Raw genomic sequence first — 332,396 nt, 5'->3', positions numbered from 1 at the left:
GCCGCCACTGACCCCTCACCGACCACCGAGCAGGAGGCTGCACCCACCCCGACGATCCCGGCGCTGAGCGCCTGACCCAGCAAGATCACGCGTCAGCCGTCACACACCACGCCACAGGACTTGACCGCAGACCTTCGGGGCCACCTCCTACCTGTGCCGTCGCCCGGACGGAACCGCCATGATGATCGACACGCCCAAGTACCGGCCGGCCCTGGCTCGTCGGTTCGAGAACGCCGTGGGTCGTGTCACCGATGTCCTGCTCACCCACGTCGACCACGTCGCCCACGGCCGCCAGTGGGCCGACAAGCTGGGCGCGAGACTGTGGATCCACGAGGGTGATCTCGATTCCCGGCCCGACGCCGACTGTGTCATCCGCGGCCACGACCCCGTGGAGATCGGCCCGGGGATGATCGCCCACCCGTTCCCCGGGCACAGCCCCGGCACCACGCTGTTCATCGCCGACGAGAAGTTCTGCTTCGCCGGCGACGCGCTGTTCTGGTCCGAGACCCACCACCGCCTCGATCTCGCCGACACCGTGGTCTACGACTCGGTGAAGCGGTGGGCCCGTTCGGTCGAGAAGGGCGCCGACGAGCTCACCTTCGAGTGGGTCCTGCCCGGCCACGGTCCGTACCACCGACTGCCGGCTGAGCAGATGCGACAGCGGATGCGGGCGTTGGCCAAGCGGGCGGTGCACTTCGAGGAGCCCGAGGCCGACGACTACGGCGCGGTGCGGTACTGACAAGAACCCGGCACGCCCGCATCAATCCGCGCAGGGCGGCACCCGTCCGCCGACCGTATCGGCATGAGGCCGCACCGTCTCGCGTGGGATCCGTTCCGCAGCGATCGGTGCCACGGCGACCGCCGGGCGTGACGAACAGGAGCACCCAGTGGCCACGACCCAGCAGCCGCCGGCGCCCGAGCGTCGCCGGACATCGCGCGCGGGCGCGCTCTCGGCGCTGACACTGGGCCTGTTCATGATCGTCATGGACATCTCGGTCGTCGCGGTCGCCGTACCCGCGATCGTGCGTGGGTTGGGCAGCTCACTGAACGACGCGGTATGGGTGACCAGCGCCTACCTGCTGGCCTACGCGGCACCCATGCTGGTGACCTCCCGGCTCGGTGACCGCTTCGGACCCCGCCGGCTGTTCCTCGTCGGCACGGGGGTGTTCACGACGGCCTCGCTGGCCTGCATCCTCGTCCCGACCGTCGCGGCACTGATCGCGGTCCGCGCCGTCCAGGGAGTGGGAGCCGCCCTGCTGACCCCGCAGACCCTCACCCTGGTGGCGCACCTCTACCCGGCCGCCGGCCGGGGCCGAGCGATGGGCCTGATCGGGGCATCGTCGGGTGTCGCCACAGTCACCGGACCGGTTCTCGGTGGGGTTCTCGTCGACGCCCTGGGCTGGCAGGGCATCTTCGTGGTCAACGTCGCCCTCGGCGTAGTGACATCCATGCTGGGCGCGTCGCTGATCCCCGACCTGGGACAACGCCAGCACCGGCGTCTCGATCCGGTCGGCATCGTGCTCTCGGTCACCGGACTGGCCCTGCTGGTGTTCGGGATCCAGAACGGTGCTCGCCACGACTGGGGCACGATCATCGGTCCCGTGTCGGTCCCACTGGTCATCGGGACTGCGATCGCAGTGCTGGCGGTGTTCCTGATCCGTCAGCGGGGCCGCGACCCGCTGGTGCCCTTATCGGTGTTCGGCGACGGTAACTTCACCGGTGGTGCGGTCCTGAACGCGGCGATGGGATTCGTCCTGACCGGCATCCTGCTGCCACTCGTCGTGCACCTGCAGGTCGTCTCGGGACACTCCGCGACGGTGTCGGGACTGTTCACCGCACCGATGGCGGTGATCTCGGCACTGGTCGGTCTGGTCGCCGGCTACCTGGTGGATCGGGTGGACCCGCGCCTGCTGATGCTGCCCGGACTGGCGTTCGCGGCGACCGGACTGGGGACCGTGAGCGCCGGAATGATCGGTGCCGGGCCCGGCACCGCGCTCCTCCTCGGCGGTCTCGGCCTCACCGGGTTCGGGCTGGGCCTGGTCCTGGTGCCCGTCAACACGGTGGCGATGCTGTCGCTGCCCCCGGGGCTACGCGGCACCGCATCCGGTGTCTTCTTCACCGCCCGCCAGCTCGGCGCCGTACTCGGCAGCGCGGTCACCGCGGTGGTCCTACAGGCGGTCGCTCCCGGAGCTGTGCGTGAGCAGGGCGCCCGCCTGCAGGCTTCGCTGGCCCCCGACGAGCGGGTGCAGTTCTCCGAGCACGTGGATCGCCTGGCCGACTCCGAGCTCGGTGCCGGTGCACTCCCCGCCGGCGACGCCACCTGGTCGGCAATCGCGCTCGAGGCGTTCCAGACCGGGCTGGCCCGGGCCACCGCGTCCGCGCTGGTCCCGCACGTGGTCGTGGTGCTGCTGGCTTCGGTCGCGCTGCTGTGGATGGCGCCGGCGCGCCGAAGCGGGTCGGCGGCTGATCAGACCACGTAGCCCAGGAAGGCGGAGATGCGCCGACCTGTCGAGGCCACCTGCCGGCCGATCGCCTCGATCTCGGGCTCCATGCGCTCGGCCACCCCGGCGACACTGATCGCAGCCACCGGCATCCCGCTCTGGTCCCGGATCGCAGCGCCGCAGCAGCTCGACGACCGGTCGAACTCGCGCCGGTCCTGCGACCAGCCGCGGGCCCTGGTCGTCTCGAGAATCTCGCGCAGAGCGGGCAGATCCCCAGCCCGTACCGGGGAGTCCGACGAGGCCACCAACTCCTCGAGTACCCGTTCGCAATGCTCGACCGGAAGAGCCGCCAGATACGCGCGGCCGACCGAGGTGCAGTGCAGCGGGCGTGCGTCGCCCAGCTCCGCCGACACGCCGACCGGCTGTGGTCCTCGTTCGCGGTGGATGAACACCATCTTCAGCGCACTCGGTACGGCCAGGCTCACCGTCTCCCGGGTGGACTCCAGCAGCTCGCGCAGGATCGGGACAGCCACGTCGCGCAACGGGTTGGACTCGGTGGCGGCCACCGCGAGCTGCGCCGCCGAGGGTCCGAGCCGGACCGGGCCGCCGTGTTCCTCACCCATGAGCCAGCCCTGTTGTCGCAGTCGCTCGACCAACCGGTAGGTGGTGGAGCGGCTCAGCTGCAAGGACTCGGCGAGTTCGGCGACCGTGGACTTCCTGTGCCGGGCGAGGTGGGAGAGGATGGCGAGCCCGCGATCGAGTGCCCCCGCCGGAGCCCCGCGCATCTCGTCACTCACTTTGTCAGTCTCTCATGCCGGCGCATGCACCGGGTTGCGCTGCCGACCGAGCCCGGCGACCTCGATCTCGACGGTCCCGCCCGGGACCAGCGCCTCGCGCGGGGTCCGGAAGTCCCCGCAGCCGGCCGGAGTACCGGTGAGAATCAGGTCTCCGGGCTCCAGCGTGAACCACGTCGAGCAGTAGGACACGAGCTCGGCGACCCCGAAGATCATCGATGCGGTGCTGCCGTCCTGCACCAGCCGGCCGTCGTACCAGGTACGGATCGCGACGTCGGACTCGTCGGCGATCTCGTCTCTGCTCGCCACCCACGGCCCCAGCGGGCAGAACGTGTCCAGCCCTTTGCCGCGTAGCCACTGGCCGTCCTGGGCCTGCAGGTCTCGTGCCGAGACATCGTTCGCCGCGACGTAGCCGAACACGTGCTCCAGCGCCTCGTCCGCTGTGACGCTGCGGGTACGCCGCCCGATGACCACACCGAGCTCGGCCTCCCAGTCCGCCCGGGTGGTCACCGACAGGTCGACGACGACCGGGTCGGACGGGCCGATGACGCTCGAGGACAACTTCGGGAACAGGTACGGGGCGGTCGGGGTCGCCCAGCCCATGTCGGCCACGGTGTCGGCGAAGTTCAGTCCGACGCCGATGATCGTCGACGGACGGTAGGGCAGGAGGAAACCGGCGGGATCGAGCCTCAGCGGATCCCCCGTCGGCACGGCAGCGGTACCTGCGATCAGCTCGGCGATCGGGACGTCGCTGATCCGCCATCCCTCCCCGTCGTCGACGACGGTCGCCGGTCGTCCGGCCACGACTGCACGAGCGATGCGCACGCTGTTCTCCTCCACTCACGGGGCGTCTGACGGCCCATGTTCCTATTGAGCGAGACATAGTATTGATGGTTGGGACTTTCTGATGCTAGCGTCCCCGGCGGCGACCGGGACACGTCGGGCGACACCGCGACCGATCGTCCGACGGCCCGGCGCCGTCGCGGTCGTCGCCGGGCCAGGTCGCATCCGGTCGGCGGTGCCGGCCACGCGGTCGCACACACACCCACACGTCGCACAGACGCCGCACAGAACGACGACGCGCCGCGGGGCGCGTAGGAGAGGACAGCGATCGTGACCGATCTGCAGCCCGTGCCCGATGAGGTGTTCGCGCAGCTCAGGCGCGTCTCCACCGCGACGCTGGCGACCCAGCTCTACCGTCGCGGTATCCGCCAGCCGTTCCTGGTGGGGCTGAGCCCGGTCGGTGACGGGTTCGACGGGTTCGTCGGTGAGGCCTTCACGATGCGCTTCATCCCGGCGCGCGAGGACATCGACCCGCTCGACGACCCCTACCGCACCGGCAACGTGCTGCAGTGGGAGGCCGTCGAAACGGTCGGGCCCGGCCAGGTGATCGTCGTCGACAGCCGCGACGACATCACCGCCGCCTCCGCCGGGGACATGCTCGTCACCCGCGCGATGCGCCGGGGCGCCGCGGCGTTCGTCACCGACGGTGCCTTCCGCGACGGCGCCGCGCTCGGACGCCTCGGCTTCCCCGCCTACTCGCGGGCGATCACCGCGACCACGCGTCCGGCGAGTTTCCACGTCGCCGACCTGCAGGTCCCGATCGGTTGTGCGGGCGTGGCCGTCTACCCGGGCGACATCCTGGTCGGCGACCGCGACGGGATCATCGTCGTACCGCGCGCGATCGCGGCGGAGATCGCGGGCCCGTCCGTCGAGCAGGAGGAGCTTGAGGACTGGCTCCAGCAGCGTGTACGCGACGGGGCCGAGCTGTGGGGCACCTACCCCCCCGACGAGAACACCCGAGCCGAGTACGCCGCGTGGAGGGCCACCCGCGCCGAGCGTCCTGCTGATTCGAATGGAGTACACGCGTGACCCGCTTCGCCGACCTGGACCCCACCGTGCGCCGGGAACGGATGGCCGAGACCATCCGGGTGTACTTCGACGGGTGCAACGAGGCCGACGTAGAGAAGATGGCGGCCCAGTTCACCCCGGAGGGCACCCACTACTTCCCGCCGGGGATCGGCGGGCCGTGGCGGGGGAACCGTGTGATCGCCGAGAACTGGCGTCGGCTGGTGCTGACCGCCGGGTCGGCGTGGACGATCGACCGGATGGTCGTCGAGCCGGAGTCGCTGCAGGCGGTGATCGAGTGGACGCACTGGAAGACCCGCGCCCAGGGCTATCTGCGTGGTGACGAGTGGTACGTGTTCGACGCCGAGACCGGTCTGATCTCCGAGATCCGCGCGTACTACGCGTCGCAATCCGACGGGCGCGACGAGGTGACGCTCGAGGACTTCGACTACCGCGAGCGTGGCTACGCGATGGAGCCGCCGGTGGTGCGCCCGCATCCCGACGCCGAGTACACCGCATGAGCCGCCCCGACCGACGCGCCCCGAGTTCGCTGGAGGCAATGACACGATGAGCACCGTCCAGAGTATCGATCCGGCTACCGGCCAGATCGTGGAGAAGATCGAGCCCACGACGCCCGAGCAGGTTGCCGAGCTGTGCCGGGTGGCCTCGGACGCTGCGGCGGGCCTCGAGGCGCTGGGACGTTCCGGGCGCGCCGTGCTGCTGAGGGCGGTGTCCGACGAGCTCGAGGCGCGCCGCGAGGAGATCGTGGAGTTGGGCCGGCGGGAGACCGCGCTGCCCGAGGCTCGGCTGAACGGGGAGCTGACCCGTACCGCCTATCAGGCCCGGTTGTTCGCCGAGGTGCTCGACGACGGCGGCTACCTGGAGGCCGCGGTCGACCATGCCGGCGACACCCCGATGGGCCCGGGTCCGGACCTGCGCCGGATGCTCGTGCCCACCGGGCCGGTCGCGGTGTTCGGGGCGAGCAACTTCCCGCTGGCGTTCTCCGTTCCCGGCGGGGACACGGTCTCGGCGCTGGCCGCCGGCTGCCCGGTCGTGGTCAAGGCGCACAGCTCGCATCCCGCACTGTCCCGGCTGACGTACGAGGCACTGGTCGCCGCGGCCGGGCGCGCCGGTGCCCCCGCCGGCACCGTCGGGATCGTCTACGGCACCGAGGCGGGCGCCGCGTTGGTCGCCGATCCCGCGATCACCGCCGTCGGCTTCACCGGATCGTTGTCCGGTGGGAACGCGTTGATGGAGATCATCGGTCGTCGCGAGGTGCCGATCCCGTTCTTCGGTGAGCTGGCCAGCCTCAACCCGGTCGTGGTGACCGAGGGGGCGGCGGCCGCCCGCCCCGCCGAGATCGCCGAGGGTCTGGTCACCTCAGTCACCGGCTCGGGTGGTCAGCTGTGCACCAAGCCGGGCCTGGTGTTCGTGCCCGCCGGCGATGCCGGTGACGCGGTGGTCTCGACGGCGGTCGAGCGGGTGGGCGGTGCGGCCGCGGCCGTGCTGCTCAACGCGCGGATCAGCACCTCTTACGACGCGATCGCCGACGAGCTGTCCGCGCAGCCGGGCGTCCGGGTGATCGCCGAGGGCGGTCAGCCCGGCGGGGACGGCTTCGGGGTGACCCCGCGGCTGCTCGAGGTCGACGCCGAGCAGCTCGCCGCTGTGGGCATCGGCGAGTGCTTCGGACCGACCACCGTGCTGGTCCGTTACCGGGCCGACGACGAGTCCGCCACCGTACGGGCGCTGGCCGGGCTGCCCCCGTCGCTGACCGGGACGGTGCACTCCGGTCCGGGGGAGACCGAACTCGTGCGGCGGCTCACGGCCGCTCTGCGTCCCCGGGCCGGCCGGTTGCTCTACGACGGGTGGCCAACGGGGGTATTGGTGTCGTGGGCGCAGCATCACGGCGGCCCCTGGCCCTCGACCAACACCCAGCACACTTCGGTCGGCACGACCGCGATCCGCCGCTGGCTCCGCCCGGTGACCTGGCAGAACGCACCCGTCGACGTACTGCCCGAGGAGCTGCGCGACGAGACGCGCAGCGTGCCCCGCCGGATCGACGGGCGGCTCGAGCTGCCCGTGTGAGCCCACCCGCGGCGTGGCGCCGGGACCGTACAGGCCCGGCCGCGTCGTGGCCCCTCGTCCGGAACGGCCCGGTCCCGCGATGCGGTGCCGGCCGGCCCGGACGTTCCTGAAGCCCGTCCCTCTGGCCACCCGTGCAGGAGCACCGATGCTCGACACACACCGACGCACGAGATTCACGGCTGTCGCCGTGATCGGTCTCGTTCTCAGCCTGTTGACCGCCTGCGGCAGCGCCTCGAACACCTATCCCCAGCGCACAGTCAAGGTCTACGTGCCGGCCTCACCGGGGGGAGGTACCGACAATGCCGCGCGAGTGCTCGCCCAGCACCTCGACGGTGCGTTCGCGGGCAACGTCGTCGTGGTTAACGAGACCGCGGGTGGCGGCGCGCTGGCGGTCAACACCGTGGCACGTTCACGGCCCGACGGGTACTCGCTGCTCTTCTTCCACGAGGCGATGCACACCGGCTATCAGCAGGGGACGGTCCGGCAGACCGCCGAGGAACTGCGGCCCATCGCCACCACCGCTCGCCAGCACCAGTACTTGCTCGCCTCGTCCGCCTCCGGCTGGGCCGACCTCGACGATCTCGCCGACGCCGCCCGGGCGGATCCCGGCGGCCTCACGATGGGCGTCAGCTTCGGGCAGACCACCCAGTACACGGGCGCGATGCTCGAGGACGCCGCGGGTATCGACATCCGGATGCAGGACACCGGGAACGAGGCCGACCGGGTGGCGGGTCTGCTCAGCGGGCAGCTTCAGCTGATCGTGGGTAGCACCGCGACGGCCCGGCAGTACCTCGCGACCGGCGACTTCGTCGCACTGGCCGTGACGAGCCCCGAGCGCGACCCGGTGCTCTCCGAGATCCCGACTGCGGCCGAGCAGGGATACGACGTCGAGTTCCCGTTGAACTTCAGTCTCCTCGGACCTGAGGAGACCCCCGACGAGGTCGTCGCGGCATGGACCGAGGCACTGCGGACCGTGTCGACGAACCCCGACTACCGCCGGTCGATGGCCGAGGTCGCCGAACCCGTTTCCCTCGATGCGGCCGAGACCGAGGAGCAGCTCCGGACGTCGGCGCAGACCGTCGCCGAGCTCTCCCGCCTCGTCACGAACTCCTCGTGAACCGGCCTGCCCCACCCCTTGATGCAAGGACGCTCATGGACACGTCTCGCGGCGACCAGCCGACCCCGGACACCACTCCGTCGCCACCCACCGAAGCCGCCGCGGCGCCTGCAGCCCCCGCCGGCACTCGCAGCAGGGACCGCGTCAGCGGTCTCGTGATGGGAGCACTCGGCGCCGCGGCGATCGTGCACCTCGCCGGGCTGGAGGCCTCCGGCCTGACCGGCGACCCCGGGCCCCGGATGATCCCGGGCATCGCGGCGGTCGGACTGGTCCTGACCGGCCTCGCGTTGCTGCTGCGTCCCGAACCGGTGACGGTGGCGTCGCCCGGGGCTGCACCCCCGGGTGACGACAATCGCCGGCTCACCGCTCAGCTGCTGCTGATCATCGTCGGCTACGTCGCCCTGCTCACCGTCGCCGGCTACTTCATCGCCACCCCGCTGTTCATCCTCGCCGGGTTCTGGCTGCTCAGCCGCCCGGGGGAGAAGATCCTCGTGCCGGCGGCCGTCACCGCGGCCGTGGTGACCGCCGGAGTCGGGCTGATCTTCGCCGTCGGGCTGGACATCGTGCTTCCAGAGGGGATGTTCTGATGGGCGCCATAGTCGATGTGATCACGATCGAGGCGGTCGTCGCGCTGGCCCTCGGCTCGGCGTTCGGGCTGCTGATCGGCGCGGTGCCCGGCCTGACCGCCATGATGGGTATGGCCCTGCTCCTGCCGCTGACGTTCGGCATGAGCTCGACCGCGGCGATCGCGTTGCTCGTGGGCTGCTACATCGGCGGGATCGCCGGCGGGTTGGTGTCGTCGACGTTGCTCGGGATGCCGGGCAACTCGTCCTCGATCGCGACGACGTTCGACGCCTATCCGATGGCCAAGAAGGGCGAGCCGGTCAAGGCGCTCGGCATCGGCGTCACGGCCAGCCTCTTCGGCGGCCTGCTGGGCTTCGCGGCGCTGATCTCGCTCTCGCCCGTCGTCGCGTCGGTCGCACTGCTGCTGGGGCCGTTCGAGTACTTCTCGATCACCCTGCTGGCCCTGATGCTCGTCGCGGTACTCGCCGGCAACAATATGGCCAAGGGACTTGCCGCCGGGTTCCTGGGCCTGCTCGCCGGGTCGATCGGCTTCGCTCCGATCGATAGCAGCGAGCGGTTCACCTTCGGCTGGTCGCATCTGTGGGGCGGGATCGCCATCCTGCCGCTCATCATCGGGCTGTTCGCGATCAGCGAGATGATGCGGGTGACGATGTCGGAGGGACGCGAGACGCCGAAGGTCCCGGTGCGCTACTCCGGATTCGGGCTCGGCATCGGTATCGCCGACGTCGTGCGGTCGGGCTGGAACATCGTGCGGTCCTCGCTCATCGGCATCGCGATCGGAGTCCTGCCCGGCATGGGCGGCACAGCGGCGAACCTGCTGGCCTATGCCCGTGCCAAGCAGGCCGCACGCAACCCCGACGAGTTCGGCAAGGGCGCCGCGGACGGCATCTGGGCACCCGAGTCGTCGAACAGCGCGTCCTCGGGCGGGTCGATGGTGCCGATGATGACCCTGGGCATCCCCGGCGACGGCGTTACCGCGGTGCTGCTCGGCGGGCTGATCATCCACGGCATCCAGCCCGGCCCGCTGCTGTTCTCGGAGAACCCCGAGGTCGTCAACGCGATCTTCTTCTACTTCCTCATCGCCGTCGTCGTGGTGTTCGCGATGCAGCTGTTCGGGATGCGGGTGTTCCCGCTCGTGCTCCGGGTCCCCAAGCGGTATTTGTTCCCGATCCTGGTGGCGTTCATGGCCGTCGGGGCCTACGCCGCGAGTTACCAGATCGCCGACGCCTGGCTGATGGTCGCGCTCGGTGTCATCGGTTTCGGGCTGGTAGCCGGCGGGTTCCCGCTGAGTCCGCTGCTGCTGGGCTACATCCTCGGCCCGATCGTCGAGACCTACTTCCGCCGGGCGCTGATGAGTTCCGACGGCGACTACACCCCCTTCATCACCCGCCCCGCGTCGGCCGTGTTCATCGGTGCGACAGTGCTCGTCCTCGTCGTGACGTTCTGGTCGCGCGCACGGGCAAGCAGGACACCGACACCGCACGACCGCAGCCCCACCAGCGGCGTGGTGCCGTGAGGCGATCCCGACGTCGTGATCGGCCCAACCGCTCCGGTGAGAGACCGCAGCGAGACACAGAACCGAGGAGAAGAACGTATGACCACCACTGAGGCCCAGAACGCGCCCGGCCGGACGTCGGGCGCCGTGGATGCGATCTCGCAGGTCGACCTGTCACTGGTCCGGCTGCCGCTGCACGCACCGATCAGTGACGCCAAGGTGCTGACCGGGCGCCAGAAGCCGCTGACCGAGATCGCCTTCCTGTTCGCCGAGATCCGTACCGAGGGCGGCTTCGAGGGCGTGGGGTTCGGCTACTCCAAGCGCGCCGGCGGGCCCGGCATGTACGCCCACGCCCAGGAGATCGCCGGTGAGCTGATCGGTGAGGACCCCAACGACATCGCCAAGATCTGGGACAAGCTGGTGTGGGCCGGGGCCTCGATGGGCCGGACCGGTCTCACCACCCAGGCGATCGCCGCTTTCGACATCGCGCTGTGGGACCTGAAGGCCAAGCGGGCCGGTCTGCCGCTCGCGAAGCTGCTCGGAGCCCACCGCGACTCGGTGCGCTGCTACAACACCTCCGGTGGATACCTGTCCTCGCCGATCGAGCAGATCCTCGACAACGTCACCGCTTCGCTGGCCCGCGGCATCGGTGGTATCAAGATCAAGGTCGGTCAGCCCGACACCCGCGAGGACCTGCGCCGGGTCGCGAAGGTGCGCGAGCACCTGGGCGACACCTTCCCCTTGATGGTCGACGCGAACCAGCAGTGGGACCGGGCGACCGCGCAGCGGTTGGGCCGCGAGCTCGAGCGCTTCGACCTGACCTGGATCGAGGAGCCGGTCGACTGCTACGACGCCGAGGGGCACGCCCGGCTCGCGGCGGCGCTGGACACCCCGGTCGCCACCGGTGAGATGCTGACCAGCGTTAGCGAGCACTGGGACCTGATCCGCCAGGACGCCTCGGACTTCGTGCAGCCCGACGCGCCGCGGGTCGGCGGGATCACCCCGTTCCTGCGGATCATGACGTTGGCCGACCACCGCAAGCTCTCGCTGGCGCCGCACTTCGCGATGGAGATCCACTTGCACCTGGCGGCCGCCTACCCGGGCGTGACGTGGCTCGAGCACTTCGAGTGGCTGGAGCCGATGTTCCACGAGCGCCTCGAGCTCGACAACGGCCGGATGCTGGTGCCGGACCGTCCCGGCCTCGGGTTCTCGCTCACTGACCAGGCTCGTGCCTGGACCAGCGACCGGGTGACCGTCACCGCAGCCGGCTGACCTGCTCCGACCCATCCTCGCCGGGCGCGGGGGCCCCCCCGGGGGGCCCGCGCCCGGCGATTCCGGTCGACCGCCCCGTCCGTCGGAAAGGTAGGCGCTCCGGACTGCCGTTACCGACCCCCGGGCCGCCGACTTTGGTTGCCGGGAGGTGATGGCACCCGGGTCTGTGACGCAGGAGCGGTAGGTCGAGATCGGCGAAGAGCCGGTTCCGGGTCTCGGTGAGATCCGCCAGTACCGGAGCGGTGGCGGCGACCAGCGTGCCATCGCGCTTCACGAATGTTCCCTCGTCGAGGACGGTATCGGTGTCGCCGCGGCCGGTTTGCAGCACAGCGGCGGCCTGCGGGTAGCGGGCGATGTCGAACGACGGCGACGAGGAGAGTAGCAACACCAGGTCTGCTCGCTGGCCAGCCCTGTCCGCGGAGCTCGTCGGCCCCACGGCCGTAGAGCCCGGTGTGGGCGGTGACTCCGTGGCTGTCGTCGGCGGCGTAGCGCTACGCCGCCTCCTCGGAGAACCCGGCTCTCCGGAGGCGTCCAATGCGCGCTGCAGTGAGACCAGCCCGCCGACCAGGGAGGTGTCCCGGGCCACACGCAGTACGTCGCCGTCGGTTGCTGAGAGGGCGAATACGAGCGGCTGGCAACCAAGGGAGTGTCGGACGCGGTGCCCGTTGCTCTCGCTGTTGAGCGCGAGCGTGGCGGAGGCTTGCCGACCCAACGTGGAGTCGGCCGAGGCAGCTCTCAGGACGTTGCCGGTCGCCCCGTGGAGTAGCCGAGTCGCGAGGAGATCTCCGCGGCCGCCTCACGGACGACGGGCGCCAGCGCGCGCATCCTGGCCACCGGCATGTAGGGCCGGGTCGCGGTGATGCTGACCGCCGCCACGACCGCGGCGCTCCCGTCCCGGATCGGTGCCGCGACGCATCGGACCCCGGGCTCGTTCTCCTCCATGTCGGTCGTCGACCCCGACTTCACGCCGGCATGCATGGCTGCCACGAACTGCGTCGCAGCCTCCTGGCTGTCCTGGGGCCCGGTGTGGTCGGCGTCGTACAGCCGCCGCCACATTTCGGCGCCGTCCCCCAGCAGCAGCGCCTTGCCGATGCCCGTCCGGGTCAGGGGCATGCGGTAGCCGATGCGTGAGCGGGTCTCCGGACCCCGAAGGCTCGTCAGCTTGTCGATGTAGAGGACCTCGTCGCCGTCGCGGATCGCGAGATGGACGGTGTCCTTGTAGGTCTCCGACAGCCGCTCCAGGACCGGTCGTGCCACCAGCGGGAGCGGGTTCTGCTGCAGGGCCAGGAATCCGTACTCGATGAACGTCGGGCCCAGGGTGTAGGTGTTCGTCGCGCTGCGCCGTAGGTACCCCTCGGCGGTCAACAGCTGGAGCAGGCGATGTGTGGTGCTGCGGCTCACACCGGTTCGCTCGGTGATCGCCGCCAGGTCGGTTGCGCCTGTGGCGACGGCCGCTACGACCTGCAGTCCCCGGTGGAGGGTCTGCGTTCCCGATGGCACTGCGTTCTCGGGTGACTGCACGACGTCACAGCCTAGCCACGGGTCCGGCGTCGACGGTATCGGCGGTCGTCCTGATATACGGGACGACGTTCGACAAATCGGGACGCAGCGGTTTGCCTGTGCGCGGCCACGGGCGACCGCGGCCAGTTCGTATTCTCGACGGAGCGGATGGAATGCACGACTACGCGGCGGCCGCCTTGGTCGCGCTTGACTGGGGCACGAGCAGCTGCCGGGCCTACCTGGTGCGCTCCGACGGCGGGGTGCTCGCCGAGCGGTCCGGTTCCACGGGCGTCATGCAGATCAACGAGACCGCCCGCCGGGAGGGCACTGCAGCCGGCGAGATCTTCGACCGGACCCTGCGCGCGCTCTGTGCGGACTGGATCACCGAGCTGGGCGAACTGCCGATCATCGCCAGCGGCATGATCGGCAGCGATCAAGGCTGGTCGACCGCGCCCTACCTGGACGTGCCCGTCGACCCGTTGAACCGCCCTGTCGAGCTGCACCCCGTCCGGTCGTCGCTGGGCACGGTCTACATCGTGCCCGGTCTGATCGACCGCTCCGGGCTCCCGGGTGTCATGCGAGGCGAGGAGACGCAGGTCGTGGGCGCGCTGCTCGCCGACCGGGCGACGACGTCGGCGGATGTCACTGCGGGAGAGCGCACCCTCGTGCTGCCCGGCACCCATTCCAAGTGGGTCGAGGTCGTCGACGGCTCCGTCACCGGGTTCACCACGCACATGACCGGTGAGCTCTTCGCGCTCGTCATGTCGCACAGCATCGTGTCGCGACTCGCCGAGCCCGCCGCTGAACCCCGGTGGGATGCGTTCGACCGGGGTCTCGACACCGTGGCGGGGGAGGAGGGGCGACTGGGCCTGGTCGGCACGCTCTTCTCCGCGCGTTCGCTGGTGCTGACCGGTGACCTCGACGGGGCCGGTGTCACCGACTACGTCTCGGGCTTGATCATCGGTGGTGAGATCCGCTCGATGGCCGGTCTCGGATCGGGGCGCGCGGCGCGCCGGATCGGTCTGCTCGGCTCCGCCGCCCTGTGCGCCAGGTACTCCCGGGCCCTGACCCGCGTCGGGATCGACGCCGAGGTTCTCGACGCCGACAGCGCCCCCCGCGCGCTGGCGCACTTCGCCCGCGAGGCGGGCCTCATCGACCGGCAAACCCCGGAACGGGAGCCAGCATGAGCACCGACCGTCGTCCCTGTGGACTCGTCGCGATCCTGCGCGGGCTCTCCCCGACCGATGCCGAGCAGGTAGGCCGCATCCTGGTCGAGGCCGGCTTCCGGTTCCTTGAGGTTCCGCTGAACTCCCCGTACCCGCTCGAATCGATCTCGATCCTGCGCCGCACCCTGCCGGCCGACGTCGTCATCGGCGCCGGGACCGTGCTGACCGTCGACGACGTGCAGGCCGTGTGTGCCGCGGGCGCGCAAGCGGTCGTGTCGCCGAACACCGACCGCGACGTCGTCGCCGCGTCGGTGGCGGCCGGCATGATCTCCCTTCCCGGGGTCGCGACCGTCAGCGAGGCGATGACCGCGATCCGCTGCGGCGCCCGGACGCTCAAACTCTTCCCCGCGGCCCAGGTCGGCCGGGAAGCGATGCGCGCCTGGCGTGCGGTACTACCGCCCGACGTGCAGCTGGTCCCGGTGGGCGGGGTCGGTCCCGAGGAACTCGGCCCGTGGATCTCCGATGGAGCCACCGGTTTCGGGATCGGGACGGCCTTGTACCGCCCCGACGCCACCCCGGAGCGGATCCGCGCGGCGGCCGAGGACATGGTCCGGGCGTGGAACGAGGCCGTCCCGCTGCTGCGTGCCCTGCCCGGCTGAGAACGACGAACTGATCCACCCCACTGACGGCGCCACGCCCTTCACCCCAGAGTCGAGGACCTCATGAAGCGCAGACGCACACCGTCACGGATCCGACGATCCGTCGCGGCGATCGTCGCCGTCCCGGTGATCGCGATGTCCGTCGCGTGCGCACCGGGAGCCGGCCCGGCGGGCAGCACCACACTGGCGCTGGCCCACACTGTCGACACCGGACACCCGATCCACCGCTGTGGTGTCGAGTCGTTCGTCTCCCACGTCGAGCAGCGCACGGGCGGCGAGATCACCTTCGACGTCTTCCCGTCGGGACAGCTCGGCAATGAGCAGGAACTCGCCGACAACACGGTCTGGGGCGACCTGGACGTGACCCAGCCCAGCGCGGGTCACGCGGCCGAGTACTTCCCCCCGCTGAGTGTGCTCAACGCCGCCTACCTGTTCGACGGCTATGACGACCTGCAGCAGGTCGCCGACAGCCCGGTCGGCGAGGAGCTGTGGGCAGGGCTGCGGGCCGAGACGGGGCTGGAGGTCCTGGGCGTGTGGCCGCAGGGCATCCGCCAGGTCACCACCTCGGCCGCACCGGTCCGCACCCCCGAGGACCTGCGCGGGGTCAGCCTGCGCGCCGCGGACTCGCCGATCTGGGTGGCCAACGCCCTGGCCCTGGGGGCCGCGCCCACGCCGATGGCGCTCGACGAGCTCTACGCCGCCCTGCAGCAGGGCGTGGTGCAGGCCCAGGAGAACCCGGTGAACCTGATCGACAGCAACAGCTACGACGAGGTTCAGCGCTACCTGTCACTGACCGACCATGTCGTCCAGGGCAACCCCCTGGTGATCAACGGAGCCCGGTGGGCATCGCTGACCCCGGAGCAGCAGGAGATCTTCCGCGAAGCCGGCCGGATCTCGGCCGAGCGGCTGCGTGCCTGCCTGGAGCAAGACGCCGAGACCATCACCGCCGGCTGGCGGCAGGACGGCTCGATGGAGGTCATCGACGACGTCGACCGCGAGGCCTTCCGCGACCGCGCCGAGCAGGAGGTCGTCCCGCGGTTCGACGACCAGTGGAACGGCCTGTACCAGCGCATCCGCTCCGAGCTCGAGGACGCGTCGTGAACGGCGGTCACGACGGCGCCCCCGGCGGGCTCATGGCGGCCCTCGAACGCGCCGAACGCGCCGTGGGTCGGATCGCGGGCGTGGTCTCGGTCGTCCTGCTGGCCGCGATCGTCGGCGTCATCGTGCTCCAGGTCGCTGTGCGTCACGTCGCCACCCAGCCGGTCATCTGGACCGAGGAGGTGGCCCGCTACCTGCTGGTCTGGTTCACCATGATCGGTGCCGGCTGGCTCGGCCGGACCGGCGCACACATGGGCCTGGGAATGGGCGGGGGAGTCCCGTCCGGCCCGCGGGCGCGGCTGACCGAGTGCGCGCTCTACGCCGTAGGCACGGCGGTCCTGCTCTACATCGCGGTGACGACGTTCCTGGCCGCGGGGACCTTCACCGGGGCATCGGCCGCCCTGCGCATCCCTACCGAGGTCGTCTACCTCGCTCTGCCCGTGGGCTGCTCGCTGTGGGCGGTGCACTCCTTGCTCAGTCTCGTGCGGCTGGCACGGGGCGGCCCGGCCCACCAACCCGACGCCGATGCACCGCCGATGACGGCGCCGGAGGCGTCGTCATGAGCCCGCCCCGAACCCCACCCGTCCGACCCGACGACCGGCGCGCCGGCCGAGGAGCCCGCCGATGACTCTCGTGATCCTCATCGTCGCGCTGGTCGCGCTGATCTGCATCCGCATGCCGGTCGCGCTGGCGCTGTTCACCGTGTCGCTGTCCTACATCCTGCTGGGCGGCTCGGGATCCACCCGGATCGCGCTGCAGCAGAGCATCGGCGGCATCGACAGCTTCCCGCTGCTGGCGGTCCCCTTCTTCGTGCTCCTGGGATACCTCGCGACCGCAGCGGGCATCAGCGAGCGCCTGTTCACCATGGCCGACGCGTTGATCGGGCGGGTGCGCGCCGGGCTCGGCTACGTCAACGTCACCTCGAGCCTGATGTTCTCGATGATGAACGGCTCGGCCCTGGCCGACACCGCCTCGCTCGGGCGCATCCTCATTCCCGACATGGTCAAGCGCGGCTACGGGTCACGGTTCAGCCTCGGGCTGACGGCCGCGTCGTCGCTGGTGGGCCCGATGCTGCCACCGAGCGTGCCGGCGATCCTCTACGCGGTGACCGCGGGCGTGTCGGTGGCGGGCCTGTTCGCAGCCAGCCTGCTGCCGGCGTTGCTGATCGCGGCGCTGATGTGTGTCGCGGTGTTCGTCTACGGACAGTCGATGGCACGCCGCGGGGTGGACCTGCGGACCGAGCGCCGCTACACCCGGCGCGAGGTCGGGCGCACCTCGCTGGTGTCGATCCCGGCCCTGCTCACCCCGGTCGTCCTGCTCGGCGGCATCTTCGGCGGGCTGTTCACACCGACCGAGGCCGCCTGCGTCGCCGCAGTGTACCTGTTCGTCGTGGGTATGGCCCAGCGGGCGTTCACCCGGGACAAGCTCTGGGAGGTGTTCCGGGGAACGGCGTCGACCACGGCGAGCATCATGATCACCATCGCCGCGGCCGGCCTGTACGGGTGGATCCTCACACGGGAGGGCGCGGGGCTATTGGTCAGTGACCTCGTCGCCTCGATCGGCGACAACCCGGTGCTGTTCCTGCTCGTGGTCAACATCGTGATGCTGGTGCTCGGCATGGTCCTCGACGCCGCCCCGGCCATCCTGATCCTGGTCCCGATCCTGATACCGAGTGTCGAGCTGCTGGGCATCGATCCCCTGCACTTCGGGGTGATCGTCGTGCTGAACCTGATGATCGGGCTGATGACCCCGCCGGTCGGGATGCTGCTGTTCGTGCTCCGCCAGACCACCGGCTACTCGTTCCGCGAGACCTTGCTGGGGGTGCTGCCCTTCCTGGGCATCCTCGTGGCCGGCCTGCTCGTCCTGACCTACGTCCCCCTGCTCAGCACGGCCCTGCCGGGCCTGCTCGGGCACTGACCGTTTTCGAGGAGCCCACCATCACCCCGCACCACTCGACCCCGCTGCGCGTGGTCGTCACCGAGCCGAACCTCTGGCCGTACCTGCAGGACCGCGCCGACCTTGTCGAGCGGGGCCTGGCAACGGAGTTCGTGCCCGCCTCCGACGCCGGCGCGGTGACCGATCGGCTTCGCGGCGCGTTCGCCTACGCCGGCGTCCCCTTCGACGCCGCCATGGCCGCTGCGGGCACGGAGTTGCGGCTCGTGCAGATCACCGCGGCCGGCACCGACCACGTCGAGGTCGACGCCATGCCGTCCGGCGCGACGGTCTGCAACGCGTTCGGGCACGAGCGCTCGGTGGCCGAGCACGTCGTCATGGTGCTGCTGGCCGCCCGGCGCGGTCTGCTCCCCGCCGACGCCGCGTTGCGCCAGGGGCGCTGGCTGACCCGGATGCACGGCGGCGGAGCCGAGTTCGCGACCCTCGACGAGCTCGTGGTCGGCATCGTGGGACTCGGGCACATCGGGCGTGCCGTCGTCGGCCTGCTCGGCGCTATGGGAGTCCGGACCCGGGCGGTCACCCGCACACCGGAGCGCGCCCGTGGTGACCTGCCGGGGTTGGAGTCCGTGGCCGGCATGGACGCGGTCGGTGCCCTGTTCGACGAGTGCGACGCGGTCGTGCTCTGCGCACCGCACAGCCCCGAGACCGACGGCCTGGTCGACCGGGCACTGGCCGACCGGCTCGGACCGCACGGGACACTGGTCAACGTCGGTCGCGGCGGACTCGTCCGCGACGAGGAGCTCCACGCGGCGCTATCCGAGCGCACCCTGGGTTCCGCGGCGCTCGACGTGTGGTCCGCGGGCATCGCGACCGACCACGGACGCCCGTCCGCCGCGGAGTTCGAGCGGCTCGACAACGTGGTGATGACCCCGCACTACTCGGCCACGGCCACCTCGACCTACCGGCGCCGCGCCGACGAGGTCGCCCGCAACCTGATCGCGGTCGCCACCGGGGCCGCACCCGCCAACGTCGTGCGGCACGCCCGGTCCTGACCGCCGGCAGCACCCATCCCGAACACCGCAGGAAGGAACAGCAGTGGAGATCACTCGGGTCGAGGCCCGTCACGTGCGCCGGTCGATGTGGGGTGACTTCTGGCAGCAGCAGAGCCGGGTGAACGCCCCCAACCCGATGAGCCGTTACCCGCGCCGCGGTGACTCCTGGACGTGGTACATGTGGCCGCAGGGCGTCGTGGTGGTCCGAGTGACCCTGTCCGACGGGACGACCGGCATCGGCTACTCCGAGGACGGCATCGGCGTGGCGGCGACGATCGTCAACGAGCACATGGCGCGGCTCTGCCTCGGCGCGGACGCGATGGCCACCGAGGGCCTGTGGGACCAGCTCTACCGGGCCTCGATGGTCTACGGCCGCAAGGGCGCCGCCATCGAGGCGATCAGCGCAATCGACATCGCCGTCTGGGACGCCGTGGGCAAGAGCCTGGGTGTGCCGGTGTACCGGCTGCTGGGCGGGCACCACGGCAAGCCCGTGCGGGCCTACGCAAGCAAGGTGCACCCGGACCCCGACCTCGGCGAGGTCCGGCGGATGGCGGCGGACTACCGCGACCGCGGCTTCTCCGGGGTCAAGCTGAACTGGGCGTACGGCCCGGCGGACGGGAGGGCCGGCATCCTCGGCAACCTCCGCTTCGTCGAGGCGATCCGCGACGAGCTCGGCGACGACGTCGACCTGATGTCGGACGCGTACATGGGCTGGGACCGGCCCTTCGCCACCGAGATGATCCGCCATCTCGGGCGGTTCGACCTGCGGTGGCTGGAGGAGCCGCTGATCCCCGACGACGTCGCCGGGCACGCCCTGCTGCGCTCGGCGGGCGATGTCCCCATCGCCACCGGTGAGCACGAGTTCACCCGCTTCGGTTTCCAGCAGCTGCTCGACTCCGGGGCGGCCGATGTGCTGCAGCCGGACGTGCACCGCGTCGGTGGCCTCACCGAGTTCCGGCGGGTCGCCCAGATGGCATCCGGACACGAGGTCGAGATCGTCCCGCACGTGTACTCGGCCGCCACTCTGCACGGCGTCCTGTCCCAGCCCAACTGCACCTGGATCGAGTACCTCACGGTGCCGTCGTACTGGGAGTCCCGGGTCGAGCCGCTGTTCCTGGGCGAACCGCGGGTCGTCGATGGCGCTCCCGAACTGCCGACCGAGCCGGGAATCGGTCTGCGGCCGAACGCCGACGTCGCGCCCGAGCTGGCGGACTGGGCGTGAGCGCGGTGACGACATCCATGCGCGCCGGGGTCTGGGCCGACGTCGACCGGGTCGAGATCCACACCGTGCCGGCCCCCGCACCGGCTCCGCACGAGGTGCTCCTCGCTCCGACGCATGCCGGGATCTGCGGGTCGGACCTGGCGATCGTCGGTGGCTCGCACGCCCGGGCCCGGCCCGGCATCGTCCTCGGTCACGAGTTCGCGGGCCGTGTCGCGACCCCGGCCACGGACGGAACCGGCCCGGACGCGGGCCGGCTGGTCGCGGTGAATCCCCTGATCACCTGCGCGGATCGTGGGACCACACCGCGTTGCGACGCCTGTCTCGGCGGCAACGACCACGTCTGCCGCCACCTGGGCCTGTTCGGCGTCGACGTACCCGGCGGTCTCGCCGAGCGGGTCGCAGTACCGGCCCATCGGCTTCACCCCGTCGCCGACGGGGTCCCGCTCGCACACGCCGCGCTCGCCGAGCCCCTCGCGGTGGCGGTGCACGCCGTGGCCCGGGCGCGGCTGACTCACGGCGACTCCGTACTCGTGTACGGCGCCGGCCCGATCGGCCTGCTCACCGCCCTGGTCGCCCGGGCACGCGGCGCCGAGGTCGTGACCGTCGCCGAGGCCAACGAGTGGCGCCGCTCGGTCGCGACCGGGCTCGGACTGCCGGCGGTCGGACCGGACGAGGTGCTGTCGCGCTCGCGCCGGGCGACCGGCGGTGTCGGCGTCGACGTCGTCTTCGACACCGCGGGGGTCCCGGCGGTCGCCGGGGAGCTGTCCGCCGCCGCGCGGGTCCGGGGCACCGTGATGCTGGTCGCGGTCTACAAGGAGCCGACGGCGCTGGACCTGCGCGCGGTGAACTTCGCCGAGCAGACCCTGATCGGGACCCGGGTGTACCGGGACCGGGACTTCTCCGAGGCCGTGCGGCTCATCGACGGCCGCGCGCTGCCGCTCGACGGACTGCCGGTGGGGGACTTCCCCCTGGACCGGGCCCAAGACGCGTTCGCAGCCGCGCGGGCCGGGACAGACCTGGTCAAGGCCCTCATCAGCATCTGATACCGACCGCGGGGCTCCCCGAACCGGTCGGCACGACAGGAAGGACAGCATGACTGCAGCAACCGACACCCGGCCCGCGGTCGCCTGGGTGCCCGGTGGCTCGTCCGGGATCGGACGGGCCGTCGCCCTCGAGCTCGCCGCCGCGGGGCATCCCGTGGCGGTCACCGGACGCCGGTCGGGCGCCGCCTCCGAGGTCGTCGATGAGATCACCGAAGCTGGCGGGCGGGCCCTGGCGGTGCCGGCCGACATGTCCCGCACCGAGGACGTCGCCGCCGGAGCCGACCGGATCGCGCGGGAGCTGGGCCCGATCGGCATCCTCGTGCACTGCGCCGGCACGAACGTGCCGCAGCGGTGGTGGTCGGACCTGGCCGTCGACGACTTCCGCGGAGTCATCGACGTCAACCTCAACTCGGTGACGGCAGCGGTGCTCGCCGTCCTGCCGGGCATGCGGGCTGCCGGAGCCGGACGAATCGTCATCGTCTCGTCGTGGGCGGGCTGGAGGTTCATGACCGGGGCCGGTGCCGCCTACGGAGCGAGCAAGGCGGCGCTGTCGCCGCTCGTCGAGTCCCTCAACGACCAGGAGGGCCGCAACGGGATCTGCACCACCCACCTGTGCCCGGGAGAGGTGCGGACCCCGATCCTGATGACCAAGCCGGTTCCACCCTCGCAGGAGGAGATGGACCGGATGCTCGACCCGGCCGACGTCGCTCGCGCCACGCGATGGGTCGTGGAGCAGCCCCGGGGTGTCTGCGTCGACGAGCTGGTCATCTCACCGGCCTGGAACCGCATCTACATCGACCGCTCGGCCGTTCCGGTCGTCCCCCAGGACCGCTGACCGACGCAGGTCCCGATACGGGCCCGGTGCCGCGCGAGGACTGCGCGGTGCCGGGCCTTTGTCGTTCGACAGCGGTGGACTCTTGCGTTGCGCGACGAACCGTGGTTGCCTGCAGGTGGCTCGCATTGATTGGGACTCAGTCCTATCTAATGAGATTTCCGAGCCACCTTGGAGACAGTCCGCCCTCCCATGCCACGTGTCATCGTCGACAGGAACGAACGAGATGTCTGCAGCCCCGGGAACGACCGGCGCCGTGTCACCGATGGAACAGGCGACCGGAAAGATCATGCGACGCATCGTGCCGCTGTTCGCGGTCATGATGCTGTGCAACCAGCTCAACCGCTCGAACATCGGTTACGCCCAGCACTACCTGGAGGCCGACCTCGGCATTGGCGCGGCTGCCTACGGGCTCGGCGCGGGCCTCTTCTTCATCGCCTACACGATCTTTGAAGTGCCGAGCAACATGCTGCTCGAACGTTTCGGACCCCGCATCTGGCTCTCGCGCATCTGTATCAGCTGGGGCCTCATCTCCGCAGGCATGATGTTCGTGCAGGGCCCCACCAGCTTCTACGTGCTCCGCTTCCTGCTCGGCGTGGCCGAGGCGGGCTTCGTGCCGGCCGTGCTGTACTTCCTGACGACCTGGCTGCCGAACGCCTACCGTGGCCGCGCCAACGCCCGCTACGCAGTCGGGGCACTGCTGGCGTTCTCGCTATCCGGTCCGCTCTCGGCGCCGCTGTTAGGCATGCAGGGGACCGCCGGACTACACGGTTGGCAGTGGATGTTCCTCGTCGAGGGCGCCGCCTCGGTGTGCGTGGGCATCTTCGCCTTCTTCTGGCTCAACAACACCATCGCCGACGCGACCTGGCTGACCGGTCGGGAGAAGGACGCGCTGACCACCGCCCTGCAGGAGGAGCGGCGCGCCGTTGCGGCGTCCTACGGTCAGGAGCGGCCGCGCTGGTACATGACCATGCGGGATCCGCGGATCATCGTCTTGACCGCGATCTACTTCACGGTGCAGATGTCGATCTACGCGAACACCTTCTGGCTCCCCAGCATCGTGCGCGGCATGGGAAATCTATCCGATCTGTCCGTCGGTCTCCTGTCGTCGATCCCGTGGGTCTGCGCGATCGGATCGATGTTCCTGCTCGCCCGGATCGGCGACCGGACCGGCCGACGCCGGATGCTGCTCGTCGGCGCACTGCTCGCCGCAGCGTTCGGATCCCTCGGCGCGGCCTACACCGCTCCCGTGCTGGCGTTGGTCTGCCTCTCCGTCGCCGCCATGGGATTCAAGTCGATCAGTCCGATCTTCTGGCCGATCGTGCAGCGCTCCGTGCACCCCGTCGCCGTGGGATTCACTGTCGCGATCATCAACTCGATCGCCAACCTCGGTGGCTTCGTCGCTCCCTACGGTTTCGGTCTCGTGCAGGAGCGCACCGGAAGCACCCAGCTGGGCCTGGTCGGACTGGCGATACTGTCGCTGATTGCCGCGTTCCTCTGCATCTGGGTGCGTGACTCCCGGACTAGCGGCGACCCAGCCGATGGGGTGGCGGAGCCCGGGCCGAGCACCCGACCCGACTCTCCGTCGGAGTCCCGCTCCTGACACGGGTCCCGTACAGCACATAGATCTCGGCTCACGCGGGTCTCGTCCGGTGGCTCCCTGGCTGGACGAGACCCGCGTGGGTCCGTTCCGGATGGCACCCGGGAGTCTGGATCGCTCCGCCGAAGTATGTCCGTGGCAGCCTGACCGAGCTGGTGCTCACGGTCGCCGCGGCTCTCGAATCTCCGGTTGACATGGTCGACTAGGCGATGGCCCGAGGTCGCGGCGATGGCGCCCGGCGAGCTCATTGTCCCGGTTTCCAACGTCCCTGAACCTCGGCCTCTCGCGAAGCCAAGACGGTTCACCGCGGAGACACCCAATTCAGCCACTCCTCGACTGTTGACAGCGAATGGTGTTTCGGACGTGTTCCTCGGCGGCCGACGGGACGGTGGTGGGCAGCGCTGCCAGGATCGCCCGCCGGGTGTGCGCCCGTTCGGGTTCCGTGGGGTTGGTGCCGGTCAGGGCGCTCGCTAGGCGCGCGATGTCCGGTGTGGTCGGTGTCGGTCCTCGACGCGGACCCGGCCGCCCGTCGGTCGGACAAGACGGTGACGGTGAAGATCTCCGCCACGCATCAGCCGGTCCCGCCGGACACCGCTGCCGGGCTGCCGTTCCGGCCGGTGGAGTTCGACGGGCTGACCGTGACCCCGTATGTGCAGGAGTCCGGGGGCCGGCCGCGGGTGGCCTACAGCTTCCGCGCCGCCGGGATGCGCGCCCCGGGAAACCACCAGCGTCAGCCGCCGGGCAAGAACCAGGACGCCGCATGACCCGCGTCTCTCCGGTCGCTCTCGTAGGTGGAGGGAAGTCCGCTGCAGCAAGCACCCGGGTGACCATCTGCACCGGCAGGCCCTCAAAGGCCATCTACGCGATCGCTTCGTAGATCCTTAAGGGGCTCCACCTCCCCCGATAGCTCGGATGCGCGTCGGGGGATAGCCAGCTCCGTCTCCAGCTCCGCGATCCGGCGGTTCGCCGCGGCAAGTTCGGCCTTCTCCGTGCTGGCCACGCCCGGCTGCAGCCCCTTGTCGATGCGGTCCTGGCGTCACAGGTGTAGATCGACTGCGCACTGATTCCGAGATCCCGCGCGACGGCGACGACCGGCCGTCTGGCCTCGACGAGATCGAGCACCTTGCGCCAGAACTCCAGCGGATACCCACGCCTGCCCACGAACCCTCCTCCGGGGAACGTGACCAGAATTTCAGCTACCCGACTCCGCCGAACCCGGGGTCGACCAGAGCCTCCACCAATCCCGGGACGGTTCAGGCCATTGTTCAAATGCTCGGCACATAGCCACCGTCGACGCGGATGACCGAGCCCGTGATGTAGGAGGCATGCTCGCTTGCGAGAAAGGCGACGGTGGCGCCGTACTCCTCGGGTTGACCATAGCGCCCGGCCGGGATGGCCCTCAGGCTGTCGGCGACGACTTCGTCGACAGCGATGTCGAGTCGCTCTGCCTTCTTTCGGTCGAGGAAGCCGATCCGGTCCGTCGCGATGCGTCCGGGAAGGACCACGTTGCTGGTCACCCCGTCGCTCGCGACCTCGGCGGCCAATGTCTTCGACCAGCCCACGAGCGACGAACGCAGGCTGTTCGACAGTCCGAGATCGGGAATGGGGGCGACGACGCCTGAGGTCGTGCTGGTGATGATGCGTCCCCAGCCCCGTTCCCGCATGCCGGGCAGGACCCGGTCGGTGAGCGTGACCACGGACAGGACCATCATCTCGAAGTTCTGGCGCCAGAGCGCTGGCTCCTGCCCCGCCACCGGCGAGGGCGGGGGACCGCCGGTCACGTTGACGAGGATGTCGACGGGGCCGACCTCCGTGGCGATCCGGTCGATGGTCTCGACTCCGGCCTCGATGTCGGCGAGGTCCCACGTGTAGCAGTGGGCCGTACCACCGGTCCCGGTGATGTCGGCGCAGGTCGCCTCGGCCGCCTCCTGGCTGCGGTCGGCGACGACGACGTCGGCGCCCTCCTCGGCGAGTGAGCGGGCGATCGCGCCACCGAGACCGCCCCCGGCGCCGAGTACCAGCGCAACCCGTCCCTTGATGCCCAGATCCATGATGTGTTCGTCCTCCGATGTCGCGCTGGGTCGTGGTGCGTGTCTGGCCGCTGGGTGCTCAGCTGCTCGGCTTCGGCCGGGCCGGGTCGTCGACGACCGGGTTGGTCAGGACACCGATGCCCTCCACCTCCACGGTCACGGTCTGCCCGGCCGCAAGAGGGCCGACACCGGCCGGAGTGCCGGTGAGGATCACGTCGCCGGGCAGCAAGGTGAAGGCCGCGGAGATGTCGGCGATGAGCTCCGGGACACCGAAGATCATCTGGCCGGTGTGCCCGTCCTGGCGCTGCTCGCCGTCGACGAGGGCCCGTACCCGGAGGTCACCAGGGGGGAGGTCGGTCTCGATCCAGGGACCGAGCGGGCAGGAGGTGTCGAAGCCCTTGCCCCGGGTGAACTGGACGTCACGCCGCTGGATGTCGCGGGCGGTGACGTCGTTGGCCACGGTGTACCCGAGGATCATCTCCGTCGCGCGGGCGGTGGTGACGTCCTTGCCCCGCCGCCCGATCACGACGGCCAGTTCGGCCTCGTGCTGGGTGTCGGCCGAGAAGGCCGGGAGCACGATCGGTGCTCCCGGGTCCTGGATCGCCGAGGCCGGTTTGAGGAACAGCAGTGGCCGATCCGGGAGTTCGTTGCCGAGCTCGGCGGCGTGGGCGGCGTAGTTTCGGCCCACCCCGATGATCTTCGTGGTCGGGAGGACGGGGGCCCGCAACCGGACGTCGGCGAGGTCGAGTACCTCGCCGGTCGCCGAGGCGGTGTCGAACGGCTCGGCCAGTACCCGGATCTTGTCGGATCCGTCGAGCACGCCGAAGCGGGCGGGGGAATCGTCCACGCCGAAGCGGACGAGGCGCATCTGGGCTCCGTTTCCGTGTCAGTCGGTGAGCGGCCGGTGGAGGGCCGGTCAGTCGGTCAGCAGAATGCAGCGGTCGGCCGGTGCGGTCACGACGACCTCGTCGCCGGGGTCGGCGCGCTGCGGCGGGAAGTCCTGCACCCGGACGGGGTCGGGGTGCCCGGGGATGTGGACGAAGTAGTCGACGATGTTCCCGGAGAACATCGAGGAGGTGATCCGGCCCCGCAGCTCCACCTGCCCGGACGATGGCCGGTCGTCTGTGCCGCTGACGTCGAGGTGCTCGGGTCGCAGGGCCACGGTGACGGAGGTACCGGCCGGCCGGTCGAGCGGGTCCGGGCCGGGGACCGAGACGTCGGCGCCGTCGGCCATCCGCACCCGTACCCGGTCGCCCTCGGTCCCGACCAGGGTCGCGTCGAAGAAGTTCGCGAGGCCCACGAAGCCGGCGACGAAGCGGGTGCGGGGTCGCGCGTAGAGCTCCTGCGGTGGGGCGATCTGCTGCAGCACGCCGTCCTTCATCACCCCCACCACGTCGGCGATGGTCAGCGCCTCCTCCTGGCTGTGCGTGACGTAGACCGCGGTGATGCCGTTGTCCTGCTGCAGCGAGCGGATCTCGAACCGCATCGACTCGCGCAGCACGGCGTCGAGGTTGCTGAGGGGCTCGTCGAACAGCAGCAGCTTCGGCCGGGTCACCAGTGCCCTGGCCACCGCCACCCGCTGCTGCTGGCCCCCGCTGAGCTGGGTGATCGAGCGTGCGCTGTAGGCCGACATCCCGACCGTCGCCAGCGCGGCCGCGACCCGCTCGGCGATCTCGGGCTTCGCCACCTTCTGCCGCCGCAGCCCGTAGGCGACGTTCTCGAATGCGGTCATGTGCGGCCAGAGCGCGTAGCTCTGGAACACCATGCCCAGCCCGCGGTGCTCGGGCTCCACCGAGTGCGTGCTGTCGGCCAGGGTCTCGGAGCCGACCCGGATCGTGCCCGCGGTGGGCCGCTCGAGCCCGGCGATCATCCGCAGAGTGGTCGTCTTCCCGCAGCCGCTGGGACCGAGCAGGGCGAGCAGCTCGCCCGGCCGCAGCGTCAGCGAGACCCCGTCGACCGCGCAGACGTCGCCGTAGAACTTGCTGAGCCCGTCGAGTTCCAGCCCGACGGCACCGGCTGTGACAGGAGCCGCCGGGTCCACCGTCCGGAGCGTGTTGCTGGTCATGCTTCTTCACCCCAGTTCTCTGCGGAAACGATCGATGTTGGTCACGCGCTGTTCGGCGACCCAGACGGAATCGATCGCCGCGATCCGATCGAGGTCGAGGTCGATCGGGAACGGCGGCGGGTCGGTCGGGACGTCGTCGCGGATCGGGACGTAGTTGGTGCCCTCGTACATCGCGGCCTGGCCTTCCGGGCTCATCATCCAGTTGACGAAGATCTCGCCGATGTCGCGGTCGTCGCTGGTGGCGGGGATCGCGGTGGCGGTCGCGAGCGCGGCAGCGCCCTCCTCCGGGAAGACGGCGGCGACCGGGTTCCCGTCGTCGGCGGCCGATACGACGGTGCCGTAGCCGAGCACACCGAGGTCCAGCTCGCCCTGGTTGACGTAGGCCTGGATCGCGTCGTGGCTGCCGGCGGTGCGCGGGCGCAGCTGCCCGAGCCGGTTGTAGAACTCCCAGCCGAACGGCGGGCCGATCTCCTCGCCGAGGTACTGGGTCAGGAACCAGAGCGGCACGTGCGCACCGTTGGTGGTCTCCGGGTCGCCCATGCCGATCCGGAACTGCCACCGGTCGTCGAGCAGGTCGGCCCAGGACTGCGGGACCTCCTCGGGGGAGACCCGGCGGGTGTTGTAGGAGATGACGTAGGGCTGGAGTCCGGAGATGACCCCGACGCCACCGGCCTCCCGCACCGTCTCGTTGATCGCGTCGTCCGCCAGCGCCGGGACGTCGACGGGCGCGAACAGCCCCGGGCTCTCCGTCTCCAGGGCCGTCACGTCACTGATGTCGGTGATCACGATGTCGGCCTGGACCGACTCGGCCCGGGCCTCGAGCCCCATCGTGGCCCGGAGATCACCCCCGGCCTGGTGGAACGAGCGCACCCTTACCCGCTCGCCGGTGGTGCGTTCGTAGTACTCCTCGAAGCCGTCCACGATTGGCACGATCTCGGTGGGCGACAGGGACTGGTAGAGCACGACCTGTCGGGTCCCCGGAGCGGTGCAGGAGGTCGTCATCGCGGCCAGCGCGATGACCACGGCCAGGACAGCCGGAACTCGGCGTCTCATGCGGGGTCCTTCCGGCCGGAGGGGCTGTCCGGGACGACGGCTTGACCGCCGAGCCGCTGGGCGGCGGCGACCAGGGCCAGGGTGAGCAGGAACATCACGACGCCGAGCGCGCTCGCGCGCTGCAGTCCGTCGGTGCCCTGCCAGAGGCCGAGCAGCGCGGTCGCGGCGACCTGGGTGGTCGGTCCGGAGAGGATCGCCGACGCGCTGATCTCGGCGAAGGCCTGCACGAACCCGAGGATCCAGGCGTAGATGATCCCGCCGCGCACCAGTGGCAGCGTGATGTGCCACAGCGTCCGCAGTTGGCTCGCGCCGGTGACCCGGGACGCCTCTGACAGGTCTTTCGACACCTGTAGCAACGCCACCTGTGCGGTGCGCACGCCGAACGGGATGTAGCGGCCGATGTAGGCGATCAGCAGGATCGAGAGGGTCGCGTAGAGACCCAGCGCACGGGCGGGGGTCTCCAGGTTGGACACGATCACACCGACGGCGAACGCGGTGCCGGCGATACCGACCGGTATCACGGTCAGGTAGTCGAGGAAGGCGCGTCCCCGGATGTCGGTACGGGTGATGATGAAGGCGAGGAGGAATCCCAGCACGGCGATCACCGTCGCCGCCGACAACCCGAGCACCAGGCTGTTGAACAGCGCCAGTTGGATCACTTCGTCGCCGAGGACGAAGGCGTAGTGGTCCAGCGTGAGGTTCGACGGCGCGAAGCCGTCGGTCGGGATGCGCATGAAGGAGATCCCGACCATCAGGGTGTAGGGGACCAGCGCGCCGAGCAGGACGTAGAGGAGTCCGACGGCGCCGAACAGATGCCGGCCGCGCCCGACGTCGAGCAGTCCGACCCGCATGCCCTTGCCGGTGATCGTCTGAAACTTGGCGCCGGCGCGGATGCTGCGCCGGTAGAGGAACAGCACACTCATCGACAGCACGGCCGACACCGCGGCGATCGTGGCCGCGAGCCGGAAATCGCCGTCGGTGAGGATCGACCGTCGCATGGACACGGTCAGCACGTCGATGCCGAGGATCTGCGGGGTGGCGAACATGGCGAGCGCGTTACTGAAGGACAGCAGACCGCCGGCCATCATCCCCGAGTACATGCTGGGCAGGCTGACCCGCCAGATCGTCTCCAGCGGTCCCGCGCCGGCGATGCGGCTGGCCTCCTCCTGGGAGGAGTCCATGTTGGCGAAGCCCGGCAGCATGATGATGAAGACCAGGGCGATCGTGTTGGGCAGCGCCAGGAGCACGAAGCCGCCGAGGGAGAAGATGTTGATCGGGCCTTCGGTCGCGGTGCTGGAGAGCAGCCACCGCAGGAAGACGTTGAGGTATCCGGCGTTCGGGCCGGCGATGAAGATGTAGGCCAGCGTCATCAGAAACGGCGGGCTGGCGAAGCAGATGATGACCGCGAGGCGGACGAGGCGCTTGCCCCACATGTTGGTGCGCGCCACGCCGAAGGCGAGCGGGGTGGCGATCAGGACGCTGCCGATCCCGGTCGCGGTGGAGACCAGCAGCGTGTTCCACGTGGCGCGCAGCAGTCGCTCGCTAGTGAAGAACTCGGCGTACCCGCCGAGTGTCAGGCCGCCGTCCTCGCCGCGCAGGCTCTGGGCGAGCATCCCGGCGAGCGGGAACGCGACGAAGTACAGCAGCAGCGCGATGCTGACGGCGAACAGCACGCGGATCGGCGTGATCCGCGATCGGCGGGTGCCGGTGGCGGCCGCGGGCGGGACCGGTGGACGATCCATCACCGCGGTCGGGGCTTCGTTGCCCATGGGGTTCCTCTCGGGAGGACGCGGCCGGCTCCGACGGGGCGCCGGCGGGGAGGGTCCGGGTCAGACGTCCACTTCGTACTCGGCGACCAGGCCGTCGCGGGGGCGCAGGCCGGTCCCGGGTTCGCTGGACGGGGTGAGGAAGCCGTTCTCCGGCTGCGGCGTGCTCTCGAAGATCGCGTTGTAGGCCATCCACTTGTGGAAGTGGTATTCGATGATCTTCCCGTTACGGACGCCCGCCTGGAGCGCGACGTTGTGCGGGCCGCTGCCGTTGCCGTGGCCGAGCGGGACGTTGAACGCCTCGGCCAGCTCGGCGATGCCCAGTCCGGCGGTGTAGCCGGCGTCGTTGCAGACGTTGGGCTGGATGATGTCGACCGCCTCGGCGACCAGCAGGTCCTTGGCGGAGTGCAGGTGGTTTGCCCCGGCGGCGATCGGGATCGTGGTCTGCGAACGCAGCCGCCGCAGCAGGTCCGGGTCGTTGTGCAGGATCGGCTCCTCGAGGAACGAGATGTTCAGCTCCTCGGTGAGCCGGCACAGCCGGACCGTCTGTGGCAGCGTCATCCGGCAGTTGCCGTCCATGGCGATCTGCACGTCAGGGCCGACCGCCTCCCGGATGGCGGCCATCCGGACGTAGTCGTCGTCGGGGTCGGGGACCGCCTGCCGGCCGACCGTGTTCTTGATGTGGGTGTTGCCCAGCTCGACGAGGTGCTTCGCCTCCCGGGCGAGCTCGTCCACGGAGTAGACCGGGGCGTCGTCGTAGGCCGCCCCGTGGGTGATGTAGACCGGGATCCGGTCGTGGGCGCCGCCGAGCAGGGTGTGCACCGACAGGCCGGTGGACTGGCCCTTGATGTCCCAGAGGGCGACGTCGATCCCGGACAGGGCGTTGGTCAGCGTGGCGCCGAGGTGCCGGACGGTCAGGTTCGCCCGGATCGCGTTCTGGATCCGGGCCGGGCGCAACGGGTCCTGGCCGACGACGAGCGGGGCCACGTACTCGTTGACGAAGGACACGATCGACTTGTGGGCGTAGCCGTGGATGCCCCAGCCGGTGAGGCCCTCGTCCGTGCCGACCTCGATCAGCAGGGCCCGCGTGCGGTCCGGTTTCTCGCGGAACGGGGGCGACTGCATCGGGATTCCGCGCAGGTGATGCGCCCGGACCTTCGTGATGATCATTTCGGCTCGCTCCTCCCGGCCTCCGTGGTGATCGCGGAGTGCTTCGAGATGTAGATACCGTATACGACACTTGCCGACTCTACATACGAGATACGATGAGGCCAAGCCCCCGCCTACACTCGGTGGTCCACCGACCAGTCCGCCGGCTCAGGAGGAGCAGTGCAGCCGATTCCGGAACGACCGCAGCGACTGACCGAGACGGTCTACACGCGGATCCGGGAGGCGATCGTCGCCTCCGAGCTCTCCCCGGGTGCCGCGGTCACCGAGGCGGGCCTCGCCGAGCAGCTCGCGGTGAGCAAAACCCCGGTCCGCGAGGCGCTCGTCCGGCTGGCTTACGTCGGGTTCGTGGTCCCGGAGGGACGGCGCGGCCTCAACGTGGTGTCGCCCTCGCTGGAGTCGATCCGGTCGGCCTACGAGGTGCGCATCGCCTTGGAGGCCCAAGCCGTCCGGCTGGCCGCGGAGCGGAGGACGGAGGCGGAAGCCGATGAGGTGGCCCGGCTCGCGCAGGAGTCGTTGGACGCGGTGGGGCAGGGAGACCGGCCGGCGTTCCGGGCGCTCGACCGGACCTTCCACCTCGCCATCGCGTCGGCGACCCACAATCCTCGGCTCGCCAACGTCGTCGCGGACTACGTCGACCTGGCGAACACGTTGCGGCGACGAGACGCCCCTCAGGTCGACAACTCGCGCGAGTGCGCCGGCCACCACGTCCGGATCGCCGAGGCCGTGACGGTCCACGACCCGGACGCGGCGGAACGCACTCTCAGGCTTCACCTGTCGAAGGTCCAGGCCCTCGTCGAGGACGGGTTCAGGGCAGCGGCAGGGCGGGCAGTCGCATCATATGCCTGACGGCCTGCTCGGCGATGTCCGGCGGCGGTGAGGCGACCGGCGTCCGCGACGTCGAGGTGGTGAACAGGCCGCGGGCGCGGAATCCTTCCTTCCGGATCAGTCGGGCGAGTCCGGGCTGGAACTCGAAGTTGACCAGCGGCAGGTAGGGGGCGAACGCCTCGGCGGCCGCGTCGAACCCTCCGTCGCGGTAGGCGTTCCAGCAGGCGACGAGGCCCTCCGGTGCGGTGAAGCCGGTCATCGCGCCGGCCGCGCCGGCGGCCAGCTCGTCGATCAAGTAGCTGCCGCCGAGGCCGCCGAACACCGGCACGGACGTGCGGGCCGAGAGGTACGCGACCTTGGTCGGTGTCGGTACCGACTCCAGTTTCACGGCCGACACCGCGGCGCAGCCCTGCGTGATCGCGAGCAGTTCCTCCTGTCCGAGGTGGATGCCGCTGATCGCCGGGTAGTCCTGCATGACGATCCGGGCGCCGGTGGCTTCGTGGATCCGCCGGTAGTGGTCGATCACGACGTCGGGCTCGGTGCTGTTGATCTGGACGAGATAGCTGTCGATCGCCTCGCCGCCGGCGTCGGCGACGTTGCCGATCTCCTCGATCGCCTCGCCGGTGTCGAGGCTGGTCACCCCGACCACGAGCGCCGAGGACGCAGCGACCTCCCGGACGATCTCGACGGCGCGCCGACGTTCCCCGGGGGTCAGGTCGGCCGCCTCTCCGAAGACCCCCAGCACGGTCATGCCCGCCAGGTCGAGCCGGGTGTAGCTCTGGACCAGGCGTCGCAGCGACGGTTCGTCGAAGGAACCGTCCGCGAGGAAGGGGCTCGCCAGCAGGCCCCATATCCCGCGGGCCAGCTCGTGCCGAGCCGGGGGTGATCGATCAAAGTCCTTATCCCTGTACGACATACAGATACGGTATGTGGCTCCCCGTCTGCGCTCAAGGGGTCCGAGGCGCCTCGCCAGGAAGATCGGCATGTGCCGTGCGCGGCGTGCGCCGTCCGGCTGCGAGCCGGGGTGTCACACACGCGTATAGCGACCGCGCCAAACGGATGGCGACAAGCATGCGGAATCGTTCGGCAGCCGATCCGTCCACCGGAAATGCCAACTGCTTCGAGGCGCCGAGCGCACCGCGTGACCTACTCGTGGTGCGCACGGCGATCCTCGGCGTGCACCGTGGGACCGGACGCGTGCGCGGATCGGCTGGTTAGAGCACGGTGTGACCGTCGTGGACGGACTTGTAAGCAGTTGCTCGACTGTCCCTTGGTCTCCAAGGAGGCGGATCCGAAACCGCAAGGGACCAACAGGCTTCAAGCGGCGAAGGTGCCTCTACTGGAACGCGGGAGACGTGCGACAATTAGAAGGTGAGTACCGGCCGTGCCGACGTCGAACGGGCTCGTCTTAGAGTTATTGAAGGTCCACCATCGACGGTAGTTGAGGGCGGTGACCGTCGTGGGCAGATCGTTATCGCTAAGTGTTGCTTGTGTCAGAAGGTCGATCGCCTTCAATTAAGTCATATCATGCCTCGTTGGAGCGCGAAGTGGATGAAGGCCGAAGGCGGGTTGCACGGGCATATAGCGAGTCTCGGAGTCGAGGTTGCAGAACAGGACTCAGTGAAGCACTACCTGCTGTGTGCGACCTGTGAGCAATGGCTGGGGCGTGCCGAGGGGTACCTTGCGACGATCTCATGCGGCAGTAGGAGCGAGCTGGCGACTGCGGGAATTTCCGTGCGCAGCGGGCCAATTGTTGACGGCGCAAATCCAAAGCTGATACGACGAGCCGTCGCTGGCGTCCTTCTCAAGGGTCACTTCGCACCCAGCTTGCAGTGGGCGGGAGTCGACCTTGATGCTAGCTTAGTCGCTGGGCTTCGCCGCAGATTGCTGACGGACGACTTCAGCGAGTTAAGCCATCCTATGTTCGCCACGAAGTGGCTTTCTACCAGAATTATTGGCGCAAATCCTCGAGCCCTAGCAGACTACGTCTGGACAGTCCGCCCCGGCCTGACGGCGTTTGACCTAATGATGGCTGGCTGGTCATGGACTCTCGTCTTACGGGGATGGCCAGGGATGGTCCGAAGCAGGCAGGACGGTTTGCGCATTGTGACCGAAGATCTAAATGTTCGGGAAGCGGGTTGGCGGGTGATTCCTGGGGAACTCTCCGAGTCTCGTATGCTCTCAGATCGGGATCTTGTTTTTTCGATAGAGGAGAGGCAGCGCCTCTGGCACGACTGGCCCACGAGTAACCCATGTCCGTGTGGGTTGGCCAGACCTTACGGCGACTGCTGCGCCCCAACATGGTGCCTCCCTGGAGGTCTACGTTGACCCATGCCCGACCAACGAGGTGGACTCATGTACGCCGACGCTTCGGCCCGTCAAGTTCGTCTCACGGGAGCTCATCGAATGCGCGTAGCTGGGGATGGAACACGTACCTGCCGAAGGATGGCGAGCGTGCCGCTGCTGTGACTCGGCCCCACCCTGGACAGCCGGCGTGCAGGCGTTTTGCCGCTTAGAAGCGCGCTGACGCTGGTTAAAGCCGTATAGCCGCATCGTTGAGTCTTTCGTTGAGCGCACTCGCTCACGCGTCTCGCGCGATCGGACTCCCGTCGTGAGCGTAGGAGGAGCCGCAGATTCGACAGCGCCGGACGTCCCGCTCGTCGTCGGGTTCGATCCCGCAGCGCCGGCACAGCCACAGCTGGATCGCCGGGGCATCCGGGGGGAACCAGACCAACGCCGAGTGCCGGATACCCGCGGGCTCGACGAGGACAGCACCTCGCATCGCGGATGCGACTACCGAGAATGCAGCCCGCAGTCCCCTCGTAACTCCCCACCCGGCAGCGCCGGTCCTCCCGGTAACGCAGTGGTCCGTTCTCATCCGTGCTGTAGCCGGTGTGCGTCGGCGGCGTAGCCGACGCCGAAGCCGTGGGGGTAGGGGTCGTCGGGGTCGAGGTGGAAGGTGGTGGTGGCGGTGATGAAGGCGCGTCCGGTGATGGCGGGGACGACGGCAGTGGTCCCGGCGAGGTTGACGGTGCGGGTGAGGCGTCCGGTGAAGCGGGTGCCGATGATGGATTCCTGGACGTAGTCCTCGCCGATTTGTTGCTGTCCGCGGGCGTGGCGTTGGGCCATTCGGGCGGAGGTGCCGGTGCCGCCCGGTGAGCGGTCGATACCGGCCTCGCCGAAGAAGACGAGGTTGCGGTGTCCGCCGTCGGGCCGAGGCTCGTCTTCCATGAGGATCACCAGCGGGATCGGCCCTGCTGGGCCCTCGATCGGGTGCGCGACGGTGACGGCCTTGTTGGCCGCCGCGCGGACGAGGCGCCCGACCTCGGCGAGGCGGGAGCTGTGCTCGGGATCGACGGTGAGTCCGAAGTCCGACGCGGAGGCGATCACGTAGAAGTTGCCGCCGTAGGCGATGTCCACGATCACCGTGCCGTGTCCCGGGACTTCGATCTCGAGGTCGCGGGTGTGCAGGAACGAGGGGACGTTCTCGATCGTCACGCCCTGCACAGCGCCGTCGGAGACCGCCACCTCGGCGACGACGAGACCGGCCGGGGTGTCGAAGGTGACCGTGGTGACCGGCTCCACCGCCGGGACCATCCCGGTCTCGACGAGCACGGTGGCGGCACCGATCGTGCCGGCCCCGCACATCGTCATCCAGCCGCCGGTCTCGATGAAGACGATCCCGACGTCGGCCCGCGGGTCGGACGGCGGCAGGATGATGCTGCCGCACATCTCCGAGAATCCCCGCGGTTCGTACATCAGCAGCTTGCGGACGTCGTCGTGGTCGCGCTCGTAGGCGGCGCGGATCTCGGCCATCGAGGCACCCGAGACGCGCGGGGCGCCGGCGACGACGACGCGGGCAGGTGCGCCCGCGCTGTGCGAGTCGATGACCGAGAACTGGCGTCGGGATCGCATGGTGTCTCCTCGGTGGGTGATTCAGGCGCGGACGGTGAGCAGGGGAGCGCCGAGCAGGTCGGCGTCGACGTCGATACCGAGCCCCGGACCGGTGGGTGCGCCACCGCGGCCCTTCGACGAGCGGGGCGCGTAGCCGGCGACGTGCTCGTTGGTCCAGTCGTTGAAGAACGAGACCGACAGCAGGTCGTTCGAGGCGGTCGAGGCGGCCAGGTGAGACACGGCCGCCGTAGTGACGTCCCCGCCCCACGCGTCCTCCAGGGACAATGACATCCCGGCCGAGACCGCGAGGTCGCGCATCATCCGTGCGCCGGTCAGGCCGCCGAGGCGGCCGAGCTTGAGGTTGACCGATCCTGCGCCGACCTGCGTCTTGGCGGCCAGCAGGTCGGCCGGGGTGAGGACGGACTCGTCCATCACCATCGGTAGCCGGGTCAGCCCGCGCACGACGACACAGTCCTCGAAGCGGGCGCACGGCTGCTCCAGGTGGACGGGCAGGTCCTCGATCAGCCGCGCCGCACGGACGGCCTGCTGCAACGTCCAGCCGCCGTTCGCGTCGGCGATCAGAGTGGTGCCCGGTGCGGCGGCCGCGGCGACGGCCCGCAGACGGGCCGCGTCGTCGTCGGGGTCGTTGCCGACCTTGACCTGGAAGCAGGTGATCCCCGCAGCGGACCGGGTGGTGACGAAATCCGCCATCGTCTCGGGTGCGGACAGCGGGACGGCCTCGTAGAGCGGGAAGTCCTGCTGGAGGCGGCCGCCGAGCAGGTCGACCAGCGGCAGCCCGGCCTTCTTGCCGAGCAGGTCCCAGCAGGCGACGTCGACGGCGCTCTTGGCGTAGCCGTGGCCCATGAGTATGCCGTCCATCGCGGCGTGCACCGTGCCGAGGTTCGTCGCGTCGGTACCGATCAGTGCGGGGAGCATCTCGGCGAGCGCCGCACGGGCGCCGCCGGCGAAGGCGGGCCAGTAGGTGCCCGCCAGCGTGCAGACCTCACCCCAGCCGTGGGCGCCGGCCTCGGTGGTGATCCGGACCAGGGTCGAGCTCTGGCTGGTGGACGACCGGCCGCTCGACATCACGTACTCGCCGTGCGCGTAGGTGAGCTCGTAGCCGTAGACGTCCACCGCCGTGATCGTGCCCATGGCGAAATCCTCCACTAGTAGGTAAGCGGTAAAATGCTATATGTGACGGCATGGCGTGGCCAAGTGATCCCTGAGACACTGACCGACCAGGGTGTACTCATTCCGAATCGCAGCGAGCTGCGACATCAGGGGGACAGCGTGACGAACCCGGCAGGTGCGACCACGTTGCGCCGGTTCAGCCTCCGCGACCAGGCACTGAGCGTCATTCGGCAGCAGGTCGTGACGGGTGAGATCGTTCCGGGCGAGATCTACTCCGCCAGCACGATCGCGGCTCAGCTCGGGGTGTCCAACAGTCCGGTGCGCGAAGCGATGCTGACGCTGGTCAACCAGGGCGTCATGGAAGCCGTGCGGAACCGGGGGTTCCGGCTGATCCCTCTGTCGGACAAGGAGCGCCAGGAGATCTACGAGCTGCGCGTCATCCTGGAGGTGCCCGCCATGGGCCGGCTCGCCGGGCTCGGCACCGGGTTCGCCGACGAGTTCGGCGAGCTGGCCGAGGACACGGTGGCGAGTGCGGTCAGTGGCGACATGGTGCGCTACCTCGAAGCCGACCGGCAGTTCCACCTTGGACTGCTCGGACTGCTCGGCAACCAGCGGCTGGTGGACATCGTCGGCGACCTGCGCGACCGAACGCGACTGTTCGGCGTCCGCGCGCTCTCGGCGACCGGCCGGCTCGAGCACTCCGCCCGTGAACATCAGACCCTGCTCGAGGCGCTGCACGCGGGGGACGCCGAGACCGCGGAGTCGGTGATGCTCCAGCACTTGGAACACATCCAGGGCGACTGGAACGAGCCGGAGCTGTGAACCGCCGCCTGCCGCGGTCCGTACGGGCTCGCGGCAGGCGGCGGGAGTCACGCCAGTCCCGCGGATCACAGCACCTTGCTGAGGAAGTCCTTGCACCGTGGGGTGGTCGGGTTCGAGAACAGCTCCTCTGGAGCGCCCTGCTCCACGATGTACCCGCCGTCCATGAACACCACCCGGTCGGCCACCTCTCGGGCGAACCCCAGCTCGTGGGTTACCACGATCATGGTCATCCCCTCCTCGGCCAGCTCCTTCATCACGGCCAACACCTCGCCGACGAGCTCGGGATCGAGCGCGCTCGTCGGCTCGTCGAAGAGCATGATCTTGGGGTGCATCGCCAGTGCCCGGGCGATGGCCACGCGCTGCTGCTGGCCGCCGGAGAGCATCCGCGGATAGGCGCCTTCACGCCCGGCCAGACCGACCTTGTCGAGCAGCCTGCGCGCGTCGGCCTCGGCGGCCGCGCGCTTGGTCCGCCGGACGCTCATCGGTGCCTCGATGATGTTCTCGAGCACCGTCATGTGCGGGAACAGGTTGAAGCTCTGGAAGACCATGCCGATGTCGGCGCGCCGCTTGGCGATCTCGTGGTGGCGCAGCTCGTGGAGCTTGCCGCGGTGCTCGCGGTATCCGACCATCTCGCCGGCGATCCGCAGCAGTCCGCCGTCGATGCGCTCGAGGTGGTTCATGCACCGCAGGAAGGTGCTCTTGCCCGAACCGGACGGTCCGATGATGCAGAGCACCTGGCCCTGCTCGACGTGGAGATCGATGGACCGCAGGACGGGGGTGCCGTCGAAGGACTTCTGTACTCCGACGCACTCGACGGCTGCGGCGCCGGTCTTCTCGGTGGTGGCGGTCATGCCGTCGCCTCTCGTCGGGGGGTCAGGAGTCGCCGGACTGCGGCCAGGGCGGGAACGGGCTTGTTCTCGCTCCGGCTGAAGTGGCGTTCCACGAAGTGCTGGCCGATGGAGAGGATCGTCGTGACGATCAGGTACCAGATGCTGGCCACGATGAGCAGCGGGATGGTCTGGAAGTTCGTCGAGTAGATCATCTGCGCCGAGTACAGCAGGTCGGGAAGTGCGATCACGCTGACCAGTGAGGTGGTCTTGAGCATGCCGATCAGCTGGTTCCCGGTCGGCGGGATGATCACGCGCATCGCCTGCGGCAGCACGATCCGGAACAGGATCCGGCGTGAGCTCATACCGAGGGCCTCGGCGGCCTCGCGCTGGCCGGTCGGCACCGACTTGATGCCGGCCCGGACGATCTCGGCCATGTAGGCGCCCTCGTTGAGTCCCAGCCCGAGCAGAGCGGCCACGTAGACGGTGATGAACTCGTTCGCGCTGCCGGTCACGAACGCCGGGCCGAAGGGGATGCCCAGCGACAACTCCGGATACAGCGCCGACAGGTTGAACCAGAAGATCAGCTGGACCAGCAGCGGTGTGCCGCGGAAGAACCAGATGAAGGCTCCCGACGACGCGGAGAACACCGGGTTCGGAGACAGTCGCATGATCGCAAGGACCGTGCCCAGCACGATGCCGATCCCCATCGCGGCGGCGGTGAGCCACAGCGTGCGGCCCAGGCCCTGCAGGATCGTCGTGGTCGTGAAGTACTCCGCGACGACACCCCACTGGAACCGCTCGTTGGTGAGCAGGGTGTTCACCAGCATCGCGGCGAGCACACCGAGGACCACGACGCCGAGCCATCGGCCGTAGTGGCGCTGTTTCTGCACCTGCAGCGCGGCGACCTCCGCATCGGGACGCTGCGCCGTCGGTATCTGTGTCGTCATCGGTGTCTTCTCCGCTCTCGGGTTCCGCGCCGGCGCCGGGCCGGCCGCGGCCGGGTGCTCACTGGTAGGTGGGGAGCGACGCGCCCCGGGTGTAGACCGTCGGGTCGTCGATCGCGCCGTAGGCGGTGTTGTTCGCGTCGAGGATCTGCCGGTACGCGCCATCGGCGATCAGCACCTCGTAGGCCTTCTGCACCGCGGCGAGCATCTGGTCGGAGTCCGCGGTCCGCGCCACCGCCGTGGCGGTCGGGCCACCGCCGATCTCACCCACGATGTCGAAGGGCTGCCCCTGCGCGACGGCGTTCTCGGCCGCACCGCGACCGGTGAGCACCCCCTCGACCCGGTCGCTTCCGAGCGCCAGGACTCCGGCCGAGATCGACGGGAAAGCACTGATCGCGATCTGCGGCCGTCCGGCCGAGGTGCAGTCGGCCTGCGCGTCGTTGAGGAACTGCAGCTCGACCGAACCGTCCATCGCGCCGATGCTCCTCCCGCACGCGTCGGCCAGCGACTGCGGCTGGAACTGCGATCCCGACGGCACGATGAAGCTGCTGAAGTCCCGCCAGTCGGTCACGAAGTCGACGACCTGCACGCGTTCGGCGGTCACGTAGAACTGCCCGTAGGCGATGTCGTAGCGGTCGGCCTGCAAACCTGGGATCGCGGAGGCGAAGGGGACCATCTCCGGCTCGTAGCGCAGACCCATCACCTGGGCCACCGCCTCGCCGAGAGCCGGATCCATCCCGCGCAGCTCACCGTTCTCCTGATAGCCGAGCGGGGCGCCGGTGTCGGGGACCGCCACCCGCAGCGTCCCGCGCTCCTTCACCGGAGCCGGGAGGAGCGCGACGACAGAGGGATCTGCGGCGAGGGCGGGAGCTGCCGGCTCAGCGGTGTCCGCACCGCCACCGCACGCGCCGAGGGCGACCGCCAACACGGTCGTCGTGAGAGCGATGCTCACGCGTCTGATCGTGGGAATCATCGTCCTACCTGTTCTGGGTGGGGCACCTCGGCAGTGGGGCGCCGCGGGACGTGTCTACACCGGTCGTCGAGGAGCCACAAGCTGTAAGCCGTAACCGGTAAAATTTAAGATGCTACGCGTCGAAACCGAGTGTCAAGCACTTCACGTAGTCGAAACATGCAGCTCATGGGCTTGCCGAGCCCGGTCGGGCCTCATCCGTTCGTTCCTTGTCGCGCAGCCGGTTATGTGTAATATTCTACCGACCACTGGGCTGGAAGGAGCGTGGACGGTGCGATCGGTACGAAGCTTCTCCGTGGTGGACTGCCACAGCGCAGGCGCCGCGGCCCGGGTCGTCGTCGCCGGGGCGCCCCGGGTGGCCGGCTCCACGATCGCCGCGCAGCGGCTCGCGTTGCGGCGGGACCACGACGACCTCCGCAAGCTGCTCATGTACGAGCCCCGCGGTCACGCCACGATGTCCGGCAGCCTCCTGCTGCCGCCCTGTGACCCGCGGGCCGACGTCGGCATCGTCTTCATCGAGACCGGCGGCTGGCTCACGATGTGCGGTGCGGGGACGATCGGCGCGGCGACAGCGGTCGTCGAGACCGGCATGGTGCCGGTCGTCGAGCCGATCACGACGGTCACCTTCGATTCACCGGCCGGCCTGGTGGTCGCGCAGGTGGCGGTCTCCGACGGCGCGGTGCAGGGCGTGACGATCGAGAACGTCCCGTCGTTCCTGTACGCCCGCGACGTCGAGATCGAGGTGCCGGGGCACGGGACCGTGTCGGTGGATGTCGCCTACGGCGGCAACTTCTACGCGATCGTCCCGGCCTCGGTGTTCGGCCTGGCCGTGGTTCCCGAGCACGCCGACCGGCTGGCCGAGGTCGGGCGCCTGGTCCGGGACGCCGCGAACGCCGCCATCGAAGCGCGCCACCCCGAGCGCGGCGAGCCCGAGGAGATCCCGGACGTCCTGATCACCGACGACGCCTTCGGGAGCGCGGACGCGCACCGCGTCCTGGTCTTCTTCGGTGAGGCCGGGATCGACCGCTCACCGGGCGGCACCGGCACCTCCGCCCGCATGGCCCAACGCCACGCCCGCGGACAACAACAACTCGGCGAGGACTACGTCCAGGAATCCATCATCGGCACCCGCTTCACCGGACGCCTCACCCGCACCCTCGACCTCGCCGGCACCACCGCCGTCGTCCCCACCATCACCGGACGCGCCTTCATCACCGCCACCACCACCTTCCACCTCGACCCCGACGACCCCTACCCCCGCGGCTTCGGCGTCGGCTACGCCGCCGACGCACACCGGCGCGCGGTGGTGGCCCGGTGAGTGATCTCGTCATCGCCGTCGTCGGTGGGGGCCCCCGGTTCCTGGGTGTCCTCGACAGTCTCTGCGCGAACGCCGATGTGTTGCCCGGGGACGGCCGTATCGAGGTCCACGTCTTCGACCCGTTCCCGATCGGCGGCGGGCGGGTGTGGCGGCGGGACCAGCCGTCCCTGCTGTGGATGAACGTGCCCGCGGCCCGGGTGACAGTGTTCGCCGACGAGAGCTGCGAGATCTCCGGACGGTTGCGCGGCGGGCCGACACTGGCCGAATGGGTCGACCGGAACCGCCACGTGCTGGCGGTCGACCCGGAGATCGGCGCCGAGGCCGCCGCGGCGACGGGGGACACCTTCGTGTCCCGCGGTTTGCAGAGCGAGTACCTGGCCTGGGCGTTCCGGCACATCGTGGACACCGCACCGGAACGGATCGGCGTCGTCGTCCACCGTGACACCGTGGTCGACATCGTCGACGACCCGTCCGCCGGGACCCCGCCGCAGCTCGTGCGCACCGCGTCGGGAGGGTCGGTGCGGGCCGACCGGGTCGTGCTGGCGCAGGGCCATCTCGACGACGAGTTCGACGGTCGAGAGACGGCGTACCTGAGCTTCGCGGCGGACCACGACCTGGTGTACATGCCGCCCGCCTACACCGCGGACTGCGACGCCGAGCGCGTCCCCGAGGGCGAGCACGTGATCGTCAGCGGGCTCGGGCTCGCGTTCATCGACTGGATGGTCCTGCTGGGGGAGTCCCGTGGCGGGGTGTTCGACCATGACGACGACGGCGCGCTGCGCTACCGCCCGTCCGGGCGCGAACCGGTATTGCACGTCGGGTCGCGGCGCGGCGTGCCCTACCACCCCAAGCTCACCCATCCGCTCCTGGCCGACCGGCCGCCGCTGCCGTACTTCTTCGACGTCGCGGCCGTCGTGGAGCGCTGTCCGGACCCGCATACGGCAGATTTCACCGGCGAGCTCTGGCCGATGGCCTGCAAGGAGATCGTGTACGCGCACGCCCACGAGCTCTTCCACGCCCACCCGCAGCGGGTCGCCGTCGGATGGCCGGAGTTCCTGGCCGCGTTGTCCGCGCTCGAGTACGGCGACGCGGCCTTCGACGCGCTGATCGAGCGGTCGATCCCCGACCCCCGCGACCGCTTCTCGATGTCGGCGCTCATCGACCCCCTGGCCGAGACCGACCCGGCCGGGGCCGGGGCGCGGACGGTGGGACCGCAGGACACCCACCGGCACGTCACCGGCTTCGTGCGTAGGCACCTCTCCCGCATCGACGACCCCCTGTGTAGCGTCGACTCAGCCGTCGCGGCGGCCTTCTTCTCCGTCTACGACGTCTTCGGCCAGCTGCTGCGGGCACGTCTGCTCTCACCCGAGTCGATCGTCAAGGACATCGACGGCTGGCTGCACGGCCTGTTCAGCCACGTCACCAGCGGCCCACCGCCCGAACGGCTCGCCCAGCTGGCCGCGATGGCCGACGCGGGCGTCGTCCGATTCCTCGGCGGTGGCCTGCGGGTCACCGCGGACGCCGACGCCGGACTCTTCCGGGCCCGCACGACCACCTCCGACCGAGACATCACCGCCCGCTGCCTCATCGACGCCCGGCTGCCCCCGGCCGACATCGGCCGAACCGTCGATCCGCTGCTGCGCGCGCTCGGCGCCCGCGACGAGGTCAGCGACCGCATCGGCGGCATCGGCAGCGGCCGCATCCTGGTCGACGACCAAGGGCGACTGCTCGGGCCCACCGGACCGCATCCCGCCCGCTGGGCCGTCGGCCCCTGGGTGATCGGTGCCGGCTGGGCACACGCCTTCCCCCGACCACGGCAGAACGCCGGCTACTTCCGGCAGAACGACGCACTGGCGCGCGCTCTGCTGCAACCGACCGAGGAGATGTCATGACCAGACGCCGGAACGCGTTCGTACGGATGGTGGCCGCGGCCGTCTCCGTCGCGGCTCTCGCCGCGGGATGTGGTGGCGGCGGCGCCGAGGGCCCGGGTGACGGCCCGTCGTCCGTCCCCGCCGTGGCCGCCGACCCACAGGTGCAGGCCCTCCTGCCCGAGGCCGTCCGCGAGCGGGGCGTGCTGCGCGTCGCGACGATGAACAACTACAAGCCCTTCTCCTTCAACGACGCCGGTACCCAGACCGGGATGATCCCGGACATGTCCACGGCGGTCGCCGAGACGATGGGCCTGCGGATCGAGGTCAACGCGGTCGACTTCGGCTCGATCCTCACCGGGCTGCAGGCCGGGCGCTACGACATCGGGATGGGCGAGTTCTTCGTCCGCCCCGACCGCCTCGAGGTCGCCGACTTCGTGACCGAGTGGAGCAACTCCGACGCGTTCATCGTCGCCGACACCAGCGACTACCGTCCGGACGGACTGCCCGACACCTGCGGACAGCGCATCGCGATCCTGACCGGCTCGTCCGGCGTACCCGCCATGGAACGCGGCGCCGAGGTCTGTACCGAGGCCGGACAGCCGGCCCCCGAGGTCCAGACCTTCCCCGCGATGAACGACGCCGTGCTCGCCCTGACCAGCGACCGGGTCGACGCGGTGCTGACCGGGCGCGAGGTCGGCGTCGTACTCGAGCAGGACGGCGTGCCGGTCACCAGCTCCGGGCAGGTGAGCGGCGGCCCCACGGCCACGGCCGTGAGTCGCGCGCCCGACGTCGAGGGGCTGCCCGAGGCGATCCAGGCGGCGTACGAGTCCCTGATCGCGAACGGGACGTACGAGGCGATCCACCAGAAGTGGGGGACCGACTACGGGGTGATCGACGACCCCGCGATCTACCGCGCAGGTGACACTCCGCCGGTCTACGAGGAGCAGTAGGGGCGGGGACACGTCACACCGGGCTGTTCCGCACGCAGGTCAGCGGGTAGTATTTTACCCGCTACCGATTACGTAGGAGATCCGATGAACCAGGTCGACCTCGCGGTCCTGGGCGCGGACTGGCTGTCGACACGGACCGGCGCCGCGCTCGACGTCGTGGACACCCACACCGCCGGTAACCCCACCCGCATCGTCGTCGGGGGCCTCGTGCCGCCCGACGGTGTCCGGGAGGTCGCGGACGTCCGGGCCTGGCTGAGGAGCTCTGCGGACTGGGTCCGGCGCCGTCTGGTGCACGAGCCGCGCGGCGGGGGGCTGACCTGCGCCGTGGTCCCGGTACCGAGCACCGGTCCCGACCACGACCTCGGCGCGGTGATCCTGGAGCCCGGGTCGTACCCGCCGATGTGTGGTCACTGCATGATCGGGCTCGCGGTGGCCGTGGACGAGACCGGACTGGTCCCGGGCACGGTCACCGGGAACCGGCGCGAGCTGGCGATCAGGACCCCGGCCGGTGTCGTGCGCACCGCGGTCACCCGCGCCGGCGGGAAGGCGAGCGTCGTCGAGCTGACCAACGTCGACGCCTGGTTCGTGGACGGTTGGCGTCAGGAGCTCGGCGGTAGGCAGGTCCGGGTGGATCTGAGCTGGGGCGGCGATCACTACGCGGCGGTCGATGCGGCGGAGCTCGGTGTGGCGCTGCGGCCCGAGTCCGCACTGGACATCGTCGGACTCGCCCGGGAACTGGCACGGTCGCTGGCCGACCGTCCGCCGCGCGACCCGGTCACCGGCGAGGTCCTCGAGGTCTACCAGGTCCTGTTCTACGAGCGTCTCGACACCGCCGACGGGCCCGCCTGCCGGGTCGTGGTCGTCGCGCCGCCCGGCGAGATCGACCGGTCGCCGTGCGGCACCGGAACCAGCGCACTGCTGGCGCTACGGCTCGCACGCGGCGAGATCGGCGCCGAAGACGTGCTCGTCACCCGCAGCATCATCGACAGCCGGTTCGAGGCCCGCGCGGGGCGATCGCGCCACGGCGACGGCCGGCTCGTCGTCACACCCGTGGTGACCGGCAGCGCACACGTCACCGGGTTCTCCCGTGTCGTCGCCGATCCGTTCGACGTCCTCCGCGACGGCTTCGCCCCCATCTGACCGACACCCCAGAAACGACAGGAGCACCGTGTCCGACCCGACGTTCATCACCCGCCCGATCATCGACGGCAAGGAGGCCGGCCCGATCTCCGGCGAGACCTTCGACTCGGTCAACCCGGCCACCGGTGCGGTGATCGCCTCGGTCGCCGCGTGCGGGCAGGCCGACGTCGATGCCGCGGTCGCCTCGGCTCGGGCGGCGTTCGACAGCGGAGTGTGGAGCCGCGCGACCCCGGCGGAGCGCAAGGAGGTGCTACTGCGGTTCGCGGACCTGCTCGACGAGCACATCGACGAGCTGGCGATGCTGGACTCGATCGACGCGGGCAAGCCCATCACCGACACCCGTACCCTCGACCTGCCCGACGCGATCGGCACGATCCGCTGGTACGCCGAGAGCATCGACAAGGTCTTCGGGCGCATCTCGCCCACCGGCCCCCAGAACCTGGCCTTGATCACGCGCGAGCCGATCGGCGTCGTCGCGGGGGTGCTTCCCTGGAACTTCCCGATGGCGACCCTGTCGTGGAAGATCGGCCCCGCGCTCGCGGCGGGAAACTCGGTGGTGGTCAAGCCCGCCGAGCTGTCCCCGTTCTCCACCCTGCGCACGGCCCAGCTGGCCGTCGAGGCCGGACTGCCGGCCGGAGTGTTCAACGTGGTGCCCGGCCTCGGCCACGTCGCGGGCAAGGCCCTCGGCCTGCACCCGGACGTCGACGTGGTCACCTTCACCGGGTCGACCGAGGTCGGCCGGCACTTCCTGCGCTACGCCGCGGACAGCAACCTGAAGAAGGTCGTCCTGGAGTGCGGGGGCAAGAGCCCCCAGCTCGTGCTCGCCGACCAGAGCCACAAGCTCGCGGCGATCGCCGAGGAACTGACGGGCGCGGCGTTCTGGAACATGGGGGAGAACTGCACCTGCGGCTCGCGGATCCTCGTGCACCGCAGCTTGCGCGACGAGCTGGTCTCCGAACTCGTGGCCCGCACCGCGACCTGGACCGTCGGTGACCCGCAGGACCCCGACACCAGGACCGGCGCCCTGATCGAGGCGGCCCACCTGGACAAGGTGCTCGGCTACATCGAGTCGGGCCGCGCCGCCGGCGCCACGGTCGCTATCGGCGGCAACCGGGTCCGCGAGGAGAGCGGTGGCTGGTTCGTCGAGCCCACCGTGTTCACCGACGTCACACCGGACATGGCGATCGCCCGGGAGGAGATCTTCGGCCCGGTGCTGTCGGTGATCGCCTTCGACACCGAGTCCGAGGCGGTCGAGATCGCCAACGACTCGGAGTACGGACTGGCCGCGTCGGTGTTCACCGACGACCTCAACGCCGCACACCGCGTCGCCCGCGCCCTGCAGGCCGGGACGGTCTCGGTGAACTGCTACAGCGAGGGCGACATCACGACCCCGTTCGGGGGGTTCAAGACCTCCGGGTTCGGCGGGCACGACAAGGGCCTCGACGCCTTCGAGCAGTACACCGAGCTCAAGACCACCTGGTTCGCACTGAGCTGAACGAACCCCGGTACGGGCACTCGCTGCACCGCCGGCAACCCGTAATCGCAACGACACAAGAGGAGCACTTCCATGGCCGTGTGGCACGGAATCGTGGTCGCCGCGGCGCTGCCGCTGAAGAAGGACGACCTGGCGGTCGACCTGGACAAGCTCCAGGAGCACGTCGCCTGGCTCGCCGCCAACGGCTGCGACGGGGTGAGCCCCAACGGCTCTCTGGGCGAGTACCAGACGCTCACCACCGAGGAGCGCGCCGCCGTCGTCCGGGCCGCCGTCGAGGCCGCCCCCGAGGGCTTCTCGGTCATCCCGGGGACCGGCGCCTACGGCGCCGCCGAGTCCCGGCGCTGGGCCGAGCAGGCCCAGGAGGCGGGCGCGCACGGCGTGCTGTCCCTGCCGCCCACGGCCTACCGGGCCGGCCCGGACGAGGTCGTGGCCCACTACCGCGAGCTCTCGCAGGTCGGGCTGCCGGTCGTGGCCTACAACAACCCGTTCGACACCAACGTCGACCTGACCCCCGAGCTGGTCGCCCGGATCGCCGAGTTCGACAACATCGTCGCGATCAAGGAGTTCTCCGGCGACGTCCGGCGGGCCCACCAGATCCGTAGCCTGGCCCCGCAGATCGACGTCCTCGCGGGCGCCGACGACGTGCTCCTCGAGCTCGTGCTCGTCGGGGCCGTCGGCTGGATCGGCGGGTTCTCCAACGCGTTCCCGCGGGAGTGCCGCAAGCTCTACGACCTGGCCGTCGCCGGCGACCTCGCGCAGGCGCTGCCGCTGTACCAGCAGGTGCACGACGCGTTCGCCTGGGACTCGAAGCACACCTTTATCCAGGCGATCAAGCTGGCGATGGACATGGCGGGCCGCTACGGCGGGCCGGTGCGCCTGCCGCGCCTGCCGCTGGACGCCGCCGACGAGGCGCGCGCCCGCAAGGACTTCGAGCAGGCGTTCGCCGCCCTGTCGGCGGCGAGCTGAGCGTCATGTCTGCGATCCTCGTCAGTACGAGCCCACAGCGGCCGGACGACGTCGTGAGCCGGGAGCCGGTGACCGACCCCGCGGAGGTGGCGGCCGCCGCCGAGCGGGGGCGCTCCGCCGGACGCTCGTGGTGGGCCCAGGGCGCGTTCGCCCGCTCCGCCGCGCTCGACGCGGTCGGCCGAGCGCTCGGTGACAACGCCGCCGAGCTCGAGGACCTGATCGTCCGGGAGGTCGGCAAGCCGCGTACCGAGGCGCGCGGTGAGGTCGCCAGGGCGCGCTCTATCGTCGCCTACTACGCGCAGGCCGCACTGCTGCGCACCGGTGACGTGTTGCCGCCGAGCGGTCCGGGCATGCTGCTCACCGAGCGGCGCCCGCTCGGGGTGGTCGGGCTGATCACGCCGTGGAACTTCCCCGCGGCGATCCCGCTGTGGAAGAGCGTGCCCGCGCTCGCCGCCGGCAACGCCGTCGTGCTCAAGCCGTCCACCGACGGCATGGCGGTTGCCCGGCTGCTCGGGGAGATCCTCGGCAAGGCACTGCCCGAGGGGCTGTTCCAGCTCGTCCCGGGCGGCCGGGACACCGCGACCGCGCTCATCGACACGGTCGACGGTGTGTCGTTCACCGGGTCCACCGAGGTCGGCAGACAGGTGAGCGCGCGGGCGTCCGCACGGGGCATTCCGGTGCAGGCCGAGATGGGCGGGCAGAACGCGGCGATCGTGCTGCCCGACGCCCCCGTGGAACAGACCGCACAGCTCCTGGCCGGCGCGGCGATGGGCTTCGCCGGCCAGAAGTGCACCTCGACCCGGCGGATCGTCGTGGTCGGTGAACCCGAGCCGCTGACCGGGGCACTGCTCGCCGCGGTGGGCGACCTGGAGGTCGGTGACCCGGCCCTGACCTCCACGGTGGTCGGCCCGGTGATCGGCGCCGGTGCCGCGGCCGCGGTGCTCGAGGCCGCCGACCTCGTGCGGGTCGCGGGCGGGCAGGTGGTCACCGGCCGCGAGGCACCGGCCGCGGGCAGCTTCGTCTCGCCGGTCGTCGTGCGCGGAGTGCCCGCCGAGCACGAGGTGAACCAGCGTGAGACGTTCGGGCCGATCGTCTCGGTGATCCCGGCCGGCTCGGTCGCCGACGCCGTCCGCATCGCGGACGGCGTCGAGCAGGGTCTCGTCACCTCGGTGCACGGTCGCGACCTGGGGCCGCTACTGGATGTGGCGCGGGAGGTCACGACCGGAATGATCAAGATCAACGCTCCGACGACCGGTGTGGACTTCCACGCACCGTTCGGCGGGGAGAAGGACTCCAGCTCCGGTCCCCGCGAACAGGGCCTCGCCGCGCTCGACTTCTACTCGTCGACCCGCACGATCACCCTCGCTCCGCCGCCCGCGTGACGCGGCGACACCGAGCACATCGAGAAGGAGAGGTAGGACATGAAGATCCAGGGAGCGTTCCCCGCCATCGTCACCCCGTTCACCGCGGACGGTGCCGAGGTCGCGGAGCAGCCGCTGCGTGACCTGGTCGACCGCATCGTCGGTGCCGGCGCGGACGGCATCATCGCCTGCGGCGGCACCGGCGAGTTCTCCTCGCTGAGCTTCTCCGAGCGCCAGCAGGTCGTCGGGATCATCGTGGCGCAGACCGCCGGTCGGGTGCCGGTGTTCGCCCAGACCGGTGGGCTCACCACCGCCGAGGCCCTGCGCCACACCGAACATGCCGCCTCGGTCGGCGCCGACGGGGTGATGGTCGCCCCGCCGTTCTACGACCCGCTGCCCCGCGCCGCCGCGCGCGATTACTTCAGCGCGGTCGCGGCATCGACCGACCTGCCGGTGATGCTCTACAACTACCCGGGCGCCACCGGCCTGAACATGGACACCGAGTTCATCGTCGAGCTGGCCAGGGCGCACGACAACGTCCGCTACGTCAAGGACTCCAGCGCGGACCCCCTGCTGATGAGCGCCCTGATCACCGAGCACGCCGACGACATCGGCCTCTTCTGCGGCGAGGACGTCCTCGCCGAGGCGGCGCTGAACATCGGCGCGATCGGGCTGGTCACCGGCGTGTTCAACGTCGCGATGCCGGCGTATGCGCAGATTATCACGGCCGCCCGCGCGGGCGACGCGGCCACGGTCGCCCGGCTGCATCGTGAGCTGCTGCCGCTGGTGGTGTGTCTGGCGTCGAACCCGTACACCAGCGCGGTCAAGACCGCGTGCGAGCTGATCGGGCACGACGTCGGCCCGGTGCGGTCGCCGACCCCGAGCATCAGCGCCGAGGGTCGCAAGGAGCTGGAGCGGCGCATCACCGCGCTCGACCCGGCCTGGTTCGCCTGACCTGCTCCCCGGCTGACCGCGGTGGACGACGGCGACCGTCGTCCACCGCGGGCCTCAGGTCGCAGCGGCGGACCACTCCCGGGTGATATGACGCAGGTGCACCGTCATGAGCCGGGTGGTCTCCTCGGGGTCACCGGACTCCATCGCCCCGACGATGTCGAGGTGCTCCAGGGCGGAGGCGCGCAGCCGGCCCTCGTCGAGGAGCCCGTGCAGACCGTAGAGGCGAGTCTGGTCGCGTAGGTTCCCGACCAGTCGGACCAGCCGGTCGTTGCCGTGCAGGTCGAGGAGTCCGAGGTGGAACTCGCGGTCGCGTTCGAGGTACGCGGTGATGTCGCCGGCCTCGGCCGCGGTCACGATCTCCTCCGCGGTCTTGCGGAACGGTGCGAGATCGGCTCCCTCGAGGCGCCGGGCGAGGTCGGCCATCGCGGGCACCTCTAGCATCAGCCGCAGTTCCTCGATGTCGCGCAGCTCTTCTGGGCTGATCGGGACCACCCGGTATCCGCGATTGCGCACCGCGACCATCAGCCCGTCGTTGACCAGCGCCAGCATCGCCTCCCGGACCGGCGAGTTCGACACACCGAGCTCGCTCGCGAGCGCGGACGCCGAGTAGATCTCACCTGGGCGGAGCTCGCCGCTCACGACGGCCTGGCGGAGCAGTGTCAGGGCCTGCGCACTCAGCGACACCTGCTCGAGGCCCGTCGAACGGGCGATGATCGGACCACTCGGCACCGCCATGATGCCTTCCCTTCCCCGCACTACTGAAGGATTACATTCTACTCATGACAGATCAGCTGCGTCCCGTGTCGACGTGGACGAACTGGGCACGGAACCAGTCGTTCGTCCCGTTCGCCGTACACGTTCCGTCATCGGAGTCCGACGTCGCGACGATCGTGGCCGACGCACGCCGATCGGGGCAGGCGGTCCGGGCCGCGGGCAGCGGCCACTCCTTCACCCCTGTCGTGGAGACCCCCGGGCGCCTGCTCGACATGTCGCGGCTCTCCGGCGTCCTCGCCGCCGACGGCCGTTCCCGTACCGCGCGGATCCTGGGGGGCACCCCGCTCTCCCGGGTCGGGGAGCCGCTGTGGCGGGCCGGGCTGTCCCTGCAGAACCAGGGCGACACAGACGGCCAGACGATCGCGGGAGCGGTGGCGACCGGGACCAAGGGCTCCGGTCCCCGCTACGGCAGCTTCTCCTCGACGGTGCGCGCCGTCCGCCTGGTGGACGGCCGGGGCGAGATCGTCGAGGTCGATGGGACCGACCCGGAGGTGCTCCACGCGGCACAGGTCTCGCTCGGGCTGCTGGGGGTCGTCACCGAGCTCACGCTGGAGTGTCTGCCGGCCTACCGGCTCCGGGAGGCCAACGCCGTCCTGGGCCTGGACGAGCTGCTCGACGTCTGGGAGACCGCACCCGAGCAGTACCGCCACTTCTCTTTCTTCTGGGCGCCGCACGACTCGGCTTGGAGCCTGTACGGCCTGCCCGAGTTCCCGGCCGACCACGTCTACGCGAAGTTTCTCACCGAACTGCCTGTCGGCCCCGACCCCGCCGCCGAGCCGGTCAGTGGGGAGCCCGGCAGCCGGCAGGGGCGCGCCTACGCCGTCTACCCGGACCTGCCGGAAGACGAGGAGGAAACGGACCCCGGCTACGTGGAGCTGGAGCACATGGTCGAGCGCTCCCGGGCCCGGGAGGCGTTCCTGGCGATCCGGACCCTCATGCGCGAGCGCTTCCCGAAACAGATCTCGCCCGTGCAGGTCCGCTGGCAGGGCGCCGATGAGGCGTTGCTCTCGGCGCAGTACCACCGCGACACCGTCTCGATCTCGGTATCAGGGATCCGGAGCGACGAGGGTGACCACTTCCTGCGGGCCGTCGACGCCGAGCTGCTGCGCTTCGGCGCGCGTCCGCACTGGGGTAAGGCGAATTACCTTACTGCGGAGCAGGTGCGAACGTGCTTCCCGCGGGTCGACGACTTCCTGGCGGTGCGCCGGCGGTTCGACCCAGACGGGGTCTTCCTGACGCCCTATCTTCGACGGCTTCTCGACGTCTGAGGGATGCATGGCGTTCTGCTCTGTTGTGTAGGCACGTAGGCACGGACCCGTAATCATGTCACGAGCTCTTCGACGGTGTCTGATGACCTTGCTTGCACCGTGTGTGGTGCGGGATGCCTCATGCCGACGGTTGAGCTCGCTGTGGAATCACTCGTGGTGCGAACTGGTGATGGTTCGTGCGAATTGCGCCCTACTGTGCGATGGGTACCGGAACAGGTGGAGCTCGAAGACTCTCCGTGTTGCTCTACTACGTGTCCTTTTAAGCCGCGGGTTCGGGGTCTGATCTCGCGGCGGCCTGCCGCTTGTCGGCAGCGGCGACAACTTCGGGCGTACGCGGCGACGCCGAGCAGTTCCGCCCACTGCACTGTCGCCGCTAGACACCGGGGCGTCGCCGCCCGGGCTCCCGGAGGTAGCGCCAGTCGGATGTGGAAAGATCCCCCTTTGTGGCGATGACGTCCTTTTACACGGGGCCCAACCGCGGCCGACTTGATGTCGCCTCGTGGGACGAACTGGTCGCGGCGGTCCAAGCGGGCTCATTGACGGAGACGCAGTGGGTGGAGTGCAAGGCGGCCATCCCGGCGGCTGCCGCCGGGGCGAACCTGGAGCTTGCGAAGGACCTGGCGTCGTTGACCGTCGACGGGGGAGTGCTCGTCATCGGGGTGAGCGATAAGGCGACAGCAGCGGAACATGTCGTCGGCACGGATGCCCCCCTGGAGGCCCTGAAAGACCGGATCTCCAGCGTCGCAGGACAGACGCGCGTGCAGCCGGCCATGCATGTCGTCTTTGGCGAGCCGCTGCAGAATCCCGACGGAAGTGGCCGGTACGCGCTGCTGGTTGTGGTGCCGCAGTCCGCGACCGCTCCTCATATGGTTGATAACCGGTACTGGGGACGAAGCGCTGTCGGTAAGCGCCCCCTCGGCGACGCCGAGGTTGCCTCCCTGTTCGCGCAGCGCCGGCTCGCCGCTGACGACTTCGAGGCGCGTTTGCGCAAGCTCAGCGATGAGCTCGACCCGATTCCCATCGCGGACCGCCTGGGGATCCATGTCTCGGTGCTGGTGCGTCCAGAAGTCCCTGCCCGAGAAGACTTCCTCGGGCTGATCGACGATCGGAATCGCCTCGGTCAAGCGCTACACGGTGCCCGCCGGAACGTGGCCTACAAGATCAACAGGTCACCCAACTTCCTCGACCTCGGCCGCCCCTACGCCCACACCGATGGCCCGGCGCTCGAGGCCATCTTCAACTCTGCGCCTGACCTGTCTGACCGATACTGGATGGCGCGGGCGGAAACCCACAATATGAGGTTGCTCGTTGGCGGTGATGGGGCTCTCAGCGTCGTGTCCGCTCGTGGGAGCAACCCGTGGGAGGACGGCACCAACCAGATTGACTTTGCCTGCATCGTCGAGGTCGTCCATCAGTCGGCTCAGCTCGCTGGGTTCCTCGGCGAGGGGCACATGGAGTATCAGGGCATGTGGCGGATCGGCGTTCATGTCAGCGGGATGGTCGGTGCCCTCGGCCACTCCAACGGGGCCTTCGCCAGCGACAGGGGACAGCCCTTCGCTGGGGACGAGTACCTCCACATCGTCACGGCCTCGACGGTGGACCTGTGGGAGCGTCCTGTCACGGTAGTCGGTCATCTTCTCCGGAATCTGGCGAGAGTGTCCGGCTTCCGTGGTGACACGAGCCCTCTCATGGACCCGGAGACGACACCCCTCTGGTGATCGCCCGCATCGCAGTGAGCGCGATCTAAAAGTCCGCTCGGCTGGGTACCGGGACACTTCTCGGCCGAGGGGGGCCAGGCAGCTCAGAGACGGTCTGCTGTTGACGGTGCTAACACGCAGTTGCCTCGCGCCGAACTAGCAGCGGTCAAGTTGCTGGCGACCAGAATCGAGAGCAAACAGTGGAAACGGCGCTTGCGTCGCAGATAGTTACGGCCGTCGCGACGTTGGTCGGCGTGATCCTAACTCTTCTAACCAACGCGTTTCTAGAGCGGCGACGCGCCCGCGACAATCGACAGCTTGAGCAAATGAAGCTAGGCGCCGAGCGTGCGAAGTGGCTTAGGGAAGCCAAGCAGAGAGCGTACTCCGACCTCTCAGCGGCAGGTGAGAACGCGCTACAGTTCATGCGAGTCGAGCTCCCCCTAGTGCTCTCAGACAATAAAGACGTAGCTGCCGCCGAAGCTCAATGGATTGAGCTGCGAACCGCCTTGCGCCTATCGTTCAATCAGCTAGCACTTGTTGCTCCGCCCGAGGTCTGTGCTACGGCTCGTGAGGTGTGGCGTGCCGCGCGAAATACCGGTAACGATTTCTTTGAGCAACTACGAGCCCAGAGGTCGGGCGCGTCGTCTGACGCGGCACTCCTTTCGAGGGGCGCGATCCGAACCGCAGTTGGTCAGATGGGCCGACTCGGCGACAAGAACCTGGACGCCTGCAGGGCTGACCTGAGCGGCGAGTAGAACCAACAGCACCTAGGTTAGCTCCACGACCGGTAGTTCTGGCGGCCGATCGGGGTGCTCCCGACTGACGGCGCCAGCCCAAAGGCATGACGCCGCAGCAGGTCAGGTGCGTCCTTAGGTAGCAGCGGGCCGGGTAGCTGGACCGACGGCCGCGCCCGGGCCGGAGGTGGAGGGTTCGGACGGCGGGCCGGCGGGACCAGCCGCCCTGACGCCGCCGGAGGCAGCGCCTTGAGGATGTAGAGGCCCGTTCGGCAACGGTCTCGGCCAACGGGAATGCCAACGCTTATGCAAGCCAACCGGTGTTGCCGTCCGCTCACCAGTGTTGACCGATTGTGGTCGGTAGCTGCACCGCTGTCGTTGGCTGCGTGCCGCTCACTACCTGCGACGATGCGACTCACGACCCGTCAGGTTGCCGGTTCGAACCCGGCCCGCCCCACGTCGTCGCAGGTCAACGGTTTGTGATCGTGACGCTGTGCTTCGCACGGTGGTCGATTTCAACGGGAACCAAACGGAACCCCTTGGGTTCGACAAGCAATAAGGTGCTCGGCATGGCCCGACCGCCTTTGCCGATGGGGACACACGGCAGCATCAAGGTGGCTCGGCGTGCCGGCGAGAGGTCCCGCCTCGCTCAGTCGGCTCTCGACGTGCCGTGCACTCCAAGACCCCTCGACCCCCGTCGTCCGGGATCGAGGCCATCACCGCTCGGGTGGCTCCGTGTCGCACGGCGTGCTCGGCGAACGCCCGGACCGTGTCCGCGGTGTCGGGTTCCCCCGGGGCGGGGCGACCACGTAGATCGCCTGAACGCCGTCGAGCACGGGCGCCCTCGTGCTCCGGTCGTCCCAGTCGAACGAGAGGTGGGCGGAGCACGACACCGCTCGCACACCGTGGCCCGGCCACCTAGGAACCGGGCGACACGCCCGCCCGTCTTGCCGGTACCGCCGGTGACCAGGATCGTCGCGTCGCTCACCCGGGGTGGCCTTCTCCTTTGGTCGATACTTCAGTGCCTAGCGAGTCGCCCTGGACCAGGGTGATGATGTCTTCCGCGGTGCGCAGGCGCTCGTCGCGGGACAGCGATTGGGTGCCGAGGACCTCGTTGACCCAGAGACCGTCCGCGGCCAGGAGGGCGATGGTGGCCGTGCGGCCGGCCGCCATCGCCCCGGGCTGGCGTCGGCCCGTCCACCGTTCCATGACGTCGTCCCAGGTCCTCTGGTGCTCGGTGTGCTGGCTGTCGAGGATCATCTGGAGCTCGGAGCGCGTGGCCGAGACCGCGGCCGTGCGGATGTAGGCGACGAGGCGTTCGGTGGCGGTCGTCTGGTCGACGGGCTTGTCGCAGGCGGCCTCCAGCTGTCGCTCCCATCGTCGTGCGAGGTGATGGTGGATGGAGGCGATCAGCTCGTCTCGGGACTGGAAGTGGTAGAGGATCCCGCCCCGGGTGATACCGGTGGCGGCAGCGATCGAGTCGAAGGTGATCGCGGTCACGCCATCGGTCTCGATCACCTCGACGGCCGCGTCGAGGATCGCCGATTTCTTGCTCTCACGCACGGGGCGGTCCTCTCGATGCAATCGGTGGTGGTCAGTGGTTGTCGGCGTACTCCATCGCCTCGCTGCGGCGACCATATGCCCGCAGGAGCAGGCCGGTGACCAGGGCGCCGATCGCGAGTATGACGACGAGCACGATCATGGCGACCAGGTAGGCGGTGTCGAAGGCGGCGTTGACCGCACCGATCAGCGCAGGGTCGCCGTCCGCCACTCCGAGCGCGTCGGCGATGCTCTCCCGTGCAGCCTCGGGGGCTCCGGCGGGCAGCCGCACCGACGCGGCGTACACGAACGTCAGCATGCTCCCAAGTAGGGCGACGGCCGACAGCGACCCGATCTCGTAGGACACCTCCTCGACCGATGCCGCCATGCCCGCCTTGCGCGGTGGGGCGTTGCCCATGATCGCGGCCGAGGCCACCGAGAACGCCCCTCCCAGACCCAGTCCGGTCACGATGAAGCCGACGATGAGGACGGCGAGGCTCTCGACTCCGATGGAGAGGACTGCGAGCGCCAGGCCCAGGGCCCCCGCGCCCAGACCGCCCGCGATGAGGAACCGCAGCCCCAGGACGTGCAGGAACGCGGCTCCTAGGAGGCCCGAGGGCAGTGCGCCCAGGGCGACCGCCGCGACCAGCATCCCAGCCTCTAGCGGAGTGAACCCCTCGACGAGCTGGAACCTCTGGGTCGTTACCAGCTGCGCACCCGCGATTGCGAACATCGCGAAGATCGCCGCCAGCACTCCGCCGGAGAACGCCCGGTTGCGGAAGACGCCGAAGTCCAGCAGTGGCTCGTCCATACGCCGCTGCCGGCGCACGAACAGGGTGAAGCCGACCGCCGAGGCCACCAGTGCCCCCGCCACGACCGCCCAGTTCTGCGGGATGTGCGCCAGCTCCTTGATGAACAGCACGGCGCCCACCAGTCCGAGCATCGCCTGCAGCGAGGAGAGGAGGTCCCACTTCTTGGAGGGATCCGGGTCGTTGGGCGGCGCGATGATCGCCGTCGCCACCAGCGCGAGTGCCACCACGGGGACGTTGATCAGGAAGACCGACCCCCACCAGAACCGTTCGAGCAGCAGCCCGCCGAGGATCGGGCCGAACGCCGCGCCCACCACGGACAGGCTGCCCCAGATCGCGATCGCGATGTTGCGTTCCCGGGAGTCGGCGAACGTCAGCCGGATCAACGCGAGTGTGGCCGGCATCATCGACGCCGCGCCCACGGCGAGCAGTGCCCGCGCACCGATGAGGACCTCAGCGGTGGGCGCGAACGCCGCGGCCAGCGAGGCCACACCGAAGATCCACAGGCCTGCCACGAACATCCGGCGGTGCCCGACCCGGTCGCCCAGTGTGCCCGCGCCGAGCAGCAGTCCCGCCATCACTACGGGATAGGCGTTGATGATCCACAGCGCCGCCGAACTCGAGGCTCCGAGATCCGCCGTCAGCGTCGGCAGGGCGGTGTAGAGGATGGAGTTGTCCAGCGTGATCAGCAGCAGCCCGGCGCCCACGGTCACCAGTAGCCACCACCGCAGAGGTGAGGTCGCGATGTTCCTCAACTGGCTGCGGTCCTGCGGCGTGCTCTCCACGCAAACTATACTAACATGTCAGTACAGTTTGCGTTTTCCCCACCTGGCCTTGGTCGCTCGAGCGGCACAGGCGGACGCGCAGATGGTTCACCACCGCGAAATAGCTCTTGATGCTGCGCGGGACCGCGGCGTTGACCCGGTGCAGCGCGTGGGTCGACCCATCCACGCCGAAGTTCGGGGCATTGGGTGGAGCGATCGGCTGGCGGCGGAGGCAGGGGCGACCGCGGGCCGACAACGAGCGAATCGACTGGATCGTCGCCTTGGTGCGCTCACAAGCCCGTGACACCACACGAAACGGTGGCTACGAGCGGTTCGAATGTCAAGTACCGGGTTCGGTGGAGGCTGGGTTCTCACGCGTCGGCGGGCTGCCGGGCGTAGTAATTGGCTTCGTGCTCGACCGGTGGGATCAGGCCGATCTCGCCGTGCAGACGACGGTGGTTGTACCAGTCGATGTACTCCGCGACCGCGATCTCCAGGTCGTTGATCCCGGTCCAGGGCCCCTTGTTGCGAACCAGTTCGGCCTTGAACAGCGAGTTGAACGCCTCGGCCATCGCATTATCGTAGGAATCGCCGACCGAGCCCGCTGACACAACCGCGTCGACATCGCCGAGCCGCTCGGTGTAGCGGATCGCACCGTATTGCACTCCGCGATCAGAATGATGTACAAGTTCAGATAGGTCACGGTCGTCGCGTTCGCGGGTCCAGATGCCCATGTTGAGCGCGTCCAACGCCAGATCGGTGTAGAGGTTCGTCGACAACTGTCATCCCACGACTCGACGCGAGTACACATCGAGCACGAACGATGCATACACCCACCCGGAATACGTCTTCACATAGGTGATGTCGGCTACCCACAGCTCGTTCGGGGCCGTCGCAGTGAAGTTCCGCTCGACCAGGTCCGGGCGTAGGTTCGGTCCGCTGGCGCGGACCGTCGTGCGAGGCACTCGCACCCGGGAGATCCCGCGCAGACCAGCAGTCTTCATCAGACGAGCGACCGTACAGCGAGCCACCGGCGCGCCGTCGACTCCACCCTCGCGGCCAAGTTGTTTCCACACCTTCCGAATCCCATACACCCCGAAATTCTCGGCATGCACCCGCGCGATCTCCGCGCTCACCACCCCGTCCCGCATCGCACGCTCTGACTGCGCCCTGGTCTTGAATGTGTAGTAGGTGCTCGGGGCAACCTTGACGCCGGCCTCGGCGAGGACGGCGCAGATCGGCTCGACCCCGAACTCGGATTTCTGGTCGTCGATGTAGTTGACGATCAACGCTGTGGGCGGTCGAGCTCCGCCGCGAAAAAAGCCGACGCAGATTTCAGGATCGCGTTGGCTCGCCGCAGCTCACGATTCTCGCGTTCGAGCTCGGCCAGTCTCGCGGCCTGATCGGTGCTCACACCCGGTCGGTCACCGTCATCGATCTCGGCCTGGTTGACCCACCCGCGCAGCGTTTTGGGGTTGATCCCGAGCTGGTCACCGACCCGCCGGCACGCGCCTTTGGCTCCGGACTCGGCCTTGATGTCGCGGACCAGGCGGATCGCTCGTTCCCGCAGCTCGTCGGGGTACTTCCGTGGGGCAGCCATCGATTCTCATCCTCGCTGGAGTTGCTGCCCTCCATCAAAACCGGGGCGAGACAGAGTGCAGCCGTTACCTTCTTCGAGTCCGAGTGTCGGTCCGGCGATGCTGTCGGCCGGCGCGCGCGGCGAGCCCGTCCTGGCTCGTCCCGGCCGGTCGGCGAACCTCGGCCGGCAACGGTCCGGGCCCCATGGGCTCAGGTGATGTGCCCGGTCTCCGGCGGCTCCCACATCTCAACTCGGGGGACCTGAGGCGTCCGTGGCCGGCGGAGCGCCGGCGCGCAGTGCCGTCGCCGGAACGTCCGCTGCGACCAGCAGTCCGCGGCCGAGGACGAGGCAGTGATCGCTCCGCAACGCGACGGCCCTGTCGTGGGTGATCCGCACGACGCTCGTGCCCGCCCGTCGTTCCTCGTCGAGGGCCTGCTCGATCAACTCTGTCGCGCCGACGTCGAGCCCCGTCTCGGGTTCGTCCAGCAGGAGTAGCTCCGACTGCTGCGCCAGCCCCTGAGCGAGCAACATCCGCTGGCGCTGCCCTCCGGACAGGGAGGCGACGGACCGGTCTCCGAGTGCGGTCAGTTCCAGTCGCCGCAGGCAGTCGGTCACCACCTCGCGGTCACGTGTCGTGAGCCTCAACCACGGTCCCCGATGCGCCCACCGGCCCATCGCGACCGCCGCCCGAACCGTCAGCGGCAGGGAGTCGGGGAGCGCGCTGCGCTGGGTGACGTACGCGGGCCGCGTCCGGCACGACCGGGTCACCGAACCGGACAGCACCGGACGGACGCCGGCGATCGCGTCGAGCAGTGTGGACTTCCCGCTGCCGTTGGGTCCGACGATCGCGGTGGTGCGCCCGGCCGGTAGCGCCGCGTCGACCGACTCCAGCACGACTCGTACGGGGTAGCCGACGGTCACGGCGTCGAGGGTCACCACGGGCTGCATGTCGGCCCGGTCACAAGATATCGATAATCGTTCTCATTGTGCTTAGCGTACCGCCTCGTCATGGAGTGGTTACTGGAGCCGTTCGCCGTCGGGTTCGTGCAGCGGGCGTTCGTCGCGGGGGTTCTCGTGTCGATCGTCTGCGCCGTCGCCGGCACCTGGGTCGTCCTGCGCGGGATGGCCTTCCTCGGCGACGCGATGTCACACGGGCTGCTTCCCGGGGTCGCGCTCGCCGCGCTCGCCGGCGTCGACCTGGTCGTCGGTGCGGTGGCCAGTGCGATGGTGATGGCGGCCGGAGTGTCGGCGCTCGGCCGGTCGCGGCAGCTGTCACAGGACACCGCGATCGGGTTGCTGTTCGTCGGGATGCTGGCCGCCGGCGTGATCGTCGTGTCGTCGTCGGCGTCCTTCGCGGTGGATCTCACCGGGTTCCTGTTCGGCGACGTCCTGGCGGTCGGGACCCGCGAGTTGTGGCAGCTCGCCGCGGCGGTGGTCGCGACCCTGCTGCTCGGTGCGGCCGGTCACCGGGCCTTCGTCGCGCTGGCCTTCGACCCACGCAAGGCGCACACGCTGGGGCTGCAGCCCGGGCTCGCGCACGGCCTCCTGCTCGTGCTGCTCACCCTCGCGATCGTCGCCTCCTTTCGGGTGGTCGGCACGCTACTGGTGTTCGCCCTGCTCATCGCGCCGCCCGCGGCGGCGGTGCTGTGGGCCCGACGGATCCCAGGCGTGATGGCCGGCGCGGCGCTGCTCGGGATCGTCGCCAACGGCGCGGGGCTCCTCGTGTCCTGGCACGCCGGTACCGCGGCCGGGGCCACCGTCGCCGCCACCGCCGTCGGTCTGTTCTTCCTGTCCTGCCTCGCCGCCGCGCTGCGTTCCCGGCGGCGGCCGGCACCGACCGTGGCCGGGTCCGCGGAGATTGTCGAGAACCACACCTCCTGATGCCCACATCACCTGTGCGCCGCGTCCTCTGTCCACTCGCACTCGTCGCCGCCCTCGCCTCGGGATGCGCCATCGATCCGGAGCCGCCCGGCGAAGGGGCTCCGCACGGCTACGTCGAGGGCGCCGAGGAGACCGCCGAGGCGCAGACCAGGCTGGTCGTCGCCGACGCCGGCTCCGGCGCGGTGACCGTGCTGGACCTGCTGACCGAGGAGGCCACCGAGGTCGCGTCCGTGCCGGGACCGCGCGGCATGGCCGGGGACGGCCGCTTCGGCTACGTGGCCGGGGTCGACGGCGTGACCCGCATCGTCGACAGCGGCGCCTGGACGGTCGACCACGGCGACCACGTGCACTACTACCGCACCGGGATCGGCGAGGTCGGCGAGCTGCCCGGCGAGGCGCCGCTCGCGGTGGTCGGTGACGACGGCGCCTCGGTCCTGTCCGCCGGCTCCGGCGCGATCTCGGTGCTGGACCGGGCCGCGCTGGAGGACGGGGCGATCGCGCCCGGCGCCGGGACGGCCGGTGCCACCGGCGCCGCCGTGCCGCTGGCCGGGCGCGTCCTCGTCGCGACCACCTCGCCCGGTGCGGCCGGCCCGGCCCGGGTCTCGGTGCGCGACCGGGAAGGGGACGAGGTCGCCGCCCTCGCCGAGCCGTGCCCCGCCCCGGAGGGCGCGGCCCTGACCCGGCGCGGCGCGGTGTTCGGCTGCGCCGACGGTGCCCTGCTGGTGACCGAGAAGGACGGTGAGTTCAGCGCACTGCGGATCCCGTACCCGGAACCGGTCGCCGAGGGGGAGCGGGCACGGTCGTTCACCGGACGGCCCGGCAGCTCCACCCTGGCCGCCCGGGCGGGTGACGAGGCGGCCTGGTCGCTCGACCTGGGTGCGCGGACGTGGACCCGGATCGCGACCGGATCCACCGTGGCGGTCACCACCGTCGGTGAGGACGGGCCGTTCCTCGCGCTGGGGCCGGACGGGGTCCTGCGCGCTCTCGACCCGGCCGACGGGCGCACCGAGGCGGAGCGGCCGCTGCTGGACGCGGATGCCGTGGCCGAGGCCGAGGGGCTGGTGACGATCGAGCTCGACACCGAACGCGCCTACGTCAACGACCCCTCCGGCGGCACGATCCACGAGATCGACCACGGCGACGACCTGCGGGTCGCGCGGACCCTGCAGGTCCCCGGCCGGGCCAGCTTCATGATCGAGACCGGGCGATGAGCCGGACCCGCCCGGCCGGGCGCCGGATCCGCGTCCCGGCGTTGCTGCTCCTGGTCGTCGCGCTGCTGTCGAGCGGCTGCGGCGCCGTCGCGGCGGACCGCGACGGAATCGTCGTCACCACCAACATCCTCGGTGACGTCACCCGCAACGTGGTCGGCGACCAGGCCGAGATCACGGTGCTGATGAAGCCGGACGCCGACCCGCACTCGTTCGGGATCTCCGCGCAGGAAGCGGCCCGGATGGAACGCGCCGGCCTCATCATCCACAACGGACTCGGTCTCGAGGAGGGGATCGGACGCAACGTCCGAGCTGCGGCCGACGTGGGGACCCCCGAGGTGGCCGTGGGAGAGCGCGTCGACCCGATCCCCTACGTCTCGGGTGAGAGCGGCGGAGCACCGGACCCGCACTTCTGGACCGATCCGCTGCGGGTACGCGACGCGGCGCTGCTCATCGCCGAGGAGGTCGTCGCCCACGTCGACGGCGTCGACCCGGCTGCGGTCCGGGCCAACGCCGAGCGCTACGCCGAGGAGATCACCGCACTGGACGCGGACATGACCGTGAGCTTCGCCGCGATCACGCCCGAGCGGCGCACGCTCGTCACCAACCACCACGTCTTCGGGTACCTGGCGCAGCGCTACGACTTCGAGGTCGTCGGCGCGGTGCTGCCCAGCGGGACCACGCTCGCCTCGCCCAGTGCCTCGGACCTGAGCGGTCTGGCCGACACGATCCGCGGCGCCGGCGTCCCGACGATCTTCGCCGACTCCTCGCAGCCCGACCGTCTCGCCCGGGTGCTCGCCGAACAGGCCGGTGTGGACGTCGAGGTCGTCCCGCTGTTCTCCGAGTCGCTGGGCGGTCCCGGGTCGGGCGCGGAGACCTATCTCGACCTCATGCGCTCCAACACCGTCGCCATCGGCGAGGGGCTGCAGAACTGATCGCGCGGTGACCGACCACGGCATCGCAACCACCGGAAAGAGGTTCACGACCATGACGTCCCGTACCCGGCCGCGCCGGCGCACCGCCGTCGCGCTCTCCAGTCTCACCGTCGCGGCACTGGCACTGTCCGCATGCGGCACCGGCGGGGCCGCCGAGCCCGCACCGGCGTCCGTCACCGACCCCATCGCCCTGACCCACGACGGCGGCATCTACGTCCTCGACGGAGGCACGCTCGAGCTGCGGAGCGAGATCGAGCTGCCCGGGTTCAACCGCCTGAATGCCGTCGCCGACGGCCGGCACGCCATGGTGTCGACCTCCACCGGGTTCCGCGTGCTGGACATGGGTGCCGGGGCACTGACCGACGTCGAGTACCCCGCACCGACGCCCGGGCACGTGGTCAACCACCACGGCCGGACCGCGCTGTTCGCCGACGGCACCGGCGAGGTCACGATGCTGGACTCAGATGCGGTCCTCGACGGTCCGGACGCCGCCGACACCTACACCACGCCCGAGGCGCATCATGGCGTCGCCGTGGAGCTGGCGGACGGATCGCTGGTCACGACCCTCGGGAACGAAGAGGAACGCCCGGGCATCGTGGCGCTCGACGCCGCCCGCAATGAGATCACCCGCAACGAGGACTGCCCCGGCGTGCACGGTGAGGCCACCGCCCGGGGCGAGGCCGTGGTCATCGGCTGCGAGACCGGGGTGCTGATCTACCGGGACGGTGCGATCACCAAGGTGGACAGCCCGACGCCCTACGGCCGGATCGGCAACCAGGCCGGCTCTGACGTGTCTCCGGTCACCCTCGGTGACTACAAGCAGGACGAGGCCGCCGAACTCGAGCGGCCCACCCAGGTGTCGCTGATCGACACCGAGACCAACCGGCTGCAGCTGGTCGATCTCGGCACCAGCTACACGTTCCGTTCGCTGTCCCGCGGCCCCGAGGGTGAGGCGCTGGTGCTGGGCACCGACGGCAGCATCCACGAGATCGACCCGGCCGCGGGCAGCGTGATCCGCACGATCCCGGTGATCGAGGCGTGGGAGGAGCCGCTGGACTGGCAGCAGGCCCGTCCCGCTCTGTTCGTCCGCGGCGGCACGGCGTATGTCACCGAGCCGGGCGCGAACGCGGTGCATGCCGTCGACCTCGCCGCCGGCGAGGTCACGAACTCGGCGACCCTGCCTGCGACGCCGAACGAGATCACCGGCGCGAGCGCCTGACCGTCGGTGGGTCCGCCCGGGTGTCCGGCCGTGGACTCCGGGGCGGGCCCACGCCGGTCGGTGGTCGCGCTGGCGGTGTCGGTACGCGCTGCCGTTGCAGGGGATCGACTCGGCCGCGCCGGTCGTGGAGACGCTCGGGACCGTCGGCTTCCCCGACATCGAGTGCGAGCCCACGGACTCCGGGGATACCACCGGACGATGATCCGCGCGCTCCGCGGTGACGGCCGGCCGTGCCCGCGGGCGTGACCTCGGAACCGCCGGGCGGTCAGTGCGCTCGCCGGGCGGGCTCGATCTGCCAGTACGACGTCGGCGGTCTCCACCGCGACGTCGGGCGGGTGTCGTTGTGCGACACCGTGCGTCCCGAGGCGCCGGACTGTGAGGCCGGCGCGGATTGACCCGCACGTCGTCGTAGGTGGCGCAGTGAGAGACGTAGAGGCTGGCTCGGCGACGGTCCCGCCCAACGGGAATGCCAACGCTTATGCACGCCAACCGATGTCACTGGCCGCCCGCGTTCCCGCCCCTCCGCGAAGTGGCACTCATCGGGCGCAGTCGGTCGCGGCCCGCTCGCCGCGAAAGCGCGTCGATTTGGACGAGCCGGCTGTCGGGCGGAGCCGTGGGACCGATGGTGGAGCGAACTGAAGTTTCGCGGTGTGCGTGGTGTCGGCTCCTGAGGCTGCGCGGGTTCGGGTTCGGTCCCCGGGCATCACGACGATCCCCACCCCAGCGGGAGGCCCGGCACGTCGGAGGAACGTTCGCAGAGCAGGACCCGCCCGCCCTTCCCCGCGGTGACGACCAGCAGGTCGAAGTCCGGTCCCGCGAAGCAGAGGTTGGTCGGGAAGGTCGGCTCGGAGAACCCGAGCTTCTCCTCGACGGCGCCGTCCGGTCCGAACACGACGATCGAGTTCGCGTCGGGGGACGCGGCGTACAACCGGCCCTCGACATCGAGAGCGAGGCCGTCCGGCCCACCTTCCGGCAGGACCAGCGGCTCGCCGGCAGGCCGGAGCCGCTCGCCGTCCCAGCGGTGCCGGCTCACGATGCCGCGGCTGGTCTGCGCAAGGAACAGATCGTCACCGGAGAAGGTCAGACCGTTGGGATAGTCGACGTCGGCGAGGACGACGTCCACGGCACCGGAGTCCCGGTCGAGCGCGAGGACTCGTCCATGCGTGGTGGATCCGGGTGGCCCCGGGTCGGTGAACCAGAGGCGGCCGTCCGGTCCGATTGCGAGGTCGTTGGGGGCCTGCGCTCCGGTGACGGGAAGGTCGTCGACGCTGGCCGTCGGTCCGATCCGCTGCAGTCCCGCCTGGGCCGGGCGGGTGGAGCTGCTCGTCCGGACCGCACCTCCGTTCTGGGCGACCCAGACGGTGCCGCTCTCGTCCTCGGCGAGCCCGTTCGGTCCGCCACCGACGTCGATGCTGCGGCGGACGCCCCCTTCCAGCCCGATCTCGACGACGGCTCCCCGGGACAGCGCGACGACGAGGAGCCGCTGGTCGGTCGTCCACAGTGGTCCTTCAGTGAACCCGATCCCCTCGGCCAGCGTGCCGGCGATCATCGGGCGCCTCCGGAGAGCATGTCGCGCAGCAGCCGCTTGCTGAACTTGCCGGTGTCGGTGAGCGGGACGTCGTCCTCGGCGAGGACCTCGATACGGGCCGGGACCTTGTAGCCGGCCGCACGCTCCCGCACGTGGTCGGCGAGCCGCCGCGCGAGGTCGTCGGCGGGGACGCCACGGGGGATGACGGCGGCGACCATCTCCTCGGTCCCGAGACGGTCCTCGACCCCGACCACGAAGGCCTGGTCGACGTCGCTGTGGCTGCAGAGCAGCTCCTCGACCTCGATCGGTGCGATGTTGATGCCCTTGATCTTCAACATCTCCTTGCGCCGCCCGACCACCCTGAGCCGCTGCTCGGCGTCGAGAGCCCCCAGGTCGCCGGTACGCAACCAGCCGCCTTCCCGGAAGGCGCCCTCGCCGAGTGCAGGATCGCCGAGGTAGCCGTCGATCACGCAGCCGCGCAGCTCGATCTCCCCGGTCCCGCCGGTACGTACAACTCGGCCCTCGTCGTCGACGATGCGGATCTCCTGCGTGTCGAGCACACGCCCGGCGGTGCCCAGGACGATCTCAGGCGGGTCGTCCGCATCGGTCATGGCCGAGTGGCCGTAGGCCTCGGTGAGGCCGTAGACGCTGCAGATCCCGGTGACCCCGAGTTCCTCGAGGACCAGCCGGCGATCCTCGCGGGTGAACCCGGTCGTCCCGGTCCGCAGCGCCGAGATGTCGTGGCTGCTGAAGCCCGGGGCGGCCAGCAGGTTCCGGGTGGTCGGGCCGAATCCGTAGTAGACGGTGCAGCGTTCCCGGGCGATGAACTCCAGGGAGGTGTCACCTGTCGGTCGCTCCTCGATGCACAGGGTGACGCCATGGCTCAGCGCCACCGGCAGGGCGTTCGAGCATCCGTATCCGAAGAAGAAGGGTGCGGAGATCCACAGCCGGTCACCGGGTTTCAGGTGCTGACGGCGCCCGATCTCCGTCGCGTTGCGGAGCAGCCGGTCGTGGCGCAGCGGAACGGGCTTCGGCCGGGACGTCGATCCGCTGGTGAACAGCACGTAGGCCAGCCCGTCCGGGCGGGCGCCCGGCACGGTCGGCGCGTGGTCGGTCTCACCGACCATCTCGGGGAGCGGTTCGTCCGCACGCCAGACGATGGTGCCCGATCGGCCGTCCGCCGTGCGGTCGGAGAGACCCGCGGCGGCGAGCTCGGTGAGGGTATCGCGTCCGAACACCGTCCCGTCGGTGATCACGAGGCCGATCCCGGCCTCGTCGAGCACGTGCGCGATCTCGGCCGACCGGTACCACGTGTTGATCGGCACGACGGTCGCGCCCGCGTGCTGGACGGCGAGGGCGGCGACGACCCAGCGGATCCCGTTGGGGAGCAGGACGCCGACCCGGACGCCCGGCCCCACCCCGTCCGTGGCCAGTGCGGTCGCCAGGGACCGGATGCGGTCGGCGAGGCCGGACCAGGTCAGCCGGCCCTCCGGAGCCACGAGGGCCTCACAGCCCGGGTCGGTCTCGGCTCGATGGAGGGCGATTCCGGGCAGGGTCGCTGTGGCCTCGGGGGCAGTCGGAACCATCGGGTCATACGACATCGGATGATCCATTCTGATTTTTGATACATGCGGGCAGGGCGGTAGGGCTGGCCTCGGACGGGATCAGTCGGAGAGGATTCCGTTGCGCTTGAGGAGCGCAACGACCTCGTCGCCCTCGGCACGCACGTGCTCCTGGTTCAGGCGGTCGGCCGCCGCCCCGTCCCGGGCGCGCAGGGCCTCGACGATCTCGGCGTGCTGCCGCACCGCGGCCGGTCGCGCAGGGTGGGGGATGCTGTAGACCTCGCGGGGGAGTGCGTGCGAGAGCTGGCGGAGCACCGACAGCGTCCGCCTGCTCGCCCCGGTGTGGTTGACGAGGGAGTGGAACTCCCAGTTGAGGTCGTGCGCGAGGTCCGGGTCGGTGCTCTCCGACATCGCCCGGTGCAGCTCGTCGAGCCTGGTCAGGACCGGTTCGGTGATCCGCCGCGCCGCGCCGCCCGCCGCGAGGCCCTGCGCCATGCCGTAGAGCCGGTAGTGGTCGTCGATGTCCTCGGAGCGGATGGGTACGACGAAGGTCCCCCGGTGCGGTTCCGAGGCGACCAGCCCGTCGGACTCGAGGGTGATCAGCGCCTCGCGCACGGGGAGCCGGCTGACGCCGAGCTCGGCCGCGATCGCGTCCTGGGGGACCCGCTGCTCGGCGGAGAGCCGACCGTCGAAGATCATCGACCGGATGTGCTCGGCGACCTCCACCGCCATCGCACGGCGCTGTACACGAGGCGCGCCGGTCGAGCGCCCGGCCATGGACTCTCCTCGGCGTCGACGATCCGAACCCGCATAAAGTATCAGTCCGGTTGGGTGATCGACCGCGGTCATCGCCGCTCACTCGGGACAACTCCCCAACGCTCGAGGACGTCGGCCGCGGTGGACGGCGTCCGCACCCGCAGCGGCGTCCGGCCCAGCCGGGGCGCGGGCGCGGGCTGCGGCCCGTCGGGCCCCCGGTGCAGCGTCCCGCGGGCGGCGATCTGCGGAGCGTCGGGCGCCTCGGCCATGCTCAGCACGGGTGTGACGCAGGCGTCGCGATCGGCGAACACGGCCGTCCACTCGGCTCGGGAGCGACCCGCGAAGACCTCCGCGACCCGTTTCTTCGCCGCGGGCCACCGCTCCCGGTCCCACTGCTCGGGCAGCTCGGCCGGGTCGAGTCCGAGCCCGTCGAGCAGGCGGGTCCAGAACCGGGGCTCGATCGCGCCGACCGCCATGTACTCGCCGTCGGCGGTCGGATAGACGTCGTAGAACGGAGCACCCGAGTCGATGTCGTTGGTCCCGGGCTCGCCGGACCAGCGACCCTGTGCGGCCCGGCTCCAGATGCCGGTCATGAGCAGGCTGACTCCGTCGGTCATCGCCGCGTCGACGACCTGTCCCCGACCGCTGGTGTGCCGCTCGAGCAGGGCGGTGGTGATGCCGAAGGCGAGGAGCATCCCCCCGCCGCCGTAGTCACCGACCAGGTTGAGCGGCGGGACCGGCGCCTCACCGCAGCGCGCGATGGAGCGCAGGGCACCGGTCTCGGCCAGGTAGTTGATGTCGTGTCCGGCCTCGTGTGCCCGCGGACCGTCCTGGCCCCATCCGGTCATCCGCCCGTAGACCAGTCGCGGGTTCGCGGCGAGGCAGACCTCGGGACCGAGCCCGAGACGCTCCATCACCCCGGGACGGAAGCCCTCGATCAGCACGTCGGCCCGCCGGGCCAGCGCCAGCGCGGTCGCCCGCCCGGTGCCGGTCTTGAGATCGAGACCGATCCACGGCCGCCCGCGGGTGAGTGCACCACCGTCGACCGGGACGGCCGGACGGTCGACTCGGATCACGTCCGCGCCGGCGTCGGCGAGCAGCATCGCGGCGAACGGGCCCGGACCCAGGCCGGCGAATTCGACCACCCGGATCCCGTGCAACGGTCCGTGTGACGCGTCCTCCTCCATCAGTTCCGTCCTTCCGCGTACGGGGCGCCGATGCTGCGGCCACCGCAGGCGACGAGCACCTGTCCGGTGACGTAGCCGGTGCCGGCCAGGTAGCCGACCGCCGCGGCCACGTCGTCCGGTGTCCCGGCCCGACCGACAGGGATGGCGGCGAGGGTCCTGCGGCGGATCTCGGACGGGAGCCCGTCGGTCATCGGGGTCTCGACGAATCCCGGTGCCACCGCGTTGACGGTGATCCCCCGTGGCCCCAGCTCGAGTGCCAGCGACCGGGTGGCGCCGACCAGGCCGCCCTTGGCCGTCGAGTAGGCGGTCGAGCCGAACGTCCCCAACCACGCTCGCGAGGCGACGTTGACGATGGCACCCCGGCCGCGCTCGGCCATCCCCGCGGCGACGAGTCGCGCCATCGCGAGCGGACCGACGAGGTTGATCTCGGTCAGCCGGCGGAACAGGCTCGGGTCCAGCGCGCGGATCCGGGCGTCGCGCAGCACCCCGGCGCAGTTGACCAGGAGATCCGCTCCGCCCAGCTCGTCCGCGCGGGCCACCGCCGCCCGGCGGGACCCGGCGTCGGTGACGTCGAGGATCCAGGGGACGACGTCGTGCCCGATCGCGCCCGCGACGTCCTCCACAGCCGCCCGGTCGAGATCGGCGAGCAGCACGGTGTCGCCCTCGGCGGCGAGCCGCGCGCAGACCGCGCGACCGATGCCGCCGGCCCCTCCTGTGACCAGCACGATCCGAGTCACGGGCGCAGCCTCCCCAGGTCGGTACCGGCCGTCAGGTAGATCTCCTGCCCGGTGATCGCGGCCCCACCGTCGCCGGTGAGGACGGCGAGCTGGCCGGTGAGGGCTGCGACCGCGGGGTCCGCGGCGTCGACGGCCACGACGTTGACGGTCGTCCCCTCGCGGGCGAGCTCGATGGCCAGCGTGCGGGCCATCGAGAGCACGCCGTTCGACACGGCGGACGCGGCGGTACCGCACGCGACGGCCATCAGCGGCTCGTGCGGCAGGACGAACACGAGTCTGGTGATTCCGTCGACGACCGCCTGCACGTCGACGAGGACGGACTCGAGTGCCTCGGCGACGTCGGTGGTCAGCCGGTCGTCGGTCAGCTCGGCGAGCGGGGCCGGCACCGGGACCCGCGGTACCAGGACCGCGACCGGTGCGGCGGGGTCGAGCCGGTCGGTCGCGTCCCGGACGGCGGGCGCGAGCGCCCCCGTGCCGCGGACGGTCGAGGTGGCGATGGACCTCATGCCGTCATCACCACCGTCGTGACCGACCCGCCGTCGGTGCCGTTGACCGTCCCGCCCTTGCAGTACGCCAGTGCCGCGCGTGCCCCGTCGACCTGCCGGCCGCCGGCCGCGCCGCGCAGCTGCCAGGTGAGTTCGCAGACCTGCGCCGCGCCCGTCGCGCCGACGGGGTGGCCGCGGGACAGCAGGCCGCCGCTCGGATTGACCGGTAAACGGCCGCCGAGCGCGGTCTCCCCGTCCGCGGCCCAGGCGGCGCCCCGGCCGCGGGGGACCAGGCCCAGACCCTCCATCCGGACAATCTCCGCGATCGTGAAGCAGTCGTGCATTTCGACGACGTCGATGTCATCCGGCCCGACCTCGGACAGCCGCCACGCCTCCTGCCCGGCACGGTGCGAGACGTCCTCGGCGTTGAGATCGTTGAGGCCGGTCTGCACAGATCCGCTGACCAGGCCGACGCCACGGACCCGCGGGCCGGTGGCGTCGAGCCCGAGCCGGCGCAAGCCGGACCGGGTGCAGAGCAGCACCGCGGCCGCGCCGTCGGAGATCGGGCTGCAGTCCAGCAGACCGAGCGGCTCGGCGATCGGGCGTGCGTCCAGGACCTGCGCGAGGGTGATCGGCTTCTGGTACTGCGCGAACGGATTGTGTACGGAGTGGGCGTGGTTCTTCACCGCCACCGCCGCGATCTGGTCCCGGGTGGCCCCGTGGTCGGCCATGTAGCGCCGCGCGCTCATCGCGTGCCCGGCCGCCATCACGTAGCCGATGGCCGCGTCGAGGTCACCGGGATCCGGCCGGACCCCGCCCGCGATCCGGTCGGTCATCTTCTCGACACCGATGACCAGGACGACGTCGTGCAGGCCGGCGGAGAGCGCGATCCACGCCTCGCGGATCGCCGTGGCACCGCTGGCACAGTAGTTCTCGAGGTTGGACACCGGACGCCCGTCGAGCCCGAGCCGGGCGGCGATCCGCTGACCGGCCACCGGGCCACCGAAGACGTGTCCGACGTAGAGACCGTCGACCGCCGACAGCTCGGCACCGGCGTCCGCGAGCGCCGACCGGGCCGCGGTGACCGCCATCGACTCGAGTGTCACGTCGGCGGGGTACTTGCCGAAGCGGGTCATGCCGACACCGGCGACGTGGGCGGGAGCCAGGCTCATGACGACACCCCCGCGGAGGTGCGGAAGCGGAACCCGACCAGCTCCGAACCCGTGTCGTCGACGCCGAAGGGGGCCGGTTCCAGCTCCACCGGCATGTCCAGCGTGACCTCCTCGGGTGGCACGCCGACGACCTGTGCCATCAGCCGGACCCGATCGGTGGGCAGGTCGATCCAGGCGAGTGTGTAGGGCACCTCGACGTCCGGTGGTGCCTGGCGGACCACGGTGAACGAGTGCACGCGGCCGACAGGTGAGAGCTCGACGGGATCGACCGTCGCCGCCCGGCACGCCGGGCAGAAGGTGCGCGCGGGAAAGACGGCGCAGTCGCACGCCGTGCATCGCGACCCCAACAGGCGCAGCGGCTGCAGGGTGAGCAGGCCGTCACGGAACGGCCGGGCGCGGGTGGCGGTGGACGACGAGGTCTCGGCGGGCGGCATCGATGCCTCCTGTCTGGCGAGGGACGGTCGCACGGTCGGACCGACGGGTCTGATTCTTGATACAAAAAACCGAAAGTCAAGCTTGCGTTGGCCACGCTCTGTCTGTGACTCTCTGCACGGCTACGGGCCGAGCTGAGCGAATGTGCAGCTCAGGAAGCGCCTAAGTCGGCCACGTGTCGGATCTCGACCCCGACCGTATGTATCAAATATTCATGGAGGGCAACGATGACCTTCACCGGAGCGGCCACTGTCGTGGCCGACGCGGTGTCCGAGCGCCTTGCGCTGCCGCCGCACGTCTTCGTGGACGGTGCGGCGGTGCCCGCGGCCGCCGGAGGTGAGCTCGCAGTCCTCGACCCGGCGAGCGGCCGCCGGATCGGGACCGCGGCCCGCGGTGGCGCCGGCGACGTCGACCGGGCCGTCCGGGCCGCCGCACGGGAGTTCCGGTCCGGGGCGGCGTGGCGGACGATGACTCCGCTCGAGCGGGGCAAGGTGCTGCACCGCATCGGTGACGCGATCCTCGATCGCGCGGACGAGTTCGCCGAGCTCGAGGTCCTCGACGCCGGAAAGGTGCGCGGCGCCGCCCGGTCGATCGACGTCGACTTCGCGGCCCGGGCCTTCCACTACTTCGCGGGCTGGCCGACGAAGATCGTCGGCTCGACCGTCCCGACCTCACACCCGGGCATCCACATCGCCACGGAGAAGGAGCCCGTCGGGGTCGTCGGCGCGATCACCGCGTGGAACTTCCCGCTGCTGTTGTGCGGCTGGAAGCTGGCTCCCGCGCTCGCGGCCGGGTGCACCGTGGTCCTCAAGCCCTCGGAGGAGACCCCGCACTCGGCGCTGTGGCTGGCCGAGCTCGCGATCGAGGCGGGCCTGCCGGCCGGCGTGCTCAACGTCGTGCCCGGCCGCGGCGCGGAGGCCGGGCAGGCACTCGTCGACCACCCGCTGGTCGACAAGATCACCTTCACTGGCTCGACCGCCGTCGGGAAGCAGATCGCGAGCCGGGCCGCGGACGGGGTCAAGCGGGTCACGCTGGAGCTGGGAGGCAAGAGCGCGAACATCATCTTCGCCGATGCCGACCTGGACGCCGCCGTCGAGGGCTCCGCGGGTGGGTTGTTCTGGCACTCCGGGCAGACGTGCAGCGCCCCGTCGCGGCTCTTCGTACATCGCTCGGTCCACGACGAGGTGGTCACGAGACTGCGGTCGATCGCCGACGGGCTCCGGCCCGGCCACGGGCTCAACGACGGCACCGAACTCGGACCGCTGGTCAACGCGGCACAGCAGGCCAAGGTCGCCGGGCACGTCTCGCTCGCCCGCGAGCAGGGCGCCGGCGTGCACGTCGGTGCGGACGTCCCCGTCGAGGGGTTCTTCCACCCCGCGACGATCCTCTCCGGCGCACGCGACGAGATGGACTGTGCCACCGAGGAGATCTTCGGTCCGGTCCTCACCGTGCTCCCGTTCGACGGCACCGACGAGGTCCTCCGGCGCGCCGATGCCAGCGAGTACGGGCTCGCCGCCGGTGTGTGGACCCGCGACGTCGGCACCGCGCACCGGGCCACGAAGGCCCTGCGTGCGGGCACCGTCTACGTCAACGGCTGGGGCCTCACCGACCCGGCCGCGCCGTTCGGCGGCTTCCGTCAGTCCGGATACGGCCGCGACCTCGGCCCCGACAGCCTCGAGAGCTACCTGGAGACCAAGTCCGTGTGGACCTTCCACGGCTGAGCCCACCCCCCACCCCACCCCTCACCCAGGAGAAGACATGAAGACCCGTGCCGCCGTCCTGACCGGCTACCACCGACCCTTCGAGATTCGCGAGATCGACCTCGACGAGCCCCGCGCCGGCGAGGTCCTGCTGACGATGTCGGCGGCCGGCCTGTGCCATTCGGACCTGCACATGGTCGACGGCGACAACGTCGTCCGTTTCCCGATCGTCGGCGGGCACGAAGCCGCCGGAATCGTCGAGCAGGTCGGCCCCGGCGTCACCAGGGTCGCGCCCGGAGACCATGTCGTCTGCAGCTTCACCCCGGCCTGCGGTACCTGCCGCTACTGCTCCACCGGCAAGCAGAACCTCTGCAACTCCGGTGCCACCATCCTCGAAGGCTCCATGCCCGACGGCACCTTCCGGATGCACGATCCGGAACTGGGGGACATCGGCGGGTTCTGCATGCTCGGTGCCTTCTCCGAGCGCGCCACCGTCTCGGAGCTGTCGTGCGTGAAGGTCGACGACTGGCTGCCGCTGGACAAGGCGGTCCTCGTCGGGTGTGGGGTCCCCACCGGCTGGGGGAGCGCGGTCAACGCCGGCGGCGTACGTCCCGGCGACACGGTCGTCGTCTACGGGCTGGGCGGCGTCGGCATGAACGCCGTCCAGGGCGCCGCCCACGCGGGCGCGAAGTACGTGATCTGCGTGGATCCGGTCGAGTTCAAGCGCAAGACCGCGCTCGACTTCGGTGCCACCCACGTCTTCGCCACGGCCGAGGAGGCCGCGACGGCGACCAGGGAACTGACCTGGGGTGAAGGTGCGGACCAGGCCATCTGCGTCGTCGGCGTGATGACCGAGCAGGTCGTCACGGACGCGTTCAACGTGATCGGCAAGGGCAGCACCGTCGTCGTCACCGGCGTCGCCAACCCGGCCGACCTGACCGTCCACGTGTCCGGATCGGACATGGTCTTCAACCAGAAGACCATCAAGGGAACGCTGTTCGGCTCGTCGAACCCCCAGCACGACATCATCCGCATGCTCCGGCTGTATGACGCCGGGCAGCTCAAGCTCGACGAGCTGATCACCCGGACCTACACCCTCGACCAGATCAACGAGGGTTACCAGGACCTGCGCGACGGCACGATCATCCGCGGCGTCATCGACTTCACGCTGGGTGCCTGAGATCATGAGCGATCACGGAACCGCCGCCACCGGGGAGTTCGCGGGCCGCGTCGCGATCGTCACGGGCGCGGCGAGCGGGATCGGCCGGGCGACGGTGGAACTGCTCGTCGAACGCGGGGCCCGCGTCGTCGCCGAGGATCGCGATCCCGGTGTGTCCGCCCTCGAGTCGGCCGCGGTCGCGGCCCTGATCGCGGACGTCATCCACGAGGACAGCGCCCAGCGGGCGGTCGCACTCGCCGGGGAGCGTTTCGGCCGGCTCGACGTGCTGGTCAACAACGCCGGGATCATCATCAACAAGGCCGTCGCCGAGATGACGCTGGACGAGTGGAACGGGGTCCTCGCGGTCAACGCCACGGGCGCGTTCCTGCACTCGCGGGAGGCGTTGCGCGCGATGGCACCACAGGGAGCGGGCGCGATCGTGAACGTCGGGTCGTACGCCTGCTACCAGGCCTTCCCCACCATCGCGGCGTACGCCGCCTCCAAGGGCGCGCTCGCCCAGCTCACCCGGGCCACCGCGCTGGAGGCCATCGACTCCGGCATCCGGGTCAACGCGGTCGGGACGGGCGACACGGTCACCCACATCCTCGACGACATCCACGACGACGGTCCCGGCTTCCTCACCGCGCACGGCAGCGGGACCCCGATCGGCCGCGCCGCGCAGCCGCGGGAGATCGCCGAGGTCATCGCCTTCCTTGCATCGGACCGCGCCGCGTACCTCGTCGGCTCCGTCGTGATGGCCGACGGCGGCATGAGTGTCGTCGCCGGCTGACCCGTCCGAGCCGGACCCGTGTGCACGCCGCGGGCGGGCGACCGATCACGTTCTCCTCTCTTCCTGCTCCGGAAGGACCTCTGATGTCCGATCACCCCGTGAGTGCTCCTGACGTGGACGACCCCGGTCGTCCCGTCGCGGGCGAACCGTCGCCGCACGACGTCCGGAAGGCCACCTTCTCGGGTGCCGCCGGCTTCTTCATGGAGACCTACGACTTCACGATCTACGGTCTCGTCGCCGCGTACCTGACCGTCGAGTTCTTCTCCACGGCGGATTCGGCGACGTCGCTGCTGGTGACCTGGGCGGTGTTCGCCATCCCGTTCCTGGTCAGACCCGTGGGCGGTGTCGTGCTCGGGTCCTTCGCCGACCGCATCGGCCGGAAGACAGTGATGTTGCTCAGCGTCGTCGCGATCGCGGTGGCCACGGCGCTCATCGGCCTGATCCCCTCTTACCAGACCATCGGGATCATCGCCCCGCTGGCGGTCCTGCTCTGCCGGCTCGCCCAGGGGTTCGTCTACGGCGGGGAGACGGCGGCAGCCATCACCTTCGTCGGGGAATGGACCCCGGTGCGGCAGCGGGCGAGCCGGCTCGCCCTCGTGCAGACGGGAGCGTCGGTCGGCAACCTGTTCGGTTCGGTCTGCGCGTTCTCGCTGAGCTTCCTGCTCGGCCCCGTACTGATGCAGGCGTGGGGATGGCGGGTGCTGTTCCTGCTCGCGATCCCGCTGGCCGGCGTCGCGGTGTACATCCGGTTCAAGATCGGCGAGACCCCGGTGTTCCGGCGCATGCAGTCCACCGGTGACATCTCGTCCACGCCGCTGCGCGACGCGGTCGCCGACCCGGCGACCCGCGGGCGCATGTACCAGGGAGCACTGCTCGGAGCGCTGATGTGCGCGGGCTTCTACGTCATCTACATCCAGCAGCCCGCCTACCTCGTCGCCGAGTTCGGGTTCAGCGCCCAGGAGGGCCTCCTCGTGACGCTCGTCGGTCTGAGCCTGCTCGTCGTGCTGACCCCCCTCTTCGGCCTCGCCGCCGACCGCTACGGCCGGCGGGCGATCTGTGTCGGCACGGCCGGGATCCTCGCGCTGGCGTCCGTCCCGCTGTTCGTCCTGATCGGATCCGGGACCCTCGGCGCGGCGGTCGCGGGCGTACTCCTGCTAACCGCGCCGTTCGCCGCGCACAACGCGCTGACACTCGGGGCGATCTTCGAAACCCTGGCGGCGCGCACCCGCGGTACCGCGTTCGCCATCTCCTGGGGGCTGACCGTGGCGGTCTTCGGCGGCGCGGCACCCTTCATCAGCACCGGACTCATCGCGCTCACCGGATTCGCGCAGAGCCCGGCTCTGCTGATCTCGTTCGCCGCCGTACTGAGCGCCGTGGGCTACCTGCGGTACTCGGAGCCGGTCGAATGACGGTGGTCGCCCGCCGGACCGGGAGAGGGACCCCGGATGACTGACGACGAGCACGGGTGTGTGGTGGTCACCGGAGCCGCATCGGGCATCTGCCGGGCCGCCGGCCTGCGCCTCGCACGCGACGGGCTCGTCGTCGCGGCGTTCGATCGGGACGGTGAGGGTCTGGCCTCCCTGCGGAAGGAGATCGAGGACAGCGGTGGCCGGGTGGACATCCGCGAGGTCGACGTCGCCGAGCCGGCCGCCCTCCGCGAGGCGGTCGACGGCGTCGCCCGGGCGACGGGGGGAGTCCGGGCGGTGGTCCACGGTGCCGGGGTGATCGTGCGCAAGGACCTGGCCGCGACCACGCAGGAGGACTGGGACCGGACACTGGCGATCAATCTGAGCAGCGCCTTCCATCTCGTCCGGGCCGCCGTTCCGCACCTGGTCGCGGGTCGCGGAGGTGCGATCGTGATGATCACGTCGACGGCGGCTCATCGCGGAGGCGTCGGCCACCCCGCCTACGCGGCATCGAAGGGAGGGCTGCTCGCCGTCAGTCGGACGCTCGCGGTCGAGCTGGCGCCCCATCGGATCCGGGTGAACTCGGTCAGTCCCGGCGTGATCGGGACGGCCATCAACCGGGACGCCTTCACCGACCCCGACCTGATCGGACGGTTCGACTCGGCGATCCCGCTCGGCCGGACGGGAACACCCCGTGACGTCGAGGACGCGATCGCGTTCCTCGTCGGTCCGGGATCCGCGTACGTGACCGGCATCGATCTCGCCGTCGACGGCGGGCTCATGAGCCGGACCGGGCTGTCGTGACGAGCCCGCCACCACCACACGACGACGGGAAGGAACAGGCATGGGCATGCTGAGCTCCGAGGAACAGGCGATCGTCGACATCGTCCGGGAGTTCGTCGACCGGGAGGTGAAGCCGCAGGTCAACGAGTTCGAGCGCTCGGGGGAGTACCCCGAGAAGTGGATTGACCAGATGAAGGAGCTCGGGATCTACGGGCTCGCGGTGCCCGGGCCGTGGGGCGAGGCACCGGTGTCGATGCCGTGCTACGCGCTGGTCACGGCGGAGCTGGCCCGCGGCTGGATGAGCCTGGCCGGCGCCATGGGCGGGCACACCGTCGTCGCCAAGCTGCTGGTGCAATTCGGTACGCCGGAGCAACGGGACCGCTACCTGCCGCGGATGGCGACCGGTGAGCTCCGGGCGACGATGGCGCTGACCGAGCCGGGCGGCGGCTCGGACCTGCAGGCCATGGCCACCCGGGCCCGGCGGACCGACGACGGATACGTCGTCGACGGGACCAAGACCTGGATCACCAATGCCCGCCGCTCCGGCCTCATCGCGCTGCTCTGCAAGACCGACCCCGATGCCGAGCCCCGTCACCGGGGCGTCTCCGTGCTGTTGGTCGAGCACGGCCCGGGACTGACCGTGTCGAAGGACCTGCCCAAGCTCGGCTACAAGGGGGTCGAGTCCTGTGAGCTGCACTTCGACGACATGCGGGTTCCCGCGGACGCCGTTCTCGGCGGCGTGGAGGGCCGCGGCTTCGCCCAGATGATGACGGGCCTGGAGACCGGCCGGATCCAGGTCGCCGCACGGGCCCTCGGCGTCGCCGACGCCGCGCTGGAGGATGCCCTGCGCTACGCCCGGGAACGGGAGGCGTTCGGCAAGCCGATCTGGCGCCACCAGGCCGTCGGGAACCGTCTCGCGGACATGGCGACCAAGGTCACCGCCGCCCGGCGGCTGATCCTGCACGCCGCCGAGACCTACGAGTCCGGCCGGCGCTGTGACATGGAGGCCGGGATGGCCAAGCTGTTCGCCTCCGAGACCGCCATGGAGGTCGCGCTGGACGCGATCCGGGTGCACGGTGGCTACGGCTACTCCACCGAGTTCGACGTCGAGCGGTACTTCCGCGACGCACCGCTGATGATCGTCGGTGAGGGCACCAACGAGATCCAGCGCAACGTCATCGCCGCTCAGCTGGTCGAGCGCGGCGGGCTGGACCGCTCCTGACGGCGGACGGAGTGGACCTTCGTGTCGGCCCTCCCGATCGGCCGCCGTACGTCTGGAACCGTCCGACCGTCAGCGGCTCGCTCATCCGGTCCACGGATGGGGGTGGCGTGAGGGGTGGTGGTGATCCCGCTCTGCTTCCAGGTGGGCGCGGTGCGCGGCGGTGCTGCGCTGCGGCGGGATGGCCAGCGCCTGACCGACGGCGGTGTCGGTCCAGCCGGCGCGGGCAGTGGCGTCGAGGAACCCGAGTTCGCTCTGCAGGTGTGTGGTCCGCAGGCGGGCGAGCTCGCGGTGCCGGCTGATCAGGACGTCGTCGGGGGGCGCGGGGATGCGTTCGTCGCCGCCGGCCATGGCGAGCATGTTGAGTACGCCGAGGTACTCGTAGCGCAGGTGGCTGCCGTAGATCGTGCCGTGCAGCCAGGCCATGATCGTGGGTTCGACCGGGGTGCGGGGCGGTGCGAGGGCTGCGCTGAGCTCAGGCCGGTCGCTACCCCACGGCGTATCGGTGGATGTGTCGGCGCCGCTCGCGGCGTCGGCTGCCTGTCGGCGGAGCGCAGCGATGTCCACATCGAGGGCGAGCAGTACCCGCAGCGCGCCGTTGGCGGGTTGATCGAGCAGCCCGAGGAGCAGGTGGGCGGGCGTGATCGGCGGTCGCACTCCGGGGCGAGCACGACAGGTCTGCAGTGCCTGGCGTAGCGAGAGATCCAAGGTCGCCGTGGCCCGTTCGGTGAAGCCCAGGTCTCGGCCCAGCAGTCGGTTCTCGATCCGGGCGGGCGTAGCGCCGGACGGACGAGGCCCGGACGGCTGCGGCGCACGTGATCGTGTGCAGCCTGCTCGTCCAGGCCGCAGTCCATCAGCGGAGTCGGGGTGTCATCGCCGGGGGAACGGCGTTCCTCGACGAGGAAGCCGAGCAGGAGGTGTTCGGTCCCCACCGCGTCGTTGTGCAGGTCCCGCGCCCGCTCGCGAGCGAGCTCGATGACCTGCCGGGGGAGACTAGTTCCGGTCCGAAGCGCCGGCCAAGGTCAGGTGCGGCCGATGGCCTCCCGCCCGGTGCCGGTTATCCGGTGCGTCCGCCCCGGATGTCGCGGGCGATCTTCTCGCCGACGAGGATGGCCGTCAGGTTGGTGTTGGCCCGGGGGACCCACGGCAGGACGACGACGTCCGGTGCGTCCGGGGACCCCATGCGGCAGGACCCGGACGCGTGCACGGTGTCGACGACGTTGGTGAGGGAGAACCGGGCGAACTCGTCGTCGGTCATCGGGGTCTCGGGGGAGACCAGTTCCGCGCCGAGCGCGGTGAACGCGGCGATCTCCTTCATCTCCGGCGCCGCGGCGATCCGGCGCAGCTCGTCGACGACGGCGCGGAACCGCTGCATGTCCTCCGGCGCGGAGAGCATGTCGAAGTCGACGCTCGGGTCGAGCGCCGGATCGGTCCCGGCGATGCGGACCCGCCCGGTCGAGGAGACCCGGTTCACCCAGCCGATGACGCCGCCGGCGGTGACGCCGACGCCCAGCGCTCCGGGGGTGCCGAGCATCCCGTCGTCGGGCTCCTCGCCGACGCCGGTGTCGAACCGCACGCAGAGCTGGCCCCGCTCGGGGAGGCCGCCGTAGTCGACCGGCTCGTGCAGGCCGAGTGCCAGCGTGATGCCCGGGTGGTCCTGTAGGCCGTGCCCGACCGGGAGGTCGGTGAGCGGGTCGACGCCGAGCTCGCGCAGCTCCGCGGCCGGCCCGATACCGGACCGCTGCAGGATCGCGGGCGAGTGGATCGCCCCGGCGCACAGCACGACCTCCGCGCTCCGGAACTCGACGACCGTGCCGCCGGCGACCGCGCGCACCCCGACGGCCCGGCTGCCGGAGAACAGGACGCGATCGACGAGCGCGTCGCCGCGCACCTCCAGGCCGGGCCGTTCGCGGGCGGGTTCGAGGTAGGCGTCGTTGGTGGAGACGCGTTCGGTGCCGAAGCTGTTGTAGGCGTACGGGGACACCCCGGTCGAGCCGGGTGCGTTGTGGTCGGGCGCCCAGGGGTGGCCGAGGCGCTCCGTGATCCGGTCGACCGCCGCGTCGACCGTCGCGAAGTCCTCGCGGCGGGGCCGGACGATCGGGGTCGGGCCGTGGGCGCCGTGGTAGGGCTCGTCGGGGAAGTCCTGGTCGCTCTCCATCGCGGTGAGCAGCGGGAGGACGTCGTCGAAGCTCCATCCGGTACAGCCCTGCGCGGCCCAGCCGTCGAAGTCCTCCCGGGGCGGCCGGATGGCGAACAGCCCGTTGATGGCGGAGCTGCCACCCGCACCGCGGCCACGGATGTAGGGCAGCGGCTGCTGCGCCGACGACCGCGTCGCGACGAGGTCGGGGAACGTGTGCGACGCGGCCAGCTCCCGCGCGAGATGGACCTTGCCGGGCTCGACGCCGCGCAGCATCGGGACGGCGTCCGCGGAGCGGTAGTCCGGGCCGGCCTCCAGCAGCAGCACGCGCCGGCCGTCGTCCTCGCTGAGCCGGGCCGCGACGGCTGCTCCGGCCGAACCCGCTCCGACGACGATCGTGTCGTACATGTTCTCTCCTCCACCGCCCGGGTGCTCTCGAGGCGTTCCCGCCGTGGCCACAGCAGAGCCCATGCCCCTGCGGCATGGTCAAACGACGGCGTCGCCACCGTGTACGCGGGCCCAGAGTCCGGCTGCCCCACCGGCCGCTCCGGTCGGTGCGGCGCCCGGGATCAGGCGCCGCCCGCCCGCTGGTCCTGCGTCGCCCCGTTCGCCTTCTGCCCCTTCATGCCGGCCCGGACCGAGATCACCACGACGAGAGCGAGGGTGATCCACAGCGCGTACTCGTCCACGGCGAGGACGACGTCCACGGCGTGCTGCCCGATCCCGTAGCCGAGTCCTGCCACCAGGCCCGCGATGAGCGCGGCACCGATCGCGTCGAAGACGAGGAACGGGAGCAGGCGCATCCGGCCCATGCCGGCCAGCGCGAACACCGCGGGGGCGGGAACACCCGGCAGTGCAGCCGCGACGACGGCGAGAGGCTGCACCCAGCGCGGAGCCGACCGCAACCACGCCACGAAGCGCTGTGCACCCGCGCCGGGCGCCCACAGCTGGATGATCTTCGCTCCCCAACGGCGGCCGGCCAGCCAGAACAGCCAGTCGAACTTGATCATTCCGAAGACGCCGGCGGCGACCACCAGCCACAGGTCGGCCTCGCCGATCCGCGCGAACGCTGCCCCGGCCCCGACCGCGGACAGGCTGCCGGTCACCGCGGCCAGTGCGACCGGGTAGGACGCGATCAGGAGCGGCCGGAACGGCATCGACGCCAGGTTGAGCGCGACGACCGCGACCGTCGCGATGATCAGGAACCAGTCGCCGCGCCGCATCGGGCCGTCCCAGGGCGCGACCTTGCGCAGCGCCTCCCGTGCCTCCTCGCGTTCCTGCGGGGTGTAGTGCGCGCTCCGCCAGCGGAACCGTCGCTTCGTCGCGGGCGGCGCCTGCGGCGCGGGCGTGCCGTACGCCGGCGTCTCGACCTCGGAGACGTTCCTCTGCACCGCCGTACCCATCGGAGGTGTGGCGTCCCCGGGACCGGCGTCGTACGCCGGTCCGCGGATCTCGTCCCGGTACCCACCGGTGGTCGTCCTGGCCATGTCACCTGCTCCGTCCGACTCGGTCGTTCCCATGGGAAAGAGCAGAAACGATGCCGTTGCGGCACGGTCAAGCTCAGCGACCGACCACGTCCGTCCGGGCCAGCAGGTGCAACGGGACCGGCGGTCATCACCGTCGGCCGAGGCGCCCGCGCCGCCCCCAGTTCCCGCTCTGCTTCCAGGTGGGCGCGGTGCCCGGCCGTGCTGCGCTCGGGTGTCTCGACCCGCCCGCCGTCGAGTTGACCTTCGACGGCAGCGCTGACACTATTCCACTAAGGGCTTAGTGGTTTGGGGGTGGCGGGTGGAGTTCCGGATCGAGCGCCGATCGGGCGTGCCGACGTACCTGCAGCTCGTCGCGCAGGTACGTCGTGCGCTGCGCGTGGGAGCGCTCGCACCCGGCGACCGATTGCCGACGGCGAGAGCGGTCGTCGAGGCCATCGCGATCAATCCGAACACCGTGCACAAGGCGTACCGGGAGCTCGAGCGCGAGGGACTGGTGGAGGCCCGGCCGGGGAAGGGCACGTTCGTGCTCCACGCCCTGGGCCGGCCCGACTCGGTGACCGACGGGGTGCTGCGTACTCGGCTCGAGGACTGGGTGAACGAGGCCGTCGCGGCCGGGCTGACGGTCGACGACGTGCAGGCGCTGTTCGCCGACGTCGTCGAGCGGTTGTACAGAGGGGAACGAACTGATGAATGAGTACGAGGCGACGGACCCGGTGCTGCGCTACGACGCCGTCAGCAAGGACTTCGGGCGTCGTGAGGCGTTGCGGGACTGCTCCTTCGCTCTGCCCCGCGGCCGGGTGGCTGCCCTCGTGGGCGTCAACGGGGCGGGCAAGACGACACTGCTGCGCATGGCCGTGGGACTGGCGCGGCCGAGCGCCGGGCGGATCGACGTGCTCGGTGAGGATCCGGCCGCGACGGGGACGCCGGCGGGGGTGAGCTACGTGGCCCAGGACAAGCCGCTCTACCGCCGCTTCCAGGTGCGGGAGATGCTGCGTGCGGCGGCCGTGCTCAACCCGGGCGGGCGCTGGGACGGCGCCCACGCCGCGTCGCTGATCGCCGATGCCGGTATCGGCGTCGGACAGCGCATCGGCGAGCTGTCGGCGGGGCAGCGGGCCAGGGTCGCGATCGCCCTGGCGCTGGGCCGCCGTCCCGGGCTGCTGCTGCTCGACGAGCCACTGGCCGAGCTCGACCCGCTGGCGCGCCGGGAGATCATGGGCACGGTCCTCGCCGCAGTCACCGAGACCGGGATGACCGTGCTGCTGTCCTCCCACGTCGTGACCGACATCGAAGACGCCTGCGACCACCTGGTCGTACTCGGCGACCGGCGGGTGCTGCTCGACGGTGGGATAGACGAGCTGCTCGCCGGTCACCGGATCCACTCAGGACCTGCGACGTCCACTGCCGACAACGAGACCGTCGTGCACCGCAGTACCCGGGGACGACACACCGTCGCCCTGGTCCGTGACCACACGCCGCCGGCAGGGCCCGAAGCCTCGGGTTCGACACCGACCCTCGAGGAGCTCGTCGTGGCCTACCTCCACGCGCCGACCTCCTCGGATGCGGAGGCGGCATGATCTGGCTGGTGTGGCGGCGGCAACGTGCTGCTCTGCTGCTGGGCGCAGCCCTGGTCGCGGTCACCGTCGTCGCGCTCGTGGTCGCGCGGCTCCTGCTCGAGTCGCGTGCCGCGAGCCTGGGCGACTCGGCCTGTCTCACCGACCCGGCTCTGGACTGCACCGGCTGGGGCCGTGGGCGCGAACTCTACGACTCCTTCCTCGGGCCGCACCGGTTCCTGCAGTTCTGGGTGTGGGCGTTGGTCCCGCTGCTGGGGCTGATCGTCGCCGCCACACTGTTCGCACGCGAGACCGAGGAACGCACCGTGGGGTTCGTGCTGACCCAGTCGGTGAGCCGTACACGGTGGTGGACGACGAACATCGCCACGACCCTGCTTCCCGCACTCGCCGGTGCACTCGTGCTCGGTCTGGCCGCGCGATGGGCGCTGGCGCCGTTCGAGACGCTCTTCCAGCAGGGCCGGATCGGACCGCTCGGCTTCGAACTCCACGGAATCTGGCTGCCGGCCTCCGTGCTGATCAGCTTCAGCCTCGCCGCGGCGCTCGGGACGTGGTTGCGCAGCAGCCTCGCCGTCGTCGTGGGCACCGTGCTCGGTTGGCTCGTGATCTTCGCGGTGCTCGTCTACACGCGATACGACATCCTCCCGTCATCGGTACAGATCGTTCCGATCGGTGAGTACGACGGGACCGTCGACGTCGACGGGTTGGCCCGGGACATGGCCTTCCGAGGCGCCGGCGGCGAGATGATCCCGCCGGGCGAGGTCGGGGCGGGCTGCGGTCCGCAGGAGAACTACACGGCCTGCCTGCAACGGGACGGTGTGGTCGCCGCCGAGTTCGAGTATCAGCCGGAGTCGAACTTCTGGCCCCTTCAACTGATCCAGTCGGGTATCGCGATCGTGCTGTCCTCGGTGTTGCTGGGGAGCAGCTACGTGCGGGCTCGACGCCTCGGCTGACCGATCCGGTCGGCACCGTGCCGGCCGCAGCGACGTCGAGCGCGGTCACCTCGGCGCCGGATATGACGTGGATCACCCACCTAGCAGATTGAGTGTGCCGCAGCGGCCGGGTGTCGGGTCGCGGACATGACCCAGCTGACCGATGCCGACTACGCCCGCGCCGAGCAGATGCTCGCCCCGTACCGCGCGCGACGCGTACCGGGGGCGACGGTGGCACCACAGTGGATCGACGACGGGACACGGTTCTGGTACCGCGTCGGGTCGCGGTATCTCGTCGTCGACCCGGCCGCGGGCACCCGCGGCGACGCGTTCGACCACGAGCGGCTCGCCGCCGCGCTGACCCGCGAGTCCGGGCACGCCGTCGACCCGGGCGATCTGCCGATCACCGCGCTCGACCTCGACGGCCCGGACGACGGTGCGGTGCGGTTCACCGCCTTCGAGCAGCGCTGGGAGTGGTCGGACCGGACCGGCACCTGCGCCGTCGTCGAGGGCGACGACCCGGCGGCGCCCGACGAGATCGTCTCGCCGGACCGGGCGTGGGTGGCGTTCCGCCGCGACGGCGACATCTGGATCCGCTCCCGCGACGGTGGGGAGGAGTTCGCCCTGACCGACGACGCCGAGCCGCACCACGACTACGGCGGGCTCCCCGAGGCGCTCGGCGCGCGTGCGCTGATGCGGGCGTTCGGGCTGCCACAGCCGCTGCAGCTGTCCTGGTCACCGGACTCGACCCGGGTGCTCGTCCACCGGCTCGACCAGCGCGCACTGCCCGAACAGGTGCTCGTGGAGGCGGCGCCGGGCGACGGTGGCCGGCCGGTGGAGCACCGGTCGCGCTACCCGATGCCCGGTGACGAGGTGCAGGCGACGATGTCGTGGACCGTCCTGGACGTCACCGACCGCAGCGTCGTGCGCCAGCAGGGCGACCCGTACGTCGTCCTGCACCCGGGCGCCATGACCTACGCCTGGTGGACCGGCGCCAAGGGCGAGTCCGTGCATTTCCTGCAGCAGTCCCGCGACGCGCGCACGCTCGAACTGCGCCGCCTCGACCCCGCCACCGGGGAGACGACCACCCTGGTCGGCGAGACCGGCGCGACCCGGGTCGACCCGGCGCCGCAGCTCGGCGAGCCGGCCATGACGCACGTGCTGGACTCCGGGGAGATCCTCTGGTGGTCGCAGCGCGACGGCTGGGGCCACCTCGACCTCTACTCGGCCGACGGCGAGCAGGTCGACCAGGTGACCCGCGGGCCGTGGCTGGTGCGCCGGGTGCTGTGGGTCGACCAGGAGAGCCGCCAGGTCTGGTTCCTGGCCACCGGCCTGGTCGACGGCGACCCCTACGTCCGCCAGATCTGCCGCGTCGGGCTCGACGGCACCGGGTTCACCCGGATCACCGACGACGATCTCGACCACGACGCCGTCGGCCCGCGCGAGGGCGGCTACCTCGTCGACCGGGCCTCGACGCCGAGCACCCCGCCGCGCTCGGCCGTGCTCGACGGCGACGGACAGGTCCTGGTCCCGCTGGAGCAGCCCGGCACGACCGAGCTCGAGGCCCTGGGCTGGACGGCGCCGGAGCGTTTCCGGGTGCTCGCCGCCGACGGCCGCACGCCCGTCCACGGACTGCTGTGGCGCCCGCACGACTTCGACCCGCAGCGCAGCTACCCGGTGATCGACCACATCTATCCGGGACCGCAGGTGCACCGGGCCGGGCCGTCGTTCGACGTGCCGCACACCGGGGAGCCGGAGGCGCTGGCCGCGCTCGGGTTCGCCGTCGTCGCCGTCGACGGGCGCGGTACCGCCGGGCGGAGCAAGGCCTTCCACGACGCGTCCTACGGCGCGCTCGGCGACGCCGGCTCGCTGGTCGACCACATCGCCGCGATCCGCGAGCTCGGGCACCGCCACCCGTGGCTCGACACCGGCCGGGTCGGGATCACCGGACACTCCGGCGGCGGCTTCGCCACCGCCCGGGCGCTGCTCGCGCACCCCGAGTTCTACTCGGTCGGCGTCGCGGTGGCCGGCAACCACGACATGGGCGTCTACGTGCCGATGTGGCCGGAGTGGTACCACGGCGACCTCGACGACGAGGCCCGCCGCTCGTTGTCCAACCCGGCACTGGCGGCGAACCTTCAGGGCAGGCTCCTGCTGATCCACGGCGAGCTCGACGACAACGTGCTCCCGGCGCAGACACTGCGGCTGGTCGACGCCCTGATCACCGCGGACAAGGACGTCGACATGCTCCTCGTCCCCGGCGCCGAGCACGCGCTGATCGGCCGGATGCACTACGTGTTCCGCCAGACCTGGAACTACCTGGTGCGGCACCTGCACGGCACCGAGCCGCCGGCGCACCGGCTGGCGCCGCTGCCGTCGCCCGCCGGGCTGGGCTGACCTGCCGGGCGACCGCGGTGGGACGGCAGTTCGGCGACGGGTTCCGGGGCGATCACGACCGCGTCCCGTCCGGTCCGGCTCCCGGGCGCCGGCCGAGGGCGGCGGCGTGGTCGCGGGCGAAGTCGGTGACGTCGCGGGCCGGGCGGCCGGTGAGGTCGGCGACGGCGGTGCTGACCTCGGCGGCCTCGCCGCGGCGGTAGTGGGCGTAGTCCTCGACGAGCCCGTCGAGCTGCCAGCGGGGCAGGTAGCCCTCGAGCTGCGCGGCGAACTCCGCGGGCGCCACGTCGTGGAAGGTGACGGGCGTCCCGGTGGCCTCGGCGACGGCGTCGGCGATGTCGGTGTGGGTGACCGCGCGCGGCCCGGTGAGGGTGTAGGTGGCGCCGTCGTGCCCGTCGGTGGTGAGGACGTGCGCGGCGACGTCGGCGATGTCGCGGGTGTCGACGGCGCTGACCGCGGCGTCGCCGATCGGGGCGGCGATCGTCCCGGCCGCGATGGTGTCGGCGAAGGCCAGCAGCGCCTGCAGGTACAGGTTCGGGCGCAGGACGGTGTGCGCGAGGCCGAGCCCGCGGAGCCGGTCCTCGACCTCGGCGTGCCAGCGCAGGAACCGCACCGGGGAGTCCGCGCGCGCCGCGTACTGCGACATCAGAACGATCCGGCGCACGCCGTGGTCGCGGGCGAGCTCGGCGAAGCGGATCTGCAGCCGCGCGGCGTCCTCGGTGGAGGGCGAGTTGAGGAAGGCGACGTCGACGCCGTCGAGCGCGGCGGGCAGGGTCGCCGGGTCACGCAGGTCGGCGACGACGGTCTCGGCGCCCTCGACGGGGCGGGCCGGGTCGCGCGTCACGGCGCGGACCGGCGCGTCGAGCGCACGCAGCGCGGGGACCAGCGCCGAGCCGACCGTGCCGGTCGCGCCGGTCACGAGGACGGGTGCCGTCATGACGGGTTCCTTTCGTCGGGCAACGACGCCAGTGTGGGCTGGTCACGCCCACATCGCGCCCTCACGCCGGCGTCGTCGGAGACCTCCGGGACGAACCGCTGCACGACGACGTGGACGCGGCCTACGGGCGCTGCACGGCTGACGGGGCGGGACGGCCCGGTCACCCTTCGCGCAGCCTGTGCCCGGTGGCGACGCTCGGTAGTGGACGACTGCGACGACCGGGCCCGGACGACGCGCTCGCGCGGGACGAGGAACGCACGGCGCTGCTGCGCGGCGCCGAGACCCTGCGCGTCGCCGCACGTCGTTGCCGCGACGCAGGACCTCCCGGCCTGGCACCGGAGGTGTCCGTGGGGAGCGCCACACGGACTTGAGCCGGCCCCGACGGCACAGCGTGTGCTGTGGTCCTCCACCACGGAAACGAGTTGATGCCGCCCATGCACGCAGACCGATCACCCCGCCGCCGTCGCACCGCGTGGATCGCGGGGCTGACCGCAGTGGTGATCATGATCCTGGCGGTCCCCGCCGCGGTCGCGCAGACGCGGACCCCGGACGGGGGACAGGATCGTCACGGCAGCTACTCCAGCTCCGAGGGGCGGATCGGCTACCAGGTCCACCTCCCGCCGTCGTGGCGGGCGGACCGGCCGATGCCGGTGGTCGTGGCCGTGCACGGGTGCGGGATGACCGGCTCCGGACTGAACTCGATGAGGTCGATGACCCGGTTCGACGACCTCGCCGACCGCGAGGGCTTCATCGTGCTCTACCCCTCCCAGTCGCTCCTGCGCAACGTGCAGCTGTGCTGGAACTCGCTGTCCCCGGAGCACCAGGAACGGGACCGGGGTGAACCCGAGCTGCTGGCCGGCGCGATCCGGCAGGTCGTCGACACCTACGGCGCCGATCCGGACCGGGTGCACGTCGCCGGGGCCTCCTCCGGCGCGGGCACGGCGGTGATCATGGGGGTGACCTACCCGGACCTGATCGCGACCGTGACCTCGGTCGCGGGTGGGGAGTACCGGTTCCATGCGGCCGAGGACCGGCTGGACACGGTGACACCGGTCGACACGGCCCGCCTCGCCCGGGCCGAGATGGGGCCCCGGGCCCGGCAGGTCCCGCTGCTCGTCGTGCAGGGCGAGCAGGACGACGTCGTGCGGCCGTTCATGGCGGAGCGCCTCGTGCAGCAGTGGCTGGCACTCGGTGCGCTCGTCGCCTCCGGCCGGCCCGAGGTGGACACCGTGCCCACCGACGTCGAACGCGTCGAGCCGCCCGGCGGTCACCCCTGGACCCGGACCAGCCACCGCGTCCCCGGCCAGGCCTCGGTCGACTCGTACCTGGTGGAGGGGATGGGGCACACGTGGTCCGGACCGCGCGCCAGCGGGCTGTTCGCCGACCGCGACGGGCCGGACCTGTCGGAGATCTTCTGGGAGTTCGCGTCGACGAGGCCGATGTCCTGACGGGACCGGGCCCCGGCCCTGCGGTCACTCCTGGGCGGTCAGCGCCCGCCGGGCCCAGTCGGCGAACCGCGTCCAGGTGATCTCGGGGAACTCGGCGCCCAGCGCGGCCGGGTCGGCCTGGTATCCGTCGCCCGCCAGGAACGTCCACATCGCGTGCATGTCCGGGTCGCCGATCACGGCCAGGTCGTAGCGGACGTGGCGGACCTCCCGCCCGAGGACCTCGGTGAGCACCCGGGCCATCTCGTCGGGGGTCGGCGTGTCGCCGGCGACCTCGATCCGCCGCCCGGCCAGGCGGCCGGGTTCGGTGAGCCCGATCGCGGCGACGGCGGCGAGGTCGGCGCGGTCGAGCTGCTGGAGCCAGTGGTCCCCGGCGATCGGCAGCCGCAGCATCCCGGCGTGCAGCTCGTCGCGCGCGCCGAGGGCGTTGTCGAAGAAGTAGGTCGGAGCGACGACGCCGTGCTGCAGACCGGACGCGCGCAGCTCGGTCTCGATGACGTTCTTGCTCTCGAAGTGCGGGATGCCGGTGCCCGCGTCCGCCCCGGCGACCGAGCTGAACACCAGGTGCGGCAACCGGGCGTCGCGGGCGGCGGCGATGATCGCCCGGCCCTGCGCCACCTCCGCGTCCGTGCCCGCCTCGAACGGCGTCGTGACGGCGAACGCCGCGCCGACGCCGTCCATAGCGGAGCGCACGGCTGCGTGGTCGGTCAGGTCACCCGCGACGAGCTCCACGCCGGTCGCGGCCAGCGCCCGTGCGCGCGGCGAGGCCGGGCGGCGCACCAGCGCGCGGATCGTGGCGCCGCGGTGCTGCAGGGCCTGCACGACGGCGCCGCCCTGACCCCCGGTCGCGCCCAGCACCAGGATCGGGTCGGTCATGTCCGTCCTCTCTCGTGACGACGGGCCGGGGCCGCGTCCGTTCGCGGCCACGGCCGGCATCCGTGGCTAACGCGGCAGGTCGAGCAGTACGACGGCGCCGATCTCGACGATCTGGCCGGGGAGCGCCAGCTCCACCACCCCGAACGTCGTGCTCGTCGGCCGGTGGTCGCCGAAGTAGGCGCTGTGCGCGGCCGCGGCCGGGCCGAAGTTCTCCCGCAGGTCGGTGAGGATCACGGTGGTCTCGATGATCTGGCGGCGGGTCGCGCCGAAGTGCTCGAGGATCTTGTCGAGCTGGGCGAACGTCACCTCGAGCTGCTTCTCGACGTCGCCCTCACCCACCAGGCCCCGGTCGTCGTGCGAGAGCTGGCCGGAGACGTAGACCGTGTCGCCGACCCGGTGTGCCTGGCTGTAGCCGTAGACGGCCTCCCACGGGACGTCGTGGTCGAAGGTGTCGCTGATCGTGGTCATGAGTTCTCTTCCCTCGTGGTCGTCGGTGACGGGAGCGGGGTGCCGGCCAGCCAGTCGGCCACGGTCGGCAGCAGGTCGGGGGCGATGGTGTGCCCGCCGTCGTGCGGGGCGGTGGTGGTCTCGGCGCCCGCCGCCCGGAACTGGCCGACCAGCGTCGAGGTGTGGTCGGCGGTGGCCATCGGGTCGCGCCGGCCGTTGGAGACGAGCACGTGCCGGCCCGTCAGGTCCGACTGCGGCGGCCCGTCGCGGAAGGGGACCATCGCGGCGAGCAGGACCGCCCCGGCGAGCCGCTCCGGGTGGGTGAACAGCAACGCGGAGGCGATGTTGGCGCCGTTCGAGAAGCCGACCGCGGTCCAGGAGCCCGGGGCGACCGCGTAGCGGTGTTCGGCGGCGACCAGGAACCCGGCGAGGGCGTCGACCTGCACGCGCAGGTCGTCCTCGTCGAACACACCTTCGGCCTGCCGGCGGAAGAACCGGGGCATGCCGTTCTCCAGCACCGTCCCGCGGACCGACAGCACCGGCGCCTCCGGATCGAGGTGCGCGCGCAGGGGGAGCAGGTCGTGCTCGTCGCCGCCGGTGCCGTGCAGGAGCAGCAGGGGCGGGTGGCCGGGGGAGCCCGGCAGCCAGACGTGCGGACGGTCGAGCACGTCGGTCACGACGACGTCGTCCGCTCGTCCCCGGGCACGTCGAGGCTCGGCAGCGCCCGCTCGATCTGCGCCCGGCTCGGCTCGAGCCACGGCGGCAGCTTCAGGGCTCGGCCGAGGGTCAGCAGCGGCTCGTCGACGGTGAAGCCCGGTGCGTCGGTGGCGATCTCGAACAGCACGCCGCCCGGCTCGCGGAAGTAGATGGAGGTGAAGTACTGCCGGTCCAGGATGTCGGTGACCTGCAGTCCGGCCGCGGCCAGCTGCCGTCGCCAGTCCTCCTGGGTGGCCCGGTCGGGTGCGCGGAAGGCGACGTGGTGGACGGTCCCGCCGGCCTGCAGGCCCCGCTCACCGGTGGAGCCGGTGACGTCGACCAGGGCCCCGGCGTCGCCGCCGGACATCGCGAACCGGCTGCGGTCGCCGTCCTCCCGGGACAGGGACATGCCGAGCAGCTCGGTCAGCAGCCGTTGGGTGGGTTCGGTCACCGACTCGGTGAGGGTGACCGAGTGCAGGCCGCGCACGGCGTGCTCGTCTCCGATGCCGGCCGCGCCGTCCCATCCGGACCGGTGGTCGCCCGGGGACGCGACGAGGTCCAGGACCAGGCCGTGCGGGTCGCGCAGGGTCAGGACCTCGGTGCCGTCCCGGTCGACGGGCGGGTCGGCGTCGACGCCGAACCCGGACAGGCGGTTCTGCCACCACCCCAGCGAGGCCGGTGGGACGCTGAACGCGGTGGCGGTCGTCAGCCCCGCGCCGTTGCGACCGGCGGGGACCCCGCGCCACGGGAAGAACGTCAGGATCGAGGCGGGCGCGCCGGAGGTGTCGCCGTAGTAGAGGTGGTAGGTGCCGGGGTCGTCGAAGTTGACGGTCTGCTTGACCAGCCGCAGGCCCAGGACGCGGGTGTAGAAGTCGACGTTCTCCTGGGGGGCCTCGGCGATGGCGGTGACGTGGTGCAGACCGGCGGGTGCGATGTCGGTCATCGGGCCTCCAGTGGCGTGCGGTCGGTGGGAGAGTGCGCCGTGGCGGTCCGGCGTCGGTGCGCCGGGCACGGCTGACCGGACGTCCCGACGCTAGGAGCGCCCGGAGGGGGTCGAATCGTCCGGGCTATCCGTCACCGGCGCACGGCTTGACCGATCAACCGCCGTGCGCGTCGACCCGGATCCGGAGGTCCCCGAGGAGATCGATCCGGGAGAGGTCCGCGCGGGAGGCGATGCCGAGCTTGGGGTAGACGTTGGCCAGATGATGGGCGACCGTGCGCGGGCTGATCAGGAGCTGGGCCGCGATCTCCCGGTTGGTCAGGTCGTCGGCGGCCAGGCGTGCGACCCGTAGCTCCTGCGCGGTCAGGCCGGCCGACGGGCCGGGCCCGCGGCGTGCGGCGGGGCCGTCGGTCAGGTCCTGCTCGCGCAGCGACCGTCTCCGCAGTGGCTCCGCGCCGAGGCGGGCGAAGACCTCCGCGGCGGCGGCGAGCTGGTGCCGGGCGTCGGCCCGGCGTCGGGCGCGCCGCAGCCACTCGCCGTACAGCAACCGGGTGCGGGCGTACTCGAACGGATGGTTCTCCGCCCCCGCGACGTCGAGGGCCGCCCGGTAGGAGCTCTCGGCCGCCGGCCCGCCCCGGATCAGGGCGTGCAGCCGGTGGACGGCGCTGCGGGCCCAGGGTGCGCCCGAACGCTGCGCCCACGCGGTCACCGCCGCGAGCCGGGACTCGGCGAGGTCGAGGTGCCCGACCTGCATCGCGGCCTCGGCGGTGTCCACGGCGGCGAGCAGCGCAAAGGTGGGGTGGGCGGCGTCGTGGCCGGGTTCGGTCAACGGCACCAGGTGGCCCAGCGCCTCCTGCGGACGGCCGGCGAACAGCGCCGCCCGGCCACGCGGCCAGTACGCCGACCCGGTGAGGGCCCGCACCCCCTGCGGGACCGACACCTGCAGGGCCCGGGTGGTGTGCTCGTCGACGGCCGGTTCGTCGCCACGGCCCGCGGCCAGGTTGCCCAGGGTGCCGCGGCACTGGGTGGCCACGTGGTCCGCGCCGACCTCCTCGGCGAGCGCCAGGCCGTCGGTCCCCGCGGTCTCGGCGGCACCCCACCGGCCTGTGGCCAGGTCGAGGACGGCGGTCTGGGACAGCACCACCGCGAGTGCGGCGAGCTCGTGACGGCGCCGCAGTGCGGCGGCCTGCACCCGCAGCACGTCGTGCAGCAGGCTCTCGATCCCCCAGGCCTGGGCCAGCGGCGCGGGCGGCAGCAGCTCCCAGGCGGCGGTGACGAGCCGGCCGATCAGGTCACCGGTCCCGTCCGGGGCGATCGGGGTGAGCGCGCCGGTCTCGTCGTAGCACGCCCACCAGATCCGCAACGCCGGCAGCTGCTCGGTCAGGGAGGGGTCGTCGCCGGTGTCCGCGGCCAGCAGCCGCTGCAGCGCCTCCTGCTGCAGGTCGGTCCGGCCGGCCGACCACGCGGCGCGGACCGCCACCGAACCCAGCTGTACGAGGCAGCGGCTGCTGGGGGCGACCCGCATGTCGCGGACCAGGTAGTGGTGGGCGCGCTCCGGCAGGCCGGTGGTGAACTCGAGGATCCCGCGCAGTCCACCGCCGGCCCGGGCGACGGCGGCCTCGTCGCCCAGGCGCTCGGCCTCGTCGAGCAACTGCCCGGCCGTCTCGGCCTGCCCGGCGTCCCACGCCGCGCGGGCGGCTGCAGCCAGCCGGCGCGCGCCGTCGGCCGGCGCCGGGGACAGCTCGGCCGCCCGCCGCAGAGTGCGGACGGCCGTCGGGCCGGCGCCACACCGCAGGGACTTCTCGGCCGCGAGCTCGAGCAACGCGGCGACGTCCTCGTCCGCCGTGTCGGCGGCGGCCGCCAGGTGCCAGGCGCGCTCCTCGACGGCGTCCGTGGGCAGCGACGCGGCCAGCGCCCGGTGCGCCGCCTGCCGTTCACCGAACGCGGCGCCGTCGTAGATCGCGGCGGGTATCAGGGGGTGCCGGAACTCCACCCGGGATCCCGAGGTGCGGAGCAGACCCGAGCGCACGGCGTCGTCCCATGTGGACGGATCGACGCCGTGTCCGGCCCCGGCCCGCTGTACGACGAGCCGGTCACCCCGGTCCTCGGCCGCGGCCAGCAGCAGCAACGCCCGTACCGGCGGGTCGAGCGCGGCGACCCGGGCGCGGAACGCCTGACGCAACCGCGGACCGATCGGCACCAGGTCCCCGAGCAGCGGCAACGGAGTGTCGGCGTCGGGCGCCCGGTCGAGGGTGGGCAGCTCGTGCAACGCCAGTGGGTTGCCACCGGCCTCGCGGGTCACGTCGTCGATCAGTGCCTGCCGGGCGCCCGGTACCGCGGTGGCGACGAGCGCGCGGGCGTCGTCGTCGGTGAGGCCGCCGACCTCCAGCGCGGGCAACCCCTCCCAGGGCCCCGAGGCGGGGTCGGAGTGCCCGGTGAGCAGGACGAGGACCGGGTCCCCTCCCACCCGCCGGGCCAGGAAGCCCAGGCAGTGCGCGGTCGCCTCGTCGATCCACTGGGCGTCGTCGACCACGACGAGCACCGGCCGTTCCCGGGCCAGCTCGGAGACCATCGACAATACCGCCGCGCCGATGAGGAACCGGTTGGCCGCGTCCCGGCTCAGGCCCAGGGCGCCGCGCAGCGCCGCGGCCTGCGGGCCGGGCAGGGCGTCCAGCCGGTCGATCACCGGCCACAGCAGCTCGTGCAGCGCCGCGAACGCGAGCCCCGCCTCCATCCGGGTGCCCCGGCACCGCAGCACAGTGCAGCCCGCAGCCGCCTCCACGGCGTGGTCGAGCAGGGCGGTCTTGCCGATCCCCGGCTCACCCCACAGCACCAGCCCGGAGCCGGCGCCGTCCGCCGCCCGGGCGATCAGGCGGTGCAGCGTCGCGGTCTCCGCGTCCCGCCCGAACAGCTCCATCGTCACCGCAGCCTCTCCCGCCGGGCCGGCGTGGTGCGGCCGGGTCCGATTGTCGTCGCCGACCGTCCCACGGACGCGACGATCCGACCGGGCGACGGATCGACCGACCGATTCGGTCCGGGCCGCGGCGCCCGACAATCCCGGTCGAGTACGCCACCGAGGGGACCCCTGCATGATCGCCGTGACCGACAACCGCTCCGCGAACCGATTCGAGGCCCACGACGGCGACACCCTGGCCGGGTTCGCCGCCTACGTCCGCACCTCGGAGCTCGTCGCGTTCGTGCACACCGAGGTCGACCCGGCCTTCGAGGGGCGCGGGGTGGGGTCGGCGCTGGCGCGCGCGGGGGTCGAGTCGGTACAGGCGGAGGGGCTCCGGGTGCTCGCGGTCTGCCCGTTCATCGCCGGCTGGCTGGCACGCCATCCGGAGCTCGCCCACCTCGAGTACCGGGCGGCCAGCAGGGTCACGGACTGACGTTTCGCCCGGTGCCCGCGATGCCCGCGGCGATCCGGGGTGCGGGTGAGCCGGAAGAGGTCAGCATCCGGACGTGGGCGGTCACCGGCGCCCCCGTGCACGCCGCATGATCGCGGGGACCGGGTCCCGCCGCTCCCCGCCCGTCGGGCCGGATCAGATCAGGACGTACGGCACCGTTTACCGGCGAGGTTTATGGGCAATGTCGCTACGTGGATCAGTCAGCTCCCGGGCACGACGACGGTGACACCCGGCCCGTGCACCCCGGCCCCGCACCCGAGTCGCCGGGGTCCGGCGACAGCCCGTCCGATGCGCAGCGGGACGATCTCCTCGTCCAGGAACTCACGCAGCTGACCGCGGCCCTCGTCGACTGCGACACCGTCGAGGAGGTCCTGAAGCGGGTCGTCGACGCCGTGGGCCGGGTCGTCCCGGCCGCCGGTCTGGTCAGCGTGACGCTCCGCGACGACTCGGGGGAGTTCCACACCCCGGTGGAGACCGACTCCCTGGCGACCGCGTTCGACCAGGTGCAGTACCGCAGTGGCCGCGGTCCCTGCGTCGACGCGGCGCAGCCCGACGGCCCGGCCGCGGCATGGTCGGACGACCTCCGTGGGGAGACGCAGTGGCCGGAGTTCGCCGAGGAGGTCGCGGCGCGGGGCTACCGGTCGGTGCTCGCCGTCGAGCTGCTGCCGGACGCGCACCCGCCGCGGCTGCCGGGTGCACTCAACGTCTACGCGACCGGTTCCGCGGTCTTCGGACCGGCCGACCGGGACCGGCTGACGCTCCTGGCCGGCTACGCCTCGCTGGCGCTGGCGAAGTGCTCCGCGGTGTCGGCCGCCGCACTGCGCGAGGCGCAGCTGCGCGAGGCCATCGAGAGCCGCGACGTCATCGGTCAGGCCAAGGGCATCCTCATGGCCCGGCGGGGGCTGAGCGCCGACGAGGCGTTCGACGTGCTGCGGCGGACCTCCCAGGACGTCAACGTCAAGCTGGCTCACCTGGCCCGCACCGTGGTCGAGAGCCCGGACCGGGTCCGGTGACCGCGCGGGCCACAGGATCCGGATCTCTCGCGCCGTCGCACGTTTCGCCCGGCCGGGGACGGGCATGCCGTGCGCAACCCACTTCATCGACCCGGGTCGACGTCTGGGCCAGACCGAGGCGGTTGAGCTCCGCCAGCCGCCTCGGTCGCACCGGGCACGGCCCGGTGGCGGGCGCACGAGAGCGGCGCAGCCGGTGATCGGCGAGATCACCGAGATCGCGTGGTCGGCTCCACTGGTCGTGGCCGCCCGGATCGGTGTCGTCGCACGGGGCGGCGGCCGGGCCCGCCGGGAGCTGCGCCGGATGGTGACCGAGAAGGTCGACGTGGTGCCGGAGGTGGCCCGCGCGGTGGCGGGCTCGTGGTCGTCGCCCCGGTGGCTGTGCCGCGCGGCGGTCGCCCCGGTCCACCGGCGGGTGCGGGCCAACCGCCGTCGCCTGCTCGGACGCTGACCGCGGCGTCGGCCGGCGTCTCACCGGAGCCGCAGCAGCTCCCGGCCGGGGTCGAACTCGATCGCGCCCGCGTCCGCGAGCTCCCGCAGCCAGCCGGTCATCGGCCACCACCCCCAGCGCCGGTGGAACGTCCGCGCGTTGCCGATGATCTCCGCGATCCGGGCCGGGTCGGTCCGGGCCTGCGGGTGGTGCTGGTGGTAGGCGTGCGCTCCGCCGACCCAATACAACGGCAGGCCGGACGCCAGCGCGAAGTCCGTGTCCTCCGCCCCGTAGCCGGTGTAGTCCTCGCAGAACCCGCCGGTGGCGGTCCACGCTCGCGCGGTGATCGCGAACGACAGCGACCAGAACAGCTCCCGGCGTGGTTCGGCGAGCAGGACGTCGTCGTCGGGGGACGGCCGGGCGGGGTGCGGCGCGGTGTGGTCGTGCAGGTCGCGCTCGGGCAGCACCCCCGCGGGCAGGTAGGTCACCGGCCCGGCGAGCAGCGCGTCCGGCATCCGGGCGGCGGCCCCGGCGTACCGCCCGAGCAGGTGCGGTCCCGGCAAGCAGTCGACGTCGAGGAACACGAGCAGCGTCGCCCCGCCGTCGAGGGCGGCGGCCGCGCCGGCGTTGCGGGCGTGCGCGAGCGGGAGCGGGCCCGGTGCCGGGACGGTCAGCGACCGGGTAACCGGCCCGTCCCCGTCGAGTGCCGGTGGTGCACCCATCCCGACCACGACGTGGGTCACCGGCGGTCCGGCGGCGAGCAGCCGTCGCTGCCGGGCCAGATGGTCCGCGCGTCCGCGCACCACCGTGACGACCGCCGCCCGGGTCCTCATCGGACCGGACCCTCGGCCGCGGCGTCGACGATGCCGTCGAGGACGGCGGCGGCCCGGGCCGCGGCACGACCGTCCGACCAGCGCGCCCAGCCCGTACCGCCGAGCGCCAGTGCGTCCGCGAGCACCCCGGGCCAGGCGGCCGGCGTGGGCCAGTGGTCCGGGACGACCGCGAGACCGGCGTCGTGCAGAACGGCCCCGGTCGCGACCTGCTCGTCGTGCGGACGGGGCGCGGGCAGGATCACCGCGGGGCGCCGGGCCGCGGCGATCTCCGCGACGACGTTCTGCCCGGCGTGCCCGACCACGACGTCAGCAGCCTGCAAGGCCGACCACACGTCGTCGGTCCAGCCACCGGCGGCGAGGTTGGGGGGCGCATCGGCGCCGAGCGACCCGGCCACGGCACCGGCGACGCGCCACGTCCAGTCCGGTGTGGACGCGGCTGCCCCGGTCAGTGCCCCGGGCCCGGCCCCGGCGTCGCCGCTGCCGGTCAGCACGAGCACCTGCCGGTGCCCCGGTGCGGGGACGGTCGCCCGGCCGTCGTAGCGCGACAGCCCACCGAGATGCACCGTCCTCGACGCCAGCTCCGGTCGCCAGGCCCGCGGCGGATCTGCCGGCCAGGGCGCCAGCAGCACCTCGGCCAGGTCGTAGGCGGTCCGGTGTGGACGGTCGAGACGGTCCCCTGGCTGCGCGACCACCGCGACCGGCACGCCGTGCAGCCGGGCGAGCAGCGCCATCTCGACCGAGACGTCGGCGACGAGGACCCGGGCGGGTCCGGCGTCGAGCAGCGCCGACACCGTCGCCGCGCGCGCCCGCAGACCGGGGTGGTGCCGGGGCGCCCAGTGCAGGGTTCCGCCCGCGGTGACGTCGTGCTGGTCGGCCGGAGGTCCACCGGCGTCCGGGGGCAGCTCGTGCCAGGCGCCGGGCCAGCCGTCCGGGGCCGGGCGGCTGCCCACCCCGACGACCGGGGTACGGCAGTACCGGGCGACGGCGGCGGCGCGGTGGGCGTGCCCGCTGCCGTGGTGATGGACGTAGTAGACGATCGTGCCGCTCACGCCGCCGCCGGGGCACGGTAGAGCCGCTCGTAGCCGTCGAGCATGACCTCGACCGAGCAGGTGGTCTCGGCGTGCCGGCGGGCGTCGGTGCGTGAGAGGCGGGAGGCGGCGCGGATCGCATCGGCGAGCCCGTGCACGTCACCGGGGGTGGCGAGCACCCCGCAGCACGGGTCGACGATCTCGGGCAGCGCGCCGCGGGCGAACCCGGCGATCGGGGTGCCGCAGGCCAGCGCCTCGGCCACGACCAGCCCGTACGGCTCGTCCCAGCACGGGGAGACGACCGCGACGCTCGCGTCGCCGACCAGGCCGGCCAGTGTCCGGTGGTCGAGATGGCCGAGGTAGCTGATGCCGTCGCCGAGCAGGGGCGCGACCTGTGAGGAGAAGAACGCCCGGTCCGGACAGGGACCCGCCAGCCGCAGGCCCGTCCCGGCCAGCCGGGCCGCCCGGATCGCCTCCACCGGCCCCTTCTCCGGCACGATCCGCCCCGACCACACCGGGACCCCGCCGCCGGCGCCGTAGCCCCAGGTGGCGGTGTCGACCCCGTTCCGGACCACCGTGGCCCGGGCGCCGGTCGGCGCCCACGCCCGGGCGGTGTGGTCGCTGACCGCGGCGAACCGCAGCCGGCGCGGGTCGCCGAGGCGCACGGCGGACTCCAGCCACGGGGTGGGCGGGGTGTGCAGCGTGGTCAGCACGGGTGCGTCGAGCACGTCAGCCAGGGCGAGTGGCAGGTAGTGCAGCGAGTTGTTGTGCACCACGTCGTACCGGCCGTGCTCGCGGGACAGGCCGAGCAGCAGCTCCAGGTACGAGTGGTGCTCGGCGAGGAACCACTCCGGCGGCATGCCGACGTCGCTGCGGGCGGCCCCGGAGATCGCGGGCAGCGGCGCCATCTCGCGGACCCGCAGGTCCGGATCGGAGCCGGGGGCGCCGAACACGGTCACGTCGTGGCCGCGGTCGCGGAGCCGGGACGCCAGCCCGGCGGTGTGCGCCTCCAGCCCGCCGGGGAACGGCTCCCGGATCGGGTAGCGGGCCGAGGCGATCAACGCGATCCGCGCGCTCACCGGGTCGGGACGGAACGGGTCACGGGCGACACTCCGGGGCTCGAGGACGAGGAGACCGCGCGAGCTGTGTGCTGAACCCGGACGCCCACCGATCATGCGGCGTCCGGTGTCGCCCCACAACTCGATCTCGGCGCCGGGCCGGTCACAGACGGAGGATCTCCAGCGTGTCGCCGTGCCGGTCGAGCCCGGCCGTCACCCATCCGGGGTGCGTCGCGTACCAGGCGAGCTGGCGTGCCCGTACCTCGTCCTCACCGATCACACGGTCTCCGTCGCACCAGTCCTCGCGCGGGACGCAGTCGGGTCCCGGCGCGTCGAGTCCCAGGGCGTCGAGGACGTCGCGGCGCAGCGGGGCACGGATCCCGCCGAGCAGCTCCCGGCCCGGGTCGGGGACCGGCCCGGACATCCCGGCGACGTCGAGGACCCGACCGGTGAGCAGCCGCAGCACCCCGTTGCCGGGGTGGTTGAGGGTGTGGGCGGCCGCGGCACCGAACGAGGCGATCGCATCGGACACCCCGGCGTCGGTGTCCCGGGCCTCGCGGCGGGCGAGCTCGGCGATCCCGCGGTCGCCGACCTCGCGCAGGGCGCCCGGCGACGGCGGCGGGCCGGGTGGGCGCCCCGCGGCGGCGGCCAGCGCCCGCAGGTCGTGGTAGGGCACCCCCGGCGGGACGGCCGCCGGGTCGCTCGGGTGCCGCACGATCACCGACCACGGGTGCAGGGCCGGGTGCCGGATCACCGGGAACCGCACCACGGCCGCGCCGCCCGGCAGCGCGGCCGCCACCTCCGCGGTCCCCAGCGGCAGGTCCCGGTAGCCGTCGCGGACCGGCTGGGAGACCAGCAGCCGGGTCCGCGCGAGCAGCGGTCGCAGCCGGGGGAGGTCGTCGGCGGTGAGCTCGTGCACGGGTGGCAGGCGCACCGGGGTCACCGGCAGGTCCGGGACACCGGAGAGCAGCACTCGGACCGACTCGGCCTGGCAGTTGCCCCACACCAGCGCCAGCGGACCCGGCGGTGGGGCCTCGAGGCCGTACAGGACGCCGTAGTGACGACGGCGGGGATCGATCACCCGCCCATCGTGGGCACGGCGCCCGGTCCCCGCAGGGTTGAACCGCCCGGCGGCGGGCACACCGGCGGTATCGGCGACGAGAGGAGCCCCCGCGTGCGCGTGGCGTCCGTACCCACCGCTCATCCGTTCGTGCGGTCGCTGCACCACCCCGACGTGAGCCGCCTGCCCGACCCGCCGGTCCCCGGGGCACCACCGGGGCGCTGGTGGCCCTCGCCCTGGCTGGACGCCGACGTCGTCCGGGCCCGTGCCGGTGAGTTCGACCTGCTGCACCTGCACTTCGGGTTCGACGACCGGACCCCGGCCGAGCTGCGTGCCCTGGTGGCCGCCCTGCGCGCGGCGGGCCGGCCACTCGTGCTGACCGTGCACGACCTGCGCAACCCGCACCACGCCGACCCGGGACCGCACGAGGCCGCGCTCGACGTGCTCGTCCCCGCCGCGGCCGTGCTCGTCACCCTGACCCCGGGCGCGGCCGCACGGATCCGCCGGCGGTGGGGCCGGGAGGCGCGGGTGCTGGAGCATCCGGCCGTCGTCGGGCCGGAGTGGGCGGGCCGGCCCCGGCCCGAGCGGGACGGCTTCGTCGTCGGCCTGCACGCGAAGAGCCACCGCACCAACGCCGACCCGCTCGGAGTGGCCCGTGCGCTCGCCGGATGTCTGCCGGACGGGGCGACGCTGCGGGTCGACACCCACGACGACGAGCGCGGCCGCGCCGTCGCCCGCGCACTCCGCGAGGCGCCGGGCACCGGCGCCCTGGACCTGCGGGTGCACCCGCCGTTCGACGACGACGAGCTCTACACCTACCTGCAGGAGCTCGACGTGTCGGTGCTGCCCCACCGGTGGGGGACGCACTCCGGCTGGCTGGAGGCCTGCCACGACCTGGGGACCACCGCGCTGGTGCCGGAGATCGGGTACCTCCGCGAACAGGCACCCTGCCTGACCTACGCGCTGGCCGACGACGGCCCGGACCCCGAGTCGCTGGGCGCGGTGCTGGCGCTCGCCCACCGCACCCGTCCGGTGTGGCGGGCCGACCCGGCACGACGCGCGCGCCGGCGGGCCGAGATCGCGGACGCCTACGCGGGCGAGTACCGGCGCGCCCTCACCGGGGTGGCCGGATGATCCCCACCGTGCGGGTGCTCGCGCCGGGGGCGTCCGGGCACGGCGTGGTCCGGCACGCCGCCGCCGTCGCCACCGCGGTGGCGGCCGAGGGTGTGCTGCCGGTCGGGTCGGGCCCGGCGGACCTCACCCACGCCCAGTTCACCGACGCGCTGTGGGGCCCCGACATCGTGTCCGCGGCCGAAGCGTTCGCCGAGGCCGTCCGGGGAGTGCCCCGGCCCCTGGTGCTGACGCTGCACGACCTGCCCGGCGCCGATCCGGACCCGGCCCGCGACGCCCGTCGCGGCGCCGGGTACCGCCGCGTGGTCGCCGCCGCGGACGCCGTCGTCGTGTCCGCGGAGCACGAGCTCGGCAAGGCCCGCGCGCTCGGTGCGGCCGACCCGGTGCGCCTGCCGCTGCCGCTGCCGGTCACGGTGCCGGCCGGGCCCGCGCCGGGCTGGGCCGGGCGCACCACCCTCGGCGTGCTCGGGTTCGTCTACCCGGGCAAGGGGCACGAGGCGGTGATCGACGCCGCCGGTGCGCACCCGGAGCGGCCCGCGGTCGTCGCCGCGGGCGCCGTCGCCGACGGGCACGCCGACCTGGCCCGGTCGCTGGCGGCGCGGGCCCGCGCGCACGGGGTCGCCTGGATCCTCACCGGGCACCTGGATCCGCCGTCGCTCGCCGCCGCCGCGGCGGCCGTCACCGTTCCCGTCGCACCGGGTCGCTCGGTCAGTGCCGGCGGGTCGCTGCTGGCCTGGCTCGCCCACGGCCGGGTCCCGCTGGCCGCGTCCGGCGCCTACGCGGCCGAGGTGCACGCGGCGGCCCCGGGGGCACTGCGCCTCTACGACGACACCGCCGGCCGCGACGCGCTCGTCGCCGGGGCACTGGCCCGGCCGGCGAGCACCCGCGGGCCGGTGCCGGCCTGGCCCGACGCCGGCGTCGCCCACGCCGCGCTCTACCGGCGGGTGGTCCGCCGGTGACCGTGTCCGGCAACCGGTGGGACCTGCTCGTGCCGCACGCCGGCCCGCCTCCACGGGTCGGGGTCGTGGTCTGCCACTACCGGCAGCCCGACGCGCTGGCCCGCACCGTCGCGGCGCTGCACCGGCAGACGCTGCGGCCGGTGTCGGTCGTCGTCGCCGACGACGGCTCGCCGGAGCCACCGGACGCGGCGGCGCTCGCCGGCCCGGTCCCGGTCTCGGTGGTGACCCAGCCCGACCGCGGGTTCCGCGCCGCCGCCGCACGCAACCGCGGCGCGGCGGCCGCCGACGGCGACGTGCTGGTGTTCCTCGACGCGGACACCGTCCCCGAGCCCGGGTTCGTCGCGGCGCTGACCGCACGGATCGCCGCCTGCCCGGACGTCCTCGCCGTCGGACGACGCCGGCACGCGGACCTGTCCGGCTCCGCACCGGGCGCCGACCCGGCGGCCGCGCCCCGGCTGCCGGAGCCGGTGTGGCTCGCCGACGGGTACCGGCGGACCCGCGACCTGCTCGACGCCGGACCGGGCGACTGGCGGCTGGTCATCAGCGCGGTGCTGGGGATGCACCGACGCCTGTTCGACGACCTCGGCGGTTTCGACGAGCGCTACGTCGGCTACGGCGGCGAGGACTGGGACCTGGCCTACCGGGCCTGGAACAACGGCGCGCTGCTCGTGCACGAGCCCGCGGCGGTGGCCTGGCACGACGGTCCCGACTGGGCCGGACGCCCCGAGGCGGCCGAGGGCAAGGAGGGCGAGCGCATGCGGCTCGGCGCGCTCGTCCCGGACCCCGGTGTCCGCCGGGTGCCGCTGCCGGGAGCGGTGCCCGACGTGCTCGCCGAGGTGGACGCACCGGTCGACGGCTGGGCGCTGGCCGAGCTGGTGCACACCGTGCTGCGCCAGACCCACCGCGACGTGCGGGTCCGGCTGCCCGGCGGTGACCCGCGTCTCGACGATCTGTTCCGCGGGGTGGCCGACAGCGAGGTGTGGAGCACCGACCGGCTGTGCCGGGCGCGGGCCCGGCTGCGGGTGTGCGCGCCGTTGCCGCCGGACGCGCTCGCCCGCGCGATGGACCTGCTGACGGCCCACGACCTGGGCCGCGTCGAGCTGACCGGGCCGGACGGCCGCCTGCTCGCGGTGCTCGGTGCGACCCGCGCGGCCGGCCGGGCACGCCGCGGCGGGACGCCGGTCGGCGCCGTCGAGGACCGCGAGGGAGTGGTCTCGCTGCGCGTGGCGAGCCCGTAGCGGCGCATGGCCCCGCCCCGAACGGGTAGGCGGTCGGTGAGCAGGACGGGTCCAGCAGCGCGCCCGTGGCCGGTGGAGTGTCACGAGGGCGAGGGGTGCGTGTGTCGCTGCGTCAGGATCCCGGTGTGTCGGACCGGCCGGGCACGGGGGCGCCCGGGTGGGCGTCGGGGCTGTCCGACCTCCCGCTGCCCGGCCGGGGCGACACCGCGACGAGATGGCGGCAGCTGACCGCCTGGGGGCGCGAGTGCCTGCCCACCGCCCGGCTGCGCGAGGGACACACCGACGCCCTCGCGATCCTGGCCGAGCTCGGGGCCGCGCCGGTGCCGGACGCGGCCTACGGCGTGTGGGCCTCGCGGGCCGGCGGGACGGGGGCGACGCTCCGCCCGGCGGCGGGCGGATGGCGGGTCGACGGGATCGTGCGGTTCTGCTCGGGCGCGTCCGTTCTCGACCGGGCACTGCTGGTGGCCGACGCGCCGGGCGGTACCCGCGTCGTCGATCTCGACCTGACCGTGCCGGGCATCCGCCGTGATCCCGGGGCGTGGCGGGCCGCGGCCATGCGCGCGAGCGACACCGCCGACGTCGAGCTGCGCGGTGTCCCGGTCGCCGACGTGCTGGGGGAGCCGGGCGCCTACACCGACCGTCCGGGTTTCGTCTGGGGCGGCGGCGGGGTCGCCGCGGTGTGGCTGGGCGGCGCGGCCGGCCTGGTCGACGAGCTGCGGGTCCTGTTGCGCGGGACCGGCGACCCGCACCGGCTGGCGCAGCTGGCCGAGGTCCACACCGGACTCGCGGCGGTGGAGGCGCTGCTGGAGCGCACCGCCGCGCAGATCGACGCCGATCCGCGGTCGGCCCACCGGGTCCCGGTGGCGACCGCCCGGACCGCGGCCGAACGCGTCTGCCGCACGGTGGTCGACGTCGTGCCCCGGGCGGCGGGGGTCGCCGCGCTCGCCGGCGGCCTGGCCGACCGGGTCGCGGACCTGGCGATCTACATCCGGCAGCACCACGGCGAGCGCGACCTCGCGGCCCTCGGCGCGGACCTGCTCGGGACGGGGGACGGCCGATGAGCGTCGTCGATCCGGCGCTGTGGAGCCGGGCCCTCGAGGCGCAGCGGGTGCCCGGGATCGAGGTCGACACCGGACGGACGGTGGTCGTCGTCGCGCACCCGGACGACGAGACCCTCGGCGCGGCCGGTCTGCTGCACGCCACGCGTGCCGCCGGGGGAGAGGTCGAGCTCGTCGTCGTCACCGACGGGGAGGCCGCGGTCCCCGGCGCCCCGGAGCCCGACCGTGCCGCGCTGGCCACGGTCCGGCGCGGCGAGCTCGAGGCGGCGTGGAAGGAGCTCGGGCTCGCCGACGCGCCGGTCACCTGGCTCGGGTTCCCGGACTCCGCGGTTGCCGGCCACACCGATGCGCTCACCGAGATCCTCCGGGGGCTGCTGCGCACCGCCACGACGTGCCTGACCACCTGGAGCGAGGACCCGCATCCCGACCACGCCGCGGTGGGCCGGGCGGTGCGCGCGGCCGCGCCCGTCACCGCGCACTGCGTCGGGTTCCCGATCTGGACGACGCCGTGGAGCACCCCCGAGAAGGCGGCACTGCCCTGGCCGCAGGTCGCGACCCACCGGCTCGGCCCGGACGCGGCCCGCGCGAAACGGCGGGCGATCGAGCGGTTCGCGTCCTAGCTCGCCCCCGCCCCCGACGGCGGGCCGCCGATCCTCTCCGACGACGTCCTCGCCCACTTCTCCGCCGGGCGCGAGCTCTTCGTCCACATGCCACCGCGCACCGACGCTCCCGCCGCACGGTTCGCCGAGCTCTACGCGGCCGATCCCGACCCCTGGGGTACCCGCACCCGCTGGTACGAGCGCCGCAAGCGTGCGGTCCTGACGGCCTGCCTGCCACGCGAGCACTACGCGCACGCCGCGGAGCCCGGGTGCGGCAACGGGTCGCTCACCGTCGAGCTGGCCGCCCGGTGCGACGCGGTCACCGCGTCCGAACCGGACCCGGCCGCGCTCGCCGCCGCGCGGACGGTCCTGGCCGGCCGGCCCGGCGTCGTGCTGCGGGGTGCGGGGCTGCCCGACCCGGTCACAGTGCCGTCCGGAGTGGACCTGGTGGTGCTGAGCGAGGTGCTCTACTACCTGGCTCCGGAGACGGTGGGCCGCGTCCTCGACCGGGTGGCCGGGGCGCTGCGCCCCGGCGGCGACGTCGTCGTCGTGAACTGGCTCGGGCGACCGGCCGAGGCGCCGATGAGCGCCGACGACGTCGGGCGGGCCTTCCGCGGGGACGACCGTCTCCGGCCGCTCGTCGAACACCGGGACGAGGAGTTCCGGCTCGACGTGCTGCGCCGCCGGTGAGGGGGACGATCGAGGCGGTCGGCGTGCTGGTCCCGGCCCGGGACGAGGAGCAGCGCATCGGCCGCTGCCTGGACGCGGTGCACCGGGCCCTGCGGCACGCCGGCGTCCCCGGCCTGGTGTGCGTGGTCGCCGACCGGTGCACCGACCGGACCGCCGACGTCGCGGCCGGTCGTGCCGAGGTGGTCGGTACGACACGGCCGCGCCCGATCGGTGCGGTGCGCGACCTCGGTGCCCGCCGTCTGCTGGGCCGGCTGCCGGGCGCGGCGTGGATCCTGTCCACCGACGCCGACTCCGTCGTGCCCCGGTCCTGGGTCGCCGACCACCTGCGACACGCGGCGGCCGGGGCCGACGCGGTCGCCGGAGCGGTCGAACTGGACGATCCGGGGACCCTGCCGGAGATCGTGCGGGAGCGGTACGACCGCGTCCTGCGGGCACCGAGCCGGACCGGGACGGGACACGCCTACGCCGCCGCCCTCGGTGTCCGGGCCTCGGCACTGCGCGCCGTCGGCGGGTTCCCCGCGGTGCCGGTCGGGGAGGAGCACGCGCTGCTGGCCCGCCTGCGGGCGGCCGGCTTCGCGGTCGTGTGGGCGGACGACGCCGCGGTGCGCACCAGCGCACGCACGGTGGGCCGGGCGACGGGCGGGCTGGCCGGCCTGCTCGCCGACCTGCGGACGGAGGTCCCCTGACGGACCGGCGTTGCCCGTAACTGACCGCTCGGTTAGTTTACTGACCATGGTTCAGGAGTCGCCGGGTGTGCGACCGGCACGTCGCCGCCGTCGGCAGGTCGCGCTCGTACTCGTCGTCCTGGTGCTGGCCGCGGTGCTGGGCCATCTCCTGCTGCGCGACAGCGCGCCGGTCGGCCACTTCACGTCGCAGGATGGCGTCGACCGCTACCGGGCCGCGTACGCCCGGGCGATGGCCGACCTCCCGGACCCGGCCGAGACGCGCGACGTGCGGACCGGGTTCGGCGTCGTGCGCGCCTACCGCTTCGCCGGCGCGGACCCCTCGGCGCACCCGCTGGTGCTGCTGCCCGGCACCGCGTCCGGGGCGCCGGTCTTCGCCGACAACCTGCCGTCGCTGACGGCGCTGCGCGACGTGTGGGTGCTCGACCTGCTCGGGGAGCCGGGGTGGAGCGTCCAGGACCGTCCGATCACGACGGAGCGGGACCAGGCGGCCTGGCTCGACCAGGCGCTGCGGGCGCTGCCGCCGGCGCGGTTCCACGTCGTCGGGCTGTCCATCGGGGGCTGGACCGCCGCGAACCTCGCGCTGAACGCGCCGGATGCGCCCCTGGCGAGCCTCACCCTGCTCGACCCCGTGCAGGTCTACGGCGACATCCCGCTCGAGACCGTCGTCCGGTCGATCCCGGCGGCGTTCCCCTGGATGCCGCGCAGCTGGCGGGACTCGTTCAGCTCCTACACCGCCGGTGGCGCTCCGGTGCAGGACGTCCCGGTCGCGGACATGATCGAGACGGGGATGAGCACCTACTCCATGCGGCAGCCGGCTCCGTCCCGCATCGCCGAGGAACGGCTGGCCTCGATCGGGGTCCCGGTGCTGGCGATCGTCGCCGGGCGGTCGGTGATGCACGACCCGGACGAGGCGGCCCGCGCCGCGGAGCGCGTGTTCGGCGCGGAGAACGTCCGCGTCTACCCGGACGCCACGCACGCGCTGAACGGGGAGGTGCCGGACCGGATCGCCGCCGACATCGGGGCCTTTCTGGCGCGGACCGGCTCGTAGGATCTCCCCGATGCCACCCCGCCGACGGTCCACGTTCACCGAGCGCGCCCGCCGCGAGCAGCTGATCTCGCTCACCGTCGACCTGGTCGCCGAGCACGGCTACCGGGGCACCTCGCTGCAGCGGATCGCGGACGCCGCGGAGATCTCCAAGGCGGCCGTGCTGTACCACTTCGCGTCGAAGGACGCGGTGGTCGCGGCGGCCTACGAGCAGGTCCTGGGCGAGCTGGTGGCCGTCGTCGGTGCCGCGGTCGAGGCCGCGCCGGACCCGGCGACCGCGGTGCAGACCTATCTGGACACGCTGCTGGCGCACCTGGCCGTCCGGCCCGGCCACATCCGGCTGATCGCCGAGGCGCTGCCCGACGAGCACGGCGTCACCGACGACCGGCCGAGCAGCCCGCGCAGGTGGGAGTCCCTGGCCGGGCTGCTCTCCGACGCTCGCGACCGGGGCCTCGTCCGGGCGGACGTCGACCCGCGCACGACCGCGGTCATGTTCCTCGGGGTCGTCGACGCCGTCGTCGCCGCGGCGCTGGAGGACCCGTCCTTCCGGATCGACGACGCCCGTCCCGCGGTGGGCGATCTCGTCCGGCGCGTCCTGCGCGACTGAGCCGCGCACGGGTCAGGCCCCGGCCTCCACCGCCTCGGTCGGCCAGGTGACGCGGTGGTCGGCGAGGTCGAGGATCGCCCGGGCGTCGTCCACCGGAGGGTAGATCCACTCGGTGTTGATCGACTGCTTGAGCTGCTTGGCGCTCGCTCCGGTGTCGGCGACCTCGCGGTCCCAGCCGGTCGTGAGCACCGCGCCGGCGGACCGAGGTCGAGGCAGGTCACGTAGGGGTTCGGGGCGAAGGGGACGAGCGGCAGCCCGAGCACGTCGGCACCGACGTTCGCGCCCGCGAGCTTGCCCTGCGGCACGGCGTGCTGGCAGCTCTGCATCACCACGTGCCCGTTCTCGGCGACGGCCGCGGCGGTGTCACCGGCGGCGTAGACACCGTCGACGCCGATCACGCGCAGGTGCTCGTCGACCTCGAGCCGGCCGACGGCGTCGCGCGTTCCGGCGACCTGCCCGGTCAGGGCGCTGGCGCGCATGCCCGCGGTCCAGATCACCGTGCGGGTGGGGATCACGGTGCCGTCCGAGAGGACCGCCTGCTGCGGGTCGAGCGAGCTCAGCTCGGTGGACAGCCGCACCTCGACGCCGGCCTGCGCCAGTGCCGCGACGATCTCCGGTCGCGGTCCGGGACCGAGCTCGGGCCCGACGGCGCCGGCGCGCTCCACGAGCACGACGCGCACGTCGTCGACGCCGGTGGCCGTGCGCAGCCGGTCGGGGAGCTCGGTCGCGACCTCGATGCCGCTGAAGCCCGCGCCGACGACGACCGCGGTGAACCGCTCGTCGCCGCCCGGCAGGTCCGCCAGGCGTCCGAGGTGGGACTCCAGCCCGGCTGCGGCGCCCAGGGTGTCCACATCGAACAGGTGCTCCGCGCCGTCGACCGGCGGGGACACCACCCGGCTGCCCGCGGCGAGGACGAGCCGGTCGTAGCCGAGCTCGAGCTCGCCGCCGTCCCGGCCGAGCGCGGTCACCCTCCGTGCGTCGGTGTCGATCCCGGTGACCGTGGCGGCGACCCGCCGGACGCCGACCGGCCCGAGCACGCGGTCGAGGGCGACCCGCATGCCCTCCGCGCCGGCCTCGTAGAGCCGCGGCCGGATCACCAGGTCGTCGCCGGCGGAGACGAGCGTGACCCGCACGGCGTTCTCGGCGGCGCCGGCCTGCTCGCGGGCGCGGACCGCGCCCACCGCCGCCCAGACGCCGGCGAACCCGCCACCGATAACCAGGACATCGGACATCCAGATTCTCCTTCTGTTGCTGTCCACGAGGGGCTTCGTGGAGAAAGTGCTCAGCCGGCCGGAGGGCGGCCGTACGCGTCGCGGGTCTGCTTCCCGGCCAGCGGGGTGCGCTCCGAGACCTCGTCCCGGATGTCGGCGATCGTGCGTGCGGCCAGCTCACGACGCCAGGCGAGCTCGGCCCGCTGCATCGCGGTGCTGATCGCGCACGGGGTGTCGAAACTGGACGGGGGCAGGTCGGCGCCCACCCCGCGCGTCCGCACCTCGGCGCAACGGAACGCCGGCTGCCGCCCCTCAATCGCGGCCACCACGTCCATCAGGGTGATCCGCGAGGCCGGCCGGGCCAGGCGGAAACCGCCGCGCACGCCCGGGGTCGACTCGAGGATCTCCGCCCTGGTCAGCGCCTGGAGCTGCTTGTTCAGGTATGCGGGCGGGAGGTCGTGGCCGGCGGCCAGCTGCTTGACGGCGACCGGTTCGTCGTCGTCCAGCCAGGAGAGGGTGAGCAGGACGTGCAGCGCCCACTCGACTCCCTGACCCATCCGCACGACCGGAACCGTACAACCTGGATATGAGATGTCAAGAATTGCTCCGGGCGATCCTCTGCCCGGCCACCAGCTCGACGGTCACCAGCGACGCGATGGTCTCCGCGGCGAGCAGGCCGACCAGCACCAGGATCTGCGCGGCCGCGGCGCGGACCGGGTCGCCGCTCCCGAGCAGGACGCCGACGAACGCCCCGGGCAGCGTGACCAGGCCGACCGTGCGGGTCTGGTCCAGCGCGGGCACCAGAGCGTCGTGCGCGGCGTCGTGGATCACCAGCCTGGCCGCGTCGCGGGGCATGAGGCCCAGCGCGAGCGCGGCCTCGTACTCGCCGTGCCGGTCGGCGAGCTGGGCGAGCGCCCGCCGGCCGGCCAGCGACGTCGCGGACATCGCGCCGCCGATGACGATGCCCGCGATCGGCACGACCGCGACCCCGGTGAGTGGGATCGCGCCGGTGGCGAGCACCGCGGCCAGCACCGGCGCGGTGCCGGCGGCGATGGCGACGCCGGCCAGCAGGCCCGACCGGCGACGGGTCATCCGCCGGGCCGAGGTGACGGTCGCCGCCGCGAGCATGAGCAGCACGAACGCGACGGTGGCCCACCAGCGCTGGACGACGAAGACGATGATCGCGGCGACCGCCGACAGCTGGACGACGGCGCGGACGGCGGCGGTCACCGACATCCGCGCCGTGCCGGTGGAGCCGACCCGTGCGGCGACGGCGGCGATCGTGGTCAGTGCGACCACGGCCAGTGCCGTCTGCCAGCCGAATGCGGTGTGTGCGTCGGTCATGGACCCATTCCACGCCCCGGCGCGGACGCCCTGGGTCCGGTGTCCCGGTCCGGTCCCGCGCGGGTACACCGACGGTCCCCGGGGAGCAGGCTGTCGGGCGGAGCCGGCTCGGGGCACGTCACCCACCTGGCCGGGAACCGGCACCCGCCGGCCGGAGGAGGTTCTCGTGCGTACATGGATCGTGGACCACCCCGGACCGGCCGCCGGGGGCCCGTTCGTCGCGGTGGAGCGCCCGGTGCCGGAGCCCGGCCCCGGCGAGGTCGGCCTGCGTGTGCTGGCGTGCGGGGTGTGCCGGACCGACCTGCACCTGGCCGAGGGCGACCTCGCGCCGCGTCGCGGCCGCACGACGCCGGGGCACGAGATCGTCGGCGAGGTGACCCGGCTGGGCCCGGGGTCCTCGCGGTTCGCGCCGGGGGACCGGATCGGCGTCGCATGGCTGCGGGGGACCCGCGGCTCCTGCCGGTTCTGCCGTTCCGGCCGGGAGAACCTCTGCCCGCGCGCGAGGTTCACCGGCTGGGACGACGACGGCGGGTACGCCGAGCACGCCGTCGTCGCCGAGGACTTCGCCCACCGGCTGCCGGCCGATGCCGATCCGGTCGCGGCGGCGCCGCTGCTGTGTGCCGGCATCGTCGGTTACCGGGCCCTGCGCCTGGCGGAGCTGCCGCCGGACGGACGGCTCGGGATCTACGGCTTCGGTGCGTCCGCGCACGTCGTGGCCCAGGTCGCGATCGCGCAGGGCGCCCGGGTGCACGTGGTCACCCGGGCCGAGCCGGCCCGGCGTCTCGCGCTCGAGCTCGGGGCGGCCTCGGCCGGCGACGGTCCGCCCGAGCTCCTCGACTCGGCGATCATCTTCGCACCGGCCGGCGAACTGGTACCGGTGGCACTGCGCGCGCTCGACGCCGGCGGGACGCTCGCCGTGGCGGGCATCCACCTGTCCGACGTGCCCTCGCTGGACGACGACCGCGACCTGCTCCGCGAGCGCACGCTGCGCAGCGTCACCGCGAACACCCGTGCCGACGGCGAGGAGTTCCTGCGGCTCGCCCACGCGCTGCGGGTCCGGCCCAGGACGACCGCGCACGAGCTGGCCGACGCCGCCGATGTCCTCGCCGATCTCGCGGCCGACCGGGTCACCGGAGCTGCCGTCCTCGTGCCGGGCGACGGCGGCGGGCGTCAGGACAGCTGACGGCGCACGGCCTCGATCGTGTCCTGTCCGAGCTGGAGCGACTCGTGGTCGCCGAGGCGCTCGTAGCTCGCCCGGCTCCGCTGGAGATGGTCGAGGACGAACGACCAGTGGGCCTCGTCCAGCGTGATGCGCAGCTCCTGCTCACGCGGCGGCCACCGGCCGTCGACCCATGGGACCTGACCGGAGCCGGTCTCGCGGATGGCGGTGCCGAGATCGGCCGTCGCGTCGTCGCCGTCCATGATCGCCAGATCGACCGCGTTGTCGAGGTTCGCGTCGATGCCGGCCCAGAGCCGCGCGGGCAGCCGGATGGTGATCGCGGGAGCCTCGGTCACGTGGGGATGATCGTCGATGCGTCCCGTTTCGTTACCCGAAATGTCCGGATCAGCGGAGCTCGCGAGAGCCCGCCCGGCGTGCCTGCCGACCCGTCGCTCGAGGTCGGCCTCCGTCTGGCGTGCCTGCCTCGTTGCGGTCGACGGAGGTGTGTGTCTCGTGCGGTCGACGCCTACTCGCTCCGCCCGCGCTCAGGTGCCGGCGAGGGGTACCTGAGGGTATTTCGATCATGTGCCGGGAGCTCTCCTGTACCCCTCACGGAAGAGCCGTGGCACCCCTCCATCGGGGTCGAGCGCTGCTTGCGATGGCCGGTCGCCAAGTGGTCGGTTTCGTGCGCCCAGCGACCATCAGCGCCCTGGCCGGGCCCCTATAATCGAACACATGAGCGATGTCGACGGGCCGCTACTCGCGGTCGAGCTGTGTGCGCACGGCTGGCCGCCGTCGGTGTGCCGGGAACTCTGCGACCAGCTCGATGAGCACGACGAGCCGTGGGGGCTCGCGGCGCTGCCCGACACCCCGGTCGGGCCCGGCCTGGCGCTGCAGGTCCACACCGCCGCCGCCACCGCGGGGCTGTGCACCGATACCGACCTGCTCACCCTCGCCGAGAGCGCGGCCCGGCTCCGGGAGTGTTTCTCGGCGGTGACGATGCGGATGGTCGGGGTCTTCGCCGCCCGCCACCCACCCGGCAGCAGCGCCGCCCCGCCCGACGCCGAACCCCGTGCGATCTCCCCGGTCTCGCGCTGGCTGCCCGACCAGATCGGCTTCGTGTTCTCGGTCTCCCGCGAGGAAGCCCTGTCGATGATCGCGCGCGCCCGCCGGTTCACCGACGTCCTGCCCGCCACGTTGGCCGCGTGGGAGGCCGGACGGATCGACGAACGCCGCGCCGACCAGATCGCCAACGCCACCACCGTGCTCTCCGACGACCTGGCCCGCGAGGTCGAAGCGGCCGTGCTGCCCGGCGCCGCAGACGCCACCCGCCGCCAGCTCTACGACCGGATCCGGCGCGCCATCGCCCGGGGCGACCCCGACGGCGCGCAGCGCCGGCATGCCGTCGCGAAGGCCGACCGGCGGATGTCGATCAGCCGCGGCGAGGAGGGCATGGGATCGCTGTGGATCTCCGGGACCGCCGAACAGACCGAAGCCTCCTGGCGGTGCGTGGACCGCATGGCCCGCTCCCTGGGTACGCAGGACACCCGCACCCTCGATCAGCGCCGGGTCGACATCGCCCACCACCTGCTCCAGGGCACCATGTCGGTCACAAACCTCGGCGCGGTCGAATCCGCGGTCGCGAGCGTGCTCGCCGCCGCGCACGGCGCCCCGGCAACACCGGAGAGCACCGACCGGACCGACACCGACACCGACGCCAACCCCGCCGTCACCTCGGTGGCTGTCTCCTCCGACGTCGTCGCCGCCGCAGTCCGGGAGGTGCTCGCGACCAAGCTCGACCCGAACACCGTGATCGGGCGCAAACCCCTGATCCAGGTCGTGGTCGGCCTCGACACCCTGCTCGGTTCCGAGCGCCCCGCTGAACTCGCCGGCCACGGACCCATCCCCGCGGTGACGGCCCGCGCCCTGGCCGCCGGCGGATCGCTCGCCCGGATCGTCACCGACCCCGTCACCGGACAGTGCCTGGACTACGGGCGCAGCACCTACGCCCCACCGGCCAACCTCGACGACCACGTCCGCGCCCGCGACGGACACTGCCGCGGCGCCCTCTGCACCCGCGACATCCGCGAGCTCGACCACCACATCCCCTTCGGCGGCGGCCACAACGGACACACCAGCGCCGAGAACCTGCACGGGTTCTGCACCGGCACCCACAAGCTGAAAGACGCACCCGGCTGGCACGCGATCTCGCTGCCCGACGGCGGGCTGACCTGGATCAGCCCGTGCGGATGGTCGCGCACCACCTACCCGAAGGACTACACACCCTTCACCGACCCACTCCCCGAACCGCCGGCCCCACCCATGGACACTCCGAACGAGACACCGACGGACGTCGATCAAGCCGCGGACCCGAACCTGCCACCCCCGTTCTGACGGGTCGGCCAGGACCGTCGCTCTCGCCGCCGCCGCGGCCGTCGGTGCAATCGTGTCCGCGCATCGGGCACGCGGGGCTACCCGGTCATCGCACGACGCAGGTCCGCGAAGAGCTCCTGGTATCCGGGATCACCGGCGGCGGTCGCGGCGTGGTGCACCGTCTCGAGGAGCGCGACGGCCGGGTCCGGATGGTCAGCCGCGGCGATGGCCGGTAGCGCCATGGCCTGCTGCAGCAGCGGTGCCCGGTGCTCGTCCGATGAGGTAACCACGCGACGTGGTGCGCCGGGGACCGCGTAGAGCCGGGTCAGTGCCCGGCTGTCGTCGAGGAGCTCGGCGGGAAGTGGCTGCACACCGAGCCAGCCGCACGCCTCGGCGATCCAGTCGATGCGGTCGAGGTCGGCGTCGGTGACGGCCCGGCGCGCGGTCCAGTGGGCGAGGCCTCGCTGCCGGTCCGGTGGGAGCTCGACGAGGGCGTCGGCGAGTTTTCGGTCGAGCAGGACGACGGTCCGCGCGAGCTCGACCGTCCCCAGTGGTCCCGGTGGTCGCTGCCCGGCCCAGAGCAGGTTGAGGTACATGGCGCGCTCGCGCGCCAGTTCCGGATCCCGGGCGCGGTCCCTGGCGCGCTCGGTGGGCGACCGGGCCGGGGCGGGCAGGCCGATGGCGTAGTCGTGCCAGTAGCGGGCCGAATCGCTGCCGACCCGCACGACGCGGTCGGCCTCGGCTGGTGCGGGCCAGAACTGCAGGCGGTAGCGGTCGAGGATCGCCTCATCGGAGCGTCGGGTGTCGGCCGCCCTGGCGGCGTCCATGCCGGCAGCGCAGTAGCGAACGCGGTAGGCGTCGGGTGGCAGGTCCAGTTCGGACCGACCCTCGTCTCCCCAGCCGAACAGCGCGGCCGGGCCACGGGTGAGGAGGAACGGCACCTCCACGACGTCCTCGGCGTCGCCGACGTCCGGGAGGCCGGGCTCGTCGTCGTGGCACTCGACGGTCACCGGGACGTCGCCGGTGTGCAGGCCCGCCATCAGGAACAGTCCGCCCGGCTCACCCGCGCCGCACAGGCCGTTGCGCTGGCCGGCGAAGCAGTCGTTCCTCTCCCATCCGACACCGGGGTCGGGGCCGGTGCCGAGGTAGAACTGGCCGTAATGGGCGAACGTCCCGCCGTCGAACAAGACCCGCACCGCGACGACTCTGCCCGAGGGACGGACCGGCGACCAGGCCGTCCGAGGTCCGGTGGCGCCCACGGCGATCGACGTCACGAAGACTGATCGGCCATTCATATGATCAGGTGTACCCAGGGTGATCACTGCGGTCGCCCGAGGAAGCCATGACGTCCTGGCCGGCGTCGAGGGAGGACCCGTCCCATGAGCCCGAGACACAGCCTGGGCGGCCTCGTCGCCGCGGCGCTCGCCCTCCTGATGACCGCGGGATGCGTGCAGACCACCGGCGGGTCCGACGCCGACGGCGCGGGCGGCGACCCGACCCTGACCTTCGCCACCAGCTTCACCATCGACGACCTGGACCCGCTGGAGAACGGCATCTGGGGCGTCGAGTTCGGCTACGCCGAGCTGCTGATGCGCCCCGACCGTGCCGGTGAGCCCACGCCGTGGGTGCTCGAGGGACTGACCGCCACCGGCCCGACGACCTGGCGGCTCACGCTGCCCGAGGGCGCGTCGTTCGTGAACGGACGCACGCTCGACGGCGAGGCGCTCGCCGAGCTGATCGCGTTCCAGTACGCCGAGCACCCCTCGTTCGCCGCCGCGCTGCCCGACGTCACCGCCGAGGCGACCGGCCCGCACGAGGTCACGCTCACCACGGCGGGCCCGGCGCCGAACGTCCCCGCGCTGCTGGCCGACGAGTCGATCCTGCCGGTGTACGACCCGGCCGCCTACCGGGCGCACCGCGAGTCCGGCGCCCCCGCGGTCGAGCTGATCGACGCCGGCATCTACACCGGGCCCTACGTCGTCCAGTTCCTCGACGGCGCCGAGGCCCGGCTCGCCCCGCGCACCGACCACTGGGACGGCCCGCCCGCGCTGAGCGCGCTGACCGTGCGGTTCGTGCCCGAGGGTTCGGCCCGGATCCAGGCGGTCCAGGCCGGCGAGGCCGACATCGCGCTCTACCCGGCGCGGGCGACACTGTCCACGTTGGAGGGACGCGAGGACGTCGCCGTGGTCACCGACGAGCCGACCGGGCCGAACCTGCCGCTGTACCTGAACCACCGCGCCCCGTTCGACGACGAGCGGGTCCGCCGCGCCGTCTACGCCGCGATCGACTACGACGCGATCGCGAACGAGGTCATGCAAGGCCGGTTCCTGCCGGCCACCGGCCTCTACGTGGAGACCCGGCCGTGGGCGGAGAAGACCCAGGTCACCGACACCGCGACGGCGGAGCACCTGCTCGACGAGGCCGGCTGGACCCGCACCGGCGACGGCCCCCGTTCCCGTGAGGGTGCGGAGCTGCGGTTCTCGATGCTCACCTACCCCGAGCAGCCCGACTCGGACGCCCTCGCGCTCGCGCTGCAGGCCCAGCTGGCCGAGCTCGGCGTCGGCGTCGACATCCGGCAGGTGCCCGATATCGACAGCGTGCTGGAGACCGGGACCGGCTGGAACTCCGGGATCAGCGCCACCGGCTTCCTGTCCTTCGGTGGCGACTACGTCCTCCCGCTGCAGCGGATCGTCCGCAGCGACGGCGCCCGCAACTTCAGCGGCATCGACGACCCCGAGCTCGACGCGCTCGTCGACCAGGTCGCCGCCGAGCTGGACACCACGACCCGCGACGACCTGATGCGGCGCATCCAGCAGCGGATCGCCGACCGCGGCCACTTCGGCTACGTCGGGCTCCGCAAGCCCGCCGTCGTCACCTCGCCGGAATGGAGCGGCTACGCGATCGAGGGCTCCAACCTCTGGGTCGCCCACGACACCGCCCCCTCCACGAGCTGACGTGGCGAGCGCCGTCCTCCGGCGTCTCGCGCAGGCGCTGCTCACCCTCGCCGGGGCCGCCGCCCTGGTGTTCGGGATGCTCGCGGTCACCCCGGGGGATCCCGCGCAGCGGGTGCTGCAGGCGCGCGGCATCACCGAACCGACCCCGGTCGCGGTGGCCGCGGTGCGCGACGAGCTGCGGCTCGACGACCCGGTCCCGATCCGCTTCGGACGGTGGGCGGCGGACGCGGCACGCGGTGATCTCGGGGTCTCGTGGCGGACCGGGCGCCCGGTCGCGGACGAGTTCACCGACCGGCTCCCCGCGACCCTGCGACTGACCGTCGCAGCGCTCGGGATCGCCGTCGGGGCCTCGGTGCTGCTCGGGACGACCGCCGCTCTCGGCGCCGGGCGCTGGCCGGACACGCTGTCCCGGGTGGTGGCACTGGGGCTGCTGGTCGTCCCGGGGTTCGTGCTGGGGGTGGTGCTGCTCGACCTGCTGGTGGTGCGGGCCGGCCTCGGCCGGGTGATCGCCGACGGCAGCTGGGCCACGGTCTTCCTGCCCGCCCTCGTCCTGGCCACCGGGTCGGTACCGGTGTGGTCCCGGGTGCTGCGGACCGGGCTGCTCGAAACGGGGTCGGCGCCGTACCTGCGGGTCGCCGAGGCCCGCGGGGCCGGCCGGATCCGGCTGCTGCTGGTGCACCGGCTGCCGAACGCGCTCGCCCCGTTCCTGACCATGATCGGGCTCGGCACGGCGGCGCTGATCGGCGGCGCCGCCGTCGTGGAGAGCGTGTTCACCTGGCCCGGGGTCGGCCGGTTCACCGTCGAGGCGATCAACGCCCGGGACATGCCGGTGATCGTCGGGTTCACGCTGGTCGCGGTCGTCGCCTACGTCCTCGCGAGCCTGGTGATCGACCTGGTGTGCGCGTGGATCGACCCGCGGCTGCGCGGTGCGCGGTGATCGGGCTCGTCGCCCCGTCGGCGGCACCCGCGCCGCGGGCGGTGGACCGGTCGTCGGCACGCGCGCTGCTCGCCCGCCCGGCCGCGCGCGCCGGGATCGGGATGGCCGCGGTCCTGCTGCTCGCCGCCGTCGCCGGGCCGTGGCTGCTGCCCGACCCGAACCTGCCCGACTACACCCGCCAGCTCACCCCGCCGTCGGCGCAGAACCTGCTCGGCACCGACCAGGCCGGGCGCGACCTGCTGGCGCGCAGCGTCGCCGGCGCCCGCAGCTCGCTCGGCGCCGCCGTGACGGTGACCCTGCTGTCGGCGCTGATCGGGCTGGTGGTCGGCACCTTCTCCGGCGCGGTCGGGGGCGTCGTGGACACCGTCCTGACCCGGATCACCGACGTGCTGCTCGGCCTGCCGACACTGGTGCTGACCCTGGCCGTGGTCGGGATGCTCGGCCCCGGCCACCTCAACCTCGTCGTCGCGATGGCGCTGACGATGTGGGCCGGCATCGCCCGGCTGGCCCGCAGCGTCGCCCGCGGGGCCCGGGACCGGCCCGACGTCGTCGCCGCTCGGATGGCCGGCGTCGGCCCGGTCCGGACGGTGCTCACCCACGTCGTCCCCGGGGTCACCGCGCAGGTGTCGGTCGCCGCGACCCTCGGGCTCGGTGAGGCGGTGCTGGCGCTGGGCGCGCTGTCGTTCCTCGGGCTCGGCGCCCAGCCGCCGACCGCCGAGTGGGGCACGATGCTGGCCGACGGGCGGGAGACCTTCGCCGCTGCCCCCTGGCAGCTCCTCGGGCCCGGGCTCGGCCTGGTACTCGCCGTCGCCGCGGCCACCCTGATCGCCGACGCGCTGCGCGACGTCACCGACCCGCGGAGCCGGCAGTGACCGCGCTGGTGGTCCGCGACCTCGTCGTCACCTACGCCGACGGCCACCGCGCCCTCGACGGCGTCGACCTCGAGATCGGCGACGGCGAGAGCTGGGCGGTCGTCGGCAGGTCCGGCTGCGGCAAGACGACGCTGCTCCGCGCGGTCCTCGGCCTGCTCCCGCCCGGCGCGCGGGTCACCGGGAGCATCCGGGTCGGCGGTCGCGAGGTCATCGGCGCGTCCGAACCGGACCTGCGGGCACTGCGCGGCCGCGTCGCCGGCTACGTCCCGCAGGACCCGTTCGCCGCGTGCGATCCACTGCGGACGGTCGGGTACCACGTCGCCTCCGCGTGGCGGGCGCACCGGCTCGTCCCACCGCCCGGCCGGGTCGACGCCGGCCTCACCGCGGTCGGGATCGACGACGCGGCGACGAGCGCGGCCCGGCACCCGCACACCTGGTCCGGCGGGATGCTGCAGCGGGCGACGATCGTCGCCGGGACCGCACACGACCCGCCGTTGACACTCGCCGACGAACCCACCAGCGCGCTCGACGCCGAGCTCGCCGACGACGTCCTGCAGCTGGTCCGCGCGCGCAGTGGGGCGCTGCTGCTGGTCAGCCACGACCTCGCGCTCGTCGCCCGGCATGCCGATCACGTGCTCGTGCTCGACGGCGGCCGCGGGGTCGAGCACGGCCCGGCCGCGCGGCTGCTGTCCGCGCCGTCGGCACCCGCGACCCGGACGCTGGTCGAGGCCTCCGTCCCCTACGGACGGCCGGCCCCGAGGACCGCCCCCATCGGCGACGTCGTCGTCCGCGCCGATCGGGTCAGCCGGACCTACGGCCCGGTGACCGCGGTCGACGACGTGTCGCTCGAGCTGCGCTCGGGCGAGGTGGTCGGGCTGGTCGGCCGGTCCGGCTCCGGCAAGTCGACGCTCGCCCGGTTGGTCGCGGGGATGGAACGACCCGACACCGGCACGGTCGTGCACGGGTCCGGGGCCCGCCGGCGTCCCGGGTACGTCATGCCGATCTTCCAGGATCCGGTCGCCTCGCTGGACCGGCGCTGGCCGCTATGGCGCTCGCTCGTCGAACCGCTCCGTGCCCGCGGGCGGCGGCTCACCCGTGCGTCGGCCCGCACCGCCGCGGCGGAGATGCTGGAGCGGGTCGGACTGGCCGGCCTCGATCCCGGCCGCCGCCCGGCGAGCCTGTCGGTCGGCCAGGCCCAGCGGGTCGCGATCGCCCGCGCGCTCGCCGCGGAGCCCGCGCTGCTGGTCGCCGACGAACCCACCGCGAGCCTGGACGTCGCGAGCGCCGCGACGATCACCGAACTGTTGCGCGACACGGCGTCGGACGGGACGGCGATCCTGGTCGTCAGCCACGACCGGGCACGCCTGGAGACCTGGGCCGACCGCGTCGTGACGATGCGGGCCGGTCGCGCCGACACCGCCGTCGTCGAGCACCGAGGAGGACACCCATGACCGGACGTGCGCTGGTGCTCATCGCCCGCCCGACCCCGTCCGGAGTGGATGGCCGGTCGCTGGCGGGCCTCGCCCGTGCCGTCGCCGAGCGGGTCGCCGAACCGGTGCGGATCGCCCACCTCGACCAGCAGGACCCGTCGGTCCCCGCGGTGCTGGACGAGCTCGCGGCCGACGGCGTCGACTCGGTACTGCTGGTGCCGCTCGCCGTGCCCGCCGACCGATACCTCACGTCCTGGATCGCGCGGGCGGTCACGCACCGGCGCAGCGGGACCGGGAGCGGGCCGGAGCTGCGGATGGCGCCGGAGCTGACCGAGCTCGTCGCCGACGCCGTCGTCGACCTGGCGCGCGGCGAGGGCAGGCCGATCACCGTCTCGGGAGCCGCCTTCGCGAGCCCGGCGTACTCGGAGCTGGAGATCCCGGACCGGCACCTGTTCGTCTGCCGGGGACCGCGCTGCCTGGTCTACGGGGCGGGGGAGACGCACCGGGCGCTGGCGGCGGCGGCGAAGGGCACCACGACCCAGGTGACGCCGTGCGGGTGTCTCGGGCCGTGCAACCTGGGGCCGCTGGTCGTCGACGGCGGTACGTGGCACACCGGGGTGACCGCGGACGACGCCGACCGGCTGGTGGGACCGGCCGGATGAGCGCGGGTCAGGACCGCGTCTCGCGACGCCGTCTCAGGTGGATCACGGTGTAGGTGGCGGGCGGCGTCCAGAGCAGCAGACCCGCCGCGAGCATCGGCCAGGGGGTCCCCTCCGTCGTGCCGGCGAGTCCGAACAGGACGAACCCTGCGCCGAGGAGGAGGGACAGCACGAAGCGTCCCGGGGGTTGCGCCCCGGCGCGGGTCGTCTTCGCCTGGTCCACGACGGTCAGGGTCAGCAGCACCGCCCCGCACACGATCAGCGTCCATCCGCCGATCTGACCGGCCCGCTCGAGGACCGTTGGGACGAGGGAGTGCTCCACACGTCGAGTATCCCCACCGTGATCCGGCGTGCCCCGGGTCAGCCGTCCCACCCACAGATCTCGCCGGTGGCGGCGTTGCGGGTCGGCTCGCCGGGGTCGGCGGGGATCTCGGTGCCGTAGGGGCAGGGCTTCAGCCCGTGCGCGCCGACGGTGCCGTCGTCCCCACCGGCTGCACCGCCGGGACGCTGGACCAGGGCCGTGGCGGCGACGGGCGTCGAGGCGACGGCATCCCGTCGTCCGGCCTCGTAGCCGAGTTGCGCCGTCGACCCGAGCAGCACCACGAGCACAGCGGTCCCGGCGATGGCCCGGAGCCCGGCGCGCGTCGGCGCCGGACGGGCGTGCCGGCGCGGGGCGGGCTTCGACCAGATGACCGTGTGCTGGTGCGGCGCAGACATGACGACCCCCGGGCGCTGTAGACGACTGGTCCGTCCGTCGCATCCGGGCGGGTGCCTGTGAACAGCGGCGCGCGGGGATCGTCAGCTTTGGTGAAGGTCAGGACAGGTGCCTGTCAGGAGCGTTGCACGGTCCGGGCGAGGATCCCGAGGGTCGCCTTGAGCGAGGCCTCGGGGACCAGCGGGAATCCGAGACCGCGGTACCGCTCGTGGATGCCGGACCAGTCGCAGTAGGACACGACGCGGGTGGCGCCGTCGTCGGCCGGTTCGAGGCGGTACCCGTAGACGTGCCCGACCGGTGGTTGCAGGTTGCCCTGGATCGTCCAGGCGATCTCGGTCTCCGGTCCGTAGGCGGTGATCACGACGGTGACGTCGTAGCGGCCCATCGGCCGGTCGCCGAGCGCCTCGCGGTCCATGTGGACGACGAAGGTGTCCCCGACCGCGGACACCGCCTCGCCCTCGGCGGACATCAGCATCCCGGAGCTGTCGATCGCCACGTGTCCACGCGGGTCGCGCAGCACCGCGAACACGGCCTCCGGGGGCGCCTCGATGATCCGGGACACCTCGATCCGTTCGTCGGTCATCGGACGATCATGCCCGCTCGGATCGGTCCGTGCAGCCCGCTCACCGCGATGCGGCCCAGGCGCGCAGGTCCCGTACCTCCGGATCGAGCTCCCGGGTCGACGCGAAGTCCGCCGTGTACGCCGGCGATGCCTCGGCCAGCCAGGTGAACATCGCGCGCAGGTCGTCGGAGTCGAGGACGTCGACGGGCAGCTCCTCGTAGCGCCCGCCGAACACCTCGGCCATCTGCTCGCAGACGAGCTCGTCGCCGCCGATCTCGACCGCCCCGCCGGGCACCCGCGAGGGGTCGCGCAGGACGGCCGCGGCGACCCTGCCGATGTCCTCGACCGCGATCATCTGCAGTGACACCCCGCCGGGCAGCGGGAGACGCAGCACGACCTCGCCGTCCTCGGTGGTGGGGGACAGGTTCTCCATGAAGAACACCGGCCGGACGATCGTCGCCGGGACGCCCAGCTCCGCGATGTGCTCCTCGACGCGGCGCTTGCTCTCGAAGTGCGGGACGCCGGTCTCCCGCTCGGCGCCGCCGACCGAGCTGTAGACGAGGTGGCCGACGCCGGCCGCCCACGCGGCGTCGGCGATGCGGAAGCCGTCCTCGACCTCGCCGTCGGTGCCGCGCGGGGTGAACGACGTCGTCATGGCGAAGACACCGTCGAGGCCGGCGAAGGCCGGGCGCAGCGAGGCGGGGTCGGTGAGGTCCGCCTGCACCACGTCGGCGCCGGCGGAGCGCAGGCCGGCCGCGCGGTCGGCGCCGGGGTCGCGGACCAGCGCGCGGACCTTGAAACCCGCATCGAGCAGCGCGCGGGCGGTGGCGCCGCCCTGCTGGCCGGTGGCGCCGACGACGGCGTAGGTGCTGGGCATGGTGCGGTCTACCCGTTTCGGACGCGCTGTACCGGTACCCGCGCGATGCGACCGCGGAGACCGCGTGTACCGGACCTACTTCGTCAACGGGCGGGGGATCGAGGCCTTCACACCCACCTGGACGATCCTGGACCGGACCCCGTTCGGACGTCAGGAGAGCTGGGAGGACCCCGCCGGCGGACGACCGCAGGGCCCCGCCTACGGCTGGTGGGGGCGGCCGGACGAGTACTCCTGACGGCCCGCGGCCGGCCCGCCCGTCGGTACGGAGGGCACCCCGGGACGCACGATTCGGCACAATGGGCCGATCCACGGACAGTGGGGATCCGTAGCGGAGGGCGGACCGCGTGCCTACGTGCGCCGGCGGCGATCACGACGGCCCGGGGCCGGGCGTGACCGAGCACGACCAGGAGACGCTCGGGGTGCTGCGGCGCATCGGATTGGATGCCGCACCGGACTCCGAGATGGACTCCTTCGCCGCCTGGGCCCGCGAGGCCGTCGCCGCACCGAGCGCCTGGGTCGCTCTCGCGCACGCCGACCGGGTGGTGCTCCCGGGCGCGGCGGGCGAGGACGCCGCCGGCCGGTCCCTCGCCGCAGCGCACCCGCTGTGCCGGCACGTCGTCGCGTCGGCGGCCCCCGTCGTGGTCGCCGACACGCGCGCCGACCCGCTCGGGTGGGCCCCGGACCTCGGCTCGGTCTCCTACGCCGGGTTCCCGCTGCACGACCGCGCCGGTCGCGTTCTCGGGGCACTCGCCGTGACCGACCGGGCGCCGAGGCGATGGTCGCCGCGCGAGGTGGACATGCTCGGCAGGATCGCGCGTGCCTGTTCGACCTCGTTGCAGCTGCGCCTGGCCGACCGCGTCGCCGCCCACGAGGAGCACCGCCGGGACGCGTTCGAGGCCGGGCAGCAGCGCGCGTTCGACCGTAGCCAGATCCTGCTCGGTGCCTCCCAGGCCTTCACCGACACCGAGACCGTCGGCGACGTCCGGGCGCGGATCAGCGAGCTGCTGGCCGCGTCGCTGGCTCCCGACCACGTCGACGTCGTCGTGGTCGACGACCGGGACCAGCTGCGGCAGCTGGGCGAGACCGAACCGGCGGGGTCGACCCGCACCGCCCTCGGAGCAGGGTCGCCCGGAGCCCGGGCGATCGCCGGCAACCGGATCCTGCACCACCCGGACCGGTCGGCGATCGACCAGGCGTACCCCGGGGCGGCCGGGGCCCAGCTGCGCGAGCGGGAACTGCACACCGTCGTCGTCGCGCCGTTGCCCGCGTCCACCGGCGCCGCCGGCGCGGTGATCCTCGGCTGGCGGCGACCGCACGCGATCGACCCGGCCGATCTGCTCACCATCGCCACCCTCGCCGGCTACGCCGCCCAGGCCCTCGGGCGCGCCCGGCACCTGTCGAGCCGCACGAGCGTCGCCCACGACCTCCAGGTCGCCATGCTCACGACGCTCCCGCGGATCGACGCGCTGCCGATGGCGGCCCGGTACGCGCCGGCCGACTCGCGCGAGACCGTCGGCGGTGACTGGTACGACGCGGTCGTCCTCGACGATCCCGACCGGCCCGGCGAGCGGGCGGTGCTGATCTCGGTCGGCGACGTCATCGGGCACTCGCTGCGCGCCGCGACGATCATGGGGCAGGCCCGGTCGATGCTGCGCCAGTCCGCGTCCGACCACCACGACCTGCCGCCGTCGCGGATCCTGGAGGCGTTCGAGGCCGCCGACAGCCGCTTCGACATCGGTGCCAACGGCACGACGATCCTCGCGCGGATCCAACGGCTCGCCCGCGGCGGATGGTCGATGACCTGGACCAACGCCGGTCACCCGCCGCCGATCCTGCTGCACCCGGACGGGACCGACGAGCTGCTCGGCGAGCACGACATCCTCTTCGGCTTCGACCTGACCCGGCCGGGGGACCGGCACGACCACCGGCGGGAGATCGCGCGGGGATCGCTGCTGTTCCTCTACACCGACGGTCTGGTCGAGCGCCGCGACAGCGACCTCGACGCCGGCACCGACCGGCTGCGGAAGGCGCTGCACGAGCTGCGGGACCGTGAGCCGCAGGAGATCGTCGACGCGCTCGTCGACACGCCGGTCGCGGAGATGCCCGACGACGTCGTCGCGTTCGCCGTCCGGTTCACCTGAGGCTGCCCTGCCGACACGGCGACCGAGCGGTCGCGGGTCAGTGACGGTCGCGCTCGGCCTCGTACTCGGCCTGGTGGAACCGGGCGGGGTGGATGACGCGTCCGGTCTCGGTGCGGTGTTCGACCGGCGATCCGCACCAGAGGCACTCGCCGGTGTCGGAGTAGCGGAGCTGGGCGAGCAGTCCGGCGTCGGCGGGCGATCCGGGCGGGGTGGATCGCGACGGCAACGTCGACGACGACTCGGTCATCTGCGGCGGGACGGCCGGCAGGCCCGACGACCGCGCTGCGGGGGCGGCGCCGGTAGCGGCGCGTACGGCCTCCTCGACCTCAAGGGCGTGCCAGTCGCGGGGGTGGACGGGGTGTCCGTTCTCGGCGCGATGGGCGTCGCGCAGGCCGCACCACATGCAGCCGCCTGCGGCGTCCGCCGTGGCCCGGGACTCGATGTCCGTCCGTGTAGCGGTGGCGTGGGCCACGGCGAGCCGGGCGTCGGCCAGCGCTCGTTGCTCGTCCTTGTGCGCCCTGATCCTCCCGAGCATCAGGTAGAAGGCCGCCCCGATGGCGCCGAGGACCACGAGGGCCCCTGCAGCCGGTGAGTTCTCGCCGAGCTCCGCGACGACGCCGATTGCGATCAATACGCCGATGACGATCAGGAGATAGCGGCCGAAGGAAAGGTTCGGCGGTTCGGCCGGCGGCTCCGAGCCGGCCGCGTTCGTCTGGCTGACGTTGACGTTGACATGGATGTGGTCAGCCATGGGTCTCCTTCGCCAGAAGCGCAGCCATCAGGCGTTCCGACCGCCCGTGCCGCACAAGTTCGATGAACGATCCGGTTCGGCGCGAGCCGTCAGTCCTTGCCGCGCTCGGCCTCGTACTCGGCCTGGTGGAACCGGGCGGGGTGGATGACGCGTCCCGTCTCGGTGCGGTGTTCGACCGGCGATCCGCACCAGAGGCACTCGCCGGTGTCGGAGTAGCGGAGCTGGGCGAGCAGTCCGGCGTCGCGCCCGGCCCCGGCAGCGGGCGCCGCCGGGGCCGGCTGAGGCTGCTGCTGCGGTGACCAGGCCTGCGGAGCGGGCGGCTGGGTCGGTGACCACGGCTGCGGAGCCGGCTGGGGCGGAACCATCCACTGCGACGAGGACGGTGGTGCGACGGCCGGTGCCGACAGTCCGTGGACCGCGGACGGGCCGGCAGGGGCGCCGACCGCGAGCCGCACGGCCTCCTCGACCTCCAGGGCGTGCCAGTCGCGGGGGTGGACCGGGTGTCCGTTCTCTGCGCGGTGCGGCGCGCGCTGACCGCACCACATGCACCCACCGGCGGCGTCGACGGTGGCCCGGGACTCGATGTCCGCGCGCACCGCCGCGGCGTTGGCCTCGGCGAGCTGAACCGCTTCGAGGGCCCGCTGCTTGGCCTGGCTCGCCTTGACCTTGCTGACGATCACCCAGGCCGCGATGCCGACGACACCGAGGATCAGGAATGCGCCGGCCGCCGGCGAGGCCTCGGCGATGTTCGCGACCGTGCCGATCGCCGCCAGCACACCGAACACGCCCAGGCAGCCGAGGCAGCCGTTGGACGAGCTCGACGACTGCGCGACCGGAGCATTCGTCTGGCTGACGTTGACATTGACGTTGACGGGTCCGCTGCGGTCAGCCATCGGTCTCTTTCGTGAGGAGTGCGGCATTCGTCCCCTTCACCGCAGTTCTCCCACCCGCCGTTACCGGTGATCATCAGCTTTGACGAGATCTCCGGCCACTGATTGACCACCCGTCCGATCGACCGCTACGTGCCCGGCCTCCACTCGTCGCTGATATGTGACCGGTGGTCGCTTCTTACTAGCGGGGAACGTATGTTCGATCAGAGAATCGGACACATGACCACCGCCTGGCAGGCCACCGACGAGGACCTCCTCCTCGGGCTGCGCGTTGCCCAGGAGGATGTGAACGAGGCGTTCGCGCAGATGGTGGAGCTGATCGGCGAGGCCCGTTCCCGCGGGCTGGCCGAGGCCACGGGTCACAAGGATCTGACGGATCTGCTGCGGTCGGTGCAGAACGTGTCCCGCTCCACCGCACGAGCCCGGGTCCGGGCCGCCGAGGATCTGGCTCCGCGCCGGCAGGTGACCGGTGAGGCGGTGGAGCCGGATCTGGCGGTGCTGGCCGCCGCGGTCGCCGAGGGCGCGTTGACCCCGGAGCACGTGCGCGAGATCCAGGCCGTGCTGGCTGCGTTGCCGCCGCATCTCGACGCGCACCGCGCCCCGCTCGAGGCCGACCTGACCGAGCACGCCCGGAGCCTGGACCCCGACGCGGTGCGCCGGCTGGGTAAGCACGCCCTGGCGCTGCTCGATCCGGACGGCGCCCACCCGCGCGAGCCCAGGCCCACCCGCAACGCGCTGACCCTACGCTCGCTGGGGGAGGGATTCGAGGCACGCGGCTTCTTCGACCGCGAGTCCGCCGCGATCCTCCGCAGCGCGCTCTCGCCGCTGAGCGCGCCGTGCCCCACCGTCCCGGCCGACACCGACTGCTGCGCCGACGGCGAGCACACCGGGCACGAGCCCGGCGAACGCGACCCCCGCTCGACGGCGGAGCGCACCGCGGACGGGCTGGTCGAGCTGGCCCGGCGGATGCTCGCCACCGGCGCGCTCGGGACCGAGGCCGGTCAGGCGGTGCAGGTCACGGTCACCGTCCCGCTGGAGACCCTCGTGACGGGCGAGGGTGGGGCGCTGATCGGGTTCGGGGACGGGACGCTGCGGGCGGCGATCGATGCCGAGGCGGCGTTGCGGCTGGCCTGTGATGCCCGGATGGTGCCGATCGTGCTCGCCTCGACCGGGGAGCCGCTGTTCGTGGGCCGGGACAAGCGCTTCGCGAACCGGGCCCAGCGCCGGGCACTGGCCCAGCGCGACGGCGGCTGCGCGTTCCCCGGCTGCGACGCCCCGCCGCAGTGGTGTGTCGCCCACCACGTGCGGCACTGGGCCCACGGCGGCTGCACCGACCTCGACAACCTGGTGCTGCTGTGCTCCCAGCACCACACCTTGATCCACAAGGGGGACTGGGTGATCACGATGGAGGGCGGGTTCCCGTGGTTCCATCCCCCGCTGTGGGTGCCGGGTGGGCCGCGGCGCACCATGCTGCAGCGCCCGGACCTGGTCGGGCGGATCCCGGCACAACGACCACCACCACGGGTCGCCCAGTTCCACTAGAAGCCCCGGTGAACACCGTCCTCGGTGGCGCGCGCGAACTCGGAGAAGTCCATGTTGGACAAGGCCAGGTTGATCTCCAGCTGTGCGACCTGGTCGCCGGCTGCGCGGAACGTTCGCCCCCGGTCGTCATCGCGCAGTCCGAGGACGAGGACCGGAAGCTCCGATGAGGACAGGGTGACGGCATCGACGACGAACAGGCACGACCGGCCCCGGGCCCATGCCGGGGTGGCCAGCTCCAGCAGGGCGGTCGCGGTCGCCTCGGCGAACCGGAGCTCGTCGATGACGCCCAGATCGGCCGAGAAGCCGGACACGTCCGGCACGGTGAGCCGGGTGCGGGCGGCCTCCCAGGCGTCGTCGTCGGAGAAGTCGGTGCGGATCAGCGCCGTGCCGCCGACGGCCGGCAGCGACGGCCGGGTCGGGCGGTCGCGCAGGACGACGTCGTCGGCCGGCCCGGCCTCCCACAGCCGGATCAGGTACCGCTCGGGACCGCCGCTGCCGCGGCCGGCCGCGTGCACGCGGGCGCGGACCGGCGTCGACCGGTTCGTCCGGTTGGCGCGCGACGTCAGCCGTGCTTCCACGGCATGTACGAGATCCCCACGACCAGGTGCTCGGGCGAGAGCAGCCGTGCGACCACCTGCCCCCACGGCTCCTCCCGGGCGTCGTGCAGCATCTCGTACCCGGCGTCGCGCAGCTCCTGCGCCGCCGTGCGGATGGCGTCGACGTCGGCGACCTCGAACTCCACGCACGCCTGCGGGACCGGGACGTCCGACGGCCAGTCGGGCCGTCCGAAGCAGGCCTGGGCGGCCTGGGTCAGCGGCCAGACACCGAAGTGGTTGGTGCCCGGAAGCCGCTCGCTGAGCAGGTAGTCGTCGTCCTCGGCGGCTCGCTCGAGCGGCAGGCCGAGGGTGTCGACGTAGAGCGCCCGGCTCGCCGCCGGGTCGGCGGTGATCGCGGCGACGCTCGCGACGGTCTGGATCTTCATGGTCGTCCCTCCCTGGTCCGGTGCCGCGCCGACGGGCATCGTCCCGCGGTGCAACGACTCGGGGAAGAGGTCAGCCCGAACGGTCGGCGTCTCCCGCGTGCAACCGCTGCCGGGCCCGGAACCACCAGGCGATACAGGCGAGCGTGACCAGCCCCAGCAGCACCGCCGGCACCGGCGCGTCCAGCACGAGGGCGAACAGCACCGTCACGAACGCCGACAGCACGCCGCCGATCACGCAGATGCCCATGTGCAGCCGCAGTGCGGCGCGGCCGTCGGCGCCGGTGTCGGTGGCGCCGGGACCCCCGATCCCCGGGACGTGACGATCCTCGGGGTTCCGGGAATCGGACTGACGATCGGACCGGGTCATCGTCCGACACCTCCCCGCCGCGGCGACCACCGCCGGCCGGCCCCACGGACTACCCGGTCGACCTCCAGCCCATTCCCGGGGCGACCCCGCCGAGGGGTACACCAGCGCAGCGGGCGCGAGATCGCACCCTCCTGTGCCCCTCGGCGCCGCGCCGGCCCACCGGACGGCGACGCCGCGGCCGGAGGAGCACAGCAGGAACGTCAGCGAGGCCGTGGTCAGGCCCTCGGCCATCGGGTGGGGGAGCACGTCGGCGCTCACCGCCGGCGGCGCCACGCCCTGGGGCGCGGCGACCACCCTCGCGAGCGACGACGGCGGCAGCGGTGCGCGCAGCCGCGGCCACACCCCCCGGCCGTCGACGGCGTCGAGCAGCAACGCCGACGTCTCGAGTCCGGCGAACAGCGGAAACAAGACAAATGATCCGAACAGCCCGTCCGTTACGAACCCCACCACGGCGCCGCCCAGCACGGCGCGGCCTACCGTGACCGGATCGGCCGGCCCCGGACCCACGATCCCCGCCCACCGGGCGGCCCGGCCGAGGAGCAGGAGGAGTACCGCACCGTGCACGAGCCCGACGACCACACCGACCCACTCCAGCCCGCCGGCCGCGGCCAGGACGCCGAGCAGCAGGACCTGCCCGGCGCCGGTGACGGCCGGGACGGTCCCGGGACCGAACCCCGGCCGGGCCGGCCGGGGGATACGGTCGCGGCGGCGGCCCCGCCGGGCTCCGCGCACGAACGCGCGTACTGGGTGGTTGCTCCCGGGAGGGGCGAGATCCGGCAGGTCGAGGTACCGGTGCCCGGTCCGGACGAGGTGCTGGTCCGGACCCTGTTCTCGGGCATCAGCCGTGGCACCGAGGCGCTCGTGCACCGCGGGGGCGTCCCGGAGGACCAGCACGCGGTGATGCGCGCCCCGTTCCAGGACGGCGAGTTCGGTGGCCCGGTCAAGTACGGCTACCTCAATGTCGGTGTCGTCGAGGACGGGCCGGACGCGCTGCGCGGCCGCGCAGTGTTCTGCCTGTACCCGCACCAGACCCGCTACGTCGTGCCCGCCACCGCCGTGGTGCCGGTGCCGGACGGCGTCCCGCCGGAGCGCGCGATTCTCGCCGGCTCGGTGGAGACCGCGGTCAACGCGCTGTGGGACCTGGCCCCGTTGATCGGGGACCGGATCTCCGTCGTCGGCGCCGGACCGGTCGGCTGCTGTGTGGCCGCCCTGTGCGCGCGGATCCCGGGGGTGCGGGTCGAGCTGGTCGACGTCGAGCCGTCCCGGGCAGGAGTCGCCGCGGCGCTCGGGGTGAGCTTCGCCCGGCCCGCCGACGCCGCCACCGATCGCGACCACGTGGTGCACACCAGCGCGACCGAGGCCGGGTTGGCATGCGCGTTGGACCTTCTGGCCGACGACGGACGGGTGCTGGAACTCAGCTGGTACGGCGACCGTAGGGTCACGGTCGGCCTGGGCGGGGACTTCCACTCGCGCAGGCTGGGGGTGGTCGGCAGCCAGGTCGGTGCCGTCGCCCGGGCCCGCCGGGGCCGGTGGACGCACACCGACCGGCTCGGGCTGGCACTGGAACTGCTCGCGGATCCGGTGTTCGACGCGCTGATCACCCGGGAGGTGGGGTTCGATCGCCTGCCGGAGGAGTTCGACCGGATCTCCGCCGGTGAACGGAACGGCCTCGCCGTGCGTGTGCAGTACGAGAACCGATGATCAAGGAGGACCGTGTTCCACGTCACCGTGCGGGACCGTTTCATGATCGCCCACAGCTTCCGCGGGGAGGTGTTCGGGCCCGCGCAGCGGTTGCACGGCGCGACGTTCGTCGTCGACGCCACGTTCCGTCGCCGTGAGCTGGACGCCGACGGCATCACCGTCGACATCGGGCGGGCGACCGAGGAACTGAAGGAGGTCCTCGGCGAGATGGACTATCGCAACCTCGACGACGAACCGGCCTTCGCCGGCGTCAACACCTCCACCGAGTACCTGGCGAGGGTGATCGCCGACCGGCTCGCCGAGCGGGTGCACGACGGCCGGCTCGGCGAGGGCGCCCGCGGCCTGACCGGGATCGCGGTCGAGCTGCACGAGTCGGACATCGCGCGAGCCGGATACGAGCGCGACCTGTGACCGTCCTGCTGGTTCCGGGCGACGTCGACGACCCCGCGTCGCCGAGCGGGGGCAACCACTACGACCGCCGGGTCCGCGACGAGCTCGCCGCACTCGGGCGGGCGGTGGAGTGGACCCCGCTGCCGGGCGCCTGGCCGCGTCCGGAACCGGCCGGCGTCGACGCGCTGGACCGGGCGCTCGCCGGGACCCCGGACGGGACGACGGTGCTGGCCGACGGCCTCGTCGTGTGCGCTCTGCCGGAGCCCGTCGTCCCGCACGCGGAGCGGCTCGACCTGGTCGTGCTGCTGCACCTGCCGCTGGCCGACGAGACCGGCGCCGACCCGGCCCTCGACGACGCCGAGCGCGCGGTGCTGCACGCCGCCCGCGCGGTCGTCGCGACCAGCACGTGGACCGTGTCGGTGCTGACCGGGCGGCACGGCATCGCCCCGGAGCGCGTCGCACTCGCGGTCCCCGGGACCGATCCGGCGCCGGCCGCGCCGGGCACCGGCGGCGCCGGCGGCCTGCTCAGCGTCGGGTCGCTGACCCCGCGCAAGGGCCATGACGTCCTGGTCGCCGCCCTGGCCGAGCTCACCGACCTGGACTGGACCGCCACGATCGTCGGCCCCGGTGGGCGCGCCCCCGAGCACGCCGACGCCGTCCGGACGGCGGCGGGTGAGCGGGTGCGGTTCACCGGGGCGCGGCACGGCGCCGAGCTGGAGGCCGAGTACGCGGCCGCGGACCTGCTCGTGCTGCCGTCGCGGGCCGAGCCCTACGGCATGGTGGTCACCGAGGCGCTCGCCCGCGGGATCCCGGTACTGGCCTCCGACGTCGGCGGCGTCCGGTCCGCGCTCGGTGACGCCGCGGTCGACGAGCTGCTCGTCCCGCCCGGCGACGCCGGCGCGCTGGCCGGCGCGCTGCGGCGCTGGCTCGGCGACCCCGCGCTGCGCGCCCGCGCCCGCGATCGCGCCCGCACCGCGACACCGCCGGGCTGGGACGTCACCGCCCGGACCCTCGACGAGGTCCTCACGGCGTCGGCGGTCCGGTCGTGAGCGGGCCCGGGGCGCAGTTCACCTACGCCGACTGGCTCACCCTGCGCGAGCCCGTGGACGCCGACGCCCGCTCCGCCGAGCTCGCCGGCTGGGCCGCCGCCCTGCTCGCCGGCCAGGACGCGCCGCTCGTGCGCGACCTCGGCTGTGGCACCGGATCGATGCCGCGCTGGCTGTCCCCGCGGCTGCCCGCCGGTACCCGCTGGGTGCTGCAGGACTCCGAAGCCGACGTGCTCGAGCGGGCCCGCGCGGGGGTGGCCGGGGTCGAGGCGACGGTGCAGGCCGGGGTCGGCGCGCTCCGTGCCGACGACCTGGCCGGGACCTCGCTGGTCACCTGCTCGGCGCTGCTCGACCTGCTCACCGCCGACGAGATCGGCACGCTGGCCGCGGCCTGCGGCGACGCGGGCGTCCCCGCGCTGCTCACACTGAGCGTCACCGGGCGGGTGGCCCTGGCCCCGCCGGACCCGCTCGACGACGCCGTCGCCGCCGCCTTCGACGCCCACCAGTGCCGCGACGACCGGCTCGGCCCGGAGGCCGCCGAGCGCGCCGCGACGGCGTTCGCCGCGTACGGCACCGTCCTGACCCGGGCGACCCCGTGGCGGCTCGGTCCCGAGCGCCCGGAGCTGACCGCGGAGTGGCTGCGCGGGCGCTTCGCCGCCGCGGTGGAGGAGGTCCCCGACCTGGCCCCGGACGCGGCGGCACACCTCGATCGGCGGACCCGCGCGCTCCTCACCGGCACGCTGACCGCCGAGGTCGGGCACCTCGACCTGCTCTTCGTGCCGCCCGGGGGCGGGTCGTGAGGGCGGCGGCGTCGGTGCTGCGGGTCCCGGCGGCCCTGGCGATCCTCGGGTTGCTGGTCTGGCAGCTCGGCAGCGACGCGGTGCTCGACGGGCTCCGCGCGGTCGGCCCGGGCACGGTCCTGGCCGCGCTCGGACTCGGCCTGCTCGGCACGCTGGTGACCGCAGCCCGCTGGGTCCTGGTCGCCCGCACCGTCGAGGCGCCGCTCTCCCCGCGCGGCGCGGTCGCCGACGTCTACCGCGCCAACCTGCTCAACGCGGTGCTGCCCGCCGGGCTGCTCGGCGACGTGCACCGCGCCGTCCGGCACGCCGGCCGCGGGGGACCGGCCGGCCTGCGCGCGGTCGTCCTGGAACGGGTGTCCGGGCAGACCGTGGTGGTGCTGGCCTGCGCCGCGCTGGTCGCGGCCCCGGTCGCGCCGCTGCCGACCGGTGCGGCGGTGGCCGTCGTGCTCGGTGCCGCGGCGGTGGCGTGGAGCCGCTCGCCGGGGCGGGTGTCGGACCGGTCCCTGCGGCGGTTCCTGGACGAGCCGCACGGCCCGGCGCCGGACGGACCTCCGGCGCGGACGACGGCCGCCCGGTCGAGGGGGCCGGCGGCGGAACAGCTGCCGGACCCGATTCCGGAACCGAGGCCCGCCGCGGAGCCGGACGAGCCGCCCGCGGCGACCGGCGAGGAGCCGGCGTCGGGTGGGCTGCGGCGGTGGCTGCCGGACCGCGACGCAGTCGAGACCGCGGTGCGGGCCTGGCTGGCCGACGCCCGCCGGGTGCTTGCCTCGCGCACGACCGGACCCGCCGTCGTCGTGCTGTCGCTGGCGGCACTGGCCTGCCATCTGGGGCTGTTCCTGCTGGCCGCGCGCACCGCCGGGGTGGATGCTCCGCTGGTTACCCTGCTCCCGCTGCTGACCGCCGGCCTGCTCGCGATGATGGTGCCGATCGGCGTCGGTGGCTGGGGCCCGCGCGAGGGCGTCACCGCGGCCGCGTTCGTCGCCGCGGGCCTGGATCCGGCCGGCGGCCTCGCCGCCGCCGTCGTCTTCGGCGCGCTCGGGCTGGTGTCGTGCCTGCCCGGTGCCGCCGTGCTGGTGCTCGACCGGGGGCGCCACCGCGACCCCGTCGTCGCCGGCGGAAGGAGAAGCACATGACCGCCTGCTCACCCGCGACGGTCGCCGACGAGTTGCTCGGCCCGGTACGCACACCGGCCGACCGGCCCTTCGTGCTGCTCAAGTACGCCCAGACCCTGGACGGCCGGATCGCAGCCACCGGTGGAGACTCCAAGTGGATCTCCAGCGACGCCGAGCGCTGCGTCACGCACGCGCTGCGCGCCCGCTGCGACGCGATCATGGTCGGGATCGGGACGGTGCTGAGCGACGACCCGCTGCTCACCGTGCGGATGGTGCCCGGCCCGTCGCCGCGCCGGGTGGTGCTCGACTCCCGGCTGCGCACCCCGCCGGACGCGGCGCTGCTCGACGGCGACCCCGGCACCATCGTGCTCACCTCGGCGTCCGACGGCGCGACCCACCTGGAGCGTCCGGGGGTGGAGGTGCACCGGGTCGCCGCGGGTCCGGACGGGATCGACCTGCCCGGTGCGCTGCGCGACCTGCGCGCGGCCGGGGTCCGCAGCGTGCTGGTCGAGGGCGGGGCCAAGGTGCTCACCGCGATGCTGGCTGCCGGGGTGGTCGACCGGGTCGTGGTCGCGGTCGCCCCGCGGATCCTCGGCTCGGGTGTCGAGGCCGTCGGCGACCTGGGGCACCGCCGGATCGCCGACGGCATCGCCCTGCGCCGGATGTGCGTGCGGACGGTGGGCGACGACCTGCTGATCGGCGCCGACGTCGAGCCGGCCGGCTAGCCCCGGGCCCGGTTCACCCGCCACGACGACGGGCCGGCCCACCCACGGAGGGTGGACCGGCCCGGACGGCGGTCGTACGAGGAGTCAGCCGGCGAGGCTGGTCAGCTGCTCGACGAGGCTCTTCTGGGCCTGGTCGGTCTCCGACACGTTGCCCTGCTCGGTGGTCGAGTCGATCCCGTTGTCCTGCACGATCGACTGCTCCGAGGCGGACACCGAGTCCTCGTTGGCGAAGTTGCCCAGGCCCAGCACGTCGGAGACGTTGAAGGCGGGGTTGGCCTGGGTGACCGGGGAGATGCTGTCGTTGGCCTGGTCGGTCAGCGCGCTCTGCTCGTTCGACGCCGTGCCGGTGGTGCTCTGGGTCTGGGTCCGCTCCTCGTTGACGTCGACGTCGCCGTCCTGGGCCAGCGCGGTTCCGGCCACCCCGAGGGTCATCGGGACGGCGAGGGCGGTCGCGGCGAGAGTGCGCACGGACTTACGCATGAGTCGGAGTTTCCTCTCCTGTCGAATCTGCTGTCACGCTCCGTCGATCACTCCGGCGGAGCTGCCCCGAACGTATCCCGCGGTGATCACCCGGTAGTGCGCGCGGGTGGTGAGCAATTGCTCCCGATCGAGGTGAACGCTCCGGCACTGTATCCGAAGCCCGGGCCATTCCCATGCTCCTGAGCTGCGGAGATCGTGGATCCGGCGGTATCGGACCACCTGCGCGTCGGCGGACGGACGACCGCTCGGCACATGACACTCGATGGAGTGAAAACCGGTTGGAGGATGAATGCGAAAGACGGCCTGGGATCGGCTCATCCGGTGGTCACGGCGGCATTCCGGGACGCCGGGCTCCGCCAGAAACCGAGGACGCGGGCGAGTACGTAGAGCACCACCGTCGCGACGAGCGCGCCCACTCCCAGTGCCATCGGGCCGTAGCTGATCACGATCAGCGGGAGCACCGCGGTCAGCAGGCCGCCCCCGACGAAGGGGCTCAGGAACGGGGCGCGCAGGGCGTAGGCACGGGCGGCGTCGGTCCGGAAGTCCGGGTCGACGGTCCGCAGCAGCATCAGCCCGACCGACCCGCTGGCCGTCATGGTGCCGAAGGTGGCGATGCTCATCTCGACCCAGTTCTCACGGAACAGCCGGGGCCCGGCCCAGTAGAAGAAGCCCACCGCGATCACCGCGGCCAGGACGAACAGGATCATCAGCGGGACGATGTTGGCCAGCACCGCCGGCAGTGCGATCGAGGCGACCGCGGAGACCACGAGCAGGTCCAGCGCCAGGCCCTGGATCGCCCGCAGGCTGCCGACGTCGACCGCGTCGCCGAGCCGGGTCCGGCTCACCACCGCTTGCACGATCCCACCGCCGATCATCGCCAGCGGGAACAGCGGCATCCCGGGCAGGACCAGTTCGACCAGGTACTGCAGCACCCAGCCGATCAGGATCGCGACCGCGATCAACGTGCCGTGGAAGGCGAGACCGTCGACCAGGTCCTTGTTCAGCGTGACCCGGCCCATCGACGGGCGGTTCTCCTCGGAGAGGATCTCGGGCGCGTCGGCGGAGGCGCCGGCCGCCGCGGCGATGTGGCCGCGTCGGGCCGCGACGTTGATCATGATCATCCCGCCGACGATCCCGAACAGCAGCCCGGCGGTCGCCGAGGCCAGCGCCAGCGACCCGCCGTCGGACCAGCCGAGGTCGCTCAGCACCGGCTCCATCCCGGCCGCGGTCCCGTGCCCGCCCGGCCAGCCGATCTCGATCACGAGCCCGAACAGCGGGTCGAGACCGAAGACCGGGATCAGCACCGCGGCGCACAGCACCATCGGCAGGCCGATCATCAGGAAGTCGTACATGTAGCCGAGGAACAGCTGCGGTGCGATCAGCCGGTACGACGCGCGGCCGCTCGGCAGCGCGACCCCGATCAGCATCGGCGCGAACACCACAGTGATCAGGACACCCGGCAGGGCCGACCAGGTGTCGACCAGCCCCTCCGGGAACAGTCCGGCGCCGTACGGCCCGAGCGCGGCCCCGAGGATCCCGCCGATCAGCGCGGCCGGGACGAACAGCCGGCGCAGGGCCGGAACGAGCAGGCGCAGCACGACGCCGGCGAGCACGAGCAGGCCGAGGACGGCCACGGCGAACAGGAGGGCGGTGACGGCGTCACTGCCCACCTCGTCGGTCGGGAACATGGGGGCTCCTTCGGGGGAGGGTCAGTCGTTGCGGGGGAGCGGACCGAACCGGGAGAGCGCGAACGGGGCGAGGTCGTCGGGGCGGGTCCCGGTGGTCACCCAGGACGTGAGGGACTCGGCGACGGCCGGGGCGAGGGCGAAGCCGTGCGCGGTCCAGCCGGTGCCGACCCAGGCGTTGGCGAGGCCGGGGACCAGGTCGACGATCGGGATCTCGTCGGCGCTGCAGGACTCCGGTGCGTTCGCGACCGCCTCCAGTGGCTCGGCACCGGCCAGGGCGGGGAACACCTCCGCGGCGGCGCGCAGGTTCCCCCGCACCCCCTCCTCGGTGGGTTCCCCCTGACCGGTCTCCGGGTTCCGCCGGCCCCGCCAGCCGCCGCTGACCATCACCGACCCGTCGGTGAGCGGCTTCAGCGAGACCGGCCGGTGGTCGTGCCCGACCAGGTGGGTCATCGGCGGGCCGTCGTCCGGGGCGATCCGCAGCGCCTGCGGCAGGACCGGCCAGACCGGCAGCTCGACGCCCGCCGCGTCCCGGACCAGCCCGGCGGCGCCGGTGTTGGCGAGCACCAGCAGCGCGGTCCCCACCTCGAACCGGTCGCCGGTCGCGGTCCGGACGGCGACGGCCCGGTCGCCGTCCCGCTCGACGGCGACGACCTCCTGGTCCTCCCGCAGCGTCGCGCCCCGCTTCTCCGCGGCCTCGGCGAACGCCCGGGTGGTCGCGGCGTGGTCGGCGGTCCCGTCGAGCGGGCAGTACAGCGCCCCCCGCACGTCCGGGGAGACCGCGGGCTCCAGCTCGAACACCCGGTCCCGGCCGACGGCCTCGGTCGGGATCCCGAGCGCGGACTGCACGCCGGCGTGCGCGGCGGCGGCGAGCAACCCGCCGCGGGTCCCGGTGGTGTCCTGCTCGATCAGGTACAGCCCGCCGGTGCGCCGGTAGCCGGTCGGTACACCGAGCCGGTCGTCGAGCTCGGGCCAGAGCCGGTAGGCGGCCCGCATCGCCGGCAGCTCCCGCAGGTCACGCCGGTTGGCGCGCACGCCGCGCCGGCCGAACCCACCGGACGCACCGGAGGCGAGCCCGCGCGCTTCGAGCAACACGACGTCGTGGCCGGCGTCGGCGAGGTTCCACGCGGCGGCGCACCCGTATACGCCACCGCCGATAATCACGAACTGGTGCTTCATCGAGTAGAGATCCTTCGACGATCATGTCGGACTGCAATAATGTAGGAAGCACTACACGGAAAGGTCAATGCTGAAGTGGAATCGACGGCGACGTTTTACGAGCGCGTCACAGCCACCGCAGGTGAGCTGTCGGCGCGTGAGCGGGCGGTCACGGAGTTCCTGCTGAACCGGCCCACCGAGGCGGTCACGGCGTCGGCCGTCGAGCTCGCGGCCCTGGTCGGCACCAGCGACGCCACCGTCGTGCGCACCGCGCAGGCACTCGGCTACCGGGGCTTTCGCGAGCTCAAGCGGGCGGTCCTGGAGATGCTCACCGAGCGCCGTGACCCCGCGCAGGCCCTGGACCGCCGGCTCAAGAACATCGGGTCCGGGCGGGTGCTCGACCGGGTGCTCGCCGACGGCGCGGACCTGCTGCGGCGCATGCCCGAGGCGATCGACGCGGCGGACGTCGACCGGGCCGTCGACGTCGTCGTGCGGGCGCAGCGGGTGGTGGCCTACGGGATCGGACCGGCCGCGAGCACCGCCCGCTACCTCGCCACCGAGCTGCCCCGGCTCGGCCGGCGCGCCGCGGTGATCGAGACGACCGGGTTCCGGCTCGCCGACGACCTGCTCGGCATCGGCCCCGGCGACGCGATCGTGGTCTTCGCCCCGCTGCGGCTGTTCCGCGAGATCGAGGTGCTGGTCGCGCACGCCCGCGAGGAGGGCGTGCCGGTCGTCGTCGTCACCGAGGCGCTCGGGCCGGCCCTGCGGGACCGGGTCGACGTCGTGATCGCGACACCGCCGTCGACCAGCGCGGCGGTGGGGGAGAACTTCGCGTCCTGGGTGATCGCGCACAGCCTGGTGCTGGAGCTGGCGACCCGGGACGGGACGGGCTCGGTCGCGACCCGGCACCGGCTCAACCGGCTGCGTGCGGAGATCAGCGGGCCCGGGCTGGAGACCGATGTGCTCGGGCGCTGAGGCTCCCTACGGGAGGCCGGCGGAGCGCGCACCGGTGCGCACGAGCTCGGCGCCGCGCTCGTAGTCCTCGTCGGCCAGGTGGGTGGCGACGCCGACGACCGTGTGCTCCTTGCGGTACCAGGCGGTGAAGCCGCCCCCGGAGTGCGTAGTGACGGCGGCCTCGTCGTACCCGTCGCCCCAGGCGGTGTACTGCAGGGTCCGGTCGCCGATGTCGGTCCAGAACCCGGGCAGGGAGTCCCAGACCGCGTCCTGCCCCGCTGCGGTCGCGCCGGCGATCCGGCCCATGGTCTCGGCGTCGTCCCAGTGCTCGACGGCGAGGTGCCGGCCCGCGGCGGCATTGCGGGCCAGCACCGCGTCCCCGGCGGCGAGCACGTGGTCGGCGGTGGTGCGCATCCACTCGTCGACGACGATCCGGTCCCGCTCGATCGCGAGCCCGGCCGCGGCGGCGAGGCCGGCGCGGGGCGTGATGCCGGCCGCGACGAGGACGAGGTCGGCCGCGACCGGGTCGCCGTCGCGGAGGTGGACGATCTGCCGGTCACCGGGCAGCCCGTGGCCGGGCGTCTCGATGCCGGAGACCTCGGCGCCGCCGCGGAACCGGACGCCGTCGCCGGTCAGCCAGTCGGCGAGGCGGGCGCCGACCCCGTCGCCGAGCCGGACCGACTGGGGCAGTGGCTCCGCGCTGCAGATCGTGACCTCGAGACCGCGGCGGGCCAGCGACACCGCCGCCTCGCACCCGATGAACCCCGATCCGACGACGACCGCCGAGCGGGCGCCGGCGGCCCGGTCGCGCAGCCGGCGGGCGTCGTCGAGGGTGCGCAGGTAGAGGCCGAGGTCGGCGCCCGGGAACGACGGCCGGACGGGCGCGGCGCCGGTCGCGAGCACGCACCGCCGGTAGCCCACGGTGCGGCCGTCGTCGAGCCGGGCCAGCCGGTCGTGCGGCAGCAGCGCGGTGACGGTGCGCCCGAGGCGGACGTCGGCACCGAGATCACCGATCGGCAGGTCGTCGGCCTCGCTCTCGCCGCGCAGGAAGTCCTTCGACAGCGACAGGCGGAAGTAGGGCGGGGTGTCGTCGTCGGAGACCAGCAGGACCGGGCCGTCCCCGCCGTGTTCGCGGTACGCGGCCGCCGCGGCGTGGGCGGCGGGACCGCCGCCCACCACGAGCAGGCCGACCGTCTCGGTGGGCGCGTTCATGGTGGTGGGCTACCCGCACCCGGTCCGGTGACACGTGGTCGCACCCGGGTGGCGCAGTGCCGCCGTCCCCGGCTCCCGGGCCCGGGTGCGGAACCGGGTCAGGTGTCCGGACCGGCGGACAGCACCGTGCGGTAGTGCGCGATCAGCGCCTCGTCGGGGCCCGCGTGCGAGCTGACGTCGGCGCCGTCGAGGTGCGTGGCGAGGGCCTCGAAGCAGCGGTCCCATCCGGCGGCGGTGCCGCCGGTGGTGTCGCGGTCGAGGACGGTGTTGTCCAGCCGCAGCACGCAGCCGTCCCCCTCGGGCTGCAGCGTCCAGCGCAGCCGTTCACCGGCCCAGGTGAAGGCCAGCGTCGCCGGCGGGTCGAGCTCGGTGATCTCGGCGGTGTCCTGCTCGCCCCCGGGGAAGGTCAGCGTGATGACCCCGCCGACCCGCAGGTCGATCTCGACCTCGCAGGGGAACCACCGGCTCATCTGCCCCGGCTCGGTCAGCGCGGCCCACACCCGGTCGACCGGGTGCGGGTAGCGGCGCGCGAAGTGCAGGACGGGGCCGTCGGCGTCGTCGAACGTGACGTGCGTACTCATCGCGGGTCTCCTCCGTCGGGATCGTTCAGGGAGTCGAGGTGTGTGCCCAGGTCGTCGAGTCGCTCCTCCCAGAACGCCCGGTGCGGTGCCAGCCACGCCTCGAGCCCGGACAGCGCATCCGGACGTAGCAGGTAGCGACGCTGCTGGGACTCGACGACGACGTCGACCATGCCCATCTCGCGCAACACGCGCAGGTGCTTCGACACCGTCGGTTGGCTCACCGAGAGTGCCGCCGCGAGCTCACCGACCAGGCAGCCCCGTGGCCGGCGCAGCTGGTCCAGGACGTCTCGCCTCGTCGGATCGGCGAGGACGTCGAACACATCGCGCACTCAGGGAATATGTCGGATCAGGCATATACTCGTCAAGGCACATGAGATCGAGACTGCCTCGGCGGCCACAGGTGGCGCCGCACAGGTTCCGGCTCCACCGCACAGGTCGTGGCTGGTGCGGCGGGACCACAACCTGTGCGGCACGCGCCTGGTCACGCCCGCGGGTGGTCGAGAGGTGACCAGTGAGACTCAGTGCTCGGGGCCAGCCGCGCCAGCGTGCGTTCGCGCGTGCGCTGTAGCACGACGCCGCCGAGGGCGAACACGGCCAGCGCGGGCATTGCCAGGGTGGTCACCCAGGAGTAGAGCGAGCCGGCAGCGAGGTCGGAGAAGTACAGGGCGTAGGCCCAGTAGAACGGGCCGGTCGCTCCCGGAGTCACGAGTCTCCGCCGTTGCTGGATGGTCCAGGCCTGCGCGTAGCTCCGGTGCGCCGTCGGGATCGATCCGCCGCGGCGCAGTGCGGTGGCGACCGCCGCGCGTTCGGTCGGCGTCAGCGCGCGGGACAGCACCAGCATGGTGCGGTCGTGCGGGTACGGAGCGGCCGCGTTCGCCCAGCCCACCGCCGCCAGCGCCAGTGCACACAGCAGGCCCACCGCGCACAGCACGCCCCGGTGCAGCGCGGCGCCGTCGTCTTCGGCGGCATCGATCAGCCACACCGATACGACCACCGCCGCGGCGAGTCCGCCGATGATCAGTGAGCGCGTCGCCAGTACGCGAGCCGAGCTCGGGAGCTGGGGTCGCTGATGCCGGGTCGCACGCTCACATCGGGCGTCGGTTGCTCCTTCCGGGGACGGGTCCGTCACGTCGTGTCCCCGTCCGTGCCGCCCAGGCGGTCCCGCACCACCGCTGCCCCCTCCGCCGCAACCCACGACACTGTCCCACCGTCTCGTGTGGACGTGCCGGAGCAAGGGCTCGGATCTCAGACCCGTAGGACCTTGCCCGGGTTGAGGATCCCGGTCGGATCGAGGGTGCGCTTGATGTCCCGCTGCAGGCCCAGCCCGTCGGGCCCGAGCTCGGTCTCCAGCCACTCGGCCTTCAGCACCCCGACCCCGTGCTCACCGGTGATCGTCCCGCCCAGATCGAGGGTGAGCTGCATGACCTGGTCGAAAGCGATCATCGCGCGGCGGACCTGCTCGGGGTCGGCCGGGTCGAAGACCACCGAGGGGTGCATGTTGCCGTCGCCGGCGTGCCCGGTGCAGGTGATCAGGACGTCGTTGTCGCGGCTGATCTTCTCGACGCCCACGACGAGGTCGACGAGCACCGATCGGGGCACGCAGGCGTCCTCCGACAGGAACGCTCCGAGCAGCTCGGTCGCGACACCGACGCTGCGCCGGGCCTCCAGCAGCATCGCGGACTCCGCGGCGTCCTCGGCCAGGACGACGTCACCGCCGTGGGCCGTTGCGACCTTCTCGAACTCGACCAGGTCCTGCGCCGCGAGCGCGCCGCGGTCGGACTGCATGAGCAGCATCGCGCCGGCGTCGTCGGGGAACCCGAGGTCCTTGTGGCGGCGCACGACCTCCATCGACAACCGGTCCATCAGCTCCAGCAGCGCCGGCTGCCCGCCGCCGGCCAGGTAGTCGCACACCGTCGCGCACGCCGACGCGGCGTCCGGGAAGAACGCGACCGCGGTCAGGGCGGTCTCGGCGGCGGGGCGCAGCGCCAGCGTCACCTTCGTGACGACGCCCAGCGTCCCCTCGGACCCGACGAACAGCCGGGTCAGGTCGTAGCCCGCGACGCCCTTCGCGGTGGACCGGCCGGTCCGCACCACCCGGCCGTCGGCGAGCACGACCTCCAGCCCGCGGACGTACTCGGCGGTCACCCCGTACTTCACGCAGCACAGCCCGCCCGCGTTGGTCGCGACGTTGCCGCCGATCGTCGAGGACTCCCACGACGACGGGTCCGGCGGGTAGAACAGCCCCTTCTCGGCGACCGCCCGGGACAGCACCGCGTTCACCACACCCGGTTCGACCACCGCGACGGCGTTGGTCTCGTCGATCGACAGGATGCGGTTCATCCGCTCCAGCGAGAGCAGCAGGCAGCCCTCGATCGCGTTCGCGCCGCCGGCCAGCCCAGTACGGGCGCCCTGCGGGACGACGGGTACGCCGTGCCGGTGCGCGAACCGCAGCACCGCCGAGACCTCCTCGACGCTGCGCGGCCGCACCAGGGCGGCGGCGCGGCCGTTCGGGCAGAACGGTGCGCTGTCGCGTTCGTGCGAGGCGACCACGTCGGGATCGGTGACGACGAGCCCGTCGCGCAGGTCGGTGAGCTCGGCGAGGACGGCGGCGGCGTTGCCGGAGGTGGTCACGGTGGCACTCCGAGGACGTCGTTGTCGGGCAGATCGGACCGGCAGGGCCCGGGGCGGGCGGGGGGCATCCCGCCCGCCCCGGATGATCTCAGGAAGCGAGCTTGACGTCTGCCGCCACGAGGGCGGCGCGCAGCGTCTCGCGCTCGGCGTCGCTGACCGGGGTCAGCGGGGACAGGCTCGTCCCGCCGTTGCGGCCCTGGAGCTCCAGCGCGACCTTGATCCGGGCGGTCATGTTCGGACCGTCGATGGCCCGCCACACCGGCAGCTGCTTGTTGTGCAGCTCCTTGGCGGTCTCGAGATCACCGCGCTGCACGGCGTCCCACTGCGCCAGGCACAGCTCGGGGACGACGGTCAGCGTCGCCGAGATCGCGCCCTCGGCACCCATCAGGTAGCTCGGGAACAGCAGGTCGTCGACGGCGGTGAAGACCTTGCCGCCCTCCGGGTTCATGTGCAGCAGGTCGGCGAGCTGGTGGATGTTGCCACCGGACTGCTTGACGCCGATCACGCTCGGGATCTCGTTCATGACCCGGGCGACCGTGGTGGCCGGGATCAGCGCGTAGGGGATGACGTTGTAGATGACGATCGGCAGACCGGTCTCGTCGGCGATCCGCCGGTAGTACTCGACGGTGGTGTCCTCGTCCGGCTGGAACAGGTAGTGCACCGGGGTGACCTGCAGGGCGTCCACACCAGTCTCGGCGATCGCCTTGCCGTAGCGGATCACCTCCTTGGTGCTGTCCTGGATGATGCCGGCGATGACCGGGACCTGGCCCTTGGTCTCCTCGACGGCGGTACGCGCGATCGCGACCGAGTCCTCCAGCGACAGCATCTGGCCGTCGCCGGTGCTGCCGGTGACGCACAGGCCGTGCGCTCCGAGGTCGAGGTGGTAGCGGACCTCGGCGCGCAGCGCGTCCAGGTCCGGCTGCTCGTCGGCGGTGAACGGGCTGACCAGCGGGGGGATGATGCCGTGGATGTCGAGGGTCATCGTCGAGTTGCCTCTCGGTCGGGTGACGTGCGGGAGTGATCGCGGTCCGGGGCTCTCAAGAGCGGATCCGGGGACGTCCGGTCAGAAATGTAACCGGTAACATCGAAGAGCCTGACCGGTCCTCCCGGGACGTGTCAAGGTCGGTCAGCTCACTGCTGCGATCGCGGCGCACGACGCGCGGATGCGCAGCTCGGTGGGCAGCACGACGTCGGGGACGTCGGCAGCGGTCCCGTCGCCGGACCGGTCGAGCTCGGCGAACAGGATCCGGCCCGCCGCGGCCCCGATCTCGTAGGCGGGCTGGGCGATCGCGGTGAGCGGCGGGTCGACGAACGGGAACAGGTCGGTGTCGTCGAACGTGATCAGCGACAGGTCGTCGGGCAGGCGCAGGCCGCGGTCGCGCAGCGCACCGAGCGCGCCGATGGCGAGCATGTTGTTGAACGAGAACACCGCCGTCGGCCGGACCGGCAGGTCGAGCACCTCCAGCATCGCTCGGTGCCCGCCGTCGACACCGAGGAAGCCCTCCCGCACGCACTCCGGGCGCACCCGCAGGCCGGCCTCGGTGCACGCGGCACGGAACCCGGCCAGTCGCTGCGACGCCGTCGCCATCCCGGCCGGGCCGGAGATCATGCCCAGGTCGGTGTGCCCGAGCCCGATGAGGTGCCGGACGGCGTCCCGGGCCGCCGAGAGGCTGTCTGTGCGCACCAGCGGGACGGTGGGCAGGTCTGGCGGACGACGGTCGATGAGGACGGTCGGGATCTCGTTGCGCAGCAACCGGTGCACCCCGTCGGCGGTGTCGCCGGTGGACAGCAGCGCGGCGGCGTCGACGGTCCGGCGGGCGAACGACTCCAGGATCTGCGCCTCGCGGTGCGGGTCGAAGTCCGAGCTGGAGATCAGCACCTGGTAGCCGTGCCGGACCGCCTCGTCCTCCAGACCGCGGGCGACCTGGCCGGTGAAGGGGTTGGCGATGTCGGAGACGAGCAGGCCCAGCAGCCGGGTCCGGCCGCGGGAGAGGCTGGCGGCCACGCCGTTCACGACGTAGTCGAGCTCCTTGACCGCGCGCAGCACCCGCTCCGTGCGGTCCGGGCTCACGGTCGCGCCGCCGTTGAGGACGCGTACGACGGTCGCAGTCGAGACGCCCGCCGCCCGGGCCACGTCGCGAATGCTCGCCACCGCTGCTCGCCCCCTCCCGCCGGCGGCACGATCGTAGCCACGCCGTCGCCGGGCGAGGGGCGGGTCGTCCCGCTCGGCGATCGCCGGCCGGGTTCCGGGAGGTGCCACGGATGGCACGGACCGGAACCCGGCTGCTGATCACGGTGCCTGGACCTGCCCACCGACGACGCCTGCCCACCGACGACGCCTGCCCACCGACGACGCCTGCCCACCGACGCCGCCTGACCCCGGTGATCGCCGTTCGGGTGCCGGCCGGTGCCGTCCGCGGCACCTACCGGAACCCGGCCGATGATCACCGCGGCGGCGGCCCCCGGCGGACGCGCGCGCCGGACGACACGGGACCGGAGGACTGCCGGTGTCACAGCACCGCCGGCACCTCCGCGTCCGGCTCGGCGACCCCGGCCGCGGCGGCGAACAGCAGCGCGATCCCGACCGCACCCGGGTCCGGTTCCCCGACCGCGCGGTCGCCGACGTAGCTGGCGCGCCCCATCCGGGCCCGCAGCTCCGCGGTGTGCCGGGCCCCGTCGGCGGCCGCGCGGGCCGCGGCGGCGAACCCGCCGGGCATCGCCTCGACGGCGGGCGTCAGCGCGTCGACCAGCGTGCGGTCGCCGACCTGTGCCTCCCCGACGCGCTGGATCGCCTCCAGGCCCGACCGCGCCCCCGCGCCGAACGCCGAGACCGGGTCGTCGTCGCCGTCGAGCGCGCGGGCGATCTCGGTGAACAGCAGCCCGAGCAGCGGCCCGCTGGTCCCGCCGACGTCGTCGAGGAACACCGATCCGAGCGCGCCGAACGCGGTCCCGCCGTTGCTCTCGAAGCGGCCGACGGCGTCGCGCAGCCCGCCGCGCAGGTTGTCGCCGAAGTCGCCGTCGCCGCTGCGCTGGTCGAGGGCGGTGAGCTCGGCGTGGCCGTCCTCGGCGGCCCGGGCGAACGCGCGCAGCACCGCCTCCTGGTCGAATGTCACGAGGTCTCCTCCGGACGCTGGTGCGGGAACGCGGGGGTGTCGGACGGGGCGCTCCAGAACGGGAGCCACTCCGGGACCGTGCGGGTGAGGCTGAGCGAGAACCCGGTCATGTCCAGCGCCGGGACCAGCGTGCCGACCAGCCGGCCGGCGACGGACAGACCGCGCCGGTCCAGCCCGTCGGCGACCAGGTCGTAGAGGCCGTAGAGCTCCAGCAGCGTGCTGCCGCCGAGACCGTTGACGACCGTGATCACGTCGTCGCCGGTGCCGGGCAGCGCTGCGACCAGCTCGTCGAGCATCCGGTCGACGAGGTCCTCCGTCGACGGGCGCTCGATCGACTTCTGGGCCCGCTCGCCGTGGATGCCGACGCCGTACTCGAGCTCGCCGTCCGCCAGCTCGAACGACGGGCGCCCGGTGTGCATCGAGGTCTGCGCGCGGGAGGCGACCGCGAGGCTGCGCGAGGCGCCGGCGACCGCGGTGCCGAGCTCGGCGAGCTCGTCCAGCCCGAGCCCGGAGTCCGCGGCCCCGCCGAGGATCTTCTCCACGACGACGGTCGCGCCGGTCCCGCGCCGGCCGGTCGCGGTCTCGTCGGACTCGGTGGCGAGGTCGTCGTCGACCAGCACCCGGCGGACGTCGACGCCCTCCATCCGCAGCCGTTCGGCGGCGATCCCGAAGTTGATCCGGTCCCCGGTGTAGTTCTTGACGACGTGCACGACGCCGTCCGGTCCGGCGGCGGCCCGCGAGGCCTCGAGGACCTGCCGGTTGTGCGGGGAGGCGAAGACCTTCCCGGGGGCGACGGCGTCGAGCATCCCGACGCCGAGGAACCCCGCGTGCAGCGGTTCGTGGCCCGATCCGCCGCCGGAGACGAGGCCGACCCGGCGGGCGGGGTGGCGGTGCCGGGCGACGATGTGCGGCGGCGACTCGCGCAGCTCGACGAGATCGGCGTGCGCCCGGGCGAACCCGCGCAGGGCGGGTGGGACCGGGTCCCCGTCGTGCGGGTGGAAGGGCAGGCTCATCCGGCGTTTCTCCTTCAGGGGTCGAGGGACGGGTGGTGGTCGGGGACCGGGCTCACGCGCGTCCGGCGGTGTCCTTCTCCGCGGCGCGGTCCTTGCGCCCGGACCGCCAGACCCAGAACAGCGTCAGCACGATCAGCGCCCAGAACAGCAGCGACGCCGGCCGGGTGAAGAACACCGTCCAGTCCCCGTGGGTGATCGTCATGGCCCGGCGGAAGTTGACCTCGGCCATCGGGCCGAGGATGAGGCCGAGGATCAGCGGTGAGACCGGGAAGTCGTTGCGCACCATCAGGTAGCCGAGGACTCCGAACAGGATCGCGACGAGCACGTCGGCGAACCGGTTGTTGATCGCATAGGCGCCGACCAGGCACAGCAGCGAGATCACCGGGATGAGCACGTGCGGCGGGACCCGCACGACGTGCGAGAAGGCCCGGACCGCCGTCGTCCCGATCACCAGCACCAGCAGCGCGGACACGATGAAGCTCGCGAAGATCGTGTAGACGATCCCGGACTGCGGCCCGGTGAACAGGTCCGGGCCCGGGGTCAGGCCGTGCACGAGCAGCCCGCCGAGCAGCACGGCCGTGCCGGCCTCGCCCGGGATGCCGAGGGTGAAGGTCGGGATCATCGCGCCGCCGACGACGCCGTTGTTCGCCGCCTCCGGCCCGGCGACGCCGGTCGGGTTCCCCTTCCCGAACGGGACCCGGCCGCGGTTGCGACGCCGGGCGTCGGAGTAGGCCAGGAAGGCGCCGATGTCCGTGCCGGTGCCCGGGATGGCGCCGACGAACGAGCCGATCACCGAGCCACGGGCCATCGTGGGGGTGGTGTCGCGCAGGTTCGCCCGCGAGATCCAGCGGGGGCCTCGGAGCTCGGGTGGGCGCTGCGACCCGGCCCGGTCGGCGATCATCACCAGCACCTGGGTGATCCCGAAGACACCGATCAGTACCGGGATCAGCGAGACCCCGCCGTAGAGCGTGTCGGACCCCATCGTCAGCCGGAGCTGGCCGGAGACCGGGTCGAGCCCGACCACGCCCAGGGTGAGCCCGAGCAGCCCGGCGGCGTAGCCCTTGACCAGCGACCGGCCGGACACCGCGGAGATGATCGTCAGGCCGTAGATCGCCAGGACGAAGAACTCCGGCGCCTGGAAGTTGAGCGCGAACCGGGCGATGGTCGGTGCGAGCACCGCCATCAGCAGGCCGGACACCACGCCGCCGACGGCACCGGCCAGCATCGCGATGCTCAGCGCCTCGCGGCCGTGGCCGGCGCGCGACATCGGGTAGCCCTCCAGCGCGGTCGCCGCCGACGCCGGGGTCCCCGGGACATTGAGCAGGATCGCCGGGATGGCACCACCGGCGATGCCGCCGGCGAAGATCCCGACCATCGCCGAGAGCCCGACCTCCGGGGGCATCAGGAAGGTGAAGGGCAGGAACAGCGCCATGCCCATGGTGGCGGTGAGGCCCGGCAAAGCGCCGACGACCAGACCCGCGGTGACGGCGGCGGCGAGCGCCCCGAACACGGCCGGCGAGGTGAACAGCGTGGCGAAGCCGCCGAACAGCGGCGTGAGGACGTCCATCATCCCCCCAGCAGCAGGTCGATCGGCCCCACCGGCAGCGGGACGGCGAACACCCGGCTGAACAGCAGCAGCGCCAGCCAGCTGGACACGGCCCCGACCACGACCGGGCTCCACCAGGTGCGGGCGCCACCGAGGAACCCGAGCACCGTGAGCAGCCCGGTGAAGACGAGGAAGAAGCCGAGCAGCGGCAGCAGCACGTACGCGGCCAGCAGCGCGCCGACGGTGAGCAGCACCGGTGTGGGCGGCACCCACCCGCCCGGTCCGGCCGGGCGGGCGGTGCGCAGCTCGGTGATCACCAGCAGGACGGCGACGACGACCATCAGCACCGCGATGAGCAGCGGCACCGCAGCCGGACCCGGCTCCCCACCGGCACCGTCCCGGTAGCCGGGGGCCTCGAGTCCGATCAGGACCGCGGCGAGGAGCAGGATCCCGGCGACGACGAGGACCGGCACACGCTGCCCGGCCGGCTGATCGTCCGCCGCGGTCACCGAGGCCTCGCCGGGGAGCTCGTCAGGACGTGCCACCGGATCCGTCCGTGTCGTCCAGGAGGTCGACGTAGAGCTCCGAGGACTCGGTGAAGAAGCTCTGGAACTCCTCGGTCGGCCGCACGTCGATGCCGAAGCTGTTGGAGTTCATGACCTCGGTGAAGCCCGGCTCGTCGGCCATGGCGACGAAGGCGTCGTTCAGGGTCGCGACGGTCGCCGGGTCCATCCCGGCCGGTCCGGCCAGACCCCGGAAGGTGCCGATCTCCACGTCGTAGCCCTGCTCGGTGAAGGTCGGGACGTCGGGCAGCGTGTCGAGCCGCTCGGGCGCGGCCAGGCCGAGGACCTTCATCTCACCGGCGGCGACCTGCGCGGCCACCTCGCCGATCGAGAACGACATCGCGTCCAGGTCGCCGCCGAGGACGGCCTGGGCGGCGGCCGCCGCGCCGTCGTAGGGAACCCGGGTGACCTCGATGCCGGCCTCGCGTTCGATGGCCGCCGTGGCCAGGTCCCAGGCCAGGCCCGGCCCGGAGTTGCCGATCGACAGCCCGCCCGGTTCGGCCTGCGCGGCGACGACGAACTCCTCGACGGTGTTCCACGGGGCGTCCGCGCGTACGGCCAGGGCCGCGGGGTCCTGGTTGATCATCGTGATGAGCGTGAAGTCCTCGAGCCCGAAGTCGTAGAGCCCCTGCTCGCGCAGGAAGGAGATCTCGGGGGAGACGATCGTGAGGGTGTAGCCGTCGGGCTCGGTCGAGCGCGCGATCTCGCCCCAGCCGATCGCGCCGGAGCTGCCGGGCTTGTTCACGACGTTGATCTGCTGCCCGAGGTGGTCGGGTGCGGACTGCGCGAACGCCCTGGTCATGATGTCGGTGCCGCCGCCGGCGCTCCAGGCCACGACCATCGAGACCGGCTGGCCCGGGTAGTCGCCGTCGGCGGCGCCGCCGCCCGAGCCGGGGGTCTGGGCGCAGGCGCTGAGGGAGAGCGTGAGGGCTGCGAGCAGGCCCACGGCTGCGGTTCGTACGGTGCGCGTCATCGAGCAGTCCTTTCGGGGGTCAGGCGATCGGGAAGCTACTGCAATCGATTACAGTCGGTCAATCGGCCCCTCTCGAGCGCAGCGTCCGCTGTGGACTTCGGCGGGGATACGCTCGACGGTGGCGGCGGCGCGGAGGTGGACGATGGCGACGATGGCCGAGGTCGCGGCGCGCGCCGGGGTCTCGACGGCCACGGTGTCGCGGGTCCTGGCCGGCAAGCCGGTCCGGCCGGACTCCGCCGAGGCGGTCCGGGCGGCGGCCACGGAGCTCGACTACGAGCTCGACCGGACCGCGCGCTCGCTGCGCCGGCGCTACAGCGACCTGCTCGCACTCGTCGTGCCCGACGTCGAGAACCCCTTCTTCACCGCGGTCGCGCGGGGTGTCGAGGACACCGCCCGGCGGGCCGGGCTGTCGGTCGTGCTGTGCAACAGCGACGACGACCCCGACAAGGAGCGCCGCTACCTGGCGATCGCCGCCAGCGAGAACATGGCCGGCGCGATCGTCGCCCCCGCGGCCGGCGACCTGCCGGTGGGCGGGCTCGCCCGCAAGGGCGCCACCGTCGTGGTGATCGACCGGTCGGTCGAGGCCGACGTCGACCAGGTCGGCTTCGACAACGTCGCCCTGGGGCGGGAGGCCACCCGGCTGCTGATCGACCGGGGGTGCCGCCGGATCGCCTGCATCTCCGGCCCGAGCGGCATGGGTACCGCCCGCGACCGGGAGCTCGGCTGGCGCGCGGCGCTGGCGGAGGCCGGGCTCGAGGTGCCGCCGGAGTACCTGCGGCACGCCAACTTCCGGGTCGACGGCGGCCGGCGCGCGACCGAGGGGCTGCTCGGTGTCACGCCGTGGCCCGAGGCCGTGCTGGCGACCAACAACATGGTCGGCATCGGGGCGCTGCAGGCGCTCGCGGCCTCGCCCGGTGACGAGCCCCGGCCCGAGGTCGCCGTGATCGGCGACCTGCCGTACGCGACCACCGACGTCTCCGGACTGGTGCAGGTGCCGCTGCGGCCCCGTGAGCTCGGGGTCCGCGCCGCGGAGATGTTCCTCGAGCGTCTCGGGGGATTCACCGGCGCCGCGCGCCGGGTAGTGCTGGACGGCACGACGACGGGCGCGGAGCCCGCATGATCGACCGAGAACGGCTCGGCCCTCCGGGGCCGGGGAACGACACCACCGCACATGCGCCCCCGCCACCGGGGACGCCGGAAGGACACGCGTGACCGATACTCCGACGCCCGTCGAGCAGGCCCTGGCCGGCGCGGCCGCCGCCGCCCGCCCCACCGCACGCACCGCGCCGGGGGAGCGGGCCGCCTGGCTGCGCTCGGCCGCCGACGCCCTCGACGCCGCCGCCGGCGACCTCGTCCCGCTCGCGATGAGCGAGTCCCACCTGCCCGAGGCACGGCTGACCGGCGAGCTCGCCCGCACCACGTTCCAGGCCCGGCTCTTCGCCGACCGGCTCGAGGCCGGGCTGCTGCACGACGTGCGGATCGACGACGCCGACCCGGACTGGCCGATGGGCCCGCGCCCGGACGTGCGGCGCACCCAGGTCCCGATCGGGCCCGTGCTGGTGTTCGCCGCGAGCAACTTCCCGTTCGCGTTCTCGGTGTTCGGCGGGGACACGGTCTCCGCGCTGGCCGCGGGCTGCCCGGTCGTCGTGAAGGCGCACCCCGGGCACCCCGAGCTGTCCCGGCGCACCGCCGAGCTGGTCGGCAAGGCGTTCCCGGAGGGGGTGTTCGCCCTGATCGAGGGGGAGAAGGAGGGAGCCGACGCGGTGCAGGACGCGCGCATCCGCGCCGTCGGCTTCACCGGCTCCACCCGCGGCGGGCGGGCGCTGTTCGACCTCGCCGCGCGCCGTCCGGACCCGATCCCGTTCTACGGCGAGCTCGGCTCGACCAACCCGGTCGTCGTGACGCCGGCGGCCTGGGCCGAGCGGCCCGAGGAGATCGTCACCGGGTTCACCGGGTCGATGCTGCTGGGCAGCGGGCAGTTCTGCACCAAGCCCGGCGTGCTGCTGGTCCCGGACGCCGACGCGTTCCTCGCGGCGGTCCCGGAGCTGTCGGCGGGCCCGATGCTCAACGAGCGCATCGAGTCCGGCTACCGGGCGGCGGCCGAGCAGATGGCCGGGGCGACGCAGGTCGTGCGCGGCGACGTCGCCGACGGCGGGCCGGTGCTGTTCCGGGCCGACGCCGAGGCGGTGCTGGCCGACCCGGACCTGCTCGAGCAGGAGGTCTTCGGCCCGGCCGCGCTGGTGGTCGGCTACTCCGGTGTGGACCAGGCGCTCGCGGTGCTCGACGCCGTCGGGGGCCAGCTCACCGGCACCGTCCAGGGCGTGGCGGGCGACCCGGACGCCGCCGAGGTGATCGCCCGGCTGGCCGAGCACGCCGGCCGCGTCGTCTGGAACGGGTGGCCCACCGGCGTCACCGTGAGCGACGCCCAGCACCACGGCGGCCCGTACCCGGCCTCGACCGCGCCGCTGCACACCTCGGTCGGCACCGCGGCCGCCGAGCGCTTCCTGCGCCCGGTGGCGTTCCAGAGCGTGCCGGCCGACCTGCTCCCGGCCGAGCTGCGCGACGACACGGCCGTCCCGCACCGCCGCAACGGCACCCCGGCTCCCTGACCCATCCGCTCGCGCCTCCCCGCGGAAGCGCCACCCCTCCAAGGGCCGACTCATGACGCTTTGGTTCGGCGATGCCGAACTGAAGCGTCATGAGTGGGGACAGGGGAGGGGTGGGTGGGGCTGATGGGGCTGGTAGGGCGTGAGCCGGCCCCGGGGCGGGGGAGTCGTCAGGTGGCGATCGGCCGGGTCGCGGCGTGGAAGTCCTCGAGGGTCCACGCCCGGACCTCGTCGACGTGCACGGCGGCGGCCGACTGGGCCCGGTCGGCGTCGCCGTCGATCATCGCGTCGATGATCTCGTGGTGGCGGGCGGCGGCGCCGCCGCTGCGGTGGGTCCCGTTGGCCCCGGCGATCCGCAGCCACTCGAGGTAGGCCTCGATGCTGTCGCGTACGGCCAGCATCCGCGCGTTGCCGGCGTGCTCGATGATCGTGCGGTGCAGGTTCATGTCCGAGGCGAAGAACGGCTCGTGGTCACCACGGGCCATCGCCTCGTCCGCCGCCACGATCTCCTCGCGCAGCTCGTGCTTGACCCGGTCCGGCATCCGCAGGGTGGCCTCGTGGGTGGCGAACCACTCGATCGCCTTCCGCATGCCGCACATCTCGTCGATGTCGTCGGCGGTGATGTGGGCGACGTAGGTGCCCGACCGCGGCCGGGTCACGACGAGCTGGTCACCCTCGAGCCGGCTCAGCGCCTCGCGCAGCGGGGTCTTCGAGACCCCCATCGACTCGCTGATCGCCGTGACGTCCAGGCGCTCGCCCTGGGCCAACCGCCCGTGCGTGATCTCGTCGCGCAGCACCCGGTAGACCCGGTCCGCCAGTGACTCCGTGATGAGTCGCGACACCGTCACGCCGATCACCACCTTGCCCGTCCCGTGTCCTGATGTCCGAAGTATTGCACCACGGGCACCGGGTCTGCTAGACATCCGGTCGGCCAGATCTGAAGTTTCAGATCTCAGTACCGCCGCTCGTCGGCGATTGCATCAAGGGAGCTGCCCAGTGTCGAGCACGCCCGACCCCCGCTTCACCGGGATCATCGCGACCGTCGTCACGCCGTTCGACGCCGACGGCGAGATCGTCGAGGAGAAGCTCCGCGCCGAGGTCCGGTACCTGCTCGGTGCGAACGTCAGCGGCATCTGCGCCTGTGGGACCACCGGTGAGGGCTACACGCTGTCCGCGGAGGAGAGCGCCCGGGTCTGCGCGGTCGTCGTCGACGAGGTGGCCGGCCGGGTTCCGGTCGTCGGCGGGATCATCCAGAACTCCACGCACGCCGTCGTCCGCTACGGGAAGGCGTTGAAGGAGGCCGGGGTCGACGCGCTGCAGGTCACCCCGATCCACTACCTGTGGTCGCCGAGCGCGGACTCGACGGTCGACTACTACACCGAGATCGGCGAGGCGACCGGCCTGCCGGTCATCATCTACAACGTCGTGCCGTGGGCGCTGATCGAGCCCGCGATCGTGTCCCGGCTGGCCGACCTGCCGCACGTCGTCGGCATCAAGCAGTCCGGCGGCGACATGCACAAGCTCGCCGACCTGATCGAGCTGGTCTCCGACCGGATCTCGGTGCTCGCCGCGGTCGACGACCTGCACCTCCCGGCGTTCGTGCTCGGCGCGCAGGGCGCGCTCGCCGCGATCCCGACCGTCACCCCGTTCCTGTCCACCGCGCTGTGGGACGCCGTCCAGGACGGCGACCTCACGCTCGCGAAGAAGCTGCACGCGCAGATCCTGCCGATCTGGCGGGCGATCGACGGCCCCAACCAGCCTGCGACGATCAAGGAGGCGCTGCGCCTGCAGGGCCGCGACGGCGGTCACCACCGGCGCCCGGTCGACCCGGTGAGCCCCGAGGTCAGCGCGAAGCTGGCCGCCGCGCTGGACGCGGCCGGGCTCCTCGCGTCCGGCGTCGGGCCCGTCACCGCCTGAGAGCGAGTCCTGAGCCCGGGACGTCCGCCGGCGCGGTGAGGGTGGTGGCTGCACCGGTCCGGTGACGATCGGTTCGGCGGTGCGCGTGCGTGCCGCCGGTTCCGTCACGGCGGCCGGGTGGACGGCCACGCCGTGCCGGCAGCGGCCGGTCATCGACACGGTGCGTGCGCCGCTCCCGGGTGCCGGTAGCGGACCGCTCGGCACCCTCCGGCGCCGTGGTCGTCGGCCCGTCGGTGGTCGCGGGCCCGGACCGCGGACGGCACGCGCGCAGCATGCCGGGACCGGGGCCACGGGCGCCGGCTGCCCCGGCCGGCGCGCCGTGCGGCTCCCGGTCCGCGCCTCCGGGACCCGCCGGAGACACGGCCCGGCCGTCCGCGGAACGCCGCCGAGCCGGTCGTCGCCGTCCGGTCCCTGCACGGCCCGGACCTCGTCCACGGCCGGGACGTGCCGAGGGTGGGCGCGAGCGGTGTCCGCGACCCCGGGCGGACCCACCGGCTCCGCCCGGACCGGGGCCGGCCGTGCACGCCTCGACCATCGGTCTCCTCGCCGGCACCGGCCGATCGGCGCCCTCGAGAACCTTTTCAGCACACCTACGGAGACACCATGAGCGGATCCCGCAGAGTCCCGCCATTGAACCGGCGGTCCTTCCTCCGGGGTATGGGGGCCATCGCTGCCGTCGGCGGGTTGACCGCGTGCTCCTCCGCCGCCCCGCTCGCCGGGCAGTCGGAGTACACGATCACGGTGGGGCACCCCTCCCAGAACGACCACTTCCACGTGGCGTCGTTCAACCACTTCAAGGACCTGGTCGAGGAGCGGTCCTCGGGCAGGATCGCGGTCCGCTTCTACCCGGACGGCATCTTCGGCGGTGACCGCGAGACGATCGAGTCGGTGCAGCTGCGCTACCTGCAGCTCGGCTTCAGCCCGTCCTCGGCCGTCGCCGCCTTCGTCCCGCGGATGTCGATCTGGGACGTGCCGTTCCTCTTCGACTCCCTGGAGCACGCGTACGCGACGGTGGACAGCCCGTTCGGCCAGCGGATCCTCGCCGGCACCCGGGAGTTCAACATGCTGGGGCTGGGCTACTGGGACAACGGCTTCCGGCACCTGACGACCAGGACGACGAAGGTCGAGAGCCCCGCCGACCTACGGGGGCTCTCGGTGCGGGTCCTGGAGAACCCGGTGCACATCAGGGCCTGGCGCAGCGTCGGGGCGAACCCGACCCCGATGGCGTTCGGCGAGGTCTACGTCGGGCTGCAGCAGGGCACGATCGACGCCCAGGAGAACCCGCTGCCGAACATCGAGACGGCGAGGTTCTACGAGGTGCAGCAGTACGTGCTGCTCACCCAGCACATCTACGGGCCACAGCCGTTCTACATCAACACCGACTTCTTCGAGAGCCTGCCCGAGGACCTGCAGGACGTGGTCGTCAGCTCCGAGATCGACGCCCGGCAGTTCTGCAGGGACCAGTCGAAGGGTGCCGACGAGCAGGCCACGCGCACCATCTCCGAGTCCGGGAGCGAGGTCGTCGAGCTGCCCCCGGAGCAGCGCGCCGAGTTCGCGGAGCCGATGCAGGAGGGCGCCGAGGCGTACCTGCGCGGCGTGGTGGGACAGGAGCTCATCGACGAGCTCCACGACGTGGTGAGGGAGCACGCATGACGACCGAGACGGAAGCGGCCGAGATCCGCGAGGAGGAGGTCCGGGGCCGGCTCAGCATCGAGGAGTGGGTCATCGGATCGGTCCTCGGGGCGATGCTGCTGATCCTCTTCAGCCAGGTGGTCGCTCGCTTCGTCTTCGGCCAGTCGCTGGTGTGGAGCGAGGAGATCGCGCGCTACCTCTTCATCTGGATGATCTTCATCGGTCTCGGCGCGGTGACGCTGCGCGGCGAGCACATCGCCGTCGAGGCGCTGCTGGACAAGCTGAGCCTCCGCGGCAGGCGCGTCGCCGGCCAGGTCACGTACGTGATCCTGTTCGCCGTCAACGCCGCGCTGATGGTGGCCGCGACGCGGCTGGTCTGGACGGTCCAGGACCTTGGGCAGTTCGCCCCGGCCACCGAGATCCCCATGTGGCTGGTCTACGTCGCGGTGCCGCTGGGGCTCCTCATCGCCAGCGCGCGCCTGATCCAGTCGAGCGTCCGCCTGTGGACGACCGAGCCGAGCGGCACCACTCACGAGAAGGGGATCTGAGGTGGACATCGCGCTGCTGCTGATCGTCCTGCTGGCCGCGATCCTGGCCGGCATCCCGATCGCCTACTCGCTGGTCCTGGCCGCACTGGCGTTCGCCGTGTTCTTCGACCACGGGGTCGGGCTCGGCATGCTCGTGCACAGCTTCACGATCGCCAACGACTCCTTCCCCATCCTGGCCGTGCCGTTCTTCATCCTGGCCGGGATGATCATGGGCAAGGGCGGGATCTCCAGGCGCCTGTTCAACGTGGCGACCGCATGGGTCGGCCACGTGCGGGGAGGCTTCGGCGTGGCGGCCGTGCTCACCGCGCTGTTCTTCTCGGCCATCTCGGGTTCGGGGCCGGGCACGGTGGCCGCGGTCGGCGGGATGATGATCCCGCAGATGGTGAAGCGCGGCTACTCCCGGACGTTCTCCGGCGCGCTCATCGCGGCCGCGGGCACCATGGGCGTGATCATCCCGCCGTCGATCCCGCTGGTGATCTACGGCGTGACGACGGGGACCAGCATCGGCGACCTGTTCCTCGCCGGCATCATCCCGGGACTCCTGATGAGCGGGGCGCTGATCGTGTGGGCGGTCACCCACGCCCGGCGTCGCGGCATCCAGGGCACCGAGAAGGCGCCGCTCTCCGCTCGCCTCAGGTCGCTGAACCAGGCGAAGGGCGCGCTGTTCCTGCCCGTGCTGATCCTCGGTGGCATCTACGGCGGTGTGTTCACCCCCACCGAGGCCGCGGTGGTCGCGGTCGTCTACGCAGGCGTCTTCTCGACGCTGATCTACCGCGAGCTCGACCTCTCCGGGCTGTTCCGGGCGATGGTCTCCGCCGCGACGATCTGCAGCGCCATCATGCTCATCGTCGCCGCGGCGGCTCCGTTCGCCCTGTTCCTCGCCGTCGCCGAGGCACCCGGTCAGGTCCTGAACCTGGTGGGCGCGATCTCGACCGACCCGGTCGTCGTCATCTGCATCGTGATGGTCTTCCTGCTGCTCCTCGGCACCTTCATGGAGACCATCGCGGCGATCACCATCACCGCTCCCATCCTGATCATCCTGCTGGGCGAGACCGATATGGACCCGGTGCAGATCGGGATCCTGCTGGTGATGTTCCTGGCGCTCGGCTTCGTCTCACCGCCCCTGGGGCCGAACATCTTCGTCGCGGCGAAGACGGCCGGTGTGGCCAACGAGAAGCTGTTCGTCGCGGTCCTCCCCGGCTTCGCACTGCTCATCGGCGTCTGCGTGCTGGTCGCCTTCGTCCCGGCACTGAGCCTCGGGCTGTTGAGCCGATGAGCGCCCTGGATCCCGGCCCCGCGCGGTGATCCCGGCCCCGGAGGGCTGGAGTTCGCGCGGGCCGGGACGGCGGGCAGCGTCGTCGCACCCGTTCGGGAGCTGCCGCGACCTGTGACCTGCCGCCGCACCCGCCGCGGAGGGCGCAGCGAGCGGTGCGGTCGCCTCACCGACGTTCGCGAAGCCGTTGCCGCGGGTGTCCCCGCGGACGCGGCGCGCGTGGATGCCGTCGGCGATCAACGCGATCGTGAGGTAGGCGAGGCCCCGGTGGAGCGCCCGGTCCTGCAGCTCGCCCGGAGGTCGCGGTGGAGCGCTCGACCAGCTCGTCGGCGGTCGGCATCCGGCGGCTCGTCGATGCGGCGGAACCGGCGAGCACCGGTGCGAACGACGGGTCGCCGGCGTCGCCGCAGCTCGCGTCCTCCGCGATCCTCGTGGGCGAAGACCGCCGCGGCGGCCCCTCAGCGCGCCACGAAATTGCTCAGCAGCGCCTGTACCTCGTAGACGTCGACGCCCTTGCCGAACTGCTTCTGGATCGGCGCGGGCGACCCGGACAGCCAGATCTTCAGTTCCGCGTCGAGGTCGAAGGTGCCGGCCGTCTCGACCGAGAAGTGCGTGATGCTGCGGTAGGGGATCGAGTGGTACTCGACCTTGCGGCCCGTCATGCCCTGCTTGTCGACCATGATCAGCCGGCGGTCGGTGAACAGGAACGAGTCCCGGATCAGCTGGTAGGCCGCGTGTACCCGCTCGCCCTGGGCCAGCAGCCGGCCGAACTCCTGGGCGGCTGCGTTCGGGTCGATGCGAGAGGCGTTGCCCATGACACCGTCGAGGAATCCCATGGGCCGACCCTAGATCCGGAAGCTGCGGCGGACCGGGGCCGGAGCGCCGGCGCGCGACCTCGCAGGCCTCTTCAGGAGGTGGGGATCGCCGCGGGTGCGCGCGATCGCCGGCGTGGACGAGGGGGTTTGACACCTGGAGCGCCGGATGGGTACGTTGCGCCCCGAGTCGACGGAAACGTTTCCAGGATGGTGGAAACGTTTCCGCGTCGACAAGCCGGAAACGTTTCCAGTGCAGGCATCGCCCGCCTGCCCGCTGCGAGGTGAGACAACGATGTCGTCACGCACGACGCTGACGCAGGTGGCCGAACGGGCCGGTGCGTCGCTGGCGTCGACGTCCCGGGCCCTGCACGGCTCGGGGGCCAGTCCGGAGATGGTCGAGCGCGTCCGCGCCGCGGCCGCCGAGCTCGGCTACCGCGCGGACGCCATCGGGCGCTCGCTGCGGATGGGGAGGACCTTCCAGATCGCGTTCGCCGTCGCCGACATCGGCAACCCGGTCTACGTCGAGATGATGCGGGCGATCCACGAGGTGCTCGACCCGGAGGGCTACCGGACGCTGGTCATGACCACCGGTGACTCGTCGACGTCGACGATCGACCTCGTCCGCAGCATGAACGGCGGGTTCGTCGACGGTCTGATCGTCAGTCCCTTGAGGACCGACGACCGGCTGGTCGAGGCGATCCGCGAGGCGCCGGTACCCGTCGTGGTGATCGGCCGCTCGATGGCCGAGGCCGGCGTCAGCTCGGTCTCCACCGACTCGGCGACCGGCATCGGCGCGGCGGTGCGGCACCTGCACGACCTCGGACGGCGGCGGATCGGGTTCCTCAACGGCCCGCTCGACACCACTCCCGGCGCGGTCCGGCAGCGCGGATTCGACGCCGCGGCCGCCGAGCTCGCCGACGACCTCGGGGGCGCGACCGACGCCGAGGTCGCCGACGACTTCACCGTGACCGCGGGGGTCGTCGCGGCCCGGCGGCTCCTCGCCCGGCACCGGACCGAGCGGCTGGACGCGATCGCTGCGGCGAACGACCTGCTGGCCATCGGCGCGATCCGCGCGGTGCGTGAGCTGGGGCTCTCGGTCCCCGGCGACGTCGCGGTGACCGGGATCGACGACACCGAGATCGGCCGGGTGTTCCAGCCCAGCCTGACCAGCGTCTCGCTCGGCGCGGCCGAGCGCGGGCGGGCCGCGGCCCGGCTGATGCTCGAGGTCGCCGAGGACCCGGAGCACCCGGCCCGCCAGGTCACCGTCGGTTCCTCCCTGGCGGTGCGGGAGTCCACCGACCCGGCCGCCGCCGACCCCTACTTCCTTGCGCCCGGCGAGGCCGCGGCCCCCGACGCCCCCGTATCCGGCGGGCCCGGGCCAGCCGGCGACCGGAGCGGCCCGGCCCCGGCACGCCCGGACACGCCCGCGAGCCGCGGCGACTCCACGGGCGGAGGCGCCCGATGACCGCGTCCGAGGTCGCCGAGCGGCCGCCGCCCGTCCCGGACGCCGGCGGGCGGAGACCCCGCCGCGGCACCGACCGCGCCCGCCGCCGCGAGGCGGCCGCGCTGGTGATGCCCTCGCTGCTGCCGATCCTGGTGCTCAGCGTCGCGCCGCTGGCGATCGCCGTCGGGCTGGCCTTCACCGACGCCCGGCTGATCCGGGACCCGGAGTACGGCTTCGTCGGCGTCGACAACTTCGTCCGGCTCGCCGGGAACTCGCTGTTCTGGGAGTCGTTCCGGATCGGTCTGGTGTGGACGTTCGGGGTGACCACGCTGCAGCTCGCCGCCGGGATGGGGCTGGCGCTGCTGCTGAACTCCGGGCTCCGCTGCCAGGGATTGACCCGGGTGCTCGCCCTGGTTCCGTGGGCGATGCCCCCGGTCGTCGTGGCGATCATGTGGGAGATGATCTACTCGCCGAACGGCGGCCCGCTCAACGCGCTGCTCGGCACCCTCGGCCTGCCCGACGACACCAACTGGCTCGGCAGCTTCGCCACCGCGCTGCCCGCGGTGATCCTGGTCGGCGTCTGGGTCGGCATGCCGCAGACCACGGTGGCGCTGCTCGCCGGGCTGCAGCAGATCCCGGCCGACCTGCACGAGGCCGCGTCGGTCGACGGCGCCGGTGCCTGGCGCCGGTTCCGGGCGGTGACCTGGCCCAGGCTGCGCCCGGTCGTCGCCTCGATCACCTCGCTGAACTTCATCTGGAACTTCAACTCGTTCGCGCTGATCTACGTGCTCACCGGCGGCGGCCCCGGCGGCCGGACGCTCGTCCCGGTGCTGTTCGTCTACCTGGAGGCGTTCCGCAACCGCAACGTCGGCTACGCCGCGGCGATGGGCGTCGTGCTCGTCCTGGTGATCGTGGTGATCCTCGCCCTCTACCTGCGGGCCCAGTTCCGCGACGACGCCGAGGGGAACCGGTGAGCCCGATGCGTGTCCTCGCCCGACCGGCCCAGTACCTCGCCCTGGCGGCCTACCTGCTGTTCCTGGGGTTCCCGCTGCTCTGGCTGATCTCGGCGTCGGTGAAGTCGTCGGCCGAGCTGAACTCGCTGAACGTGAGCCTGCTGCCGCAGGAGTGGCACTGGGACAACTACGCCCAGGCCCTGGAGCGGCAGGGCCTGATCTCCTCGGCGTGGAACAGCCTGACGGTCGCGCTCGCCTCGACCGCGCTGGTGCTGCTGATCGCGCTGCCCGCCGCCTACGTGCTGGCCCGGATGCGCGGGCGGCTGCGCGCCGCCGGCGTCGGCTGGATCCTGGTCAGTCAGGTCTTCCCGGTCGTGTTGGTGATCCTGCCGCTGTTCCTGGTCTTGAGGACGATCGGGCTCACCGACAGCCTGTTCGGCCTGACCCTGGTGCACACGACGTACATGCTGCCGTTCGCGCTGTGGCTGCTGCAGGGCTACGTCGCCGCCGTCCCGATCGACCTCGAGGAGGCCGGCGCGATGGACGGCGGCAACCGGCTCGTCGTGCTGCGCCGGATCGTGCTGCCGCTGCTGGCGCCGGGCGTCGCGGCGACGGCGATGTTCAGCTTCGTGTCCTCCTGGAACGAGTTCTTCTTCGCGCTGGTGCTGCTGCAGTCGCCGGAGAACTACACCCTGCCGATCACGCTGAAGATGTTCGTCGGCGGCGAGGGCAAGGTCGCGCTCGGCCCGCTCGCGGCCGGCGCGGTGCTCGCGGCGATCCCGAGCATCGTCTTCTTCACCCTCATGCGACGGAAGCTGACCAGCGGCCTGATGGCCGGGGCGGTGAAGGGATGAGCGCCGTGCGGAACCTCCGAGCAGCCGTCCTCGTGCTGGCCGTCCTGCTGCTGGCGTCCTGCGGAGCCACGACCGGGGACGACGACGGCCGGGTCGTCCTGCGCTTCCAGTCGCTGTCCGACCAGCCCGCGGCCATCGAGACCTCGGACCGGATCGTCGCCGAGTGGAACCGCACCCACCCGGACGTGCAGGTGGAGGTCGTCCAGGCCGGCTGGGACGGCGTGCACGACAAGCTCATCACCCAGTTCAACGCGCTCGCCGCGCCGGACGTCGTGCACTACGAGGCGAGCGGGATCCTGCCCTTCGCCGCGGACGGTTACCTCGCCGACCTCACGCCGTACCTGTCCGAGGAGCGACGCGCGGACATCCCCGCGGGCGTCCTCGACTCGGTCACCGTCGACGGCGAGGTGGTCGCCTACCCGACCGCGATGCAGTCCTATGTGGTCTATGCGAACCGCACGATGCTGCGGGAGGCGGGCGTCGAGATCCCCACCGGTCCGACGACGAGCTGGGACGAGCTGCGCGCGATCGCGAAGGCCACCACCGGCGACGACCGGTACGGCCTGGCCTGGGGCCTCAAGGATCCGACGGCCGCGTTCATGTCGCTGTCCCCGGGCTTCGGGGGGCTCTTCTTCGGCGGCCCCGACCCGGCGAGCCCGCAGATCACCGTCGGCGCGGCGGAGACGGCGCTGCCCGAGCTGGTCGCGGACATGACCTATCAGGACGGATCGATCCTTCCGGTGTCGCTGACCCAGTCCGGCAGCAAGGCGCTGGCCCCGTTCTACGAGGGCCAGGTCGCGATGACGGTCCAGGGCTCGTTCCAGACCGCGAACATCGCCGCCGACGCCCCGGAGGACCTCGACTGGGTCGTGCTGCCCCCGCTCGCCGGCCCGGCCGGTGCGGCGCAGGCGGCCAACCCGCAGACGCTCTCGATCGCGAAGGACTCGCCGCACGTGGCCGAGGCCGCGGAGTTCCTCGAGTTCTTCACCCGCACCGGGAACCTGGCCGCGCTGAACGAGGCCGACGGCCTGATCCCGGCCACCGTCTCCGCCCGCGACGAACTGGCGGGACGCCTCGGCTCCCGCGACGGCTGGGACGTCGTCCTGGCCGGCGGCCGGCACCTCACCGCGGCCCCGTTCCTGTTCGCCGACCGCTACCAGCAATGGAAGGAAACGGTTGCCACCCCCGCCTACCAGCGATTCCTCGCCGGACAGACCGATGCCGACGAGCTCGCCCGCGAGCTCGAGCTCGGCTGGAACGACATCGCGGCGTACTGACCGCAGCACCCCGGACGGCAGTAACCCGGACCGCAGCACTACGGAGGAGACGGATCCCGTGACCTGGTTGGAGGACCGCGCGCTCGCGGTGATCACCGGCGCCGCGGTCGGCGACGCGCTGGGCGGCGCCACCGAGGGCTGGACGCCCGCGCAGATCGAGGAGCGCCACGGCGGCCTGGTGACCGGCGTCGTCGGCCCGTGGTTCGAGAACTGGCGGGACGCCCGGCCGATCGCGCCGTACCACAAGGGCGACGGGCACATCACCGACGACACCCTCATGACCCGCGCGCTGGTCGAGGTCTACGCCAAGCGGCGCACCCACCTCGACGCCTACGCGGTCGCCGAGGACCTGGTCCCGCTGATGATCGGGGAGCCGCGCTGGGTGCCCGAGCTGGAGTCGACCGCGCTGCTGCTGCAGCGGGTGTTCCTGGCCGAGAAGTGGATCGTCGCCCGGCTGCACTACGGACACGTGGACCCGCGGGAGGCCGGCGTCGGCAACGTCGTCAACTGCGGGGCGGCGATGTACGTCGCGCCGGTCGGGATCGCGAACGCTGGCGACCCGTGCGGCGCCTACGCCGAGGCGATCGACCTCACCGGCGCGCACCAGTCGAGCTACGGCCGCGAGGCGGCCGGGGTGTTCGCCGCCGCCGTCGCCGCCGCGGTCGCACCGCGATCCACCGTGGACGACGTCGTCGCGGCCGCGCTGGACGTCGCGCACGACGGGACCGCGGAGGCGATCCGCGCCGTCGTCGCCGAGGTGTCCGGGATGGACGTTCCGGCGACCGACGACGCGCAGCGCGAGCTCATCCGCCGGGTGCGGCGGGCGGTCGCACCGTACGACAGCGTCGGGCCCGAGTACCGCAACATGTCGATGGACGCCCGCAGGCCCTCGCGGACCAAGTCGATCGAGGAACTGCCCGTGGCGATCGGGCTGTTCCTGGCCCACCGCGGTGACTTCCGTGGCGCCGTGCTCGCCGCCGTCAACTACGGCCGGGACGCCGACTCGATCGCGACGATGGCCGCCGCACTCTGCGCCGGGGTCGGCGGGGCCGCCGCCGTCCCGCGGGAGTGGGTCGACACCGTCGGCGAGGCCAGCCGGATGGACCTGCGCGAGACCGGAGAGCTGATGGCGTCGGCGGCGGCGGACATCCTGCGTGCCGACCGGGAGCGGGCACGGGCCCGGCTCGACGTCGTCGACGCGCTGTCGGTCCCGGCGCCCAGCAGGTGGTCGGCGTGAGGTTGACCTGGGCCCGGCCCGAGGACCTGGTCGCACACGAGCTCGTGCAGTCCGCCGCCGAGGGCTCGTGCGTCTCCGACGTGCGGGAGCGCTGGGTCGCCGCCGGTGGCGACCCCGTCCCGGCCGCCGCCGGGGCCGGTCCCCGGCCGGCGTCGCCGGCGGTCCGCGCGCTGGCCCGCGAGCTGCTCGACGAGCTCGACGCGCTGCCCACGCCGCTCGACGCGGCCGAGCCGGACGGCTGGGGCGCGATCGTCGCGACCCTCCCGCCGGCCCCGGAGCTGCGCCGCGTCCCGCCGGCCGGGCACGACCGCTTCCGCGGCGCGTGGACCGGCCGGGCCGCCGGGTGCCTGCTCGGCAAGCCGGTCGAGAAGATCCCGCGGGAGGGGATCGAGGAGATCCTGCGCGCCACCGGCCGCTGGCCGCTGGACCGCTGGTTCACCGCCGAGGGCCTGCCCGACGACGTCGCGCGCCGGTGGCCCTGGAACCGCCGGTCGGCGCCGACGTCGCTGGCGGAGAACATCGACGGGATGCCCGAGGACGACGACCTCAACTACCCGATCCTCGCCCTCGCCCTGCTCGACCGGCACGGCCGCGGGTTCAGCACCGACGACGTCGCGCAGCTCTGGCTCGACGACCTGCCCGCCGGGCGGGTGTTCACCGCCGAGCGCGCCGCGTACCGCAACATCCTCGACGCGCGGCCGGTCCCGGAGACCGCGACGCACCACAACCCGTTCCGGGAGTGGATCGGCGCGCTGATCCGCACCGACGTGTTCGGCTGGGTCACCCCGGGCTGTCCGCGGGCCGCGGCCCGGCTCGCCTGGACCGACGCCCGGCTGAGCCACACCCGCAACGGGATCTACGGCGCGATGTGGGCGGCCGGGCTGGCGTCGGCGGCGATGGTCTGCGACACCGTCGACGACGTGCTCGACGCGGCGGGCACCGTGGTCCCCCCGCACAGCCGGCTCGCCGCCGCGATCGCGCTCGGCCGCACCGTCGCCGCCGAGCACCCCGGCACCGGCGAGGCCGCCGTGCGGGCCGGGCTGGACCGGCTGCACGCCGCCTACGGCGACCTGCACTGGGTGCACGTGCTCAACAACGCCGCGGTCATCGCCTACGCGCTGGCCGCGGGCCGGGGTGAGTTCGGGCCGAGCGTCTCGATCGCGGTGACCGCCGGCTGGGACACCGACTCCGCGGGCGCCACCGTCGGCGGCGTCGTGGGCGCGCTGCGCGGGGTGGACGGCATCGGTGCACAGTGGACCGGGCCGTTGCGCGGCACGATCGCGTCCTCGCTGCCCGGCGGGGACCGGCGGATCGACGACCTCGCGGCGCGGACGGCGTCCTTCGTGGACCGGACGGTGCACCTCGTGGACGGGGCCGCCGGCGTCGCCGACCGGGTGGCCGCCCGCGTGGACGGAGCGCGCGCGTGAGCGGGGTCGTGGTCGTCGGGTCGGCCAACCTCGACCTCGTCGTCGACGTGCCGCGCAGGCCGGGTGCCGGCGAGACGATCCTCGGCGGCGGGCTGCGGCGCAGCCCGGGCGGCAAGGGCGCGAACCAGGCCGTCGCCGCCGCCGTCGCCGGGGGTGCGGACACCACGTTCCTCGGGGCCGTCGGCGACGACGAACCGGGCGGGATCCTGCTCGCCTCGCTGCGCACGGCCGGGGTCGGTACCGATCTCGTCGACCGTTCCTGCCCGGTCAGCGGGACGGCGATCATCACCGTCACCCCGGACGGCGAGAACTCCATCGTGGTCGCCCCGGAGGCGAACGACGACGTCCGGATCGGACCGGAGCAGGCCGGGTGCCTGTCCGGTGCCGACGTCGTGCTCGCCCAGCTGGAGATCCCGCTCGACGCGGTGCGCGAGGCGTTCGCGGCCCGACGGACCGGTGCGGTCGCGGTGCTCAACGCGGCCCCGGCCCGCGAGCTGCCCGACGCGCTGTGGGACGAGATCGACGTGCTGGTGGTCAACGAGCACGAGGCCGCCGAGCTGTCCGGGCGGGCGGAGACCGGGGCCGCGGTGACCGCGCTGCTGGAGCGGGTGGGCGCCGTGGTCGTCACCCTCGGGGCGCGCGGCTGCCTGGTCGCCGAGCGGGGGCGCGGGCCGGTGGAGCTCGCGGCCGCCCGGGTCGAGGTCGTCGACACCACCGGGGCGGGGGACACGTTCTGCGGGGTGCTCGCCGCCGCGCTGGCCCGCGGGGAATCCCTCGCCGACGCCGCCCGGCCCGCGCTGTCGGCCGGGACGCTCGCCGTCACCGCACCCGGCGCGCAGACCGCTGTGCCGACCGCCGCCGCCGCCGCCGTCGCCGCGCACGCCGCGGCCACCGTCCCCCGGAGACGCGATGACCTACGCCTTCGACCCGCTCGTCCCGCGCCCGATCGACGGACCGGCCGACGTCCCGCTGGACGGCGAGCTGACCGCCGAGCAGTCGGTCGCCCTCGACGAGGCGAAGATCTTCGCCGCCCCGGCGTCGCCGGCCGACCGGCCGGCCTGGCGGGCCCGGCTCGCGCAGTGGCGCGACGACGCGCGCGCCCGGCACGGTTACTCCGGCGCCGCCTACGACCGCCCCGGGGCGGCCTGGGCCGCGAGCTGCCACACCGTCGCGCAGGTGTGGCTGTGGGACGAGCTGCTGTACTCGTTCGCCGAGCACCGGTTCACCCCGCACCGCCTGCTCGACGACGCCCGCGCCCGGTTCGGCGGCCTCGACGCGGTCGTGCTGTGGCACGCCTACCCGGTGATCGGGATCGACGAGCGCAACCAGTGGGACTTCTACCGCGACGTCCCCGGACTGGCGGACCTGGTCGCGACGCTGCACGCCGAGGGCGTGCGGGTGTTCGTCGACTACAACCCGTGGGACACCGGCACCCGCCGCGGCGCCGACGACGTCACCGAGCTGGCGTCGCTGGTCGCCGAGCTCGACGCGGACGGCGTCTTCCTCGACACCCTCAAGAAGGCCGAGCCCGAGCTCGTCGAGCGGCTCGAGGCCGCGCGCCCGGGCCTGGTGCTGGAGGGCGAGTCGAAGCTGGCGACCGAGCGGATCGAGGACCACTCGTCGTCCTGGGCGCAGTTCTTCGCCGACTCGCACGTGCCCGGAGTGCTGCGCGCGCACTGGTACGAGCGCCGGCACATGCAGCACCACATCCGCCGCTGGCACCGCGACCACTCCGGCGAGCTGCAGTCCGCGTGGCTGAACGGCGTCGGGGTGATGGTGTGGGAGGTGGTGTTCGGCGTCTGGGTGGGCTGGTCGGCCCGCGACGCCGCGACCGTGCGCCGGATGACGACCGTGCAGCGCGCCGCCGCCGAGCTGCTGCAGGCGGGGGAGTGGACCCCGCTCGACGAGCTCGACGCGACCGCGGAGGACGGCGGCGTGTACGCCTCCCGCTGGGCGGCCGGTGGCGTGACACTGTGGACGGTTGTCAACCGCGGCGACGACGACCACATCGGACCGGTACTGTCCGGGCGCCCGGCCGCGGGAACGCTGTACGACCTGTTCGCGGGCGGCGTCGCCGGTGATCCGGTCACGGTTCCGGGGCGGGGGATCGCGGCGCTGCTGCACGTGGCGCCCGGGGCCCCGGAGCCCGGGTGGCTGCCGGAGCTGCTGGCGACGCTGCCGGGGATGCCGCACGATCCGGACGCCCGGTTCCCGCACCGGCTCGCGGTGCGCCTCGACCCGGCAGGCCCGACGCCGTCGGCCCTCTCCGGCCCGCCCCTGCCCAGGCTCCCCAGCTCCGCGTCGTCCGCCTCCGCGGCCGCAGGGCGGCCCGGACCCGATCCCGACGCCGTCGTCGTCCCGGCCGGGCCGTACGTGCTCACCGTCCGGCACCGCGCCCGGGAGACCGGGATGTACCAGGGCGCCCCGTACGTCGACGAGTGGAAGCCGCTGCCGCCCCGCCTGCACGACGCCCGCACCCTGCAGCGCACCGGCGAGCTCCCGGGCCCCGTCGCGGTCGGTGCGACCGAGGTGACCAACGCCGAGTTCGCGGAGTTCCTCGACGCGACCGGCTATGCGCCCGCCCAGCCGCACCGGTTCCTGACCCACTGGACCGGCGGCCGTCCCGCCCCGGCGGACTCCGATGCGCCGGTGACGTTCGTCGACCTCGACGACGCCCGCGCCTACTGCGCCTGGCGGGGCGGGCGCCTGCCGACCGAGGACGAGTGGCAGCTGGCCGGCTCGACCGGCGGCTCCGGCCGCGGCGAACCGGCCGTCTGGAACTGGACCGGGTCCGAGCACTCCGACGGCCGCACCCGGTTCGTGATGCTCAAGGGCGGCAGCGACTTCCGCGCCGAGGGCTCGGACTGGTACATCGAGTCCGGCCGCCGTTCACCCGAGTACGCGGTGAAGTTCCTGCTCCCCGGCCTCGGCCTGGCCCGCGGATCCACCGTCGGGTTCCGCTGCGCCTGGGACCTGCGTCCCGCCTCGGCCTCTCCTTCCCCGACCGACCGCACTCCGATGACGAAGGGCGACGACCATGGCTGACGTCAGTTTCCGCAAGGCCTCCCGGCTCTACTCCGGCACCCCGCCGGTCCGCGCCGTGGACGCCCTGGACCTGGAGATCGCCGACGGCGAGTTCCTCGTCCTGGTCGGCCCGTCCGGCTCGGGGAAGTCGACCGCGCTGCGGATGCTGGCCGGACTGGAGGACGCCGACGAGGGCGCGATCCACATCGGTGGGCGCGACGTCACCGGGGTGCAGGCCAAGGACCGGGACATCGCGATGATCTTCCAGTCGTACGCGCTGTACCCGCACATGACCGTCGCCGAGAACATGGGCTTCGCGCTGACCCTGCAGCGGCTGTCGAAGGCGGACATCGCGACCCGGGTCCGCCAGGCGGCGGACATGCTCGACCTCACCCCGTACCTGGAGCGCAAGCCGAAGGCGCTCTCCGGCGGGCAGCGGCAGCGGGTCGCGATGGGCCGGGCGATCGTCCGCGAGCCCGCCGCGTTCCTCATGGACGAGCCGCTGTCCAACCTGGACGCCAAGCTGCGGGTGGAGACCCGCGCCAACATCGCCGCGCTGCAGCAGCGGCTGGCGACGACGACCGTCTACGTCACCCACGACCAGGTCGAGGCGATGACGCTGGGGCACCGGGTCGCGGTCCTGCGCGGCGGGGTGCTGCAGCAGTGCGACACCCCGCGCGCCCTCTACGACCGGCCGCGCAACGCCTTCGTCGCCGGGTTCATCGGGTCGCCCGGGATGAACCTGGCGACCGTCCCGCTGTCCGACGACGGCGCCCGGCTCGGCGGGCTGACCGTCCCGCTGCCGCGGTCGGTCCGGTCCGCAGCCGGCTCCGGCACCGGAACCGGCTCCGGCGAGGTCACCCTCGGCGTGCGCCCCGAGGCGCTGTGCCTGACCGGGCCGGGCGAGGGGGCGGAGCTGACCGTCGAGCTGGTCGAGGAGCTGGGCGCGGACGCGTTCGTGCACGGCTCGGTGCGAACCGGGGAGATCGATCACCGGATCGTCGTGCGCACCGCGGCGCACCTGCCGCCCCGGCTGGGCGAGACGGTGCACGTCGGGGTCGCCGAGGGCGGGACCGTGCACACGTTCCACCCCGGGACCGGCGACCGCCTCGACGAGGACTGACAGCTGATCACTCCCGGGCGAGGGGTACCGGAGAGCTGCTCGATCTTGAGGTGGCAGCTCTCACGTACCCCTCGCCGCCGCGCACGCGGGTCAGCCGGCGAGGCGGGCGTCCAGGTCGAGGACCCGGAGGGCGCGCTCGACGATCGGGGCGTCGACGAAGGTGCCGTCGTCCAGCGCGATCGCGCCGGACGTCGTCGCACCGGCGGCGTCGACGATGGCCCGTGCCCGGTCCCGCTCCGCCGCGGTCGGCGCGAACGCCTCGCGCACCACCGGGATCTGCCGCGGGTGGATCACCGAGCGGCCGAACATGCCCAGCCCGCGGCCGTGCCGGGTGGTGTCGCGGAGGCCGTCGTCGTCGCGGACGTCGGGGTGGACCGACATCGGCGGGGCCGGCAGGCCCGCGGTCGCTGCGGCGAGCACGGCACGCAGCCGCAGGTGGTCCAGCGCCGGGACGCTGGTGATCCCGAGCGCCGAGATCAGGTCCTGCTCACCGAGCCCGATCCCGCCGACCCGCGGGTGCGCGGCGATCCGGTCCATCTCGGACAGTCCACGGGCGGACTCGAGGAGCGGCCAGAGCCGCAGTCCGTCGGGCAGCAGCGGTACGAGGGCGTCCAGCTCGTCGGTGGACTCGACCTTCGGCAGCCGCAGACCGGCCAGACCGGGCAGCCCGGCCAGCGCGTGGACGTCGGCCGCGAGGCGGTCGCCGGCGTTGACCCGGACGTGCACCGGGGGACCGTCGAGGGGCCCGGCCAGGTACTCGGCGACGGCGTCCCGGGCCCGGTCCTTGTCAGCAGGCGCGACGGCGTCCTCCAGATCGACGAGCACGACGTCGGCCCCGCTCGCCGCGGCCTTGGCGAACCGCTCCGGGCGGTCGCCGGGCACGTAGAGCCAGGTCAGCGGCTGCATCACGCGATCACCCCGGCCGTGCGCAGCCCCTCGATCCGGTCGGCGTCGTAGCCGAGCCCGGCGAGGATCTCGTCGGTGTGCCGGCCCTTCGCCGGGCCCGCCCAGCGGACCTCGCCGGGGGTCTCGGACAGCCGGAACGCCACGTTCTGCACGGTGACCTCGCCCAGCTCCTCGTCGGGCAGCGGGACGAAGGTGCCCAGCGCGGCGTACTGCGGGTCCTTCACGATGTCCGAGGCGTCGTAGACCAGCGCGATCGCCGCCTGCGCCCGCTCGAACTCGGCGACGACCTCGTCGGCGTCGCGGGCGGCGACCCAGTCCGCGACGGCGGAGTCCAGCTCCTCGACGTGCGCCACGCGGCCCTGGCCGGTGGCGAACCACGGCTCGTCGACGACGTCCGGGCGCCCGACCAGCCGCATCACGCGTTCGGCGACGGACTGGGCGCTGGTGGAGACGGCGACCCAGCGGCCGTCGCGGGTGCGGTAGGTGTTGCGCGGTGCGTTGTTGCTGGTCCGGTTGCCGGTGCGCTGCGGGAGCACCCCGAGGGCCTGATACGCGGTGACCTGCGGGCCGAGCAGGCCGAGCAGCGGCTCGATGATCGCCATGTCGATGACCTGGCCGCGACCGGTCTCGGCGCGGGAGTGCGCCGCGACCATGATCGCGTAGGCCATGGTGATCCCGGCGACGCCGTCGGCGAGTGCCAGTGGGGGCAGCACGGGGGGACCGTCCGGCTCGCCGGTGGAGGAGGCGAAGCCGGTCATCGCCTCGGCCAGGGTGCCGAACCCCGGACGGCTCGCCATCGGCCCGAACTGGCCGAACCCGGTCATCCGGGCCACGATCAGTCCGGGGTTGATCTCCTGCAGCACGTCGGGGCCGAGGTTCCAGCGTTCCAGGGTGCCCGGCCGGAAGTTCTCGACGAGCACGTCGCTCTCCGCCACCAGATCGCGCAGGATCCGCTGTCCGTCCGGAGTGGACAGGTCGACGGCGGCGGTGCGCTTGTTACGGGCCAGCGACTTCCACCAGAGCCCGACCCCGTCGACCGACGGGCCGTGGCCGCGGGCGGGGTCGTCGCGGGTGGGGTGCTCGATCTTGACGACGTCGGCGCCGAAGTCGCCCAGCATCGCCGCCGCGGACGGGCCGGCGAACAGGGTGGCCGCGTCGACGACGCGGAGCGAGGACAGCGGGGTCATGGTGATAAGTTATAAGACATAAGTCATGAACGTGAAACCGGGCGGTGGAGCGTCGCGCCGGGTCCAACCCGGCGCCGTGCCGACGAGCCGGGCCGGGGCGACAGGACCGCCGTCGACCAGTCCGGCAGGTCGGCTCGCCGCCGGTCGATGTGTCGGCGAGCCGTCGCGGACGGGCGGGCCGGTACCGTCTGGTCGTCATCGCGCCGTCGACCACGGGGCGCCCACACCCGGCAGGAGGCGGCTCATGCGCGCGACGCCGGCCGATCGCCCGGGGCCTCCGCGCAGCAAGGCCGACTACGTCTACCTGAGCCTGCTCGACGACCTGCGCAACGCCCGCATCCCGGGCGGGACGCCCCTGCGTGCCACCGAGATCGCCGAGCGTCTCGGGGTGTCGATCACCCCGGTCCGCGAGGCGCTGCGCCGGCTGGAGAACGACCGGCTGATCCGCTACGAGCAGCACCACGGGGCCACGGTCGTCGACCTGTCGCCGAGCGCGTTGCTCGAGTACTACGAGGTGCGCGCCGCCGTCGAGGGCCTCGGCGCCCGGCTGGCCGCGGAGCGGATCACCGACGCGCAGAAGGCGATGCTGCGCGGCATCCACTCCCGGATGCTGGAGGAGGCGGCCGCGGGCCGCTACGAGCTGCTCGGTGAGCTGAGCCGGGAGCTGCACCTGGCGATCACCGACATCGGCGGCCCGTCGTTCCTCGGCGCGCACGCCCGCGCGGTCCGCAACAGCTTCCCGGTGCCGGCGGCCGCGTCCTTCTGGCTCAGCCCGGAGCAGGCCCGCGACCACCTCGCGGTGCACGAGCGGATGCTCGCGGCGATCGAGGCCGGCGACAGCGAGGCGGCGGAGCAGCTCATGGTCTCGCACGTCCGCTTCGCCGGCCGCTACCGCAGCGAGAGCGCCGCCGGGTCCTGACGGCCGGAAGCGCGGACCAACCACGCCCGCGCCGATCGGCCGGTGCCGCGGGCATCGGGGTGCGGCAGCGGGCTGGGCGAGGGCGTCAGTCGCGGAAGTCGGGGGCGATCCGCTCGGCGAGGCGCAGCATCGCGACCCAGGCGAGGTCGTCGCTGTCGCTCATGTCGTGGTCGTCGCCCGTCGTCCCGCCGGTGAGCTGGCGGGCGGCGTGCTCCACGACGTCCGGTGGCGGGAGCTGCAGCGGCGCCCCGGTGGACTGGGCGGCGATCTGCACCTCGCACGCCCGCTCCAGGTAGTACATCCGCAGGAACGCCTTCCCCGCGGTGTCGCCGACGGTGAGCAGCCCGTGGTTGCGCAGGACCAGCGCGTGGTGCGGGCCGAGGTCGGCGACCAGCCGGGACTTCTCGGCGTCGTTGAGGGCGACGCCCTCGTAGTCGTGGTAGCCGATCCGGTCGTGGAACTCCATCGAGAACTGGTTCACCGGCAGCAGCCCGTCGCGCTGCGCGGCGACCGCGCACCCGGCCCGGGTGTGGGTGTGCAGTACGGCGTGCGCGTCCGGCCGGCTCTCGTGGATCGCACTGTGGATCACGAACCCGGCGGGGTTGACCCGGTACGGCGTCGGGACGACCGGTTCGCCGTCGTGCCCGACGACAACCAGCGACGACGCGGTGATCTCGGAGAACAGCAGCCCGTACGGGTTGATCAGGAACGTGTCGCCGCCAGGCAGCCGCTGCGAGATGTGCGTGAAGATCAGGTCCGTCATGCGGAAGTGCGCGACGAGCCGGTAGACGGCGGCGAGCTCCTCGCGCAGCCGGCGCTCCTCGCCGCCGGGACCGGCGCCAGAGCCGGGGCCGGGCGCGGGGGATCGGGTGTCGGTCGGGGCGTCGAGGCTCACGGCCGCCTCCTCGTGTCGGTCATGCGGGTGCCGAGACGACCTTGTCACGGGAGACGAAGAACCGCGGTGCCACCAGGCCGCTCACCATGGTGACCAGCGAGATCCCGACCAGCAGCAGCGCCGGCAGGGTCGACGTCCCACCTCCCGCGGCGAGCAACGCGGTCGCGGCCAGCGGCACGAACCCGCTCACGACGCCGGCCAGGTTGGCCGAGAGTGCGAGCCCGCTGTAGCGCAGCCGGGGCGGGAAGAGCTCGGTGAGCAGGGCCCCGGACACCGCGTAGGGGATCGACAGCAGCGCGGTGGCGACGGTGATGCCGACGATCACCGCGGCCGCCGACCGGGTGTCGATCAGCCAGAACGCGGGGAACGCCACCAGCGCCGAGGCGATCCCACCACCGACGGTGACGGCCGCCGCGCCGAAGCGTTCGGCCAGCCGGCCGCCCGCGATCAGTACCCCGATCTCGACGGCCGCCGCGACGAGCGTCGCGGTGAGCAGCAGCGAGCGGGGCAGACCGAGCGTGGTGGTGCCGTAGCTGATCGCGAACGTGGTGATCAGGTAGAAGCCACCCACGCCGAGCAGCGCCGATCCGGCCCCGACCAGCAGCTGGGGCCAGGCGCGGGCGACGACGTCGCGCACGGGGGAGGAGGCGCGCTCGTCCTCCTCGAGCAGCTTCTCGAACAGCGGCGACTCCTCGACCCGCCGGCGCAGCCAGACCGCCACGGCGAGCAGCGGGAACGCGGCGAGGAACGGCAGCCGCCAGCCCCACGAGTCGAAGCTCTCCGGCGGCAGCATCGAGACGGCCAGGAACGCACCCGACGACAGCAGCGTCCCGACCGGCGAACCGATCTGCGGCATCGCGGCGTAGCGGCCACGCCGCTCCGGCGGGGCGTGCTCGACGGCGAGGGTCACCGCGCCGCCCCACTCGCCGCCGACGGCGACGCCCTGCAACAGGCGCAGCAACGTCAGCAGCACCGGCGCCGCCACGCCGATCGCGGCGAAGTCGGGCAACAGTCCGATGAGACCGGTGACGATCCCGATCATCGTCACGGTGATGATCAGGCACCGCTTGCGCCCGATCCGGTCGCCGAGGTGACCGAACACCACCGCGCCGAGCGGGCGCGCGGCGAAGCCGACCGCGAACGAGGCGAAGGCGGCGAGGGTGGCGACGACGGCGTCGTCGGTCGCGAAGTACAGCCGGTTGAACACCAGCGACGCCGCGGTGCCGAACAGGAAGAAGTCGTACCACTCCAGCGCGGTGCCGACGAACGCGCCGAACGCGACCTTGCGCGCGTCCTTGTCGGTCACCGTCGGGGTCGCCGGTCCTGCCGGTTCGGTCATGCCCGCCTCCCGGGTCGCTCGTGCGGTCCGCGGCGCTGCCGGACGGATGATCCGTCCAGCATCGTCGTGTCCGGTGCGGACCGGAACGGTCGATTGCCGCGACTTCTCGCGATGTGCTGTGCGAATGCACAACGAAACCTCGCCGTAACGGGCTGTCGACGGCGACGCTGTGCGTCTGCACACGAGGGCGCGGCGAATCGGAGACATCGGCCCGGGGCGAGCGGGAGCGGCCCGTGCTCCGATGGTCGGGGACCGCTCCGGCGGTCCCCAACAGCGGCGGAAGGAGCAACTCCATGACCGAGGCGACCGAGGTCGGCTCCACGAGCGGGCCCGGCCGGACCGCCGGATCCGATGTCGCGTTCCTGACCGACTTCGCCGCCCTGTCGGCGTTCGGGGTGACGGACCGCGGCGGGGTGCACCGGGAGACCGCGACCGACGCCGACGCCGCCCAGCGCGCCTGGTTCGGCCGGTGGCTCGCCGACCGTGGCTTCGCCGTCGCCTACGACCGGGTCGGCAACCAGTTCGGCCTCCTGGAGCGGACGCCGGGCGCGCCGTGGGTGCTGGTGGGGTCGCATCTGGACAGTCAGCCGTTCGCCGGCCGGTTCGACGGCGCCTACGGCGTGCTGGCCGCGGCGCACGCGGCCGACCGCCTCGCGCGCCGCCGCGGGACGGGGGCCAACCTGGCCGTCGTCAACTGGCTCAACGAGGAGGGGTCGCGTTTCGAGCCGTCGATGATGGGCAGTGCCGTGTTCGCCGGTGGACTCGACCGGGAAGCGGCGCTGGACACCCGGGACGGGGCCGGGGTACGGCTGGGGGACCGGCTCGCCGAACTCGGCCAGCTCGGCGACGACGACGTGCTCACCCTCGACGACGTCGCCGGCTACGCCGAGATCCATATCGAGCAGGGCCGTGAGCTGGAGGACGCCGGCAGGACCGTCGGCCTGGTCGAGGCGACCTGGGCGGCGCGCAAGTACGACCTGACGGTCACCGGCGAGCAGTCGCACACCGGGTCCACCGTCATGGCCGACCGCCGTGACGCGCTGCTCGGCGCGTCCGAGCTCGTGGTGCTGGCCCGGGAGCTCACCGAGCGTTTGTCCACTGCGGACTCACCGCTGCACACCTCGGTCTCCCGGCTGACCGTCGCGCCGAACAGCCCGGTCACCGTGGCCCGCGAGGTCCGGATGAACCTGGACCTGCGCTCGCCGGACGAGGACCTGCTGGAGCGGGCCGACACCCTGCTGCACGAGCGGATCCCGGCGATCTCCGAGCACGCCCGGGTCGAGGTCGGCGTGTCCGGCTCGCACGCGTGGGGAGTGCGGCCGTTCCCCGCCGCGGGAGTGGCGCTGGCCCGCCGCTGCGCCGAGGACCTGGGCCTGTCGCACCGCACGATGCTGACCATCGCCGGGCACGACTCGGTGAACCTGAACGCCCACGTCCCGACGATCATGCTGTTCGTGCCCAGCGAGCAGGGGATCAGCCACAACGAGCGGGAGTCCACCGCGGACGACGACGTGTGCGCGGGTGTCGACCTCCTGACGGCGGTCCTGGACCGGCTCGCCGCCGGAGATCCCGTGCGGTGACACGGCCCCCGGCGGTGGGTTCGCGGCGCCGCACCGGTTGCGGCACCGTCGCACAGGTCGTGGCTGGTGCGGCGCGGTCACACCCCGTGCGGCGCCCTCCGGGGCCCGGGCCGGCGTCCTGGCAGGCTGCACCCATGACGGCGGCGGGCCAGGACGAGGACCAGGACCGGCGGTGGACCCGCATGGTCGGCGCGGTCCGCGCCGACCTCGCCGAGCTCACCGAACGGTTCCTCGCCCGGCTCGCCGGCGGCGGCCACTACGACGACCAGCCGGTGTCCGAGGACGACCTCCGCGCGACCGCCGGCGAGTCACTGACCCTGCTGCTCGACCAGCTCGCCCGCCCGGACGGCCGGGTCGATCTGGGGGAGCTCCCGGACCGGCTCGGCCGCCGCCGGGCGCAGCAGGGCGTCGACCTCGACCAGCTGGTGCGCGCCGTCCGGCTCGACTTCCCGGTGATCTGGTCGGCGCTGCTGGAGCGGGCCGGCGAGGCGGACACCCCGGTGCTCGCCCGCAAGGCCGACCGGCTGTGGGCGGTCGTCGACGCCTACGCCCGCCAGGTGCACTTCGCGTTCCTGGCCGAGCAGTCCCTGCTCGCCGAGCAGCACCGCGACGAGCAGCGCCAGCTCCTCGACCTCCTGTTCGCGCCCGGACCACTGCCCGCGCACCAGATCGCCCGGCTCGCCGCCGGACTGCGGGTCGGCGCCGACGACACCTTCACCGTCGGCGTCGCGCTAGCCGACCACGCCGCGGCGTTGCGCGGCCGCGCGGCCCGGCTCGACGGCGGCCTCACCCGGGTGTTCCTGCGGGACGTCGAGTTCGGTGTCGTCGCGTTCTGGCCGGCGCGCCGGGACGACGCCGACGGCGACCGTCTCCTCGACCGGCTCACCACCGGGATCGGCTGCGTCGTGACCCCGGACGTCACCGGGCTCGGGGCCGTGCCCGTCGTCGCCGCCTCGACGTACCGGATGGCGCAGGTGCTCCCGCCGGAGAGCCATGTCCGGGCCGGTCCGCTCGAGATGTGGCCGCTGGTGGCCCGGCGGGCGCTCGACGAGCACGGCGGCCTTCCCGCCCGGCTGCGGGAACGGCTCGACCCGGCACCGCCGGAGGAGCGCGAGCTGCTCGTCCGGACGGTGCTGGCCTTCCTGGACTCCGGCAGCGTGTCGGGCGTGGCGGCGGCGCTCTACTGCCACCGCAACACCGTGCTGAACCGGTTGCGCCGGTTCACCCGGCTCACCGGCCTCGACCCGGCACGCCCGCGGGACGCGGCGCTCGCGCTCGTCGTGCTGGACACGCTCGGCGACCGGCCCTGACCCGGCGTCGGCCCGGCCCGGCCCCGATCCGCCGGCCGGGACCGGCCCGAGCCGCCGCCGGCTACCGGTCGGCGCGACCCGTCGCCCGCCGCCGCACCGCACGCGACGGGTGCGGCAGCCGGCGACGCGGTGCGGGGTGGGGCGGTGGGTCAGGTGCGGGCCGGGGTCAGGTCCCGGGCGATCCGGGTCCCGGCGCGGTGCGCGCGGACGACCGCGGACCCCAGCGTCGCGCCGCCGCCCGGGTACAGGTCCCTGAACAGTGTCGCCGCGCAGTTCCCGGCGGCGAACAGCCCCTCCAGCGGCGCGCCGTCGCGGCCGAGCACCCGGCCGTCGGCGTCGGTCGCGAGACCGCCCGCGGTCCCGAGGACCCCGGCGTGTACCGGCACCGCGTGGAACAGCGGGGTCTCCAGCGGCGCCAGGCACGGGTTCGGCGTCACCGCCGGATCGCCGAGGTGCCGGTCCTGCGGGCTCGCGCCGCGGCCGAACTCCGGGTCCTCGCCGTCGCGGGCGTGCCGGTTGAACTCGGCGACCGTGCCGGCCAGCCCGTCCGGGTCGACGCCGACGGCCCGGGCCAGGGACGCGAGGTCGTCGGCGCGGGTGATCCACGGGGCCTCGCCCGCGACCGCCCCGGCCACCGGGTAGCGCTCGGCGTAGCTGCGGTCGAACACCAGGAACGTCGGGTGCGCGACGCCGTCGAAGGCGCGGTTGAGGTCGTGGTAGTTCGTCGCCTCGTTGACGAAGCGGCGTCCGGCGGCGTCGACCGTGATCGAGCCGGGCATCGTCATCTCGACGTTGCCCATCCTTCCGGACGGCATCCCGTCGTACACCGCGTCCGGCGGGGTGATGACCGGGACGCCCCAGACCGCGGTCATCTCGTCGACGGCGGCGCCCGCGGCCAGCCCGAGCCGCAGCCCGTCGCCGGTGTTCGACGGTGCGCTGATCGGGGTGACCGGGTAGGCCAGGTGCTCCGCGCGCAGCGCCGGGTCCCACTCGAACCCGCCGGAGGCCAGCACCACCGAACGCGCCGCCACCGGAGCGTCCCCGACCGTGACCGTCCACCCCGGACCGTCGCGGTCGAGGCCGGTGACCGGGCTGCCCGCGACGATCTCCACACCGGCCCCGAGCGCCGCGACGACCAGCCGGCCGACCAGCGCGCCACCCATCGTCCGGACGCCGTCGGCCCGCCGCTGCGCGAGCAGTGCGGGATCCGGTGCCGCGCCGGCGAGCAGGTCGCGTTCGGACATCGTGATCGGCGGGAAGTAGGTCGGCGGCCGCAGCAGTTCGGCCAGGCCAGGCCAGGGACGCGGGTCGAACGCGTCCTGGTCCAGGCCGCGCCCGCGCGCCGCGCCCGCCCACTCCGGGTGGTAGTCCGGCCGGGCCAGCGTCCGCATCCGCACCCCGGCGCGGGTCAGGAAGCGCACCGCCTCCGGGGCCGCGCGCACGTAGCCGTCGATCTCGGCCCCGCTCATCCGGCCGTCGCTGCCCGCGGCGAGGTAGGCGCGGGCGTCGTCGGCGCTGTCGGTGAACCCGGCGTCGGCCATCAGGTGGTTGCCCGGGGCCCAGATCACCCCGCCGCCGACGGCCGAGGTCCCGCCGAGCCGTTCGGCCTTCTCCACGACCAGCACCGACAGCCCCGCGGACGCCGCGGCGACCGCCGTGGTCAGCCCGGCCGCACCGCTCCCGGCGACGACGACGTCGTACCGCTCCCGCGGCCGCGTCACGAGAACACTCATGCGGGCACCCCCGGACGCGGAGCGCTCCCGGCGCCACGCGCGCCGTCAGCGCCGACCGCGCCGCCGTCGGCCGTGTCTCCGCCGGCCGCGCCACCGTCGGCCGTGCCTCCGCCGGCCGCGCCACCGTCGGCCGTGCCTCCGCCGGCCGCGTCGCCGCGGGGCGCGCCGGCGCAGGCCGTGTCGCCGGAGGGCGCGGCCTGCGGCACCAGGTCGATCGCCACCTTGCCGACCAGCCCGCCGGCGTCGCGGAGCAGGGTGAACGCCTCGCCGAGCCGTTCCAGCGGCACCCGGTGGGTGACCAGTGCGGACGCGGCCTCCGGATGGGCGGCGAGCAGGTCGAGGGCCTCGCCCATCCGGCGCCGGCTGTTGCGGCTGCCGAGCAGGTCGACGTCCTTCACCGGCAGGGTCCGCATCGACAGCGTGACCGGCCGGTCGGAGATGCCGACCAGCACCACCCGTCCCGCGGTGGCGACCGCGTCGAGCCCGGCCTCGAACGCGGCGGGGGAGCCGCTCGCCTCGATCACCAGCGAGGGCTCCGGACCGTCGGCTCCGATATGGACGGCACCGAACCCGCGTGCGAACTCCGCCCGCCCGGCGTCGACGTCCACACAGGACACCGCGACCCCGAGCGAGGTCAGGTGCAGTGTCGCGAGCAGCCCGATCGGGCCGCAGCCCAGCACCAGCGCCCGCTCACCCGGCTCGGGACGTCCGCGCAGTACCGCCTGCATCGCGATGCTGGCCGGTTCGGCGAGCGCGGCGAGCCCGAGCGGCAGCGCGTCCGGCACCCGGTGCAGATCGGTGGCGGGTACCGCGATCAGGTCGGCGAGCGCGCCGTCCTCGTAGACCCCCAGGCAGGACGACGAGGAGCAGGCGTTGATCCGCCCGATCCGGCAGGCGTGGCAGTCACCGCACCAGCGCATCGGCGAGACCACGACCCGGTCCCCGGCGGCGAACCCCGACCCGGCCGGGGCGGTCTCGACCACGCCGGCGATCTCGTGCCCCTGCACCAGCGGGAGCTCGCTGGCGTAGTCGTCCTCCCAGATGTGCAGGTCGGTGCCGCACAGGGTGACCGTGTGCACCCGGACGAGGGCCTCGCCCGGTCCCGGTACCGGCGCCGCGGCCTCGTCGAGCACCACGTGCTCGCGACGCAGCGTGCGGGCGACCCTCACCGCAGACCGCCGAAGAAGATCGACCACTCGCGGATCGTGCGCTCGCCGATCAGCCCCTCGACGGCGAACGGGTCGCCGTCGAGCAGCGCGCCGACCTCCCCGGCCGAGCCGCCCTCGAACACCAGCAGCGCGCCGGTGCCGCCGTCGAGGGGACCGGAGACCCGCAGCAGGCCCTTCTCGTGCAGCGTGGCCAGGAAGTCCTTGTGCGCGGGGCGGTGGGTGTCCCGCGCGGCGTCCGAGCCCTCCGCGTAGGTGTAGGTCACGGCGAACGTCGCCATGGTGGTCCCCCTTCGTCGTCGTCGACTGCGCCCGCGGAGTGCGGGCGGGCAGGACCAGGCTGCTGGCCGTGTACCGAGCGTGTCCAATACACGGTTCGGCACGGATTGTGTGCACAAGCAGCACTATCGCGGGCCGGGCAGCACCGCCCCGGCGACGTCGAGCAGGGCCCGGACCGCCGCGACGTTGCGTTCCGGGTGCCAGAGCAGGGCGCTGTGCAGCTCCGGGACGGGGTCGCTCAGCGGGATCCAGACCGCCTGCGCGGGCATGATCGGCCGCACGCAGGTGGGGGCGAGCGACACCCCGAGGCCGGCCGCGACCAGCGACAGCACGACGTAGGGGTCCTTGACCTCCTGCGCGAGCCGCGGCCGGAAGCCGGCGTTGTGGCAGGCCGTGATGATCACCGCCCGGAGCGCGGACTGGCCCGGCATGAGCACCCAGTCCTCCTCGGCGAGCTCGGTGATGCGCACGCTCTCCCGCCCCGCCAGCCGGTGCCCGGTCGGCACCGCGGCGCCCAGCTCCTCGACGGTGATCACCCGGGTGGGCAGCTCACCGGGCGAGGGCAGGCCGACGAAGGCCATGTCCAGGGAGCCGTGCTCGACCAGGTCGACGGCGTCCTCGGTGGTCACCCGGTCCACCAGCTGCAGCGCCAGGTGCGGGTGCCGGGTGCGCAGCGCCCGGGTCAGCGGGGGCAGCGTCAGGTGGTTCAGCGCCCCGGAGAACCCGAGCCGGACCCGGCCGTAGACGTCGTCGGTGCCGGCGCACGTGGCACGTCGCGCCAGGTCGACCTCGCCCACGATCCGCCGCGCGTGCGGCAGGAAGGCGTGCCCGGCCGAGGTCAGTGTCACCGCCCGGGTGGTCCGCTCGAACAGCGGCGTACCGACGTCCTTCTCCAGTTTCTTGATCGTCTGGGACAGCGGCGACTGCGCCATGTGCAGCCGCTGGGCGGCCCGGCCGAAATGCAGCTCCTCGGCGACGGCGAGGAAGGCCTCGATCCACCGGATCTCCATGTCGGGCCCTCCACCTCGTCGTGTGCGGTCAGTCGCTCACCCGGTCGCCGCCGGGGTTCAGGGTCTCGATCAGGAACCCGAGCTGGGCGAGCGTGTCGTAGTAGGCGTAGCGCACGCCGCCGCCGCGCATCGACTCGCCCTCCTGGTAGGGCTCGACGCCGCGGGCGAGCAGGTCCTCGCGCACGGCCGCGTGGTCGTCGACGGCGAACCGGATGTGGTGCAGTCCCTCACCGGTGGACTCGAGGTGGTCGGACCAGATGTTGCCGGTGGTCCGCGGGGCGAGGAACTCCAGCTCGCACCCGCCGACGTCGTAGAGCATGACACCGACGGACGCGTCGATCTCGCGGCCGCGGTAGCGGGTGCGCCGGTAGGTGTTCTCCACGCGGGTGTGCGGCTCCGCCCCGAACACCGCGCGCATGCCCTCGGCGGCCGCGTCCAGGTCGCGGACGACGATGCCGACCTGGTCGAGCTTCCCGGGTCCGTTCACGCTGCCACCTCCGTGTCGATACCGGCCAGGTCGCGGGCCGCGATCCAGCCGAAGGTCATGGCGGGGCCGAGGTTGATCCCGCCCGCCGGGTAGTGCCCGCCGAAGACGCTCGCCTGGTCGCAGCCCGCCGCGTAGAGCCCGGGAACCGGCTCGCCGGCGTCGTCGAGCACCCGGGCGCGGGCGTCGGTGGCCAGCCCGGCGAACGTGCCGAAGCTGCCGGGGAGGACCCGGACCGCGTAGAAGGGGCCGCGCTCCAGCGGGGCCAGTGACGGGTTCGGGTACCCGGCCGCCGGGTCGCCGCCGGAGCGGTTGAACGGGGTGGTCCCGCGACCGAACTCGGGGTCCTCGCCGCGGCGGGCACCCTCGTTGAACGTCGCGACCGCCGACTCGAGCCCGCCCGGGTCGATGCCGCAGTTCCGGGCCAGCTCGGCGAGTGTCGCCCCGCGCGTCAGGTAGCCGCTGCGCAGGTAGGGCGCCAGCGGGACCGGCCGGGGCTTGGCCATGCCGAGCGGGTAGCGCCGGACGAACCGGGCGTCGGCGATCTGCCAGGCCTGCACCGGCTCGCCGTCCGGGGTCGCGGCGATCATCGCCGAGACGTAGTCGTGGTAGCCGTTCGCCTCGTTGACGAACCGCCGCCCGGAGCTCAGCACGCCGATCGAGCCCGGCTTGGCGCGGTCCATGATGTGCGGGAAGACGCCGGTGCGGCCGCCGCGGTAGGGGACCAGCGACACCGGGCACCAGGCGGCGGGCGAGGCGAGGTCGGTGCGCAGCCGCCCGCCCGCGGACTCCCCGAGGGTGATCCCGGCGCCGTCCGCGGACGGCGGGGCGAGTGTGTGGTGCTCCGCGCCGGTCGGGAAGTGCGCGGCGCGGCGGTCGCGGTCGTGCGGGAACCCGCCGGCGGCCAGCACGACGCCGCGGCCGGCGGTGACGCTGCCGGACGGGGTCTCGACGCCGGTGATCCGGCCGCCGTCGCGCAGCAGGCCGGTGACCGGGGTGCCGGTCCGGATGACGACGCCGAGGTCCAGTGCCGAGCGCAGCAGCCGGCCGACCAGCGCGGTGCCGTTCACCAGCTGCTGTCCGCGGCGGTAGCGGACCAGGTCGGCGACGTGCCGGGTGACCCGGCGGGTCGCGTGGGCCAGCCCGCGGACGTCGCCGCGCGAGGCGGAGAGGAACCCGGCCAGGTCCGGCCCGGCCATGATCCCCATCCCGAGGAACGAGGTCTCGTAGAGCTGGCGGCGCAGCAGCGCGGCCACGTCCGGGCCGAGCGCGCGCAGGTCGGCGGGGTCCGGCGCGACCGACCGGTGTCCGGTCCCGGCGCCGGGCAGGTCGCCGTAGACGTCGTTGATCCGGGCGCCGGGGGTGAAGGTCAGGGCGGTGTTCTGGTGGAAGAACCGGACCATGCGCGGCGCCGCGTCCAGGAAGGCGTCGACCCGGCCGTCGTCGAGGTCGCCGCCGCAGACCGCCGCGAGGTAGGCGCGGAACCCGGCCGGGTCCTCGTCGACGCCGTCGGTACGGGCCAGCGGGTTGCCCGGTGCCCACATCCAGCCGCCGGACCAGGCGGTCGCACCGCCGCACACGTCGGCACGTTCCAGCACCGTCACCCGCAGCCCGCGGTGCGCGGCGGTGACGGCAGCGGACAGGCCGCCCGCTCCGGCGCCGACCACGACGACGTCCGGGCCCTCGTCCCTCGGGATGGTCACGACGCTGGTCCTCCCTGACCCCGGCACGCGCACTGTGTGTCGCGCACGCTCTGACTGTGTAAGAATCGATGGACAATCAGTTCCTCAATGAGTGTCAGCAATGACTATATGACGGCCGGGGGTCGCGCAAGTCCCGCGTGCCGGAGGGGAGATCGTCGTGGAGCTCCGCTGGCTGGAGGCGTTCGTCGCCGTCGCCGAGGAACTGCACTTCGGCCGCGCGGCCGACCGGCTCGGCATCGCGCAGTCGCCGCTGAGCCAGACGGTCCGCCGGCTGGAGCGCGAGCTCGACACGTCGCTGTTCGACCGCAGCACCCGCAGCGTCGCGCTCACTCCCGCCGGCCACGCGCTGCTGCCGCACGTCCGCCGCGCGTTCGGCGAGCTGGAGCTGGGGCGCGAGGCGGCCCGGGCCGTCGACGGCCTGGTGCACGGCACGGTCGCGATCGGCTTCTCCGGCGCGCTGAACCACCACACCCTCTCGCCGCTCACCCGCGCGGTGCGGGCCCGCTACCCCGGCATCACGCTGGCGCTGACCGGCCGGGTGATGACCGACGGCGGTGTCGTGCAGGTCGAGCGGGGCGAGCTGGACATCGCCTTCGTCGGGCTGCCGATCGACCCGTCGCCGCTGGCGAGCCGGCTGGTCGCCCGGGAGCCCCTCGGGGTCGTGCTGCCGGTCGACCACCCGCTCGCCGGGCGGCCGGAGATCGATCTGGCCGACCTGTCCGGTGATCCGTTCGTCTCGACCCCGGTCTCGGCCGGGTCGGCGCTGCAGCGGCTCGCCGTGGAGGCCTGCGCCCGGGCCGGGTTCCGGCCGGAGGTCGTGCAGGAGACCAGCGACCCGTTCCTCATCCTGACCCTGGTGTCGGCCGGCGTCGGGGTCGCGCTGATGACCTCGAGCATCGAGATGGTCGTGCCGCCGGGGGCGGTCTACCGGCCGCTGCGCGACGAGTCGGTGCACATGCAGCACGCGATCGCCTGGCGGGCCGACGACCCGTCGCAGGTGCTGCGGGCCGTGCTCGACGTCGCCGAGGAGGTACTCCCCACCCCGGAGTGACCGGCGCCGCATTGAGTGCGGGTAGTACATGGTCTGAGTTCGACCAAGTATTGGACGATGCAGAGTCCCGGCCGTCATGCTCCTCCGAGTTCGCTCCCCACCGGCCGTCCGGCCACGGCGGAGCGCCGTCGACGACGCCGGTTCGAAAGGAGCGCCATGTCTGCCACGGCATCGGCACCGCAGGTCGGGGACCCCGGGGACGCGAAGGGTGCGTCGGGGGACTCCCGGAGCGTGCCGAGGAAGGCCGCCATCTCCGGCTTCCTCGGCAGCGCTCTCGAGTACTACGACTTCTTCATCTACGGCGCCGCCGCGGCGCTCGTGTTCGGCACCGTGTTCTTCCCCGGCGCCGGTGCGACCGGCGTGCTGCTCTCGATCAGCACCCTCGGCGTCGCCTACGTGGCCCGTCCGCTCGGCGCGGTCCTGTTCGGTCACTTCGGGGACAAGTTCGGACGGCGCAACGCGCTGATGGCGACGCTGATCCTGATGGGCGTCGCGACGTTCCTGATCGGCTGCCTGCCGTCCTACGACTCGATCGGCATCGCCGCGCCGATCCTGCTGGTCGTGCTGCGACTCCTGCAGGGCCTGTCGGCCGGCGGCGAGTCGCCCGGCGCCAGCTCGCTGACCATGGAACACGCCCCGGAGAACCAGCGCTCGTTCTACTCCAGCTGGGTCATGAGCGGGATCATGTTCGGGATCGTGCTGTCCAGCCTTGTCTTCATCCCGATCGCCTCGCTCCCCGAGGAGCAGCTGCTGGCCTGGGGCTGGCGGATCCCGTTCTGGCTGAGCATCGTCGTCACCCTGGTCGCGTACTTCCTGCGCCGCTCGCTGCAGGAGCCCGAGGTCTTCGAGGAGGCCAAGGAGTCCGACGAGGTGGTCAAGGCCCCGATCGTCGAGCTGTTCCGCAACCACACCGGCACCGTCATCCGGATCGCCGTGTGCGCCTCGTTCGCCATGGTCAACACGATCGTCAACGTGTTCGCGCTGGCCTTCGCCACGAACGTCGCGGGCATCGCCCGGCCCACCATGCTGGCGGTGATCACGGTCGCGAACATGGCCGCGGTGCTCAGCCAGCCGGTCTACGGGATGATCGCCGACCGGGTCGGCCGCAAGCCGGTCTTCATCACCGGCCTGGTCGGGGTCGGCGTCATGGTGCCGGTGTTCTTCCAGGCGATCAGCAGCGGGAACGTGCCGTGGATCTACGTGTCCGGCGTGATCCTGATCGGGATCTGCTACGCGGCGCCGAACGGCGTCTACCCGGCCTACTTCCCGGAGCAGTTCCCCGCCCCGGTGCGCTACAGCGGCATGGCGATCGGCCTGATGGTCGGCCTGCTCGCCGCCGGCTTCACCCCGGCGATCGCCTCGATCATGACCCAGGGCGACCCGTCCAACTGGGTCCCGGTGGCCTGGCTCTGCGGCGGGTTCGTGCTGGCCGCGGCGGTCTCGACGCTGTTCGGCCCGGAGACCTACCGGACCCCGACCGCCGAGCTCGGCGCGCCGCGCCCGGCCCCGGCGGACCGGTGAACCGTCCGCTGCGGGCGGCGGTCATCGGCTGCGGCAACGTCGCCGGCAACCACGCCGCCGCCTACGCCCGGCACCCCGGCGTCGAGCTGGTCGCCTGCGCCGACGTCGACCCCGGCCGGGCCGCCGCCCTCGCTGCCCGGTTCGGGGCCGACCCGGCCGGCGCCGACGACGTGCTCGACCTCGATCTCGACCTGGTCAGCGTCTGCACCCCGCACCCCACCCACGAGGCGGTCGTGACCGCGGCCGCCGCTCGCGGGCTGCACGTCCTGTGCGAGAAGCCGATCGCGATCGACCCGGCCGCCGCGCAGCGGATGGTCCGCGCCTGCGACGACGCCGGGATCCGGCTCGGCGTGCTGTTCCAGCGCCGGTTCTGGCCGGCCGCGCAGCGGATCCGCCGGGCGATCGACGACGGCACGCTGGGCCGTCCGGTGCTCGGAGAGGTCGCCGTCCTGCTGCACCGCGACTCGTCGTACTACACCGCCGACCCGTGGCGCGGCACCTGGGCCGCCGACGGCGGCGGCGTCCTGACCACCCAGGGCGTGCACTACCTGGACCTGCTGCAGTGGTTCATGGGTGACCCGGTGGAGGTCTCCTGCTCCCACACCACGTTCAAGCACGCCGACGCGATCGAGGTCGAGGACACCGCGGTGGCGACCGTCCGGTTCGCCGGCGGCGGGTTGGCGACGGTCTCGATGTCGACCGGGCTGACGCCGGGACTCGGCTGCCGGATCCGGGTCACCGGATCGAACGGTGCCACCGTCGGGCTCTCGGAGTACCCGGAGGGCACCGAGGCCCGGCTCGACGTGTGGGCGGTACCCGGGGCGGCCGCGGCCGGCTCGCCCTACGGCGAGGGCCTGGAGCCCGACGTCGAGCTGGCCGCGATCAACGGTGCGCTCGCCCCGTTCCACGCGCTGCAGGTCGCCGACTTCGTCGCCGCCGTCCGGGACGGGCGCGACCCCGCCGTCACCGGCCGGGAGGCGACCCGCTCACTGGCGATGCTCACCGCGCTCTACGCCTCGGCGGCCTCCGGCCGCCCCGAACCGGTCTGAGACCGTGCAGGAGGAGATCACCGCATGACCCCGATCGGGCTCGCCCACCTGACCCTGCTCCGGCTGGCACCGCCGGACCTGGTGTCCGTCGCCGCCGAGGCCGGGTACGACTTCGTCGGCGTCCGGGTGAAGGCGGTGACGGCCGGCGAGCACCAGTACCCGATGCAGCCCGGCTCCCCGATGTCGGCCGAGACCCTGCGCCGGCTCGACGACACCGGCCTCGAGGTGCGCGACATCGAGTTCCTCACCGTCGGCCCGGACACCGGACCGGCGGACTGGAAGCCCGCGCTCGACGCCGGGGCCGCGCTCGGCGCCCGCACGTTCAGCGTCGTCGGCACCGACACCGACCCGGCCCGGCTGGTCGACACGCTCTCCGCGCTGGCCGCCGACGCCCGCCCGTACGGCATCCTGCCCACCCTGGAGCCGATCAGCTACCAGCCGGTGCGCACCGTCGCCGACGCCGCCGAGGTCGCGACCGCCGCCGGGATCGCCGTGCTGGTCGACGCGCTGCACGTGCGGCGCGGCGGCAGCACCGTCGCCGACGTCGCCGCCCTCGACCCGGCGCTGGTGCCCTGCCTGCAGCTCTGCGACGGCCCGTGGGAGGCGCCCGAACACCTCGACCTGCCCGCCGAGCTGCCGCTCGGCATGACCGCCGACGGCTCGGTGCTCCAGATCGAGGCCCGGGCCCGGCGACGCGCGGTGGGGGAGGGCGAGCTGCCGCTCGCCGAGCTGGTCGGCGCGGCGCCACCGGGGACACCGCTGAGCGTCGAGGTCCCGGACGCGGTGCTGCAGGCCCGGACGAGCGACCTCGAGGTGGCCCGGCACCAGCTCGCCGCCGTGCGGACGCTGATCGGGGGGACGCCGTGACGGCCGGTCCCGCGACCGCGGTCGCGCACCGGATCGCGCTGGTCGGGGCGGGCATCGGGGGCTCGCTGTCCCCGGCGCTGCACGAGACCGAGGCCGCGGCACTGGGACTCGACTACCGCTACACGCTGCTCGACCTCCACGACCTGCCCGACGGCTGGACCCTGCGCGACGCCGCCGGGATCACCGGGTTCAACGTCACGCACCCGGCCAAACAGGCCGTGATCGCCCAGCTCGACGACCTGTCCCCGGACGCGGCCGGCCTGGGGGCGGTCAACACCGTCACCGTCCACGACGGACGGCTGACCGGGCACAACACCGACCACTCCGGGTTCCTGGCCGGGCTGCGGCACGGGCTGCCCGGGGTAGCGCTGCGCCGGGTGCTCGTGGTCGGCGCGGGCGGCGCCGGCTCGGCGGTCGCCTACGCGCTGGCCGGCGCCGGAGCCCGGGTCGAGGTGGTCGACGCCGATCCGGACCGCGCCGCCGCGCTCGCCGCACGGCTGTCCACCGCGCTGCCCGGTGCGGAGGTGCGCGGTGGCCCGGTCGACCGGGTCGCGGACGCGGCCACGGAGGCCGACGGGATCGTCAACGCCACCCCGATCGGCATGACCGGGCACGGTACGACCGGACACGGCGTGCCCGGACACCCTGGGGGCCTGCCACTCGACCCGGCCGCGCTGACCGCGCGGCACTGGGTGGCCGACGTCGTCTACCGGCCGCTGGAGACCGGCCTGCTCGCCGCGGCCCGCGCGCGCGGCTGCCGGGTGCTCGACGGCGGCGCGATGCTCGTCGCCCAGGCCGCCGACACGATCGCGCTGCTCACCGGGTCCACACCGGACCCGGACCGGATGCGGCGGCACCTCGCCGCGCTGTTGAAGGGGAACCGATGACCGAGACCTGGGACCACGAGGCCGACCTGGTGGTGGTCGGCACCGGCGCCGCGGGCCTCGGCGCCGCCGTCGTCGCGGCGGCCGAGGGGCTGTCGGTGCTGGTGCTGGAGAAGACCGGGTGGCTCGGCGGGACCACGGCGTACTCGGCCGGCACCTGCTGGGCGCCCGGGCACCGGCACCAGGAGGACCCGGCGGCCGACCGTGAGGCCGCCGCCGGGTACATGGACGCGCTCATCGGCGACCGCGCCGACCCGGCGCTGCGACGGTCCTATCTGGACCACGCGGCCGCGGCGATCGACCACCTGGAACGGCTCGGCGTCGGGTTCTGGCACTCGAAGACCGTGGTCGACTACCACCCCGAGGTCGCCGGCTCCGGGGTCGGGCGCGCCCTGGAACCGCACACCTTCGACGGCCGGCTGCTCGGCCGCGACGGGTTCGCCCGGATCCGCCCGCCGGTGCCGGAGTTCGCGCTGTTCGGCGGGACGATGATGGTGCGCCGCCCCGAGGTGAACCAGCTGCTCACCCTCCTCGACGGCTCCCCCCGCGCGGTCCCCACCGCCCTGCGGCTCGGCGCGCGCTGGGCCCGGGACCGGACGGCCGGGTGGCCCCGCGGCACCCGGCTGGCGATGGGCAACGCGCTGGTCGCGAACCTGTGGCACCAGCTGCGCCGCCGGTCCGGGCAGGTGTGGTTCCTCAGCCCCGCCACCGAACTGATCACCGACGCCGACGGCCGGGTCACCGGCGTCGTCGCCGCCCGGGAGGGGCGCCCGGTCCGGATCGGCGCCCGCCGCGGAGTCGTGCTGGCCGCCGGCGGGTTCCCGGCCGACGCCGCGCTGCGGGCCGAGCACCTGCCGTCGCCGACCGCGCAGTTCACCCGGGCCGCCGACGGTGCCACCGGCGACACCCTCGCGCTCGCCCGTGCCGCGGGTGCGGCGGTCGGTGAGCCGCGCGACGACAACGCGATGTGGTTCCCGAGCTCGATCGCGCGTCGCCGGGACGGTTCCACCGCGGTGTTCCCGCACATCTGGGACCGGGCGAAGCCGGGCATCGCCGCGGTGAACGCGGACGGGCACCGGTTCGTCGACGAGTCGGTGTCCTACCACCGGTTCACCCGCGCGATGTACGACTCGCACAAGTCCGTCCCGACGGTGCCGGCCTGGCTGGTGCTCGACTCGGCCACCCTGCACCGCTACGGCCTCGGGATGATCCGGCCGCACCTGCCCGCGGTGCTGCGGCGCCGCTACGAGCGCGCGGGCTACCTGCACACCGCGCCGACGATCTCCGCGCTGGCCGCGTCGATCGGCGTCGACCCGGACGGTCTGGAGCGCACCGTCGCCGCGGCCGGACGGGCCGCGCGCAGCGGCGTCGACTCCGAGTTCGGGAAGGGACAGAGCCCGTTCGGGCACCAGTACGGCGACCCGCGCAACACCCCGAACCCGAACCTGGGCCCGATCGAGACGGCGCCGTTCCATGCCGTCGCGGTCGTTCCCACCCCGTTGGCCACCACCCTCGGCGTGCGGACGGACGCCACCGGCCGGGCTCTCGACGCCGGCGGCTCACCCGTCCCCGGTCTCTACGCCTGCGGCGGCGACGCGCACTCGCCGACCGCGTCGGAGTACCCGGGCGCCGGGTGCCAGGTCGGTGCCGGGCTGACCTTCGGCTACCTCGTGGCGCGCCACGCGGCCGGCCTGGGCGCGGCGGTCTGACCCGGGGCCGGCACGGTGCGCCCGGCCGAGCGCGGGAGAACCGCCGAGATACGCGTCAGCGGGTTCTGGAGATCGACGATTCCCGCTCGGACGTATCTCGGCGGGGGCTCGGCCGGGCGGCGCCGACCGGGGCGTCGCACGATCGGCGACTCGCTCCGAGGCACACCTCGGCGGGAGGACCGGACGGGAGCGCCGGAGGCGGAGGCGCGGGGCGTCAGGCCTGCGCCGACGGGAACCGCGGTGGCCGCTTCTCCCGGAGTGCCGCGACGCCCTCGAGGACGTCCGGGCCCATGAAGGTGAGCATCTCGTAGGCGGCGGACTGGTCGAAGGCCGGTCCGGCGCTGCGCAGCCAGGAGTTCAGCGCCCGCTTGGTCAGCCGGATCGCCTGCTGGGAACCGGTGCCGAGTGCGTGCGCGACCCGGAGCGCCTCGTCCAGGACCTGGTCGCTGGGGAGGGCCTTCGCGACCATCCCGATCCGCTCGGCCTCGGCGCCGGTGAGCATCTCGCCGGTGAGCAGGTAGTAGCGCGACCTCGCCATCCCGGCCAGCAGCGGCCAGATGATCGCCGCGTGGTCGCCGGCGGCGACGCCGAGCTTCACGTGCCCGTCGCCGATCCGCGCGTCCTCGGCGCAGATCGCGATGTCGGCCAGCAGCCCGACCACGACCCCGGCGCCGACGGCGACCCCGTTGATCGCCGACACGACCGGCTTCGTGCAGTCGATCATGTTGTAGACCAGGTCGGACATCTCGGTCAGCATCGCCGAGACCCGGTCGTGGTCACCGGCCATCCGCTCGACCATGCCCAGGTCACCGCCCGCGGAGAACGCCTTCCCGGCGCCGGTGATCACCGCGACCCGGGTCGTCTCGTCGGCGGAGACGTCCCGCCAGACCCGGGCCAGCTCGCCGTGCAGCACCTCGTCGGCGGCGTTGTACCGCTCCGGGTTGTTGATGGTGATCAGCAGGACGCCGTCGTCACGGCGGTCGAAGAGCAGCTGCTGGTAGTTCGACGGGTCGAGGGGCACGGTCGGGCTCCTTCCGGGCCGGCGGCGCCGGCGTGTCGTGGATCGTCCCGCGGTGGCGGCGTTCCGGCACCCACGGAGGCCCGGGTTGTCATTGCTCACGAACCCGCCCGTGTCCGGGGTGAGCGGCGCATGATGGGCGCGGTGTCCACCACGCACGCGCCGCCCGGCCGGGCCGCCGCCGTCGCCCCGGCGTTGCTCGTCGGCGCGATCCTGCTGCTCGCGCTGAACCTGCGCGGTCCGATCGTCGCCGTGTCCGCGGTGACCGAGCAGGTGCGGGCCGACCTCGGTGTCGACGCGGCGACCGTCGGGCTGCTCACCAGCCTGCCGGTGCTGTGCTTCGGCCTCGCGACGCCGCTGGCGTCGGTGTGGCTGGACCGCCTCGGCCTCGGGCGGGGCGTGCTGGTGGCGCTGGCGGTGCTCGCGGCGGGGGTCCTCCTGCGGTCCGCCGGCGGGTTCGGGGTGGCGCTGGCCGGGACCCTGCTGATCGGCGCGGCGGTGACCGTGGGCAACGTCGCGGTGCCGGTGATCGTCGGCCGCGACCTCCCGGAGCGCGCCGGGCCGGTGCTCGGGATGTACACCGCCGCGCTGAACGTCGGATCGATGATCACGCTGTCGGCCACCGTGCCACTCGCCGGGGCCACCGACTGGCGGCTCGCGCTGGCGGCCTGGAGCGGGTTCGTCCTCGTCACGGGCGTCGTCTGGTGGTGGGCGACCCGTACGCTGCCCGGTACCGCGCGCACCGACGGGACGCACGGCCCGTCCCCGGCCGGGACGTGGTGGCGGCGGCCCGTCACCTGGGGACTGACGATCGCCTTCGCGGGTCAGGCCTTCTCCTACTACGGCGTGACGGCGTGGCTCCCGACCCTGCTCGCCGACCGGCTCGGGATGACCGCGGTGGCCGCCGGGGCGGGCGCGTCGGTCTTCCAGATCGCGGCGATCGGCGGGGCGCTCGGGGTCCCGCTGCTGCTGCGCTGGTGCCGCACCGAGTGGGTGCCGGTCGCGGTGGTCGCGGCGGCCTGGACGCCGTTGCCGCTGGGACTGCTCCTGGCCCCCGAGTGGTGGGCGGTCTGGTGCGTGCTGAGCGGCGCGGCACAGGGCGGCGGGCTCACGGTGATCTTCACGCTCGTCGTGCGGCGGGCCCGGGACCTGACCGAGAACCGGCGGATGTCCGCGCTCGTGCAGGGCGGCGGGTACGCCGTCGCCTCGGCCGGACCGTTCGTGCTCGGAGCGGCGTACGGCGCCACCGGCGGCTGGACCGCCCCGCTGCTCGTCGTGCTCGGGGCGATCGGGGTGCTGCTGGTCGCCGGGGTCGCGGCCGCGTGGGGAGCGCGCGACCTGCGGGGTGGGCAGCGGGGCGCGGTCAGGCGACCGGGACCGGGGAACCCTGGGTGAGGACGTCGAAGCCGGTCGTGACCGGACGCCCCTCGACGCCGAGGTAGAGCCGCGGCCGCGACGGACCGACACCGAGGATCAGCGGGGAGGGTGCCGGGAACTCGCGCAGCACCTCGCCGGCCCGGCCCAGCGCCGACGCGACCAGTGCGGGGGAGCGCCGGGCCGCGGGGCCGGCGATCGACAGGCACACCCGCTGGACGCACCGCCGACCCCGGTCGCGGGGCATCGGCGCGGACCACTGCAGCACCAGCAGGTCCCGGTCGTCGTCCGGATCCGGCTCCGCGGCGCCGGGCACCGCCGCGACGACCGAGGCGAACCCGTACCCGAGCCCACCCAGCTCGTCGTCTCCGGCGACCGCGAGGAAGAGGAGGTCGCGGGCGTGTTCGGCGGCGTCGGGCCGGTCATGGTCCGGGATGGGCATGGTGCCTCCGCTGTCGTCGCGTGACAGTCACCGTAGGGCGACGGGGTCCAGCGGTGGGGCAGCCGAAGGTAAGGGGAAGGCAAAAAGCTAGGACGTGCCCTGCTCGGTGGCGGGCTCGTGGGGCTCGAGGGGTTCGAGGGGCAGCAGCAGGGTCACCACCGACGGCGACCGCCGCGCGGTGAGCCGCCCGCCCTCGGCCTCGGCCAGCCGCCGGGCCAGCGCGACCCCGAGACCGGGGCCGGTCCGCGGGCCGGCGAGCGCCGTGTCGTCGATGCCGGCGCCCTCGTCGGACACGTCGAGTGCGACGGCGTCCGGGCCGGCCTCCCGCGCGGTCAGCGCGACCGCGCCGCAGCCGTGCTGGGACGCGTTGTCCAGCAGTACCCCCACGATCTGGCGGACGGCCGCGGCCGACGCCGGCGGGTCCGGCAGCCCCGCGGACCGTGACGTGCCGAAGGAGCGGCCGTCGCGCGCCAGCCGGTCGCTCCACTCGTCCTCGGCCTCCTTCAGCAGCCGCTGGAGGTCGACGGCCACCGCCCCGTGCCGCCGCTCCCGGGACAGCAGGAGAAGCTCGTCGATCGTCCGTTCCAGCCGGTCGATCGAGGCCAGGCCGTCCTCGACGGTCGCCCGGGTCAGCCGCCCGGGGTTCTCCAGCACCGCCTCCAGCCGTAGCCGCAGTCCGGCCAGCGGGGTCCGGAGCTGGTGCGAGGCCTCCGCGGAGAACGCCCGCTCGCGGGCGAGCAGGTCGTCCAGGCGCTCGGCGGTGCCGCCCAGCGCGGTGCCCACCCGGTCGACCTCGGACATCCCCGACGGCACCGGCCGCACCCCGAAGTCGCCCTCGCCGAGCCGTCCCGCGTCGACGGCGAGGTGCTCCAGCGGCCGGGACAGCCGGCGCGCGAGGCGGTCGGCGAGGAACCAGACCGCGAGCAGCACCAGCCCGGCCAGGGCCAGCATCCCGAGCCAGAGCGGCACCAGGCCGGCGGCGACGGCCGGCGGGGAGCTCGCCACGCGGACGACGGCGAGCACGTCGTCGCCGTCGGACACCGGCGCGACGGCGATCAGGTCGTCGGGTGGGGCCGCGGCGATCCCGCGGTCGAGCACCTTCTCCACCGGGTCGTCGCCGCGCACCGGGCCGTCGCCGATGATGCGGTCGCCGTCGTCGTCGTAGAGCGCGACGTCGGCGGCGTCCTTCGGGTCCTGGGGCAGCCGGCGGGGGACCCGGTCGTGGTCGACGTCGTCGTACACCGACACGGCGGTGATGTCGGCGAGGCGCTGCAGCGAGGTCCGCTCCTCGGCCAGCGCGTACTGGCCGACGCCGAAGGCCAGCGGGATGCCGAACAGCACGAGCGCGACCGACGCGGCGACGAGTGCCAGCCCGACGATCCGCGTCCGCATCAGGCGCTCCGGTCGCCGGGCAGTTCGAGCCGGTACCCGTGACCGCGCAGCGTGGTGATCACCGGGACCCGGCCGTCCGGGTGCCCGGCGAGCCGGCGGCGGACCGCGGCCACGTGCACGTCGAGGGTCTTGGTCGGGCCGTGCCAGTGCTCGTCCCACACGTCGGCCATCAGCACGTCCCGGCTCAGTGCCGCGTCCGGTTCGCGGGCCAGCCGGGCGAGCAGGTCGAACTCCTTGGTCCGCAGCGGGACCTCCCGCCCGGCGACGGTGGCCCGCCGGCTCGCGGTGTCGACCCGCAGGTCACCGACCTCCAGCACGGTCGACGCCTCCGGCCGGTCACCGCCGGCTCGCCGCAGGTGGGCCCGGACGCGGGCGAGCAGCTCGGTCAGCCGCACCGGCTTGGTGAGGTAGTCGTCCGCGCCCGCCTCCAGGCCGAGCACCACGTCCATCTCACCGGCGCGGGCGGTGAGGATCACGACGATGGCGTCCGGGCGCACGCCGCGGATCCGCCGGCACACCGCGACGCCGTCCAGGTCGGGCAGGCCGAGGTCGAGCAGCACCAGGTCGCAGGGCTCGCGGTCGGCGGCCTCCAGCGCGGCCGCCCCGGTGCGCTCCCAGCGGACCTCGTAGCCGTTCTCGGCGAGACTGCACAGCAGGACGTCACCGATCGTCCGGTCGTCCTCGACGAGCAGGATGCGGGTGGCGGCGTTCATGGTCGTCCTCGGTCCCCCCGGCCGCGGCGGAGCGGCGTGCACCCATGGTGCTCCGCCGGGGCCCGAAGAGCGAGTGTGTACCGCGAAGGGGTGGCCGGGGCAGAGTCAGGCCGGGCGGTGCGGGGTCCCGCGCACGCTGTACCAGTACGCGCCGGCCTCGGCGTCGGTGATCTCGGTGCGCACCTCGGCCGACGCCGGGCGGCCGAACCGCCGCCGGATCGCCTTGCGCGCGATCTTCTCCACCCGGTGCGCGAGGCGCTCCGGGGCCCGGCCGGCCAGGGTGAGGACGGCGACGAACGCGTAGCGGGCCGGACCCCGGCGCGGCCACGGCCCGGTGCCGTCGGCCAGGGACAGCTCCACGGTCATCGGGCGCTTCTCGTGCTGGTGCAGCGCGCGGGTCAGCTCGGCCTCGACGGTCTGGGCCTCGACCCCGGCCGGCGTCTCCACCCGGACGACGGCCATCACGGCACTCGTCGTCGACGTGGTGCTCGCTGCGCTCACGGCTCTCCCTCGACAGGTGCGCCGGTCACTGCGACCGGCGCGCGCCGTCCCATTCTGTGCCCTTTCGACGGATCGTGCGCAAGTTCGTGATCGAGCACGTAGCGCCGGAGAGTGACATGTGCCCGGCGGTCCACCCGTCCGGGGGAGTGGACGCGCGGCTGGACGGCCTACCGGATCACCGGGAGCGGGCCGGAGGGCCGGTCGAGGAACAGCAGCCGGGTCTCCTCCGGCGGGGCGGGCACGACGGGCGGGATCAGGGCGGTGCGGTCGTCGGCGCCGGCGGCCGGGGCCGGTCCGGGGTGCGGCCGGCCAGTCGGGAGCGGTGCGGGTTCCGCCGCGACGGCCTCCCTGAGCTCGTCCAGCAGGTCCCGCAGCCGGGCGGTCAGGGGGTGCTCCGGCCCGAGCGCCCGCTCGGCCGTGCCGGCCGCCGCGACGAGCCGGTTGGCCGCACCGTGCAGGTCACCGGTGTCGGCCTGGGCCAGTGCCAGCGCGGCCCGCGCGGCGAGCGTGTCGGGGTGGGCGTCGCCGAGCACCCGCCGGCGGCGGGTGACGACGTCGTCGTGCCGGCGCACCGCCTCGTCCGGCCGTCCGACGAGCCGGAACGCCGCGGCGAGCGCGTCCGCGGCCGCCAGCGACGCCGGATGGTCGGGTCCGAGCACGTACTCGCGCGCCGCGAGGTTGTGGCCGGCCAGTTCGAGCCCGCGGGTCTCGGCGTCGCCGAGCAGGTAGGCCACGGCCAGGCTGCCCTCGACGACGAGCGTGTCGGTGTCCCGCGGGCCGAGGTCGCGGCGGGCCGCGGTGAGTACCTGCTCCAGCCGGCGGGTCGCCTCCCGGAGCGCGGCGCCGGCCGGTGCACCGGCGGGATCGGTGTGCGCGGCGTCCCGGACGGCGGCCGCGGCCCGGTCGTGCCGCTCGCGCAGCACCGCACGCGCGCCGTCCCCCGGCTGTGCGGCGGCCGGACCCGGCCGCGGGAACGCGGAGCCGGTGGCGACGCTCTCGCCCGTGCTCACTCGGGGCCTCCTCGCAGGGGTCGGCGCACCGGCGCGGTCCCGGCCGGTGAACAAGATCAACGATTGTCACCCACCGTACCCATGGACCCGGGCATGCGACCCCTTCAGGGGGGATTCATCCGGAATTCCGCCGTCCGGCCTAGGCTTGCGGTGACTTTCCGTGACCCTCGCGCAGGTCTGCAGGCCGGACTGCCCGGTCCGTGTGCGAATGCCCGGTCCGGCGATTATCGTCCGTTCCGATGCGGTTCCGGCGCGCGCCGCCGGCACCGGCGACGGCGTCGTCGCGGCCCCGGGACCGGAGCGCGGCGGTGACGCCCCGCACCGAGCGCGGAGGCATGGGATGACCGAGGTCGGACGGGTTCGCGAGGAGTTCCACACCGGGCGGGCGATCCTGCTCGCGAGCGTCGCCGCGCTCGGTGGCTTCCTGTTCGGCTTCGACACCGCGGTGATCAACGGGACCGTCACGGCGGTGCGCGAGCAGTTCGGCCTGGGCGCCGGCCTGATCGGTTTCGTCGTCTCCTCGGCGCTGCTCGGCTGTGTCGTCGGTGCCTTCGTGGCGGGGCGGCTCGCCGACCGGGTCGGCCGGATCCGGGTGATGGTGCTCGCCGCCGCGCTGTTCCTGATCAGCGCGGTCGGCAGCGGGCTGGCGGTCGGGCCCTGGGACCTGATCGGCTGGCGGGTGCTGGGCGGTCTGGGCGTCGGGGCCGCGTCGGTGATCGCGCCCGCCTACATCGCCGAGATCTCCCCGGCCTCGATCCGCGGGCGGCTCGGCTCGCTGCAGCAGCTCGCGATCGTCACCGGCATCTTCGTCGCGCTGCTCTCCGACGCCTGGCTCGCCGCGCTCGCCGGCGGCGCCGGGGAGCCGCTGTGGGGCGGGCTCGCCGCGTGGCGGTGGATGTTCATCGTGGAGGCGGTGCCGGCCGTCGCGTACGGGATCCTCGCCCTCACGATCCCCGAGTCACCGCGCTACCTGGTGAAGCGGGGCGAGCACGAGCGCGCCCGGACCGTGCTGGCCCAGGTGCTCGCGTCCGGTGTGGACGACCGGCTGGCCGAGATCCGGCGGACGCTGCGCACCGAGCACCGGCCGTCGTTCGCCGACCTGCGCGGGCCCGCCGCCGGGCTGCTGCCGATCGTCTGGGTCGGCATCCTGCTGTCGATGTTCCAGCAGTTCGTGGGCATCAACGTGATCTTCTACTACTCGTCGACGCTGTGGCAGTCGGTCGGGTTCACCGAGGCCGACGCGCTCACCCAGACCGTGATCACCTCGGTCACCAACATCGTGGTGACGATCGTGGCGATCGCGCTGATCGACCGGATCGGCCGGCGCCGGCTGCTCACGATCGGCTCGGTGGGCATGACCGTCACCCTCGGCGTGCTCGCCGTGACCTTCGCCGGGGCCGACCTGGTCCCGGGCGAGGACGGCGAGCTGGCGCCGGTGCTGGGGGACACCGCCGGGATCGTCGCGCTGATCGCGGCCAACGGATTCGTCGTGTTCTTCGGGATGTCCTGGGGTCCGGCGGTGTGGGTGCTGCTGGGGGAGATGTTCGACAACCGGATCCGGGCCGCGGCGCTGGGGCTCGGGGCCGCGGTGCAGTGGATCGCGAACTTCGTCGTCTCCACCACCTTCCCGGTGCTGGCCGACCTCGGGCTGGCGGTGGCCTACGGGCTCTACACCGCGTTCGCGCTGGCCTCGCTGGTGTTCGTGGTCCGCTTCGTGCCCGAGACGCGGAACAAGCAGCTCGAGGACATGTGACGCCGGCGCTCAGCCCGTCGCGAGGATCTGCTCGCGCAGGATGTCGGCGTGTCCACTGTGGTGCGCCAGCTCCTTGAGCACCTGCAGGTGCAGCCAGCGCACCGTCACCGGCCGCCCCCGGCCGCGCACGACGTCGTCGGGGCCCAGGCCGGCGATCGCCCGCCGGGAGCGCGCGCACACCTCGCGGTAGCGGGCCCGCACGCTCGCCACCGTGTCGTCGTCGGACGGCCGGAAGGACTCCTCGACGGACTCGGGGATGCCCAGCTCGGCGCGGGACGTCCCGGTCACGGTCTGTCCGAACCAGACCGTCTCGACGAACGCGACGTGGCACAGCAGGCCGAGCAGGGTGGTCGCGGACGGGACGAGGCGGCGGCGGGCCTGTTCCTCGGTCAGCCCGTCCAGCGTGGCGTCGATCGCGGTGCGGTACTCGTCGAGGAAGGCCGTGAGCTGGGTGAGCTCGTCGGCGTCCTGGACGGCGAAGGAGCCGGTCACGGCGGCCGATCGTAGCCGGGTCATCCTCCGGTCGGAGACGGGAGATCCGCCCGCGCTCCGACGCCCGCGGACCACCACGCACGAGACGCTCGTGCCATGACCACCTCCAGCAGGGTCGGTACGGCCGGCCCCGACAGTCTCACCGCGGCCGGGGTGTTCCCGGCCGTTCCGGCTCCCCGTGACGGACACGCCCGGGACGCCGGTCGGTCCGCTCGATCCGGTCGACCGCGGTACGCCGAACGGCTGGCCGGCGGGGGCCTGGCCGGTGCCGTGGCCGGCTACGGGGGATCATGGCTCGCCGTGGAGCTGCTCGGGGCGTCGTACACGTCGCACGGCGTCGTCGCGCTCGGGACCGGCCTGCTCGTGGCCGGGGTGGCCGCGGTCCGCCGGGCCGGCGGGGGTGCCCGGTGAACGGCGTGGAACGGTCGACCGTGGTGGAGCGCTTCGCCGCAGCTGCCCGGCGGAACCCGATCGTCGTCGACGCGGTGTTCGCCGCCGTCCTCTTCGCGATCGCTCTGCAGTGGACGTTCGAGGGCAGGGGCGTCTTCTCCGACGCCAAGGGCCTCGCGGTCGTCGTCGCGGTGTTCGCCCACGGACCGGTCGTGCTGCGCCGCCGGTACCCGCTGCCCGCCGCCGTCGTCACCGCGGTCGTCGCCGCCGTCGCGAGCTTCAGCTTCTCCGGGACCAGCGGCGCGTACGTCCTCCCGGCGATCGTGATGGGGTACTCGGCCGTGGCCTATGGCCCCCGATGGGCCGGTCCGGTCGCGGCGGCGGCCCTGGCGACCGGGATGATCGGCCCGGCGCTGATCACGATGATCCGGTCCGGCGCGTTCACCGAGCCGGTCGACCCGAACGCGCCGGGGCCGCTCGGCACGCTCGTCATCATCGGCGTGGTGGTGCTCGTCGCGGCGTGCATCTGGCTGGCCGGCGCGCTGCGCCGCGCCTCCGTGCGCAACACCGAGCAGCTGCGGGAACGGGCCCGGCTGCTCGAGGACGGCCGCCGCCAGGAGGTCCGGCTCGAGCTGCTGGCCGAGCGCTCCCGGATCTCCCGGGAGGTGCACGACGTCGTCGCGCACTCGCTGTCCGGGATCATCGCGCAGGCCGACGGGGGCCAGTTCGCCGCGAAGCGCGACCCGCAGAAGGCCGTCGAGGTGCTCGACGGCATCGCCACCACCGGCCGGGAGGCGCTCGGCGAGGTCCGGGGCCTGCTGGAGATGCTGCGCGACACCGCCCCGGACGACGACGCCGACGGCCCTGACGGGGCAGGCCGGCCGCAGCCCGGCACCGACGACGTCCCGGCGCTGGTCGAGCAGGTCCGCGCCGGCGGCCTGCCGGTCCTCCTCGCCGTCACCGGTGAGCCCCGGCCGATCGCCACCGGGAGCGGGCTCACCGCCTACCGGGTGGTCCAGGAGGCGCTCACCAACGTGATCAAGCACGCCGGTCCGGGCACGCCGACGCAGGTCGGTCTGCAGTGGACCGCCGACGAGCTGACCGTCCGGGTCCGCGACGAGGGCGCCCGCGTTCCCGTCCCGGTGCCGCCGCGTGGCGGGCACGGCCTGATCGGTATGCGCGAGCGGGCCGCCCTGCACGGCGGCTCCGTCGAGACCGGACCGCATCCCGACGGCGGGTACGCGGTCCGCCTGCGCCTGCCGCTGACTCCCTGACTCCCTGAATGCCGGAAGGAACCCGATGACCGACCCCGTCCGCCTGATGCTCGTCGACGACCAGGAGCTCGTCCGCGCCGGTTTCGCGATGGTGCTCGACTCCTGCGACGACCTGACCGTCGTCGCCCAGGCCGGCGACGGCGAGCAGGCGCTCGCCGAGCTGGACCGGACGCCGGTGGACGTCGTGCTGATGGACGTCCGGATGCCGAAGCTGGACGGCATCGAGGCCACCCGGCGGGCGATCGCCGCGCACCCCGGGCTGCGGGTGGTGGTGCTGACCACGTTCGACCTCGACGAGTCCGTCACCGCCGCGATCGGGGCCGGCGCCAGCGGCTTCCTGCTGAAGGACGTGAAGCCCGACGACCTCATCGACGCCGTCCGGACCGTGCACAGCGGTGACTCGGTGGTCGACCCGGTCTCCACCCGCCGGCTGCTGCGGGCCACGGCGCCGCTGCTCACCGTCCCCGAACGGCCGGAGGCCGCCCCGGACGCGCAGGCCGCGCTGGCCGACCTGACCCCGCGCGAGCGCGAGGTGCTGGAGCTGGTGGGGCAGGGGCGGTCCAACTCCGAGATCCAGGCCGAGCTGTTCGTCTCCGCGGCGACGGTGAAGACGCACGTGGGACACCTGCTGGCCAAGACCGGGTCGCGGGACCGGGTGCAGCTGGTCGCGCTGGCCTTCCGCGCGGGCCTGGTGGCCTGAGCGCTACAGCGCCAGCACCAGGTGCGCCACGCTGAAGTAGATGACCAGCCCGGTCGCGTCCACCAGCGTCGTCACCGCGGGCGCCGACACCACGGCCGGGTCGATGCCGGCCTTGCGGGCCAGCAGCGGCATCGTCGCCCCGATCGTCGCCGCCCAGGCGCAGATCGCGACCAGCGAGATGCCGACGACCAGGGCGATCGAGGACCCGACCAGCGCGGTGCCGATCGCCAGCGCTGCCAGCGCCAGCATCGAGCCGAGCGCGGCCCCGACCCGGGCCTCCCGCCACATCACCCGCAGCACGTCCGACGGGCGCACCTCGCCGACCGCGAGCGCGCGCACGCTGGCCGTCGCGGCCTGCGCGCCGGCGTTCCCGCCGGTACCGATGAGCAGCGGCACGAACAGCGCCAGCGCCGTGACCTGGGCCAGGGTGTCCTCGAAGTACTGCAGGACGTTGACGGTCAGGGTCGCGGCGACGAGCAGCAGGAGCAGCCAGACGATCCGGGACCGGGCCAGCCCGAACACCCCGGCGGTCATGTAGTGGCCCGTCCACGGCTCGGCACCGGACTGCCGGGCGACGTCCTCGGACTCGGCCCGCTCCAGCTCCTCGACGGCGTCGTCGATCGTCAGCAGGCCGAGCAGCCGGCGCTCGCCGTCGACCACCGGCAGCGCGATCCGGTCCGAGTCGCCGAGCCGGCGGGCGGCCTCCTCACCGGTGTCGATCGCGCGTACCCACTCGGGCTCGGTGTCGACGATGTCGTCGAGCGGGGTGTCCGGCGGGCTCAGCACGAGCTCGCGCAGCGTCACGACGCCCTCGAGCCGGCGGCCCGGCCCGACCACCGGCAGCGTGTAGACGGTCTCGGCGGCTCCGCCGACCCGGCGCACCCGGGCGAGCGCCTCGGCGACGGTGCCGCCGGCGTGCAGGCTCACCACCTCGGGCGTCATCAGCCGACCGGCCGAGCCGGCCGGGTAGCCGAGCAGGGCCGCGGTCGCCCGGCGGCGGGCGGGGGAGAGCCCGGCGAGTACCCGGGCCGCCACCGAGGCCGGCATCTCACCGATCAATCGGGCCCGGTCGTCCGGGTCGAGCCCGTCGACCAGCTCCAGCACGGTGTGGCTGGGGCCTTCCGCAAGCTCCTGACCCGTGTCGACCCGCATCCCGTCCAGCACCCGCTGGGCCGTCACCGCGTCGAGCTCCTCGAACACGTCGGCGGCGACGTCCTTGGCGAGCAGCCGGAACAGCACGCCGGCGTCGGTCTCGTCGCAGCGGGCCAGTACCTCGGCGAGGTCGCGGGCGGACAGGTCGGCGATCCGCTCCGCGACCGCGGGCAGGTCCCCGTCCTGCAGGGAGGACAGCAGGGCGGTGAGGTCGTGATCCGGGATCCCGTCCCGGGCGGCCCGCTCGGCCTGCGTGCGCGTCGTGGTCGTCGCGTCCATCGTCCACCTCCCTGCAGCACGGCGGGCCGGGCTCCGCGGCGTCGCGGTGCTCCGGCCCGATGTGAGTTGCGTACGGCAACAGTTGTACGTGTGACGCAATTGTCCCGCACGTCAAGATCGCGCGCAGGGCGGGGTCGATCGCGTCACACCCGGCCGCGGGGATCCCGATCGGTGCGTTCGCGCCGCAGCCGGTCCAGGTCGCCGTCGGCGAGTGCGGTCCAGAACCGCAGGGCGGCGTGTTCCATCTCCAGCCCCAGCTCGACGGTGATCATGCGGGGCTCGGCCCACTCGTCGCCGCCGTGCCGGGCGATCATGTCCTCGTAGACGGCGATCCGCTCCTCGTGCTGGCGGATCTGCTCCTGGGCGAGCTTCGGGACGTCGTCCGGTGAGCCCGCCTCGTTGAAGAACAGCTTGAGCTCGGCCACGTCGCGCATCTCGAAGTGCTCGGGCGTGGGCGCCGCCAGCCACTCCCGCAGCGCGCTCCGGCCCGCGCCGGTCAGCGAGTACGTCTTGCGACGCCGGCCGGTGTCCTCGGTGTCGAGGGCCAGTAGTCCGGCGGCGGCGAGCCGGTCCGGCTCCGAGTAGAGCTGCGCGTGCGGGAAGTTCCAGAAGTAGCCGACCGACCGGCTGACCGCCCGCTTGAGGTCGTAGGGCGTGGACGGTCCGCGCAGCGCGATCATGCCCATGACCAGGTACGACGTCGTCGACAGTCGCATCCGGCCTCCTCACGCTGGGTCGTCGGCCAGACCTTACCCGTGAGTGGTTGTCGTGGTCGGGGCCACGACAGTCACTCACGAGCAGCTTGCCGCATCATGATCTGGATCGTATGGTCTGAAACAGACTAACGACGAGGGAGTCGGCGGATGGACCTGGTGACGACGCTGCGATGGGCGGCCGACCGCAACCCCGACCGGACCGCGGTCGCCGGGACGGGGCGCCGGCTCACCTACCGCGAGTGGGACGAGCGCACCGACCGCCTGGCCGGCGCGCTGCGGCGCAGCGGGGTCGGCCCGGGTGACCGCGTGGCGATGGTGATGCACGGCGGCGAGCAGCTCGCGAGCCTGCACCTCGCCGCGCAGAAGCTCGGGGCGGTCTCGGTCCCGCTGTCCACCCGGTTCGGGTCCGAGGAGCTGGGTTACTGCCTCGGTGACGCCGACGTCCGGCTGGTGGTCGCCGATCCCGCGCACGCCGACCGGGCCGCGGCCGCGGGCGCCGTCGACCGGCTGCGCGGTGTGGCCGAGATCGACGCGCTCGCCGAGCGGTCCGACGGCGCGGCCGACGTGGTCCCCGCCGGATCCGACCCCAGCGTCATGCTCTACACCTCCGGTACCACCGGGAAACCGAAGGGCGTGCCCCGCAGCCACGGTGCCGAGCACTCCGCGGCCGTCGCGCACGTCATGCAGACCCGGCAGCGCCAGGGTGTGGCGGCCCTGGGCGTGATGCCGCTGTTCCACACGATGGGCCTGCGCACGCTGCTGGGCTCGATCGTCGTCGGCGGCACCTGGGTCGGCCAGTCCGGCTTCGACGCCGACGAGTCGATGCAACTGATCCTCGACGAGCGGATCGGCTCGCTCTACCTCGTCCCGACGATCTACTGGGCGCTGCTGCGCACCGGACGGCTCGGCGAGGCGCGCACGCTGGACAACCTCGCCTACGCCGGCGCGGCGATGACCCCGTCGCTGGCCGAGAAGCTCGTCGACGAGGTCCGCCCGGCCTCGTTCGTCAACCACTTCGGGTCGACCGAGATCTACACCTTCACGATCGGCCCGGACGTCGCCGCGAAGCCGGGCTGCGCCGGCCGGGCCGGGCTGTTCTCCCGGGTCCGGCTGATCGCCCCGGACGCGGGAGCCCCGGTCGACGAGCAGGTGAAGCCGGGCGAGCAGGGTCAGGTGATCGTCTCGATGGCCTCGTCGGAGGCCTTCGGCGGCTACTGGCAGCGCCCGGACGCGAACGCGAAGGCGATCCGGGACGGCTGGTACCACACCGGTGACCTGGCGACCGCGGACGAGGACGGGGACCTGTGGGTCGCCGGCCGCACCGACGACATGATCAATTCCGGCGGCGAGAACATCTACCCGGACGAGATCGAGTCCGTGCTGGCCCGCTGTCCCGAGGTCGACGACGTCTGCGTGGTCGGCCTGCCCGACGAGCGCTGGGGCCATGCGGTCAGCGCGTTCGTCGTCCCGGTCCGCGGCGCCGACCCGCTGGACGCCGTCGAGCGGGCGATGGCCTTCGCCCGCGCGCACCTGCCGTCGCTGAAGCGGCCGAAGCGGATGATCGCGGTCGACGCCGTCCCGCGCTCCGGGGTCGGCAAGACGCTGCGTCGCACACTGGTCGCGGGGGACTACGAGTCCAGGGGTGAGCTGCGTGTCTGATCCGACCTCCCGCTGGACCCCGAGCCGCGACGAGGACGCCGCGCTGGTCACCGGCCGCGGCGCGTTCCTCGACGACCTGGACCCGCTCCCCGGCACGCTGGTCGCGGCCGTCGTGCGGTCCACCCGGCCGCACGCCCGGCTGCGCTCGGTCGACCTCAGCAGGGCCCGGGCGTACCCGGGGGTGGCCGCGGTGATCGGCCCCGAGGAGGTGCGCGCGGCGCTGCGGCCGTTCCCGCTCTCCACCGGTGCACCGATGCCGTACCTGCCCACCGGGGTGGACAAGGTGCGCTTCGTCGGGGAGCCGATCGCCGTCGTCGTCGCCGCGGACCGCTACGTCGCCGAGGACGCCGCCGAGCTCGTCGCGGTCGACTACGACGACCTGGACGCGGTCACCGCCGGCCGCGCGTCGCTGGAGCCGGACGCCCCGCTGCTGCACGAGGCCGCCGGGTCGAACGTCGCCACCGACCGCACGTTCTCGTTCGGCCCGGTCGAGGAGCGCTTCGCCGCGGCTACCCACGTGGTCACCGGCACCTACGACTTCCCGCGCTACTCCTCGGTGCCGATGGAGTGCTACTCGGTCATCGCGCACTGGACCGGCGGCGCCGACGGGCCCTCGGTCGAGGCGTGGGCGAACTTCCACGGGCCGTTCTCGATGGTGCCGGTGATGGCCGGCGCGCTCGGCCTGCCGACCTCCGCGGTGCGGCTGCACGTGCCCGCCGACATCGGCGGCAGCTTCGGGATCAAGGCCGGTATCTACCCCTACGTGGTGCTGATGGCGCTGGCCTCGAAGCACGCCGGCACCCCGGTGCGCTGGACCGAGGACCGGGTCGAGCACCTGATGGCCAGCTCCACCGGCGCGGACCGGGCGATGACGTTCTCCGCCGCGGTCGACGCCGAGGGCCTGGTGACCGCGATGCGCACCGACCTGGTCGACAACGTCGGTGCCTACCTGCGCCCGCCGGAACCGTCCACGTTGTACCGCTGCTACGGCAACATCACCGGCCCGTACACGATCGACGCGGTCGAGATCCGGGCCCGCGCGGTCGTCACGAACTCCATGCCGACCGGGCTGAACCGCGGGTTCGGCGGCCAGCAGCTCTACTTCGGACTCGAGCGGCTGATGGACGCCGTCGCCGACGCGACCGGGCTCGACGTCGTCGAAGTGCGGCGGCGGAACCTGGTCACCGCGTTCCCCCACGAGACGGCCACCGGCGGGGTCTACGACTCCGGCGACTACACCGCGGCGCTGGACCTGGCGGTGAAGAACGCCGACCTGTCCGAGCTGGAGAAGCGGCGCGACGAGGCACGGGCGCGCGGCGGCTTCTACGGGATCGGGACCGCGCTGGTCGTCGACCCGTCCGGCACCAACATCGGCTACGTCGGCCTGGCCACCCCGTCCGAGCAGCGCAAGCCGGGCCGGGACAAGTCCGGCTCCACCGAGCACGTCCGGATGTCGGTGGACCTGCAGGGTGTCGTGACGGTCCTGCTCGGCTCGGTCCCGCAGGGCCAGGGGCACGCCACGGTGGTCCGCAAGGTCGCGGCCCAGCGGCTGGGGCTGCCGCTGTCCCAGGTCCGGGTCGTGATCGACATGGACACCGCGACGACGCCGTGGACGGTCACCTCCGGCTCCTACTCCTCGCGGTTCGCGCCGCTGGTGACCAGCGCGGTCGTCGCGGCCGCGGACACCATCGCGACGACGGTGAAGGCCGCCGCCTCGACCATGCTCGAGGGCGCGGATCCGGCGGTGCTCTCGCTGGCCGACGGGCAGGTCGTGCACCCCGACGGGCGCGGGGTCGCGTTCCGGCACGCGGCGGGCGTCGTGCACTGGGACCCGGCCGGGCTGCCCGAGGGCGTACCCGCCCGGCTCTACGCCGAGGCCGAGTTCTCGCCGCGCGAGACCCGGGCCGCCACCGCGGACGACCGGATCAACTCCTCGCTCTGCTACGGCTTCGTCGCCGAGATCGTCGCCGTGTCGATCGACCCGGACACCCTGGAGATCGCGATAGACCGGGTCTCCTCGGTGCACGACGCCGGCACGGTGCTCGACCAGACCCTGCTCGACGGGCAGGTGTACGGCGCCCTGGTGCACGGGCTCGGCGGCGCCGGCTACGAGGAGTTCACGCACGCCCCGTCCGGCCAGCCGACGTCGGCGACGTTCCTCGACTACCTGTGCCCGACCAGCGCCGAGGCCGGGTTCGAGCTGCGCACCGACCACGTGGTGACGCCGTCACCGCTGACCCCGCTCGGCGCCAAGGGCTGCGGCGAGGGGTCGTCCATGAGCTTCCCGGTGGCCTACGCCAACGCCGTCGCCGACGCGCTGGCCCCGCACGGGATCGCCATCACCTCGCTGCCCCTGCACGGCGAGGTCCTGCACCAGAAGTTCACCGAGAAGGAGCGTTCCTGACATGGCACTCACCGGCGGCGACGTCGTCCTCGAGCGCGGGCACGACGGCCGGGTCGCGTACCTGACCCTGTCCCACGGGAAGTACACGGTCGTCACGATGGAGATGCGGCGGCTGGTCGCCGAGCGCTTCGCCGAGATCGACAAGGATCCGGCGGTGAAGGTCGTGGTGGTCCGCTCGGACGGGCAGCACTTCACCTCCGGCGGCGACATCGCCGGGTTCATGGAGGTCGACCCGATCGACCTCACCGACCTCGGGCACGACGTCACCGCGCCGGCCCGCAGCACCAAGCCGGTGATCGCCGCGATCGACGGCTACTGCTTCGGCGTCGGTCTGGAGATGGTGCTGTCCTGCGACATCCGGCTCGGCACCGGGCGCACCCAGCTGGCGCTGCCCGAGATGAACCTCGGCATGATCCCCGGCTCCGGCGGCACCCAGCGCCTGGCCCGGCTGATCGGGCTGTCCCGGGCGAAGTTCCACATCATGACCGCCACCCGCATCCAGGCCCGGCAGGCGCTGGACTGGGGGATCCTCTCCGGCGAGCTGCACGACGACCGCGACGCCCTCTACGCCGCCGTCGACGAGCTGGCCCTGAAGATGGCGAACTTCTCCCCGGCCGCGCTGCGCACCGCGAAGGAGGTGCTCGACCGCGGCGTCGACGGCCCGCTGTACACCGGCATCGAGCTGGAGCGGAAGGCCTACTCGATGCTGCGCGCCACCGAGGACTTCGCCGAGGGCGTCAAGGCGTTCGGTGAGAAGCGCGCCGCGGAGTTCACGGGCCGCTGATGAAAGCCGCACCGTTCGCCTACGTCCGCCCCCCGACGCTCGACGACGTGCTCGGCGAGCTCGCCGGCGGGGACGGCAAGGTGCTGGCCGGCGGGCAGTCGCTGGTGCCGGTCCTGGCCATGCGGCTGGGCCGGCCGGGCACGCTCGTCGACATCACCGCCGTGCCCGCGCTCGTCTCGGCCACCGTGGCGGAGGACGGCTACCGGGTCGGCGCGGCGGTGCGCCAGCGCGCGGTCGAGCACGACCCGGCGGCCCGCGCCGTCCCGCTGATCGGGATGGCGATGCCGTTCGTCGGGCATCGCGAGCTGCGCAGCCGCGGCACCGTCTGCGGCAGCCTCGCGCACGCCGACCCGGCCGCCGAGCTGCCCGCCGTCGCGTGCTGCCTGGACGCGCGGGTCGAGCTGGCCGGCCCGGCCGGACGGCGGACGGTCCCGGCCACCGAGTTCGTCACCGGTGCGATGACCACCGCGGCCGGGCCGGAGGACCTCGTCGTGTCCGTGACCTTCCCGGCCGCCGTGGCGGGGGAGGGCTACGGGTTCGCCGAGATCGCTCGCCGGCACGGCGACTTCGCGCTCGCCGGCGTCGTCACCCGGGTCCGGGTCGACGCCGGCGGCGCGGTGTCCGCCGCCCGCCTCACCGGCTTCGGGATCTCCGACAGCCCGGTCACCCGGGACGTCACCGCGCTGCTGCGGTCGTCCGGGGACACCGAGCACGACCTCCGCCCGGCCACCGCCGCACTCGCCGGGGAGGTCGTCGACACCGGCGGCGACACGCACGGCTCCACCGGGTACCGGCGGCGGCTGTTCGGCGTGCTCGCCGCACGAGAGCTGTCCCGCGCGCTGCGCCGCGCCCGGGAACGGAGGGAGACCACATGACGTCCTCGCGCGCACACCCGGCGCCCCGCGACCGGGTCGCCGCCGACGAGACCGTCGAGATCGCGATGACGGTCAACGGCACCGAGGCGACGGTCGCGGTGCCGCCGCGCGCGCACCTCGCCGACGTGCTGCGCGAGCAGCTCGGCCTGACCGGCACCCACCTGGGCTGCGAACACGGCGTCTGCGGGATGTGCACGATCATGGTCGACGGGCAGGCGGCCCGGGCCTGCCTGCTGTTCGCCGTGCAGTGCGAGGGCGCCGAGATCGTCACCGTCGAGGGGCTCGGCACGCCCGACGACCAGCACCCGCTGCAGCAGGCGTTCTCCGCCCACCACGGCCTGCAGTGCGGCTTCTGCACCCCCGGCATGCTCATGAGCAGCTACGACCTGCTCCGCTCCACACCGGACGTCACGGCCGGGGAGCTGCCCGAGCAGATGTCCGGCGTGCTCTGCCGGTGCACCGGCTACCGGGGGATCCTGGCCGCCGTCGACGACGTCGCGACGACCTACCCGGACGGGGTCCCCGGGCCGAAGGCGTGCGGGCACCGCACCCTGGTCGGCCGCGGCACCGGCGGCGGGTCCGGCGCGGGTGTCCCGGCCGAGGACGTCCCGGCGGCCGCGGCGCCCGAGCAGGTGCGGCTGCCGTCCGGCCCGCCGTCCGCGGTGGTGGAGGTGACCAGCGCCCTGCGCTCGCCGGTCGACCGGGTCTGGGCGGTGCTCGACGACTTCGACCTGCTGGCCCGCTGCCTGCCCGGCGCCCGGCTGACCGAGGTCCTCGACGGCGACCGGTACCGCGGCCGGGCCGTCGTCGCGCTCGGACCGGTGAAGCTCTCCTTCGACGGCCTGGCCCAGGTCGTCGAACGCGACCCGGACGCCCACCGGCTCCGCTTCCACGCCCAGGGCGCCGACACCGGCGGCAGCGCGACCCAGGCCGACGTCGTGCTCTCCGCGGAGGCGGGTCCGGACGGCGGAACGGTCCTGACCGCACACGCCGACGTCCATCTGACCGGCCGGGTCGCCCAGTTCGGCCGGGCGCTGGCCGGGGACGTCTCGCGGCGGATGTTCGAGCAGTTCGCCGCGAGCGTCGACGAGGCCGCGGAGACCGGCTCGGTCACGGCCCCCGGCCGGGGCGCGCAGTTGCGCCTGCTGGTCGGCACCGCCCGCGACACCGCCGCCGCGCTCGCCCGCCGCGGGCTCGGTCGGGTCCGCGCCCGGCTGCGCCGCCGCTGACCACCCCGCCGACCACCCGCCGACGGCGCCGCCGCCGGCCCCGGGACCCCCCGTGCACCCACCCGGTGCGTGATCGCAAGGAGGCGACACGATGACGGCACCCGCCGACGACCCGACCGAGGACACCGTCGCGGATCCACCGCGACCGGCCGGACAGGCGTCGTCGCGCCGGATCGAGCCGGGCCCCGGCATCCGGTCCGGACTGCGCGGACTGCCCCGCCGGCTGAACCCGGCGACGATCGGTGCCGCCGTCGTCGCGGCGGTGTTCGGCTGCACCGGCCCCGCGCTGATCGTGATCGACGGCGCCGCCGCGAACGGGCTGCCCGGTGAGCTGATCTCGTCGTGGATCTTCGGGATCTACGTGTTCGGCGGGCTGATCTCGCTGGTGCTCGCGCTGCGCTACCGGGTGCCCGTCGTCGGGGCGTTCTCCATCCCCGGCGCGGTGCTGGTGGTCGGGGCGCTGGCGACGTTCCCGTTCTCCGACGTGGTGGGAGCGTTCCTCGCCGCCGGGCTGCTCGTGCTGGTCCTGGGGCTCACCGGCCTGATCGGCACCGTGTCGCGGTGGCTGCCGCAGCCCATCGTCATGGCGATGATCGCCGGTGCGCTGATCCGGTTCGGCATCGGCGTCGTCGACGCGGCCGGGTCGGCGCCCTGGATCGTCGCCGCGGCGGTCGCCGGGTTCCTGGTGCTGTCCCGGTTCGTCCCGGCGGTGCCGGCGCCGCTGGGTGCGCTGGTCGCGGGGCTCGTCGCCGCCGCGTGGACGTCGGGCTTCGCGGCACAGGACACCGCGGTGGCCGGCTGGACCCTGCCCGTGCTGGTCGTGCCGACCTTCGACCTCGGCGCGATCCTGGCCGTCGGCATCCCGCTCGCGGCGCTGGTGGTCGCCGCCGAGAACGCGCAGGCGTACGGGGTGCTGCTCAGCCAGGGCTACCGCCCGCCGATCAACGCGATGACGGTCGCCAGCGGGATCGGCGGCCTGCTCGCGCCGCTGACCGGCGGCCACAACGCCAACATCGCGGGGCCCATGACCGCGATCTGTTCGAGTCCGCAGGCGGGGGCGGACCCCGGGGACCGGTACGCCGCGAGCGTCGTGAACGGGTTGCTGTTCATCGCCTTCGGTCTGCTGGCCGGGTTCGCCGTCACGGCCGTGACCGCGCTGCCGTCCGAGCTGATCGCGGCGGTCGCGGGCCTGGCGATGATCGGCGTGCTGGTGTCGTCGTTCCACGGGGCGTTCGGCGCCGGCCGGTTCCGGGTCGGGGCACTGACGGCGCTGGTCGTGGCGATGAGCGGGATCGCGCCGCTGGGGATCTCGAGCCCGTTCTGGGCGCTGGTGGCCGGTGTCGTCGCCTCGGCGGTGCTGGAGCCGCGCGACTTCCGCTCCCGGGAGGCCGAGCCCGCTCAGAACGGGTGATCGCGCAGGTTCACCTGGTCACAGCTCAGCGCGAACGCGTCGATCTCCCCGGGAGCCGGCGGCTCCGCGCGGGCGGCGAACTCCGCGAGCCCGCGGAAGTAGCGCTCCCGCGGGGCGCCGGGCACGAACAGGATGAGGAACCGGGCGTCCGAGCCCGGCCCGGTGCGGAACGCGTGCACCCCGCGGTGCGGGACGTGCACCAGGTCGCCCGGGCCGGCCTCGGTCCACGCCGTGCCGGTCATGATCCGTAACCGGCCGCCGAGCACGTAGAAGCTCTCGGTGAATCCGGAGTGGTAGTGCGGCATCGCGCCCGGTGAGTCCGGCGGGATCCAGGACTCGAAGAGCCCGAAGCCGCCGCCGACCGCGTCACCGGGCGCGGCGAACCGGGTCCACGACCCGGTGCGGGAGGTGACGGCCCGTTCGGTGTCCGCGGCGGGCCGCCACACCGCCGTCGGCTCGGGGAAGCTCACCGGACCGACGGTACCGGTGCACGCGTGGTACTCGTGTCCTATGAGTACTCCCGGTACCGCGCCCCGGGGAGGCGCCCGGTGACGGCGATCCTGCTCGGCGTGGGCGGCCTCGCCCTGCTGCTGGCCGGAGCCGAGCTGCTGGTGCGCGCCGGTTGCCGGCTGGCGGCCCGGCTCGGGATGTCGCCGATGATCATCGGTCTGACCGTGGTCTCGGTCGGTACCTCGCTGCCCGAGCTGGCGATCGGCATCGACGCCGCGCGCAGCGGCAGCGCGGGCCTGGCCACCGGGAACATCGTCGGGACGAACCTGGTCAACCTGCTGTTCGTGCTCGGGCTGGGTGCGCTGCTGCGTCCGGTGCTGTTCGACCGCCGCACGCTGCGGGTCGACGCGCCGGTCATGGTCGCCGTGACGCTGCTGTTCTTCCTCATCGCACGGGACGGGACGCTGCGCCCGCTCGACGGCGCGATCCTGCTCGCCGCCGCTGTCGGCTACACCCTGGTGATCTTCCGGACCAGCCGGCGGGAGGACGTCGCCGCCGAGGCCGACGCCGGGGCGTCCCGCGGCGGTGTGGCGGTGCAGCTGCTGATCCTGGTGGCGTCGATCGTGCTCGTGGTGGTCGGCGCCGAGCTGCTCGTCGACGGTGCGGTGCAAGGGGCGCGGGCGTTCGGCGTCGACGAGGCCGTGATCGGGCTGACCGTCGTCGCCATCGGGACGTCCGCGCCGGAGCTGGTGACGATGATCGTCGCGATCGTGCGTGGCGAGACCGGGCTGGCGGTCGGGAACCTGGTCGGGTCGAGCGTCTACAACATCGCGCTGGTCCTCGGGGTCACCGTGCTCGCGGCGCCGGGCGCCTCGATCGCGGTCCCGCCGGACGTCGTCGACGCCGACCTGGTGCTGCTCGCGGTCGCGACCGTCGGGACCGCGGTCGCGATGCGGACGGGCCGGCGGCTCACCCGGACCGAGGGCGGCGTGCTGGTCCTCGTCTACCTGGCCTACCTGACCTGGCTGATCGTCTCCCGCACCTGACCCGGCCCGCACCGGGACGGGCTGCGCGGGGGCGAGGAGGGTCGGTGGTGGCCTCGGCGGTATCGTGCGTGAGCACGGTCGACCCGGGTTCGTCAAGGGGTTGGCGGAACGATCTCACATGATGTCAGGGAGCGAGGTGGAGCCGTGCGCGCGCTCGCCCCGCTGCTGCTCGCGGTGCTCACCGTGCTGCTCTGCACCGGCCCCGCGGCGGTCGCCTCGGCGAACGCGCCGGAGACCGGCCCCGTCGTGACGGCCGGGGCGGACTGCTCCCACCCGTCGTCGATGCTGGTCTCCGGGCACGGCGACCAGGTACCGCGCCGCGCCGGCGGCGACCCCACCGGCCCGTCCGTGACCCCACCCGAGACCGTGGCCGTCGTCGCCGCCGGGCACGCGGACGTCGCACCTCCGGAGGTGCCGGAGCGGGCCCGGGTCGGCCCGTCACCGGTCGAGCAGCTCTGCGTGGACCGGAACTGATCGTCGGCGCCTCACGCGCCCCGCCCGATCCCCTGACCGGCCCCCCGTGGAGGACTCCCCATGTCCCGCAACGTCACCATCTCCCTCGCCGTGCTCGGCGGCTTCGCCCTGATCCTGGCCGGGCTGCTGTTCGCCACCCGGCCCGATGCCGCGCAGCCCGCCGCCGCCGGCGAGACGTACGCCGTGCCCGAGGCACCGCGGCTGAACGACGCCCCGGACGCCCAGGTCACGATGGTCGAGTTCCTCGACTTCCAGTGCCCCGGCTGCGCGCAGCTGCAGCCGGTGATGAGCCAGATCGCCGACCAGTACGGCGACCGCGTCGACTTCGTCATCCGCTACTTCCCGCTGCCGAGCCACCAGAACGCCGAGCCGGCCGCCGTCGCCGCCGAGGCCGCGCACCAGCAGGGGCAGTTCGTCCCGATGTACGAGCGGATCTTCCAGACCCAGCCGCAGTGGGCCGAGCAGGACGACGCCGCCGGGGTGTTCCGCGGCTACGCCGAGGAGCTCGGCCTCGACATGGCCGCCTACGACGCCGCGGTCGCCGCCCCGGCGACGCTGGAGCGGGTGAACGCCGACGAGCAGGCCGGCGTCGACGCCGGCGTCGGCGGCACCCCGACGTTCTTCGTCGACGGTGAGCAGCTCCGGCCGGAGTCGGTGCAGGACATCACCGACGCCCTCGACCGCGCGCTCGGAGAGCAGGGCCGGTGACCGGCCCGGCCACCTCGCGGGCCGTCCCGGCGGGGACCGCCGACTCGCCGGCGGTCCCGGGGCCCGTCCCGCGGACGCTGCCGTGGCTGCTCACCCTCGGTGGCGCGATCGGACTGCTGGCCGCGTTCACGCTGACCGTCGAGCGGTTCGAGCTGCTCGTCGACCCGAGCTACACGCCGAGCTGCAGCATCAACCCGGTGCTGTCCTGCGGGTCGGTGATGACGACCGAGCAGGCCGCGCTGTTCGGGTTCCCGAACCCGCTGCTCGGCATCGCCGGGTTCGCGGTCGTGCTGACCAGCGGCGTCGTGCTGCTGGCCGGCGCGCGGCTGCCCCTCTGGTACTGGGGCGGGCTGCTGGCCGGGGCGGGCGCGGGCACGGTGTTCGTGCACTGGCTGATCTTTCAGAGCCTGTACCGGATCGGGGCGCTCTGCCCGTACTGCATGGTCGTCTGGGCGGTGACGATCCCGATCTTCGCCTACGTCGCGCTGGCGGTGCTGGACCGGGCCGGGGCCGCGGTGCGGCCGCTGTACGCCGGCCTCGCCCGCTACCACGCCGTGCCGGTGGTGCTGTGGTTCGTGGTGATCATCGGGCTGGCGCTGCAGCGGTTCTGGACCTACTGGTCCTCGCTGCTCTGAGCTCCCGTCCCGCACCCCTCGCGGGGTGCGGGGTCGGCGGCGGGGGTGCGGCGTCGTCCCGGGTCAGCGGATGTCGTCGCGGGACGACGAGGCCTGCCGGTCGGGCGTCGGGGCGCCGGTGCCGTCGGCCTCGGGCAGCTCCCGCCGCTCGCGGTCCTGCTTCTCCTGGTCCTCCGCGCTCAGCTCGGACTTGAGGATCCGGCTGGAGCGGCCCACGGACCGGGCCAGGTCGGGCAGCTTCTTCGCGCCGAAGAGCAGCACGACGACCAGCAGGATGATCAGCAACTGGGTGGGGCCGGGAGGGGTCATGTCGAACTCCTGTCCGCCGGGCGCTCGACGCCCAGCACATGGTGGAGGTAGAGCGACCGGGTCGCGGCCGCGCACAGCAGGAACGGCGGCACCACTGCCGCCAGCAGCGGCCACACGGTCGGAGGTGGCACGGCCATCCCGAAGATCGGAGCCAGGGGAGTGAAGGGTAACGCCACACCCACCGCCACGACGAGGGCGACCGTCACCACCACCGCCCGCGCCGGTCGCCCGGCGCGGGTGCGCAGCAGGAGCAGCACCAGCACCTGGGACAACACGCCCTCCATGAACCAGACGGCCTGGAACACGGCCTGCTCCTGCGGGGTGTCCAGGCCCAGCCAGCGCCACACCGCCCAGAACGTGAGCAGGTCGAACGCCGACGACAGCGGCCCGAACACCGCCATGAACCGCAGCATCCCGCGGGTGTCCCAGCGCCGCGGCCGCGCCGTCCAACCCGGTTCGACCCGGTCGAACGACAGGGACAGCGCCGCCACGCTGAACAGCACGCTCTGCAGCACGAGCTGGGACGGCAGCAGCGGCAGGAACGGCAGGACCGCCGAGGCGACCACCACCGACAGCGCGTTGCCGACGTTCAGCGCCGCGGTCACCGTCAGGTAGCGGGTGGCCCGGCCGAGCGTGCGCCGGCCCTCCTCGACGGCGCCCACCAGGACGTCCGGACCGCGCTCGGTGAGCACGATGTCGGCCGCCGCCCGGGCCGCGGGGACCGCACCGTCGACACCGATCCCGACGTCGGCGGTGCGCAGCGCGCCGACGTCGTTGACGCCGTCGCCGAGGAACCCGACGGTGTGCCCGCGTGCCTGCAGCGCGGTGACCACACGCTCCTTCTGCAGCGGCCCGAGGCGCGCGAACACGGTCGTGCGGTCCACCGCCCGGGCGAGCGCGACGTCGTCCAGGGCGTCGAGCGCCGGACCGTCCAGCAGCCCGTCGACGGCGATGCCGGCCCGCGCGCACACCTGTTCGGCGACCCGCGGGTCGTCGCCGGTGAGGACCTTCACCGCGACGCCCTGGCCGGCGAACCGCTCCACCGCGGCGGCCGCCGAGGCGCGCACCGGGTCGACGAGGCCGACGAACCCGAGCAGCACCAGGTCCCGCTCGGGTTCCGGGTCGGGGGCGGAGCCGAGGACGGTGAGTGCGCGTCGCGGGCCGGGGCGGGCGGGGACCCGCCGGGTCGCGACGGCGACCACCCGCATCCCGCGCGCCCGGTGCCCGTCGGCGGTGTCGGCGGCGATCGCGCGCAGCGACCGCGTCAGCTCCACCCGCTCGCCGTCGCGCAGCACCCGGGTGCACCGGGGCAGCACGGTGTCCGGGTCCCCGCGCACGATCACCAGCTCGCCCGGTTCGTGCGCGTCCCGCAGCACGACGGCGGCGCGGCGGCGCTCGTGGTCGAAGGGCAGCTCGTCGACCGGGCTGAGCAGGGCGCCGGCCAGCATCGCCGAGTCGTCGCGGCCCGCGCCGGCCAGCGCGTCGTCGATGCCGTCGCGCGGGACGGACTGGAACCGCACGGCCACCGCGGCGGCGTCGCCGGGACCCGGGTCGGGACGGCCGTCCAGGTCGACCGAGTGCGTGAACACCACCCGGTCCTCGGTCAGCGTCCCGGTCTTGTCCAGGCAGGCGACGTCGATCGCGCCGAGGTCGTGGATCGCGTCCGGGCGGGTGACGAGCACGCCGGTCTCGCGCAGCCGCGCGGCGCCGCGCAGCAGCGTCGTCCCGACGATCAGCGGCAGCAGCTCCGGGGTCAGCCCGACCGTCACCGCGACCGCGAACAGCAGCGCCTGCTGCGTGTCCCCGGAGACCGTCCCGTTGACCACCAGGACCAGCGGGGCGGCGACGAGCATGCAGCGCACCAGCGTCCAGCTCACCGACCGCACCCCGCGGTCGACCGCGCTGGCCGGGCGGGGCCGGTGTGCGCGCCGTCCCAGCTCCTCGGCGTGCGTGCGGACCCCGGTGGCGAGCACGACGGCGGTGGCCTCACCCCGGGTCACCGTGCTGCCGGCCAGCAGCACCGATCCGAGCGCGGTGACCGGCGGCGCGGTGACCGGCGCGGCGCCGCCGCCCCGGTGGCGGGCCCGCCGCGGCGCCGGGACGGTGCGCGGCGCGGGCGGGCACTTCCGTGCGGGCAGCAGCTCCCCGGACAGCGACGACTGGTCGACCAGCAGGTCCCGCGAGCGCAGCAGCCGGGCGTCGGCGGGCACCGGGTCCCCGGCCCGCAGCAGCACGACGTCACCGGGCACGAGGTCCGCGGGCGGGACCTCGCTCTCCCGCGGCGCCGATCCGGGCGCCGGGCGCCGGCGCACCGTGACGGTGCTCCCGACCCGGGCCCGCAGCACCCGCGCGTGGCGCTCGGTGCGGACCTCGTGCCACAACCGCAGGCCGATCCCGAGCGCGGCGACGAGGAGCACCAGCGCCGCGCTCGCCGGGCTGCCGGCGACGGCGAGCAGCGCGCCGAGCACGGTCATCAGCCCGGTGAACGGGCTGGCCAGGGCCTGGCGCAACCGGGTACCGGCGGTGCGGCGGCGGTCGGCGGCCGGGACGTTCTCGCCGTGCGCGGAGAGGCGCAGCGCGGCCGCGGACTCGGTGAGCCCCCGCCGCGAGGTCTCCAGCCCGCGCAGCAGGGCGAACGCGTCGGCGTCGGCGTGCGCGCGCAGGGCCGGTTCACCCGGGGCCGCCGGCGGAACGGGGCGTCTCCCGGCCGTACCCCGGGTCCCGGACGCGGCCGTGCCGGCCTCGTGCGTCCGGTCCATCTCGCTCCTCGCCGCCCGGCCGGTCCTGATCACCCGACCTCCCGGTCCCGGTCCCGGGAACCCGCCCGGTACCGTAACAGTTGCGTAAGTGACGCAAGTGTTGTGGAGGTGCGGTGGACGAGCAGGAACCGCTCGATCCCGAGCTGCTCGCCGACGTGGCGGCCTCGTTCGGGATCCTGAGCGCGACCTCGCGACTGCAGATCGTGTGGCTGCTCGCCGGGGGCCCGCGGGACGTCGGGTCGCTGGCCGCGGCGCTCGGCCAGCCGGTCGCCGCGGTCAGCCAGCACCTCGCCAAGCTCAAGCTCGCCGGTCTCGTACGGTCCCGCCGCGACGGGCGGCACCAGATCTACGTGATCGACGACCCGGTCGTCGTCGAGGTGGTCCGTGCCGTCGTGCGGGGCCACGCGTCGGGCGGTGGCCGTGCCGGGGCGCACCGGGATCGGGGCACCGCGTGACCCCACCCGACGACCGCGGCGGCCCGGGGGAGCGGACGGTGCCGCTCCGGCCGCGGCCCGCCCGCCCGTCCGCCCGGGCCACCCGGGCCGTCGCGCCGCCCCCGGCCCGGCCGGCGACCGATGCGCCCACGGTCCCGTCGTGGCCCCGCGCGACCGAGCGCGTGCCGCCCGGCCGCGGCCGTCGTGGCGCCCGAGCCTGGGCGGTGGCGCTGTCGGCCGCGGTGTTCCTCGCCACCGGCGCCGGCTGGGCCGTCCTGGGCGGCGACGGCGGTCTGGTGACCGCGGACGTGACCGGCGACCCGGTCGCCGACGGGGCCACCGACATCCTGCTGGTCGGCAGCGACTCCCGGGTCGATGCGCGGGGCAACCCGCTGCCCCGCGACGTGCTCGACGCGCTGGACGCCGGCGACGCCGACGGCCAGCAGAACACCGACACCCTGATGCTCGTCCGGATCCCGGACGACCCCGAGCTGGGCGCGTCGGCGGTCTCCGTCCCGCGCGACGCCTGGGTCGAGGTCCCCGGCATCGGCACCCACAAGATCAATTCGGCGCTCGCCCGCGGGGCCGCGGCGGCCCGGCCGGGCCTCGTCCGCGACGGGCTGACCGGCCCGGAGCTGGAACGGGCGCTGAACGAGGCCGGCAGCCGGACGCTGGTGCAGACCGTGGAGCGGCTGACCGGCGTCGCCGTCGACCACTACGCCCAGGTCAACCTGGCCGGGTTCGCCGAGATCACCCGCGCGCTCGGCGGGGTCCCGGTCTGCCTGCGGGCGCCGGTGCAGGACCGCTACTCCGGTGCGGACTTCGCCGCGGGACCGCAGACCGTCGAGGGCGCGACCGCACTGGCGTTCGTCCGGCAGCGGCACGGCCTGCCCGGGGGCGACCTCGACCGGGTCCGCCGGCAGCAGGCGTTCCTGGCCGGGCTCACCCACCGGCTGCTGTCGGCCGGGACACTCGCCGACCCGGCCGCGGTCACCGCGCTGCTCCGCGCCGTCAACGGCGCCGTGGTGCTCGACCAGGGCTGGGACCTGACCTCGATGATCGCGCACGCGAGCGGGCTGCGCGGCGACCGCGTCGAGTTCCGCACCGTCCCGACCGGACGCCCGGACCTGCCCACCGGCGGCGAGGGCGTCGCCGTCGAGGTGGATCGCGACGAGGTGTCGGCGTTCTTCGCCGGGCTGGCCGAGCCGGACCCGCCCGCCGCGCCACCGGAACATGACGGCATGGTGGAGGACCGAGAGACCCGATCGGGCGACGGCGACGAGGCCGGCCCGGGGGACGGGGGCACCGGTGCCCCCCGCGGTGACCCGGTTCCGGCCGGGGCCCCCGCGGCCGTGCCCCCGCCCGACCTGACCGCCGACGGCGTGCCCTGCGTGGATTGACCCGCTCCGGCGCGCTCCTGCCGAGGAGCCCCCCATCTTCGAGCTCATCGACATCCCCTCCGTCACCGAGATCATGGCGTTGCTCGACTCCGTCCCGCTGTGGGTGGTCGTCCTGGTCGCCGGGCTGATCACGCTGGGGGAGACGACGATCGGTGTCGGCCTGGTGCTGCCCGGCGAGACCGTGCTGCTCGCCGCCGCGATGGCGGTGCCGAACCTCCCGGCGGCGGTGCTGGTGACCGCGGTCGTCGCCGTGGCGGCGGCCTGCGGGGACACGATCGGCTACGCGGTGGGCCGCCGGTTCGGCTCGCGGATGCGCGAGTCCCGGATCATCGGCCGGATGGGCCGCAACAAGTGGGACGACGCCGCGCGCACGCTGCGCCGGCACGGCCCGTGGGCGGTGCTGGGCGCGCGGTTCCTGCCGGTGGTGCGCACGATGACGCCCGCCGCGGCCGGCGCGTCGGGCCTGCCGCTGCGCCGGTTCCTCCCCGCGGTCGTGGTCGGGGCGACGCTCTGGGCGAGCGTGCACGTCGCGGCCGGGTTCCTGCTGCGCGAGGCGGCCGAGAAGTTCGAGCACGCCTTCGGGCTGCTGGGCTGGGTGGTGCTCGGCGTCGTCGTGGTCGCCGGGGTGATCGCCTGGAAGGTCCGGCAGCGGCGGGCCGGGGCCCGCCGGCGGGAGGCGCACGAGAAGGTCGCGACGCTCGCCGAGGAGCAGACGCGCTGAACCCGGCCGGGCGCGGCAGGATGGCCGCATGAAGGCAGTCAGCTACTCCCGCGAGGGCGCGGCCCGTGACGTCCTGACCGTCGGCGACCTCGAGACCCCCGACCCCGGACCGGGGCAGGTCCGGGTCCGGGTGCGCACCTCGGCGGTCAACCCCACCGACGCCAAGACCCGCAGCGGGGTCACCGGGCGCCCGTTCGACGGCGTCCGCGTCCCGCACCAGGACGGCGTCGGGGAGATCGACGCCGTCGGCGAGGGCGTCGACCCGTCCCGGGTCGGGCAGCGGGTCTGGCTCTGGCTCGGCTCACCGGGCGGGGACGGCGGCGCGCCGCTGGCCGAGTGGGGCACCGCCGCCGAGTACACCGTCGTGCCCGCGTCGCAGGCGACCCCGCTGCCCGACGGCGCCTCCGACGACCTCGGGGCCTGTCTGGGCGTCCCCGCGATGACCGCCTACCACTGCCTGTTCGCCGACGGCTCGATCGCCGGGCGCACGGTCCTGGTCACCGGTGGTGCGGGCGCGGTCGGGCACTACGCGATCCAGCTGGCGCGCTGGGCCGGAGCCACCGTGGTCACGACGGTGTCCGGACCGGAGAAGGCGGAGCTGGCCCGCGCGGCGGGTGCCCGGCACGTCGTGAACTACCGGGAGGGTGACCCGGCGGCGGCGATCCTGGACGCGGTGGGCCCGGTCGACCACGTCGTCGAGGTGTCGCTGGCCCAGAACCTCGACCAGGACCTGGCGGTGCTCCGGCGCGGCGGGCGCATCGTGTCTTACGCGGCCACGCCGCAGGACCCGGCACTGCCGGTGCGCGCGCTGATGACGGCCAACGCGCAGCTGCGGTTCGTGCTGCTCTACGGAGTGCCGGGCGAGGTGCTGGCCGATGCGGCGCGCGGGGTGGGCGCGGCGGTCGCGCACGGCGCGCTCACCCCGCTGCCGATCCACCGCTTCGCCCTCGACGACGTCGCCGCCGCGCACGAGGCGGTGGAGAAGGGGGTCACCGGCAAGGTCGTCGTCGACGTGTGAGCGGTCGACGTCCGGTCACTGCGGCCGATGACACCGGCCGCGGTCAGGACCCCACGACCAGGTGCAGGTCGGGGGTGTGCGCCTCGCTCGTCGCCGGTCCGAGCTCGGCCCAGGTCGTCTTGCCCGAACCGTGCTGCCGCACCCCCCAGGCCCGCGACAGCCTGCTGACGATCTGCAGGCCGCGCCCGCGGGTGGCACGCGGGTCGTACGGCCGGGCCCGGCCGGCCACCGGCGAGCCGTCCCGGACCCGCAGGCGCACCGAGTCGCCGTGCACCCGCGCGGTGAGCAGCATCGGGGTCCGGGCGTGGTCCACGCCGTTGGCGACCAGCTCGTGGAGCACCAGCACGGCGTCCTCGACGACCGGCTCGGGTACCAGCGGGGTCAGGAACGACTCCAGGTCGGTCCGGGCGTACCGGCAGGCACCCGGTACCGGGTCGACGCGCAACAGCCAGGATCGACCGCTCATCGCCCACCTCCCTCCGCGCCCGGCGGGGTCGCCGGGACCGCGCCGCCAGCCGGTTACCCGATGCGTCCGGACGGCACACACCGGTCTCCCGCGGCAGTCGGGGGACGGAACGGGTACGGTCCCTCCACGACCGACGCGTAGAGCCACCTGCGCGTGCTTGCCCAGCGAGCACGACGTGGAGGCATCGTTGCGCATCGCCATCGTCCGAACCCCGGATGTTCCCGACCCCGGTCCCGGGGTCGGCGCCGCCCTCGCGCAGGCCGGTCACCGGGTTCTCGACCTCGTGGCGGAGTCCGGCCCGGGGGGATCGCCCGATCTCACCGCCGCGTGGGCCGGCGACCCGCCCGACGTCGTGCACGCCGTCGGCGCGCCGGCCGCGCGCGCCGCCGTCGGGGCCGGGGTCCCGGTGGTGGTCGTCCTTGCGCCCGGTGCCGCCGACCATGAGCTGCCGGTGGGCGTGGCCCGGGTCCTGGTCGCCGGCGAGGACCAGCACACCGCCGCACTCGGCCACGGGATCCGCCGGTCGCTGCTGAGGGTCGTCCCCGCCTGCGTCGACACCGATGCGTTCGCACCGGACGGGCCGGCGCTGCGCCGCGGCGGGAGCACGCGGCTGGTCGTGCACGGGTCGCTGGCCCGCGGCGGGGGCGCCGCGGCCGCCGTGCGGGCGCTGTCCCGGATCCGGGGTGCGGAGCTGCTGCTCGCCGGTGGCTCGACCGGCGCCGATCCCGACCGCGACCGGCTCTTCGCGGCCGCCCGGGAGCTCGGCGTCGCCGACCGGGTGCGGTTCCTCGGCCCGGTCCCCGACGACCTGCTGCCGCGCCTGCTGCGCTCGGCCGACGTCGTGGTCGCGGCCCCGGACCACGACGTGCCGGCGACGCCGGTCCTGCAGGCGATGGCCTGCGCGCGGCCGGTGGTCGCGTCCGCCGTCGGTGGCCTGCGCGACGCCGTCGTCGACCGGGTGACCGGGGTGCAGGTCCGGCCGGGGCGCCCGGCCGAGCTGGCGCTCGCCCTCCGGGAGGTGCTCGCCGACGACGCGCTGCGCACCGGCTACGGCGTCGCCGGCCGGGACCGCGCGGTGTCCCGGTTCGACCGGTCCCGGATCGCCGAGGCGCTGTCCGGGCTGTACGCCGAGGTCGCCGGGTACCCGGCGGGGGAGCCGGACGGCCCGGGGCCCGACGACCGGGCTCCGGCCGGCGTCGTGGGCTGACCGGAGATCGGGGAACGGACGAGCCGGGGCGGATCGACGGGAGCGCCGGTGTGCCGGCCGAGCCGGTCGAGGACCGGACGGCGCGGGGAGGGCACCTCGTGCGCGGCGTGCCGGTGCGGCGGTGCCGTGCCCGGGTCCCGCACGACCTGGACGTACCCGACCCGTCCCACCCGCTGCGCGAGCCCGACCCGGTGCCGGGGCAGCGCCACGAGCCGCCGGTGCGTCCGGTGCAGCACGAGGGCTCCGGCGAGCGTCAGCGGCACCGCGACCAGGACCTGCCAGACGGCGGTGGCCCAGAAGTGCACGGTCGCGACGAAGAGCGCGGTGAGGCCCACCGCCGCCGTCCGGACCAGCAGCACCTGCGCGCGCAACCGCCGGTCCCGGCAGCCCTTGCGCAGCTCGGGAGCGGTCCGCGTGAGTACCCACAGCCAGTAGGCCGCGAGCGCGGCGAGGGCGATGTAGCCGGTCACCCGTCGGAGGTCCATGAGGGGCGAGTCGCACCGGATCTTCACCGTGTTACGGCTCGTGCGCGACCCGCTGCCGAACGTGATCGTTACCGGTGATCACGCACGTCAGGGGTACAGCAGGGCTTTTCGATCATGCGATCGCAGCGCTGGTGTGCCCCTCGCCGATCCGGGAGTCGACGCGACTCGAGGCCCGGGGCCTCTCGCAGATGGCGCGTCAGGCGCGAGCGGAGGGTGGCGAGACGGTCGGTCACGACGAGCTGCTGGCCGAGTTCGTGCGCCGCTGACCCGTGGGCGACGTTCCCGGGTGGCGCATCGAGTGGTCGGCACCGGCAACGAAGGCACTGCGACGACACGCTGGTCGTACTGGTGCTGACGCTCGGAGACCGTCGTGAGATCTACGACCGGCTGTGACCGATCCGGGCGACGGCGTCGGGGAGGTCGCGGGCGTCGGTGACCTCCACGTCCGGTGCCGGCCCGTCGGGGTCGAGGCGGTGGCCGTCGCGGATCAGGCGGATCGTCGGGATGCCGGCCTCGAGCGCGCCGCGGACGTCGCGGGCCGACGCGGCCACGTGCACCAGCCCGGGTGCGGCGTCGCGGGCGCGGCGGTAGATCTCCGGCGACGGCTTGTACGCCCCCAGCCGCTGTGACGTCAGTAGCCGGCGCGGGTCGACCAGCGGGTACGCGCGGGTGGTGACCACCAGCTCGTCGTCCACGTTGGACAGGATGCCGACCTCGGCCTGCTCCGCGACGGCCCGTACGCCGGCCTCGGCGTCGGGCCACAGCGGCCAGTCCGGCGCCGCTCGCCAGAGCCGGTCCAGGTCCGCGGCGGGGTCGGCCGTGAGGCCCAGCTCGGCGTACGCGGCGGCCAGCGCGGAGCGGGAGAGCTCCCGGAACGTGGTCCCGGGGAGCGCCCGGGCCTGGGCCTGCTTGTTGAGCCGGTCCCAGACGTCGTAGAGGTGCTCGCCGGACACCGGCCACCCGCGCTCGGAAGCGATCCCGGTGAAGGTCGCCGACGCCCCGCGCCGGGTGTCGGTCAGCGCGCTGAACAGGTCGAAGGTGACCACGGGCCGGACAGCGGAGGGCGGTGTCACGGGCCCGACACTAGCGTCGTGTTGGTGGCCAACCCCCCGGTAACTTAGGTTGTGTCCCGGCGGTGCCGCGACGCGGCGGGGCGGGCCGGACGGGGGTTGCACGATGATCGACGAGCCGGGCGGCCACCGCGAGGTCGTGCTCACCCACCCCCGCTCGCCCACCGAGCGCGCGATCCTGCAGTCCTGGGCCGAGGAGCACCACCCCGGCGCGCGCGTGCTCCCGGTCTGGGCCGGCACGGAGGTCCCGTCCGCGCTCGGCGAGGTGCTCGCGACCGCCGACGACGGGGCCCGCGACACCGTGATCGTGCCCGCCCGGGTCACCTGGGTGACGCCGGAGAGCGACGAGCCCGGTGCCGTGCGCCGGCTGCGCGGCCTGGCCGTCACCGCGGCGATGCGGATGGCCTGGTCCCCGCTGCACCCGGCGATGGCCCACTACCGGCCGGACGCCGCGCGGGTCGTGGCCGGCGAGCAGGCCACCGTCGCCGACCTGGTGTCGCGCTTCGTCGCGCAGGCCGGCGGCGGCCCCGGCTCGACGGGGTTCGCGCGGTTCGTCGCCCGCCAGGCCGTGCTGGCCTGCGACCGGGCCGAGCGCAAGGTGCTGGGCGACCGGTACAAGGTGCCGCGCCGGATGGTCGAGCAGATCACCTCGTCGTCCCGGTTCGCCGCGCTCGTCGAGCGGCTCGCCGGTGAGACCGGGTCCCCGGCCGCGGAGATCTCCCGGCGGCTGCGCAGCTGCCTGCACGAGATGGCGGCCGTGCAGAGCCCTCCGGCGATCGACGTCTTCCGGGCGATGATGGGCCCGATGCACCAGAAGACCTGGGACGTCGTCGTCGACGAGTCCGGGCTGGAGCGGCTGCGCGAGCTCAACCGGCAGCACGCGCTGGTCTTCCTGCCCAGCCACCGGTCCTATGTGGACCCGCTGCTGTTCGCCGAGGTGCTGCACGACCGCGACTTCCCGCGCAACCACGTGCTCGGCGGCAACAACCTGTCGTTCTGGCCGATGGGCGCGCTCGGCCGCCGGGCCGGGGTGGTGTTCATCCGGCGCAGCTTCGGCTCCGACACCGTCTACAAGGCGGCCATCCAGGAGTACCTGGGACACCTGCTGGCCAAGCGGTTCAACCTGGAGTGGTACATCGAGGGCGGCCGCAGCCGGACCGGCAAGCTGAGACGGCCACGGGTCGGGCTGCTGCGCTACCTCGCCGGCGCGCTGGCCGAACGGCCCGGGCTCGACGCCGTCCTGGTCCCGGTCTCGATCGTCTACGACCAGCTGCACGAGGTGGGCGCGATGGCCGCCGAGCAGCGCGGCGGCGAGAAGCGCGCCGAGGGCCTGGGCTGGATGTACGGGTACTTCCGCGACCAGCGCCGGCACATCGGGACCGCCCGGGTCCGGTTCGCCGAGCCGATCCCGCTGCGCCGGGCCCTCGACGAGGCCGGGGACGGCCCGGCGCAGCTGGAGAAGGTCGCGTTCCGGGTGTGCGCCGGGATCAACCGGGTCACCCCGGCCACCGCGACGTCGCTGGTGACCTTCGCGCTGCTCTCGGCCCGCGACCGGGCCCTGACCCTGCAACAGGTCCGCGAGGTCGTCGCCCCGCTGGCCGACCATCTGGAGGCCCGCGAGGTGCCGGTGCCGGTCGCGGAGCTGCGCACCCGGCACGGCCTGCGGATGACCCTGGACCGGCTGGCCGAGGCGGGCGTCGTCACGATCTTCGACGGCGGCACCGAGCCGGTCTTCTCGATCAGCCCCGGGCGGCACCACGTCGCCGCGTTCTACCGCAACGGCGCGCTGCACCACCTGCTCCTGCGGGCGCTGCTGGAGCTGGCCCTGCTCCGGGTCGGCGACTCGGGAGAGGGCGAGGACCTGGTCGAGGTCGCCTGGCGCGAGCTGTCCCGGTTGCGCGACCTGCTCAAGTTCGAGTTCTTCTTCTCCACCCGGCGGGAGTTCCGCGACGAGATCCTGCGCGAGCTCGATCTCGTCGAGCCCCGCTGGCGGGAGCGGGCCACCTCGCCGGGCGACGTCCGGGCCGCGCTGCGCCGGGCGCCGTTGCTCGTCGCGCCGGGCGTGCTGCGGTCGTTCGTCGACGCCCAGCTCGTCGTCGCCGACCGGCTCGCCGCACTCGGCGAGGACCCGGTGCCGGCGGAGCAGGAGTTCCTGACGAGCTGCCTCGGCGTCGGGCGGCAGATGCTGCTGCAGCACCGGCTGGACCGGGCCGACTCGGTGTCCCGCGAGCTCTACGGAGGCGCGTTGCGGCTGGCCGAGAACCGCGGTCTGATCATGGAGTCGGACGGGCTCGGTGAGCGGCGCCGGGCCTGGCTCGGCGAGGTGACCGCGGTGATCGACGACCTGGGCCGGCTCGGTGACCTGCAGCGGGCCCGGCTGGAGGTCGTCCTCGGTACCGGGGAGGAGCCGGCGCCGGTACGAACGGATGTGGAGGGGGACAGTGATGTCGCGAGCTGAGGCGGCGCGGGCCGAGGCGCTCGATCCGCTCGCCGCGCGGCTCGAGGCCATCCGCGCGGCGCCGCCCGGGCCCGGGACGGTCGCCTACCTCGACTACGACGGCACCGTCATCGACGGCTACTCGGCCGGCGCGTTCTACCGGCGGCGGCTGCGCGAGCTCGACGTCGGCCCGGTCGAGATGCTGCGCACCGTCCTGGCCGGGCTGCGTGGCATCCGCACCGACGACGACTTCAAGGAGTTCCTCGCGATCACCCTCGCGACCTGGACCGGGCGCAGCGAGGCCGAGCTGGACGCGCTCGGCGCGCGGCTGTTCCGCGACGAGATCGCGGGCCGGCTGCACCCCGAGGTGTGGGCGCTGGTCGCCGCGCACCGCGAGCGGGGCCACCAGGTGGTGATGGCGTCGTCGGCGACCCGGTTCCAGGTGCGGCCGATGGCCGACGAGCTCGGCGCCGACCGGGCGCTGTGCACCGAGCTGGAGGCCGTCGACGGCGTGCTCACCGGCCGGGTCGTGGGCGTCTCGCTGTGGGGTGCGGGCAAGGCGGCCGCGGTGCGCGCCGACGCCGCGGCGCACGGCGTCGACCTCGCGGACTGCTTCGGCTACGCCAACGGCACCGAGGACGCCGAGTTCCTCGCCGCCGTCGGGAACCCGGTCGCGGTCTCGCCCACCGACTCGCTGCGCGCGGTCGCCGCCGAGCGGGGCTATCCGGTGCTGGACTGCGCACCGCGCGGCGGGCTGCTCCCGGGCGTCGGCGACCTGGCCCGGACCGCGGCGTTCGCGGGCGGCCTGGCCGGCGGCATCGCCGCCGCGGCCGGCGCCGGGCTGCTGCACGGCTCCCGGCGCAGGTTCGTCGACCTGGCCGCCGGGGTCGGCGCGGACGTCGCGTTCGGACTGTCCGGGATCGACGTCCAGGTGACCGGGGCCGAGTACCTGGTGTCCGCGCGGCCGTGCGTGTTCGTGTTCAACCACCAGTCCGCGTTCGACGTGCCGATCCTGATGAAGCTGGTGCGGGAGAGCTTCACCGGCGTGGCGAAGAAGGAGGTGGCGTCGATGCCGGTCTGGGGGCAGCTGTTCGGCATCGCCGACGTCGCCTTCGTCGACCGCGCGAATGGCGCCCGCGCCCGGGAGGCGCTCGAACCGGCGGTGGCCAAGCTGCGCGACGAGGGCATCTCGCTGGCCGTCGCCCCGGAGGGTACCCGGTCGCCGACCCCGCGGCTGGGCTCGTTCAAGAAGGGCGCCTTCCACATCGCCATGCAGGCCGGCGTCCCGGTGGTGCCGCTCGTCATCCACAACGCCGGGGAGATCATGTGGCGGGGCGCGCAGACGCTGCGCGGCGGCACGGTGCGGGTCACCGTGCTCCCACCCGTCGACACCGCGCGGTGGCGTCCGGAGACCGTGGGCGAGCACGCCGAGCAGGTCCGCCGGCTGTTCCTGGAGGCCCTCGCCGACGCGCCCGCCCCGGTGGCCGCCGATGGCCGTGACAACCGATGACGGCGCCCGCGCTCGCCTTCGGACCGGCCCGGGAGATGTCGCCGTTCGAGGTCATGATGTGGCGCGCCGAGGCGGCCGATCCGCGGCACCGGTCGCCGGTACTGGTGGTCGAGCTCCTCGACTCCACACCGGACTGGGACCGGCTCGTCGCGGCCGTGGACTGGGCGACGCGGATGGTGCCCCGGTTCCGGGAACGGGTCCGCGAGCCGCTCGGCGGGCTCGGCACCCCGTACTGGATCGGCGACCGCGCGTTCGACCTGCACTACCACCTGCGCCGGGTGCGGGTCCCCGGCGACGGCCCGGGGACCTGGACGCAGCTGGCGCCGATCGCCGAGCAGCTGGCGATGACCCCGTTCGACCGGGAGCGTCCGCCCTGGGAGGCGACGCTGGTCGAGGGCCTGCCCGGGGGCCGGGCGGCGCTGCTGCTCAAGCTGCACCATGTGCTCACCGACGGCATGGGCGTCGTGCAGCTGCTGTCCCAGCTGCACAGCCGCCGCCGCGAGCACGACGCGGACAAGCCGCAGCCGGCTGCGCCGTCGACCGAGGCGCCCGACCCGCTCGCCGAGATCGAGGGGCTGGTCCGGCGCGAGGCCGGTCTGCTGCCGACCGCCGCCCGGGCGGCGCGCGAGGTGCTGGCGGCGTGCACGCACCCGCGGTCCGCGGCCCGCGACACGGTCCGGTACGTGTCCTCGGCCGCCCGGGTGCTGGCGCCGCCGCCCGGCGGCGGGTCGGACCTGCTGCGCGGGCGCGGGCTGTCCTGGCGGTTCGTCGCCCTCGACGTCCGGGTCGGCGACCTGCGCGCGGCCGGGAAGGTGGTGGACGGCTCGTTCAACGACGTCTACCTGGCCGCCCTGCTCGGCGCGTTCCGGCTCTACCACGAGCGCAGCGGCCGGCCGGTCGACCCGGCGGCGACGCTGCGCACCTCGGTGCCGGTGTCCGTGCGACGCGCGGGTGACGCCGCGGGCGGCAACCGGTGGGCGCCGGCCCGGCTGGCCGCGCCGATGGGCGTGGCCGACCCGGCCGAGCGGGTCCGCGCGGTCGGCGCGCTGGTGCGTGCTGCGCGCGGCGAACCCGCGCTGGAGAGCACCGACGTCGTCGCCCCGCTGCTGGCGCGGCTGCCCGGCCCCGTGCTGTCCCTCGTCGCGGGCGGCGCGACGGCCGGGACCGAGCTGCAGGCGTCGACCGTGCCGGGGCTGCGGCACGACGCGTTCCTCTGCGGGGCGAGAATCGAGCGGGTCTACCCGTTCGCGCCGCTGCCCGGCTGCGCCGCGATGATCTCCGCGGTCAGCCACGGCGACACCTGCTGTGTCGGGGCGAACCTCGACACCGCGGCGGTCACCGACCGGGACCTGTTCGCCGACTGCCTGCGCGACGGGTTCGCCGAGGTGCTGGCCCTGCACCCGGGCGCCGCACCACCGGCGGTGCTGTCATGAGCGAGGTGCGGGCATGAGCGAGGTGCGGTCATGAGCGATCCCGGCTTCCACCGCGGCGGCTCCGGCCCTCCGTTGCTGCTGCTGCACGGCATGACGTCGAGTTGGCGGGCCTGGCGGCCGTTGCTGCCGATGCTCGAACAGCACCACGAGGTGTGGGCGGTGACCCTGCCCGGCCACTACGGCGGCCCGTCGCTGCCCGACGAGCCGTTCTCCATCGACGTCATGGTGGACGGGCTGATCGCCCGGCTCGACGCGCTGGGCGTGCCCGAGACCCCGCACGTCGCCGGGAACTCGCTCGGCGGCTGGGCGGCACTGGAGCTGGCCCGGCGTGGGCGGGCCGCGTCGGTGGTGGCGCTGTCCCCGGCCGGGGCGTGGGCGATGCCGTCGGACCTGTACCGGCTGCTGGCGACGTTCCGGGTGGGCGCGCTGCTGGCCGGGTGGGCGCCGGTGCGGGTGCTGGCGTCCTGCCGGCTGCTGCGCCGGGTCCTGCTGCGCACGGTGTCCGAGCACGCGGACCGCTACCACGGCGACGACGTCGACGTGCTGTTCGACGACCTCGTCGGCTGCACCGCGCTGGACCCGCTGCTGTCCGCGGCGAGCATGGACACGATGATCGAGCCGTTCGACGAGGCGCCGTGCCCGACCCGGATCGCCTGGTCCGGTGTGGACCGCACCATCCCCTACGGCCGCTACGCGCAGCCGATGATGGAGGCCGTACCGGGTGCGGAGCTGGTGGTGCTGCCCGGCGTCGGGCACGTCCCGATGGTGGACAACCCGGCCCTGGTGGCGTGGACGATCCTGCAGCACACCCGATACGAGGTGATCCGATGAGCTCGTCGCCGAGCGTGTTGTCCGACGCCCTGGACGGCTGGACGCCGGAGCCGGTGTCCACCGTGGACGCGGTGTCGCCGTGGGCGGTGGCGGGGTTCTCCGCGCTGCTCGACCTCGACCCGGTCGCCGGTGACGGCGACCCGCTGCCGCCGCTGTGGCACTGGTTCGCCTTCCTCGACACGCCGCCGTCGTCCGCGCTCGGCGACGACGGCCATCCCGCCCACGGCCGGTTCCTGCCACCCGTCCCGGACCGGCGCCGGATGTTCGCCGGCGGGCGGCTGTCCTGGTACGCGCCGTGGCACGTCGGGGAGCCGGTGGAACGGACCACCGCGGTCGACGCGGTGCGGATCCGCGAGGGCCGCACCGGAGAGATGGCGTTCGTGACGACGCGCGCGGAGTTCCGCCGGGCCGGATCCGGGGGTGAGCTGCTCGCCGTCGAGGAGCAGGACGTCGTCTACCGCTCGCAGCCGGCCGGGAGCGTCCGCGGGATCGCGGCGCCGGAGCCCGCGCCGCGTCCGGAGCACGAGTGGGGCCTCACCCTGCCGACCGGGCCGGTGCTGCTGTTCCGGATGTCGGCGCTCACCGCGAACGCCCACCGCATCCACTACGACGAGCCCTACGCCACCGGCGTCGAGGGCTACCCGGGGCTGGTCGTGCACGGCCCGCTGCTGGCCCTGCTCGGGCTGGAGGTGCTCCGGCGGCACCGCACGGACACGACGGTCGGCCGCTTCGAGTACCGGCTCACCGCGCCCGCGTTCGCCGGCCCGGACCTGTGGGCCGGCGCCTCCCGCTCCGGCGACGGTCTCGCCGTCGGCGCGGGCGCCGACGGCGCGCCCCCGTCCCTGACCGGCACCGTCACCCCCGCCCGCCACTGATCCACCGCGCCGCACGGGTTCCGTACGCGTCGCACAGGTCGTGGCTCGTGCGGCGGGGCCGGAACCTGTGCGGCGCGGGCTCGGGTCGGCCGGTCGCGGTCAGGCCGGCTCGTCGAACCGGGCCGGGCCGGAGAGATCGGCGGAGAGGTCGCTGCCGGCGGGCAGCTCACGGGGGTCCGCGCCGCGGCGGAACAGGACCGCGTCGCGGCCGTACAGGTGCACGCCCTCCTGCGGGCCGACCCGCAGCCAGGAGCCCTCCCGCAGGCCGAGCACCGGGACGTCGTTCTCCTCCAGGAACTCGCCGATCCGCTCGGCGCGGGTCTCGCCCATGTGCGTCGACCCGGGGGAGTGCTCCAGGTAGTGCGCGTTGATCTGGAACACCACCAGTCCGAGCGCGTCGAACCCGCCCGGCTCGACGATCGGCATGTCGTTGGTGGTCCGGATCGTCGGGCAGGCCAGGTTGGTGCCCGCGCTCGCGCCGCCGTAGCGAGCGCCGCCGCGGACCGCCGCGCGGATCGCGTCGAGCAGGCCGAGCCGGCGCGCGGCGCGCAGCAGCCGGAACGAGTTTCCGCCGCCGACGAACACCGCCTCGGCCGACGCGAGTGCCGCGGCCGGGTCCGCGAACGAGTGCACGCCGCGCAGTCGCAGCCCGGCTTCGGCGAACGCCTCCGCGGTCACGCCGGTGTAGGACTCGTGGTCGGCGAGCGCGTAGGGGACGAACAGGACCTCGCGGTCGTCGTAGAGCTCCCGCAGTGCGTCGCGGGCGTGGGCGAGGCGGGGCTCGCCGTGGTTCGTCGAGTTGGAGAGCAGCAGCAGGTCCACGCCCGCGACCCTGCCAGAACCCCGATGACCGGGCTGCCGTGTACAAGTTGCATCCAACGCGGATACAGTGTTGTCGCACCGACGCACATGACACTGGAGGGACACCATGGCCGCCGATCTGGCCGACCGCTATGACGTCGTCGTCGTCGGGGGTGGCAATGCCGCACTGTGTGCGGCGCACGCGGCCCGGGAGTCCGGCGCCTCGGTCGCGGTTCTGGAGAAGACCGCCCGGGACGAGGCCGGTGGCAACACCTACTTCACCGCCGGAGCGTTCCGGCTGGCACACGGCGGGCTGGATGACCTCCGGCCGTTGCTCGACGACTCCGACGACCCCCGTCTCGACGTCAGCGACATCCCGGCCTACCCGGCCGACGCGTTCGTCGCCGACATGGAGCGGGTGACCGCCGGCGCGAACGACGACGCGATGACCCGGGTGATGGCCGACGACAGCCGCGAGGTCGTCGGCTGGATGGCCGGCAAGGGGATCCGCTGGGAGCTGCTCTACCCGCGCCAGACCTACCGGGACGGCGAGCGCTGGGTGTTCTTCGGCAACCTCGCGCTGGGCATCGTCGACGGTGGCAAGGGGCTGGTCGCCCAGCACACCGAGGCGGCGCTCGCGGCCGGGATCGAGATCCACTACGGGGTGGCGGTGACCGACCTGCTGCGCGACGGCGACGCCGTCACCGAGGTCGAGGTCGTCGTCGACGGTGTGGTCCGCACCGTGCGGGCCGGCGCAGTGGTCCTCGCCGCGGGCGGGTTCGAGTCCGACCCGGAGATGCGCCGGAAGCACCTCGGCGACGGCTGGGAGCGGGCGATCGTGCGCGGCACGCCGTCCAACACCGGGGAGGTGTTGCGCGCGGCGCTCGCGCACGGAGCAGCCGCGCACGGCGACTGGTCGTCCTGCCACAGCGTGCAGTGGGACGCCGAGGCCCCGCCGAACGGCGGCGAGCGCGAGCTGACCAACAGCCTGACCCGGCAGAGCTACCCGGTCGGCATCGTGGTCAACGGCGCGGGGGAGCGGTTCCTCGACGAGGGTGCCGACTTCCGCAACTACACCTACGCCAAGTACGGGCGCGAGGTGCTCGCCCAGCCCGGCGGGCGCGCGGTGCAGATCTTCGACGCCACGACGCGGCCGTTGCTGCGGACCCTCGAGTACGACGTCGAGGGCGTCACCGAGGCCGTCGCGGACTCGCTGCCGGAGCTGGCGGAGCAGGTCGGCGTCGACCCCGAGGGTCTCGTCCGCACCGTCGAGGAGTTCAACGCGTCGATCGCCGAGGTCGGGTTCAACCCGGCGGTCAAGGACGGCCGCTCGGCGCGCAGCGGCTCGGTCGTGAAGTCGCACTGGGCGTCGCCGATCGCCGCGCCGCCGTTCTACGGCTACCCGGTGGCCTGCGGGATCACCTTCACCTTCGGCGGGATCCGGATCGACCCGCACAGCGCCGCGGTGCTCGACGAGGCCGGCGCGCGGATCCCGGGCCTGTTCGCGGCCGGCGAGATCGCCGGCGGCCTGTTCTCCGGCAACTACCCGGGTGGGTCGGGCCTGATCGCCGGCTCGGTGTTCGGGAGGCGGGCGGGGCGGTCCGCGGCGACCGGCTGAGTCGCCCCGGGGTGGCTGCGGCACTCGCAGCCTTTACAGCCACGGTCGGTGCGTGCAAGATGCATCCAGCTTGTATCCAATTCCCCGTCGCGATGCCGGGGACGACGAAGAGGTCGACCCACATGTCCCTGAGCCGCCGCTCGTTGCTCGGCGCGCTGGCCGTGGCCGTGCCCTCGTTCGCCCTGTCCGGGTGCGCCACCCCGGCCCCGGACCGGGCGGCGGACATCGGGATGCCCGGTGACCTGCTCCCCGAGCGGGTCCGGATGGTGATCCCGTACGCCGAAGGCGGCGGCACCGACGTCTGGGCCCGCTTCCTGGCGCCGCGGCTGACCGACGCGATGGAGGTCCCCTGCCGGATCCTCCCCGACAACCTCCCCGGCGGCGAGAGCATCATCGGCTCCAACCGCTACGCCCGGGAGAACGTCAGCGACGGCTCGTCGTTCCTGATCACGTCGGGGACGACGCACTACCAGTACATGCTCGGCCGTCCCGAGGTGGAGTTCGACTTCGCGGCGATGCGCCCGTTGCTGGTCAACGCCGGCGGCGGGGTGATCTACGGGTCGGCCGAGGCCGGTGTACGCGGGATCGACGACCTGTTCTCCGGGAACACCCGGCTGCGCTACGGGGGGATCAGCGCGACCGGTCTGGACCTCACCGCGCTGCTCGCGTTCGACGTGCTGAAGCTCGACGTCACCACGGTCTTCGGGCTCGAGGGCCGCGGGCCGGCCCGGCTGGCGGTCGAGCGCGGCGAGCTGAACATCGACTACCAGACCAGCTCGGCGTACAAGACGCAGATCGTGCCGCTGGCCGAGCAGGGCCGGGCCACCCCGCTGATGAGCTTCGGCCAGCTGGAGTCCGACGGCTCGGTGTCCACCGACCCGGCGCTGTCGGACCTCCCCACCGTGCGCGAGGTCTACCGCGACGCCTACGGGGAGGACCCGTCCGGCCCGGCGTGGGACGCCTACCGCGCGTTCCTCGGCGCGGGTGTCACCTACCAGAAGGGCATGTGGATCACGGCGGAGACGCCGGACTCGGTGGTCCAGCCGTTCTTCGACGCGACCCGGCGGCTGCAGCAGGACGAGGCGTTCCAGGAGGAGAGCGCGAAGGTCCTCGGCGGCTACCCGATCTACGCCGGCGACGAGGTGGACGAGGTCCGCTCGGTGCTGACGCTCTCCCCGGAGGTCCGCGCGTACGTCCTGGACCTGCTCGCCACCCGGCACCGCACCGTCATCCGGGGGGCCTGAGATGATCGACGCCGCACTGACCGCGCTGAGCGGGCTCGCCGAACCCTCGATGTTGCTGGCCCTGGCCACCGGCGTGCTCGCCGGCCTGGTGCTGGGCCTGATCCCCGGACTCGGCGGGACCGGCGCGATGGCCGTCCTGCTGCCCTTCGTCTTCCTGCTCGACACCGGCCAGGCGATCGCGCTGGTCATCGGAGCCGCCGCCGTCATCCACACCTCGGACACGATCAGCACGGTGCTGCTCGGGATCCCGGGATCGGCGTCGTCGAGCGTGCTGCTGCTCGACGGCCATGCGATGGCGAAACAGGGACAGGCGTCCCGGGCGCTGTCGGTCGCCTTCATCTCCTCGGCGATCGGTGGTCTGGTCGGCGCGATCGGGCTGACCCTGTCGGTCGCCGTCGCCGGACCGCTGGTGCTGCTGTTCGGCTCGCCCGAGCTGTTCATGATGACCGTGCTGGGCATCTCGCTGGCCTCGCTGCTGTCCCGAGGGAACGTGGCGAAGGGCCTGGTCGCGGCCTGCTTCGGGCTGCTGCTCGGCTCGATCGGGGTGGCCCCGACCTCGGCGGAGTACCGCTACACCTTCGGCTCGCTGTTCCTGGCCGAGGGGCTGGACATCGTGGCCGTCGCGCTCGGGGTGTTCGGCCTGGCCGAGATCCTCGCGCTGGTCGCGCGGCGCACCAGCGTCGCGCAGAAGATGGCGCTGGGCAGCGGCTGGGGGCAGGGCGTCCGGGACGTCATGACGCACTGGACGCACGTGCTGCGCGGGTCGCTGGTCGGGATCTGGGCGGGCATCCTGCCCGGTGTCGGCGCGACGGCCGGGTCCTGGCTGGCCTACGGGCAGGCTGTCGCGACATCGAAGGACAAGCGGCGCTTCGGCAAGGGCGACCCGCGGGGCGTCGCCGCGCCGGAGGGCGCCTCGAACTCGATCTCCGCCGGTGACCTCATCCCGACCCTGCTGTTCGGCATCCCGGGCAGCGCCGCCGCGGCGCTGCTGCTCGGCGCGTTGCTGGTGTTCGGGGTCGAGCCGGGGCCGTCGCTGCTGACCAACGACCTCGACGTCGTCTACACCATCGTCTGGTCGTTCGCGATCGCCGCGGTGCTCGGCGCCGCGCTGTGCTTCCTTCTGGCCTCACCGCTGGCGCGGCTGAGCTTCGTCCGGTTCCCGGTGCTCGCCGCCGGCCTGATCGTCCTCATGTTCACCAGCGCGTTCCAGGCCGCCCAGGAGTTCGGCGTCCTGCAGATCATGCTGCTGCTCGGGGTGGTCGGCTGGCTGATGAAGGTCTGCGACTACCCGCGGGCCCCGTTCCTGATCGGGTTCGTGCTGAGTATCCCGCTGGAGCGGTACTACTTCCTCACCACCAGCCTCTACGCCCCGGCCGAGTGGATGACCCGCCCGGCGGTGCTGGTCATGGCCGCGCTGCTGGCGGCGCCGCTGGCCGTGCGCCTGGTGAAGAAGGTGGTGGCGGCCCGCCGGACGCCTGTGTCCGGAACCGACGCCGGCGCCGGTGTGCCGACCGGCGGGACCGGAGACGCCGGGACCGGCGACGAGCGCGAGGGGACCGAGCGGACCGGGGGAGTGTCCACGCTGACCACCGGGGACGGATCCCCGGCGGGCCCGGACGGCACCGGTGGCGCGGACGGTCCGGACGGTGCGACGCCGGGTCCGGCGCAGGCCGAGCCGTCGCCGTTCACCGGCACCCGGTGGCCACTGGGGACCGCGGTGTTCTTCGCGGTGGTGTTCGCGTTCGGGCTGCTGACCAGTACCGGGTTCAGCGAGTCGGGCCGGCTCATGCCGCAGCTGGCCGGGGGCGCGGGGCTCGCGCTCGCCCTCCTCGTCGTGATCACGGAGTGGCGACGCCTGCGCGGGGCCGCCCCGGCCGGCGACGCCTGGAAGGGCGAGGTCCGCGCGATCGCGTCCGCGTTCGTCTGGCTGTGTGCCTACCTGCTGCTGACCTGGGTGCTCGGCACGGTGCTGGCCGCGCTGCTGTTCGTGCCGGTCTTCCTGCACGTCGTCGCGCGGATGCGCCCGGTCGGCATCGCGATCTACACGGTCGCGGTGGTGGGCTTCATCCTCACGATCAAGTTCGCCGCGGACATGGCGGTGCCGCTGGGATGGTTCACGCCGGGGTTCCTGCTGTAGGCGCTCCGCGCCTGTGAGTACTTTTCGTGGTCCCGGCCACCAAAAGTACTCACAGGCGGCGTCAGCCGCCCCCGAGCTTGGTGAACCGGATCCCGCGGGCGTTGCGCATGTGCCGCTTGCCCGCCTCCTCGGCCGCGTCCGGGTCGCCCGCGGCGATCGCCTCGATGATCTCGGCGTGCTCGGCACAGCCGGTGGCGTCGCGACCGGGGAAGGAGAACGTCGTCGGGGCGAGCCGGCGGACCGCCTGCTCGGCCTGGCCGAGGAAGCGCTCCAGGTAGAAGTTGCCGGCCGCCTCACGGATCAACCGGTGGAAGGTGATGTTGTGGCGGGACAGCGCCGCCGAGTCCCCGCTGCCGATCAGGGCCTCCATCTGTGCCTGGACCTCGCGCAGCGCCACGACCAGGCCGGGCTCGTTGCGCAGGGTGGCCAGCCGGGCGGCGAGGCCCTCCAGGTTCTCCCGGACCACGTAGAGGGCCAGCACGTCCTCGACCGACATCGGCGAGACGACCGTGCCGTGGTGCGCGGTCTTCTGCGCCAGGCCCTCGTCGGCGAGCCGGCGCAGCGCCTCGCGCACCGGGGTCCGGGACACCTCGAGGGTCGCGGCGATCTCGTCCTCGCGCAGCCAGGTCGACGGGGCGAGCACACCGTCCAGGATCGCCTCGCGCAGCGCGTCGGTCACGGCCTCGGAGGTCCGGCCCCGGGTCGGCCTGCCGGAGAGGTACCCCCGGATCGACGGCATGTGGTTCTCGTCGACGCTCACGCTCTGCCCCTCCTCCTGGCCGGTCCCTGTCCGCTGCCCGCGTATCCGGCTCGGATACTGCCCGTTCGACTCTACTGACGGTGCGGGCGAACAGGACGCACCTCACGCTCCCGGGTGTTGCGTACGCGTTGGATACAACTAGCATGCAATGTGAATCCGACAGTCGGGGCACGGGCCCGCGACGCGAGACGCGGGAGGTGGCCGTGCAGATCCCGGCGGTACTGATGCGGGGCGGCACAAGCAAGTGCTGGGTGTTCGACGAGCGCGACCTCGACCGGTGCGGCCTCGACCGGGACACCGCGCTGCTGCGCGTGTACGGCAGCCCCGACCCGCGCCAGATCGACGGGGTCGGCGGCGCGACCTCGACCACGAGCAAGGCCGCCGTCGTCGCACCCTCGGGGCGGGACGGGATCGACGTCGACTACACCTTCGCCCAGATCGGCATCGCCGAGGGGAAGGTCGACTGGAGCAACAACTGCGGCAACTGCTCGTCGGTGGTCGGGCTGCACGCCGTCCAGCAGGGCTGGGTCGCGCCGCGCGGTGAGGTCACCCGGGTGGTCGTCTACAACACGAACACCGGCAAGACGATCCTGCAGGACGTCCCGACCCCGGACCGGCGGCCCACCAACGCGGGCGACGCGATGATCATCGGCGTGCCGTTCCCCGGGCCGCGCATCGAGCTCGGGTTCGTCGACCCGTCCGGCGCGGTGACCGGGCGGCTGCTGCCGACCGGCCGGCCGCAGGAGAAGCTGACCGGGCGGCGCGGCACCGTGCGCGCCACCCTCGTCGACGCGGCGAACCCGATGGCGCTGCTGTGGGGCCCGGACATCGGCCTGAGCGGCACCGAGGACCCGGCGGCGGTCGACGCGGACGCCGAGCTGCTCGCCGACCTCGCCGAGTACCGCGCGCAGGCGTCCGAGCTGATGGGCATCGCCCCGGAGGCCGCGAGCGCCGACACCGTCTCCCGGGCGATCCCGAAGCTCGCCTGGATCGCCCCCGCGCCGGATCCGGCGGTGGCCGACGCCGCCGTCCGGATGCTGTCGATGGGGCGGACCCACCCCGCGCTGGCGATCACCGGGCTGGTGGCCGTGACCGGTGCCTGTTCGGTGCCGGGCAGTGTGGCACCACCTGGGACCGACGTGTCCGCGGGCCTGCGCATCCTCTCCCCGTCCGGTGTGATCGGGGTCCGCTCGGAGACGAACCCGGACGGCTCGCTGTCCGCGGTCTTCGTCGAGCGCACCGCCCGCCGGATCGCCACCGCCGAACTGGAGGCCTCATGACCGCCGCGACCACGCGCACGCTGACCCTCGGGGTGATCCGCGGCGACGGCATCGGTCCGGAGCTGGTGGACGCCGCGCTGCAGGTGCTCGGTGCGGCCCTGGCCGGTGTCGCCGAGCTCGACGTCCGCGAGGAGGAGGGTGGCGCACGCGCCTACGAGCGGAACGGCACGGCGCTGCAGGACGACGCGCTGGCCCGGATCCGCGGTGAGTACGACGCCACGCTGAAGGGCCCGGTCGGCCTGCCCGGCGTGCGCCGGCCCGACGGCACCGAGGCCGGCCTGCTCGGCGGCGTGCTGCGCGGCGGGCTCGACGCCTACGCCAACGTCCGTCCGATCCGGACGGTCCCCGGTGTGCGGCACGCCCTGCACCCGGACACCGGCCGGATCGACCACGTGATCGTCCGGGAGAACACCGAGGGCCTCTACCTCTCGCGCGGGCTCGGCGTGCGCAACGACCGGGCGGCCGCCGATCAGATGATGATGACCCGGCACGGGGTGGAGCGGATCGCCCGCTTCGCGTTCCGGCTGGCCGAGCAGCGCTCCGGCGCCCCGGCCGACGGTGTCCGCCGGGTGACCTGCGTCGACAAGAGCAACGTGCTGCGCAGCTACGCCTTCTTCCGCGACATCGTCTCCGAGGTCGCCGCCGAGCATCCCGGCGTCGAGCTCGACTTCCGCTACGCCGACGCCGCCGGGCACGACCTCGTCGCGGACCCCGGGCACTTCGACGTGGTCGTGACCGAGAACTTCCTCGGCGACCTGCTCAGTGACGTCGCCGCGGCGACCGTCGGCGGGCTCGGGATGTGCCCGTCGGGCAACATCGGCGACCACGCCGCCTACTTCGAGCCGATCCACGGCTCCGCGCCGACGATCGCCGGCCTCGACCGCGCGAACCCGGTCTCGCAGATCCTCGCGGCGGCGATGCTGCTGGACCACGTGGGTCTGCGGGAGCACGGCGACCGGATCCGTGCCGCGGTGGACGCGGCGTTCGCCGGTGGTGGCGTGGTGCTCGACGAGCGCGGGTCGCCGACGGTGGGGACCGCGGGCACCGCCCGGATCGTCGCCGGTCTGCTCAGCGGGTAGCGAGCGGCCTCACTCCGGCGTCCCGGCCCCCGTCGTTCCGCCGGGGGCGCCCGTCACCGACGCCAGCAGCTCGACGATCGTCGTCTCGGTCCGCCCGGCGTCGACGCCGAGCCCGGACAGCACGCCGTCGCCGTCCTCCTGCTCCAGCAGGGCCAGCAGTACGTGCTCGGTGCCGATGAAGTTGTGCCCCAGGCGTAGTGCCTGGCGGAAGGTGAGCTCGAGGGCCTTCTTCGCCCCGGCGTCGAACGGGACGAGGGCGGGGACGGACTCCGCCGGCTCCGGCAGCGCGGCGGTCGCGGCCGCGCGCAGCGCGTCGGGGTCCACCCCCTGCCGGGTGAGCAGCGCGTGGCCGATGGACTCGGGCTCGGCGAGCAGGCCGAGCGTCAGGTGTGCCGGGGTGATGGTGTCGTTGCCCGCGGCCCGGGCCTCGTTCTGGCTCGCGATCACGACGTTGCGGGCGCGCGGGGTGAAGCGCTCGAAGCCCTGCTGCATGTCGACGGAGCCGTCGGCCTTGGTGACGAACCGCTTCTGCGCGGCCTGTTTGGACACGCCCATGCTCCGGCCGATGTCGGTCCACGACGCGCCGGAGCGCCGGGCCCGGTCGACGAAGTGGCCGATCAGGTGGTCCGCGACGTCGTCGAGGTGGTCCCCGGCCAGCACGGCGTCGGAGAGCTGGTCGTGCGGGTCGTCGTGGACCGTCGTGATCGCGGCGATGAGGTCGTCGAGCCGGACGGTGGTGGTGAGGTGCAGCGGAGGTGTCATATCGTCAACAGTAGGTTGACGATGGGGCGTCGTCAACCCTGGGTTGACTGCGCGTCACGCTAGACCGGGCGAACCGGGCGTCGCTACCGTCCGCTGTCTCCGGTTCACTCGGACGCGTGAAGGACGGCAGATGACGCGACGCACGGTCACGCTCGTCGGGGTGCTCGCCGGGGTCATCGTCCTGACCGGCTGCGCCCGGACGTCGATCGAGGGTCTGCAGGTGCGCTCCGGTCCGGGGACCGGGCACGGCGTCGTCGGGACGATCCCGGAGGTCGGGACGCCCGTGCGCGTCGAGTGCTGGCAGCGCGGCGAGGCGATCTTCGGGGACACGGTCTGGTACCGGATCGCGTCGCCGGAGCAGGGATGGGTCACCAACTACTACGTGCGCACCACGGGGGACTTCGGGAACCGGTCCCGCTGCTGACGGGGTCCCGGTGTTCACTCGTGCTCGGGCAGCAGGGGCACCTCGAGGCCCTGGTCGCGCCCGATCTGGGTGGCCCGCGCGACCGACGCCGCGCCGAACCGGCGCCGCACCGCGTCCAGGGCGGAGTCGAGCGCGGGACCGGCCTGCCTGTCGAGGGGTAGCTCCAGCTGCAGCGCGTCGTCGCGGTCGAGGTTGGTCAGCGACAGCCCGAGCAGCGTGATCCCGCGCTCCCGGATCTCCGGTGTCGCGGCGACCAGCAGCCGCCGGGCGGCGGCCAGGATCGTCGGGGTGTGCGCGGTCGCCACCGGCAGCGTGTGCGAGCGGGTCACCCGGGCGTAGTCGCCGAAGCGCAGGCGCAGCACGACGGTCCGGCAGGTCCGTCCGCCGCCGGTCCCGGTGCCGCCGTCGCGGTCGCCGCCCTTCGGGGCGCGCAGCCGGCGGGCCAGCCGGTCGACGGTCCCGGCGAGGATCGCGTCCAGCTCCTCGGGGTCGCGCGGGCGCCGGCCCAGCGCGCGCTGCGACCCGATCGAGCGCCGGGTGCGGTGGGTGTCCACCCGGCGGGTGTCGCGGCCGTGTGCCAGCGCGTGCAGGTGCCGTCCCGCGGCCGGTCCGAGGAAGGACACCAGTGCGGCCTCGCCCAGTCCGGCGACGTCGGCGACGGTCCGCACGCCGAGCCCGTGCAGGGTCGCGGCGGTGACCGCGCCGACGCCCCACAGCCGCTCGACCGGCAGCGGGTGCAGGAACTCCAGCTCGCGGTCCGGCTCGACGACGAGCAGCCCGTCCGGCTTCCCGACCCCGCTGGCGACCTTGGCCAGGAACTTCGTCCGCGCCACCCCGACGGTGATCGGCAGGCCGGCCTCGGCGAGCACCCGCGCGCGCAGTCGCGCGGCGATCTCCCGCGGGGTGCCGGCGATCCGGGCCAGTCCGCCGACCTCGAGGAACGCCTCGTCGATCGACAGTCCCTCCACCTCGGGCGTCGTGTCCCGGAAGATCGCGAACACCGCGGCGCCGGCCTCGGAGTAGGCCGCCATCCGGGGCGGGACGACGACCGCGGCCGGGCAGAGCGCGCGGGCCTGGCGGCCGTTCATCGCCGTCCGCACGCCGTAGGCCTTGGCCTCGTAGCTGGCCGCGAGCACGACCCCGCCGCCGACGACGACCGGGCGTCCGCGCAGGCGCGCGTCGTCACGCTGCTCGACCGACGCGTAGAACGAGTCCAGGTCGGCATGCAGGATGGTGGCCAGGCCGCGCACGAACACATGTTCGCACATCCGGGCCCCGCCAGGGCGGGATTCAGCCGCCGGTGCGGCTCCGCCAGCGCAACCGGGCACGTCGTGCGGCCTTCGCGACGGCCTTGTCCGGGTGGTGCTCGCCGAGCTCGGCGAGGACGTCGCCGAGGTGCGGGTTGTCGAGCCGCCACAGCTCGTCGAACACGTCGACGGTCTCCGGCGGGAACTCGCGGGCGAACAACTCCGGCCACCGCTCGGACTCGATCGTGTCGATGGTGACGGCGAGGACGTCGACCGAGGCGTGTTGCAACAGTTCGGGTTCGAACTCGTCGGCGTCGGCGAGCCCGCGGCCGACGAGCCTGCGGGCGACCTGGCCGCGGTGCGGGCCGTCGAGGTGGGCGCGCAGCAGGTCGTCCACGATCCCCGCGCCGAACCGCTCGGCGGCGACGCTGGTCGAGGTGAGCACGACGACGAGCGGCCGGCCCGGATCGAGGGCCTCGGCCACGAACGCGGCGACCGCGCGCTGCTCGTCGGGCTGCGCGGCGAGCCAGGCGTCGATGTCGCGCCGCCACTCGTCGGGCGGGACCTCGCCGGCGAGTCCGACGATCTCGGCGGCGGACGCGACCGCGGGGTCCGGACGGGTGGGGAAGGCCAGGTTCTCCGCGGCCAGGACCAGCAGCGCGCAGGCGATGCCACCGGGGGTGAGCGTGACCCGGCCGCCGACACGGCGCTCCACGCGGAAGTACATCTCGATCCGCCAGTCGTCCCACCGGACGAGACCCAGCCGCTCCAGGCGTTCGAGGAGCTTCCCGGTGTAGAGCGACGCGACGTCGAGCTCGGTGTACCCCTCGTTCCACCCGAGGACCAGGTCGAGCAGCGCGGCGAGGTCGTCGAACGCCATCCCGTCCGCGGGGTGACGGAGCAGGGCCAGGAACGCCGGCGTCGCATCCTCGGCGGGATCGGGCAGCTCGGCCTCGTCCGCGTCGTCGTCGAGGTCGTCGTCCTCGCCGGTCATCTCCGCGAGCTGCGCGCTGAGGATCTCGAGAGCCTGCTCCTCGGCGTCGCCACCCGGTGTCTCACCGCCCCCGAACAGCTCCTCGAGGTCGAGGTCGTCGTCCACCTCGGCGGCCCGCCCGTGGTGCAGCACGGTGAGGATCCCGTGGTCACGGGCGGCCAGCACCAGGTCCTCGTGGGCGGTGGTGTCGTCGAGCCCGGCGAACCGCTCGACCGCGACGAGCCGCCCGTCCTCGCGCCGTACCGCGCCGGCCCGCACCGCCGTCTCCAGGATCAGGGTCAGCATCGGCAGCTGGTCGGAGCGGGCGAGCGTGCCGTGCTTGTCCGGCTCCTCTCCGGTGCCGAGCAGCTCGACGAGGTGCCGCGCGTCGGCCAGCCGCAGATTCCCGGTCGCGGTGAGCTTGCGCCCCTTGTCCCCGCACCATCCGGCCAGTGCGCGGGCGTCGCGCAGGATCGGGGCGGCCGCCGCGGATCCGGCCCGTTCGGCCGGCCCGGGGATCCGGACCGGGTCCGGCGGGCTGTCGAACTCCTCCAGCGCGGGGTGCGCGGGACGGGCCTCCAGCTCGTCGTAGGTGTCGGCGTAGCGGGTGCACACCCGCCGGACCTGCGACGGCCGCGCGCTGTCGGCGGCGATCAGCCCGTGCTCGTCGAGGTACTCCATGAACACCGCGACGGTCAGCGGGACCAGCCGCGCCGGGATCCGGTGCTCGGTCATCACCCGGGGACACCACGCGGCCAGGAACTCCTCGACCCGCTCCGTACGCCAGGTGGCGAGGTCGCCCCCGGCCTCGAGCCACTGGTACTGCAGCAGCAACTCGGCCGACACCGGCTCGGCGACCAGCTGGTTCTCGTCGAGCCAGTCGGCGAATCCCTCCACCAGCGTCGCCGCGCACTCGTGGAACGCGTCGTCCTCGTCCACACCGAACCGCATCCGCATGCGCCAGAGTGTGCCCGGTCGCGGGCGGCAGTGGTCGGATCGGCGTGTCCGGAGCCGGGTCGGCGCCGACCGGGCAGGATGGGCCGGGTCATGACCACCCTGTTCGCGCTGCTGATCGCCGTCCTGGCGATGGTCGGCAACACCGTGGCGGCCCTGTGGGAGGCCCGGGGGAGCCGGCTCGCGAAGTTCGGGCGACCGGTCTGGGCGCAGCCGTGGTTCCTGGCCGGGCTGTTCGCCGACGTCGTCGCCTGGGTGCTGACCGTCATCGCGCTGCGCTACCTGCCGGTGTTCGCGGTGCAGTCGATCCTGGCCGGCGCGATCGCGCTGACCACGCTCGCCGACCACGGCTGGAGCCCGTGGAACCTGATCCTGCGTGACCGCGCCGCGGTGCTGGCCGTACTGGCCGGGCTGGTGCTGGTCGCGGCCAGTGCCGCGCCGGAACGCCCGTCGGCGATGCCCGAGGCGGCGACCCCGGCCCTGCTGATCTCGTTCGTGGTGCTGCTGGTGCTGACCCCGCTGGTCTGGCGGGCCGGCCGGCCGATGCTGCTGGCGTTCCTGGCCGGGCTCGGGTTCGGCGGGACCGCGCTGGCGGTGCGCGCGATCCATCCGGGCCCGATCCGCTGGGAGACCGTCGGCGACCTGCTGCTCGACCCGCTGGTGTACGGCGTCGTGGTGATGGGGGTGCTCGGCGTGGCCGCCTTCGCCAAGGCGCTGCAGGACGGCGCGGTGGGCACGGCGACGGCGGTGCTGTCGGTGACCGAGGTGGTCGTGCCCGGCGTCGTCGGGATCGCGCTGCTGGGCGACCGGATCCGGCCCGGGTGGGAGCTCGGCGCGGGCCTGGGCGTGGCCGTCGCGCTGGCCGGGGTGATCGTGCTGACCCGCCCGGCACCCGAGGAACGCCGCCGTCGGGTGCACTAGCGTGCCTGTGAGTACTTTTGGGTGCCCTGACCCCGAAAAGTACTCACAGGCCGGAAGGCCTGGCGGGCCGACCGCGAGGAGGCGCTGCGCGCGCCGCACGGCTGGCTCGCCCTGACCGCGCTGCACTGGTTGTCGGGCGGCGACGGCGCGATCCCGGACCTGCCGGGGACGTGGCGCGTCGCCGACGCCGACACCGTCGCGATCACCGCGGCGGCCGCCGACGGCGTCGTGCTGCCGGGGGCCACCGAGCCGCTCGACGGGACCGCGGACGTGCGCCCCGCCGACGGCGCCCCCAGCGTGATGGTCGCGGTGGGGGAGCGGGTCGTCGAGATCGCCCGTCGCACCGACGACTACGCCCTGCGGGTCCGCGACCCGCGCGCGGTCACCCGGACCGCGTTCGACGGCGTCCCGGCCTGGGACTTCGACCCGGCCGCCGTCGTGACCGGGCGGTTCACCCCCTACGACGCGCCGCGCCGGATCGCCGTCGACGCCGTCGTCGCGGGGTTGCAGCACTTCCCGACCGCCGTCGGCGAGGTCGCGTTCACCTACCGCGGCACCGCGCAGCGCCTGGTCGCGCTGGCCGGCAAGGACGGTGGGCTGTCGCTGCACTTCCGCGACGCCACGTCCGGCGACACGACCTACGGCGGCGGCCGCATCCTGCGCACGGACGACCCGGACGCCGACGGCGCCGTGCTCGTCGACCTGAACCGGACGTTGAACCTGCCCTGCGCCTTCACCGCCTACGCGACCTGCCCGCTGCCGCCCGCCGGCAACCGGCTCGACGTCGCGGTCGAGGCGGGGGAGCGGACGCCGCCGCGGCCCGACCTCTCCTGATCGCGGGCCCGCCGCCGGTTGCAACGTGCGCGCAACCCGTGTCCCAGGTCACCATGGGGGTGTTCACTCACGGCTGTTGCCCCGATGACCGCGGCACGGGTGACGAGCACCCCCGCGGTGAGGACTCGCAGGAGGTACTCGTGACCGCAACGCAGGAGAAGTCCGCGGCCCGGACGACGGCCGAAGGTTGGCTGGCGTCCTTCGCGGACGCCCTGGCCGCCCGCGACGTCGACCGGGCCGTGTCGCTGTTCGCCGACGAGTGCTACTGGCGTGACCTGGTCTCCTTCACCTGGAACCTGAAGACGGTCGAGCACCACGACGGCGTCCGCGACCTGTTGACGTCGACCCTGGAGAACACCGACCCGTCCGGCTGGACGATCACCGCCGAACCCACCTCCGACGACGCCGGCGTCGTGCAGGCCTGGTTCGACTTCTCCACGGCCGTCGGGCGCGGGTCGGGGCACGTCCGGCTGATCGCCGACGGCTCCGGGGAGCCGAAGGCGTGGACGCTGCTCACCACGCTCGACGAGCTGAAGGGCCACGAGGAGCCGATGCGGGAGAAGCGCCCGTTCGGCACCGAGCACGGGGCGAACCCGGAGCGGGTGACCTGGAAGGAGCGGCGCGAGCAGGAGCTCGCGGAGCTGGGTCGCGACCGCGACCCCGAGGTCGTGATCATCGGTGGCGGGCAGGGCGGGATCGCGCTCGGCGCCCGGCTGCGCCAGCTCGGCATCGACACGATCATCGTCGAGCGCAACGAGCGGCCCGGGGACTCGTGGCGGCGGCGCTACAAGAGCCTCGCCCTGCACGACCCGGTCTGGTACGACCACCTGCCGTACCTGAAGTTCCCGGACAACTGGCCGGTGTTCGCGCCGAAGGACAAGATCGGCGACTGGCTGGAGTTCTACACCCGGGTCATGGAGCTCAACTACTGGGGCTCGACGACGGCCCGCTCGGCGAGCTTCGACGCCGCCGACGGCCGGTGGGACGTCGTCGTCGACCGGGCCGGTGAGGAGATCACTCTGCGCCCGCGCCAGCTCGTCATCGCGCTCGGGGTGTCCGGGAAGCCGAACGTGCCCGACGTGCCGGGCCGGCAGCACTTCGAGGGCGAGGTACAGCACTCGTCGGAGCACCCCGGGCCGGACGCCTACCGGGACCGGAAGGTCGTGGTGATCGGGTCGAACAACTCGGCGTTCGACATCTGCGGGGCGCTCTGGGAGGTCGGCGCGGACGTCACGATGGTGCAGCGCTCGTCCACACACATCATCAAGTCCGACACGCTGATGTCGCAGTGCCTCGGCCCGCTGTACTCCGAGGAGGCCGTGCGCAACGGCATCGACACCCGCACCGCCGACATGATCTTCGCGTCGCTGCCGTACCGGATCATGCACACGTTCGAGAAGCCGAACTACGACGTCGTGCGGGAGAAGGACGCCGACTTCTACCGGCGGATGGAGGGCGCCGGGTTCGACCTCGACTTCGGCGACGACGACTCCGGGCTGTTCATGAAGTACCTGCGCCGGGGGTCGGGCTACTACATCGACGTCGGCGCGGCGGAGCTGGTCGCCGACGGGAAGGTGAAGCTGGCCAAGGGCCAGGTCTCCGAGTTCACCGAGAAGGGCGTGCGCCTGTCCGACGGCACCGAGCTCGAGGCCGACCTGGTCGTGTTCGCCACCGGCTACGGCTCGATGAACGGCCTCGCCGCCGACATCGTCGGGCAGGAGGTCGCCGACTCGGTCGGCAAGGTGTGGGGTCTGGGGTCGGACACCACCAAGGACCCCGGTCCCTGGGAGGGCGAGCAGCGCAACATGTGGAAGCCGACCCAGCAGCAGAACCTGTGGTTCCACGGCGGGAACCTGCACCAGAGCCGGTTCTACTCGCTGTATCTGGCGCTGCAGCTCAAGGCCCGCCAGGAGGGCATCCCCACCCCGGTCTACGGCCTCCAGGAGCGGCACCACCTGAAGTAGGCGAGGCGGCTGCGCCGCCTGTGAGTACTTTTCGTGGTCAGGGCCACGAAAAGTACTCACAGGCACGAAGTGCACGCGGCCAGCCGTCCCGTCCATCCCAGCCGCCGCAGCACGGCGGCGACCTCCCGCGCTCCCGCACACGGATCCGCGGACAGGTCCCGCCATCCGAACACCAGCCGTGCCCGTCCGGCGAGCTCGGCGGCGTTGTCGCGACGCCGGTCGCGGAATGCGACGTCGGCGCGGATGTGGGTGCGTCCGTCGAGCCGTACCGTCAGAGCGAATCCACTGGCGTCGTAGGTGACGTCCTCCCACATCGTCACGCCGTCGACCACGACGGGGACCTGCCGTGTCCCGGTCGGCAGCCCGTGCGCGAGTTCCACCCGGGTTGCGAAGAGTTCCTCGAGTGCCGACTGCACCCCGTCGCGCACCAGTCGGACCGCGTCGAGGAGCGCCCGCCGGTACCGGCGCGGAGGGCGTTCGACGATGCGCTGCTCGACCTCGACCGGTCGTACTGGGTGGTCGGTCATCAGCGTCAGGAGCAGGACCATCGCCTCGCGGGCGCTCACAGCGGCGACCGCGAGATCGACCGCCGTGTCCGCACGCGTGGTGCGCGGCGGCACGCTCGGAACGGCGATGTGTGGGTGGGCCCGGGAGCGGTGCACGACGATCTCGTCCGGCTGGGAGACCGCCGACGAGGTGTAGGGAACGGTGATGTGCACAGGGCCCGTGGTCACGACGAGCATCCGCCACTCCTCGGCGGCCGTGCGATGGCTGAGGATCGCGGACGAACCGCCGTACAGGAGCGCCCCGGCGATCCGCGATTCCCTCGGCGGCGGTCCGGTGAAGGTGGCGTACACGGAGCGGACGTACCCGTTCCACCGCCGGCCCTCGACCTGAGCGCGGATGCTCTCCGAGGTGACTCCGAACGCGGCGAGCTGGCCCGTGTGGACCATCCCGCTCTGCGCGTCGAGGAGTTGTTCCCACCGGTGCACCCGGTCGTTGTCGAGAACCTCACGGGGCACGGACCGCTGAGTCGTTCGCATACGGACAACGGTGCGTCGGGAGCGTCCCGTCCGACCCCGCGACTTCAGAGCCTGTGGACAGCCCGTGAGTACTTTTCGGGGTCCGAACCCCGAAAAGTACTCACGGGTGGCGCAGCCGCCTACACGTCGGCGGCGCGCTTCTCCGCGAACCGCCGCCAGGCGGTCCAGACGAGCCCGGCGACCAGCAGCACGTAGAGCACGATCGTGATCGGCGACGACACCAGCACCGCCGGGTCGTTGTCCGAGTTGGTCATCGCGTCCCGCAGCGAGTACTCGGCGAGCGGGCCGAGGATCACCGCGATCAGCACCGGCGCGACCGGGATGTCGTAGAGGCGCATCGCCAGCCCCAGCACGCCGAGGATCAGCATGATCACCAGGTCGACGGTGCTCGCCCCGGCCGCGTAGACACCGAACGCCGCGAAGACCGCGATGCTGGCGTACAGGTAGGACTTCGGCACCCGCAGCAGCTGTGCCCACAGTGGAGCGAAGGGCAGGTTGAGGATCAGCAGCACGATCATCGCCAGGAAGAACCCGGCGAGCAGCGCCCACACGATGTCGCCGGAGCGTTCCAGCAGCAGCGGTCCGGGCTGCAGACCGTACTGCTGGAACGCGGCCAGCAGGATCGCTGCCGTCGCCGACGTCGGCAGGCCCAGCGCGAGCAGCGCACCCATCGCGGTGCCGGCGGTCGCGTTGCCCGCGGCCTCCGGGGCGGCGACACCCTGGATCGCGCCCTTGCCGAACATCGGCTGCGCGCGGCGCCGGTCGAGCCGGCGCTCGGTGCCGTAGGCGAGGAACGTCGGCACCTCGGCGCCGCCGGCCGGGATGACGCCGAACGGGACGCCGATCGCGGTGCCGCGCAGCCACGCCGGCATCGCCTGGCGGATCTCCGCCTTGGACAGCCACCACCGCCCCTTGGGCATGACCGCCCGGGTGTCCTCGGCGCGGCCGTACTTGGCCGCCTGGGCGAACACCTCACCCAGCGCCAGCAGCGACACCGTGATCACGACGATCGAGACGCCGTCGAGCAGCTGCGAGGCGCCGAACGAGAACCGCGGCGTGCCGGAGGGCTGGTCGATCCCGATCAGGGCCAGGGACAGGCCGATCGCCAGCGCGGCGATCCCGCGGATCGCCGAGTCGGCGACGACCGCGGAGATCGCGATGAAGGCGAAGACGGCGAGCGCGAAGAACTCGGCCGGGCCGAACCCGGTCGCGAGGCTCGCCAGCGTCGGGGCGAAGAACACGACCAGCGTCGAGGCGACCATGCCGCCGATGAAGGCACCGATCGCGCCGGTGGCCAGCGCCTGAGCGGCCTTGCCGCGCAGCGCCATCCGGTGGCCCTCGAAGGTGCTCGCGATCGCCGTCGAGTTGCCCGGCGTGTTCATCAGGAAGCCGGCGATCGAGTCGCCGAACAACCCTCCGAAGTAGATGCCGGTGAACATGATCAGCGCGCTGGTCGGTTCCAGCACGAAGGTCAGCGGCAGCAGCAGCGCCACCGCCATCGCCGACCCGAGGCCCGGCAGCACGCCGACCGCGGTGCCCAGCAGCGCGCCGAGGAACACGAACAGCAGCGCCGAGGGGGAGAGGATGTCGGCGAAGCCGCCGAGCAGGTTGGTCAGCTGTTCCATCTCTACAACCCTCCGACGAAGCCGGCGGGCAGCGAGATCCCCAGCATCGCGCTGAACACGACCTGGACCGCGGAGGCCACTGCCAGGCCGGCCAGCACGATCGGCAGCCACTTCCGGTTGCCGAGCGCGGCGGCGACGGCGGTGAACAGCCCGGTCGCCGAGAGGATCCAGCCCAGGAACGGCAGGACGATGATGAAGCCGACGACGCCGCCGACGGCGGTGAGCACGGCGGGGACGTTCACGCCCTCGGGCGCCGGCGCGTCGGCGCCGGCCTCGCCGGTGCCGGGGTCGGTGCCGGGGTCGGTGCCGGGGTCGGTGTCGGTGTCGGTGTCGGTGGAGTCGGTCACGGTGGCGGACGGACCGCCCGTCGCGCCGTCGTCGAGGGTGGTGTCGGTGGTCGTTCCGGCAGGTACGGTCGCGGTCGTGGCGGCCGGGACCGCGTCGTACTCCGGACGCGGGCGCAGGATGTCGAAGGTCAGCAACGCCGCCACGACGAAGCACAGCACGACGACGATCCACGGCATCGTCGTGGGGCCGAACAGCCCGCCGTCGCCGACGACCTCCATCGTCAGCGTGCCGTAGAGCAGGAACAGCCCCAGCCCGGCGAGGATCGCGGGGACGACGAGTGCCCCCTTGGACAGGTGCACGGGCCGGCGCCCGGTGGTCACGGTCGGAGTGCTCATGCCAGCCCCAGCTCTTCCAGGAGGTCGTCGATCCGGTTCTGCTCGTCGACGAGGAACTGCTCGAACTCGTCGCCGTAGATCTCGCTGCGCACCCAGCGGTTGCGGTCGACCGCCTCGTCCCAGGACTCGGTGGCCATCATCTCGCGGGTGATCCCCTCGAGCTCCGTGCGCTCCTCGGGGGTGATCCCGGCCGGGGCGACCAGACCGCGCCAGTTGACGAGGTCGACCTCGGGGTAGCCGAGCTCGTCCATCGTGGGCGCGTCGACGCCCTCCAGCCGCTCCGGCGAGACGACGGCCAGCACCCGCAGCTGCCCGGACTCCACCAGGTCGCGGAAGTCGTTGTACCCGGAGATCCCGACGCCGACGGTGCCGGCCGCGGTGGACAGCAGGCTCAGCGTGAGCTCGCCGCCGCCGGGGTGTGCGGTGTAGACGATGTCGTCGGCCGGCATCCCGCGCGCCTGCGCGATCTGCGCGGCGACCATGTGGTCGATGCCGCCGGCCGAGCCGCCACCGATGGGCAGCGCGGCGGGGTTCGCCTGCCACTCGGCCACGAAGTCGTCGAAGGTCGTGAACGGTGAGTCGGCGGGGACCGCGATCACCTCGAAGTCCTCGGCGAGCCGGGCGATCGGCGTGGTGTTCTCCAGGCCCGCCGAGCCGGCCTGGCTGATCCCGCCGAGCATCACGGTGCCGGTGACCATCATCGTGGTCTCGTCGCCGGCCAGTCCGGCGAGCTGGGCGAGCCCGATGGTCCCGCCCGCGCCGGGGATGTTCACGACCTGGACGGTGTTGACGACGCTGCCGGTGCGCATGGCCTGCTGCGCCTCGCGGGCGACGAGGTCCCAGCCGCCGCCCGCCGCGGCGGGAGCGATCATGGTGAGGTTGGAGCGTGCCGCCTGACCCTCCCCGGACCGGGCGGCGTCGGCGAAGGCGGTCACCGCGAGTGCGGCGACGACGAAGATTCCCAGGGCTGCGATGACCTGCCGTCGTGGCATGGGGCGAAACGTAAGCACATGCACCGGTCCGATGACCACGTCAGGGCCGGGAACTCTGTGTTCTCTGTGAACACTATGAACTCAACCCACGACGACGTCGTGGCGGCGCCGCGGCTGGTTAGTGTCTGCGCCGTCCGCACGCGCTTGATGGGGAGCGACATGACGATCTGTGTGGCCTACGGGCCGACGCCCGAGGGTGCCGCCGCGCTGGACCTGGCGGTCCGTGAGTCCCGGCTGCGAGGTGCCCCGCTGGTCGCCGTCGCGACCGCGCGGCAGGAGAAGTTCGACGCCGACGGCCACGACGGCGGTGCGCTCCGGACCGAGCTCGAGTCGCAGCTGGGCGACCTGCGCACCGACGGCGATCCGGACGTCCGGATCGAGATCGTCGACGACGGCGGCGACCCGGCCGAGGCGATCCTCGACCTGGTCGTGGGGGCCGGCGGGGAGATGCTCGTGGTCGGCGTGAAGCGGCGCAGCCCGGTCGGCAAGCTGCTCACCGGCAGCACCGCGCAGCGGATCATCCTCGAGTCGCCGATCCCGGTCCTGGTGACCCACGCGGGCCGATAGCGGCGGTGCGTCAGCGGGTCAGTGCCGCCGTCCCCGCGGCGGCGACGCTGGCCCGCCAGATCGTCATCGACGCCCACAGCACGAGCACCTGGACCGGCAGCGGGAGGGCGTCCGGCAGCTCGGCGACGTAGGTCGGACGGACCGCCCCGCTGCGCCACACCCGCCCGGCCTCGTTGACCGCGTCGGCGGTGGTGAGCAGCGAGAACCGCTTCCCGACGCCGGACCCCGCCAGCCGGTACTTCAGGTCACCGAGCTCCACGTTCCAGTGCCGCTTGGTGACCGGCCCGTCGGCCGTGCGCAGGATGGTGGCCCGCAGGTCGCCCTCCAGCGCGAAGCGGGCGATGCCCTCCGAGCGCAGCGCATACGGGTGGCCGTCGATCATCAGGTCGCGGTGCGGCTGGTAGCGGTTCCGGGCGGTCCAGCCCGTCACCGGGCGGCCGTCACGGCTCACCTCGTAACGCACGGCGAACAGTCCCACCCGGGACGACGTAGCACGGAGCACCCGGACAGCCTGCCACCATCGCGATCATCCGGGGAGTAGGCCGTCCGGGTATCAGCGAGCCCGTGCGCTGCGGATACGGCAGGATTTCGACTGATGACGACGGGTGACCGGGACCGGACGGCGGCGTCCGGGCGGGAGGCGACGGCGGGCCGCGCGACGGTGACGGCCCTGCTGGCGGCGTGCGCCGGCGTCGTCGACGTCTGGGCGGTCGTCGCGCTGGGTGGTGCCTTCGCCGGCGTCGTCACCGGGAACCTGGTGACCGGCGCGCACGCGCTCGTCGCGGGCGGGTGGGGCGAGCTCTTGCCGCCGGCGGTCGCGGTCGCCGGGTTCGCGGCGGGCGCGGTCGCCTGGTCGTCGGCACGACGGCGGTGGCCGCACGCCATCGGGTGGCCGCTCGCGGCGGAACTGCTGGTGTTGACCGCGTCGGCGGTCGTCTGGGCCCTCGCCGGCGACCGGGCCGGGGTGCGGACCGCGCTGCTGGTCGCGGCCGCGTTCGCGATGGGCGGGCAGAGCAGCATCTCGCTGCGCCTGGGCCCGTCGAGCACCTACATGACCGGGACGCTGACCGGCGCGCTCGCCGATCTCGCCGCCGGGGCCGGACGGCGGTGGTCGGCCTGGCGGCAGCTGGGCGGGATCGTCGCGGGCGCGCTGGCCGGTGGGGTGCTGCTGGTGTACCTGCCCGCCGCCGTTCCGGTGCTCGCGACGGTCCTGCTCGGCGTCGCGCTGGGCGTGCACCTGCTCGACGCCCGGCCCCGGTCCGCGCCCGGGTGATCGACGGTCGCGGAGCGGGCGGCCCGCGTCGCCGTCCGGAACTGCTGATCACCAACGGGAATGCCGGATCTCCACCCATCGTTGCCTACGCTCAGCATCTGCCCGGCGTCATCGATGCGTGGAGCGGATGACCAGTTCGACCCGGCCGACCCGTTCGACCCGGCCGATCCGGCTCGATCGCAAGGGAGTGCCGTGAGGCTCCGGTTCCGAGTGTCCCGACCGGTCGCGTTCGCCGTCGTGGCGGCGACGTTCCTCTGGTTCCTGGCGGCGTCGTCGGCGCCGTCCCCGCTCTACGTCGTCTACCAGGAGCGCTTCGCCTTCACCGAGTTCACCCTGACCGCGGTGTTCGCGGTCTACGTGCTCGCGCTCATCGCGGCGCTGTTGGTGGTCGGGAAGCTGTCCGACCACATCGGACGGAGGCCGGTGCTGCTCGGTGCGCTGGCCGTGGAGATCGTGGCCCTGGTGCTGTTCCTGGTCGCGGACGGGGTCGGCTGGCTGCTCGCGGCCCGGATCGTGCAGGGCCTCGCGACGGGTGCCGCGACGGCGACGCTGCCCGCCGCGCTCGTCGACCTCGCGCCGCGTCCGGAGCGGGCCGGGCTGGTCAACGGCATCGCGCCGCTGTCCGGGCTGGCGCTCGGTGCGCTCGGGTGCGGCGTGCTGGTCCAGTACGCGCCCGGGCCGACGCGCCTGGTGTGGGTGCTGCTGCTCGGCGGGATGCTGGTCGCGACGCTCCTGGTGGCGCTGATCCCGGAGACGATCGACCGACGGCCGGGTGCGTGGGCGTCGCTTCGGCCGCGGGCCTCGGTGCCGGTACACCTGCGCGGGCGGTTCGGTGAGCTCGTGCCGATCCTGCTGGCGTCCTGGTCGTTGACCGGGCTGTACCTCTCGCTCGGACCGTCGCTGACCGCCCGGGTGTTCGGCGTGGGCAGCCACCTCGTCGGCGGCCTGGTGGTGACGGCGCTGTGCGGGACGGGTGCGCTGACCGCCTTCCTGGTCCGGCGGCGGACGCCGGAACGGGAGCTCTTCGGAGCCTCCGCGCTGCTCGCGCTGGGCACGCTGGTCACCCTCGTCGGCGTGGCGAGCGGTCTGCTGACCGTCGCGGTCGCCGGGACGCTCATCGCGGGCGTCGGGTTCGGGGCGGCGGCGTTCGCGACGTTCGGGACGCTGGCCGGCATGGCCGGCCCGCACGAGCGCGGCGCGCTGTTCGCGGCGACCTACACGCTGGCCTATCTCGCCTTCAGCGTGCCCGCCATGATCGCCGGGGTCGCCGCGACGTTCGGCGACCTGCGCACGACCGCGCTGGTCTACGGGGGAGTGGTGGTCCTGGTGGCGGGCGTGGCGACCGTGCTGGGCCGGCGGGTGCGGGAGACCGTGCCCGACGAGCGCGGCACGCCGGTTCCCTCGTCCGGGGCATGATCGTCGTCGTCGGTCGCGCACGACCGACCGCTCGTCTCCGTAGCGCACGGTGAGCGTTCGTCACCGGTTGTCGACGCCCGCCCGGTCGTGATCACAATGCCCGCCGCTTCCGGATCACTCCGGTCCGGGGCTCGACCGGATCCCCGAGCGGGAGGAGAACGAGCACCATGGCAGGACGGCATCGCAGGCAGGCGACGGCCCACCGGCACCTCGTCGGGGTCGGCGCGGTGACGGCACTGGCCGCGGCCCCCTTGGCCACCGTCGGCACCGCCACGGCATCGGAGTCCTCGTCGTCGCCGACCGCGCCGTCCGTGGAGCGGACGTCCACATGGGACGAGCTCGCGCACTGTGAGAGCACCGGGAACTGGCAGGCCGACACCGGCAACGGGTTCAAGGGCGGGCTGCAGTTCCAGCCCTCGACCTGGGAGGAGTTCGGCGGGCTGGAGTACGCGTCGAGCGCCGAGCTGGCGTCGAAGCACGAGCAGATCGACATCGCCCAGAACGTGCAGGAGGGCCAGGGCTGGAAGGCGTGGCCGGCCTGCACGGAGAATCTCGGCTGGCGCTGATCCTGCTGAACCGGCCCGGCGCGGGCACACTCGTGATCCATGAGCGCCGACCTGGATCCCGTCCGGCGGATCGTCGCCGAGGACAACGGGCTGTGCACGGTGGCCGTCGTCCGGGCAGACGGCACGCCGCACACGTCCCTGGTGAACGCGGGCGTGCTGACCCACCCGGTCAGTGGTGAGCAGGTCGCCGGGTACGTGACCTACGGACCGGTGAAGCTGCAGGCGTTGCGCGCGCGGCCCGCGACGTCGCTGCACTGGCGGTCCGGATGGCGCTGGGTCGCCGTCGAAGGATCGTCGGAGATCATCGGGCCGGACGACCCGGTGCGCGGTGTGGACGTCCCGCAGCTGCTGCGAGACGTCTTCACCGCGGCCGGGGGGACGCACGACGACTGGGCCGAGTACGACCGGGTCATGGCCGAGCAGGGGCGGGCGGCGGTGCTCGTCGCGCCGGTGAAGGTCGTGGGGAACTTCTGAGCACTCGGGTCTCAGCTCTGCTGAGAGTGGAGGGTGTCGAGCATCATCGCGGCGACGTCGCGGACCTGGGTGCAGGTGTCCTCGACGGTGCGTTGGTCGGCGTCGGGTGCGACGGGGGTGACCTGCATCTGCGTCCGCACCGAAGCCTCGTCGGCGACGTCGATGACGACCTGGCAGAACGGGAGCCCGGTTCCCTCCGCGGGCGGTGAGCTCTGTACGCCGCCGAATCCAGCGACCGTCACGATGGCCGACGTCGGTTCGGCGTCAATGGCGACGGCGGCCTCGGAGGCGAGAGTCTGGAAGGTGAAGCCGACTCCGTTCACGCCCATCCACGCGCACGCACGAGACGTGCCGCCCTGGGCGGTGCCCACGGAACCCGGCCGCAGACCGAACGTCTCCCGCTGCGTGTCCGTCAGGGCAGCGCAGGGGTCGACAAGATCGACATCGAGAACGTACGGGCGCTCTGGGAACGCACTGGACGTGGCGCAGCCGGCCAGTCCCGTCAGGCCGACCACGATTGCGACGAGGCGAATCCGTACTCTCACGACTCGATCGCAACCTTCCCGAAGGCCGCCTCGAGCTGCGAATCGTCGAAGGCGTACTGCTCCGCGTTGCGACGGAGTGCATCTACAGCCGCATGGAGTTCGACACAATGCGCCCAGTGGGTGGCGACAATTCGATCGATCTTGGTTTGAAACGCGCGCCGAGCGTCCTCAGAGATCGGGTCCTTGCCGCACAGCCCTACCTGGAGATCCCATCCTCGGGTGAGGAGTTCGTTCTCGATCGCTTCTGCCTGTCTGCGCAAGAGCGACGCGACCTTCAGGACGCTTTCGACATCGACCTGCGACACCAGGTCGTCGATCGCCCGCTGTTGCTCGGAGCTGAGTGACACTCGGGCGAGCGTAGGTCACCAAGTGCTCCCTCGGGCCGGAACGCCGAAACCATCATCGCGATGTCGGAGTGCCCGGACCATCAGTCGGCCTCGAGAACAGTAGACATCGGGAAGTCTTCGGTGCCGAGGAAGTCGATCAATGCTTCCCGCACGCCACTACGCACGTCGGCGAGGTGCTGGAAGTCCAGGCCGACGAAGCTCCGCCCGGGCCGGTACTTCACGAAGGCAGACCACAGCCCGTCCTCGCGATTCGCACTCACCGTGTACGTGCGCATCGGCGTTCCTCCGTCGGGTGCCCGGGCCGGGCAATCACGATGCGTGCCGGACCGCGAACCGCTGGCCCGATCCCAGCATCAGGCGACGTCGACGGGTCGGGGTTTGCGGCGTGGGAGTTGTTGCGGGTCGATCCATTTCGGTGGGATGAACTCGGGGATCCCGTCGCGGATGCGGACGGTCCAGGCGGAGTGGTGCAGTAGCCGGTGGTGGACCTTGCACAGCATCACGCAGTTGCTGAGCTTGGTCTCCCCGTCGAGTTCCCAGGGGTTGATGTGGTGGACCTCGCACCAGGACGGGGGCCGGTTGCAGCCCGGGTGGGCGCAGCCGCGGTCGCGGACGGCGACGGCGCGGCGGATCCCGTCGGGGATGGTGCGCTTGACCCGTCCGACGTCGAGGGGCTGACCGGCGCCGTTCATCACGATCGGTACGACCGCGGCGTCGCAGGTGAGCATCCGCAGGCTTTCGGGGGTGCACTGGCCGCCGAAGTCGAGCAGTGCCCCGCGGGCCCGGTTCTGCAGGTCGGCGAGCCCGATGACCACGTGGATGACCGGGCGGCGTCCGCCGACCTCCGGGGTGAGTGAGGTGGGTCCGTGGTCGAGGGTGTGGGAGCAGATCTCGGCCAACGCGTCGGCGGTGCGTTCGTCCCAGGACCGGTCGTCGAGGTTGTCCTTGGGCGCGGACAACGCATCCAACGCGGTGGCGATGGCGTCGAACATGACCGCGTCGTCGTAGCGGCCGGTGATCCGCCCACCACCGCCGGTCCGGTTCGGGATCACCTTCACCGTGTTGATCTCCGGCGGGGGTGCGTCGTCGGGCTCGGGCCCGTCCTCGTCGAGGGCTTCGACCAGCTGGGTCGCCCAGGAGTGCAGCTCGGAGGGGTTGTAGACGCAGGCGTGTTCGGCGATCGTCTGCTCCGCCGCTTCGAGGCGAGCCGGGTCGATCCGCCGCGCGGCGTGGGAGGACAGCACGGTGGCGATGACGTCGACGTGGCGCAGACTGAGCCGGCCGTCGGCGAACCGCTCCGCGGTGGCCGGGAGCGTGGCCGGGAGTTCGGTGCCGTCGAGCTGAGTCCGGGGGTGCACGTGCTCAGCGGCCCGGACCCGGCGCTTGGCGTCGGCGCGGTCGACGTTGAGCAGGTCGGCCAGCGCGAGGGCGGGGTTGCGGTAGCCGCGGTCGGTGAACGCCCCGCGCCGGTCCAGATCCGACACCGTCGCCACCGTGATCCGGTCCAGCTTCCGGATCGCGCCTTCGCACAGCGGCAGGAGCGAGAGCAGGTCGGTGTCGGTGCCGGTCTCCCGGATCTCGTCCATGGCGGCGAACGCCTCGGTGAGGAGGCGGTGCGCGGTGGCGACCGGGCCGGTGGACATGACTTCATGATACCCGAACGCTAGTTCGAGCTTCGGTCAGTTGTCGCAGGTCAGCGACCACTCGGCGCCCAGACGGGGTGCGAGAACCGGAGACGGGGTGCGAAGTCGGCTCAATGTCATTCGGGCGCTGGTGACACGGCGTCGAGCCTCCCTTCGAACGGGCTCCTGTTCTGGGTTCGTGGCCCGGGACGTCGCCGCAGGCGTGAGCGCGGCGCAGCGCCGCCGGGGCCGGTTCGCCGACGCCGGCGCCTCACCGGGCCAGCCCGCGCGCTGCTTCCAGGCGTCGGCGACGTCACCGGTGAGCAGCATCGACCGCGATGTCACCCGTTGCCGAGGTCGTTCTCCGGTCCGCGTTCCACGAGCGTCGTGAGTTCGAGCGATACGCGATCGGGAACAGAGGTCCCGATCGCCGCCGGAGCGCCGGCCCAGCGACGACCCTCCCGCCCATGACCACCTACGCCCACCACCCGTCCGCGTCGTCGATCATCGCGACCTGGCCCACCGGCGCAGGCGCCGTCGCCGAGCGCGTCGCCCGGATCCCCGCGTCCTGCGACGACGCCCGCGCCCGCCATCTCGCCCAGGCTCTCGACCGGCTCTCGTCACGGATCTGGATCAGCTACTTCATGTCCGTCGAGTCGGTCCCGGAACCGAGCCGGCTGTCCGGCATCCTGCGGCGCCCCAACAATCCGGTCGGCATGTTGCTGAAGAGGGCCGACGACGACGTCGATGAAGCCGCGCACGCCGTCGGGCGGCTGCTCGTGGAGATCGACGACCGGGGTTGTCGCGAGGCGGTCGTGCGCGAGGTCGAGAAGGAACTTGCGGCCGTGCGCTCGGCGTTCGACGACGACATGACCGGGCGCGCGCAGCAGGCCGTCACGCGGATCCGACCGGTCCCCGACTCCGATCAGGTCGCCAGGGCACAGGCGTTGCTGCACGAGGTGCCGCTGGGGTCGGAACGCCTGTTCACCGAGGTCGGGCCCACTGCGGCGTGCGTCGCCGCGTTCGAGTGGCTCGTCGGCACGGTCGCGGTCACCGACCGGCGGGGCCGCTACGGCTCCACGACGATGCTGCTCCAGCGTGCTCAGCTCCTCTCGGATCGCAGCCTGCACATCGCGATGGCGCTGTTCGCGGATCGGACGATCGACGCCAGGGAACTGATCGTCGACGTCCTCCGGGAGGCGATGCTCACCAGCGCCGGCGTGTATGTCGCCCTCCGCCTCGGCGACTACGAGCAGGCCTACGAGAGCGACGGGTACGACGACTACGAGGGCTACGACGACCATGAGGACTACGACGACTACGAGCAGTACGACGACACCGGGCCCGATGAGGACGAGATCGAGGAAGCGCAACGGAAGCTGACCGCGCTGCTCCAGCCGGCCGATCCCGGCCGGTCGCTGCTCGAAGGCATCATCACCGGGATTCAGGCCTGCTTCGAGCTCTACCTGGAGGACACCGCCGAGGCCGAGGTCCCCGACCCCGACCCACGCCTCACCGGGCCGCACTGGTCCGAGGAGATCCGGCAGCGGTTCGACGCCGAGGTGCGCGAGGCCGTCGAGACCAACCGGAAGGCGTTGCGCGGCTGACGGATCGTGGGTTGCCTCCCGGTGGTGCATCTTCCGATCGTGCGTCGAATGCGGACACGGCTCGCCAAGTCCGACAGGATGGGACGGTCAGGGCGACGCCCGTCCGGTCGCCCTCGACGAACGCCACGAGTACGTCGAACGCGGGGGCAGCAGAGCAGTGACGAAGCTGAGCACGATCCTGGACCAGATCGACGCGGGATCGATGCTCCTGCCGGAGTTCCAGCGCGGCTACGTGTGGAACCGCGACCAGGTCCGCGGGCTGATGAAGTCGCTCTACATGGGATACCCGGTCGGTGCGCTGCTGGTGTGGGAGACCGAGGGAGCCGACCAGGCCGTTCGCGGCGGGACCGCGACGGCCGGGCAGAAGCAGATGCTGCTCGACGGTCAGCAGCGGGTCACGACGCTCTACGGCATCGTCCGCGGGAAGCCGCCCGAGTTCTTCGAGGGCGACCCGGCCGCCTTCACCGGGCTGCGGTTCCACGTCGAGACCGAGACGTTCCAGTTCCACGCTCCGATCAAGATGAAGGACGACCCGCGCTGGGTCGACGTCACGGCCCTGTTCCGCGACGGCATCGGCGGCACGGCCCAGGCGCTGGGGCAGAACCCCGAGACCGCCGAGCGGCTCTACACCGAGTACCTCCCGCGGATCCAGCAGCTGGTCAACATCGGCAACCGCGAGTTCCACATCGAACAGATCACCGGGCCGGACAAGACCGTCGACGTCGTCGTCGACATCTTCAACCGGGTCAACTCCGGTGGCACCAAGCTGTCCAAGGGTGACCTCGCGCTGGCCCGGATCTGTTCCGAGTGGGGCGACGCGCGTCCGACGATGGGCCGCAACCTCGCCCGCTGGGCCGAGGCAGGCTTCCGGTTCAACGCCGACTGGTTGCTGCGCAACACCAACGCAGTGATCACCGGACGGGCGCCGTTCTCCGCGCTGGAGAACGTGTCGGCGGCGCAGTTCCAGCCGGGACTGCACGACACCCTGCACCACATCGACCACCTGCTCTACCTGATCGGCACCCGGCTCGGCATCGACCACGACCGCGTGCTGTTCGGCCGGTACGGGATCCCCGTCCTCACCCGTCATCTGCAGAACCGCGGCGGCCGGTTCGCCGACGGCACCGAGGCCGACAAGGCGCTCTACTGGTTCGTGCACGCCGCCTTGCGCGGCCGGTTCGCGGGCGCGTCGGAGACCGCGCTCGCCAAGGACCTGGAGACCGTCGACAAGGGCGGTATCGACGCGGTCATCGCCACGATCAGCCGGTCCCGCAAGGGGGCCATGACGATCGACGCGCAGGACTTCGAGGGCGTCGGCCGGGGAGCCCGGTCCTACCCGCTGCTCTACCTGCTGACGCGCGTGCGGGAGTCGCGGGACCTGGTCACCGGCAACGTGCTGGGCTCGGAGAGCAGCGCGATCGAGGTGCACGAGATCTTCCCGAAGGCCGAGCTGGTGAAGGCGGGGTACTCGCGCGCCGAGGTCAACGCGATCGCGAACTTCGCGTTCGTCGGGCCGGCGTCGGGGACGCAGTTGTCCGGTGCGGACCCGGCTTCCTACCTGGGCTCGCTCGACCCGGCGGCCCGGCAGTCGCAGTGGATCCCGGACGACCCTGCACTGTGGACGATCGAGAACTACCGGGCGTTCCTCGACGCCCGTCGCGAGTTGCTCGCCGCCGCGGCCACCGGGCTGATGGACGACCTCTACGCCGGGCGGATGGCGTGGGGGCGGGAGATCCAGGCCGTCGACGTCGTCGAGGAGACCGCCGAGTCCGACGCGCGCGCCGCGCAGCTGGCGTCCCTGGTCGAGGAGCTGTCCGAGCTCGGCTTCGCCACGCCGGAGCGGGACGCCGAGATCCCGGACACCGAGACCGGCCGGGTGCTGGCCGTCGCCGAGCTGTTCTGGGAGCGGGGGCTGCAGCCCGGGCAGGGCAACCCTGTCGTGCTGGAGCTCGACCACGAGGACGCCGACCTGCCGCGGCTCGCGGAGCTCGGCTACGACGTGTTCACCACCGTCGACGCGCTGCGTGGGTACGTGCAGCGGTTGGGGGAGGAGGCGGCGGGGGAGAGCCCCGTCGTGTACGAGCCGGAGACCTTCGAGGCGCCGCCGGAGGATGGCGAGATCGAACGCGTGGTGTTCGCCGCGATGGAGACGTGCCGCGCCGAGCTCGGCTACGACCCCCGCTACTTCCGCGAGATGGTGCTGCTGCACGGCGCGGTCGGCGCCGTCCGACGGCTGCTCGCCTCACCTACTCCCAGCGACGGCTTTGTCCGGCTCTGGGAGGCCGGGCGGCTCGATCTGTCGGTGGAGGCGATGGCCGTCGACCCGCGGTTCGCGGTCCTGTTCGGCGAGCACGAACGGGCCGTCGCGCAGGCACGACTCGACGGAGTTCGACGGACGGCCGAGCAGGCGGTCTGACAACCGGCGCCTGCAGCTGTTCGAGCGGCCCTCGGCGCGCACGAGATGACCGGCGCCGAGCGGAACGCGGCCCGGCCGAGCAGTCGCCGCGGGCGTCGCCAGTGAGCATCGAGGCGCTGGTTCCGGGTGGAAGCCTCTGCACGACCTTTCGGGGCAACCCGTCACGAAGTCGTCTCGTGCCGATACACGTCCCGAGCGCCCAGCCATCCTGTCGCTCCCCGATCGGAGATCGATGCACGAGATCCTCGGTAAGGCCCGCACAATCCGGGAAATGCTCGACGGTGCCCGGTACGCGATCGACTACTACCAGCGTGAGTACCGCTGGGAGACCAAGCAGATCCAGGAACTGCTCGACGACCTGACCGGAACGTTCCTCCAGGAGTTCGATCCGGGACACGACCGCAGCGCCGTCGCGAAGTACCCCCACTACTTCCTCGGCTCGGTGATCATCAGTCGGCGGGACGACACCCGGTACATCGTCGACGGCCAGCAGCGGCTGACCAGCCTCGCACTGCTGCTCGTCCTTCTCCACCGGCTGCAGGCGGACCGCGACGACCGCGTGCCGGTCGAGAGTCTCGTCTGCTCGACCCGGTACGGGCGCCGATCCATGAACCTCGACATCGACGACCGCAATCCGTGCATGGAAGCGCTGCTCGAAGGGCGCGACTACGACGTGGCCGAGCGCTCCGACTCGGTACGCAACCTGGTGGCCAGGTACGAGGACCTGGAGACGATGTTCCCGGCAGAGATCCGGGACGGAGGACTCCCGTACTTCGCCGACTGGCTGCTCGACAAGGTGCACCTGGTCGAGATCACGGCGTTCTCCGACGAGGACGCCTACACGATCTTCGAGACGATGAACGACCGCGGACTCCAGCTGACCCCGACCGACATGCTCCGCGGGTACCTCCTCGCCAGGATCGACGAGCCCTCCCGTCGCAGCGTCGCGGCAGGCCTGTGGCGGACGCGGGTCCGGGCGTTGAACGACGCGGGCAAGGAGGTCGAGCCCGACTTCTTCAAGACGTGGCTGCGCACCCAGTACGCGACACGGACCAGAGCCCGGACGAAGGGAGCCACCGCCGAGGACTTCGAACGGATCGGCACCCAGTTCCACCGGTGGATCCGCGAGGCGCAGAACCAGATCGGGCTGAACCGATCCGACGACGTCTTCGAGTTCGTGAACCGCGATTTCGAGTTCTACAGCCGCTGGTACCTCACGATCCTCGACGCCGCGGCCACGCTCCGCCCGGGACTCGAACGCATCCACTACACCGCACAGCTCGGCTTCACGCTGCAGCATCTCCTCCTGATGGCCCCGCTCGATCCGTCGGACGACGAGAGTGGCGTCCGCTCGAAGCTGGACATCGTCTCTCGGTTCGTCGACATCCTCGTCACCCGGCGGATCTGGAACTTCCGGAGCATCGCCTACTCCACGCAGCTGTACGCGACGTTCGTGACCATGCGCGACAGCCGCCGGCTTTCCCCTGGTGATCTCGCCACCTACCTGCACGAACGCCTCATGACCGAGTCCGAGACGTTCGACAGCAACGACGGGCTGCGCATCCATCAGCAGAACCGGTACCTGTTGCACCGGGTGCTTGCCCGGCTCACCGACCACGTCGAGACCGAGTCTGGCAACGCCTCCCGCTACGCCGAGTACGTCGCCGGTGGCCAGGGCCGCTACGAGGTCGAGCACATCTGGGCCAACCACCCCGAGCGGCACACGGAGGAGTTCCCGCAGGCTGCGGACTTCGCGATGATGCGGGACCGGATCGGCGGCCTCCTCCTGCTGCCCAAGCGCTTCAACGGGAGCTACGGCGACCTGCCGTACGAGGAGAAGCTCCCGCACTACCTGACGCAGAACCTGCTGGCTCGGTCGTTGCACGCGCAGTGCTACGAGCGCAATCCGGGGTTCCTCGACTTCATTCGCCGATCGGGCCTGCCGTTCCGCCCTTACGACCACTTCCGGTCCGCGGAACTGTTGGAGCGGTACGAGCTCTATCGGCAGATCGCGAAGCGGATCTGGGATCCGGAGGACGTCCTGCGGGCTGGGAAGAGGAGATCGGAGCGGTGAAGCCTCGGCCGACACGACCAGGCTGGCCGAGGTAGGGCAGCGACTCGTCGACAACACGCGCCCTGACTATCCTGAAGTCTGGCGAGATGGCGCGTCGTGGTCGGCATCAGCTACCCGGAGGCAGCGGTGGACAGGGATTCGCGGCGTGCGGTGACGCTGGACGAGGTCCGCGGCAGGCGCGTGCAGATCCTGGATCTGGGGCGGCATGCAGGGATCAGCAAGCGGTTTTCACCCAGGTCGCCACCGTCATCGGCTTGAAACAGAGGATTCGGGACCGGGTTCTCGCGGAGGCCGTACCGGTGTGACCCCGCGACTCGCACACCAGTTCGCCGCAACCGCCCCGGGAACGAGCCGGCGGGCGTCCCCATCGGGAGGTGGCCGCGAACGGTGACACGGTGCCGCGGAACTGTCGGACCCTCTCGTTACCCTCGCCCCGTGTCCGACCCCACTCCCACGCCCGGTGCGCTCCCGCTCACCGAACGCGTCCGCCTCGAGGCGCTGCGCTACGCCTCGGGCGAGGAGGCGGTCACCTACATCGCGATCATGCGGCTGTTCACCGGCGAGATCGCCGGCCTGCTCTCGGACCAGTCCGCGGCCGAGGTCCGGGCGAGCCTCGTCGAGCAGGGGTTCGAGCTCGACACCGACACCGTCGACGACCGGCTGTCCTACCTCGTCGAGCACGGCAACCTGGCCCGGAGCCCACGCGAGACCGAGGCCCGCAGCCTGCGCGAGTACCTGCAGAACCGGTCCCGCTACCAGCTCACCCAGCGCGGGGAGATGGTGCACAGGTTCGTCGAGGAGCTGCTCGGCTACAGCGACACCGCCCGCGAGGTGTCCACCGAGATGCTCGGCGGCATTCTCGCCGGGCTGGGTGACCTGGACCGGCTGGACGAGGCGGCGATCGCCGTCGCCGACCCGGACGGCCTCGCCCGCTCGATCGGGACGCTGTTCGCGCAGTTCGAGCGCCTGGTGTCGTCCACCCGGGACTTCTACACCTACCTGTCCCAGGTCCTGGTCCGTTACGACCTGGACCGCGACGAGTTCCAGGCGTTCAAGACCGTCCTGCTCGACTACCTGCAGCGCTTCGTCGACGAGATCGGCCGGCACATGCCGCAGCTGTCCGACGTGCTGGTCTGGGTCGAGCCGCGGGTGCCGGCGCTGTGCGCGCGGGCCAACTCGGGAGCCCGGCTGCAGGGCGTGGACGGCAGCGTCGCCCGGCGGACCCAGGGGCTCGACCCGGCGGACTGGTCCGGGCTGCACGCGTGGTTCGTCGGCGGTGCGGGCCGGGACTCGGATGCCGCAGGGGTGCGCCGGCTGGCGACCGACGCGATGCGCGCGCTGCTGGTCAACCTGCGCCGCATCGCCACCGGCCGCCGCGAGCAGAGCCGCTACGGCGACATGCTCACCCTCGCGAGCTGGTTCCACACCGCGGACGACGACACCGCGCACGCCCTCTGGGCCGCCGCCTTCGGCCTCTACTCCTGCCGGCACCTGGCCTTCGCCGCGGACGACGACGCCGACCCGGTCCCGGCGACGGCGTCGTGGTGGCGGACTCCGTCCGCGGATGTCCCGGTGGCGTTGCGGCGGCACGGCGCCCGCACGATCCGGGGTCGGGCGGGCCGGCGCGACGACTACTCCGCGGCGAAGGCGGCCCGGATCGCCGAGCGGGAGCGGGCCGAGCGTGAACGGGCCGCGGCGCTCGCGGAGATCGCCCGGCACCGTGGCGCGCTCGGGACGGCCCGGATCTCCGACCGTGCCCGGGCCGAACTGCTCGACCTGTACTCCCGCGCGATGGTCGGCAACGGGCGTCCGCTGCGGGACGGGGCGACGGCCTCGGTCGACGTCGGTCCGGTCGAGGGCGCTCCGGGGGGATGGCGGCTCACCGTCTCGCGCACGCCCGGCGCCGGAACGGTGCTGACGAGCCCGGCGGGGCGGCTGGAGCTGTGCGACCTGACGGTGTCCGTCGAGCCCGCGTCGTGGGAGGAAGAGCGCGCGTCGTGGGAGAAGGACGCGTCGTGGGAGAAGGAACAGGAGGGCACCGGATGAGCCGGGTCGAGCGGCCGGCTCCGGCCGAGGACGTCCAGGCCGTCGCGGAACGCCGCCGCGCGGCCCGCGCGCTGCTGCGCCGACCGCTCCTGCACGCCGACGGCCCCGGTGCCGACGACCTGCGCCTGGTCCGGCGGCACCGCGCCGAGCTGGAACGGCTCTTCGCCGACGGACTGGGCTACCGGCTGGTCGTCGAGCCGGGAGCTGCGCGGCTGATGAAGTCGGGGCTCGGCCGTGACGCCGGCCGTCCCCTGCTGCGCCGCAGCGGCCGGCCGTTCGGACCGCGGGCGTACGCGCTGCTGTGCCTCACGATCGCCGCGCTCGGCCGCGCCCGCGGCCAGCTGCTCGTCGACGAGCTGGTGGCGCAGGTCCGGTCCGCGGCGGTCGACGCCGGGATCGACATCGACCTCGACGCGATCGCCGACCGGCGGGCGCTCTACGCCGCACTGTCCGCGCTCGTCGACCTGGGGGTGCTGCACGAGCGCGACGGCGATCTGGAGCACTGGGCGGAGCAGCGCACCGCGTCGCTGCTCGACGTGCGGCGGGACCGGCTGCCGTTGCTGGTCTCGGCGTCGCTCGGCGGTCTCGACGGCCCGGGCGACCTGCTCGACGCCGCCGCGCTGCCGTCGGCGGCGGGCGGTGCGCGGGTCGCCGTGCGCAGGCGGCTGGTCGAGTCCCCGGTGCTGTCCACGTCTGCTCTCACCGAGGAGCAGGCCGAGTGGTGGCGCCGCAACCGCAACCGGGAGCGCGAGTGGTTCGCCGACCGGTTCGGGCTGGAACTCGAGATCCGCGCGGAGGGTGCGCTCGCGGTCGACCCGGACGGCGAGCTCACCGACCGCGAGTTCCCCGGCGGGGGATCGGGTCGCCAGTTCGCGCTGCTGCTGCTCGAGCGTCTGGCGGAGGGGCTCCGACCGGCCGCCCGGGAGCGGGATGCCGGTGACCGGACCTGGTTGCGGGTCGATCCCGGCACCCTCGCCGCCGCGGCGGACGCGATCCACGCCGAGTGGGGGCGTGGCCTGAAGAAGGAGCACCGGGAGGATCCCGCCGCCGCGCTCGCCGACGCGACGGTGGTTCTGCGCGACTCCGGCCTGGTCCGCACCGAACCGGACGGATCGTGGCTGCTGCACGCGGCCGCCGCGCGCTACGCCGTCCGGGCCTCGATCACCGAACCCGACGGCGGGCAGCCGTCCCTGTTCGCGCAGCAGGAGGAGCCGACATGACCGGCGAGCGGTTCCGGCTCTCGCGCGCCGGAGTACTGAACGTCTGGCAGTACGACGACCAGGTCTTCGAGTTCGCCGGCGGGCGCCTGCTGCTGCGCGGTTCCAACGGCGCCGGGAAGTCGAAGACGCTGGAGATGCTGCTGCCCTTCGTGCTCGACGGCGACAAGGCGCGGATGACCGCGTCGGCCCGGCACCACACCAGCCTGCTGTGGCTGATGCTCGACGGCTACGACGGGCAGAACCGCGCCGGCTACCTCTGGGTCGAGCTGGCCCGCCCGGGGGAGACCGTGATCTGCGGCGTCGGGATCCGGGCGTCGCAGTCGGCGCGGGCCGCGTCGGCCTGGTACTTCACCTGCCCGGGCAGGGTCGGGGAGGAGCTGCTGCTCGAGGACGACGCCGGGCCGCTCGCGAAGGACCGGCTTCGCGCCGCCGTCGAGGAGCGGGGCGGGCAGTTCTTCGAGTCCCCGCGCGCCTACAAGCAGCACGTCGGACGGTTGCTGTTCGGGCTGGACCCGGACCGCTACGACGAGCTGCTGCGCCTGCTGTACTGGCTGCGTCAGCCCCAGGTCGGCGAGGACATCGAACCGGCCCGGCTCGCCGACCAGCTGATCCAGGCGCTCCCGCAGCTCGACGACGATGCGATCCGCGCCGCCGGCGACACCTTCGACGAGCTCGCCGCCTTCGGCGAGCAGCTCGACCGGCAACGCCGCAGCGCCGAGGCCGTCGCCGCCTTCGCCGAGGTCTACGCCGCCTACGCCCGCGAGACCCTCCGGCACCGCGGCGCGGATCTGGTCGCGCAGCACACCGAACGCACCCGTCGCCACCGTGAGGTCGAACGGTGCGCCGACCGCTCCGCACAGGTCGCCGCGGACCTCGACGTCGCGGCGACCGAGCGGGACGAGGCCGGGGCCGAGCGGGCGACGCTCGCCACCCGGCTCGAGCAGCTGCGCCGGGACCCGATGCTGCGCACCCAGCGCGAGCTGGAGTCGCTGCAGGGCCGGGCCCGCGACCTGCGGAGATCCGCCGAGGACGCCGAGCGGGTACGGAGCGCCGCCGACGCGCGTGCCGGCGCCGCGACCGCCCGGGTGCGCACCGACGGGGCGGCGCTCGTCGCCGATCTCGACCGGCTCGCGACGGCGACCCACGAGCACGCGGCCGGGCTGCGCGGAGCCGGAGTCGACACCCCGCTCCCGGTGCCCGGCGGACTGCGGGTCTCCGCACTCGCGGCGGCGGCCGACGCCGCCCCGGTCACCGAGGCACTCACCGCGCACCAGGCGGCCGTCACCGCAGCCCGACCCGCGGTGGGCCGCCGGCTCGCCGTCGTCGAGCACGTCGAACGGGCCCGGTCGGCGCTCGACACCGCGACCGGCGACCGGACGCAAGCCGAACGGGACGCCGCCGAGGCCGAGCAGCGGGCCGAGGAGGCCCGCGGATACCTCGCCGACACCCGGCGGAACGCCGACGCCGCTGAGCAGGCGTTCACCACGGCCCTCGACGCCTGGCGCGGCGCCCCCCGGGCCGTGTCCTTCGAGGTGCCGGGCGAGCTCGACGCGACCGCCGTCACCGCGCTCGCCCCGGACTCCCGGGCGGCCGCGGCACCGGAGCTGCGCCGGCACCGCGACGAGGAGAAGGACGCCGGCGCGCTGCGCGCCTCGCTCGACCGGGAGATCGCCGAGACCCGGACCGTCCGGGACAGCGTGGCGACCGAGACCGATCCGGCGCCACCGCCACCCGGGTGGGCGCGCGACCGGCGGGACCCGTCCGACGGCGCGCCGCTGTGGCAGCTGATCGACTTCTCTGGGACGGTCGGCGACGGCGACCGCGCGGGCCTCGAGGCGGCGCTCGAGTCGTCCGGCCTGCTCGACGCGTGGGTGCGGACCGACGGTGCCGTGCTCGGCCCCGACCGGCACGACATCGTCATCCCCACCGGTGCCGCGGTCACCGGCCCGGCACTCGGCGACCTGCTGCTCGCCGACCCGCCCGCGCGATCGCCCGTCACGGCGGCGGTGGTCGACGGGGTCCTCGCCCGGGTCGCCGTCGGCGAGCCGGCGTCGGAGCCGGATGCCGGCGCCGTCGTCGCGCCCGACGGGCGGTGGCGCCTCGGCCCGCTGACCAGGCGCAGCACCAAACCCGCCCCGCAGTACATCGGGGCGACCGCCCGCGCCACCGAACGCGCACGACGGCTGGCGGAGCTCGCCGCGTCGATCGCCGCGCTCGAGGAGCGGCGGGATGCGGCGGCCGGGACCGAGCGTGCCGCCGCGCGGGCGGCGGACGAGCTCGAGGCGTGGCTCGCCGCGGTCCCGCCGTCCGGTGATCTGCTGAGCGCCTGGACGCTGCTCGAGGAGCGGACCGGGACCGCGGAGCGCAGCGAGCGGATCGCCGCCGCGGCCGAGGCCGCCGCGGCCGGGGCACGCGGCCGGGAGGCGGCCCGTCGGCGCGAGCTCGACGAGCTCGGCGCCGTCCACGACCTGCCGATCGACACCCAGGCGATCGCGGCGCGCCGCGAGGCGTTGCGGGACCTCGACCGGCTGCTGGAACGGCAGCTCACCACCGGGGCGGAACTGCAGCGCCGGCTCGGACGGTGGACCGACGACGCGGAGACCGCCGACACCGCCCGCGCCGAGGCCCAGCAGTCGGCGGAACGCGCCCAGGACGCCGACCGTGAGGCGACCGGAGTGGAGGAGGCCGCCCACGAGCTGGAGAGCTCCATCGACGCGCCCGTCCAGGAGCTCCGCGGCCGCATCCGGACGGCCGAGGAGCGGGACGGCGAGCTGGCACGCAGGCTGCGCGCACTGGAGACGACGATCGCCGAGCTGCACACCGCATCCGGGCAGGCGGGCCAGGCGGCCGAGGACGCCGCCGCGCGGCTCACCGAGCACGAACCGGTGCTCGCGGCCGCCGTCACCGCCGTCGCCGGCCTCGACGAGACGCCCGGTCTGCTCGACTCCGGCGCCGGGGACGAGGTCGAGATCCCGCCCGGGACACTCGACCTGGCCCGCGGGTTCACCGCCGGCGGTGCGGTCCCGGCCGCCGTCCTCGCGCTGGCCCGCCGGCTCACGGACCTGCCCGAGCCGGGACGGGCGTCCGGCACCGTCGCGGTGTTCGCGGCGCTGCAGGAGGCCACCAGCGGGCCCGCCGCCGACGTCGACCCCCGGGTGACCGAGATCGGCGGCGCGCTCGCCGTGATCGGCCGCGACGACGCGGGGGAGCACCCGATCGCGGTGCTCGCCCGCCGGCTGGCCGCCGGCGTCGAGCGGGACGCAGACCTGCTCACCGACCGCGAGCGACGGCTGTTCGAGGAGCACATCCTCGGCGAGCTCGGGGAGTCCCTGCGCGGCCGCCGGCAGGAGTCCGAGGAGCTCGTCTCCGAGATGAACTCCCTGCTGCGCGGCGTCACCACCAGCCAGGGGATCGCCGTGGCCCTGCGCTGGAACCTGCGCGACGACGTGCCCGGCGACGCCCGCCGCGCCGTCGAGCTGCTCGGCCGCCCGGTCGGCTCGCTGCTCCCGGCCGAGCGCGGGGAGCTGCGCGACTCGCTGCACCGGCTGATCGAGGCGTCCCGGTCGGAGTCGCCCGAGGACTCCTACTCCGAGCACCTCGCCCGGGCCCTGGACTACCGCCGGTGGTTCGCCTTCCGGATCCGCTACACGCGGCCCGAGACGCCCGGGACCTGGGCCGACCTGCACCGCAGGTCGCCGTTGAGCCAGGGCGAGCAGAAGGTGGTCTGCTACCTGCCGCTGTTCGCCGCGGCCGCCGCGCACTTCAGCTCGCTCGCCGGCGCGGCGCCGCACTCGCCGCGGTTCGTGCTGCTCGACGACGCCTTCCCCAAGATCGACGTCCGCACCCACCCGCTGCTGTTCGGCCTGCTGGTGCAGCTCGACCTGGACTTCGTCGTGACCAGCGAACGGCTGTGGGGCGACCACGAGACGGTGCCGACGCTGGCGATCTACGAGGCGTTGCGCGACCCGGCCGAGCGCGGGATCGCGCAGTACCGCCACCTGTGGGACGGCCGCCGACTGCAGGCGATCCCGTCGTGAGCGCAGATCCCTCGTGAGCGCAGGTCCCCCGTGAGCGCCGACCCGCGGCCGTTGCCGGCGTGGCTGACCGACCCGGCGCTCACCCGGGTCTGGTCGACCCTGCACGACCGGCTCGCGGCACGCGGGCGCACCGCGGAGGGCCGGGTGCGGATCGCCGGCCTCGACCGGTCCGAGCGGCACTCGCTGGCCGGGCTGCTGGGGCGCCCCGTCGTCGCGGCCACGGTGACCATCGATCTCGCCGACCTCGACTCCGGGCTGCGGGACCGGTCCGGGGTCGGCGGCCTGCTCGAGGTCGTCGAGGCCGTGACCGGGAGGACCGTGGCCGACCGGCCCGGTGACCGCGAGCGACGGCGGGCGGAACGCGCCGCGCCGCTGGAGACCGCGCGCGCCCTGCTCGGTCACGCACCCTGGTGCGACGACTGGGTGGCCGGAGTCCGGCGGTCGGGAGTCCTGACCCGCAGCCGCGATCCCGACGCGGCCGTGCGCCGCGCAGCCGCGGTGCTGGCCCGCCTGCCGGAGCCGGTGTCCCGGACCGAGCTCGCGGCGACCGCGGCCGGCGGCGCCCACGCCCTCGACGACGGCCGGGTCACCACCGCGCTGGTGCTGCGCGCGCTGGCGATCCGGTGCGGGCAGGAACCGCCGTCCGACGCGGCCGGGCGCCGGGAGCTCTGGGAACGCTTCGGCGTCCGCGTCGACCTGGTGTCCACGACCTGCCTGACGCTCGGGCTCCGCTGCGACGGCCCGGCCGGGTCCCGGCTCGCGCTCGCCGCCGAGGCCGGCGACCCCGTCCACCTCACCCCCTGGGACCTGCGCCGCAACCGTCCCTCGGCCTCGCACCCGGTGCTGGTCTGCGAGAACCCGCGGGTCCTGGAGGCGGTGGCGGAGCGGTACGGCGGGACGGTGCCGATGGTGTGCACGAGCGGGCAGCCGTCGCTCGTCGCCCACGATCTGCTCGTCCTGCTCGCCGCCGACGGCCCGCTGCACTACCACGGCGACTTCGACTGGCCCGGCATCGCGATCGCCAACCGGATGGTCGAGCAGGTGGGGGTCGTTCCCTGGCGGATGACCGCGGAGGACTACGCCTGCGCGGCAGGGACGGCGCAGGTACCGCTCGCGGGGGACCCGGTCGACCCGGTGTGGGACGCGGAGCTGGGAGCCGCGATGCGCCACCACGGGGTCGCGGTCCACGAGGAGGCCGTGCTGGAGCGGTTGCTCGGGCGCCTCGCTGATCACGGTCCCTGACCGGCCGGCACGGACACGAGGCCGGTGGAACCGATCGCCCGCCGCCGTCGTCCAAGCCCCATGACGACCACGGCTCCACCCACCGCAGATCTCGGCCCCGTCCTCTACGACGGCCTGCTCGACTCCGCCCGCCGCAGCCGTCGCTGCCCGGTCTGGCTCGCCCCCGCGACCCTGGAACGGATCGGCCGGCGCGCACCCCGGCCGATCCCGGTCCCGACGGTCGTCCGGACCGGCGCCCGGCAGATCCTGACCGACTGGTGGCCCGGCCCGTGCCCGCTGCGCTGCGGGTGCCGGGACCCGTTCGTCGGCGCGTTCCCGCCGCGCCTCGTCCGCGCCGGTTCCGACCGCTCGACGTTCCGCGGAACGCGGCGCGCGGCGGTCGGGTTCGCGGCCGAGGTGGGGTCGTGGTCGTCGCTGGCGGTGCTCGACGCGGTCCGGCCGGCGGACGTGCCCGCGGCGCTCGGCTGGGCCGCCGACGCCGAGCGCGACCCGCTCGCCGTCGCGACCGTCCTGCGGTCCTGGGAGAGCCGGTTCGGTGCGCTGCTGGTGCACGTCGGTGAGACGGCGCTGCTGCTGTCGGTCGCGGACCCGCCGGTCACCGACGACGAGTGCCTGCACGTCGCCGCGGAGCATCTCGCGTTCTGCCCGGACCGGACCGACCCGTGGACCGGGGCGGAGCACACCCTGCGCAGCTACGCCGACTCGATCCGCGGCGCCCGCAGGTGGCGGTTCCGCTGGGACTGATCGCGGTTCCCGGTGCCCGACCGCAGACACCCGGAACCGCGCGGGACCGGACGTCGTCCAAGCCGCATGACCCACACCACCACCGGCCCGGCCGGATCACCGACCTTCCCCGAGAAGCCCGACCCCGTCCTCTACGGCAGCCTCCTGCGCCGCGCCCACGTCACCGGTCGCTGCCCCGTCTGGGTCCGCCCCGACGACCTCGAGCACACCCTCGACCGCCCCGCCGATCCGGTCGAGCTGAGCCAGGCGATCGACGCCGTCGACGGCCGGGAGGTCCTCGCCCGCTGGTGGCCCGGACCGTGCCTGCCCGAGTGCCCGTGCGGGGACCCGCTGCCGGCGGCGATCCCGCGGGCCGCGATCCCGGACGCCGAACCCCGGGACCTGGCGCTGCGGCCGGCGACGTTCGACGCCGCCGTCGCGCTGGTCGGGTGCTGGCCGTCCAGCCTCGCCGTCGTCGACGCGTTCCGGCCCGCCGACACCCCGGCCGTCCTGGGCTGGGCGGGCGCCTGCAACTACCCGTCGCGCGACCTGGTCTCGATGGCGGCGGTGCTGCGGTACTGGGAGTCGCGGTGGGGCGCGGTCGTCGTCGAGCTGTCCCGGTCCCGGATGGAGCTGTCGGTGGCGCGGCCCCCGATGTACGACGACGAGTGCGCGCAGGTCGCCGGCGAGCACTTCGCCTTCTGCCCGGACGCACAGGACCCGCAGCGCGGCGACGGCTACGTGTACACACTGGACAGCTACGCCCGGAAGGTCCGCGGGGCGGACTCGTGGGGATTCTGGTGGGACTGATGACCACCTACGCCCACGATCCCGCCCGGTCCGCGATCGTCGCGACCTGGCCGACCGGCGACGGCCACCTCGCCCAGCAGGTCGCCCGCGTTCCGCGGAACGCCTCCGACGAGCTCGCCCGCCGGACCGCCGCGGCACTGACCACGTTCTCGGCCCGGCTCTGGGAGTCCTACGGCGAGCTCACCGCGCACGAGATCCGGCCGTTCCGGCTGATCGAGGCCGTGCGCCACCCGGGTCTGCCGGCCGGCGGCATGCAGTCGATCACGGGCGACGACCGTGCCGAGGCCGCGTACCTGGTCGGCCGCATCCTGGCCCGCGCTCCCGGGCGGGCGTTCGCCGACGCGGTACTCGCCGAGGTGCGCACCGAGATCGACGCCGTGCTCGACGCCGACGACGGAGCCCTCCGTGGACGGTCCCGGCAGGCGGTCGTCCACCCCCGGCCGGACGCCCCGGCCGACCAGGTCATCACCGCGCACTCCCTGCTCTACGACGACCCGCTCGGGCCCCGCGCGCTGCTGACCGAGGTCGAGCCGCACGCCGCCGGCCTCGCGCTGCTGCGCTGGCTGCGGGCGGCCGCCGAGCACGTCGCGGGACTCGTCGGGCACTCGGTGGACGACGTCGTCGCGCTCGCGGAGGCGATCGGGCACGAGGACCTCGCCGTGGCCCGGTACGTGCTGCGCGACCGGGACGCCACCGACGAGCTGACCGTCCTGGAGATGTTGCAGGAGGCGGTGCTGGCCGGGCGTGGCCGGCTCCTCGTCTGCCCCGATGCCGACGGCCCGGCGGTGGGGTCCGACGAGCACCGGCACCGCGTCGCCGGCACCGTGCTGGACCCGCGCGAACCCGGGGCGAGCCTGGTCGGTGGCCTGATCCGCGGGCTGCAGGGCTGCTTCCACGTGTACGTCGACGAGATCCGGAGCCGGGAACGGGCCGACACCGACATCGCGAACCCGGGATCCGAACCCGACGACGAGCTGCGGGCGCGGTTCGACGACGAGGTGCGCTTCGCGGTCCGCACGTCCGGCAGCGATCCCGGAGGCCGGTCGTGATCGCCTACGCCCACGACCCGGTCGTCGACCAGTTGCGAGAAATGATGGACGAGCACCGACCGGGTTGACCCGCGACGCTCCCGTCGTCCGTGTCCGGCTTGACCGCGGCACCCGGTCGGTATGTCCTGTTCGCAGGGGAACGATCCGACCGGGGGACGGACATGACCATCGACGAGGGACGCCCGCGGCTACGCGGACCACTGGGCACGACCGGCCGGGCACCGGCGCCCGACCTTGCCCGCGGGTTCATGCTGCTGCTCATCGCGCTCGCGAACACGCCCTTCTACCTGTACGGCCGGGCGACCTCCGAGGCCGGATTCCACCCGGTCGACGGGTCGATCCCCGACAAGATCGTCCAGGCGGTCCTGATCATCGGCGTGGACATGCGGGTCTACCCGATGTTCGCGTTCCTGTTCGGCTACGGCCTGGCCGTGATCTACCGGCGCCAGGGCGAGAACGGGACACCCGAGCCGGACGCGTTCCGGCTGCTGCAGCGCCGCAACCTGTGGCTGATCGCCTTCGGGTTCGTGCACGCCCTGCTGCTGTGGGGTGGGGACGTCCTCGGTGCCTACGGGCTCTGCGGGCTGCTGCTGGTGTGGCTGTTCGTCCGCCGCGCCGACCGGACACTGCTGATCTGGGCCGGGGTCGGCACCGGTGTCCTGCTGCTGCTCGCGGCGTTCTCGGTGGTCGGGGCGCACGTCACCCTGTCGACGGGGCAGGCGGCGGGCGGCGGTGCGATGCCCGACTTCGTGACCGCCAGCGCCTCCGCGGAGAACCCGCTGGTCGCGATGGGGGCCCGGCTGATGCTCTGGCCGTTCCTGGTCCTGGCCCAGGGCCTGTTCGGGCTGGCGGTGCCGGTCGCGGTGCTGCTCGGGTTCTGGGCGGCACGGCGGCGGGTGCTGGAGGAACCGGCACGGTACCGGCGGCTGCTCCTGCCCGTCGCGGTCGCCGGCATCGCGATCGGCTGGCTCGGCGGCGTCCCGCACGCGCTCGCGCACATCGGTGTCCTGGGTGGTCTGGGCGAGGTGATGTGGGTGTTCTCGACCGTCCAGATGATCACCGGTCTGGCCTGCGGGATCGGCTACGTGGCGCTGTTCGGGCTGATCGGGAACCGGCTCACCGACCGTCCGCCGGGGTGGGTCCGCACGGCAGTCACGGCGGTGGGGAAGCGGTCGCTGACCTGCTACGTCGGCCAGTCGGTGCTGTGCGCTCCGCTGCTGGCCGCGTGGGGGCTCGGGCTCGGCGCGGTGTTCGGCAGCGCGGGCATGGCTGCGTTCGCGACCGGGGTCTGGCTGGTCACCGTCGCGGTCGCCGTCGCGCTGGAGCGGCGCGGGCATCCCGGCCCGCTCGAGGTGCTGCTGCGACGCCTGGTCTACCGGACCCCGACGGGCGCCGCGGCGACGGTGGATCAGCCTCCGGCCCGGTAGACCGACGGCGGCACCCCGAACGCGCTCCGGAACGCCCGGCTGAACCCGGCGAGGTCGGTGAACCCGTACCGGCGCGCCACCCGGCTGACCGCCTCGTCGGCCCGTCGCGGGTCGGCGAGGTCGCGCCGGGCCCGGTCCAGCCGCACCCGGCGGATCCGGCGGGTCACCGACTCGCCGGTCCCGGCGTAGAGCCGGTGGAGCTGCCGGGTGGACACGAAGTGCGCCGCGGCGATCGACGCCGGACCGAGGTCGGGATCGGCGAGCGACGACTCGATGTGGCGCTCGATCCGCGCCCGCAGGTCGGCCCGGGCCCGGTCGCTCCCCGCGACCGGCGCCTCGGGAGCGTGCTCGGCGGCGAGCGTGGTGACCAGCCCGCCGATCTCGTCGGCCAGGCGCACCGAGCCGGCGGCGCTGAGCAGCGGAGGGTCGGCCGCCAGGTCCCGCAGCACGCCGGCCAGCATCCGGCTCAGACCGCTGCGGCCGTCCCACCGGCGGGCGGTCGCGGCGGCGGAGGTGGCGGCGTCGAGCTCGAGGGTCTCGCGCGGCCAGGTGAACACCCGCAGCGTCCAGTCATCGCCGAAGGTCCAGCAGAACGGCCGTCCGGTCTCGTAGACCACGAAGTCGCCGGGGCGCAGGAACACCCGGCGCCCGTCCTGGTCGAGCAATGCGGTCCCGCCGGTGAGCATCCCGACCTGCAGGTACTCGCGGTCGTCGCGACCGGCCAGCTGCCGGGTGCGACGGCAGGTCTGCGCGACCGAGCTGACCTCGGAGACCTGCAGGTGGGCGAGTGTGGCGCTGCGGACCGCGCCGGCGAAGGCGCCGCCGCGTCGCCGGTCGGGGGCGACGTCGAGCGCCACGAAGTCGTGTCGCAGCGCCTCGCGCCACTCGTCGTGCCGCCGGGTGCGGGACGCGACGACGGGCGAGCCGGGGACGAGGACCACGGGCCACCTCCGAACCGTCGTGTGCGGATCACCGACCGGATCGGTCCAGTTCACCGGCGGTGCGCAGGACGGGCAACCCGGGACCGGACCCGAACCGCGGACGCGACGACGAGGCCGTCGCCGTACCGCATCCGCGGGCCGGGCGAGGGTGGGCGCGCAGACGCAACACGCTGGCACGCTCCGCACCCCCCGCGGCGCCCTCCGCGCACGACGCTGGAGCGGACCGAGACCGGTGCCCGGCGCAGGAACGGTTCACGCGCGAGACGGGCCCGCGCCGGACCGGCCCACCACCCGACCGGCCACCCACGACCGGCCACCCACGACCGGCCCACCCGGAGGCGTCCGCGATGACCACCGCACCCGAACTGCCCCTGACCGACCTCAACGGATCGGGCACCCGGCGGGCGATCTGCCCGCACGACTGCCCGGACGGCTGCGCGATGACCGTCACCGTCGAGAACGGCCGGGCCACCGGCGTCCGCGGCGACCCCGACCACCCCTTCACCCGCGGCGGGCTCTGCGTGAAGGTCAACAACTACGTCGACCGTGTCTACAGCCCGGACCGTGTCACCACGCCGTTGCGTCGTACCGGGCCCAAGGGTTCCGGCCGCTTCGAGCCGATCAGCTGGGACGAGGCGGTCGCGACCGTCGCGCAGAACTTCACCAGGGTCATCGCCGAGCACGGACCCGAGGCGGTCATGCCGGTCAGCTACCTCGGCACCCAGGGCACGCTGAACGGGCTCAACGTCGGCGACCCGTTCTTCAACCGGATGGGCGCCACCGTCAGCGAGCGCACCTACTGCGACTCCGGGGCGTCGACGGCCTACGTGATGAGCCTCGGCCCGACCGCCGGCGTCGACCCGGAGAGCCTGGCGCACTCCCGATACATCGTCGTCTGGGCCTGCAACATGGTCTCCACCAACCTGCACCTGTGGCCGTTCGTGGCGCAGGCCCAGCGGAACGGGGCGAAGGTCGTCGTCATCGACCCGGTGAAGCACAAGACCGCGGCGCGGGCCGACTGGCACATCCCGATCCGCCCCGGCACCGACGGCGCGCTGGCCATGGCGCTGATCCACGTCATCATCACCGAGGGGCTGACCGACGCCGGCTACGTGGAGCAGCACACCGTCGGCGTCGACGAGCTGGCCGAGCGGGTCGCCGACTGCACCCCGGAGTGGGCCGAGGCCGAGACCGGGATCCCGGCCGACGACATCCGCACCCTGGCCCGCGAGTACGCCGCCGGGCAACCGTCGATGATCCGGATCGGCGTCGCGATCGAACGCCACCCCGGCGGCGGCAACACCGTGCGCGCGATCTCCTGCCTGCCCGGGCTCGTCGGCGCCTGGCGGAAGCCCGGCGGCGGGCTGCTCGCACTGCCGCTGTGGGCGTTCCCGGTGAACTGGGACGCCCTCTCGCAACCTCAGCTGCGGCCCGAGGGGACGAGGATCATCAACCAGTTCCACCTCGGGCGCGCGCTCAACGACGAGATCGAGGGCGGGAACGTCCATGCGCTGATGGTCTACAACTCGAACCCCGTCGTCGTCTGCCCGGACCAGGAGAAGGTGGTCGCCGGGCTGGCCCGCGAGGACCTGTTCACCGTCGTCTCCGAGCAGTTCCTCACCGACACCGCCCAGTACGCCGACATCGTCCTGCCCGCCGCGACCCAGCTCGAGCAGACCGACGTCATGTTCTCCTGGGGCCACCTCTACATCGGACTGAACCGGCCGTCGATCCCGCCGGTCGGTGAGGCGGTCAGCAACACCGAGCTGTTCCGCCGGCTCGCCGCGGCGATGGGCTACGACGAGCCGTGCTTCCGGATGACCGACGACGAGATGATCGCCGCCGCCTACGACTGGTCGGCGCCGGCGCTGGAGGGGATCACGCCGGAGACCCTCGCCGAGACCGGGTGGGCGCGGCTGAACCTGCCCGGTCCCGACGCCTACGCCCCGCACGCCGAGGGCGGGTTCCCGACGCCGTCCGGGAAGCAGGAGTTCGTCTCCGCGGCCGCCGCCGGCGGCGACTTCGTGCTCCCGCTGTTCCGGCAGGGTTCGAACGAGTTCCAGCCCGGCGGCGAGGTGGACCCGCTGCCGCGCTACGTGCCGCCGGCCGGGACCGACGGTCCGTACCCGCTGAACCTGATCTCGCCGAAGTCCCACGCCTACATCAACTCCAGCTACGCCAACCTGCCCGCCCAGCAGCGGGTGCAGGGCGAGCAGGCGGCATGGGTGAACCCGGCCGACGCGGCCGACCGCGACCTCGCCGACGGCGACCTGGTCCGGGTGTTCAACGAGCGCGGCGCGGTGCTGGCGAAGGCCGTGGTGACCGACGAGGTGACCCGTGGCGTCGTCCTGACGGCGATGGGGGCGTGGCGGTCGAACACCAAGGGGCAGAGCACCGTGAACGCGATCAACCCGACCGGGTTCGCCGACCTCGGCCACGCGCCCACCTTCTCGGACACGAAGGTGCAGGTGGAGCGCGCCTGACCCGGCTACGCTGCACGCCGTGGCCAGGATCTTCACCGCCAGCGTCGCGTCCGTCTACCCGCACTACGTCACGAAGATGGAGCGGAAGGGACGCACCCGCGAGGAGCTGGACGAGGTGATCCGCTGGCTGACCGGCTTCGACGACGCGACCCTGCGCCGGCACCTCGACGACGGCACGACGTTCGAGCAGTTCTTCGCCGACGCGCACCTCCATCCGGGTGTCTCGCTGATCACCGGGACGGTGTGCGGCGTGCGGGTCGAGGATGTCGAGGACCCGCTCATGCAGAAGATCCGCTACCTCGACAAGCTGGTCGACGAGCTGGCCAGGGGCCGGCCGATGTCGAAGGTCCTGCGGGCCTGACGGCGACCGGGCCGATCACCGATGCGGTGGCCCGCGTGGTGGCCGGGACGTGCACCGATCATGGGCGGTCGTCCGCCGCTCAGCGGCGGGCCAGCGCCTGCACCAGCGTCCCGGTGATCGGCAGCACGGCCAGCAGCGCGAGTGCCGCCGCGAGCCCGACGACCACGGCGAACCCGCCGACCACCGCCGCGCCGACCCCGGCCCCGGTGAGGAAGCACAGGGTGGCGACGCCGATGGCACCGCTGCGCCGGTCGTCGGGCACCGCGGCGCCGACCGCGGCGATCATCGCGGGCTGGCCGGTGCCGAACGCCAGCGTCACCAGGGCCGGGGCGAATGCCAGGACCCAGGGCTGCTCCGTCGCGATCCCGACGACCCCGGCGGCCAGACCGACGACCGTCGTCGCGCATGCGGCGACCAGCGTGCGGCGTGAGCCGAGCCGGCGCAGCAGGTACCCGGCGACCACCGGGGAGAGCACCCCCACCGCCGCGGACGGCACCAGCACCAGCCCGGTCGTCAGCGGGCTCCATCCCCAGCCGGCCAGGGCGAGCGGGATGCCCAGCAGCAGGGCGAACCAGCTCGCCGGAATCGCCGAGGCGCAGAGCGCGCTGCGCACCACCGCCGAGTTCGTGATCACCGAGCGGGGGAGGAAGCCGTCCGGACGGTGCCGCACCCACACCGCGGTGGCCGGGATCCCCACGACCAGCAGCGCCGCACCGCACACCGCGGCCACCGCGCCCGCGCTCGGTGACTGGATCAGCAGCACCAGGCCGGACACCGCGACCGCGACGGTGACCGCGCCGACCAGGTCCAGCCGGGCGCCGTCGCCGGGCACGGCGGAGCGCCGCCACAGGTAGGGCACCGCCAGCAACGCGGCCACCGGCAGCGCCACCGCGGCGCGCCAGCCGCCGACGACCGTCAGCGCGCCGCCGAGCAGCGGGCCCAGTGACGACAGCACGGCCGAGGTACCGGCCAGCCGGCCCAGCACCGCGCCGCGCCGGCCGGAGTCGGTCAGGGCGGTCAGCAGCGCCGCCGCCAGCACCGCGACCGCCGCCGCGCCCGCGCCCTGCAGCACCCGGGCGATCATGAGGTGGGTGAACGACGTCGCCAGTGCGGCCGCGCCCGCGCCGAGGGCCAGGAGCGCGACCCCGGCGCAGAGCGGGGCGCGGATCCCGGCGACGTCGGCCAGCCGTCCGTGCACCGGGGTCGCGACCGCCAGGGCCACCGCGTAGCCGCTGACCATCCAGGTCGCGGTCGCGGTCGTCACCTCGAGGTCGCCGGCGAGCAGGGGCAGCGCGACCGTCACCCCGGACGTCGAGGTCCCGGCGAGACCGAAGAGCAGGCCCAGCACGACGGACAGCAGGCCGGTGGGGGTCGCCGGACGAACGGCGCAGGACGTCACCGCACGATCCTCACCCGCGAACGCCGTCGATGCACCGTGATTCGATACGCGTCGTGCCGATCCGTGACGCCACCGCCACCGACGCCGACGCCTGCGCCCGCATCTACGCCCCGTACGTCGACGACACGGCGATCAGCTTCGAGGTCGAGGCGCCCGGGCCGGTCGAGATGGCCGAGCGGATCGCCGACGCCCAGCGGCGGCACGCCTGGCTGGTCGCGGAGGAGGAGGGGGCGGTCCTCGGCTACGCGTACGGGGGGACCTGGAAGGCCCGGCCGGCCTACCGCTGGACCTGTGAGGTCAGCGTCTACCTCCACCCCGACGCCCGCGGCCGCGGCCTCGGGCGCGCGCTCTACGACGAGCTGTTCGACCGGCTCGTCGAGCGGGGCATGCTCGTCGCCGTCGCCGGGATCACGCTGCCCAACGACCCGAGCATCGCGCTGCACGGGGCGCTCGGGTTCACCGAGGTCGGCGTGTTCAGTGGGGTCGGCTACAAGCACGGCGCCTGGCGCGACGTCGGCTGGTACCGCCGCACGCTCGCCGAGCCGCCCGCGACCGGCCCGGCCGTGTAGCGCGGTCCGTCACGCCGTCGCCAGCTCGTCGGCCCGGGCCCGCAGCAGCCGCCGGACGATCAGCGCCGACCGGGACGGCCTGCTGTCGGCCCGCTCGGCGAGACAGATCCCGACGTCGTCGGCGTCGTGCAGCGGGATCCAGGCCAGGTCGGGGTCGTCGGCCACCGGGCCGAAGCGGGCGAGCACCCCGACGCCGGCGCCCTGGCGGACCATCACCTGCACGGTGCGCGCAGACATCGCCTCGATCACGACGTCGGCGTCCGGCAGCCGTCGGCGCATCAGGTCCCACAGCACGGTGCCGGGCCGCATCGTGACGATCGGCCAGGTCTCCAGGTCTCGCCAGTGCAGCTGCGCACGGCCGGCGAGCGGGTGGTCCGGGCGCACGTGCACACCCACCGGGGCGTCGAACAGCGGGACCCGCCGGATCCCGGGTGCGGGCGGCTCCGCCGGCGCCGTGATCACCGCCAGATCGAGGTCACCGGCGAGCACGGCCGCCTCGACGTCGGCGGAGGCGCCCTCCCGGACCGAGAACCGCAGCCCGGGGTGCTGCTCGCGGACCCGGCCGACCACCGGGGCCACCAGCATCTCCACCGTCACCGAGACCCCGCCGACCCGGACGCTGCCGTGGTAGGAGCCGCGGGCCTCCATCGCCGCCCCGTGCACCGCGTCCTGCGCGGCGACCAGCCGGGCCATCGGCTCCAGCAGCGCCTGCCCGGCCGGGGTCGGCCGGACACCGGTGCGGCTGCGGGTCAGCAGGACGACGTCCAGCTCCTCCTCCAGCAGCGCGATCTGCTGCCCGAGGCTCGGCTGGCTGATCCTGCAGCGGGCCGCGGCGGACCGGAACGACCCGGTCTCCACCGCGGCCAGGAAGTACCTCGCCCGCTCGACGCGCACGGCGCTCAGGTTAGAGGAGGAACCTCTCACCCCCGAGTGGTGATCACGGCTTCCCGTGCAGGACACGCCCGGTGCACCGTCTCACCGACGCCCTGAGGGGACCTTCGACGTGGAAGGACACCGCTGTGACGGACGGACCGCTCGCCGGAGTGCGGGTGCTGGACGTGTCCACGATCCTGGCCGGGCCGCTGACGTCGTCCCTGCTCGGGGAGTTCGGCGCGGAAGTGATCAAGATCGAGCACCCGGCGACCGGGGACCCCGCGCGGTCCTACCCGCCGCTGGACGGCTCGGGCACCTCGGTCGGCTGGTCGGTGGTGGGCCGCAACAAGTCCAGCGTCACCGTCGACCTGCACCACCCGGACGCCGCGGACCTGGTGGGACGGCTGGCGGCGAGCGCCGACGTCGTCGTCACCAATTTCCGGCCCGCGACGCTGCGCCGGTTCCGGATCGACTTCGACGACCTGTGCGCCTACCGGCCCGACCTGGTGATGGTGCACCTGAGCGCCTACGGCCGCACCGGCCCCTACGCCGACCGTCCGGGTTTCGCCCGGGTCGCGGAGGCCTTCGCCGGCCTGACCCACCGGACCGGCGACCCCGACGGACCGCCGGTGTTCGCCGGCTACCCGGTCGCCGACGGCACGGCCGGCATGTACGCCGCGTTCGCGGCGATGCTCGCGCTGCGCCAGCGGGACCGCACCGGCGAGCCCCAGCTCGCCGACATCGGGCTCTACGAGCCGCTGCTGCGGATGATGGAGGACTTCATCGCCGACTTTCGTGCCACCGGGCACAGCGTCGAGCGGCAGGGCAACCGCAACCCGCACGTCAGCCCGAACAACCTCTACCGGACCCGGGACGGGCGCTGGCTCGCGGTCCCGGCCTCGACCGAGCAGATGTGGCGCCGGCTGGTCGGCGTCATGGACGCCCCCGACCTGGCGGTGCACACCACGATGACGGCGCGCCTCGAGCACCGGGAGGAGATCGAGCGGCGGGTCGGCGAGTTCATCGCGGCCCGGGACCTCGACCCGCTGATGGACGAGCTGGTCGCGGCGGGGGTCGCCGCCGGCCCGGTGAACTCGGCCGCCGACATCTGCGCCGACCCGCACATCCGCGCGCGGGGATCGCTGCTCGAGGTCGACGGCCGCTCCGTGCAGGCCCCGGCGGGCCGGTTCTCCGGGTTCACCGGCACGGTGCCACGGGGAGCTCCCCGCCTCGGCGAGCACACCGACGAGGTGCTGCGGAAGCTGGCGGGCCTCGACGAGCGGGAGATCGAGGAGCTGCGCCAGGACGGGGTGATCTCCGGATGACGCTCCCCGACCTGTCCATCGTCGTACTGGTCGCGCTGTTCGTGCTGGCCTCGGTGCTGCCCCGCTTCCATCTGGGGCTCACCGCGCTGTCGGCGGCGTTCCTGCTCGGCCTGATCGCCGGTGTCCCGTCCGACGAGGTCACCGGCTTCTTCCCGGCGAACTTCGTGGTGCTGATCGTCGGCGTGATGGCCCTGTTCGCCACCGCCAAGGTGAACGGCACCCTGGACTGGCTGCTCGACCGGCTGCTCGGCCTGGTCCGGGGCCGGGTGCTGTTCGTGCCGCTGGTCCCGTTCGTCGTCGGCGCCGTGCTGACCGCGATCGGCACGCTGCCGGCCGCCGCCGTCGCGATCGTCGCCCCGATCGCGCTGGGCCTGGCCACCCGTTTCCGGTACTCACCGCTGATCGCCTCGGTCGTCGGGGTCACCGGCATCCTCAGCGGGATCCTGTCGCCGTTCGCGATGTACGGCATCGCGACCATGCAGATGTCCGGCGACCTCGGCCTCACCGGATCCGCGACACTGCCGCTGTTCCTGGGCGCCCTCGTCGCGGGCGTCGTCATCTGCACCGGCTGCCTGGCCGTCGGCGTGCTGACCGGGGCGATGCCCCGTGGCCGCGTCGGGGCTCCGGAGGTGGCGGTCCCGGGCCGGTCCGGTGCGGCCGGCGACGACGATGCGGAGCAGGACGGCCCGGGAGCGGGCGGCGCCCGGGCGGAGGGGACGCGGTCGGGCGATGCCGGGCGGGACGGGCCGGGGGCGGGCGGCACCGGACCCGACGGCGGCGGTACGAAGACGGCCACCCGGGTCGGGACGCAGGTCGCCACCCCGGCCGTCCGGCTGCTGACGCTCGCCACCATGGCCGGCGTCGTCGGCCTGGCCGTCGGGTTCGACCTCGACATCGGCTACCTGGGCCTCACCGCGGCCGTGCTGCTGCACCTCGTGCTGCGCCTCGACGCCAACGCGACCGTCGCCGGGCTGCCGTGGAGCGTCGTGCTGCTCATCGGCGGCCTGCTCACCTACATCGGTCTGATGCAGGAGCTCGGCGCCTTCGAGCGGATGAGCGAACTGCTCACCGTGCAGGGCAGCCCGATGATCAGCCTGCTGCTGCTGTGCTTCATCGCGGCCGTGGTGACGTTCGCCGCGAGCTCGATCGCGGTCTTCGTGACGATGCTCCCGCTGCTGCCGCCGCTCATCGAGGCCGGTCTGTCGCCGGTCGGGGCCGTGCTGGCCCTGGCGCTGTCGCTGGTCCTGCCCGACGTCAACCCGCTGGGCATCACCGGCGGGCTCCTGCTCGGTTCCGCCGAACCGGCGGCCCGCGAGCGGCTGTTCCGGCACCTGCTGATCTACGGTCTGGTATCGGTGGTCGTCGCGCCGCCGCTGGTGTGGGCGCTGTTCGGCTGGTGGTGACACCGGCGGCGGCGCCGGGCGCGGTAGGCCCACCAGAGGCCGGAGTGCACGAGGAGTGCGGCGACGAGCGCGGCGCCGCCGCCCTTGGCCGAGTCCGCCAGGACCAGCTCGGCCCACTCCCGGGGCGTCTGCCCGGCGTCGTCCGCCGGCGCGGTCCCGACGTGCGCGAGCACAGACCGCCCGGTGGCGAGCACGGCACCGGCCAGGGTCGCCAGGGCCAGCCCGGCCAGGGCACCGCGCCGCGAACCGGACGACAGGCGGTGACCGGCGCGGTCCGCCGGCACCCGCTCGACCCGCCGCCGCAGGCACATCGCGACGACGACCAGCCCGGCCACCGTGCTCAGGTGCTGCAACGCCCGCGCCGCGGTGAGACCGCCCGCGAGCGGGGTCGACAGGACGTCCAGACGGGGAACCACCGCACCGTCGTTGTGGGTGAGCGAGTCCCACAGCACGTGGGTCAGCACGCCGATCAGCACCGACGGCAGCACCCAGCCCGCCCGTCGCACGAGTGGAACCGTGGGGGCCCCGGGCCGGAACCGGAACGGCGACACGGCCCCGACCGGGCGGCGCACCATTCCGTACAGCCCCAGCAGCACCAGCCCGCACGTCGTCGACACCCACAGCCCGGAGAGGCCGTGCGAGGTGGTGGCGTTGAGGAACGGCTCGTACCAGGCCTGGGCGTGCCGCGGGATGCCCAGCGTGCCGAGGAAGTACGGCACGTCCGGGGCGAGGGCCCCGCAGACCAGGGCGGGCGGCACGAACGGGCCGCGCAGCAGTGGGACGACGGCCGCGGGATGGGCGAGGGTGAACGGCATCGAGCGGACTCCTCGGTCGCGGCGCGGCGGAGGCCGGTGGCGGCCCCGGTCGGGGTTCGCACTGCATGATCGCCTGCGCGGCCGGCGGCCGGGCAGGCGGTTCCCGCGCGGAGTGGACAACGCCGCCGACGCCCGCATCCGGGCGGGTACTACCCTCGGGCGGTGTTGACCCGCGCCTACGGCATCGCCCGATCGCTCGCGATGTACCACGGCATCCCCGGCCGGCAGCGCCGGATGCGTGAGTTCTACTCGGCCTTCCTCGAGCCCGGTGCGCTCGCCTTCGACGTCGGCGCGCACGCCGGGAACCGGGTCCGGGCCTGGCGGGGACTCGGCGCCCGAGTTGTCGCGATCGAACCGCAGCCGGACTTCGTCCGGATACTGAAGGTGCTCTTCGATCGCGACGACGACGTGACCGTGCTGCCGATGGCGCTCGGCGCCGAGCCCGGCACCGCCCGGCTGGGGATCTCCCGCGCGACACCGACGGTCTCGTCGATGTCCTCGGACTGGCGCCGCACCGTCTCCGACGACGCCGGTTTCGCCGGGGTCCGCTGGCAGGACACCGTCCCGGTCCAGGTCACCACGCTCGACCAGCTGATCGCCGAGCACGGCGTCCCCGACTTCTGCAAGATCGACGTCGAGGGGTTCGAGGCCGACGTCGTCGCCGGCCTGTCCCACCCGCTGCCGGCCCTGTCGTTCGAGTGGGTCCCGGCCGCGCACGACGACGCGCTCGCCGTGATCGCCCGGCTCGAGTCCCTCGGGCCGCACCGCTACCGCTACTCCCCGGTCGAGACCATGCGCTGGGACCCCGACGCCGGCGGCGAGGACGGGCTGGACGCCGAGGGGATGACCGCGCTGCTCGACCGGCGTCGCCCGCTCGGCCGCTCCGGCGACGTCTACGTGACGCCCGCGTAGTGGCGCTCCAGTCCGTCGCGCCGATCACCCGGCAGCTCGCGGCCGCGTCCGCGCTGCTGTCCGGAGTGCTGGCGGCGCTCGTCCCGCTGACCGGCATCGGCGTCGTGCGCGTCGTCGCCGGGGTACTGCTCGCCGCGACGGCGGCCGCGCTGCTCCTGCGCGCCGCCCACCGGGCCGGGGAGGTCACCTTCGGACCCGCGGGCGCGGTGACGCTGGCCCGGGGTGCCCTGGTGCTCGGGGCCGCGACGCTGGTCGGGCAGGACGGCGCCGGGCACGTCGCCCTGGTGGGGCTGGCCGGGGTCGCGCTCGCGCTCGACGCGGTGGACGGGCCGGTCGCCCGGCGCACCGGCACCGTCACGGCGCTCGGCGCGCGGTTCGACATGGAGACCGACGCCCTGCTCCTGCTCGTGCTCTCGGTGCACGTCGCAGCGACGTCGGGTGTGTGGTGGGCGATCGCGCTCGGTGCGATGCGCTACGCCTTCGTCGCGGCGGGTCGGGTGCTGCCGTGGCTGCGGGGCGAGCTGTCGCCGCGGTACTCGGCGAAGGTCGTCGCGGCGGTGCAGGGCGTGGTCCTGGTCGTCGTCGCCACCGGGGTGCTGCCGCCGGCTGTGGAGTACGTGCTGCTCGCGGCGGCGCTGGCCGCGTTGACGTGGTCGTTCGGGGTGTCGGTCGCCGAGCTGTGGCGCGGGGCCGGTGAGCGGACGTTCCTGAGCCGTGCGCTCGGCGCCGGGCTGCTCACCGCGGCGTGTGCCGCCCTGGTCGGGGCGCTGCTGCTGGTCCCCGCCGACCCGGTGGGCATCGGGTGGCCCGCGTTCGCGCGGCTCCCCGTGGAGATCGTCGTCGGGGCCGCGGTGCTCGCCGTCGCGCCCGGACGCTCGCGCCCGGTCGTGGCGGTCGTCGCCGGGCTGCTGCTGGCCGCCATCGGGCTGTCCGCGGCCCTCGATGCCGGCTTCCTCCTGGCCCAGGACCGCCCGTTCAACCCGGTGTCGGACTGGAGCCTGCTGCTCAGCGGCCGGGACTTCGTCGCCACCACCGCCGGTGGGACCGTCGCGACCACGCTCGTGGTCGTCGTGGTGGTCGCCGCGGTCGGGCTGGTGGCCGCGTCGGCGGGGGCGGTGGTGCGGCTCGGCCGGATCGCCGCCCGGCACCGGCGGACCACCCTGCGGGGCGCGGCCGTGCTCGGTGCCGCCTGGATGGTCCTCTTCGCGCTCGCGGAGGGGCCCGCCGGACGCACGGTCGCGGCGGCCGAGGGCGCGAACCGGCTGCACGACCGGGCGGTCCAGGTCCCGGCCGCGCTCGAGGGCCGGCGTGCCTTCGCCGCCTCGGTCGGCGAGGACCCCCGGGCCGAGCGGCCCGAGGACCAGCTGCTCTCGGCGCTGCGCGGCAAGGACGTGGTGATCGCCTACGTGGAGAGCTACGGCCGCACGGCGGCCGTCGCGGACCCCGGCATGGTCGAGCGGATCGGCCCCGTGCTGGACGAGGGGGAGCGCGCGCTCGGCGACGCGGGATTCTCGTCGCGCACCGGGTTCCTCACCGCCCCGATCACCGGCGGGGGTAGCTGGCTGGCCCACGCCACACTGTCCTCCGGGCTCTGGATCGACAGCCAGCCCCGCAACCAGGAACTGCTGGCCTCCGACCGGATGACGCTGCCCCGCGCGTTCGCCGACGCCGGGTGGGAGACCGCCGCGGTGAAGCCGGGGACGACCCAGCCGTGGCCGGAGGGCACCGACTTCTTCGGTTTCCAGCGGATCCACGGCCCCGACGGGCTCGACTACGCCGGCCCGCCGTTCAGCTGGTCCCCGATGCCCGACCAGTACGCGCTGGAGGTCTTCACCCGGCGCGAGTACGCCCGCGCCGACCGCGGACCGCTGATGGCCGAGATCGCGCTGACCTCCAGCCACGCCCCCTTCACCCCGATCCCGCCGCTGCTGCCCTGGGGAACGCTCGGCGACGGCTCGGTCTTCGAACCGCACGCCACCGAGCAGCGCACCCTGGAGTCGGTCCTCGCCGGCGACCCCGCGGACCTGCTGGACGACTACCTCGACTCGGTCGGGTACTCGCTGGAGACCACACTGGACTGGGTGGAGCGCTACGGCGACGACGACCTCGTCGTGGTCCTGCTCGGTGACCACCAGCCCGGACAGATCATCGTCGGCCCGGACGCCGGGCAGGACGTGCCGATCTCGGTGCTGACCCGCGACGACGCCGTGCTCGACCGGGTCGAGCGGGAGTGGGGCTGGAACCCCGGTCTGCGACCGGAGGCGGACGCCCCGGTGTGGGGGATGGACGAGTTCCGCGACCGGTTCCTGGACACGTTCTCCGACTAGACCGGGCTCAGGCCTTCTTCAACTCGGAGTGCAGCTTGAGCACCTCCTGCCCGTCCTCCTGCTCGAGCAGGTAGGCGGGGTTGTCGTCGGTGCCGTTGCGGGACTGGGTCGACCCGTTGATCTCCCGCTCCATCCGGTCGGTGGCGGAGTCGACGACCTTGCCGGTCGGGGAGCCGTTACCCCAGTTCCACGCCACCCAGGTGCCCTTCGCGAACTTCTGCGTCATGGCGCCGGGATACCCCGGTACCGGGCGTCGAACCCGGTACCGGGGCTTGTTCACCAGATCCGGACGCGCCGGTCGGGTTCGGTGAACAGGCCGTCGTCGGACGTGACCCCGAACGCGGTGTGGAAGGTGTCCAGGTTGGTCACCACCGCGTTGCAGCGCAGGTCCGGCGGCGAGTGCGGGTCGGTGGCCAGGCGCCGGATCGCCTCGGCGTCCCGGGTCACCGCCCGCCAGACCTGGGCCCAGCCGAACAGCACCCGCTGCTCGCCGGTCAGGTCGTCCAGGACCGGGGGCTCGGCGCCGTCGTTCGCAATCGCGTAGGCCTTCAGCGCGATGGTCAGCCCGCCCAGGTCGCCGATGTTCTCGCCGACGGTCAGCGCCCCGTTGACGGTGTGGCTCGGCAGGCCGGCGGGGGAGAGCGCGTCGTACTGGTCGATCAGCATCTGCGCGCGGGACTCGAACTCGGTGCGGTCGGCGGTCTCCCACCAGTCGGTGAGGTTGCCGTCGCCGTCGTAGCGGGAGCCCTGGTCGTCGAACCCGTGCCCGATCTCGTGCCCGATCACCGCGCCGATGCCGCCGTAGTTGGCGGCGTCGTCGGCGTCGGCGTCGAAGAACGGCGGCTGCAGGATCGCGGCGGGGAAGACGATCTCGTTCATCCGCGGGTGGTAGTAGGCGTTGACCGTCTGCGGCGTCATCAGCCACTCGTAGCGGTCGACCGGACCGCCGAGCTTCGAGTACTCGAAGTCGTGCCGCCACTCGGCGGCGCGGCCGGTGTTGCCGAGCAGGTCGGCCGGGTCGATCCCGAGGCCGGCGTAGTCCTTCCACTTCTCCGGGTAGCCGATCTTCGGGGTGAACTTGCCGAGCTTCTCCAGCGCCCGCTCGCGGGTCGCCGGGCTCATCCAGTCCAGCGTCGAGATCGACTGCCGGTAGGCTTCCACCAGGTTGGCGACCAGCTCGACCATCCGGTCCTTGGCCCGCGGCGGGAAGTGCCGCTCGACGTAGAGCCGGCCGACCGCATCGCCCATCGCGCCCTCGACCAGCGAGACCCCGCGCTTCCACCGCTCGCGCAGCGCGGGCGTGCCGGACAGCGTGCGGCCGTAGAAGTCGAAGTCGGCCTCGACCAGGTCCGACGACAGGTACTCGGCGCAGGCCGAGACGACGTGCAGCGCCAGCCACGCCTGCCACTGCTCCAGCGGACGCTCCGCCCAGAGCGCGGCGGCCGCGGTGACGAAGCTCGGCTGGCGGACGATCACCTCGTCGTAGGAGTGCGCGGGCACCCCGAGCGCGGCCTCCCACTCCGCCCAGTCGAAGCCGGGCGCGGCGGCGCGCAGCTCGTCGCGGGTCATCAGGGTGTAGGTCTTCTCCGCGTCCCGGTTGGTCACCCGGTCCCACGAGGCGTCGGCCAGCGCGGTCTCCAGCTCCATGACCTGCTCGGCGATCCGGGCCGGCTCGGCCAGCCCGACCAGCTCGGCGAGCCGCTGCAGGTGCGCGAGGTAGGCGGCGCGGATCTCGGCCGACTCGTCGTCGCGGTAGTAGGACTCGTCCGGCAGGCCCAGCCCGGCCTGGTTCATGTTGACCAGGTAGCGCGAGGAGTCCTTGGCGTCGGTGGCGATGAACTCGCCGAACAGCGCCGCCCGGCCCTCGCGCTGGCGGCGCCCGAGCACGCCGGCCAGCGCCGCGGAGCCGGTCGCGGCGTAGATCTCGTCGAGCACTGGGCGCAGCGGCGTCACGCCGAGCTGCTCGACCCGCTCGACGTCCATGAACGAGGTGAACAGGTCGCCGACCTTGCGCGCCTCGGTCCCGGGCTCCGGCGAGCTCTCCGCGCACTCCTGCACGATGGCGCGCACCTGGTCCTCGGCGCGGTCGCGCAGCACCCGGAACGCGCCGTCCTGCGAGCGGTCCTCGGGGATCTCGTGGGTCGCCAGCCACCGGCCGTTGACGTGGGCGAACAGGTCGTCCTGCGGCCGGACCGCCGGGTCCACCCAGGTCAGGTCGAGGCCGGACGGCCGTGCGGTCGGGGCGGGCTCGGTGGTCGTCATGCCCCCATCCTGCCCGCGACCCCCGACGGTTTCGAGGAGGCGGGCGGGATGGGGCGGGTGTCGGGTGGCACGTCCGGTCCCCGCCGGGCCGGGGGCATGACGCCGGGACGGACGCGTGCCCGCCCAGGCCGCCGGGTCGCGTCCCGGCCGGCGCCCCCGTCCCATGTCCCGCCGCGCGAGGGCGACGGGTGGGTGCCGGGTCCCGGCACCCGCAGCCCCGCACCGGCTCGAGCCGGCGCGCGAACGGGGCCGGGGTGCGGGAACGGGGCCGCGTCCCTCAGCCGGTCCGGCGTGCGGCGAAATCGGTCCGCACGTGCGTGGGCTTGACGTGCGGAGCCGGTCCGGCGGTGCGGGGCGCGGGCGGCCCGGCGGCCGACCCGCCCGCAGTACCCCGGCCCCGGCGCTGCGCGCGACGCTCGGCCCGGTTCACCGGACGGTCACCGGTCGCGGGGACCGGTTCCACCGGTGCGTGCGCAACCGATGCGGGCACGGGCGATGCGGGGGTGACCGGCGCGGGCAGGGCCGGTGTGGGCTCCGTCCTGGCCGGGCCCGCCGTCGTACCCGCGGCCGCGGCGGTCAGGCTGTGGGCGGTGCGGGTGGTCGTGGATCGGGTGGTGCGCATACGGGCCTCCTGGCAGGACGGATGCACCCCGCACGGGGTGCGGCGGGTGGGGTCACGAGGCCGGTGACGACGGTGCGGTCCACACGGGACGGCGGAGCGCCGGACGAGCGTGCGCGAGCGCGCAGGATCGGTTCCGGGCCCGGGAGGAGACGCCACGGGCCGGCGGGACGGCGGACGACCGCCGTGAGCCGCTCAGAGGAACCGGATCAGCATGGCGGCGAGGCTAGAGGTGATCCTCCGGGCACCGCCACGGGTTTTCTCCCGACGGCGCCGCCCCGGCTACCGTCGCCGGTGTGGACGAGCCCGACACGGACCTGGTGGTGATCGGCGGCGGCATCGCCGGCGTCTCGGTGGCCTACGAGCTGGCCGCGCACGCACGCGTCGTGCTGCTGGAGGCCGAGCAGGACATGCCGGTGCACTCGACCGCGCGGTCGGCCGCCACCTACATCCCGGGCCACGGGACCGGGCCGTTCCGGGCGCTGATCGAGGCGTCCGGCCCGCGCTACGCGGCCCTGCCCGACGAGCTCGGCACGCCGCCGTTGCTGACCCCGCGCCCGGTGCTCCTGCTCGGCGACGACGAGGCCGGCGCCACCGCGCTGGCCGCCACCCTCGACGAGCAGCGCGGCGAGCCCGGCGCGCCGGAGCCGATCGACCCGGGCGAGGCGGTGCGCCGGGTTCCGGTGCTGCGCCGCCCGCCCCGCGCCGCGGCCTGGATCGCCGGGTCCGCCGACATCGACGCGATCGCCCTGCACGACGGCTACCGGCGTGGCCTGCGCGGCCGCGGCGGCACCGTGCTGCGCGGCGCGAAGGTCGTCGAGGTGGCCCGGGACGGGACCGGGTGGGACGTGCGCACCGCCGACGGCCGCCGGGTGCGCGCCGCCGCCGTCGTCGACGCCGCCGGGGCGTGGGCCGACGAGCTGGCCGCGCTGGCCGGCGTCCCGCGGGTGGGGCTGACCGCCTACCGGCGCACGATCGCGGCCTGCCCGGTACCGGACCTCGCGCGGCTGCGGCCCGGCGGAGCGCCGCTGCCGATGGTGGTCGACGCGGGCGAGCGCTGGTACGTCAAGGCCGAGCCGGACAGCGTGCTCGTCTCTCCCGGGGACGAGACCCCGCAGCCGCCGGGCGACGCCCGCCCGGACGAGCTCGACGTCGCGCTCGCCCTGGAGCGGGTGAACGAGGCGACCACGTTCGGCCTGCGGTCCGTGCGGACCGCCTGGGCCGGCCTGCGCACGTTCGCCCCGGACCGCCTCCCGGTGCTGGGGGAGTGGCCCGGCCACCCGGGGTTCCACCTCGTCGCGGGGCAGGGCGGGTCCGGGATCGAGTCGTCCCCGGCGATGGCCGCGCTGGCCGCCGCGGTGATCCTCGGGCGGACGATGCCGGCCGACATCGCCGTCGACCCGGCTGTGTGCTCGGTCACCCGGCTGACGTAAGCGCGCGCTTACCCCGCGCTGGCATCATGGCGCCCATGGCGCTGACCACCACCGGCACCGAGCGGCACGACCTGTTCTCGGGCGCGTTCTGGACCGACCCCTACCCCGCCTACGCGGCGCTGCGTGCCGAGGAGCCGGTGCGACGCCTCGAGCTCCCGGACGGGCCGGCCTGGCTCCTGACCCGCTACGCCGACGTCCGGGAGGCGCACGTCGACCCGCGGATCAGCAAGGACTGGCGGTACACGCTCCCCGCCGAGCAGCGCGCGGACTCCCCGGCCGCGCCGACGCCGATGATGATCCTGATGGACCCGCCGGACCACACCCGGCTGCGGAAGCTGGTGAGCCGCTCGTTCACCGTGCGCCGGGTGGCCGACCTGGAGCCGAGGATCACCGAGACCACCGACGAGCTGCTGGCCGCGATGCCCGCCGAGGGCACCGTCGAGCTGATGCGGGAGTTCGGCTTCCTCGTCCCGACGTTCACCATCTGCGAGCTGCTCGGGGTCCCCGCGGAGGACCGCGAGATGTTCGGGACCTGGTCGTCGACGCTGGTCGACGACTCGCCCGGCGAGGACAAGGGCGCCGTGATGGGCAAGCTGAACGGCTACCTGTCCGAGCTGATCGCGCGCAAGCGGGTGGAGCCGGACGACGCGCTGCTGTCGTCGCTGATCGCCGTCCAGGAGGAGGACGGGGACCGGCTCTCCGACGACGAGCTCGTCGCGATGGCGTTCCTGCTGCTGCTCGCCGGGCACGAGACCACCGTCAACCTGATCGGCAACGGCACGCTGGCCCTGCTCACCCATCCCGAGCAGCGCGCGCTGCTCGACGCCGACCCGTCGCTGATCACCTCGGCGGTGGACGAGTTCCTGCGGTTCTCCTCGCCGGTCTCGCAGACCCCGATGCGGTTCACCGCCGAGGAGGTCACCTACTCCGGCGTGACGATCCCGGCCGGCCAGATGGTCTTCTTCAGCCTGGCGTCGGCCAACCGCGACCCGGACTGGATCTCCGACGCCGACCGGCTCGACATCACCCGCGACGCCCCGGGCGGGATGTTCTTCGGCCACGGCATCCACTTCTGCCTGGGCGCCCAGCTCGCCCGCCTGGAGGCCAGGGTGGCGATCGGGCGGCTGTTCGCGCAGCGCCCGGACCTGGCGCTCGCCGTCGACCCGTCCGAACTGACCTACCGGGAGTCCACCCTGGTCCGCGGCCTGACGAGCCTGCCCGTGAAGATGGGCGCTTCGCGCCTGTGAGTACTTTTCGGGGCCCTGGCCACGAAAAGTACTCACAGGCGCGTCAGCGCAGTGCGGCTCCGGTCTTCTCGCGGACCTCGTCCTCCGCGACGCCGGGGGCGGTCTCGACCAGCCGCAGGCCGTCCGGGGTCACGTCGATCACGGCGAGGTCGGTGACGATCTTCGTGACACAGCCCAGGCCGGTGATCGGCAGCGAGCACCTCTCGACGATCTTCGGGGACCCGTCCTTGGAGACGTGGTCCATCATCACGACGACCTTGCGCGCGCCGTGCACGAGATCCATCGCCCCGCCCATGCCCTTGATCATCTTGCCGGGCACGGCCCAGTTCGCGAGGTCGCCGTTGGTCGCGACCTCCATGCCGCCGAGCACGGCGACGTCGAGCTTCCCGGCGCGGATCTGGCCGAAGCTCTCCGACGAGCCGAAGTAGGCGGCGCCGGGCAGGACGGTCACCGTCTCCTTGCCGGCGTTGATCAGGTCGGGGTCGACCTCGTCGTCGGCCGGGTAGGGGCCGACGCCGAGGATGCCGTTCTCCGAGTGCAGGATCACCGTCCGGCCGGCCGGGATGTGCCCGGGGACCAGGGTCGGCATGCCGATGCCGAGGTTGACGTAGGAGCCGTCGGGCAGCTCGTCGGCGACCCGGGCCGCCATCTCGTCGCGCGTGCGGGCCATCAGCCGCCTGCCTTTCGATCCGAGACGGTCCGGAACTCGACCGGCTTCTCGACGCCGGGTACGTGCAGCACCCGCTGGACGTGGATGCCGGGGGTGTGCACCTCGTCGGGGTCGAGCTCGCCGGGCTCGACCAGGTGCTCGACCTGGGCGATCGTGACCCGGCCGGCCGCGGCGCAGTCCGGGTTGAAGTTCCGGGCGGCGCGGCGGTAGACGAGGTTGCCGTGCCGGTCGCCCTTCCAGGCGTGCACCAGCCCGAAGTCCGGGGTCAGCGCGCGCTCGAGGACGTAGGACACGCCGTCGAACTCGCGGACCTCCTTCTCGGGGGACATCACCGCGACCGAGCCGTCCGCGGCGTAGCGCCAGGGCAGGCCGCCGTCGGCGACCAGGGTGCCGACGCCGGCCGGGGTGTAGAACGCGGGGATCCCCGCGCCGCCGGCGCGCAGCCGCTCCGCGAGCGTGCCCTGCGGGGTCAGCTCCAGCTCCAGCTCGCCGGCCAGGTACTGGCGCGCGAACTCCTTGTTGTTGCCGACGTAGGAGCCGATCGTCCGCCGGATCCGCCCGGCCGCGAGCAGGGTGCCGAGGCCGAAGCCGTCGACGCCCAGGTTGTTCGAGATCGTCTCCAGGTCGGTCGCGCCCTGCTCGAGCAGCGCGGCGATCAGCACCGTCGGGACCCCCGACATACCGAACCCGCCGACCGCGAGCGACGCGCCGTCGCCGATGTCGGCGACCGCCTCCGCGGCGGATGACACCACCTTGTCCATCACGCACCTCCGTCGGCGCCGACAGTACCGTTCGGTTCGCACGACGGACAACTGTTCGCTGAGCGAACGGATGCGTCGAGGCCGGTTCGAGCGCGCGCCGACCGGATGCGGTGCGGGAACGACGCCGGGGTGCGGGGTCAGTCGGTGAGGCGCGCTCCGGTGGCGGTGTCGAACAGGTGGATGCGGTCCGGGGACACCGGCGCGATCTGGATCGTCTCGCCCACCCGGGGCGAGACCCCGGACCCGGTGCGCAGCACGACGCGCTGGGTCCCCCCGTCGTCGCCGAGGGCGCCGCCGTCGACCTCGTGGCTGAAGCCGTCGTCGGGGGCGCGGTGCGGGATCCGGCCGTAGACGTAGGAGTCCGAGCCGAGCTCCTCGCACAGCTCCACGGTCAGCGGGATCGCCGGCCCGTCCACCGGGCGCAGGTGCTCCGGCCGGATCCCGACGGTGATCTCCGCTCCGCTGCTGCGCCCGAGCCCGCGCGGCACGGGCAGCGTGTACCCGGCGACGGTGACCCCGTCGGAGGTGAGCCGGCTGACGTGCAGGTTCATCGACGGTGACCCGATGAACCCGGCGACGAACGCGTTCGCCGGCCGGGTGTAGAGCTCGCGCGGCGACGCGCACTGCTGCAGGACGCCGTCGCGCAGCACCGCGACCCGGGTCCCCATCGTCATCGCCTCGACCTGGTCGTGGGTGACGTAGACCGTCGTGGTGCCCAGCCGCTGCTGCAGCGCGGTGATGCTGGCGCGGGTCTCCACCCGGAGCTTGGCGTCCAGGTTGGACAGCGGTTCGTCCATCAGGAACACCGAGGGCTCGCGGACGATCGCCCGGCCCATCGCCACCCGCTGGCGCTGCCCGCCGGACAGCGCCCTGGGCCGGCGCTCCAGGTACGGGGTGAGGTCGAGGAGCTGCGCGGCGGTCTCGACCTTCGACCGGATCTCGGCCTTGGGTGCGCCCTGGATCTTCAGCGCGAAGCCCATGTTCTGGGCCACGGTCATGTGCGGGTAGAGGGCGTAGTTCTGGAACACCATCGCGATGTCCCGGTCCTTCGGGGCCAGGTCGGTGACGTCCCGGTCGCCGATCCGGATCCCGCCCTCGTCGACGTCCTCCAGTCCGGCCAGCATCCGCAGCGCCGTCGACTTCCCCGACCCGGACGGCCCGACCATCACCAGGAACTCGCCGTCCGGGATCTCCAGTTCCAGGGTGTCCACCGCGCGCACGGGTGGCGAGCCCGGGTACACACGGGACGCGGACTCGTAGACGACCTCGGCCATGGGATGTCCCTTCTCGACGGTGAGCGGGGTGAGCGGGTGGTGGAGCGGGTCAGGTCGCGGCGACGAGGACCTCGAACACGTCGAGCGCCGGCAGCGCCACGGTGGTGTGGCCGTCCCCGTCGAGCGTGGTCTCCAGCGGTCCGGAGTCCACCAGGGACCGGACCGAGGAGATGCCGGGGACGCGCAGCGTGAGCCGGTGACCGGCGCCGATCCGGACCGGGTCGCCGAAGCTCTGCCCGCGGTGCCCGGTCAGGTTCCGCAGGTGCACGACGAGCCCGGCGCCGGAACGGCCCAGGACTACCTCGACCTGGGCGGGGAGGTCGGTGTCGACGTCGGCGCCGGGGCCGAGCAGGTCGCGGGCCGCCTCCGCCACCACGTCCCCGACCGCGCCGAGGCCGATCTCGCGGTAGGCGCGGCCCGGTGTCCAGGGCAGCGTCACCGTGCGGCCGGCGCCGCGCGCGAACCCGATGTGCGGAGGCCGGTCGACGGCCAGGTGGCCGTAGCACTTCTCCGGCGGGCCGTACGGCGCGGTGGACAGCACCGACATCCGCGTCTTCGCCCCCGGGCGGGTCCGGACGACGTGGAACTCGCCCAGGATCGGCAGCAGCGACCCGCCGTCGTCGCCGACGATCGCCGACGACCAGGTCGACTCGCGGGTGGTGTTGCTGACCAGCACGGTGTCCACCCCGGCGCCGGCGAGCTGCCCGCGCCCGTCGCGCAGCCCGGTGGAGCCGGTGAGCAGCAGCCGCCCGCCCCGCTCGACGAACCCGTCCAGCGCGGCGGCGACGTCATCGTCGAGCGGGCCGAGGTCGGGCAGCACCAGCAGGGCGTACCGGTCCAGCGAGGAGTTCCGCGCCATCTCCGCGACCCGGTTCTCCAGGAGCGCGTCGAACGGCACGTGCCGTTCGAGCAGGGCGGTCCAGAGCCCCTGGAACTCGGTCGTGCTGTGCTCCGGCCGGTCCGCCTTGAACGGGTCGGCCCGCACGATCGCGGTCCGCGCGGCCGGGACCAGTCCGGTGTAGACGTCGTGGTGGTCGCGGTGGAACCGGATCACCGACGAGCCTGTGCGCAGCGCGGCGTACGAGAACTCGTCCGGGGTGCCCATGATGTAGGTCGACGGGTAGGCGCCCCGGGCGCTCGCCTCGAGCAGGTACTGCTCGAACTGGCGGGGCTCCTCGCTGACCAGCCGGTAGGGCATGTCCAGGAACGCGACCGAGTTGACCAGCACCGGGACGTGCGGGCGGTAGCTGCGGGCGACGCTGACGTTCTCCGACGTCCGGTGCGGCCACAGTGGACGGCCGAGCGCGTTGTTCGCCTCGTGGAACATGATGTCGGCGGTGTCCCGCATGATCAGCGGGGCGTCCGGGCGGCGGGCGGCGATGAAGTCCCGGGCGCGCGCGAGCAGCACGTCGATCGTGTCGTGGGTCAGCCGCTGCCACTCGACGTAGCCGGGCGAGGCCGGGCCGGTCGGCAGCGTCCCGCCGAGCCGGCCGGCGAACGCGGCGACGCAGGCCACGCACCGGCAGACCCCGCGGTAACGCTTCTCGTAGTCGACCTCGTTGAAGCCCATCCAGTTGAAGAAGAACCCGTCGATCCGGTAGCGGCCCAGGATCTCCCCGAGCACCTCGAAGATCTTCTCCTGGTAGTACCCGCCGCTCGGGCAGACGCTGGTGAGGCCCTGGTGGACCTGCCGGGTGCCGTCGGGTGCGAGATAGCACCAGTCCGGGTGCGCCTCGGCGACCGGGCGGTCGATCTTGGAGAAGTCCATCCGGGCCAGTACCCGCACGCCGCGCCGGGCGGCGGCGGTGACGGCGTCACCGATCAGGTCGCCCGAGGTGCGCTGCGCGAGCGCCGGGTTCCGGGTCTGGTGCGCCAGCCCGGTCGGGTAGTTGGACACGATGCCCCCGCAGCTGAGCAGCCACGCGTCGGCGCCGTAGGACTCGATGCCGTCCAGCACCCGCTCGACGTCCATCCCGGCGTCGATCTCCCGGATGTTGGTCTGGAACATCCGGAACGGGGCGTTCCACCACAGTGTCGCCGTCCCGGTCATCCGGCGGCCTCCGTGCCCGCCCCGGCGCCGGGCGAGCCGGGACGGCCCGGGATCCGCACCGGATAGCCTGCCGCGACGGGCACCGCCGCCACCGGTGCGCCCGTGCCTGGAGGGTCCGGACATCCGATGACCGACATGCCAGGAGTCTTTGCGACGCCAGATTGTCTGTCAAGTGCTGTTGTAATACATGTTGGCGGTATCAGTGAACGCGTGGGAGGTGTCATGGCTGAGCAGCTGCGGACGACGTCGGTCGTCGACGCCGTGGAGGAGGCGGTCCGGCACCGCATCCTGATGGGGGAGGACGCGCCCGGGGCGACCGTCACCGAGGTGGCCGTGGCCTCGCGGTTCGGGGTGGGCCGGCCCACCGCCAAGGCCGCGGTCGACCGGCTGGTCGCCGACGGGCTGCTGGTGCGCGACGGCCGTCGGGGCTCGGTCGTCGCCGAGATGGGGCCGGACGACGTCGCTGACCTCTACGACAGCAGGCTGGTGATCGAGCGGCACGTGCACGGCCGGCTGGCGGACGCCGCCCACGTGCCGGCGGACGCCACGCTCGCCAACACGGCCCTGCGGCACGGCGCGACGCTCTCCGACGCCGCGCTGGTGGTCGCCTCCGATGTGGACTTCCATCGGGCGCTGATCGTCGCGGACGGGAGCAGCCGGCTGCAGCGGATGCACTCCGCGCTGATGGCCGAGGCGCACGTCTGCATGGCCCGGGTGCAGGCCAACCAGCTGCTGCGCGCGGAGGTGATCGCGGACGAGCACGACACGATCCTGCGCCGGATCGGTGCCGGGGACCGGCCGGGCGCCGAGGCCGCGACCGAGCTCCACCTCCGGCACGCCCGGGACAAGCTCCGGGACATGATCACCGGGTCCGCGGCCCCCGTGGCGGGTCAGTAGCCCGCGGCCTTGTCGACGACGTTGACCAGCTCGTCGCCGGCCGCGAAGCGGGTCAGGTTGTCCAGGAAGATCTCGAGGCCGCGCCGGGCGGTGCCGGCGGTCGTCGCCCCGTTGTGCGGGGTGACGACCGTGTTCGGGGCGGTCCAGAACGGTGAGCCGGCCGGCAGCGGCTCGACGCCGTGCGCGTCGATGCCCGCGCCGGCGATCCAGCCCTCGCGCAGTGCGCGGAGCAGGGCGTCGTCGTCGGCGATCCCGCCGCGCGAGATGCAGATCCAGGTCGCGGTGGGCCGCATCGCGCGGAACGCCTCCTCGTCGAACACCCCGCGGGTCTCCGGGGTCGCCGGTGCGGTCACGACGACCACGTCGCACTCGCCGAGGAACTCGTGCAGCTGCGCCAGGCCGTACATCCGCTCGACGCCGTCGACCGGGCGTCCCGGGTTGCGCCGGCAGCCCAGCACCCGCATGTGGAACGCCCGGGCCTTGCGCGCCAGGTCGGTGCCCGCGTTGCCGACGCCGACGATCCCCAGGGTCGCGCCGGCGAGCTCGCCGTGGGTGAACCGGTCCCAGCGGTGATCGGCCTGGGCCCGCATCCAGCGCGGGACGTCCCGGTCGAGCATCATCATCAACAGCATCGCCTGCTCGGCCAGCGGGATCGCACCGTTGCCGGCCGACGAGGTCAGTACGACGTGCCCGGCGGCCCGCATCTCGGGGGAGAGGTCGGCGTCCGGTCCCGCGGCCCAGGAGTGCACCCAGCGCAGCCGGGGCGCCGCGGCCAGCACGTCGCCCCGGACGCTGCCGCCCACCGCCACGACGTCCGCGAGACCGGGGTCGGCCGGCTCCAGGGACGTCGCGAACCGCACCGGGTAGCGGCCGGCCGCGGATTCGATCCGGGCACGCTGCTCGTCGGACCGGGGCCCGAGGACGACGACGGTGTCGGTGGTCATGGCTCTCCCGGGACGGTGCGGCATGTTGTCCGACATGAATACACGTCGGACGCCGCGCCGGGAAAGGAGCGTCAGGCGGTGGACGGCCCGGTGTGGGCGTCGCCGACGGCGACCTCGCCCTCGTGCAGGACGTCGGCGTAGACCCCCGCGCAGGCCCAGGTGCCGCCGATCTGCGGGATCTCGATGCGGTTGTGCTTCGCGATCGTGCGCAGGGTCTCCGGGTCCCGGGAGAGCCCGCCGCCCTGCGCCAGGGTGGTCATGACGCAGCGCATCGTCGCGAACGAGTAGCGGATGCCGACGTCGCCGATCGTGGCCTCGGTCCCCGGCCAGTCGTTCTCCACGAACCCGGCGTCCGCGCACCGAAGCACGACATTGGGCCGGTACCGGCGGACGTCGAAGTCGGCGTCCGGCGCGAGCTCCCGCAACCGGTCCAGCGTGGACTCGGTCAGGACGTGCAGCGTCGACAGGTCGAAGAATGTCCCCGGGTCGCCGAACGCGGAGACGTCGAACCGGCTCACGGCCTCACCGGAGGACTCCCTGCGCGCGGTGGTGCCCTCGATCAGCGCGGCGGGCGCGAGCCGGTCGGTCGGCAGGTCGTCGATCTCCGGCCAGACCTCCTCGAACTGGCTGCCCTCCGGCGCCTCGGAGATCAGTCGCACCTCGCGGCCGAGGACCGCCGACAGCGCGACGTCGACGCCCTCGTCGTCGGAGCGGAGCATCGAGCCGTCCGGGAACCGGATCTCGATCTCCGGCAGCGGTCGTCCGGGCTCGGGTTCGCCGGCGTACCGGGCGGAGAACTCCAGCAGGCCGGCCCAGAGCCGCGGGACCTTGGCGCTGGCGACGGTGCCGGACTCGACGTCGAACACGGCCATCGCCCGGTCGCCGAGCAGCCCGCGCGCGGTCACCACGGACCGCTCGACGGTCTCGCCGAGCATGGACTTGACCGGGTACCGGTGCAGCGAGACGACCGTCATACGCGGTGTCTACCGTTCCGGCGCGCACGGCGCGAACGCGCGCGCCCGGCCGGGGGCGGCGGTGCGCCGGACGGGCGGGCGGTAGTGGGCCGGGCCCTACCCGAGCAGGGCGCGCCGCAGCTCGTCCGGCGTCGCGTACACCGCGTGCGCCCCCGCGGACTCCAGCTCGCCCGGCTCGGCGTAACCCCAGCCGGCCCCGGCGCAGGGCAGGCCGTGCTCGGCCGACCCGACGACGTCGTAGAGGCGGTCGCCGACCATCAGCGGCAGGTCGTCGCCGGACGGGTTCCCGAGCTGCCGGAGGGCCTCGGCGACCACGGCGGCCTTCGACGGGCGCTCGCGGTCCCGGGTGTCCCCGACGATCGCGGTGAACAGGTCGGTCCAGCCGTGGTGGGCGAGGATCTTGCGGGCGGACGGCTCGGCCTTGCTGGTGGCGAGCGCGATCGTGACGCCCGCGCCGGCGAGGCCGCGCAGCAGTTCCTCGATGCCGTCGTAGGGGCGGGATTCCAGCCAGCCACCCTCGTCGCCGTACATCCGGCGGTAGATCGGCAGCACCACCTCGGTGCCCTTCTCGCCGAGGATCGGGGGCAGTGACTGGTACATCGGCGGGCCGAGCAGGTGCGGGCCCAGCGCGTCGTCGGAGACGTCGAACCCGGCCTCGTCGACGGCGCGACGGAGGGAGCCGAGGATGCCGGGGCCGGAGTCGACGAGGGTGCCGTCGAGATCGAGCAGGATGTGGGTCAGCACGTGCCCATCGTGCCTGTAACGCCCTGCGTACTCTTGTACGCATGGCGAACACCACGCTGTACGGCCCGCTGTCCGGCACCGACCGCGTCGACGGGCTGCTCGACGACGGCGCCTGGATCGCCGCGCTGCTGGAGGTCGAGCTGGCGCTGTCCGCGGTCGCCGCCGAGCAGGGCACCGTCGACCCGGACGACGCGGACGGCGTCGAGCGCGCGGTCGGTGCCGTCGCGGGTGTCGACCCGGCCGCGCTCGCCGCGGAGTCGGCCGAGGGCGGCAACCCGGTGATCCCGCTGGTCAAGCGGCTCAAGGCGGCCGCGGCGCGGATCCAGCCGGGCGCCGAGCGGGCCGTGCACCCCGGCGCGACCAGCCAGGACGTCCTGGACACCGCGCTGGTGCTGCTCACCCGCCGGGCGGTGGGCCGGATCGTCGACGACCTGACCGGCTGCGCGGACGCCGCCGCCGGGCTCGCGGCCGCGCACCGGGACACCCCGTGCGCCGCCCGTACGCTCGGCCAGCAGGCTCTGCCGACCACCTTCGGCGCCGTCGCCGCCGGGTGGTGCGCCGGGCTGGACCGGGCCCGGCACCGGCTGGCCGCGCTGGCGGGTGAGCTCCCCGTCTCCTACGGCGGCGCCGCCGGCACGCTCGCCGCCGCGCACCCGCACGGCCCGGCCGTCGCCGACGCGCTCGCCGACCGCCTCGGGCTCGCCCGGCAGGGCGTCCCGTGGCACACCGAGCGGACCCGGATCGGGGAGCTGGCCGGCGCGCTCGGCGTCGCCGCGGGGGCCTGCGCGAAGCCCGCGACCGACGTCGTGCTGCTGTCCGCGACCGAGCTCGGCGAGGTCTCCGAGGCCGCACCCGGCGACTCGTCGTCGATGCCGCACAAGCGCAACCCGGCGGCCGCGGTCACCGCGCGCGGCGCGGCGAAGCGGGCGCCCGGGCTGGTCGCGACGCTGCTGGCGTGCGCCGAGCAGGAGTTCCAGCGCGCCGCCGGTGCCTGGCACGCCGAGTGGGAGACGCTGACCGACCTGCTGCGGGTGACCGCCGGCGCGGCCGCGCGGCTGCGCGTCTGCCTGGAGGGGTTGCAGGTGCACCCCGACGCGATGGCCCACAACCTGGCGCTGGCCGCGGGAGCCCAGGGAGCGGGCGTCGGGCACGCCCCGGACCTGGTCGACCGGGTGCTGGCCGGGCGGGCGTGATGGAGGAGAAGCGGGAGCAGGTCCGCTCGCTGTCCCGCGGCCTCGCCGTGATCCGCAGCTTCGACGCCGCGCACCCGCAGCGGACCCTCGCCGAGGTCGCCCGCGCCGCCGGCCTGACCCGGGCCGCGGCGCGCCGGTTCCTGCTCACCCTCGTCGACGAGGGCTACGTGCGCACCGACGGCCGGCTGTTCACCCTCACCCCGCGGGTGCTGGAGCTGGGCTGGTCCTACCTGTCGGCCATGGGGGTGCCCGAGGTCGCGGCCCCGCACCTGGAGGCGCTGGTCGCCCGGGTGCGCGAGTCCGCCTCGGTCTCGGTGCTCGACGGCGACCCGGACGCCGGCTACGAGGTCGTCTACGTGGCCCGGGTGCCGACCGCCCGGATCATGACCGTGGCGATCACCATCGGGACCCGCTTCCCCGCCTACGCGACGTCGATGGGCCGGGTCCTGCTGGCCGCGCTGCCGCCCGCCGCGCTGGAGCGCTACCTGGCCGGGCTGCACCCCGAAGCACTGACCGAGCACACCGTCGCCGGCGCGGACGCCCTGGGTGCGGAGCTGACGCGGGTGCGCGTCGAGGGCCACTGCGTGGTCGACCAGGAGCTGGAGTCCGGCCTGCGGTCGATCGCGGTCCCGGTGCACGACCGGGCCGGACGGGTGGTGGCCGCCGCCAACGTGTCGACGCACGCCTCCCGGCGCGACGCCGGCGCGCTGCGCACCGAGGTGCTGCCGGAGCTGCGGGCCTGCGCCGCGGCGATCGAGGCGGACCTGCGGGCGTCCGGATAGGGCACCATTCCCCGATGGAACCCGCGACGGAATCCGCGACGCCGCTGCTGGACCCCGCCGATCCCCGGCACGCGCACGTCGCGCACCGGCTGACGACCGAGCCGATCGTCTGGCTGACCACGGTCGGCGCCGACGGGCGTCCGCACCCGGTCCCGGTCTGGTTCCTGTTCGCCGACCCGGACGTCGTGATCTTCAGCCGGCCGGACACCGCCAAGGTGGGACGGCTGCGCGACCGGTCCGCGGTCGCGCTCTCCCTGGACACCGCGGGCGGTGGCGCCGACGTCCTGACCGCCGACGGCGACGCCGCGCTCACCGGTGAGCCCCCGGCGGCCGAGACGGCGGCGTTCGGCGAGAAGTACCGCCCGCTGCTGGGCGACCAGGACCTCGCGGGCTGGCGGAGCGTGTTCGCCCAGCCGGTCCGGGTGCGGCTGCGTCGGGTCACGGCGTGGTGGCCGGGGCCGGACGGGCTCGAGCGGGTGGTGCTACCCGGGAACATCGGCGTCGGGTAGCCGGTTGCCCGGAGAACGGCAGGCGACCCTCGGAGGCACGGAGTGAACGGACGCATGCACCTCGCGGTCGAGCTCGGCGGCGCGGGACGCCATCCGGGGGCGTGGCGGCTGCCCGGAGCGGGGGACCTGTTCGCTGCCGACCGCCATGTCGAGGCGGTGCGCACCGCCGCCCGCGGCGGCCTGGACCTGGTCGCGCTCGCCGACACCCTGCTCCCTCCGTCCGCGGACCCGGACGCCGAACCCGGCACCCTGGACGCCGTCGCCGTCGCCGCCCGGGTCGCGCCCGCGGTCCCCGGCATCGGCGTCGTCCCGGCCGTGACCGTCACCCACACCGAGCCGTTCCACCTGTCCAAGGCGATCGCGACGCTGGACTTCGTCTCGACCGGCCGGGCCGGCTGGCAGCCCGGGGTGTCCCGCACCCGGGCCGAGGCCGACCTGTTCGGCCGCACCGGCCCGGCGCCGGCCGACGCGCTGTGGCGGGAGGCCGCCGACGTCGTCGAGGTCGTCGCCCGGCTCTGGGACTCCTGGGAGGACGACGCGGAGATCCGGGACGCCGCGACCGGCCGGTTCGTCGACCGGGAGAAGCTGCACTACATCGACTTCGCCGGCGAGTTCTTCTCGGTGAAGGGCCCGTCGATCACCCCGCGCCCGCCGCAGGGGCAGCCGCTGACCGTGCTGCGCGGCGACGAGACCGAGGCGCTGCCGGTGGTGGGCCGGTACGCCGACGTCGTGCGGGTCGCCGCGGACACCGTCGCGGGTGCGGCGGAGGCCCGCGAGCGGGTCCGGTCCGCGGTCGCGGGCGCCGGTCGGGACCCGGACCGGGTGCCGGTGCTGCTCGACGTCGAGACGCTGTTCGACCCGTCCCTCCTGGGAGAACTGGACCGCCTGGCCCCGGCCGGCGTCGACCCGGGCCCGGCGACACTGCGGCACGTCGGCGACCCGGCCGCGCTCGCGGGACTGCTGCGCGACGCCGCCGAGGAGGCCGCCGCGGACGGGTTCACCCTGGTCCCGCTCGCGCTGCCGTCGGGCGTCGTTGAGATCGTCGACGGCCTGCTACCCGCCTTCGGCGACGCCTGGGCGTCCGCCCCGTACGACGGGTCGCTGCGCGACCGGTTCGGCCTGACCCGCCCGGCCGGCCGGTACGCGCGCAGCTGAACACCATCTCGACGGCCCGTGGCAGGAATCGGCCTCGACCGCTTCATCCTGCCGTCCTACGGTGGGGCGATGCTGCGCAGCGTCTCGGTGCTCGTGCTCGACGAGCTCGCCGTCTTCGAGTTCGGCGTGCTCAGCGAGGTCTTCGGCCTGGACCGCTCCGACGACGGCCTTCCGGTGTTCGGCTGGACGGTCTGCGGCCCCGAGGCCGGGCGCCCGGTGAGCACCACCAGCGGGGTCACCGTCACCCCGGAACACGGCCTCGACGCGTTGTCCGGCGCCGACGTCGTGGGCGTCGCCGCGACCGGGCTGCGCGAGTTCCCGCCGGCCGTGCTGCAGGCGCTGCAGCGGGCCCGGCACCGCGGCGCGACGCTGCTGTCGATCTGTTCCGGGGTGTTCGTGCTCGGCGCGGCCGGGCTGCTCGAGGGCCGGCGCTGCACCGTGCACTGGAAGCACGCCGACGAGCTGCGCGAGCGGCACCCGCGGGCGGTGGTCGAGGAGGACTCGCTCTTCGTCGACGACGGCGACCTCGTCACCAGCGCGGGTACCGCCGCGGGGATCGACGCCTGCCTGCACCTGGTCCGTCGGGAGCTCGGCGGCGCCGTCGCCAACGGCATCGCCCGCCGGATGGTCGTCCCGCCGCAGCGCGAGGGCGGCCAGCGCCAGTTCGTCGAGCTCCCGATCCCCGAGTGCACCGGGGACTCGCTGGCCCCGGTGCTGGCCTGGCTGCTGGAGAACCTCGACCGCGAGCACACCGTCGCGGCGCTCGCCCGGCGCGCGGCGATGTCCGAGCGGACCTTCGCCCGCCGGTTCGTCGTCGAGACCGGCACGACCCCGCACCGCTGGATCTCCGCGCAGCGGGTGCTGCACGCCCGCACCCTGCTGGAGGAGACCGACCTCGGGATCGACGCCGTCGCGTCCCGCGCCGGGTTCGGCACGGCCGCGCTGCTCCGGCACCACTTCCGCCGCGCGCTCGGTGTGTCGCCGGCCGACTACCGCAGCACGTTCCGCTGCGAGCGGGCGCTGCGCCCCGCGTGACGTGATCGCTTACCGCCCGCGGGGCTGTTAGCGTCGTCACCATCCGTTCACGGAGGTGCGCACGTGACGAGCCCGCAGGTGCCGACCGCCCGGCCGCCCCGGATCGCCGTGATCGGAGCCGGCCCGTCCGGGCTCTACACGGCCGAGGCCCTGCTGGCGGGTGATCCGGGGGTGGCCGTCGACATCATCGACCGGCTCCCGGCGCCCTACGGGCTCGTCCGCTACGGCGTCGCGCCCGACCACCTCAAGATGAAGTCGGTGATCCGGGCGCTGGTCAACACCTTCGACGACGCCGAGCGGGTCCGGTTCCTCGGCGACGTCACGGTCGGCGACGGCGGCATCCCCGGCGAGGTGCTGCGCGAGCACTACCACGGGGTCGTCTACGCCTCGGGCAGCTCGGTCGACCGCGACCTGGGCATCCCCGGTGAGGACCTGGCCGGTTCGGTCGGCTCCGGCGCATTCGTGTCCTGGTACTGCGGGCACCCGGACGCCACCGGCCCCGTCCCCGACCTGGACCGGAGCGGGGTCGTCGTGGTCGGTGCCGGGAACGTCGCGATCGACGTCGCCCGGATGCTGGCCCGGCCGGCACGGGACATCGCCGCCACCGACGCGCACGACGCGGTGCTCGACGCGCTGGGTGCCAGCGCCGTCACCGACGTCCACGTGGTGATCCGGCGGGGTCCCCAGCACGTGAAGTTCACCCCGCCCGAGCTGCGCGGGCTCGGCGCGCTCGACGACGTCGAGGTCGTGGTGCACGACGACGGCCTGCTCGCCGCGGGCGTACCCGAACCGTCCGAGCGCCGGATGCGGCAGGTCGTCGACACGCTCACCGGATGGGCCGCCGACCCGCCGGGAGCCGGGTCGGGGCGCCGGGTGCACCTGCACTTCCTGCGCAGCCCGGTCCGGATCCTGGGCGACGGCGGCCGGGTCACCGGTGTCGAGATCGAGCGCAACGCGATCACCGCCGACGGGCGGGTGCGCGGCACCGGGGAACGCGCGGTGCTCGACGCCGGACTCGTCGTGCGCGCCATCGGCTACACCGGCGAACCGATCCCCGGCCTGCCGTTCGACGAGGCGACCGGCACCGTGCCGCAGGAGGCGGGCCGGGTGATGCTCGGGGGCGAGCCGGTCCGCGGCAGCTACGTCGCGGGCTGGATCAAGCGCGGCCCGACCGGGGTGATCGGGACGAACAAGTCCGACGGCGCCGAGACCGCCGCCTCGGTGCTGGCAGACCTCCCGACGCTGCCGACACCACCGCGCCCCGGGGGCCGGGCGGTGCTCGACCGGTTGCGCGAGTTCGGGATCGACCCGGTGCTGTGGGAGGACTGGCTGCGCCTCGACGCCGCCGAGATCGCCCTCGGCGAACGGCGCGGTGGCACCGACCGGGTGAAGATCGCGGTCCGGCCGGACATGCTCGACGCCGCCCGGGGGCGGGCCGAGCGCGCCGGCTGAGCTCGTCCCCGGCCGGAGGGTCGGTGTCGGCGGGCCGCGGTCAGTACGGGTCGACGGCCACGACGCCCGGCATGGCGAGCATGCCGTTCTCGAACGACTCGGCCTCGTCGGGCGTCATTGACATCGTGCAGGTGACCGAGCTGTAGGCGACGCCCTCGCGGACGTCGACCGCGAACTCCCGCAGTGTGCGGCCGCAGGCCTGCAGGACGCTCGCGACCCGCATGACCCCGTCGATGCCGTCGCCGGTGACGACGGTGCGCCGGCGCGGCATCCGGGACGCGATGTCCGCGGGGTCACCGGAGGAGTCGGTGAAGGAGAAGGTGCTGGGGCGGTGGGTCGTGATGCTCATGGGGAACGGCTCCGTGCGTTGCGTCATCAAATGGAAACGCGAGCCAGGTCTCGGGGGTCTCGTCGCAATCGGCGAGAGGTGCCGGGGGTTCGCCGTGGCGCGCCGGCCGCCTGGATCAGCCGACGCGCGGTGCTACTACTGCGCTGAGTCGCGCGGGCAGCACGGCACCGAGCTCACGGAGAGCTCTGCGAGCAAGGGTGCGCTCGACGAGGTGCATGAGATCACAGTAGCAAGGCCATGCGGCCTGCGCCACATGACGACCGCCGTCTAACCTGCTCGGGTACACCGGCCTCGTTCTGACAGGGGGACTCCCGTCGTGATCACCGCGATCGTCATGGTGCACACCGCCGCCGACCGGATTCCCGAGACCGCGCAGACGATCGCGGACCTCGACGGCGTGGCCGAGGTCTACTCGTGCGCCGGGGACGTGGATCTGGTCGCGATCGTCAAGGTGCGCGAGCACGAGGAGCTCGCCGACGTCATCGCGGGCAAGCTCAGCAAGGTCGACGGCGTGGTCGCGACCGACACGCACATCGCGTTCCGGTCCTACTCGAAGGCCGACACGGACGCGGCCTTCTCGATGGGGCTCGACTAGCGGCGCAGCCGCAGCCGCAGTGGTGCGAGCGTGCGCTCGCCGACCATCCCCACCCACACCCCCGTGCCGTAGGCGACGTCGTCGACCCGGTGGAGGAGCAGGTAGCCGGGGAGCGGCAGGCGCGCGTCCGGAGCGCGGTCGCGGTGCTGCCACCAGTCGGCGAGCCCCTCCGCGACCGTGACCACGGCGACGAGTCGCCGGGCGCGCCGGGAGGCGAGTGCGGCCACCGCGGCGATCGGCCAGCCGGTGCGCCCGAGTGCGGTCGCGGCCTGCCACAGCCCGCCGACGACCTCGAACGCCGTCAGCAGCGCCGCCGCCCGGTACGGGGAGCGGAGCCGGGGCAGCCGGCGGGCCAGCCGGACCGTCGAGGCTGCTGCCGCCACCGCGGCGACGGCCGCGGTGGCCCGGCGCGGCGCGATCAGCGCCGCGCAGACGGCCGCCGCGGCCGGGGTCATCGTGAGCAGCGGCGCCGAACCCGGGTGCCTGCGGGCCAGGCGGGCGTCACCGGTTCCGTAGAAGAGCTTGCGCCGCAACCACGTCGTCGGGGCGACCCGATGGTCGTGCGCGACCTGGGCTGCCGGTTCGTACCGCGCCACCCAGCCGCCGGAGTCCAGCCGCCGGAGCAGGTCGACGTCCTCGGCGACGTGCAGGTCCTCGTCGAACGCCGGCCCGTCCACCGCCGCGACCCGCAGCAGCATCGCCGCACCCGGGACGTAGGACACCGCACCGTGCGGGCCGACCGGGGCCGGCGCGGTGCCGAGGTCCAGTGACGACCGCAACGCCTCGTAGGCCCCGACGAGTCCGCCGGCCTCCGGGTGCAGGGCGGTCACCCGGGGCGCGACCAGGGCGACGGCCGGGTCTGCCAGGTGCTCGAGCAGTGGAGTGAGCCAGTCCGGGGCCGGTACGACGTCGGAGTCGAGGAACGCCACGAAGGGCGTGCCGGACGGGCCGCCACGGCGCACGGCGGCGAGGCCGGTGTTGCGGGCGGCGGCCGGACCGCGGGGTTCCGGGTGCCGGACGAGCGCACCGCCCGCCTCGGCGACCGCCCGGGCGAGCGGCGCCGGGTCGGCCGAGCCGTCGTCGACCACGACCAGCCCACCGAGCCGCGGGCCCGCGGCCAGCGCGGCGAGCAGCCGCTCGAGCGGGCGGTCGCGGACCGGGACCACCACCGCGACCCGGTCCGGGGTGGGCGCTCCCGGCTGCGGCCCGGTGGGGTGGGCGAGGCCGGCGTCGAGCAGGGCCCGGGCGAGGCGCCGGGTGGCCGGCCCGTCGACGACGACCGTGCCGTCCCGGTGCACGAGCGCGGCCTCGGCGGCCGTCAGGTGCAGCAGCCGGGGCGGGACGGTGCCCAGCAGCGATTCCCCGCCGGCGGTCCCGGCGCGCCGCCGGACGTCGTCGCCGAGCGTGACCCGGAAGCCGTCGGGCAGCCGGGCGGTGGTCACCTGCCCGCCCGCCCGGTGCCGTTGCCGCCGGGAGTGCCCGGGACCGGGTCGAGGACGTGCCGGGTCACCAGGGTCGCCGCCCCCAGCACGCCGCCGAGCTCACCGGAGGCGGCCTGGACCACCGTCAGGTGCTGGGTGGCCAGCGGGGTCGAGTGCCGGTAGACGATCTCGCGCACCCCCGCGAGCAGGTGGTCGCCGACCAGGGACAGCCCGCCGCCGATCACGATCACCGACGGGTTCAGCAGGTTGACGCAGGTCGCGAGCACCTCGCCCAGGTCCCGCCCGGCCTGGCGGACCGCGTCGAGCACGGCGAGGTTCCCGGCCCGGGCCAGGTCGACGACGTCGTCGGTGCCGGCGGCCGGGATGCCCTGCCCGGTCAGCGCGCGGGCCAGCGCGGCTCCGGAGGCGACCGCCTCGAGCGTGCGCCCGTCGGTGCCCGGGATCCGGACGTGCCCGAGGTCCCCGGCCGATCCCTGCGCGCCGCGTTGCAGCCCTCCACCGGACACGATCCCGGCACCGATACCGGTCGCGACCTTGACGAAGAGCAGGTCCTCCCGGTCCGGCCAGACGCTTGCGTGCTCGGCCAGCGCGAGCAGGTTGACGTCGTTGTCCACCAGGACGGGGACGTCGAACGCCTCGCGGACCCGTGCCGGGACGTCGTAGCGGTCCCAGCCGGGCATGATCGGCGGGCTGACCGGGGTGCCGGTGAGGTGCTCGACCGGGCCCGGGACACCGATGCCGACACCGGCCAGGTCCGACGCCGGCCGGCCGGTCCCGGCCAGCAGCTCGAGCCCGGTGGTCAGCACCCAGCTCAGCACGGGTTCGGGTCCGTCGGCGATCGGGACACGGCGGGACCGGTGGGCCAGCACCGTCCCGGCGAGATCGGTCAGCGCGACGACCGCGTGCGTGGCCCCGAGGTCGACGGCGAGCACGAGCCGGGCGCGGGCGCGGAACGCGAGCCGGCCGGGCGGGCGACCGCCGGTGGAGACCTCCTCGCCGACCGGGGCGACCAGGCCGGCGTCGAGGAGGGTCTCGATCCGGGCGGCGACGGTGCTGCGGGACAGTCCGGTGAGCGCGGTGAGCTGCGCCCGGGTCCGCGGGCCGCCCTCGCGGAGCAGTGCGAGCAGCGCCGCCGCCTCCGGGGCGACGAGCAGGTCGTGCGAGCGGTCGGCCATGGTCCGAGAGTTATAGCAGTAGCCTGATCGGAAGTATGCATTCCACGACAGACTTTTGTTGACGTCCCGTCAGAAGTCCGGTCGAATGGGTCGTCGCCGTCGACCAGCATCCGGGAGCATCGTGACCCTCTCCGTCCAGCTCTACTCGGCCCGCGAGGCCTTCACCGCCGACCCGTCCGACACGCTGCGCCGCATCGCGGAGCTCGGATACACCCGGGTCGAGCCGTACGGCCTGATCACCCACGCCCCGGTACTGCGCGAGGCGCTGCCGGCGCACGGCCTCACCGCGCCCACCGCGCACCAGACCTTCCTCGGCGACGACGTCGCGCCGGTGCTCGCCGCCGCCCGGGAGGCCGGCGTCGGGACGGTGATCGACCCGCACGTCCCGCAGGAACGCTGGCAGCACGCCGACGACGTCGCCGCCACCGCCGCGCTGATCAACGACGCGGCCCGGGTGGCGGCCGACCACGGGGTGCGGATCGGCTACCACAACCACGCGCACGAGCTGGCTTCCACGATCGGCGGGACCACCGCGCTGGAGTACTTCGCCGACCGGCTGGACGACGCCGTCGTCCTGGAGGTCGACACCTACTGGGCCGCGGTCGGCGGGACCGACCCGGTCGCGCTGCTGCGCCGGCTGGGGGAGCGGGTGGTCGCCGTGCACGTCAAGGACGGCCCCGCGACCCCGGAGACGCTCGACCAGGTCGCGGTCGGGCAGGGCAGCCTGCCGATCCCGGACATCCTGGCGGCCGCGCCGCAGGCTCTGCGCGTCGTCGAGCTGGACGCGACCCGCGGGGACATGTTCACCGCGCTGGCCGACAGCTACTCCTACCTCACCGGGCAGGTCCCGGCGTGAGCGTGCCGGTGGGTGTCGGCGTCGTCGGCGCCGGCGTGATCAGCACGCAGTACCTGACCAACCTCGCCGACTTCGCCGACGTCGAGGTCCGGCACGTCGCCGACCTCGATCCGGCGCGGGCGAAGCAGACCGCCGACCGGTTCGGCGTGCCCCGCTCCGGGGACCTCGACGGGCTGCTCGACGACGACGGGGTCGACATCGTCGTGAACCTGACCGTCCCGGCCGCGCACGTCGAGGTCTCGCTCGCCGCGCTGCTGGCCGGCAAGCACGTCTGGACCGAGAAGCCGATCGCGACCGGCCGCGACGGGGCCCGGCTGCTGCTCGACACCGCCGAGCGGACGGGGCTGCGGGTGGGCTCGGCGCCGGACACCGTGCTCGGCGGCGGCATCTCGGCCGCCCGGCGGCTGATCGAGGCCGGGGAGATCGGTGAGCCGCTGACCGCGCTCGCGCTGATGCAGAACCCCGGACCCCACCAGTGGCACCCGGACCCGGCGTTCCTGTTCGCCGAGGGTGGCGGCCCGCTGCTCGACATCGGCCCCTACTACCTGACGACGCTGGTGCACCTGCTCGGCCCGATCACCCGGGTGACGGCGTCGACGTCGCGGTCGCGCGAGACCCGGGTGATCGGGTCCGGGCCGTCGGCCGGCCGGGAGTTCCCGGTCGAGGTCCCGACCCACGTCGTCGCGCTCTACGAGTTCGCCGGCGGCCGGACCGCGCAGTGCACGTTCAGCTTCGACTCGCCGCTGCGGCGGACCCTGTTCGAGGTCACCGGCACCGAGGCGACGCTGGTCGTGCCGGACCCGAACCGCTTCGACGGCAACCCGACCCTGGTGTCGGAGACCCAGTCGCTCGCGGAGATCGTCCGGGACCGCCGGGAGATCCGGGTGCCCGCCGTGCAGGCCACCCGCGGTGTCGGGGTGCTCGAGCTGGCCCGGTCGATCGCGGCGGGGGTGCCGGAGCGTGCCTCCGGGACGCTCGCGCTGCACGTCCTCGACGTCATGCTCGCCACCCTCGAGGCGGGGGAGCGGGGCGCGTCGGTCGCGATCGCGGGGGCGGACACCGTGACGGTGCCGCCCGCGCTGCCCGAGGACTGGAACCCCTACCGCGCGGAGATCGCATGAGTGCGGGGCCGGTGGTCGCGGTCGTCGGCGGCGGGTTCATGGCCCGCGTGCACACCCGCGCCGCCCGTGCCGCGGGCGCGACGGTGGCCGGGGTGCTCGCGAGCTCCCCGCAGCGTTCCCGGGAGGTGGCCGCCGGGCTCGGGGTCGCCCGCGGCTACGCCGACCTCGGCGAGCTGCTGGGAGACCCGGACGTCGAGGTCGTCCACGTCTGCACCCCCAACGCGCTGCACGCCGGGCAGGCGGCGGCCGCGATCGCCGCGGGCCGGCACGTCGTGTGCGAGAAGCCGCTGGCCATCGCGGTGCCCGACGCCGAGGACCTGGTCCGCGCGGTCGCCGCGGCCGGGCTGGTCGGGACGGTCCCGTTCGTCTACCGGTTCCATCCGATGGTGCGCGAGGCCCGCGCCCGGTTCGCCTCCGGCGCGGCGGGACCGCCGGTGACGATCTCGGGCAGCTATCTGCAGGACTGGATGCTCGCCGCCGGCGACGGCAACTGGCGGGTCGACGCCGGCGCGGGCGGCCGGTCCCGCACGTTCGCCGACATCGGGTCGCACCTGGTCGACCTGGTCGAGTTCGTGACCGGCGACCGGGTCACCCGGCTGGCGGCCACCACCCGGATCCTGCACCAGGACCGGGCCGGGCATACGAGCGTGACCACCGAGGACGCCGCCGCGCTCACGCTGGTCACCCGCGGCGGCGCGATCGGGACGCTGCTGGTCTCGCAGGTCGCCCCGGGCCGGAAGAACCGGCTGGCGATCGAGATCGCCGGCACCGCGGAGAGCGTCGGGTTCGACCAGGAGCAGCCGGAGACGCTGTGGGTCGGGCGCCGGGCGGGCAGCACGCTCGTCCCGCGCGACGCCGACCAGCTCGCGCCGGACGCGGCCCGGCTGTGCACCGTGCCGGCCGGTCACCCGCAGGGCTACCAGGACGCGTTCGGCGCGTTCGTCGCCGACACCTACGCCGCGGTCCGCGGCGACGAGCCGGAGGGGCTGCCGCGCTTCGCCGACGGCCTCCGCACGGTGCGGCTCACCGAGGCCGTGCTGCAGTCCGCCGCGGACGGCGGCTGGATCGAGACGGGGGAGAACCAGTGAGTACGAGACCGGTCACGCTGTTCACCGGGCAGTGGGCCGACCTGCCGTTCGAGCAGGTCGCCGAGCTCGCCGCCGGCTGGGGCTACGACGGCCTGGAGATCGCCGCCTCCGGGGACCACCTGGACCTGCGCCGGGCCGAGACCGACGACGCCTACGTCCGGTCCCGCCTGGAGATCCTGGAGCGGCACGGCCTGCGCTGCTACGCGATCTCCAACCACCTCGCCGGGCAGGCGGTCTGCGACGACCCGATCGACTTCCGGCACCGGGCGATCCTGCGCGACTACGTGTGGGACGACGGCGACGCCGAGGGGGTCCGCCGCCGGGCCGCCGAGGACATGGCGCGGGCCGCGAAGGTCGCGCGGAAGCTGGGCGTCGACACCGTGGTCGGGTTCACCGGGTCGTCGATCTGGCAGTACGTGGCGATGTTCCCGCCGGTCCCGGCCTCGACGATCGACGCCGGCTACGCGGACTTCGCGGCGCGCTGGAACCCGATCCTCGACGTGTTCGACGGCGAGGGCGTCCGGTTCGCCCACGAGGTGCACCCCGGCGAGATCGCCTACGACTACTGGACCAGCGTGGCCGCGCTGGAGGCCGTCGAGCACCGGGCGGCGTTCGGGTTCAACTGGGACCCCTCGCACATGATGTGGCAGGACATCGACCCGGTCGGGTTCATCACCGACTTCCGCGACCGGATCTACCACGTGGACTGCAAGGACACCCGGCTGCGCCGCCCGAACGGCCGGGCCGGGCGGATGGGCTCGCACCTGCCCTGGGGCGACCCGCGGCGCGGCTGGGACTTCGTGTCCACCGGCCGCGGCGACGTCCCGTGGGAGGACGCGTTCCGCGCACTGACCGCGATCGGCTACGACGGCCCGATCTCGATCGAGTGGGAGGACGCCGGGATGGACCGGCTGCACGGCGCCGAGGAGGCCGTGCGGTTCGTCCGGTCGCTGCTGTGGAAGCGGCCGGAGGCCTCGTTCGACGCGGCGTTCTCGAACCAGTAGGCGCTGTCGCGCTCGTGGGTGGTTGTCGCGGCTCCGACCGCGACGACCACTCACGAGCGCGGAGCGCCGGCCAGTTCCGTGGAGAGTGCGGCCCAGCGGGTCAGCAGGTCCGCGGCGGCACCGGAGTCGACGGCCGTCGCGACCGCGTCCAGGGCGGCGCCGATCGCCGCGGTCAGGTCCCCGTCGACGCCGCGGTGGGCGGCGAGCGCGCCGGCCGCGTTGAGCAGCACGGCGTCGCGCACCGGCCCGGTCTTGCCCGCCACCAGGTCGCGGACGACGCCGGCGTTGACGTCCGGGGTCCCGCCGCGCAGGTCCTCGGTGGTGGCCGGGCGCACGCCGAGCGCGGTCGGGTCCAGCCGGGTCTGCCGCACCTGCCCGCCGGAGGCGATCCAGACGGTGCTGGTCGTCGTGGTGGTCAGCTCGTCCAGCCCGTCGTCACCCCGGACGATCAGCGCCGACTTGCCGCGCCGGGCGAACACCTCGGCCATGATCGGCGCCAGCCGCGGGTCGGCGCAGCCGACCAGCGCGGCCGCGGGCTGCGCCGGGTTCGACAGCGGTCCGAGCACGTTCATCGCGGTCGGGACACCCAGCTCGCGGCGGACCCCGCCGGCGTAGCGCATGGCCGGGTGGAAGGCCTGCGCGAAGCAGAACCCGATCCCCAGCTCGGTCACGCACCGCTGGACCGCGGCCGGGGTCAGCTCGATCGCGACACCGAGCGCCTCCAGCACGTCCGCGGTGCCGGCCTGCGACGACGCGGCCCGCCCGCCGTGCTTGACCACCGGCGCCCCGGCGGCCGCGACGACGATCGCGGACATCGTGGAGATGTTGACGGTGTGGGCCTGGTCACCTCCGGTGCCGACGACGTCCACGGCCCGGCCCGCGACCTCGACCCGCAGCGCGTGCGCGAGCATCGCGTCGGCCATCCCGGAGATCTCCGCCGCCGTCTCGCCCTTCGCGCGCAGCGCGACCAGGAACCCGGCCAGCTGCGCCGGGGTCGCCTCGCCGGCGAAGACCTGGCCCATCGCCCAGGTCGCCTCCCCGGCGCCGACGTCCTCGCCGCGCATCAGGCGGCCGATCACCGACGGCCAGGTCGGGGTCGCCGGGGTCGGGTTCGCAGGGGTCGGGGCGGCGGTCACCGGCGTCAGCTCCGGGTCAGCGTGCCGGCCCGGGCGTCCCGCAGGACCTGCGCGACGACCTCGGCGGCCTCGATCGGGTCCAGCGGGTGCACCAGCACCGCGTCGGCCTCGGACCAGGTGGCCAGCCAGCGGTCGTCGCGCCGCCGCACGGTGAGCACGATCGGGGGACTGTCGATGATCTCGTGCCGGATCTGCTTCGCGACGCCCATCCCGCCGGTGGGCTGCGCCTCGCCGTCGAGCACGAGCAGGTCCGCCTCGCCGGCGTCACAGGCCGCGAGCACCTCGGCGATCCCGCTGGCCTCGGTGTAGGTCACCCGCCCGACGTCCGGCGCCGGGCGCCGCCCGACCGCCTCGATGATGCTCTCGCGCACCTCGGGGCGGTGGCTGTAGACCAGCACCGTGCTGGTCCCGGTCGCCGTTCCGCCGGCTGCTGCGCCGACCTCCCGGCTGACGCCGCCCTTGCCGCCCGTCTCTGCCGATGCTCCGCTCGCCACGCGTCGGATACTAGTGGTCGGTCGGCGCCGGGAACCCGGCGACGGCACCGGACGTTGATCAGGCGCCGGCTCCCCGGAGGGCCGACCCGATCACCTGCGGGAAAGCGGTCCGACCGTGCCGCCCGGCGATCCGACGCGCCGAAACAGGGAGCCCGACAGGCTGTAGAAGTTCGCGTCGGGTCATAATGCCCGGCGTGACGACAGCGGCACCCAACATCAGCGCGCGGATCCACTCGCTGAACCGGCCCAACCTGGTCAGCATCGGCACCATCGTCTGGCTCGCCAGCGAGCTGATGTTCTTCGCCGGGCTGTTCGCGATGTACTTCACCGCGCGGGCCCAGAACGACGGTCCCTGGCCGCCGCCGGAGACCCACCTGGACGTCCCGTACGCGCTGACGATCACGATCGTCCTGGTCGCGTCGTCGTTCACCTGCCAGTTCGGCGTGTTCGCGGCCGAGCGCGGCGACGTGTTCGGGCTCCGCCGCTGGTATGTGATCACGCTGCTGATGGGGACGTTCTTCGTCGTCGGCCAGGCCTACGAGTACGTCGTGCTCGTGTCCGACGGGACGACCATGGCGTCGAGCGCCTACGGATCGGTCTTCTTCATGGCGACCGGCTTCCACGGCCTGCACGTGATCGGTGGTCTGATCGCGTTCATCTACCTCCTGATCCGCACGACGCTCAGCAAGTTCACGCCGGCACAGGCCACCGCGGCGATCGTGGTGTCGTACTACTGGCACTTCGTGGACGTGGTGTGGATCGGGCTGTTCGCCGTCATCTACTTCATCCGATAGCCGGCGCAGTCCGGACCGCCCAGTGACCGCACCCGCCACGACGTCGAGGTTGGAAGACCCCCAGCGATGACCGAGAACCCCGAGAACCCACCACCGGGCGAGCGGCCCGACCGCGAGGCCGGTCGGGTACGGCCGCACGGCAAGATGCGTCGCCGGATCGCGGGCGCCCTGGCCATCGGGCTGGGCCTGCTCTCCGTCGGCTTCCTCTACGCCGCCTTCGCCCCCACGCCGCAGGTGGCGCAGGCGCAGCCGGACGCCGCGCTGATCGCCCAGGGCGAGCAGCTCTACAACAACACGTGCATCACCTGCCACGGGGCGAACCTGCAGGGTGAGGCGGACCGCGGACCGAGCCTGATCGGTGTCGGTGACGCCGCGGTCTACTTCCAGGTGTCGTCGGGCCGGATGCCGATGGCCCGCCAGGAGGCGCAGGCGGCTCGCAAGCACCCGCTGCCGATCTTCGACCCGGAGACCCCCGAGGGACGGGCGAACCTGGAGGCCCTCGGTGCCTACATCCAGGCCAACGGTGGCGGTCCCGTCACCCCGGCCGCGACCGGTGAGGCGCTGCGCGGCGAGGACCCGGCCCGCGGCGGGGTGCTCTACCGGCTGAACTGCGCGTCCTGCCACAACTTCACCGGGGTCGGTGGCGCGCTGTCGTCCGGCAAGTACGCCCCGGCGCTGGCCCCGGCGAGCGAGTCGCAGATCTACACCGCGATGCAGACCGGCCCGCAGAACATGCCGCGGTTCTCCGACCAGCAGCTCACGCCGGAGGAGAAGCGCGACATCATCGCCTACATCAAGTCGGTCAACAACACGAACGACCCGGGCGGCTACTCGCTGCTGGGTCTCGGACCGACCTCCGAGGGCGTGTTCGTCTTCATCGTCGTGATGTCCGGTCTGGTCGGGTTCGCGATCTGGTTGGGAGCGAAGAGTTGAGCAGCGAAGTGACCACCGGGCAGGGCGACCGTCGCCCCACCCGGGAGGAGCTCGATGCGATGTCGCCCGAGCAGCTGGCCCGGCTGGCCGGTGAGCTCGACGAGGTCGAGGTCGTGCACAACACCCCCAAGTTCCCGATCCCGGGGACGCGGGCGGAGAAGCGGGCCGAGCGGTCGGTCGCGCTGTGGTTCGTCATCTCGGCGGTGTCGATGCTGGCGTTCGTCGTCGCCTTCATCGCGTGGCCGTGGGAGTACGTCAACGCCGGTGAGCCCGGCCACGCGATCTACTCGCTCTACACCCCGGTCATCGGGTTCACGTTCGGGTTCTCGATCCTCGCGCTGGGCATCGCGGTCATCCAGGCCGTGAAGAAGCTGTTCCCGGACGAGGTCGCGGTGCAGCAGCGCCACGACGGCATCTCCGACGAGATCGACCGCCGCACGTTCGTGGCCCAGGTCACCGACGCCGGCGAGAAGACCACGCTCGGCCGGCGCAAGCTGATCCTGCGCAGCGCCGGTCTCGCGGCCGGCCTGGCGGGCGTCGGCACCGGCATCGTCGCGCTCGGCGGCCTGATCAAGAACCCGTGGGCCGAGGGCGACGACGCGCCGCTGTGGCACACCGGCTGGCGGGCCGAAGGCGGCGAAACCGTGTATCTGCGCACGGACACCGGTATCCTCTCGGAGATCGCACGCGTGCGTCCGGAGGACATGGAGCCCGGATCGATGATGACCGTCTTCCCGTACCGGGAGAGCGAGCGCGGCAACGAGGAGGAGCTCCTGCACGCCCAGCGTGCCGGTGACGCCGCCGTCATGCTGATCCGTCTCCGCCCGGGGACGCAGGTCACGAAGCGACCGGGCCAGGAGGACTTCAACTACGGCGACTTCTACGCCTGGTCGAAGATCTGCACCCACCTCGGGTGCCCCACCTCGCTGTACCAGGCACAGGACAACCGGATCCTGTGCCCGTGTCACCAGTCGCAGTTCCTGGCGACGCAGGACGCCGAGCCCGTGTTCGGGCCCGCCGCCCGTGCGCTGCCGCAGCTGCCGATCACGGTGAACGACGAGGGCTACTTCGTCGCCACGAGCGACTTCGTGGAACCCGTCGGACCCGCCTTCTGGGAGAGGCCGAAGACGACATGAGTTCGAACAAGGGAGCCGCGGCGCTCGACCAGCTCGACCAGCGCTACCACCCGGCGGCGGGGCTGCGGAAGCAGTTCAACAAGGTCTTTCCGACCCACTGGTCGTTCATGCTGGGCGAGATCGCCCTCTACAGCTTCATCATCGTCATCCTGTCGGGCGTCTACCTGGCGTTGTTCTTCGACCCCTCGATGGAGGAGGTCATCTACAACGGCCCGTACGACCCGCTGCGCGGCGTGCACATGTCGCGGGCCTACGAGTCGGCGCTGGAGATCTCGCTCGAGGTCCGCGGCGGCCTGTTCATGCGGCAGGTGCACCACTGGGCGGCGCTGCTGTTCGTCGCCTCGATGATCGTCCACATGATGCGGGTGTTCTTCACCGGAGCGTTCCGCAAGCCGCGTGAGACGAACTGGATGATCGGCATCGTGCTGATCCTGGTCGGCACCTTCGCCGGCTTCACCGGCTACTCGCTGCCGGACGACCTGCTCTCGGGCATCGGCCTGCGGATCGCCTCGGGCATCACGCTGACCGTGCCGGTCATGGGCACCTGGGTGCACTGGGCGCTGTTCGGTGGGGAGTTCCCGGGGACGGAGATCATCCCCAGGCTCTACATCATCCACGTGCTGATCCTGCCCGGGGTCCTGCTCGCGCTGATCGCCGTGCACCTCGGTCTGGTGTGGTACCAGAAGCACACCCAGTTCCCCGGCCCCGGCCGGACCGAGAACAACGTGGTCGGCGTGCGGATCATGCCGCAGTTCGCGGCGAAGGGCGGCGCGTTCTTCGCCGTCACCGCCGGCGTGATCGCGCTGATCAGCGGCCTGTTCCAGATCAACGGCATCTGGCACATCGGCCCGTACGACGCCGCACAGATCTCCGCGGGATCGCAGCCGGACTTCTACATGCTGTGGTCCGAGGGAATGGGCCGGATCTTCCCGCCGTGGGAGTTCTACCTGTTCGACACCTACACGATCCCGGCCGCGTTCATCCCGACCGCGGGCTTCCTGCCGGTGCTGTTCGTGCTGGCCGGCGCCTACCCGGCGATCGAACGCCGGTTCACCGGGGACGACGCGCTGCACAACCTGCTGCAGCGCCCGCGGGACGTGCCGGTCCGCACCGCGCTCGGTGCCATGGGAATCTCGTTCTACCTGTGGCTCGTGATGTGCGGGTTCAACGACTGGATCTCGTTCTTCTTCCACATCGACCTGAACGCGACGACGTGGGCCGGCCGGCTCGGTCTGCTGATCGTTCCGCCGATCGTGTACTGGGTCACCTACCGCTGGTGCCTGGGCCTGCAGAAGGCCGACCGCGCGGTGCTGGAGCACGGTGTGGAGACCGGCATCATCAAGCGGCTGCCGCACGGCGAGTTCATCGAGGTGCACCAGCCACTGGGTGGGGTCGACTCGCACGGCCACGCCATCCCGCTGGAGTACCAGGGCACCTCGGTGCCGAAGCGGATGAACCAGCTGGGTTCGGCCGGCTCGCCGGTCGCGGGCTCGATGTTCCGCCCGGACCCGCCGGAGGAGACCCGGGCGCTGGAGCAGGCGCGGCACGAGGCGCACGAGCGCGAGCTGCTCGAGCGCGACGAGCGTGCCGCCGCCCGCCGGCAGCTCGAGTCCGGACGGCAGGACGAGCTGGCCGGCCGACCGGACGACGGCGGACGCCCGCAGCAGCCCACCGAGTGAGCTGAGCGCACGACGCACAACCCGAGAGCCCCGCACCGGCACCCGCCGGGGCGGGGCTCTCGTCGTGTCCGGCCCCGTCCCACCGTCCCGCCCCCGCC

At 73.3% G+C, this 332,396-nt stretch carries 301 protein-coding genes, 5 pseudogenes and 1 other annotated feature; of the genes and pseudogenes, 176 read left to right on the top strand and 130 right to left on the bottom strand.

The genetic code is table 11. The features are described 5' to 3' along the window. Positions 1 to 178: 178 nt before the first annotated feature. Complete coding sequence (locus tag WIS52_RS23780; RefSeq protein WP_349300568.1) at positions 179 to 739, top strand: MBL fold metallo-hydrolase; 561 nt, start codon at positions 179 to 181, stop codon at positions 737 to 739. Between the two features lie 148 nt (positions 740 to 887). Beyond that, complete coding sequence (locus tag WIS52_RS23775) at positions 888 to 2,480, top strand: DHA2 family efflux MFS transporter permease subunit (RefSeq protein WP_349300567.1); 1,593 nt, start codon at positions 888 to 890, stop codon at positions 2,478 to 2,480. On the opposite strand, the gene WIS52_RS23770 is transcribed toward WIS52_RS23775, so the two are convergent. Together WIS52_RS23770 and WIS52_RS23765 are read right to left on the bottom strand one after the other, a co-directional pair. Next, on the bottom strand, positions 2,468 to 3,238 hold the full coding sequence (locus tag WIS52_RS23770) for an IclR family transcriptional regulator (protein WP_349300566.1): 771 nt from the start codon (positions 3,236 to 3,238) through the stop codon (positions 2,468 to 2,470). The genes WIS52_RS23775 and WIS52_RS23770 overlap by 13 nt on opposite strands. A 12-nt stretch (positions 3,239 to 3,250) precedes the next feature. Then, positions 3,251 to 4,060, bottom strand: coding sequence for a fumarylacetoacetate hydrolase family protein (locus tag WIS52_RS23765; protein ID WP_349300565.1), 810 nt, complete (start codon positions 4,058 to 4,060; stop codon positions 3,251 to 3,253). Between the two features lie 288 nt (positions 4,061 to 4,348). On the opposite strand from WIS52_RS23765, the gene WIS52_RS23760 reads away from it, so the two are divergent. From WIS52_RS23760 to WIS52_RS23730, 7 genes are all read left to right on the top strand, one after another. Next, positions 4,349 to 5,107: a ribonuclease activity regulator RraA gene (locus WIS52_RS23760; protein WP_349300564.1), complete on the top strand. Its 759-nt coding sequence runs from the start codon at positions 4,349 to 4,351 to the stop codon at positions 5,105 to 5,107. Next, a complete protein-coding gene (locus WIS52_RS23755; protein WP_349300563.1) occupies positions 5,104 to 5,604 on the top strand; it encodes a nuclear transport factor 2 family protein in 501 nt (166 codons plus the stop codon). The genes WIS52_RS23760 and WIS52_RS23755 overlap by 4 nt, the downstream gene beginning before the upstream one ends. A gap of 46 nt (positions 5,605 to 5,650) precedes the next feature. Continuing rightward, positions 5,651 to 7,168 (top strand): aldehyde dehydrogenase (NADP(+)), encoded by a 1,518-nt coding sequence (locus WIS52_RS23750; RefSeq protein ID WP_349300562.1) that lies wholly within the window; start codon positions 5,651 to 5,653, stop codon positions 7,166 to 7,168. A gap of 310 nt (positions 7,169 to 7,478) precedes the next feature. After that, entirely contained in the window at positions 7,479 to 8,285 is an 807-nt protein-coding gene (locus WIS52_RS23745; RefSeq protein WP_349300561.1) for a tripartite tricarboxylate transporter substrate binding protein, read from the top strand. A 35-nt stretch (positions 8,286 to 8,320) separates the two neighbouring features. Then, positions 8,321 to 8,872 (top strand): tripartite tricarboxylate transporter TctB family protein, encoded by a 552-nt coding sequence (locus tag WIS52_RS23740; protein WP_349300560.1) that lies wholly within the window; start codon positions 8,321 to 8,323, stop codon positions 8,870 to 8,872. Continuing rightward, on the top strand, positions 8,872 to 10,386 hold the full coding sequence (locus WIS52_RS23735) for a tripartite tricarboxylate transporter permease (RefSeq protein WP_349300559.1): 1,515 nt from the start codon (positions 8,872 to 8,874) through the stop codon (positions 10,384 to 10,386). Before WIS52_RS23740 ends, WIS52_RS23735 begins: the two co-directional genes overlap by 1 nt. Positions 10,387 to 10,464: 78 nt before the next feature. Further along, on the top strand, positions 10,465 to 11,637 hold the full coding sequence (locus WIS52_RS23730) for an L-talarate/galactarate dehydratase (RefSeq protein ID WP_349300558.1): 1,173 nt from the start codon (positions 10,465 to 10,467) through the stop codon (positions 11,635 to 11,637). A gap of 735 nt (positions 11,638 to 12,372) precedes the next feature. Here the strand turns inward: WIS52_RS23730 and WIS52_RS23725 are convergent. Then, entirely contained in the window at positions 12,373 to 13,137 is a 765-nt protein-coding gene (locus WIS52_RS23725) for an IclR family transcriptional regulator (protein WP_349300578.1), read from the bottom strand. Here WIS52_RS23725 and WIS52_RS23720 point away from each other — a divergent pair. The 11 genes from WIS52_RS23720 to WIS52_RS23670 all read left to right on the top strand — a co-directional run bounded on the left by WIS52_RS23720 (position 13,131) and on the right by WIS52_RS23670 (position 24,466). Further along, entirely contained in the window at positions 13,131 to 14,324 is a 1,194-nt protein-coding gene (locus tag WIS52_RS23720; RefSeq protein WP_349300557.1) for a 2-dehydro-3-deoxygalactonokinase, read from the top strand. The genes WIS52_RS23725 and WIS52_RS23720 overlap by 7 nt on opposite strands. Then, positions 14,321 to 14,962 (top strand): 2-dehydro-3-deoxy-6-phosphogalactonate aldolase, encoded by a 642-nt coding sequence (locus WIS52_RS23715; protein WP_349300556.1) that lies wholly within the window; start codon positions 14,321 to 14,323, stop codon positions 14,960 to 14,962. Before WIS52_RS23720 ends, WIS52_RS23715 begins: the two co-directional genes overlap by 4 nt. A 135-nt stretch (positions 14,963 to 15,097) precedes the next feature. After that, positions 15,098 to 16,063: a DctP family TRAP transporter solute-binding subunit gene (locus WIS52_RS23710; RefSeq protein WP_349300577.1), complete on the top strand. Its 966-nt coding sequence runs from the start codon at positions 15,098 to 15,100 to the stop codon at positions 16,061 to 16,063. Then, on the top strand, positions 16,060 to 16,623 hold the full coding sequence (locus WIS52_RS23705; RefSeq protein WP_349300555.1) for a TRAP transporter small permease: 564 nt from the start codon (positions 16,060 to 16,062) through the stop codon (positions 16,621 to 16,623). The genes WIS52_RS23710 and WIS52_RS23705 overlap by 4 nt, the downstream gene beginning before the upstream one ends. A 61-nt stretch (positions 16,624 to 16,684) precedes the next feature. Next, on the top strand, positions 16,685 to 17,977 hold the full coding sequence (locus tag WIS52_RS23700) for a TRAP transporter large permease (RefSeq protein WP_349300554.1): 1,293 nt from the start codon (positions 16,685 to 16,687) through the stop codon (positions 17,975 to 17,977). A gap of 50 nt (positions 17,978 to 18,027) precedes the next feature. After that, entirely contained in the window at positions 18,028 to 19,005 is a 978-nt protein-coding gene (locus tag WIS52_RS23695) for an NAD(P)-dependent oxidoreductase (RefSeq protein WP_349300553.1), read from the top strand. A gap of 43 nt (positions 19,006 to 19,048) precedes the next feature. Continuing rightward, complete coding sequence (locus WIS52_RS23690; RefSeq protein WP_349300552.1) at positions 19,049 to 20,227, top strand: enolase C-terminal domain-like protein; 1,179 nt, start codon at positions 19,049 to 19,051, stop codon at positions 20,225 to 20,227. Further along, entirely contained in the window at positions 20,224 to 21,270 is a 1,047-nt protein-coding gene (locus WIS52_RS23685) for a zinc-dependent alcohol dehydrogenase (RefSeq protein ID WP_349300551.1), read from the top strand. The genes WIS52_RS23690 and WIS52_RS23685 overlap by 4 nt, the downstream gene beginning before the upstream one ends. A gap of 49 nt (positions 21,271 to 21,319) precedes the next feature. Further along, positions 21,320 to 22,105 carry an SDR family oxidoreductase gene (locus WIS52_RS23680; protein ID WP_349300550.1) on the top strand — a complete coding sequence of 262 codons (786 nt, stop codon included), beginning with the start codon at positions 21,320 to 21,322 and terminating at the stop codon, positions 22,103 to 22,105. Between the two features lie 262 nt (positions 22,106 to 22,367). Next, entirely contained in the window at positions 22,368 to 23,705 is a 1,338-nt protein-coding gene (locus WIS52_RS23675) for an MFS transporter (RefSeq protein WP_349300549.1), read from the top strand. A 494-nt stretch (positions 23,706 to 24,199) separates the two neighbouring features. Then, entirely contained in the window at positions 24,200 to 24,466 is a 267-nt protein-coding gene (locus WIS52_RS23670) for a hypothetical protein (protein WP_349300548.1), read from the top strand. Between the two features lie 501 nt (positions 24,467 to 24,967). On the opposite strand, the gene WIS52_RS23665 is transcribed toward WIS52_RS23670, so the two are convergent. Genes WIS52_RS23665 through WIS52_RS23640 form a run of 6 tightly spaced genes read right to left on the bottom strand, consistent with a single transcriptional unit; the run spans position 24,968 to position 31,786 of the window. Further along, positions 24,968 to 25,753, bottom strand: a complete 786-nt coding sequence (locus tag WIS52_RS23665) for an SDR family oxidoreductase (RefSeq protein WP_349300547.1) — start codon at positions 25,751 to 25,753, stop codon at positions 24,968 to 24,970. Between the two features lie 58 nt (positions 25,754 to 25,811). Continuing rightward, the gene (locus WIS52_RS23660) at positions 25,812 to 26,600 is read right to left on the bottom strand and encodes a fumarylacetoacetate hydrolase family protein (protein ID WP_349300546.1); all 789 of its coding nucleotides are present in this window, start codon (positions 26,598 to 26,600) and stop codon (positions 25,812 to 25,814) included. Positions 26,601 to 26,648: 48 nt separating this feature from the next. Next, a complete protein-coding gene (locus WIS52_RS23655; protein ID WP_349300545.1) occupies positions 26,649 to 27,797 on the bottom strand; it encodes an ABC transporter ATP-binding protein in 1,149 nt (382 codons plus the stop codon). A 6-nt stretch (positions 27,798 to 27,803) separates the two neighbouring features. After that, a complete protein-coding gene (locus WIS52_RS23650) occupies positions 27,804 to 28,850 on the bottom strand; it encodes an ABC transporter substrate-binding protein (RefSeq protein WP_349300544.1) in 1,047 nt (348 codons plus the stop codon). Next, the gene (locus WIS52_RS23645; protein ID WP_349300543.1) at positions 28,847 to 30,619 is read right to left on the bottom strand and encodes an ABC transporter permease; all 1,773 of its coding nucleotides are present in this window, start codon (positions 30,617 to 30,619) and stop codon (positions 28,847 to 28,849) included. Before WIS52_RS23645 ends, WIS52_RS23650 begins: the two co-directional genes overlap by 4 nt. A gap of 60 nt (positions 30,620 to 30,679) precedes the next feature. After that, positions 30,680 to 31,786 (bottom strand): mandelate racemase/muconate lactonizing enzyme family protein, encoded by a 1,107-nt coding sequence (locus tag WIS52_RS23640; protein WP_349300542.1) that lies wholly within the window; start codon positions 31,784 to 31,786, stop codon positions 30,680 to 30,682. A 159-nt stretch (positions 31,787 to 31,945) separates the two neighbouring features. Here WIS52_RS23640 and WIS52_RS23635 point away from each other — a divergent pair, with 159 nt between their 5' ends. Further along, positions 31,946 to 32,632 carry a GntR family transcriptional regulator gene (locus WIS52_RS23635; RefSeq protein WP_349300541.1) on the top strand — a complete coding sequence of 229 codons (687 nt, stop codon included), beginning with the start codon at positions 31,946 to 31,948 and terminating at the stop codon, positions 32,630 to 32,632. Here the strand turns inward: WIS52_RS23635 and WIS52_RS23630 are convergent. The 3 genes from WIS52_RS23630 to WIS52_RS23620 all read right to left on the bottom strand — a co-directional run bounded on the left by WIS52_RS23630 (position 32,592) and on the right by WIS52_RS23620 (position 37,657). Further along, positions 32,592 to 33,527: a dihydrodipicolinate synthase family protein gene (locus WIS52_RS23630; RefSeq protein WP_349300540.1), complete on the bottom strand. Its 936-nt coding sequence runs from the start codon at positions 33,525 to 33,527 to the stop codon at positions 32,592 to 32,594. The genes WIS52_RS23635 and WIS52_RS23630 overlap by 41 nt on opposite strands. Before the next feature lie 1,958 nt (positions 33,528 to 35,485). After that, on the bottom strand, positions 35,486 to 36,526 hold the full coding sequence (locus WIS52_RS23625) for a proline racemase family protein (RefSeq protein WP_349300539.1): 1,041 nt from the start codon (positions 36,524 to 36,526) through the stop codon (positions 35,486 to 35,488). Positions 36,527 to 36,547: 21 nt separating this feature from the next. After that, positions 36,548 to 37,657 carry a mandelate racemase/muconate lactonizing enzyme family protein gene (locus WIS52_RS23620; protein ID WP_349300538.1) on the bottom strand — a complete coding sequence of 370 codons (1,110 nt, stop codon included), beginning with the start codon at positions 37,655 to 37,657 and terminating at the stop codon, positions 36,548 to 36,550. Positions 37,658 to 37,699: 42 nt separating this feature from the next. Between WIS52_RS23620 and WIS52_RS23615 the strand changes: the two genes are divergently transcribed. Next, positions 37,700 to 38,458: a GntR family transcriptional regulator gene (locus tag WIS52_RS23615; RefSeq protein WP_349300537.1), complete on the top strand. Its 759-nt coding sequence runs from the start codon at positions 37,700 to 37,702 to the stop codon at positions 38,456 to 38,458. A gap of 65 nt (positions 38,459 to 38,523) precedes the next feature. On the opposite strand, the gene WIS52_RS23610 is transcribed toward WIS52_RS23615, so the two are convergent. Genes WIS52_RS23610 through WIS52_RS23600 form a run of 3 tightly spaced genes read right to left on the bottom strand, consistent with a single transcriptional unit; the run spans position 38,524 to position 41,184 of the window. Beyond that, entirely contained in the window at positions 38,524 to 39,309 is a 786-nt protein-coding gene (locus WIS52_RS23610; RefSeq protein ID WP_349300536.1) for an amino acid ABC transporter ATP-binding protein, read from the bottom strand. Next, positions 39,306 to 40,235: an amino acid ABC transporter permease gene (locus tag WIS52_RS23605; RefSeq protein ID WP_349300535.1), complete on the bottom strand. Its 930-nt coding sequence runs from the start codon at positions 40,233 to 40,235 to the stop codon at positions 39,306 to 39,308. The genes WIS52_RS23610 and WIS52_RS23605 overlap by 4 nt, the downstream gene beginning before the upstream one ends. Before the next feature lie 58 nt (positions 40,236 to 40,293). Next, positions 40,294 to 41,184, bottom strand: coding sequence for a transporter substrate-binding domain-containing protein (locus WIS52_RS23600; RefSeq protein ID WP_349300534.1), 891 nt, complete (start codon positions 41,182 to 41,184; stop codon positions 40,294 to 40,296). Between the two features lie 289 nt (positions 41,185 to 41,473). Here WIS52_RS23600 and WIS52_RS23595 point away from each other — a divergent pair, with 289 nt between their 5' ends. The 8 genes from WIS52_RS23595 to WIS52_RS23560 all read left to right on the top strand — a co-directional run bounded on the left by WIS52_RS23595 (position 41,474) and on the right by WIS52_RS23560 (position 51,257). Further along, positions 41,474 to 42,520: a proline racemase family protein gene (locus tag WIS52_RS23595; protein ID WP_349300533.1), complete on the top strand. Its 1,047-nt coding sequence runs from the start codon at positions 41,474 to 41,476 to the stop codon at positions 42,518 to 42,520. Beyond that, on the top strand, positions 42,517 to 44,412 hold the full coding sequence (locus tag WIS52_RS23590) for an FAD/NAD(P)-binding protein (RefSeq protein ID WP_349300532.1): 1,896 nt from the start codon (positions 42,517 to 42,519) through the stop codon (positions 44,410 to 44,412). The genes WIS52_RS23595 and WIS52_RS23590 overlap by 4 nt, the downstream gene beginning before the upstream one ends. Next, entirely contained in the window at positions 44,409 to 45,341 is a 933-nt protein-coding gene (locus WIS52_RS23585) for a transporter substrate-binding domain-containing protein (protein WP_349300531.1), read from the top strand. The genes WIS52_RS23590 and WIS52_RS23585 overlap by 4 nt, the downstream gene beginning before the upstream one ends. 84 nt (positions 45,342 to 45,425) lie before the next feature. After that, positions 45,426 to 46,481, top strand: coding sequence for a proline racemase family protein (locus WIS52_RS23580; RefSeq protein ID WP_349300530.1), 1,056 nt, complete (start codon positions 45,426 to 45,428; stop codon positions 46,479 to 46,481). Between the two features lie 28 nt (positions 46,482 to 46,509). Next, positions 46,510 to 47,976, top strand: a complete 1,467-nt coding sequence (locus WIS52_RS23575; protein ID WP_349300529.1) for an aldehyde dehydrogenase — start codon at positions 46,510 to 46,512, stop codon at positions 47,974 to 47,976. Between the two features lie 72 nt (positions 47,977 to 48,048). Continuing rightward, the gene (locus WIS52_RS23570) at positions 48,049 to 48,942 is read left to right on the top strand and encodes a dihydrodipicolinate synthase family protein (protein ID WP_349300528.1); all 894 of its coding nucleotides are present in this window, start codon (positions 48,049 to 48,051) and stop codon (positions 48,940 to 48,942) included. A 5-nt stretch (positions 48,943 to 48,947) separates the two neighbouring features. Beyond that, a complete protein-coding gene (locus tag WIS52_RS23565; RefSeq protein WP_349300527.1) occupies positions 48,948 to 50,324 on the top strand; it encodes an aldehyde dehydrogenase family protein in 1,377 nt (458 codons plus the stop codon). A 39-nt stretch (positions 50,325 to 50,363) separates the two neighbouring features. Further along, complete coding sequence (locus WIS52_RS23560; RefSeq protein ID WP_349300526.1) at positions 50,364 to 51,257, top strand: dihydrodipicolinate synthase family protein; 894 nt, start codon at positions 50,364 to 50,366, stop codon at positions 51,255 to 51,257. 54 nt (positions 51,258 to 51,311) lie between these two features. Here the strand turns inward: WIS52_RS23560 and WIS52_RS23555 are convergent, their stop codons facing one another. Beyond that, on the bottom strand, positions 51,312 to 51,992 hold the full coding sequence (locus WIS52_RS23555) for a GntR family transcriptional regulator (protein ID WP_349300525.1): 681 nt from the start codon (positions 51,990 to 51,992) through the stop codon (positions 51,312 to 51,314). A gap of 44 nt (positions 51,993 to 52,036) precedes the next feature. Here WIS52_RS23555 and WIS52_RS23550 point away from each other — a divergent pair, with 44 nt between their 5' ends. Further along, positions 52,037 to 53,299 (top strand): D-arabinono-1,4-lactone oxidase, encoded by a 1,263-nt coding sequence (locus WIS52_RS23550; RefSeq protein ID WP_349300524.1) that lies wholly within the window; start codon positions 52,037 to 52,039, stop codon positions 53,297 to 53,299. Between the two features lie 443 nt (positions 53,300 to 53,742). Then, positions 53,743 to 55,017 (top strand): AlbA family DNA-binding domain-containing protein, encoded by a 1,275-nt coding sequence (locus WIS52_RS23545; RefSeq protein WP_349300523.1) that lies wholly within the window; start codon positions 53,743 to 53,745, stop codon positions 55,015 to 55,017. Positions 55,018 to 56,714: 1,697 nt separating this feature from the next. Here WIS52_RS23545 and WIS52_RS23540 read toward each other — a convergent pair. From WIS52_RS23540 to aztA, 4 genes and pseudogenes are all read right to left on the bottom strand, one after another. Next, the gene (locus tag WIS52_RS23540) at positions 56,715 to 57,293 is read right to left on the bottom strand and encodes a TetR/AcrR family transcriptional regulator (protein ID WP_349300522.1); all 579 of its coding nucleotides are present in this window, start codon (positions 57,291 to 57,293) and stop codon (positions 56,715 to 56,717) included. Between the two features lie 31 nt (positions 57,294 to 57,324). Continuing rightward, positions 57,325 to 58,863 carry an MFS transporter gene (locus tag WIS52_RS23535; RefSeq protein WP_349300521.1) on the bottom strand — a complete coding sequence of 513 codons (1,539 nt, stop codon included), beginning with the start codon at positions 58,861 to 58,863 and terminating at the stop codon, positions 57,325 to 57,327. Positions 58,864 to 59,213: 350 nt separating this feature from the next. Continuing rightward, positions 59,214 to 60,442, bottom strand: a pseudogene (locus WIS52_RS23530) (IS3 family transposase). Next, positions 60,039 to 60,167 (bottom strand) — a sequence feature (AL1L pseudoknot). It overlaps the preceding pseudogene by 129 nt. A gap of 225 nt (positions 60,443 to 60,667) precedes the next feature. Beyond that, positions 60,668 to 61,369 carry a zinc ABC transporter ATP-binding protein AztA gene (gene aztA / locus WIS52_RS23525; RefSeq protein ID WP_349300520.1) on the bottom strand — a complete coding sequence of 234 codons (702 nt, stop codon included), beginning with the start codon at positions 61,367 to 61,369 and terminating at the stop codon, positions 60,668 to 60,670. 60 nt (positions 61,370 to 61,429) lie between these two features. Here aztA and aztB point away from each other — a divergent pair, with 60 nt between their 5' ends. Genes aztB through aztD form a run of 4 tightly spaced genes read left to right on the top strand, consistent with a single transcriptional unit; the run spans position 61,430 to position 65,664 of the window. Next, complete coding sequence (gene aztB / locus WIS52_RS23520) at positions 61,430 to 62,302, top strand: zinc ABC transporter permease AztB (protein ID WP_349300519.1); 873 nt, start codon at positions 61,430 to 61,432, stop codon at positions 62,300 to 62,302. After that, positions 62,302 to 63,513, top strand: coding sequence for a hypothetical protein (locus tag WIS52_RS23515; RefSeq protein ID WP_349300518.1), 1,212 nt, complete (start codon positions 62,302 to 62,304; stop codon positions 63,511 to 63,513). The genes aztB and WIS52_RS23515 overlap by 1 nt, the downstream gene beginning before the upstream one ends. Continuing rightward, a complete protein-coding gene (aztC, locus tag WIS52_RS23510; RefSeq protein ID WP_349300517.1) occupies positions 63,510 to 64,445 on the top strand; it encodes a zinc ABC transporter substrate-binding protein AztC in 936 nt (311 codons plus the stop codon). Before WIS52_RS23515 ends, aztC begins: the two co-directional genes overlap by 4 nt. 52 nt (positions 64,446 to 64,497) lie before the next feature. After that, positions 64,498 to 65,664, top strand: a complete 1,167-nt coding sequence (gene aztD / locus WIS52_RS23505; protein ID WP_349300516.1) for a zinc metallochaperone AztD — start codon at positions 64,498 to 64,500, stop codon at positions 65,662 to 65,664. 703 nt (positions 65,665 to 66,367) lie between these two features. Here aztD and WIS52_RS23500 read toward each other — a convergent pair. The 8 genes from WIS52_RS23500 to WIS52_RS23465 form a co-directional block, all read right to left on the bottom strand. Further along, positions 66,368 to 67,213 (bottom strand): SMP-30/gluconolactonase/LRE family protein, encoded by an 846-nt coding sequence (locus tag WIS52_RS23500; RefSeq protein WP_349300515.1) that lies wholly within the window; start codon positions 67,211 to 67,213, stop codon positions 66,368 to 66,370. Further along, positions 67,210 to 68,778, bottom strand: coding sequence for a class I adenylate-forming enzyme family protein (locus WIS52_RS23495; RefSeq protein WP_349300514.1), 1,569 nt, complete (start codon positions 68,776 to 68,778; stop codon positions 67,210 to 67,212). The genes WIS52_RS23500 and WIS52_RS23495 overlap by 4 nt, the downstream gene beginning before the upstream one ends. 78 nt (positions 68,779 to 68,856) lie before the next feature. Then, positions 68,857 to 69,531 carry a GntR family transcriptional regulator gene (locus tag WIS52_RS23490; RefSeq protein ID WP_349300513.1) on the bottom strand — a complete coding sequence of 225 codons (675 nt, stop codon included), beginning with the start codon at positions 69,529 to 69,531 and terminating at the stop codon, positions 68,857 to 68,859. A gap of 68 nt (positions 69,532 to 69,599) precedes the next feature. Further along, entirely contained in the window at positions 69,600 to 70,697 is a 1,098-nt protein-coding gene (locus WIS52_RS23485; protein WP_349300512.1) for a CaiB/BaiF CoA transferase family protein, read from the bottom strand. After that, positions 70,697 to 71,434, bottom strand: coding sequence for an SDR family NAD(P)-dependent oxidoreductase (locus WIS52_RS23480; protein ID WP_349300511.1), 738 nt, complete (start codon positions 71,432 to 71,434; stop codon positions 70,697 to 70,699). The genes WIS52_RS23485 and WIS52_RS23480 overlap by 1 nt, the downstream gene beginning before the upstream one ends. Continuing rightward, positions 71,431 to 71,940 (bottom strand): hypothetical protein, encoded by a 510-nt coding sequence (locus tag WIS52_RS23475; protein WP_349300510.1) that lies wholly within the window; start codon positions 71,938 to 71,940, stop codon positions 71,431 to 71,433. The genes WIS52_RS23480 and WIS52_RS23475 overlap by 4 nt, the downstream gene beginning before the upstream one ends. After that, positions 71,937 to 73,091: a thiolase family protein gene (locus tag WIS52_RS23470; protein WP_349300509.1), complete on the bottom strand. Its 1,155-nt coding sequence runs from the start codon at positions 73,089 to 73,091 to the stop codon at positions 71,937 to 71,939. Before WIS52_RS23470 ends, WIS52_RS23475 begins: the two co-directional genes overlap by 4 nt. Next, positions 73,088 to 73,525: a Zn-ribbon domain-containing OB-fold protein gene (locus WIS52_RS23465; protein WP_349300508.1), complete on the bottom strand. Its 438-nt coding sequence runs from the start codon at positions 73,523 to 73,525 to the stop codon at positions 73,088 to 73,090. Before WIS52_RS23465 ends, WIS52_RS23470 begins: the two co-directional genes overlap by 4 nt. 225 nt (positions 73,526 to 73,750) lie before the next feature. Here WIS52_RS23465 and WIS52_RS23460 point away from each other — a divergent pair, with 225 nt between their 5' ends. The 6 genes from WIS52_RS23460 to WIS52_RS23435 all read left to right on the top strand — a co-directional run bounded on the left by WIS52_RS23460 (position 73,751) and on the right by WIS52_RS23435 (position 80,583). Further along, positions 73,751 to 75,244 (top strand): aldehyde dehydrogenase family protein, encoded by a 1,494-nt coding sequence (locus WIS52_RS23460; protein ID WP_349300507.1) that lies wholly within the window; start codon positions 73,751 to 73,753, stop codon positions 75,242 to 75,244. Positions 75,245 to 75,281: 37 nt separating this feature from the next. Continuing rightward, complete coding sequence (locus WIS52_RS23455) at positions 75,282 to 76,403, top strand: NDMA-dependent alcohol dehydrogenase (RefSeq protein ID WP_349300506.1); 1,122 nt, start codon at positions 75,282 to 75,284, stop codon at positions 76,401 to 76,403. A gap of 4 nt (positions 76,404 to 76,407) precedes the next feature. Then, positions 76,408 to 77,172, top strand: a complete 765-nt coding sequence (locus WIS52_RS23450) for an SDR family NAD(P)-dependent oxidoreductase (protein WP_349300505.1) — start codon at positions 76,408 to 76,410, stop codon at positions 77,170 to 77,172. A gap of 98 nt (positions 77,173 to 77,270) precedes the next feature. Beyond that, positions 77,271 to 78,581: an MFS transporter gene (locus WIS52_RS23445; protein ID WP_349300504.1), complete on the top strand. Its 1,311-nt coding sequence runs from the start codon at positions 77,271 to 77,273 to the stop codon at positions 78,579 to 78,581. A 36-nt stretch (positions 78,582 to 78,617) separates the two neighbouring features. Then, a complete protein-coding gene (locus WIS52_RS23440; RefSeq protein ID WP_349300503.1) occupies positions 78,618 to 79,382 on the top strand; it encodes an SDR family NAD(P)-dependent oxidoreductase in 765 nt (254 codons plus the stop codon). Positions 79,383 to 79,422: 40 nt separating this feature from the next. Beyond that, complete coding sequence (locus tag WIS52_RS23435; RefSeq protein ID WP_349300502.1) at positions 79,423 to 80,583, top strand: acyl-CoA dehydrogenase family protein; 1,161 nt, start codon at positions 79,423 to 79,425, stop codon at positions 80,581 to 80,583. An 81-nt stretch (positions 80,584 to 80,664) separates the two neighbouring features. Here WIS52_RS23435 and WIS52_RS23430 read toward each other — a convergent pair whose 3' ends face one another. From WIS52_RS23430 to WIS52_RS23420, 4 genes and pseudogenes are all read right to left on the bottom strand, one after another. After that, complete coding sequence (locus tag WIS52_RS23430; protein WP_349300501.1) at positions 80,665 to 81,237, bottom strand: Clp protease N-terminal domain-containing protein; 573 nt, start codon at positions 81,235 to 81,237, stop codon at positions 80,665 to 80,667. A gap of 239 nt (positions 81,238 to 81,476) precedes the next feature. Beyond that, positions 81,477 to 81,557: pseudogene (locus WIS52_RS31780) on the bottom strand (Clp protease N-terminal domain-containing protein); the annotation flags it as partial. A gap of 80 nt (positions 81,558 to 81,637) precedes the next feature. Next, entirely contained in the window at positions 81,638 to 83,125 is a 1,488-nt protein-coding gene (locus WIS52_RS23425; RefSeq protein WP_349300500.1) for a GMC family oxidoreductase, read from the bottom strand. A 161-nt stretch (positions 83,126 to 83,286) separates the two neighbouring features. Then, entirely contained in the window at positions 83,287 to 84,204 is a 918-nt protein-coding gene (locus tag WIS52_RS23420; protein ID WP_349300499.1) for a DedA family protein, read from the bottom strand. Between the two features lie 298 nt (positions 84,205 to 84,502). Here WIS52_RS23420 and WIS52_RS23415 point away from each other — a divergent pair, with 298 nt between their 5' ends. The 4 genes from WIS52_RS23415 to WIS52_RS23400 all read left to right on the top strand — a co-directional run bounded on the left by WIS52_RS23415 (position 84,503) and on the right by WIS52_RS23400 (position 89,101). Continuing rightward, positions 84,503 to 84,898 carry a GntR family transcriptional regulator gene (locus tag WIS52_RS23415; RefSeq protein ID WP_349300498.1) on the top strand — a complete coding sequence of 132 codons (396 nt, stop codon included), beginning with the start codon at positions 84,503 to 84,505 and terminating at the stop codon, positions 84,896 to 84,898. Then, positions 84,891 to 85,778, top strand: coding sequence for an ABC transporter ATP-binding protein (locus WIS52_RS23410; RefSeq protein ID WP_349300497.1), 888 nt, complete (start codon positions 84,891 to 84,893; stop codon positions 85,776 to 85,778). The genes WIS52_RS23415 and WIS52_RS23410 overlap by 8 nt, the downstream gene beginning before the upstream one ends. After that, positions 85,775 to 86,725, top strand: a complete 951-nt coding sequence (locus WIS52_RS23405; protein ID WP_349300496.1) for a hypothetical protein — start codon at positions 85,775 to 85,777, stop codon at positions 86,723 to 86,725. Before WIS52_RS23410 ends, WIS52_RS23405 begins: the two co-directional genes overlap by 4 nt. 126 nt (positions 86,726 to 86,851) lie before the next feature. Next, the gene (locus tag WIS52_RS23400; protein WP_349300495.1) at positions 86,852 to 89,101 is read left to right on the top strand and encodes a S9 family peptidase; all 2,250 of its coding nucleotides are present in this window, start codon (positions 86,852 to 86,854) and stop codon (positions 89,099 to 89,101) included. 52 nt (positions 89,102 to 89,153) lie between these two features. Here WIS52_RS23400 and WIS52_RS23395 read toward each other — a convergent pair whose 3' ends face one another. Beyond that, entirely contained in the window at positions 89,154 to 90,035 is an 882-nt protein-coding gene (locus WIS52_RS23395) for an SDR family oxidoreductase (RefSeq protein ID WP_349300494.1), read from the bottom strand. Between the two features lie 434 nt (positions 90,036 to 90,469). Between WIS52_RS23395 and WIS52_RS23390 the strand changes: the two genes are divergently transcribed. Beyond that, positions 90,470 to 91,483 carry an extracellular catalytic domain type 1 short-chain-length polyhydroxyalkanoate depolymerase gene (locus WIS52_RS23390; protein ID WP_349300493.1) on the top strand — a complete coding sequence of 338 codons (1,014 nt, stop codon included), beginning with the start codon at positions 90,470 to 90,472 and terminating at the stop codon, positions 91,481 to 91,483. Positions 91,484 to 91,507: 24 nt separating this feature from the next. Here the strand turns inward: WIS52_RS23390 and WIS52_RS23385 are convergent, their stop codons facing one another. The 5 genes from WIS52_RS23385 to WIS52_RS23365 all read right to left on the bottom strand — a co-directional run bounded on the left by WIS52_RS23385 (position 91,508) and on the right by WIS52_RS23365 (position 97,356). Further along, positions 91,508 to 92,356 (bottom strand): NmrA/HSCARG family protein, encoded by an 849-nt coding sequence (locus tag WIS52_RS23385; protein ID WP_349300492.1) that lies wholly within the window; start codon positions 92,354 to 92,356, stop codon positions 91,508 to 91,510. Between the two features lie 66 nt (positions 92,357 to 92,422). After that, a complete protein-coding gene (locus WIS52_RS23380; RefSeq protein ID WP_349300491.1) occupies positions 92,423 to 92,824 on the bottom strand; it encodes a RidA family protein in 402 nt (133 codons plus the stop codon). After that, positions 92,821 to 93,480 (bottom strand): alpha/beta hydrolase, encoded by a 660-nt coding sequence (locus tag WIS52_RS23375; protein ID WP_349300490.1) that lies wholly within the window; start codon positions 93,478 to 93,480, stop codon positions 92,821 to 92,823. The genes WIS52_RS23380 and WIS52_RS23375 overlap by 4 nt, the downstream gene beginning before the upstream one ends. Next, positions 93,477 to 94,442, bottom strand: a complete 966-nt coding sequence (locus WIS52_RS23370; RefSeq protein ID WP_349300489.1) for a ring-cleaving dioxygenase — start codon at positions 94,440 to 94,442, stop codon at positions 93,477 to 93,479. Before WIS52_RS23370 ends, WIS52_RS23375 begins: the two co-directional genes overlap by 4 nt. Before the next feature lie 154 nt (positions 94,443 to 94,596). Beyond that, on the bottom strand, positions 94,597 to 97,356 hold the full coding sequence (locus tag WIS52_RS23365) for a LuxR family transcriptional regulator (RefSeq protein WP_349300576.1): 2,760 nt from the start codon (positions 97,354 to 97,356) through the stop codon (positions 94,597 to 94,599). A gap of 172 nt (positions 97,357 to 97,528) precedes the next feature. Between WIS52_RS23365 and WIS52_RS23360 the strand changes: the two genes are divergently transcribed. The 3 genes from WIS52_RS23360 to WIS52_RS23350 all read left to right on the top strand — a co-directional run bounded on the left by WIS52_RS23360 (position 97,529) and on the right by WIS52_RS23350 (position 99,307). Beyond that, positions 97,529 to 97,828, top strand: a complete 300-nt coding sequence (locus WIS52_RS23360) for a GNAT family N-acetyltransferase (RefSeq protein WP_349300488.1) — start codon at positions 97,529 to 97,531, stop codon at positions 97,826 to 97,828. A gap of 209 nt (positions 97,829 to 98,037) precedes the next feature. Next, positions 98,038 to 98,859, top strand: coding sequence for a GAF and ANTAR domain-containing protein (locus WIS52_RS23355; protein WP_349300487.1), 822 nt, complete (start codon positions 98,038 to 98,040; stop codon positions 98,857 to 98,859). A gap of 193 nt (positions 98,860 to 99,052) precedes the next feature. Beyond that, positions 99,053 to 99,307 carry a hypothetical protein gene (locus tag WIS52_RS23350; protein ID WP_349300486.1) on the top strand — a complete coding sequence of 85 codons (255 nt, stop codon included), beginning with the start codon at positions 99,053 to 99,055 and terminating at the stop codon, positions 99,305 to 99,307. A gap of 20 nt (positions 99,308 to 99,327) precedes the next feature. Here the strand turns inward: WIS52_RS23350 and WIS52_RS23345 are convergent, their stop codons facing one another. The 4 genes from WIS52_RS23345 to WIS52_RS23330 all read right to left on the bottom strand — a co-directional run bounded on the left by WIS52_RS23345 (position 99,328) and on the right by WIS52_RS23330 (position 103,286). After that, positions 99,328 to 100,119, bottom strand: a complete 792-nt coding sequence (locus tag WIS52_RS23345; protein ID WP_349300485.1) for a glycosyltransferase family 2 protein — start codon at positions 100,117 to 100,119, stop codon at positions 99,328 to 99,330. Further along, positions 100,116 to 101,168 (bottom strand): glycosyltransferase, encoded by a 1,053-nt coding sequence (locus WIS52_RS23340; protein WP_349300484.1) that lies wholly within the window; start codon positions 101,166 to 101,168, stop codon positions 100,116 to 100,118. Before WIS52_RS23340 ends, WIS52_RS23345 begins: the two co-directional genes overlap by 4 nt. Further along, positions 101,165 to 102,226, bottom strand: a complete 1,062-nt coding sequence (locus WIS52_RS23335) for a glycosyltransferase (protein ID WP_349300483.1) — start codon at positions 102,224 to 102,226, stop codon at positions 101,165 to 101,167. Before WIS52_RS23335 ends, WIS52_RS23340 begins: the two co-directional genes overlap by 4 nt. Before the next feature lie 142 nt (positions 102,227 to 102,368). Then, entirely contained in the window at positions 102,369 to 103,286 is a 918-nt protein-coding gene (locus WIS52_RS23330) for a WcbI family polysaccharide biosynthesis putative acetyltransferase (RefSeq protein WP_349300482.1), read from the bottom strand. 93 nt (positions 103,287 to 103,379) lie between these two features. Between WIS52_RS23330 and WIS52_RS23325 the strand changes: the two genes are divergently transcribed. The 9 genes from WIS52_RS23325 to WIS52_RS23285 all read left to right on the top strand — a co-directional run bounded on the left by WIS52_RS23325 (position 103,380) and on the right by WIS52_RS23285 (position 111,278). Beyond that, on the top strand, positions 103,380 to 104,399 hold the full coding sequence (locus WIS52_RS23325) for a glycosyltransferase family protein (RefSeq protein ID WP_349300481.1): 1,020 nt from the start codon (positions 103,380 to 103,382) through the stop codon (positions 104,397 to 104,399). Further along, positions 104,396 to 105,355, top strand: coding sequence for a hypothetical protein (locus WIS52_RS23320; protein ID WP_349300480.1), 960 nt, complete (start codon positions 104,396 to 104,398; stop codon positions 105,353 to 105,355). The genes WIS52_RS23325 and WIS52_RS23320 overlap by 4 nt, the downstream gene beginning before the upstream one ends. Next, positions 105,352 to 106,593 (top strand): glycosyltransferase family 2 protein, encoded by a 1,242-nt coding sequence (locus WIS52_RS23315; protein ID WP_349300479.1) that lies wholly within the window; start codon positions 105,352 to 105,354, stop codon positions 106,591 to 106,593. The genes WIS52_RS23320 and WIS52_RS23315 overlap by 4 nt, the downstream gene beginning before the upstream one ends. Before the next feature lie 125 nt (positions 106,594 to 106,718). Continuing rightward, a complete protein-coding gene (locus WIS52_RS23310; protein WP_349300478.1) occupies positions 106,719 to 107,654 on the top strand; it encodes an acyl-CoA dehydrogenase family protein in 936 nt (311 codons plus the stop codon). Next, entirely contained in the window at positions 107,651 to 108,271 is a 621-nt protein-coding gene (locus WIS52_RS23305) for a PIG-L deacetylase family protein (RefSeq protein ID WP_349300477.1), read from the top strand. Before WIS52_RS23310 ends, WIS52_RS23305 begins: the two co-directional genes overlap by 4 nt. 87 nt (positions 108,272 to 108,358) lie before the next feature. Beyond that, entirely contained in the window at positions 108,359 to 108,940 is a 582-nt protein-coding gene (locus WIS52_RS23300; RefSeq protein WP_349300476.1) for a class I SAM-dependent methyltransferase, read from the top strand. Continuing rightward, entirely contained in the window at positions 108,937 to 109,626 is a 690-nt protein-coding gene (locus tag WIS52_RS23295; RefSeq protein ID WP_349300475.1) for a glycosyltransferase family 2 protein, read from the top strand. The genes WIS52_RS23300 and WIS52_RS23295 overlap by 4 nt, the downstream gene beginning before the upstream one ends. 67 nt (positions 109,627 to 109,693) lie before the next feature. Next, entirely contained in the window at positions 109,694 to 110,674 is a 981-nt protein-coding gene (locus tag WIS52_RS23290; protein WP_349300474.1) for an alpha/beta fold hydrolase, read from the top strand. A 10-nt stretch (positions 110,675 to 110,684) separates the two neighbouring features. After that, on the top strand, positions 110,685 to 111,278 hold the full coding sequence (locus WIS52_RS23285; RefSeq protein ID WP_349300473.1) for a TetR/AcrR family transcriptional regulator: 594 nt from the start codon (positions 110,685 to 110,687) through the stop codon (positions 111,276 to 111,278). Between the two features lie 12 nt (positions 111,279 to 111,290). Here WIS52_RS23285 and WIS52_RS23280 read toward each other — a convergent pair whose 3' ends face one another. The 4 genes and pseudogenes from WIS52_RS23280 to WIS52_RS23270 form a co-directional block, all read right to left on the bottom strand. Then, entirely contained in the window at positions 111,291 to 111,467 is a 177-nt protein-coding gene (locus WIS52_RS23280; RefSeq protein WP_349300472.1) for a hypothetical protein, read from the bottom strand. Between the two features lie 116 nt (positions 111,468 to 111,583). Beyond that, positions 111,584 to 112,510 (bottom strand): annotated as a pseudogene (locus WIS52_RS31775) (NAD(P)/FAD-dependent oxidoreductase); the annotation flags it as partial. A 50-nt stretch (positions 112,511 to 112,560) separates the two neighbouring features. Then, positions 112,561 to 113,046: an RrF2 family transcriptional regulator gene (locus WIS52_RS23275; protein WP_349300575.1), complete on the bottom strand. Its 486-nt coding sequence runs from the start codon at positions 113,044 to 113,046 to the stop codon at positions 112,561 to 112,563. A gap of 37 nt (positions 113,047 to 113,083) precedes the next feature. Then, positions 113,084 to 113,833 (bottom strand): ABC transporter permease, encoded by a 750-nt coding sequence (locus WIS52_RS23270; protein ID WP_349300471.1) that lies wholly within the window; start codon positions 113,831 to 113,833, stop codon positions 113,084 to 113,086. 166 nt (positions 113,834 to 113,999) lie between these two features. On the opposite strand from WIS52_RS23270, the gene WIS52_RS23265 reads away from it, so the two are divergent. Next, positions 114,000 to 115,016: a zinc-binding alcohol dehydrogenase family protein gene (locus tag WIS52_RS23265; RefSeq protein WP_349300470.1), complete on the top strand. Its 1,017-nt coding sequence runs from the start codon at positions 114,000 to 114,002 to the stop codon at positions 115,014 to 115,016. Here WIS52_RS23265 and WIS52_RS23260 read toward each other — a convergent pair. Next, positions 115,004 to 115,348, bottom strand: a complete 345-nt coding sequence (locus WIS52_RS23260) for a hypothetical protein (RefSeq protein WP_349300469.1) — start codon at positions 115,346 to 115,348, stop codon at positions 115,004 to 115,006. The genes WIS52_RS23265 and WIS52_RS23260 overlap by 13 nt on opposite strands. A gap of 379 nt (positions 115,349 to 115,727) precedes the next feature. Between WIS52_RS23260 and WIS52_RS23255 the strand changes: the two genes are divergently transcribed. After that, positions 115,728 to 117,386, top strand: coding sequence for a DUF222 domain-containing protein (locus tag WIS52_RS23255; protein WP_349300468.1), 1,659 nt, complete (start codon positions 115,728 to 115,730; stop codon positions 117,384 to 117,386). Positions 117,387 to 117,463: 77 nt separating this feature from the next. Here the strand turns inward: WIS52_RS23255 and WIS52_RS23250 are convergent, their stop codons facing one another. After that, entirely contained in the window at positions 117,464 to 118,561 is a 1,098-nt protein-coding gene (locus WIS52_RS23250; protein ID WP_349300467.1) for a hypothetical protein, read from the bottom strand. Positions 118,562 to 118,744: 183 nt separating this feature from the next. Between WIS52_RS23250 and WIS52_RS23245 the strand changes: the two genes are divergently transcribed. The 5 genes from WIS52_RS23245 to WIS52_RS23225 are packed head-to-tail and all read left to right on the top strand — an operon-like array spanning position 118,745 to position 124,220. After that, complete coding sequence (locus tag WIS52_RS23245) at positions 118,745 to 120,319, top strand: ABC transporter substrate-binding protein (protein ID WP_349300466.1); 1,575 nt, start codon at positions 118,745 to 118,747, stop codon at positions 120,317 to 120,319. A 1-nt stretch (position 120,320) separates the two neighbouring features. Beyond that, positions 120,321 to 121,256, top strand: a complete 936-nt coding sequence (locus WIS52_RS23240; RefSeq protein ID WP_349300465.1) for an ABC transporter permease — start codon at positions 120,321 to 120,323, stop codon at positions 121,254 to 121,256. Then, positions 121,253 to 122,128 carry an ABC transporter permease gene (locus WIS52_RS23235; protein ID WP_349300464.1) on the top strand — a complete coding sequence of 292 codons (876 nt, stop codon included), beginning with the start codon at positions 121,253 to 121,255 and terminating at the stop codon, positions 122,126 to 122,128. Before WIS52_RS23240 ends, WIS52_RS23235 begins: the two co-directional genes overlap by 4 nt. Beyond that, positions 122,125 to 123,579 carry an ABC transporter ATP-binding protein gene (locus WIS52_RS23230; protein WP_349300463.1) on the top strand — a complete coding sequence of 485 codons (1,455 nt, stop codon included), beginning with the start codon at positions 122,125 to 122,127 and terminating at the stop codon, positions 123,577 to 123,579. Before WIS52_RS23235 ends, WIS52_RS23230 begins: the two co-directional genes overlap by 4 nt. After that, complete coding sequence (locus WIS52_RS23225; RefSeq protein WP_349300462.1) at positions 123,576 to 124,220, top strand: (2Fe-2S) ferredoxin domain-containing protein; 645 nt, start codon at positions 123,576 to 123,578, stop codon at positions 124,218 to 124,220. Before WIS52_RS23230 ends, WIS52_RS23225 begins: the two co-directional genes overlap by 4 nt. Before the next feature lie 7 nt (positions 124,221 to 124,227). Here the strand turns inward: WIS52_RS23225 and WIS52_RS23220 are convergent, their stop codons facing one another. From WIS52_RS23220 to WIS52_RS23205, 4 genes are all read right to left on the bottom strand, one after another. Further along, positions 124,228 to 124,539: a hypothetical protein gene (locus WIS52_RS23220; protein ID WP_349300461.1), complete on the bottom strand. Its 312-nt coding sequence runs from the start codon at positions 124,537 to 124,539 to the stop codon at positions 124,228 to 124,230. Positions 124,540 to 124,577: 38 nt separating this feature from the next. Further along, a complete protein-coding gene (locus tag WIS52_RS23215; RefSeq protein WP_349300460.1) occupies positions 124,578 to 124,934 on the bottom strand; it encodes a hypothetical protein in 357 nt (118 codons plus the stop codon). A 113-nt stretch (positions 124,935 to 125,047) separates the two neighbouring features. Then, entirely contained in the window at positions 125,048 to 125,515 is a 468-nt protein-coding gene (locus tag WIS52_RS23210; protein ID WP_349300459.1) for an SRPBCC family protein, read from the bottom strand. A 40-nt stretch (positions 125,516 to 125,555) separates the two neighbouring features. Beyond that, positions 125,556 to 126,371 carry an NmrA/HSCARG family protein gene (locus tag WIS52_RS23205; protein ID WP_349300458.1) on the bottom strand — a complete coding sequence of 272 codons (816 nt, stop codon included), beginning with the start codon at positions 126,369 to 126,371 and terminating at the stop codon, positions 125,556 to 125,558. A 64-nt stretch (positions 126,372 to 126,435) separates the two neighbouring features. On the opposite strand from WIS52_RS23205, the gene WIS52_RS23200 reads away from it, so the two are divergent. Together WIS52_RS23200 and WIS52_RS23195 are read left to right on the top strand one after the other, a co-directional pair. Further along, on the top strand, positions 126,436 to 126,606 hold the full coding sequence (locus tag WIS52_RS23200; RefSeq protein ID WP_379611836.1) for a DUF899 family protein: 171 nt from the start codon (positions 126,436 to 126,438) through the stop codon (positions 126,604 to 126,606). 154 nt (positions 126,607 to 126,760) lie between these two features. Further along, positions 126,761 to 128,512 (top strand): GAF domain-containing SpoIIE family protein phosphatase, encoded by a 1,752-nt coding sequence (locus WIS52_RS23195; RefSeq protein ID WP_349300456.1) that lies wholly within the window; start codon positions 126,761 to 126,763, stop codon positions 128,510 to 128,512. 37 nt (positions 128,513 to 128,549) lie between these two features. Here the strand turns inward: WIS52_RS23195 and WIS52_RS23190 are convergent, their stop codons facing one another. Both WIS52_RS23190 and WIS52_RS23185 read right to left on the bottom strand, forming a co-directional pair. Next, the gene (locus tag WIS52_RS23190; RefSeq protein WP_349300455.1) at positions 128,550 to 129,263 is read right to left on the bottom strand and encodes a hypothetical protein; all 714 of its coding nucleotides are present in this window, start codon (positions 129,261 to 129,263) and stop codon (positions 128,550 to 128,552) included. 89 nt (positions 129,264 to 129,352) lie between these two features. Beyond that, positions 129,353 to 130,156 (bottom strand): hypothetical protein, encoded by an 804-nt coding sequence (locus WIS52_RS23185; protein ID WP_349300454.1) that lies wholly within the window; start codon positions 130,154 to 130,156, stop codon positions 129,353 to 129,355. A gap of 216 nt (positions 130,157 to 130,372) precedes the next feature. Here WIS52_RS23185 and WIS52_RS23180 point away from each other — a divergent pair, with 216 nt between their 5' ends. Then, positions 130,373 to 131,695 (top strand): HNH endonuclease signature motif containing protein, encoded by a 1,323-nt coding sequence (locus WIS52_RS23180; protein ID WP_349300453.1) that lies wholly within the window; start codon positions 130,373 to 130,375, stop codon positions 131,693 to 131,695. Here the strand turns inward: WIS52_RS23180 and WIS52_RS23175 are convergent. The 3 genes from WIS52_RS23175 to WIS52_RS23165 all read right to left on the bottom strand — a co-directional run bounded on the left by WIS52_RS23175 (position 131,692) and on the right by WIS52_RS23165 (position 133,776). After that, positions 131,692 to 132,273 carry a DUF6924 domain-containing protein gene (locus WIS52_RS23175; protein WP_349300452.1) on the bottom strand — a complete coding sequence of 194 codons (582 nt, stop codon included), beginning with the start codon at positions 132,271 to 132,273 and terminating at the stop codon, positions 131,692 to 131,694. The genes WIS52_RS23180 and WIS52_RS23175 overlap by 4 nt on opposite strands. After that, a complete protein-coding gene (locus WIS52_RS23170; RefSeq protein ID WP_349300451.1) occupies positions 132,258 to 132,677 on the bottom strand; it encodes a VOC family protein in 420 nt (139 codons plus the stop codon). The genes WIS52_RS23175 and WIS52_RS23170 overlap by 16 nt, the downstream gene beginning before the upstream one ends. 70 nt (positions 132,678 to 132,747) lie before the next feature. Continuing rightward, the gene (locus WIS52_RS23165; protein WP_349300450.1) at positions 132,748 to 133,776 is read right to left on the bottom strand and encodes a hypothetical protein; all 1,029 of its coding nucleotides are present in this window, start codon (positions 133,774 to 133,776) and stop codon (positions 132,748 to 132,750) included. A gap of 60 nt (positions 133,777 to 133,836) precedes the next feature. Between WIS52_RS23165 and WIS52_RS23160 the strand changes: the two genes are divergently transcribed. Genes WIS52_RS23160 through WIS52_RS23135 form a run of 6 tightly spaced genes read left to right on the top strand, consistent with a single transcriptional unit; the run spans position 133,837 to position 138,818 of the window. Then, the gene (locus WIS52_RS23160) at positions 133,837 to 134,745 is read left to right on the top strand and encodes a zinc-dependent alcohol dehydrogenase (protein ID WP_349300449.1); all 909 of its coding nucleotides are present in this window, start codon (positions 133,837 to 133,839) and stop codon (positions 134,743 to 134,745) included. A 12-nt stretch (positions 134,746 to 134,757) separates the two neighbouring features. Further along, complete coding sequence (locus tag WIS52_RS23155; protein WP_349300448.1) at positions 134,758 to 135,156, top strand: 6-pyruvoyl trahydropterin synthase family protein; 399 nt, start codon at positions 134,758 to 134,760, stop codon at positions 135,154 to 135,156. After that, complete coding sequence (locus WIS52_RS23150; protein WP_349300447.1) at positions 135,153 to 136,184, top strand: glycosyltransferase family 4 protein; 1,032 nt, start codon at positions 135,153 to 135,155, stop codon at positions 136,182 to 136,184. Before WIS52_RS23155 ends, WIS52_RS23150 begins: the two co-directional genes overlap by 4 nt. After that, positions 136,181 to 136,981 (top strand): class I SAM-dependent methyltransferase, encoded by an 801-nt coding sequence (locus WIS52_RS23145; RefSeq protein ID WP_349300446.1) that lies wholly within the window; start codon positions 136,181 to 136,183, stop codon positions 136,979 to 136,981. The genes WIS52_RS23150 and WIS52_RS23145 overlap by 4 nt, the downstream gene beginning before the upstream one ends. Continuing rightward, positions 136,978 to 138,114, top strand: a complete 1,137-nt coding sequence (locus WIS52_RS23140) for a lysylphosphatidylglycerol synthase transmembrane domain-containing protein (RefSeq protein ID WP_349300445.1) — start codon at positions 136,978 to 136,980, stop codon at positions 138,112 to 138,114. Before WIS52_RS23145 ends, WIS52_RS23140 begins: the two co-directional genes overlap by 4 nt. Further along, positions 138,111 to 138,818: a RibD family protein gene (locus WIS52_RS23135; RefSeq protein ID WP_349300444.1), complete on the top strand. Its 708-nt coding sequence runs from the start codon at positions 138,111 to 138,113 to the stop codon at positions 138,816 to 138,818. Before WIS52_RS23140 ends, WIS52_RS23135 begins: the two co-directional genes overlap by 4 nt. A gap of 84 nt (positions 138,819 to 138,902) precedes the next feature. Here WIS52_RS23135 and WIS52_RS23130 read toward each other — a convergent pair whose 3' ends face one another. From WIS52_RS23130 to WIS52_RS23120, 3 genes are all read right to left on the bottom strand, one after another. Further along, positions 138,903 to 139,298 carry a hypothetical protein gene (locus WIS52_RS23130; protein WP_349300443.1) on the bottom strand — a complete coding sequence of 132 codons (396 nt, stop codon included), beginning with the start codon at positions 139,296 to 139,298 and terminating at the stop codon, positions 138,903 to 138,905. 314 nt (positions 139,299 to 139,612) lie between these two features. Then, on the bottom strand, positions 139,613 to 140,986 hold the full coding sequence (locus WIS52_RS23125; RefSeq protein ID WP_349300442.1) for a sodium/glutamate symporter: 1,374 nt from the start codon (positions 140,984 to 140,986) through the stop codon (positions 139,613 to 139,615). A 21-nt stretch (positions 140,987 to 141,007) separates the two neighbouring features. Continuing rightward, positions 141,008 to 142,162 (bottom strand): NAD(P)/FAD-dependent oxidoreductase, encoded by a 1,155-nt coding sequence (locus WIS52_RS23120; protein WP_349300441.1) that lies wholly within the window; start codon positions 142,160 to 142,162, stop codon positions 141,008 to 141,010. A gap of 75 nt (positions 142,163 to 142,237) precedes the next feature. On the opposite strand from WIS52_RS23120, the gene WIS52_RS23115 reads away from it, so the two are divergent. Next, positions 142,238 to 143,116, top strand: a complete 879-nt coding sequence (locus WIS52_RS23115) for a MurR/RpiR family transcriptional regulator (RefSeq protein ID WP_349300440.1) — start codon at positions 142,238 to 142,240, stop codon at positions 143,114 to 143,116. 6 nt (positions 143,117 to 143,122) lie between these two features. Here the strand turns inward: WIS52_RS23115 and WIS52_RS23110 are convergent, their stop codons facing one another. From WIS52_RS23110 to WIS52_RS23055, 12 genes are all read right to left on the bottom strand, one after another. After that, positions 143,123 to 144,307, bottom strand: a complete 1,185-nt coding sequence (locus WIS52_RS23110) for an NAD(P)/FAD-dependent oxidoreductase (protein ID WP_349300439.1) — start codon at positions 144,305 to 144,307, stop codon at positions 143,123 to 143,125. Between the two features lie 98 nt (positions 144,308 to 144,405). Next, positions 144,406 to 144,888 carry an SRPBCC family protein gene (locus tag WIS52_RS23105; RefSeq protein ID WP_349300438.1) on the bottom strand — a complete coding sequence of 161 codons (483 nt, stop codon included), beginning with the start codon at positions 144,886 to 144,888 and terminating at the stop codon, positions 144,406 to 144,408. After that, positions 144,885 to 145,217, bottom strand: coding sequence for an ArsR/SmtB family transcription factor (locus tag WIS52_RS23100; RefSeq protein ID WP_349300437.1), 333 nt, complete (start codon positions 145,215 to 145,217; stop codon positions 144,885 to 144,887). The genes WIS52_RS23105 and WIS52_RS23100 overlap by 4 nt, the downstream gene beginning before the upstream one ends. A 152-nt stretch (positions 145,218 to 145,369) precedes the next feature. Further along, a complete protein-coding gene (locus WIS52_RS23095) occupies positions 145,370 to 145,870 on the bottom strand; it encodes a hypothetical protein (RefSeq protein WP_349300436.1) in 501 nt (166 codons plus the stop codon). 263 nt (positions 145,871 to 146,133) lie between these two features. Then, positions 146,134 to 147,519 carry an FAD-binding oxidoreductase gene (locus WIS52_RS23090; RefSeq protein WP_349300435.1) on the bottom strand — a complete coding sequence of 462 codons (1,386 nt, stop codon included), beginning with the start codon at positions 147,517 to 147,519 and terminating at the stop codon, positions 146,134 to 146,136. A gap of 88 nt (positions 147,520 to 147,607) precedes the next feature. Continuing rightward, entirely contained in the window at positions 147,608 to 148,501 is an 894-nt protein-coding gene (locus WIS52_RS23085) for a dihydrodipicolinate synthase family protein (protein ID WP_349300434.1), read from the bottom strand. A gap of 144 nt (positions 148,502 to 148,645) precedes the next feature. Next, positions 148,646 to 149,671: a LacI family DNA-binding transcriptional regulator gene (locus tag WIS52_RS23080; RefSeq protein ID WP_349300433.1), complete on the bottom strand. Its 1,026-nt coding sequence runs from the start codon at positions 149,669 to 149,671 to the stop codon at positions 148,646 to 148,648. A gap of 358 nt (positions 149,672 to 150,029) precedes the next feature. Continuing rightward, positions 150,030 to 150,632 carry a DAK2 domain-containing protein gene (locus WIS52_RS23075; protein ID WP_349300432.1) on the bottom strand — a complete coding sequence of 201 codons (603 nt, stop codon included), beginning with the start codon at positions 150,630 to 150,632 and terminating at the stop codon, positions 150,030 to 150,032. Next, positions 150,629 to 151,645 carry a dihydroxyacetone kinase subunit DhaK gene (locus WIS52_RS23070; RefSeq protein WP_349300431.1) on the bottom strand — a complete coding sequence of 339 codons (1,017 nt, stop codon included), beginning with the start codon at positions 151,643 to 151,645 and terminating at the stop codon, positions 150,629 to 150,631. Before WIS52_RS23070 ends, WIS52_RS23075 begins: the two co-directional genes overlap by 4 nt. 52 nt (positions 151,646 to 151,697) lie before the next feature. After that, positions 151,698 to 153,212, bottom strand: a complete 1,515-nt coding sequence (locus WIS52_RS23065) for a tripartite tricarboxylate transporter permease (RefSeq protein WP_349300430.1) — start codon at positions 153,210 to 153,212, stop codon at positions 151,698 to 151,700. Continuing rightward, positions 153,212 to 153,736: a tripartite tricarboxylate transporter TctB family protein gene (locus WIS52_RS23060; RefSeq protein ID WP_349300429.1), complete on the bottom strand. Its 525-nt coding sequence runs from the start codon at positions 153,734 to 153,736 to the stop codon at positions 153,212 to 153,214. The genes WIS52_RS23065 and WIS52_RS23060 overlap by 1 nt, the downstream gene beginning before the upstream one ends. Then, entirely contained in the window at positions 153,723 to 154,727 is a 1,005-nt protein-coding gene (locus WIS52_RS23055) for a tripartite tricarboxylate transporter substrate binding protein (protein WP_349300428.1), read from the bottom strand. The genes WIS52_RS23060 and WIS52_RS23055 overlap by 14 nt, the downstream gene beginning before the upstream one ends. A 142-nt stretch (positions 154,728 to 154,869) precedes the next feature. On the opposite strand from WIS52_RS23055, the gene WIS52_RS23050 reads away from it, so the two are divergent. Continuing rightward, positions 154,870 to 155,847 (top strand): LacI family DNA-binding transcriptional regulator, encoded by a 978-nt coding sequence (locus WIS52_RS23050; protein WP_349300427.1) that lies wholly within the window; start codon positions 154,870 to 154,872, stop codon positions 155,845 to 155,847. A 40-nt stretch (positions 155,848 to 155,887) separates the two neighbouring features. After that, positions 155,888 to 157,336, top strand: a pseudogene (locus WIS52_RS23045) (aldehyde dehydrogenase (NADP(+))); the annotation flags it as partial. 167 nt (positions 157,337 to 157,503) lie between these two features. On the opposite strand, the gene WIS52_RS23040 reads toward WIS52_RS23045, so the two are convergent. Continuing rightward, a complete protein-coding gene (locus tag WIS52_RS23040) occupies positions 157,504 to 158,181 on the bottom strand; it encodes a GntR family transcriptional regulator (protein ID WP_349300426.1) in 678 nt (225 codons plus the stop codon). A 148-nt stretch (positions 158,182 to 158,329) separates the two neighbouring features. Between WIS52_RS23040 and WIS52_RS23035 the strand changes: the two genes are divergently transcribed. The 4 genes from WIS52_RS23035 to WIS52_RS23020 all read left to right on the top strand — a co-directional run bounded on the left by WIS52_RS23035 (position 158,330) and on the right by WIS52_RS23020 (position 162,706). Further along, positions 158,330 to 159,250 (top strand): dihydrodipicolinate synthase family protein, encoded by a 921-nt coding sequence (locus tag WIS52_RS23035; protein ID WP_349300425.1) that lies wholly within the window; start codon positions 158,330 to 158,332, stop codon positions 159,248 to 159,250. Between the two features lie 657 nt (positions 159,251 to 159,907). Next, positions 159,908 to 160,903 (top strand): TRAP transporter substrate-binding protein, encoded by a 996-nt coding sequence (locus tag WIS52_RS23030; RefSeq protein WP_349300424.1) that lies wholly within the window; start codon positions 159,908 to 159,910, stop codon positions 160,901 to 160,903. Beyond that, positions 160,900 to 161,430 (top strand): TRAP transporter small permease, encoded by a 531-nt coding sequence (locus tag WIS52_RS23025; protein WP_349300423.1) that lies wholly within the window; start codon positions 160,900 to 160,902, stop codon positions 161,428 to 161,430. Before WIS52_RS23030 ends, WIS52_RS23025 begins: the two co-directional genes overlap by 4 nt. A gap of 1 nt (position 161,431) precedes the next feature. Next, entirely contained in the window at positions 161,432 to 162,706 is a 1,275-nt protein-coding gene (locus WIS52_RS23020) for a TRAP transporter large permease (protein WP_349300422.1), read from the top strand. 455 nt (positions 162,707 to 163,161) lie between these two features. On the opposite strand, the gene WIS52_RS23015 is transcribed toward WIS52_RS23020, so the two are convergent. Then, positions 163,162 to 163,539: a PH domain-containing protein gene (locus WIS52_RS23015; protein ID WP_349300421.1), complete on the bottom strand. Its 378-nt coding sequence runs from the start codon at positions 163,537 to 163,539 to the stop codon at positions 163,162 to 163,164. A 271-nt stretch (positions 163,540 to 163,810) separates the two neighbouring features. Here WIS52_RS23015 and WIS52_RS23010 point away from each other — a divergent pair, with 271 nt between their 5' ends. The 9 genes and pseudogenes from WIS52_RS23010 (at position 163,811) to WIS52_RS22970 (ending at position 174,857) form a co-directional block, all read left to right on the top strand. Then, positions 163,811 to 164,983: a LacI family DNA-binding transcriptional regulator gene (locus WIS52_RS23010; RefSeq protein ID WP_349300420.1), complete on the top strand. Its 1,173-nt coding sequence runs from the start codon at positions 163,811 to 163,813 to the stop codon at positions 164,981 to 164,983. Continuing rightward, a complete protein-coding gene (locus WIS52_RS23005) occupies positions 164,980 to 165,936 on the top strand; it encodes a carbohydrate ABC transporter permease (RefSeq protein WP_349300419.1) in 957 nt (318 codons plus the stop codon). Before WIS52_RS23010 ends, WIS52_RS23005 begins: the two co-directional genes overlap by 4 nt. A 5-nt stretch (positions 165,937 to 165,941) precedes the next feature. Continuing rightward, positions 165,942 to 166,769, top strand: a complete 828-nt coding sequence (locus tag WIS52_RS23000; RefSeq protein ID WP_349300574.1) for a carbohydrate ABC transporter permease — start codon at positions 165,942 to 165,944, stop codon at positions 166,767 to 166,769. Next, on the top strand, positions 166,766 to 168,046 hold the full coding sequence (locus WIS52_RS22995; protein WP_349300418.1) for an ABC transporter substrate-binding protein: 1,281 nt from the start codon (positions 166,766 to 166,768) through the stop codon (positions 168,044 to 168,046). The genes WIS52_RS23000 and WIS52_RS22995 overlap by 4 nt, the downstream gene beginning before the upstream one ends. Before the next feature lie 58 nt (positions 168,047 to 168,104). Next, positions 168,105 to 169,283: an ADP-ribosylglycohydrolase family protein gene (locus tag WIS52_RS22990; RefSeq protein WP_349300417.1), complete on the top strand. Its 1,179-nt coding sequence runs from the start codon at positions 168,105 to 168,107 to the stop codon at positions 169,281 to 169,283. Next, positions 169,280 to 170,710 carry an ADP-ribosylglycohydrolase family protein gene (locus WIS52_RS22985; RefSeq protein WP_349300416.1) on the top strand — a complete coding sequence of 477 codons (1,431 nt, stop codon included), beginning with the start codon at positions 169,280 to 169,282 and terminating at the stop codon, positions 170,708 to 170,710. Before WIS52_RS22990 ends, WIS52_RS22985 begins: the two co-directional genes overlap by 4 nt. Next, positions 170,707 to 171,570 (top strand): annotated as a pseudogene (locus WIS52_RS22980) (ribokinase); the annotation flags it as partial. The gene WIS52_RS22985 and the pseudogene WIS52_RS22980, both read left to right, overlap by 4 nt. Before the next feature lie 49 nt (positions 171,571 to 171,619). Continuing rightward, positions 171,620 to 173,755 carry an SUMF1/EgtB/PvdO family nonheme iron enzyme gene (locus WIS52_RS22975; protein WP_349300415.1) on the top strand — a complete coding sequence of 712 codons (2,136 nt, stop codon included), beginning with the start codon at positions 171,620 to 171,622 and terminating at the stop codon, positions 173,753 to 173,755. Then, positions 173,748 to 174,857 (top strand): ABC transporter ATP-binding protein, encoded by a 1,110-nt coding sequence (locus WIS52_RS22970; RefSeq protein ID WP_349300414.1) that lies wholly within the window; start codon positions 173,748 to 173,750, stop codon positions 174,855 to 174,857. Before WIS52_RS22975 ends, WIS52_RS22970 begins: the two co-directional genes overlap by 8 nt. A gap of 90 nt (positions 174,858 to 174,947) precedes the next feature. Here the strand turns inward: WIS52_RS22970 and WIS52_RS22965 are convergent, their stop codons facing one another. Further along, positions 174,948 to 175,763, bottom strand: coding sequence for an HpcH/HpaI aldolase/citrate lyase family protein (locus tag WIS52_RS22965; RefSeq protein ID WP_349300573.1), 816 nt, complete (start codon positions 175,761 to 175,763; stop codon positions 174,948 to 174,950). Beyond that, positions 175,763 to 176,950, bottom strand: coding sequence for a CaiB/BaiF CoA transferase family protein (locus WIS52_RS22960; protein WP_349300413.1), 1,188 nt, complete (start codon positions 176,948 to 176,950; stop codon positions 175,763 to 175,765). Before WIS52_RS22960 ends, WIS52_RS22965 begins: the two co-directional genes overlap by 1 nt. A gap of 244 nt (positions 176,951 to 177,194) precedes the next feature. On the opposite strand from WIS52_RS22960, the gene WIS52_RS22955 reads away from it, so the two are divergent. Continuing rightward, positions 177,195 to 177,869 carry a GntR family transcriptional regulator gene (locus WIS52_RS22955; RefSeq protein ID WP_349300412.1) on the top strand — a complete coding sequence of 225 codons (675 nt, stop codon included), beginning with the start codon at positions 177,195 to 177,197 and terminating at the stop codon, positions 177,867 to 177,869. An 85-nt stretch (positions 177,870 to 177,954) separates the two neighbouring features. On the opposite strand, the gene WIS52_RS22950 is transcribed toward WIS52_RS22955, so the two are convergent. Continuing rightward, complete coding sequence (locus tag WIS52_RS22950; protein WP_349300411.1) at positions 177,955 to 178,764, bottom strand: class II aldolase/adducin family protein; 810 nt, start codon at positions 178,762 to 178,764, stop codon at positions 177,955 to 177,957. 19 nt (positions 178,765 to 178,783) lie between these two features. After that, positions 178,784 to 180,103 carry an MFS transporter gene (locus WIS52_RS22945; RefSeq protein ID WP_349300410.1) on the bottom strand — a complete coding sequence of 440 codons (1,320 nt, stop codon included), beginning with the start codon at positions 180,101 to 180,103 and terminating at the stop codon, positions 178,784 to 178,786. A 293-nt stretch (positions 180,104 to 180,396) separates the two neighbouring features. On the opposite strand from WIS52_RS22945, the gene WIS52_RS22940 reads away from it, so the two are divergent. Next, positions 180,397 to 181,683, top strand: a complete 1,287-nt coding sequence (locus WIS52_RS22940) for a M20 family metallo-hydrolase (RefSeq protein ID WP_349300409.1) — start codon at positions 180,397 to 180,399, stop codon at positions 181,681 to 181,683. A gap of 134 nt (positions 181,684 to 181,817) precedes the next feature. Beyond that, positions 181,818 to 182,993 (top strand): helix-turn-helix domain-containing protein, encoded by a 1,176-nt coding sequence (locus WIS52_RS22935; protein WP_349300408.1) that lies wholly within the window; start codon positions 181,818 to 181,820, stop codon positions 182,991 to 182,993. A 149-nt stretch (positions 182,994 to 183,142) separates the two neighbouring features. Here WIS52_RS22935 and WIS52_RS22930 read toward each other — a convergent pair whose 3' ends face one another. The 6 genes from WIS52_RS22930 to WIS52_RS22905 all read right to left on the bottom strand — a co-directional run bounded on the left by WIS52_RS22930 (position 183,143) and on the right by WIS52_RS22905 (position 189,368). Beyond that, positions 183,143 to 184,726 carry an FAD-dependent oxidoreductase gene (locus WIS52_RS22930; protein ID WP_349300407.1) on the bottom strand — a complete coding sequence of 528 codons (1,584 nt, stop codon included), beginning with the start codon at positions 184,724 to 184,726 and terminating at the stop codon, positions 183,143 to 183,145. Beyond that, positions 184,723 to 185,895, bottom strand: a complete 1,173-nt coding sequence (locus tag WIS52_RS22925; protein WP_349300406.1) for an alcohol dehydrogenase catalytic domain-containing protein — start codon at positions 185,893 to 185,895, stop codon at positions 184,723 to 184,725. The genes WIS52_RS22930 and WIS52_RS22925 overlap by 4 nt, the downstream gene beginning before the upstream one ends. Further along, positions 185,892 to 186,173, bottom strand: a complete 282-nt coding sequence (locus WIS52_RS22920; RefSeq protein ID WP_349300405.1) for a YciI family protein — start codon at positions 186,171 to 186,173, stop codon at positions 185,892 to 185,894. The genes WIS52_RS22925 and WIS52_RS22920 overlap by 4 nt, the downstream gene beginning before the upstream one ends. A gap of 123 nt (positions 186,174 to 186,296) precedes the next feature. After that, entirely contained in the window at positions 186,297 to 187,181 is an 885-nt protein-coding gene (locus WIS52_RS22915; protein ID WP_349300404.1) for a LysR family transcriptional regulator, read from the bottom strand. Positions 187,182 to 187,209: 28 nt separating this feature from the next. Then, positions 187,210 to 187,668, bottom strand: a complete 459-nt coding sequence (locus WIS52_RS22910) for a VOC family protein (protein ID WP_349300403.1) — start codon at positions 187,666 to 187,668, stop codon at positions 187,210 to 187,212. Beyond that, a complete protein-coding gene (locus WIS52_RS22905; protein WP_349300402.1) occupies positions 187,665 to 189,368 on the bottom strand; it encodes an FAD-dependent oxidoreductase in 1,704 nt (567 codons plus the stop codon). Before WIS52_RS22905 ends, WIS52_RS22910 begins: the two co-directional genes overlap by 4 nt. A 157-nt stretch (positions 189,369 to 189,525) precedes the next feature. Between WIS52_RS22905 and WIS52_RS22900 the strand changes: the two genes are divergently transcribed. The 6 genes from WIS52_RS22900 (at position 189,526) to WIS52_RS22875 (ending at position 196,449) form a co-directional block, all read left to right on the top strand. Continuing rightward, positions 189,526 to 190,419, top strand: coding sequence for a LysR family transcriptional regulator (locus WIS52_RS22900; RefSeq protein ID WP_349300401.1), 894 nt, complete (start codon positions 189,526 to 189,528; stop codon positions 190,417 to 190,419). Between the two features lie 156 nt (positions 190,420 to 190,575). Next, a complete protein-coding gene (locus WIS52_RS22895) occupies positions 190,576 to 191,940 on the top strand; it encodes an MFS transporter (protein ID WP_349300400.1) in 1,365 nt (454 codons plus the stop codon). Beyond that, positions 191,937 to 192,989, top strand: a complete 1,053-nt coding sequence (locus tag WIS52_RS22890; protein ID WP_349300399.1) for a Gfo/Idh/MocA family protein — start codon at positions 191,937 to 191,939, stop codon at positions 192,987 to 192,989. Before WIS52_RS22895 ends, WIS52_RS22890 begins: the two co-directional genes overlap by 4 nt. 24 nt (positions 192,990 to 193,013) lie before the next feature. Further along, complete coding sequence (locus WIS52_RS22885; protein WP_349300398.1) at positions 193,014 to 193,856, top strand: sugar phosphate isomerase/epimerase family protein; 843 nt, start codon at positions 193,014 to 193,016, stop codon at positions 193,854 to 193,856. Then, complete coding sequence (locus WIS52_RS22880; RefSeq protein ID WP_349300397.1) at positions 193,853 to 194,743, top strand: shikimate dehydrogenase; 891 nt, start codon at positions 193,853 to 193,855, stop codon at positions 194,741 to 194,743. Before WIS52_RS22885 ends, WIS52_RS22880 begins: the two co-directional genes overlap by 4 nt. Further along, positions 194,740 to 196,449: an FAD-dependent oxidoreductase gene (locus WIS52_RS22875; protein WP_349300396.1), complete on the top strand. Its 1,710-nt coding sequence runs from the start codon at positions 194,740 to 194,742 to the stop codon at positions 196,447 to 196,449. The genes WIS52_RS22880 and WIS52_RS22875 overlap by 4 nt, the downstream gene beginning before the upstream one ends. A gap of 214 nt (positions 196,450 to 196,663) precedes the next feature. Here WIS52_RS22875 and WIS52_RS22870 read toward each other — a convergent pair whose 3' ends face one another. Continuing rightward, entirely contained in the window at positions 196,664 to 197,470 is an 807-nt protein-coding gene (locus tag WIS52_RS22870; RefSeq protein ID WP_349300395.1) for an enoyl-CoA hydratase/isomerase family protein, read from the bottom strand. Between the two features lie 141 nt (positions 197,471 to 197,611). Here WIS52_RS22870 and WIS52_RS22865 point away from each other — a divergent pair, with 141 nt between their 5' ends. Continuing rightward, positions 197,612 to 198,862: an MFS transporter gene (locus tag WIS52_RS22865; protein WP_349300394.1), complete on the top strand. Its 1,251-nt coding sequence runs from the start codon at positions 197,612 to 197,614 to the stop codon at positions 198,860 to 198,862. Here WIS52_RS22865 and WIS52_RS22860 read toward each other — a convergent pair. From WIS52_RS22860 to WIS52_RS22840, 5 genes are all read right to left on the bottom strand, one after another. Next, positions 198,831 to 199,283 carry a hypothetical protein gene (locus tag WIS52_RS22860; RefSeq protein ID WP_349300393.1) on the bottom strand — a complete coding sequence of 151 codons (453 nt, stop codon included), beginning with the start codon at positions 199,281 to 199,283 and terminating at the stop codon, positions 198,831 to 198,833. The two genes, WIS52_RS22865 and WIS52_RS22860, sit on opposite strands and share 32 nt — an antisense overlap. Before the next feature lie 87 nt (positions 199,284 to 199,370). Then, positions 199,371 to 200,675: a sensor histidine kinase gene (locus WIS52_RS22855; RefSeq protein WP_349300392.1), complete on the bottom strand. Its 1,305-nt coding sequence runs from the start codon at positions 200,673 to 200,675 to the stop codon at positions 199,371 to 199,373. Next, a complete protein-coding gene (locus WIS52_RS22850) occupies positions 200,675 to 201,388 on the bottom strand; it encodes a response regulator transcription factor (protein ID WP_349300391.1) in 714 nt (237 codons plus the stop codon). Before WIS52_RS22850 ends, WIS52_RS22855 begins: the two co-directional genes overlap by 1 nt. Positions 201,389 to 201,493: 105 nt before the next feature. Continuing rightward, the gene (locus WIS52_RS22845) at positions 201,494 to 201,889 is read right to left on the bottom strand and encodes a hypothetical protein (protein WP_349300390.1); all 396 of its coding nucleotides are present in this window, start codon (positions 201,887 to 201,889) and stop codon (positions 201,494 to 201,496) included. A gap of 167 nt (positions 201,890 to 202,056) precedes the next feature. Next, entirely contained in the window at positions 202,057 to 202,899 is an 843-nt protein-coding gene (locus tag WIS52_RS22840) for a tetratricopeptide repeat protein (protein WP_349300389.1), read from the bottom strand. A 340-nt stretch (positions 202,900 to 203,239) separates the two neighbouring features. Here WIS52_RS22840 and WIS52_RS22835 point away from each other — a divergent pair, with 340 nt between their 5' ends. Beyond that, the gene (locus WIS52_RS22835) at positions 203,240 to 204,652 is read left to right on the top strand and encodes a sugar porter family MFS transporter (RefSeq protein ID WP_349300388.1); all 1,413 of its coding nucleotides are present in this window, start codon (positions 203,240 to 203,242) and stop codon (positions 204,650 to 204,652) included. 9 nt (positions 204,653 to 204,661) lie between these two features. On the opposite strand, the gene WIS52_RS22830 is transcribed toward WIS52_RS22835, so the two are convergent. Beyond that, the gene (locus WIS52_RS22830) at positions 204,662 to 205,168 is read right to left on the bottom strand and encodes a DinB family protein (RefSeq protein WP_379610435.1); all 507 of its coding nucleotides are present in this window, start codon (positions 205,166 to 205,168) and stop codon (positions 204,662 to 204,664) included. 72 nt (positions 205,169 to 205,240) lie between these two features. Between WIS52_RS22830 and WIS52_RS22825 the strand changes: the two genes are divergently transcribed. The 3 genes from WIS52_RS22825 to WIS52_RS22815 are packed head-to-tail and all read left to right on the top strand — an operon-like array spanning position 205,241 to position 207,508. Continuing rightward, complete coding sequence (locus tag WIS52_RS22825; protein ID WP_349300386.1) at positions 205,241 to 205,555, top strand: hypothetical protein; 315 nt, start codon at positions 205,241 to 205,243, stop codon at positions 205,553 to 205,555. Between the two features lie 5 nt (positions 205,556 to 205,560). After that, a complete protein-coding gene (locus WIS52_RS22820) occupies positions 205,561 to 206,808 on the top strand; it encodes a sensor histidine kinase (RefSeq protein WP_349300385.1) in 1,248 nt (415 codons plus the stop codon). A 25-nt stretch (positions 206,809 to 206,833) separates the two neighbouring features. Next, positions 206,834 to 207,508, top strand: coding sequence for a response regulator transcription factor (locus WIS52_RS22815; RefSeq protein ID WP_349300384.1), 675 nt, complete (start codon positions 206,834 to 206,836; stop codon positions 207,506 to 207,508). A gap of 3 nt (positions 207,509 to 207,511) precedes the next feature. On the opposite strand, the gene mgtE is transcribed toward WIS52_RS22815, so the two are convergent. Both mgtE and WIS52_RS22805 read right to left on the bottom strand, forming a co-directional pair. Next, positions 207,512 to 208,939, bottom strand: coding sequence for a magnesium transporter (gene mgtE, locus WIS52_RS22810; RefSeq protein WP_349300383.1), 1,428 nt, complete (start codon positions 208,937 to 208,939; stop codon positions 207,512 to 207,514). Positions 208,940 to 209,082: 143 nt separating this feature from the next. Further along, positions 209,083 to 209,655, bottom strand: a complete 573-nt coding sequence (locus WIS52_RS22805; protein WP_349300382.1) for a PadR family transcriptional regulator — start codon at positions 209,653 to 209,655, stop codon at positions 209,083 to 209,085. A gap of 147 nt (positions 209,656 to 209,802) precedes the next feature. Between WIS52_RS22805 and WIS52_RS22800 the strand changes: the two genes are divergently transcribed. From WIS52_RS22800 to WIS52_RS22775, 6 genes are all read left to right on the top strand, one after another. Then, complete coding sequence (locus WIS52_RS22800; RefSeq protein ID WP_349300381.1) at positions 209,803 to 211,314, top strand: class I adenylate-forming enzyme family protein; 1,512 nt, start codon at positions 209,803 to 209,805, stop codon at positions 211,312 to 211,314. Further along, positions 211,307 to 213,718, top strand: a complete 2,412-nt coding sequence (locus WIS52_RS22795) for a xanthine dehydrogenase family protein molybdopterin-binding subunit (RefSeq protein ID WP_349300380.1) — start codon at positions 211,307 to 211,309, stop codon at positions 213,716 to 213,718. The genes WIS52_RS22800 and WIS52_RS22795 overlap by 8 nt, the downstream gene beginning before the upstream one ends. Before the next feature lies 1 nt (position 213,719). Then, positions 213,720 to 214,502: an enoyl-CoA hydratase/isomerase family protein gene (locus tag WIS52_RS22790; RefSeq protein ID WP_349300379.1), complete on the top strand. Its 783-nt coding sequence runs from the start codon at positions 213,720 to 213,722 to the stop codon at positions 214,500 to 214,502. After that, positions 214,502 to 215,377 carry an FAD binding domain-containing protein gene (locus WIS52_RS22785; protein ID WP_349300378.1) on the top strand — a complete coding sequence of 292 codons (876 nt, stop codon included), beginning with the start codon at positions 214,502 to 214,504 and terminating at the stop codon, positions 215,375 to 215,377. Before WIS52_RS22790 ends, WIS52_RS22785 begins: the two co-directional genes overlap by 1 nt. Next, positions 215,374 to 216,606, top strand: a complete 1,233-nt coding sequence (locus tag WIS52_RS22780; protein ID WP_349300377.1) for a 2Fe-2S iron-sulfur cluster-binding protein — start codon at positions 215,374 to 215,376, stop codon at positions 216,604 to 216,606. The genes WIS52_RS22785 and WIS52_RS22780 overlap by 4 nt, the downstream gene beginning before the upstream one ends. Before the next feature lie 91 nt (positions 216,607 to 216,697). After that, positions 216,698 to 218,017: a benzoate/H(+) symporter BenE family transporter gene (locus WIS52_RS22775; RefSeq protein WP_349300376.1), complete on the top strand. Its 1,320-nt coding sequence runs from the start codon at positions 216,698 to 216,700 to the stop codon at positions 218,015 to 218,017. On the opposite strand, the gene WIS52_RS22770 is transcribed toward WIS52_RS22775, so the two are convergent. Then, positions 218,005 to 218,487 carry a cupin domain-containing protein gene (locus WIS52_RS22770; RefSeq protein ID WP_349300375.1) on the bottom strand — a complete coding sequence of 161 codons (483 nt, stop codon included), beginning with the start codon at positions 218,485 to 218,487 and terminating at the stop codon, positions 218,005 to 218,007. The two genes, WIS52_RS22775 and WIS52_RS22770, sit on opposite strands and share 13 nt — an antisense overlap. 78 nt (positions 218,488 to 218,565) lie before the next feature. Here WIS52_RS22770 and WIS52_RS22765 point away from each other — a divergent pair, with 78 nt between their 5' ends. The 4 genes from WIS52_RS22765 (at position 218,566) to WIS52_RS22750 (ending at position 221,330) form a co-directional block, all read left to right on the top strand. Then, positions 218,566 to 219,513, top strand: a complete 948-nt coding sequence (locus WIS52_RS22765; protein WP_349300374.1) for a calcium/sodium antiporter — start codon at positions 218,566 to 218,568, stop codon at positions 219,511 to 219,513. 144 nt (positions 219,514 to 219,657) lie between these two features. Next, positions 219,658 to 219,987: a hypothetical protein gene (locus WIS52_RS22760; protein ID WP_349300373.1), complete on the top strand. Its 330-nt coding sequence runs from the start codon at positions 219,658 to 219,660 to the stop codon at positions 219,985 to 219,987. A 60-nt stretch (positions 219,988 to 220,047) separates the two neighbouring features. Further along, entirely contained in the window at positions 220,048 to 220,695 is a 648-nt protein-coding gene (locus WIS52_RS22755; protein ID WP_349300372.1) for a DsbA family protein, read from the top strand. After that, positions 220,692 to 221,330 carry a vitamin K epoxide reductase family protein gene (locus WIS52_RS22750; protein ID WP_349300371.1) on the top strand — a complete coding sequence of 213 codons (639 nt, stop codon included), beginning with the start codon at positions 220,692 to 220,694 and terminating at the stop codon, positions 221,328 to 221,330. The genes WIS52_RS22755 and WIS52_RS22750 overlap by 4 nt, the downstream gene beginning before the upstream one ends. A gap of 63 nt (positions 221,331 to 221,393) precedes the next feature. Here WIS52_RS22750 and tatA read toward each other — a convergent pair whose 3' ends face one another. Then, positions 221,394 to 221,639 (bottom strand): twin-arginine translocase TatA/TatE family subunit, encoded by a 246-nt coding sequence (gene tatA, locus WIS52_RS22745; protein WP_349300370.1) that lies wholly within the window; start codon positions 221,637 to 221,639, stop codon positions 221,394 to 221,396. Beyond that, a complete protein-coding gene (gene mgtA, locus WIS52_RS22740) occupies positions 221,636 to 224,398 on the bottom strand; it encodes a magnesium-translocating P-type ATPase (protein ID WP_349300369.1) in 2,763 nt (920 codons plus the stop codon). Before mgtA ends, tatA begins: the two co-directional genes overlap by 4 nt. Positions 224,399 to 224,511: 113 nt before the next feature. On the opposite strand from mgtA, the gene WIS52_RS22735 reads away from it, so the two are divergent. The 4 genes from WIS52_RS22735 to WIS52_RS22720 all read left to right on the top strand — a co-directional run bounded on the left by WIS52_RS22735 (position 224,512) and on the right by WIS52_RS22720 (position 227,971). Next, the gene (locus WIS52_RS22735; protein ID WP_349300368.1) at positions 224,512 to 224,853 is read left to right on the top strand and encodes an ArsR/SmtB family transcription factor; all 342 of its coding nucleotides are present in this window, start codon (positions 224,512 to 224,514) and stop codon (positions 224,851 to 224,853) included. Next, positions 224,850 to 226,232, top strand: coding sequence for an LCP family protein (locus tag WIS52_RS22730; protein WP_349300367.1), 1,383 nt, complete (start codon positions 224,850 to 224,852; stop codon positions 226,230 to 226,232). The genes WIS52_RS22735 and WIS52_RS22730 overlap by 4 nt, the downstream gene beginning before the upstream one ends. A 73-nt stretch (positions 226,233 to 226,305) precedes the next feature. Continuing rightward, positions 226,306 to 226,953 carry a DedA family protein gene (locus WIS52_RS22725; protein WP_349300366.1) on the top strand — a complete coding sequence of 216 codons (648 nt, stop codon included), beginning with the start codon at positions 226,306 to 226,308 and terminating at the stop codon, positions 226,951 to 226,953. Positions 226,954 to 226,981: 28 nt separating this feature from the next. Next, on the top strand, positions 226,982 to 227,971 hold the full coding sequence (locus tag WIS52_RS22720; protein WP_349300365.1) for an NADPH:quinone reductase: 990 nt from the start codon (positions 226,982 to 226,984) through the stop codon (positions 227,969 to 227,971). A 43-nt stretch (positions 227,972 to 228,014) separates the two neighbouring features. Here the strand turns inward: WIS52_RS22720 and WIS52_RS22715 are convergent, their stop codons facing one another. Beyond that, positions 228,015 to 228,437 carry an ATP-binding protein gene (locus WIS52_RS22715; protein WP_349300364.1) on the bottom strand — a complete coding sequence of 141 codons (423 nt, stop codon included), beginning with the start codon at positions 228,435 to 228,437 and terminating at the stop codon, positions 228,015 to 228,017. A gap of 187 nt (positions 228,438 to 228,624) precedes the next feature. Between WIS52_RS22715 and WIS52_RS22710 the strand changes: the two genes are divergently transcribed. Beyond that, a complete protein-coding gene (locus WIS52_RS22710) occupies positions 228,625 to 229,644 on the top strand; it encodes a glycosyltransferase family 4 protein (protein ID WP_349300363.1) in 1,020 nt (339 codons plus the stop codon). A gap of 559 nt (positions 229,645 to 230,203) precedes the next feature. Further along, entirely contained in the window at positions 230,204 to 230,395 is a 192-nt protein-coding gene (locus tag WIS52_RS22705) for a hypothetical protein (protein ID WP_349300362.1), read from the top strand. A 111-nt stretch (positions 230,396 to 230,506) separates the two neighbouring features. On the opposite strand, the gene WIS52_RS22700 is transcribed toward WIS52_RS22705, so the two are convergent. Continuing rightward, complete coding sequence (locus tag WIS52_RS22700; RefSeq protein ID WP_349300361.1) at positions 230,507 to 231,202, bottom strand: HAD family hydrolase; 696 nt, start codon at positions 231,200 to 231,202, stop codon at positions 230,507 to 230,509. A gap of 103 nt (positions 231,203 to 231,305) precedes the next feature. Here WIS52_RS22700 and WIS52_RS22695 point away from each other — a divergent pair, with 103 nt between their 5' ends. From WIS52_RS22695 to WIS52_RS22675, 5 genes are read left to right on the top strand one after another with little or no spacing between them, the layout of a single operon-like run. Beyond that, positions 231,306 to 233,657: a glycerol-3-phosphate 1-O-acyltransferase gene (locus WIS52_RS22695; RefSeq protein ID WP_349300360.1), complete on the top strand. Its 2,352-nt coding sequence runs from the start codon at positions 231,306 to 231,308 to the stop codon at positions 233,655 to 233,657. After that, complete coding sequence (locus WIS52_RS22690; protein WP_349300359.1) at positions 233,644 to 235,146, top strand: HAD-IB family hydrolase; 1,503 nt, start codon at positions 233,644 to 233,646, stop codon at positions 235,144 to 235,146. Before WIS52_RS22695 ends, WIS52_RS22690 begins: the two co-directional genes overlap by 14 nt. Then, a complete protein-coding gene (locus tag WIS52_RS22685; RefSeq protein WP_349300358.1) occupies positions 235,143 to 236,579 on the top strand; it encodes a wax ester/triacylglycerol synthase domain-containing protein in 1,437 nt (478 codons plus the stop codon). Before WIS52_RS22690 ends, WIS52_RS22685 begins: the two co-directional genes overlap by 4 nt. 30 nt (positions 236,580 to 236,609) lie before the next feature. After that, positions 236,610 to 237,410 (top strand): alpha/beta fold hydrolase, encoded by an 801-nt coding sequence (locus WIS52_RS22680; RefSeq protein ID WP_349300357.1) that lies wholly within the window; start codon positions 236,610 to 236,612, stop codon positions 237,408 to 237,410. After that, the gene (locus WIS52_RS22675) at positions 237,407 to 238,285 is read left to right on the top strand and encodes an HTD2 family dehydratase (RefSeq protein ID WP_349300356.1); all 879 of its coding nucleotides are present in this window, start codon (positions 237,407 to 237,409) and stop codon (positions 238,283 to 238,285) included. The genes WIS52_RS22680 and WIS52_RS22675 overlap by 4 nt, the downstream gene beginning before the upstream one ends. Positions 238,286 to 238,384: 99 nt before the next feature. Here the strand turns inward: WIS52_RS22675 and pepE are convergent, their stop codons facing one another. Then, complete coding sequence (pepE, locus tag WIS52_RS22670) at positions 238,385 to 239,107, bottom strand: dipeptidase PepE (protein WP_349300355.1); 723 nt, start codon at positions 239,105 to 239,107, stop codon at positions 238,385 to 238,387. 106 nt (positions 239,108 to 239,213) lie between these two features. Between pepE and tcuA the strand changes: the two genes are divergently transcribed. From tcuA to WIS52_RS22655, 3 genes are all read left to right on the top strand, one after another. Further along, positions 239,214 to 240,704 (top strand): FAD-dependent tricarballylate dehydrogenase TcuA, encoded by a 1,491-nt coding sequence (gene tcuA, locus WIS52_RS22665; protein WP_349300354.1) that lies wholly within the window; start codon positions 239,214 to 239,216, stop codon positions 240,702 to 240,704. Between the two features lie 122 nt (positions 240,705 to 240,826). Further along, complete coding sequence (locus WIS52_RS22660) at positions 240,827 to 241,948, top strand: hypothetical protein (RefSeq protein ID WP_349300353.1); 1,122 nt, start codon at positions 240,827 to 240,829, stop codon at positions 241,946 to 241,948. A gap of 1 nt (position 241,949) precedes the next feature. Beyond that, entirely contained in the window at positions 241,950 to 244,085 is a 2,136-nt protein-coding gene (locus tag WIS52_RS22655) for a tripartite tricarboxylate transporter permease (RefSeq protein WP_349300352.1), read from the top strand. Between the two features lie 61 nt (positions 244,086 to 244,146). Here the strand turns inward: WIS52_RS22655 and WIS52_RS22650 are convergent, their stop codons facing one another. Beyond that, a complete protein-coding gene (locus WIS52_RS22650) occupies positions 244,147 to 244,845 on the bottom strand; it encodes a GntR family transcriptional regulator (protein WP_349300351.1) in 699 nt (232 codons plus the stop codon). Positions 244,846 to 245,048: 203 nt separating this feature from the next. On the opposite strand from WIS52_RS22650, the gene WIS52_RS22645 reads away from it, so the two are divergent. Together WIS52_RS22645 and WIS52_RS22640 are read left to right on the top strand one after the other, a co-directional pair. Next, positions 245,049 to 246,125 (top strand): PrpF domain-containing protein, encoded by a 1,077-nt coding sequence (locus WIS52_RS22645; protein WP_349300350.1) that lies wholly within the window; start codon positions 245,049 to 245,051, stop codon positions 246,123 to 246,125. Then, positions 246,122 to 247,204 carry an isocitrate/isopropylmalate dehydrogenase family protein gene (locus tag WIS52_RS22640; protein ID WP_349300349.1) on the top strand — a complete coding sequence of 361 codons (1,083 nt, stop codon included), beginning with the start codon at positions 246,122 to 246,124 and terminating at the stop codon, positions 247,202 to 247,204. Before WIS52_RS22645 ends, WIS52_RS22640 begins: the two co-directional genes overlap by 4 nt. Before the next feature lie 9 nt (positions 247,205 to 247,213). On the opposite strand, the gene WIS52_RS22635 is transcribed toward WIS52_RS22640, so the two are convergent. Continuing rightward, on the bottom strand, positions 247,214 to 247,966 hold the full coding sequence (locus tag WIS52_RS22635) for a Clp protease N-terminal domain-containing protein (RefSeq protein ID WP_349300348.1): 753 nt from the start codon (positions 247,964 to 247,966) through the stop codon (positions 247,214 to 247,216). Positions 247,967 to 248,096: 130 nt separating this feature from the next. Between WIS52_RS22635 and WIS52_RS22630 the strand changes: the two genes are divergently transcribed. Next, positions 248,097 to 248,390 (top strand): SH3 domain-containing protein, encoded by a 294-nt coding sequence (locus WIS52_RS22630; RefSeq protein WP_349300347.1) that lies wholly within the window; start codon positions 248,097 to 248,099, stop codon positions 248,388 to 248,390. 14 nt (positions 248,391 to 248,404) lie between these two features. Here the strand turns inward: WIS52_RS22630 and dinB are convergent, their stop codons facing one another. Together dinB and WIS52_RS22620 are read right to left on the bottom strand one after the other, a co-directional pair. Beyond that, positions 248,405 to 249,646, bottom strand: a complete 1,242-nt coding sequence (dinB, locus tag WIS52_RS22625) for a DNA polymerase IV (protein WP_379610471.1) — start codon at positions 249,644 to 249,646, stop codon at positions 248,405 to 248,407. Positions 249,647 to 249,680: 34 nt separating this feature from the next. Next, positions 249,681 to 251,567 carry a hypothetical protein gene (locus WIS52_RS22620; protein WP_349300345.1) on the bottom strand — a complete coding sequence of 629 codons (1,887 nt, stop codon included), beginning with the start codon at positions 251,565 to 251,567 and terminating at the stop codon, positions 249,681 to 249,683. A gap of 90 nt (positions 251,568 to 251,657) precedes the next feature. On the opposite strand from WIS52_RS22620, the gene WIS52_RS22615 reads away from it, so the two are divergent. From WIS52_RS22615 to WIS52_RS22605, 3 genes are all read left to right on the top strand, one after another. After that, the gene (locus WIS52_RS22615; protein WP_349300344.1) at positions 251,658 to 252,485 is read left to right on the top strand and encodes a hypothetical protein; all 828 of its coding nucleotides are present in this window, start codon (positions 251,658 to 251,660) and stop codon (positions 252,483 to 252,485) included. A gap of 129 nt (positions 252,486 to 252,614) precedes the next feature. Then, positions 252,615 to 253,319 carry a DUF1684 domain-containing protein gene (locus WIS52_RS22610; RefSeq protein ID WP_349300343.1) on the top strand — a complete coding sequence of 235 codons (705 nt, stop codon included), beginning with the start codon at positions 252,615 to 252,617 and terminating at the stop codon, positions 253,317 to 253,319. A 140-nt stretch (positions 253,320 to 253,459) separates the two neighbouring features. After that, the gene (locus tag WIS52_RS22605; protein WP_349300342.1) at positions 253,460 to 255,283 is read left to right on the top strand and encodes an NAD(P)/FAD-dependent oxidoreductase; all 1,824 of its coding nucleotides are present in this window, start codon (positions 253,460 to 253,462) and stop codon (positions 255,281 to 255,283) included. 56 nt (positions 255,284 to 255,339) lie between these two features. On the opposite strand, the gene WIS52_RS22600 is transcribed toward WIS52_RS22605, so the two are convergent. From WIS52_RS22600 to WIS52_RS22585, 4 genes are all read right to left on the bottom strand, one after another. Next, entirely contained in the window at positions 255,340 to 256,305 is a 966-nt protein-coding gene (locus WIS52_RS22600; protein ID WP_349300341.1) for a hypothetical protein, read from the bottom strand. Between the two features lie 140 nt (positions 256,306 to 256,445). Beyond that, positions 256,446 to 257,951 (bottom strand): tripartite tricarboxylate transporter permease, encoded by a 1,506-nt coding sequence (locus WIS52_RS22595; protein ID WP_349300340.1) that lies wholly within the window; start codon positions 257,949 to 257,951, stop codon positions 256,446 to 256,448. A gap of 2 nt (positions 257,952 to 257,953) precedes the next feature. Further along, complete coding sequence (locus WIS52_RS22590; protein WP_349300339.1) at positions 257,954 to 258,634, bottom strand: tripartite tricarboxylate transporter TctB family protein; 681 nt, start codon at positions 258,632 to 258,634, stop codon at positions 257,954 to 257,956. After that, positions 258,631 to 259,626 carry a Bug family tripartite tricarboxylate transporter substrate binding protein gene (locus WIS52_RS22585; protein WP_349300338.1) on the bottom strand — a complete coding sequence of 332 codons (996 nt, stop codon included), beginning with the start codon at positions 259,624 to 259,626 and terminating at the stop codon, positions 258,631 to 258,633. The genes WIS52_RS22590 and WIS52_RS22585 overlap by 4 nt, the downstream gene beginning before the upstream one ends. 159 nt (positions 259,627 to 259,785) lie before the next feature. Between WIS52_RS22585 and WIS52_RS22580 the strand changes: the two genes are divergently transcribed. Beyond that, positions 259,786 to 260,193, top strand: a complete 408-nt coding sequence (locus tag WIS52_RS22580; protein WP_349300337.1) for a universal stress protein — start codon at positions 259,786 to 259,788, stop codon at positions 260,191 to 260,193. 10 nt (positions 260,194 to 260,203) lie between these two features. Here WIS52_RS22580 and WIS52_RS22575 read toward each other — a convergent pair whose 3' ends face one another. Then, positions 260,204 to 260,695, bottom strand: a complete 492-nt coding sequence (locus tag WIS52_RS22575; RefSeq protein WP_349300336.1) for a hypothetical protein — start codon at positions 260,693 to 260,695, stop codon at positions 260,204 to 260,206. Positions 260,696 to 260,788: 93 nt separating this feature from the next. On the opposite strand from WIS52_RS22575, the gene WIS52_RS22570 reads away from it, so the two are divergent. From WIS52_RS22570 to WIS52_RS22555, 4 genes are all read left to right on the top strand, one after another. Then, on the top strand, positions 260,789 to 261,466 hold the full coding sequence (locus WIS52_RS22570) for a YoaK family protein (RefSeq protein ID WP_349300335.1): 678 nt from the start codon (positions 260,789 to 260,791) through the stop codon (positions 261,464 to 261,466). Between the two features lie 210 nt (positions 261,467 to 261,676). Then, positions 261,677 to 262,882, top strand: a complete 1,206-nt coding sequence (locus WIS52_RS22565) for an MFS transporter (protein WP_349300334.1) — start codon at positions 261,677 to 261,679, stop codon at positions 262,880 to 262,882. Positions 262,883 to 263,049: 167 nt separating this feature from the next. After that, entirely contained in the window at positions 263,050 to 263,448 is a 399-nt protein-coding gene (locus tag WIS52_RS22560; protein WP_349300333.1) for a transglycosylase family protein, read from the top strand. A 39-nt stretch (positions 263,449 to 263,487) separates the two neighbouring features. Beyond that, complete coding sequence (locus tag WIS52_RS22555; protein ID WP_349300332.1) at positions 263,488 to 263,922, top strand: pyridoxamine 5'-phosphate oxidase family protein; 435 nt, start codon at positions 263,488 to 263,490, stop codon at positions 263,920 to 263,922. A gap of 11 nt (positions 263,923 to 263,933) precedes the next feature. On the opposite strand, the gene WIS52_RS22550 is transcribed toward WIS52_RS22555, so the two are convergent. The 4 genes from WIS52_RS22550 to WIS52_RS22535 form a co-directional block, all read right to left on the bottom strand. Next, complete coding sequence (locus tag WIS52_RS22550; protein ID WP_349300331.1) at positions 263,934 to 264,467, bottom strand: DUF3558 family protein; 534 nt, start codon at positions 264,465 to 264,467, stop codon at positions 263,934 to 263,936. Further along, positions 264,464 to 264,814 carry a hypothetical protein gene (locus WIS52_RS22545; RefSeq protein WP_349300330.1) on the bottom strand — a complete coding sequence of 117 codons (351 nt, stop codon included), beginning with the start codon at positions 264,812 to 264,814 and terminating at the stop codon, positions 264,464 to 264,466. The genes WIS52_RS22550 and WIS52_RS22545 overlap by 4 nt, the downstream gene beginning before the upstream one ends. 80 nt (positions 264,815 to 264,894) lie before the next feature. Further along, positions 264,895 to 265,089 (bottom strand): hypothetical protein, encoded by a 195-nt coding sequence (locus WIS52_RS22540; protein ID WP_349300329.1) that lies wholly within the window; start codon positions 265,087 to 265,089, stop codon positions 264,895 to 264,897. Between the two features lie 78 nt (positions 265,090 to 265,167). After that, positions 265,168 to 266,457, bottom strand: coding sequence for an HNH endonuclease signature motif containing protein (locus WIS52_RS22535; protein ID WP_349300328.1), 1,290 nt, complete (start codon positions 266,455 to 266,457; stop codon positions 265,168 to 265,170). Positions 266,458 to 266,903: 446 nt separating this feature from the next. On the opposite strand from WIS52_RS22535, the gene WIS52_RS22530 reads away from it, so the two are divergent. The 11 genes from WIS52_RS22530 to WIS52_RS22480 all read left to right on the top strand — a co-directional run bounded on the left by WIS52_RS22530 (position 266,904) and on the right by WIS52_RS22480 (position 285,087). Continuing rightward, complete coding sequence (locus WIS52_RS22530) at positions 266,904 to 268,043, top strand: hypothetical protein (protein WP_349300327.1); 1,140 nt, start codon at positions 266,904 to 266,906, stop codon at positions 268,041 to 268,043. 157 nt (positions 268,044 to 268,200) lie between these two features. Beyond that, positions 268,201 to 270,459, top strand: a complete 2,259-nt coding sequence (locus tag WIS52_RS22525; protein WP_349300326.1) for a GmrSD restriction endonuclease domain-containing protein — start codon at positions 268,201 to 268,203, stop codon at positions 270,457 to 270,459. 271 nt (positions 270,460 to 270,730) lie between these two features. Further along, positions 270,731 to 272,533, top strand: a complete 1,803-nt coding sequence (locus tag WIS52_RS22520; protein ID WP_349300325.1) for a DUF262 domain-containing protein — start codon at positions 270,731 to 270,733, stop codon at positions 272,531 to 272,533. Between the two features lie 435 nt (positions 272,534 to 272,968). Next, the gene (locus WIS52_RS22515) at positions 272,969 to 274,579 is read left to right on the top strand and encodes a TIGR02677 family protein (protein ID WP_349300324.1); all 1,611 of its coding nucleotides are present in this window, start codon (positions 272,969 to 272,971) and stop codon (positions 274,577 to 274,579) included. Continuing rightward, entirely contained in the window at positions 274,576 to 275,799 is a 1,224-nt protein-coding gene (locus WIS52_RS22510; RefSeq protein WP_349300323.1) for a TIGR02678 family protein, read from the top strand. The genes WIS52_RS22515 and WIS52_RS22510 overlap by 4 nt, the downstream gene beginning before the upstream one ends. Then, positions 275,796 to 279,836 (top strand): TIGR02680 family protein, encoded by a 4,041-nt coding sequence (locus WIS52_RS22505; protein WP_349300322.1) that lies wholly within the window; start codon positions 275,796 to 275,798, stop codon positions 279,834 to 279,836. The genes WIS52_RS22510 and WIS52_RS22505 overlap by 4 nt, the downstream gene beginning before the upstream one ends. Positions 279,837 to 279,866: 30 nt before the next feature. Continuing rightward, a complete protein-coding gene (locus WIS52_RS22500; protein ID WP_349300321.1) occupies positions 279,867 to 281,078 on the top strand; it encodes a TIGR02679 family protein in 1,212 nt (403 codons plus the stop codon). 60 nt (positions 281,079 to 281,138) lie between these two features. After that, complete coding sequence (locus WIS52_RS22495) at positions 281,139 to 281,822, top strand: DUF4253 domain-containing protein (RefSeq protein ID WP_349300320.1); 684 nt, start codon at positions 281,139 to 281,141, stop codon at positions 281,820 to 281,822. Between the two features lie 66 nt (positions 281,823 to 281,888). Continuing rightward, positions 281,889 to 282,611: a DUF4253 domain-containing protein gene (locus WIS52_RS22490; RefSeq protein ID WP_349300319.1), complete on the top strand. Its 723-nt coding sequence runs from the start codon at positions 281,889 to 281,891 to the stop codon at positions 282,609 to 282,611. Beyond that, the gene (locus WIS52_RS22485; protein WP_349300318.1) at positions 282,611 to 283,660 is read left to right on the top strand and encodes a hypothetical protein; all 1,050 of its coding nucleotides are present in this window, start codon (positions 282,611 to 282,613) and stop codon (positions 283,658 to 283,660) included. Before WIS52_RS22490 ends, WIS52_RS22485 begins: the two co-directional genes overlap by 1 nt. 161 nt (positions 283,661 to 283,821) lie before the next feature. Then, a complete protein-coding gene (locus WIS52_RS22480; protein WP_349300317.1) occupies positions 283,822 to 285,087 on the top strand; it encodes a DUF418 domain-containing protein in 1,266 nt (421 codons plus the stop codon). Here WIS52_RS22480 and WIS52_RS22475 read toward each other — a convergent pair. Continuing rightward, entirely contained in the window at positions 285,069 to 286,028 is a 960-nt protein-coding gene (locus WIS52_RS22475) for an AraC-like ligand-binding domain-containing protein (protein ID WP_349300316.1), read from the bottom strand. The two genes, WIS52_RS22480 and WIS52_RS22475, sit on opposite strands and share 19 nt — an antisense overlap. Positions 286,029 to 286,375: 347 nt before the next feature. Here WIS52_RS22475 and WIS52_RS22470 point away from each other — a divergent pair, with 347 nt between their 5' ends. Then, positions 286,376 to 288,511 carry a molybdopterin-containing oxidoreductase family protein gene (locus WIS52_RS22470; RefSeq protein ID WP_349300315.1) on the top strand — a complete coding sequence of 712 codons (2,136 nt, stop codon included), beginning with the start codon at positions 286,376 to 286,378 and terminating at the stop codon, positions 288,509 to 288,511. 19 nt (positions 288,512 to 288,530) lie between these two features. Next, positions 288,531 to 288,872 carry a DUF2200 domain-containing protein gene (locus tag WIS52_RS22465; protein ID WP_349300314.1) on the top strand — a complete coding sequence of 114 codons (342 nt, stop codon included), beginning with the start codon at positions 288,531 to 288,533 and terminating at the stop codon, positions 288,870 to 288,872. 79 nt (positions 288,873 to 288,951) lie between these two features. On the opposite strand, the gene WIS52_RS22460 is transcribed toward WIS52_RS22465, so the two are convergent. Continuing rightward, positions 288,952 to 290,271: an MFS transporter gene (locus WIS52_RS22460; RefSeq protein ID WP_349300313.1), complete on the bottom strand. Its 1,320-nt coding sequence runs from the start codon at positions 290,269 to 290,271 to the stop codon at positions 288,952 to 288,954. Between the two features lie 53 nt (positions 290,272 to 290,324). Between WIS52_RS22460 and WIS52_RS22455 the strand changes: the two genes are divergently transcribed. Beyond that, positions 290,325 to 290,840 carry a GNAT family N-acetyltransferase gene (locus WIS52_RS22455; RefSeq protein WP_379610408.1) on the top strand — a complete coding sequence of 172 codons (516 nt, stop codon included), beginning with the start codon at positions 290,325 to 290,327 and terminating at the stop codon, positions 290,838 to 290,840. 9 nt (positions 290,841 to 290,849) lie between these two features. Here WIS52_RS22455 and WIS52_RS22450 read toward each other — a convergent pair whose 3' ends face one another. Further along, the gene (locus WIS52_RS22450; protein ID WP_349300312.1) at positions 290,850 to 291,734 is read right to left on the bottom strand and encodes a LysR family transcriptional regulator; all 885 of its coding nucleotides are present in this window, start codon (positions 291,732 to 291,734) and stop codon (positions 290,850 to 290,852) included. Positions 291,735 to 291,859: 125 nt separating this feature from the next. On the opposite strand from WIS52_RS22450, the gene WIS52_RS22445 reads away from it, so the two are divergent. Continuing rightward, positions 291,860 to 293,038, top strand: coding sequence for a CaiB/BaiF CoA transferase family protein (locus tag WIS52_RS22445; RefSeq protein ID WP_349300311.1), 1,179 nt, complete (start codon positions 291,860 to 291,862; stop codon positions 293,036 to 293,038). Beyond that, a complete protein-coding gene (locus tag WIS52_RS22440; protein WP_349300310.1) occupies positions 293,035 to 294,441 on the top strand; it encodes an SLC13 family permease in 1,407 nt (468 codons plus the stop codon). Before WIS52_RS22445 ends, WIS52_RS22440 begins: the two co-directional genes overlap by 4 nt. Here the strand turns inward: WIS52_RS22440 and WIS52_RS22435 are convergent. Next, on the bottom strand, positions 294,378 to 295,256 hold the full coding sequence (locus WIS52_RS22435; protein WP_349300309.1) for a DUF4184 family protein: 879 nt from the start codon (positions 295,254 to 295,256) through the stop codon (positions 294,378 to 294,380). The two genes, WIS52_RS22440 and WIS52_RS22435, sit on opposite strands and share 64 nt — an antisense overlap. Positions 295,257 to 295,418: 162 nt before the next feature. Between WIS52_RS22435 and WIS52_RS22430 the strand changes: the two genes are divergently transcribed. Both WIS52_RS22430 and WIS52_RS22425 read left to right on the top strand, forming a co-directional pair. Continuing rightward, complete coding sequence (locus tag WIS52_RS22430) at positions 295,419 to 296,168, top strand: FkbM family methyltransferase (protein WP_349300308.1); 750 nt, start codon at positions 295,419 to 295,421, stop codon at positions 296,166 to 296,168. Beyond that, complete coding sequence (locus WIS52_RS22425; protein WP_349300307.1) at positions 296,168 to 298,495, top strand: CDP-alcohol phosphatidyltransferase family protein; 2,328 nt, start codon at positions 296,168 to 296,170, stop codon at positions 298,493 to 298,495. The genes WIS52_RS22430 and WIS52_RS22425 overlap by 1 nt, the downstream gene beginning before the upstream one ends. Before the next feature lie 7 nt (positions 298,496 to 298,502). Here WIS52_RS22425 and WIS52_RS22420 read toward each other — a convergent pair whose 3' ends face one another. Then, entirely contained in the window at positions 298,503 to 298,721 is a 219-nt protein-coding gene (locus WIS52_RS22420; RefSeq protein ID WP_349300306.1) for a hypervirulence associated TUDOR domain-containing protein, read from the bottom strand. A gap of 50 nt (positions 298,722 to 298,771) precedes the next feature. Then, positions 298,772 to 300,757, bottom strand: a complete 1,986-nt coding sequence (locus tag WIS52_RS22415) for a M13 family metallopeptidase (protein ID WP_349300305.1) — start codon at positions 300,755 to 300,757, stop codon at positions 298,772 to 298,774. Between the two features lie 915 nt (positions 300,758 to 301,672). On the opposite strand from WIS52_RS22415, the gene WIS52_RS22410 reads away from it, so the two are divergent. Next, the gene (locus WIS52_RS22410) at positions 301,673 to 302,809 is read left to right on the top strand and encodes an NAD(P)/FAD-dependent oxidoreductase (protein WP_349300304.1); all 1,137 of its coding nucleotides are present in this window, start codon (positions 301,673 to 301,675) and stop codon (positions 302,807 to 302,809) included. Positions 302,810 to 302,844: 35 nt separating this feature from the next. After that, positions 302,845 to 304,056 (top strand): cytochrome P450 family protein, encoded by a 1,212-nt coding sequence (locus WIS52_RS22405; RefSeq protein ID WP_349300303.1) that lies wholly within the window; start codon positions 302,845 to 302,847, stop codon positions 304,054 to 304,056. A 43-nt stretch (positions 304,057 to 304,099) separates the two neighbouring features. Here the strand turns inward: WIS52_RS22405 and WIS52_RS22400 are convergent, their stop codons facing one another. The 4 genes from WIS52_RS22400 to WIS52_RS22385 all read right to left on the bottom strand — a co-directional run bounded on the left by WIS52_RS22400 (position 304,100) and on the right by WIS52_RS22385 (position 308,811). Further along, on the bottom strand, positions 304,100 to 304,726 hold the full coding sequence (locus WIS52_RS22400) for a 3-oxoacid CoA-transferase subunit B (protein WP_349300302.1): 627 nt from the start codon (positions 304,724 to 304,726) through the stop codon (positions 304,100 to 304,102). After that, a complete protein-coding gene (locus tag WIS52_RS22395; RefSeq protein WP_349300301.1) occupies positions 304,726 to 305,487 on the bottom strand; it encodes a CoA transferase subunit A in 762 nt (253 codons plus the stop codon). The genes WIS52_RS22400 and WIS52_RS22395 overlap by 1 nt, the downstream gene beginning before the upstream one ends. Before the next feature lie 137 nt (positions 305,488 to 305,624). Further along, complete coding sequence (locus tag WIS52_RS22390; protein ID WP_349300300.1) at positions 305,625 to 306,761, bottom strand: ABC transporter ATP-binding protein; 1,137 nt, start codon at positions 306,759 to 306,761, stop codon at positions 305,625 to 305,627. 49 nt (positions 306,762 to 306,810) lie between these two features. After that, entirely contained in the window at positions 306,811 to 308,811 is a 2,001-nt protein-coding gene (locus WIS52_RS22385) for an alpha-amylase family protein (RefSeq protein WP_349300299.1), read from the bottom strand. 222 nt (positions 308,812 to 309,033) lie between these two features. Between WIS52_RS22385 and WIS52_RS22380 the strand changes: the two genes are divergently transcribed. Further along, complete coding sequence (locus WIS52_RS22380) at positions 309,034 to 309,708, top strand: GntR family transcriptional regulator (RefSeq protein ID WP_349300298.1); 675 nt, start codon at positions 309,034 to 309,036, stop codon at positions 309,706 to 309,708. On the opposite strand, the gene WIS52_RS22375 is transcribed toward WIS52_RS22380, so the two are convergent. The 3 genes from WIS52_RS22375 to WIS52_RS22365 all read right to left on the bottom strand — a co-directional run bounded on the left by WIS52_RS22375 (position 309,702) and on the right by WIS52_RS22365 (position 312,370). After that, a complete protein-coding gene (locus tag WIS52_RS22375; RefSeq protein ID WP_349300297.1) occupies positions 309,702 to 310,652 on the bottom strand; it encodes a D-2-hydroxyacid dehydrogenase in 951 nt (316 codons plus the stop codon). The two genes, WIS52_RS22380 and WIS52_RS22375, sit on opposite strands and share 7 nt — an antisense overlap. Positions 310,653 to 310,723: 71 nt before the next feature. Beyond that, complete coding sequence (locus WIS52_RS22370) at positions 310,724 to 311,626, bottom strand: MOSC domain-containing protein (protein WP_349300296.1); 903 nt, start codon at positions 311,624 to 311,626, stop codon at positions 310,724 to 310,726. 96 nt (positions 311,627 to 311,722) lie between these two features. Next, a complete protein-coding gene (locus WIS52_RS22365) occupies positions 311,723 to 312,370 on the bottom strand; it encodes an HAD hydrolase-like protein (protein ID WP_349300295.1) in 648 nt (215 codons plus the stop codon). A 41-nt stretch (positions 312,371 to 312,411) separates the two neighbouring features. Here WIS52_RS22365 and WIS52_RS22360 point away from each other — a divergent pair, with 41 nt between their 5' ends. The 6 genes from WIS52_RS22360 to WIS52_RS22335 all read left to right on the top strand — a co-directional run bounded on the left by WIS52_RS22360 (position 312,412) and on the right by WIS52_RS22335 (position 318,496). Further along, on the top strand, positions 312,412 to 313,563 hold the full coding sequence (locus WIS52_RS22360; protein ID WP_349300294.1) for a lyase family protein: 1,152 nt from the start codon (positions 312,412 to 312,414) through the stop codon (positions 313,561 to 313,563). Continuing rightward, entirely contained in the window at positions 313,563 to 314,345 is a 783-nt protein-coding gene (locus WIS52_RS22355; RefSeq protein ID WP_349300293.1) for an IclR family transcriptional regulator domain-containing protein, read from the top strand. The genes WIS52_RS22360 and WIS52_RS22355 overlap by 1 nt, the downstream gene beginning before the upstream one ends. 14 nt (positions 314,346 to 314,359) lie before the next feature. Beyond that, on the top strand, positions 314,360 to 314,854 hold the full coding sequence (locus WIS52_RS22350) for a pyridoxamine 5'-phosphate oxidase family protein (RefSeq protein ID WP_349300292.1): 495 nt from the start codon (positions 314,360 to 314,362) through the stop codon (positions 314,852 to 314,854). 42 nt (positions 314,855 to 314,896) lie between these two features. Continuing rightward, positions 314,897 to 316,009, top strand: a complete 1,113-nt coding sequence (locus tag WIS52_RS22345) for an LLM class flavin-dependent oxidoreductase (protein ID WP_349300291.1) — start codon at positions 314,897 to 314,899, stop codon at positions 316,007 to 316,009. Positions 316,010 to 316,078: 69 nt separating this feature from the next. Then, on the top strand, positions 316,079 to 317,044 hold the full coding sequence (locus tag WIS52_RS22340; RefSeq protein WP_349300571.1) for a helix-turn-helix domain-containing protein: 966 nt from the start codon (positions 316,079 to 316,081) through the stop codon (positions 317,042 to 317,044). Positions 317,045 to 317,107: 63 nt separating this feature from the next. Continuing rightward, positions 317,108 to 318,496 (top strand): FAD-dependent oxidoreductase, encoded by a 1,389-nt coding sequence (locus tag WIS52_RS22335; RefSeq protein ID WP_349300290.1) that lies wholly within the window; start codon positions 317,108 to 317,110, stop codon positions 318,494 to 318,496. A 40-nt stretch (positions 318,497 to 318,536) separates the two neighbouring features. On the opposite strand, the gene WIS52_RS22330 is transcribed toward WIS52_RS22335, so the two are convergent. Further along, positions 318,537 to 318,845: a hypothetical protein gene (locus WIS52_RS22330; protein WP_349300289.1), complete on the bottom strand. Its 309-nt coding sequence runs from the start codon at positions 318,843 to 318,845 to the stop codon at positions 318,537 to 318,539. Positions 318,846 to 319,161: 316 nt separating this feature from the next. Here WIS52_RS22330 and WIS52_RS22325 point away from each other — a divergent pair, with 316 nt between their 5' ends. Further along, entirely contained in the window at positions 319,162 to 319,440 is a 279-nt protein-coding gene (locus tag WIS52_RS22325) for an Lrp/AsnC family transcriptional regulator (RefSeq protein WP_349300288.1), read from the top strand. On the opposite strand, the gene mftF is transcribed toward WIS52_RS22325, so the two are convergent. Both mftF and WIS52_RS22315 read right to left on the bottom strand, forming a co-directional pair. Beyond that, a complete protein-coding gene (gene mftF, locus WIS52_RS22320) occupies positions 319,437 to 320,882 on the bottom strand; it encodes a mycofactocin biosynthesis glycosyltransferase MftF (RefSeq protein ID WP_349300287.1) in 1,446 nt (481 codons plus the stop codon). The genes WIS52_RS22325 and mftF overlap by 4 nt on opposite strands. Continuing rightward, positions 320,879 to 322,057, bottom strand: coding sequence for an ROK family transcriptional regulator (locus WIS52_RS22315; RefSeq protein WP_349300286.1), 1,179 nt, complete (start codon positions 322,055 to 322,057; stop codon positions 320,879 to 320,881). Before WIS52_RS22315 ends, mftF begins: the two co-directional genes overlap by 4 nt. Before the next feature lie 121 nt (positions 322,058 to 322,178). On the opposite strand from WIS52_RS22315, the gene WIS52_RS22310 reads away from it, so the two are divergent. Genes WIS52_RS22310 through WIS52_RS22295 form a run of 4 tightly spaced genes read left to right on the top strand, consistent with a single transcriptional unit; the run spans position 322,179 to position 326,126 of the window. Beyond that, positions 322,179 to 322,913, top strand: coding sequence for a sugar phosphate isomerase/epimerase family protein (locus WIS52_RS22310; RefSeq protein WP_349300285.1), 735 nt, complete (start codon positions 322,179 to 322,181; stop codon positions 322,911 to 322,913). Beyond that, complete coding sequence (locus WIS52_RS22305) at positions 322,910 to 324,034, top strand: Gfo/Idh/MocA family protein (protein ID WP_349300284.1); 1,125 nt, start codon at positions 322,910 to 322,912, stop codon at positions 324,032 to 324,034. Before WIS52_RS22310 ends, WIS52_RS22305 begins: the two co-directional genes overlap by 4 nt. Then, positions 324,031 to 325,122, top strand: coding sequence for a Gfo/Idh/MocA family protein (locus tag WIS52_RS22300; RefSeq protein ID WP_349300283.1), 1,092 nt, complete (start codon positions 324,031 to 324,033; stop codon positions 325,120 to 325,122). The genes WIS52_RS22305 and WIS52_RS22300 overlap by 4 nt, the downstream gene beginning before the upstream one ends. Next, positions 325,119 to 326,126: a sugar phosphate isomerase/epimerase family protein gene (locus WIS52_RS22295; RefSeq protein ID WP_349300282.1), complete on the top strand. Its 1,008-nt coding sequence runs from the start codon at positions 325,119 to 325,121 to the stop codon at positions 326,124 to 326,126. The genes WIS52_RS22300 and WIS52_RS22295 overlap by 4 nt, the downstream gene beginning before the upstream one ends. 50 nt (positions 326,127 to 326,176) lie before the next feature. On the opposite strand, the gene trpD is transcribed toward WIS52_RS22295, so the two are convergent. Both trpD and WIS52_RS22285 read right to left on the bottom strand, forming a co-directional pair. Continuing rightward, the gene (gene trpD, locus WIS52_RS22290; protein WP_379610469.1) at positions 326,177 to 327,271 is read right to left on the bottom strand and encodes an anthranilate phosphoribosyltransferase; all 1,095 of its coding nucleotides are present in this window, start codon (positions 327,269 to 327,271) and stop codon (positions 326,177 to 326,179) included. Then, positions 327,268 to 327,660 carry a response regulator gene (locus WIS52_RS22285; RefSeq protein ID WP_349300570.1) on the bottom strand — a complete coding sequence of 131 codons (393 nt, stop codon included), beginning with the start codon at positions 327,658 to 327,660 and terminating at the stop codon, positions 327,268 to 327,270. The genes trpD and WIS52_RS22285 overlap by 4 nt, the downstream gene beginning before the upstream one ends. Before the next feature lie 281 nt (positions 327,661 to 327,941). Here WIS52_RS22285 and ctaE point away from each other — a divergent pair, with 281 nt between their 5' ends. From ctaE to qcrB, 4 genes are all read left to right on the top strand, one after another. After that, positions 327,942 to 328,550, top strand: a complete 609-nt coding sequence (gene ctaE, locus WIS52_RS22280; RefSeq protein ID WP_349300280.1) for an aa3-type cytochrome oxidase subunit III — start codon at positions 327,942 to 327,944, stop codon at positions 328,548 to 328,550. Positions 328,551 to 328,616: 66 nt separating this feature from the next. Further along, entirely contained in the window at positions 328,617 to 329,483 is an 867-nt protein-coding gene (gene qcrC / locus WIS52_RS22275; RefSeq protein ID WP_379610397.1) for a cytochrome bc1 complex diheme cytochrome c subunit, read from the top strand. Then, a complete protein-coding gene (qcrA, locus tag WIS52_RS22270) occupies positions 329,480 to 330,619 on the top strand; it encodes a cytochrome bc1 complex Rieske iron-sulfur subunit (RefSeq protein WP_349300279.1) in 1,140 nt (379 codons plus the stop codon). The genes qcrC and qcrA overlap by 4 nt, the downstream gene beginning before the upstream one ends. Next, positions 330,616 to 332,298: a cytochrome bc1 complex cytochrome b subunit gene (gene qcrB, locus WIS52_RS22265; RefSeq protein ID WP_349300278.1), complete on the top strand. Its 1,683-nt coding sequence runs from the start codon at positions 330,616 to 330,618 to the stop codon at positions 332,296 to 332,298. Before qcrA ends, qcrB begins: the two co-directional genes overlap by 4 nt. Positions 332,299 to 332,396 lie beyond the last annotated feature (98 nt).

Origin of the sequence: Pseudonocardia nematodicida, from assembly GCF_040105385.1 — a bacterium.
GTDB classification, from domain to species: domain Bacteria; phylum Actinomycetota; class Actinomycetes; order Mycobacteriales; family Pseudonocardiaceae; genus Pseudonocardia; species Pseudonocardia nematodicida.
Note: the sequence above shows the minus strand (reverse complement) of the source record. Positions and strands in the feature narration are given on the sequence as shown.

What these genes read in the sequence shown, in the direction of transcription:
- WIS52_RS23780 (WP_349300568.1), top strand. Translation starts at nt 179, where the DNA reads ATGATGATCGACACGCCCAAGTACCGGCCGGCCCTGGCTCGTCGGTTC.
- WIS52_RS23750 (WP_349300562.1), top strand. Translation starts at nt 5,651, where the DNA reads ATGAGCACCGTCCAGAGTATCGATCCGGCTACCGGCCAGATCGTGGAG.
- WIS52_RS23740 (WP_349300560.1), top strand. Translation starts at nt 8,321, where the DNA reads ATGGACACGTCTCGCGGCGACCAGCCGACCCCGGACACCACTCCGTCG.
- WIS52_RS23735 (WP_349300559.1), top strand. Translation starts at nt 8,872, where the DNA reads ATGGGCGCCATAGTCGATGTGATCACGATCGAGGCGGTCGTCGCGCTG.
- WIS52_RS23730 (WP_349300558.1), top strand. Translation starts at nt 10,465, where the DNA reads ATGACCACCACTGAGGCCCAGAACGCGCCCGGCCGGACGTCGGGCGCC.
- WIS52_RS23720 (WP_349300557.1), top strand. Translation starts at nt 13,131, where the DNA reads ATGGCACTGCGTTCTCGGGTGACTGCACGACGTCACAGCCTAGCCACG.
- WIS52_RS23715 (WP_349300556.1), top strand. Translation starts at nt 14,321, where the DNA reads ATGAGCACCGACCGTCGTCCCTGTGGACTCGTCGCGATCCTGCGCGGG.
- WIS52_RS23710 (WP_349300577.1), top strand. Translation starts at nt 15,098, where the DNA reads ATGTCCGTCGCGTGCGCACCGGGAGCCGGCCCGGCGGGCAGCACCACA.
- WIS52_RS23700 (WP_349300554.1), top strand. Translation starts at nt 16,685, where the DNA reads ATGACTCTCGTGATCCTCATCGTCGCGCTGGTCGCGCTGATCTGCATC.
- WIS52_RS23680 (WP_349300550.1), top strand. Translation starts at nt 21,320, where the DNA reads ATGACTGCAGCAACCGACACCCGGCCCGCGGTCGCCTGGGTGCCCGGT.
- WIS52_RS23675 (WP_349300549.1), top strand. Translation starts at nt 22,368, where the DNA reads ATGGAACAGGCGACCGGAAAGATCATGCGACGCATCGTGCCGCTGTTC.
- WIS52_RS23665 (WP_349300547.1), bottom strand. Translation starts at nt 25,753, where the DNA reads ATGGATCTGGGCATCAAGGGACGGGTTGCGCTGGTACTCGGCGCCGGG.
- WIS52_RS23660 (WP_349300546.1), bottom strand. Translation starts at nt 26,600, where the DNA reads ATGCGCCTCGTCCGCTTCGGCGTGGACGATTCCCCCGCCCGCTTCGGC.
- WIS52_RS23655 (WP_349300545.1), bottom strand. Translation starts at nt 27,797, where the DNA reads ATGACCAGCAACACGCTCCGGACGGTGGACCCGGCGGCTCCTGTCACA.
- WIS52_RS23650 (WP_349300544.1), bottom strand. Translation starts at nt 28,850, where the DNA reads ATGAGACGCCGAGTTCCGGCTGTCCTGGCCGTGGTCATCGCGCTGGCC.
- WIS52_RS23645 (WP_349300543.1), bottom strand. Translation starts at nt 30,619, where the DNA reads ATGGGCAACGAAGCCCCGACCGCGGTGATGGATCGTCCACCGGTCCCG.
- WIS52_RS23640 (WP_349300542.1), bottom strand. Translation starts at nt 31,786, where the DNA reads ATGATCATCACGAAGGTCCGGGCGCATCACCTGCGCGGAATCCCGATG.
- WIS52_RS23630 (WP_349300540.1), bottom strand. Translation starts at nt 33,527, where the DNA reads ATGTCGTACAGGGATAAGGACTTTGATCGATCACCCCCGGCTCGGCAC.
- WIS52_RS23625 (WP_349300539.1), bottom strand. Translation starts at nt 36,526, where the DNA reads ATGCGATCCCGACGCCAGTTCTCGGTCATCGACTCGCACAGCGCGGGC.
- WIS52_RS23620 (WP_349300538.1), bottom strand. Translation starts at nt 37,657, where the DNA reads ATGGGCACGATCACGGCGGTGGACGTCTACGGCTACGAGCTCACCTAC.
- WIS52_RS23610 (WP_349300536.1), bottom strand. Translation starts at nt 39,309, where the DNA reads ATGACCGCCACCACCGAGAAGACCGGCGCCGCAGCCGTCGAGTGCGTC.
- WIS52_RS23605 (WP_349300535.1), bottom strand. Translation starts at nt 40,235, where the DNA reads ATGACGACACAGATACCGACGGCGCAGCGTCCCGATGCGGAGGTCGCC.
- WIS52_RS23585 (WP_349300531.1), top strand. Translation starts at nt 44,409, where the DNA reads ATGACCAGACGCCGGAACGCGTTCGTACGGATGGTGGCCGCGGCCGTC.
- WIS52_RS23580 (WP_349300530.1), top strand. Translation starts at nt 45,426, where the DNA reads ATGAACCAGGTCGACCTCGCGGTCCTGGGCGCGGACTGGCTGTCGACA.
- WIS52_RS23570 (WP_349300528.1), top strand. Translation starts at nt 48,049, where the DNA reads ATGGCCGTGTGGCACGGAATCGTGGTCGCCGCGGCGCTGCCGCTGAAG.
- WIS52_RS23565 (WP_349300527.1), top strand. Translation starts at nt 48,948, where the DNA reads ATGTCTGCGATCCTCGTCAGTACGAGCCCACAGCGGCCGGACGACGTC.
- WIS52_RS23560 (WP_349300526.1), top strand. Translation starts at nt 50,364, where the DNA reads ATGAAGATCCAGGGAGCGTTCCCCGCCATCGTCACCCCGTTCACCGCG.
- WIS52_RS23555 (WP_349300525.1), bottom strand. Translation starts at nt 51,992, where the DNA reads ATGGCGGTGCCGAGTGGTCCGATCATCGCCCGTTCGACGGGCCTCGAG.
- WIS52_RS23550 (WP_349300524.1), top strand. Translation starts at nt 52,037, where the DNA reads ATGACAGATCAGCTGCGTCCCGTGTCGACGTGGACGAACTGGGCACGG.
- aztA (WP_349300520.1), bottom strand. Translation starts at nt 61,369, where the DNA reads ATGCAGCCCGTGGTGACCCTCGACGCCGTGACCGTCGGCTACCCCGTA.
- aztB (WP_349300519.1), top strand. Translation starts at nt 61,430, where the DNA reads ATGGAGTGGTTACTGGAGCCGTTCGCCGTCGGGTTCGTGCAGCGGGCG.
- WIS52_RS23515 (WP_349300518.1), top strand. Translation starts at nt 62,302, where the DNA reads ATGCCCACATCACCTGTGCGCCGCGTCCTCTGTCCACTCGCACTCGTC.
- aztC (WP_349300517.1), top strand. Translation starts at nt 63,510, where the DNA reads ATGAGCCGGACCCGCCCGGCCGGGCGCCGGATCCGCGTCCCGGCGTTG.
- aztD (WP_349300516.1), top strand. Translation starts at nt 64,498, where the DNA reads ATGACGTCCCGTACCCGGCCGCGCCGGCGCACCGCCGTCGCGCTCTCC.
- WIS52_RS23500 (WP_349300515.1), bottom strand. Translation starts at nt 67,213, where the DNA reads ATGATCGCCGGCACGCTGGCCGAGGGGATCGGGTTCACTGAAGGACCA.
- WIS52_RS23495 (WP_349300514.1), bottom strand. Translation starts at nt 68,778, where the DNA reads ATGGTTCCGACTGCCCCCGAGGCCACAGCGACCCTGCCCGGAATCGCC.
- WIS52_RS23490 (WP_349300513.1), bottom strand. Translation starts at nt 69,531, where the DNA reads ATGGCCGGGCGCTCGACCGGCGCGCCTCGTGTACAGCGCCGTGCGATG.
- WIS52_RS23485 (WP_349300512.1), bottom strand. Translation starts at nt 70,697, where the DNA reads ATGGAGGAGGACGCGTCACACGGACCGTTGCACGGGATCCGGGTGGTC.
- WIS52_RS23475 (WP_349300510.1), bottom strand. Translation starts at nt 71,940, where the DNA reads ATGAGGTCCATCGCCACCTCGACCGTCCGCGGCACGGGGGCGCTCGCG.
- WIS52_RS23470 (WP_349300509.1), bottom strand. Translation starts at nt 73,091, where the DNA reads ATGAGCCTGGCTCCCGCCCACGTCGCCGGTGTCGGCATGACCCGCTTC.
- WIS52_RS23465 (WP_349300508.1), bottom strand. Translation starts at nt 73,525, where the DNA reads ATGCCGCCCGCCGAGACCTCGTCGTCCACCGCCACCCGCGCCCGGCCG.
- WIS52_RS23460 (WP_349300507.1), top strand. Translation starts at nt 73,751, where the DNA reads ATGACCTTCACCGGAGCGGCCACTGTCGTGGCCGACGCGGTGTCCGAG.
- WIS52_RS23455 (WP_349300506.1), top strand. Translation starts at nt 75,282, where the DNA reads ATGAAGACCCGTGCCGCCGTCCTGACCGGCTACCACCGACCCTTCGAG.
- WIS52_RS23450 (WP_349300505.1), top strand. Translation starts at nt 76,408, where the DNA reads ATGAGCGATCACGGAACCGCCGCCACCGGGGAGTTCGCGGGCCGCGTC.
- WIS52_RS23440 (WP_349300503.1), top strand. Translation starts at nt 78,618, where the DNA reads ATGACTGACGACGAGCACGGGTGTGTGGTGGTCACCGGAGCCGCATCG.
- WIS52_RS23435 (WP_349300502.1), top strand. Translation starts at nt 79,423, where the DNA reads ATGGGCATGCTGAGCTCCGAGGAACAGGCGATCGTCGACATCGTCCGG.
- WIS52_RS23425 (WP_349300500.1), bottom strand. Translation starts at nt 83,125, where the DNA reads ATGTACGACACGATCGTCGTCGGAGCGGGTTCGGCCGGAGCAGCCGTC.
- WIS52_RS23420 (WP_349300499.1), bottom strand. Translation starts at nt 84,204, where the DNA reads ATGGCCAGGACGACCACCGGTGGGTACCGGGACGAGATCCGCGGACCG.
- WIS52_RS23410 (WP_349300497.1), top strand. Translation starts at nt 84,891, where the DNA reads ATGAATGAGTACGAGGCGACGGACCCGGTGCTGCGCTACGACGCCGTC.
- WIS52_RS23405 (WP_349300496.1), top strand. Translation starts at nt 85,775, where the DNA reads ATGATCTGGCTGGTGTGGCGGCGGCAACGTGCTGCTCTGCTGCTGGGC.
- WIS52_RS23400 (WP_349300495.1), top strand. Translation starts at nt 86,852, where the DNA reads ATGACCCAGCTGACCGATGCCGACTACGCCCGCGCCGAGCAGATGCTC.
- WIS52_RS23395 (WP_349300494.1), bottom strand. Translation starts at nt 90,035, where the DNA reads ATGACGGCACCCGTCCTCGTGACCGGCGCGACCGGCACGGTCGGCTCG.
- WIS52_RS23390 (WP_349300493.1), top strand. Translation starts at nt 90,470, where the DNA reads ATGCACGCAGACCGATCACCCCGCCGCCGTCGCACCGCGTGGATCGCG.
- WIS52_RS23385 (WP_349300492.1), bottom strand. Translation starts at nt 92,356, where the DNA reads ATGACCGACCCGATCCTGGTGCTGGGCGCGACCGGGGGTCAGGGCGGC.
- WIS52_RS23380 (WP_349300491.1), bottom strand. Translation starts at nt 92,824, where the DNA reads ATGACCACGATCAGCGACACCTTCGACCACGACGTCCCGTGGGAGGCC.
- WIS52_RS23370 (WP_349300489.1), bottom strand. Translation starts at nt 94,442, where the DNA reads ATGACCGACATCGCACCCGCCGGTCTGCACCACGTCACCGCCATCGCC.
- WIS52_RS23365 (WP_349300576.1), bottom strand. Translation starts at nt 97,356, where the DNA reads ATGGAGCTGTTCGGGCGGGACGCGGAGACCGCGACGCTGCACCGCCTG.
- WIS52_RS23360 (WP_349300488.1), top strand. Translation starts at nt 97,529, where the DNA reads ATGATCGCCGTGACCGACAACCGCTCCGCGAACCGATTCGAGGCCCAC.
- WIS52_RS23345 (WP_349300485.1), bottom strand. Translation starts at nt 100,119, where the DNA reads ATGAGGACCCGGGCGGCGGTCGTCACGGTGGTGCGCGGACGCGCGGAC.
- WIS52_RS23320 (WP_349300480.1), top strand. Translation starts at nt 104,396, where the DNA reads ATGATCCCCACCGTGCGGGTGCTCGCGCCGGGGGCGTCCGGGCACGGC.
- WIS52_RS23305 (WP_349300477.1), top strand. Translation starts at nt 107,651, where the DNA reads ATGAGCGTCGTCGATCCGGCGCTGTGGAGCCGGGCCCTCGAGGCGCAG.
- WIS52_RS23300 (WP_349300476.1), top strand. Translation starts at nt 108,359, where the DNA reads ATGCCACCGCGCACCGACGCTCCCGCCGCACGGTTCGCCGAGCTCTAC.
- WIS52_RS23285 (WP_349300473.1), top strand. Translation starts at nt 110,685, where the DNA reads ATGCCACCCCGCCGACGGTCCACGTTCACCGAGCGCGCCCGCCGCGAG.
- WIS52_RS23275 (WP_349300575.1), bottom strand. Translation starts at nt 113,046, where the DNA reads ATGGGTCAGGGAGTCGAGTGGGCGCTGCACGTCCTGCTCACCCTCTCC.
- WIS52_RS23270 (WP_349300471.1), bottom strand. Translation starts at nt 113,833, where the DNA reads ATGACCGACGCACACACCGCATTCGGCTGGCAGACGGCACTGGCCGTG.
- WIS52_RS23255 (WP_349300468.1), top strand. Translation starts at nt 115,728, where the DNA reads ATGAGCGATGTCGACGGGCCGCTACTCGCGGTCGAGCTGTGTGCGCAC.
- WIS52_RS23245 (WP_349300466.1), top strand. Translation starts at nt 118,745, where the DNA reads ATGAGCCCGAGACACAGCCTGGGCGGCCTCGTCGCCGCGGCGCTCGCC.
- WIS52_RS23225 (WP_349300462.1), top strand. Translation starts at nt 123,576, where the DNA reads ATGACCGGACGTGCGCTGGTGCTCATCGCCCGCCCGACCCCGTCCGGA.
- WIS52_RS23215 (WP_349300460.1), bottom strand. Translation starts at nt 124,934, where the DNA reads ATGTCTGCGCCGCACCAGCACACGGTCATCTGGTCGAAGCCCGCCCCG.
- WIS52_RS23210 (WP_349300459.1), bottom strand. Translation starts at nt 125,515, where the DNA reads ATGACCGACGAACGGATCGAGGTGTCCCGGATCATCGAGGCGCCCCCG.
- WIS52_RS23205 (WP_349300458.1), bottom strand. Translation starts at nt 126,371, where the DNA reads ATGCCCAGCACCTACGCCGTCGTCGGCGCCACCGGCCAGCAGGGCGGC.
- WIS52_RS23190 (WP_349300455.1), bottom strand. Translation starts at nt 129,263, where the DNA reads ATGGCTGACCACATCCATGTCAACGTCAACGTCAGCCAGACGAACGCG.
- WIS52_RS23185 (WP_349300454.1), bottom strand. Translation starts at nt 130,156, where the DNA reads ATGGCTGACCGCAGCGGACCCGTCAACGTCAATGTCAACGTCAGCCAG.
- WIS52_RS23180 (WP_349300453.1), top strand. Translation starts at nt 130,373, where the DNA reads ATGACCACCGCCTGGCAGGCCACCGACGAGGACCTCCTCCTCGGGCTG.
- WIS52_RS23170 (WP_349300451.1), bottom strand. Translation starts at nt 132,677, where the DNA reads ATGAAGATCCAGACCGTCGCGAGCGTCGCCGCGATCACCGCCGACCCG.
- WIS52_RS23135 (WP_349300444.1), top strand. Translation starts at nt 138,111, where the DNA reads ATGACCGCCTGCTCACCCGCGACGGTCGCCGACGAGTTGCTCGGCCCG.
- WIS52_RS23130 (WP_349300443.1), bottom strand. Translation starts at nt 139,298, where the DNA reads ATGCGTAAGTCCGTGCGCACTCTCGCCGCGACCGCCCTCGCCGTCCCG.
- WIS52_RS23125 (WP_349300442.1), bottom strand. Translation starts at nt 140,986, where the DNA reads ATGTTCCCGACCGACGAGGTGGGCAGTGACGCCGTCACCGCCCTCCTG.
- WIS52_RS23120 (WP_349300441.1), bottom strand. Translation starts at nt 142,162, where the DNA reads ATGAAGCACCAGTTCGTGATTATCGGCGGTGGCGTATACGGGTGCGCC.
- WIS52_RS23110 (WP_349300439.1), bottom strand. Translation starts at nt 144,307, where the DNA reads ATGAACGCGCCCACCGAGACGGTCGGCCTGCTCGTGGTGGGCGGCGGT.
- WIS52_RS23105 (WP_349300438.1), bottom strand. Translation starts at nt 144,888, where the DNA reads ATGAGTACGCACGTCACGTTCGACGACGCCGACGGCCCCGTCCTGCAC.
- WIS52_RS23085 (WP_349300434.1), bottom strand. Translation starts at nt 148,501, where the DNA reads ATGACCCTCGACATCCACGGCATCATCCCCCCGCTGGTCAGCCCGTTC.
- WIS52_RS23070 (WP_349300431.1), bottom strand. Translation starts at nt 151,645, where the DNA reads ATGAGCCTGCCCTTCCACCCGCACGACGGGGACCCGGTCCCACCCGCC.
- WIS52_RS23065 (WP_349300430.1), bottom strand. Translation starts at nt 153,212, where the DNA reads ATGGACGTCCTCACGCCGCTGTTCGGCGGCTTCGCCACGCTGTTCACC.
- WIS52_RS23055 (WP_349300428.1), bottom strand. Translation starts at nt 154,727, where the DNA reads ATGACGCGCACCGTACGAACCGCAGCCGTGGGCCTGCTCGCAGCCCTC.
- WIS52_RS23050 (WP_349300427.1), top strand. Translation starts at nt 154,870, where the DNA reads ATGGCGACGATGGCCGAGGTCGCGGCGCGCGCCGGGGTCTCGACGGCC.
- WIS52_RS23030 (WP_349300424.1), top strand. Translation starts at nt 159,908, where the DNA reads ATGGGGGCCATCGCTGCCGTCGGCGGGTTGACCGCGTGCTCCTCCGCC.
- WIS52_RS23025 (WP_349300423.1), top strand. Translation starts at nt 160,900, where the DNA reads ATGACGACCGAGACGGAAGCGGCCGAGATCCGCGAGGAGGAGGTCCGG.
- WIS52_RS23015 (WP_349300421.1), bottom strand. Translation starts at nt 163,539, where the DNA reads ATGGGATTCCTCGACGGTGTCATGGGCAACGCCTCTCGCATCGACCCG.
- WIS52_RS23010 (WP_349300420.1), top strand. Translation starts at nt 163,811, where the DNA reads ATGTCGTCACGCACGACGCTGACGCAGGTGGCCGAACGGGCCGGTGCG.
- WIS52_RS23005 (WP_349300419.1), top strand. Translation starts at nt 164,980, where the DNA reads ATGACCGCGTCCGAGGTCGCCGAGCGGCCGCCGCCCGTCCCGGACGCC.
- WIS52_RS23000 (WP_349300574.1), top strand. Translation starts at nt 165,942, where the DNA reads ATGCGTGTCCTCGCCCGACCGGCCCAGTACCTCGCCCTGGCGGCCTAC.
- WIS52_RS22995 (WP_349300418.1), top strand. Translation starts at nt 166,766, where the DNA reads ATGAGCGCCGTGCGGAACCTCCGAGCAGCCGTCCTCGTGCTGGCCGTC.
- WIS52_RS22975 (WP_349300415.1), top strand. Translation starts at nt 171,620, where the DNA reads ATGACCTACGCCTTCGACCCGCTCGTCCCGCGCCCGATCGACGGACCG.
- WIS52_RS22970 (WP_349300414.1), top strand. Translation starts at nt 173,748, where the DNA reads ATGGCTGACGTCAGTTTCCGCAAGGCCTCCCGGCTCTACTCCGGCACC.
- WIS52_RS22965 (WP_349300573.1), bottom strand. Translation starts at nt 175,763, where the DNA reads ATGCAGCCGCTGACCTGGCTCTACGTGCCCGGCGACCGCCCGGAGCGG.
- WIS52_RS22960 (WP_349300413.1), bottom strand. Translation starts at nt 176,950, where the DNA reads ATGACCCCGCTGTCCTCGCTCCGCGTCGTCGACGCGGCCACCCTGTTC.
- WIS52_RS22955 (WP_349300412.1), top strand. Translation starts at nt 177,195, where the DNA reads ATGCGCGCGACGCCGGCCGATCGCCCGGGGCCTCCGCGCAGCAAGGCC.
- WIS52_RS22945 (WP_349300410.1), bottom strand. Translation starts at nt 180,103, where the DNA reads ATGACCGAACCGGCAGGACCGGCGACCCCGACGGTGACCGACAAGGAC.
- WIS52_RS22940 (WP_349300409.1), top strand. Translation starts at nt 180,397, where the DNA reads ATGACCGAGGCGACCGAGGTCGGCTCCACGAGCGGGCCCGGCCGGACC.
- WIS52_RS22935 (WP_349300408.1), top strand. Translation starts at nt 181,818, where the DNA reads ATGACGGCGGCGGGCCAGGACGAGGACCAGGACCGGCGGTGGACCCGC.
- WIS52_RS22930 (WP_349300407.1), bottom strand. Translation starts at nt 184,726, where the DNA reads ATGAGTGTTCTCGTGACGCGGCCGCGGGAGCGGTACGACGTCGTCGTC.
- WIS52_RS22920 (WP_349300405.1), bottom strand. Translation starts at nt 186,173, where the DNA reads ATGGCGACGTTCGCCGTGACCTACACCTACGCGGAGGGCTCGGACGCC.
- WIS52_RS22915 (WP_349300404.1), bottom strand. Translation starts at nt 187,181, where the DNA reads ATGGAGATCCGGTGGATCGAGGCCTTCCTCGCCGTCGCCGAGGAGCTG.
- WIS52_RS22895 (WP_349300400.1), top strand. Translation starts at nt 190,576, where the DNA reads ATGTCTGCCACGGCATCGGCACCGCAGGTCGGGGACCCCGGGGACGCG.
- WIS52_RS22885 (WP_349300398.1), top strand. Translation starts at nt 193,014, where the DNA reads ATGACCCCGATCGGGCTCGCCCACCTGACCCTGCTCCGGCTGGCACCG.
- WIS52_RS22875 (WP_349300396.1), top strand. Translation starts at nt 194,740, where the DNA reads ATGACCGAGACCTGGGACCACGAGGCCGACCTGGTGGTGGTCGGCACC.
- WIS52_RS22860 (WP_349300393.1), bottom strand. Translation starts at nt 199,283, where the DNA reads ATGCCCATCCCGGACCATGACCGGCCCGACGCCGCCGAACACGCCCGC.
- WIS52_RS22855 (WP_349300392.1), bottom strand. Translation starts at nt 200,675, where the DNA reads ATGCGGACGCGGATCGTCGGGCTGGCACTCGTCGCCGCGTCGGTCGCG.
- WIS52_RS22850 (WP_349300391.1), bottom strand. Translation starts at nt 201,388, where the DNA reads ATGAACGCCGCCACCCGCATCCTGCTCGTCGAGGACGACCGGACGATC.
- WIS52_RS22835 (WP_349300388.1), top strand. Translation starts at nt 203,240, where the DNA reads ATGACCGAGGTCGGACGGGTTCGCGAGGAGTTCCACACCGGGCGGGCG.
- WIS52_RS22830 (WP_379610435.1), bottom strand. Translation starts at nt 205,168, where the DNA reads ATGACCCGGCTACGATCGGCCGCCGTGACCGGCTCCTTCGCCGTCCAG.
- WIS52_RS22825 (WP_349300386.1), top strand. Translation starts at nt 205,241, where the DNA reads ATGACCACCTCCAGCAGGGTCGGTACGGCCGGCCCCGACAGTCTCACC.
- WIS52_RS22815 (WP_349300384.1), top strand. Translation starts at nt 206,834, where the DNA reads ATGACCGACCCCGTCCGCCTGATGCTCGTCGACGACCAGGAGCTCGTC.
- mgtE (WP_349300383.1), bottom strand. Translation starts at nt 208,939, where the DNA reads ATGGACGCGACGACCACGACGCGCACGCAGGCCGAGCGGGCCGCCCGG.
- WIS52_RS22805 (WP_349300382.1), bottom strand. Translation starts at nt 209,655, where the DNA reads ATGCGACTGTCGACGACGTCGTACCTGGTCATGGGCATGATCGCGCTG.
- WIS52_RS22800 (WP_349300381.1), top strand. Translation starts at nt 209,803, where the DNA reads ATGGACCTGGTGACGACGCTGCGATGGGCGGCCGACCGCAACCCCGAC.
- WIS52_RS22790 (WP_349300379.1), top strand. Translation starts at nt 213,720, where the DNA reads ATGGCACTCACCGGCGGCGACGTCGTCCTCGAGCGCGGGCACGACGGC.
- WIS52_RS22785 (WP_349300378.1), top strand. Translation starts at nt 214,502, where the DNA reads ATGAAAGCCGCACCGTTCGCCTACGTCCGCCCCCCGACGCTCGACGAC.
- WIS52_RS22780 (WP_349300377.1), top strand. Translation starts at nt 215,374, where the DNA reads ATGACGTCCTCGCGCGCACACCCGGCGCCCCGCGACCGGGTCGCCGCC.
- WIS52_RS22775 (WP_349300376.1), top strand. Translation starts at nt 216,698, where the DNA reads ATGACGGCACCCGCCGACGACCCGACCGAGGACACCGTCGCGGATCCA.
- WIS52_RS22755 (WP_349300372.1), top strand. Translation starts at nt 220,048, where the DNA reads ATGTCCCGCAACGTCACCATCTCCCTCGCCGTGCTCGGCGGCTTCGCC.
- tatA (WP_349300370.1), bottom strand. Translation starts at nt 221,639, where the DNA reads ATGACCCCTCCCGGCCCCACCCAGTTGCTGATCATCCTGCTGGTCGTC.
- mgtA (WP_349300369.1), bottom strand. Translation starts at nt 224,398, where the DNA reads ATGGACCGGACGCACGAGGCCGGCACGGCCGCGTCCGGGACCCGGGGT.
- WIS52_RS22725 (WP_349300366.1), top strand. Translation starts at nt 226,306, where the DNA reads ATGGCGTTGCTCGACTCCGTCCCGCTGTGGGTGGTCGTCCTGGTCGCC.
- WIS52_RS22720 (WP_349300365.1), top strand. Translation starts at nt 226,982, where the DNA reads ATGAAGGCAGTCAGCTACTCCCGCGAGGGCGCGGCCCGTGACGTCCTG.
- WIS52_RS22715 (WP_349300364.1), bottom strand. Translation starts at nt 228,437, where the DNA reads ATGAGCGGTCGATCCTGGCTGTTGCGCGTCGACCCGGTACCGGGTGCC.
- WIS52_RS22695 (WP_349300360.1), top strand. Translation starts at nt 231,306, where the DNA reads ATGATCGACGAGCCGGGCGGCCACCGCGAGGTCGTGCTCACCCACCCC.
- WIS52_RS22690 (WP_349300359.1), top strand. Translation starts at nt 233,644, where the DNA reads ATGTCGCGAGCTGAGGCGGCGCGGGCCGAGGCGCTCGATCCGCTCGCC.
- WIS52_RS22685 (WP_349300358.1), top strand. Translation starts at nt 235,143, where the DNA reads ATGACGGCGCCCGCGCTCGCCTTCGGACCGGCCCGGGAGATGTCGCCG.
- WIS52_RS22680 (WP_349300357.1), top strand. Translation starts at nt 236,610, where the DNA reads ATGAGCGATCCCGGCTTCCACCGCGGCGGCTCCGGCCCTCCGTTGCTG.
- WIS52_RS22675 (WP_349300356.1), top strand. Translation starts at nt 237,407, where the DNA reads ATGAGCTCGTCGCCGAGCGTGTTGTCCGACGCCCTGGACGGCTGGACG.
- tcuA (WP_349300354.1), top strand. Translation starts at nt 239,214, where the DNA reads ATGGCCGCCGATCTGGCCGACCGCTATGACGTCGTCGTCGTCGGGGGT.
- WIS52_RS22660 (WP_349300353.1), top strand. Translation starts at nt 240,827, where the DNA reads ATGTCCCTGAGCCGCCGCTCGTTGCTCGGCGCGCTGGCCGTGGCCGTG.
- WIS52_RS22655 (WP_349300352.1), top strand. Translation starts at nt 241,950, where the DNA reads ATGATCGACGCCGCACTGACCGCGCTGAGCGGGCTCGCCGAACCCTCG.
- WIS52_RS22640 (WP_349300349.1), top strand. Translation starts at nt 246,122, where the DNA reads ATGACCGCCGCGACCACGCGCACGCTGACCCTCGGGGTGATCCGCGGC.
- WIS52_RS22635 (WP_349300348.1), bottom strand. Translation starts at nt 247,966, where the DNA reads ATGACACCTCCGCTGCACCTCACCACCACCGTCCGGCTCGACGACCTC.
- WIS52_RS22630 (WP_349300347.1), top strand. Translation starts at nt 248,097, where the DNA reads ATGACGCGACGCACGGTCACGCTCGTCGGGGTGCTCGCCGGGGTCATC.
- WIS52_RS22620 (WP_349300345.1), bottom strand. Translation starts at nt 251,567, where the DNA reads ATGCGGATGCGGTTCGGTGTGGACGAGGACGACGCGTTCCACGAGTGC.
- WIS52_RS22615 (WP_349300344.1), top strand. Translation starts at nt 251,658, where the DNA reads ATGACCACCCTGTTCGCGCTGCTGATCGCCGTCCTGGCGATGGTCGGC.
- WIS52_RS22595 (WP_349300340.1), bottom strand. Translation starts at nt 257,951, where the DNA reads ATGGAACAGCTGACCAACCTGCTCGGCGGCTTCGCCGACATCCTCTCC.
- WIS52_RS22590 (WP_349300339.1), bottom strand. Translation starts at nt 258,634, where the DNA reads ATGAGCACTCCGACCGTGACCACCGGGCGCCGGCCCGTGCACCTGTCC.
- WIS52_RS22585 (WP_349300338.1), bottom strand. Translation starts at nt 259,626, where the DNA reads ATGCCACGACGGCAGGTCATCGCAGCCCTGGGAATCTTCGTCGTCGCC.
- WIS52_RS22580 (WP_349300337.1), top strand. Translation starts at nt 259,786, where the DNA reads ATGACGATCTGTGTGGCCTACGGGCCGACGCCCGAGGGTGCCGCCGCG.
- WIS52_RS22570 (WP_349300335.1), top strand. Translation starts at nt 260,789, where the DNA reads ATGACGACGGGTGACCGGGACCGGACGGCGGCGTCCGGGCGGGAGGCG.
- WIS52_RS22560 (WP_349300333.1), top strand. Translation starts at nt 263,050, where the DNA reads ATGGCAGGACGGCATCGCAGGCAGGCGACGGCCCACCGGCACCTCGTC.
- WIS52_RS22555 (WP_349300332.1), top strand. Translation starts at nt 263,488, where the DNA reads ATGAGCGCCGACCTGGATCCCGTCCGGCGGATCGTCGCCGAGGACAAC.
- WIS52_RS22540 (WP_349300329.1), bottom strand. Translation starts at nt 265,089, where the DNA reads ATGCGCACGTACACGGTGAGTGCGAATCGCGAGGACGGGCTGTGGTCT.
- WIS52_RS22535 (WP_349300328.1), bottom strand. Translation starts at nt 266,457, where the DNA reads ATGTCCACCGGCCCGGTCGCCACCGCGCACCGCCTCCTCACCGAGGCG.
- WIS52_RS22530 (WP_349300327.1), top strand. Translation starts at nt 266,904, where the DNA reads ATGACCACCTACGCCCACCACCCGTCCGCGTCGTCGATCATCGCGACC.
- WIS52_RS22520 (WP_349300325.1), top strand. Translation starts at nt 270,731, where the DNA reads ATGCTCGACGGTGCCCGGTACGCGATCGACTACTACCAGCGTGAGTAC.
- WIS52_RS22510 (WP_349300323.1), top strand. Translation starts at nt 274,576, where the DNA reads ATGAGCCGGGTCGAGCGGCCGGCTCCGGCCGAGGACGTCCAGGCCGTC.
- WIS52_RS22505 (WP_349300322.1), top strand. Translation starts at nt 275,796, where the DNA reads ATGACCGGCGAGCGGTTCCGGCTCTCGCGCGCCGGAGTACTGAACGTC.
- WIS52_RS22495 (WP_349300320.1), top strand. Translation starts at nt 281,139, where the DNA reads ATGACGACCACGGCTCCACCCACCGCAGATCTCGGCCCCGTCCTCTAC.
- WIS52_RS22490 (WP_349300319.1), top strand. Translation starts at nt 281,889, where the DNA reads ATGACCCACACCACCACCGGCCCGGCCGGATCACCGACCTTCCCCGAG.
- WIS52_RS22485 (WP_349300318.1), top strand. Translation starts at nt 282,611, where the DNA reads ATGACCACCTACGCCCACGATCCCGCCCGGTCCGCGATCGTCGCGACC.
- WIS52_RS22480 (WP_349300317.1), top strand. Translation starts at nt 283,822, where the DNA reads ATGACCATCGACGAGGGACGCCCGCGGCTACGCGGACCACTGGGCACG.
- WIS52_RS22470 (WP_349300315.1), top strand. Translation starts at nt 286,376, where the DNA reads ATGACCACCGCACCCGAACTGCCCCTGACCGACCTCAACGGATCGGGC.
- WIS52_RS22440 (WP_349300310.1), top strand. Translation starts at nt 293,035, where the DNA reads ATGACGCTCCCCGACCTGTCCATCGTCGTACTGGTCGCGCTGTTCGTG.
- WIS52_RS22435 (WP_349300309.1), bottom strand. Translation starts at nt 295,256, where the DNA reads ATGCCGTTCACCCTCGCCCATCCCGCGGCCGTCGTCCCACTGCTGCGC.
- WIS52_RS22420 (WP_349300306.1), bottom strand. Translation starts at nt 298,721, where the DNA reads ATGACGCAGAAGTTCGCGAAGGGCACCTGGGTGGCGTGGAACTGGGGT.
- WIS52_RS22415 (WP_349300305.1), bottom strand. Translation starts at nt 300,757, where the DNA reads ATGACGACCACCGAGCCCGCCCCGACCGCACGGCCGTCCGGCCTCGAC.
- WIS52_RS22405 (WP_349300303.1), top strand. Translation starts at nt 302,845, where the DNA reads ATGGCGCTGACCACCACCGGCACCGAGCGGCACGACCTGTTCTCGGGC.
- WIS52_RS22400 (WP_349300302.1), bottom strand. Translation starts at nt 304,726, where the DNA reads ATGGCCCGCACGCGCGACGAGATGGCGGCCCGGGTCGCCGACGAGCTG.
- WIS52_RS22395 (WP_349300301.1), bottom strand. Translation starts at nt 305,487, where the DNA reads ATGGACAAGGTGGTGTCATCCGCCGCGGAGGCGGTCGCCGACATCGGC.
- WIS52_RS22390 (WP_349300300.1), bottom strand. Translation starts at nt 306,761, where the DNA reads ATGGCCGAGGTCGTCTACGAGTCCGCGTCCCGTGTGTACCCGGGCTCG.
- WIS52_RS22385 (WP_349300299.1), bottom strand. Translation starts at nt 308,811, where the DNA reads ATGACCGGGACGGCGACACTGTGGTGGAACGCCCCGTTCCGGATGTTC.
- WIS52_RS22380 (WP_349300298.1), top strand. Translation starts at nt 309,034, where the DNA reads ATGGCTGAGCAGCTGCGGACGACGTCGGTCGTCGACGCCGTGGAGGAG.
- WIS52_RS22375 (WP_349300297.1), bottom strand. Translation starts at nt 310,652, where the DNA reads ATGACCACCGACACCGTCGTCGTCCTCGGGCCCCGGTCCGACGAGCAG.
- WIS52_RS22370 (WP_349300296.1), bottom strand. Translation starts at nt 311,626, where the DNA reads ATGACGGTCGTCTCGCTGCACCGGTACCCGGTCAAGTCCATGCTCGGC.
- WIS52_RS22360 (WP_349300294.1), top strand. Translation starts at nt 312,412, where the DNA reads ATGGCGAACACCACGCTGTACGGCCCGCTGTCCGGCACCGACCGCGTC.
- WIS52_RS22355 (WP_349300293.1), top strand. Translation starts at nt 313,563, where the DNA reads ATGGAGGAGAAGCGGGAGCAGGTCCGCTCGCTGTCCCGCGGCCTCGCC.
- WIS52_RS22350 (WP_349300292.1), top strand. Translation starts at nt 314,360, where the DNA reads ATGGAACCCGCGACGGAATCCGCGACGCCGCTGCTGGACCCCGCCGAT.
- WIS52_RS22340 (WP_349300571.1), top strand. Translation starts at nt 316,079, where the DNA reads ATGCTGCGCAGCGTCTCGGTGCTCGTGCTCGACGAGCTCGCCGTCTTC.
- WIS52_RS22330 (WP_349300289.1), bottom strand. Translation starts at nt 318,845, where the DNA reads ATGAGCATCACGACCCACCGCCCCAGCACCTTCTCCTTCACCGACTCC.
- WIS52_RS22315 (WP_349300286.1), bottom strand. Translation starts at nt 322,057, where the DNA reads ATGGCCGACCGCTCGCACGACCTGCTCGTCGCCCCGGAGGCGGCGGCG.
- WIS52_RS22300 (WP_349300283.1), top strand. Translation starts at nt 324,031, where the DNA reads ATGAGTGCGGGGCCGGTGGTCGCGGTCGTCGGCGGCGGGTTCATGGCC.
- ctaE (WP_349300280.1), top strand. Translation starts at nt 327,942, where the DNA reads ATGCCCGGCGTGACGACAGCGGCACCCAACATCAGCGCGCGGATCCAC.
- qcrC (WP_379610397.1), top strand. Translation starts at nt 328,617, where the DNA reads ATGACCGAGAACCCCGAGAACCCACCACCGGGCGAGCGGCCCGACCGC.
- qcrB (WP_349300278.1), top strand. Translation starts at nt 330,616, where the DNA reads ATGAGTTCGAACAAGGGAGCCGCGGCGCTCGACCAGCTCGACCAGCGC.